At 65.5% G+C, this 453,631-nt stretch carries 368 protein-coding genes, 1 tRNA gene and 3 pseudogenes; 197 read left to right on the forward strand and 175 right to left on the reverse strand.

The genetic code is table 11. The annotated features are described in order from the left end of the window. Positions 1 to 139: 139 nt before the first annotated feature. Complete coding sequence (locus tag ACQPYR_RS41400) at positions 140 to 478, forward strand: excalibur calcium-binding domain-containing protein (RefSeq protein WP_433625292.1); 339 nt, start codon at positions 140 to 142, stop codon at positions 476 to 478. Positions 479 to 482: 4 nt separating this feature from the next. Here ACQPYR_RS41400 and ACQPYR_RS41405 read toward each other — a convergent pair whose 3' ends face one another. Both ACQPYR_RS41405 and fbaA read right to left on the reverse strand, forming a co-directional pair. Continuing rightward, entirely contained in the window at positions 483 to 1,601 is a 1,119-nt protein-coding gene (locus tag ACQPYR_RS41405; protein ID WP_063044796.1) for a BTAD domain-containing putative transcriptional regulator, read from the reverse strand. Between the two features lie 31 nt (positions 1,602 to 1,632). Further along, positions 1,633 to 2,667 carry a class II fructose-bisphosphate aldolase gene (gene fbaA, locus ACQPYR_RS41410; RefSeq protein ID WP_433635389.1) on the reverse strand — a complete coding sequence of 345 codons (1,035 nt, stop codon included), beginning with the start codon at positions 2,665 to 2,667 and terminating at the stop codon, positions 1,633 to 1,635. Positions 2,668 to 2,991: 324 nt separating this feature from the next. On the opposite strand from fbaA, the gene ACQPYR_RS41415 reads away from it, so the two are divergent. Then, entirely contained in the window at positions 2,992 to 3,729 is a 738-nt protein-coding gene (locus ACQPYR_RS41415; RefSeq protein WP_433635390.1) for a DedA family protein, read from the forward strand. A 19-nt stretch (positions 3,730 to 3,748) separates the two neighbouring features. Then, the gene (locus tag ACQPYR_RS41420; protein WP_433635391.1) at positions 3,749 to 4,432 is read left to right on the forward strand and encodes a DedA family protein; all 684 of its coding nucleotides are present in this window, start codon (positions 3,749 to 3,751) and stop codon (positions 4,430 to 4,432) included. 70 nt (positions 4,433 to 4,502) lie between these two features. On the opposite strand, the gene ACQPYR_RS41425 is transcribed toward ACQPYR_RS41420, so the two are convergent. Together ACQPYR_RS41425 and ACQPYR_RS41430 are read right to left on the reverse strand one after the other, a co-directional pair. Continuing rightward, positions 4,503 to 5,156 (reverse strand): LuxR C-terminal-related transcriptional regulator, encoded by a 654-nt coding sequence (locus tag ACQPYR_RS41425; protein WP_063044803.1) that lies wholly within the window; start codon positions 5,154 to 5,156, stop codon positions 4,503 to 4,505. Beyond that, complete coding sequence (locus tag ACQPYR_RS41430; protein WP_433625296.1) at positions 5,153 to 6,517, reverse strand: sensor histidine kinase; 1,365 nt, start codon at positions 6,515 to 6,517, stop codon at positions 5,153 to 5,155. Before ACQPYR_RS41430 ends, ACQPYR_RS41425 begins: the two co-directional genes overlap by 4 nt. Before the next feature lie 95 nt (positions 6,518 to 6,612). Here ACQPYR_RS41430 and ACQPYR_RS41435 point away from each other — a divergent pair, with 95 nt between their 5' ends. The 4 genes from ACQPYR_RS41435 (at position 6,613) to ACQPYR_RS41450 (ending at position 9,634) form a co-directional block, all read left to right on the forward strand. Beyond that, on the forward strand, positions 6,613 to 6,951 hold the full coding sequence (locus ACQPYR_RS41435) for a hypothetical protein (protein WP_063044812.1): 339 nt from the start codon (positions 6,613 to 6,615) through the stop codon (positions 6,949 to 6,951). Between the two features lie 38 nt (positions 6,952 to 6,989). Continuing rightward, positions 6,990 to 7,670 carry a TrmH family RNA methyltransferase gene (locus ACQPYR_RS41440; protein WP_387286528.1) on the forward strand — a complete coding sequence of 227 codons (681 nt, stop codon included), beginning with the start codon at positions 6,990 to 6,992 and terminating at the stop codon, positions 7,668 to 7,670. A 117-nt stretch (positions 7,671 to 7,787) separates the two neighbouring features. Further along, the gene (locus ACQPYR_RS41445) at positions 7,788 to 8,876 is read left to right on the forward strand and encodes a glycoside hydrolase family 76 protein (RefSeq protein WP_433635392.1); all 1,089 of its coding nucleotides are present in this window, start codon (positions 7,788 to 7,790) and stop codon (positions 8,874 to 8,876) included. A gap of 305 nt (positions 8,877 to 9,181) precedes the next feature. Further along, positions 9,182 to 9,634 (forward strand): DUF3592 domain-containing protein, encoded by a 453-nt coding sequence (locus tag ACQPYR_RS41450; protein ID WP_040696927.1) that lies wholly within the window; start codon positions 9,182 to 9,184, stop codon positions 9,632 to 9,634. 62 nt (positions 9,635 to 9,696) lie between these two features. Here ACQPYR_RS41450 and ACQPYR_RS41455 read toward each other — a convergent pair whose 3' ends face one another. The 7 genes from ACQPYR_RS41455 to clpB all read right to left on the reverse strand — a co-directional run bounded on the left by ACQPYR_RS41455 (position 9,697) and on the right by clpB (position 18,202). After that, on the reverse strand, positions 9,697 to 10,386 hold the full coding sequence (locus ACQPYR_RS41455) for a lysoplasmalogenase (RefSeq protein WP_433625300.1): 690 nt from the start codon (positions 10,384 to 10,386) through the stop codon (positions 9,697 to 9,699). Then, complete coding sequence (locus tag ACQPYR_RS41460; protein WP_387286534.1) at positions 10,386 to 11,444, reverse strand: beta-ketoacyl-ACP synthase 3; 1,059 nt, start codon at positions 11,442 to 11,444, stop codon at positions 10,386 to 10,388. The genes ACQPYR_RS41455 and ACQPYR_RS41460 overlap by 1 nt, the downstream gene beginning before the upstream one ends. 147 nt (positions 11,445 to 11,591) lie before the next feature. Then, a complete protein-coding gene (pyrE, locus tag ACQPYR_RS41465) occupies positions 11,592 to 12,158 on the reverse strand; it encodes an orotate phosphoribosyltransferase (protein ID WP_063044806.1) in 567 nt (188 codons plus the stop codon). Between the two features lie 5 nt (positions 12,159 to 12,163). Further along, a complete protein-coding gene (locus ACQPYR_RS41470) occupies positions 12,164 to 12,955 on the reverse strand; it encodes an SDR family NAD(P)-dependent oxidoreductase (protein WP_387286536.1) in 792 nt (263 codons plus the stop codon). Between the two features lie 38 nt (positions 12,956 to 12,993). Next, positions 12,994 to 14,127, reverse strand: coding sequence for a hypothetical protein (locus tag ACQPYR_RS41475; RefSeq protein WP_433625305.1), 1,134 nt, complete (start codon positions 14,125 to 14,127; stop codon positions 12,994 to 12,996). 56 nt (positions 14,128 to 14,183) lie between these two features. After that, complete coding sequence (locus ACQPYR_RS41480; RefSeq protein ID WP_433625308.1) at positions 14,184 to 15,011, reverse strand: DUF5666 domain-containing protein; 828 nt, start codon at positions 15,009 to 15,011, stop codon at positions 14,184 to 14,186. 632 nt (positions 15,012 to 15,643) lie between these two features. Beyond that, on the reverse strand, positions 15,644 to 18,202 hold the full coding sequence (gene clpB / locus ACQPYR_RS41485; RefSeq protein WP_433625310.1) for an ATP-dependent chaperone ClpB: 2,559 nt from the start codon (positions 18,200 to 18,202) through the stop codon (positions 15,644 to 15,646). A gap of 234 nt (positions 18,203 to 18,436) precedes the next feature. On the opposite strand from clpB, the gene ACQPYR_RS41490 reads away from it, so the two are divergent. From ACQPYR_RS41490 to ACQPYR_RS41510, 5 genes are all read left to right on the forward strand, one after another. Continuing rightward, positions 18,437 to 19,372 carry an NADP-dependent oxidoreductase gene (locus ACQPYR_RS41490; protein ID WP_433625313.1) on the forward strand — a complete coding sequence of 312 codons (936 nt, stop codon included), beginning with the start codon at positions 18,437 to 18,439 and terminating at the stop codon, positions 19,370 to 19,372. An 8-nt stretch (positions 19,373 to 19,380) separates the two neighbouring features. Continuing rightward, on the forward strand, positions 19,381 to 19,536 hold the full coding sequence (locus tag ACQPYR_RS41495) for a hypothetical protein (protein WP_433625316.1): 156 nt from the start codon (positions 19,381 to 19,383) through the stop codon (positions 19,534 to 19,536). Then, positions 19,533 to 20,432, forward strand: coding sequence for an LLM class flavin-dependent oxidoreductase (locus ACQPYR_RS41500; RefSeq protein WP_433625319.1), 900 nt, complete (start codon positions 19,533 to 19,535; stop codon positions 20,430 to 20,432). The genes ACQPYR_RS41495 and ACQPYR_RS41500 overlap by 4 nt, the downstream gene beginning before the upstream one ends. Positions 20,433 to 20,640: 208 nt before the next feature. Then, positions 20,641 to 21,798, forward strand: coding sequence for an FAD-binding oxidoreductase (locus ACQPYR_RS41505; protein WP_433625322.1), 1,158 nt, complete (start codon positions 20,641 to 20,643; stop codon positions 21,796 to 21,798). A gap of 8 nt (positions 21,799 to 21,806) precedes the next feature. Then, the gene (locus ACQPYR_RS41510) at positions 21,807 to 22,583 is read left to right on the forward strand and encodes an FAD-binding oxidoreductase (RefSeq protein WP_433625325.1); all 777 of its coding nucleotides are present in this window, start codon (positions 21,807 to 21,809) and stop codon (positions 22,581 to 22,583) included. A gap of 165 nt (positions 22,584 to 22,748) precedes the next feature. Here ACQPYR_RS41510 and ACQPYR_RS41515 read toward each other — a convergent pair whose 3' ends face one another. The 5 genes from ACQPYR_RS41515 to dnaK form a co-directional block, all read right to left on the reverse strand. After that, positions 22,749 to 23,918 (reverse strand): FAD-binding oxidoreductase, encoded by a 1,170-nt coding sequence (locus ACQPYR_RS41515; protein ID WP_433625328.1) that lies wholly within the window; start codon positions 23,916 to 23,918, stop codon positions 22,749 to 22,751. Positions 23,919 to 24,574: 656 nt separating this feature from the next. Next, positions 24,575 to 24,976 carry a heat shock protein transcriptional repressor HspR gene (locus ACQPYR_RS41520; protein WP_433625331.1) on the reverse strand — a complete coding sequence of 134 codons (402 nt, stop codon included), beginning with the start codon at positions 24,974 to 24,976 and terminating at the stop codon, positions 24,575 to 24,577. After that, positions 24,976 to 26,139, reverse strand: a complete 1,164-nt coding sequence (gene dnaJ, locus ACQPYR_RS41525) for a molecular chaperone DnaJ (protein WP_433625334.1) — start codon at positions 26,137 to 26,139, stop codon at positions 24,976 to 24,978. Before dnaJ ends, ACQPYR_RS41520 begins: the two co-directional genes overlap by 1 nt. Positions 26,140 to 26,163: 24 nt before the next feature. After that, the gene (gene grpE, locus ACQPYR_RS41530; protein WP_433625337.1) at positions 26,164 to 26,817 is read right to left on the reverse strand and encodes a nucleotide exchange factor GrpE; all 654 of its coding nucleotides are present in this window, start codon (positions 26,815 to 26,817) and stop codon (positions 26,164 to 26,166) included. After that, on the reverse strand, positions 26,814 to 28,661 hold the full coding sequence (gene dnaK, locus ACQPYR_RS41535) for a molecular chaperone DnaK (RefSeq protein ID WP_433625340.1): 1,848 nt from the start codon (positions 28,659 to 28,661) through the stop codon (positions 26,814 to 26,816). Before dnaK ends, grpE begins: the two co-directional genes overlap by 4 nt. A 441-nt stretch (positions 28,662 to 29,102) precedes the next feature. Here dnaK and ACQPYR_RS41540 point away from each other — a divergent pair, with 441 nt between their 5' ends. Together ACQPYR_RS41540 and ACQPYR_RS41545 are read left to right on the forward strand one after the other, a co-directional pair. After that, positions 29,103 to 30,764 (forward strand): FAD-binding oxidoreductase, encoded by a 1,662-nt coding sequence (locus tag ACQPYR_RS41540; RefSeq protein ID WP_433625343.1) that lies wholly within the window; start codon positions 29,103 to 29,105, stop codon positions 30,762 to 30,764. Between the two features lie 125 nt (positions 30,765 to 30,889). Beyond that, the gene (locus ACQPYR_RS41545) at positions 30,890 to 32,050 is read left to right on the forward strand and encodes a zinc-binding dehydrogenase (protein ID WP_433625346.1); all 1,161 of its coding nucleotides are present in this window, start codon (positions 30,890 to 30,892) and stop codon (positions 32,048 to 32,050) included. Positions 32,051 to 32,053: 3 nt separating this feature from the next. Here the strand turns inward: ACQPYR_RS41545 and ACQPYR_RS41550 are convergent, their stop codons facing one another. Next, a complete protein-coding gene (locus tag ACQPYR_RS41550; protein WP_433625349.1) occupies positions 32,054 to 32,668 on the reverse strand; it encodes an NUDIX domain-containing protein in 615 nt (204 codons plus the stop codon). Between the two features lie 66 nt (positions 32,669 to 32,734). Between ACQPYR_RS41550 and ACQPYR_RS41555 the strand changes: the two genes are divergently transcribed. Continuing rightward, entirely contained in the window at positions 32,735 to 33,007 is a 273-nt protein-coding gene (locus ACQPYR_RS41555; RefSeq protein WP_397042605.1) for a helix-turn-helix domain-containing protein, read from the forward strand. A 3-nt stretch (positions 33,008 to 33,010) separates the two neighbouring features. Here ACQPYR_RS41555 and ACQPYR_RS41560 read toward each other — a convergent pair whose 3' ends face one another. Together ACQPYR_RS41560 and ACQPYR_RS41565 are read right to left on the reverse strand one after the other, a co-directional pair. Then, on the reverse strand, positions 33,011 to 33,652 hold the full coding sequence (locus tag ACQPYR_RS41560; protein WP_433625352.1) for an endonuclease: 642 nt from the start codon (positions 33,650 to 33,652) through the stop codon (positions 33,011 to 33,013). Between the two features lie 60 nt (positions 33,653 to 33,712). Continuing rightward, on the reverse strand, positions 33,713 to 34,912 hold the full coding sequence (locus ACQPYR_RS41565; RefSeq protein ID WP_433625355.1) for an FAD-dependent monooxygenase: 1,200 nt from the start codon (positions 34,910 to 34,912) through the stop codon (positions 33,713 to 33,715). 74 nt (positions 34,913 to 34,986) lie between these two features. On the opposite strand from ACQPYR_RS41565, the gene ACQPYR_RS41570 reads away from it, so the two are divergent. Then, complete coding sequence (locus tag ACQPYR_RS41570; RefSeq protein ID WP_433625358.1) at positions 34,987 to 35,553, forward strand: TetR/AcrR family transcriptional regulator; 567 nt, start codon at positions 34,987 to 34,989, stop codon at positions 35,551 to 35,553. 113 nt (positions 35,554 to 35,666) lie between these two features. Here ACQPYR_RS41570 and ACQPYR_RS41575 read toward each other — a convergent pair whose 3' ends face one another. From ACQPYR_RS41575 to ACQPYR_RS41585, 3 genes are read right to left on the reverse strand one after another with little or no spacing between them, the layout of a single operon-like run. Then, entirely contained in the window at positions 35,667 to 37,220 is a 1,554-nt protein-coding gene (locus tag ACQPYR_RS41575; protein WP_433625361.1) for a dynamin family protein, read from the reverse strand. Next, positions 37,217 to 39,082 (reverse strand): dynamin family protein, encoded by a 1,866-nt coding sequence (locus tag ACQPYR_RS41580; RefSeq protein WP_433625364.1) that lies wholly within the window; start codon positions 39,080 to 39,082, stop codon positions 37,217 to 37,219. Before ACQPYR_RS41580 ends, ACQPYR_RS41575 begins: the two co-directional genes overlap by 4 nt. A 32-nt stretch (positions 39,083 to 39,114) precedes the next feature. Next, positions 39,115 to 43,152, reverse strand: coding sequence for an IniB N-terminal domain-containing protein (locus ACQPYR_RS41585; protein ID WP_433625367.1), 4,038 nt, complete (start codon positions 43,150 to 43,152; stop codon positions 39,115 to 39,117). Positions 43,153 to 43,441: 289 nt separating this feature from the next. Between ACQPYR_RS41585 and ACQPYR_RS41590 the strand changes: the two genes are divergently transcribed. The 6 genes from ACQPYR_RS41590 (at position 43,442) to ACQPYR_RS41615 (ending at position 53,071) form a co-directional block, all read left to right on the forward strand. Further along, a complete protein-coding gene (locus ACQPYR_RS41590; protein ID WP_433625370.1) occupies positions 43,442 to 45,256 on the forward strand; it encodes an Hsp70 family protein in 1,815 nt (604 codons plus the stop codon). Then, positions 45,256 to 47,994: a LuxR C-terminal-related transcriptional regulator gene (locus ACQPYR_RS41595; protein WP_433635393.1), complete on the forward strand. Its 2,739-nt coding sequence runs from the start codon at positions 45,256 to 45,258 to the stop codon at positions 47,992 to 47,994. Before ACQPYR_RS41590 ends, ACQPYR_RS41595 begins: the two co-directional genes overlap by 1 nt. Positions 47,995 to 48,038: 44 nt before the next feature. Then, a complete protein-coding gene (locus tag ACQPYR_RS41600; RefSeq protein ID WP_433625372.1) occupies positions 48,039 to 49,169 on the forward strand; it encodes a hypothetical protein in 1,131 nt (376 codons plus the stop codon). A gap of 88 nt (positions 49,170 to 49,257) precedes the next feature. Then, the gene (locus tag ACQPYR_RS41605; protein WP_433625374.1) at positions 49,258 to 50,622 is read left to right on the forward strand and encodes a S1 family peptidase; all 1,365 of its coding nucleotides are present in this window, start codon (positions 49,258 to 49,260) and stop codon (positions 50,620 to 50,622) included. 223 nt (positions 50,623 to 50,845) lie between these two features. Then, the gene (locus ACQPYR_RS41610) at positions 50,846 to 52,048 is read left to right on the forward strand and encodes a S1 family peptidase (protein WP_433625376.1); all 1,203 of its coding nucleotides are present in this window, start codon (positions 50,846 to 50,848) and stop codon (positions 52,046 to 52,048) included. Between the two features lie 138 nt (positions 52,049 to 52,186). Beyond that, entirely contained in the window at positions 52,187 to 53,071 is an 885-nt protein-coding gene (locus ACQPYR_RS41615; protein ID WP_433625379.1) for an NRDE family protein, read from the forward strand. A 52-nt stretch (positions 53,072 to 53,123) separates the two neighbouring features. On the opposite strand, the gene ACQPYR_RS41620 is transcribed toward ACQPYR_RS41615, so the two are convergent. Continuing rightward, complete coding sequence (locus ACQPYR_RS41620; protein ID WP_433625382.1) at positions 53,124 to 53,885, reverse strand: hypothetical protein; 762 nt, start codon at positions 53,883 to 53,885, stop codon at positions 53,124 to 53,126. A gap of 465 nt (positions 53,886 to 54,350) precedes the next feature. Here ACQPYR_RS41620 and ACQPYR_RS41625 point away from each other — a divergent pair, with 465 nt between their 5' ends. Further along, a complete protein-coding gene (locus tag ACQPYR_RS41625) occupies positions 54,351 to 57,440 on the forward strand; it encodes a heterodisulfide reductase-related iron-sulfur binding cluster (protein WP_433625384.1) in 3,090 nt (1,029 codons plus the stop codon). Between the two features lie 130 nt (positions 57,441 to 57,570). On the opposite strand, the gene ACQPYR_RS41630 is transcribed toward ACQPYR_RS41625, so the two are convergent. The 4 genes from ACQPYR_RS41630 to ACQPYR_RS41645 all read right to left on the reverse strand — a co-directional run bounded on the left by ACQPYR_RS41630 (position 57,571) and on the right by ACQPYR_RS41645 (position 61,198). Further along, complete coding sequence (locus ACQPYR_RS41630) at positions 57,571 to 58,149, reverse strand: QsdR family transcriptional regulator (protein ID WP_433625387.1); 579 nt, start codon at positions 58,147 to 58,149, stop codon at positions 57,571 to 57,573. 2 nt (positions 58,150 to 58,151) lie between these two features. Then, positions 58,152 to 59,300 carry an acyl-CoA dehydrogenase family protein gene (locus tag ACQPYR_RS41635; protein ID WP_433625388.1) on the reverse strand — a complete coding sequence of 383 codons (1,149 nt, stop codon included), beginning with the start codon at positions 59,298 to 59,300 and terminating at the stop codon, positions 58,152 to 58,154. Beyond that, complete coding sequence (locus tag ACQPYR_RS41640) at positions 59,300 to 60,529, reverse strand: acyl-CoA dehydrogenase family protein (RefSeq protein ID WP_433625391.1); 1,230 nt, start codon at positions 60,527 to 60,529, stop codon at positions 59,300 to 59,302. Before ACQPYR_RS41640 ends, ACQPYR_RS41635 begins: the two co-directional genes overlap by 1 nt. 120 nt (positions 60,530 to 60,649) lie before the next feature. Further along, a complete protein-coding gene (locus ACQPYR_RS41645) occupies positions 60,650 to 61,198 on the reverse strand; it encodes a YdcF family protein (protein ID WP_433625394.1) in 549 nt (182 codons plus the stop codon). A gap of 149 nt (positions 61,199 to 61,347) precedes the next feature. Here ACQPYR_RS41645 and ACQPYR_RS41650 point away from each other — a divergent pair, with 149 nt between their 5' ends. Further along, entirely contained in the window at positions 61,348 to 62,670 is a 1,323-nt protein-coding gene (locus ACQPYR_RS41650) for a UDP-glucose dehydrogenase family protein (protein WP_433625396.1), read from the forward strand. A gap of 151 nt (positions 62,671 to 62,821) precedes the next feature. After that, positions 62,822 to 64,156, forward strand: a complete 1,335-nt coding sequence (locus tag ACQPYR_RS41655; protein ID WP_433625399.1) for an Hsp70 family protein — start codon at positions 62,822 to 62,824, stop codon at positions 64,154 to 64,156. Between the two features lie 369 nt (positions 64,157 to 64,525). On the opposite strand, the pseudogene ACQPYR_RS41660 reads toward ACQPYR_RS41655, so the two are convergent. The 3 genes and pseudogenes from ACQPYR_RS41660 to ACQPYR_RS41670 form a co-directional block, all read right to left on the reverse strand. Next, positions 64,526 to 65,794 (reverse strand): annotated as a pseudogene (locus ACQPYR_RS41660) (YibE/F family protein); the annotation flags it as partial. A 406-nt stretch (positions 65,795 to 66,200) separates the two neighbouring features. Beyond that, positions 66,201 to 67,457 (reverse strand): pyridoxal phosphate-dependent aminotransferase, encoded by a 1,257-nt coding sequence (locus ACQPYR_RS41665; protein WP_433635394.1) that lies wholly within the window; start codon positions 67,455 to 67,457, stop codon positions 66,201 to 66,203. Positions 67,458 to 67,800: 343 nt separating this feature from the next. Next, on the reverse strand, positions 67,801 to 68,811 hold the full coding sequence (locus ACQPYR_RS41670) for an XRE family transcriptional regulator (protein ID WP_433625402.1): 1,011 nt from the start codon (positions 68,809 to 68,811) through the stop codon (positions 67,801 to 67,803). Positions 68,812 to 69,375: 564 nt separating this feature from the next. Here ACQPYR_RS41670 and ACQPYR_RS41675 point away from each other — a divergent pair. Then, positions 69,376 to 69,825 carry a hypothetical protein gene (locus ACQPYR_RS41675; protein WP_433625404.1) on the forward strand — a complete coding sequence of 150 codons (450 nt, stop codon included), beginning with the start codon at positions 69,376 to 69,378 and terminating at the stop codon, positions 69,823 to 69,825. A 273-nt stretch (positions 69,826 to 70,098) separates the two neighbouring features. On the opposite strand, the gene dcd is transcribed toward ACQPYR_RS41675, so the two are convergent. The 3 genes from dcd to ACQPYR_RS41690 all read right to left on the reverse strand — a co-directional run bounded on the left by dcd (position 70,099) and on the right by ACQPYR_RS41690 (position 88,507). Then, complete coding sequence (gene dcd / locus ACQPYR_RS41680; protein ID WP_433625407.1) at positions 70,099 to 70,671, reverse strand: dCTP deaminase; 573 nt, start codon at positions 70,669 to 70,671, stop codon at positions 70,099 to 70,101. Positions 70,672 to 70,775: 104 nt separating this feature from the next. Beyond that, a complete protein-coding gene (locus ACQPYR_RS41685; protein ID WP_433625410.1) occupies positions 70,776 to 71,450 on the reverse strand; it encodes a DUF6875 domain-containing protein in 675 nt (224 codons plus the stop codon). Beyond that, positions 71,447 to 88,507, reverse strand: a complete 17,061-nt coding sequence (locus tag ACQPYR_RS41690; protein WP_433625412.1) for an amino acid adenylation domain-containing protein — start codon at positions 88,505 to 88,507, stop codon at positions 71,447 to 71,449. The genes ACQPYR_RS41685 and ACQPYR_RS41690 overlap by 4 nt, the downstream gene beginning before the upstream one ends. Before the next feature lie 642 nt (positions 88,508 to 89,149). Here ACQPYR_RS41690 and ACQPYR_RS41695 point away from each other — a divergent pair. Continuing rightward, positions 89,150 to 89,220, forward strand: a tRNA-Gly gene (locus ACQPYR_RS41695). A 616-nt stretch (positions 89,221 to 89,836) separates the two neighbouring features. Here ACQPYR_RS41695 and ACQPYR_RS41700 read toward each other — a convergent pair. The 3 genes from ACQPYR_RS41700 to ACQPYR_RS41710 form a co-directional block, all read right to left on the reverse strand. Then, a complete protein-coding gene (locus ACQPYR_RS41700; protein ID WP_433600081.1) occupies positions 89,837 to 90,166 on the reverse strand; it encodes a hypothetical protein in 330 nt (109 codons plus the stop codon). Between the two features lie 115 nt (positions 90,167 to 90,281). Continuing rightward, positions 90,282 to 90,578 carry a hypothetical protein gene (locus tag ACQPYR_RS41705; protein WP_433625415.1) on the reverse strand — a complete coding sequence of 99 codons (297 nt, stop codon included), beginning with the start codon at positions 90,576 to 90,578 and terminating at the stop codon, positions 90,282 to 90,284. Beyond that, positions 90,565 to 90,789, reverse strand: a complete 225-nt coding sequence (locus ACQPYR_RS41710; protein WP_063046440.1) for a hypothetical protein — start codon at positions 90,787 to 90,789, stop codon at positions 90,565 to 90,567. The genes ACQPYR_RS41705 and ACQPYR_RS41710 overlap by 14 nt, the downstream gene beginning before the upstream one ends. A 105-nt stretch (positions 90,790 to 90,894) precedes the next feature. Here ACQPYR_RS41710 and ACQPYR_RS41715 point away from each other — a divergent pair, with 105 nt between their 5' ends. Next, on the forward strand, positions 90,895 to 91,683 hold the full coding sequence (locus ACQPYR_RS41715) for an alpha/beta fold hydrolase (protein ID WP_433625418.1): 789 nt from the start codon (positions 90,895 to 90,897) through the stop codon (positions 91,681 to 91,683). Here ACQPYR_RS41715 and ACQPYR_RS41720 read toward each other — a convergent pair. From ACQPYR_RS41720 to ACQPYR_RS41730, 3 genes are read right to left on the reverse strand one after another with little or no spacing between them, the layout of a single operon-like run. Then, positions 91,667 to 92,314, reverse strand: a complete 648-nt coding sequence (locus ACQPYR_RS41720) for a TetR/AcrR family transcriptional regulator (RefSeq protein WP_433625421.1) — start codon at positions 92,312 to 92,314, stop codon at positions 91,667 to 91,669. The genes ACQPYR_RS41715 and ACQPYR_RS41720 overlap by 17 nt on opposite strands. Before the next feature lie 4 nt (positions 92,315 to 92,318). Further along, on the reverse strand, positions 92,319 to 93,110 hold the full coding sequence (locus tag ACQPYR_RS41725) for a crotonase/enoyl-CoA hydratase family protein (RefSeq protein WP_433635395.1): 792 nt from the start codon (positions 93,108 to 93,110) through the stop codon (positions 92,319 to 92,321). Positions 93,111 to 93,133: 23 nt separating this feature from the next. Further along, a complete protein-coding gene (locus ACQPYR_RS41730) occupies positions 93,134 to 94,666 on the reverse strand; it encodes an acetyl-CoA acetyltransferase (protein ID WP_433625424.1) in 1,533 nt (510 codons plus the stop codon). Between the two features lie 111 nt (positions 94,667 to 94,777). Between ACQPYR_RS41730 and ACQPYR_RS41735 the strand changes: the two genes are divergently transcribed. The 4 genes from ACQPYR_RS41735 (at position 94,778) to ACQPYR_RS41750 (ending at position 98,988) form a co-directional block, all read left to right on the forward strand. Beyond that, positions 94,778 to 95,527 carry a crotonase/enoyl-CoA hydratase family protein gene (locus ACQPYR_RS41735; protein WP_433625427.1) on the forward strand — a complete coding sequence of 250 codons (750 nt, stop codon included), beginning with the start codon at positions 94,778 to 94,780 and terminating at the stop codon, positions 95,525 to 95,527. Between the two features lie 175 nt (positions 95,528 to 95,702). Continuing rightward, the gene (locus tag ACQPYR_RS41740; RefSeq protein WP_433625430.1) at positions 95,703 to 96,812 is read left to right on the forward strand and encodes a DUF4185 domain-containing protein; all 1,110 of its coding nucleotides are present in this window, start codon (positions 95,703 to 95,705) and stop codon (positions 96,810 to 96,812) included. Between the two features lie 119 nt (positions 96,813 to 96,931). Beyond that, positions 96,932 to 98,179, forward strand: a complete 1,248-nt coding sequence (locus ACQPYR_RS41745) for an erythromycin esterase family protein (RefSeq protein ID WP_433625432.1) — start codon at positions 96,932 to 96,934, stop codon at positions 98,177 to 98,179. 107 nt (positions 98,180 to 98,286) lie between these two features. Continuing rightward, positions 98,287 to 98,988 carry a class I SAM-dependent methyltransferase gene (locus tag ACQPYR_RS41750; protein ID WP_433625435.1) on the forward strand — a complete coding sequence of 234 codons (702 nt, stop codon included), beginning with the start codon at positions 98,287 to 98,289 and terminating at the stop codon, positions 98,986 to 98,988. A gap of 426 nt (positions 98,989 to 99,414) precedes the next feature. Here ACQPYR_RS41750 and ACQPYR_RS41755 read toward each other — a convergent pair whose 3' ends face one another. Further along, positions 99,415 to 100,011, reverse strand: coding sequence for an alpha/beta hydrolase family protein (locus ACQPYR_RS41755; RefSeq protein ID WP_433625438.1), 597 nt, complete (start codon positions 100,009 to 100,011; stop codon positions 99,415 to 99,417). Positions 100,012 to 100,324: 313 nt separating this feature from the next. On the opposite strand from ACQPYR_RS41755, the gene ACQPYR_RS41760 reads away from it, so the two are divergent. Continuing rightward, a complete protein-coding gene (locus ACQPYR_RS41760; RefSeq protein ID WP_433625440.1) occupies positions 100,325 to 102,160 on the forward strand; it encodes an acyl-CoA dehydrogenase in 1,836 nt (611 codons plus the stop codon). Between the two features lie 50 nt (positions 102,161 to 102,210). On the opposite strand, the gene ACQPYR_RS41765 is transcribed toward ACQPYR_RS41760, so the two are convergent. Next, the gene (locus ACQPYR_RS41765; protein WP_433625442.1) at positions 102,211 to 103,335 is read right to left on the reverse strand and encodes a GGDEF domain-containing protein; all 1,125 of its coding nucleotides are present in this window, start codon (positions 103,333 to 103,335) and stop codon (positions 102,211 to 102,213) included. A 231-nt stretch (positions 103,336 to 103,566) separates the two neighbouring features. Here ACQPYR_RS41765 and ACQPYR_RS41770 point away from each other — a divergent pair, with 231 nt between their 5' ends. Further along, entirely contained in the window at positions 103,567 to 104,670 is a 1,104-nt protein-coding gene (locus ACQPYR_RS41770; protein WP_433625445.1) for a DUF4185 domain-containing protein, read from the forward strand. Positions 104,671 to 104,677: 7 nt separating this feature from the next. On the opposite strand, the gene ACQPYR_RS41775 is transcribed toward ACQPYR_RS41770, so the two are convergent. Further along, the gene (locus tag ACQPYR_RS41775; protein WP_433625447.1) at positions 104,678 to 106,315 is read right to left on the reverse strand and encodes a VanW family protein; all 1,638 of its coding nucleotides are present in this window, start codon (positions 106,313 to 106,315) and stop codon (positions 104,678 to 104,680) included. Positions 106,316 to 107,025: 710 nt separating this feature from the next. On the opposite strand from ACQPYR_RS41775, the gene gnd reads away from it, so the two are divergent. After that, positions 107,026 to 108,057 carry a phosphogluconate dehydrogenase (NAD(+)-dependent, decarboxylating) gene (gene gnd, locus ACQPYR_RS41780; RefSeq protein WP_433625449.1) on the forward strand — a complete coding sequence of 344 codons (1,032 nt, stop codon included), beginning with the start codon at positions 107,026 to 107,028 and terminating at the stop codon, positions 108,055 to 108,057. 224 nt (positions 108,058 to 108,281) lie between these two features. Continuing rightward, the gene (gene prcB / locus ACQPYR_RS41785) at positions 108,282 to 109,082 is read left to right on the forward strand and encodes a proteasome subunit beta (RefSeq protein WP_433625452.1); all 801 of its coding nucleotides are present in this window, start codon (positions 108,282 to 108,284) and stop codon (positions 109,080 to 109,082) included. Between the two features lie 75 nt (positions 109,083 to 109,157). Here the strand turns inward: prcB and ACQPYR_RS41790 are convergent, their stop codons facing one another. Further along, on the reverse strand, positions 109,158 to 110,474 hold the full coding sequence (locus tag ACQPYR_RS41790; protein ID WP_433625455.1) for an acetyl-CoA C-acetyltransferase: 1,317 nt from the start codon (positions 110,472 to 110,474) through the stop codon (positions 109,158 to 109,160). Positions 110,475 to 110,703: 229 nt separating this feature from the next. On the opposite strand from ACQPYR_RS41790, the gene ACQPYR_RS41795 reads away from it, so the two are divergent. Together ACQPYR_RS41795 and ACQPYR_RS41800 are read left to right on the forward strand one after the other, a co-directional pair. Next, positions 110,704 to 112,062, forward strand: coding sequence for a 3-oxoacyl-ACP reductase (locus tag ACQPYR_RS41795; protein ID WP_433625458.1), 1,359 nt, complete (start codon positions 110,704 to 110,706; stop codon positions 112,060 to 112,062). Continuing rightward, on the forward strand, positions 112,062 to 112,928 hold the full coding sequence (locus ACQPYR_RS41800) for a MaoC/PaaZ C-terminal domain-containing protein (RefSeq protein WP_433635396.1): 867 nt from the start codon (positions 112,062 to 112,064) through the stop codon (positions 112,926 to 112,928). Before ACQPYR_RS41795 ends, ACQPYR_RS41800 begins: the two co-directional genes overlap by 1 nt. Positions 112,929 to 113,134: 206 nt before the next feature. On the opposite strand, the gene ACQPYR_RS41805 is transcribed toward ACQPYR_RS41800, so the two are convergent. The 4 genes from ACQPYR_RS41805 to ACQPYR_RS41820 form a co-directional block, all read right to left on the reverse strand. Further along, complete coding sequence (locus tag ACQPYR_RS41805; RefSeq protein WP_433625460.1) at positions 113,135 to 114,463, reverse strand: DUF5685 family protein; 1,329 nt, start codon at positions 114,461 to 114,463, stop codon at positions 113,135 to 113,137. 405 nt (positions 114,464 to 114,868) lie between these two features. After that, positions 114,869 to 115,468: a TetR/AcrR family transcriptional regulator gene (locus ACQPYR_RS41810; RefSeq protein WP_433625463.1), complete on the reverse strand. Its 600-nt coding sequence runs from the start codon at positions 115,466 to 115,468 to the stop codon at positions 114,869 to 114,871. A 252-nt stretch (positions 115,469 to 115,720) separates the two neighbouring features. Further along, positions 115,721 to 116,881, reverse strand: a complete 1,161-nt coding sequence (locus ACQPYR_RS41815) for a glycoside hydrolase family 3 N-terminal domain-containing protein (RefSeq protein WP_433625466.1) — start codon at positions 116,879 to 116,881, stop codon at positions 115,721 to 115,723. Between the two features lie 37 nt (positions 116,882 to 116,918). Further along, positions 116,919 to 118,247: an ADP-ribosylglycohydrolase family protein gene (locus ACQPYR_RS41820; RefSeq protein WP_433625468.1), complete on the reverse strand. Its 1,329-nt coding sequence runs from the start codon at positions 118,245 to 118,247 to the stop codon at positions 116,919 to 116,921. Positions 118,248 to 118,395: 148 nt separating this feature from the next. On the opposite strand from ACQPYR_RS41820, the gene ACQPYR_RS41825 reads away from it, so the two are divergent. The 5 genes from ACQPYR_RS41825 (at position 118,396) to ACQPYR_RS41845 (ending at position 125,426) form a co-directional block, all read left to right on the forward strand. Continuing rightward, positions 118,396 to 118,875, forward strand: coding sequence for a universal stress protein (locus ACQPYR_RS41825; RefSeq protein ID WP_433625470.1), 480 nt, complete (start codon positions 118,396 to 118,398; stop codon positions 118,873 to 118,875). Between the two features lie 57 nt (positions 118,876 to 118,932). Continuing rightward, entirely contained in the window at positions 118,933 to 120,024 is a 1,092-nt protein-coding gene (locus tag ACQPYR_RS41830; protein ID WP_433625472.1) for an isochorismate synthase, read from the forward strand. Positions 120,025 to 120,138: 114 nt separating this feature from the next. Beyond that, positions 120,139 to 120,306, forward strand: a complete 168-nt coding sequence (locus ACQPYR_RS41835) for a DUF2613 domain-containing protein (RefSeq protein WP_083898253.1) — start codon at positions 120,139 to 120,141, stop codon at positions 120,304 to 120,306. Between the two features lie 149 nt (positions 120,307 to 120,455). After that, a complete protein-coding gene (locus tag ACQPYR_RS41840; protein WP_433635397.1) occupies positions 120,456 to 124,907 on the forward strand; it encodes an alpha-(1->3)-arabinofuranosyltransferase in 4,452 nt (1,483 codons plus the stop codon). 18 nt (positions 124,908 to 124,925) lie between these two features. Continuing rightward, complete coding sequence (locus tag ACQPYR_RS41845; protein WP_433625474.1) at positions 124,926 to 125,426, forward strand: DinB family protein; 501 nt, start codon at positions 124,926 to 124,928, stop codon at positions 125,424 to 125,426. Between the two features lie 93 nt (positions 125,427 to 125,519). On the opposite strand, the gene ACQPYR_RS41850 is transcribed toward ACQPYR_RS41845, so the two are convergent. Next, entirely contained in the window at positions 125,520 to 126,725 is a 1,206-nt protein-coding gene (locus tag ACQPYR_RS41850; RefSeq protein WP_433625476.1) for an acyltransferase family protein, read from the reverse strand. Positions 126,726 to 126,928: 203 nt separating this feature from the next. On the opposite strand from ACQPYR_RS41850, the gene ACQPYR_RS41855 reads away from it, so the two are divergent. Further along, positions 126,929 to 128,035, forward strand: a complete 1,107-nt coding sequence (locus ACQPYR_RS41855) for a DUF3068 domain-containing protein (protein ID WP_433625478.1) — start codon at positions 126,929 to 126,931, stop codon at positions 128,033 to 128,035. 67 nt (positions 128,036 to 128,102) lie between these two features. Here the strand turns inward: ACQPYR_RS41855 and ACQPYR_RS41860 are convergent, their stop codons facing one another. Both ACQPYR_RS41860 and ACQPYR_RS41865 read right to left on the reverse strand, forming a co-directional pair. Continuing rightward, positions 128,103 to 128,462, reverse strand: a complete 360-nt coding sequence (locus ACQPYR_RS41860) for a VOC family protein (RefSeq protein WP_433625480.1) — start codon at positions 128,460 to 128,462, stop codon at positions 128,103 to 128,105. A gap of 62 nt (positions 128,463 to 128,524) precedes the next feature. Continuing rightward, complete coding sequence (locus ACQPYR_RS41865) at positions 128,525 to 129,952, reverse strand: polysaccharide biosynthesis protein (RefSeq protein WP_433625481.1); 1,428 nt, start codon at positions 129,950 to 129,952, stop codon at positions 128,525 to 128,527. Positions 129,953 to 130,057: 105 nt separating this feature from the next. On the opposite strand from ACQPYR_RS41865, the gene ACQPYR_RS41870 reads away from it, so the two are divergent. From ACQPYR_RS41870 to ACQPYR_RS41880, 3 genes are all read left to right on the forward strand, one after another. After that, a complete protein-coding gene (locus ACQPYR_RS41870) occupies positions 130,058 to 130,825 on the forward strand; it encodes an alpha/beta fold hydrolase (RefSeq protein WP_433625483.1) in 768 nt (255 codons plus the stop codon). Between the two features lie 57 nt (positions 130,826 to 130,882). Continuing rightward, positions 130,883 to 131,350, forward strand: coding sequence for a MarR family winged helix-turn-helix transcriptional regulator (locus ACQPYR_RS41875; protein WP_433625485.1), 468 nt, complete (start codon positions 130,883 to 130,885; stop codon positions 131,348 to 131,350). A 91-nt stretch (positions 131,351 to 131,441) separates the two neighbouring features. Further along, positions 131,442 to 133,319, forward strand: coding sequence for a hypothetical protein (locus ACQPYR_RS41880; RefSeq protein ID WP_433625488.1), 1,878 nt, complete (start codon positions 131,442 to 131,444; stop codon positions 133,317 to 133,319). 287 nt (positions 133,320 to 133,606) lie between these two features. On the opposite strand, the gene ACQPYR_RS41885 is transcribed toward ACQPYR_RS41880, so the two are convergent. Further along, a complete protein-coding gene (locus tag ACQPYR_RS41885) occupies positions 133,607 to 134,773 on the reverse strand; it encodes a glycosyltransferase family 4 protein (protein WP_433635398.1) in 1,167 nt (388 codons plus the stop codon). 225 nt (positions 134,774 to 134,998) lie between these two features. Here ACQPYR_RS41885 and ACQPYR_RS41890 point away from each other — a divergent pair, with 225 nt between their 5' ends. Beyond that, positions 134,999 to 135,781, forward strand: a complete 783-nt coding sequence (locus tag ACQPYR_RS41890; RefSeq protein WP_433635399.1) for a class I SAM-dependent methyltransferase — start codon at positions 134,999 to 135,001, stop codon at positions 135,779 to 135,781. Between the two features lie 2 nt (positions 135,782 to 135,783). On the opposite strand, the gene ACQPYR_RS41895 is transcribed toward ACQPYR_RS41890, so the two are convergent. Next, the gene (locus ACQPYR_RS41895) at positions 135,784 to 136,083 is read right to left on the reverse strand and encodes a hypothetical protein (protein ID WP_063046404.1); all 300 of its coding nucleotides are present in this window, start codon (positions 136,081 to 136,083) and stop codon (positions 135,784 to 135,786) included. Positions 136,084 to 136,291: 208 nt separating this feature from the next. Here ACQPYR_RS41895 and ACQPYR_RS41900 point away from each other — a divergent pair, with 208 nt between their 5' ends. Next, complete coding sequence (locus ACQPYR_RS41900) at positions 136,292 to 137,734, forward strand: aldehyde dehydrogenase (RefSeq protein ID WP_433625491.1); 1,443 nt, start codon at positions 136,292 to 136,294, stop codon at positions 137,732 to 137,734. Here the strand turns inward: ACQPYR_RS41900 and ACQPYR_RS41905 are convergent, their stop codons facing one another. The 3 genes from ACQPYR_RS41905 to ACQPYR_RS41915 form a co-directional block, all read right to left on the reverse strand. Next, complete coding sequence (locus tag ACQPYR_RS41905) at positions 137,735 to 137,992, reverse strand: hypothetical protein (RefSeq protein ID WP_433625494.1); 258 nt, start codon at positions 137,990 to 137,992, stop codon at positions 137,735 to 137,737. Between the two features lie 291 nt (positions 137,993 to 138,283). Beyond that, entirely contained in the window at positions 138,284 to 139,234 is a 951-nt protein-coding gene (locus tag ACQPYR_RS41910; protein ID WP_433625497.1) for a GlxA family transcriptional regulator, read from the reverse strand. 152 nt (positions 139,235 to 139,386) lie between these two features. After that, positions 139,387 to 139,785, reverse strand: coding sequence for a winged helix-turn-helix transcriptional regulator (locus ACQPYR_RS41915; protein ID WP_387286680.1), 399 nt, complete (start codon positions 139,783 to 139,785; stop codon positions 139,387 to 139,389). A gap of 63 nt (positions 139,786 to 139,848) precedes the next feature. Here ACQPYR_RS41915 and ACQPYR_RS41920 point away from each other — a divergent pair, with 63 nt between their 5' ends. Further along, positions 139,849 to 140,688: an NAD(P)H-binding protein gene (locus tag ACQPYR_RS41920; protein WP_433625500.1), complete on the forward strand. Its 840-nt coding sequence runs from the start codon at positions 139,849 to 139,851 to the stop codon at positions 140,686 to 140,688. A gap of 222 nt (positions 140,689 to 140,910) precedes the next feature. Further along, the gene (locus ACQPYR_RS41925) at positions 140,911 to 141,645 is read left to right on the forward strand and encodes a phosphohydrolase (RefSeq protein WP_433635400.1); all 735 of its coding nucleotides are present in this window, start codon (positions 140,911 to 140,913) and stop codon (positions 141,643 to 141,645) included. Positions 141,646 to 142,101: 456 nt separating this feature from the next. Here ACQPYR_RS41925 and ACQPYR_RS41930 read toward each other — a convergent pair whose 3' ends face one another. The 4 genes from ACQPYR_RS41930 to ACQPYR_RS41945 all read right to left on the reverse strand — a co-directional run bounded on the left by ACQPYR_RS41930 (position 142,102) and on the right by ACQPYR_RS41945 (position 147,766). Then, entirely contained in the window at positions 142,102 to 143,940 is a 1,839-nt protein-coding gene (locus ACQPYR_RS41930) for a phosphoenolpyruvate carboxykinase (GTP) (RefSeq protein ID WP_433625503.1), read from the reverse strand. Between the two features lie 236 nt (positions 143,941 to 144,176). After that, on the reverse strand, positions 144,177 to 145,775 hold the full coding sequence (locus ACQPYR_RS41935) for a hypothetical protein (protein ID WP_433625506.1): 1,599 nt from the start codon (positions 145,773 to 145,775) through the stop codon (positions 144,177 to 144,179). After that, positions 145,762 to 146,895, reverse strand: a complete 1,134-nt coding sequence (locus ACQPYR_RS41940) for a hypothetical protein (RefSeq protein ID WP_433625508.1) — start codon at positions 146,893 to 146,895, stop codon at positions 145,762 to 145,764. Before ACQPYR_RS41940 ends, ACQPYR_RS41935 begins: the two co-directional genes overlap by 14 nt. A gap of 88 nt (positions 146,896 to 146,983) precedes the next feature. Next, a complete protein-coding gene (locus tag ACQPYR_RS41945; protein ID WP_433625511.1) occupies positions 146,984 to 147,766 on the reverse strand; it encodes an SDR family oxidoreductase in 783 nt (260 codons plus the stop codon). A gap of 170 nt (positions 147,767 to 147,936) precedes the next feature. Here ACQPYR_RS41945 and ACQPYR_RS41950 point away from each other — a divergent pair, with 170 nt between their 5' ends. From ACQPYR_RS41950 to ACQPYR_RS41965, 4 genes are all read left to right on the forward strand, one after another. Further along, complete coding sequence (locus tag ACQPYR_RS41950) at positions 147,937 to 149,274, forward strand: lipase family protein (RefSeq protein WP_433625513.1); 1,338 nt, start codon at positions 147,937 to 147,939, stop codon at positions 149,272 to 149,274. A 71-nt stretch (positions 149,275 to 149,345) separates the two neighbouring features. Then, complete coding sequence (gene trmB / locus ACQPYR_RS41955; RefSeq protein WP_433625515.1) at positions 149,346 to 150,155, forward strand: tRNA (guanosine(46)-N7)-methyltransferase TrmB; 810 nt, start codon at positions 149,346 to 149,348, stop codon at positions 150,153 to 150,155. Continuing rightward, entirely contained in the window at positions 150,155 to 150,883 is a 729-nt protein-coding gene (locus tag ACQPYR_RS41960; RefSeq protein WP_387287475.1) for an NYN domain-containing protein, read from the forward strand. The genes trmB and ACQPYR_RS41960 overlap by 1 nt, the downstream gene beginning before the upstream one ends. Continuing rightward, positions 150,883 to 153,777 carry an MMPL family transporter gene (locus tag ACQPYR_RS41965; protein ID WP_433625518.1) on the forward strand — a complete coding sequence of 965 codons (2,895 nt, stop codon included), beginning with the start codon at positions 150,883 to 150,885 and terminating at the stop codon, positions 153,775 to 153,777. Before ACQPYR_RS41960 ends, ACQPYR_RS41965 begins: the two co-directional genes overlap by 1 nt. A 245-nt stretch (positions 153,778 to 154,022) precedes the next feature. Here the strand turns inward: ACQPYR_RS41965 and ACQPYR_RS41970 are convergent, their stop codons facing one another. Next, positions 154,023 to 156,224, reverse strand: coding sequence for a DUF2339 domain-containing protein (locus ACQPYR_RS41970; protein ID WP_433625521.1), 2,202 nt, complete (start codon positions 156,222 to 156,224; stop codon positions 154,023 to 154,025). A gap of 163 nt (positions 156,225 to 156,387) precedes the next feature. Beyond that, entirely contained in the window at positions 156,388 to 156,849 is a 462-nt protein-coding gene (locus ACQPYR_RS41975; RefSeq protein WP_387286706.1) for a hypothetical protein, read from the reverse strand. 317 nt (positions 156,850 to 157,166) lie between these two features. Here ACQPYR_RS41975 and ACQPYR_RS41980 point away from each other — a divergent pair, with 317 nt between their 5' ends. Then, entirely contained in the window at positions 157,167 to 158,357 is a 1,191-nt protein-coding gene (locus ACQPYR_RS41980; protein WP_433625524.1) for a helix-turn-helix domain-containing protein, read from the forward strand. A 288-nt stretch (positions 158,358 to 158,645) separates the two neighbouring features. Here ACQPYR_RS41980 and ACQPYR_RS41985 read toward each other — a convergent pair whose 3' ends face one another. From ACQPYR_RS41985 to ACQPYR_RS42000, 4 genes are all read right to left on the reverse strand, one after another. After that, positions 158,646 to 159,347, reverse strand: coding sequence for a DUF1707 SHOCT-like domain-containing protein (locus ACQPYR_RS41985; RefSeq protein ID WP_433625527.1), 702 nt, complete (start codon positions 159,345 to 159,347; stop codon positions 158,646 to 158,648). Positions 159,348 to 160,268: 921 nt separating this feature from the next. Further along, positions 160,269 to 160,901, reverse strand: coding sequence for a response regulator (locus ACQPYR_RS41990; protein WP_433635401.1), 633 nt, complete (start codon positions 160,899 to 160,901; stop codon positions 160,269 to 160,271). A 393-nt stretch (positions 160,902 to 161,294) separates the two neighbouring features. Next, positions 161,295 to 162,500 carry a MacS family sensor histidine kinase gene (gene macS, locus ACQPYR_RS41995; RefSeq protein WP_433625530.1) on the reverse strand — a complete coding sequence of 402 codons (1,206 nt, stop codon included), beginning with the start codon at positions 162,498 to 162,500 and terminating at the stop codon, positions 161,295 to 161,297. Continuing rightward, positions 162,478 to 163,722 carry an AI-2E family transporter gene (locus tag ACQPYR_RS42000; protein ID WP_433625532.1) on the reverse strand — a complete coding sequence of 415 codons (1,245 nt, stop codon included), beginning with the start codon at positions 163,720 to 163,722 and terminating at the stop codon, positions 162,478 to 162,480. The genes macS and ACQPYR_RS42000 overlap by 23 nt, the downstream gene beginning before the upstream one ends. Positions 163,723 to 163,859: 137 nt before the next feature. Here ACQPYR_RS42000 and ACQPYR_RS42005 point away from each other — a divergent pair, with 137 nt between their 5' ends. The 3 genes from ACQPYR_RS42005 (at position 163,860) to ACQPYR_RS42015 (ending at position 167,188) form a co-directional block, all read left to right on the forward strand. Further along, positions 163,860 to 165,377: an adenylate/guanylate cyclase domain-containing protein gene (locus ACQPYR_RS42005; protein ID WP_433635402.1), complete on the forward strand. Its 1,518-nt coding sequence runs from the start codon at positions 163,860 to 163,862 to the stop codon at positions 165,375 to 165,377. A 115-nt stretch (positions 165,378 to 165,492) separates the two neighbouring features. After that, complete coding sequence (locus ACQPYR_RS42010) at positions 165,493 to 166,605, forward strand: lysylphosphatidylglycerol synthase transmembrane domain-containing protein (RefSeq protein ID WP_433625535.1); 1,113 nt, start codon at positions 165,493 to 165,495, stop codon at positions 166,603 to 166,605. A 220-nt stretch (positions 166,606 to 166,825) separates the two neighbouring features. Continuing rightward, positions 166,826 to 167,188 (forward strand): DUF3054 domain-containing protein, encoded by a 363-nt coding sequence (locus ACQPYR_RS42015; RefSeq protein ID WP_433625538.1) that lies wholly within the window; start codon positions 166,826 to 166,828, stop codon positions 167,186 to 167,188. Here the strand turns inward: ACQPYR_RS42015 and ACQPYR_RS42020 are convergent, their stop codons facing one another. Continuing rightward, on the reverse strand, positions 167,189 to 168,868 hold the full coding sequence (locus tag ACQPYR_RS42020; RefSeq protein ID WP_433625540.1) for an NTF2-like N-terminal transpeptidase domain-containing protein: 1,680 nt from the start codon (positions 168,866 to 168,868) through the stop codon (positions 167,189 to 167,191). It abuts the gene before it with no gap. Between the two features lie 414 nt (positions 168,869 to 169,282). Here ACQPYR_RS42020 and ACQPYR_RS42025 point away from each other — a divergent pair, with 414 nt between their 5' ends. Beyond that, positions 169,283 to 169,864 (forward strand): hypothetical protein, encoded by a 582-nt coding sequence (locus tag ACQPYR_RS42025; protein ID WP_433625543.1) that lies wholly within the window; start codon positions 169,283 to 169,285, stop codon positions 169,862 to 169,864. A gap of 24 nt (positions 169,865 to 169,888) precedes the next feature. Beyond that, a complete protein-coding gene (aroQ, locus tag ACQPYR_RS42030; protein WP_357481954.1) occupies positions 169,889 to 170,326 on the forward strand; it encodes a type II 3-dehydroquinate dehydratase in 438 nt (145 codons plus the stop codon). 53 nt (positions 170,327 to 170,379) lie between these two features. Here the strand turns inward: aroQ and ACQPYR_RS42035 are convergent, their stop codons facing one another. Next, positions 170,380 to 170,826: a nitroreductase family deazaflavin-dependent oxidoreductase gene (locus ACQPYR_RS42035; RefSeq protein WP_433625546.1), complete on the reverse strand. Its 447-nt coding sequence runs from the start codon at positions 170,824 to 170,826 to the stop codon at positions 170,380 to 170,382. Between the two features lie 153 nt (positions 170,827 to 170,979). Continuing rightward, the gene (locus ACQPYR_RS42040) at positions 170,980 to 171,339 is read right to left on the reverse strand and encodes an Rv2640c family ArsR-like transcriptional regulator (protein ID WP_433625549.1); all 360 of its coding nucleotides are present in this window, start codon (positions 171,337 to 171,339) and stop codon (positions 170,980 to 170,982) included. Positions 171,340 to 171,437: 98 nt separating this feature from the next. Between ACQPYR_RS42040 and ACQPYR_RS42045 the strand changes: the two genes are divergently transcribed. From ACQPYR_RS42045 to ACQPYR_RS42065, 5 genes and pseudogenes are all read left to right on the forward strand, one after another. Continuing rightward, entirely contained in the window at positions 171,438 to 171,968 is a 531-nt protein-coding gene (locus ACQPYR_RS42045) for an ArsI/CadI family heavy metal resistance metalloenzyme (protein WP_433625551.1), read from the forward strand. Positions 171,969 to 171,979: 11 nt separating this feature from the next. Beyond that, positions 171,980 to 172,159: pseudogene (locus ACQPYR_RS42050) on the forward strand (ArsR/SmtB family transcription factor); the annotation flags it as partial. After that, positions 172,156 to 172,771, forward strand: a pseudogene (locus ACQPYR_RS42055) (aquaporin). The pseudogenes ACQPYR_RS42050 and ACQPYR_RS42055, both read left to right, overlap by 4 nt. Positions 172,772 to 172,786: 15 nt before the next feature. After that, complete coding sequence (locus ACQPYR_RS42060; RefSeq protein WP_433625553.1) at positions 172,787 to 173,053, forward strand: hypothetical protein; 267 nt, start codon at positions 172,787 to 172,789, stop codon at positions 173,051 to 173,053. 101 nt (positions 173,054 to 173,154) lie between these two features. Beyond that, on the forward strand, positions 173,155 to 174,270 hold the full coding sequence (locus ACQPYR_RS42065; RefSeq protein WP_433625556.1) for a glycerate kinase: 1,116 nt from the start codon (positions 173,155 to 173,157) through the stop codon (positions 174,268 to 174,270). A 4-nt stretch (positions 174,271 to 174,274) separates the two neighbouring features. Here ACQPYR_RS42065 and ACQPYR_RS42070 read toward each other — a convergent pair whose 3' ends face one another. Continuing rightward, entirely contained in the window at positions 174,275 to 174,625 is a 351-nt protein-coding gene (locus tag ACQPYR_RS42070; protein WP_364395220.1) for a winged helix-turn-helix transcriptional regulator, read from the reverse strand. A gap of 178 nt (positions 174,626 to 174,803) precedes the next feature. Between ACQPYR_RS42070 and ACQPYR_RS42075 the strand changes: the two genes are divergently transcribed. Next, entirely contained in the window at positions 174,804 to 175,682 is an 879-nt protein-coding gene (locus tag ACQPYR_RS42075) for an NAD(P)-dependent oxidoreductase (protein WP_433625559.1), read from the forward strand. A 3-nt stretch (positions 175,683 to 175,685) separates the two neighbouring features. On the opposite strand, the gene ACQPYR_RS42080 is transcribed toward ACQPYR_RS42075, so the two are convergent. The 3 genes from ACQPYR_RS42080 to ACQPYR_RS42090 are packed head-to-tail and all read right to left on the reverse strand — an operon-like array spanning position 175,686 to position 177,704. Further along, positions 175,686 to 175,940, reverse strand: a complete 255-nt coding sequence (locus ACQPYR_RS42080; RefSeq protein WP_433625561.1) for a helix-turn-helix transcriptional regulator — start codon at positions 175,938 to 175,940, stop codon at positions 175,686 to 175,688. Beyond that, entirely contained in the window at positions 175,930 to 176,781 is an 852-nt protein-coding gene (locus tag ACQPYR_RS42085) for an ABC transporter permease (RefSeq protein ID WP_433625564.1), read from the reverse strand. The genes ACQPYR_RS42080 and ACQPYR_RS42085 overlap by 11 nt, the downstream gene beginning before the upstream one ends. Continuing rightward, positions 176,778 to 177,704 (reverse strand): ABC transporter ATP-binding protein, encoded by a 927-nt coding sequence (locus tag ACQPYR_RS42090; RefSeq protein WP_433625566.1) that lies wholly within the window; start codon positions 177,702 to 177,704, stop codon positions 176,778 to 176,780. The genes ACQPYR_RS42085 and ACQPYR_RS42090 overlap by 4 nt, the downstream gene beginning before the upstream one ends. A gap of 160 nt (positions 177,705 to 177,864) precedes the next feature. Between ACQPYR_RS42090 and ACQPYR_RS42095 the strand changes: the two genes are divergently transcribed. After that, entirely contained in the window at positions 177,865 to 178,659 is a 795-nt protein-coding gene (locus ACQPYR_RS42095) for an ArsR/SmtB family transcription factor (RefSeq protein ID WP_433625568.1), read from the forward strand. A gap of 81 nt (positions 178,660 to 178,740) precedes the next feature. On the opposite strand, the gene ACQPYR_RS42100 is transcribed toward ACQPYR_RS42095, so the two are convergent. Then, positions 178,741 to 179,328: a TetR/AcrR family transcriptional regulator gene (locus ACQPYR_RS42100; RefSeq protein ID WP_433625571.1), complete on the reverse strand. Its 588-nt coding sequence runs from the start codon at positions 179,326 to 179,328 to the stop codon at positions 178,741 to 178,743. A 127-nt stretch (positions 179,329 to 179,455) separates the two neighbouring features. On the opposite strand from ACQPYR_RS42100, the gene ACQPYR_RS42105 reads away from it, so the two are divergent. Continuing rightward, positions 179,456 to 180,496 (forward strand): aldo/keto reductase, encoded by a 1,041-nt coding sequence (locus tag ACQPYR_RS42105; protein ID WP_433625573.1) that lies wholly within the window; start codon positions 179,456 to 179,458, stop codon positions 180,494 to 180,496. A gap of 73 nt (positions 180,497 to 180,569) precedes the next feature. Here ACQPYR_RS42105 and ACQPYR_RS42110 read toward each other — a convergent pair whose 3' ends face one another. Next, the gene (locus tag ACQPYR_RS42110; RefSeq protein ID WP_433625576.1) at positions 180,570 to 182,168 is read right to left on the reverse strand and encodes an alpha/beta hydrolase; all 1,599 of its coding nucleotides are present in this window, start codon (positions 182,166 to 182,168) and stop codon (positions 180,570 to 180,572) included. 150 nt (positions 182,169 to 182,318) lie between these two features. On the opposite strand from ACQPYR_RS42110, the gene ACQPYR_RS42115 reads away from it, so the two are divergent. Then, a complete protein-coding gene (locus tag ACQPYR_RS42115; protein ID WP_433625579.1) occupies positions 182,319 to 182,630 on the forward strand; it encodes a GNAT family N-acetyltransferase in 312 nt (103 codons plus the stop codon). 1 nt (position 182,631) lies between these two features. Here ACQPYR_RS42115 and ACQPYR_RS42120 read toward each other — a convergent pair whose 3' ends face one another. After that, positions 182,632 to 183,393, reverse strand: coding sequence for a lysophospholipid acyltransferase family protein (locus tag ACQPYR_RS42120; protein ID WP_433625582.1), 762 nt, complete (start codon positions 183,391 to 183,393; stop codon positions 182,632 to 182,634). A 116-nt stretch (positions 183,394 to 183,509) separates the two neighbouring features. Here ACQPYR_RS42120 and ACQPYR_RS42125 point away from each other — a divergent pair, with 116 nt between their 5' ends. The 3 genes from ACQPYR_RS42125 (at position 183,510) to ACQPYR_RS42135 (ending at position 185,553) form a co-directional block, all read left to right on the forward strand. Then, positions 183,510 to 184,154, forward strand: coding sequence for a YqgE/AlgH family protein (locus ACQPYR_RS42125; protein WP_387286764.1), 645 nt, complete (start codon positions 183,510 to 183,512; stop codon positions 184,152 to 184,154). A 185-nt stretch (positions 184,155 to 184,339) separates the two neighbouring features. Next, positions 184,340 to 184,849 (forward strand): sigma-70 family RNA polymerase sigma factor, encoded by a 510-nt coding sequence (locus ACQPYR_RS42130; RefSeq protein ID WP_433600151.1) that lies wholly within the window; start codon positions 184,340 to 184,342, stop codon positions 184,847 to 184,849. Continuing rightward, entirely contained in the window at positions 184,846 to 185,553 is a 708-nt protein-coding gene (locus tag ACQPYR_RS42135) for an anti-sigma factor family protein (RefSeq protein WP_433625585.1), read from the forward strand. The genes ACQPYR_RS42130 and ACQPYR_RS42135 overlap by 4 nt, the downstream gene beginning before the upstream one ends. A 53-nt stretch (positions 185,554 to 185,606) precedes the next feature. Here ACQPYR_RS42135 and ACQPYR_RS42140 read toward each other — a convergent pair whose 3' ends face one another. From ACQPYR_RS42140 to ACQPYR_RS42150, 3 genes are all read right to left on the reverse strand, one after another. Then, complete coding sequence (locus ACQPYR_RS42140; protein ID WP_433625588.1) at positions 185,607 to 186,383, reverse strand: ABC transporter permease; 777 nt, start codon at positions 186,381 to 186,383, stop codon at positions 185,607 to 185,609. Continuing rightward, positions 186,380 to 187,357, reverse strand: a complete 978-nt coding sequence (locus tag ACQPYR_RS42145; protein ID WP_433625591.1) for an ATP-binding cassette domain-containing protein — start codon at positions 187,355 to 187,357, stop codon at positions 186,380 to 186,382. Before ACQPYR_RS42145 ends, ACQPYR_RS42140 begins: the two co-directional genes overlap by 4 nt. Before the next feature lie 128 nt (positions 187,358 to 187,485). Then, positions 187,486 to 188,001: an EXLDI protein gene (locus tag ACQPYR_RS42150; protein ID WP_040697293.1), complete on the reverse strand. Its 516-nt coding sequence runs from the start codon at positions 187,999 to 188,001 to the stop codon at positions 187,486 to 187,488. Positions 188,002 to 188,203: 202 nt separating this feature from the next. On the opposite strand from ACQPYR_RS42150, the gene ACQPYR_RS42155 reads away from it, so the two are divergent. The 5 genes from ACQPYR_RS42155 to ACQPYR_RS42175 all read left to right on the forward strand — a co-directional run bounded on the left by ACQPYR_RS42155 (position 188,204) and on the right by ACQPYR_RS42175 (position 193,152). Beyond that, on the forward strand, positions 188,204 to 189,898 hold the full coding sequence (locus tag ACQPYR_RS42155; protein WP_433625594.1) for a thiamine pyrophosphate-binding protein: 1,695 nt from the start codon (positions 188,204 to 188,206) through the stop codon (positions 189,896 to 189,898). Further along, the gene (locus ACQPYR_RS42160; RefSeq protein WP_433625597.1) at positions 189,895 to 190,554 is read left to right on the forward strand and encodes an SRPBCC family protein; all 660 of its coding nucleotides are present in this window, start codon (positions 189,895 to 189,897) and stop codon (positions 190,552 to 190,554) included. The genes ACQPYR_RS42155 and ACQPYR_RS42160 overlap by 4 nt, the downstream gene beginning before the upstream one ends. A 9-nt stretch (positions 190,555 to 190,563) precedes the next feature. Next, on the forward strand, positions 190,564 to 191,607 hold the full coding sequence (locus tag ACQPYR_RS42165; protein WP_433625600.1) for a 3-oxoacyl-ACP synthase III family protein: 1,044 nt from the start codon (positions 190,564 to 190,566) through the stop codon (positions 191,605 to 191,607). Beyond that, positions 191,604 to 192,638 (forward strand): aminotransferase class I/II-fold pyridoxal phosphate-dependent enzyme, encoded by a 1,035-nt coding sequence (locus ACQPYR_RS42170; protein WP_433625602.1) that lies wholly within the window; start codon positions 191,604 to 191,606, stop codon positions 192,636 to 192,638. Before ACQPYR_RS42165 ends, ACQPYR_RS42170 begins: the two co-directional genes overlap by 4 nt. Positions 192,639 to 192,762: 124 nt before the next feature. Next, positions 192,763 to 193,152 carry a cupin domain-containing protein gene (locus tag ACQPYR_RS42175; RefSeq protein WP_433625605.1) on the forward strand — a complete coding sequence of 130 codons (390 nt, stop codon included), beginning with the start codon at positions 192,763 to 192,765 and terminating at the stop codon, positions 193,150 to 193,152. Between the two features lie 275 nt (positions 193,153 to 193,427). On the opposite strand, the gene ACQPYR_RS42180 is transcribed toward ACQPYR_RS42175, so the two are convergent. Further along, positions 193,428 to 193,835 (reverse strand): SdpI family protein, encoded by a 408-nt coding sequence (locus tag ACQPYR_RS42180; protein WP_433625607.1) that lies wholly within the window; start codon positions 193,833 to 193,835, stop codon positions 193,428 to 193,430. 128 nt (positions 193,836 to 193,963) lie between these two features. Between ACQPYR_RS42180 and leuS the strand changes: the two genes are divergently transcribed. Continuing rightward, positions 193,964 to 196,813 (forward strand): leucine--tRNA ligase, encoded by a 2,850-nt coding sequence (leuS, locus tag ACQPYR_RS42185; protein ID WP_433625610.1) that lies wholly within the window; start codon positions 193,964 to 193,966, stop codon positions 196,811 to 196,813. Positions 196,814 to 197,050: 237 nt separating this feature from the next. Here leuS and ACQPYR_RS42190 read toward each other — a convergent pair whose 3' ends face one another. Together ACQPYR_RS42190 and ACQPYR_RS42195 are read right to left on the reverse strand one after the other, a co-directional pair. Beyond that, a complete protein-coding gene (locus ACQPYR_RS42190) occupies positions 197,051 to 197,821 on the reverse strand; it encodes a polysaccharide deacetylase family protein (protein ID WP_433635403.1) in 771 nt (256 codons plus the stop codon). Positions 197,822 to 198,013: 192 nt separating this feature from the next. After that, the gene (locus ACQPYR_RS42195) at positions 198,014 to 198,709 is read right to left on the reverse strand and encodes an SDR family oxidoreductase (RefSeq protein ID WP_433625613.1); all 696 of its coding nucleotides are present in this window, start codon (positions 198,707 to 198,709) and stop codon (positions 198,014 to 198,016) included. Between the two features lie 202 nt (positions 198,710 to 198,911). Between ACQPYR_RS42195 and ggh the strand changes: the two genes are divergently transcribed. Together ggh and ACQPYR_RS42205 are read left to right on the forward strand one after the other, a co-directional pair. Continuing rightward, positions 198,912 to 200,249, forward strand: a complete 1,338-nt coding sequence (gene ggh, locus ACQPYR_RS42200; protein ID WP_357481901.1) for a glucosylglycerate hydrolase — start codon at positions 198,912 to 198,914, stop codon at positions 200,247 to 200,249. A gap of 188 nt (positions 200,250 to 200,437) precedes the next feature. Continuing rightward, positions 200,438 to 201,112, forward strand: coding sequence for a glycoside hydrolase family 25 protein (locus ACQPYR_RS42205; protein WP_433635404.1), 675 nt, complete (start codon positions 200,438 to 200,440; stop codon positions 201,110 to 201,112). A gap of 65 nt (positions 201,113 to 201,177) precedes the next feature. Here ACQPYR_RS42205 and ACQPYR_RS42210 read toward each other — a convergent pair whose 3' ends face one another. Then, entirely contained in the window at positions 201,178 to 203,247 is a 2,070-nt protein-coding gene (locus ACQPYR_RS42210) for a PhoX family protein (RefSeq protein WP_433625616.1), read from the reverse strand. 260 nt (positions 203,248 to 203,507) lie between these two features. Between ACQPYR_RS42210 and ACQPYR_RS42215 the strand changes: the two genes are divergently transcribed. Beyond that, a complete protein-coding gene (locus ACQPYR_RS42215; RefSeq protein WP_433523562.1) occupies positions 203,508 to 203,753 on the forward strand; it encodes a hypothetical protein in 246 nt (81 codons plus the stop codon). A gap of 57 nt (positions 203,754 to 203,810) precedes the next feature. Here the strand turns inward: ACQPYR_RS42215 and ACQPYR_RS42220 are convergent, their stop codons facing one another. Next, positions 203,811 to 204,629 (reverse strand): hypothetical protein, encoded by an 819-nt coding sequence (locus ACQPYR_RS42220; RefSeq protein ID WP_433635405.1) that lies wholly within the window; start codon positions 204,627 to 204,629, stop codon positions 203,811 to 203,813. Between the two features lie 267 nt (positions 204,630 to 204,896). Continuing rightward, on the reverse strand, positions 204,897 to 205,436 hold the full coding sequence (locus ACQPYR_RS42225) for a lipoprotein LpqH (RefSeq protein WP_433625619.1): 540 nt from the start codon (positions 205,434 to 205,436) through the stop codon (positions 204,897 to 204,899). Positions 205,437 to 205,582: 146 nt separating this feature from the next. On the opposite strand from ACQPYR_RS42225, the gene ACQPYR_RS42230 reads away from it, so the two are divergent. The 5 genes from ACQPYR_RS42230 (at position 205,583) to ACQPYR_RS42250 (ending at position 211,485) form a co-directional block, all read left to right on the forward strand. Beyond that, the gene (locus ACQPYR_RS42230; RefSeq protein WP_433635406.1) at positions 205,583 to 206,902 is read left to right on the forward strand and encodes a hypothetical protein; all 1,320 of its coding nucleotides are present in this window, start codon (positions 205,583 to 205,585) and stop codon (positions 206,900 to 206,902) included. Next, the gene (locus tag ACQPYR_RS42235; protein WP_433625622.1) at positions 206,902 to 207,933 is read left to right on the forward strand and encodes a hypothetical protein; all 1,032 of its coding nucleotides are present in this window, start codon (positions 206,902 to 206,904) and stop codon (positions 207,931 to 207,933) included. Before ACQPYR_RS42230 ends, ACQPYR_RS42235 begins: the two co-directional genes overlap by 1 nt. After that, complete coding sequence (locus ACQPYR_RS42240) at positions 207,933 to 209,468, forward strand: tetratricopeptide repeat protein (RefSeq protein WP_433625625.1); 1,536 nt, start codon at positions 207,933 to 207,935, stop codon at positions 209,466 to 209,468. Before ACQPYR_RS42235 ends, ACQPYR_RS42240 begins: the two co-directional genes overlap by 1 nt. Then, the gene (locus ACQPYR_RS42245; protein ID WP_433625627.1) at positions 209,465 to 210,730 is read left to right on the forward strand and encodes a CHAT domain-containing protein; all 1,266 of its coding nucleotides are present in this window, start codon (positions 209,465 to 209,467) and stop codon (positions 210,728 to 210,730) included. Before ACQPYR_RS42240 ends, ACQPYR_RS42245 begins: the two co-directional genes overlap by 4 nt. 440 nt (positions 210,731 to 211,170) lie before the next feature. Then, positions 211,171 to 211,485, forward strand: coding sequence for a MerR family transcriptional regulator (locus ACQPYR_RS42250; RefSeq protein WP_433635407.1), 315 nt, complete (start codon positions 211,171 to 211,173; stop codon positions 211,483 to 211,485). Positions 211,486 to 211,549: 64 nt separating this feature from the next. Here the strand turns inward: ACQPYR_RS42250 and ACQPYR_RS42255 are convergent, their stop codons facing one another. From ACQPYR_RS42255 to ACQPYR_RS42285, 7 genes are all read right to left on the reverse strand, one after another. Next, the gene (locus ACQPYR_RS42255) at positions 211,550 to 212,389 is read right to left on the reverse strand and encodes an alpha/beta fold hydrolase (protein WP_433625629.1); all 840 of its coding nucleotides are present in this window, start codon (positions 212,387 to 212,389) and stop codon (positions 211,550 to 211,552) included. 141 nt (positions 212,390 to 212,530) lie between these two features. Continuing rightward, a complete protein-coding gene (locus tag ACQPYR_RS42260) occupies positions 212,531 to 212,950 on the reverse strand; it encodes a hypothetical protein (protein WP_433625632.1) in 420 nt (139 codons plus the stop codon). Positions 212,951 to 212,984: 34 nt separating this feature from the next. Then, a complete protein-coding gene (locus ACQPYR_RS42265) occupies positions 212,985 to 213,341 on the reverse strand; it encodes a nuclear transport factor 2 family protein (RefSeq protein WP_433625634.1) in 357 nt (118 codons plus the stop codon). Positions 213,342 to 213,614: 273 nt separating this feature from the next. Then, positions 213,615 to 213,911, reverse strand: a complete 297-nt coding sequence (locus tag ACQPYR_RS42270) for a hypothetical protein (RefSeq protein ID WP_433625636.1) — start codon at positions 213,909 to 213,911, stop codon at positions 213,615 to 213,617. 97 nt (positions 213,912 to 214,008) lie between these two features. Next, the gene (locus ACQPYR_RS42275) at positions 214,009 to 214,815 is read right to left on the reverse strand and encodes an amino acid ABC transporter ATP-binding protein (protein ID WP_433625638.1); all 807 of its coding nucleotides are present in this window, start codon (positions 214,813 to 214,815) and stop codon (positions 214,009 to 214,011) included. A 3-nt stretch (positions 214,816 to 214,818) separates the two neighbouring features. After that, a complete protein-coding gene (locus ACQPYR_RS42280) occupies positions 214,819 to 216,609 on the reverse strand; it encodes an ABC transporter substrate-binding protein/permease (RefSeq protein WP_433625640.1) in 1,791 nt (596 codons plus the stop codon). Positions 216,610 to 216,794: 185 nt separating this feature from the next. Further along, positions 216,795 to 217,589 (reverse strand): LLM class F420-dependent oxidoreductase, encoded by a 795-nt coding sequence (locus tag ACQPYR_RS42285; RefSeq protein ID WP_433625643.1) that lies wholly within the window; start codon positions 217,587 to 217,589, stop codon positions 216,795 to 216,797. Positions 217,590 to 218,261: 672 nt separating this feature from the next. Here ACQPYR_RS42285 and ACQPYR_RS42290 point away from each other — a divergent pair. From ACQPYR_RS42290 to ACQPYR_RS42305, 4 genes are all read left to right on the forward strand, one after another. Further along, positions 218,262 to 219,815, forward strand: a complete 1,554-nt coding sequence (locus ACQPYR_RS42290; RefSeq protein ID WP_433635408.1) for an acyl-CoA carboxylase subunit beta — start codon at positions 218,262 to 218,264, stop codon at positions 219,813 to 219,815. 53 nt (positions 219,816 to 219,868) lie between these two features. Beyond that, positions 219,869 to 226,984 (forward strand): SDR family NAD(P)-dependent oxidoreductase, encoded by a 7,116-nt coding sequence (locus tag ACQPYR_RS42295; RefSeq protein WP_433625645.1) that lies wholly within the window; start codon positions 219,869 to 219,871, stop codon positions 226,982 to 226,984. A gap of 425 nt (positions 226,985 to 227,409) precedes the next feature. Next, positions 227,410 to 228,504, forward strand: a complete 1,095-nt coding sequence (locus ACQPYR_RS42300; RefSeq protein ID WP_433625648.1) for an ABC transporter ATP-binding protein — start codon at positions 227,410 to 227,412, stop codon at positions 228,502 to 228,504. Positions 228,505 to 228,578: 74 nt separating this feature from the next. Then, the gene (locus ACQPYR_RS42305) at positions 228,579 to 229,367 is read left to right on the forward strand and encodes an NADPH-dependent F420 reductase (protein ID WP_433625650.1); all 789 of its coding nucleotides are present in this window, start codon (positions 228,579 to 228,581) and stop codon (positions 229,365 to 229,367) included. 5 nt (positions 229,368 to 229,372) lie between these two features. On the opposite strand, the gene ACQPYR_RS42310 is transcribed toward ACQPYR_RS42305, so the two are convergent. After that, on the reverse strand, positions 229,373 to 229,885 hold the full coding sequence (locus ACQPYR_RS42310) for a winged helix-turn-helix transcriptional regulator (RefSeq protein WP_433625653.1): 513 nt from the start codon (positions 229,883 to 229,885) through the stop codon (positions 229,373 to 229,375). Positions 229,886 to 229,988: 103 nt separating this feature from the next. Between ACQPYR_RS42310 and ACQPYR_RS42315 the strand changes: the two genes are divergently transcribed. Continuing rightward, positions 229,989 to 231,158, forward strand: coding sequence for a thiolase family protein (locus ACQPYR_RS42315; RefSeq protein WP_433625656.1), 1,170 nt, complete (start codon positions 229,989 to 229,991; stop codon positions 231,156 to 231,158). A gap of 44 nt (positions 231,159 to 231,202) precedes the next feature. Here ACQPYR_RS42315 and ACQPYR_RS42320 read toward each other — a convergent pair whose 3' ends face one another. Further along, positions 231,203 to 231,508, reverse strand: a complete 306-nt coding sequence (locus tag ACQPYR_RS42320) for a hypothetical protein (RefSeq protein WP_433625659.1) — start codon at positions 231,506 to 231,508, stop codon at positions 231,203 to 231,205. A gap of 507 nt (positions 231,509 to 232,015) precedes the next feature. Between ACQPYR_RS42320 and ACQPYR_RS42325 the strand changes: the two genes are divergently transcribed. After that, positions 232,016 to 232,978, forward strand: coding sequence for an o-succinylbenzoate synthase (locus ACQPYR_RS42325; protein ID WP_433625661.1), 963 nt, complete (start codon positions 232,016 to 232,018; stop codon positions 232,976 to 232,978). Between the two features lie 202 nt (positions 232,979 to 233,180). Here ACQPYR_RS42325 and ACQPYR_RS42330 read toward each other — a convergent pair whose 3' ends face one another. After that, the gene (locus ACQPYR_RS42330) at positions 233,181 to 233,693 is read right to left on the reverse strand and encodes a TIGR04338 family metallohydrolase (protein WP_433625664.1); all 513 of its coding nucleotides are present in this window, start codon (positions 233,691 to 233,693) and stop codon (positions 233,181 to 233,183) included. A gap of 76 nt (positions 233,694 to 233,769) precedes the next feature. Continuing rightward, positions 233,770 to 234,609 (reverse strand): DUF2786 domain-containing protein, encoded by an 840-nt coding sequence (locus ACQPYR_RS42335; protein ID WP_433625667.1) that lies wholly within the window; start codon positions 234,607 to 234,609, stop codon positions 233,770 to 233,772. A gap of 397 nt (positions 234,610 to 235,006) precedes the next feature. On the opposite strand from ACQPYR_RS42335, the gene ACQPYR_RS42340 reads away from it, so the two are divergent. From ACQPYR_RS42340 to ACQPYR_RS42380, 9 genes are all read left to right on the forward strand, one after another. After that, positions 235,007 to 236,308, forward strand: coding sequence for an ABC transporter substrate-binding protein (locus ACQPYR_RS42340; RefSeq protein ID WP_433625669.1), 1,302 nt, complete (start codon positions 235,007 to 235,009; stop codon positions 236,306 to 236,308). A gap of 44 nt (positions 236,309 to 236,352) precedes the next feature. Beyond that, positions 236,353 to 237,375 (forward strand): carbohydrate ABC transporter permease, encoded by a 1,023-nt coding sequence (locus ACQPYR_RS42345; RefSeq protein WP_084509351.1) that lies wholly within the window; start codon positions 236,353 to 236,355, stop codon positions 237,373 to 237,375. Then, entirely contained in the window at positions 237,375 to 238,250 is an 876-nt protein-coding gene (locus ACQPYR_RS42350; RefSeq protein WP_387286836.1) for a carbohydrate ABC transporter permease, read from the forward strand. The genes ACQPYR_RS42345 and ACQPYR_RS42350 overlap by 1 nt, the downstream gene beginning before the upstream one ends. A 115-nt stretch (positions 238,251 to 238,365) precedes the next feature. Continuing rightward, positions 238,366 to 240,627, forward strand: a complete 2,262-nt coding sequence (locus ACQPYR_RS42355) for a transglycosylase domain-containing protein (protein ID WP_433625673.1) — start codon at positions 238,366 to 238,368, stop codon at positions 240,625 to 240,627. Between the two features lie 958 nt (positions 240,628 to 241,585). Beyond that, positions 241,586 to 242,044 carry a GyrI-like domain-containing protein gene (locus tag ACQPYR_RS42360; protein ID WP_387286840.1) on the forward strand — a complete coding sequence of 153 codons (459 nt, stop codon included), beginning with the start codon at positions 241,586 to 241,588 and terminating at the stop codon, positions 242,042 to 242,044. A gap of 8 nt (positions 242,045 to 242,052) precedes the next feature. After that, positions 242,053 to 242,478 (forward strand): GyrI-like domain-containing protein, encoded by a 426-nt coding sequence (locus ACQPYR_RS42365; protein ID WP_040697421.1) that lies wholly within the window; start codon positions 242,053 to 242,055, stop codon positions 242,476 to 242,478. Positions 242,479 to 242,660: 182 nt separating this feature from the next. Further along, positions 242,661 to 242,906 carry a hypothetical protein gene (locus ACQPYR_RS42370; protein WP_433625677.1) on the forward strand — a complete coding sequence of 82 codons (246 nt, stop codon included), beginning with the start codon at positions 242,661 to 242,663 and terminating at the stop codon, positions 242,904 to 242,906. Between the two features lie 168 nt (positions 242,907 to 243,074). After that, positions 243,075 to 243,629, forward strand: coding sequence for a PadR family transcriptional regulator (locus tag ACQPYR_RS42375; protein ID WP_040697429.1), 555 nt, complete (start codon positions 243,075 to 243,077; stop codon positions 243,627 to 243,629). Beyond that, on the forward strand, positions 243,622 to 244,722 hold the full coding sequence (locus ACQPYR_RS42380; protein ID WP_433625681.1) for an inositol-3-phosphate synthase: 1,101 nt from the start codon (positions 243,622 to 243,624) through the stop codon (positions 244,720 to 244,722). Before ACQPYR_RS42375 ends, ACQPYR_RS42380 begins: the two co-directional genes overlap by 8 nt. A gap of 214 nt (positions 244,723 to 244,936) precedes the next feature. On the opposite strand, the gene ACQPYR_RS42385 is transcribed toward ACQPYR_RS42380, so the two are convergent. Beyond that, complete coding sequence (locus ACQPYR_RS42385) at positions 244,937 to 245,083, reverse strand: hypothetical protein (protein ID WP_433625683.1); 147 nt, start codon at positions 245,081 to 245,083, stop codon at positions 244,937 to 244,939. Between the two features lie 734 nt (positions 245,084 to 245,817). Between ACQPYR_RS42385 and ACQPYR_RS42390 the strand changes: the two genes are divergently transcribed. Together ACQPYR_RS42390 and ACQPYR_RS42395 are read left to right on the forward strand one after the other, a co-directional pair. Next, entirely contained in the window at positions 245,818 to 246,354 is a 537-nt protein-coding gene (locus ACQPYR_RS42390) for a DUF6879 family protein (protein ID WP_433625685.1), read from the forward strand. Then, the gene (locus tag ACQPYR_RS42395) at positions 246,351 to 247,181 is read left to right on the forward strand and encodes a helix-turn-helix domain-containing protein (RefSeq protein WP_433625687.1); all 831 of its coding nucleotides are present in this window, start codon (positions 246,351 to 246,353) and stop codon (positions 247,179 to 247,181) included. The genes ACQPYR_RS42390 and ACQPYR_RS42395 overlap by 4 nt, the downstream gene beginning before the upstream one ends. Positions 247,182 to 247,500: 319 nt before the next feature. On the opposite strand, the gene ACQPYR_RS42400 is transcribed toward ACQPYR_RS42395, so the two are convergent. Next, complete coding sequence (locus tag ACQPYR_RS42400; protein WP_433625690.1) at positions 247,501 to 248,304, reverse strand: DUF1707 SHOCT-like domain-containing protein; 804 nt, start codon at positions 248,302 to 248,304, stop codon at positions 247,501 to 247,503. A gap of 7 nt (positions 248,305 to 248,311) precedes the next feature. Beyond that, positions 248,312 to 249,400 (reverse strand): DUF1707 SHOCT-like domain-containing protein, encoded by a 1,089-nt coding sequence (locus ACQPYR_RS42405; protein ID WP_433625693.1) that lies wholly within the window; start codon positions 249,398 to 249,400, stop codon positions 248,312 to 248,314. Between the two features lie 159 nt (positions 249,401 to 249,559). Here ACQPYR_RS42405 and ACQPYR_RS42410 point away from each other — a divergent pair, with 159 nt between their 5' ends. The 3 genes from ACQPYR_RS42410 (at position 249,560) to ACQPYR_RS42420 (ending at position 254,611) form a co-directional block, all read left to right on the forward strand. After that, complete coding sequence (locus tag ACQPYR_RS42410; protein ID WP_169814622.1) at positions 249,560 to 249,979, forward strand: DUF5318 domain-containing protein; 420 nt, start codon at positions 249,560 to 249,562, stop codon at positions 249,977 to 249,979. Between the two features lie 727 nt (positions 249,980 to 250,706). Continuing rightward, positions 250,707 to 252,851, forward strand: coding sequence for a transglycosylase domain-containing protein (locus ACQPYR_RS42415; protein WP_433635409.1), 2,145 nt, complete (start codon positions 250,707 to 250,709; stop codon positions 252,849 to 252,851). A gap of 71 nt (positions 252,852 to 252,922) precedes the next feature. Next, positions 252,923 to 254,611 carry a glycosyltransferase family 87 protein gene (locus ACQPYR_RS42420; protein WP_433635410.1) on the forward strand — a complete coding sequence of 563 codons (1,689 nt, stop codon included), beginning with the start codon at positions 252,923 to 252,925 and terminating at the stop codon, positions 254,609 to 254,611. Between the two features lie 31 nt (positions 254,612 to 254,642). Here ACQPYR_RS42420 and ACQPYR_RS42425 read toward each other — a convergent pair whose 3' ends face one another. After that, complete coding sequence (locus ACQPYR_RS42425) at positions 254,643 to 256,259, reverse strand: TerD family protein (protein ID WP_433625696.1); 1,617 nt, start codon at positions 256,257 to 256,259, stop codon at positions 254,643 to 254,645. A gap of 28 nt (positions 256,260 to 256,287) precedes the next feature. Next, on the reverse strand, positions 256,288 to 257,667 hold the full coding sequence (locus ACQPYR_RS42430) for a TerD family protein (protein ID WP_433625698.1): 1,380 nt from the start codon (positions 257,665 to 257,667) through the stop codon (positions 256,288 to 256,290). 183 nt (positions 257,668 to 257,850) lie between these two features. Here ACQPYR_RS42430 and ACQPYR_RS42435 point away from each other — a divergent pair, with 183 nt between their 5' ends. Genes ACQPYR_RS42435 through ACQPYR_RS42445 form a run of 3 tightly spaced genes read left to right on the forward strand, consistent with a single transcriptional unit; the run spans position 257,851 to position 259,955 of the window. Next, a complete protein-coding gene (locus tag ACQPYR_RS42435) occupies positions 257,851 to 258,474 on the forward strand; it encodes an AIM24 family protein (protein WP_040697553.1) in 624 nt (207 codons plus the stop codon). Positions 258,475 to 258,485: 11 nt separating this feature from the next. After that, positions 258,486 to 259,184 (forward strand): AIM24 family protein, encoded by a 699-nt coding sequence (locus ACQPYR_RS42440; RefSeq protein ID WP_433625701.1) that lies wholly within the window; start codon positions 258,486 to 258,488, stop codon positions 259,182 to 259,184. A gap of 3 nt (positions 259,185 to 259,187) precedes the next feature. Continuing rightward, positions 259,188 to 259,955 (forward strand): AIM24 family protein, encoded by a 768-nt coding sequence (locus ACQPYR_RS42445; RefSeq protein ID WP_433625704.1) that lies wholly within the window; start codon positions 259,188 to 259,190, stop codon positions 259,953 to 259,955. Between the two features lie 192 nt (positions 259,956 to 260,147). Here the strand turns inward: ACQPYR_RS42445 and ACQPYR_RS42450 are convergent, their stop codons facing one another. The 7 genes from ACQPYR_RS42450 to ACQPYR_RS42480 all read right to left on the reverse strand — a co-directional run bounded on the left by ACQPYR_RS42450 (position 260,148) and on the right by ACQPYR_RS42480 (position 267,390). Continuing rightward, positions 260,148 to 261,011: an LLM class F420-dependent oxidoreductase gene (locus ACQPYR_RS42450; RefSeq protein WP_433625706.1), complete on the reverse strand. Its 864-nt coding sequence runs from the start codon at positions 261,009 to 261,011 to the stop codon at positions 260,148 to 260,150. Then, positions 261,008 to 261,364: a MerR family transcriptional regulator gene (locus ACQPYR_RS42455; RefSeq protein WP_040697481.1), complete on the reverse strand. Its 357-nt coding sequence runs from the start codon at positions 261,362 to 261,364 to the stop codon at positions 261,008 to 261,010. The genes ACQPYR_RS42450 and ACQPYR_RS42455 overlap by 4 nt, the downstream gene beginning before the upstream one ends. 103 nt (positions 261,365 to 261,467) lie before the next feature. Further along, positions 261,468 to 262,328 carry an HAD family hydrolase gene (locus ACQPYR_RS42460; protein ID WP_433625709.1) on the reverse strand — a complete coding sequence of 287 codons (861 nt, stop codon included), beginning with the start codon at positions 262,326 to 262,328 and terminating at the stop codon, positions 261,468 to 261,470. Continuing rightward, a complete protein-coding gene (locus tag ACQPYR_RS42465) occupies positions 262,328 to 263,491 on the reverse strand; it encodes a cysteine protease StiP family protein (protein ID WP_433625711.1) in 1,164 nt (387 codons plus the stop codon). The genes ACQPYR_RS42460 and ACQPYR_RS42465 overlap by 1 nt, the downstream gene beginning before the upstream one ends. Next, positions 263,488 to 264,915, reverse strand: a complete 1,428-nt coding sequence (locus ACQPYR_RS42470; RefSeq protein WP_433625714.1) for a phosphoribosyltransferase family protein — start codon at positions 264,913 to 264,915, stop codon at positions 263,488 to 263,490. Before ACQPYR_RS42470 ends, ACQPYR_RS42465 begins: the two co-directional genes overlap by 4 nt. After that, a complete protein-coding gene (locus tag ACQPYR_RS42475) occupies positions 264,912 to 266,123 on the reverse strand; it encodes an HpcH/HpaI aldolase/citrate lyase family protein (RefSeq protein WP_433625717.1) in 1,212 nt (403 codons plus the stop codon). Before ACQPYR_RS42475 ends, ACQPYR_RS42470 begins: the two co-directional genes overlap by 4 nt. Positions 266,124 to 266,172: 49 nt before the next feature. After that, complete coding sequence (locus ACQPYR_RS42480; protein WP_433625720.1) at positions 266,173 to 267,390, reverse strand: hypothetical protein; 1,218 nt, start codon at positions 267,388 to 267,390, stop codon at positions 266,173 to 266,175. Between the two features lie 144 nt (positions 267,391 to 267,534). Between ACQPYR_RS42480 and ACQPYR_RS42485 the strand changes: the two genes are divergently transcribed. Both ACQPYR_RS42485 and ACQPYR_RS42490 read left to right on the forward strand, forming a co-directional pair. Then, positions 267,535 to 268,110 (forward strand): TerD family protein, encoded by a 576-nt coding sequence (locus tag ACQPYR_RS42485; RefSeq protein WP_063042648.1) that lies wholly within the window; start codon positions 267,535 to 267,537, stop codon positions 268,108 to 268,110. Between the two features lie 245 nt (positions 268,111 to 268,355). After that, positions 268,356 to 269,465: a DUF475 domain-containing protein gene (locus ACQPYR_RS42490; protein ID WP_433625722.1), complete on the forward strand. Its 1,110-nt coding sequence runs from the start codon at positions 268,356 to 268,358 to the stop codon at positions 269,463 to 269,465. 114 nt (positions 269,466 to 269,579) lie between these two features. Here ACQPYR_RS42490 and ACQPYR_RS42495 read toward each other — a convergent pair whose 3' ends face one another. Continuing rightward, the gene (locus tag ACQPYR_RS42495) at positions 269,580 to 270,509 is read right to left on the reverse strand and encodes a DMT family transporter (protein ID WP_433625725.1); all 930 of its coding nucleotides are present in this window, start codon (positions 270,507 to 270,509) and stop codon (positions 269,580 to 269,582) included. A gap of 88 nt (positions 270,510 to 270,597) precedes the next feature. Here ACQPYR_RS42495 and ACQPYR_RS42500 point away from each other — a divergent pair, with 88 nt between their 5' ends. Continuing rightward, positions 270,598 to 271,134, forward strand: coding sequence for a CGNR zinc finger domain-containing protein (locus ACQPYR_RS42500; RefSeq protein WP_433625728.1), 537 nt, complete (start codon positions 270,598 to 270,600; stop codon positions 271,132 to 271,134). 10 nt (positions 271,135 to 271,144) lie between these two features. On the opposite strand, the gene ACQPYR_RS42505 is transcribed toward ACQPYR_RS42500, so the two are convergent. After that, on the reverse strand, positions 271,145 to 272,536 hold the full coding sequence (locus tag ACQPYR_RS42505) for a hypothetical protein (RefSeq protein ID WP_433625731.1): 1,392 nt from the start codon (positions 272,534 to 272,536) through the stop codon (positions 271,145 to 271,147). A gap of 193 nt (positions 272,537 to 272,729) precedes the next feature. Here ACQPYR_RS42505 and rpsF point away from each other — a divergent pair, with 193 nt between their 5' ends. The 9 genes from rpsF (at position 272,730) to ACQPYR_RS42550 (ending at position 283,738) form a co-directional block, all read left to right on the forward strand. Further along, positions 272,730 to 273,017, forward strand: a complete 288-nt coding sequence (gene rpsF, locus ACQPYR_RS42510) for a 30S ribosomal protein S6 (RefSeq protein ID WP_040697500.1) — start codon at positions 272,730 to 272,732, stop codon at positions 273,015 to 273,017. An 83-nt stretch (positions 273,018 to 273,100) separates the two neighbouring features. After that, positions 273,101 to 273,637: a single-stranded DNA-binding protein gene (locus tag ACQPYR_RS42515; protein ID WP_357473651.1), complete on the forward strand. Its 537-nt coding sequence runs from the start codon at positions 273,101 to 273,103 to the stop codon at positions 273,635 to 273,637. A gap of 55 nt (positions 273,638 to 273,692) precedes the next feature. Then, positions 273,693 to 273,944, forward strand: coding sequence for a 30S ribosomal protein S18 (rpsR, locus tag ACQPYR_RS42520; protein WP_040697505.1), 252 nt, complete (start codon positions 273,693 to 273,695; stop codon positions 273,942 to 273,944). Between the two features lie 16 nt (positions 273,945 to 273,960). Next, on the forward strand, positions 273,961 to 274,413 hold the full coding sequence (gene rplI / locus ACQPYR_RS42525) for a 50S ribosomal protein L9 (RefSeq protein WP_387286879.1): 453 nt from the start codon (positions 273,961 to 273,963) through the stop codon (positions 274,411 to 274,413). 789 nt (positions 274,414 to 275,202) lie between these two features. Further along, on the forward strand, positions 275,203 to 276,942 hold the full coding sequence (dnaB, locus tag ACQPYR_RS42530; RefSeq protein WP_433635411.1) for a replicative DNA helicase: 1,740 nt from the start codon (positions 275,203 to 275,205) through the stop codon (positions 276,940 to 276,942). Positions 276,943 to 277,111: 169 nt separating this feature from the next. After that, positions 277,112 to 277,846 (forward strand): TnsA-like heteromeric transposase endonuclease subunit, encoded by a 735-nt coding sequence (locus tag ACQPYR_RS42535; RefSeq protein WP_433625734.1) that lies wholly within the window; start codon positions 277,112 to 277,114, stop codon positions 277,844 to 277,846. Beyond that, positions 277,843 to 280,017: a helix-turn-helix domain-containing protein gene (locus ACQPYR_RS42540; protein ID WP_433625737.1), complete on the forward strand. Its 2,175-nt coding sequence runs from the start codon at positions 277,843 to 277,845 to the stop codon at positions 280,015 to 280,017. The genes ACQPYR_RS42535 and ACQPYR_RS42540 overlap by 4 nt, the downstream gene beginning before the upstream one ends. Positions 280,018 to 280,019: 2 nt before the next feature. Beyond that, positions 280,020 to 281,126, forward strand: a complete 1,107-nt coding sequence (locus ACQPYR_RS42545) for an ATP-binding protein (protein ID WP_433635412.1) — start codon at positions 280,020 to 280,022, stop codon at positions 281,124 to 281,126. After that, entirely contained in the window at positions 281,123 to 283,738 is a 2,616-nt protein-coding gene (locus ACQPYR_RS42550; RefSeq protein WP_433625740.1) for a TniQ family protein, read from the forward strand. The genes ACQPYR_RS42545 and ACQPYR_RS42550 overlap by 4 nt, the downstream gene beginning before the upstream one ends. A gap of 209 nt (positions 283,739 to 283,947) precedes the next feature. Here the strand turns inward: ACQPYR_RS42550 and ACQPYR_RS42555 are convergent, their stop codons facing one another. Then, positions 283,948 to 284,220: a helix-turn-helix domain-containing protein gene (locus tag ACQPYR_RS42555; RefSeq protein ID WP_433625742.1), complete on the reverse strand. Its 273-nt coding sequence runs from the start codon at positions 284,218 to 284,220 to the stop codon at positions 283,948 to 283,950. 291 nt (positions 284,221 to 284,511) lie between these two features. On the opposite strand from ACQPYR_RS42555, the gene ACQPYR_RS42560 reads away from it, so the two are divergent. Then, positions 284,512 to 285,438, forward strand: coding sequence for a hypothetical protein (locus ACQPYR_RS42560; RefSeq protein WP_433625745.1), 927 nt, complete (start codon positions 284,512 to 284,514; stop codon positions 285,436 to 285,438). Between the two features lie 314 nt (positions 285,439 to 285,752). Here ACQPYR_RS42560 and ACQPYR_RS42565 read toward each other — a convergent pair whose 3' ends face one another. Then, positions 285,753 to 286,466, reverse strand: coding sequence for an ESX secretion-associated protein EspG (locus ACQPYR_RS42565; protein WP_433625748.1), 714 nt, complete (start codon positions 286,464 to 286,466; stop codon positions 285,753 to 285,755). Between the two features lie 1,118 nt (positions 286,467 to 287,584). Here ACQPYR_RS42565 and ACQPYR_RS42570 point away from each other — a divergent pair. Further along, positions 287,585 to 287,758: a hypothetical protein gene (locus ACQPYR_RS42570; RefSeq protein WP_433625751.1), complete on the forward strand. Its 174-nt coding sequence runs from the start codon at positions 287,585 to 287,587 to the stop codon at positions 287,756 to 287,758. Between the two features lie 50 nt (positions 287,759 to 287,808). On the opposite strand, the gene ACQPYR_RS42575 is transcribed toward ACQPYR_RS42570, so the two are convergent. The 5 genes from ACQPYR_RS42575 to ACQPYR_RS42595 all read right to left on the reverse strand — a co-directional run bounded on the left by ACQPYR_RS42575 (position 287,809) and on the right by ACQPYR_RS42595 (position 291,598). Beyond that, complete coding sequence (locus ACQPYR_RS42575; RefSeq protein ID WP_433625754.1) at positions 287,809 to 288,426, reverse strand: DUF3558 domain-containing protein; 618 nt, start codon at positions 288,424 to 288,426, stop codon at positions 287,809 to 287,811. Beyond that, complete coding sequence (locus ACQPYR_RS42580) at positions 288,423 to 288,791, reverse strand: hypothetical protein (RefSeq protein ID WP_433625757.1); 369 nt, start codon at positions 288,789 to 288,791, stop codon at positions 288,423 to 288,425. Before ACQPYR_RS42580 ends, ACQPYR_RS42575 begins: the two co-directional genes overlap by 4 nt. A gap of 118 nt (positions 288,792 to 288,909) precedes the next feature. Further along, a complete protein-coding gene (locus ACQPYR_RS42585; RefSeq protein WP_433625760.1) occupies positions 288,910 to 289,524 on the reverse strand; it encodes an LppA family lipoprotein in 615 nt (204 codons plus the stop codon). Continuing rightward, positions 289,521 to 291,284 carry an alpha/beta hydrolase gene (locus ACQPYR_RS42590; protein WP_433625763.1) on the reverse strand — a complete coding sequence of 588 codons (1,764 nt, stop codon included), beginning with the start codon at positions 291,282 to 291,284 and terminating at the stop codon, positions 289,521 to 289,523. The genes ACQPYR_RS42585 and ACQPYR_RS42590 overlap by 4 nt, the downstream gene beginning before the upstream one ends. Further along, positions 291,281 to 291,598, reverse strand: coding sequence for a hypothetical protein (locus ACQPYR_RS42595; RefSeq protein ID WP_433625766.1), 318 nt, complete (start codon positions 291,596 to 291,598; stop codon positions 291,281 to 291,283). Before ACQPYR_RS42595 ends, ACQPYR_RS42590 begins: the two co-directional genes overlap by 4 nt. A gap of 87 nt (positions 291,599 to 291,685) precedes the next feature. Here ACQPYR_RS42595 and ACQPYR_RS42600 point away from each other — a divergent pair, with 87 nt between their 5' ends. From ACQPYR_RS42600 to ACQPYR_RS42610, 3 genes are all read left to right on the forward strand, one after another. Beyond that, positions 291,686 to 292,327: a hypothetical protein gene (locus ACQPYR_RS42600; RefSeq protein ID WP_433625768.1), complete on the forward strand. Its 642-nt coding sequence runs from the start codon at positions 291,686 to 291,688 to the stop codon at positions 292,325 to 292,327. Positions 292,328 to 293,590: 1,263 nt separating this feature from the next. After that, the gene (locus ACQPYR_RS42605) at positions 293,591 to 295,036 is read left to right on the forward strand and encodes an ATP-binding protein (RefSeq protein ID WP_433625771.1); all 1,446 of its coding nucleotides are present in this window, start codon (positions 293,591 to 293,593) and stop codon (positions 295,034 to 295,036) included. Between the two features lie 38 nt (positions 295,037 to 295,074). After that, positions 295,075 to 297,021, forward strand: coding sequence for a Druantia anti-phage system protein DruA (locus tag ACQPYR_RS42610; RefSeq protein WP_433625773.1), 1,947 nt, complete (start codon positions 295,075 to 295,077; stop codon positions 297,019 to 297,021). 285 nt (positions 297,022 to 297,306) lie between these two features. Here the strand turns inward: ACQPYR_RS42610 and ACQPYR_RS42615 are convergent, their stop codons facing one another. The 3 genes from ACQPYR_RS42615 to ACQPYR_RS42625 all read right to left on the reverse strand — a co-directional run bounded on the left by ACQPYR_RS42615 (position 297,307) and on the right by ACQPYR_RS42625 (position 306,796). Beyond that, positions 297,307 to 302,868, reverse strand: a complete 5,562-nt coding sequence (locus ACQPYR_RS42615; RefSeq protein WP_433625775.1) for a DEAD/DEAH box helicase — start codon at positions 302,866 to 302,868, stop codon at positions 297,307 to 297,309. Next, positions 302,865 to 303,758, reverse strand: coding sequence for a hypothetical protein (locus ACQPYR_RS42620; RefSeq protein WP_433625777.1), 894 nt, complete (start codon positions 303,756 to 303,758; stop codon positions 302,865 to 302,867). The genes ACQPYR_RS42615 and ACQPYR_RS42620 overlap by 4 nt, the downstream gene beginning before the upstream one ends. A 188-nt stretch (positions 303,759 to 303,946) precedes the next feature. Next, on the reverse strand, positions 303,947 to 306,796 hold the full coding sequence (locus tag ACQPYR_RS42625) for a hypothetical protein (protein ID WP_433625779.1): 2,850 nt from the start codon (positions 306,794 to 306,796) through the stop codon (positions 303,947 to 303,949). Positions 306,797 to 307,650: 854 nt separating this feature from the next. Here ACQPYR_RS42625 and ACQPYR_RS42630 point away from each other — a divergent pair. Both ACQPYR_RS42630 and ACQPYR_RS42635 read left to right on the forward strand, forming a co-directional pair. After that, entirely contained in the window at positions 307,651 to 308,160 is a 510-nt protein-coding gene (locus ACQPYR_RS42630) for a DUF4365 domain-containing protein (RefSeq protein ID WP_433635413.1), read from the forward strand. Beyond that, the gene (locus tag ACQPYR_RS42635; protein WP_433625781.1) at positions 308,157 to 309,422 is read left to right on the forward strand and encodes a hypothetical protein; all 1,266 of its coding nucleotides are present in this window, start codon (positions 308,157 to 308,159) and stop codon (positions 309,420 to 309,422) included. Before ACQPYR_RS42630 ends, ACQPYR_RS42635 begins: the two co-directional genes overlap by 4 nt. Before the next feature lie 526 nt (positions 309,423 to 309,948). Here ACQPYR_RS42635 and ACQPYR_RS42640 read toward each other — a convergent pair. From ACQPYR_RS42640 to ACQPYR_RS42650, 3 genes are all read right to left on the reverse strand, one after another. Further along, entirely contained in the window at positions 309,949 to 311,127 is a 1,179-nt protein-coding gene (locus ACQPYR_RS42640) for a hypothetical protein (RefSeq protein ID WP_433625783.1), read from the reverse strand. 90 nt (positions 311,128 to 311,217) lie between these two features. Further along, complete coding sequence (locus tag ACQPYR_RS42645; RefSeq protein ID WP_433621300.1) at positions 311,218 to 312,525, reverse strand: IS4 family transposase; 1,308 nt, start codon at positions 312,523 to 312,525, stop codon at positions 311,218 to 311,220. A gap of 154 nt (positions 312,526 to 312,679) precedes the next feature. After that, a complete protein-coding gene (locus tag ACQPYR_RS42650; protein ID WP_433625786.1) occupies positions 312,680 to 312,820 on the reverse strand; it encodes a hypothetical protein in 141 nt (46 codons plus the stop codon). Between the two features lie 1,086 nt (positions 312,821 to 313,906). Between ACQPYR_RS42650 and ACQPYR_RS42655 the strand changes: the two genes are divergently transcribed. Beyond that, positions 313,907 to 314,380 carry a hypothetical protein gene (locus ACQPYR_RS42655; protein ID WP_433625789.1) on the forward strand — a complete coding sequence of 158 codons (474 nt, stop codon included), beginning with the start codon at positions 313,907 to 313,909 and terminating at the stop codon, positions 314,378 to 314,380. Beyond that, positions 314,377 to 315,048, forward strand: a complete 672-nt coding sequence (locus ACQPYR_RS42660; protein WP_433625791.1) for a hypothetical protein — start codon at positions 314,377 to 314,379, stop codon at positions 315,046 to 315,048. The genes ACQPYR_RS42655 and ACQPYR_RS42660 overlap by 4 nt, the downstream gene beginning before the upstream one ends. 803 nt (positions 315,049 to 315,851) lie before the next feature. Here the strand turns inward: ACQPYR_RS42660 and ACQPYR_RS42665 are convergent. Together ACQPYR_RS42665 and ACQPYR_RS42670 are read right to left on the reverse strand one after the other, a co-directional pair. After that, complete coding sequence (locus ACQPYR_RS42665) at positions 315,852 to 316,154, reverse strand: hypothetical protein (protein WP_433625794.1); 303 nt, start codon at positions 316,152 to 316,154, stop codon at positions 315,852 to 315,854. A gap of 93 nt (positions 316,155 to 316,247) precedes the next feature. Next, complete coding sequence (locus tag ACQPYR_RS42670) at positions 316,248 to 316,814, reverse strand: CGNR zinc finger domain-containing protein (protein WP_433625797.1); 567 nt, start codon at positions 316,812 to 316,814, stop codon at positions 316,248 to 316,250. Positions 316,815 to 316,873: 59 nt separating this feature from the next. Between ACQPYR_RS42670 and ACQPYR_RS42675 the strand changes: the two genes are divergently transcribed. Further along, entirely contained in the window at positions 316,874 to 317,758 is an 885-nt protein-coding gene (locus ACQPYR_RS42675; protein WP_433625799.1) for an alpha/beta fold hydrolase, read from the forward strand. On the opposite strand, the gene ACQPYR_RS42680 is transcribed toward ACQPYR_RS42675, so the two are convergent. Further along, positions 317,734 to 318,681 (reverse strand): LysR family transcriptional regulator, encoded by a 948-nt coding sequence (locus ACQPYR_RS42680; protein WP_433625802.1) that lies wholly within the window; start codon positions 318,679 to 318,681, stop codon positions 317,734 to 317,736. The genes ACQPYR_RS42675 and ACQPYR_RS42680 overlap by 25 nt on opposite strands. A 112-nt stretch (positions 318,682 to 318,793) precedes the next feature. On the opposite strand from ACQPYR_RS42680, the gene ACQPYR_RS42685 reads away from it, so the two are divergent. From ACQPYR_RS42685 to ACQPYR_RS42735, 11 genes are all read left to right on the forward strand, one after another. Next, positions 318,794 to 320,059, forward strand: coding sequence for an MFS transporter (locus ACQPYR_RS42685; protein ID WP_433625804.1), 1,266 nt, complete (start codon positions 318,794 to 318,796; stop codon positions 320,057 to 320,059). 123 nt (positions 320,060 to 320,182) lie between these two features. Continuing rightward, positions 320,183 to 320,773 (forward strand): TetR/AcrR family transcriptional regulator, encoded by a 591-nt coding sequence (locus tag ACQPYR_RS42690; protein ID WP_433625807.1) that lies wholly within the window; start codon positions 320,183 to 320,185, stop codon positions 320,771 to 320,773. After that, the gene (locus tag ACQPYR_RS42695) at positions 320,773 to 322,641 is read left to right on the forward strand and encodes an alpha/beta fold hydrolase (RefSeq protein ID WP_433625810.1); all 1,869 of its coding nucleotides are present in this window, start codon (positions 320,773 to 320,775) and stop codon (positions 322,639 to 322,641) included. Before ACQPYR_RS42690 ends, ACQPYR_RS42695 begins: the two co-directional genes overlap by 1 nt. A 221-nt stretch (positions 322,642 to 322,862) precedes the next feature. Further along, positions 322,863 to 324,524 carry a cutinase family protein gene (locus tag ACQPYR_RS42700; protein WP_433625813.1) on the forward strand — a complete coding sequence of 554 codons (1,662 nt, stop codon included), beginning with the start codon at positions 322,863 to 322,865 and terminating at the stop codon, positions 324,522 to 324,524. A gap of 181 nt (positions 324,525 to 324,705) precedes the next feature. Beyond that, entirely contained in the window at positions 324,706 to 325,635 is a 930-nt protein-coding gene (locus tag ACQPYR_RS42705; RefSeq protein ID WP_433625815.1) for a DMT family transporter, read from the forward strand. A gap of 100 nt (positions 325,636 to 325,735) precedes the next feature. Next, positions 325,736 to 325,936, forward strand: a complete 201-nt coding sequence (locus tag ACQPYR_RS42710) for a hypothetical protein (protein ID WP_433625817.1) — start codon at positions 325,736 to 325,738, stop codon at positions 325,934 to 325,936. A gap of 26 nt (positions 325,937 to 325,962) precedes the next feature. Further along, entirely contained in the window at positions 325,963 to 326,610 is a 648-nt protein-coding gene (locus tag ACQPYR_RS42715) for a methyltransferase domain-containing protein (protein ID WP_433625820.1), read from the forward strand. Positions 326,611 to 326,754: 144 nt separating this feature from the next. Then, a complete protein-coding gene (locus ACQPYR_RS42720) occupies positions 326,755 to 328,110 on the forward strand; it encodes a WS/DGAT/MGAT family O-acyltransferase (RefSeq protein WP_433625823.1) in 1,356 nt (451 codons plus the stop codon). Positions 328,111 to 328,163: 53 nt separating this feature from the next. Next, positions 328,164 to 328,907, forward strand: coding sequence for a class I SAM-dependent methyltransferase (locus ACQPYR_RS42725; RefSeq protein WP_433625826.1), 744 nt, complete (start codon positions 328,164 to 328,166; stop codon positions 328,905 to 328,907). Between the two features lie 217 nt (positions 328,908 to 329,124). Further along, complete coding sequence (locus ACQPYR_RS42730) at positions 329,125 to 330,249, forward strand: NAD(P)H-dependent flavin oxidoreductase (RefSeq protein ID WP_433625829.1); 1,125 nt, start codon at positions 329,125 to 329,127, stop codon at positions 330,247 to 330,249. Between the two features lie 142 nt (positions 330,250 to 330,391). Beyond that, positions 330,392 to 330,565 carry a hypothetical protein gene (locus ACQPYR_RS42735; protein ID WP_433625831.1) on the forward strand — a complete coding sequence of 58 codons (174 nt, stop codon included), beginning with the start codon at positions 330,392 to 330,394 and terminating at the stop codon, positions 330,563 to 330,565. 154 nt (positions 330,566 to 330,719) lie between these two features. On the opposite strand, the gene ACQPYR_RS42740 is transcribed toward ACQPYR_RS42735, so the two are convergent. Further along, entirely contained in the window at positions 330,720 to 331,670 is a 951-nt protein-coding gene (locus ACQPYR_RS42740) for an oxidoreductase (protein WP_433625833.1), read from the reverse strand. 215 nt (positions 331,671 to 331,885) lie between these two features. Then, positions 331,886 to 332,665: a GntR family transcriptional regulator gene (locus ACQPYR_RS42745; RefSeq protein ID WP_433625836.1), complete on the reverse strand. Its 780-nt coding sequence runs from the start codon at positions 332,663 to 332,665 to the stop codon at positions 331,886 to 331,888. A gap of 177 nt (positions 332,666 to 332,842) precedes the next feature. On the opposite strand from ACQPYR_RS42745, the gene ACQPYR_RS42750 reads away from it, so the two are divergent. Then, positions 332,843 to 334,258 (forward strand): ABC1 kinase family protein, encoded by a 1,416-nt coding sequence (locus tag ACQPYR_RS42750; protein WP_433625839.1) that lies wholly within the window; start codon positions 332,843 to 332,845, stop codon positions 334,256 to 334,258. A 226-nt stretch (positions 334,259 to 334,484) separates the two neighbouring features. Here the strand turns inward: ACQPYR_RS42750 and ACQPYR_RS42755 are convergent, their stop codons facing one another. Continuing rightward, entirely contained in the window at positions 334,485 to 335,078 is a 594-nt protein-coding gene (locus ACQPYR_RS42755; protein WP_433625842.1) for a GDSL-type esterase/lipase family protein, read from the reverse strand. Positions 335,079 to 335,188: 110 nt separating this feature from the next. Here ACQPYR_RS42755 and ACQPYR_RS42760 point away from each other — a divergent pair, with 110 nt between their 5' ends. Beyond that, the gene (locus ACQPYR_RS42760) at positions 335,189 to 335,977 is read left to right on the forward strand and encodes a 2OG-Fe(II) oxygenase family protein (protein WP_433625844.1); all 789 of its coding nucleotides are present in this window, start codon (positions 335,189 to 335,191) and stop codon (positions 335,975 to 335,977) included. Next, the gene (locus tag ACQPYR_RS42765) at positions 335,961 to 336,728 is read left to right on the forward strand and encodes an SDR family NAD(P)-dependent oxidoreductase (RefSeq protein ID WP_433625847.1); all 768 of its coding nucleotides are present in this window, start codon (positions 335,961 to 335,963) and stop codon (positions 336,726 to 336,728) included. The genes ACQPYR_RS42760 and ACQPYR_RS42765 overlap by 17 nt, the downstream gene beginning before the upstream one ends. 1 nt (position 336,729) lies before the next feature. On the opposite strand, the gene ACQPYR_RS42770 is transcribed toward ACQPYR_RS42765, so the two are convergent. After that, positions 336,730 to 337,569, reverse strand: a complete 840-nt coding sequence (locus tag ACQPYR_RS42770) for an SDR family NAD(P)-dependent oxidoreductase (RefSeq protein WP_433625849.1) — start codon at positions 337,567 to 337,569, stop codon at positions 336,730 to 336,732. Positions 337,570 to 337,773: 204 nt separating this feature from the next. Between ACQPYR_RS42770 and ACQPYR_RS42775 the strand changes: the two genes are divergently transcribed. Continuing rightward, a complete protein-coding gene (locus ACQPYR_RS42775) occupies positions 337,774 to 340,146 on the forward strand; it encodes a lysylphosphatidylglycerol synthase transmembrane domain-containing protein (protein ID WP_433625852.1) in 2,373 nt (790 codons plus the stop codon). Here the strand turns inward: ACQPYR_RS42775 and ACQPYR_RS42780 are convergent, their stop codons facing one another. Further along, the gene (locus ACQPYR_RS42780) at positions 340,147 to 340,851 is read right to left on the reverse strand and encodes a methyltransferase domain-containing protein (RefSeq protein ID WP_433625855.1); all 705 of its coding nucleotides are present in this window, start codon (positions 340,849 to 340,851) and stop codon (positions 340,147 to 340,149) included. Between the two features lie 121 nt (positions 340,852 to 340,972). Here ACQPYR_RS42780 and ACQPYR_RS42785 point away from each other — a divergent pair, with 121 nt between their 5' ends. Further along, a complete protein-coding gene (locus ACQPYR_RS42785) occupies positions 340,973 to 341,581 on the forward strand; it encodes a TetR/AcrR family transcriptional regulator (protein ID WP_063042613.1) in 609 nt (202 codons plus the stop codon). Between the two features lie 197 nt (positions 341,582 to 341,778). Here the strand turns inward: ACQPYR_RS42785 and fadD5 are convergent, their stop codons facing one another. Beyond that, positions 341,779 to 343,350: a fatty-acid--CoA ligase FadD5 gene (gene fadD5, locus ACQPYR_RS42790; protein WP_433625858.1), complete on the reverse strand. Its 1,572-nt coding sequence runs from the start codon at positions 343,348 to 343,350 to the stop codon at positions 341,779 to 341,781. A gap of 336 nt (positions 343,351 to 343,686) precedes the next feature. On the opposite strand from fadD5, the gene ACQPYR_RS42795 reads away from it, so the two are divergent. After that, complete coding sequence (locus ACQPYR_RS42795; protein WP_433625860.1) at positions 343,687 to 344,661, forward strand: NAD(P)H-dependent flavin oxidoreductase; 975 nt, start codon at positions 343,687 to 343,689, stop codon at positions 344,659 to 344,661. 139 nt (positions 344,662 to 344,800) lie between these two features. After that, a complete protein-coding gene (locus ACQPYR_RS42800; RefSeq protein WP_433625862.1) occupies positions 344,801 to 345,439 on the forward strand; it encodes a Uma2 family endonuclease in 639 nt (212 codons plus the stop codon). Between the two features lie 19 nt (positions 345,440 to 345,458). Here the strand turns inward: ACQPYR_RS42800 and ACQPYR_RS42805 are convergent, their stop codons facing one another. Continuing rightward, positions 345,459 to 346,418 (reverse strand): MBL fold metallo-hydrolase, encoded by a 960-nt coding sequence (locus ACQPYR_RS42805; protein WP_433625865.1) that lies wholly within the window; start codon positions 346,416 to 346,418, stop codon positions 345,459 to 345,461. A 168-nt stretch (positions 346,419 to 346,586) separates the two neighbouring features. Between ACQPYR_RS42805 and ACQPYR_RS42810 the strand changes: the two genes are divergently transcribed. The 5 genes from ACQPYR_RS42810 to ACQPYR_RS42830 are packed head-to-tail and all read left to right on the forward strand — an operon-like array spanning position 346,587 to position 356,821. After that, positions 346,587 to 346,904: an acyl carrier protein gene (locus ACQPYR_RS42810; RefSeq protein ID WP_433625868.1), complete on the forward strand. Its 318-nt coding sequence runs from the start codon at positions 346,587 to 346,589 to the stop codon at positions 346,902 to 346,904. Further along, a complete protein-coding gene (locus tag ACQPYR_RS42815) occupies positions 346,901 to 353,554 on the forward strand; it encodes an SDR family NAD(P)-dependent oxidoreductase (RefSeq protein WP_433625870.1) in 6,654 nt (2,217 codons plus the stop codon). Before ACQPYR_RS42810 ends, ACQPYR_RS42815 begins: the two co-directional genes overlap by 4 nt. 14 nt (positions 353,555 to 353,568) lie before the next feature. Further along, positions 353,569 to 355,230, forward strand: a complete 1,662-nt coding sequence (locus ACQPYR_RS42820; RefSeq protein WP_433625873.1) for a fatty acyl-AMP ligase — start codon at positions 353,569 to 353,571, stop codon at positions 355,228 to 355,230. Positions 355,231 to 355,286: 56 nt separating this feature from the next. Further along, on the forward strand, positions 355,287 to 355,679 hold the full coding sequence (locus ACQPYR_RS42825) for a hypothetical protein (RefSeq protein ID WP_433625875.1): 393 nt from the start codon (positions 355,287 to 355,289) through the stop codon (positions 355,677 to 355,679). Further along, the gene (locus ACQPYR_RS42830) at positions 355,676 to 356,821 is read left to right on the forward strand and encodes a cation:proton antiporter (RefSeq protein WP_433625877.1); all 1,146 of its coding nucleotides are present in this window, start codon (positions 355,676 to 355,678) and stop codon (positions 356,819 to 356,821) included. The genes ACQPYR_RS42825 and ACQPYR_RS42830 overlap by 4 nt, the downstream gene beginning before the upstream one ends. A 4-nt stretch (positions 356,822 to 356,825) precedes the next feature. On the opposite strand, the gene ACQPYR_RS42835 is transcribed toward ACQPYR_RS42830, so the two are convergent. The 3 genes from ACQPYR_RS42835 to ACQPYR_RS42845 all read right to left on the reverse strand — a co-directional run bounded on the left by ACQPYR_RS42835 (position 356,826) and on the right by ACQPYR_RS42845 (position 358,699). Next, positions 356,826 to 357,233 carry an RNA-binding S4 domain-containing protein gene (locus ACQPYR_RS42835; RefSeq protein ID WP_433625879.1) on the reverse strand — a complete coding sequence of 136 codons (408 nt, stop codon included), beginning with the start codon at positions 357,231 to 357,233 and terminating at the stop codon, positions 356,826 to 356,828. Positions 357,234 to 357,235: 2 nt separating this feature from the next. After that, positions 357,236 to 357,838 (reverse strand): C40 family peptidase, encoded by a 603-nt coding sequence (locus ACQPYR_RS42840; RefSeq protein WP_433635414.1) that lies wholly within the window; start codon positions 357,836 to 357,838, stop codon positions 357,236 to 357,238. Between the two features lie 594 nt (positions 357,839 to 358,432). After that, positions 358,433 to 358,699, reverse strand: coding sequence for a hypothetical protein (locus ACQPYR_RS42845; RefSeq protein WP_433625881.1), 267 nt, complete (start codon positions 358,697 to 358,699; stop codon positions 358,433 to 358,435). A gap of 93 nt (positions 358,700 to 358,792) precedes the next feature. Here ACQPYR_RS42845 and ACQPYR_RS42850 point away from each other — a divergent pair, with 93 nt between their 5' ends. Continuing rightward, the gene (locus tag ACQPYR_RS42850; RefSeq protein WP_063042559.1) at positions 358,793 to 359,974 is read left to right on the forward strand and encodes an ATP-binding protein; all 1,182 of its coding nucleotides are present in this window, start codon (positions 358,793 to 358,795) and stop codon (positions 359,972 to 359,974) included. A 9-nt stretch (positions 359,975 to 359,983) separates the two neighbouring features. Here ACQPYR_RS42850 and ACQPYR_RS42855 read toward each other — a convergent pair whose 3' ends face one another. The 3 genes from ACQPYR_RS42855 to ACQPYR_RS42865 all read right to left on the reverse strand — a co-directional run bounded on the left by ACQPYR_RS42855 (position 359,984) and on the right by ACQPYR_RS42865 (position 363,024). Continuing rightward, on the reverse strand, positions 359,984 to 360,421 hold the full coding sequence (locus ACQPYR_RS42855; RefSeq protein ID WP_433625883.1) for a peptidoglycan-binding domain-containing protein: 438 nt from the start codon (positions 360,419 to 360,421) through the stop codon (positions 359,984 to 359,986). Between the two features lie 105 nt (positions 360,422 to 360,526). Then, on the reverse strand, positions 360,527 to 361,672 hold the full coding sequence (locus ACQPYR_RS42860; protein WP_433625886.1) for a BTAD domain-containing putative transcriptional regulator: 1,146 nt from the start codon (positions 361,670 to 361,672) through the stop codon (positions 360,527 to 360,529). Continuing rightward, positions 361,654 to 363,024, reverse strand: coding sequence for a serine/threonine-protein kinase (locus tag ACQPYR_RS42865; protein WP_433625889.1), 1,371 nt, complete (start codon positions 363,022 to 363,024; stop codon positions 361,654 to 361,656). Before ACQPYR_RS42865 ends, ACQPYR_RS42860 begins: the two co-directional genes overlap by 19 nt. Before the next feature lie 310 nt (positions 363,025 to 363,334). On the opposite strand from ACQPYR_RS42865, the gene ACQPYR_RS42870 reads away from it, so the two are divergent. From ACQPYR_RS42870 to ACQPYR_RS42895, 6 genes are all read left to right on the forward strand, one after another. Next, complete coding sequence (locus ACQPYR_RS42870; protein WP_433625891.1) at positions 363,335 to 365,290, forward strand: acyl-CoA dehydrogenase family protein; 1,956 nt, start codon at positions 363,335 to 363,337, stop codon at positions 365,288 to 365,290. A gap of 409 nt (positions 365,291 to 365,699) precedes the next feature. Beyond that, the gene (locus ACQPYR_RS42875; protein WP_433625894.1) at positions 365,700 to 366,707 is read left to right on the forward strand and encodes an alpha/beta fold hydrolase; all 1,008 of its coding nucleotides are present in this window, start codon (positions 365,700 to 365,702) and stop codon (positions 366,705 to 366,707) included. Positions 366,708 to 366,939: 232 nt separating this feature from the next. Continuing rightward, positions 366,940 to 367,227 carry a hypothetical protein gene (locus tag ACQPYR_RS42880; protein ID WP_063042550.1) on the forward strand — a complete coding sequence of 96 codons (288 nt, stop codon included), beginning with the start codon at positions 366,940 to 366,942 and terminating at the stop codon, positions 367,225 to 367,227. A gap of 271 nt (positions 367,228 to 367,498) precedes the next feature. Then, positions 367,499 to 368,329, forward strand: a complete 831-nt coding sequence (locus tag ACQPYR_RS42885; RefSeq protein WP_387286958.1) for a hypothetical protein — start codon at positions 367,499 to 367,501, stop codon at positions 368,327 to 368,329. A 30-nt stretch (positions 368,330 to 368,359) separates the two neighbouring features. Further along, the gene (locus tag ACQPYR_RS42890; protein ID WP_433625897.1) at positions 368,360 to 370,300 is read left to right on the forward strand and encodes a fumarate reductase/succinate dehydrogenase flavoprotein subunit; all 1,941 of its coding nucleotides are present in this window, start codon (positions 368,360 to 368,362) and stop codon (positions 370,298 to 370,300) included. A 2-nt stretch (positions 370,301 to 370,302) separates the two neighbouring features. Next, a complete protein-coding gene (locus ACQPYR_RS42895; protein ID WP_433625900.1) occupies positions 370,303 to 371,049 on the forward strand; it encodes a succinate dehydrogenase/fumarate reductase iron-sulfur subunit in 747 nt (248 codons plus the stop codon). Between the two features lie 56 nt (positions 371,050 to 371,105). Here the strand turns inward: ACQPYR_RS42895 and ACQPYR_RS42900 are convergent, their stop codons facing one another. From ACQPYR_RS42900 to ACQPYR_RS42915, 4 genes are all read right to left on the reverse strand, one after another. Further along, positions 371,106 to 371,303 (reverse strand): hypothetical protein, encoded by a 198-nt coding sequence (locus ACQPYR_RS42900; protein ID WP_040697654.1) that lies wholly within the window; start codon positions 371,301 to 371,303, stop codon positions 371,106 to 371,108. A 161-nt stretch (positions 371,304 to 371,464) separates the two neighbouring features. Beyond that, entirely contained in the window at positions 371,465 to 371,692 is a 228-nt protein-coding gene (locus tag ACQPYR_RS42905; protein WP_433600247.1) for a DUF397 domain-containing protein, read from the reverse strand. Positions 371,693 to 371,704: 12 nt separating this feature from the next. Continuing rightward, positions 371,705 to 371,902 carry a DUF397 domain-containing protein gene (locus ACQPYR_RS42910; protein WP_397042997.1) on the reverse strand — a complete coding sequence of 66 codons (198 nt, stop codon included), beginning with the start codon at positions 371,900 to 371,902 and terminating at the stop codon, positions 371,705 to 371,707. After that, positions 371,899 to 372,828, reverse strand: a complete 930-nt coding sequence (locus ACQPYR_RS42915; RefSeq protein WP_433625903.1) for a helix-turn-helix domain-containing protein — start codon at positions 372,826 to 372,828, stop codon at positions 371,899 to 371,901. The genes ACQPYR_RS42910 and ACQPYR_RS42915 overlap by 4 nt, the downstream gene beginning before the upstream one ends. 526 nt (positions 372,829 to 373,354) lie before the next feature. Between ACQPYR_RS42915 and ACQPYR_RS42920 the strand changes: the two genes are divergently transcribed. Together ACQPYR_RS42920 and ACQPYR_RS42925 are read left to right on the forward strand one after the other, a co-directional pair. Beyond that, the gene (locus ACQPYR_RS42920) at positions 373,355 to 373,645 is read left to right on the forward strand and encodes a hypothetical protein (protein ID WP_307678042.1); all 291 of its coding nucleotides are present in this window, start codon (positions 373,355 to 373,357) and stop codon (positions 373,643 to 373,645) included. Then, complete coding sequence (locus tag ACQPYR_RS42925; RefSeq protein WP_040697671.1) at positions 373,645 to 373,851, forward strand: hypothetical protein; 207 nt, start codon at positions 373,645 to 373,647, stop codon at positions 373,849 to 373,851. The genes ACQPYR_RS42920 and ACQPYR_RS42925 overlap by 1 nt, the downstream gene beginning before the upstream one ends. A gap of 152 nt (positions 373,852 to 374,003) precedes the next feature. Here ACQPYR_RS42925 and ACQPYR_RS42930 read toward each other — a convergent pair whose 3' ends face one another. Then, on the reverse strand, positions 374,004 to 374,951 hold the full coding sequence (locus ACQPYR_RS42930) for a DNA-3-methyladenine glycosylase family protein (protein ID WP_433625905.1): 948 nt from the start codon (positions 374,949 to 374,951) through the stop codon (positions 374,004 to 374,006). A 313-nt stretch (positions 374,952 to 375,264) separates the two neighbouring features. Beyond that, positions 375,265 to 378,027, reverse strand: coding sequence for an FAD-binding and (Fe-S)-binding domain-containing protein (locus ACQPYR_RS42935; protein ID WP_433635415.1), 2,763 nt, complete (start codon positions 378,025 to 378,027; stop codon positions 375,265 to 375,267). Positions 378,028 to 378,309: 282 nt separating this feature from the next. Between ACQPYR_RS42935 and ACQPYR_RS42940 the strand changes: the two genes are divergently transcribed. Continuing rightward, complete coding sequence (locus ACQPYR_RS42940) at positions 378,310 to 380,190, forward strand: ABC transporter ATP-binding protein (protein ID WP_433625908.1); 1,881 nt, start codon at positions 378,310 to 378,312, stop codon at positions 380,188 to 380,190. Positions 380,191 to 380,232: 42 nt separating this feature from the next. Here the strand turns inward: ACQPYR_RS42940 and ACQPYR_RS42945 are convergent, their stop codons facing one another. Together ACQPYR_RS42945 and ACQPYR_RS42950 are read right to left on the reverse strand one after the other, a co-directional pair. Continuing rightward, positions 380,233 to 381,228, reverse strand: coding sequence for an oxidoreductase (locus ACQPYR_RS42945; protein WP_433625911.1), 996 nt, complete (start codon positions 381,226 to 381,228; stop codon positions 380,233 to 380,235). Positions 381,229 to 381,281: 53 nt separating this feature from the next. Then, positions 381,282 to 382,352 carry a DNA polymerase IV gene (locus ACQPYR_RS42950; protein WP_433625913.1) on the reverse strand — a complete coding sequence of 357 codons (1,071 nt, stop codon included), beginning with the start codon at positions 382,350 to 382,352 and terminating at the stop codon, positions 381,282 to 381,284. 118 nt (positions 382,353 to 382,470) lie between these two features. Here ACQPYR_RS42950 and ACQPYR_RS42955 point away from each other — a divergent pair, with 118 nt between their 5' ends. After that, the gene (locus ACQPYR_RS42955; RefSeq protein ID WP_433625916.1) at positions 382,471 to 383,070 is read left to right on the forward strand and encodes a DUF1707 SHOCT-like domain-containing protein; all 600 of its coding nucleotides are present in this window, start codon (positions 382,471 to 382,473) and stop codon (positions 383,068 to 383,070) included. 261 nt (positions 383,071 to 383,331) lie between these two features. On the opposite strand, the gene ACQPYR_RS42960 is transcribed toward ACQPYR_RS42955, so the two are convergent. Further along, entirely contained in the window at positions 383,332 to 385,005 is a 1,674-nt protein-coding gene (locus ACQPYR_RS42960) for an FAD-dependent monooxygenase (protein ID WP_433625918.1), read from the reverse strand. A gap of 107 nt (positions 385,006 to 385,112) precedes the next feature. Then, positions 385,113 to 387,455 carry an endopeptidase La gene (gene lon / locus ACQPYR_RS42965; protein ID WP_433635416.1) on the reverse strand — a complete coding sequence of 781 codons (2,343 nt, stop codon included), beginning with the start codon at positions 387,453 to 387,455 and terminating at the stop codon, positions 385,113 to 385,115. Between the two features lie 184 nt (positions 387,456 to 387,639). Between lon and ACQPYR_RS42970 the strand changes: the two genes are divergently transcribed. The 7 genes from ACQPYR_RS42970 (at position 387,640) to ACQPYR_RS43000 (ending at position 394,012) form a co-directional block, all read left to right on the forward strand. Continuing rightward, complete coding sequence (locus tag ACQPYR_RS42970) at positions 387,640 to 388,089, forward strand: MerR family transcriptional regulator (RefSeq protein ID WP_433625921.1); 450 nt, start codon at positions 387,640 to 387,642, stop codon at positions 388,087 to 388,089. A 186-nt stretch (positions 388,090 to 388,275) separates the two neighbouring features. Then, positions 388,276 to 389,631, forward strand: coding sequence for a hypothetical protein (locus tag ACQPYR_RS42975; protein ID WP_433625924.1), 1,356 nt, complete (start codon positions 388,276 to 388,278; stop codon positions 389,629 to 389,631). A 130-nt stretch (positions 389,632 to 389,761) separates the two neighbouring features. Further along, positions 389,762 to 390,547 (forward strand): TIGR03084 family metal-binding protein, encoded by a 786-nt coding sequence (locus ACQPYR_RS42980; RefSeq protein WP_433625927.1) that lies wholly within the window; start codon positions 389,762 to 389,764, stop codon positions 390,545 to 390,547. 349 nt (positions 390,548 to 390,896) lie between these two features. Next, positions 390,897 to 391,604, forward strand: coding sequence for a hypothetical protein (locus tag ACQPYR_RS42985; RefSeq protein WP_433625929.1), 708 nt, complete (start codon positions 390,897 to 390,899; stop codon positions 391,602 to 391,604). Between the two features lie 19 nt (positions 391,605 to 391,623). Continuing rightward, positions 391,624 to 392,802 carry an L-2-hydroxyglutarate oxidase gene (lhgO, locus tag ACQPYR_RS42990; protein WP_433625931.1) on the forward strand — a complete coding sequence of 393 codons (1,179 nt, stop codon included), beginning with the start codon at positions 391,624 to 391,626 and terminating at the stop codon, positions 392,800 to 392,802. A gap of 150 nt (positions 392,803 to 392,952) precedes the next feature. After that, positions 392,953 to 393,423 (forward strand): SRPBCC family protein, encoded by a 471-nt coding sequence (locus tag ACQPYR_RS42995; RefSeq protein WP_433625934.1) that lies wholly within the window; start codon positions 392,953 to 392,955, stop codon positions 393,421 to 393,423. A 10-nt stretch (positions 393,424 to 393,433) separates the two neighbouring features. Further along, positions 393,434 to 394,012 (forward strand): ribonuclease H family protein, encoded by a 579-nt coding sequence (locus ACQPYR_RS43000; protein ID WP_433625936.1) that lies wholly within the window; start codon positions 393,434 to 393,436, stop codon positions 394,010 to 394,012. A gap of 103 nt (positions 394,013 to 394,115) precedes the next feature. Here the strand turns inward: ACQPYR_RS43000 and ACQPYR_RS43005 are convergent, their stop codons facing one another. The 9 genes from ACQPYR_RS43005 to ACQPYR_RS43045 form a co-directional block, all read right to left on the reverse strand. After that, positions 394,116 to 394,859 (reverse strand): hypothetical protein, encoded by a 744-nt coding sequence (locus ACQPYR_RS43005; protein WP_433625938.1) that lies wholly within the window; start codon positions 394,857 to 394,859, stop codon positions 394,116 to 394,118. 183 nt (positions 394,860 to 395,042) lie between these two features. Continuing rightward, positions 395,043 to 396,221 (reverse strand): MlaD family protein, encoded by a 1,179-nt coding sequence (locus tag ACQPYR_RS43010; protein ID WP_433625941.1) that lies wholly within the window; start codon positions 396,219 to 396,221, stop codon positions 395,043 to 395,045. Next, on the reverse strand, positions 396,218 to 397,324 hold the full coding sequence (locus ACQPYR_RS43015) for an MCE family protein (RefSeq protein WP_433625943.1): 1,107 nt from the start codon (positions 397,322 to 397,324) through the stop codon (positions 396,218 to 396,220). The genes ACQPYR_RS43010 and ACQPYR_RS43015 overlap by 4 nt, the downstream gene beginning before the upstream one ends. Then, positions 397,321 to 398,433, reverse strand: a complete 1,113-nt coding sequence (locus ACQPYR_RS43020; protein ID WP_433625945.1) for an MlaD family protein — start codon at positions 398,431 to 398,433, stop codon at positions 397,321 to 397,323. Before ACQPYR_RS43020 ends, ACQPYR_RS43015 begins: the two co-directional genes overlap by 4 nt. A gap of 5 nt (positions 398,434 to 398,438) precedes the next feature. Further along, entirely contained in the window at positions 398,439 to 399,434 is a 996-nt protein-coding gene (locus tag ACQPYR_RS43025) for an MCE family protein (protein WP_433635417.1), read from the reverse strand. Further along, on the reverse strand, positions 399,434 to 400,477 hold the full coding sequence (locus ACQPYR_RS43030; protein WP_433625948.1) for an MCE family protein: 1,044 nt from the start codon (positions 400,475 to 400,477) through the stop codon (positions 399,434 to 399,436). Before ACQPYR_RS43030 ends, ACQPYR_RS43025 begins: the two co-directional genes overlap by 1 nt. Continuing rightward, positions 400,474 to 401,970 (reverse strand): MCE family protein, encoded by a 1,497-nt coding sequence (locus tag ACQPYR_RS43035; protein WP_433625951.1) that lies wholly within the window; start codon positions 401,968 to 401,970, stop codon positions 400,474 to 400,476. The genes ACQPYR_RS43030 and ACQPYR_RS43035 overlap by 4 nt, the downstream gene beginning before the upstream one ends. Before the next feature lie 6 nt (positions 401,971 to 401,976). Further along, positions 401,977 to 402,840: an ABC transporter permease gene (locus ACQPYR_RS43040; protein ID WP_433625954.1), complete on the reverse strand. Its 864-nt coding sequence runs from the start codon at positions 402,838 to 402,840 to the stop codon at positions 401,977 to 401,979. A 4-nt stretch (positions 402,841 to 402,844) separates the two neighbouring features. Then, the gene (locus ACQPYR_RS43045) at positions 402,845 to 403,663 is read right to left on the reverse strand and encodes an MlaE family ABC transporter permease (protein ID WP_174566228.1); all 819 of its coding nucleotides are present in this window, start codon (positions 403,661 to 403,663) and stop codon (positions 402,845 to 402,847) included. A 599-nt stretch (positions 403,664 to 404,262) separates the two neighbouring features. Here ACQPYR_RS43045 and ACQPYR_RS43050 point away from each other — a divergent pair. Next, positions 404,263 to 404,934, forward strand: a complete 672-nt coding sequence (locus ACQPYR_RS43050; RefSeq protein ID WP_433625957.1) for a S1 family peptidase — start codon at positions 404,263 to 404,265, stop codon at positions 404,932 to 404,934. A gap of 43 nt (positions 404,935 to 404,977) precedes the next feature. On the opposite strand, the gene ACQPYR_RS43055 is transcribed toward ACQPYR_RS43050, so the two are convergent. Both ACQPYR_RS43055 and lppU read right to left on the reverse strand, forming a co-directional pair. Beyond that, positions 404,978 to 406,498, reverse strand: coding sequence for an MFS transporter (locus tag ACQPYR_RS43055; RefSeq protein ID WP_433625960.1), 1,521 nt, complete (start codon positions 406,496 to 406,498; stop codon positions 404,978 to 404,980). Between the two features lie 39 nt (positions 406,499 to 406,537). Next, positions 406,538 to 407,188 (reverse strand): LppU family putative lipoprotein, encoded by a 651-nt coding sequence (gene lppU, locus ACQPYR_RS43060; protein WP_063042525.1) that lies wholly within the window; start codon positions 407,186 to 407,188, stop codon positions 406,538 to 406,540. A 273-nt stretch (positions 407,189 to 407,461) separates the two neighbouring features. Here lppU and ACQPYR_RS43065 point away from each other — a divergent pair, with 273 nt between their 5' ends. From ACQPYR_RS43065 to ACQPYR_RS43100, 8 genes are all read left to right on the forward strand, one after another. Then, complete coding sequence (locus ACQPYR_RS43065; RefSeq protein WP_433625962.1) at positions 407,462 to 408,016, forward strand: DUF6764 family protein; 555 nt, start codon at positions 407,462 to 407,464, stop codon at positions 408,014 to 408,016. A 37-nt stretch (positions 408,017 to 408,053) separates the two neighbouring features. Next, complete coding sequence (locus tag ACQPYR_RS43070; RefSeq protein ID WP_433625964.1) at positions 408,054 to 409,328, forward strand: serine hydrolase domain-containing protein; 1,275 nt, start codon at positions 408,054 to 408,056, stop codon at positions 409,326 to 409,328. A 16-nt stretch (positions 409,329 to 409,344) separates the two neighbouring features. After that, a complete protein-coding gene (locus ACQPYR_RS43075) occupies positions 409,345 to 410,736 on the forward strand; it encodes a cytochrome P450 (RefSeq protein WP_433625966.1) in 1,392 nt (463 codons plus the stop codon). 385 nt (positions 410,737 to 411,121) lie between these two features. Then, complete coding sequence (locus ACQPYR_RS43080) at positions 411,122 to 412,027, forward strand: L,D-transpeptidase (protein WP_433625969.1); 906 nt, start codon at positions 411,122 to 411,124, stop codon at positions 412,025 to 412,027. Positions 412,028 to 412,395: 368 nt separating this feature from the next. Further along, positions 412,396 to 413,325 (forward strand): carbohydrate ABC transporter permease, encoded by a 930-nt coding sequence (locus tag ACQPYR_RS43085; protein WP_433625972.1) that lies wholly within the window; start codon positions 412,396 to 412,398, stop codon positions 413,323 to 413,325. 134 nt (positions 413,326 to 413,459) lie between these two features. After that, the gene (locus ACQPYR_RS43090; RefSeq protein ID WP_433603673.1) at positions 413,460 to 414,251 is read left to right on the forward strand and encodes a carbohydrate ABC transporter permease; all 792 of its coding nucleotides are present in this window, start codon (positions 413,460 to 413,462) and stop codon (positions 414,249 to 414,251) included. Positions 414,252 to 414,268: 17 nt separating this feature from the next. Further along, positions 414,269 to 415,597: an ABC transporter substrate-binding protein gene (locus ACQPYR_RS43095; RefSeq protein ID WP_433625975.1), complete on the forward strand. Its 1,329-nt coding sequence runs from the start codon at positions 414,269 to 414,271 to the stop codon at positions 415,595 to 415,597. A 26-nt stretch (positions 415,598 to 415,623) separates the two neighbouring features. After that, entirely contained in the window at positions 415,624 to 416,703 is a 1,080-nt protein-coding gene (locus ACQPYR_RS43100) for an ABC transporter ATP-binding protein (RefSeq protein ID WP_433625977.1), read from the forward strand. A 29-nt stretch (positions 416,704 to 416,732) separates the two neighbouring features. On the opposite strand, the gene ACQPYR_RS43105 is transcribed toward ACQPYR_RS43100, so the two are convergent. The 3 genes from ACQPYR_RS43105 to ACQPYR_RS43115 form a co-directional block, all read right to left on the reverse strand. Next, positions 416,733 to 418,751, reverse strand: a complete 2,019-nt coding sequence (locus ACQPYR_RS43105; RefSeq protein WP_433625979.1) for a M13 family metallopeptidase — start codon at positions 418,749 to 418,751, stop codon at positions 416,733 to 416,735. Between the two features lie 79 nt (positions 418,752 to 418,830). Next, the gene (locus tag ACQPYR_RS43110) at positions 418,831 to 419,208 is read right to left on the reverse strand and encodes a DUF397 domain-containing protein (RefSeq protein ID WP_433625981.1); all 378 of its coding nucleotides are present in this window, start codon (positions 419,206 to 419,208) and stop codon (positions 418,831 to 418,833) included. A gap of 10 nt (positions 419,209 to 419,218) precedes the next feature. Next, on the reverse strand, positions 419,219 to 420,070 hold the full coding sequence (locus ACQPYR_RS43115; protein WP_433625983.1) for a Scr1 family TA system antitoxin-like transcriptional regulator: 852 nt from the start codon (positions 420,068 to 420,070) through the stop codon (positions 419,219 to 419,221). 131 nt (positions 420,071 to 420,201) lie between these two features. On the opposite strand from ACQPYR_RS43115, the gene ACQPYR_RS43120 reads away from it, so the two are divergent. Beyond that, positions 420,202 to 420,744, forward strand: coding sequence for a hypothetical protein (locus ACQPYR_RS43120; RefSeq protein WP_433625985.1), 543 nt, complete (start codon positions 420,202 to 420,204; stop codon positions 420,742 to 420,744). Here the strand turns inward: ACQPYR_RS43120 and ACQPYR_RS43125 are convergent. Both ACQPYR_RS43125 and ACQPYR_RS43130 read right to left on the reverse strand, forming a co-directional pair. Next, the gene (locus ACQPYR_RS43125; RefSeq protein ID WP_433625987.1) at positions 420,722 to 421,201 is read right to left on the reverse strand and encodes a DUF4190 domain-containing protein; all 480 of its coding nucleotides are present in this window, start codon (positions 421,199 to 421,201) and stop codon (positions 420,722 to 420,724) included. The genes ACQPYR_RS43120 and ACQPYR_RS43125 overlap by 23 nt on opposite strands. A 78-nt stretch (positions 421,202 to 421,279) precedes the next feature. After that, a complete protein-coding gene (locus ACQPYR_RS43130) occupies positions 421,280 to 422,062 on the reverse strand; it encodes a pirin family protein (protein ID WP_433625989.1) in 783 nt (260 codons plus the stop codon). 295 nt (positions 422,063 to 422,357) lie between these two features. Here ACQPYR_RS43130 and ACQPYR_RS43135 point away from each other — a divergent pair, with 295 nt between their 5' ends. Continuing rightward, positions 422,358 to 422,825: an NUDIX domain-containing protein gene (locus ACQPYR_RS43135; protein ID WP_433625991.1), complete on the forward strand. Its 468-nt coding sequence runs from the start codon at positions 422,358 to 422,360 to the stop codon at positions 422,823 to 422,825. A 35-nt stretch (positions 422,826 to 422,860) separates the two neighbouring features. Continuing rightward, positions 422,861 to 424,213, forward strand: coding sequence for an MFS transporter (locus ACQPYR_RS43140; protein ID WP_433625994.1), 1,353 nt, complete (start codon positions 422,861 to 422,863; stop codon positions 424,211 to 424,213). On the opposite strand, the gene ACQPYR_RS43145 is transcribed toward ACQPYR_RS43140, so the two are convergent. Continuing rightward, complete coding sequence (locus tag ACQPYR_RS43145) at positions 424,203 to 424,706, reverse strand: hypothetical protein (RefSeq protein ID WP_433625997.1); 504 nt, start codon at positions 424,704 to 424,706, stop codon at positions 424,203 to 424,205. The genes ACQPYR_RS43140 and ACQPYR_RS43145 overlap by 11 nt on opposite strands. Before the next feature lie 104 nt (positions 424,707 to 424,810). Here ACQPYR_RS43145 and ACQPYR_RS43150 point away from each other — a divergent pair, with 104 nt between their 5' ends. The 4 genes from ACQPYR_RS43150 (at position 424,811) to ACQPYR_RS43165 (ending at position 431,286) form a co-directional block, all read left to right on the forward strand. Further along, entirely contained in the window at positions 424,811 to 426,406 is a 1,596-nt protein-coding gene (locus ACQPYR_RS43150) for a DUF4185 domain-containing protein (RefSeq protein WP_433625999.1), read from the forward strand. A gap of 85 nt (positions 426,407 to 426,491) precedes the next feature. Beyond that, positions 426,492 to 430,076 carry a hydantoinase B/oxoprolinase family protein gene (locus tag ACQPYR_RS43155; protein ID WP_433626002.1) on the forward strand — a complete coding sequence of 1,195 codons (3,585 nt, stop codon included), beginning with the start codon at positions 426,492 to 426,494 and terminating at the stop codon, positions 430,074 to 430,076. 58 nt (positions 430,077 to 430,134) lie between these two features. Continuing rightward, entirely contained in the window at positions 430,135 to 430,380 is a 246-nt protein-coding gene (locus tag ACQPYR_RS43160; protein ID WP_433626005.1) for a hypothetical protein, read from the forward strand. A gap of 90 nt (positions 430,381 to 430,470) precedes the next feature. Then, positions 430,471 to 431,286 carry a hypothetical protein gene (locus ACQPYR_RS43165; RefSeq protein ID WP_433626008.1) on the forward strand — a complete coding sequence of 272 codons (816 nt, stop codon included), beginning with the start codon at positions 430,471 to 430,473 and terminating at the stop codon, positions 431,284 to 431,286. 19 nt (positions 431,287 to 431,305) lie between these two features. Here the strand turns inward: ACQPYR_RS43165 and ACQPYR_RS43170 are convergent, their stop codons facing one another. Further along, on the reverse strand, positions 431,306 to 432,736 hold the full coding sequence (locus tag ACQPYR_RS43170; protein ID WP_433626010.1) for a CCA tRNA nucleotidyltransferase: 1,431 nt from the start codon (positions 432,734 to 432,736) through the stop codon (positions 431,306 to 431,308). 366 nt (positions 432,737 to 433,102) lie between these two features. Between ACQPYR_RS43170 and ACQPYR_RS43175 the strand changes: the two genes are divergently transcribed. The 8 genes from ACQPYR_RS43175 to ACQPYR_RS43210 all read left to right on the forward strand — a co-directional run bounded on the left by ACQPYR_RS43175 (position 433,103) and on the right by ACQPYR_RS43210 (position 445,774). Next, positions 433,103 to 433,639, forward strand: coding sequence for an NUDIX hydrolase (locus ACQPYR_RS43175; protein WP_062981726.1), 537 nt, complete (start codon positions 433,103 to 433,105; stop codon positions 433,637 to 433,639). Next, positions 433,636 to 436,320, forward strand: coding sequence for a DUF6049 family protein (locus ACQPYR_RS43180; RefSeq protein WP_433626013.1), 2,685 nt, complete (start codon positions 433,636 to 433,638; stop codon positions 436,318 to 436,320). Before ACQPYR_RS43175 ends, ACQPYR_RS43180 begins: the two co-directional genes overlap by 4 nt. A 184-nt stretch (positions 436,321 to 436,504) precedes the next feature. Then, positions 436,505 to 440,938 carry a lipid II flippase MurJ gene (locus tag ACQPYR_RS43185; protein ID WP_433626016.1) on the forward strand — a complete coding sequence of 1,478 codons (4,434 nt, stop codon included), beginning with the start codon at positions 436,505 to 436,507 and terminating at the stop codon, positions 440,936 to 440,938. Between the two features lie 474 nt (positions 440,939 to 441,412). Further along, complete coding sequence (gene sigM / locus ACQPYR_RS43190; protein WP_433635418.1) at positions 441,413 to 441,946, forward strand: RNA polymerase sigma factor SigM; 534 nt, start codon at positions 441,413 to 441,415, stop codon at positions 441,944 to 441,946. 99 nt (positions 441,947 to 442,045) lie between these two features. Then, on the forward strand, positions 442,046 to 442,864 hold the full coding sequence (locus tag ACQPYR_RS43195; RefSeq protein ID WP_433626019.1) for a hypothetical protein: 819 nt from the start codon (positions 442,046 to 442,048) through the stop codon (positions 442,862 to 442,864). 190 nt (positions 442,865 to 443,054) lie between these two features. Next, entirely contained in the window at positions 443,055 to 444,041 is a 987-nt protein-coding gene (gene trxB, locus ACQPYR_RS43200) for a thioredoxin-disulfide reductase (protein ID WP_433626022.1), read from the forward strand. A 36-nt stretch (positions 444,042 to 444,077) separates the two neighbouring features. Continuing rightward, positions 444,078 to 444,404: a thioredoxin gene (gene trxA / locus ACQPYR_RS43205; protein WP_433626025.1), complete on the forward strand. Its 327-nt coding sequence runs from the start codon at positions 444,078 to 444,080 to the stop codon at positions 444,402 to 444,404. A 173-nt stretch (positions 444,405 to 444,577) separates the two neighbouring features. Then, a complete protein-coding gene (locus tag ACQPYR_RS43210; RefSeq protein ID WP_433600294.1) occupies positions 444,578 to 445,774 on the forward strand; it encodes an N-acetylmuramoyl-L-alanine amidase in 1,197 nt (398 codons plus the stop codon). A gap of 106 nt (positions 445,775 to 445,880) precedes the next feature. Here the strand turns inward: ACQPYR_RS43210 and ACQPYR_RS43215 are convergent, their stop codons facing one another. The 9 genes from ACQPYR_RS43215 to rpmH form a co-directional block, all read right to left on the reverse strand. Continuing rightward, positions 445,881 to 446,612, reverse strand: a complete 732-nt coding sequence (locus ACQPYR_RS43215) for a GNAT family N-acetyltransferase (RefSeq protein WP_433626028.1) — start codon at positions 446,610 to 446,612, stop codon at positions 445,881 to 445,883. A 215-nt stretch (positions 446,613 to 446,827) separates the two neighbouring features. Further along, a complete protein-coding gene (locus ACQPYR_RS43220; protein WP_433626031.1) occupies positions 446,828 to 447,856 on the reverse strand; it encodes a ParB/RepB/Spo0J family partition protein in 1,029 nt (342 codons plus the stop codon). A gap of 25 nt (positions 447,857 to 447,881) precedes the next feature. Then, positions 447,882 to 448,835: a ParA family protein gene (locus tag ACQPYR_RS43225; protein ID WP_245720979.1), complete on the reverse strand. Its 954-nt coding sequence runs from the start codon at positions 448,833 to 448,835 to the stop codon at positions 447,882 to 447,884. Between the two features lie 616 nt (positions 448,836 to 449,451). After that, the gene (rsmG, locus tag ACQPYR_RS43230; protein WP_433626033.1) at positions 449,452 to 450,180 is read right to left on the reverse strand and encodes a 16S rRNA (guanine(527)-N(7))-methyltransferase RsmG; all 729 of its coding nucleotides are present in this window, start codon (positions 450,178 to 450,180) and stop codon (positions 449,452 to 449,454) included. Positions 450,181 to 450,300: 120 nt separating this feature from the next. Then, positions 450,301 to 450,819 carry a protein jag gene (locus ACQPYR_RS43235; protein WP_387287501.1) on the reverse strand — a complete coding sequence of 173 codons (519 nt, stop codon included), beginning with the start codon at positions 450,817 to 450,819 and terminating at the stop codon, positions 450,301 to 450,303. 146 nt (positions 450,820 to 450,965) lie between these two features. Next, positions 450,966 to 452,063 carry a membrane protein insertase YidC gene (yidC, locus tag ACQPYR_RS43240; RefSeq protein ID WP_387287070.1) on the reverse strand — a complete coding sequence of 366 codons (1,098 nt, stop codon included), beginning with the start codon at positions 452,061 to 452,063 and terminating at the stop codon, positions 450,966 to 450,968. Positions 452,064 to 452,067: 4 nt separating this feature from the next. Beyond that, positions 452,068 to 452,421, reverse strand: a complete 354-nt coding sequence (gene yidD, locus ACQPYR_RS43245) for a membrane protein insertion efficiency factor YidD (protein ID WP_084483836.1) — start codon at positions 452,419 to 452,421, stop codon at positions 452,068 to 452,070. Then, entirely contained in the window at positions 452,418 to 452,849 is a 432-nt protein-coding gene (gene rnpA / locus ACQPYR_RS43250; protein WP_433626036.1) for a ribonuclease P protein component, read from the reverse strand. Before rnpA ends, yidD begins: the two co-directional genes overlap by 4 nt. 21 nt (positions 452,850 to 452,870) lie before the next feature. Further along, a complete protein-coding gene (gene rpmH / locus ACQPYR_RS43255; protein WP_083898281.1) occupies positions 452,871 to 453,014 on the reverse strand; it encodes a 50S ribosomal protein L34 in 144 nt (47 codons plus the stop codon). Between the last annotated feature and the right edge of the window lie 617 nt (positions 453,015 to 453,631).

The following is a 453,631-nucleotide window of genomic DNA, read 5'->3' on the forward strand; positions in this document are numbered from 1 at the left end:
GGACAACCGCCTGCTAGCGTCCACGACACGACAACTCGAGTCGGGGTGAGTGGCCGTCCACCGGGGGAGCAAAGGGCCTCCGGTGGTTCTCATTCGACCGCACTGACATCGGCGCGGGAGGCGTAGCAGGATGGAGGATGTGAACGCTTCACTGATCTATCGCCGTGCTGTACCCGCGTTCGGCGCCGCCTGTCTGGTGGTCGGCGGCCTCGCGATCGCGTCGCCGATCGCCGCTGCCGATTCGTCTGCCGCCCAATTCGTTGCCGGGCCTGATAGTTCGCTTCCGGTGCCGTCCTATCGGCCGGGGCCGAAGGGGTCGAATGTGCCGCCGCCGGAGAAGTCGAACGAGGAGGAGTCGCCGCGGTATTACACCGATTGCGATCAGGTTCGGGCCGAGGGGAAGTTGCCGCTCTATCGCGGTCAGTCCGGATATAACCCGTATCTGGATCCGGATGGGGACGGCATCGCCTGCGACTGAGCGATTACTGGACGGCCTGGAACACCAGAACCGTTGCGCCGATGCGGATATTGTCGCCGTCGGCGAGCAGCGCACCGCTCTCGATCGCCTCGTCGTTGACGTATACGCCGTTGGCCGAATGCAGATCCTTGATCAGCAACCCGGCCCGGCTGGGCATGATGTGCGCATGGTAGCGACTGGCCTTCGGATCGTCGAGGACCAGATCGTTATCGGTCATCCGGCCGATTCGCATGCCGCCCTGCGCGATTGCCGTGACCCGGCCGTCCGGCATGCGCAGCTGACCACTGCGGACCGCACGCGGCATCTCGGTGACCGTCTCGGTCATCGCCGCGGCCAGCCGCTCGGTGCGCTTGAGCTCCATCGTGCTCAGCGGTTCCTGCCGCAGCACCCGCTGTTCGAGATCGACCAGGACCGGGCCCGGATCGATACCCAGTTCGTCCGCGAGCACTGTGCGCACCCGACGGCACGCGTCCAGCGCATCGGCCTGTCGGCCGGATAGGTACAGCGCGGTGATGAGCTGACCCCACAGCGGTTCGCGCAGCGGATGCTCATTGGTCATCGAGACCAACTCGCCGATCACCGATGAGGCACGCCCACAGGCGATTTCGGCATCGATACGCGCCGAGGCGGCCTGCAGCCGCTCCTCGTCCATCGCGGTGGCGAAACCGTCGGCGAACTGCAGTCCGGCCAGGTCGGCCAATGCCCGACCGCTCCACTCGCGCAACGCAGTTCCGAACAGTTGCGACGCGCCCACATGGTCGCCGACCTCGGCGGCGCGCGTGCCCGCATCCCTGGCCGCCTCGAAGCGGCCGAGATCGCAGGCATCCTCCGGGATCTCGAGTCGATAGCCGGATGATTCGGTGCGCAGCACCATGGCCGGATCCACACCCGAATTACGCAGTGCCTTACGGATATTCGAGACGAATACCTGCAGGCTGGCGGCGTAGGAATCGGGCGGATCCTCGTTCCAGACCATATCGGCCAGCGCAGCCGAAGCCACCGCACGCCGTCGATTGACGGTCAGCGCGGCGAGCAACGCTCGCGGCTTGGGCCCGCCGACCGCCACCGGTTCACCACCGACGAGCAGTCGAACGGGCCCGAGCACGCGCACATCCAGAACCATGTGCTCAATGCCCCCCGAAGGGTAAATAGGGTCAGGCGCTGATCGAGCGACCCGCGGACTTCAGATCATTGCACGCCTCGAGGACACGTGCCGCCATGGCCGATTCGGCCTTCTTCAGGTAGCTGCGCGGATCGTAGGCCTTCTTGTTGCCGACCTCGCCGTCGATCTTGAGCACACCGTCGTAGTTGCTGAACATGTGCGCGGCCACCGGCCGGGTGAACGCGTACTGGGTGTCGGTGTCGACGTTCATCTTCACCACACCGAAGCGCAGCGAATCCTCGATCTCCGACTTCAGCGAGCCCGAACCGCCGTGGAAGACGAAATCGAACGGCTGCGCGTCCGCCGCCAGACCCAGTTTGGCCGCCGCGACGCGCTGCCCCTCGGCCAGCACCTCGGGCTTGAGCACCACATTGCCCGGCTTGTACACGCCGTGCACATTGCCGAAGGTCGCGGCGAGCAGGTACTTGCCGTTCTCGCCCGCGCCGAGCGCGTCGATGGTCTTCTGGAAGTCCTCGGGGGAGGTGTAGAGCTTCTCGTTGATCTCGGCCTCGACACCGTCCTCTTCACCGCCGACGACGCCGATCTCGACCTCGAGGATGATGTTCGCGGCGTTGGTCGCCTTGAGCAGCTCCTTGGCGATCTCCAGGTTCTCGTCGATCGGGATCGCCGAGCCGTCCCACATATGCGACTGGAACAGCGGGTTCTTGCCGGCGTTCACCCGCTCCTGGGAGATGGCGATCAGCGGCCGCACGAAGGTGTCCAGCTTGTCCTTGGGGCAGTGGTCGGTGTGCAGCGCGATGGTCACGTCGTAGCGCGCGGCGATCACATGCGCGAATTCGGCCAGTGCGACCGCGCCGACGACCATATCCTTCACACCCTGGCCCGAACCGAACTCCGCGCCGCCGGTGGAGAACTGGATGATGCCGTCGCTGCCCGCGTCGGCGAAGCCCTTGATGGCCGCGTTGACGGTCTCCGAGGAGGTGCAGTTGATGGCCGGGAAGGCAAAGGAGTTCGCTTTGGCCCGACCGAGCATCTCGGCGTAGACCTCCGGAGTCGCGATGGGCACTGTGAAGACCTCCGTGTTGTGCGGCAAAAGACAATTCTGTCAGTCCACAGACTAAGCCAGCGGGCTTTCGCGCGATGTGCGGGGACCGCTCTGTGCGGCGGGTTGACAATACGGACCGGCCGGTCGGAAGAAGCGAACTTTTCGCACAGCAAGAGGTTTCTCAGTTGGACCCGGTACTGTTGGCCGCGTAATTGCGCTGGCAGCTTCCGATGCGGTGGCAAGCAATGCAGGCCAGCCGTACCCGGGACAGGAGGCCGCGTGATTCTGCTGGCAGCGACAGAATCGGTGACGAGCAACGTCGCATTGACCCAGTTGCTGGACCCGATGCACCTGCTTACGGAGACGTGGCTCAAGAACGCGGTGCTCCCGGCGATCCTGGTGATCGTCTTCATCGAGACCGGTCTGCTCTTCCCGATCCTCCCGGGCGATTCGCTGCTGTTCACCGGCGGCCTGCTGTCCGCGACGGACAATCCGCCGGTATCCATCTGGATCCTGTTGCCCGCCGTCATGGTGACCGCCTTCGCCGGTGATCAATGCGCGTATTGGATCGGCCGGGCCATCGGGCCCGCACTCTTCCACAAGGAAGACACCCGGTTGTTCAAGAAGCATTACGTCACCGAGACGCATGCGTTCTTCGAAAAACACGGGCCGAAGACGATCATCCTGGCCCGATTCGTGCCGATCGTGCGCACGTTCATGCCGGTGCTGGCGGGTGTGTCCAAGATGGATTACCGCAAGTTCGTCACCTTCGACATCGTCGGCGCCGTCCTGTGGGGCGGCGGCGTAACGGTGCTCGGCTACTTCCTCGGCAATATCGAATTCATTCGCAAGAACATCGAGCCGATCTTCCTGCTCATCGTCCTTATCTCGATCCTGCCCGGCATCATCGCGGTGGCCAAGAAGGTGCTCAACCGCGGTGCCGCGACGCGATCGACGCGCCCGGAGGCGGCAGCGGAGCGTAACCACGGAGGGCGCCGGGAGCGTCGCGAATCAGACACCGACGAGGCCGCTCAGCACGACGACGCCGCGCTGACCGCCTCGACTAACGAGCCGACCCACTGAGCCGGTGTCCACGGCGCAGTTGCCCCTAGCAGTGGGCAGTTTCGATCCGCTGACCTCGGCGGGGCCCGCGCTCGTCTGGACGGTGGTACTGACCTTCGTCTTCCTCGAATGCGCGTTGATCATCGGGTTGTTCCTGCCGGGGGATTCGATGCTCATCACCGCGGGCATCGTGATGGCCTCCAACGCCGCGGGCGAGGCCCATGTCTGGGCGTTGTCCATCGGTGCGATGATCGCGGCCGTCGCGGGCAACCAGGTCGGCTATGTCATCGGGCATCGCACCGGCCATCACCTGGTGGCCAGGAAGAACGGCCGCTACATCAACACCCGCAACCTGCAGCGGGTCACCGAACTGCTGCAGAAGCACGGCTTCCTCGCGGTGCTCATTTCGCGCTGGATCCCATGGGTGCGCACGCTGTGCCCGATGGTCGCGGGCGCGGCGCGGATGGATCATCGCAAGTACACCGTGGCCAGCACGGTCGGCGCCATTATCTGGGCGCCGGTGCTGCTGCTCATCGGCTACTACGCGGGCAGTTTCCTGGACCGGGTGCCGTGGCTGATGCCAGGTGTCATCGGCACCCTGGTGGTCGGGCTGATCATCGGAACCGCCATCGGCATCCGGCACTACCGCCAGGAGATTGCCAAACCCGCCGAGGATTTCGATTTCGAAACCGCCGGCGACGATACGAAAACGGCCTCACTTTGACTCGCTGACCCGGCACGGCGTTATCGTCGCGCGCTGCCCAACGAGCTACGATCAGCGCGGATGAGCCGGTTCAGCCCTTCAGTCGCAGGACCGCGAGGACTCTGCGGTGGTGGGTGTCGGAGGGTGGCAGATCCAGTTTGGTGAAAATATTGCCGATGTGCTTTTCGACCGCGCGCTCGGTGACCGTCAGTGCGGTTGCGATCGCATTGTTCGACAGCCCCTGTGCCATCAGTTCGAGGACCTCACGCTCGCGGGGTGTGAGCCGGGCCAGCGAATCCTGTTGGCGTGCGGCACCCATCAACTGACTCACCACCTCCGGGTCGAGCGCGGTGCCGCCGGTGGCGACGCGGTCCAGAGCGTCGACGAAGTCACGGACGTCGGCCACCCGATCCTTGAGCAGATAGCCGACGCCGTTCGCGCCGCCGGCGAGAAGTTCGGTGGCATAGCGGGTTTCGATCCACTGCGAGAACACCAGCACGCCGGTGAGCGGATACTTGCGGCGCAACTCGATTGCCGCGAGCAGCCCCTCGTCGGTGAAGGTCGGCGGCATCCGCACGTCGACCACGGCCACGTCGGGGTTGTGGGTGCCGACCACATCGCTCAAGGTGGTGGCGTCGCCGACGATGGCGACCACCTCATGGCCGCGCTCGGTCAGCAGCCCGGCCAGCCCGTCGCGCAGGATCGCATTGTCCTCGGCGATGACCACCCGCAACGGCGTACTCATCGTGGCCCGGCCGTCGGCAGCAGGATGGTCACCACGGTCGGCCCGCCGGTCGGACTCTGCACGGTCAGGGTGCCGTCCACCGCACGAGCCCGCGCGGCCAGTCCGGAAAGTCCGCTGCCCGCAACGTGTTCTCCGTCCACGGGGTGCAGTACACCACCGATGCCGTTGTCGCGCACGGCGACCGCGATGGTGTGCGCATCGGTCGGCACGACCGACACCCACGCACTGGTGGCATTCGCATGTTTGACCACATTGGTGAGCAGTTCGGCGACCGAGAAGTATGCGATCGCCTCGATCACGGGATTCGGCCGCTGCGGCAGATGGACTCGCAGCTCAACCGGAACGGCACACCGCGAAGCCAGTGTTTCCAGCGCTGGCTCCAGCCCCAATTCGAGCGCGGGCGGATGGATTCCGCGCACCAGTTCACGCAATTCGGTCAGCGCCTCCTTGGCATTGGCGTGTGCGTCGGCGATCAGGTCGCGAGCGTCACCACCGTGGGATATCCGCTCCTCGGCCCGGCCCAAGGCCATGGCGATGGTGACCAAGCGCGCTTGCGTGCCATCGTGCAGATCGCGCTCCACCCGACGCAGGGTCGCCGCCGAATCCTCGACTGCCGCACGCCGGCTCGCACGCAACTCGATCAATTGCCGGTCCCGCGCCGTCGCCGACAGCAAGGCGATGGTGAGCAGTCCGTGCACCCAGCACACCGCGCGCAGCAGCCACGGCAGTGCGAAGCAGCAGATGATGCCGACCGCGGACATCAGCAAAACCCTTGGCCACGTGTCGATATAGAAGGATCCGAACTGGGCCAGCGAATGGTGCTCGACGCCGTTGTCGTCGGTATTCGTCGGGTTGAACAGCACCCACGGGATGGGCGAGAGCGCGGTGAATACCGTCACGGCCACCACGATCAGCACGAGATAGCCGCCGACCACACCGAGTACGGCCTGCGCGAACAGGAACAGAACGGCCCGCCAACTCGCGCGATCGGTGAACGCGCTCTTCAGAAATCCGAAAAAGCCCGGTTGCGAAACATACGGCGGCGGCGCATCCACCGGTGTATCCAGCAGATCCCTGGCCAGCGCGCGATACACCTTCGCCCAGAGCCGGGCGCCCAGCAGCACCAGTGCCAGGATCGGGATGCCGATCAGGAAGATCGAGGCGTACAAACCGCCGCCGAAACCGAAGAACAGATAGCAGACGGCGAGCATGCCGATCACGAAAACCGTGAATACGTAGACGAGTTGCTTCCAGGTCCGAGCCTGGATCGGCGCCCGCAGCACCGCGCGCAGTACCGCTCGCGCGTCCGGACCGGTCTTGCCGGTGGGCGCGTCGAGCACGAGTGTTTGTGTCTCGGTCATGGACTCCATGGTTGTCGCGGGCACGGCGGCATTCGATCGAGCTGACCGCCGAAACGGAGGTGTGGCCAGCCACACCACCAACTACCATCCTGCGCATGAACTATCCGCCGCCGCCGCAGTACGGTTCGCCGTACGGCTACCCAGCCTATGGCCCGCCGCAGGATCACCCGCAGGCCATCACGATCATGATCCTCGGCATTCTCGGCCTGCTGCTGTGCCAGTTCCTCGGCCCGGTCGCGTGGGTGATGGGCAAGAAGGCGCTCAACGAGATCGATGCGTCCGGCGGCGCCATCGGTGGTCGCGGCAGCGTCCAGGCCGGATATATCTGCGGCATGATCGCCTCGATACTGCTGATCCTGACCATTCTGTTCGTCATCCTGATGGTGGTCCTCGCTGCTGTCGGCGTCCTCGGCTCCTCGTCCTCGACGTACTGAATCGTGCCGTCGGGACGGCCGGAATTAGCATCGTCGGGGTGAACCACCCCGCGCCGGATACGGCCGAGCAGCCAGGCCCCACCGAATGGGGCGAGCACCCGCACGGTGTCGGACCATGGGCGCAGGAGCACGGGGAAGCCCCGCCGGAGGATCCGCACTACGATCCGGAGCTGCTTGCCGGCGGTGACCGCCGCAATGTCGTCGATGCCTATCGCTACTGGAAGCGCGAAGCGATCATCGCCGATATCGACCGTCGCAGGCATCCGTTCCATGTCGCCATCGAGAACTTCGGCCACGATGCGAATATCGGCACCGTGGTGCGCACCGCCAACGCCTTCGCCGCGGCCGCCGTGCACATCGTCGGCAGGCGGCGCTGGAATCGCCGCGGCGCCATGGTCACCGACCGCTATCAGCACATCGAACATCACACCGATATCGGCGAGCTACTCGCCTTCGCCGAGCGGGAAAACCTGACCGTGGTCGCCGTGGACAATGTGCCCGGGTCGGTTCCGCTGGAAACCGTCGAGTTGCCGCGCCGCTGCCTGCTGCTGTTCGGGCAGGAAGGGCCGGGTGTCACCGAACATGCCAAGGGTGCGGCGGCACTGACGGTTTCGATCGCGCAGTTCGGTTCGACCCGCAGTATCAATGCCGGAGTCGCGGCCGGCATCGCAATGCACGCATGGATCCGGCAACATGCCGATTTGACGTCAGCTTGGTAACGAAAAGATCGGTATTGATCGGCTCGAAGCTGGCACCATTGACCCATGACCTCGCGGAGCCCGGAAACCGGGCGCGATGCTGCCCCCACGCCCGCGCTGTGGTCCGAGCGCGCGGATATGGCCGAATCCGCGATCGTCTCTCGGCACCTACGCGCGCTATGGGCCGTGCCGGGAACCGAATTGGGTGTCGTCGGTTGGCCGGCGACCCGTCGTGAGCGGGCCTTCGCATCCTGGCACTACTGGTGGCAGGCGCATCTGATCGACTGTGCGGTCGATGCCGCCAACCGGGCGCCGACGCCGACGCGACGCAACCGCATCGCCGCGATCGCGCGGGCGCATCGGCTGCGCAATATCACCGGCTGGACCAACCGCTACTACGACGATATGGCTTGGTTGGCAATCGCTTTGGAGCGTGCCGAGCGAACCGCGGGCATCACCGAGGCGCGCGGCGGTCTGATCGCACTCGAGCAGGAGCTGTACGGCGCGTGGGATCCGGCGCGCGGCGGCGGTGTGCCGTGGCGGGTCGGCGCGGACTATTTCAATGCCCCCGCCAATGGACCGGCCGCGATCGCGCTGCTGCGCCTCGGCCGCCACGTCCGCGCGCAGGAAATGGCGGACTGGATCGATGCGACGTTGTGCGACAAGGAATCCGGCCTGATCCTGGACGGCATCCACCTGCCCTCCGGCGAGATCGAGAGCCCGACCTTCACCTATTGCCAGGGCGTGGTGCTCGGCCTGGAGGCCGAACTCGCGGTGCACACCGGCGAGCCGCGGCACAGCGAACGGGTGCACCGGCTGCTCACCGCGGTCGAGGAGCAGATGACCACCGATGGGGTGATCAGTGGCGGCGGTGGCGGCGACGGCGGACTGTTCAACGGAATCCTGGCCCGCTATCTCGCGGTGGTCGCGCTGATGCTGCCCGGCGACGAGCGCGAACAGGTGGCCGACCGGCGGACCGCGGCGGCCATTGTGCGCGCCAGTGCCCAGGCCGCCTGGGCGAACCGGCTCGATGTCGAGGGCGAGCCGCTGTTCGGGCACGACTGGAACAAACCCGCCCAGTTACCCGGCGGCCGGTCCGGTGCCGGACATTTCACCGCGGGCGGCTCGGTGACCTCCTCGCGGGTGCCCGAACGCGATCTGTCGGTGCAACTGTCGGGCTGGCTGCTGATGGAGGCGGCCTACCAGGTCAGCGCCGCGGGGCTGTAGGCATAAGCCTGCCTCTGCCGTATCGATCAGATGATCAAAAGCATTGCCAGACAATTGATCAGCGGCACTACCGGGTGTTCGGCACAACCGTGAGGTTCGACGGCACCGCTGCGCGCAAGACCGCGAGCGGAGACCGGACCAGCCGAGAAGCATTCCGGGCTTGCCGAACCGTTCGGTTGCCCATCATGGGGCACGGAGTGTCGAGACGCGGTGGGACGGGCAGGTCACGGTTGTGGTCAAGGCGGGTTCACGGTGGGGTGAGCGGTCCTATCCTTGAGGTGCAGGGCAGTCGGGTGGAGGCTGGCATGGATCACGCACGCGTTCTCCGCACAGTGCTCGGGGTGACCACGGGGTATTTGATCGTGCTCGGATTCTGGCTGGGGTGGCTGCTACCGCATACGCCGCCGGGGACCGAGCCATTTCAGATCGTCGCGTTGGTCGGGCTGTTCGGATCATGCGTCGGCGTCGGAATGCTATTGGCGGCTCGGCCGTCGCGCGCGGATCGGCAGTTGTGGCGGCACGGGCTGGAGGGGTGGGCGACCATCGAGGGCGCGCATACGCTGCAGCGCACCGATCATCACACCGAACTGACCGAATTCGATCTGGAGCTGGTTGTGCCGGGGTCCGAAAGTTACCGTGGCACCATCGTTTTCGATGTCACCCCGGCCGATAAGCCGCGGCTCGCGGTCGGCGAGACCATCTCCATCCGGGTCGATCCGCAAAATCGCGATCGGATCATTCTCGTTCTGGGGCAATAACTCTCGACCAATTGCGCGCTCAGGGCCGATCGGCGAACTTCGCCGATTCGACGGGCGCGAGCTCAGTCCCGCGCGTGCGCTCGCGGGTCCGCGAGCAGATATTGCGCGGCCGCATAGGTAGCCAGGATGACACCCTCGGTGACCCGCCGGGAACGCTCGCTCCGCGCGAACAGCCGGCGCAGCACGATCAAACCATCGGAAACGGTGAACAGCAGTGCACCCAGGCCGAGCCGACTGCGCGGATCGGCACCCGGAATATTCAGTCCGGCAACATTTTTCGCCCCCGGAGCCAATCCGGTATCGGAGGCGAGCACCGCCGCACTGCCCAGCGTCGCACCATAGGCCGTCAGCGGAGCCGCAACGGTAGGCGCCTTGGCCCGCATCAGCAGTGCGGCACCGAGCCAGGCCAGCACCCGCGGCACCGCGATCTCCGGACGCGGCCGCCCACCGCGCCGCCACCACAGCACCGAATATCCGGTCTGCATCACCGCGAACGAGGACGCGCCCGCGATCAGCCGCCGGTCATTGTCCGGCTCGATCAACAGCACATCACCGAGGGTCGCGGCACCGAGGGAACCCAGCAGAACCGTCCGATCAACCGGCTCCAGCACCGCCTGATCGGTCGCCACATCCGCCGCCAACAGCGGCATCAGCAGCGGCTTCGCCACCCACTGCACCTTCTCACGGCCGGTGACCGCGCCGTACACGGTCGCCGCCGCTGCCGCCAGAAATGCGGCTCGGAACGGACGCATCAAAAGCTCGGCTCTTTCGGGGCGGGCGGCAGTGTGACGACCTGGCCCGCATAGCTCAGACCCGCACCGAAACCGAGCAGCAGCGCCACCTGGCCGCCCTTGGCCTTGCCGGTCACCAGCATTTCCTCCATCGCCAGCGGGATGGAGGCGGCGGAGGTATTGCCGGTGTTCTCGATGTCATTGGCCACCGGGATGTCATCGGCCAGCCCGAGGTTCTTCTTCATCAGCTCGTTGATGCGCGCATTGGCCTGATGCGGAATGAAGACCTCGATATCTTCCTTGGAGACACCGGAGACCTCGAGCGCCGAGGCCAGCGCGCGCGGCAAAGTGACCGCCGCCCAACGGAATACCCGCGGGCCCTCCATCCGCAGCGACATTCGGCCGATGGGCTCGACGGCCGGATCGATGCCCTGCAGCCGCTGTGCCTTCTCCATGTATTCGAGGAAGTTGACGTCCTGCTCGATCGCCGAGGCATTCTCGCCGTCGCTGCCCCACACCGTCGGGGAGATGCCGTTCTCCTCGCTCGGGCCGACCACCACCGCACCCGCACCGTCGCCGAAGATCATCGCGGTGCCGCGATCGGTCGGATCGAGTCCGACCGTCATCGTCTCGGCACCGATGAGCAGCACATATTCGGCCGATCCGGAGCGGATCAGGTCGGCGGCGACGCCGAGGCCGTAGCCGAAACCGCCGCAGCCGGAGGTCAGATCAAAGGCCGCGATCCCGTTCATCCCCAGGTCGTTGGCGACCTTGGGGGCGCCGTGCGGGGTCAGCGTCAACCAGCTCGAGGTGGCCAGAATCAGCGCACCGATCTTGGACCGGTCGATGCCGCTGTTGACGATCGCCCGCTCACCGGCGGCCGCCGATATCGACTGCAGCGTTTCGTCACCGCTGATCCACCGACGGTTGCGCACACCGGTGCGCTCATAGATCCACTCCGGGGTCGAGTCGAGGACCTCGCACACCTCTTCATTGCTGACCAGGCGTTTCGGACGGTAAGCACCGATGCCGAGCATCGCGACGTTCGCACGGCTCTTATTGACTGCAATGCTCACCACAGGTAACTCCACGACCCTTCACTGTCTCGAACGCCTCGACGCGCTCGACGTATACGTCCTGTTATCGGGTCGCACCGCTGTCGGCGTTTCAGCGCAAGGCGAAGCGCCGATCACCAGCGATTGCGACCCCAGGACCGCATTCGCAGCTTATCCGAGGGCCAGATCCTTCAATCCCAGGATGGACCTGTACTCCAGGCCCTCGGCGGCGATTACCTGATCGGCACCGGTCTCCCGGTCCACCACGGTCGCGACGCCGACGACGGTCGCACCGGCCTCGCGCAGTGCGCGCACGGCGGTCAGCGGCGAATTTCCGGTGGTCGTGGTGTCCTCGACGACGAGTACCCGCTTGCCGACGATGTCCGGGCCCTCGATCTGGCGCTGCATGCCGTGAGTCTTGGCGGCTTTACGCACCACGAAGGCGTCGATCGGACGGCCGGGTGCGTGCATGACGGCAAGCGCGACTGGATCCGCGCCCATGGTGAGCCCGCCGACGGCCTCGAAATCCCAGTCCGCCACCAGTTCACGCAGCAGCTTGCCGATCAGCGGTCCGGCACCGTGGTGCAGGGTGGCGCGGCGCAGGTCGACGTAGTAGTCGGCCTCTTTGCCCGAGGACAGCGTGACGCGGCCGTGCACGACGGCGAGCTCGCGCACGAGTGCGGCCAATCTATCTCGGTCGTCCGTCGAAACGGTGGCCTTGTTCGCCTGGTCGATCATGTCTGTCAAGTCCTTCCGCGTGCGTTGAACATGCCGCGATTCAGTCGGGCCGCCAGGGCTCGCGGGATCATTCCGGCGGCGGTGGTGAGCACTTTGTACTGCACACCGGGCACGCTGAGCACCCGGTCCTTCTCCAGATCACGTAGCGAACCGGCGACCACCTGGTCGACGCTCAGCCACAGCTTTTTCGGCAGCGAGGACATCTCGATACCGGCCCGCTCGTGGAATTCGGTGTGCACGAATCCGGGGCACAGGGCTTGGACCCGGACTCCCGTTCCAGCCAGTCCACCCGCCAGCCCTTCCGTGAAGGATACGACGTAGGCCTTGGAAGCCGAATAGGTCGAGCCGCGTCCGGGGATCAGACCCGCGACGCTGGCCACATTGACGATCGAACCCTTCGCGGCCGCGATCATCGAGGGCAGCGCGGCCCTGGTGAGCTGCACCACCGCGGTGACATTGACATCGAGTTGGGCTTGGACCTCGGCGGGCGGCTGCGTCCAGAACTCCCCCGACTGACCGAATCCGGCATTGTTGACCAGGAATTCGATGCCGTCGGCGGCGCGGGCCAGCACCCGATCCCGATCGTCGGCCTTGGCCAGATCGGCGACGAGCACCTCCGATCGGGTCGCGAATTTCCGCTCGAATTCCGCGGCGAGTGCGTTCAGCCGGTCCTTGTCGCGGGCGACGAGCACAAGGTCATAACCGAGTGTGGCCAAACGCACGGCGAATCCGCGCCCGATGCCGGAGGTCGGTCCGGTGATCAGCGCGACCGGGCGGGTGGCACCGGGCAGACGCACAGGTTGGACAATCGGTGTCGAGAGGGCGTCATGCCCGCTCACTGCGGCACGGGTCCCTGATACGGGCGGAATCCCGGGTGGAACGGACCGCCTGGCGGTTCCGGTGTGTGCTCGGCCGACTCCCAATCGTCCGCATCCGGGTCGGACCGGACGGACTCGGGCTTCGCGGGTTTGCGCTGAGCGGGGCGGTCCTCCGGCGACCAGTCGTCCTCCGGTTCGGCGGCCCAGCGCTCGTCGCGGGCCCGCGAGCGAGAATCGGGGACGACAGCGAGACTGGGGCGGCGGGGCGGCTCAGGTGTCACCGGTTCGGCGGCCGGTTCGTCGTCGTAATAGTCGTCGTCGGAGTACTCGCGGTACTTCGGCCGGTCGAAATCGTCTTCGTCATAAGACGATTCGTCGTAGGCGGAGGCCTCGTAGTCGTCGTCGAAATCCTCGCCCTTGCGCAGATCCGCCGACGCGACCCGCGCGGCCACCGGACTGTCCGCCTCGTCTCGGTCATCCGCCCGGTTGCGCGGATGCGGCCGTCCCGGATCGTGCCCACCGGAATCCACCCCGCGCACATCACTCACCGGCGGCAGCACATGCAACAGACCGGACAGCCGAAGCACCGCATCGATTGCGGTCTCCCAATCCTTGGCCACCGTCCCGACATTCAGCATGCCGAGGGTCCAATTGCCCTCACTCCACAGCATCTGCACGCTGTCGGGCAGCGATTCGATGAAGGCGACCATGCGCTGGTCGACGGCGTGCCTGGCGATTTCCGGATTGGTCGCGAACACCACCCGATCGCCGATCGCGCCGAGCAGTTCCAGATCGGCGTCCTTCGGCGGGGAAGCGGTCTTGAGCCGCATATCCACATCGATATCGGAGCCGATCTGCCTGCGCACCGCGACCAGCGTCGCCGCGTCCTCCAGATCGAAGAGGACGAACTTCTCGCCCTTGCGGATGCCGGACACCACATCCACCGCGGACAGATAGCCGAGCTTGGCCAACGCACCGCGGCGCCAGGTGGACGCCAGCGCCGGTTCCACCGACACATACGTATAGCCCTGCGCCTTCGCCCACACCTGGCGGGCATGACCGGTCCGCTGTCGCTGGACCCGATCGAAATACAGCAGCACGATCGCACCAACGAGCGCGATCGCCGCCAACCCGAACCACATTGCCGTCATCGTCGCCTACCCTATAGAGCCGACAGGGCTATTGCGCATCACTGCCCGCTGATATTTCACCGCGTGCCCCCGGGCAGTGCGGTACTGATGATGATCTTCGCGTCGATCGAACCGTCCGCGGCCTTGTCGCCCTGCACCATGACCATGTCGCCGACCGGAAGATCGGATGCCTTGGACCCGGTCAACGAGATCACCTGGGTCTTGTCGGTGGTGCGCACCGTCACGGCGGATCCGCCGATGGTGTCGAGGGTCAGTTGGCCACCGGCATTGGCTTTGATGGTGCCCATGGTCGTGCCGAGGTTATCGATGCCGCCGAGTCCCGGAATGCTCGGCAGGACGTGAGTGGACGATGGACCGCCCGAGGGTCCGGTGGATCGGCCCGCGGTCGGGAAGGCCGAGGTGCTCGCGGCGGAGCTCGACGAGGTGTCCTTACCGCCCATCAGCACGCCCGCGAGCACGCCGACCGCGCCGATCAGCAGAATCACCCCGACTCCGAGGGCGATCCACAGGCCGGTATTCCGCTTGCGCGGCGGTTGCTGATCCGGGGGTAGGGGTCCACCCGGCGGGCCGGGCGGATACTGCGCACCGGGCTGGCCGTATGCACCGACCTGGGTCGGCTCCTGCCACCCGCCACTTTCCTGCCCGCCCCACTGGACCTGGCTGTCGTACGGCGGGAACTCCTTGGTGGCATTGACCGGCGGCGGCCCCCACGGCTCGTATTGTTCGGTCGACGGATAGACCGAGGTCGCATCGCCGTGGCCGAACGCCTCGGTGTATTCCGTCGTAGGTGGCGAAGGCTGAAATCCCGACTTACCCGACGGACCGATATGTTCCGTCGGCGCATCCTCCGGTCGCTGTGCCCAGGGATCGTTGGGACTACTCATGGCCTCCAGCGTAGGCTCTGTATCTCTGGCCGCGCCTGCGGCGCGGCGTGTTCGCGGCCCCCCGGTGTCTCGCGTCCGAGCCGTCGAGACTCGCGCCTGCGGCGCATGCGCTTCGACCGCTCGGACGCGAGACGGGCCGCGAACGTCGCTCGCAAGACTCGCTCCGTGGGGGGCGGCGATGACGGGGCGTTCAGCTCCTGGTGCACTCGCATCAGATGCGGCGAATCCCGCGCCTGCGGCGCATGCGCTTCGACCACTCGGACGCGAGACGGGCCGCGAACGTCGCTCGCAAGACTCGCTCCGTGGGGGGCGGCGATGACGGGGCGTTCAGCTCCTGGTGCACTCGCATCAGATGCGGCGAATCCCGCGCCTGCGGCGCATGCGCTTCGACCACTCGGACGCGAGACGGGCCGCGAACGTCGCTCGCAAGACTCGCTCCGTGGGGGGCGGCGATGACGGGGCGTTCAGCTCCTGGTGCACTCGCATCAGATGCGGCGAATCCCGCGCCTGCGGCGCATGCGCTTCGACCACTCGGACGCGAGACGGGCCGCGAACGTCGCTCGCAAGACTCGCTCCGTCGTGGTCACCGGGGATGCCCAGGAGCGGGTTGATCGCGAGCTGGGCCACCTCGGTCAGGCGCGCCCGACGATGAGACTTTCGCCGTTCGGGCTCACATTCACCGCCACGGTGTCGCCGTCGGTGACCTCACCGGCGAGCAGTTCCTTGGCGAGGGTGTCGCCGATGGCCTGCTGGATCAGCCTGCGCAGCGGGCGGGCGCCGTAGACCGGGTCGTAGCCGCGCACGGCGAGCCAGAACCTGGCCGAATCGCTGACGTCCAGCTTCAGCCTGCGCTGCGACAGCCGCTTCTGCAGCTGGTCGAGCTGGATATCGACGATGGATTCCAGCTGCTCCTCGTCGAGGGCGTGGAACATGACCACATCGTCGAGGCGGTTCAGGAACTCCGGTTTGAAGGCCGAGCGCACCGCGTTCATGACGAACTCCGGATCGCCACCCGCACCCAGATTCGAGGTCAGGATGAGGATGGTGTTGCGGAAGTCGACCGTGCGGCCCTGGCCGTCGGTCAGGCGACCCTCGTCGAGTACGGCGAGCAGGATGTCGAAGACATCCGGATGCGCCTTCTCGATCTCGTCGAAGAGCACGACGGTGTAGGGCCGACGCCGGACCGCCTCGGTCAGCTGACCGCCCTGGTCGTAACCGACATAACCGGGTGGGGCGCCGACGAGCCGAGCGACCGAGTGCTTCTCGCTGTACTCGCTCATATCGATGCGAACCATGGCGCGTTCGTCGTCGAACAGGAAGTCCGCCAACGCCTTTGCCAGCTCGGTCTTACCGACACCGGTCGGGCCGACGAACATGAACGAACCCGTCGGCCGGTTCGGATCCGCGACGCCTGCGCGCGCCCGACGCACCGCATCGGAAACCGCCTGCACCGCCTCGGTCTGGCCGACCACGCGCTTGCCAAGCTCCTGCTCCATCCGCAGCAGCTTCTGGGTTTCGCCCTCCATCATCCGGCCGACCGGAATACCGGTCCAGGACGAGACCACCTCGGCGATATCGTCGGGGCCGACCTCCTCCTTGAGCATCACTTCGCCGTCAGCGGCTGTCGCGGAAGCCTTTTCGGCCTCGGCGAGCTGCTTCTCCAGCGCCGGAATGCGTCCGTAGCGCAGTTCCGCGGCCTTGCCCAGATCACCGTCGCGCTCGGCGCGTTCGGATTCACCGCGCAGCGATTCCAATTCCTCCTTGAGGACGCGGACCTGGTCGATGGCGCTCTTCTCGTTCTGCCAGCGGGTCATCAGCTGGTTGAGCTTCTCGCGGTCGTCGGCGAGTTCCTGGCGCAACTTGTCCAGGCGCTGTTTGGATGCCGCGTCGGTCTCCTTCTCCAGCGCGACCTCTTCGATCTCCAGCCTGCGCACCGCACGCTCGACCTCGTCGATTTCCACTGGGCGCGAGTCGATTTCCATGCGCAGCCGCGACGCCGACTCGTCGACCAGGTCGATCGCCTTATCCGGTAGGAACCGGGAGGTGATGTAGCGGTCGCTGAGCGTGGCGGCGGCGACCAGTGCGGAGTCGGTGATGCGCACACCGTGGTGCACCTCGTAGCGGTCCTTGATGCCGCGCAGGATGCCGATGGTGTCCTCCACCGACGGCTCGCCGACCAGCACCTGCTGGAAGCGGCGTTCCAGGGCGGCATCCTTCTCGATGAACTTGCGGTATTCCTCCAGCGTGGTGGCGCCGACCAGGCGCAGCTCACCGCGCGCGAGCATCGGCTTGATCATATTTCCCGCATCCATCGCCGATTCGCCGGTCGCGCCCGCGCCGACAATGGTGTGCAGCTCGTCGATGAACGTGATGATCTGTCCCGCACTGTTTTTGATCTCTTCGAGGACGGCCTTGAGCCGCTCCTCGAATTCACCGCGGTACTTCGCGCCGGCCACCATCGCGCCCAGGTCGAGCGAGACGACGGACTTGCCGCGCAACGACTCCGGCACGTCACCGGCCACGATGCGCTGGGCGAGGCCCTCGACGATCGCGGTCTTGCCGACGCCTGGTTCACCGATCAGCACCGGGTTGTTCTTGGTGCGACGGCTCAAAACCTGTACGACACGTCGGATTTCGGTATCACGCCCGATGACCGGGTCGAGCTTGCCTGCGCGGGCGGCCGCGGTGAGATCGGTCGAATACTTCTCCAGCGCTTGGTAGCTGCCCTCCGGATCGGCACTGGTGACGCGCGCGCTGCCGCGTACGGTGGTGAATGCCTCGCGCAGCGCGTCGGGGTTCGCGCCGTACTTTTCCAGCAGCATGGTCACATCCGAATCGCCTTCGGCCAGGCCGACCATGACGTGTTCGGTGGAGACGTATTCGTCGCCGAGTTCGGTGGCCAGGCGCTGGGCGGCGGTGATCGCGGCCAATGCCTCGCGGCCGAGTTGGGGTGTGGTGGTCGCACCGGTCGCTCGCGGCAACTTGTCCACGATGTCCTGTGCCTCGCGTCGAATGGTCGCCGGATCTACCGCGACGGCCTTGAGCAAGGGAGCGGCGATGCCATCGGTTTGATCCAGCAACGCCACCAGCAAGTGCGCCGGACGAATCTCCGGATTGCCCGCGGCCGAGGCGGCCTGCAGGGCGGCGGTCAGGGCCGCCTGGGTCTTGGTGGTGGGATTGAACGAGTCCACAAGTCACCTTCCTACTAGTCGATTCGCACTATCCAACGTCCGAAAGGTTGAGTCTGTTCCACTCAACTTTGATTTCTCGAGCGAACCGCTCGACACCCGAACAGACTCGGTTTGAACGCTACGCCGCGACACTGCCGAATGGCACCAATCACCGGGCCTACGACACCGCGATGCCTACGATGGCCTTGGCCGTTGGTTGATGCATCAAATCCAGCCCGACTCGAGGAGCGATGGATGCGCGCGATCGTGGTACGAAGCTTCGGAGCAACACCCGAACTGGCCGAAATGCCGACCCCCGAACCCGGCGCGGGTGCGGTCAGAATCCAGGTCGAGGCGGCAGGTGTCAACCCCTTCGACCAGAAGATGGCAGGCGGCATTCTGGATGGCAAGCTGCCGCATGATTTCCCGATGATCCTCGGTGTCGACGGCGCGGGCACGGTGACCTCGGTCGGCCCCGGCGTCACCAAATTCGGCGTCGGCGACCGCGTCGTCGGCAAATTCCTGGTGCCGCCCGCGGGCCACGGCAGCTTCGCGGAGTACTCGGTACTGCCCCAGGACGCCACCCTGGTCCCGATTCCCGACCGGGTGCCGACCGTCGCGGCGGCCGCCCTGCCGACCGCGGGCATCACGGCGCAGGACATCGTGGACGCCACCAAGATCGAACCGGACCAGACGGTATTGATCGTCGGCGCCACCGGCGGCGTCGGCTCCTTCCTGGTGCAGCTGGCGAATATCGCCGGAGCGCACGTCATCGCCACGGCGCGGGGATCGGTCGCCGATCAGATGACCAGGCTCGGCGCTGCCGAGACCATCGATTACACCCGCGGTCCGGTCGCCGAACAGGTCGCCGCCGCGCATCCCGACGGCGTCGACGCACTGTTCGATCTGGTGAGTCCACCCGAGGTGCTGGCCGAACTGACCGCGCTGGTCCGCGACGGCGGCACCGTCTACTCCACCATCTGGTCCGCCGACCCGGACGCTCTGCGCGATCGAGGCATCAAAGGCGGAAATATCGAATCCTCCGGGCGCGGACCGGAACTGACCCGCCTGCTCGATCGGGTCGCCGCAGGCGATGTGGTCGTGCCGATCGACGCGACCGTCCCACTGGACCGGGGCCCCTCGGTCATCGGCGCGACAGGGGCGCGGGGCAAAACCGTGCTAGCCATCTGAGGCAAGATGTGAGCGAGCGAGCCGAAGACACAGCCGCCAGGGCGGGCACGGCGAAGCCGAGCGCCAGCGAGGCGGAGGCCGCCAGCGAGCGAAGCGAGCGAGCCGAAGACACAGCCGCCAGGGCGGGCACGGCGAAGCCGAGCGCCAGCGAGGCGGAGGCGTGAGCGCCCGCAAGAAAAGCTCGCGCCCACCCGAATTCGGCCTCTTCCTGATTCCGGAGGCCGACAACTACCAGCAGCTCACCGAGCTGACGACATATGCCGAAAGCGCCGGACTCGACCTGATCGGCGTCCAGGACCATCCCTACCAGCGACGCTTCCTCGACACCTGGACCCTGATCACCGGCTTGGCCATGCGGACCGAGCGACTCACCTTCTTCCCCGATGTCGCCAACCTGCCCCTGCGCAATCCCGCCGTACTCGCGAAATCCGTTGCCTCCCTCGACATCATGACCGGCGGCCGGATCCATCTCGGACTCGGCGCCGGCGCGTTCTGGGCCGCCATCGCCGCCATGGGCGGTTACCACCTGAGCGCGGGCGAATCGGTCCAGGCGCTGGCCGAGGGCATCGCGGTCATCCGGGCCATGTGGAGCGACGAACGTTCGGTCCGGGTGCCCGGCACCTATCACCTGCTCGCCGGTGCCCACCCCGGACCGCAGCCGCAGCACGATCCCGGCATCTGGCTCGGCGCGAAGGGACCGCGCATGCTCGCCCTGACCGGACAGCGCGCCGACGGCTGGCTGCCCTCGGCGGCCTGGGCCCCGCCCGAATTCCTGACCGAGGCGGGCAAGCGCATCGACGATGCCGCCGCCGCGGCGCACCGCGATCCGCGTACCATCCGCCGGGTCTACAACCTGTCGGGCACCATCACCGCCGACGGTACGGACCACGGCTTCCTGGAGGGCCCGCCCGAGCGCTGGGTGGACGATTTATCCACACTGCATCGTGACCAGCGCATCGACGGCTTCATCTTCTGGCCGACCGAGGGCGACCCCGTCGACCAGGTACATCGCTACGCCGAATTGGTCGCGCCCGCGGTTCGCGCGAACGTCACGAGGTGACCCGGCGGTAACCCGGAGCGAGCGAGGTCGCGATATCCTGCATATCCGGCCCAGAGCAGCCCCGATTTGCCCACGGATTACCCGTGAGCACGGGCGTGATCGGCCATACCCACACGACCATGTGATTTTCAGGGATACTTGTCGGCGGAGGACCGCCGGTTACGGATATGTCCCTGGGCAGATTTTGAGGGAAAGGAAGCTCCACGTCGTGGATGCGCGTTCGGCAGCGCTGGTCCGCGCCAACTTCCGAGCGGTGATCGAGTCACCGAACGGACCCGAGCGGTTGATCAGTGCGTTTTATGGTCACCTGTTTGCGGAGAAGCCGCAGCTGCGGGAATTGTTCCCGCCTGCGATGGAGATGCAGGCCAAGCGGGTGGTGACCGCCATCCATTACGTGCTCGACAATCTCGAGGACTGGGGGCGGGCCCAGAGGTTTTTGGAACAGTTGGCGCGCGATCACCGCAAGTACGGTGTCATCGCCGCGCACTACGACATCGCGGGACGGGCGCTGCTGGCCGCCTTCCGGGTCTTCAACGGTCCGATGTGGAATCGCTCGCTCGAGGAGGGCTGGCGCGATATCACCATCCTCATTTCCGCCTCCATGGCCATCGGCGCCAATTCCGACAAATCGCAGCCGTACTGGGATGCGACCGTGGTCGGCCATCGCCGGGTGCTCGAGGACTTGGCCATCGTGCGGCTGCAGACCGACAGCCCGATTCCGTATCAGGCCGGGCAGTACGTGCCGATCTCACTGCCGCAGCGCCCGAAGATGTGGCGCTACCTCTCGCCGGCGATTCCGGCGAATCCCTACGGCGAGATCGAATTCCACGTGCGCAAGATCCGCGGCGGTTGGGTCAGCCCGGCGATCGTCAACGAGACCAGGGTCGGCGATCGGTGGATGATCGCGGGTCCGCTCGGCGGTCTGCACATCGATCGCGACAGCGGCCGTGACGTGCTGCTGATCGGTGCGGGCACCGGCATCGCCCCGCTGCGCGCGCAGCTGATCGAGATGGGTCAGCGCGGCATCAATCCGCGCGTGCACTTCTTCATCGGCGGCCGCTACCCCTGCGATCTGTACGACGTGGAGAATATGTGGCAGCTCTCGCAGAGCAATCCGTGGCTCACCGTCGTCCCGGTCTGCGAGCAGAAGACCAACCCGTGGTGGTATCCGCATCCACCGCAGGACGAGCCGTACGGCATGCACCGCCGCCTGATCGGAAATCTGGGCGCGGTCGTCGCCAGCTTCGGCTCATGGTCGGACCGGCAGATCCAGATCGCCGGTTCGGCCCGCATGATCGCCGACACCCGCCGCGCCCTGATGGCGGTGGGCACCCCCGAGTCGGTAATCAGCTCAGATCCCGTTTGAGAGAAGTGATGACAATTGATCCGAGCCCGCACGGCAATGGTGCGGCGCCCGAATGGAAGTCGACCGTCGTCGGTCACCACCGGCTACGCCACGACATCGCGGTTATCCGTCTGATCGGTGAGTACGTCCCGTTTCTCGCGGGACAGTCGGTCGAGGTCCGGGTACCGCAGCATCCGGGGATGCGCCGTCGGCTCTCCCCCGCGCTGCCGCCGTCGCTGGACGGCAAGCTGGAATTCCATGTGCGCACGGTGCCGGGCGGCTGGTGCAGCGGCAGTATCGTCGCCGACACCAAACCGGGCGACGAATGGCAGATCAGCGCTCCCCTTGGCACTCTCGCCGTCGATCCGTACGGCGACGAGGTGGTGATGATCGCCGGCGGCACCGGGCTGGCCCCGATGCGCTCCCAGATTCTCGACCTGGCCCGCCACGAGGATCCGCCGCCCACCTACCTGTTCGTCGGCGGGCGCTCCCCGCGCGACCTCTACGCCGATGACATGCTGTTCCTGCTGGCGAACGAATTGCCTTGGCTCACGGTGATTCCCGTGATCGAGGGTCCTGAGGATCCGGGCTGGGTCGACGAATGGTACGAGCAGTCGCGCGTGGATATCGGCTTCCCGCTCGACGATATGCTCTTCGGCACGCTCGCCGATGTCGTCGGTTCACACGGCGCATTCGACCACCATCAGGTACTTGTCTGCGGTTCACCCAATATGGTCCGTGTGACATTGGACCGCCTCGTCGAAACCGGAACCCCAGCTGCCGCAATACAGTTCGAGGGCCTTTGATCGACAGTCCGACCACCACGGAGCGAGTCTTACGAGCGAGGAGTTCGCGGCCCGTCTCGCGTCCGAGTGGCCGAAGCGCATGCGACGAAGTCGCGAGTCTCGGCCGCTCGGACGCGAGACACCAGGGGGCCGCGAACACGCCGCGGCGGAGCCGCGGCCAACAACTCAGAAAAGCGGATCGTGGCGGATGTTCTTGGTCTCCGTACCTGCTGCCATGAGACGGAACTTGGTGGTCTGCACCATCGATGGTGATCCGACGATCTGCACATCCCGGTCGGACCAGGAGCCGTAGCTCGCGACGACCTTGCCGATCTGGCCGGTCATCCGGGCTTCGAGGCCCGGCCAGGTATGCGCCGGCTCGCCGGAATCCAGGTACCACCAAGGGTTTTCATCGCTCTCGGTGACCGGCGTGACGGTGAGCCATTTATTGGCGGTGGCCAGTTGGCTCAGGATCTCCAGATCGTAGAGGTCACACGGGTGGTGGCCGCCGACGAACAGATGCACCCGCGGATTGACGCGCCGCAGTGCCATCGCCATGAGCTGGGCGCGCAGGGGTGCGATGCCGGTACCGCAGCCGACCATCAGCATTTTGCGTTTCACATTGCGCGGCACGCCGAGTCCGCCGAGCGGTGAACCGAGCAGCCACTGGTCACCGATATTGGTGTGGCCGACGATGGCCGGACTGACCCAGCCGCCGAGCACGCCGCGGATGTGGAATTCGATCTCCCCGTTCGCATTCGCGGGCACCGCTGGGGACAGATAGCGCCACATGCGCGGCCGGGCCGGGATCTGCACGCTGATGTACTGGCCCGCGGCGTATTGCATCGGCTGATTCAACTGCAGCCGCACCACAGCGAGATTGCGCAGCACCTCGCGACACTCGACGACGGTCCCGCTCCAGACCGGCGGTGCCGATTCCTGTTCGGCCGCGCCGATCATGGTGTCGCCGACGATCTTCAGGCCTTCGTCCCAGGCCCGATCGACCTCGTCGGTCCACATCTCGGTGCCCGCGAAGATCCGCATCGCGGACTTCAACGAGGTCGCCACGGCGGTGTAATGCGCGGCCTGCACCCCGTACTTGCGGTGATCGCGCCCGAGTTGGGCGAGGAATGGCAATAACTTGTTCGGCTCCTCGAGCCGATCCAGCGCGTAGGAGATGGCCTTGACCAATCTGTCACGCTGGGAATCCATCGCTGCGGGGAAGAAATCCCGTACGGCGGGATAGTCCGTGAACAGAATTGCGTAGAACGAACTGGCTAGCTTGGCCGGACCCCCCTCCTCCGCAGCAACCGCCTTGAACGTCGTTCTTATCAAAGCGACGGTCCGCGAGTCCATTTGTGTCACAACCCCTTTTGCACTCGAACACAAACCCGTGCCGGCGAGTGAGGTGCTGCGGGACACTCGACAGCAGCCGATGCGTAACGAGTGTAGGCGAGGTTTGCCAGCAGCGGTATCAGTCGCATAAACATCACGCATGTAATTCCCCCTAAACGAGGAACCGCCCTACGAAAACCCTTGAAAACAAACCGAAAGAACGAACACGACGGCGAAATCCGTCATATATTCACCGAATTCGGAAGGCCCGGTTTGCAAGATTCATCCCATTCGGTATATCGGAGCGATCGTGCGGCAACCCGCGATCCGAGACCGCTCATCCGGCTCGAGCAAACCGTCGGCATAGGCCGACCTGGCGACCGACGGAGTCGGCGGCGCGATCCGGCGCATTGTTTGCCGAAGCAAGGGCCACAGCAAACTTCGCAGCTCGGCACATCGTTGGCAACCCTGCCGAACCACACACTGACACCCGCAAGGGGCCGAACCGGTTGTCGGGTAATGAAACCCGGTTCCGGAGTTTGCTCGAGCACTGCCAGCGGTTATTCGGATCCGCAACCCGATTCGACGTTGCGACATAACGCATTCACTTATCGGCACGAAATGACAAAAGGCTCCGGGCTCGGTCGAAACCGAATCCCGGAGCCTTTTCGCGCTTATCAGCGCCTATTGCGCGGCTTCCACACCACCAGTGCGGTACTGCGTTGCGGCGGTGCGAGATCGGGGCGATACCCCGCGCGCAGCCGGTCCAGCTCGGCCGCCATCTCGGCGACGCGCTGTTGCAGTTCCTCGACCTGATTGGTGAGTTCGATGATGCGCTTGATGCCCGCCAGGTTGACACCCTCGTCCTGGGACAGCCGCTGCACCTCGCGGAGCAGTTCGACGTCCCGTGCCGAATAACGTCGACCGCCACCCGAAGTCCGTTGCGGCGTAACCAGTCCGAGGCGGTCATACGTGCGCAGTGTCTGCGCGTGCATACCCGCCAGCTGGGCCGCCACGGAGATCATGAAGACCTCCGCCCGCGACGCCCCGCCGGACGCCTGCTTCGGATTATCGGACATCACGCACCTGCCCATCCCGCACGTGGATCGAACCCGCTGGTCTTCTCCGCCTCCGCGTAGCGCTTGAGCGCCTCGGCGGCATTGTCGTCCAGCTTCTGCGGCACGGCCACCTTGACGGTGACGAGCAGATCGCCCGCCCCGCCGCCGGGACCGCGCTTGGGCACGCCACGGCCGCGCACCCGCAGGATGCGACCGTCCGCGGTGCCCGCAGGCACCTTGACACCGACGCGCCCTTCCAGCGTGGGCACGGAAACCGTTGTACCCAGCACCAATTCACTGTAACTGACCGGCAGCACCAGGGTCAGGTCGTCGCCGTTGCGGCCGAAGACCTTGTCCTGGCTGACGTGCACGGTCACATAGAGGTCACCCGAGGGCGCACCACGCAGTCCGGCCTCGCCCTGTCCGGCCAGCCGGATCTTCTGCCCGTCGCTGACACCGGGGGGAATCCGCACCGTGATGGTGCGGGTCCGATTCTGAATGCCGCTGCCGTGGCAGTCGATGCACGGATCGTCGATGATCGAACCGCTACCACGGCATTCGTCGCACGGCTCGCTGAAGCCGAACGCGCCCTGGTTGCGGCTGATCACGCCGTTGCCATTGCAGACGGGACAGACTCGCGGACTGGTTCCCGGCTTGGCGCCGCTGCCGTGACAAGTCGTACACGGCGACGGACTGGTCATTCGCAGCGGAACCGTGACACCCTGCGCGGCCTCACGGAAGCCGAGAGTCGTCTCGGTCTCCACATCGGCGCCGCGGCGCGGACGGCTCGCGGTGCGCGCGCCGCCCCGGTTGAACAGGCCGCCGAGCAGGTCACCGAGGCCACCGTCGCCGGCACTCGCCTGGCCGAAGATGTCCCCGATATTGAAGTCCTGCGAGAAGCCGCCGCCCGCACCGGGAGTGAAGCCACCGCGCCCGTATCCGCCACCGGCGAACAGCTTTCGGGTCTCGTCGTAGTCCTTGCGCTTGGCCGGATCCGACAGCACGGCATGCGCCTCGCTGACGGATTTGAACCGCTCCTCGGCCTTGGTATCGCCGGGATTGGCATCCGGATGCAGATCACGAGCGAGCTTGCGGTACGCCTTCTTGATCTCGTCCTGCGAGGCGCTGGAGGAGACACCCAGCTCCTTGTAGAAGTCCTTTTCGATCCACTCCCGTTGGCTCACCGGGCATCTCCTCCTCTCGGGTTCCTATTGGTTGTTCGCATTGGCATCAGCATCCGATGCCTCTTCTTCGACCAGATCGGCCACGCCATCGGTTACCCCGACGAGCGCGTGCCGAAGCACTCGATCGCCGAACCGATAGCCCTTGCGCATGACAAGGCCGATCACCGGATCGTGTCCGGAGCCCTCGTGCTGCACGGCTTCGTGCAGGGTCGGGTCGAAAGGCTCACCCTCCGTACCGAATTCCTGCAGTCCCTGCTTGTGCAGCGCGTCGGCGAGCTTATCCGCGACCGACTTGAGTGGTCCGGCATCGAGATCGCCGTGCGCCCGCGCACGATCGAGATCGTCGAGTACACCGAGCAATTCGGAGACCACGGCCGCCTTGGCCGAATCGATGGTGGCCTGGCGGTCCCGCTCGACCCGACGCCGGTAGTTGGCGTATTCGGCGGTCAGCCGCTGCAAGTCGGCGGTGCGCTCGGCCAGTTCCTTGGTGATGGCCTCGGCCAGGATCTCGGCGCCCTCATCGGAACCGATGACGGGTTCGGTGCCGTTCCCGGCTTCGGGACCGGGCCCGGCGGCGGGCTGTTGCGCCGCCGGTTCCCGGATTTCACCTGTCTCCGGATCGATCTTGCGATTGTCGACGAAGGTGATCGGCTCCTGTTCGGAGTTTCCGTCGCTCACTTCTTCTCCGTGTCGACCGGCTCGTCAACGACCTCGGCATCCACGACCTGGTCATCGCCTGCGGAGCTAGACGCGCCGTTGCCGGACGCGGCTTGGTCGGCGGCCGATGCCTCGTAGATCGCCTGACCCAGCGCCTGCGACTCGGTCGCCAGCTTCTCCACCGCGGACTTCACGGCCGCGATATCGGTGCCCTTGAGCGCCTCGTTGGCCTCGGCGATGGCCGCCTCGACCTTGGTCTTGACGTCCGCGGGGACCTTGTCCTCGTTGTCCTTGATGAACTTCTCGGTCTGGTGCACCAGCGACTCGGCCTGGTTGCGGGTCTCGGCCTCCTCGCGGCGCGCCTTGTCCTCGGCGGCGTGCGCCTCGGCGTCCTTGACCATCCGGTCGATCTCCTCCTTGGACAGGCCGGAGCCGTCCTGGATCTTGATCGTGTTCTCCTTGCCGGTGCCCTTGTCCTTCGCGGTCACGTGCACGATGCCGTTGGCGTCGATATCGAAGGTGACCTCGATCTGCGGCACGCCGCGCGGGGCCGGCGGGATACCGGTCAGCTCGAAGGAACCGAGCAGCTTGTTGTGCGAGGCGATCTCACGCTCACCCTGGAACACCTGGATCTGCACCGACGGCTGGTTGTCATCGGCCGTGGTGAAGGTCTCCGAGCGCTTGGTCGGGATGGTGGTGTTGCGCTCGATGAGCTTGGTCATCACGCCGCCCTTGGTCTCGATACCCAGCGACAGCGGGGTGACATCGAGCAGCAGGACGTCCTTGACCTCACCCTTGAGCACACCGGCCTGCAGGGCGGCGCCGACGGCGACGACCTCGTCCGGGTTCACGCCCTTGTTGGGCTCCTTGCCGCCGGTCAGCTCGCGGACGAGGTCCGAGACGGCGGGCATACGGGTCGAACCACCGACGAGCACGACGTGGTCGATATCGGCGACATTGATGCCTGCGTCCTTGATCACGGACTGGAACGGCGCCCGGGTGCGGTCGAGCAGGTCCGAGGTGATCTTCTGGAATTCGGCGCGGGTCAGCTGCTCGTCGAGGAACAGCGGGTTCTTGTCGGCGTCGACGGTGATGTAGGGCAGGTTGATCGAGGTGCTCTGGCTCGAGCTCAGCTCGATCTTGGCCTTCTCGGACGCCTCACGCAGGCGCTGCATGGCCATCTTGTCCTTGGTCAGGTCGATGCCCGCACTGGCCTTGAACTTGTCGACCAGCCAGCTGACGACGCGCTCGTCCCAGTCGTCACCACCGAGGTGGTTGTCGCCGGAGGTGGCGCGGACCTCGACGACGCCTTCGCCGATTTCCAGCAGCGAGACGTCGAAGGTGCCGCCACCGAGGTCGAAGACCAGGATGGTCTGTTCCTTGTCGCCCTTGTCCAGGCCGTACGCGAGTGCGGCCGCGGTGGGCTCGTTGACGATGCGCAGCACGTTCAGACCGGCGATCTGACCGGCCTCCTTGGTGGCCTGACGCTGCGAGTCCTCGAAGTACGCGGGCACGGTGATGACCGCGTCGGTGATCTCCTCGCCCAGGTAGGCCTCGGCGTCACGCTTCAGCTTCATCAGCACGCGCGCGCTGATCTCCTGCGCGGTGTACTTCTTGTCGTCGATGGCCACCGACCAATCGGTGCCGATGTGGCGCTTGACCGAGCGGATGGTGCGGTCGACATTGGTGACCGCCTGGTTCTTGGCGGGCTGACCCGTCAGAACCTCTCCGTTCTTGGCGAACGCGACGATCGATGGGGTGGTGCGCGATCCTTCAGAGTTCGCGACGACGACCGGCTCGCCGCCTTCGAGAACGGCGACGACCGAGTTCGTGGTCCCGAGGTCGATTCCGACCGCACGAGCCATGGTGGTTCCTCCTAGTTGACGTAACTTCTTGTGTCGGTGCTGGGTAATCGCGGTTTTCGGGCGCTCTACCCGCTCTGCGACAGCCGCTCGGGACAACCGAGTCGAGTGCCGCGAGACCTCGCCCCAAGCACCTCACGGAGCACGGTCCCAGCAACGCTGAGCGTGGTCGGCTCAATCCTGCACCCATTCGACACCGGGCGTCAACTGAAACTTGAGCCGAACACACTCAACACTGTCGATCAGCTCAACCGACGGCCCACGATGTTCTATTCCCGATGCGGGAAGAACGGGCCGTCGCCCGCCATTCTTGTCAGGCCCGATGGCCCGAGCCCGAATCGTCGACCACTTGTGATCCACCGACGACCACGGCGAACCGGCCCCGATTCCGTCCGCCCCGGGATGTCCGAAGCGGGTTGCCCGTCGATTCGATGGTCCACGAGGATGGCGGTGACGGCGACGGCGAGTGCCGTCGATCCGCCGAGAGGAGTGGATGTGCCGACGAAGACGCGGTCCTGGTGGGGCTGGGGCAATGTCGAGGACGCGGTCGTCGGCGCGGAGCGGGAAGCACTGACGGCGCGGGTCGCGGCGATTCTGCCCGATGCGGATCTGACGCCACACGAACCGCCGTCGGTCGAATCGCTCGGACTGCCCGAACCGAGGGTGACCGCGCCGGATTCGCTCGCCGGACTGGTGTCGACCGATCCGGCCGATCGGGCGGCGCACGCGCACGGTCAGGCATTTCGCGATGTGGTGCGCAATCTACTCGGCGAGGTGCGCAATGTGGCGGATCTGATCGTTCGGCCGCGCACGGAGGGCGAGATCGTCGACGTGCTCGACTGGGCCGCCGGGGCGAATATCGCGGTAATCCCGTTCGGGGGTGGAACTTCCGTGGTCGGCGGGGTCGAGCCGAGATTGCCCGCTCGATCGACCGAATTCGCGGGGGCGATCAGTCTGGACCTCGGTCGGCTCGATCGGGTGCTCGAGATCGATCGCACCAGCCGGGCGGCGCGAATCCAGGCCGGCGTCTTCGGTCCGGCGCTGGAGGATCAACTGCGCGGCGTGAATCTGACGCTGCGGCATTTTCCGCAGTCGTTCGAATTCTCGACGCTCGGCGGCTGGCTGGCCACCAGGGCCGGTGGACATTTCGCGACGCTGTACACCCATATCGATGACCTGGTCGAGTCGATGCGCGTGGTAACCCCGACGGGCACAGGCGAATCGAGGCGGTTGCCCGGATCGGGGGCCGGGCCGTCACCGGATCGGATGTTCCTCGGATCCGAGGGGGCACTGGGGATAATCACCGAGGCGTGGATGCGCTTGCAGGACCGGCCGCGTTGGCGCGCAACGGCTTCCGCGCACTTCGGCGACTACACCCAGGCCGTGGCCGCGACCAGGGCCATCGCACAGTCCGGCCTCTACCCGACCAATTGCCGGCTGCTCGATCCGGCCGAGGCATTTCTCAATGCCGGTGCCGCCACGAGCGGTGGTGTGCTGGTGCTCGGATTCGAATCCGCCGATCACCCGACGCGCACCTGGATGGAACGCGCACTCGAGCTGGTCGCCGACCACGGCGGCACTCTTCCCGAACCCGCGCGCTACACCGAATCGACCGAGCACCGAGCAGGTTCGGGTGCGGCCGACACCTGGCGTTCGTCATTCCTGCGTATGCCCTATCAACGCGACGCCCTCGCGGCCCGGTCGATGATCACCGAAACCTTCGAAACCGCCTGCACCTGGGACAAATTCGACAAGCTGAAGGCAGCCGTGACCGAGGCCGCGAATGCGGCCATCCGATCCGTCGGCGCCACCGGCGTGGTGACCTGCCGCTTCACCCATGTGTATCCGGACGGTCCGGCGCCGTACTTCGGCATCTACGCCGCGGGTCGCTGGGGCAGTACGCTCGCACAGTGGGATGACATCAAAGCCGCTGTCTCCGAAGCACTCTCGGCTGCGGGCGGGACCATCACCCACCATCACGCGGTGGGACGGGACCACCGACCCTGGTACGACCGGCAGCGCCCCGACCCGTTCGCGAATGCCTTACGGGCCGCCAAATCCGCGCTGGATCCGGCCGGAATCCTCAATCCCGGCGTGCTGATCTGAGCTCAGCTCGTGCGCCGCGGGATGGTGGTCTACTGACTCGGACACGCATTTTCTTCCCGCACGGCAAGTAGGGTGGCGATAACGGGAGGTTGCGAGCCGTCCCGACGCGATCCGAGGAGTTCGTTATGAGGGCCGCCGTCGTCACCGATACCAAGTTTTCGGTGGAGGATTTGCCAGCACCGACGCCCGGGCGCGGGCAGGTGCTGATCAATGTGTCACGGTGCGGCATCTGCGGGTCCGATCTGCATGCCCGCACCCATGCCGACGAGATGGCCGAGCTGGCCGCACGCACCGGATACGACCAATTCATGCGCGCGGAGCAGAGGGTGGTGCTCGGACACGAATTCAGTGGCGAGATAGTCGATTACGGGCCGGGCTGCCGCAAACGCTGGCGCACGGGTACACCCGTGGTGGCACTGCCGATCGTGCGCCACGACGGCGCACCGCAGCTGACCGGGCTCTCGGCGGCCGCGCCCGGCGCGTATGCCGAGCAGGTGGTTGTGCAGGAGTCCATGACCATGCCGATCCCGAACGGACTTTCGACCGAACATGCCGCACTCACCGAACCGATGGCCGTCGCCTGGCACGCGGTACGCAAGGGGCGAGTCGGCAGAGGGCAGACCGCATTCGTAATCGGCTGTGGTCCAATCGGTTTGGCTGTTATCAGCATGCTGAAGGCGTCAGGGGTGCGCACGGTGGTCGCCAGTGATTTCTCGCCGCGCCGCCGCGAACTCGCCGTCGGCTGCGGCGCCGATATCGTCGTCGATCCCGCGACCGAATCCCCTTGGGAGGCAGCGCCGAAGCGCGGGCGGATCAATGGCGTCACCGATATTCTCAGCCTCGGTTTCGACACCATGGAACGGCTGCGCCGAATCCCGAATCTGCCCTGGTGGTACGTCTTCCGGCTGGCGCACTCGCTCGATGCGGGTCCGGCGGGTCCGGTCGTCTTCGAATGCGTCGGGGTGCCGGGCATTATCGATCAGATCCTCGTGGCCGCGCCGCCGCTGTCGCGCGTTGTCGTGGTCGGCGTCTGTATGGAGACCGACCGCTTCCAACCCGCGATGGCCATCAACAAGGAAATCGAACTTCGCTTCGCCTTCGGCTACGACCCGGGCGAATTCCGCGACACGCTGCATATGATCGCCGACGGGAAGGTCGATCCGGCCCGCTTGATCACCGGAACCGTCGGGCTGGACGGTATCGATAACGCGTTCACCGCGCTCGCCGATCCGGAACAGCACGCGAAGATACTGATCGACCCCGTCAGTACGGCGACGACGCCCTGACGCTCAGCCGAGGTGCCGGTCGCGATCGGGCTGCCGATCGAGCCATGAGGGCGCTGCGGTGTCCGGGTAGCTGAGCGCGGGTTCGCCGTGCTCGAGGTAGACGGCGTGGCCCTCCATCCGGGCACGGAAGGCCTGCCAGACGCGGCGGCACAGTTCGGCTCGGGCGAAGGTGTCCACGGTGTCGACGCGGACCCACTGCCAGCGGTCCAGTTCGCTCGCCGGCAGTCGGACGGCCGATTCTTCGCCGAGTTCACCGCAGTCGAAGATGTAGAGGATCTTGTCGCCCGCCGGGTTCTGTGCCCAGTCGTGCACGAGCAGGCGCTGCGGTGAGCGGTCGAGGCCGAGTTCTTCGCCGATCGCGCGGCGACAGGCCGCTGCCGGTGATTCGCCGGGCCCGACAATGCCGCCCGGAATGTCCCAACCGCCCCGATCGACCGAATGGACGAGCAGCACGTCCTCGCCGCGCACGAAAAGAGCCCCCGCAGCCAGTCTCACCTGGGCGAACGGTTTCGCGTCACGGTCCGACATCACCTCACGACCTTCCTTCGCCGGGTCCGGAAATACGCGGGTTCGGCGGAGTTGCCGCCGTTTGACCGCACCTGCTGCGACGATGGGCACGGTCTCTCCACTTGTACACCAGCAGCGCACATACGTCCTCGAACAGCTCGAGAAGGTGGGCTAAGCATGGCCGAGAAGATCTTCGACATCGTGTGGGATGCGATCGACGACATCCGAGGCGACGTCGAGAACATGCGGCTGCGGTCGCAGTTGATATTCGAACTGACCGACCGGATCGCGGCCGAGGGCTGGAGTCCGGACGCCGCCGCCGAGCACCTAGGCGTGACCGCCGCGCGGATCTCCGATCTGCTCGGCGGCCGGACGCAGCTGTTCAGCCTGGACGCGCTGGTCAATATGATCGCCGCGGCCGGTCTGCGGGTACAGGTGCTGATCACCTGATCCTCAGGTGGCGGCGAGCACCTGATCGGCGATCTCGCGGTCAAGTGCGACACGCACCAATGCGGCGGCCAGGTCGGCGGTGTGGTTTTCGGGGGCCAGATCGGCCAAGCGGTCCGGGTCTTGCGGAAGTCGGACGCGTTCGGCGCCGCGCAGGGCGCGTTCGTCGAAATGCGGTCGAGCCCAGGTCCATATGTCCTGGACTTCGCGCAGGAAGATATCGCTGCCGGTCGGGCCGATACCCTGGAACTGTTGCAGCAGTTCGGCGGCGCGGGTCGGCTCGTGGTCGGCTTCGTCGGCGAGTTTGCGCAGATCGCCGCCGTAGCGGTCGAGCACGCGAGACGCGTTGGCGCCAAGGCGGGACGCCGTGCTTTCGTCGTAGCGCTTGTAATGTGCGCGTCCGAGTGCGTCGACGAGTTCCTGCCAGTCGGCGTCCGCGACCCGGTTCGGGGTGCGATATCCGGTGCTCACCAGTTCCTTGGTCGCGGCGACGGCGATATCGGCGGAGATCCGGGTGCTGAGCAATTCGGCGAGCATGAGCAGTTGGAACAGCGGAGCGGGTTTATCGGCCAGGGTGATGCCGGCCTCGGCCGCGTAGCCGGTGCCCGCCCGGTCCAGCAAAGCGTTCACCACATCTTTTTGAGTCATCGCATGCTCCTGGGTTCGATATCCGGGGCGTACCCAGGGGTCGCCGGTCCACACCCGGGACTACGCCGCGTAATCTTTCGCGGCGACCGTGCGGGCGACCTTCTGCGGTGCGCCGCCGATCAGACCCCGCCACGGCAGATACGGCAGCAGACGGACATTGAGATTGCGCATGCGGATCATCGAATTGCTCGGCGGCGCATACCATTTGCCGACGCCCTCGGCGAAGGTCTGACAGGCCCGCACCATCGGCAGCATTTCCGCGCGATAGCGGGCGAAGGCGATGGTGTGATCACCACCCGCGGCGGCGAGCTCACCGGCCAGGATGTAGGCGCCGACCAGCGACAGGTCCGCACCCTGACCGGATAGCGGTGACGCGCAATAGCCCGCATCGCCGACCAGTGCGACGCGGCCCTTGGACCAGTCCGCCATATGGATCTGTGCCATGGCGTCGAAGTAGAAATCGTCGGCGGCATCGAGGTGTGCGAGCAGTTTCGGCACCTCCCAGCCCTGACCCGCGAATCGGTCGGCGAGGATCTGCTTCTGCTGTTCGATATCGCGGTAGTCGTAGTCGAGTTGCTCGGATTCGAACGCGAAAACCGCTTTGGCTTCGGTGTTCCGGCGTGCGCTGTAGCTGCCCGCGATGGTGCCGGGAGTGTTGTAGTCCAGCTCCCAGCGATCGAGTTCGAGCGGGTTGGGGGTGGTGTAAATCGAAATGTAATAGCCCATATGCCGGATGAAGTCCGATTCCGGGCCGAAGACCAGTTTGCGGGTATTGGAGTGCACACCGTCCGCGCCGATCACCAGGTCGAAGGTGCGGGGTTCGGCATTGACGAAGGTGACGTGCACGCCCGAATCATCCTGGGCAAGTTCGGTTATCGAGTCGTCGAAGAGGTACTCGACGTTGTCCTTGGTGGCCTCGTAGAGCACACCGGACAGGTCACCGCGTTGAATCTCGGTGTCGCCGTTGGCTCCTACGCCATTGAAGACTTCGCTACTGATGTCTGCCTTCACTTTGCCCGCGGCGTCGACATAGGAGGTGCCGCGCTTGCCGGTGCTCAGCTCGTGCACCCGCTCGAGCAGGCCCATGCGACGCAAAACATCGGTCGCAGTGCCGAGTACGTCGATGGCCTGACCGCCTTCGCGCAGCCGCGGTGCGCGCTCGACGATCGTCGGCGTGAATCCGTAGCGGTGCAGCCAGAAGGCCAGTGCCGGTCCGGCGATGCTCGCTCCGGAGATGAGGACGGTGCGGTTCTTGTTCATGCAGGAAACTGTACATTTGTCTTAGGCATCTGCGCAAGACGAATGCCTGAGGCGATTGCGCTAGCATGCCGACCATGGGAAATCGTGAGGATCTGCTGGCGGGCGCGCGCCGCTGCCTGTTCGAGAAGGGCTATACGCGCACCACCGTGCGCGACATTTCGAATGCCGCGGGCGGGGTCAGCATGGCCGCCATCGGTTACCACTTCGGCTCCAAGGAGGCGCTGCTCAATGCGGCACTGGCCGAGGCGAATCGGGAGTGGGGCGACGAACTCGAACGCACCCTGAGCGCGGCGGCGGAGCCGAATTCGACTGCGCTACAACGTTTCGAAGCGAACTGGACCGCGGTGCTCGACTCGATCGCCGATCACCGCGGGCTCTGGTCGGCGACCTTCGACATCCTCGCCCAGTCCGGGCAGGACGAGGCGACCCGCGAACAGTTGGCGGGCAGTCTCGACGAAGCTCGCCGCGGGCTGGCCCGCCTGTTCGAGGGCATCGATGAATCCGATACCGAAGGCGGACGCGCCATCGGGTCGTTCTATCAGGCGCTGCTGACGGGGTTGGCGGCGCAGGTTTTGATCGATCCGCGGCACGCACCGTCGGGCAAGGAGTTGGCCGACGCCCTACGCCGAATCACCGGCTGACACCCCAGCGCACCAGCTGCCGCGCGCGATGTGTGGCCGCACCAACGGGTCCTCGGCACCGCCGTCGATCCGCTCCCCACGTTGATCGCGCGCAGATCACCCCGCGCCGAGAATTACTCTGGCAACAGGCTCAAAGTTCCTTCGGCGCTGCGGGCTGCGGTGAGGCAGGCGGTGGTCGTGAACTGGTCGGCCAGGGGGTGGCGGGCGCGGGCACGCCATTTGCGCACGGCGGCCATGGCCTCGGCGCGCTGTAGGGCGGGGTCGGCGCCGAAGGGCAGGCCGAGTCGCAGATGCGGGGCGACACCGGAGCCGCCGATCAGCCGGTGCAGTTCGGCGAGATCCGGTGCGGGCAGCGCCAATTCATCAGTGCGCAGGCGACCGAGTAGGCGGAGTTCGGCGAAACCGTGCACGTCGGCGAGCAAGGTGCGGACTCGGGGTAGCAGCTGGTCGGCGGGGGTGCCGGGATATGCGGTGAGGACGCGGGCCAGGGCGGTGAGGGCCGAGTGCGCCTTGAGCTGGTCGGCGCGCTGGCCGAATTGGACGTCGAGCACCGAGCGGAGTTCGTCCACACCGCTGCGGTTGGTCAATTCCGCTGCCAACGTGGCGGAGTCGCGCACCCCGAGGCGGATCAGTGTGACCGCCATCCGAATTCCGAACAGGCCGAAACGGGCCGCCAGCTGAGCGCGGAGTTCGGGCGGCACCGGGAGCGGAATATCGGGGCGGGCGAAGCGATCCGCCGAGAGCAGTGCGGCGCTCAGCTCGTCGACCGGCACCCGGGCCAGCGCCTCGAAGGCGGTGAATTCCTGCTGACGCAGGGTCGCCGCGGCGAATGCGAGCAGACCGGCGACCGGAATTACCGCCTGGCACAGTCCCGTTCGCTCCAACTCGCCCGCGAAACGTGCCGCGACATCGCGAGCGGAATGCAGTGCGTCGATTCGGCCCGCCCCGATCTCGTCGGCACGCGAGACCACTCCGATAACACCTAGCGGACCCGAAATACCCTGCGCACCAGCGGTTCCGGCACCGACCTGTTCGAGGAACCGGACGTCGGCGTCGTCGAGCCGACGCAGCAGATAGACCACGGCGTCCGCACCCGGAATCGATACGGCCGCCATGCCGTCGGCGTCACCGGGCGTGAGCAATCGCGCGGTCCGCAATGACACCTCCCGCGACAGCGACGATGTGCCAGGGGTGTCGATAATGGTGGTATTCGACAGTGCGGCAGCCGGCCACTCGACCTCGAGGTGGTCCACCTCGCGCGGGCCCGGCGCATTCCAGTTCAGTCGTTCCAAATCGAAGGTAAGCCCGTGCGTGCCGCTGCCGCGTCGCACCACCACATTCGCTGTCGAGCCGTCCGATGCGTAGGCCGTCACGCTCGGGGTCGAGCCGTTGCGGTACCAGGTGACCACGCGCGTGCATTCGGTCGCATCGGTCGGGGCGATGTCCTGACCGACCAGGGAGTTGAGCAGAGTCGACTTGCCAGCCTTCAACGAACCCGCCAGCGCAACCCGCAGCGGCTGATCCAGGCGGCGGGCACAGTCGGCCAGCAGCGCACGCGGTCGCGGCTCACGGGGAAATGCCTGCCTGGCCGCCGCGACCAGCTGATGCGCCTCGGCGACGATGCCGGGCGCCCGCCGAGCATCATGCCGGGTCACGTCTCTTCTCACGGGGTTACCGTACCGGCGGCTCCTTTCCGCGGCGCGGCGATGGCAGGTTGCATAGCATCCGCATAGCGGCGCAGCTCGGCGACCATGTGCAGCTGCCGGTCGAGTACCGCGCAGCGCTCGGTCCGGCGGGCCGTTTCCATATTCGCCGCCTCCTGCGCGGCCCGCAGCGAATCGTCGATGGAGCGCAGGCTGCGTTCGGCGACGCCGGTGTAGTGATCGCGCAGAGCCCGATGAATGCGGTGCAGGCGGTCCTTGGATTCCTTGCCCGCCTGGAACGCGACGTCATCGATGAAGCGCCGAATGGCGACCTTGGCCTCATTGCGGCGCCGGGCCAGCCTGGCCTGCTTGTCGTCGCGGAAAGCCTTGCCGCCCACCAGGACACCGGCGCCGATGGAGATCGGATTGAGCATCGCCAGCCCGGCGAAGGTGGTCGCGAGGCCGACCATCAGCACACCGCCGTAGGAACCCCGCATGCCGACCAGAATTTTGCTGCCGAAACCGATATCGGGCTCGAGATCGGCAAGGGTCCCTCCGCCGGCGCGGCTGTCGTCGGTATGCAGGCCGGAGCTGACATCGGGCAGTTCGACCATGCCGATCTCGGTGAAGTGCTCAGCGACCCGCTCGGCGAGTTCCACGGCGCGGGTATGCGTCCAGAGCAGGTTGTCGCCGAGGGCGGTGTCGATATCGCCGGTGAGCCATTCGGCAATCCGGTCCCAATGGCGGCCCGGATCGTGCTTATCGATCCACTCCTCACCGGTTCGGGCGATCTCGCGCAGGCGCTCGCGCAGATCGTGATCGACATCGCCGGCCAGATCGGTGATGCCGTCGGAGAGGGTCAGCTGCCAGGCCGAGGTACGCCGGTGCAGATCCTCGGCGGTGGTCTTCGCGATTTGCAGCTCACGGACCGCCATCGCGCCCTGGCGGGGATCGCGCAGCGCGACCAGTTCACTGCCGAGCGCGAGCGCCAAATGCTCTGCGGCGGACTGGATATCGTGGGCCACCGCAACCAAGGTGGCGGCTTGATCGCGGGCCACCACCTGTTCGCGGAGGAACTGGTACAGCACACCGAAGCCGGATTCGGCACCCAACTGTTGGTCCTGCAGAATCATCGCGTGCCTGCGCAGAACCGCGGAAACCGGGATGACCGGCACCTCGACTCGCGCTCGGCTCAGATGGCCCTCGTCGGCCTGATGCACTTGGCGCCAATGCGGATACAGATCGATCTTGGTGAGTAACAGCGCGGTGGTCGGGCACAGTTCGCGGACCTGCCGGAGGAAGGCCAGTTCCGGTTCGGTGAGTTCGGTGGAGGCATCCGAGAGCACCAGCACCGCGTCGGCGGTGGCGACCAGGCCGAGTACGCCTGCCGCATAACCACTTCCGTGGCCGCCGACGCCCGGTGTGTCCACCAGGACGATGCCGTCGGCCAACAGCGGATTCGGAAGCTGGATCTCGATGCGCAGCACCCGCCGGCCGTGTGCCTGCGGTGTGCGGACATTGATCATGCCGATCTCCTCGACCGGCAGGGGAACTCGCGCCTCCTCGGTTCCGCTCGGACCCGCCAGCACCAGTTCGGCATATGGTTCGGGACCGTGCGCGAGCAAGGTCGGGACAGCGGTGGTCGCGTCATCGCCGACAGGGCAGATCTCCAGATTCAACAACGCATTGACGAAACAACTCTTGCCCTGGCCGAGTTGTCCGACGATCACGATGCGGCGCCGCGGATCGCGGACCCGGTCGGCCGCCATCTCCAGGCGACCGACCAGATCATTGCGACCCGCGGCACGCGCCGCGGCGATGGTTTCACCCAATACCGTCAGCAGCGGTACCGCGGGCGGTTGAGCATTGACTGCGGGTGTCCCCATCGAACCTCTTTCGTACGAATATCCGCTGCCGCTTAGTGCAGGAAGGCGTCGCCGCCCAGATCGCCGCCGGCATGTCCGGCCAGATCGGTACCCGCATGAGTATCGGCGAAGAGGCTGGAATCGCTGTGCCCGGTGACCGACGTGTCCAGATGCGATCCGGCCGAACTGTCGAGTCCGGAACCGAATGCATTCGAAACATCCAGCGACGACCAGGTATTCGCAGTGGACCCAACGGTCGAGGCGGCGCCGCCGGTCAGTGCCGAACCGGCGTGACCGCCCAGATCCGCGGCGCCGTTGGCGGTGCCCTGCGCCGCGGCGCCGGAGTGCACCGTGGAGTCGACGCTCGACGAGAGTCCGCCGCCGAGGCCCGCGTCCGCCGAGCCACCGACACCGGTGGAAAGGCCTGTGGCCAAACCGGTTCCGGCGTGCGCACCGCCGCCGAGGCTGGTTTCCAGGCCACTGCCGGCCTGCACGCCACTGCCTATTCCGCTGGAAAGACCGGTCTCCAGACCCGTCCCCAGGTGTGTTCCGGCATCGACGGCGCCCTGCGCTCCGGTGGACGCACTGCCGCCGAGCCCGGTGGACGCACCGACTCCGCTGGACAGTCCCGTCTCCAGACCGGTAGCCGCATGGCCCCCGGCATCGACAGCACCGCCCAAACCTGTGGACAGCCCCGCACCGGCCTGCGTCCCGGCGCCGACCGCACCGCTCACACCCGACGAGAGTCCCGCACCCAGCTCCGAACCGGCATGCGCACCGGCACCGACCGCACCGCTCATACCCGAAGACAAGCCCGCACCCAGCTCCGAACCCGCATGCGCACCGGCACCGACCGCACCGCTCACACCCGCACCGAGCTCCGAACCCGCATGCGCACCGGCACCGACCGCACCGCTCACACCCGACGACAAGCCCGCACCCAGCTCCGAACCCGCATGCGCACCCGCGCCGACCGCACCGCTCACACCCGCACCGAGCGCCGAACCCGCGTGGGCGCCAGCGCCGACCGCGCCGCTCAGACCCGAGGACAGGCCCGCACCGAGATCGGCGCCCGCCTGCGCACCGGCGCCGACACCCGTGGACAGCCCCGCACCGGCCTGCGTCCCGGCGCCGACGGCACCGCCCAGACCCGTGGACAAACCGCCGCCCAGATCAGCCGCGCCACCGAGGGCACTGGAGAACCCGGACGTGGCGTGCGCCCCAGCGTCGCCGAGATCCGATCCGACCTGCGCACCACCGCCGAGAGCACCACCGAGACTGCTCGACAACCCGCCACCGAGCTCAGCGCCCGCACCGAGCGCCGCACCGGTAGCCAAACTCGACTCCAGCCCCGTCGTCACCTGAGCACCGGTACCGATCGCGGACGAAGCCCCGCTCGACACGCCGCCACCGAGCCCGGCCCCGGCATCCACCACACCGCCGAGCCCAGTCTCCAGCCCACCCCCGAGCCCACTTCCCGCATGCGCCCCCGCGTCGAAAGCCCCCTCGATCCCCGAAGTAGCCTGCGCCCCAGCATCAACAGCCCCATTCACCCCTGTGGACAACCCACCCCCGACCCCCGCACCGGCCTGTGCAGCCCCACCGATCCCGGTGGACAACCCCGCCTCCAGACCGCTCCCCGCGTGAGCACCCGCGTCGACAGCACCACCCAGACCTGTGGACAACCCACCACCCAGATCAGCACCTGCCTGCACACCGGCACCTACTGCGTCCTCGAGACCGGTCGACAAATTGCCACCGAGGTCCGTGGACAAGCCGCCACCCAGATCAGCACCTGCCTGCACACCGGCACCTGCTGCACCCTCGAGACCAGTCGACAAATTGCCACCAAGGCCCGTGGACAAGCCGCCACCGAGCTGAGACCCCAACTGCGCACCACCATCGAGCGCACCACCGATTCCAGTGGACAACCCGGACTCCAAACCACCAGCAGCCTGCGCACCAGCATCAACAGCACCACCCAGACCGGTGGACAAGCTGCCACCCAGATCGGAGCCTGCCTGCGCCCCACCGCCAACGGCACCGCTCAGCCCTGTGGACAGGTCGGCACCCGCCTGGGCACCAGCACCCGCTGCGCCTCCCAAACCGGTCGACAGACTGCCACCCAAGTCGGCGCCAGCTTGCGTACCAGCGCTGACAGCACCGCCGAGACCGGTGGACAAACCGCCACCGAGACCGGCACCGGCACCTGCCGCGCCCTCCAGACCAGTCGACACACTGCCGCCGAGCTCGGAACCCAGCTGTGCACCGCCGCCGAGCGCGCCACCGATTCCGGTGGACAAGCCGGTCTCCAGACCACCGGCGGCCTGCGCTCCTGCATCAACGGCGCCACCCAGACCGGTGGACAAGCTGCCGCCCAGATCGGCACCCGTGTGTGCACCGGCATCGACAGCACCGCTGAGACCGGTGGACAGACCGGCTCCGAGATCGGTCCCCAGTTCCGCGCCGCCACCGAGCGCGCCGCTCAGTCCTGTGGACAGATCAGCACCTGCTTGGGCTCCAGCGCCTGCCGCACCCTCCAGACCGGTCGACAGACTCCCGCCCAGATCCGATCCCAGCTGTGCACCGCCGCCGAGCGCGCCACCGATTCCGGTGGACAGGCCGGTTTCCAGACCACCGGCCGCGTGGGCGCCCGCATCAACAGCACCACCCAGACCGGTGGACAAGCTGCCACCCAGATCGGAGCCTGCCTGCGCCCCACCGCCAACGGCACCGCTCAGCCCTGTGGACAGGTCGGCACCCGCCTGGGCGCCGGCACCCGCTGCGCCCCCCAAGCCGGTCGACAGACTGCCACCCAGATCAGTGCCCGCCTGCGCACCGGTGTTTACCGCGCCCGTCAGGCCTGTGGACAAATCAGCGTTCGCGTCGGCTGCGGTGCCGATTGCGCTGGAGAATCCGGTCGATGCCTGGGCGCCGGCGTCCAGAGCGCCCCCCAAGCTGCCACCGAGATCGGCGCCCGCGTCGACTACGCCGCCGAGGCCGGTCTCCAAGCCCGAAATCGCTTGTGCCCCTGCACCAATCGTGCCGCCGAGACCGGCACCGAGATCCGTGCCGAGCTGGCCACCCGCACCGACAGCGCCACCAAGGCCCGTCGCGGCCTGCGCACCCGCATCAACCACACCACCCAGACCAGCACCCAAATCCGCGCCAACCTGCCCACCCGCACCCACAGCACCACCGAGGCCCGCCTCCAGACCCGTGCCGACCTGCGTGCCCGCATTCACAATGCCATTCAGGCCGGTCGAAAGGCTCGTGCCCAGGTCAGCGCCCGCTTGGGCACCGACGCCGAGGGCACCGCCGAGGTCGGCACCCAACTGGGTACCCGCTCCGATCGCACCACTGAGCCCGGCGCCGAGATCGCCACCCGCGCCGACTGCGCCACCGAGACCCGTCTCCAAGCCCGAAATCACCTGCGCGCCGCCGTTCAGGCCCGCGCCGAGAGCACCCTCCAGCCCCGCTCCGACCTGCGCTCCGGCACCGAGCGCACCCTCGAGACCAGTGGTGAGATCGGCGCCGGCCTGTGCTCCCGCACCGATCGCGCCACCCAGCGCGCCACCGAGACCCGTCATGGCCTGTACGCCCGCACCGATCGCACCGCCGAGGCCGGCGGTCAGATCCGCGCCCGCGCCGACAATGCTGCCGAGACCGGCGCCGAGTTCGGCTCCGGCCTGCAGGCCCGCGCCGATCGCGCCGTTGAGCCCGGCACCCAGGTCGAGCCCGGTGCCGACGCCGAGGCCCAGGTCCGCGCCGAGGTCGATATCGGTGCCGAGGTCCACGCCCGCGTCGGCGGCCGCACCGAGTCCTACCGCGGCGGCGGTATTGGCCCCTGCGGCGGCGCCGGTATCGACCGCTCCGGCGCCGCCGGCCGCCACGATCGCAGACAGCTGTGAGCCGCCCGCGATCAGGGCCGATTCGGCGACCATGGGGGCGACGGCGGCGATATCCTCCGGCGTCACGGCGGGCAAACCGGCAGCTGCCAGCGCCTGGCCGGGGTTGGCGCAATAACCCACCGCGGCCTCGTGGTCACGGAGCAGGTTGAGAATGAACTCCAGAATCGCGTTGGGTGTCATCGAAATCATCTCCTGGATGAGCGGACCCTCGCGATCCGCAGTCGTTGGAATGCATTTCACGCTAGGGACGCCCGGCGTTACTCCGAAACGGGGCGCACCCCTACTGCGAACCGCACGTTCCCGTTAGGGACCCCCGAACCATTAGGGGAATTTCCCCGCACCTTCCCCGACTGAGTAACGGCTGATGCCCAGCAACCGACAGAAGTGTTGCGGCTGGCAGGTCCACTGCGCCTTCCCGTCTATACAACAGCGACTACCGGGCCACACAGTTTTCGAACGGGGTTCTCGAATGACAGAGCGTCTGGCGCTCGGCATCACTGTCGGAGCGTCGAATTCGGTCGCCGTGGCGACCCCGGGGGGCGGCAGCGACTATGACAGGGGTCACTCCGGCGACACTGTCATCACCCATCCGAGTGTGCTGCGCCTCGCCCCGCATGCGGCGCCCGCGTTCGGGAGCGGCGCTCGCCCCACCGGCAGGCACTCCAGTGACGTTGTACTCGAGGGCTTTCTCGCGCGGGTCGGTGATCCGGTGGATATCCTCGCCGAGGACGGAACCGCCCACTCCGCAGCGGATCTCGTGGCCACCGCGGTCGGCTGTCTGATCGATGAGATCGGAGCAGGCGCCGCGCACTCCATGGTCGCCTGCCATCCGGCGTGGTGGTCGCGACATACCGTCGATGTGCAGCGGGCCGCGCTGGATCGCGCGGGCCTGCGCGAGGTGACCTTGGTTCCGGAGCCGACCGCGTCGGTGCGCTGGTTGGAGGCCGCGCACGGCCCGCTCGGCGACGGCACGGTCGTCGTATACGACCTCGGTGCTTCCGGCCTCACCGTCTCGGTGGTCCGCACCGGCGCGCAGGCGGCCGTGCTCGGCGCGCCATTACGCACCACCGATGTCGCCGGCGCCGAATTCGATCTGTTGACCATGCGCTATGTCCTGGCTAATGCCTTGCGTGGAAATGATTTCGATCCGTTCGATCCGGTGGTGGAACGGGAATTGTCGGCATTGCGCGATCGCTGCCGATATGCGAAAGAAGAGCTTTCCACAAATACCGCGACGGTTGTCCCGGTCCGTTTGAACCCGGATGATCACCATGCCGAAAACATCCGGCTGGTCCGTGACGAACTCGAAGACCTGCTGCGCGGTCCCTTACTCACCTCACTCGATCTCGTCCGTGACGCGGTACATCGCGCCGGACTCGATATCGGCAAAATCGGCCGGGTGCTGCTCACCGGCGGCGGCGGTGCGATCCCGCTGGTGGCCGAGTTGATCTCCACCGAATTCGCACTCCCCGTGGTCGCGGCGCCGCAACCACGGCTCACCAGCGCGCTCGGCGCCGCCGAACTGGCCGCGGACCTGATGTCGGTCACCGTGGACCGCACCCCGGTCGCAGTCATGGGCAGCAACGCGAGAACCGAGGAGCTGCCCACCGTGCCGCGGCCGGTCGAAAAGTCCGCCGACAGCCGCGTCGCCGCCAGCGCGGTAGCAAGCGGCGGCCTTTCCCACGATGACGCCGTGCCCAAAAAGACCCTGCCCGGCGCGAGCGACCGGCCCCGCCGCAGCGGCCGCCGCCGCGCCGCCGTCATCGCGGGTGCGGCACTGGTGCTCGGCGCACTTGCGACCGGCACCGTCGCCATCGGCACCGGCGCCCAGCCCGGTCCGACCTCACCGGTGAGCTCCGATCCGACGACAACGCCGGGCGGGTCCGTCGTCGCGGCGACCAGTGACGGCAATCCCACCGGCTCGGCGACGACCTCGGCGAAGGATTCGCCCGTCGGCAGTCCGAAGCCGAAACCCGCTGCGGGACAACCGGGTTCCGCTGCGACGAGCACCGTCGCGGTGGCGAGCAGCCAACCCGTCGCAGGCGAGTCCGCCGACGGCCAGACCACCCAGAACCAACCGTCTCCCGCACCGGCCACCCAGCCGACGGCGGAAGCTCCGGCGACGCATACCCAGCCCGCGCCACAACCGCAGCCTGCCCCGCAGACACCGACGCAGGTGCAGGTCCCGACCGTGCCGCCCGTACAGACCAACTTGGGCGACACCTTGAGCGACACTCTCGGCGGCGTCCAATCCGCACTGCCCAAGATTCCCGGAGGCAGATGATGGGTGATATCGCCTTCGACACGCTGCCCTGCGCCCGCGAGATCTTCCGCGAATTGGACTCCGCGGACCGGGAACCGGTCGTCTATCTGATCAGGGGCCGCTCCGGCTCCGGCAAGTCCACCCTCCTGTCGGTGATCCGGGCTCGCCTGCGCGCCCATGGCATCCCGTTCCGAGACGACCCCGTAATGACCGAACACCTTGCAGCGCAAGCAGGCTCGGTCAACGGAGCGCATGCGACGGCTGACGCCCACCGCGCCGACGGGCAGCACCCCGACCACGACGATTCGCACACCATCGGCGCGGCCCACATCACCGGCAACGGCCACAGAACCCGAATCGCTAAGAAAACCGACATCATTCAGCGCACCGACAACGGAGCGCATCCGATCCACCGCCTCGACGGCGCACACCCACGCACACCGCGTCCGGCCCTGATCATCGACAACGCTCACACCCTGAGCGACTCGGATCTCGAATCCCTCTGCGCGACCATCGAATCCGGCCGCTACACGGTCATTGTCGCGACCCAGCCGCGCCCGCACGATCCGCAGCTGCGCACACTCGCCGACACCGTGGCCCGCCGCGGCCGGGTGGCCGACCTGCGCGCACTCGGTGTCTCCGATATCGCCCCGTTCGCCCGCGAATTGGGTATGGCGGTGCCGCGCCCGGTCGCCCAGCACATCCATCGCCAGACCGCGGGCAGCCGCGGTGGCGTGGTGGCCGCGCTGACCGCCGCCTGCTCGGCCCGCCTCGATGCCGGCATCCGCGCCGTCGACGACGCCGTCGCCGCCTGGGCCCGCGCCCTCTTGGACAATCTCGAGCCCGATCTGCTGGAAACCCTGGTCGTCGCCACTACCGGCACCGGCCTGGACTCCTCCGAACTCACCGAGGTCCTTGGCGTGGACACCGCCGCGGCCCAAGAACTGATCGACCGGGCCAGGGCCAGCGCGCTGGTCACCGATGCCGATCTGCTGCTCGAACCCGCCGTCACGCCGCTGCGCACCCTGCTCGGCGACCGCCGCTTCGTGGCCGTGCAGCGTCGTTTGCTCAACGCGCGATTGGATGCGGGTCTGCTGCGCGAGCACACCGCGCTGCTGCTCGCCGAATCCGGTGTTCGCGACGAGCGGCTGGCCGAATTCCTCTGCGCCGCAGCTGAAAAGGCGGGACGCGAGGCCGTGCGCTACTACGCCGCCGCGGCGGCGACCGGCGCGGATCCGGACGTCATCGCGTTGCGCTGGGCCGAGGCGGCCGCATGCACCGGCGACGGCGATACCGCCATGCGACTTGCCGAACCGGTGCTGGCTCGTCCCGGTGTCACCGGCGCGGAACTGGCTGCGGCCGTGCGGATCTGCGCGGCGGTGCTGACCCGCCGCGGTCTGGTCGGGCGCGCGGCGCAACTGTATTCCTGGCTCGGCGCGCACCGGGTCGGGGCGGATTGGGCGGTCGGCGCGACCGTGCAGTATCTCGCCGGTGCGGTGACCGCCGCGGCGGAGCTGTCCGAATCGGCGACGCAGTGGCCGCCGACCGAGGCCAATGCGCACGCCCGCCTGATCGCCACCGCACTCGCGCGCACCATCGTCGAACACGGAACCGGCACCGCCACAGCCGTATCCGCGCTCATCCAGGCCGCGCAGGCCGATGCGAGCACCGATCGGTTCCTGCCGTGCACCGCGGTCTCCATCGCGACGCTGCTGTGCCTGAGCACCGGCGAACCGCGACGTGCCGGTGAGGCGCTGCGCCGGGCCACCACCAGCGGCCTGCGCTGTCACCAGTTGCAGGTGCTGACCGCTTGGGCGGCAATGCTCGGCGGCGACGAACAGGCCGCCGCGACCACCGTCGCCGCGCTGCAAATGGATTCCCTCGATATCCGCGACCGCCTGCTCGCGCACGGTGTCGCGGTCGGTCTGGCCCGCCGCGGCGGCGATCATGCTGCCCTGACCCGCGCCTGGCAGGCCGCCTATCCGCTCTTCGACGACGTCGACGCCGACCTGCTCACCCTGCTGCCGATCGGCGAACTGTGGCTCGCGGGCATCCGGCTGCGCGACGAGCGCCGGATCGCACCGCTGGTCGATGCCAGTCTCGCGTTGCTGCGTCGCCTCGACCAGCCGCCCGCCTGGGCCAATGCCTTCCACTGGTACGGCGTGCAGGCCGCGATCGCACACGAGAGCCCGGAGGAACTGCTCCCGCACGCCCGGCTGCTCAAGGCCGCGGCCGAGGCCGGTGACCGGCATGCCGCGATCCTCGCCGACGCGGGCCGCACCTGGGTGCTGGTGCTGCGCGGCCAGGTCGCCGCGGCTCCGGTGCAGGCGGCGGTCGCCGGACTCAGCGAGATCGGGCTGACTTGGGATGCCGCCCGGCTCGCGAGTGAGGCCGCACTCGCCGCCGCCGATTCGGCTACCGCGACCACCCTGCTGAAACTGGCCAGAACCGTCCGCGCCGACGCCCGTCCGCAGGAGCCCGCGGCTCGTCCGGCCGCGACGGCCGCGGCCTCGGGCGACGGTCAGGCCGCCGCCCCGCCACCGGTTGCCGACGCGGCGATTCTCAGCGACCGCGAACGCGAGGTCGCCGAACTCGTCCTACTCGGTTTGACGTACCGGGAGATCGGCGCTCGCCTGTACATTTCCGCCAAGACGGTGGAGCATCATGTCGCCCGGATCCGACGCCGGATCGGTGCCCGTTCCCGTTCGGAGTTATTGTCGATGCTCCGCGCCATGGGACACGGCTCGCTGCTGGTGTGATCGGGGCGCGGCCCGATCCGTGACGCCGAAGCGAGGTATTGAGGATGGCCACTGGGGTGGGCCTGCGCATCGCCGAGGACAACTGCACAGCGGCCATCGTCACCGATAACGGCGAACCGACGTTCATCGTCCGCGAGTCGATCCTGCATATGTCCGATGACGGCGACACCGTCCTCGGCGGACCGGCTCCGGCCGGTCATACGCATTCGATCACCGGTTTCGCATCCTCGGTCGGGGATCCGGCCGGGATCTCCGTCGACGCCGGCGAGGCCTACCGGGCCGAGGATCTGGTCGCGACCGCACTGTTCTGCCTGATCAATCTGACCGCCGAACATCTGAACGGCGCCGCCGAGTTCTATGCGACCTACCCCGCGGGCTGGCCGTCGGAGTACGTGCTCTCGCTCCGCGACGCACTGGACTATCTGGGCCTGAAGTCGGTACTGCTGGTCAGCGAGGGCGACCTCCCCGGCAGCGACACCGTCGCACCGGAATTGGCCTACGCCTATGACGCCGCGCGCGCCGCGCTGGCCGCGGTGCTGGCGACCCCGGCGGGTGCGACCCCGCCGGATCCGAGCAATGCCGAGAACTCGACCGTGGTCACCGATGTCATCCCGGCGGTGTCGACGCCCGAGGTGCAGCCGCAGGCTTATTCGGCTGCGATGCCGGTGGCCGCACCGCTGGTCGCGGCGACCGCAGTCGAGGCGACCACCCCGGAGCCGCCGCCGGCCGCGACCCACAAGAAAGACCGCGGCACACCACTGCTGATCGCGGTCGCGGTCGGCGTCGGCCTGATACTCGGCGGCATCGGTGTCGCCGTGCTGTTCCGTGATCCTGGCTCGACCCCGGTGCCACCGGTGCGCGACGCCAAATCCGACCAGGTCTCGACGAGCCCGACCCCGCAGCCGCCGGTGAACCTGCCGACCGTGCCGGAAACCACGCCGCCGCCGACCAGCGAACCGCCGGTCGTCATCACCAGCAGCGAACCGGAGACCACCGAGCCGACCACGCCACCGCCGACCACCACTCCCGCACCGACCACGACGACACCGCCGACCACCACCCGGCCGAGCCGGACCACGACCACCCGTCCCGGCTTCCCGATGTGGACGCCGCCGACGTGGACGCAGCTGCCGTGGCAGCAGCCGATTCCGTTCGAGTTGGCGCCTCCTGGTTGATTTCGCAGCGACCTACCGGGGTTTGTGCCTTAAAGTGATCCGCTGACCGGTGTAGTGGTGGCACATCTCGTGCCGACGAAGGGACTTCATGCGCAAGTTGGTGGCGCGCAGCGCCGCGGTCAAGGCAGCCTCGATCGGATTCGCCGCGACCGTTTTCATCGCACCCCTGCTCGTCACCACCGCCGCTTCGGCCGAACCGGCAGCACCCGGGCAGCTTTCCGCCGAAAACCTGCCGCCCGAACTCGTCGAGGCCATCTCCCGCGATCTGAAGATGACGCCCGCCGAGTATCTGGAACGCTCCGCCAAGGCCCAGGAGCTCAGCGAGTACGCGGAGTCGTTCCGCAGCGAGCGCCCCGACACCTACGCGGGTGCCTGGCTCGGCACCGACGGCAAGCCGGTCGTAGCGGTCACCTCGGTCGATGCCGCCAAGATCGCCGCGGCCGACGGCTACCAGACCCATCTGGCCCCGATCTCGGCGAACGGCCTGGAGAACGCGCTGATACAGCTGAATCAGTGGATCAACACGCTGCCCAAGGAGATCTCCCAGTCGATCAACTCCGTCGCGGTCGACTTCCTCAACAGCCAGCTTGTGCTGTCGGTCGCCAATACGCCGGTCGGCCACGCGCTGAACCTGCCGACCCTGATCGCCAACGTCAAGGTCATCCTCTCGCCCAATAGCGGCGGCCCGATCGAACGCCGTCCGATGGGCGGCGACACCTACATCACCGCGCCGACCTCGCTGAAGGACACCTCGCTGCGCGGGGTCGATGTGTGCTCGTTCGGCTTCAACAGTGTGGACGCGGCGGGTAACGCGCTGAATATCAGCGCGGGCCATTGCGACCCGAACCTGGAAAAGGACGACCAGCACGCCGCGGTTTACCTGCCCAATGTCAGGGACATCCCGAACAGCATCGAGCTCGGCAACTTCGTCAAGGCTCGCCTCGGCGGCCCGACCGCGCTCGACTACTCCGTCATCAAGCTCAACGAGCGCTCGGTCAATGCGGGCATGGACCAGCCGTCGGTGCGCGGCTCCAATGGCACCACGCTGACCATCACCGGCACCGCCGAGCCGGTCACCGGCGCCCCGATCTGCAAGTCGGGCCAGTCCTCCACCTTCACCTGCGGGTTCGTGGTGGCCGATCGGGTCGAAACCCAGCTGTACACCGCGGAGGGCGTGAGCAAGACCGTGCGCGGCTTCGCCAGCTCGGCCTGCACGCTCGGCGGCGACAGCGGCGGTGCGATCGTCACGGGCACACTGGCCCTCGGCATCACCAGCGGTTCCAATGCCGCCGACGCGCCCGACTGCAACGAGGCCAATATCGCCCTCGCGCAATACGGCGGCACCGCGACGCTCGGTATCCCGATCCGCTCGATCCTGGCCGATATCGATGCGTCCGCCGGCGGCGGCGTCGGCACCGGCATCGCGCTGCGGACCCGTCCGAACGCCGGGTGAGAGGGCTTGTCGGACACCGTATTTCCGACAAACCGACTGCCGGTCCGTTAGTGGGCCGAACAACATCCCGACATAAGTAGGCATAACCGGCCGGACACCTTAAGGTATGGGCATGCTCCTGCCACGTATAGGTGAGTTCCGATCAGCTGCGCGACAGACCCGGGTCCGAAAAACAGTTATCGCCGCCTCGGCGGCGATTCTGCTGTTCGGTCCGACGGCAGCAGTGGCGAACGCAGAACCCGACCAGCCGGCCCTGCCCGCCGACTTGGCCGCCGCGGTCGCGCGCGATCTGAAGATCTCCCCCGAGGAGTACCTGCACCGGGCCGATCTGGCCCAGCAGCTCGCCGCCTTCGCCACCACAGCGCAGCGCCAGTTCCCGCAGGTCTTCGCGGGTTCGTGGCTCGCTGACGGCGGCAAGGCGGTCGTGGCGCTGGCACAGGGCCCTGGTGCCGACGAGGCGCGCCAGGCGGCCACGTCGGCCGGATTCGAGGTCCGCAATGTCGCCAAGAGCGAGGCGGCGCTGCGCGGCGAGAAGAGCGCGTTCGAACGCTGGCTGGAGGGCCAGCCCGAGGCGGTCTCCGCGCTGGTGCGCGGTGTGGTGGTCGATCCCGTCAACAACAGCATCGCGGTGCGGGTCGAGCAGGCCGGCCTGCCGATGCCGAACTTCGTCGACCCGTCGCGGGTCATCGTGATGGCCCCGCCGATCGCCGGTGAGCAGCTGCAGACCACCCCGGCCGCGGCTGCGATGCAGACTGGTCCGCTGGCCGGTGGCGACGGCTTCGCCTCGATCTCCGGGAAGACCTCGCTGCGCTGCTCGCTCGGCTTCAACGGCACGGACCGGGCAGGCAACGTCGTGAACATCACCGCGGGCCACTGCAATCCGGATATTCCGTCGGCGGGTTCGGGGAATGCGGCCGGCGTCTACGAGCTGGCCGGCGATCGGGCGGGTGCGCAAGTGGGCACGTTCCAGAAGTCGGTGCTCGGCTCCCAGGACTACTCGATCATCCGGATCAACGATCAGGCCAAGGACCGGTTCAGCAACAACTTCGTGCGCCAGCCCGGCCAGCCGGTCGCGGTCGAGGGCGTCGCCGTGCCGGTGGTCGGTGCGCCGGTCTGCAAGTCCGGTGCGCGCACCGGCTTCAGCTGCGGCATCGTGAATGCCGTCGACCAGACCGTGCAGGTCGGTGACCGGGAGCTCACCCAGGCCTTCTCCGCCAACATCTGCGCCCTGCCCGGTGACAGTGGTGGCGCGATCGTGTCCGGCCGGATGGCACTGGGCATCTCCAGCGCGTCGTCGGTGGCCGACTTCCCGATCTGCGAGATCCCGAATCTGATCGGTGCGCTCACCGGCAATGCGCCGCAGCTGTTCGCCCAGCCGGTCAGCGTCGTTCTTTCGGACAACCCGGGCCTGAAGGTCAACAACTAGCACTACCCCGCGAAGGGCCGACGGCAACGACGCTGTCGGCCTTTTTGCTGTCCTTGGACCTGATCCACTGAACTTGCGGTGCCCGAGACCACGTAAATGCCCTGTGGGGCCCGGCGACCTTCCGGCATCCTGGAATGCATGTGTTTGGTGTTGATCGGTTGGCGGGTCCATCCGGAGTATCGGTTGATCGTCGCGGCCAACCGCGACGAGTTCTACTCCCGCCCGACCGAGTCGATGCGATGGTGGTCCGAGGTGCCCGGACTGCTGGCCGGGCGCGATCTCGGGGCGCTGCGCAAGGTTGCGGGCGATCCGCCGGGTACCTGGCTAGGGTTGACGCGGGAAGACAAGGGCCGCAATCGATTCGCCACCGTCACCAATGTGCGTAATCCGAAGGACGAACGCGGCGATGCCCGTTCACGCGGCGCGCTGCTGATGGATTTCCTGCGCGGCACCGGCGACCGGCGTGAGCTACCGGGCCCGGAGCAGTATGTGCTCGACGTAGCCGCCGCCCCCGACGACTACAACGGCTACAACATGCTGGTCTCGGATCTCGAATCGCTGTGGTGGCACTCCAATCGCAGCGCACTACCGCCTCAGGAGCTGACACCGGGCTTCCACGGGGTATCCAACGGCATGTTCATCGCCTCCGCCGTCCCCGGCCCCGGGGCGGCATTCGAAGCGCCTCAACCCATTTGGCCCAAAGTCCACGGCGGTCTCAGCGACCTGCGCGCGGTGGTCGAATCGGATCCCGGCAATGTGGCGCGCTACTTCCAGGTGCTCGCCGATCGCAGCGAGGCGCCCGATGAGCTGTTGCCGCACACCGGAGTTCCGCTGCGGCGCGAGCGCACACTCTCGGCCAGATTCATCGCCAACGCACTGCACGGGACAAGGGCGAGCACGGTCCTGCTGGTGCGCGAGGACGGTTCGTTCGAGATGGCCGAGCGTTCCTTCGGACGCTTCGGACGGCACAGGGGCGAGGAAATCTTCAGCGGCAGTTTGGATTTGCGCGAGCACCAGGCCTGAAACGCAAACGGCCCGCTCCACGTGGGAGCGGGCCGGTCGAGTTGGATCGAGATCAGTTCGGCTGCTGGGCCGGCACAGGCTGCTGGGCCGAAGCAGGCTGCTGGGCGGGCACCGACTTCTCGGCGAACTTGGTGGTGCCGGGCGCCGCCTGCAGGGTGTTGATCAGGTCGATGCCCGCGAGGGTCAGGATCGGACCACCGACGGCGAGGGTCCCGAGGATGCCACCGATACCCGCGCCCGCGATCGCTGCCGGAATGCAGCCGACACCGAGCAGCGGCAGGCCGAGGATGCAGCCGATGACACCACCGGCGACGACACCGATGGCGGTGCCGACGAAGCCGCCGACCGCCGTGGCGATGCCGAACTGAGTGGAGAACTCGTTCATTGCCCGCTGGTCTTCATCCGGGGAGGCGATCGGCTTGGCGACGGCGTTGACCGTATTCACCTTTTGCTCGATCTTGACGCTCTGATCGGGCGTCAGCTCGAGCACCTTGCCATCGTCCTTGACGACCGGCTTGACATCGACCGGGGTCTGATCCTCGCCCACGTTGACGTCGAGCGGCACCGAGAGCACGGTGTTACCGAGGTCGTCCTTGACGGTGTAGAGGTCCGGGTCCTTCAATTCCTCGTCGGACTTCGTCAGCTCGAAAGTCCCTCCCTTGAGGGTCGCGACGACGGTCTTGTCCACGAGCTTGACGGAGTAGCTGATCGGTTGAGCGGCCGCGGGGGCGGGCTCGGCGTGAGCAACTCCGAATCCGACAGTCATAGCGCCGATGACCATCGTGGCAGCCGCGGTGGTGCTGCGGAGATTCATTCAGTTTCCAATCCATCATCAGGTTGTCTGCGCGCCGCTTCCGTACACGCGAGAGCGCTCATCAACCCGAGGTGGTCGGACCCCGGATTCTCCCCGAGCAGTGTGAAAGACATGCACATCAAACAGAACGTGGTGAGCGTAATCGAACCGACATGAAGATGCGAGATCGACTATTCCCACTGTGATCTCGGCGTGACATAAGCCTGTCCTTACCGCCGAGCATGCACCGAGCATTGTTTACGGTGGTTGACGCCCCGAACCACACCCGGATCGCGCGATCTTCGTGAAATCAATCACAGGCGAAAAGCCGGTCAAGCCCCAGGAAGAGGGGGCAAGAGGCAACCGCCGATCGTACGATAGACAGGTAAGTTACCGGCGGGTAACTTACCTGCAGTTAGGATACGAGCCAACCGGGTGGCGAGATCGCCGCCCACGCTCGTGTTGCCTCTAAAGAAAGGTCGCGACATGAATGCCCTGACATTGACGCTGGGCACGATTGGTGTGGCGTTCAGCCTGTTGGGTTGGGCATCATTCGTCGGTGGCGTCGGCAAAATGACCCGCGCGATCATGATCGGCCAGCCCGCGCCGGATCGTTGGCGACCATTCTTCCCGCGCTTGAAGACGATGATCGTCGAATTCCTCGCCCACACCCGGATGAACAAATTCCGCACGGTCGGCTGGGCGCACTGGTTGGTGATGATCGGCTTCCTCGGCGGTTTCATCCTGTACTTCGAGGCGTACGGGCAGACCTTCGATCCCGAATTCCACTGGCCGATCATCGGCGGTTGGGGCATCTACCACCTGTGGGACGAACTGCTCGGCATCGGCACCGTGATCGGCATCCTGGTGCTGATCGCCATTCGCCAGCTCAACCACCCGCGAGTGCCGGCGCGGCTGTCGCGATTCAGTGGTTCCCGGTTCGCCCCGGCGTACGTCATCGAGGCGATCGTGTTCCTCGAGGGCATCGGCATGGTCATGGTGAAGGCGGGCAAGATCGCCACCTACGGCCACTCCGAGGCCTGGACCGACTTCTTCACCATGCAGGTGGCCAAGCTGCTGCCCTCCAGCGTGGCCATGGTCGCCATCTTCGCGTTCATCAAGATGGTTTCGGGCAGCACCTTCCTGCTGCTGGTCGGTCGCAATATCAACTGGGGTGTGGCCTGGCACCGGTTCGCGGCCTTCTTCAATATCTACTTCAAGCGTGAGGACGACGGCGGCGTCGCACTGGGTGCGGCGAAGCCGATGATGTCCAAGGGCAAGCCGGTCGATATGGAGACCGCCGACCCGGACGTCGACACCTTCGGCGCGGGCCGGGTCGAGGACTTCTCCTGGAAGGGCTGGCTGGACTTCACCACCTGCACCGAATGCGGTCGCTGCCAGTCGCAGTGCCCGGCCTGGAATACCGGTAAGCCGCTCTCGCCCAAGCTGCTGATCATGTCGCTGCGCGACCACGGTGTCGCGAAGGCCCCGTATCTGCTGGCCGGCGGCCGCAAGGATATGGGCGGCGACGAGATCGGCCTGGTCGACGGCGACGGCAAGCCCGACGAGGCGAAGCTGGCCAAGATCTCCGAACTGGCCAAGGCCGAGGCGGAGCGTCCGCTGGTCGGCGGCGAGGATGTCAACGGCATCATCGACCCCGAGGTGCTGTGGAGCTGCACCACCTGCGGTGCGTGCGTCGAGCAGTGCCCGGTCGATATCGAGCATGTCGATCACATCATCGATATGCGCCGCTACCAGGTGTTGATCGAGTCGGAGTTCCCCTCCGAGCTGGCCGGTTTGTTCAAGAATCTGGAGAACAAGGGCAACCCGTGGGGCCAGAACGCCAAGGACCGGCTGAACTGGATCAACGAACTCGATTTCCAGATCCCGGTGTTCGGCCAGGATGCGGACTCCTTCGACGGGTACGAGTACCTGTTCTGGGTCGGCTGTGCGGGTGCGTACGAGGATCGCGCCAAGCGCACCACCAAGGCCGTCGCGGAGCTGTTGGCCACCGCGGGCGTGAAGTTCATGGTGCTCGGCGCCGACGAGACCTGCACCGGTGACTCCGCGCGCCGGGCGGGTAACGAATTCCTGTTCCAGCAGCTCGCGCAGCAGAACATCGAACTGCTGAACTCGGTGTTCGAGGGTGTCGAGCAGTCGCGCAAGAAGATCGTGGTCACCTGCGCGCACTGTTTCAACGCGCTGAACAACGAGTACCCGCAGGTCGGCGGCACCTACGAGGTGGTGCACCACACCCAGCTGCTGAACCGGCTGGTGCGCACCAAGCAGCTGATCCCGGTCGCCTCGGTATCGCAGAATGTCACTTACCACGACCCGTGCTACCTGGGCCGCCACAACAAGGTCTACAACGCACCGCGCGAGTTGATGGAGGCCTCCGGCTCCACCCTCGTCGAAATGCCGCGGCACGGTGAACGTTCCATGTGCTGTGGTGCCGGTGGCGCGCGGATGTGGATGGAAGAGCAGCTCGGTAAGCGGATCAATATCGATCGCGTCGACGAGGCGCTGTCCACCTTGAACGGTGGCAACGAACCGTCCAAGATCGCGACCGGCTGCCCGTTCTGCCGCGTCATGCTCACCGACGGTGTCACCGCACGCAAGGACAGCGGCGAGGTCGGCCAGGGCGTCGAGGTCGTCGATGTCGCGCAGTTGATGCTCGACGCCATCGACCGAGTCGACCCGTCGAACCTCACCGAGAACCTGACCGTGGTGCAGGAACCGAAACAGGCCCCCGAGCCGGAACCGGTTGCCGCCGAACCCGAACCGGCACCCGCAGCCCAAGCGCCCGCCGAACCGAAGGCGGCTCCAGCCGGTGGCGGTCTGGCGATGAAGGGCGGCGGCAAGGCACCCGGTGGTCTGGGTATGAAGGGTGCGGCCAAGGCACCGGGTGGTGGTCTCGGCATGAAGGGCGCCGCGAAGGCACCGGGCGCCAAGGCGACCCCGGCTCCGGCCGAGGACACAGCGACGGCGACTGCTCCGGCAGCCCCCGTCAAGGGCCTCGCGATGAAGGGCCCCGCCAAGGCACCAGGCAAGGGCCTCGGCATGAAGGGTGGCGCAAAAGCGCCCGGCGCCAAGGCAACTCCCGACGCCACCACCGAAGCAGCAACCGCCGCCGAGGCACCGGCGGCACCGCCGGTCAAGGGTCTGGCAATGAAGGGTCCGGCGAAGGCACCGGGCAAGGGGCTGGCCATGAAGGGCGCGGCAAAGGCGCCCGGAGCCAAGGCACCGGAAGCCTCGGCCCCCGCCGAAGCGGCCCCGGTAGCGGAAACCCCTGCCACCGAACCGGTTTCGACCCCGACCGAAACCAAGCCGTCCATCCCCGCCAAGGGCCTGGCCATGAAGTCCGGCTTCAAACGCCCCGGCCCCAAGGCCCCCGGCACGGCTACCCCGGCTCCCGCCGAACCGGCCTCCGCCACCCCGGAAGCCGCAACGGAACCCGCTGACGAACCGGCACAGCCCGCCAACGGCAACGGCACCCCAGCCGTCGCACCCCCACCCGCCAAGCCCGGCGGCCTCGGCTTCAAATCCGGCGCCAAGGCCCCCGGCCGCAAGAACTGACGGGTAAGCGGAAACAAGCGAGCGGCCCGGGTGTGCAATGCGCACCCGGGCCGCTCGTTTTCGTTGACCGCCGTCCTACGCCAACCAGTAGGTAATGGTGTTATAGGACAATTCGGCTCCTGACCGCGGTTCAGCGCTTGCCGGATGCGGCGCAGATGAGCAGCTCGACCATGGCAGTGGCTTTTTCGGACTGCGGCGGGTCACCGGTGATGACATCGCTCCAGACGAAAGCCTCGCCGATGCGCACGATCGCATAGGCGAGATCGCGGATCTCGATGCGCGGATCCAGATCGGGCAGCCCGGCCAAACGCTCTGCGACCCAATCGATCATGCGGGCCTGTACAACGGTGTAACGCGAGGTCAGGACGCGCAGTCCGTACTCTGGATCCTCGGCGACGAAGCGGGACAGCGGTTCGAAGGTGCGCACGGTATCGGCGAGCTTGCCGAAATTGCGGACGAAACGTGTGGCCGGCGCCCCGTAACCGCGCGCCTCGACCCGGGTGATCGCCTCCGCGATCACCCGCCACACCACCTCCCCGATCACCACTTCCCGACTGCCCCACCAGCGATAGAGCGTGGCGCGACCGATGCCGAGTTCGCGCGCGAGCTGCTGCATATCGATGCGGCGGCCGTCGAGGAACCAGCGGTGCGCGAGGTCGATCACATCCGCACGCGCCGGTTTCGATACGCCCGCCGCCTCGTCGGACACGACTACGGCCTCGTCAGCGCCGCATATCGAGCGAGATGCTGGTCACTGGAACCGAATTCGTATTCGATCGCGGTCAGCCGCTTGAAGTAGTGGCCGATCGCGAGTTCCTCGGTCATGCCCATGGCACCGTGCAGTTGCACGGCGTTCTGGCCGATGAAGCGCGCGGCCCGACCGATGGTGACCTTCGCGGCCGAGACCGCCCGCGCCCGGTCCGCCGCGGCCGCACCCAACGAGTAGACGGCCAGATACACCGCGGCAATGGCCTGCTCGAGCTCGATGAACATGTCGACCATACGGTGCTGGAGCACCTGGAAACTGCCGATCGGCCGGCCGAACTGCTGCCGCTGTTTGGCGTATTCGACAGTGTCCGTCAACACCTTTCGCATGCAGCCGACGGCCTCGGACGCGATCGCCGCGATCGCCTCGTCCGCCGTCGCATCGATCGCGTTCCATGCCGCGCCCTCGGCACCGAGCAGCGCATCGGCCGGCAATCGGAATCCGGTGAAGGTGATATCGGAGCCGACCCGGTCGTCGATGGTCCGATACGAATGCACCTCGACACCGACGGGCAGATCGGCGACATCGAATTCGGTGAGGAACAGCGAGATTCCGTCCTTGTCTCGCCGCTCACCGGCGGTGCGCGCGCTGATGAGCAGATGTGTCGCCAGCGGTGCACTGGTCACGACGGTCTTGACGCCATCGAGCACCCACGCGTCACCATCGCGACGCGCGGTGGTCGATACGTCGTGCAGCGTCTGTCCCGAGCTCGGCTCCAGCGCCGCGAACGCTGTCCGCGCCGCACCGGAAACGATCTGGCGCAGTACCGAATCCGCACGCTCGCCACCGCCGCGATTCAGCAGACCGGCGCCGACCACCACGGTGTCGACAAACGGCTCGACGACCAGCGCACGGCCGAGTTCCTCGGTGATGATCATCAACTCGACCGGACCACCGCCCATACCATCGACCCGCTCGGGCAGGGTTGCCCCGAGAATGCCCAGCTCCTCGGCGAATCCGCGCCACACTCCCGGCTGCCAACCGGCGTCGGAATGCGCCGCGCCCCGGCTCTTGTCCAGTTCGTAACGGGCGCCGAGGAATCCGGCCACCGCGTCGCGAAGCAGTTCCTGCTCATCGGTGAAGGTGAAGTCCATCAGAGCCCCAATGCTGCCTTGGCGAGAATATTTCGCTGAATTTCGTTGCTGCCCGCATAGATCGAGCCCGCCCGGTCGTTGAAGTAGCGCAGCGGCGCGACCGCCTGCCAGTCCGCGCCGCTGCGATATTCGTCGGCGGGCGGGGTGAATTCGGCGATCGGCCCGCCCGGCGCGGTGGCATGCGGCTGATAAACGCGGCCGCGCGGACCGGCCGCCTCCAACGCCAATTCCGTGAGCCGCTGACTCAATTCGGTGGCCAGGATCTTGAGCATCGAGGACGCCGGACCGGGATTCTTGCCCTGCGTCATCGCCGAAAGCGTGCGGTACTCCAGGATTTCGAGCACCTCGGTGCGAATCCGAGCCTCCGCCAACTTCGCCGCGAATGCCACGTCATCGATCAGCGGATTGCCGTCGGGTCCGGTCTGCTCGGCCGCCGCGGTGGCCACATCTTGGGCCATGACCTGCAGCATCGGCGCTGCCGCACCACCGCGCTCGTGCACGAGCAGATATTTCGCGACGGTCCAGCCGTCATCGATCCGGCCGAGCACATTGGCCTTCGGCACCCGGACGTTATCGAAGAAGACCTGGTTCTGCACCTGTTCGCCGGAGGTCATCACCAGCGGCCGGATCTCGATGCCCGGCGAGGTCATATCGATCAGCAGGAAAGTGATGCCCTGCTGCTTCTTCCCCTCGCGCGAGGTCCGGACCAGGCAGAAGATCCAATTCGCCGCGGTGGCATGGGTGGTCCAGATCTTGCTGCCGGTGCAGACGAAATCGGCGCCGTCGTCGACGGCGGCCATGGTCAGCGAGGCCAGGTCCGAACCGGCCTCCGGTTCCGAATAGCCCTGGCAGAAGAAGACTTCCCCGGTCAGGATGCGCGGTAGATAGAAGGCCTGCTGCTCCGGCGTACCGAACGCGACGATCGCGGGCGCGACCATCCGGATGCCCATCGGCGAGAGCGACGGCGCACCGGCCAGCATCGATTCGCGATTGAAAATGTAGTGCTGGGTGAGACTCCAATCGCAGCCACCGTGCTCGACCGGCCAGGCCGGTGCGGCCCAGCCGCGCTCGTGCAGAATGTGCTGCCATCGCATGCTGGCCTCGTGGTCCGGGTACACGCTCGTCGCCAAGCGCCCGGCCCGCCGCAGCTCCGGCGTCAGCTTCTCGGCGAGAAATGCGCGAACCTCGTCGCGAAAGTCCAGATCGGCCGCTGACCAGTCGTAATCCATCTGCCCTCCCGGAGGGATCTGCGTCATTGCATCGGGTCGCTCCGCGGCCCCACGAGACACAATGTACGTCTGTCTCACGCCGGAAATCAAACTGATGCCACCTGCCTGCACTTGTGGGCGCTAGCAGTCTTCGAAGAACGCCTTGACGTATCCGACGGACTGGTAGACGTAGTCGTAGGCCCACCTGGCGACCGAAAGACCTGGCTGCGGATCCACCATCAGCACCTCACCGTCCCAGCATTTCCCGAGGATGTAGCGGGCCCGCGAAATGTGCGGCGTGAAGGTGATGACGATGACTCGACGCCAACCCTGCGCCACGGCGAGTTCGGCGAGTTCACGACCTTCGCCACGCGTGGTGCGCGGCGACGGATCGAAGCAGGTGACCTGAAAGCTGTAGCGGCTGTGGCAGATGCGGTTCATCAGCGCGCTGTTCTCATACGGATCCGAGAACAGCACCCGGGGCGCGTAACCCTCTCGGGCCAGCCGCAGCCCCAGCGTCTCGCGCCCGTCGTGCGCGCCGCCGAGCACGAGAATCGCATCGGCTTTCACGGGTGCGTCCACCTGCGGCCGAACGTAAACCGGCCACAGACCAGCGACCGATACCACCACCACCGCAACGCCGACCACCACCCAGGCGCTGCGGGCCCGGATGCTGCGCTGGCGTCGCACGAGATCGATCGTAACCGGGCCGTCATCGAATGAGTTTACGCAGGCCAGAAGGCTATCCGTCATTCATGTCGCCACATGTACATCTGCTGTTGCCGAGACCCTTGCCTCGCTGACGTGGGGTGGCCATCGGCGGGACCTATCAATCGATCATGCGATGCACAGTCTTCGGAACCGGGTACCTCGGGGCCACGCACGCGGCGTGCATGGCCGAGCTCGGACATGATGTGATCGGCGTGGATATCGATCCGGGCAAGGTCGCGAAGCTGTCCGATGGTGTGGTGCCGTTCTACGAACCCGGGCTCGAGGAGGTGCTGCGCCGGAACCTGGACGCCGGTCGGCTGCGCTTCACCACCTCGTACGCGGACGCCGCCGACCACGCCCAGGTGCATTTCCTCGGCGTCGGGACACCGCAGAAGAAGGGCGAGTACGCCGCGGACCTGAAATATGTGCACGCCGTGGTCGATACGCTCGCACCGCTGTTGGAGCGGCCGTCGGTGATCGTCGGGAAGTCGACGGTGCCCGTGGGAACCGCCGCCGCATTGGGTGCACGGGCCCGCGCGCTCACCGACGCCGCGGTCGAGGTGGCGTGGAATCCGGAGTTCCTGCGTGAGGGTTTCGCAGTGAAGGACACACTGCGTCCCGATCGACTGGTGCTCGGCGTGGATCGCGAACGCGAAAGCGCCGCCTGGGTAGAGGAATTGGTGCGCGAGTTATATGCCGACCTGATCGCGGCCGAGGTGCCGTTCCTGCTGACCGACCTGGCCACCGCAGAATTGGTCAAGGTCTCCGCGAATGCCTTTCTCGCAACCAAGATTTCGTTCATCAACGCCGTCTCCGAGGTCTGCGAGGCGACCGGCGCCGATGTGACCATGCTGGCCGACGCCCTCGGCTACGACGCGCGCATCGGCCGCCGATTCCTCAATGCCGGACTGGGTTTCGGCGGCGGCTGCCTACCCAAGGACATCCGCGCGTTCATGGCGCGCTCCGGCGAACTCGGCGCCGATCACGCGGTGGCCTTCCTGCGCGAGGTCGACAACATCAATATGCGCCGCCGCACCAAGATGGTCGATATGGCCGCGCGAGCCTGCGGCGGATCGCTGCTCGGCGCCAATGTGGCGGTGCTGGGTGCGGCCTTCAAACCCGAATCCGACGATGTGCGTGACTCACCCGCGCTGAATGTGGCCGGGATGATCCAGCTGCACGGCGCGGTGGTGACGGTGTACGACCCGAAGGCGGCGGAGAATTCGCGACGGGTCTTCCCCACGTTGAACTACGCGACCTCGGTCACCGAGGCCTGCGATCGCGCCGATGTGGTCCTGGTGCTGACCGAGTGGGACGAATTCGTCGCATTGCGTCCGCAAGACCTCGATCCGGTGGTTCGCAAACGGTCGATCATCGACGGTCGCAACTGTCTCAATCGAGCCACCTGGAGAGACGCCGGATGGGTGTACGCCGGACTCGGCACACCGTAGAGTTGCCTGCGACGCGGGGGCGACGCCGGGACGATCAGATCCTGCCTTCGGGTCTGTCGGACGTCGGCGGTAGGGTCCCGAGAGCGGGCCGATCCCCCGGCGGGCGGCGCAGGCTCGCATGTCGTGATGTGTGAAACGGGATGGGCAGCTGATGAGTTCGGTTCTGGGAGTTTCGGTGGGGGCCGGCGCCGTCCGTATGGCGCGACCACACACCGCGAGCCCCCACGGCCCCATCGCCCCGCATTCCTTCGATCTGCAGACCATTCCGGTCGTCGAGCACCAGGTGGAGGAGCTGGCCGCCGAGGCGATCGGCGTGACGCTGGAATCCATGCCGGGTATCGCGGCCACCGCGATCGCCTACCGCAGTGAGCAGCATGCCAAGGCGCTGCGCGCGGCCATGGCGCGTCAGCAGCTCACCAATTACGAACTGGTGCCCGAAATCGTCGCGGCGGTCGAATTCGCGCAGGCCACCGGGGATATCCGCGGCATCTCCTCACTCGTCGTCTATGACCTCGGCAGCTCCGGACTGACGGTCAGCGTCGTCGACACCCAGACCCGTGAGATCCGCCACAGCGAACGCACCAGCGATATCAGCGGCGACTACCTGGATTCGCTGATTCGCGAACAGCAGATCGCCTCGGGCCGGATCGCGCATCCGCCGGATTCGGCGGGGCTGGCCGCCCTGGACGCACTGTGCCGCGAGGCCAAAGAGCAACTGTCCTCGAATACTGCCGTGGCGCTGCCCAGCGAACAGGGGCTGGTGCTGCTGGCCCAGGAGAATTTCGAAGCCCTCATCATGCTGGCGATCGAATCGTCGGCGCGGATGGCGCGCGATGTCATCGTGCGCTCGGATCGTCCGGTGCACGGTGTGCTCGCGATCGGCGGTTGCGCGCGAATTCCGCTGATCGCCAAGGTCCTCGAACGCTGGATGGGTGTGCCGGTCATCGTGCCCGACAGCCCGGAGACGGTGGTCACCCGCGGTGCTGCCCTGATGGCGCGTCCGGTGCGCACGGTCGTCCAGACCCCGCAGCAGTACGCGCCCACCGCGGATTCGCTGCTCGATGACGATGAGCTCTCACCCGCCTGGCTGTCCGCACCGCCCAAGCGGCGCCGCGGCAAGCGGGAAATCAATGGTGCGGTGCTGACCGTCAGTGCACTGGCTGTCGTCGCGGCGATCGGACTCGGACTCGGTTACGGCCCACAGGTTCTCACGCGCGATTCGCAGAGCAGCGACCACCCGACCTCGGTCTCGCCGACCAACCCGCCACGCACCACCACCCTGGACCCGCAGATCGCCGTCGCCCCGGCCAGCACCACCGAGTCCGCGGAGTCGGTGGCCGCCCCGCCTCCGTACCGCGCGACGACCACGGAGCCGCCCCCGTCCACGCCCGGCCCGAATACCATTGTCGTGCCAGGACTTCCGCCGATCGTGGTGCCGACGATTCCGCCCGTGATCCTCCCTTTCCCGCCGCCCGCGCCGCGCTGAACCGGTGACCTGCACTCCCCAGCGAAGCAGGCTATGCGGCAGTTGCCGAGGGGCGGAACCCTCATCGCCCCACGCGCTCTCGGATCCGGGCGGCGGTTACCGAGCGGCAGGGCCGTCCTCGTCCCAGGATCCGCGTGGATCCGGGCGGCGGTAGCCGCGCGGGTCGGTGTCGTAGTCGGGCTCGTAGTCCTGCGGATCGGCGCTGCGGTAGCCCCGACTGCGTTCGTATGGCCGGGAATTCGAGGGTTGGTCGTTCCAGGCAGCCGGGCCCGGCTCGTCATCCCGGGTCGGGGCCGAGGTCCGTTGGCGGCTGGGAGCGGCGGCGGAGGGGCGGGACGGCGAGCGACGGGAAGGTGCGGACGTCGCGGACTTCGCATGCCGCGAATGCCGCGCGGGAGCAGCGGGTTCGGGCTTGTGACCGAAGGGCCGGGCGAGCATGACGGCGATGGCAGTGGTCAACGGGACCGAAAGGGCCAGCGCGATACCGCCGACGGAGGAGCGAGCGATTTCGATGGCGACCGCATCGCCGGTCAGGACGTCGCGGATGGAGCGTCCCGCGACACTGAACAGCAGCAGCAGCGGAAGCGCGCCACCGGCGTAGGCCAGCACCAGGGTGTAGACCGTGCTCGCGATATGGTCCCGGCCGACGCGCATGGCGGCGGCGAAAACCTCCCGGCGCGACGCGGATTCATCGATGGCGGCGAGTTCGAAAGCGGCCGAGGCCTGGGTGATGGTCACATCGTTTAGCACACCGAGCGAACCGATGATGAAGCCCGCCAGCAGCAGACCGGTAATGCTGACGTGCTCGATGTAGGTGGCGACGTTGGTGTTCTGTTCCTCGGATAGGCCGGTCAGATGCGTGACCTCGATGGCGATCCAGGACAGCACCGCCGCGACGATCATCGATGTCAGCGTGCCGAGCAGCGCGGAACTGGTGCGCAGATTCACACCGTGCGCCAGATACAGCACGGCATACAGGATCATCGCACCCGCGACCAGCGCGACCGGAATAGCGGGCTTACCGTCCAACAGTGCGGGCAGCATGAACAGCACGAGCACCGCGAAGGCGAAGACCAGCCCGAGCAACGCCCGCAACCCGCGCCAGCGCGCCACCACGATGACCACGACCACGAAGGCCAGCACGATCAGGGTCAGCGGCAGCCCGCGCGAGTAGTCCTCGAACGAGTACAGCGGCATTCCGCTCGGATCGGTCTGTCGCACGATCCGGATGTGGTCACCGGCATGCAGATCGGGTTGTCCTGGGCCGGGCGCGATTTCGAACAGGGTGTGATTGCCCTTGTGCGGACCGGAATCGATGCTGATCAGACTGCGCTGACAGGTGTAGCCCGCGGCGCGCGGCTGCTCGGGCTTATCGATGAACACCTTGCCGATCGAACTGCTGCCACATGCGCCGACGTCCTGCAGCACCACCGTTCCGGCCTCGGTCTGCACCGCGCCACCGCCCGCGTTCTGCATCGGCAGCGGGATGTCGATGTGCTGGCTGCTCGGCCACAGCACGATCGCGGCGATCACGACCACGACACCGATCGCGGCGAGCAACCCGACGACCACCCGGGCCGCGGTCGCGCCGATCGCGATGGGGCCGGAATGGTCGTGGTGATGGTGATGATCACTCATGGCTCACCGGACTCCTACCTTCTCGTCTGTAGTCCAGGGTGCGAGCTTAAAGGATTTCATTTTCAAGATCGGATTCACGGACCGGCAGCGACCGATAATGCGTCAGGAAGGTTCCGAATGGAAAATCGGGAGGGGGCGGCGGAGAGCAGGGGGATGTCTCCGCCGCCCGCAGGTTGGCGCCCAGGGGGGTAGGCAGCCTAACCCGAGGTCAGGTTGTCCAGGGGGGGTAGACAACTTGACCGGGCACTCGAAGTGCCAAGAGACACTGTACACAAAAAGTCTCGTTTAGCGCTAGCTAGTAACCAAAACTCGCAACTATCCGTACACCGAGTATGTTTTGCCCCCCGAAGCGGGGCGATCCAGTAGCCCAGCGCACGCTGACAAGGGGTTTCGGACCGCCCAGTCCCTACTGCCGGTAACTCGACAGGAAGTTCCCGAAGCGCTCGATCGCCACCGCGAGATCCCGTGCCCACGGCAGCGTGACAATCCGCAAATGATCATGATTCGGCCAGTTGAACCCGGTGCCCTGCACCATCAAGATCTTCTCCTGCAGCAGCAGATCCAGGATCAGCTTCGAATCATCGCGGATTTCATAGACGTTCGGATCCAACTTCGGGAACGCGTAGAGCGCACCCTTCGGCTTCACACAGGAAACACCCGGGATCATATTCAGCCGCTCCCACGCGACATCGCGCTGCTCGAGCAGTCGACCGCCGGGCAGGATCAGATCCTCGATACTCTGATGCCCGCCGAGTGCCACCTGAATCGCGTGCTGCGCAGGCACATTCGGGCAAAGCCTGGTCGAGGCGAGCAGATCGATGCCCTCGAGGAAACCAGCCGCATGCTCCTTGGGTCCGGTGATCGCCAACCAGCCGGAGCGGTAGCCCGCGACCCGGTAGGCCTTGGAGAGTCCATTGAAGGTCAGGCAGAGCAGATCGGGCGCGAGCGTCGCCAGCGAAATGTGCTTCGCGTCGTCGTAGAGGATCTTGTCGTAGATCTCGTCGGCGAGCAGCAGCAGCTGATGCTTGCGTGCGAGGTCGACCAGTTGCTGCAGCACCTCAGTGGAGTACACCGCACCGGTCGGGTTGTTCGGATTGATGACCAGCAGCGCCTTGGTCTTATCGGTGATCTTGGCTTCGATATCGGCGATATCAGGCTGCCAGCCGTTGGATTCGTCACACAGGTAGTGCACCGGAGTGCCGCCGGCCAGGCTGGTCATCGCGGTCCACAGCGGATAGTCCGGCGCCGGGATCAACACCTCGTCACCGTTGTCGAGCAGCGCCTGCATAGTGATGGTGATCAGCTCCGAGACGCCGTTGCCCAGGTAGACGTCGTCGACATCGAGTTCGGGAAAACCGGGGACCAGCTCATAGCGGGTCACGATGGCGCGCCGGGCCGACAGGATCCCCTTCGATTCGGAGTAGCCCTGGGCATACGGCAGCGCGGCGATGATGTCGCGCATGATCACATCGGGCGCCTCGAACCCGAACGGCGCGGGATTGCCGATATTCAGCTTGAGGATGCGATGCCCCTCCGCCTCCAGCCGTGCCGCATGTGCGCCCACCGGTCCACGAATTTCGTAGAGGACGTTCTGCAGCTTCGTGGATTGCTCCAGCACGCGCGGCGGGTGATGCGGTAGATGGCTAGGACTCACCCTGCCTATGGTGCCAGTGTTCTTTGCCGCGTGGCCGCGGCGGGTTCGCGGCCCCCTGGTGTCTCGCGTCCGAGCCGTCGAGACTCGCGACTACGTCGCATGCGCTTCGACGGCTCGGACGCGAGACGGGCCGCGAACGGGTCGCTCGTAAGACTCACTCCGTCGTGGTCACTGACGGCGGATCGTTCAGCACCTGACGCACCCGCATCAGATGGGACGAACCAGATGCCCACAGCCCATGCGCTTCCACCACCCGGACGCAACACAGGCCGCGAACTCCTCGCTCGTAAGACTCGCATCGTGGTCGACAGTGCTTGTAACTGCAGCTTGGTCCAGTGCGCGCACCGCGGGATCAGGCCGGCGAATTGCCCGGCGGGATGCCTTTGGCCGCAGTTGTTCCGCAGAACTCTTCGATTTTCTCGTCGAGGAAGCGCGCCTCGACGGCGTCGCGGAACTCCGGTCCGGCGATCCGCCGCCGCAGCCCGACCAGCCGTTCCTCCAGTTGGGCGATGCGTTTGTCCTCGGCAAGGCCGAGCACCGGAACCAAGGCGGCGGTCGCACCGTCCAGACTGCCGTTGATCAGATGCGCCGCGGCGCTGTCGACCCGGGCCATCGCCTCGGTGCCGTAGGAACGCCGCTCGGACGGTCCGTTCGCGTACAACTCGATGGCCTGTTGCGTCGCGGCCAAGGCGGGTTCGGCCTGACCGAGATGGATATAGGTCGCGCCCGCGTAGTAATGGGCCTTGGCCTCGTTGAAGCCGAAGACGCCGCCGACCTCGTCGTGCAGGGAGTCGGTATCGGACACATCGCGGGCATCGTCGGCGGCCCGGATACAGCGATCGGCGTCGGCATCACTGCCCAACCGGGACCAGATTCTCGCCTCGATATTCAATAGTCGAACCTTGGCCGTGGCCGACTCGGCGAAGTCCTGCCCGCTCTGCGCCAGCAACACTCCCCGACGCGGTCGATCGGACCAGTATTCGATCAGCGCGTGCATGCCGCGGGTCCAGGCACGCAACCCGTTGTGACCACACAATTCCGAATAGGCCCAGGCCGCTCTGATCTGCTCGCCCGCGGCATCGAGATAGCCGAGGTCGGTGCTCGCATTGGCGAGCAATCCCGACAGCGTGCCTGCCAGCAGATACAGATGGCTGGTATCGGCGGGACGCTGATGCCCCTCCAGCAGCCGGTACACCCGGCGTCGCACTCGCAGCATCTCCACCATCATCGGTACCGGCGGGATGTGCACATATTCGTTCGCGATGCGCGTGACATCGGCATCGAGCTGCTCCAAGGTGGTAGCACCCACATTGGTGCTCTCGGCCTGGCCGGCGTGCTCGCTCGCCTCGTGGGCAGCCGCCATGATCAGATCCCTCTCCGAAATCGCCGCTAACGCATCACCTCTCATCGCACCGGCGTCTATGAGAGCCAAAAGATCCGCGTCACTCGAATAATTGGCGCGAGCCGAGACATCGGCCCGCCTGTCGAATCCGGGCGCGGTCGGTCGATCGAATACAGGTTGATCGATCATGGCCGCAAACCGCGCCCGCACAACATCGTCGGACCTGGCCAGGGATGTATCGAGGGCAGCTTGATTCACCGGACGTGGATGGACCCGCGCTCCGCCGGCCTCCCACTTCGAAACGAGCCGCTCGTGCACACCCAGATGCGCTGCGAACTCCCGGATACTCATCCGCCTGGCATCGCGAAGGGCACGGGCCTCTTTACCTGACCACTGCCGAACCACGACGTCATCCCTTCCGAACGAACTCCTTCCCAGGGTACGAGCGCTTTGTGAGTGCGGCCACAGGCAAAAGCCATCCGCTATCAGAGGCAGCGGAATGGCAGTAGAAGGCGAGCGGGTGGGCGATTCCCGAATCGCCGTCCGGCACAGGACCCTTGGACACGAGGAGGCAAGGAGTTGACCGTGAATGTGGAGAAACTCAGAACAGTCGACGATTGGGTGGCCTATTACCGGCACGAGTTCGGATTACCGGTCACCGAACGCGGCGGGTTCGTGATGCTGCCCATCACCGGCCGCGTCTGCGTTGTCCACCTGCCGACGATTCGGGCCGAAAAGGTCAGGGCCGCACTGGAACAGCAGGGGACGAGGGGCCCCATGCTGGCCAGGCAGATTCGCTGGAGCTTCCTCGCCGAGCCGGACAGTCGGCCGGGCGCGCAGGTATTGGAGGTGCTGAACCGTCACGACATTGGCATACCGGCCATCGGCAGCGCCGTGATGTTGCCGACCGGGCTCGGTCGGTGGACCCGGGAAGGGTGCTTCTGGGTCAACCCACCGAGTCGCGGCGACACGCTCCCACCGTTATCCGTCGTCATCACGACGGCACTCGCGGTGGGGGCGGGTGGCGGGGACTGAATGCGTCGTCGGTCCCCGCCGCCGGGCCTACCGAGTCCGCCCCTCTACTGGCAGTCGACAGGGGCGGGCTCGGTCGGGTGCTTTTTCGGGCCGATCCGACATGGGCGAAGAGGCAGCGAAAGGGCAGTGGGGTTGCGTCCTGGAGCCGAAACCCGTACGCATCCGCAAGATTCGAGCGAGACGAGGAAGCTCGTTCGGATCGACGCCGATGCGTACGGGTCCTGCCGCTGATCGCAACTCTTTCCGGGTCGTCGAAACCCGTACTGCCACAGACTAAGTGGACAGCGGGAAGTTCAGATACGACCGGGAGGGCGTCGGTCCGCGCTGGCCCTGGTATTTGGAGCCCGCGGTGGTGCTGCCGTAGGGGTTCTCGGCGGGACTGGTCAGGCGCAACAGGCACAGCTGACCGATCTTCATACCCGGCCACAGGGTGATCGGCAGATTCGCCACATTCGACAGCTCCAGTGTGATGTGGCCGCTGAAGCCCGGATCGATGAAGCCCGCCGTCGAGTGCGTCAACAGGCCGAGCCGTCCCAGGCTGGACTTGCCTTCGAGCCGACCGGCCAGGTCGTCCGGCAACGTGCACACCTCCAGCGTGGAGCCGAGCACGAACTCGCCGGGGTGCAGCACGAACGGCTCACCCGGGTCGGGCTCGACCAGACTGGTCAGCTCATCCTGACGTTGTGCGGGATCGATATGGGTGTACCGCGTGTTGTCGAACACCCGGAACAGCCCATCCAGCCGCACATCGATACTCGACGGCTGGATCAGATTCTCCAGGAGCGGCTCGACGCCGAGACGCCCAGCGGCGATCTCCGCACGGATGTCACGATCGGAAAGCAGCACGCCGACGAGCGTAGCGCCTGCTCGATACCGCTGCTCAGCCGCCGCACGGTGACGAAGTGCCGCCGCGTTGTCGATGGCTCGGTTGCCTTGTCCCGGACCCGATCTCAGCGATTACCGTCCGCGGCTTCGGTTGTCTGCACGAGTCTGTCGGACATGGCGCTGGTGATGAACTTGGGAATCGCGGGGGCGAATATTTTGAGATAGGAGTCCACCCATTCATGGCGGGAGCTGAGGAATGGGAAGTCGGTGGCGGCCATATGGCGAATGGCGAGCATGGGCAGGGGCGCGTCGAGTGCGGGGAAGGCCGGGTTGCGCAGCCCCGGGACAGTGCAGCCCGGATAGAACTGGCCGAGCATCAGACCCTTTGCGACGAACCGAGACTTCTGGGCATGTTGCACCGCGTCGATGTCGGCGTAGTCGGTGAGGTCCGGGAACACCGCGAGGACGGCCTTGAACTTGCAATCGGGTTCGTCCCAGGGTGGCAGGGCGGGGAACATGTCGTACAGATCGTCGATGATCGCGGTCAGGCACTGGGCGTCGACGGAAGTACCCGCGAAGAATGCGGCCCAGAGCGTCTGGTTCGCGATGGCGTGGCTGGTGTAAGGACAGACCGGACCGGATCGGCCGAGATCAGGGTGCGGCCGACACAGGTATTCGCACGTCCACCTACGCAATTCGCCGGCACGGGGGTGCGGGTCGATATGCGTCGCTGGATCGGGATCGAATAGGTTGACCGGCTCGATGCCGGAACGCGTCCCGACGATTCGGTGCGGGTTCATGATCGGCGTGTCCTTGCGGAGGTGGCGGGTTCCATCGGGGTGGTCCTGGCCGAGCGGAAATGCTCGGTGAGGACGAGTCCGATCACGCGCAGCGACTCGGGTTCGATCATCCGCTCGTGCCGGACGGGAATGTGATGGTCGGTGATCCGGCCATTGATCAGGTTGTGCCATGCGAGGGCCGGCGAGGGGCCGTCGTCTGGGTGGGCGCCGGCGCTGAAGTAGATCAAGTCGCCGTCGAAGGAAGTCGGCCGGTGGTTCCAGGTGAGGTCGACGAGCCGGGTGTAGTCGTCGTGCAGGATCACGAGGTGCTCGGGGGTCACGGCGGTGAAGAGTCCGCCTTGCCGGTGGAGCAGTTCGGCCGCGACCGCGGGAGTGAGATCGGCCGCGCCCGGGGGCACATCGAGTCCGGCGAACTCGGCGAGCAGCTGCCCGATGGAAGGAGTGGGCACGCGGACGGTGTCGGCGGTGACGACGCGGGTGTCCATCATGGCCAGGGTGGCGACGGACGCACCGTCGCTGCGGAGTTGGACCGCGATCGCGTGCGCGATGGTGCCGCCGAGCGAGTAGCCGAGCAGGTGGTACGGCCCGTGCGGCTGGACGGCCCGGATCTCCTGGACATAGCGGGCGGCGAGTTGGTCGAGCGTCCCGAACGCCACGGTGGCATCGCTGAATGCCGGGGATTGCACCCCGTACACGGGGCGGTCGGGATCGAGATGCTGCACGAGTCCGCTGAAACCCCAAGCCAATCCGATGGCGGGGTGCACGCAGAACAGCGGCGGCTCGTTTCCGGCGGCGCGCAGCGGGAGCAGGACGGACAGCGCATCACCGGGGTCCTGTTCGTCGAGCCCGTGCCGGCGCATGTCGATGCGGCGGGCCAGCGACTCGGGCGTCGGATCGGTGAAGATCCACTGAACCGGCACGTCGACAGCGGTCGACTCGGCGAGGCGCGCCACCAGTTCGGCCGCGGCGAGCGAGTTGCCGCCGAGGGTGAAGAAGCCGTCGTCGAGGCCGACCCGTTCGACTCCGAGGGTTCGGGTGAATGCGTCACAAACGGTGGCCTCGAGTGCGGTGGACGGCGGCCGGAACCGGGCGGGTCGCCAATCGGGTGTGGGTAGGGCCTGGTAATCGACTTTGCCGGTAGGGGTGAGGGGTATCCGGTCGACCGTGTCGATAGCCGTGGGGATCATGTACGTGGACAGCCGTTTTGCGAGGTGGGCGGTCACTGCGGCGGTATCGGTCGTGCTGCCGGGAGCGGGCACCACGTAACCGACGAGTTGAGTGCTGCCATTGGGGCCGGTGTGCACCGTGACGGCGGCATGGTCGATGTCGGGGTGTGCGCGGAGCGCGGCTTCGATGTCACCGGGTTCGATGCGGTGGCCGTTGATCTTGAGCTGTAGGTCGCTGCGACCTGAGAATCGCAGTGTTCGATCGGTAGTCCAGCTGACCAGGTCGCCGGTCCGATACATGCGTGTCCCCGCCGGTCCGTACGGGTCGGGGACGAATCGGGCTGCTGTGGTCGCGGGTTGGCGGTGGTAGCCGCGCGCGAGGCCCGGTCCGGACACGTACAGTTCGCCGACCACGCCGGCCGGGACAGGACGCAATCTGCGGTCGAGTACGACGGCGGTGAATCCGAGCACCGGCCCGCCGATCGTCATCGGGCCGCCCTCGGTCGTGGTCAAAGGAGCATGGCCGCAGCTGACGATTGTGGTTTCGGTAGCACCGTAGGCGTTGAGCACGGTTCGGCCCGGTGTCCACTGTGCTGCCAGATCGGGTGGACAGGTCTCGCCGCCCAGGATCAGCGTGTCGAGGGTGTCGACTTCGTCGGCGTGCAGTGATGCGAGCACGGTGGGAGTGACGGCGGCATGGGTCACCCGTTCGGCATTGATCAACTCGGCCAGTGCGGGACCGGCGACTACCGATGCGGGGGCCACGACCAGGGTCGCACCGGCGGCGGTCGCGCTGAACCATTCGAGGATCGAGACGTCGAAGGTCGGTGAAGCGGCGGCCAGCATCCGAGAGGCCGGGGTGAGGCCGAACCGCTCCCGAATTTCGGCCGCCAGGTTCGCTATCCCGGTATGGGTGACCACAACTCCCTTGGGAGTCCCGGTGGAGCCCGAGGTGTAGATCAGGTAGGCCGGATGCTCCGGGCGTAGCGGGGCCGCGCGCTCGGCGTCATCGATCGCCGTCGGGTCCGTCTCCGCCGTCGACGCGACGAAGGCGGGATCGTCGAGGGCGAGCAACTCGAGTGTGTCCGGTAACTGGTCTCGGTAGGTGTCGAGGGTCAGCCCGACTGCGGCACCGGAATCGGTGAGAATGCGCGTGATCCGGTCGCGCGGATGGGTGGGATCGATCTGGACGAACGCGCCGCCGGACTTGGCGACCGCCCACACGGCGATGACAGCGTCGATGCAGCGCGGAAGCGCCACGGCAACCATCGCCTCCGGACCGATTCCCATATCGATCAACACGCGCGCCCAGCGGTTGGAGGTCTCGTCGAGTTCGCGATACGACATCCGCACGCCGTCGCAGACCAGCGCATCCGTACCGGGCGTCATCGCGACCGCATCCGAGAACACCTGCGGCAATACCGACGCCACCGTGCCGGGCCGACCGCGGACGGGCACCAGCGCGGCCTGCTCCACGGGCGAGAGCAGCTGTAATTCGGCGAGCGGGAGATCGATATGCGCGGCGACGGTGTCGAGCACGCGCAGCACCCGGTCGGCGAAGGCGTCGATCTGCTGTCGAGTGAACAGGTCAGGCAGGTATTCGAAGGTCAGGTGCAGCCGGGTGTCGTGGTGCACGACCAGGCCGAGCGGATAGTGCGCGGCGTCTCGTCCGTCGATGCCGCGGACGTGCATTCCGGCGATGTCGATGTCTTCGGACAGCCCCGCCCGGTCCACCGGGTAGGACTCGAAGACGGTCACGGTGTCGAACATCGCGCGGGCACCGGCCACCTGCTGGATGCGGGCGAGTCCGAGATGGTGATGGTCGAGCAGCGCGGTTTGTTCGGTTTGGATTCGCCGCAGTAGCTGGGCGAGGCTTTCGCGGTGGTCGAGCCGGACCCGTACGGGCACGGTGTTGACGAACAGTCCGATCATCGATTCGATGCCGGGCAGCTGTGGCGGACGCCCGGAGACGGTGGTGCCGAAGACCACGTCGTCGCGGGCGGTCGCGTTGGCGAGCACGAGCGCCCAGGCCGCTTGGACGACGGTGTTGAGGGTCGTCTCGTGCTGGTGGGCCACCTCGACCAGCGCCGCAGTGTGGTCCGGGCTCAGCTGCACCTGCACTTCGCGCCCCGCGGCGGTGGTTCGGCGACCGCGGTCCTCGGGGGCCAGCAGAGTCGGCTCCGCGACGCCCTCGAGTGCCCGCGCCCAGGCGGTTTCCGCACCAGTCCGGTCCAGGCTGTGCAGCCACATCAGGTAATCGCGGTAGGGACGAACCGGAGGCAGTGCCGCGGCGTCGCCGTCGCCGGCGTAGAGGATCAGCAGCTCCCGGATCAGCAGTGGCGTGGACCAGCCGTCGATCAGGATGTGATGCATGCTCAACACCAGCCGGTACTGCTCGGGGGCGATCCTGATCAGCGTCAGTCGTAGCAGCGGCGCCTCGGTCACGTCGAAATGACGGTCGCCGGCCATGACCTGCTCGAGGGCGGCCGCGGTGTCGTCGTGCTCGACCAGGTCGACCTCGGCGAACGGCACGTCGACATGCCGGTACACCACCTGGACCGGTTCGCGGGCGCCGTCACGCACAAATGCGGTCCGCAGGTTCGGGTGCCGTCCGAGCAGGGCCTGCGCGGCGCGGCGCATCCGGTCCGCATCGACGCGCCCAGCGAGTTCGATACGGAGTTGCACGATGTAGGCGTCGAGTGCGCCGTCGGCGAGCTGGGCATGGAACAGCAGTCCCGCCTGCAGCGGCGTGAGCGGCCAGATGTCGTCCAGAGCCGGGTGTCGAGTCTCCAAACGGTCGATCGCGGCCTGGTCGAGATCGACGAGGCCGACATCAGAGGGGGTCAGCCCGCCGACACCGGGTCGGGACGCGTGGACAGCCAGAGCCGTCACAGCTTCGCGCCACAGTTCGGCGAGGTCGGTGACTTCGACACGAGTGAGCACGCCGGACGGGTAGTCCCAGGCGGCGGTCAAGGCGGGGCCGTCCGAGGTATCCGTGGTTACCGCGTTGATGCCGAGCACCGCCGCCGCTGCCGCGTCGGGATTCTGGTTGCCGCCGCCGGTGTCGCCATCGGCGGGCAGCCATCCGCTGTCGCGCAACGCCTCGGGAACGGTGTCCAGACGACCGAGATAGTTGAAGCTCACCTGCGGGGTCGGCAGCGCACGCAGGATGGGGGCGGTGTCGGCGTCGAGGTAGCGCAGCAGCCCGTAGCCGATCCCACGGTCCGGGACCTCGCGCAGTTGTTCCTTGACCGATTTGACGACCGCCGCCGCGGCAGCACCCGCGGCGAATGCGTCGTCGATATCGATACCGGACAGGTCGAGGCGCACTGGGTAGGCGGTGGTGAACCATCCGACCGTGCGGGTGAGGTCGGCGCCGGGTAGCACCGTGTCGTGGCGGCCGTGGCTTTCGAGTGTGAGCAGCGTTTCGGTCACGTTGTCGCCGTGCCGCCGCCGCCATCGAGTCAGTGCCAGTGCCAGCCCGGCGATGAGGGCGTCGTCCACATTGCCGCGGAACGCCTGGGGCAGGGTGGTGAGCACAGCGCGGGTCACCGAGGTCGGCAGTGTCACCTCGACGGTCGCGACGGTGGCCTGCACGTCGAGCTCGGGGTCGATCGGGCGAGCGCCGATCGGCGGATCGGCGGCACCGAGCGTGGATCGCCACCAGTCGAGTTCATCGAGGCTCTCGGCGGCGGCGTTGAGCCCGTGCGCCCAGCGTCGCATCGAGGTGCCGACGGGCGCGAGCCGCGGCCGTTGCCCGGCACCGATCTGGGCCCAGGCCGTGGCGAGGTCGGGAATCAGGATCCGCCACGACACCGCATCGACGGCCAAGTGGTGTGCGACAACCAGCAGCCGTCCCGGCCGTTGCGCCCAGTCGAACCAGACCAACTGCAGCATGACGCCCGCGGCGGGGTCGAGTCGTTCGGCGGCCGCGTGCGCCTCGGCGTCGGCGATCGCGGCGAAGGCGGTGCTGTCCGGCGCCGCCGTCACCGGCACGCGCCGGATCAGCCCGGAGATCGTCGCGGCCGGCCGCACCTGCAATGCCCACCCGGACGGGTGCGTGGGCTCCGGCTGCAATCGGGCCCGCAGCATGTCGTGCTGATCGATCACCGCTTGCACGGTGGCCTCGATCCCGTCGACGTCGATACCGCTCGGCAGCGTGAGCATCACCCACTGGCAGAAATGGTCGAATCCGCCGCGTTCGAACATCCAGCACATGATCGGCGTCAGCGGTACCTGGCCGACGCCACCGCCGGGGAGCTCCGCCGGAAGAGCGGCCGCCGCGGTGCTGTCCTGGACTGCGACCTGGGCCAGTCCCGCGACCGTCTTCCGCTCGAATACCTCCCGCGTGGAGAGCACCACACCGGCTGCCCTGGCTCGCGTCACCAACTGGATCGACATAATGCTGTCGCCGCCCATGGCGAAGAACGAATCATCGACTCCGACCCTGTCGATGCCCAATACCTCGGCGAAGAGTCCGGCCAGCGTCCTTTCCACCTCGGTGACCGGCGCCCGGAATTCGGCCCGGCCCATGGTGAAGTCCGGCTCGGGTAGCGCGGCGCGGTCGAGCTTGCCGCTCGCTGTCACCGGCAAGTTGTCGAGCACAACCACGGTCGCGGGCACCATGTGCGGGGCCAGCCGCTGTTCGGCGAACGCGCGGACCGCGGACGGGTCCAGCTCGACGCCGGGCTCGGGCACCACGTACCCGACCAACCGGTCACCGGCGGCGCCCCGGTGGACGGTCGCGGCCGCTCGCGCCACACCGGCACAGGCCAGCAGGCCCGATTCGACCTCGCCGAGTTCGATGCGGAAACCACGCAGCTTGACCTGGAAGTCGGCGCGGCCCACATAGTCGAGCGTCAGATTCCCCTCCGGTAGCCGCAGCCACCGCACCAGGTCACCGGTGCGATACATACGCCGGCCCTGCTCCGCGAATGGATCGGCGACGAAGCGCGAGGCCGTCAGCCCCATTCGGTTGCGGTAACCACGAGCCAGGGCCGGACCCGTGAGATACAGCTCGCCGACGATTCCGACGGGCACCGGCCGCAACCAGGCGTCGAGCACGACGTGCCCGACCCCGCGGATCGGTCCGCCGACCGTCACCGGCTCACCTGCCACCAGCGGTGCACTGGCGTCGGTCTGGATCGTGGCCTCTGCCGGACCGTAGGTGTTGAAAAACCTCCGGCCCGGCGCCCACCGTGACACGAGATCGGGCGGGGGCGCTTCGCCACCGACCATGACCGTCTCGAGGTTCTCCAACCCGGCCGGGTCGACTGTCGCCAAGGCCGTAGGCGTCAGTGCGGCATGGGTAACCCGCTCGCTCGACAGGATCCGCGCCAGCTCGTTCCCGCCGTAGACAGTCGGCGGCGCGATCACCAGCCGCCCACCCGATGTGAACGCCCAGAGCAGTTCCAGGACGGCCGCGTCGAAACTCGGCGACGCGACATGCAGCACCCGCGCGCCGGGCTCGATATCGAACCGGGAACACAGCTCGGCCACCAGGTCCGCCAACCCCTGGTGCGACACCACCACGCCTTTGGGCACACCCGTCGAACCGGAGGTATAGATCAGGTACGCCGCATTATCGAGCCGGATCGGCCCTGTTCGCTCCGCATCGGTCACCGGCGCCGCCGACGCCGCCGACGCCTCGGCTTCGACCGCCGCCTCGTCGAGGACCAGCCACGGCACCGATCCGGGCAATCGAGACCGCCACTGTGACAACGTGATTCCCACCGCCGCACCGGAATCGGTGAGCATGTGCTCGATCCGGCCGGTCGGATACTGCGGATCTATCGGCACGAATGCCGCCCCCGACTTCGCCACCGCCCACACCGCAAGCACCGACTCGACCGATCGCGGCAGACCCACCGCCACATTGGCCTCCGGTCCCACACCCCGATCGATCAACAACCGTGCCAACCGATTCGACTGCGCATCGAGCTCCCCGTAGGTCCACTGCCGATCCTCGTACACCACCGCGACAGCGCCCGGATCCCGCTGCACCATCGCCGCCAACAGCTCCGGCAGCATGCGCCCCGGCACCGCCGGGGAGCCCGATACCGGCGTCAACTCCCGGTCTTCCGAGGGTGAAAGCAGATTCAGCCGGGCCAGCGGCAGATCCGGATCGGTCGCGACGACACCGAGCACACGCAGGATGCGCTGCAGGGTCGCGGTCATCGTGTCGTGGTCGAAGAGTTCGGGCAGGTACTTGATCTTCAGGTGCAGTCGGGTGTCGATCCGCGCGACCACTCCCAGCGGATAGTGCGCGCCGTCCGTACCCGCGACATCGACTACTCGCATGCCGGCGATATCGGTCTGCGCCGTCAGCCCGAAACGGTCGATCGGGAACGATTCGAATACCGTCATCGTGTCGAACACCGCCCCCGGCCCGGCCACCCGCTCGATTTCGGTGAGGCCGACGAACTGGTGCTCGAGCAGGTCCGCCTGTTCGGTCTGGATTCGGTCGAGCAGTTGTCCCAGGGTCTGGGCGGCGTCGAGACGGACACGCACCGGCACCGTGTTGATGAACAGTCCGATCATCGTTTCGATGCCCGCGATCCGCGGGGACCGCCCGGAGACCACGGCACCGAACGTCACACCGTCCCGAGAAGTCAACGTGCCCAACACGATTGCCCATGCCAGCTGGACGACGGTATTGAGGGTGATGCCACGGGACCTGGCCAAATTCGTCAGCGCCGTGGTCTGCTGCTCGGTCAATTCGCCGAGCACATCGCGTGATTCGGTGTAGCGGCGGCCGGGATCGGCCCGCGCTACCAGGGTCGGTTCCTCGGCGCCGTCGAACGCGCCGGCCCACGCGTCGAGCGCCGCAGCCGAGTCCTGGCGGGCGATCCAGGCCAGGAAGTCCCGGTACGGACGGACTTCGGGCAGCGCGGTGGCGTCGCCGTCGGTGGCGTAGAGCACCAGCAAGTCCCTCAGGAGCAGCGGCGTCGACCAGCCGTCGAGCAGCAGGTGATGATTGGTCAGTACCAGCCGATAGTGCTGCGGCCCCGTGGTGACCAGCATCCAGCGCAGCAGCGGGGCACGCGCCGGATCGAACCTGGTTGCCCGGTCCGCGGCCAGCAGCAGCTCCCACTCGCGATCGCGGGCACTGTCATCGAGCCCGGACAGGTCGAGCTCCGACCAGGCAGCCTCCACATCTTCCTGGACCACCTGCACCGGACCGACATCGGTGTCGAAGGCGGTGCGCAGATTGGAATGTCGGTCCAGTAGCACTTGTCCGGCTCTGCGTAGCCGCTGCGGATCGACCCGGCCGCGCAACTCGACGACCAGTTGGGTCAGGTAGGCGTCCACCGACTGCTCGGACACCAACGCGTGGAACAGCAGTCCCTCCTGCAACGGCGTCAACGGCCAAACGTCGCTCAGCGTCGGGTACCTGTGCTCGAGTCGCTCGATTTCGGCCTGCCCGAGCCGGACCAGATCCAGATCCGATGGTGTCCGTCCTCCGCTGCCGGCCTGGCGGGCGTGGCTCGCCAGCGCGGTCAGTGCCCGGCGCCAGGACTCCGCCGCCGCACGCACCTCCTCGGCGGTGAGCACCTCGGCGGGATAGGACCAGATGGCCCGCAACTGCGGCCCTTGTCCGTCGTCCCGGGCGCGGACATTGATGTCGAGTACGGCCGAAACCGGCATATCCGGATGCTGCGCATCGGTGAACTCCCCGCCGTCCACCGGCCGCCATCCGACCGTCGGTTCCCCTTCGGGAACCCAGTGGGAGACTGGGCCGAGGTAGTTGAATGCGATCTGCGGCGGCGGCAGCGTGCCGGTGTCCTCGTCGAGATACCGCAGCAAGCCGTAGCCGATCCCGTGGTCCGGGACGGCGAGCAGCTGTTCCTTGACGGACTTGACCGCTGCGCCCATGGCCGGCCCGCCCGCGCACGCGTCGTCGATATCGATGCCCGACAGATCCAGACGCACCGGGAAACTCGTGGTGAAACAGCCGACCGTCCGGGTCAGGTCCGCGCCAGGAACGACGCTTTCCTCCCGACCGTGCCCTTCGAGACCGATCACCACATCCGTCAGCTCCGCGGCCGCGGGCTCCCGTTCCCGCCGCCACTTCGTCAGCGCAACCGCGAGAGCGGCCAGTAGCCCGTCGCCCACCTCGCCGTGGAATGCCGAGGGCACATCGGTCAACAGCGACTCGGTCACCTCGGGGGAGAGCTCGACCTCGAGCGTCCGGGCGGTTGCGGCCACGTCGATCGCGGGGTCGAGGGCCCGCGCCCCGATCATCGGGTCGGGCCCGTCGGCCATCGCTCGCCACAGTTCGAGTTCAGCTGCCCGCTCCGGCCGTCGGGCCGCCTCGACCAGCGCACAGGCCCACCTGCGCATCGAGGTCCCGACCGGGGCCGGATCGGGTGGCTCGCCGGACTCGATCCGCGCCCACGCGACCGCCAGGTCTGACACCAGCACCCGCCAGGAAACCCGATCGATCACCGACTGATGCACCAGCACCAGCGCTCTGCCCGGTTCGGCCGGATTCGCCGGATCGAACCAGACCACCTGCAGCACGATCCCGGCGTCCGGATCGAGCCGGGCCGCAGCGGAGGCCAGCTCCGCCGCCGCCGACGTCCGGAACTCGGCGCTTGCCGGCATCGGCACGCGGTGGATGGCATCGGCGGCGTGAATCGTGCCGACCGGCAGCACATCCCAGGCCCGGTGGCCATCGCCGTCCGAGCACAGCCGCGCGCGCAGCATGTCGTGCCGGTCGAGGACCGCCTGCATCGTTTGCGCCAACCGCTCCAGGTCGATTCCGATCGGCAGATTCAGCATCATCGCCTGCGAGTAGCGGGCGAACTCCGGACCGGACCGTGCGAGCAGCCTGCGCATCATCGGCGTCAGCGGTACCGGGCCGACGCCGCCGCCGGGCAGTTCCGTCAACTGGGCGGCTGCGGTGCTGTCGTGGGCTGCGACCTGGGCCAGTCCAGCGACCGTTTTCTGCTCGAACACGTCGCGTGCGGAGAACGTCGCGCCGGCCGACCTGGCTCGGGCCACCAACTGGATCGCCATGATGCTGTCGCCGCCCAGGGCGAAGAACGAATCATCGAGACCGACCGTTTCGGCACCGAGTATGTCGGCGAAGGCTCCGGCGATGATGTGTTCGGTTGGTGTCTGTGGTGCTCGGAAGGGTTTGCGGTCGGCGAACACCGGCTTCGGCAACGCCCTTCGGTCCAGCTTGCCCACCGGGGTCAACGGAATCCGGTCCAGGACCATGATCGAGGACGGCACCATGTAGGACGGCAGCCGGTCGGCCAGGTATTCGGTCAGGGTCGTGGTGTCGATGGTGTGGTCCGGTGCGGCCACGACATACGCGACGAGTCTTTGGGTTCCGGCGTCGTTGCGGTGGCCGATGGTCGCCGCGTAGGCGACGGTTTCGTGGACGGCGAGTGCGGTATCGATTTCGCCGAGTTCGATACGCAGGCCACGGATTTTGACCTGGAAGTCCGAACGGCCGAGGTGCTGGATCGCTCCGTTGCCGGTCCAGCGCACGACGTCACCGGTGCGGTACATGCGCTGACCGGGTGCCCACGGGCACGCGATGAAGCGGCTGGCTGTGGTGGCTGCCCGGTGGTGATATCCGCGGGCGAGTAGATCACCCGCGACGTACAACTCACCGGCCACACCGACCGGAACCGGTTGCAACCGCTGGTCGAGAATCCATACCGAGGCCCCGCGGACCGGAGCACCGATGGTGACCACCTCTCCGGCCGTCAAAGGGCTCCGCGTCGCGGTGACGGTGGTTTCGGTCGGGCCGTAGTCGTTGATCAGCTTCCGGTCGACGCCCCAGTGTTCGACCAACTGACTGCCGTGGTCTTCGCCGCCGACGATCAGATATTCCAAATCCGGTAGTGGCCAACGGGTGTGGTCGATGGTGGACAGCGCCGAAGGTGAGATGAGCACGTGGCTGACCTGCTCGCGGTCGAGCAGCGCGGCGAGTTCATCCCCACCGTAGACATCCGACGGCGCGATGACCATCGCCGCCCCCTCGGACAACGGCAACAGCAACTCCAGTACCGACGCGTCGAAGCTCGGTGACGCCAGATGCAATGTCCGGGAGTCGGATTCGACGCACATGACGGCTTGGAGTGCGATGGCGCAGTTGCCGAGCCCGCGGTGAGTGACCGCGACCCCCTTGGGTAGTCCGGTTGATCCGGAGGTGTAGATGACGTAGGCGATATCGTCGATCCGCAACGGACGAACCCGGTCGCCGTCGGTGATCGGACCGCTGTCGGCCGCGTCGAGGTTGTCGAACGTCAACCACTCGGTGTCGTCCGGCAATCGCGCGGGTATGGACCCGGCCGTAATGCCGAGGGCCGCTTTCGAATCGGTCATCATATGGGTGATGCGTTCGGCCGGGTAAGTCGGATCGATCGGCAGGAAAGCGGCCCCCGTTTTGGTCACCGCCCACACCGCGAGCACGGAATCCACCGAACGTGGAATGCCGATCGCGACAACATCTTCCGGCCCGATACCGCGCTCGATGAGCTGCCGCGCCAACCGGTTGGACCGTTCGTCCAGCTCGCGATAACTCAGCCGTTGTCCGTCGCACATGATCGCGGTGGCGTCGGGATCGAGCGCGGCCGCCGCCGTCAGCAGGTCGGGCAACGTGGTGGGCGGAGCCGACGGCGCACCGGACCGAGTCAGCAGATCGACTCGCTCGGCGGGTTCGAGAACGTCGATCGCCCCGACAGGCACAGTCGGGTCGGTGGCGATCGACTCCAGAATCCGAATCCACCGATGGACAACAGAATCGATGGTCGCGGCATCGAACAGGTCGGTGGCATAGGTGACCGCGACGCTCATATCGCCGCTGTCATGGTTTTCCGACAGGATGAATTGCAGGTCGAACCGGGATACCTGGTTGGGCAGTTCGACCATCGACAGCTCTAGATCGGGAAGTCGCAGTGTTACCGGTTCCAGATTCTGGAACGCCAGCAGCACCTGGAACAGCGGGTGTCGCGCTTGGGATCGCTGTACGACCAGTTTGTCCACGACCTGCTCGAACGGGACGTCGGCGTTTTCGAAGGCGTCCAAGTCGGATTGTTTGATCCGGCCGAGCAGGTCGCTGAACGATTCGTCGAGATCGATCTCGGTCCGCAGCACCAGGGTATTGACGAACATGCCGATCATGTCGTCGAGTGCGGCCATTCCGCGCCCGGCGATCGGTGTGCCGATCGGAATGTCGGTGCTGCCGCTCAACCGGGCGAGCAGCACCGCCAGTGTGCCGTGGATCGCCATGAACAAGGACGAATTGTGCTGCCGCGCAAACCGTTCCAGTGCCCGCACCGAACCGGCGGATACCGAGTAGTCGATGGTGGCGCCACGATTCGACAGCACCACCGGCCGCGGCCGGTCGAACGGCAGACGAAGCTCCTCGGCAACGCCGTCCAGCGCCTCGGTCCAGTATCGGATCTGTTCGGCGCACAGCGATTCCGGATCGTCGGGTGTGCCGAGGGTCGCTTGTTGCCACAGCGCGTAGTCCGCGTACTGGACCGGCAGCGGTGTCCAGGCCGGGGCTCTGCCGCTGATCCGCGCGGCATAAGCGGTTGTCACGTCGCGGGCCAGCGGCGCCATGGAGAAGCCGTCCGCGGCGATGTGGTGCACCACGACGGCCAATACGTATTCCGGTTCCTCGCCGCCGACAATGCGGAACAACCGGGCACGCACGGGCGCCTGGATGGTCACATCGAAGCCGTCGGCGACGAATTCGGTTAGCGTCTGGACCAACCGGCTCGGCACGACCGGCACCACGATCAGCTCGCGGTCCACATTCTCGACGGGCTCGACCAGCTGAATCAGCGTTCCGTGGTGATCCGGATACCGCGTTCGCAACGACTCGTGCCTGCCCAGCACGTCGATAACCGCCGCGTGCAGGGCATCGATGTTCAAGTCGCCACGCAGCCGAATGGCGATCGGCATGTTGTATGCGCCGGATGCGGTGTCGTACTGGTTGAAGAACCACATCCGTTGTTGGGCAGGCGCGAGCGGCACGAGATCGGGCCGCGGCCCGGCGACGAGCGGCGGGCGTCTGCGCCCGGTACCGGCATGCTGCTCGATGCGAGTGGCGAGTTCCGCGACCGTGGACGCCTCGAACAACAGTCGCACCGGAATCTCGGCATCCAATGTGGCCCCGAGTCGCGCCGCGACGCGCGTCGCGACCAAGCTGTCGCCGCCCAGGGCGAAGAACGAATCGTCGAGACCGATCGTTTCGATGCCCAATACGTCGATGATTGCCTGGGCGATCGCGTGTTCGGTTGGTGTTCGTGGTGCTCGGAAGGGTTTGCGGTCGGCGAACACCGGCTTCGGCAACGCCCTTCGGTCCAGCTTTCCCACTGGTGTCAACGGAATCCGGTCCAGGACCATGATCGAGGACGGCACCATATACGACGGCAACCGGTCGGCCAGGTATTCGGTCAGGGTCGTGGTGTCGATGGTGTGGCCCGGTGCGGCCACGACATACGAGACCAGCGATTGTGTTCCGGTGTCATTGCGGTGGCCGATGGTCGCCGCGTAGGCGACGGTTTCGTGGACGGCGAGTGCGGTATCGATCTCGCCGAGTTCGATACGCAGGCCACGGATCTTCACCTGGAAGTCGGATCGGCCGAGGTGCTGGATCGCTCCGTTGCCTGTCCAGCGCACGACATCACCGGTGCGGTACATACGCCGACCGGATATCCAGGGACAGGCCACGAAACGGCCGGCCGTCACGTCTGCGCGCCGGTGATATCCGCGGGCGAGCAGATCACCCGCGATATACAACTCACCGGCCACACCGACCGGAACCGGTTGCAACCGCTGGTCGAGGACCCATACCGAGGCCCCGCGGATCGGACCACCGATCGTGACGAGCTGTCCGGCCGTCAACGGCGAGATCAGTGTCGCGGCGATAGTGGTTTCGGTTGGACCGTACTCGTTGAGCACGACACGGTCGCCGCCCCAGCGCTCGACCAGTTCGGTGCCGTAGTCCTCGCCGCCGACCATCAGATACTTCAGATCCGGTAGTGGCCAACGGGTGTGGTCGATGGTGGACAGCGCCGAAGGTGAGATGAGCACGTGGCTGACCTGCTCGCGGTCGAGCAGCGCGGCGAGTTCATCCCCACCGAAGACGTCCTTGGGTGCGATGACCATGGCCGCGCCGGCGGGCAAGGGCAGCAGCATCTCCAGTACCGACACGTCGAAGCTCGGTGACGCCAGATGCAATGTCCGCGAGCCGGATTCGACGCCCATCGCAGCCCGATGTGCTGCGGCGCAGTTGGCGAGTCCGCGGTGGGTGACCGCGACGCCCTTGGGTAGTCCGGTCGATCCGGAGGTGTAGATGACGTAGGCGATATCGTCGATCCGCAACGGACGAACCCGGTCGCCGTCGGTGACGGGCCGACCGTCTGTGGTCAACTGGCCGTCGGAGCCGCCGGGGTTGTTCGATATCAACCAGTCCGTGCTGTCGGGTAGCTGTGCGCGGACAGATGTCACGGTCAGACCGATTGCCGCTCGCGAATCGGTCATCATGTGGGTGATGCGTTCAGCCGGATGGGTCGGATCGATCGGCAGGAAAGCGGCTCCCGTTTTGGTCACCGCCCACACCGCGAGCACGGAGTCCACCGAACGTGGAATGCCGATCGCGACAACATCTTCCGGCCCGATACCGCGCTCGATGAGCTGCCGCGCCAACATGCTGGAACGTTGGTCCAATTGTCGATAACTCAACTGTTGTCCGTCGCACATGATCGCGGTGGCGTCGGGATCGAGCGCGGCCGCCGCCGTCAGCAGGTCGGGCAACGTGGTGGGCGGAGCCGACGGCGCACCGGAGCGGGTCAGCAGATCAGCTCGCTCGGCGGGTTCGAGAACGTCGATCGCCCCGACAGGCACAGTCGGATCGGTGGCGATCGATTCCAGAATCCGAATCCACCGATGGACAACAGAATCGATGGTCGCGGCATCGAACAGGTCGACGGCGTAGGTGACCGTTATCGTCGCCGCGCCGCTGTCCTGGCCGGCCGACATCAGAAAACGCAGGTCGAAGCGGGAGGTGTCGACTGGCAGTTCGGCATCCGGCTCCACACTCCGCACCGCCAACATCACTTGGCACAGCGGATGCCGGGACCGCTGCGCAACGAGTTCATCCAGCACCTGCGCGAACGGAACATCGGCATGTTCGAAGGCGTCCAGATCGGCTTGTTCGACGCGGCCGAGCAGGTCGCCGCTCGATTCATCGAGATCGATCTCGGTCCGTAGCACCGGAATGTCGACGGACCCGTCGGCATCGTCGAGCGCGGCCACAGTGCGCCGGATCGGTGTGCCGATCGGAATGTCGGTGGTACCGCTCAGCCGGGCGAGCAGCACCGCCAACCCGCCATGGATCGCGGTGAACAGTGACCAGTTGTGCCGCTGCGCGTACCGTTCCAACGCGGGAACCAGATCGGCACGCAATGGGTACCGTGCCGTGGCGGCTCGATTCGACGGCATTGCCTGCCGCGGCCGGTCGAACGGCAGGCGAAGCTCCTCGGGAAGGTCGGCGAGCGCGGCTCGCCAGAACGCCAGATTCTCTTGCCGACGCTTGATCAGGGCGCCATCACGGATGCTGGCGGGGTGAATCCGCTCGAGCGCGGCGTCCGGATCGGCCGCGAACGCATCGAGGAACTCCCCGAATCCGGTGCAGTGTGCCGACAGTTCGGCGTCGGTATAGAGGTTGGGATTGGCGAGGAAGTGCAGGATCGTGCGCGGCGCATCCCCGGTTTGATACAGGTCGATCAGCAAATCGTCGACCGGCCCCGAGCTGAGGATATGGAACTCCCCGCTCATCGATCCGAACCGGATCTCCTGGTGGAAGAACATGACATTCACTACCGGGCCCGCGAAACGTCGCTGTCCGCCGTGGTATCCGGCGGCGGCACGGATATCGGTGAGGCCGCACCGCTGGTGCCGCAATGCCCCGACCAGATCGGACTGCACCCGCCGCGTCGATGTCGCCGCGGTGTCGCCCGGACCCAGCGCGAGCGGAAGGGGTGCGACATTGACGAACATCCCGCCGGACCGCCGCAGTACGGCATTGGTGCGGCCCGAAACGGGGATGTTGACCATGACCTCGTCGCGGCCGGTCATCCGGGCCAGATAGCAGCCGAATGCGGCGATCACCACCGCGGCCGGGCTCGCGTTCAGCGCATTTGCGCAATCACCGATCCGCTGTACCGTCTCCGGCGAAAGTTCGGCGGTTGCGACCGTACTGTCCGCGCGAGCAGGTGCGTGCCCGGCGACCAGACTGGACTCGTCCGGCGCATCGGCGAGTCTGTTCAGCCAGTATTGCTTGTCGTCTGCGAATCGCTTCGACTCCCGATAGCTGCGGTCGGCCTCGAAGAGCGTGCGCAGGTCCGCCGCTTGGTTCGGCTCCGGTGTCCGTCCCTGCACCGCCGCCGTGTACAGCGCGGCGATGCGGTTCACGATCAGCACTCCGGCGTAGCCGTCCATCGCGACGTGGTGGATTTTGAGGTACAGCAGGTAATGCTGGTCCCCGACCTGCACAATCGCCGATCCGAGCAACCGGTCCCGTGTTATGTCGAGGGGTCTGGTGTACTCCCGATGCATCCACTCCAAGCCCGCCGCAACAGGATCCGGCTCGCCGCGCACATCGATCAGCGGCCCCGTCGTATGGAGCAGCGGGTCGAACAACTGGTACGGCTCGCCGTCCACCTCTACCAGCCGCAGGTAGCCCGACTGGAACTCCTGGCCGGCTCGTATCGAGACTTCGCGCAGTAGCTCGACATCGAGATCGCCACGCAACTCGACATATTGTGCCTCGCATATCGGCACATCCGGACTCAATTTCTGCGCCAGCCACAACCCACGCTGCCCAGCGGACAACGGTATCCGCGCTATTGCTGACACGTCCGGCTCGGTTACTCTGCTCGACCCCCGGTCGGGGTGAAGCTGTGGTCGCAGAACGGTCATTGAACTTTCCTCTAACCCCGACCACGGCCAGTCTAAGCCGGATCATTCGCCGATGTATACCCACATTCCGGAATCTGCACCGTGAAATTTTCACCCGATTCGAGGTGGCGACCTGCGAATCTCCGGACTCTCCCGCGAGAGGCATGGCCGCATCGGCAGGCGAAACGCAACATGTTGCAACACAGGGACCTTTGCCCCCGGATGCCATGACTGAATACCCTAAACCACAATGACGTACGTGGCGTATAAAACGACCGAATTGCAATACAAGATGCAATTCCATATAAATTCAATTCTACTGTTAACACCCGACCGCGACATTGCGATCTTCGCTTTTATCGAAATTGGCGAATAGGTGTCGCAGAGATATTTCAGCACATCGGTGCCGAACATCGATGCCGAACGCGGTGAGTTCGCCGGACTGCGGATCGCGGCGAGGTGTCGGCGGCGACCACGATCCGGTGGCCACAACGGTTCGCCACTGCCTGTCCGCATCAGAGCAGGTCAGCCATATCCACCTGGACTTTTACCGGCCGCCGGACGATTCTGCTACAGTCTCGGACGTACCCTTCGGGGTCTGCCGATGTAGTTCAATGGTAGAACTTCTGCTTCCCAAGCAGACAGCGCGGGTTCGATTCCCGTCATCGGCTCGGACAAAGGCTCCCGGCAACTTGCCGGGAGCCTTTTCTTATCCGCCGCTATCCCCAAAACCCTTCCCCGCCAGCAGTTTCGGCCGCAGCCCCGCAGTACCGGAGGGTCAGTGCGGGATGGCTCGACCGAGGGATGTGGGCGGGCGGTGATCAGCAACATGGTCTTCCGCCGCACTATGTTCGGCGCCGCCATCTAGACCGCGCCGGTACCGGCCGCCCTGGTCGGCTGCACTTCCGCATCGAGTCCGGCACCAACGCCGAATCGGCGCCCTTGCCAGGTGAATGCCGAACTCAACTGCGCGACAGTCACTGTGCCGATCGATTGGGCCGATCGCGATGGTGCGCGAGATCGCGGTGATCCGGGACAGCGGGCGCGATTCGACATCATCAGCCTCGATCCGAAACGCCGCCATCCCGACGCTGCGTGCCCATTTCGCCTGGGCCGCAGGCCACGACGGCTGGGCCACCGGAGCTACGACCGCACACCCGGCACGACGAATGCGGCCGACCGCTATCTCATCGACCTGGTCATCCCGGCACCGTCGACACGCTGGCCAGTCGGCCGAACGCGCCCCGAACCCAGCGGGTCCGGGGCGCGTATAGGCTGATCAAACCGCTATTTCGAGCGGCATTCGGTGAAGATCTTGGTGTTGGCCTCGCGGGCCTTGTCCGCATCGGACTGGCTCATGCCGAAGTTGTTGGCGTCGGCGGCCTTGGCGTCATATTCGTCGCTGACCATCTTGCGCAGGCCCTCCTGCGAGATGCCTTGGTCCACATAGAGCTTGGCGGCGCAGTCGGCCAGGTTCTTGTCCTTGAGTCCCTTGTCCTGGAGCGACTTGGCGAGGTCCGCTTGGGTTACCGCGGGCTGGTCCGCGGCCTTGTCGTTACCGCACGCCGCCAGTACCGGCAGCGCGACGAGCGCTGCGGCGATCAGGAAGGTCCGCACCTGATTCCTCTTCTCGATTCAGTGTGTATCTATGGCCACCGCGTGGCGCCGCAACGATAATGCCGTACGACGCCCAGCGGTAGCCGAGCGATCGGCTTCCCAATCGGAAAGTGGTTTAAAGATCCATGGCCGCGCGCAATGCGGTATCCAACCGATCCAGCGCATCCGCTTCCATCTCATCGATGGGCTCGGCCAGCCAGCCACGATAGATGCGACCGATATTCCCGGCATGCACCCAACCGTGCCGCTCGACGGGCACAGCCAGAATGTCCTGCGGATCCTCGTCGACGACCTCGGCGGCGATCAGCCACTGCCTCGGTGATTCATTGATGCCATCACTGCTGATGAGCACGACGGTACGGCGCCGCGGCGAACCGTGTGGGTGATAGAGCCACAGTTCACCCCTGCGCACGCATCGCCTCCTCGGCGGCGGCGAGCTCCGCTTCGTCCGCCGCGGCCAGGGCCGTCACATCGGGTACCGGACCGACACCGGTCCGCACCGCCTCGCGACGCGCTGCCTTCGATATCCACGCCGATGGCGACATCCCCGCGCGGGCCGCCGCCTGTTCGGCGAAGGCCCAGGACGCCGCGTCCAGCGAAAGGGTGACCTTACGCGTTGCCATACCATTTATCGTACCGCTGTTTCGGCCGACTGCCAGCGGAAATCCGGTCCGGTCGTGGCCGGAAATCTCGGTCCGACGGCTGCGAATCGCTGTACGGTCACAGATATGACGACGCTGAACCACCACCGGGTGGGCGCGGGGGAACCGCTGGTCCTGGTGCACGGCGTAGGCAGCCGCTGGCAGGTGTGGGAGCCGATCATCGGCACCCTCGCCGAATCCTTCGACGTCATCGCCGTCGATCTGCCCGGCTTCGCCGGGTCCGCGCCGATCGAGCACACCACCGTCGACACCCTCACCGAAGCGCTCGCCGACTTCCTGCGCGAACAGGGCATCGAGCGCCCGCACCTGGCGGGCAATTCGATGGGCGGGCTCATCAGCCTGAACCTCGGCGCACGTGGTGCGGCCCGCTCGGTCACGGCCTTTTCGCCGATCGGATTCTGGGACACCCCCGGCCGCGTGTGGTGCCAACAATCGCTCGGCAAATCCCGTCAACTCGCCCGGGTGCTGCGTCGGTGGCTGCCCGACGTGCTGGGCACCGCCGCAGGCCGCACCATCTTTCTGACGTTGATCTTCGGCAAGCCGTGGGCGCTGGATCCACAGGTGGCCATCGACACCGCCGCCGACGCCGCCGACGCACCCGGCTTCGAGCCCGCCCTTGCCTCCTTCACCGATGCGGAATTGCACGAAATCGGTGCGCTGGCCGATATTCCCGTAACCATCGCCTGGGGCAACCGGGACATCCTGCTGACCTACGCCACGCAGAGCAGGAAGGCACGCGCCGTGCTGCCCAATGCTCGCCACGTCACGCTGCACGGCAGCGGTCACACCCCGTTCTTCGACGATCCGGCCGGCTGCGCGCAGGTCCTGCTCGACACCATCAGCCCACATCCCTGACCGCTCGCGTCAGCGTCGCCGGATCCGCTTCGCCGAGCAGGATGCGGACCGCATTTCCCCAGCGGTGCCGCAGGATTCGATTCCGGTCCAGATCGCCGGTGAGCAGCACACGCATGGCGAGACCGGTCATGATCTCGATGGTGAATTCGGTAATGGTCGGCACGCGCGGATCGTCCGGGAATTCCTGACGGAAGATATCGCGAATGCTGTTGTGCATCAGGTCGAACAGTCGATATTCCAGCGGCAGGAAGGCCGCGAGTAGTTCCGCATCGGTACGCGCGCCGACCCACATCTCCAGCGCCGCCCAGAACGACGGCCCGGTGAACATGCGCATGGTCAGCTCGACCGCCGTTTCGAGGCGATCGGCATCGGCCGGTATTGCCTCGAATTCCCTTGTCAGCTGGGCGAATCGACGCTCGGCCAGATGTTCTACCGCACCGGCGAGCAGGTCTGCCTTGGTCGGGAAGTGGTGTTGCAATGTGCCGCGCGCAACCCCCGCCCGTTTCTGTACCTCGAGCGTGGTGGTACCCGCGTAGCCGACCTCGACCAGACTCTCCACCGCGGCGTCCAGGAGTCGCGTGCGCATGCGCGAGCGCCGCTGCGCCTGCGTCTCCTGGACGCGTTCGGGCATCGGATCAGCGTCCCTGCCACTGGGGTTCGCGCTTCTGCGCGAAGGCCAGCGCACCCTCGGCGGCATCCTTGGAGAACAGCGCGGGCAGCGCGATTTCGCCCTGCTTGGCAAACCCCTCCGCGACGGCCCAGTCCGGCGATTCGTCGATGATCCGCTTACTCGCCGCCACCGAAAGCGGTGCGGCCGCGACGATTTCAGCTGCCAGGGCCAAAGCGCCGTCGAGTGCCGCACCGGGTTCGGTGAGCCGATTGACCAGTCCGAGCTGGTAGAGCCGTTCGGCATCGATGCGGCCACCGGTGAGCGCCAGCTCGGCGGCCATGGGACGCGGCAGCCGCTGCGTCAGCCGCAGTACGCCGCCGCCCGCAGCGACCAGACCGCGCTTGACCTCCGGAATTCCGAACTGGGCATTGTTCGCGGCGACAATGAGATCACCGGAGAGCGCGAGTTCGAACCCGCCGGCCAGCGCGAAACCCTCGACCGCCGAAATCATCGGCTTGGCAGGCGGTTTCGCGGCGATGCCGAGCGGGCCGCGCTTGGGGGTTATCGGCATCTCCCCCTTCGATGCCGCGACGAGATCCATTCCGGCACTGAAGGTTGCGCCCGCTCCGGTGAGCACGAGCACGCGCGCGGCATCGTCGGCCTCGAATTCGTCGACCGCCGCCTCGATGGCCTGCGCGGTGGCCAAATTGATGGCATTGCGGACCTCCGGACGATTCACAGTCAACAGTGTTATCGCATCGCGCTTTTCGACCAGCACCAGATCAGGCCCACCCGTCTCCCGGCCACCACCCCTCATGGAGTCGCTGTGCGACGCTGCATTCATTCGACAGTCCTCTCGGTAAGCAATGCAAGCTTGTCGGCGGCGATCACATCGGCCTGCGCGCCGATCGGGTCGCCGTCGGTGAACGCCGCGACGGTTTCCGAATCGGACGCCCGAACCAGTATGCGGGCACCGGCCGGAGTCAATGCGGAGATCACCACGGCCTCGGGTTCGTCGGCGTGTTCGGGCGCGGGGCCCTTGCGATAGGCGACGGTGTAGGCCTCGACGGTGGCCGGTCCGGTGTAGTCGGGCGCCGTATCGCGCCGTGCCACAGGCACTTCCGGTTCGTCGGCATAGAACAGTCGCGCGGGCGGGCGAGCGGAGTAGAGGCCGATGGCGTGCTTGGTGATGTACCAGCCGAGCGCACTCGCCAGGCCGTATGCCGATGGATCAGCGCGCAGGCGAGCGGCCAGCGTCGCGATCGAATGGGTCGCGTAGTTGTTGCCGGGGCCGCCCGCGAAGGTGAGTCCGCCGGTGACCGACAGCGGCCGCGCCGGATCGTCGATCGGCAGCCCCAGCGCCTCGGCGGCGGCCTGCACCGCGACCGGGAAGCACGAGTACAGGTCGATATGCGCGACGTCGTCGATGCCGATACCCGCACTCGACAATGCGGCCCGCCCGGCCGCGGCAATGGCCGGTGAACTCGACATATCCGCGCGTTCGCAGACGTACCACTCGTCGGTGGCGCTCGCCCCACCGTGTGGAAACACCCAGCGGTCCCTCGGCACGCCCGCAGCATCGGCCGCCGCCGCACTGCACAGGATCAGCCCCGCGCCCTGATCCACGGACAGATTCGCGACGAGCAACTTCGGATACGGCGAGGACACCATGCGATTCGCGCGCGACGGCGTCACCAGATCTTCGATCGACTGTTCGGCGGGCTGCCAGGCATACGGATTCACGGCCGCCACCGCCGAGAGCCGCGACCACAGTCCGGCGATGCGCTCGCGGTGCGCGGCCTCGCTCAGGCCGAGCCGGCCGCGCAGCGCGGTCTCCATCAGCGCATAGAAGTAGATCGGTCCCCATAGTCCCGCCGCGGTCTCCATCTCGGTATTGGGTCCGCGTTCGGTGCCGATGAGCTCGGTCGGCCGAACATCCTCGCCCTGCTCGGGCCAGTCGAGGCCGACGCCGGTGCGGGTGGCCGCATTCCAGGACGCGACCGCTTCGGCCCCGGTGATCAGCGCGACCTCGCACCGCCCCTCGGCGATGGCCTGCGCGACGGTATTGACCAGGCGCTGCGGCGCGTCACCGCCGAATCGCGCGGATTGCAGCGTCCGCTTCGGCGCGGCACCCAGTTCCGCCGCGACCAACGCACCGAGATCCGGATACGGCCTGCTGACCGGAGCCGCGGCCGCGATGAGATCGGCAGACCGCAATAGCCGATCCCCGGTGCCGCTGTCGGCACCCGCGCGGCGCAGCGATTCGGCGGCGAGTTCGACCGGTCCGGGCAGGCCGGGCTCGCCGCTGCGGTGCACGACCTGTCCGACACCGACGAGTACCGGCGTGCGCGGGTCCAATCCGGGTGGCAGCATGGTTCCTCCACTCTTTACCGTCAATATTGACGGTAACTTGCGTTCGATTAGAACAAACGCGCACACGCGCAAGCAATGGCCCGCTAACTGACTCGCGGGTAAGATTCGGGAATGGCCTCGAACATCGCGCTGCGGTTCGTCGACGACCGCGCCTACGTCACGCTGGACCGGCCGGACAAGCACAATGGCCTGACCATCGAGATGCTGCGCGACCTCGTCACGGCCGCACATACCGTCGCAGATCACCAGGAAGTACGCGCGGTCATCCTGTCCGGCAATGGTCCGAGTTTCAGCAGTGGCCTCGATATCGCGGGGACGAGCCGCGACCCACTGGCCGTCATCCGCGGCTTCATACCGCTGCCGTGGCGCGGCACCAATACCTTCCAGGAAGCCTGCTGGGCTTGGCGTCGGCTCTCGGTGCCGGTGATCGCCGCGGTACACGGCCACTGCTACGGCGGTGGCCTGCAGATCGCGCTGGCCGCCGACGTCCGCTTCGCCAGCACCGACGCGGAATTCTCGGTAATGGAGGCCAAGTACGGTCTGGTCCCGGATATGACCGGCGCGGCGACGTTGTCCCGGCTGATCGGTGTCGACAAGGCACTGCTGCTCACCATGACCGCCGATATCGTGGACGCCGCATACGCCGAGCGGATCGGCCTGGTCACCGAGGTGACCGCGGACCCGGTCGCGGCGGCGGAAAAGCTCGCTGATCGAATCGCCATCCGCTCGCCGCACGCCGTCGCAGGGGCAAAACAACTATTCGATCGCTCCTGGCATGCCTCGGCTCGCCGCACCTTCGCCATCGAGCGAGCCACCCAACTGCCATTGATCCTGCGGCAGGCGATTTCTCGTCGTCGCTGATCACAATTCAGGTAGCACCGCGCTTACAACTGTCCAGACGAATCACGCAAGCCACCAATTTCCCCGGTTTCGCTGTTAGCATCTTGAACGATTTGCCAGCCAGCCGAATGTGACACACACGAGGTGGGGGGCCGCGTATCGTGCCACTTCGGCCAGAACCGGAGGGCCTTGAGACTTGAACAAGACCGCGTCCGCCTTGCTCTCGGCATTGGCAGGAGCTTCGGCCTTGCTCCTCGTTGCGACTACCCCAGCCTCGGCAAACCCCAATGCGATCAATCCGATCCCGGTGCTGAACGGCACCAGTGGACTCCCCAACCTGGCCGGCCGGAGCAGGGCGATATTCCAGGTGACCGGCATGGCCAGCCCGAATAACACCCAGGCCTATAACGTGCTCGGCACCGATCTGGGCATCATGTGGGACAACGGCGACGGCGAGATGCTGACCGCATTCGGCGATACCGCCGGACTCGGCCTGCCGAATCTGCTCGCGGGCAGCACATGGGCGTGGCGCAGCAATATTCTGGTGCGCAGCCACACCCACGATCCGTCCAATGGCATCTACTTCGACAGCGTCGTGCGAGATATCTTCGGTCAGGCGCGCGATCTGATTCCGAGCCCGAAGATTCCATTCATCGAGATCAGCCGGATCCCCACCGCGGGCATTTCGGTCGGCGGCGTTCAGTACATGAGCCTGATGTCGGTGCAGACCTGGGACGATATCGGCCGATGGACCACGAATTTCTCCGGACTCGCGGTATCCGGCGATAACGGTGAAACCTGGGCCGAACTACCCGAGACCAGACGCCCGAATGAGGGCGGTAACGCCAACTTCCAGATGAACGCGTTCGTCAAGAACGGCGGGTACGTCTACGAGTACGGCACCCAGTCCGGGCGCAACCGGGCGGCGTATATCGGGCGGGTCCGCGAAGGCGACATCAAGAATCTGGGCGAGTACGAGTACTGGGACGGCGAGCACTGGAGCAAGAAGGGCGATGTCGATGCCGCGGCGCCGATCATGTGGGGCGTCGGCGAGATGTCGGTGATGTACAACGAGTACCTCGGCCAGTTCATCTCACTCACCACCGATCCGTTCAACTCGGTGGTCATGCGACGGGCCGCCTCGCCCGCGGGTCCGTGGAGCGATCCAGAGGTTCTGATCGACACCCGCGAACTGCCGTCCGCATACGCTCCGTCGATCTTCCCCTACCAAACCGGACGCGACCTGTACTTCGTCACCACGGTGCACAGTCAGTACAACGTTTTGCTGATGCATACCACCCTCTAGCCCCTCCGCAACGGCACCTGGCCGTGGCCGTGTGCCGTTGCTCGTGTGCCGACTTGACCTCAATGGCACTTCAGGTATGAAGCTGGGTCGCGTCGAGTAGTCGAGCTTCGGGAGAGACCATGGGCACCACCCTCACATCCAGTGAATCAGTTACCGGCACTTCGGATTTGCGTGGATGGCTGCGTTCACATGCGCAGCCGATTTTCGATACGCATTCGAATAGCCTGGGATCGGATATCGCGACATTGACCGAGCGGCTGGGATCTGCGACCGTGGTCGGGCTCGGTGAGTCGACCCGGTTCTCTCGACAGACCTTCGGACTGAGGGAGCGGGTATTCCGGGTGCTCGTCGAGGCATACGGTTTCCGCGCGCTCGCCGTGCAGGACAGTGCACGTTCCGGTGAGCGGCTCGATGCCTATGTACGGAACGGCGCGGGCGATCCCGAATCGGTGCTCGCGGGTGCATGGCGGCCGACCCGTACCGGCGAAATGGCGGCGGCACTGGTTTGGATTCGCGAATTCAACAATGAGCACCCGAACGATCCTGTGCGGATTTTCGGAGTCGAACCGCCGCGTGCCGAACCGTCGGATTACGACGTGGTCCTGGATTATGTCCGCCAGCAGGCACCGGATCGGTTGGCCGCCATCGAATCCCACCTCGCCCCGATCCGCACCGCGCACCAGGTAGATGAACATGTGCAGCGCCATCAGGGAATTCACCCCGGCCGCCCGTTCATCGACGACGCACGCGATGCCTTGGCATTATTCGAAAAGCTCTCGGTTTCACCAGGATTCGAAAACGCACTGACGCATCTGCGGCTCATAGTCGAATTCCACAAGAACAGCGTTGCCGGGCAGGGTGGTTTCGCGCGCGACGAGCGACCTGCCGCGGACCGACTAATCGAATGGCAGCGCGATACCGGCGCGAAGATCGCGTATTGGGACGGCATCGCCCACACAGCAGCCCTTACCCTCGGCGACGGTCCGGCGGAGACCGCCGAATTCCGCGGTACCGGTAGCTATTTGCGCGAACATTTCGGTGCGCGCTACATCTCGGTCGCCATCGGGTTCCATCACGGTGATCTCGGTATGGCGGTGGCACCGGAGCCACTGTCGGACCTGGTCGACGCTTCCCTGGGCGACGTGGATCTGCCCGCCTTCTACGTCGACTTGCACAGCGACGCACCGGAATCGGTGCAACAGTGGCTACGCGGTCCGGCGAAGCTGCGCACGATCAGCGGTATCTACGATCCGGCCAAGGATGCCACCGCCCACACGAGCGTGCGATCTCTCGTGGGGGCTTTCGACGTGCTCGTCCACATCCGCGAGACCTCGCCAGTGCACTGGTTGCCCCAAGCGACTTCTTAGAACTCGGGCCGCCCGCCCGCGATGATCCCCCGGCGCGCAGACGGGATTCGCGATCGTCGCGGGTGCGCGGCGGTCGCGAGGTACGCGGGGCAAATACACTCGCGCATATGGACGCGACCGATTGGGACACGCGGTATGCGCAGAGTGAACTGGTTTGGGGCGCACCGCCGAACAGCACTGTGGTGGAGCATGTCTACGGACTGGAGCGGATCGCGCCGCTGGTGCCGGACACTCCCGACGGCGAGCCGCCCGGCCTGCCGCGGGCCCTCGATCTCGCCTGCGGTGAAGGGCGCAACGCGCTGTGGCTGGCCACGCACGGCTGGCAGGTGCACGCCGTCGACTATTCACAGGTGGGCGTCGATAAGGGCCGCACCATCGCGACCCGCCTGTCCCGCTCGGTCCGCAGCCGGATCAGTTGGCAATGCGCCGATGTCACCGATCTGGATGCCGCGGGCATCACCGGCCCGTACGAACTCGTGCTGATGGTCTTCCTGCACTTGCCCGCCGAACAACGCCGCAGGCTGGTCCACCGCCTCGCCGATCTGCTCACCCCCGGGGGCACGCTGCTGATCCTCGGCCACGACACCACCAATCTCACCGACGGCTTCGGCGGCCCGCAGGACCCCACGGTCCTGTTCACCCCCGACGACATCATCGCCGACCTCGGCAACGACCCCGAACGCATCCGAGTCCGCCTCGCCGACCGCGTCTACCGCCCAACCGAGGAACGTGACGCGATAGACGCCCTGGTCATCGCCACCAAACCCCCAGCGGACCCGCCCGCCACCGAACCCGATACCCCCAACTAGCCGAGGCTGCCGCATACGCCACGCAGGCCGCCGCCCGCCGCGCAGGCCGCGCCGCACGCCACGCACGCCGCACATGTCCTCGCACGCCACGCACGTCCTCGCACGCCGCGCATGTCCTCGCAGGCCACGCACGTCCTCACAAGCCACGCAAGTACTCACACACCACATACGTCCTCGCACGCCACGTAAGTCCTCGCAGGCCGCACACGGTCTCGCACGCCACGCACGTCCTCGCAGGCCACGCACGCCAAGTCCTCACACGCCAGGCACGTCCTCGCACGCCAGGCAGGCTTGGCCGATGATTCGATGGCCGGCGCGCAGGCGTAAGCGCGGCACACTCGAGTGGCCCGGCGCGGGCCGTCGTACCTCGGTGCAGGGTCGCTCACAGGCGGCCAGACCCAACCGGAACCGGACTGGACGCCCGCCCTACTGGGACCAGCGCTGCAACCAGGGGGCGACCGTGTCGGCGATGGTGCCGAATCCCGACCGGAAGGAATGCGGCTGACCAGGGATTACGCGCACCTCGGCGGCATCGGCGGGGTCGGGGATGCCGAATGGGTCGTTCGCGCCGTTGATCACGACGACTTCGATATCGCCCGCAGCCAGCAGTTCTTCGCGACGCGTCTGCTCCGGCTTACCCGGCGGATGCAGCGGAAAGGACAGCGCGAGCACGCCGCGCGCGTCGGCGGCGATGGCGGTTCGGCAGGCCACCCGGGCCCCATTGCTGCGCCCACCTTGGATCAGCGGGACCTTCTTCACTCGCTTGCGCAGGTCGGTCACGATCTCGAGCCACGCCTCGTCCTGCTTCACCGCGGAACCGGGGGCGCGTCGTCCGGCGACCCGGTACGGCTGCACCACCCGCGCCACCGCGCCGCCCAGCTCGTAGGCGCAGTCGCGCACGGCAAGCAGGTCTTTTGCGTCGACACCGCCGCCGGATCCGTGCGTGAGCAGCAGCAGGAACGCCGCTTTGCGCGGCTTGTCGAGCTCGATCTCCGCGGGCCCGGCGCTCGTCTCGATTCGCACATTTCCACGGTAGTCCCCAGCTATCCGAAGACGCCCAGTCACCCGCAGCGCGTCGGCCGCGGGGTAACGCACCGGCAAACCCGGCTCGATCGTCTACTACGCGAGCCGTAGACAAACGGCAACGCCTTCGAGTGTTTTCCGCGTCACATTGCCCGCTCGGGTCTTTGCGACCCCATTACCGACCGGTAATATGGGACATAAGTTACCCGCGAGTAGCATGCGGAGAAACCGGCACGGCTACCCGGTGGACGGACAACGGGCGGGAACGGCAACCAACCGACCGCACCAACTCAACGGAGAGTGAGTAACAGACATGGGCCACTACAAGAGCAACGTCCGCGACCTGGAGTTCAACCTCTTCGAGGTACTCGGCCTCGGTGCCATCCTCGACAGCGACGCCTACGGCGATCTCGACACCGAGACCGTCAAGGAGATGCTCAACGAGGTGCGTCGCCTGGCCGAGGGTCCGCTGGCCGATTCGTTCGTCGACGGTGACCGCAACCCGCCGACCTTCGACCCCGAGACCCACACGGTCACTCTCCCCGAATCGTTCAAGAAGTCCTACCGCGCGCTCGAAGACGCCGGCTGGGCCAAGGTCGCCGTCCGCGAGGAGCTGGGTGGCCTCGGTGCCCCGAGCGCCGTCTCCTGGGCGCTCGGCGAGATGATCCTCGGCGCCAACCCGCCGGCTCAGATGTACGCCGCCGGTGCGGGTTTCGCGCAGGTGTTCTACAACAACGGCACTGATGAGCAGAAGAAGTGGGCGCAGATCATCGCCGATCGCAACTGGGGCGCCACCATGGTGCTGACCGAGCCGGATGCCGGTTCGGATGTCGGCGCGGGCCGCACCAAGGCGATCAAGCAGGAGGACGGCTCCTGGCACATCGAGGGCGTCAAGCGCTTCATCACCTCGGGCGACTCCGACGACCTGTTCGAGAACATCATGCACCTGGTGCTGGCCCGCCCCGAGGGCGCAGGCCCCGGTACCAAGGGCCTGTCGCTGTTCTACGTGCCGAAGTGGCACTTCGACTTCGAGACCCAGACCATGGGCGACCGCAATGGTGTCTTCGTCACCAATGTCGAGCACAAGATGGGCATCAAGGTCTCGGCCACCTGTGAGGTCACCTTCGGCGGCCACGGCGTGCCCGCCAAGGGCTGGCTGGTCGGCGAGGTGCACAACGGCATCGCGCAGATGTTCGACGTCATCGAGAACGCGCGCATGATGGTCGGCACCAAGGCCATCGCGACCCTGTCGACCGGTTACCTGAACGCGCTCGACTACGCCAAACAGCGCGTCCAGGGTGCGGACCTGACCCAGATGACCGACAAGGCCGCCCCGCGCGTCACCATCACCCACCACCCGGACGTGCGCCGCAGCCTGGCCCTGCAGAAGGCCTACGCCGAGGGTCTGCGCGCCATCTACCTCTACACCGCCGCGCACCAGGATGCCGATATCGCCGAGCTGGTCTCCGGTGCCGACAAGGATGTCGCCTTCCGCGTCAACGATCTGCTGCTGCCGATCGTCAAGGGTGTCGGTTCCGAGCGGGCCTACCAGTACCTGACCGAATCGCTGCAGACCTTCGGTGGCTCCGGCTTCCTGCAGGACTACCCGATCGAGCAGTACATCCGCGACGCGAAGATCGACTCGCTCTACGAGGGCACCACCGCGATCCAGGCGCAGGACTTCTTCTTCCGCAAGATCGCCCGTGACCGCGGCGTCGCGCTGGCCCACGTGGCCGGCCAGGTACAGAAGTTCATCGAGTCCGAGGCGGGCAACGGCCGGCTGAAGGCCGAGCGCAAGCTGCTCGCCACCGCGCTCGAGGATGTGCAGGCCATGGCCGCCACCCTGACCGGGCACCTGATGGGCGCCCAGGAGCAGCCGTCCGAGCTGTACAAGGTCGGTCTGGGTTCGGTGCGCTTCTTGCTCTCGGTCGGTGACCTGCTCATCGGCTGGCAGCTGCTGCGCCAGGCCGACATCGCCATCAAGGCGCTCGACAATGGCGCGACCGGCGCCGACGAGGCGTTCTACCAGGGCAAGGTCGGCGTCGCGCAGTTCTTCGCACGCAATGTGCTGCCAGAGCTGACCGCGACCCGCGCCATCCTGTCCAACCTGGACAACGACATCATGGAGCTGGACGAAGCGGCGTTCTGATCCAAAAGATTTCGCACACAGCGGCCCCGGAGTCTCCGGGGCCGCTGTTGTTATTTGGTGCGGTGCACCATCTCTCGGGCGGGCTCGGCGAGTTCGATCGCCGGTTGTTCCGGATCTTCCGCCAGCACAACGGTATTGCCGCCCAGCCGTTTCGCCTGATACATCGCGTTGTCGGCACACCGCAGCAGCCATCGCGGCCGTCCCGCGTCCGTGCCGCCGTCGCATACCGCGACACCGACACTGGCCGTGACGGTGACGGATATGCCGGGCGTCTCCGCCACGGCCGAGCGCAATCGCTCGCCCAGACTCAGCGCGGCCGCACGATCCAACTGATCGACCACCGCGAACTCCTCCCCGCCGGTGCGGGCGACCACGGCATCGGAATCGGCCGCGGCGCGCAACCGCGCGGCCGTCGAGACCAGCACCTCGTCACCGATGGTATGACCGAAAGTGTCGTTGACCGCCTTGAAGTGGTCGAGATCGAGGGTGATCACGCACAGTTGGCCCTGGTATCGCGTACGGTGCACGTAGTAGTCGAGCCCGCGGCGATTCAGCAGCATGGTCAGCGGATCCGAGAGCACATCGATGCGCAGCACCCAATAGCAGAACTGCAACGCGGGCAACACCACGACGATGGCCGCCACCATGATCAAGACCATCGCACCGGCCAGCGCGAGATCATTGCTCTGCGCGTCGGTCACCAGCAACACGGCTAGCGCACCCACCGTGAGCAGCGACCATCCGGCGTGCGCGGCGAGCGCCTTCGGGCTGTGGAAGAACGTGATGTACGCGCCGGTGACCACGAGCAGCATCGCGCTCAATGCGCCGTACACCCGATCGCTGTCCACCAGACACGATGCCGTGATCGCGACATCCGCCCAGGTCAACAGGGCCAGTGAAGTGATGGCGCGAGGCCACGGGAACAGCCACCAGCGAACCGTCCACACAGCTGCCGTCGCACCGGCCGCCGCGAAGATGGTCCGGTTCACCGTGCCGCTCGGACCCGCGGGCGACATCCAGATCAGAATGTTGATCACGAGCATGATCGCACCGCCCGCGCCGATGATCGCCTTGATCAGGCGCAGCCCGGAATGGGATTCGAGTGTCCGCACGAACCAGCGATAGTGCGCCGGATCGCGCCACCAACTGCGAAGTATCGCGCGACTGTCACCCATGGAGCCACCGCCTAGCGTTCACGAAATCCTGCTGGATGTACCGAACAGCTTTGCCATTTCGAGCGACCATTAAGCAGCGGTGACAGGCCAGCCCCTGTCGAAGCCCCCGTCTCCTGGTGATCTTCAGTGTAGCGATGATCACATGTCGCTCTCCACCATGAGGACCCGGACATAGATCACGAAACGGGGCACAATGACCGGGCAGACCGCGCGCAAGAAGGGATCGTCCGGATGAACCGATCGCTGTCCGCACTCAGCAGAGCCGGTGTGCTCGCCGCCGCGATATCGGTCGCGCTGGCCGGACCGGCCGCCGCAGATTCGAACTTCCTGCTTCCCATCCCCGGCATCAACCCCATTCCCGGCATCAACGGACAGCCACGCGGCCTGCCTCGTCTACCCGGACTGACCCAGGCGGTCTTCCAGATGACCGGTATGGACAGCCCCAATCGCACCCAGAACGTCAATGTGCTCGGCACCGACCTCGGCGTCATGTGGGACGACGGCAACGGCCGGATGATCACCGCCTTCGGTGACAGCGCAGGCCTCGGCTTCCCGAACCTGCTCGTAGGCAGCGTCTTCGCTTGGAGCAGCCAGGTACTTTTCCACAGTTCGACCAAGGATCCGTCGCAGGGGATTTCCTTCGAGGGCGCCGTGACCAATCCGCTGCCGAGCCCCAAGATTCCGGGCATCGAGATCAGTCTCATTCCGACAGCGGGCATTTCGGTCGGCGGGGTGCAGTACATGAGCCTGATGTCGGTGCGCGAATGGGGTGAGCACGGCAAATGGTCGACCAACTTCTCCACCCTCGCCGCCTCCGGTGACGGCGGGCAGACCTGGACCCCGCTGACCACGACCCGGCGCGCGAATGTGGACGGGCATCAGAACTTTCAGCAGAACGCCTTCTTGAAAGATGACGGTTACGTCTACCGCTACGGCACTCCGGCAGGTCGGCTGAACCCCGGATTCGTCTCGCGGGCAGTGGAATCCGATATCGCCGATCTCGATCGCTACGAGTACTGGGACGGCAAGGAGTGGAAGCCCGAGGCCAAGGACGCCGCACCGATCGTCGGTGATGTCAGCGAGCTGTCGGTCATGTGGAACGAGCATCTCGGCAAATTCATCATGCTCACCACGGATTCCAAGAATTCGGTGGTGCTGCGCACCGCATCGGCGCCGGAGGGGCCGTGGAGCGAGTCGGAGGTCCTCGTCGACGGCACCGCGCTGCCGAGCGCCTACGCGCCGATGATCTTTCCGTATCAGACCGGCAGTGACCTGTACTTCTTGCTGTCGGTATGGAACCAGTACAACGTCCTGCTGATGCGAACCCCGTTGTAGGAGTCGACTACTCGCATTTCACGACAGGTACCGGGTCGTACTTCACCGTCCGCGTCGTGCGCGAGATCTGCCGACCGGTTTTGCGGTCGGTGATGACTCGCGTATCGGAAATGGTGAACCCCGGTGCGCCTTCGGTGGCGATGCAGTCCTTGCCTTTGGGGAGTTTGATCTCGGTGGGCTCGGTGGGTTTGGTCTTCTCGCCGGTGATGGATTCGACATTGACCGTCTTGGTGCCCCAGAGGCGGACCGTGACCTCGGAGTCGGTGGTCGATGTCTCGATGTAGACACCGGATTGGCTGTCATTGCGGAATTTGAGGTCGATGGCGCCGTCGAAGACGGTGGCCTCGCGCGCCGCCGGATAGCGGGAAATGTAGTAGCTGTGCTCGGTGTGACCGGCATCTTCCATGCCCGCGAAATAGGCGGCGTTGTAGAGGGTGGTCGCGAATTGGCTGATGCCGCCGCCGACGGCGGTGCTCGGGCGACCGTGGTCGATGATGCCGGATTCGACGTACCCCTCGGCGGTGCCGCGGGGACCGGTGAAGTCGTTGAGCGAGAAGGTTTCTCCCGGCTTGACGATGGCACCGTTCACCTTCTTGGCGACCACGCGGATATTCACACCGGAGGGCCCGCTGAAGCCGCTCGTGGTGAATTGGCCCATCACCTCGGTGACGCCGAGTGCGTTGGCGGCCTCGGTGGTGAGCTTGGGATCCACCTTCTCGTAGACGGCCTGCGCGGTGCGCTCCTGCGGGGCGACGACGAGATTCGGCAACTGCTCGAATGTCTTCGCCCAATTGATCTTGTCGCCGACCACGGCCGGAACCACCGTCGCGGCCGACCCGGTCACGGCGAAGGTCGCATCCTTGGCCTCGACCTCGGACGGCGCGAGTTGCGGACCCAGCACCCCGAGCGCGACATCCTGTTTGAAGGACGGGGCGAGGCCGCCCTGACCATCGGGGGCGAAGGACAGTATGGAGGCGATCTGCTCCGGCTCCAGCGTGCCCGTCGCATTGTTCTTGCCCGCGAACACAATCGGCGCACTCACCGCCGGTTCGGCAATGGTGTGCAGAGCCTGTTCGACCGCTTCCGCGCGCACGGCGATCGGTGCGGCTGTCTCCGGAAGATCCAGCAGCGCGCCGAGATACCAGTTTTCGATGAGCGCGGTGCGCGCGGCCGGAACATCGAGGATGCGGCCGGGTACCGGCGGCACGGCGACCGGGCGCGCGCCGTCGAAGGCGATGGTGCCCTCGACCGTCGCGCGGTCGTGCACGCGCAGGGCGGTGAGCTGAGCATCGAGTGCTTTGTCGTCGACCGTGCTCGCGACCGGCACCGTATGCGTGACGAACAGCGAAGTCAGTCTGGTGATCGGATTGAGCGGCTGGCCGCCGATGCGGGCCCAGGTGGCGTCCCAATCCACCCCCAGGCCGGCGGTTTTGGGCGTGAGCCTGGTCTGCACGTCGCCGATCTGCAGCGGCAGTTCCTGGTCGGCGCGCGGATCCACCGCGGTGCGCAACCGAGCATCCGCGGCCGCGGTGTCCGCACCGCCGATATCGATACCGGCCACCACGACGCCGCGCGGTACGTGCCCCGACGAAAGTACAAGGTCCGCAACGTAAGCCAGACCACAAACCGCTATCAGCGCGCCCACGCCGATGCCGATGCGTTTCGCGATGGGCGATCTCAGCCCGCTCGGTCTGGACGGCTGTTCGGGTGCGCGACCCCGCCGCCCGCCGGTCGGCGCGGTTGCTTTGGATCGCCGACTTGCCCGCAGCGGCTCGGTCGCCATGGCGTCCCTACCCCACTCCGGTGACCGATGTCCCGACGGAGTCGGCTGCTGAGCGGCCGACTGGGGCGGCGCCGTCGTCTCGGACGACCTCGGTTGCTGCTGCGCCGATCGAGGCCTGGGCGGCTGCGGCGTCTTATCCGCGCCGGGTGCCTGCTGCGCAACCGGGCGCGGCGGCGGTGGCTGCTGCGGTGTGGCGGATCGAGCCGAGTCGAGGAGCTGTCGTAGTCCGACCTGGCCACCTTCGTGTCGGCCCTGCCGCCCGGTACTCGATTCGCTCGTCACGAACCGTCCTCCCCGCTGCTCGATTCAAGGAGCCCGCACGGTGCGAGCCCCGCCAACGATAGTGGTCTCCACCGACATCGTCAGCACAGCGCGGTCCATCAGCAAATCACGTGCAACGGACCACGCCACACATGGAAGGGCCCCGCGTAGTTGCCGGGTCGGGGGTCTGGCAACTACGCGGAGCCAATCCGTTTATCTGGTCCGCCGCACCGCGCGTTACACATGCGCGAGACAATCGAGCTGAACTTCCTATCACCAGGGCTCCACATGCGACGAGGGAGATGGCTGGAATGCAGCTGGGAATGATCGGCCTGGGCCGGATGGGCGGCAATATAGTGCGCCGGATCGTCAAGGACGGGCACACCGCCGTCGGCTACGAACGCAGACCCAAGATGATCGACACGCTCGTCGCGGAGCTGGGCAGCGATGGTTTCCAGGGCTCCACCGATCTGAAGGACTTCGTATCCCGGCTGCAGACCCCGCGCGTGGTCTGGGTGATGATTCCGGCCGCGGTGACCGGTCAGGTGATCGACCAGGTCGCCGAGTTGCTCGAGCCCGGCGACATCGTCATCGACGGCGGCAACAGCCGCTACCACGACGACATCGCGCGCGCCGCGGCGCTGAAGCCGAAGGGCGTCCACTATGTGGACATCGGCACCTCCGGCGGCGTCTTCGGACTGGACCGGGGCTTCTGTCTGATGATCGGCGGCGAGGCCGAGCCGGTGGCGCATCTGGATCCGCTGCTTAAGTCCATCGCTCCTGGGGTCGAGGCGGCCGAACGGACACCGGGCCGCACGGGCGAGCCGTCACCCGCCGAGCAGGGCTATCTGCACTGCGGACCGGCCGGCGCAGGCCATTTCGTCAAGATGGTGCACAACGGCATCGAGTACGGTGCCATGGCCGCCTACGCCGAGGGCCTGAACATCCTGCACAAGGCAAATATCGGCGCGGCTCACGATGCCGTGGCCTCCGCCGAGGAGACCCCGCTCGAACATCCAGAGTGGTACCGATACGACATCGACGTGCCCGAGGTGACCGAGGTGTGGCGGCGCGGTTCGGTGGTCGCCTCATGGTTACTCGACCTCACCGCGAGCGAGCTCTACGCCGATCCGACCCTGGAATCCTTCGACGGCCGGGTATCGGACTCCGGCGAGGGCCGCTGGACCCTCGACGCCGCGATCGATACCGGCGTCCCCGCGCCGGTGCTCGCGGCGGCGCTGTTCGCGCGATTCTCCTCGCGCGGGGAGGCGCTCTACGCGGACAAGATGCTCTCGGCCATGCGCAAGGCCTTCGGCGGCCATATCGAGCTGCCCCCGAAGTAGGACTATCCAGACCCAACGTCTCGGACAAGGTTGTCCACGGCAGACGCCGCGCGATATTGCACTGACGCCGACTCGTTCGCCTACCTCGAATCTTCTTGCGCTGCCGGTACTGCCCAGGCCGCGATCAAGACCGGCATGAGCGAATGGCTGTGGCGCACCGGACTTTCCGCTCGCGGAAGTTCGGTGCACTGACGCCGCGGGCGGGAAGTCGTTACGGTGGAGTTATGGAGTTCGCGACGTCTTCCTTCTCCGAGAACCTGCGCCGATACGCACCGGAACTCCTGCCCGGCAGCGATTTCGGCAATGCCACGGTGCACGGACACGACATCGCGCCGCACGGCACCACGATCGTGGCCCTCGCCTACCGCGGCGGCGTGCTGCTCGCCGGCGACCGGCGCGGCACCATGGGAAATCTGCTGGCCAGCCGGGATATGGAGAAGGTGTTCATCACCGACACCTACTCGGCGGCGGGTTTCGCGGGCACGGTCGGCATGGCCATCGAGATGATCCGGTTGTTCGCGGTCGAGCTCGAACACTACGAGAAGATCGAGGGTGTCGGGCTGACCTTCGAGGGTAAGGCGAACAAGCTGTCGAAGATGGTGCGCGACAATCTGCCTGCCGCACTACAGGATATGGCGGTGGTCCCGGTGCTGATCGGCTACGACCTGAGCGCCACCGACCCGGAGCAGGTCGGGCGGATCTTCTCCTACGATGTCGTCGGCGGTCGCAGCGAGGAGCGCTTCGGCTATACGGCGGTCGGTTCCGGTTCGCTGTTCGCGAAGTCCTCGCTGAAGAAGACCTACAGCCGCGGCATCGATGAGGATCGGGCGCTGCGGATCACCGTCGAATCGCTCTTCGATGCCGCCGAGGACGACACCGCCACCGGCGGTCCGGATCTCACCCGTGGCATCTATCCGACCGTTGTCGTCATCAATGCCGAAGGCGCAGTGGAGGTGCCGGAGGGGCGGGTCGCGGAAATCGCACGTGGCCTCCTCGCGGACCGCACCGCGGCGGCACGCGACTGAAATGGTATTCGGTCGCGAAAACGACCGAATACCACCAGTTTCCAACGAGAAGTCAGCAGCCTGCTCGAGGCACGCTCAGCGCTCCAGGATCGCGACGACGCCCTGTCCGCCAGCGGCACAGATGGAGATCAGCGCGCGGCCGGATCCCCTCTCCGCAAGCATCTTCGCGGTGGAGGCGACGATGCGCCCGCCGGTCGCGGCGAACGGGTGACCCGCGGCCAGCGAGGAACCGTTGACGTTCAGCTTGCTGCGATCGATCGAACCGAGCGCGCCGTCCAGGCCAAGGCGCTCCTTGCAGTACTGATCCGACTCCCACGCCTGCAGGGTGGCCAGCACCACCGAGGCGAAGGCCTCGTGGATCTCGTAGTAGTCGAAGTCCTGCAGGGTCAGGCCATTTCGGGCCAGCAGGCGCGGCACCGCGTAGGTCGGCGCCATCAGCAGGCCGTCGGGGCCGTGGATGTAATCGACCGCGGCGACCTCGGAATCGACCAGATGCGCCAGCACCGGCAGGTTGCGCTCGGTGGCCCATTCGTCGCTGGACAGCAGCACCGCGGAGGCGCCGTCGGTGAGCGGGGTGGAGTTACCGGCGGTCATGGTGGCATCGCCGAGTTTGTTGCCGAACACCGGCTTCAGGGTGGCCAACTTCTCGACGGTCGAACTCGGACGCAGATTGTCGTCGCGGGTCAGGCCGAGGAACGGGGTGATCAGATCGTCGAAGAAGCCGCGGTCGTATGCGGCGGCCATATTCTTGTGCGACAGGTAGGCCAGTTCGTCCTGGGCCTCGCGCGCGATACCGAATTCCTTGGCGGTGATGGCGGCATGTTCACCCATGGACAGACCGGTGCGCGGTTCGGCATTGCGCGGGATCTCGATGCCGAGCATGGCGGGACGCAGCTGACCGACCAGCTTGAGGCGGTCCTTATTGTTCTTGGCGCGATTGGCGTCGAGCATCCATTCGCGCATGGACTCGCTGACCCCGATCGGGGCATCGGAGGTGGTGTCGGTGCCACCGCCGACACCGGCATCGATGCGACCGGCGGCGATCGCGTCACCGACGGTGACGATCGCCTGCAGGCCGGTGCCGCAGGCCAATTGGAGGTCGTGAGCCGGGGTGTAGGGGCTGAGCTTGCTGCCGAGCACGCTCTCGCGGACCATGCCGTGCTCGCCGACCCGCTTGAGCACCGCGCCGCCGACGACCATGCCGAGGCGTTCGCCCTGCAGGCCGAACCGGCTCACCAGTCCGTCCAGCGCGGCGGTGAACATGTCCTGGTTGGAGGCGTGGGCGTAGGCCTTATCGGAGCGGGCGAACGGAATCCGGTTGCCGCCCACGATCGCAACCGGGCGTGGGCCCTTCTTTGCCGTGCTCTTCGCTGAACGGGCTTTGGTTGTCACTCGAGTCTCCAAGGTCTCGTCGGGTGCCCGGTGGGCCGTTCGACACGGACGTGTCCGCGCAGATCGGCGCCCCGTCGCGGTTGGTTTACTTTAAACTTACTCTGGAGTAAGTTTGTTGTCGACACCGTACCCCGCAAGTCTGCGTAAATTCGCGCCGGGGCATGCAGACCATTCGGCAACGCAGCCACCGGCGCGCCGAAACCACGACACACGAGAAAAGGGAGAAACAGTGGCAGCCAGCAAGAGCAAGGGTGCTCCCAACCTCTACGGATCGTTCGTACACTCGGCTCCCGGCCAATTCCTGGCGAGCAAGCTGGGCCTGCCGCAGCCGCAGAACCTGCGCCGCTACCAGGCCGGTGAGCCGCCGCTGCCCGGTCCGGTGCTGCTCGGCGGCAAGGGCCGCGTTGCCGAACCGGTGCGTACGCTGCTCTCGGACTACACCTTCGCCGACGCGCCCGCCTCGGGGCAGAAGTACGGCGCGCTGGTCTTCGACGCGACCGGCATCGGCACGGTCGAGGATCTCTCGCAGCTGTTCGAATTCTTTCAGCCCGCCATGCGCAGCGTGGCGGCGTCCGGGCGCATCGTCGTCATCGGCACCACCCCCGAGCTGACCGCGGGCGTGGACGAGCAGATCGCCCAGCGCGCACTGGAGGGCTTCACCCGCAGCGTCGCCAAGGAGCTGCTGCGCGGTGCCACCGCCCAGCTGGTCTACCTGCACCCGGAGGCATCCGCCACCGCGTCCGGCCTGGAATCCACACTGCGCTTCCTGCTTTCGGCCAAGTCGGCCTTCGTCGACGGTCAGGTCATCCGGGTCGGCTCGGCCGATTCGGTGGCCCCGGCCGCCTGGGACAAGCCGCTCGACGGCAAGGTCGCCGTGGTCACCGGCGCCGCGCGCGGCATCGGCGCGACTATCGCCGAGGTTTTCGCTCGTGACGGCGCGACCGTGATCGTCGCCGATATCCCGGCCGCCGGCGAGGCCCTCTCGGCCACCGCCAATAAAGTCGGCGGCACCGCACTCGCACTCGATGTCACCGCACCCGATGCCGCCGAGAAGCTTGCCGAATTCGCCACCGAACGCTTCGGCGGCATCGATATCGTCGTGCACAACGCCGGTATCACCCGCGACAAGCTGCTCGCCAATATGGACGAGGGCCGCTGGAAGTCGGTCATCAACGTGAATCTCGCCGCACCGCACCGCATTACCGAGGGCCTGGTGGCGCGTGGCGCGCTGAAGGAGGGCGGTCGGGTGATCGACGTGTCCTCCATCGCGGGCATCGCCGGTAACCGCGGCCAGACCAACTACGGCGCGTCCAAGGCCGGTGTCATCGGCATGGTCAACGCCGAGGCGCCGAAGCTGGCCGAGAAGGGCATCACCATCAACGCCGTCGCGCCCGGTTTCATCGAAACCGCGATGACCGCGGCCATTCCGCTGGCCACCCGTGAGGCCGGTCGGCTGATGAGCTCGCTGCTGCAGGGCGGACAGACCATCGACGTCGCCGAGACCATCGCCTACTTCGCCAGCCCGGCGTCGAATGCGGTGAGCGGCAATGTGGTTCGGGTCTGCGGTCAGAGCCTGATCGGAGCATGATGACCGAGACGATCACGCTCACCGAACCTCCCAAGAACAGCAGCCTTTTCGTCAAGGCCGCGCTCGGGGCGGTGCCGGTGCCGCTGGTCTCGGGGCGCAAAGCGACGCTGCCCGACCGCGTCGTCCGGCTGGCGGGCCTGCGCGTGGATCCGGATCACCTGGCCGCGTACTGCCGGGCGACCGGACTGCGGTTCGGCGACTCGCTGCCGCTGACCTACCCGTTCATCCTCAGTTTCCCGCTGGCGATGCAACTGGTTGTGGCACGGGACTTTCCGTTCGTCGCGGTGGGTGCGGTGCACGCGCAGAATCTGATCGAGCGCAGTCGTGAGATCTCGGTGAGCGAACCGCTGGACTTCACCACGCACATCGAGAATCTGCGCGAGCACCCGAAGGGCCTGCTCGTAGATGCGATCACCGAGGTGAATGTCGGCCGGGAACTGGTGTGGCGTCAGGTCACCACCTTCCTGCACCAGCAGCGCACCTCGCTTTCGGGCGAACCGAAGGGTGAGCCGAAGGCGGAAGAGGTTCCGCCGCCGCCGATGCGCACCGTTCGGGTGGATCAGAAGACGATCACCCGCTACGCGGCCGCCTCCGGTGACCACAACCCGATCCATACTTCGGCATTGGGCGCCAAAGCATTCGGCTTCCCGAAGGCGATCGCCCATGGCATGTGGTCGGCCGCGAACATCCTCTCGAATGTCGAGGGGCGGATTCCCGAAAAGGCCGGTTACGCGGTCAAATTCGGCAAGCCGATCCTGCTGCCGTCCACGGTGAATGTGTACGCCGATCAGGTCGAGGGCGGTTGGGACCTGGCAATGCTGAACCCGAAGAAGGGGTATCCGCATCTGACGGCTACCCTGCGCTGATTTCGCTTGAAGCCGCACCCCCGACCGGGGGGTGCGGCTTCGCCGTTTCCGACGTCCCCGCGTATGCGGATTCCCGTGCGGCGCACGAATCCGCCTGCCGCGCAACGAGTCGCCGAGCAAATCAGCGCGTGGCGTCGACAGAACATGCGCGGCAGTAAATCGGATGCAGCTCGAAGGCCGATCGGGCTGCGGCGGGGGCGAGAGGGTCAGCAGTCGCAGCCGCAACCGTCGCAGCAGCAGCCGTCACAGTCGCAGCAGTTGCAGCTGCAATCGCCGCAGTCACAGCAATCGCCGCAGTCGCAGTTCTTGATCCAAGCGTCCTTGCGCTTGCCGTTGCACGGGTTGGTGTGGTCGGCGCAGCAGGCGTAGCCGGTGCAGTAGACGCCGAGGACCAATGCCAGCGCCTCGCCGACGCCGGGGCGACGCGGCGGCTTCTCGAATCCCGTTCCCGGCGGCATCGGGTACTGCGTCGTCGCGGTGTGCCGAGATGTGCTGCAGGCGTGAGCGGTTGCGCCGAGACCACGGCCGACCCTGCGCACCAAGGCGTGCAGCGGGTCGAGCAGCATCCAGCGGACCGTGGGGACCTGGTCCAGTTTCGCCTCCGCAACCGCTCGGCGTAGCTGCGAATCCGATTGCCGCAGTAAATCGTAGGCCTCGGGCATGGTGGTGCCGGTGGCCGCGAGCGGATTGAAGCGGCCGCGGATCCGGTCGTCGTCGAAGTCCTCGACGGCATCGGTGAGATGCGCGATCCGCCCGAAATGCTTGCCCGCCTCGTGTAACACTGCGACGTTGTCCGGCCGGTCGGCCAGGACCGCGGTGTGCGCGAAGAACTCCGCCGCGCAGAGCTGGGTCGGCGCGGTCAGCTCGTCGAGAGAGATTGCGCGAGAGCCATTTTCCGATGTTTCGAGGGCCCGGCCGAGCAATGTGTGCGCTGTCGATTCGGCCGATCGGGCACTGTTCGAGTCGGCACCGCCCGAGCGAGTGATGAGCGCACCGCCGAACTGAGGCAATCGGGCGGGTTCAGCCGGGCCCGAGCGATCGGCACCGGCCGCGGCGAGAGCTTCCAGGTGCGACTGCGAATTGATCGCGGCGACAAGCGGTTCCACATCGAGGCCGATCAGGGATGCCTGCGATCGCGCGCGGTCGGCCCAGCGACTCGACACCTTCGTCATCGGACGCCGGGTGAGGACCGAACCGTCACCATCGTCGACGTGATCGCGAATCTTGGCCGATCCCAGCAACAGTGACGCGGTGGCAGCCAGCAGTACGCCCGGCGAATCCGCACTCGCCACCTCGGCGCGACGCATCCCCCGCAGCGCGCACGGCCCCGCCGTGGTCCGCTCGATCGAGCCGGACATCTGTGCCTCGGTCAGCACGCTCAGGACGATCGCATCGGTATTGGTCGCCGCCCGCGCCAACTGCCCGTGCCCATCCCGCAGCCCCAAACACAGCCCACACATATGTGCACGCCACGTGCTCGCATCGATCCCGTACTTCTCGGCCCCATGCGAACACGGCCGCAACATTCCGAACAATTCCGCCCCGTTCCCCGACCACTGCGCCGGTCCACTCTCTTGATCTCCCGCACTCTGGCAGCCCGTCAACCCTGCCGCAAGCCGAGCCACCGCCCACGTGTGCACACCCCCATCACCTCTATACGCGATGTACAGCCGCGAATAGATCTGCGCTGCTACGACAATGGCGCGCTGGGGCAGCCAACCACCACGGTCCGCTGACAGTGCACTCCGGAACACCTGCGTGAACCCCCACCCCTATCCGCGGGCCCACAAATCGAAGTGCGCTGCTACGGCCAGAGCAGCCGAACCCACAGGGCTACTCAGGCGCATGCCCCGCTTTGTCTACCGGACACCGGCTATACGGGTGGGACGAAGAGTGCGCGCACTCGGGAGCGGCGACCGGGCGCATACCGGGCCAGTGCGTTACTCCGCCTTCTTGCGCCCCGCGAGACCGCGCCAGGCAAGGTCGTCCAGGAGGTCGACCGCCTCGGAGACCTCGATGCGGCCGCTGGCTACGCGGTCGGCGATGGCCTCGCCCGCGCCGATGACGGCCACGGCGACAACATCGAAGTTGGTACCGGGTTCGGCGTGCTTGGCACTGGATTCGAGCAGTTTGGCGGTCAGTTCGATGACGCGTTCGCGGGCGTTTTCGATTTCCGAGGCGAAGGCTTGCTGGCCGATCGCCTGGCGGTAGAGCACCTGCCAGGAGTTGCGGTTGCGGTCGACGAATCCGAGGAACCCCTCGAGCGCCGTGCGCACTTGTTCATGTGGGGACAGGTGCGGATTGCCCGCCGGTGCCACCGATTCGATGAAGCGCAACCCCTCGCGCTGGATGCAGGCGCGGAACAATTCGTCCTTGGAGCCGTAGTAGAGGTACAGCATCGGCTTGGAGATTTTCGCCTCGGCGGCGATCGCGTCCATCGAGGTGTCGTGGAACCCCTTACGCGAGAAAACCTCGACCGCGGCGTCGAGCATCTGCTGCTCACGAACCGCCCGAGGAAGTCGCTTCGTTCCGCCCGCCATCACTCTCCTACCACATGGTGAAACTCTTATATTACTCCAAGGTAAGTTCGGCGGGTCGGATTGCGCGTTCGTAAGTTCGGCGAACTATCGGCACTCGGCTCCCATCCTTCGGACCGCGATGTCCTTGGATTCGCGGGCGCAGCTGTTCAGCTGTCCAGCAGAGGAATACTACGGGTGTACGGCGATAACGCGGCTGTACAACATACGAGAGCCACCAGCGACTGCTCGCAGGTCGCTTGAAAAGGCCACTCGTCAGCAGGACTGCAGCGCGCCCTTGAATCGAGCCATCCGCAGCACCGATGCGTCGACCCGCTCGGCGGACAGGCGCCCACTCGATACCGCCTGCTCGAGACGGTCCAGCACCTGCGGCACCGCATCGGTGGTGATCCACAGGGCAGTGTCGGCACCGGCGATCAGCGCCGCCTCGACCGCGTCCTCGATGCTCATCCGGCTCGTGATGGCGGCCATGCCGCCGAGGTCGTCGGTGAAGATCGGACCCTGGAACGGTGCCGCGCCGTAGCCGGTACCGTCGCGCAGCAGCGCCATGGCCTCCGGGCTGATGCTGGCCGGGACATCGGGAGTGGTCAGGCCGGGTACGTCGAGGTGACCGACCATGGCGGCAGCGCCGGAGTCGACCAGATTGCGGAACGGCACGAGGTCGACGCTCTGCAACTGCGTCAGCGGCGGGGTGCGGACAGCGCCGGTGTGCGAATCGCCCGATCCGGAGCCGTGGCCCGGGAAGTGCTTCATCACCGTGCCGACGCCGACCTCGTTCATGGCGCGGATGTAGGCGCCGGCGTATTCGGTGACCACCGCGGGATCGTCGGAGAAGGACCGGTCACCGATGACGGAGTCGTCGGGCTGACTGCTCACATCGACGTCCGGGGCGAAGTCCACCGTGACGCCCAGATCCTTCAGTGCGCGGCCGCGGGTCACGGTGGCGTCGTGGAACTGATCCGCTGTCATGGTTTGGGCGGTCACCCGGGCCGATGGGGCGGCGCCGATCAGATCCTTGGCCCGGGAGACCCGGCCACCCTCCTCATCGATGGTCACCATCAACGGCACCTTGGCGGCGGCCTTGACCTGTTTGATCAGGCCGTCACCCAGCAGCGACTTATCGGTCCAGCCGCCGACGAAAATGCCGCCGACCTGCGAATTGCGCACCACATTCGTGGCGTCGTCGGCACCGGTGACACCGACTGTCAGCAGTTGCCCCAGTTTCTCGCGCAGGGTGAGTTTCGCGAGGAAGTCGGCACCGCAGTCACCTTTGGCGGTGGTGGTGGCTGGAGCCGCGGAACCGGCCGTCACGGCGGGAATCGCGGATTTCGACGGCGCGGGGCTGGAGTCGCCGTTCGAGCACGCCGTCGCGACGGCGGCGAGGATTGCGAGCAGGACGAGAGGCGTCTTCCGCATAAGTCCACGGTAATCGGCGTGCTCTGGACGGTTCGACTCAGGTATGGCTAGCGGCGAGTCGCAGCGTCCGGCGGGCCAGGTCGGAAATTCGGCTGCCGTCGTGGCCGAAGACCGCGCTGTGCAGCCGGTCGTGGAACGGATCGGTCCAGTGGGGCGGGATTCCGCGGGCACCGGCGCGGATTCCAGCGACCGAACCCGCGGTCGCGCCGTTGGAGTCGGTATCGCAACCGCCCTGCACGGTCAGCGCGATCGTGCGGGTGAAATCGCCTGCACCCCACAGTAAACCGGCGGCGACGAGGCAGGCGTTCGGAATGGCGTGCACCCAGTTGTAGTGGTCGTGGCGGCGGTGAATCGCTGCGAGAGCCTGCTCCCATGACATGCCGCTGTCATGGTCCACGATCACTTCGGCGACCGCGACGCGCAACCTGGAATGTGCCGGAATGCATTGCTGGGCAACGGAAAGCGCATCCGATATGGTGTCGGCGGTGAAGGCCGCGGCCACCAGCGCGGCGGCCCACATCGCCGCGCACACACCGTTGCCGGTATGTGAAAGCCCGGCATCGCGCGCGGCCAGTTCGGCGGCGCGCGCCGGTTTACCCGGGTTGACGTAACCGTAGATATCCGCGCGAATCATCGCACCTATCCACTCGCGATAGGGATTTCGATACCCGGCCACCTCCGGTGGTTTCCGACCGGCAATCAGATTGCGGTAAGCGACCCGCTCCGCGGTGTAGGTCTGCAGAAATGGCAGATGTGCCAACCAGGCATCGGCGACATCGGATTGCGTGAAATTCGTTCCACATGTTTCCAATAGGTGCAATCCCAGCACGGTGTAATCGACATCGTCATCGCGCGGTGCACCGTCGATGCGGCCTTTCGCCGATACCGGCCAGGTCGGATTCAACGGGTAATCCGGCGACGGCGGCAATAATGCGGGCACATAGTCGGTCAGCGGATAGGCGTCGGCCCGCTCGAGATAGGCGCGGATTCGCGCGGGCGTCCAGACGAATCCGTTTTCCAGCGGCTTGCCGAGCGTGCAGCCGACGCAGCGCCCGAGCCAACCGCCGTGGATCCGCTCGAACAGCTCGGGTATCGGCGCGACCGGCCGGATTGCCGACTGCGGTGCCGCAGTTCCAGATTCGTCATAACCCCAGTCGGGATCGCGTTCGGCGCTCTCGAGTCGATCGAAAATCGCCCAGCATTCGGCCGGTTCGACATGATCGGCGGCGACGAGCGCGCGCACCTCGGACTCGAACTCGGCCACCGGATAGCCCGATTCGAGCCGCTGCCGCCATTCGTAGAACAGCAGGGTCCGCGGGTCGATCTCGTGCCTGCCGAAGAACACCAGTTCGTTCGCATCGGGCATATCCGCTCCTGGTCCGTGTCGCCCAGTCGGTTTTTTCGGCGTTCAATCCGTTCCCGCAGCAGATTATCCGCGCGCGGCAATACCTCGTGTCGGAGTTGTCCGGAGTAATGTTGTGGCGTAGCCATATGACTCCTACCTGGAGGTCATCGTGCCGTGCGATCTCATGCTCATTGCCTATGACGGTTCCGAAAATGCCAAGCGGGCCATCGAATACGCCGGCCGGTTCCTCGCGGCGAACAGAGCGGTGGTGCTCACCGCCTGGGAACCGATGGTGCGCCAAGCCGCTCGGCTGTCCGGACTCTCCGGTGTGATGCAGCCGGAATGGGTGCCCGACGAGGAGATAGAGGACGTCGCCTATGTCGACGCCCGCAATATCAATATCGAGGGCGTCCGCTTGGCCAAACTCGCCGGTCTCAATGCCGAGGCCCGCACCGCGGAGTGCACGTCGACGATCTGGAATGCCATCGTCGAGACCGCCAACGACCTCGACGTCGACATCATCGTGGCAGGGACGCGCGGCGCCACCGGTATTCGAGCGCTGATGCACAGCAGCGTCGCCGACGCCGTACTCAAGCATTGCCACCGTCCGGTGCTCATGGTGCCGCCGGGTAGGGAACCGCGTCGCTGAGATTTGGGTCGCTCGGGTGGCTCTGCTCCGGGTTTGCGGGGTTAGGGTCGAGGGATCATGAACGGTTTCTTGCTCGCTCAGCCCGGTGGGGTGATCCGCGCGTCGGGGACCCGGGCCACCTTCGACGAGGCGGCGCGGGCGGTGGCGGCACTGCGGGACGGGACCGCCGAGCTGATCGTCGGCGCCCTGCCGTTCGATCCCCGGAATTCGACCGCGCTTTGCGTGCCCGAGCAGGCGCAGCGCACGGTCGGGCCATGGCGGCCCGCGGCGCTGCCTGACCTGCCCGCCGTTCGGGTGATCACCGAAATACCGAGTCCGGCAGAGCATGTCGCGCGGGTGACGAAACTGGTCGAGCAGCTGAACGATCCGGCGCAGCCGTTGCGCAAGGTCGTGGCCGCTCGGTCGGTGCTGGCCGAAGCCGATAGCGCGCTGGAACCGGAGCTGGTCGCGGGGCATCTGCTGACCAGGCATCCGCATGCGAATGTTTTCGCGGTCGATCTGGCGGCCGCAGGCCGGCCGGGTGCGACGCTGGTCGGCGCCACCCCGGAGGTACTGGTCGCACGGCACGGCGCGACCGTCACGCTGCATCCGCTCGCGGGGACTTTGCCGCGCCTCGCCGATCCGGACGACGATGCCGCCCAGGCGCGAGAGTTGTTGGCCAGCACCAAGAATCGCGATGAGCATGCGTTCGTCATCGAGTGGATTCGGGAGATGCTCGCGCCGGTCTGCGCGGAACTCACCATTCCGGACGCCCCGCAGCTGATCAATACCCACGAGGTCTGGCATCTGGCCACCCCGATCACCGGTCGCCTACGCGATCCCGCGACGACCGCGCTCGACCTGGCGATCCGCTTGCATCCCACCCCAGCGGTCTGTGGCACGCCGACCGATCTCGCCCTCGACACGATCGCGCACATAGAAGAGGAACGCGGCTTCTACGGCGGCGCGGTCGGCTGGTGCGACGCGTACGGCGACGGCGAATGGGTGGTCGCGATTCGCAGCGCGGAAATCGCCGCCGATGGGCGCTCGATCCGTGCCTTCGCGGGCGGCGGCATCGTGGCCGCTTCGGATCCGCATGCCGAGTTGGACGAGACCACCGCCAAACTGCGCACACTGCTCGGCAGTTTGCACTGCGCCATCCCGAGCTGAGCGACCCGCGCCCGCTATTCGATTCCGCTATCGGTGGCCTGAACGTAGGTGATCGCGCGCTGCCCTGCTAGGTTGGCCCAGAATGTGCCTGCATCGATGTATTGGAGTGCCGCGATGAAGTTTGCTGTCCCTGGTGTTGCGAGTGCGGTCGCGGGCGCCGTGTTGGGCGTGATCGCGGTGTTCGTCATCACGATGGCAGTGCAGCAGAACACGCGGCCCGATATCGAGCGTTCCGACTCCACCTCCTCACTACTCAACAATGTTGAGTACGGCAGCCGCTGATCCCGCGCGGCGCGAACGATAGGCCCGTAGGCGGCAGCCTGCGTAACCACGGAGGGCCGGTGAGCGTCGCGGATTCAACACAGCCTGCTGCTTCAGCCACCGACTCGTTCGGCTCCTCAGGCGCGGCGCGTCAGTATGACAGCGCCCCGCTGGGCAGGGGCTGGTTCGTCGGGACCGTGGTCGCGGCATTCCTGCTCACCTTTCTCCAGGCGCCCGGCCTGACGGTCGCCGACACCAAATACGATCTGGCGCAGAATCCGCTGGGTTTCCTCGAACGCGCTGCCCACCTGTGGAGCAGTCAGGCCCCGATGGGGCAGGTGCAGAACCAGGCCTACGGATATTTCTTCCCCCACGGCGCATTCTTCTCAGCCGGACATTTACTCGGTATGCCCGCCTGGGTGACGCAGCGGATCTGGTGGGCGTTGCTGCTGCTCGCCGGGTTCTGGGGCATCGTGCGGCTCTGCGAAGTGCTCGGCATCGGCGCACGCGGATCGCGGATCGTGGCGGCGGCCGCATTCGCACTGTCACCGCGAGTGCTGACCACACTCGGTTCGATCTCCTCGGAGACGCTGCCGATGGTGCTCGCGCCGTGGGTGCTGCTCGCGCCCGCCGCGCTGGGCACCGCCTACCGGAACCGGCGCGGCGGTGCAGCTTCACCCGCAGGTAGTGCGCTGGCCTTGGCATTGATGGGTGCGGTCAATGCAGTGGCGACGGTCGCCGCGTTTCTGCCCGCGCTGCTGTGGTGGGCGTCGTATCGACCGAACCGGAAGTGGTGGCGGTTCACCCGGGCCTGGATTCCGCTGCTGGTGCTGGCCACATTCTGGTGGGCGGTGCCGTTGCTGTTGCTCGGCAAGGTGAGTCCGCCGTTCCTGGACTACATCGAATCGTCAGGGGTGACCACGCAGTGGGCCTCGCTCGGTGAAGTGCTGCGCGGCACCGACAGTTGGACGCCGTTCGTCTCGCCGGAGCGGATCGCGGGCGCGGTACTGGTGACCCAGCCCGCCGCGGTGCTGGCCACCGGACTGCTCGCGGCGGCAGGTATGGCCGGATTGGCGATGCGGTCCATGCCGTATCGCGGGCGGCTCGCACTGATTCTGCTGGTCGGGCTGGTCGGGATCTGTGCCGGATTTGTCGGTGAACTGAGCGGGCCGTTCGCGGATTCGATGCGGGTATTCCTGGATGCCGGGGGCGCGCCGCTGCGCAACGTGCACAAGCTGGAACCGCTGATCCGGATTCCGTTGGTGCTCGGTCTCGCTCATATGTTGAGCAAGGTGCCGTTGCCCGCGTCCGTCCCGATGCCGATGTGGCGCAGCGCCTTCGCCCATCCCGAACGCGATAGATCCGTCGCCGTCGCCGCCTTGATCCTGACCGCGCTCGCACTGTCCACCTCATTGGCCTGGACCGCGAAGCTCGCACCGCGCGGCGCCTACGACGAAGTGCCCGAGTACTGGAAGCAGACGGCGCAGTGGTTGTCCCACAATGCCTCCGATACCCGAGCGCTGGTTGTGCCCGGCGCCCCCTTCGGCAGTCAGATTTGGGGACTCACCCGCGACGAACCGCTGCAGGCGCTCGCAAGTACACCGTGGGCAATCCGGGATGCGGTGCCGCTGAACCCGCCGGGCACCATCCGGGCCATGGATTCGGTGCAGCGCTTGATCGCCGACGGCAGGCCCTCGACCGGACTCGCCGCGACGCTGGCCGAGCAGGGCATCGGAATTCTGGTACTGCGTAACGATCTCGATCCGGAGACGTCACGTTCGACCCGCCCGATGCTGGCTCATCAGGCGATCGACGGGTCGCCTGGATTGCACAAGGTGGCCGAATTCGGCAACCCGATCGAGACTGTCAGACCCGACGGTCTGGTCGCCGATGGTGATCTGCGCCCCGCGTATCGGGCGGTCGAGATCTATCGCGTCGAGGCACCGCCCGCGGGCACTCCGATCGAGATCCACAGCGGCACAGGCGCGCCGACATCATTCCCTGGTGCCTACACGGTGCCCATGACCTCGGTCGGTACGGTTCAGGGCGGGCCGGAAGTGCTCGAACGGTTGCGCCGCGATCCCGGAACCGCGCCGACGCTTCTCGCATCCGATGCGGCGGCGGCCGGTCTGCCGATCGGGCCGTTGACGGTGACGGATACGCCGATGGACCGGGAGGCCGACTTCGGTCGGGTGGACAATCACAATTCGGCGCTGCGCGCGCCCGACGATGCGCGCCGCACGCACAACCTCGTGCCCGACTATCGCGTTCCCGGTGCGGAATTGGTGCGCGGGGAATGGTCGGGTGCGACGGTCACCGCATCGAGTTCCGCCGCCGACGCCACGCAGTTGGGCGGCTCCGCGCCCGGCAGTTCGACGGCCGCGGTCGTCGACGGTGATCCGTCGACCGCGTGGATCAGCAATGGCGCCGAACACGCGCTGGGACAATGGCTTCGGCTCGATCTCGACCATCCGATCAGCTCCGGACTGCTGGAGCTGACCACCAGCGCGGCCGCGATCGGCGATCCGGTGAAGTGGGTCGAGGTGCGGACCGCGAACGGGAGTGTGTCCGCGCGGATTCCCGAACCTGGTATGCCGGTGTCGATTTCGCTGCCTGCGGGCAAAACCGACTGGCTCACCATAACCGCCATCCGCACCGAGGACGGTACGCGCGGTGGGCAATTCGGAATCAGTGAGCTGACTCTGGACGACTACACCGACCGGAGCGCGCCGGTGCGGGTCGATATTCGGCATCGGAGCGTGCTTGCGCCCACCCCGGCGGGAGCGCAGGTGCGGGCCTGGGATCTCGGTCAGGAATTTCCCGGGCGCAGTGCGTGTTTCGATGCGCCGGACCGCGTGCGGTGCAGCAAGGGACTTGCCTTGGCGCCGGAGGAACCCGGCACGTTCGAACGCACGCTGTCGGTGCCGGAACCGGTGAATGTGACGCCGCAGTTGACCGTGCGGACTCGACAGGGTCCGGCGCTCGAGGCGCTGCTCACCGACCACACGCGTCCCGTCGCGCGCGGTAAGGCAGACGTCGGCGACCTCCGTGGTTCCGCCTTCGCGGCCACCGATGGGGATCCGCGCACGAGTTGGACCGCGCCGGAGGTTTCGGTGCGGAATCTGGCGGGCGGCAAACCGACACTCACACTGGAATTGCCCGAACCGGCGCTGGTGACAGGGTTGGACGTGACACCGTCGCTCGGCGAGTTGCCCGCCGCACCTGTTTCGATAGTCGTGAATCTCGGCAACGGCCCACAGGTTCGCGAGATCGAACCGGGCGAATCGACCCGAGTCTCATTGCAGCCCACCGTGACCGACCGCATCGAACTGAGCATCCAGACCTGGAAGCCGGTCCTCGACCGCACCGCCCTCGGGTTCGCCCAGACGCAGCCACCCGGTCTCGCCGAGGTATCGGTACTCGGTCCCGATTACCCAGCGCCCGCCCCGGGGGATCGGCTGATCACCGTCCCGTGCGCGCAGGGGCCGACGATTGCGCTCGGTGGACGATTCGTGCACACGTCCGTCACCGCGACCGCTGATGAATTGCGCTCTGGTGCACCGGTTCCCGCTCGCGTGTGTGCGGATTCGGAACTTCCGCCCGAGTTGGCGGACACTGGGGATGCCCGCGCCGGTTCAACCAACCCCGCACTCGGTAATGGCCCGAGCACAGCCCGCACACCGGATGCGGCCGACAGCGGATCCACCGACACGATCCCGGTGGCTGCGGGGCGTGCGGACGTGACGGTCGCACCGACGGATCTGTTCTTCGTAGACCGACTTCGCCTGAACCGCATCGATTTCCCCCCTGCCGCTGCGCCCACTGCGCCATCGGGGCAGCTCCTCGTCCTGCCGCTCAGTACCAATGTCGGTTGGCAGGCGCGCACCGCCGACGGCAAAGAACTCGAGCCGGTCGTGGTCAACGGCTGGCAGCAAGGCTGGCTGCTCCCGGACAACTACTCGAATCCCATCACCGTCTCATTCCCCATCGACCGCTGGTACCGCCTCAGTATCTTCGGCGGCCTGCTGCTGCTCATCCCGCTCATCCTGATCGCCATCCCCCGCAAGCGCCGGAGCCCGGCAACCGTTGGCCCGGAGCCGAATTCGCCCGCGGAAGACCCCACTCGGAATCCGCCTGGTAAACGCAGCCCTGCCGACTCCGACGGTCACGCAGCCGACACCAACGGGAACATAACCGACCCCGACAGGCGCGCAGCCGACACCAGCAGGGACACAGCCAACACCAACACGCACGAAACCGACGCAGATGTCGACGCAGCCGATCACACTGTTTACTACGGAACACCCCCGACCACCTGGGGCAATCGCATTCTCGGCGCGCTCGGAATCGCTGCTGTCGCAACAGTCATCGCCGGACCGGTCGGCACCGCACTGACGGTGGTCGCGCTCGCCGCCACTCGGTTCTCCGCACGGATGAAGCCGAAAGTCCTCACCGCCATCGCGGGCCTCGGCACCGCCACCGCGGCGGCGGCCCTGTCCACCGGGCCATGGCGCGCCGCAGGTGGATACATGGGTGGATCGCTGTGGGTGCAAGTACCCGCACTGCTCGCCGTGATCGCCGTCGGCATCGCTGCGCTGCCCGCCCGGCGTGAACATGGTTGAGGGAATAGCCTCGGATAGGTGACGGACTGCGCGGAGTGCGGATTCGAGTACGACCCGGCCTTGGTTCCCGAGGTGTCGGCGCTGGCCAGGGGCCACGCAGCGGAATACGCGGCACTGCTCGCCGGTGACGGTCGGGTGCTTCGGCAGCGCACCGCGCCGGATGTGTGGTCGCCGTTGGAGTATGCATGCCATGTGCGGGATGTCCTGCTCGCACAACGGGAACGGGTGTTGCTCGCGCGCCGGGTCGATACTCCGGCGCTCGAGCCGATGGGTCGCGATGAACGCGTCGAGCACGACGGGTACAACGAGCAGCAGCCGGCCGATGTCGCCCGACAACTCGACGATGCGGCCCTGCTCTTCGCCACCGTCCTCGATCGGCTGACACGCGCGGACTGGGACCGGACCATCATCTACAACTTCCCGCAGCGCCAGGAACGTCCACTGCGTTGGCTCGCCCTGCACACACTGCACGAGCTCCGGCACCATCTGCTCGACATCCGCCGCCAGCTCGACAGCTGATCACTCCCACCACCGCCCGATCTCGCGATGCCGAGCCGCTACCCGCGCACAGTCGCCGAGCGGAGCAATTCACTTGCCGCGGGCCCGAATCGGTCAGCCAACCGTCTCGTCGCGCGCTTCCGTCACGGTCGCAGCCGAGCGCGCGGCCTTTGCACGATCGCGATCACGCGCGAACCGGCGCGCCGGTTCCTCGATGAGTGCATAGCTGGCCGCGGCGATCGGGAGGGTGATCGCGATCGTCAGGACGAGCACCTTGCCGAAGTTGCCGCCGAACGGCAGGATTCCGAAAATCGGGAACACCACCGAGAGCACCGCGAGATGCCAGAGGAAGATGCCGTAGGACCAGCGCCCGATCATCGCGGCGACCCCGGATTCCAACCAGCGATGTGGACGCGCGCCGGGCGGGCGCAGCACCAGCGGAGCGAGCAGCGCGAAACCGATGATCGCGCCGAAACCCATCTTCGCCGCGTACTGCCAGGGCTCGGCCCGCGTCAGCCCGGCGGGACCGCCCAGGTCCGTGGCAGAGATCAGGAATGCGACCAGCGCGATGCTCCACATCACCGGCTGATTGGCGAGCAGCCGAAGCCGCGGTGATAGCTGATCCCTATTGTCGACGAGCTCGGCGAGCAACATGCCGCCCGCGAACCACGGCAGATATCCGGGCAGCCAATTGTCGGCGTGAATGGCATCCGGAGTCGGGACCGGAATGAAGTTCCAGCCCAGGCTCACGACCGCGAGCGCGAGGATCGCGGGGACGCGCCAGCGCGCGGCATCGCCACGCAACCGCACCGCCGCGAACGCCAGCAGCGGCAGCGCGACATAGAAGGCCACTTCGACGGACAGGCTCCACATCTGGGTGAGTCCATCGGTGAGCGTGAGCGGCACGAATACCTGCGTCAACGCCAGATTCGAAGCCCATACCCGCAGGCCGGCGGTATCGGCCGCACTCGGCACCAGGATCAGCACCGCGGCGACCACAACCCAGTACGCGGGCAGAATGCGCGCCGCGCGATGCCGCAAGTAATGGCCGACCGACGGCGCCGTGCCCAGTCCGCGCGCGACCGCCGCATGCGGACGCCACAGCAGGAATCCGGACAGAGCGAAGAAGACCGCGACCGCCATATCGAACCGTTCCAAAACCCGCCCGAGCACAGGCGTATTCGCGGCGCCGGTCTGGAATGCGACGTGGGTCAGCAGCACACCGAGTGCGGCCATGCCGCGCATACCTTCCAAGGCGGGCACGAAACCGCGTGTACGCGCGGGTGCGGTGGTGGTCGGCGCGGATAGGGTGGCGGTCATCGAACTCCAGTCTGCAGGATGTCCTACCAGCTGGTAACCCCACGTTTCAGATTTCGCGCTAAACTCGGGCGATTTCTGGGTCGAATCCGGCCTCGGCACCGCATGGTACGACATCGGGCTGTTAGTGTCGGGGCTCACGAGTGCCGCGGTGTGCCCGCAGTACTCGCCGTACAGACCTGTGTTCTACGACGAGGAGAGTTTGCATGGCACTGAGTGCCGGAACCAGAAGGACGGTGGCCTGCCTGCTCGTGGGTCTGGGTGCGTTGCTGATCGTCGCCGCGGTGATGATCCCGACCTACACCGTCAGCAAACTGGCGAAAACTCCACTCGATCTCGAGATCACCACCATCGCGACGAACCAGCCGGGCGAAGACAGCCTGGTCCTGGACTCCAAGTCGCTTACCGCACCGGAGGGCGCGGCCAAGATCGACACCAATGTGCCGCTGATTTCCCAGCGGTTCACCACCGTCGAGGAGCCCTCCGACGCCACCCAGATGACCCTCCAGGCCGGTCAGACCCTGCGGCGCATCGATAAGCAGGGCGACACCGGCCTGCTCACCGCGACCGTCGACCGGGTCACCATCGACCGCAAGAGCGGCGAGCCGGTGGCCAAGGACCCCAACGGCTCCATCGCCGTCACGGTGAACAAGGACATGCAGAGCATCGCCGACCCGGTCCAGCACACCGGTCTGCAGTACCGCTTCCCGATCGGCACCGAGAAGAAGACCTACCCGTACTTCGATGTCAATGCGCGTAAGTCCTTCGACGTGAAGTTCCTCGAAGAGTCCGAGATCAACGACATGAAGGTCTACCACTTCCAGATGTCGGTCCCGGTGACCAACATGTGGGACGTGATCCAGGCGCCGACCAACAAGCTGAGCCTGCCCGCATCGAAGTGGGGCCTCGAGGGCGACGACCCGGTCACCATGACCCGCTTCTACACCAACACCCGCGACCTGTGGGTCGAGCCGCAGACCGGCACCGTGATCAAGGGTGGCGAGCAGATCCACCTGTACTACGCGCGCAGCGGCGACCACCCGGACGTCACCGCGCTGAAGTCGCATCTCGTCTTCGACGAGAACACCATCGAATCGCAGATCTCGGTGGCCAAGGAGAACATCGACAAGTTGTCGCTGTACGGCCGTATCATGCCGATCGTGCTCGGCGTGCTCGGTGTCGCCGCCGTGGTCGGCGGTGTGTTCCTCGGGATCCGCGGCGGGGCCGCTCCGGCCGGTGCGGGTCGGCGTGGGCCGGGCCGCGGCGGGGACGATTCTCCGACCGAGCAGATCAGGATCCAGAAGAACCTCTGATCGTTGGTCCGACAACTCGGCTCCCCGGCGTTATGCCGGGGAGCCGAGTTCGTTTTCGGCCCAGAGCTCAGGACGGAGCCTGTGGATATGCGACGGGATGCGACGGCTGATACAGCAGCATCACGCCCGCGCCAGGAATGTCCATATCGATGCAGCGCCCGAAGCCCCGCTCGGCCACCTCACCCACGAATCGCGCCCCACGCTCACTCAATTCCGCCATGGTCTGCTCGATGTCATCACACATCAGCGAAATCTCGTGGCGCGGCGGCCCATCCGCGGGATGCACGCCGAGCTCGCTCGGCCCGGTCCCGAAAATGAGCCAGCCTCCGTGGGCATCGACATTCGGCCAGCCGAGAACGTCACGGAAGAAGGCACGAGCCGCGTCCGGATCCTCCGCGTAGACCAGTGTGTGCACGGCGGTGATCATGCTGGTGATGCTAGGTGAGCGGACGGCGCTACGTGCGTGTCTCGCCGGTACGGCGTGTGCGCTCAGCCGGATGCGCTCGGCGATTTCCCGGAGTCATCGGCGGTACGCAATACGATCACGGCCACGAGCGTCGTGGTAGTGGCCGCGACACCGACCGCGGTGGTGATCAGCGTCGGTACCGACCGGGCGAAGCAGGCCATGAGGACCACCTCGACCGCGAGGCCGAGCCAGGTCAGCGCGGCGAGGGCGGTGCGGTCCACCGCGATCGCCGAAAGCAACGCACCTTGCAGCACGGCAAGTACGGCTCCTTGCAGGGCGAACAACCACAGCAGGCCTTGGATCGGCGCGTAATCCTGTCCCGCGAACAATGGCGCGACGGGTGCGGCCAGGGCCGCGCCCAATACCGCCACGATTCCGATGCCGGACAGCACGGCCAGTGCGTCCCGGATCGCGCGCGCCGAATGCGTCGGCTGCGCCATGCGCGGATAGAGCACTACCCCCACCGCCTGCGGCAGCCAGAACGCGATCTTCGCCGCGATCGCCCCGAGTGCGTACCGGCTCGCATCGGCCTCGTCCAAGACGATCCGCGCGACGATCAGATCCGCCGACGACAATGCCATCAATGCGGCCTGTACCTGCGCCGCCCGCAGTACCGGCAACACACCGACGGATGGCTCACTCACTGCGTCTTCGCGCCGGAATCGCGCGGACTGATCTGCGAAAACATCATGGGAACGCGCACCCGCCGCGGTGTCTTCGCGCCGGGATCGCGTGGCCTCATCCGCGGAAACATCGCGTCCCGGGGATTGCGGCCCCTCGCTGCCGGACCGATCGTCATCCCGAGTTCCCGCTCTGGATGTCGGTTCTTCGTGCAACGGCCGTTCCGCCGCTTGGGTAGTGACTGAAGGAATGCGGGCCGAGCCTGCGGCGGAGCGGGCGAACGCGGCCGCGACGACGATTCCGATGGCGGCGGCCCACAGTGCGGCAGCTGTGCCGCCGCCCGCTGCGAGGACCACCAACGCCGGGACCACACGCGCGACTCCCGCCGCACCCAGGACTACGGCCAAGGCGCGGAAGCGCCTGCTGCCCTGCAAGATTCCTTGTTCACCGGATAACAGCACCAATGCGGGGGCCGCGCCGAGGGCGGCCGCGCAGGCGAGTACTCCGACGTCGAGCACCACCGTCACAACCGGCACCAGAACGGCGGCGACGACAGCGACGATCACCGCGCACCGCCACTGCAATCCGCGCAACACCCCGACACTCGCGCCGCGTACCAGTTCCCTGGCCACCACGTTCTGCAACGCCAGCGCGGGCACCGCACACAACAGCTGCACCGCGAGCAGACTGGCGAATTCGCTGTACCCGGTGACGCCCAACCACCGGCTCGCCAGCATCTGCAGCAGATATCCCGCCACATTGGCCGTCATCGCCCCGGCCGTGACCAACGACAGATCCGCCACGACGGGGAGACGGCGGACGGCAGGCACGCGGCAATCGTCCCACCTCACCACCCCGCACCCCGCAAGCACCCGCCCTCGTGACCTGCATCACCATTTAGATTACACGACATATATGTCGTGTAATCTAAATGCATGACCGAACCGACTCTCGTCCTTGTTCCCTGCTTCTCCGGCGCCCCGTGGGATATCGAGCAACTCACCCCATTGGCCGCGCACCCCATGCGCACGATGCGGCTCCCCGAAGCCGTCGCCGATATGGAGACCTATGCCGATGCCGCGGCCGCGGTGGTCGCGGATCTGAAGGAGTTCGTGTTGATCGGCGATTCCTTCGGCGCGATTATCGCGCTGGCACTGGCCGTCCGCCGACCGCGCGGACTGAAAGGCCTGGTCTTGTCGGGCGGGTTCGCCGCCAATCCGATCTCCTCGCCGGTCCTGAAAACCGCGATGCGCGCCATGGGACGGATGCGCGGAACTCTCTACCGTCAGGTGGCCCTGCGTGCTCATGCCCACAATCTGGCGTCGCCGCATGATCATGAGGGGCAGATCCCGTGGAGCAAGGCCGACAGCCGGAACCTGTTCCTGGACAACACCCCCGCCGAATCCTTCGGCGCCCGTGCGATCGCGGCGCTGAACGCCGACTACACAGACCGACTCGAGCAGGTAGCGGTGCCCACACTGATCCTCACGCCCGCACACGACGTCTTGATCGGCGAAGCGGCGGCGACGGTGCTTCGAGAGGGCATCCCCGACGCCAGGGAAGTCATCCTGGAACGCACCGGCCACATGTTCCGCTTCTCGCACCCGCACACCTACGCGAACGCCATCGCCGAGTTCCTCCGTGACGAGCAGATCAGCAGCCGGGCGCCCATGAATCGCGGGAGCCTGTTACACGACATCTAAAGTGGTAGCCCATGACGTCCACCCGCTCATTCGACCGCGCTCGGCAGGTGCACACCCGTGCGGCCGGCTGAGGAATTGCGCTATCTCATCCTCGCCATTCAGCGGGAGGGAAACCGAAAACTGTCGTCGGAGTTACGACCGTTGGGACTGACTCCATCCCAGGCCGAAGTCCTGCGCGTGCTTGCCGATCATCAACCGCTGACTTTGGCCGGCCTCGGCGACCTGCTGGTTTGCGAAACCGGTGGCAGTCCGAGCCGACTCGTCGACCGACTCGTCGCTATGGACCTGATCGATAAGCAGACCGGCTCAACCGACCGACGCCAGATCACCCTCGGCCTCACCCCCGCTGGACGCCATCTCGCCGCGCAGGTGGCACGGGTGGAAGAGCGCTTGTACGGCGCGATCGACATCGCGACCAGCGGACAACCCATCGACGAGACGCTGCAACTGTTGCGCGGCTTCGCCGCCGACTTTCCCGCAGTGCGGGTGGTCGAACGTCGTGCGGGGCTGCAACGGCGGCATTGAATCGCCGGGTGGGCGATGCGGATAGTCCCGGTAACCGGCGTTCGGTACCGGAGGGTGGCGGTTTGCTCGTCGGTACGTAAGGTGCACAGGCGTGAGTGACAGCCTGGCTCGACGCAAGCAGTGGGCAAGGTTCGTCCCCGCCGTTTACAGCGGATTGCTGGCGGCGGTGATCGCTGGGCCACTGTTGGGGCCGGGCTACCTGCTATTGCGCGATGCGGTGAGCACGCCTCGGTCGTACCTGACGGACTCGGCGCTCGGGCTCGGCGACGCGGCTCCGCGAGCGGTTCCACAGGATGCGATGCTGGCCGCGCTGTCGCCGATCGTCGACGGTGGGCTGATCGTCAAGACGATCCTGCTCGTGGCACTGTGGGCGGCCGGTTATGGGGCGGCAATGCTGGCCAGGGAACTGCTTCGGGTATCGGTCGGGCCGCAATTGGTCGCCGTGACCGTCGCGCTCTGGAACCCATACGTGGCCGAACGGCTGCTCCAAGGGCATTGGAGCCTGCTGACCGGATACGCGGCACTGCCGTGGACCGCACTGGCCGCCTATCGAATTCGACGGGCGGGTGGCTCCGATGCGATGGCAGGCCGTGGCGCGGTCGGTTCCTGGGGCGCCCTGGCCGGATGTTTTGCGGCGGCGGGGCTGACGCCGACCGGCGCTCTCTTGGCAGGCAGCACCGCGGTGGTGCTGGTTGGGCGTCGAAATGTGCTCGGGGCGCTGGTTCTACTGTCGGCGGCGTCCGGTCCCTGGTTGGCGGCGGCTTTGTCGGGTGCCGGGACCGAACCCTCCGACCCGGCCGGAATCGCCGCCTTCGCCGCCCGCGCCGAACCCGCCCTCGGCACACTCGGCGCGCTGGCCGGGCTCGGCGGAATCTGGAACGCCGACGCGGTCCCCGGCTCTCGCACCACCCCCCTCGCCCTGATCGCCACCGCCCTACTCCTTGCGCTCGTAGCCATCGGCATCCGCAGCACCGCCGCGATCAAGACGGTCGCTATCCGGGGCCGCGCCGATGACATCGAATCCGATACCGCCGCCACCGATTCGGCGCCGCCCGACGTCACTGAAATCGGCGCAACCCATGCCGCTTGCGCGGGTGACACCGACCGCGCCGCCGTGCGAGTTCGTCGCGGGCTGCTGGTCTTGGCGGCCTTCGCTGTCGTGCTGCCCGCACTGGGAGCGACATCGTGGGGCATGAGCGGCATGGAGTGGCTTGTCGCTCATGTACCGGGCGCGGGACTGCTGCGGGATACGCAGAAGTATGTCGCGCTTGCCATGCCCGCCTATGCGCTGTGCGCCGCCGCTGGGTGTCGAGCCGTCGCAGCGCGCTTCGCGGCCAAGGCGTCCGTCGGCTCACGGACGCCCGGGATGGCTGTGGCGGCAACGGGATTCATCGCCCTGCTGGTGCTGCCGCTGTTCGATTTGGCTTGGGGCGTCGGTGGCGCGCTGAAGCCGGTGCACTACCCGGTCGGCTGGCAGCGGGTTGCGGAGCGGATCGATGGACCTGGGGATGTTGCGGTGTTGCCCGGCGGGATGTTTCGGAGATTTCCGTACAGCGGCAAGGTGGCGGTGTTGGATCCGGCGCCCCGGATGCTGCCGCGCGATGTATTGCAGACCGGTGAGCTTCCGGTGCACGGACGGACCGTGGCCGGTGAGGGCGCCCGGGCAAGGGAGGTGCAAAGCGCACTGCTGCACGGTGATTCGGCGCAGCGGTTGGGTGAGCTCGGTGTCGGCTGGGTCCTCGTCGAGCGCACCACGCCGGGACCGGTGGGTGAGTCGAAAACCACGCTCGCCCAGCTGGACGAGGTCTACGCCGATTCCCAGCTGGCGCTGTACCGAGTTCCCGACAGCGCCGACCATTTCAAGGAATCGCAGTCCACACACCGTGCAATCGCCTACGCCGCCCACATCCTCTGGGCCGCCCTAGTGGTCGGCGGCCTGCTGCTAGCGGCCGTACTGCGCCAACGCTGACGGCATGTGCACCCGAGCGGGTAGGGCCACAACCGAGCACGGCGGTGCGCACTCACGACCGGATGCTGATCGGCTGGCCTACGACATCGACATCAACGCCACCTGGCTGCTGTGCCGGCCGGCACCAACGCGTTTGGGCAACAGCGGAAGCGAGCAGGATCGCCGGAATTACTCAGACATGGATTCCGGAGCGAATCGAGGTCACGCACGCCCAGGTTTATGGTCATCCGGACTCCCACGCACGCATTGCGCGTCGCCGACGAGTTCGTCGCACGACCGCGGCCGGATCAGGGCCCAGGCGGCATAAGCCCCGAGGTGTACTCCCCGCGCGCCGCGGCCGCGAGCACCGCGTACACCCCGTTCCCGGTCTGCTCCCAAGAGAATTCACGCGCACGGGCGCGAGCCTTCTCCCCCATGACAGCGCGCGCTTGCATGTCATCGATGAGCTCACCGACGGACTCGCAGAGCTGGCTCACATCGTCGACGAGCACCCCGGTCACCCCGTCGACAATGGAATCGGTGAGTCCGCGTGAACTGCGGTAGCCGATCGTCGGTACCCCGTGTTGCGCCGCCTCGATGACCGCGAGGCCCCAGCCCTCCTTGCGGGAGGGCAGCACGTGCACCCAAGCGCGCGCGAGCAATTCGTGTTTGCGCCGCTCGTCGACGTGGCCGTGGAAGGTGACCGCGTCGGCTATGCCGAGGTGGCGGGCGTCGGTCTTCAGGTTGTCCGCCCACCAGCCGTCGCCGATGACATCGAGTCGCAGGCCGGGAATCCGACTCCGTAGTCGCGCGACAACCGCGAGCGCGTCTTCGATCTGCTTGTGCGGCACCAACCGCGAGAGCACCACGATGCGCGGCTCTTCGGTGCGCGTCTCCGCGCAGCCGGTCGGCGCGTCCACTGGAACGGGTTCGGCGCCGTTGCGCACCACCGCGATCCGGGAACCGTCCACCCCCAGCGTGGCAAGTTCCTCGGCCGAGGGCAGCGAAACGGTCAGGTATTGGTTGTGCCGATGCACCCGCGGCGAGAGCCGCGATTCGATCCACCAGCCGATCCGCCCGACGAACCGTCCGGCGACCGGCCACTGCTCCCGATGCCCGTGATGCACCAGCACCACCGACGGTGCCTTCGCCGCCGCCCCCGCGAAGAACGGGATCCCGTTCTGCGTATCGATCACCGCATCGGGCCGCAGACCTCGCAGTGGCCCGATGCCGAGCCGTCCGAGCGTGATAGCGGCCAGCGCCCGCGGATAGACCGAGAACCGCCCGCCCGCCCGGCTGATATCGATGCCGTCGATGCGCTCCCGCTTCGGTGCGCCCGGATATCGCGCGGTGCGCAGGGTTACCTTGACCCCGCGCGCGGCGAGCTGCGCGCCGACCTGTTCCAGGTATCGTTCGCTGCCGCCGCCCTGCGGGTGCCCGGTGTCACGCCAGCACAGCAGGAGGACTTCGCGCACGGTGGAGCTTCTCTCGGTCAGCAGGTCACGGATATCGCCGTACACCCTAACCCGCGCACCTGCCCGACCAGCCTCCACCGCGCCCTTACCAGCAATCGCGCACCGCATGAACAGCAACCGACGCCGCGAGAATTCCCAGCCCAGGCGGGCGGGACTGCGGCGCATTGCCCGCACTATGCGAGACTCTGCGCCGTGCCGACTGCTGAAACCGAGCCAGCCGAGGCCGTGGCGGCCCATGCCCCACGGCGCGCACGAGCCGTGTCCCGGTTCGCGCGGCGGGCGACCTTGCTCCGGTCGCTGCGACTGCTCGGCAGTTTCCGATTCGAGCAGACCGATCCCGCACTGTTCTACGGCGGTCTGGCCGCCGACAGCGCGGCGATGCTCGGCGACTTCTACACAGATATCACCGGACACAGCCTCGATGGCGCGACCATCCTGGATGTCGGCGGCGGTCCCGGCTACTTCGCCGACGAATTCGTCAAGACCGGTGCACGCTACATCCCCGTCGAGCCCGACCCATCGGAGATGCACGCCGCCGGACTCTCGGTAGCGGGCGCGGTCCGCGGGTCCGGTATGGCACTGCCGTTCCGCGATAACGCCGTCGACATCTGCTTCTCGTCGAATGTCGCCGAGCATGTGCCGCAGCCGTGGGTCATGGCCGACGAAATGGTCCGCGTGACCCGTCCGGGCGGCTTGATACTGCTGTCGTACACGGTCTGGCACGGCCCGTTCGGCGGCCACGAAACAGGGCCGTGGCACTACCTCGGTGGTGAGTACGCAGCGCGCCGATACCGCCGCAAGACCGGCCGGGAGCCGAAGAACCGCTTCGGCAAGTCGCTGTTCGCGGTCCGCGCCGCCGACGGGTTGCGTTGGGCGGCAGGCACTTCCGCAGATGTGCGCATCATTTTCCCCCGCTACCACCCGCGTTGGGCCTGGTGGGTGGTTCGCGTACCCGTGTTGCGAGAGTTACTGGTGAGCAATCTGGTGGTTGTGGCCAGCAAGCCGTAGCGCTACTTCTCCAGCCAGCCCCGGCGCCAGCTCCTGCGCCCGCATGCGTTGATCGTGGCCGCCCATGGCGATTCCTGAATGGCCAAACCGACCGTCTCCAGGGTGGTCAGACCGACCTGATCAGCCAGCATTCCGACGACGGCGACCGCCTCGGCGGCCTGCATCGCGGCGGTTGCCTGCTCGATGGTCAGCGTCCGGCCCGGTAGGAAGGAAACCACCCACCCACCTGCGCCGACACTTTTAGCTTGATGCTCGGTCTGGTCGCTGGTCATCAACGACCGACCGATCACTTGCACCGCCATGACTCTGACTCCCCAATTGCGTAATCGGTTCATGAATCGAGCGAGCTGATCAGTAGCTACAGCATGACCGGTGCAGAAACAGAACGCAATAGTGCGTTCTCTGAAAAGCGAACCGACAGGTTGGAATTCGCGCAGTTCAGACCGTCGGCCAGACGGCAAACTGGAACACGTTACAGACAATCGGACCACAAAACTGTAACGTGTTCTCATGCATTACGACAGCCTGTTCATCGGCGGCCGCTGGACCGCGCCCGCCGCCACCGAGCGCCTCCAGGTCATCTCGCCCGCGACGGTCGAGCCGGTGGGCAGCGTCCCGGTGGTCGGTCGCGCCGACGTCGACGCCGCGGTAGCCGCCGCCCGGCACGCCTTCGACAACGGTCCATGGCCCTCCACACCGCCCGCGGAGCGCGCCCAGGTACTCACGCGCGCCGCACGCCTGATCGAGGAGCGTTCGGCGGACCTGCTCGCCACGCTCACCGCGGAAATGGGCGCACCGCAGATGATCGCCATGACGCTCAACCAGATTCCGGCGGTGGCCACGCTCGACGCGTACGCCGGACTGGCCGAGTCCTTCCCCTGGAACGAAACCCGCACCGGCCTGTTCGGCACCGCGCGGGTCTCGCGGGAGCCGCGCGGTGTGGTCGCGGCCGTCACGGCCTGGAATGTCCCGCTGTTTCTCGCGGCCAATAAGCTCGCGCCCGCATTGCTCGCCGGATGCACGGTGGTGCTCAAGCCCGCGCCGCTGACTCCGTTGACCGCCAACAAGATCGGGGAAATCTTCACCGAGGCGGGCCTGCCCGAGGGCGTGCTGTCGATCCTGCCCGCCGAGGCGGATGCCGCGGAATATCTGGTCTCGCATCCGGGCGTCGACAAGGTCACCTTCACCGGCAGCACCGCGGTCGGTCGCAAGATCGGCGCCATTGCGACCGGACAGCTCAAAAGCGTCTCGCTCGAGCTGGGCGGCAAATCAGCGGCAATCCTGCTGCCGGATATGGATATCGCCAATATCCCGGTGCTCGCCTTCTCCGGTCTGATGAACAGCGGCCAGGGTTGCGTCGCGCAGACCCGCATTCTCGCGCCGCGCAGCCGCTACGACGAGATCCTGGAGGCGCTGGTCGAGCACGTGCAGACGCTGAAAACCGGCGATCCCACCGATCCGGCGACGACCTTCGGCCCACTGATCTCCGAACGTCAGCGTGACCGCGTCGAGGGCTATATAGCCAAGGGCAAGGAGGAGGGCGCGCGACTGGTGCTCGGCGGCGGCCGCCCGGCAAATGTGGACCGCGGCTGGTTCGTCGAGCCGACCATCTTCGCCGATGTCGACAACAAGTCGACGATCGCGCAGGAGGAGATTTTCGGCCCGGTCCTGTCGGTCATCCCATACGAGACCGAGGACGAAGCGGTGGCCATCGCAAACGATTCCGTATACGGCCTGGCCGGCTCGGTCTGGACCGCCGATATCGAGCACGGCGCGGAAATTGCGGCGCGGGTGCGTACCGGAACCTACGCGATCAATTGGTATGCATTCGACCCCAGTTCGCCCTTCGGCGGCTACAAGAACTCCGGCCTCGGCCGGGAGAACGGACCAGAGGGTCTGGACGCATTCTGCGAGCAGAAGTCCCTGCTGATGCCGATGGGATGGACTGGGTAGTCAAGCCCCCGGCATAACCACCCGGACTACCGGCTGACGATCCGGTGCGTCGACGATCCTCGGCGCACCGGCGTCGACGATTTCGACCTGCCAACCCGATGGCAGCGCGTCCTGCAAACGTCCGGCAGCGCGCCGCAGCGGTGTGCTCGCGGCCGCCGGCTCGATCTGTGGCACCGCCAGCGGGCCGATTTCCAGATCGGGCCCACCCGTCACCCGACCGCCACCCCTCGAGGAATCGCTTCGCGATGCCGTATTCATCCAACCACCTCTCATGCGTTGATCTCATCGCTGGCCGCAAGGCTCGGATTCGCGAGTCGAAAGGGAAGTAGTTCAGTCGATCTAAGTCACATAGTTAATAATTGGCAATCGATCTGGCGGGTCATGAGACGGAAAACACGCGTAGCATAAGCCCCTCCCGGACAGGCCTCTTATTAATACGAGGCACGTCCGGGCAAATCAACCGTAGCGCACCGACGGCTTCAGATCCGACAATCCGAGAACATCGACCGATCAATACCGCCTGGTACGCCCATTCGCCGACGAGATTTGCTAGCGATGCAGCGACCGGCGATAACCGGCGGGCGTCGTACCGGTGGCCGCGCGCAGATGCACCCGCAGCGCGGTGACGCTACCGAATCCGGACTGTGCCGCAACAACTTCGACGGGCAGTTCGGTAGTCTCCAGCAACTCTCTGGCACGCACGGTGCGCTGCGCCTCCAACCAGCGCCGCGGCGTGGTGCCCACCTCGGCTTTGAATCGGCGGATGAATGTGCGTTCGCTCATCAGCGCATGTCCGGCAAGCGCCGAAACATCCGGCACCGCAGCCGGATTCGCCGCCGCCCAGGCCATGGTCGCGGCCAGCGCGCCCGGGAAGTCATTGCCGCCCAAGGCATCCGGAATGTATTGCGCCTGACCGCCCTCGCGGTGCGGTGGTGTCACATTCCAGCGGGCCAGATCGGCCGCTACACCCGCACCCAGCTCTCGACGCACGATATGCAGACACAGGTCCATTCCCGCGGACAATCCCGCCGAGGTGAGCACGTCACCGTCGTCCACGTAAAGCGCGGCGGGGTCGAGCTTTACCGTTGGGAACAGTGCGGCGAATTCATCGCAATACGCCCAGTGGGTGGTGGCGGGCCGCCCGTCCAGGAGTCCGGCCCGCGCCAGGATGAACGCGCCGACACAAATGCTCACCATGGTCGCGCCGCGCTCCGACGCGGCCCGCAGCGCATCGAGCACCTCCTCGGCCGGCGGCAGCGTGGGCAACCCGATTCCCGGAAGCACCACGATGTCGGCGCTCGCCAACGCCTCGAGCCCCTCATCGACCCGGAGTTCGAAACCGTTCGGGGTCCACACCGGACCCGGCCGCACTCCACAGGTCCGCATCTCGAACCCCACCGGCTCCCCGGCCTTGCCCGGCCCGTGGCGGAATGCCTGGACCGCGCAGGCCAGGTCGTAGGTCATGACGCCGTCCAGCGCCAGCGCGACTACCTGCTGCACGCCCTCAGTTTGGCATGAATCCGAGCGTCCGGGGGAAACCCTGCCATCAGCTGCGCACCGCGAGGGTGCGGCACCCGCCTCGTGCAGTTGTCGATCAGATACCCCGGCGCCTCGGCCAACGCAATAGGCGCTGGCTTTCGCGCACCGAGAGATTACTGGCGCTGGCGATCGTGGCGGCGCTGGGCGGCCATGACCTCGACCGTGTGCTGACGGATCCAACCGAGGAACTGGTGCAGCGATTCGGTGAGTCCATGGCCGAGTTCGGTGAGTTCGTAGCTGACTCGCGGTGGCGTGGTGGGCTCGACGGTGCGCGCGATCAGCCCGTCGCGACCGAGCGTGCGCAACGTCTGCGACAGCATCTTCTCGCTGATACCACCGATTTTGGCGTGCAACTCGGAGAACCGTAGCGGCCCGTCGGTCAGCGCGGTCAGGATCAGCATGCCCCAGCGGCTCGTAATGTGGTCGAGCACCTCGCGTGCCGGACACTCACTGTTGAATGCGTCACTCATGCCCTGCCAGGTAGTGGGCTCGACCTGCGAACGTACCGCCATTTCTGGAGCTTACCTGAAGGTATGTCCTTACCATGAGTAAGCCCGGCCGCCTACGCTGCCGCCATGGTCACAGTTGTTTTCGGAGCCAGAGGCAATGTCGGTCGCCACGTGGTGGAGGGCCTGATTTCGAGAGGGGAACAGGTCCGTTCGACGAGCAGGGAACCCGCCACCGCAGGCTTCCCGCCGGGCGCGGAGGTCGTCGCAGCCGATCTCGAGCAGCCCGAAACGCTGCCCGCCGCACTCGAAGGCGCGCAGCGCGTTTTCCTCTACGCCAAGCCCGAGGGGATCGACGGATTCGTGGCAGCCGCCGAAGCTGCCGGAGTAAGGCACGTGGTGTTCCTATCGTCGGGCGCCGTGGTGCAGAGCAATGCGTCGAGCAATCCAATTGCCTTGATGCACAGCGTCATCGAGTCCGCCATCGAGAAGTCCGATCTGAATTGGACCTTCATCCGTCCCGGCATGTTCGCCACGAACGCCCTCTGGTGGTGGCAGCATTCCATCCGGGACGAGGGCGTCGTCCGGATGCCGTATCCCGACGCCAGGACCGCACCCATCCACGAGAAGGATCTGGCGGCACTCCCCGTGACCGCGCTGACCGAGCCCGGTCACCACGGCCAGGCCTACACCGTATGGGGCGCCGAGTCACTGACCCTGCGCGAGCAGGTGCGACAGATCGGCGTGGCCATCGATCGTGAAATCGCCTTCGAGGTGATTTCCGACGAGCAGGCCCGCGTGGAACTGGGCAAGACCATGCCGGAGATCGGCGTCGAGGCCGTCCTGGCCGGATGGCAGGCAGGCGTCACCGAACCACCGCAGGTATCGACGATCGTCGAAGACATCACCGGCCGCCCCGCCCACACCTTCGCCCAGTGGGCACAAGATCACGCTCTCGACTTCCGCTGACCTATCAAGATCAGATGGAACTGACGGCGGCGGCTTCTCGGGCGTTTTGCCGCCGCTGTTTCCACGTGATCGCCTGGCCAGTGCGAACCCTTGGCTGGTGATGTTGGCGGGAATCCGAGGGTTACTGGCGTTTGCGCCACTCGTCGGTGGGGGGCTGGGGGGCTTCACTGAGAGCGAGACGTGTTCGAGGAGAAGGAGAGCGATGTGGGTGCGCCGGTGGGGATGGATTGGGAATGGGCGAGGCGTACCGGTGGGGCGCTTTCCAGTGGTCAGCGGAGGCAGCTGACTGCCAAGCTTGTTGTGGGCGCGCCCCGGCTCGTTGCCGGGCAGGCCGCGTTGGCACTCGGGAGAGGCGGGAGCGGGCGGGTGGATTTCGCGGAACTCCGACTGCCCGATTCGAAGCTGGCCAAGGCCGCGGAAGAGGAAGCGCGGGAATGCCTTTCGGTGCACGTGTTGGAGCACTCATATCGGAGTTATTTCTTCGGGCGCGCGCTCGCTGAATTCGACGGCACGAAATACGACGACGAGCTGGCCTACGTCTCCTGCCTACTGCACGATTTGCAGCTCGAACATCCAACGCCCGGAAGGTGTTTCGCGGTGACCGGGGCCGAGCGCGCCGTCGGATTCGTCCTCGGCGCAGGTGCGACACCGGAGCAGGCGGAGACGGTCGGCGCCGCGATCGCCGCACATCTCACCATCGGGGTGGCCGACAACGTCGACGATCTCGGCCTCGTTTCCGCCGGCGCGGCCGTGGACGTGTTCGGGGCACGAATGTCCGATCTCGACCCGCGCTGGGTCGAGGAACTGCTGCGTCGTCATCCACGGCACAACTTCAAACAGCACGTGACCGAAGCGTTTACGAACGAGGCGGCCGCGGTGCCCGACGGCCGCGCCCGATGGCTCATACGAACCGCGGGCTTCCGTCAACTGATCGCCCGCGCCCCGTTCTCCGAATAGCACTCCGCCACAAACGAAACCGCCCGCACCATCGCGAGACAGTGCGGGCGTGTCCAGTTTCGGCGATTACTCAGCCACAACGGAGCGAGTCTTACGAGCGACGTTCGCGGCCCGTCTCGCATCCGAGTGGCCGAAGCGCATGCGACGAAGTCGCGAGTCTCGGCCGCTCGGATGCGAACCGCCTGTCGCCCACCGCCACCCTCATCTGGAGGCGACACGCTGACATGCCGGACGGCGCATAGCCACAAACGAAACCGCCCGCACCGTCGCGAGACAGTGCGGGCGGTGTCCAGTTTCGGCGATTACTCAGCCACAACGGAGCGAGTCTTACGAGCGACGTTCGCGGCCCGTCTCGCATCCGAGTGGCCGAAGCGCATGCGACGAAGTCGCGAGTCTCGGCCGCTCGGAAGCGAGACACCAGGGGGCCGCGAACACGCAGCGCCGCAGGCGCTGCAATTAGACAGAGCCCAAGCGCTCCTTCAGCGCCTCGAACTCGTCGCGCACGCCGGAGGGCAGCTTGTCGCCGACGAATTCGAACCACTCCTCGATGAGCGGGATCTCCTTGCGCCATTCGTCGGCATCGACGGCGAGTGCCTCGTCGACATCGACCGGGTCGACATTCAGACCCTCGAGGTCCATCTGGGCGGCGGTGGGCACATTGCCGATCGCGGTGGGCTCGGCCTGCGCCGAACCCTCGATGCGGCCGACGATCCACTCCAGCACGCGGGAGTTCTCACCGAATCCGGGCCACAGGAAGCGGCCGTCGCCACCGCGACGGAACCAGTTGACGTAGAAGATCTTCGGCAGCTTGTTCGCATCGGCGTTCTTGCCGACATTGATCCAGTGGTTCAGGTAGTCACCGACGTGGTAGCCGATGAACGGCAGCATCGCCATCGGGTCGCGGCGCACGGTGCCGACCTTGCCCTCGGCGGCGGCGGTCTGCTCGGACGACAGGGTCGCGCCCATGAAGACGCCGTGCTGCCAGTCGAAGGATTCGGTCACCAGCGGAACCGTGGTCTTGCGGCGGCCGCCGAACAGAATGGCCGAGATCGGCACACCCTGCGGGTCGTCCCATTCGGGGGCCAGGATCGGGCACTGCGACATCGGCGTGCAGTACCGGGAGTTCGGGTGCGCGGCAAGGGTTTCGGTCTCCCGCAGGTACCAGTCGTTGCCCTTCCAGTCGATCAGGTGATCGGGCTCGCCCTCCAGGCCCTCCCACCACACGTCGTTGTGATCGGTCAGCGCGACGTTGGTGTAGACGGTGTTGCCCGCCTCCATGGTGGCCATGGCATTGGGGTTGGAGCTGTAGTTGGTGCCCGGCGCGACGCCGAAGAATCCGAACTCCGGATTCACCGCGTACAGGCGGCCGTCCTTGCCGAACCGCATCCAGGCGATGTCGTCGCCCAGGGTCTCCGCGCGCCAGCCGGGAATCGTCGGCTGGATCATCGCGAGGTTGGTCTTACCGCAGGCGCTCGGGAACGCCGCGGCGATGTAGTACGCCTTGTCCTCGGGGGAGATCAGCTTGAGGATCAGCATGTGCTCGGCCAGCCAGCCCTCGTCGTGGGCCATGGCCGAGGCGATGCGTAGCGAGTAGCACTTCTTGCCGAGCAGCGCATTGCCGCCGTAGCCGGAGCCGTAGCTCCAGATCTCGCGATCCTCGGGGAAATGGGTGATGTACTTGGTGTCGTTGCACGGCCACGGCACATCGGCCTGGCCGTCGGCCAGCGGGGCGCCGACGGAGTGCAGGGCCTTCACGAACGGCTTGTCGGTGCCGAGCTTCTCCAGCGCGGCGGTGCCCATCCGGGTCATCACGCGCATCGAGACCACGACGTATTCGGAGTCGGTGAGCTCCACGCCCAGCTTGGGGTCCTCGGCGCCGAGCGGGCCCATGCAGAACGGCACCACGTACATGGTGCGGCCCTTCATCGAGCCGCGGTACAGCTCGGTCATGGTGGCGCGCATCTCGGTGGGGTCGACCCAGTTGTTGGTGGGGCCCGCGTCGGCCTCGGTCTTCGAACAGATGTAGGTGCGGGATTCGACCCGCGCCACATCGGAGGGGTCGGAGAGGGCGAGGAACGAGTTCGGCTTCTTGTCCTCGTTGAGCTTCTGGAAGGTGCCCGCCGCAACGAGCTGAGCGGTCAGCCGATCCCACTCTTCGTCGGAACCGTCCGCCCAGACCACTCGCTCTGGCTGAGTGAGTTCTGCGACGTCCTGTACCCAGGCGAGTAGTTCGCTGTGCTCGGTCGGCTGCTTGCCGTCGGAATCGCGAAGACCAGGAATGGTCGCTGAGGTCATGAAAACTCTCCTGAGATGGGCGGTTCAAGGTGTTTCCGCCTGGACTGACCCATGACCAGCGCGAACACACCGAGCGCCACCGTTGGCGGGAAGGCACCCGCTACGACCAGTCGAAAGCGCGTCATGGCTGGACCGCGTACAAGGACGAAGCGGACGCCCAGGTTCCTGCTTAAGAGGTTAACGCGATGTGACGACCAGTACGGAATCGGGTTCCCCAGGAGTACCCACTAAGTTACCTAGTCAAAAGAAGTCCGATATCGGTCGAGTATGGCGATATCGCGTTCGCAGGCGGCGAGCTGTCCCGGTTGCTCGGCCGCGGCACGGCGCAGTCTGGCCTCCAATTCGGCCACCTGACGGTCGATTTCGACGATTCGCTCGGTGCTCGCGCGCATGACGCGGTCCGATAGCGCGGTCTCCGATTCCACCAGCGCGGTGGCGACCCGCTGCTCCAAATGGGCCTTCACATTGACCAGCGCGTCCGAGACCCATTGACGGAGGTGGGCACGGTCGGCGACCTGGCCGCGGGCCCGCACCACCCAGGCCGCCGCACCCGCTCCGAGCAGCAGCGTCACGGGCAGGACCGCGAAATTGAGGGCTTGCACGAGGGAGAACGGGGCGACCAGTAGGCGGCCGATGCCGACCCCAGCGGACGCACCCAGCGCGATCATGAGGTGATCTTCGACACCTCGGTGCCGCGGCTCCGGATCCGGACCGACACGCGGGGCCGGATCGCGCCACCGCGGTGGCATGCCGCGGTCGTGTTCCGGTGCTGCGCCGACTCGGTCGGTGAGCTCGGACAGCCGCTGGTCGATGGTGCCGTCCACGACGTTGGTCAGTTCGTTGACCGCCTGCTGTAGGCGTTCGGGGTAGCCGCCGAATTCGGCGCGGCGCAAACGGTCGAGTTCGCCCCGGGCGGCGGCGTGCAGCGCGCGGACCCGGGCCCCGACTTCGGTCATCAGATCGACCCTGGCCAGATGCAGCTGGCTGCGCAGGGTGGACATGGCGGTGGCGCGGCCGCCGTCACGTCCGGCGAGCAGCACGGCGCGTTCCTCGCGCCACTGGATCGGTTCCGCGCCGGAGCGCAGCACCGAAACCTGTTCGGCGACCCGTCGGCGGGTATCGGTCAACACGCGCGTGGTGACCGCGGCGACCCGGTCGTCGGATTCGGCGCCGGCCGTGGCCGCCGCGAGTTCCGCATGCAGCGCGCCGAGTCCGGAGCGATCGAGCAGACCCGCATCGCCAGCCGATCGGCCCGCCACCGCGAGCCGCGCCGATACCGGCACGATCTCCAGATCGTCGATGCCCTGGGCGGCGAGCAGTTCGAGGTTGTGCGCCTGCACCGCGCGCCAGTCCTGATAGGCGTGGATACCGTTCATGGCGAGCAGGACCCGGGTGCCGTCGGCGCGCAAGCGCTGCACCACGTGCACAGTGTCCGCGCCGAGGGCGCTACCCGCGTCCAACAGCATGAGCGCGACCGCCGACGGCGCATTACCCGACGGCGACGTGGTCTCCACCGCCGCGCTCGCATCGGGCACCGGATCCGAGAGCGGGATCCGCGGCTCGAACCGAGCCAGTTCGGTGCGCAACAGGCTCGTATTGGCGTCATCGGGCCCGATCAGCGACACCGCCGACGCCACCACCCCCGTCCCCCGCACCGCGCGCAACAGCGCGGTCCCCTGTGGATTCCACCGCGCGATGACCGCCTCGACCTCTGGAGTCAGCGAGCCCTGCTCGGGTGCGGATCGGCGTGGAGCAGTGGCGGATTCATCACGCTCGGGCGCACCCGAGGCCGACGGCTCCATGCCCCCGGAACTCGGCTGTTCAGAGTCCGGCACTGCTCATCCGTTCCCATAGCCGGATGTAGCCGTTGTGCACGCGGAGGGCGGCGCGGCGAGCCGCAGGGGACATATCGCTGGAGACCACCGCGCGCCAGCGGGCGGCGCGGGCCAGGGCGTCATCGGCATCGGACGGCGCGGGTGCGCGATATCCGGCGGCCAGGTGGGCGACCTGCGGGTAGGCGAGGCCCGCGCAGAGGCCGAGCCAGAGGGCATCGTCGCCGAAGAGGTAGTCCTCCAGCACGTCCCGTGCGTTCGCGCCGTCGGCCGGGACGGCGCGGGCGGCGAGACGGGCCAGTTCGTCGAGGAGTTCGCCGCCGCGCAGTGCGCAGACCTGTTCATAGCGGCGGTGCAATAAGCGGTGCAGCGGATCGATACCGCTGGCCGCGTGCATGATCTGCAGCAGTGCGTGCGGACCCAGTTCGGGGTCTTGCCGCAACGCCGACAGCGCGCAGGTCACGCCGTACAGATCCCAACGCTGCAGCAGTTCTTCGCGCTCGGCGACATCCGGTCCGGCCGATGCCGCGACGAACAGGTCGGGCGAAAGCGTGAGCGCCGGATCCGCGGTTTCGGCCAGGCGACGCAGCGTGGCCATATCGGCCTCGCTCACCGCACCGGCCCTGGTGCGCACGGCCAGCGAGGCGACCACCGGCAGCGTGACCGTCCCGAGTCCGCCGCTGTACTGCTCGGCGGCGGCGACCGCATCACCCCACCTGGATCCGATGGCATCGGCCTTGTTCAGCACCGCGACCGTGCGCTCCGGCGGCAGGTCCGACAGAATCCGCCGGTCCGCGGGCTGTGGCGCACCGGAGAGCACGTAGACGATGATGTCGGCGTCGAGTTCGGGATCGGCGACGCCCGGTTCGTCGATCGGCGCCGTCTCCACCGCCGACATCAATGCCAGCGCGTGCAGCACGGTGGTCCGCCCGGTATGCGCCCGCCCGGTCACCTGAATGCGCGGCGGCCGACGCCACCGCGCGATGGCGGTCCCCACCTGGCCCACGATCCGCGGATCGGCACCCGAGCGCAGCGTCGCGAGCAGGTGGTCGAGTTGGTCCAGTTCCCGTGCGGGTCCGCCCGGTCTGATCCGGGGCCCGTCGGATTCGGTAGCTGTCGGCAAAGCTTCGCACCCCCTTTTCGGTGCGCCATTCTTGCAGACATACCGGGCGGACGGGCCATAGCGACCGCTTGCAGGCCGCTCGAAGGGGTCAGCTGCCGCTGAAGTATTTGTTCGCGGTCCGCACGGCCCAGTTCGGCGCGTATTTCGCGGCGGCCGCCAGTACCTTTGCCTGCGCGCCGATTTCGTAGTGCACCCGCGGCAGCCGCCCGCGCTTGCGGGTCGCGTCCCAGATCCCGTGCGCGACATCCTCGGCGGTCAGACGCACGCCGAGCGATTTGGTCGTACCGGTTTCGACTCCGTCCACCATCGCGGTGGCCACGAACAGCGGCCACACCGCGATCACTCGGATATCGTGGCGCTCCCATTCGAGATCCAGTGCCTCGGTGAGGTTTTTGACCGCGGACTTGGTCGCACCGTAGCTGGCGAGTTCGGGTTGACCGTAGATCGCCGACGCCGAGCACAGATTCACCACCTGAGCACCGGGCGTATCGCGCAGATAGCTGAACGCGGCATGCGTACCCGCTATGACCCCGCCGAGATTGACCTCGATGATTGTCTGGTGTGTGGCCAGATCGATCGATTCGAACGAACCCGCGCGCAGGATGCCCGCATTGTTGACGAGGATGTCGAGCCGGTTCTCGTCACCGTTGAACTCCGCGAGACGCTCGGTCCAGTGAGTGTCGTTCGTCACATCCAGCACCCCGGTGCGCACACTGCCGTCGGCGGCGTGGATATCGGCCGCGAGCCTGGTCAGCCCCACCTCATCGATATCGTATGCACCGACGTGATACCCCTGTGCTGCGAAAAGTAGGGCCGTGGCCCGGCCGATCCCCGCCGCCGCGCCGGTGATGAACACAGTCGGTCTGCTCATGCGCGCAGTCTAGTGCGGGGGCAAGCCCCCTACCTCGGGGTTCCCACAGATGCCATGGTCACTTAATCTGGCGGGATGGTCGGCACCATAGTCGGTGCGCAGCTTCGTTTTTCGAACGCGGCAGCCGACCAGGCGGAATCCGTTCCGCTGGTCTCGATGAGGAGGTTGCCGTGACCGTCGATGTCATCGGTGTCGAGCCGGACGCGTCCGGCGATCGGAAGCCGCTGCTACCCAGTAGCGATCCATTCCTCCGTCCACCGAAGGGTTTCGCGGCCCGGCCGGCCGGGACCATCCTGCGCAGCCGTCGCGTCGAACTCGCACTGTTCGGTCTCGTACCGCAGCAGGTCTCGGCCTGGCAGCTGCTCTACCGCAGCTGTGACATGCACGGCGCCCCGGAAGCGGCGGTCACCACGGTGCTGCTGCCGCTCGACGCCGACCCGAACGAAGACCGCCCGCTGCTGGCCTTCCAGACCGCCATGGACGCGGTCACCGAGCGATGTTCCCCCTCCTACGCACTGCGTCGCGGTTCCCACGCACTCGGCTCGGTCACCCAACTCGAATGGATGCTGGTGGCCAACGCGCTGCGCCGGGGCTGGGCGGTGAGCATCGCCGATCACGAGGGCCCGCACGGGAATTTCGGCGCGCCGCGCGAGCCCGGTTACCGCGGACTCGACGGGATCCGCGCGGCGCTGCGCTTCGCGCCGCTGGGCCTGCGCCCCGATACCCGGATCGCGGTCTGGGGTTATTCCGGCGGCGGTATGGCCAGTTCGTGGTTGGTCGAGATGGCGCCGACCTACGCTCCGGAGCTCGATATCGTCGGCGCGGTACTGGGCGCGCCGGTCGGCGATCCCGGCCAGGTATTCACCCGACTCAACGGCGGGCATTACGCCGGGCTGCCCACGATCGTGATCGCGGCGCTACGCAGGCTCTACCCGGCACTGGCCGAGGTATTCGACAGCGATTGCGATGCCGAGGGTCTGCGACTCATCGAACGCGCCGAACGGTCGACACCGTTCGCGGCGGTTCTCGGGCTCGTCAAAAGAGATGTCGGCCACCATCTGAGCCGTCCGCTCGCCGAGGTGCTCGCCGCGCCCGATATGCAGGCCATGCTCGACGACCTGCGGCTCGGTCACTCCATCCCGACCTGCCCGCTGCTGGTGTTGCAGCCGGTGCACGATCAGATCATCCATATGGACGGCGTCGACGGCCAGGTCGAGCGGTATCGCCGCGGCGGCGCACAGGTCACCTATGTGCGCGACCGGCTCAGCGAGCACTTCTCCCTGCTTCCGCTGGCCACGCCGATCAGCCTGGATTGGCTGAGCGATCGGCTCGCGGGAAAACCGGTGCGCGAAGTCGGCGACAGCACGGTGTGGTCGGTCGCCGCCTCGCCCACGGGTGTGCGCGGACTGTGGGAGATGCTCGGCACCGCGGTCAAGGTGGCGCTGGGCAAGCCGCTGCGTCAGGAGACCGAGCCCGCCGCTCGAATCCCCCGCGTACGCGCCGCATAACCGTTCGCCTCAGGTGACCCGCAAGCGATCCGCTACGACCGCTTGCTGCCCGCATCCTGCGATGCTGGACAATGGAGCGCGTGAACGACGCCGCGAACCATACTGCCGAGTCAGTTCCCGGACCGCCGTCCACAGCTCCGGCTCCGGCGGACGGTGGATCCCGAAAGGGCTCGGGCTCTCGCCTGTACCCCCGCGTGACGAGCTTCCGCTCGCGCCGGGGCGCACTCACCGCGACCCAACAGCAATCCTGGGATCGCACCTGGCCCAAGATCGGTCGCGAGGTGGCCGACGAACCACTCGATGCCACCGCCTGGTTCGGCCGCGAGGCCCCGCTCGTCATCGAGATCGGTTGTGGGACAGGCACCGCCACCGCCGCGATGGCACAGGCCGAACCGGATCTGAATCTCATCGGCATCGAGGTCTATCAGCCCGGTCTGGCGCAACTGGTGCAGCGCATCGAGCGCGAGCAGATCGACAACATTCGACTGCTGCGCGGTGACGCTGTGGATGTGTTGGAAAACATGATTGCTGAGCAGTCGCTCACGGGCGTTCGAGTCTTCTTTCCCGACCCGTGGCCGAAGGCGCGACACCATAAACGCCGGCTGTTGCAGCCCGCGACATTCGCATTGATCGCCAATCGCCTGCGGCCCGGCGGTGTGTTGCACGTCGCGACCGACCACGCCGACTACGCCGAATTCATCGCGGCGGTCGGCGCCGCAGAACCGCAGCTGATCGGCTTGAACGAGGCAACGGGCGGGGTCAGCGCCGAGCATCGCGACAGCGCACCGATCGGCTTCGAAAGGCCCGTCACGAAATTCGAGGGCAAGGCACATCGCGCCGGAAGCGCCATCAACGAGTTCATATGGGGGAAGATCGGATGATGAGTGTCGGTGAGATGGCCCATGAGGTCGTGGATGTTGCCGGGGAGGTGCACGGAACCGGATCCGAGGTGATCGGCGCGGTTACGCCCGATGTGCGTCGGGTGCTATTGGTCTGGGACGCCCCGAACCTCGACATGGGACTGGGCGCGATCCTCGGCGGCCGCCCGACCGCCGCCTATCGACCGCGCTTCGACGCGCTCGGCCGCTGGCTGCTCGCGCGCACCGCCGAACTATCGGTGGGCAGCGTGACCCGGGTCGAACCGGAGGCGACCGTCTTCACCAATATCGCGCCGGGCACCGCCGATGTGGTGCGGCCGTGGGTGGAGGCGCTGCGCAATGTCGGCTACGCGGTCTTCGCCAAGCCCAAGATCGATGAGGACTCCGATGTCGACGCGGACATGCTCGCGCACATCGAGCTACGCAGCCGCGGTGCCGGGCTGGCGGGCATCATGGTCGCCTCCGCCGATGGCCAGGCATTTCGCGAACCGCTCGAACGATTGGCCGCCAACGGAATCCCCGTTCAGATACTCGGCTTCCGTGAGCATGCGAGTTGGGCCGTAACATCCGATACCCTCGAGTTCGTAGATCTCGAGGACATCCCGGGCGTGTTCCGTGAACCGCTGCCCAGGGTCAGCCTCGACTCGCTGCCCGATGAGGGAGCCTGGCTGCAGCCGTTCCGGCCGCTGTCGGCGCTGCTCACCTCTCGCCCTGCCCAAGGAGTCGCTTAGTGTTCACACGCTGGGGCGATCTGGTCTATCGGCTGCGCTTCGCCGTCATCGGCATGGTCGCGGCCGCGCTCTTGGCACTCGGCGGTTACGGCCTGGGCCTGGAAGACCATCTCAGCTCCAGCGGGTGGGACGATCCCACGTCGCAGTCGGCCAAGGCGGCCAAGTTGTCCGACGAGGCGTTCGGGCGTGATCACAACAGCGATGTGATCGTGCTCTACACCGCACCGGACGGTAAGACGATCGATAATCCCGAATTCCGGCAGCAGATCGTCGACAGCCTCAATTCGCTGCCGCGCGAACATCCGGATGAGATCTCCAAGATCAACGGCGCCTACTGGCAGACCGAAACCGGTCCGGCGTCACCGTTGACATTCGGTTCGAAGGATAAGAAGTACACCTTCGCCTCGGTCGCCATCCAGGGCAATAACGACACCGATATGGTGCGCAACTTCCGGAAAGTGAAGGATGCCTTCGCCATTCCGGGCGTCGATGTGCAGGTCGCGGGCCTGCAGGCGGTGGCGGGCACGCTGAACGACACCATGGCCGCCGACCAGAAGCGGATGGAGATCCTGGCCATCCCCGCGGTCGCGGTGCTGCTGTTCTTCATCTTCGGCGGTGTGGTCGCGGCGGCACTGCCACTGATCGTCGGCGGTCTGACGGTGATCGGCGCCTGGGGCATCGTGCGTTTCGTCACCCAGTTCACCGAGGTCAACTCGTTTGTCTCGCCGGTCGTTTCGATGATCGGTCTCGGTCTGGCCATCGACTACGGCCTGTTCATCGTGAGTCGATTCCGTGAGGAACTCGCCGAGGGCTACGACACCCGGGCGGCCGTGCGCCGTTCGGTGATGACCTCGGGTCGCACCGTCGTGTTCTCCGCAACCATGATCATCGCCAGCCTCGGCGGCATGCTGCTGTTCCCGCAGGGCTTCCTGAAATCGATCGCCTACGGCTCCATCGCGACCGTCTCGCTGGCCGCGCTGACCGCCATCACCATCCTGCCCGCGATGCTCAGCATTCTCGGGTCGCGGGTGGATTTGCTCGGGCTCAAGCGATTCCGCAAGACCAAGACCGCGGAGGAAGTCGAGAACGGCTTCTGGGGCAAGTCGACCCGCTGGGTGATGCAACATCCGCTCAAGATCGCGATCCCGATCTGCATCCTGTTGCTGCTGCTGATCATTCCGGTCAGGAATCTGGCCTTCGGCGGTATCAACGAGCGGTATCTGCCGCCGGATAACGCGACCCGGCTCGCGCAGGCGAAGTTCGACTCGATCTTCCCGCTACGCAAATCCGATCCGATCCAGCTGGTTTTCGTCTCCGGTAACAGCAGTGACGTCGGCAAGGTGTGGACCGCGGCCAAGCAGGCGCCCGGCTTGAACGGCACCTTCGACGTGCCCGCTCAGTCCAACACGGACAAGGAAGTGTTCCGCACCAGCGCGACACTGGCGGATTCGGAGAATCCGGATCCGACCATCGACTATCTGCGCTCCCTCGAAATCCCGGACGACGTGCAGATGTATGTCGGCGGACAGCCCGCGATCCAGAAGGACAGCATCGACGCACTGCTGCACCGGATGCCGTGGATGATCGCGCTGGTCCTGTTCGTGACCACGCTGCTGATGTTCCTCACCTTCGGCTCGCTGGTGCTGCCCATCAAGGCCGCGTTGATGAGCGCGCTCGGATTGGGTTCCACGCTCGGCATTTTGACGTGGATCTTCGTCGACGGGCACGCCGCGGGCCTGCTGAACTTCACTCCACAGCCGATCATGTCACCGGTATTGGTGCTGATCATCGCGGTTATCTACGGTCTTTCGACCGACTACGAGGTATTCCTGTTGTCGCGCATGGTCGAAGCGCGCACGCAGGGAGCTTCGACGACCGAGGCGGTGCGCATCGGTACCGCGCAGACCGGTCGCATCATCACCGCCGCCGCGCTCATCCTGCTCGTGGTGACCGGCGCGTTCGCATTCTCCGATCTGGTCATGATGCAGTATCTGGCCTACGGCATGATCGCGGCGCTGTTCATCGACGCGACGATCCTGCGCATGCTGCTCGTCCCTGCCACCATGAAGCTGCTCGGCGACGACTGCTGGTGGGCGCCGGCGTGGATGAAGAAGGTGCAGCAGAAGGTCGGGCTCGGCGAGCCGATTCTGGACGACGAACGTCCCGGCGGGGGCGAGGTCGTCGACCTGGTGAAGACCACGCCGATCACCGATCCGGTGACGATGCAGATGCCCGCGCTCACCGATAACGCCAGTACTCGGACGCGGTCACCGCGGCGGCCGCGCACGGTCGAGGAGATCGAGGCGGAGGCGCCGACGCAGCATTTCGCGAAGCTCCCGCCCGAACCACCGGTGCCGCCGCGGCCCGTTGTCGCGCCGCACGATCCGACTCGGCCGCGGGCGAATTCGCCGCTGCATACGCCACCGCCTGGGCCGCCCGTGCCGCCATCCGGACACGCATCGGCTGCGCCGGGGTTGCCGCCCGCGCCGGGGTTGCCGCCTGCGCATGGGTCGCCCGCCGCGCCGCTCGGCCAGTCGGCGCCGCCCGCACCCGAGCCCATTCGGCCACGGCCGATTCCGACGATTTCGGGAGCGTCCGAACCGACTCGTCCGATTCCGCCTGCGCCTGCGCCCACACCGACGCCTCCCCCGCCACCGGTTCACCAGACGCCGATCCCGGCTTCGGACCATCCGACTTACCACACGGTCTCGGAACAGCCCGCCCCGTCGAATGACGATGCCTCGGACGAGAACCGGAGCAGCATCGAAAACTGGATGGCCGAGTTGCGGTCCAACCGTCGCCGCATCGGCCAGCCCGACGAAGGTCGGCATCACAGCGCGGACGGACGGACAGTCAGCGTGAACGAGTTGCTGCGGCGGCGCGATCGCGAGTAACGCGTTGCGCGGCTGCGCCTTTCGGCAGCGACTAGGCAAGAGGCTCGGAGGAAGACCCGGCGTCCGTCTTGTTCGTCGAGCAGCGTTGGTGGCATCGCCAGATGGTGCCTGTCAGGTCTGGTCCACTGGGTTCGCGAGCGTCGCGATAGGGACTCCGCCATCAGCAGATCGGTGCGAAGGCGGCGAAGACGCTCACGTAGGCGGGCACGGCTGTGAGCGGGCGGACAACCAGTACCGCAGTTGTTTCAGCGTTCTACTGAATCCGGTTTTGTGGCACCGGCTTCGGCGAAGGCTCGGGCGTAGCGGGTCCCCGCCAGGAGCAGGAGGACGCCGACCACCAGGAAGGCTGCCACCCGGACCAGGCCGTCGAGGGTGGCGAGATCGAAGAGGAACAGTTTGGCCAGGGCGGCTGCGGTGACGAGCAGTCCGGAGCCGAGTGCCAGTTTGGCGACCGCGGCCGAGCGAGACAGGTTGCGCAGGCCGAAGAACAGCGCGGCCGTGGCGGCGGCCATCCACAGGATGGTGGCGGCGCTGTGGCCGATGATGAAACCGTCGGCGCTGCCGGTCGCGATGCCGATCGAGACCGCTGCGGCGGTTAGCGCATACAGGCCCGCGATGCTCGCTACAACGAACAGCGTCGACTCGTCGGTTCCGCCCTTCGTCATGCCGGGGAGTCGCCGGGCGCACCAGAGGCCCACAACGATGACCGCGAGCGCGAGGACGGCGCCCAGAGCGGTGGCGAGACTCAGATGCAGTTGCGCGAGCCTTTGTCCTGCAAGCACTTCCGGAGTCACGGTGGTGAAGTATGCTACCGAGCCGGCCAGCGTGAATGCCGCGCCGATGGCGGCGGTAATGCGGGAGCGCAGCTGTCCGGCCAACCCGAGGTAGCACAGCGCCACCAGGAACAGTGCGATGGGCAGGGTCTGCACTCGCGTCACGCCGACACCCGCTTCGAGCAGCGCGAACGAACCGGCGATCGCTGCGACGAATGCGATCGAACCCGGAATCTGCACCAGCTCACGCAATTTCGGCACCATATGCAATGCCGCCACGGCCAACAGGACTGCCGCATAAACGGCCGCGACCAAGGCGGCCGTGTGCCGCTCGAACATCGCGGGGGCGGCCAAGAGCGGAACCGTCGAGAGCGCGAAGCTCAGCGCGGCGACGATATCGCCGGATCGCCTGCGCACCACCAGAACACCGCCGACCAACCCGATCGCCACCATCGCCACCGCAGCGGTGAGCAGCCAGTACACCCGATCCTGCGCCGGATCGTCGACGACGGCGACAGCAATGGCGAGCAAGGTCGCCAAGGTCGCGGGCACCGTGCGCACCACATGCAGGAACGGCCAATCACGGACCAATTGGACCGGAACACAGGTCAACTGCAAAACGATCAGGAATGCGAGCAGCACCAGTTCCGAAGTGACGAACGGCGACAACAACGCCGCGCCCGCGACAACGAGCACCGCGAGCGGCTGCGACTGCCACCGCATCGCCAACCCGACCCCTCCCGCCGCAACACCGAGCGCCACCGCGAGCCCGACCACCGGATGCAACCACTCGTAGATCGCCGTCACCGCGACCACATCCAGATACGCCCCGGCGATACCGGTGGCAGCCAACGAAATTCCACCGACCCGACCACCGGCCCGCCCGAACACCCGCGCCCCAACGCCCACCAGCGTCGCCGAGAACACCGCCCCGGCAACAACTCTCGGTACCGGCCCGAAGAACCCGGCCTGCGCGGCGAGCACCAACAGCATCACCACCCCGATCAGCGTCACCCCCACCCCGGCCACCGCCAGCATCCGACTGATCATCCCCTCCTGCTGCCACCACGGCGTCTTCGGCGCACGCGCCCCACCCCACCCCGGCGGCCGCGGCGGAACCGCCCCACCGCCCGGTCCACGCGGTCCTGGCGGCACAAACCCGCCGGGCATACCCGAAGCCCCCGGCACTCCACCCGGCCCCGCCGCCCATCCGGACATCCCAACACCGCCCGGCGCGCCATACCCAGGCACCGGCCGCGCCCACCCCGCGGTCGGCGGCATCGGAATGCGCCCCACCCCGCCGGGAACTGGTGCCGACGGCACCGCACCCGCCGTCGGTGCGCCCGGCACCGCCCAAGCGGCGGGCACCCCCCGCACCGCACCTGCCGCAGGCACGGCGGGAGCGCCCGGAATACCGTCAGGAGCTGGCTGCTGCGGCACCGCACCCCCTGCAGGCACAACCGGAACACCGGGCCCCGCGACTGCCGAACCCATCTCTGCGCGCACCGAGAAGCCGGTCGACTCCGGCGAAACCGCCGATGCCGCCACGGAATCGGCGACGACCTGCGCTCGTAACAAATCCAGATCTCGGCCGAGGACGCCCATCTGCGTTCCCAACGCGGCGAACTCACCGGACAACCGCGAAATCAGCGCGGGATCGATAGATGTAGTCATGTCTCCAATGCTGATTTCCCGAGCGCAACCGAACATGAGTAGAAACCACTGGTACCCATCCGGGATCTACTCGAATTCCATCCGCGCGACCGAGTCGGCCACGCCCACCGCCGCAGTGCTACGCGGATCCCCCGCCCGGTCGTGACAGGGCGGGGGTCGGCGCTTACTGCAGGGTGTGGGAGCGCATGTTGGTGACCTGGTAGACCGCATTGATCACCGCGGACCGGGGCGGCATGCGCAGGACGCCGGGGGTCGGTTCGCCTGCCCAGTGCCAGCCGAGTTGGGAATCGGTGGTGGGGAGCAGGACATGGCGGCCAGGGGGGATGACGGTCACGTGATGTCCGGCCAGGCAGCGGCGCACGCTGATCTCGACCGGGGTGGCCGGGCTCGGTGGTGCGACGAGGAAGGTCCAGGTGCGTTCGCCGGGCTCGGCGACTACCGGGGCCGTGTAGGTCCGGTCGAGGGTGCCCAGGACTTTGCGGCCGAGATCCGGTGGCATCACCAGGGCGCCGAGTATGGAGCCGGTGGTGATCATCGGGCGACCCGCCAGCAGTTGGACCGGCAGTCCGTACCGATGTCGCAGCATATGCGCGATTTCATGGGGCGAGTGACAGCGCTCGAACATGGCCTACTCCTCACCCCGTCGGCAGACCGGGCAGCCCTCTCTGCGTAGCGGACCGTGCTGTTCGCGCACGCGCTGGGTGTGGCGCGCGGATCGACTGGTCTGGACACCGGGCTCGAACGCGCGATCAGCGCGGAGAGCTCGCACGGTGGTATTCGGCATGGTGATCATTGCCGCCGCCCTTTGCATTCTCAAAGTTGCAGAAAGGCAACGGTATTCCAACTGAGCAGGAACGAGTCGTACGTAATGTCCCACTTCTGGTGAGCGCGATCACTTAACGTCGTACGCTGAAACAAGGATGTAACAAAGGACTTGGCTAAATGGACGATTCGTCGATCGGCGTGCGGATAAGACTCTTCCGCGGAAAGGCGCTCACGCAGCGCCAACTCGCCGACCAAGCCGGTGTCAGCGTGGATCTGGTGCGCAAACTGGAACAGGGTGGCCGCCAGACCGCGTCTATCGCGAGTCTGCAAAAACTCGCGCGCGCACTGGATGTCGACATCTCCGACCTGGTGGGCAAGCGACACGGCATCCCCTCCGGCAATCCCGATGCCGGTATCGTCGCGATCCGGCGCGCACTGACCCCGGTCGACGATCTGCTCGGCGAGATCCCGGATGAGGACGCGATCGGCCTCGACGCGGGCAGTCGCGCGGTCGATTACGCGTGGGGCGCCTACTGGACCGGCCACTACGAACTGCTGACCTCGATCCTGCCGACCGGACTCACCCAACTGCGGGCAACGGTGCACGCCGCCCGCAACGGCGCGGTCGCATCCGCGAATGAACTACTCGCACGGATGTATTGGGTCACCGGCTGCACCCTGGTCCATCTCGGGCAGACCGATCCGGCGTTCCTCGCGATCCGGCAGGGACTTGCCGCCGCCGAACTCGGCAATGATCCGCTGCTGCTGGCCACCATTCGCGGCTCGGTCGCCTGGCAACTGCTGGTGCAGGGCCGTTATGAGGAGTCGCGCAAGGTCGCGCTGCGTGCGGCGGCGGAGCTGGAGCCCGAGGGTGACGAAGCCCCGGCACACCTGTCCGCGTACGGATCGCTGGTCCTGCAGGGCGCAACCGCGGCCGGTCGATCGCAGGACGTTCCCCAAGCGTTGTCGCTGGTCCAAGCGGCGAGTGAGGTCGCGCTGCGCATCGGCGTCGATCGTCACGATTACGAAACCTATTTCGGCCCTTCACAAGTCGTCATGCAGACGGTCGATGTGAATATCAGCTCCGAACGCTATCCGGAGGCTCTGACCGCCGCGCAGGATATGCCCGCGAATTGCGGTCTGCCCCAGGCCTCCCGCGCCCGCCACCTCACCGATACAGCCGTCGCCCTGACCCGCACCGGCCAGCACAAGCGCGCCCTCGCCGCCCTGCTCGACGCCGAACGCGTCGGCGGCGCCGACTGGATCAAATACCAGTCCCTGCCCCGCCACATCGTCTCCGAACTACTGGACCACGACCGCCGAGTCCCGTTGCGCGCCTTCGCCCGCCGCATCGGCGTCAATACCTGATCGGCGTCGAGATCCGCTCGACCACAGCAGTTCAGCGTCAGCCGCAGGTACTTTGCCGTATCGCCGCGGGCGCTATCGGCGAGTTGTGCCACAGCGGCCACTGCTGACGAGTGCAGCGCAGACCTTGCCGCTGCGAGAGCAATTGCGCCTCACTCATCGGACTTGCGCGATCCGCGCTACTCGACGGCCGAACGCACCGAATCTGCCTGCGCGCCACAGCTCCACGCAATTGCGTCGGCTTTCGCACCCCGAGTTGTCCGGCGACCGACCTCACCGAGTCGGTTCGCGCTAGCTTCCCATCAACTTGCGCCATTGGGCGCGCAGGGAGTGTTTGGCGGTTATCGAGCCGAAGCGAATTCGGCCGTGCACCACAACGTGCAGGGGACCGAGGGGTGGGCCGGTGCGGACCTTGTTGTTGACGCTGGAGCCGATCAGGTCGACGGCGTTGAGGTCGACGGTGGCCTCGGCGGGGACGATCAGGGTGAGTGAGCTGAGATAGTCGTCGACGTGCACCTCGACGACCTGGGTGGACATGATCGCCTCGGTGAAATCGAGGGTGACGCCGGAAAGCCAGTTGTTCAGATGCAGTGCGGGCGCCACCTGCCAGGGACCGCGGCGATTGACCCCGGACAGTCGGCTGCGGATCACATTCCCCGGCGTGACCTGCGAGGGGACCGAGGGCGGCGGGGAGACCCGCTTCGTGAAGGCGGGCGAGGAGTTCACGAATGTCGAGGGCGGCGCGGCAGGCCGGCCGACGAGTCGCACACCGGGCAGGTCGACCAGCACGGCATTGAGTTCACCGCGGGTCTTGGCGGCCAGCGCGGTATCCATCCGCTCGGTGAACTCCCCGAGGGAGAGCATGCCGAGCCCGACGGCGCGCTGGAGCAGTTGTCCGACATGTTCGCGTTCGGCATCGGAAACACGCAACTCACGATCGCCGACCATGTCACCGGAGCCGACACCGTTGGATACCGATTCGGGGCCACCCATGAATCCGAGATTACCGAGCCCAGCACCCCCGCCGCATCAGGGCAATCCCCGAGTCCCCCATCCCCTCGGCCCCGATCCCGTCGATTTCCGCACAGATCCGGACCGCATCCGCACCCACCACACAGATGCAGCAAGCGAGCCAAGCCCGCACATCCCCCCGGAGCCACGGGCACCCCCACCCCAGCCGATTTCCGCACAGACCCAGACCATCTGCGCACTCACAACACACCCGCACGGGCCGCGGTGCCCACACAACACCCCAAGCCACGAAGCACCCGCCCACCCCCACCGATTGCCGCACAGATGCAGGATCTCCGCACTCACCACACACGGGCGAGCGAAGCCCACACAACACCCGGAACCACGGGCCACCCCGCCCCACTCCCACCAATTTCCGCACAGCCCCAGACCGCCTCCGCACTCACCACACAGATACGTAGGCGAATAGGCCCGCACAACACCCCGAACCACGGGCCACCCCGCCCCACTCCCACCGATCTCCGCACAGCCCCAGACCGCCTCCGCACTCACCACACAGATACGTAGGCGAATAGGCCCGCACAACACCCCGAACCACGGGGCACCCCGCCCCACTCCCACCGATCTCCGCACAGATGCCGGACCGTCTCCGCGCTGATCACACAGGTGCGACGGCGAACCAGGCCCCACATCACATGGAGCCCCACGGGCATTCCATTGCACCACCGCGACGAACCCGCGGCGGCGGACGAAAACGTACACCGGCACCCCGCCGCGTGTACGAGGTGCCCACTAGCGAGACGGAGTACCCGGTGTAGGACGGCGAGTGTCTCTTACTGCACCGCCCGCATGGCCCCCCAGGATGATCGGTGCGCAGATGGAACCTCTCGCCGTGCAGGAGCCCGAGAACCGTTGCGCACCTGCTCGAGAACTCATGCGCACCTACTCCAGGCCCTGTTCGATCGCATAGCGGGTCAGTTCAACCCGGTTGGCCAACTGCAACTTCCGCAATGTCGCCTGCACGTGGTTCTCCACGGTTCGATGGCTGAGGCCGAGCCGTGACGCAATCTGCTTGGCGGACAAGCCTTTCGCCACCATCCGCAAGACTTCGGTCTCCCGATCGGTGAGCGCGGGCCGATGCGGTTCATCCGGTTCGACCGGCGCGGTCGCCATCCGCCGATACTCACCGAGCACCAGTCCGGCCAGCCCCGGCGTGAACACCGGTTGCCCAGCCGCTGTGGCCCGCACCGCCTCGATCAACTCGCTCGCCGACGCACTCTTGACCAGATAACCCGAGGCCCCCGCCTTGATCGCATCCAGCACATCGGCGCGCTCGGCCGACGCCGACAACACGAGCACCCGGCTCTCCGGCGACACCCGCAGTACCTCCGCAGTCGCCTGGGCCCCATTCCCATCGGGCAACTGCATATCCATCAACACCACCGCAGGCCGCACCGCCGCCGCCCGCCGAGTAGCCGAACCCACCCCGTCCGCCGTCGCGGCAACCACGAATCCCGCCTCGGCCAGATCACGGGAAACCCCATCCCGCCACATCGGATGATCGTCCACCACCATCACCGAAATCGCTTCGACCGCATCACCGCTGGTCACATCGTCCTCCTACGTACTCGGGCTCCTGAGCAGCCAGCGACAACCGATAACCGAACCGCCCCAGTCGCATCACCACCAGTCACAAGGTCCTCCACCACACCCAGGCACCTGAGCAACCAGCAACAACCGAACCGCCCCAGTCGCACCACCACCAGTCACAAGGTCCTCCTCCGCTCGCTCGCGTACCTGGGGCAACCCGGGGCACGAATCGCCTCGACCGCATCACCACTGGTGACAGTGTCCTCCTGCGCACTCGAACGCCGGGAGACACCGACTCCGGCCGACACGGCCGCGGCGCGTTCACGCGGCAGCGTCCACACACCGGTCGTCATTCACGACGAATACCTGCGCCAGCACTCACGCCACACCTACGGCACGCGGCACCCGAAACTCCCACTCGGTACCGAACCCGACCCCACCAGCCTCCTCGGTCAGCAACACCGCCGTTCCCCCCAACGTCTCGATGCGACCGATGATGGATCGCGAAACCCCCATTCGCCCCTCGGCTTCCGCCTCTGCCAAGCGTCCCGGCGCAATCCCGACACCGTCATCGCGCACACTGATGATCAGCTCGTCCCCGGTATCCTCCAGCAGCACATAAGCTTTCGCATCCGGCCCCGCATGCAGCGCGACATTGGACAGCGCGTTCGCCACCGCCGCCGCGATCTCCCCCGCCGCCCAACGCCCGACCCGCACCGGCCCTCCCGGCGTCGAAACGAACACCGACGGCGTCGCGTGCACCGTCAGCAGCGGTCGCAGGTCGACATCCACACCACCGGTATCCCCGTGCCTACCTTGTTCGGAGATCAAAACCCGCAGCGCCACCTCCTGTTCCGCCGCCCGCTGCGCCAATTCCTCGGTGGAACCGCCGATCTCGTTGCCACGACGCTTGATGTAGCTGAGCACCTGCAGCACGCCGTCGTGCACCTCACGTGCCAGCCGCTCCCGTTCCTCGGCCGCCGCGGTCAACCGAACGGCCCGTTCCAGCTGCCCCTGCGCACGGCGAGCGGTATTGGCAGCCAGTCCGAGCGCCAGCCCGATGGACACGAGCACCGGCGCGGTCGCATCGGCCCACACATCCTGGCCCCACTGCTCGCGCACCGTCACGATGACCGCCGCTATCAGCAGCCCGGAGAGCACACCGGCGAGCGGCCCGCGCAGAATCGCCACGGAGACAACGGCATTGGCGACCCACAGCGTGGTCGGCAGCGTCTGATGATCGTGGTACCAGCCGTAGTCGGCGACCAACCGGGTCGAGGCGATCAGCGCGATCACCACCACGTGATCCCCGATCACCACCCACGACCGCAGCCGCGCCACATCGGGAAAGTGCCACTGCGACAACATGAATGCCGACGCGCCGGACCACACCGCCATCACCGCGATCAGCACCCAGCTCAGCTGCTGATGCTCGTAGTACCGCACCGAGGCGATCTGCTGACCGACCGCATAGAGCAGCGTGACCAGCCGCAACGCCTGCACGGCACGCCACAGCGGCGCGGTCGCCGCATCGTCCGAGCTCAGCTCGGCCGCGCCGGCCTCAGTCGGGCGCGGCCGAGTCATCCGACCGGTCCTGCCGGTGCATCTCCTTGGTCAGCACCGCATCCACATCGAACCGGCCGGGCTCCGGTTCATCCGGCTCCACCGCGAATCGCCCCCCGTCGCCGGTGTGCAGTTCCTCGAACGCCTCCTCCGGACTCTCCGAAAGCAGCGATCGAATCGCGGTATTCATCACCGCGACGAACGGCACCGCCAACAGAGCGCCCGCGATGCCGCCGAGCACGAGGCCCGCGGCAATGGCCAGCACCACCGCGAGCGGATGGATGCTCACCGCCCGCCCGAGCAGCAATGGTTGCAGCACATGGCTTTCCAGCTGCATCACCGCGATGATGATGCCGAGCACGATCACCGCCGTCACCCAGCCCTTGGTCACCAATGCGATGAATACCGCGATGGTCCCGGCCAGGAATGCACCCACTATCGGGATGAACGCGCTGATGAACACCAGCGATGCCAACGGCAATGCCAACGGCACCCCGAGAATCGCCAGACCGGCCCCGATGCCGATGGCATCGACGAGCGCCACCACCACGGTCGCGCGGACGAATCCGACCAGCGTGCCGAAGCCGAGTTGCCCTGCGGTGCGCACCTTTTCCCGATGCGGGGTCGGCACGATCCGGGTGACGAAGTGCCAGATCTGATCGCCGCCGTAAAGGAAGAAGATGAGAATGAACAGGGTCAGGAACGCGCCGGTGAGCACGTGCCCGATCACCGTCGCGGTGGTCAGTGCCCCGCTGGTGAGACCTTCCCTGTTCGATTGGATCGTTTTGACGATCGTGTCGCCCGCATTCCGAATCTGCTCATTGCTCAGATGCAGCGGACCGTTGATCAGCCAGTCCTGAATCTCGTGGACGCTGTGGGTGATTTCGTCGGACAGCTGCGGTACGCCCTCGATGAACTGCTCGACGACGAAGGTCATGATCCCCGCGACGACCCCGAGCGATCCGACCAGCGCGACGAGGACCCCCACCGACCTGGGCACTCCGAGCCGCTGCATCCAATCCACCAGCGGCGCCAGCATTGCGGCCGCCAATAGGCCGATGGCAAGCGGTATCACCACTGTCGCCAACTTCTGCACGACCATCGTGATCGCGATCAGCGCGGCGAACATCACCAGCAGCCGCCACGCCCACTCGGCGGAAACTCGGACGAACGGATGTACAGAATCAGCAGCCGACCGCGCAGCAGTGGCTTTTTCGAGAGCACTAACCTTCTGGTCGGTCACCTCCGCGAGCCTAATGGCTGATCCTTTCGAGCGACCTGCAAGCAGTCGCTACCGCCAGAGCGCCGCGGACATGCTCGGATGAGCTGAACGCTAGATTGGTCATCGTGTCAGCGCCCTTGGAAGCGGTCAAACAGACCATGCGAACGCGCTGGCCGCTGTACCTGACATCGATGCTGTTGGCCAATGCCTTCGGCGCGGTCCTGGTGTGGGCGTTCATCCAATATGGACTCCCGGTTCCCGAAGGTGAGGCGGCCGGTGCGCGACGCACCGGCCTGGTGATTCCCGGTCTGGTTTTCACCACCGGTGGTTTGCTGAGCCTGGCCGCTTCGGCGCTGATGCTGCGTCCGGTCATGCGCTGGCAGATGCGCGGTGGGCCGCCCAGCCACCAAGAGCAGATGGCCGCACTGCACGCGCCGCTGCGCCAGGCGATCCTGCATCTGGTGCTGTGGTTGATCGGCGGCGCCATCCTGGCGGCCACCATCATCGTGGACGCGCCGGAGCTGGCGGGTGCCGTCATCGTCACCGAGTGTATGGCCGCGACGATCGTCTTCGGTTTCACCTACATGCTCGGCGAACGGATTCTGCGCCCGGTCGCCGCGCAGGCCCTCACCGAGGGCTCGTTCGACCACACGCTGACCCCGGGCGTCGGCACCAGGATGGGGATGACCTGGGGGATGGGCACCTTCGCGCCCACCATCGCCATCGTGCTGCTGTGCGTCACCCAGATCTCCTCGGACGTGAAGTTCTCCGCGCAGTCGCTGGCCATCTCCATTCTGCTGCTGTGCGGCGTGGTGATCATGCAGGCGCTGGCGCTATCGATGCTGACCGGCTCCAGCATCTCCGACCCGATCCGCCAGCTCAGCCAGGCCATCGACCGGGTGCAGGAGGGCGCTCGCGACGTACAGGTCGAGGTGTTCGACGGCAGCGAGATCGGATTGCTGCAGGTCGGCTTCAACCGCATGATGGAAGAGGCCGCCAAGCGCCGCCAGCTGCAGGAACTCTTCGGCCAGCATGTCGGCGAAGAAGTGGCGCAGCGCGCACTCGACTACGGCACCGAACTCGGCGGCGAGACCCGATTCGTCGCCGTGCTGTTCGTGGATATGGTCGGGTCCACCGCGACCGCCGCGGAGCGACCGCCGACCGAGGTGGTCAGCCTGCTCAACGAGTTCTTCCGCATCGTGGTCGACGTCATCGACCGGCACCACGGCTTCGTCAACAAATTCGTCGGCGACGCCGCACTGGCGATCTTCGGCGCCCCGCTGGACCGCCCGGACGCGCCGACCGCCGCCCTGGCCGCCGCCCGTGAACTGCGCGAAGTCCTGCGCGAGGTGCCCGGACTCGATATCGGTATCGGAGTTTCGGCGGGCCTGGCCGTCGCCGGGAATATCGGCGCCGCAAACCGTTTCGAATACACCGTGATCGGCGATCCGGTGAACGAGGCATCACGCCTGACCGAACTGGCCAAGGATCAACCCGGCCGGGTACTCGCCTCGGGCAGCGCACTGTATTTCGCCGATGAAAGTGAGCAGAGCTTTTGGCTGACGGGCGAGGAAGTCCAGCTGCGCGGGCGGCGACGAAAGACCAGGTTGGCCTGGCCGAAGGATGGGACCGCGGTGCGAGCTGGTCTTTTCGAGCGACCTGCAAGCAGTCGCTAGCGGCAGGGCCCGCAGGAGGCTGCCCGCGTAACCGGCCTCGGGAGCACCGCCAATTAGATACTGGCTCCGCACGTCGATGCAGACAGCGAAACAGCCGGTTCGTTAGGCTGACCGCGTGACGGCCAATGGGGAACTAGCCGGCGAGCCTGCGCCGCAGCCGTCCGACGACCCCGATAGACCGGCGAAACGTGGTCGCCGGAGCAAATTCTGGTGGGTCAAATGGGTCGCGGGCATCGCCCTACTGGCATTGCTGATCGGCGAGGGTTACTACCTCTGGCCACGATTACACGATTCCTGGAATAACCTCACCGAAATTCATTGGGGCTGGGTCGCGGTCTGTATCTGGTTGCAGGCACTGTCGATGAGCGGATTCAGCCGGGTGCAGAAGCAATTGCTGCATGCGGGCGGCGTCGAGGTCCGTCAGCACAAATCCGTCGCCGTCGTCTACGGCGCCACCGCCATGTCGGTGACGCTGCCTGCCGGACAGGTGTTCTCCACCACCTTCACTTATCGCCAGACCCGCCGGTGGGGCGCGAATCCGATCGTCGCCTCCTGGCAGTTGGTGATGTCCGGTGTGATCGCGACCGCCGGACTGGCACTGCTCGGCGTCGGTGGTGCGCTGCTGGTGGGCGACCGGGTCGGGCCGTTCAAGCTCATATTGTCGCTGGCCGGTGTGATCGCGCTGGTGTGGGCGGGCAACCACCTGTCGAAGAATCCGGGCGCGCTGGAAGCCGTGCTGCGCCGCGGGCTCGCGCTGCTCAACCGGATCCGCAAGCGCCCCGCCAAACAGGGCGTGAACAAGATCGCCGATATGCTCTCGCAGCTGGAATCGGTGGATCTCGGCAAGCGCGACGGGGCAATGGTCGCGGGTTGGGCGCTGGTGCACCGCTTCGCCGATGTGGCCTGTCTCGGCGCCGCCTGCTATGCGATCGGTGCCGATCCGAAGCTGGCCGGTCTGCTGATCGCATTCACCGTGGGCAAGGCCGTCGGCTCGATCCCGTTCGCACCCGGCGGCATCGTCTACGTCGACGCGACCCTCATCTACGGCCTGACCGCGGGCGCGACCCTGCCCGCCTCCCAGGCCGTCGCCGCCGCCTTCGTCTACCGCCTGGTGAGCTTCGTCCTGGTCGCCATCATCGGCTGGATCGTCTTCGTCTTCCTGTTCCGCACTCCGCAGGCCGAAGATGCCGAGTTCGAGAAGGAGTTCGAACAGCGCCGCACGCTGTAGTTTTGGCCGCGCCTCCGGCGCGGCGTGTTCGCGGCCCCCTGGTGTCTCGCGTCCGAGCCGTCGAGACTCGCGACTTCGTCGCATGCGCTTCGACGGCTCGGACGCGAGACGGGCCGCGAACGTCGCTCGTAAGACTCGCTCCGCGCGGGTCAAGTAGGTGCCCGGACGTGACCGCAAGTGTCGCGTACCAGCGACGGATGCGGGCACTACGCTGGCCAGCGTGAGAAAACTGGTGCCGTTGGTGGTGGACGCACTGCTGGTGATCTTGTTCTGCGCGATCGGGCGGCGCAGCCATGACGAGGCGGTACTCACCGGACTGCTGAAGACGGTGTGGCCGTTCGCCATCGGACTCGCGATCGGCTGGGTGGTCGCGGTCGCCGTGGCAGGCCGGGTAAAGGGGGACGTCGACGGAATCGCTCTGTGGCCCACCGGGGTTCTGGTCTGGCTCGCCACACTGTGCGGCGGCATGCTGCTGCGCGTGATCAGCGGTCAGGGCACGGCATTCAGTTTCATCATCGTCGCGGCGTGTGTGCTCGCGCTGTTCCTGCTCGGCTGGCGCACCGCCTTCCGAGCCATCAACTGATCACGGTTCCGGGTGGGCCAGCGATTGGAACAGCCTGGCCGCCATCCGCGCGGTCGCATCGCCGCTGTCGGCGTCGTTGATGTGGATCGCCAGTGCCAGATCCCCCGCGTTCGCGATGAGCCATGCGTCATTGCCCGCGGTGGCCATGAATCCGATGACATCGCGGTAGGGCCGCAGCGGCGCGAACTCCGGTCGGCCCGCGCCGTCGCGCAGCATCGCGCGCAGCCGATCGGTGAGCTCCGGTGACATCTCGGGGACCTGTGCATCCGTGGCGCTCGGGTGCCCGGCCTCGATCATCGGCGGCGGCACCTGCCCGCGTGCGATGGCGGCCGCGGCGATCGCCATACCGAATGGGCTGGCCAGCACCGCATCCGTACCACCGCCCTGGCGCACCTGCTCGGCACTGCGGCCCGCGATCGCGACCCGGCCGGTCACCTCGTCCAGTCCCGGCACCTTGTAATCGACGCCGACGCCGAGATTCGGCGCGGATTCGGCCGCATCCTGCACCGAGACATCCTGCGGCGCCTTGTTCTTCAGCACTGCGGCGACATTGCGGAACAGATCGATATTGGTGCCGACCGGATAGAGCCCGGTGAACGCGACCGAACCGTGCTCACTGGCCTGCGTATTCTGCGCCACCGCCACGACCGCGCCGCTGGACGGCTGGATCGCCACGATCGATGCGGGCGTCCCAACGCTCACCACCGCATCCTCGGCGGCACGCTGCAGGCGCTGATCCATGGTGGCCGCGATATCCGGACCGGGCGGGCCCTGGTAACCGGCGATCTGGCCGACGAAACGTCCGTCCTGTTCGAAAATCTGCACACCCCAACCGGAGTGCAGATCCTGGCTGTCCTGCCACACTTTGCGCAGCGCGTCCAGCATCGGCGACCAGGTCCGGCGGTCGGCGGAGATCAGCCGCGGCTGCTTCTCCGTGACCACGCCGGGCACCCGGGCCAGCGCGGATTCCAGGATCGCGAAATCGGGTTCGCGCAGATTCACCGCGATGATGGGCTTGCCCTGTGAGGTCGACAGCTGCTGCATCAGCGACGCTCCGGTGATCAGCGGTGCGACCGGTGCGATGGCCTTGGCCAGCGCGTCGGTCGAGGCCACCGGGTCGGTCGTCTTGGCGGGATCGAGTTTGACCACATTGATGACCTGCTCGGTCATCAGCGCGTCGCCGACGATGTCCTTGACCCGCGGCGGCGGGGTGGGCATGGTGCGCACGAGCCGGACCGTGCGGTTGTGGTCCAGCTGCGGCATGACGACGGCGGGATCCCAGGAGATGCGCCAGCCGATCGCCAACTTCCGCACGTTGCCCTGCAGGCTGTATCGCCAGGTTTTGTTCTCGCCGAAGTTCCAGGCGACGTCCATGCTGAACAGGCCCGCCTCGCGGTCCAGGTCGATGAATTGGGTTTTCTGGTAGTCGACCTTGCCCGGCTGCAATCCGGCGAACATCTGCTTCAGTGTTGCGGATGCGGCCGTGGGATAAGAGGTGAGCTCCGCGGCCTTTGCATAGTTCTGCTCGTCGAGCAGTGCGGTGAAGCGATCGACGACGTACTCGGCTTCATTGCGCTTCGCCTCGGAACCACATGCCCCGATCGCGATAGCCAGCGCCACCACCCCCGAGAGTGCGATTGCGCCCCGGACGCGATAGCGGCGGGATCCCCACACATCCATGTCGCCCACTCTTTACTCTTGTCACTTCAGTAACAAGACCACCGTACCTGAAATTAGCTGCCCGCCGTGCCGCGGCAACCGGACGTTACCCATGCTCAGTATCTCCGATTGTTCCCGAAGCCCGTGCTTCGGCTGGTCGATCATGGACGCGCCCCGGTTCCGTTGCGACACCCGGCGCCGCAACCGTACCGGCCGGAACACGAACTTGTCAGAAAACGGCCCACGTCGGCGTTTCGGCCGCCCGCGTTGGCGTTTCGATCGCGCGGGGCCTTGTTGACCAGCACACACCTTATCTGGCGTACCCGCACGACCGGTGGGCGAAACCGTTCGCACAGAGCGGAACCACGCGCGCGCATTGCGACGTAATCTTGTAATCAATGAAATACAGGCACCAAAGTAAGTAGGTGAATCCCAATGAGGCACGAGCATCGGGGACGGGGCTTCGGACGACCGGGCGGCTGGCAGCAGGCCGATCTACCGGATCCCGCGGACGCCCCGGACTGGTTCGCCGGAAGGTTGCCGAGCGACTGGTTCGCCGGGCCGCCCGTCATCGAAATCGATCGAGACGAGATCGTGGTTATCGGTGAGCTCCCGGCCCCGGTATCGGAAAAGGCAGACACTCCCGCCGAGGAGGTCCCGGCCGCGACGAAGGAGGGCGCCGTCGCCCGCTTCCGCGAGACCACCCGCCCGGCCCGCATGCAGATCGCGAACGAGGCCCAGCGCCGCTACGGACGCAGCGTCGCGTGGGGCGTCTCGGTGGACGGCGAACGAATCATGTTCACGCACTTGGCGGTTCCGGTGATGACGCGACTGCGGCAGCCGGAGCGCAAGGTGCTCGACACGCTCGTCGATTCCGGTGTGGCGCGCTCGCGCGCGGACGCGCTGGCGTGGACGGTGAAATTGGCGGGCAAGCATGCCGAGGCCTGGCTCGAGGAGTTGCGCACCGCCATGCGGAAAGTGGACGACCTGCGGTCGGAAGGTCCGCAGGGACTCTGAACAGGGCGGGCTAGTGTTTAAACCATGTCGACACCTGGCCCGATTCTGGTTCTCAACGGCCCGAACCTCAATATGCTCGGCACCCGCCAGCCGGAGGTCTACGGGTCGGCCACGCTCGATGATGTCGTCCATTTGTGCCGACAGACCGCCGCCCGGTACGGCCGCGAGATCGATGCGTTCCAGTCGAATTCCGAAGGAGCGCTGATCGATCGGATCCACCGGGCGCGCGGCGTCGAGTCCGGGATTGTCATCAATCCCGGTGGGCTCACGCATACTTCGGTCGCGCTGCGTGATGCGCTGGTGATACCGGAACTCCCGATCGTCGAGGTGCACATCAGCAATGTGCATGCGCGCGAGGAGTTCCGGCATCACTCCTACATCTCCCCCATCGCCACCGCGGTGGTGGCCGGGATGGGGATTCAGGGTTATGCCGCGGCCATCGAATTCCTGATCCACCGCTAGCGACTGCTTGCAGGTCACTCGAAAGGGTCAGCTGACCGGATCGGCTCGCCGCACTAGGCGAGTCGGAAGACCGGGAAGCCTGGGGCGATCTCGGCCAGCTCCGCATCGGTGGCGTCCTTGGTGACACCCTCGAAGAATTTGCCGACCTCCCAGCCCCACTTCTGCAGGTAGAGGCGCAGCAGCGGCACTTTGTCCTCGTCGGCCACTTCGGTCGCGGTGAACACTTCGACCTTGCGACCCAGCCGCAGTTCACCATCGCCCGCGACGCGCAGGTTCCGCACCCACTGGGTGTGACCGCGCGGCGCGACCAGGTACCGCGTGCCATCGGTATCGGTCATCAGATTGACCATGGTGGTGCGCCATTCGCCACTCTTGCGGCCACGCACAGCCAACAGCCGCGACCCCATAACGCTGATGCCGAGGCGAGGCAGCCAGTTGGCAATCTTGTTCATGATCGGGTCCATGCCGCTCGGGGCGAGGTAGCGGGTGCCGGCGTTCATTTTCTACTCCTTTGTGAGCACTGCTCTCTGTTGAGATCAGTGTTCCACACCGATTCACGCCAAGTCAAGAGCACTGCTCTCTTTTCTTTGGGCGATCACCCAGCACCCGCTCACCGAACCTGACCTCGCGATCGGGGAACACGAAAGCCGGGTTCAGCGGCAGCAGTTGGGGTCCAGGACCAGACATAGCGCCGCGAGGGCGTCGCGCAGCGCGCGGTGGTAGGTGTTCATGCCACGGCGTTCGGTCTCGACCAGGCCCGCTTTTCTCAGCTGGCCGAGATGGTGGCTGGTGGTGGATTCGGCCAGTCCGATCGCCTTGGCGAGGTCGCCGGTGTTCTCCGCACCGGCGGGGCTGGTGAGCAGCAGGGACAGCAGTTTGACGCGGACGGGTTCGGCGATGGCTTTGAGCCGCAGCGCGATTTCCAACGCGGCGGTGTCGTCGATCGGTGCGGCGGCGACGGGGGCGCAGCAGACCGGGGCGGACATGTCGATCACGGGCAGTGCCTTGGGCATGCGATCAACTCTACCCACCTTGTTGACATATGTCGAAAAGGTGGCAGACTCGACCTTGTCAGCTTTTCGATATATGTCTCACAACTGGAGGTATGGCCATGTCCCGTATCCAACTCGCCCTCAATGTCGACGACCTCGACCAGGCGGTGACGTTCTACTCGACCTTGTTCCGGACCGAGCCCGCCAAGCGCAAGCCGGGTTACGCCAATTTCGCCGTCGCGGAGCCGCCGCTGAAGTTGGTGCTGATCGAGAATCCCGGCCATGGCGGCAGCCTCGATCACCTCGGTGTCGAGGTGGAATCCAGCGACAAGGTGCATGGTGAGATCGCTCGCCTGTCGCAGGCGGGCATGTTCACCGAGGAGCAGATCGCGACCACGTGTTGCTTCGCCACACAGGACAAGGTGTGGGTGACCGCACCGGATGCCGAGCGCTGGGAGGTCTACACCGTGCTGGCCGACAGTGAAATCTTCGGCGTCGCACCGCAACTGGCGACCGGCGAGACGGCCAGCGACGAACAGGCGATCTCGGTGTGCTGCGGCACTGCCGAGGAAGCCGCCGCCGAGGGGGCGTGCTGCGCCAGTGACGCCAAGAAGGAGGCCGTCGCCTCCGGCGCATCCTGTTGCGGCTGACCCGTCGTTCATCCGCGGGATTCGACGTCTCCCAGCCCACCATCTCCCACCACCTGAAGGTGCTGCGAGCGGCGGGGCTGTTGTCGAGCGAACGGCGCCGGTCGTGGGTGTACTACCGCGTTGAACCCGCCGCCCTGCACCAACTTTCGCAGTTCCTCGACATTGCGCTGCCCGAGGCGATCGCTCGATGAGTGCGCTGTCGCGGCGGCTGCTGGCCGAGTTCGTCGGGACCGCGCTGCTGGTCTGCGCGGTCGTCGGTTCCGGCATCGCCGCCCAGCAGCTCTCACCGCGAGACAGCGGCTTGCAGTTGCTGGAGAACTCGACCGCGACCGTTTTCGCGCTCGGTGTTCTGATCCTGATGCTCGGCCCGGTATCCGGCGCGCACTTCAATCCCGTTGTCTCGGTGGCGGATTGGTTGGCCGGACGCCGCCGTGGTCGCCACCCACCACCGCGTCACCACCGGGCACTTGGTCGCAGAGGTGGTGGCCACGGCCGGGCTGATCGCGGTAATCTTCGCCCTCGCCCGCACCGGCCGCGCCGCGATGTCGGCCGCCGCAGTGGCCGCCTACATCGGTGCGGCCTATTGGTTCACCAGTTCCACTTCATTCGCCAACCCAGCTGTCACGGTCGGCCGCATCTTCTCCGATACCTTCGCCGATATCGCCCCCACCTCGGTGCCCGCGTTCATCGCCGCCCAAATCGTCGGCGCCGGTATCGGATCGGCCCTCATCGGGCTGCTCTATCCCGACCCGGCGCCAGCCGAGCACATCGTCGCACCGCACCCCGTGACCGGTCCTGCCTGAAAGCACACTCCGCCGATGACACCCAAACCCAGTGTGCTGTTCGTCTGCGTCCACAACGCCGGACGCTCCCAGATGGCCGCGGCACTCCTCACGCACCTCGCCGGTGACCTGGTCGAAGTCCGCGGCGACGCGTGCCCCTACTTCCCCGGCAAGCAGTACCTGGACTGGGAACTCGACGACCCCGCAGGCCAAGGCATCGACGCCGTGCGCCCCATCCGCGACGACATCGAAACCCGCGTCCGCGGCCTACTCGACGAACTCGGCATCCCCGCCCGGTCATAGACACGCTGCCGGTTGCGGCGGGGACTCCCCTGGGGGCGCGAATCGAGGCGTCCCGAAGCGCACCACGTGCGCCCTTCGGAACCACCGCACAGAATGTGGAGATGACATCCACGCCCCGGGTGGTGCTCGCCCCGGACAAATTCAAGGGCTCGCTGACCGCCCCCGAGGTCGCGGCCGCCCTGGCCGCGGGCATCACCCGCGCCGTGCCGGAGGCCGAGTTCCAGCAGGTGCCGGTCGCGGACGGCGGTGACGGGACCGTCGACGCATTCGTGGCCGCGGGCTGGGAGCGGATCGAGGTCGATGCGCCCGGACCAACCGGCGCACCCGGCACCGCCGCCTATGCGGTACACGGAACCACGGCCGTGATCGAATTGGCCGCAGCCGTCGGACTGACGAAACTGCCAGGGGGACACCCCGATCCGCTCGGAGCCGACACCTACGGACTCGGTGTCGTCATCGCTCATGCGCTGGATCGAGGGGTAACCGATATCGTCCTCGGCTTGGGCGGCAGCGCCTCTACCGATGGCGGGGCGGGCATGCTGCAGGCCCTCGGTGCTCAGATCCTGGATGCCGATGGCGCTGAATTACCCACAGGCGGGGCGGCTTTGGCGCATGCCGTGCGATTGGATCGCACCGGATTGCATCCACGGATCGCGACGGCGAGCTTCACCCTGGCCTGTGATGTGGACAACCCACTACTCGGCCCAACCGGTGCGGTCGCCGTCTATGCGCCACAAAAGGGTGCGACACCGTCGGATCTGTCGATTCTCGAAGCGGCACTGACGAATTGGGCCACGGTGGTCGCACCGGAATTCGCGGAGGTTGCAGGCGCGGGTGCGGCGGGCGGCACCGGATTCGGCGCACTCGCGGTGCTCGGCGCGCAGGTCCGCAGCGGCATCGAGGTCGTACTCGAACTCCTCGATTTCCCAACACTTCTCGATGGAGCCACCCTGGTCGTCACGGGCGAGGGGGCCCTCGATACCCAGAGCCTGCACGGCAAGGCCCCCATCGGTGTCTGCGAGGCGGCACGCAAGGCGGGCGTCCCGGTGGTTGCCGCCGTCGGCCGAACGCAATTGACGCGCAATGAGATCCGGGCGGCAGGCTTCACCGCCTGCTACGCCCTGACGGATCTGGAACCGGACCCCGCCCGTTCGATCGCCGATGCGGCACGGCTCCTCGCTCGCGTGGGCGAGCGAATAGGCGTCGACAATCTGTGAATGCCTAGCCCGCCGCGGCGAGCAGATTGCCGAGCAGTTCGTCGCGGTGCTTATCACCCCAGGCTTCGAGCGGGCGCAGGGCGACTTCGAGTTCTTCGCCCAGCGGCGTGAGCGAGTATTCGACGCGCGGCGGGACTTCGGGGAAGACCTCGCGATGCACCACACCGCTGGCCTCCAGGTGACGCAGATTCTCCGCGAGCACCTTCTCGCTGACGCCGGTGAGCAGCTTGCGTATCCGACCGAAGCGCTGTGGACCCGCGGCGAGCACCCACATCAGGTGCAGCTTCCATTTGCCGCCGACGACATCGATCGCCACCGACATGCCGCACACATCGTGATCCGCGTCACTGTTCATGCCCACCGCACTCCTTCTGACCTGAATTCGAACCTCGAGGTAAGCAACCACACCCGGACGTTCGGTCTTCCCGACGCTACCTGCGACAACGACCATGGAACTCGGCCGTAGCGACTGCTTGCAGGTCGCTCGAAAAGGTCAGTCGACACCAATCGAACGAGAACCGAAGGGACACAATATGTCCGAGCAGACCACCGCTGGCTCCGTCTCCGTAGTCGGCCTCGGTCCCATGGGCCAGGCCATGGTCCGGGCCTTCCTGGACGCCGGGATCGAGGTGACGGTCTGGAATCGCAGCACCGAAAAGGTCGACGCCACGGTCGAACTCGGTGCGAAGCGGGCCGCCACGGTCGCCGAAGCGTTGGACGCCAATGCGGTGACCGTGCTCAGCCTCACCCACTACGCCGCCATGTACGACGTATTGGGCCAGGCCACCGACCATTTGCCGGGCAAGGTGATCGCCAACCTTTCCTCGGATTCACCGGAGAAGGCGCGCGAGGGTGCCGAGTGGGTGCGTTCGCATGGAGCGGAATTCATTTCCGGCGGTGTCATGTCGGCGGGCGACAACATCACTCATCCGTCATCGTTCATCTTCTACAGCGGCCCGAAAGAGGTCTTCGACGCGCACGCCGAACTGCTGCGTCCGCTGAGCCCGCAGGAATACCTCGGCGCGGACGACGGTCTCGCGCAGGTCTTCTACCAGGCCGGTTTGATAATTTTCCATCCCTGGATGCTCGCGTTCGATCAGGCACTCGCGGTGATCGAGAAGTCCGGTCACAGCATCGACCAGTTCGTGCCCTTCGCGCTGCGCGCGACCGGCGCGTACCCGTATTTCATCGAGGATTTCGCGACCGCCGCGAAGGCGGGTGGCTGGGGCACCTTGGCGAGTCTGAAGATGATGGATGCCGGGGCGCAGCACATCATCGATGCCAGCGAGGAGGTCGGCGTCGACGCGACGCTGTCACATGCGGCGCAGGGCCTGTGGCGGCGCGCGATCGCGGCCAGTGCGGAGGCGGGGCAGCCGGTTCCGGTGTACCAACTGTTCGCGGGGCGGCGGTAGGTCTCAGTTCCCGGCGGCACGCGCCGAATCGACGGAGCCGAGGCGCGGGAACGGGGTGGTCGAGAAGATCACCTCCACCGCGACCTCGAAATAGGCCGCGATACGCAATGCCAGGTGCAGGCTCGGACTGTATTCGCCGCGTTCGAGGTAACCGATCGTCTGATAGTGCACGCCGAGCGCTTCGGCAAGCTCCCGCCGGGAGATGCCGCGCTCGGCCCGCAACATGGCGATGCGGTTGTAGATGGCCTCAGTAGGCACGCTGAATCGCCTTCTCGCGGCGCGCCGCCACGTTCGACCCGGACTCGCGACGTGCCATCCTACGCAGCACGATCGGCGCGAGGAGCAGCCCGGCCACCGCCCAGACACCCAGCACGGCAATGGTTTCCAGATGCCGCCAGGAATGGCCGAGCTCGATGGCGACCGCATCGCCCGGCAGCATCGCCGAACGCATGCCGAGCCCGACCCAGTAGACGGGGAACACCTGCGCGACGCCCTGCAGCCAGCCGGGCATCGACGTGATCGGGTAGAAGACGCCGGAGATCGCGACGATGCCCATGATCGGCAGCGAGACGAAGCCGATATTGCGCGGGTTGCTGAACAGCGATCCGAGCACCGCACCGATCGGCATGGTCGCGAGCATGCCGATTGCGACCACGCCGATCAGGCCCAGCCAGGAACCGATGCTGCCCATTGCCGTGCCGTCGACCAGGAACAGCCCCGGAATCAGCACGATCAGAAACGGGATGACCACCCAGCCCGCGGTCGTGACGATCTTGCCGATCAGGTAGCCGATCATGCCGTTCGGAGTTGCCTTGGCGCGCAACAGCGTTCCGTCTTCGCGTTCCAGGGTCAGCATCTGGGCAATGCCGAACATGCCGTTGAAGGCGACGAGCATGCCGAGGATGCTCGGCAGTGCAAGTGAACCGAGTGCGAAGCCGCTCGCCTCGAAGGTCGCGTTGCGCATGAAGAACAGCACGATGACCATGGCGACCGGCCAGAAGAGCATGCCCCACAGGTCCTGCACATTGGTGAGCGATTGCCGTATTTCGATCAGTCCGCGCCGGGTTCCGGCCCGCACGGCGGCATCGATCGGATTCATCGCGCGACCTCCTCCAGGGAATGAACGTCAGTTTCGAGCCGGCCGGATTCGTACTGCCGCACCAGCGCCATATACGTGTCCTCCAGCGAGGCGCGGCGCACCTCGAGCTCGCCGATCTCGTCGCCGTGCTGCTTGAACAGCTCGTAGACGAATTCGGTCGACTCCGCGGTGGTGTGCACGAACCGTTGTCCATCGTGGGTCCAACGGATTTCGGCCTCGCCCGCGATACGACGCGATAGTTCGTCGGCCGAGCCGTCGGCGATGATCCGGCCACCGGCCAGGATCATGATGCGGTCGGCGAGCTTCTCGGCCTCGTCGAGATCGTGAGTGGTGAGCAGGATGGTGGTCCGGTCGTCGGCGAGTTGATGGACCAGATCATGGAATTCGCGGCGGGCCTGCGGGTCGAAGCCCGCGGTCGGTTCGTCGAGAAACAGCAGTTCGGGGCGGCCGACGATGCCGATAGCGACATCCATGCGACGGCGCTGCCCGCCGGACAGCGATCCGATCTTGCTGTTGGCCTGCTCGGTCAATCCGACGGCGGCAATGAGTTCGTCTGTGTCCCAAGGCCTGTGGATCCTATCCGTGCCGTACGGCGCGTAATAGGAGCCCAGATGCGAAAGTAGCTCGCGCACACGCCATTTGGCGTGATCACGCCACGATTGCAGGACAACGCCCAGTCGCGCCCGCCAGGCTTCGCTCCCGTGCGCCGGATCCGTGCCGAGCACCTCGACGCGACCCGCCGAGCGCATGCGGAAGCCCTCCAGAATTTCGATGGTCGTGGTCTTGCCCGCACCGTTCGGGCCGAGGAGCACCAGCACTTCGCCCGGTCGGGCTTGGAAAGTCACGTCGTGCAGGACGTCGGTCGTGCCATACCGCATCCGCAATTTTTCGACGTCGAGCGCGACGCCGTCACCCATGGTCATCTCATCCTCCCGTTGTGAGATCGGGATGGTTCGTAGCGTATCTACTACATTTCACCACGACAATGCTATTTCTTGCCTACGTCGCGGTTGACATGCAGCTAAATGGCTGCCTATCTTGGGGATATGCAGTCGAATGGCTGCATATCGCGAAGAAGGTGGCATGGACGAGGTATTCCGAGCGCTCGCCGATCCGAGCCGCAGAAGGCTGCTCGACAGCCTCAACGCGCGCAATGGCCAAACCCTGCGCGAACTGTGCGCCGAACTGGATATGGCCCGCCAATCGGTGAGCAAGCATCTCGCGGTCCTCGAGTCCGCCAACTTGATCACCACTCGTCGCAGCGGCCGCGAAAAACTGCACTACCTCAATGCCGAACCCATCAACGCCATCGCCGACCGCTGGATCACCCGCTACCACCGCGCCCGCGTCCGCGCGCTGGCCGACCTGAAACAAGCATTGGAGGCAAACCCCATGAGTGACAACGCATTCGTCTATACCACCTACATCAAGACGACGCCGGAGCGACTCTGGCAAGCCCTTACCGACCCGGCCTTCACCAACCGCTACTGGGGTGCGAGCTTCGACACCGATTGGCAGCCCGGCTCGGAAATGGTGTGGCACCAACGGGATTGGACCAGCAAGGATCCGGAACAGGTTGTCCTGGAGTCGGCTCCCTACACCCGGCTCTCCTACACCTGGCACACCTTCGACGCCGCCTTCGCCACCACCTTCGAAATGAACCCGGAAGACGTGGCGGCCTGGGCACGCGAGCCCCGCTCGAAGGTGACGTTCGAAATCGAACCACAGGGCGAAACCGTGAAACTGACTGTCATCCACGATGGTTTCGAGCCCGACAGCGCGGTCCTGGCCGGAATCAGCGGTGGTTGGCCGAGCATCGTGTCGAGTCTGAAGACCTTGCTGGAGACGGGCGAGTCGCTGCCGGAACCGGTGGCGTAGTTCCAGCCGGATCGCTGAACTGCTCGAATACCGCCGGGGACCCAGACGGATCGTCGCCTGAGGCGCGCCTGAATGAGGTCCCTACTGCTGACGCAGGCCTGCGACGAGGAGGTCGACCATGCGGCGGGCGTCGTAGCGGGGGGTTTTGCCTGCGCCGATGCAGAGGTTACCGACGCCGCGCAGGAGTTCGTAGGGGTCCATGTCGGGGCGGATCTCACCTGCCGCTGTGGCGGCGTCGAGGAGATGGGCGCATACCGGGACCAAGCGGTCGAGGAAGTAGGCGTGCAGGGTCTCGAAGGCGGGATCGTCGGACTGTAGCGCCTCGGCGAGGCCGTGCTTGGTGACCAGGAAGTCGACGAAGAGGTCGATCCACCGGCCCAGAGCGGCATGCGGGGTGTCGCTGTTGGCCAGCAGCGTCGGGCCGGCCTCGGCGCATGCCTCGACCTGATGTCGATAGACGGCGACGATGAGATCGGCTCGCGTCGGGAAGTGGCGGTAGATCGTGCCGATGCCGACGCCCGCCTGCGCGGCGATATCGCGTACGGGCACGTCGACGCCGGACTCGACGAAAGCCGCGGCGGCCGCGTCCAGCAGTGTCTTCTTGTTACGCAGTGCGTCGGCCCGTTTTCGCGGGGCTGACGGCCCCGATCCGCTGTCGATATCAACCACCTCCGACACCTCACTTGTCAAACGGAACAATGTTCCGTATGTTGGTTTCGGAACAAGGTTCCGCTTGTTCAGGATGACAGAACAGCCGAGCCGAAACCAATTCACGCCTCTCATGGAGGAACACCTCATGCAGTACCGCACTATGGGCCGCACCGGTGTGCAGGTCAGCACCCTCGCGCTCGGCGCGATGAACTTCGGCCGGATCGGGCGCACCACCCAGGACGAGGCCACCGCTATGGTCGACGCCGCCTTGGCGGCCGGGATCAACCTCATCGACACGGCCGACATGTACAGCGACGGCGAGTCGGAGCAGATGGTCGGCAAGGCCATCGCCGACCGCCGCGACGACATCGTGCTGGCCACGAAGGCGAGCATGCCGATGGGGGCGGAGCGCAACCATCAGGGCGGCTCGCGTCGCTGGCTGGTCACCGAGTTGGACAACAGCCTGCGTCGGCTGGGCGTCGACCACGTCGATCTGTACCAGATTCATCGGTGGGACCCGAACACCAGCGACGAGGAGACGCTGTCGGCCCTGACCGACCTGCAGCGCGCCGGAAAGATTCGCTACTTCGGTTCGTCGACATTTCCCGCGTATCGAATCGTGCAGGCCCAGTGGGCCGCTCGCGAAAACCACCTGCGCCCTTACGTCACCGAACAGCCCGGCTACTCGATCCTGCAGCGCGGCATCGAATCCCACGTGCTGCCGGTGACCGAACAGTACGGACTCGGCGTGCTGGTGTGGAGCCCGCTGGCTTCGGGCTGGCTCTCGGGTGCGATCCGCGCGGGTCGAGACATCACCACCAGCCGCTCGAAATTCATGCCGCAACGCTTCGACACCACCATCCCGGTCAACCGGGCCAAAATGGATGCCGTCGAGCAGCTGGCGAAGGTCGCCGACCAGGCCGGTTTGACAATGATCCAGCTCGCCCTCGGTTTCGTGACGGCACACCCGGGCGTCACCAGCGCCATCATCGGGCCACGCACGATGAACCACTTGCACACGCAGCTCGCCGCCGCGGACACCGTGCTCTCCGACGACGTGCTCGATGCGATCGACGCGATCGTCGCGCCCGGCGTCGACCTCGCCCCGGACGAGAAGCACGACACACCACCCGCCCTGCTCCACGCGGCACTACGACGCCGCTCATCGCCGGTAGGTGGCAGGTAGCCTGCCCAGTTTCGGAATCCTGCCGCGATGCCGATCGACTGAAGGCCCGACATTGCTCTCGGCCCGCTCCCGCCTACTGCAACGGCGCCTGGTCGGCGTGGTCGATGGTTACCTGACCGGTGCGCAGATACGTCATCACGGCGTCGTCGACGGCGGTGTTGCCGCGGCCGAATGCGCCGTGGTCGCCGCCCTCGACCGTGATCAGCGATCCGCCGAGCGCCTGTGCCATAGCCGGGCCGCCCGCGTAGGCGGTCAGCGCATCCCAGCGGCTCTGTAGCAGCAGCGGTCGGGTGTGCAGATCCCTTCCGGTGATCGGCACCGGCTTGGTCACCGGTTTCCAACTGCCGCAGGCGGTTCCGGAGCGGACCAGGTCGGCGCGGGCGTCCATGGCATTACCGCCGGTGGCGATGGTGGCGATGGCCGAACCGATCAGCTCGGAGCGGCCGGGCACATTGTTCTCGTTGCAGGTGATGGCCGAGAAGACGAAGCGTCCGGTGGGATCGGTGCTGGTCGCGCCCTCGATGGCGAGTAGCTGGCGGACGTTCTTCGGATCGATATTGGCATCGGCCATCGCCCTGGCGAAGGTCGGCCAGAAGGTGCGGGTATAGGTGGCGACCGCGGTCGCACCGACCAGCGGCACCTGCGCGGACGCGCCGCCGGTGACCATCAGGCGCACCAGATTCTGCACCTTGCCCGCTTGTTCCACACTGTCGTTGAAACCGTCGCGGGCGATTTCGGCGAGCGGTTCAGGCAGCGCGCCGGGCAGGTCGGCGACGCCCGCGGGTGGCGGGGTCAGGTTGGCGTACCAGCCGCCGCCCTGGTCGGCGACCAGCCGCACCCAGTTCTGGTAGACCTGCAGCGCGGTATCACCGAGCCCGTAGTCGCCGCTGTGGTCGGCGATCCAGGCGAACAGATCGTCGAGCCGCTGTTTACCGGCGACCTGCTGTTGCGCGAATTCCTCGGTCCACACCCAATCGGGATTGACGTTGGAGTCCAACACCATTCGATCCACCCGGCTCGGGAACAACGACGCGTACACCGCGCCGAGATAGGTGCCATATGACGTACCGAGGTAACTGATCCGATCCACCCCGAGCGCTGCGCGCACCTCGTCCAGATCGCGGGCGGTGCTCTCGGTGGTGATTGTGTCGAGGTATCCGGGCAGCGCCGCGTCACAGGCCTTCTTGATATCGTCGCGGTTACCGCCGCCCAGCGAAACTTGTTCGCCCTCAGCCGGTTTCGATGCCGAACTGACGGTCTGGGAATCGCAGCGCAGCGGGGTTGCCCAGCGCAGCCCGCGCGGCTGCACCGCGATCCGGTCGTAATGCTCGTTGAGTTCAGCAGGCATCGAATTGATCCGACGCGCCCAGTAGTCGAGGCCATCCGCGCCCGGTCCGCCCGGATTCGCGGCAATGACGCCGCGACGCTCGCCGGTGGCGGCGATCCGGCTGACGGTGAGTTCGATACGCGCGCCGCCGGGGTCGGCGTAATTCATCGGGACGGAGATCACCGCGCACTGCACGCCGCGCCCCTCGGTGACCGACGAGTCCGGGCAGGCGCCGAAGAACGCCGCGGGTGCGGCCTCGGCCCAACCCGTCACGATCGATCCGCTGATCAGGCTCGCGGCGGCGACAGCGACCAGTGCTCGTGGAAAACCTGGCGTCCTCATCATGTTTCGTACCTCCGCCGGGCCCATCGCCGATTCGGCGCGACCATCAGCATTCTGGTCAGCCTGGCACCGGTAGACAAGTCGAGCCGACGATCGAATGCGATTGGTATTGCGGTGCACAGCCATCCACACCCACCGGAGTAGCGTCGAGCCATGTCGACTGAGGTCCGCAACAACTTCGCGCTGGAACGTTTCGAGATCTACGTCGACGGTGCCATCGCCGGCTACGCCGAATATCAGGACACCGGCGCCGAGCGGGCCTTTGTCCACACCGAGTTCGATCCAAGGCACGCGGGCCGGGCATACGGCCGGGTGCTGGTGCAGGCGGCATTGAACGCCTCACGTCAGGAAGGTTTCGGCATTCTGCCGATGTGTCCGCTGGTGCGGCAATTCGTCCAAACGGAACCGGAGTACATCGCGACGGTTCCGCAGTGGGCACGGGAGAAATTCGGCCTGCCCCTGTAGATCAGTACGCGGCGACGGCTCCGTCGAGCGCCTGCTGCAGATCGGTGCGCACCAGCCGGGCGATTTCCGCGGGTTTGGTCGGCAGTTCGGTGATCGGCACCCCGAAATGGAAGCTGGCCGACTTGGCCTCCTCCTTGGTGACCGGCACGCTTGGATCGGGTCGAGGCCCATAGCTCAAACCCAGGCTGAGGAGCACCGGCTGCACCCCCAACTTCATCGCGCGGAATGCGATGTGGCCGATCCCGCTGCCCACCGGCTGCACCTCGGTGTGGTCGACATCGTTGCAGGTGCCCTCCGGAAAGACCGCGATGCCGTCACCGTTTGCCATCCGCTCCGCGCAGATATCCATCATCCGTTGACCGGCCGCATTCACCGCCCGCAGGCCGTGGTCTTTACCGCGGAATACCGGGATCCCGCCCATCATGTCGATCTTGCGGCGCTGGTCGGGATCGATGAACAGCTCGTCCTTGGCCAGCACGCGAACCCGCCCGATCACCGAACGCAATTCGCTGCGCCACGCCGCGGCGGCGACGGTGTACGGGTCGGATTCGGAGAGGTGGTCGATCGCGACGAGCAACGGCCTGCGCTGGCGAATCACCTGGTGCAGCAGCTTTTGCGCACCTTCGGCATAGGTGACGCGCGGATGGTATCGACGTCCGAGAATGGCGTAGGCCCCCCATGCCTTCAGCCGGTTCTGCCGGTGGTCGCGATAGAAGTCGTACACAGTGTCAGCGTTGTCGAGGCGGACCTCGGGCCGTTCCATGGCCACACCCTAACCGGTCTGTTTTCGGCGTGATCCAGGTGCCGCCGGCCGCCGATCCGGGAATCCGCCGCGCCGCTTGACCGACGAACCGCCCGCGCCAGTGCGATGATGTCGGTGTGGCACGCGGAGATGACCCGGACGATCGGAAAACTCGCGGCGGACACGGTGACCGCAGGCGACGCGATTTCCGGCAGGGCGAGCAGGTGGTTCGCGCAGGCACCCTGCTGGTGTCGGCGACCGAACTGGTCGAGCCGACCTTCCGGCGCACCGTTGTGTACATCATCGAACACAACGAGGCGGGCAGCCTGGGGGTCGTACTCAACCGTCCGAGCGATACCGCGGTGCACGACGTGCTGCCACGCTGGTCCGAGGCGGCAGCCGCGCCGCGCACGCTCTTCATCGGCGGCCCGGTCAAGCGGGACGCGGCACTGTGTCTGGGCACCATCCGGGTCGGCGCATCGATCGCGGGCGTCCGTGGGCTGCGTCGCATCGATGGCCGGGTGGTGCTCGTCGATCTGGACGCCGACCCGGAGGAGATCACGCCGCTGATCGAGGGTCTGCGGATCTTCGCGGGCTATGCGGGCTGGACCTTCGGCCAACTCGAGGGCGAACTGCAGAACGACGACTGGATCGTCCTTTCGGCGCTGCCGTCGGATCCGATCAGCACCGGCCGCCCCGACCTGTGGGCTCACGTGCTGCGCCGCCAGCCACTGCCGCTATCCCTACTCGCCACGCATCCGATTGAACTGGAACGCAACTAGGGACGTGGTCTGCATGAAGGAGGAAGTACCTACATGCAACGAGACAAGTGATCTGGCGAGAACATGGGTAACTCGCCGGGTACGCCCAGAAGCCGATCACCCCAACTACCGCCGGCCCGCGACGAATCCGAGGGACCGCCCGACGATCGGCAAAAGACGCGGAGAGGCGGGGGAGCAGGTGACGAATGCCCGAAGAACAAGCCGAGCTGATGCGGGTTCTGTATCAGGAACATGCTTCGGCGCTGTGGCGGTACACGCTCGGTTTGGTTCGCGATCCAGGTCGGGCCGAGGACATCGTGCAAGAGACGTTGTTGCGGGCGTGGCAGCGCCCCAACGTGCTCGATCAATCGACGACATCGGCGCGGGCGTGGTTGTTCACGGTCGCGCGCAATCTCGCCGTGGATGAGCACCGCAGCGCCCGTAATCGGCGCGAATTCCGCACCGACAAGCCGCCGGAACAGGCCGCACCGGATCAGGCCGACCGGGCCTTGGACGGTTGGCTGGTCGCGGACGCATTGAGCAGACTCAGCGGCGATCATCGCGAAGTGATCGTGCGGGCCTACTATCGAGGCCTTTCCACCCACCAGATCGCCGAGGAACTCGATATCCCGGCGGGCACGGTGAAATCTCGCATGCACTACGGCATGCGGGCGCTACGGCTGGCACTACAGGAGATGGGGGTGACGAATCAATGACGGACATCGCCGACGACTACTCGACGTGGGATGCACCGTACATCCTCGGCTCCCTGTCCCGCACCGAACGGCGGGAGTACGAAGAGCATCTGGACGGCTGCCCGGTCTGCCGGGCGGCGGTTGCCGATCTCGCCGGACTCCCGGGTTTGCTCTCGATGGTCGATCCCGACACCGCGTTGGCCATGATCGAGCCGCCGGAAAAGACTGCGGCCGAGGCGGGTCCGCCCGCACAGCTGCTGCCCCGGCTCGCCGATGCGGCCGAGCGGCGTAGGCGGCGCAGTCGGTGGGCGGCCGTCGGGGCTGCGGTCGCTGCGGCCGCCGCGGCGGTGGCCATCGCGGTTCCGGTGGTCACCTCGGTCACCGCAGTGCAAAGGCCGAGCTCCGAACAGGTTGTGGCCGAACGCAGTATGGAAGCGATCACACCGAATCCGGTGACGGCCAGCTTCAAGGTCGTGCAGGCCGATGGCAAGACCCGGATCGTGATGACCTGCAGCTATGGGCCGAGCGACCAGAAGTACAACTGGGATCTCGACCTGTACGTGATCGGCACCGACGGCAGCCAGGCCAAACTCGACCGGTGGCCCGCCGGACCCGGCACCGAGCTGACGATCGACCGGACCGTCGACAAGACGCCGGATCAGATCCGGGCGGTGCAGATCCGGAAGGCGTCGACGGGCGAGACGCTGCTGTCCGGCATGGTCTGACCCGCTTCGATCCCCCCGCCGAACTCGACGGGGGGATCGAAGGTTTCGGTGATTCAGCGCTGGGTCTGCTTGCCGAAGACCGAGGTCGACCAGAAGTATCCGACCAGCGTGAGGCCGACGCACCAGGCAATGGAGATGATGCCGTTATTGCCGATCTCCGTGCCCATGAGCAGGCCGCGGATGGTTTCGGTGAGCGGGGTGAACGGCTGGTACTCGGCGAACTGACGCAATCCGACCGGCATGGTGTCGGTGCCGACCAAGCCGCTGCCGAGGAACGGCAGCATGATCAGCGGGAAGGGCATATTGCTCGCGCTCTCCGGAGTCTGCGCGACCAGCCCCATGCCGACCGCGAGCCAGGTGAGTGCGAAGACGAGCATGCCGAGCAGTCCGAATGCGGCGATCCACTCGACGACATTCGCCGACGGCCGGAAACCGGCGAGCAACGCGACACCGACCATGGCGGCGATGCCGAGCAGAGCCTGGATCAATGCGCCGACAACATGTCCGGCGAGTATCGCAGACTGCGAAATCGCCATGGTGCGAAAGCGGTTCACGATGCCCTTGGTGGTATCGGTGCACACCGAGACCGCCACACCCGCGGTCATGTACGCCGGGATCATCAACAGCATGCCCGGAGTCAAGTAGTCGATGTAGTTACCGCCGGACGACTTCTCCAGTGCGCCACCGAAAACGAAGTTGAAGGTGAGCAGCAGGATGATCGGCATGAGGATGATGCTGAAGGTCATGCTCGGGTACCGCTTCGCATGAAGCATGCTGCGCCGCAACATCGTTTTCGAGTCGGCGAGTGCGTAGGCCATCGTAGTGCTCATCGCACGGTCTCCTTTTCCGCGGTGGGATGTCCGGTGAGGGTGAGGAATACGTCGTCGAGGGTGGGGGTGTGCACGGAGAGTCCGGCGACCTCGATCTGCGCGTAGTCGAGCCGGTCGAGCACCGCACGCAGCGATTTGACGCCGCCGTCGCTGGGGACCGCGAGGGTGAATTCCTCCTCGGCCGCGTCGTCTAACAGCCGCGCCTCCGGACCCAATGTCGTTGCCGCGGCGGCTAATCCGAGCTGATCAGCGAATTCCAGCCGGATATGTCCGCCGGGTATCCGCCGCTTCAATTCGGCGGCCGTGCCCTCGGCGACGATCCGGCCGTGATCGAGCACCGCGATCCGGTCGGCCAGTTGATCGGCCTCCTCCAGGTACTGGGTGGTCAAGAAGACGGTCACGCTGTAGTCGTCGACCAGCGTGCGGATCATTTCCCAGATCGCCCGCCTACTGCGCGGATCCAGGCCGGTGGTCGGCTCGTCCAGGAAGATGATGCGCGGATCGCCGACCAGCGTCATGGCCAGATCCAGCCGTCGCACCATGCCGCCGGAATAGGTTGCCGCGGTCTTGTCGCCGGCCTCGACCAGGTCGAAACGCTCCAGCAGCTCGGCGGCGAGGCGCTTGCTCTCGCGGCGCGGCAAATGGTGCAGATCGCCCATCAGGACCAGGTTTTCGCGACCGGTCAGCAATTCGTCGACCGCGGAGAACTGGCCGGTGACTCCGATCGCGGTGCGCACGGCATCGGGTTCGGTGACCAGATCGTGGCCGTCGACGCGAATTTCACCCGCATCGGGGCGCAGCAGGGTGGTGAGGATCTGCACGGTGGTGGTCTTGCCCGCGCCGTTCGGGCCGAGGAGGGAGTAGATCGTGCCCGCCTGAACCGTAATGTCGATGCCGTCGAGCACCACGTGCTCGCCGAACGATTTACGCAGGCCCAGCGCCGAAATGGCGGGGGCGCGATGACCGTTGGACATGGTCTTCCTTTCGAGGAATTTTCATATATAAATGCGCATGACAGCATGATTCGGCCGCACCGCGCCCGGAGTCCGGTGCGGCGTTATGAGAGGTGTATTCGGGGTCGGCTCCGCCGACTGCGATCCCCCTAGATGTCGAGTTCCTCGACCGGCGGACGGTCGGCGATCTGGGCCACTCGCTCGTAGAGCTTGTCCGGAATCTTTCCCTTCAATTCGCCGAGCGAATCGACGATCTCGAAAATGAAGTCGCCCCAGTCCTGGTCGCCGACGCCGAGCATGCGACGCCAGTTCGTCAGATCCTTGACCCAGTTGGTGCTCTGCGGGTATTCGTCCCAGTTCGAATACTGGGCATGCATGACGAATTTGCCCTTCCGACTGCGATACACCCGGACGTGTTCCATGCGCTCTTCGTTCACGTCACGATGCTCGCCGAGCAGGGCGCCGGAGAAGCGGACCTGACGCACGCCATTGTGGCCGACCCGCAGCACTACCTCGTCGTAGCCCTCCAGCCTGCCCTCTTCCAGCTCGATGAACCGCCGCAGCGCGGTGGTCACCGCCCCCGAAAGGTTGCCGCCGACGAGTTCCTGCGCGCGCTGGAACAGTGGCAGGTCGTCATCGGCAACGTAGATCGTTTTGTTGGGCATGAACCCACTATACGTAGATGTATACGTACACGCAAGCAGTGACGGGTCACAAGAATCTCCCGACCGCCTCATGCGCGGAGTACATCTTGCACGAGGGATTGAACCGCTCAGCAGTCCAACTCGTAGTTCACGTGTACGCGATGCGTGACCGCGCCCGTGCCCGCCTTCGGCGGCACGGCAGGTCACTGCGAGAGGAGGGCCGATGCCGAGCAGGGTCGTAGATTATCTGGTTCGAGCGGTTTCAACCCTGGGGGTGCGCCACATCTTCGGTGTCGACGGCGCGAATATCGAGGATCTATACGACGCCCTATTCGATGCGCCCTACGACGTCGCGGGAATCGTTGCCAAGCACGAGTTTTCGGCCGCGACCATGGCCGACGGCTATGCCCGCTCGACCGGCGGACTCGGCGTCGTCGCCGCCACCTCCGGCGGCGGCGCAATGAATCTCGTTGCCGGACTTGCCGAATCGTTCGCATCCCGGGTGCCGGTATTGGCGCTGGTCGGACAGCCGCCGACCGCCCAGGAGGGCAACGGCGCGTTCCAGGACTCCAGCGGGCTCGCGGGCACCATCGACGCGGCCCGGATGTTCGGCGAGATCACTCAGTACTGCGCACGGGTGGAGACCGCCGCCGACCTGCCCGACAAGCTGGCCAGGGCGGTCGCCGCCGCCCGGCGCGGCGGACCCTCGGTCCTGTTGCTGCCCAAGGACGTACAGCAGAGCGATATCGGCGATACCCCGCCGTTCCGGCCGACATCGCCGACGCATCGGCGCGACGAAAGCGGCCTGGCTCGGGTGCGCGCCGCGCTGACCGCGGCACGCCAGGTCGGCAAGATCATGATCATCGTGGGCGACCAGATCGCCCGCGACGACGCCCGCGCCGAACTCGCTCGGCTGGCCCGCGCATTGGATGCGTCGGTGGGAGTCGCCCCCGATGCGAAGGACACCTATGACAATGCCGACCCCGCGTTCTGCGGTGTCGCCGGGAGTATGGGACATCCGGAGTTGTCGGCGGCATTGCGCTCGGCGGCCCTGTGCCTGATCGTCGGCACACCGATGCCGATCACCGCGCGCGCCGGGTTGGACGAACTGTTGGCCGACCGCACCGTCGCGCATATCGGTGTCGCCGCGCCCTATCTGTCCGCGATCCACGCCACCAGCACGGATCTCGCGCGAGATCTTGCCGAACTCGCGGACGAATTCACCGAAGGCATCGAAGAGAACCATCCGTATCCACCGCATGCTCTGACGCCGCTGCGGGTGCCCGAGTCGACCGGTCCGGGTGTGCGCTACCGCGAATTGGTCGAGACGATCGAGGCGCTATTGCCCGGGGGCACTGACGTTTTCGCGGATGCGGGCAATACCGGGGCGGCGGTGGTGCACCATTTGCGGGTGCCGCGCGGCGGCCGATTCGTGGTCGCGCTCGGCATGGGCGGGATGGGCTATGCGTTCGGCGCCGCGATAGGTTCGGCATTCGCACGCCATCGCGGACCGTCCGGAACCAGACGAACCATTGTCGTCGCAGGTGACGGCGCGTTCTACATGCACGGCATGGAGTTGCACACCGCGATCGAACACCAGCTGCCGGTCATCTTCATCGTGCTAAACAACAACGCGCACGCGATGTGCGTCACTCGCGAACAGCTCTATTACCAAGATCGCTACAGCTTCAACCGATTTCGGCCCACACAACTGGGAGCGGGCATCGACGCCATGTTCCCTGAACTTCCCGCGTACTCCGTCCGTACTACCGCAGACCTGGCCATCGTACTGGGGCGATGCGTCGAATCCGAAGGGCCGGCGTTCATCTCGATCGACGTCGACCCCGACGAAGTTCCACCCTTCATCCCGTTTCTCGCGACATTGGAGAAGCTCGACACATTGGAGAAAAGGCAGTGACAACAAGCGCCCTCCCCGCCCTCAGCGATATCCCGGAAGACGTAGTCCCCGGCGTGCTGCGGATCGAGAACTCAGATAAGGACGCAACCACTCCGATCATCATGGACATGCTGCGGTCGGTGTATCCGCACGACCAGATCTTCGGCGAATACTGTCCGGTGCAGGCGTATATCGCCGCGCCGCCGGATGAGGTGTGGGAATACCTGGCCGATACCCGCAGCCTGGAGGAGTGGACCTACAGCCTGCGCGGCTTCGTCGAGACCGAGGAACCGGGGCTGTGGCTGGCCTGGGACCGGCTCGGCCCGGCGACCAAGATCTTCACCCGCACTGTCGCGCACCGCGAGGGCATGACCGTCGACTACCACTGTGCCTGGGATCAGAGTCAGCACCTTTGGATGATCTACCTGCTGCGGGTGATCGATGCCCAGGTGGTGTTCAACAAGCCGGGTTCGGTGGTGCTGTGGGTGAACTGCCGTCACCCGTTCTACGACGAAAACCCCTATCCCGAAACGGCTCCCGAGAACCGGCCGGTATGGGTGGGCGACTTCTGGGAGATGTTCTCCGCCGGGCACCAGCTCGAGATGGACAACCTCAAGGCGATCTGCGAATACCGTGCGGCAAACGGTCTTCCGATCAAGCCCGACTGGATGAAGTGAGGCCGCGCCATGAACTTCTCTGATCCGAACGGCCCTGGACTGCCGGCCGTCAGCCTTGTCGATGTATCCAGCTATCTGCCGGGTGAGCCGGTCGGCACCGAATACTTCACGCAGTACAGCCGATCCGATCGGATGGCCAAGAACGTCATGTTCCGCTCGCCCAAAGCGCGCCACCATGTGGGCAGGGACGAGACCGCGGTGGACATGGTCGAACGTGCCGTCGCACCGCTGATCGAACGCCATGGTGCACAGGCGATCTCGGATATCGATGTGCTGATCACGCACACCCAGCTGCCGGACAATCCGGTGATGGGCTGCGGACCCGAGGCAGCCCGCCGCCTCGGGATGAAGCCCCGCTTCGTCTACGACGTGCACAACGGCGGCTGCGCGGCCTTCGTGCACATGATGGCCATGGCCAGGATGATCCTGCAGACCACCGACGCCCGCTCCGCGCTCATCGCGGCGACCCAGAACTGCGCGGGCCCGGTGTTCACCCAGACCGAGATCCGCAAGCTCGCCCAGGCACCGGTGCCCGGCGACGCCTGCGGTGTCGGACTGCTCGTCAAGGACGATTCCGCGCCGATCCTGGATATCGAATGCCGCACCTATCCCGAATTCGCCGGGGATATGGAGTTCTCGACCAATGGCGAGCGCAAGTACTGGGAGCCGGGCGAGGGGCAGGGCTGCGTCAGTTTCACCGAATCGAAGATCACCAAGGTGTTCGCACGCGGTAATCGACTGGTGCCGGAGGTGGCATTGGCGGTGTGCGATCGGATCGGGGTGAAGGGTCGCGATATCGACACCTTCGTCACCAATCAGCCGAACCGGCTGTTCCTGCGCAACTGGCACGATGCGCTGGAACTGCCGCCGGAGCGGCATCCGGACACCTTCGACCTGTGCGGAAACCTGTTCGCCGCAGGCATTCCGGTCACTCTCGATACCGAGAATCGAGCGGGTCGGCTGCGCAACGGCTCGGTGGTGCTGTTGTCGGCATTCGCGCACGCCGGTGATTTCGCCGGCGCCGCGGCGGTGCGCTGGGGTGCGGCGGGATGAGCGTGCGGGTGGCCGATGAATCTCGGCCCTCGCAACAGCACCGAAGTCAGCGGACGCAGGCTCGGTTCGATCTCAGCCTGAGCGAAAATCCCTTCCCCCCACTGCCTTCGGTACTGGTCGCCGTGAACAGCGTACTGGCGCAGGCCAATCGCTATCCCGAATTCCTGCCGCGTCGGCTGCCGAGGTTGATCGCGGGGCGCGTCGGGGTGCATGCGGATCAGGTGGTCGTCGGTTCCGGTGCGACCGGGGTGGCCATGCAGGTCATCCAGGCATTGACCAAACCGGGTGACGGAATCGTCTACGGTGCACCGACTTTCGACGGCTATCCGATCATGGCGGAGATGGCCGATCTCGAGGTCGTGCCGGTGCCACTGGATGGCGCGGGCAATCAGGATCTCTGGGCGATGGCGAAGGCCATCGACAAGCGGACCGGTTTGGTGGTGGTCTGCCGTCCGCACAATCCGACCGGCACCGTGATCTCGGCCGGCGAACTGAAGTCATTCCTGTGCTCGGTGCCGCGCCGGGTGCCGGTCGTCCTGGACGAGGCGTATGCCGAATTCCTCGGTGCCGCCGATCGGGTCGATACCCTCGAACTGCTCAATCGACATCCGAATCTGCTGGTCCTGCGCACCTTTTCGAAGGCATACGGACTGGCCGGTCTGCGCATCGGCTATACCTTCGGCAGCAGCGAGTTGATCAGCCGCGTCCGCAGGCTGCAGCTGCCGTTCGGGGTGAGTTCGGCGGCGGTGGCCGCGGTGGCCGCGTCCTACGCCGCCGAACCCGAATTGGCCGCGCGCATCCTGCGCATCACCACCGCACGCGAGACCCTGCGCAGTGCGTTGCTGCACCGACACATCGCCGTGCCGCGCAGCTACGCCAACTTCCTGTACCTGCCGGGCCCCGGCGTAGCAACGGCGCTGCGCCGGGCCGGCATCGCGGCCAAGGTATACCCCGACGGCAGCGCGCGCATAGCTGTCGGAGACACCGAGGCCGACAACGCGGTGCTGAAGGCGCTGGAATCACTGCGGTAGGTGGTGTTGGGAGCGGCGGCGTTCGCGGAACCCCTGTGGTTTCCACCGCGCCGCCGCCTCCAGGTTACGGCGATGACGTTGCGACTCGATCCTCGTGATCGCGCGGTGGTTCGATGGGAGGGTGATGCCGCGGCGGAAGTTCCAGGTGAATGCGGCGCCGGCGCGCGGGACGGCGAGCCGGGTGCTGTTCGGGTTCACGCTGGGGCGGCGTGCGGTCATCGGTCGCCAGACTGTCATCGAACCAGGTGGGACCAGTGGGTGGCACTATCACGATGGGACCCTGCTGGTGCTGGTCGCCCGCGGCACCCTCGACCATCCGGGCTCGGACTGTGTCCCGGTCACCTACCGGCGCGGCCGAATCTTCCGGGAACCCAGTGGCCCGTCCTATCCCCATGTGGCACGCAATCTCGGGACGACACCGGTGACGCTGTTCGTGCTGTACCTGAACCCGGTCGGCAGCCCGCTATCGCGTCACGTCGATCCGCCTGAGTGCGCCGAAAATAGCTCTGACTAGTTCCGTGCTCGCACCAGCGGACTCCCGCAGCAGAGAAGCCGCCAGAGAGATTCCGGCCGATTGTCATCTCGTTCGACTAGCTAGTGCCGGTAATCGAGATCCGCCGAGCGCAGTCATATGGCAGTGCTACGGGGCGTGTCCTGCCGCGTTTCGACTGCCCTCGGCGAGCGAGCCGGACCGGATGGCGCGACAACCTGTCCGGACGGGGCACCAGCTCGTTCGAGCGCGGCTCAGACCCGGGGCAACCGAGAATCGGGCGGTCTCCCGAACCGCACTCAGTTGGTCGGGGCGCAGGCGTCGCGCAACGAGCACGCACCGCAGGAAGAACCGCAGCCGCCGATCTCCTGGGCGGGAACGAGCTCCTCGGCCGCACGAGCTGCGGCATTCGCGCCCGCACCGAGGGTGAACAGTGCCACCGTGGCTGTGACCACCGCAACGATCAGCGCCGGGAAACCGCCTGCGGCCAGGGCGACGAGGCCGCCCGCGAAGAGCAGTGCGCCCGCGGCCACGGAGGTTGGGCCGGCGACGCGGTTTGCGATGCGGAAGGTTTCCTCGTCGTGCAGTGCCGCCTCGGTGTGCACCCCGACGAAGCGGTTGCGTGGCAGCCGACCGGTCAGTCCGAGCACGCCGGTTGCGATGGCGACCATGGCCAGCACGAACAGGGTGAGAGCGACGACGAACACCTCAGGAGGCTAGCGCACCGCCGCCACACCGGATCCAGCCCGGCCCGATTTTCGGTGTATAAGCCCGGACGTTCTACCCTGATAGACACATCTATGACGGGGATCGGCGAGAACAAGAAGGCAGGACCGTGGCGGACACTCGTGCAACCGAAAGCGATGTACCGGAGCACAGGTACAGCGCCGGCCTCGCCGGCCGCATCGAGCGCCGGTGGCAGCGGACCTGGGATGAGCGCGGGACCTTCCACGCGCCGAACCCGGTAGGCCCGCTCGCGGGTGCGACGCCGACGGACAAGCTGTTCGTCCAGGACATGTTCCCGTACCCGTCCGGCGCGGGACTGCATGTCGGGCATCCGCTCGGCTACATCGCCACCGATGTCTTCGCGCGCTATCACCGGATGCACGGCCGCAATGTGCTGCACGCGCTGGGCTATGACGCGTTCGGTCTGCCCGCCGAGCAGTACGCGGTGCAGACCGGTGCGCATCCGCGCCAGACCACCGAGTCGAATATCGCCACCATGCAGCGTCAACTGGACCGGCTCGGCCTGGGCCACGACCGTCGGCGCTCGTTCGCGACCACCGATCCGGAGTACTACAAGTGGACGCAGTGGATCTTCCTGCGCATTTACAACGCTTGGTACGACCAGGATCTGGACCGCGCCCGCCCGATCGCGGAACTGCGGGCACAGTTCGATTCGGGTGCCCGGACGACCCCCGACGGCCGCGCCTGGAACGATCTGACCGCCGCCGAACGCGCAGAGGTGCTGGACTCGTATCGCCTTGTGTACCAAACGGATTCGGTGGTCAACTGGTGTCCCGGTCTGGGCACGGTGCTGTCCAATGAAGAGGTCACAGCCGACGGCCGCAGTGAGCGCGGCAACTTCCCGGTATTCCGGAAGCGGCTGTGGCAGTGGATGATGCGCATCACCGCCTACTCCGACCGGCTGGTCGACGATCTGGACCGCCTGGACTGGCCGGAGAATGTAAAGGCCATGCAGCGCAACTGGATCGGGCGATCCCGTGGCGCGCAGGTGAAATTCGATGCCGACGGTCAGCAGATCGAGGTCTTCACCACCCGGCCCGACACCCTGTTCGGTTCCACCTACGTGGTGCTGGCACCCGAGCACGAACTGGTCGACAGGCTGACCGCGCAGGCTTGGCCCGCTGGTGTCGATCCGCGCTGGACCTTCGAGGACGCCGGTGACCCTCGGGAGGCCGTTGCCGGATACCGCAAGGCGATCGCGGCCAAATCGGATCTGGAGCGGCAGGAGAACAAGGAGAAGTCCGGCGTCTTCCTGGGTTCCTATGCGACGAACCCGGTGAACGGCGCCCAGGTGCCGATCTTCATCGCCGACTACGTGCTGGCCGGTTACGGCACCGGCGCGATCATGGCGGTGCCGGGACACGATCAGCGCGACTGGGAATTCGCCTCGGTATTCGGCCTGCCGATCGTGGAAGTCATTTCCGGCGGAGATATTTCGGCCGCGGCCTACTCCGGTGACGGCGCGCTGGTGAACTCCGATTACCTGAACGGCCTGGCCGTCGAGGAGGCCAAGGCCACCGTCATCGCGCGCTTGGAGGCCGACGGCCACGGCAAGGGCACCGTCCAGTACAAGCTGCGCGACTGGCTGTTCGCCCGCCAGCGCTACTGGGGTGAGCCGTTCCCGATCGTGTACGACGAGGACGGCGCACCGCACGCGCTGCCGGAATCCATGCTGCCGGTCGAACTTCCGGAGTTGGACGATTTCGCGCCGGTCACCTTCGATCCGAACGATGCCGACTCCGAACCGTCGCCGCCGCTGGCCAAGGCCACCGACTGGGTGAATGTCGAACTGGATCTGGGCGACGGGCCCAAGCAGTACCGCCGCGACACCAATGTCATGCCGAACTGGGCGGGCAGCTCCTGGTATCAGCTGCGCTACGCGGACCCGACGAACCCGGATGCGTTCTGCGCCAAGGAGAACGAGCAGTACTGGCTGGGTCCGCGCTCCGCCGAGCACGGCCCGAACGATCCCGGTGGCGTCGATCTGTACGTCGGCGGTGTCGAACATGCGGTGCTGCACCTGCTGTACGCGCGGTTCTGGCAGAAGGTGCTGTTCGATCTGGGTGATGTGAGCGGTTACGAACCGTACCGCCGCCTCTTCAACCAGGGCTACATCCAGGCGCACGCTTACACCGACGCGCGCGGTGCGTATCTGCCCGCCGCCGAGATCATCGAGCGCGACGGCAAGCACTACTTCCCGGATCCGACCACCGGCATCGAGATCGAGGCGTTCCAGGAGTACGGCAAGATCGGAAAGTCGCTGAAGAACGCCATCTCGCCGGACGAGATGTGCGATACCTACGGCGCCGACACCTTCCGCCTCTACGAGATGTCGATGGGGCCGCTGGATACCTCGCGGCCGTGGGCGACCAAGGATGTCGTCGGTGCGCACCGGTTCCTGCAGCGGGTGTGGCGACTGGTCGTCGACGAAGAATCCGGCGCGCTCCGGGTCACCGACGCGGCGCCGTCGGAGCAGACGCGGCGCCTGCTGCACAAGACGATCGCGGGTGTCGACGACGACTACGCCGCACTGCGCGATAACACCGCCGGTGCCAAGCTGATCGAGCTGACCAACCATCTGACCAAGAGCTACCCCGCGGGCGCGCCGCGCGAGGTGGTGGAGCCGGTGGTGCTGATGCTGGCGCCGATGGCACCGCATATCGCCGAGGAACTGTGGGAACGGCTGGGGCACAAGGAATCCCTGGCCCACGGCCCGTTCCCGGTGGCGGATCCGGCGCTGCTGGTCGAGGAGTCGGTGGAATACCCGATTCAGGTGAACGGCAAGGTGCGCAGCCGAATTCAGGTGCCCGCCGACGCCGATAACGCGACCATCGAGGCGACCGCGCTGGCCGATGAGAAGATCGCGGCAGCACTCGGCGGGAATGCGCCGCGCAAGCTGATCGTGGTGCCGGGGCGGCTGGTCAATATCGTCGCGTAAGCGCGATCCGCCCGCGCACGGATTCGCGTCCCGGCGAACGTACTCGCGTGCCGCGCACGGATATACCTCTCGCGCACGGATTTACCTGCCGCGCACCGGGTATGGCTCCGCGCACGGATTTACGTGCCGCGCACGGATATGCCCCCGCGCACGGATATCCGTGCCGCGCACGGATTTGCCGGGGCATTTCGTGCGCGACGGCAAAGAAGTGTGCGGCGCTATCCGGTGCAACCCTGGTCAGCGTGGTGGTAGCAATACGTCGTTGAGCGTCACCATCGAGAGGTTGCGCTCCTTGATGATGTCCACCAACTGCCCGTAGACGTGCGTAACCGCGGGGGCGTTCGCGTGCCCGATGATGATCGTCTGCGGATTGAAATACTTACGCGCGCACTCCAGTAGGTAATCCTCGGTGACCACGCCCGAGTCCGACAGCGAGCCGTACCACATGGTCGGCACGGTGTAGCCGAGATCCGCGGCGACCCGATCGACCGTGCCGTTGTGGCGACCGAACGGCGGGCGGTAATAGGGCGTGCCGTCCACACCGAAGTTGTTCCACAGGAAGGACTTCGCCCGCTCCAACTGCGAGGAGATGCCCGACGCGGACAGCTTGGTCAGATCGGCGTGGTCCCAGGTGTGATTGCCGAGCTGGATCTGACCGGAATCGACCAGGGGCCGCAAAGCATCTCGGTGGATCGCCCACGAGTCGTAGTAGGCGGTCACGAAGAAGGTGAACCGCGCGCCGGTATCCCTGGCGAATTTGATGTAGGCCCCGACGACTTCCGGACTCGCACCGTCATCGATCGTGAGCGCCATATTGGTGCCACCGCCCGGCAGTGCGGTGATGGTCTGGGCCGGAATCGGCGTCTTCGGTCCGATCGGCGGCGGGGGCAGCAGCGGCGCGGGCAGTATCGGCCCGCTACCCGCCGAACCACTGTTGAACGGCTCCCCCTCGGCCCGCACACAGCCGGTCAATGCCAGCGCGGTGCCTGTTGCAAGCATTGTCAGCAACCGACGTCTATCCACGATTCGAACCTTCTAGCTTCGCTCTATCAGCGCACCGCCGCCCCGTCGACGCAAACGCGCAGGTAACAGACGCGAGGCTACCGAGCGAAACTGTCTGCGAGCTGAACCTCGGCACAACATGTCAAGAAAACGACACCATCGCGGCCGCACATTCGGACGAAATCACAGTGAGCCGAATCAGTAGGGGCGCAGCACGATCTCGGTCGGATGGCCGTCGCGCGGTGTGTCGATCGCGGCACGCACGGTCACCGCAACCGTCTCCGGGCTCAGAAATTCCTCCGCGCGATACTCGCGACCCTCACCCGCGATGATCTCCCGCTGCATATCGGTATCGATGCGGCCGGGATGGATCGAGGTCACCCGCAGCGTCGGCTCCTCCAGCCGCAGCGCGTCACCGAACGCGCGCAGACCGAACTTGCTCGCCGCGTAGGAGGCCCACCCCGCATTCGCCCGCAATCCGGCACCCGAATTGATCAGCACCACATGACCGTTGGCCGCGCGCAATGCCGGCAGTAGCAGCCGAGTCAACTCGGCGATGGCAATCACGTTGGCTTCCAAGGTATTTCGCCACTGCCGCACCGAGGATTCGGCGATCGAACCCAGGTCCGCGATACCGGCGTTGTGTACCAACACATCCAGGCGTTGAATCGGCGAAACAGCTTCCGCCACTGCGGAATAGTCGGTCAACTCGACCGGCCATCCGGTGGCGCCGGGCAGTTCGCCTAATATCGCGCGCAGCGCCTCGGCCGAGCGGGCGCCGAGCAACAGATCGTGGGTCGGTGCGAGTTCGCGAGCGATCGCGGCGCCGAGCCCGCGGCTGGCGCCGGTGATCAGCGCGGTCGGCTTCGGTGTGCTGGTCACGGCGGTGGTCATGGAGTCACCGTATCGGCCACCGAAGCGGGCGGTAGCACTACCCGCAAGCGCGGCGATGGATGCATAAAGCGAATAAGTGGAATTCACGGACGGGGCATGCAGAGTGAGATCCGGCGCACAACAGCTGGCCACCAGGGCGCACCAGGACGAGACACGAGTCACTGAGCGGGCGTACTTGCGGGTGGCATCGCAAAATAGGGGGATGGCACACCCGGGTTTCACCCCAACACAGCTCGCGGCCCGCGCCGCCTACCTGCTACGGGGCAATGATCTGGGCACCATGACCAGTGCCGCACCCCGGCTGTATCCGCACATGTGGAGCTGGGATGCCGCCTTCGTCGCGGTCGGTCTCGCCCCGCTGAGTGTCGAGCGCGCGGTCATCGAACTGGACACCCTGCTTTCGGCGCAGTGGAAGAACGGGATGATCCCGCACATCGTCTTCGCCAATGGTGTGGACGGCTACTTCCCCGGCCCGGCCCGCTGGGAGTGCAAGAAGCTGGCCGCCAATGCCCCGGACGGTCCGGACACCTCCGGCATCACCCAACCGCCGGTGCACGCCATCGCGGTGCAGCGCATCCTCGACCATTCCCGCCGCCACGGCCGCAGCACCAGGGCGGTCGCCGAGGAATTCCTGAATCGGCGCTGGCCGGATCTGGTGCGCTGGCATCGCTGGCTGGCCCATGCCCGCGACCCCAAGGAGAGCGGCCGGATCACGCTGTATCACGGCTGGGAATCCGGGATGGACAATTCGCCGCGCTGGGATCGGGCCTATGCGAATGTGACGCCCGGCGATCTGCCGCCGTATCAGCGTGAGGATCTGCTGGTGGTCTCGGACACATCGCAGCGGCCAAGCGATCGCGAATACGACCGGTATCTGTGGCTGGTCGAGCAGATGCGCCGCGCCGGATACGACGACTATCAGCTCGCCTCGACGATGAGCTTCGCGGTGGAGGATGTCTTCGTCACCGCGATCTTCGCGCTGGCGTGTGAGGTTCTCGCCAATATCGGCGAGGAGTACAAGCAGCCGCATGCCGATGTCCGCGAACTGTATTCGTGGGCGGAGCGTTTCCGCGCGGGTGTGGTCGCGACTACCGACGCACGCACCGGCGCGGCCCGGGATTTCGATGTGCGACTCAAACGCTGGATCAATACCGAAACCCTTTCGATGTTCGCCCCACTGCTGTGCGGCGGCCTGCCCCGCGACACCGAACGCAGTCTGCTGCGACTGTTCGAGGGCCCGCGCTTCTGCGGCCATCCGGACCTGCGCTATGCCTTGCCGCCGTCCACCTCGCCGGTCTCCAAGGACTTCCGCTCCCGCGAATACTGGCGTGGCCCGGTCTGGCCGGTGATGAGCTGGTTGTTCTCCTGGGTCTTCGCCCGCCGCGGCTGGGCCGAACGCTCCTTCATGCTCCGCGCCGAGGGTCTGCGCCAAGCCAGCGACGGCAGCTTCGCCGAATACTACGAACCCTTCACCGGCGAACCGCTCGGCAGCATGCAGCAGTCCTGGACCGCGGCCTCGGTTCTGGACTGGCTCGGCTGACGCATCCGGGCCGGTCGCGACAATGGGGGCCACTATTGAAGTAAGCGGCCCCGACGGGCGGCGAGTGAATACTGCGCAAATACCTCAGATGTAACTCTGGTCACATCGATTGATGGTCGCTATCGTCGAACAGCATGGATAGTACTCGTTGGAGATCCACCCGCGCTGTGGCGCTGTCCGCGATCACGATGGGCAGCATTCTGATGGCTACTTCGGCGGGCACGGCGGTGGCCGAACCGAGCGGGCCCGATGTGTCGTCGTGGCAGCATGTCGACGGCCGGTTCATCGACTGGTTCGCGGTGCGTAGCGCGGGGCACTCTTTCGCCATGCTGAAGGCGACGGAGGGCGTGAATTACGTCAACCCGTATTTCGTGCCGGACAGCTTGCTGATGCGGGCGGCGGGAGTCGCGCGCGGGACGTATCACTACGCGCGACCGAATCTGCCGCCGGAGCCGCAGGCGGCGCTGTACGCGACGGTAGTGCTCGGACAGAACGGGCCGCTGGATCTGCCGCCGGTGCTCGATCTGGAAAATACGGGCGGACTCGGTCCGGCCGCACTGATCGACTGGACGCATCGGTATCTCAATACCGTGCAAGCCCTGACCGGACGGGTGCCGATCGTCTACACCTATCCGAATTTCTGGAAGTCGGCCATGGCGAATACCAATGAATTCACCAGGTATCCGCTCTGGATCGCCGACTACCGCGGCAACGAACAACCCGAAGTCCCGGGTGGCTGGCCGGCGTGGACGTTCTGGCAGACCACCGACAGCGGTCGCATTCCCGGTATCGCGGGCGGTACCGATGTCAACGTGTACAGCGGCGCCCAAGGCGATTTCGCGCGCTACGCCAATATGGGCTGAACAGCACGAAACCGCTACTCCCTGCAGGTTCGAGTAGCGGTTTCGTGTGTTGCGCGGGAAATCGACTAGGCGCCGATTCGCCCGCCGCCCTTCTTCCACACCGAGACAACGGCGGGTCTGGGCAGACTATCGCCACCATCGGGCCAATGCGAGGCGGGCTTTTCCGCGGTCGCGTCATCACGCTCGCCCGGATGCTGGACGCACACGGTCACCCGCTGCTCCGACACCGTCGGACCGCAGGTCTCCGCGCCGAACGGGACGGTCAGGAATTGTTTGGTCTCTCCGCGATTCGGCCCATCGAGCACCACCGAGAAGAGGCCGTCGTTGGCGCCGTTGGCGCGTGAGGCATCGGTGGAGATCCACAGATTGCCGTAATCGTCGAAGGCGAGATTGTCCGGTGCCGCGATCGGGCTGACCTTGGCCTTGTCGAAACCGGCGAAGTAGGTGTCGGTGGTCTTCGGATCACCGCACAGCATCAGGATATTCCAGGTGAACGTGGTGCCCGCGTGATCGTCGTCGAGTTCGAGCACCTGCCCGAATTTATTGATGTTGCGCGGATTCGCCTCGTCGATGGCGGGCTTGCCCTGCGCGCCACGCTGCTCGTTGTAGGTCAGCGCGACATAGACCTTGCCAGACTTGGGATTCGCCTCGAAATCCTCGGGGCGGTCCATCTTGGTGGCGCCGACCTTATCGGCGGCCAACCGGGTGAATACCGAAACCTCTTCGGCGGTGAAGCCGTCCACCTTCGAGGTGGCCTTGCCGTCCTCGCCGGTGACCAGTAGCGGAATCCACTGGCCGGTACCGGTGAAGCCCTTATCCGAGGGCACCGTGCCATTGCCGTCGATCTTGTCCGGGTGATCGCCGGTGAATTTCGCGACGTACAGCGTGCCCGCATCCAGAATCGTCAGGTTGTGCCGCATGCTGGCCTGGCCGTTGCCGGACTGCACCTTTCGCGACGAGACGAACTTGTACATGTAGTCGAAGCGCTCGTCATCGCCCATATACGCGACCACGGTGCCGTCCTTGGCGACGTGAATGGTCGCGGCCTCGTGCTTGAACCGGCCGAGCGCGGTGTGCTTGATCGGCGCGGCCGCGGCATCCCACGGATTCACCTCGATGACCCAGCCGAATCGGTTCGCCTCGTTGGGTTCCTTCGCCAGATCGAAGCGCGATTCGTGCCGCTCCCATTTGCGCTCGGAGGCGCCGTTCGGGAAGCCGTAGCGCTTGAGCCTGGCCTTGGCGGCCTCGTCGGTGACCTTATCGCCGTTGGCGAAGTACTGGTTGACGTTCTCTTCACCGGAAAGGACTGTGCCCCAAGGGGTCAGGCCGCCTGAGCAGTTGTTGAGGGTGCCGAGCACCTTGGCGCCGGACGGGTCCGCGCTCGTCTTCAAGAAGGCGCTGCCCGCGGCTGGTCCGGTGACCGTGAATTCGGTGGTGCCGGTAATGCGACGGTTGTATTTGCCGAATTCCGGCGTCAGCTTGCCGATTCCGGATTCGCCCTTCACCTGGACCACCGAAAGACCGTGCGCGGCAATGGCGGTCTGGTAGTGCTCGAGTGCGGGATCTTCCTTGTTGTAGCCCTTGAACATCTGCGGTTCGGTGGTGTACTCGTGATTCACCACCAGCAGGTAGGTATTCGCCTGCCCTTCGATGGGCAGTAGCGCGGCGAAGTCGTTGTTGAAACCGAACTGTTCGGCCTGCGCGGCGGCGGACTGGGCATTCGCGTCGAACTTCGGCGCGTCGGCGAACAGCGGGTCACCCCAGCGGATCACGACATTGTGCTCGTAGCCTTCCGGAATGACCAGTGCGTCATCGGAATTCGCCGCGACGGGTTTGAAGTTGGTACCGACCGGCACACCGTCGACCAGCGAGCCACCCGCCGCCAATTCGACCTTGTCGTCTCCGCAGGCCGCGAGCACACCGGTCGCGCCGACCGCGACCACAACCCCCGCACTGCCCTTCAACATGCCGCGCCGCGTCAGCGCCGCGCGCACCATATCGCCGAAGTATTCGTTCTCGGAGGTGTTCGGAACCTCGTGGAAGCAGGCGTTGCCGCATTTGTACTGACAGGTGATGGCCGAGCGCTTCGGCTGGCCGTCCCGCTTCACGAACAGGGCAAGGGGCTTCGGTGTCACGACTGCGCCTCGCTAGCGCTCGGCTCCGTCGTGCCACCGATGTGGCCTCTGCTTATGGTTCGCTCGCTCACGACAAACTCCTGACATAGTGCTGACCGGCGCACCGTAAGCCGCTCAGGCAATCCACAGGAAACAGTCAGATGAACGACCGACCAATTAGGTGACCCTCAAATCGTGTATCGCGCTACTCATGTGCGACTCTCCTCGCAGGAGGAAGATCGGGATCAAGGACATGAGTACACAGAGAGAGGAGTGGTGCGATGACCTTGTCCGGAGGAAAACCCCAGCTCACCTCTAAGGCGCTGGATTATCTCGATTCGATTCTCGCGGGCGCGGTGGCCGAGGCCCGCGTCGTACTCGTCGACCACGACCATATGGGCGAAGACGGCGACGGCGGCTGCAACAGGTGTACCCACCCCACCTGTGTCGGGTTCATTCCGGGCGGTGGTGCGGTCTGCAAGCGCCCCACCTGCCAGCACAGCTTCTTCAGCCACCGCGTCTTCTGACGCAAACAAATATTGCTCCCGTTCGGTGATGAACGAGAGCAACATTCTGCGCCGGGGCTACGCATTGACTTGCAGTGCGATCACGACCTCTTGTTCGTTCTCCGGCAGATAGTGCACCTGGATGATCCGACCGACCTGCACCTGGGCCACGCTGGCGGGCGGCAGGAACTTGTCCACGCTCGCGGTGAAAGCCGTTCCGTCGGGCCGGGTCACCACCAGGCCGAGCTCGATCTTGGAATACCCGTTACGAATCTCGCCGGGCACCGCAAGCGATTGCACGACGGCCTGAGCGGTAATGCCGCGCTCGGCGATATCGAGTTTGGCCTTGGTGGTGAAGCCCTTTCGGATCATGGATTCGTTCATGGCGCGCTGGGCTGCCGACCTATCGCCGGAGCGGTCGACCTCGACCTTGTCGGTGCGATCGGGCAGATAGCGCACCGGCAGCACGACACCGGGCTGCAGCAGGGCGAGCTCGGTCAGCGGAACGATCATTTTGGCGTGCGAGTGGAAGATCTTGCCGTCGACGCCCTCGACGCTGAAATCGATGCGGATCTGCGGCTGGTCATTGACGGTGAGCCCGGTCTGGCGGAAGGACTTGATGGTGCCGATGCCGACCAGACCATCACGGAACGCCGAGCTGTTGTTGTTGCCGGTGAAGGCCGCCATGATGCCCTCCCCAATGCCCTCGCCGGTGCAGGCGAAGACCATCGCGACGATGGTCAGGGCGATGATCGGCAGCGCCATCTGCGGCCCGACCCAGGCGAGCGTGCCGTCATCGAAGGGGCCGTAGCTGGTGTAGGTAAAACCGTGCCAGAGGTAGTAGCCGATCGAGAGGACGAAGAAGGCAGCGGCGAGCGAACGGGCGATGTTTTTCATGGTTTTCCCTTGTGTATGAAGAGGTTTGCCCCGCTCACGCCCCTTGATCAAGGGGCGTGAGCGAGCGCCGGCGAGCGAACTGAAGACACAGCGCGCCCCCGCGCACGGCAGGAGCCGAGCGTCAGCGAGGCGGAGCCGTGAGCGAGCGTCAGCGAGGCGGAGCCGTGAGCGAGCGTCAGCGAGCGAACTGAAGACACAGCGCGCCCCCGCGCACGGCAGGAGCCGAGCGTCAGCGAGGCGGAGCCGTGAGCGGGATGGTGGTGGGGGTCAGCCGCCGACCACGGTGGAGCAGGCGAAGGTGATGTCGAATTTCGAGCTCTTCGGGCTTGCGGTCGGATTGGTGAGGTCGGGCGCGCCGACGCCCTCACCGGTGACCTTGTAGGTGTTGCCGTCCTTGACGACCTTGGCCGAACCGCCGGGCATGCCGTTGCCGAAGCCGAGGGCGTAGGGCAGGCCGTTGGCGCCGCCCTTGCTGCCCGCGACCGCGACGGCCTGGACGTTGTCGGTGCCGGTGATGGAGGCGCTCACGCTCAGGGTGCCGTAGGTGGCGTTGTTGGTGTCGCTGAGTGCGAGGGCGAGCGTGCCGCCCTGCTTGGCGCAGGTGGTCTCGAACTTGCCGTCGAGGGCCTTGCCGTCGACCGCGGCGGTCGACTTGCCCGACCCCGGTGCCGGGGCGGCCGAGGTGCCCGGCTTGGCAGAGGTGGTCGGCGAGCTGCCCGAATCGTCACTGCATCCGGTGACGAAGAGGGCGAATGCGGCGGCCGAGGCGGCGAGGGCGGCGGAGATGCGGACCGGCTTGGTGTTCATGATCTGTTCCTTTTGCTTCGTTCGGCTCCGGTGTTGGGCCGATACGAGAAAGGTAGGAATCGAACGCGCCCTACCGATCCCAGGTTTTTCGGAGTCTGAAACAGAGGAAGTTCCGTTAACCTGGTCGAATGCGACGGCCGCGCGCGATGGTGCTGGACGAGGTTTGGCGCCGACTCGAGGGCGTCGAACCGCTCAGTGGACCCCACGGCGGGCCGCTGCGGCGGACCGTGAAGCTGATCCTGGATCCACTGGTCATCCGCCCCGTGCAGCATCCGCTGTGCGCGGGCCCGATCCTGACCGCCGACGGCGCGGTGCTGCTCGCCACTCGAATCCATGCCGCCGCCGACGTGCTGCGCGCGACGGCGGCCTGGTTTTCCCTGCTCAAACAGGTCCGACGGGCGCTGCGGATCACCGAGGGCAATCCGCAGGATCTGTATTTCCAGCGCGCCTTCGAACTCGCCACCACATCGGGTATGCCGGATCCGTCCCGGGACCGGCCGACCGCCGAGGCGACACTGCGCGACGTCCATGAATTCGCGGCAGGGCGCACCACACAGGCGCTCAAGGAGTACATCACTTCGGGTGCGCGGACTGCCGAACTCGACTCGTTGATCGATATCGCGTGGGGACGACGTCCGGTAGCCGGGCCGACCGGAGAACACGCCGAGCTGTTCGCTGCGCTGCTCGATGCCGCCCCGGCGCGCGACGGTCGCAGCGCCGACGGGCAGCCGACATTCGATCAGCTCGTCGCCACTCATGCTGGGACACACGGGGGAATCCGACTATGGGGCAACAGCTTCGAGCCCACAGCACATCAGCTCGGGCTCACAGCGGTGCAGGTTCCGCAGCCACCGGCGCTCGGTTCGTCGGCCTCGAAGGCAAGTCTCGGGCTGCCGTTCGATCGCACCATCTACGAGCGCGTATTCACCGTGCTGCAGGCGTCGAGTGAACGGGCCGAACTGCCGCCCATTCCGGAATTGGTGACCACGGAGATCGCCAGAAGTTGTTCGCCCTGGGCGCTTTTGGATGAATCATTACGGGTCGCGGCGACGGCCGGGGCCGCGCTCGCGCTCGGGTTGCGGCCGATCGCACTGCATGGCGCGGAGTCGGCAGCGGCCGAAACCGCGGCGCATCGGGTGATCAACAGCCGCTGGCAGCGGGAGGCATACGTCCTGCAGGCGCGGCGGCTCGCGGTGCGCACCGATATCGAAATGCCGAGTGGCCCACTGGCGGCCATCGCGACCGAGCTGCGCACACCGTGGCGGCCGTATTTGCGGCGGCTGTGGGTTCGCCTGCACGGACGCGATGTCCGGGAGTTCGGCGTCTACGAGCCGGACGAGCTGTGGGATCTGCTCGACGGTGTGGCGCGCTCGGTCATGCTGGACCATCGCATGCGGGTCAAACAGGCACTGAGTGTGAGTTCCCTGGTCACCGAGTCGGATCCGGCGGAATCGAGGGCGAGCTGATGAGCGGGATCGTGCGGATCGAACCGGCCGGGGACGGAATTTGGATCATCGCGCCCGACGGAGCGCCGACGGTATCGGACGGTGCCGCGGCGATCGATGCGATGGTGCTCGAGGTGGTCGGCGGTCATCTGTCGTGGAGTCTGCTTGCCGGACAGACGATTCCGGCGGCGGTGATCGATGATGCCGAGCTCGCTCAGGACTGGTTGTGGGCGGTGTACGGCGAACGGATTGCCATTGCCATCGCCGACACCGAGAGCGGTGGCACCGAATTCACCGACGTAGCCGACCCCGCGGTGCCGAATCTGGTGGCCGCTGCCTGGCGGCTCGGGTTCGCGTATTGGGCCGCACGCTGGTGGCCGGCATCGACGATCGATGGCATCACTGCGCTCGACGATCGGCTGCTGGACCAGGAGATAGCGACACTGCGCACGCAGTGCGAACCGCTCCTCGGTGATGACCAGCCGGACGCAGACGAAGAGTTGCCTATTTCCGTCGAAATATCTACTCGTGCAGAGGATTATGCGCTCGCCGCCGGTGCCGGGGCCGATCGGCCGGCCGGGGCGCTGTCGCTCGGTCACGGCACGGGCGGATGGGATTGGCGGCGCTGCCCGCCCGGCCTCATCGACGCGTCCGAACGGGCGGTGTCCTGGGAATCGACCCGAAGTTCGGGCGCTACGACGGTCCGCGTCACCGCGGTAGCCGCGCCCCAATTGGGCTCGGACGCACCGGCACACCTGCACCCGCGCGCCCTCATCACCACACCCGTCGGCACCGCCGAGACCGAGCTGGATCTGGTCGGCGATCTGTGGACCGGCGCGGCCACCACGCCGTCGGATGCTGTTTCGACGGTGGATGTCTACGTGCCCGGCGTCGGTGCGCCCGGCGAACCCGAGCTGGGTGGTCCCGAGATCCGGCGACAGATTCGTGAGCTCGCGGCCGCACGGCTGCGTCGGGCCACCACAGCCGACGATGCCGTCGACGCACCCCTTCTTGCCGAAATCGCCGCCGCCGCATCGGATTCGGACTTCTGATGCCTGCCGATGACGGTCGCGAGCGACTCGCCGAAGGAGCGGCCGCCTATCAGCGCGGCGATGTCGCCGAGGCCAGGCGGCTGTTCGAGGAAATCGCAAGGACCAGCACGGATGGCCTGCGGGTCAGCGCGCTGGTCAATGCCGCGAGCATGTCCGATGAACTCGGCGATCATGCCGGGGCGATCGTCATGTTCCGCGAGGCACTCACGGAAATGCCCGCGGACGCGATCGAAAAGCGGCCCGCCGCACTGATCAACCTCTCCCAGGCATTGCAGCACATCGGCGATCTCGATGGTGCGCAGGAGGCGCTGGAACAGGCGCGCGCAATGCTGACCGAACACAATGACGAGAGCATGCAGCGGGTGGCCTGTCTGCTATCGCTGACCGCGGTGGCATTCCATCGGCAGAGCTGGGCCTACGCCATCGAACTCGCCACCGAATCATTGGATGCGGCAGTGCGTTTCGCCCCGCACCTGGCCGGACATCCGCTCTCGACACTCGGCGGGATCTACTTCGAGACCGGGCGGCGCGAACTCGCCGTCGACTTCATGGGCCAGGCGCTCGCGGCCTTCGAGGCCGCCGGCGATCGCAATGCCGTCGCCGAGACGGAACAGAATCTGGCCGTCATGTACGTCAGGTTGGATCGGTTCGACGAGGCGGAACCGCCGTTGCGGTCCAGCCAGGAGTACTTCGAGCGCGCCGAACTCGGATATCGCGCGGGCGTCGGGCTGAAGACCATGGGATTTCTCGCCGAGGGCCGTGGCGATACCGATGCGGCGCATCAGCTCTATCGCCGCAGCCTCGACTATTTTCGAGAATCCGGTGCGGTGCTCGATGCCGCCGATGTGCGAGTGCGCCTGGCGACCGTGGCGTACTCGAACGGACAATACGACGAGGGCGAAATCCTCATCGGCGAGGCCTTTTCCGCGTACGCCGAGCGCGGTCTCGGATTGCACTGTGCCCAAATCGATTTCTGGCATGCGGCGCTATTGGAGTCGGTCATCGAGGCGGCCGAATCCCCGGATGCCGAGTTATTGGGGCGGGCAATCGGTCTCGCGGTACCGTCGGCGCTGGCCATCGATGCCGTGCGCTACACCCTGCCCAATGGCAATCAACGCGAGAAATGGAACCGCCAGATCGCCGATCCGGCAATGCGGATGGCATTCCGGTTCGCCTATCTGTCCGGCAATGGTCCGCTGATCGTGGACCTCATCGAAACACAGTGCGCGGGTACGACATTGGATATCGTCAGATCGGCAGCCAGCGCACGGCCACGGCTGCCGCTCGAACTATTCGATCCACCAGCCGAGTCGGCGCAACCCACGGTGCAGGTCGGGACCGGGCCGCAGAGTGGGTCGGCACCGCAGTTGGGCACGGCGCTGGCCTCAGTCGCGGCAAGCGCCGGACTGCCGGTGGTGCCACCGCCGCGGGTGACCGTCGCACCGGACGGGCACATCGCATTGGCCGGGTATATCGAGGCCGCCGAGCTGCGGTACGGGCATCCGGTGCGGGACAGCCGGGTGCTGCCCGCATGACCCTCTCGGAACAACCGACCGTCATTGTGCGGATGGCGGATGCCGGCGATCTGTACATGTCGTGGCGCTGGTTGCGCAACGAATACGACCAGGGTGCGAGCATGCTGCCCGGGGATGCGACCACCGACGCCGTCGAGCAGTTCGCGCAGGCGCTGCCGAATCCGGCGCTGCCCGGCGGACTCGAACGTGCCATGACCAGTGGCGCTTTCGCCTCGTACGACACGGAATATCTTGTTGCGCAGTCACTCTCCCGTGCACTGCTGCCCTATGGACTGGCGGCACAGTTGTACGACCTGCACGTGCGCGGGGTGCGGCCACATATTCGGCTGCAACCCTCGCCCCGGGTGGCTCAGATCCCGTGGGAGATCATCGCCCCCAGCCCGGAGCTGCGTCTGGTGGATATCGCCGATATCAGTCTGCTCGCTCCCGCCAGCATTGTGCATGGCCCGGACCGCACGGCGCGCGCCTGGTCCGAGACGAGTGCCCTTCCAGTAGTTGCCGTACTCGACCCGCGCGTCCCGGGCTTTCGCGCCGATTCCGCACTCGGCTCCGTCCTCGGACGGATGGACCCCGAAGCTCCACTCGCCCGGAGGGTTGCCGAATATTCGGCCGAGGGCCGACTACTTCCCGCGGTCGACGACCCGATCGACGCATTCCGCCGCACGGATATCGATCGAAGCTGGTTGAGCGAGGCACTACGCCGCGGTGTCAGCCGCCTGACCTATGTGGGGCACGTAACTGCCGCAGCCCCCGAATCCGGCCAGAGCGAAGCCTCCGAACTACACCTCGCCTGCCACGCCGAATCCGTCGGCTTCGCCACCCCGGTCCGAGCGCACCGCCCCCTCTCGGCCAAGGATCTACTGCTCGGCACCCACACCCTGACCACCGATCCCGTTGCCGGACCACAACTCTGGCCCATTCCGAGCCGAGTCGCGCTGATCGCCTGCGAAAGCGGCGGCGATATGCGCTTCAGCGAGGCCCTCGGCCTGGTCGCCGCCATGATCAACGGCGGCGCCGAACTGGTCACCGCCAGCCGCTGGCCGCTCCCCACCGACTTCGCCTTCCAGCGCCTCGCCGGCGCAGCCCCCGAGGCCCACCCCCTGCAAGACGCCATCTGTGCCATCGACGCCGCCCACGAACATGCGGACCCGGTGACCGCCCTCGCCACCTGGCAACGATCCCGCCTGACCGCCTGGCGCAGCACCCACGCCATCGAACACTCCCCCCTGCTCTGGTCCGCCTTCGCCACCGTCCGCACCTGACCACCTGGGCTACCGGTATGCATCGGATCGCTTCGCCATGACGAAGTCGTGAGCTGGCCCGACCAGCTGAAAAAATCTACAGCGGCAACAGTAGACATTCGGCATGAAGTCCGGTAACTTCTGTGACGTCGGAAGAGAAGGAAGTATCCAGACGGCACGGGAGATGATGAACTGCCCGTGAAGGTAAGACGGCGGACGTGGCAACGGGACCAGCAGGTACGACGGTCCCACCGCCCGCCGGACAGGAAGATGAAGTGCACCGGAAAGATAAAGTAACCCCGTGAGGAGAAAGGAGGCATTGCCCGTCGGGTCACCCGCGAAGATGTTTGGTTGGGGTGATCGCCGACGTTTCGGTTACATGTCGGAAGACGAAGTAATTCCCCCTTTCAGTGCCCCGGCGCCTGCGGCGCCGGGGCACTTCGGCGTATGGAGGCCTCACAATTCCTGAACCCACCACCGCGAACGAGAAGTTCGACGATGACGACTACCCCGCCTACAGCATGGGCCGGGCCGCGGACCTGCTCGGCACCACCCAAGCATTCCTGCGCAGCCTGGGCGAAGCGAAACTGATCACCCCGCAACGCTCAGCCGGTGGGCACCGCCGCTACTCCCGCTACCAACTGCGTATCGCCGCACGCGCCCGCGAACTCATCGACCAGGGCACCCCCCTGGAAGCAGCGTGCCGGATCATCATCCTCGAAGACCAACTCAGCGAAGCACGCGAACTCAACGCCAAACTCACCCAGCAGGACTGACCAGGTCCTTGCCGCCTTCGGCCGCGAATGCCCTCGAGTGGCAGTCCTGCAGTGGTTTTCGGACTCAGGACCGATGAGCCAGGAGGTGTTCCATGATGAGGCGGGTGAGGGATTCGGGGGCTTCTTCGGGGACCCAGTGGGAGGTGTCCTCGAGCATTTCGAAGCGGTAGGGGGCGGTGACGTGGGCGGCGGTAGCCAGGGCGGCGGTGGAGCCGATGGTGGGATCTTCGGTGCCCCAGACGTAGAGGGTCGGGACGGTGACCGGGGCGGTCGGACCGGCGAGCGGGAACGCTCGGTACCAGTTGAGGGCGGCAGTGAGGGCATCGGGGCGGGTGAGGCGGTGGATGTAGTCGTCGATGCGCTCCTCGGGAATCTTCCAGTCGAAAATCTTGCGGAGGGCGGCGGCATCGTCGGCGAGGAGGGCACGCTCGGGGGTCCGGGGCTGGCGGAAGTAGGTGAGGTGCTGGGCTCGCTGGGCCTGGTCTTCATCCTCGGTCATGGCCTGCAAGAACGCGGTGGGGTGCGGTTGCGATACGGCGGTCAGAGTTCGGATTCGTGCCGGGTGGTCGGCCGCTACTGCCCAGGCGACGTGCGCGCCCATGTCGTGACCGATGAGATCGAACCGCTGCCAACCCAATTGGTCGGCGATGGCGATGACATCGGCGACCAACTCCTCGATGCGATAATCGGCGACCTTGTCAGGACGCGCCCCTGGCGAATAACCGCGCTGATCGGGCGCGATGGCATGGCAGCCGCCGCCACCGAGGGCGGTCAGCTGGAACTCCCATGCGATGGCCGACTCCGGAAAGCCGTGCAACAGCACGACTTCGCGCCCACCGGGTGCACCGCTGGTCAGGGCGTCGAAAGTGCCGAACTCGGTCGCGATCTTGGTTGCCTCGAGCACGGGCTCGACTTTAGAGGCAGCCACCGACCAGAAACGCCGAACGCGGCATCGGACAGTGGGGACGGCAGCCGACGGAGTCGGCGGGGTGGGTAACCACTGCCGATGCCGCGTTTCGCGGGGTTGGTCGAGTGGATCCAATATTCAGCGGGCCTTGCGGATGCCGAGGTATTGCAGGGCCGCGAAGCCGCCGACGGTGGCTGCCTGCATGACGGTCCAGATCGAGCCGACCAGGTTCAGTTCGAGTGCGCCTTCGACGAGGGCGGCCAGGCTCACCACGACCCAGGCGGCATTACCGGCTGCGACCACGGCGGCGGCCTTGGTATTGATGGTCTTGGTCATGCCGACCAGTGCGACACCGATGCCATAGAGGGTCAGGAAGATTCCGATCGGGATGCCGATCTTGCTTTCCAAGCCGAGCAGGGATTCCAGTGGGCCCGAAAGCACCAGGTAGGCAAGGCCGTTGACGGTGGTCACCACCGAGTCGAGCCGCAGGGAGGTGCGCAGTAGGTGCTGACCGGGGGCGAGCAAGGCGGACAGGTAAGTGGGGGCAGAGGTGGTCATGACTGGTATTTCCTTCTGGGATAACGAGTTCGGATCAGGCTGCGGCGGGAACTTTGTCGAGGAAGCCGTAGACGTTGGCGATACGTCCGTCCTCGATGACCGCGACATCGAAGCCGACAACCACGGCGGGGGCATCGACAGGGCCGAGTTCCCAGGTGAAGCGCACCTGGTTGTGGTGAGCATCGACCGGTCCCGCGAGGCTGAACACCCATCCCGGGAACTGCGCCTGCACACCGGCGATGGCCGCATCCAGTTGGTCGTGTCCGGCGACCGCGGCCAACGGGTCGATGTAACCGGCCTCGGGGGTGAACACGGCCTCGATTCCGGCCTTGCGGGCGGCGGCATCGGTGGTGTTCCAGACTTCCAGGTACTGCGCGACGAGCTCGTTCATGTTGGCCTCCAAGGCTTCTGATCTGCCGTTTCACTGTCGTTCGTGCTGACAGGAACTACGTTATGAGCAGAGCCATGGGTACCGAATCAGTCATCCATAAGTACTTTTCGCCGACCTATACGTATACGGTCGGCATGCGAGGTTCACAGGTTCAAAAGCATCTCGGGGATCGAGAATCCCCATCCCGGCATCTCTACTCGAATCAGAGTCACCCGGCGAGTGAATTCCGGTTGCCGAGCTGCGGCCGAGTCGGGCAGCAGCTCGGCGGCGAGCTCAGTGGTCGTCGTAGTGGCCGTTGTGCGCGGCGTGGTGGTGGCCGTCGTGCAGGTAATCGACGTGGTCGCCGTGCTGGACGGCTTCGTGGCCGCAATCGGGGCCGTGGATGTGGTCGTGGCCGACATGTTCGGTGTGGCCTACGGGTTCGCATTCGTCCCAGTGGCCGTTGTGCTCGCGGTGCAGGTGGCCGCCGTGGGCGTAGTCGGTATGGTCGCCGTGCGGGACTTCGGCGTGGCCGCAGCCGGGTCCGTGGACGTGCTGGTGGTCGGTGTGCTCGTGATGCGCTGTGGTCATCGGACCTCCTCGTTCCCATTGCTGGATATGTGGCGCGGAGCGTGGCGACACATTAACAGGTGCGCATCTATCGAGTTTACTAGATGTGTGCTGAGGGTCACAAAACCTGAGCGAGGAAGCGCTGCAGTCGCGGGGTCTCCGGGTTGTCGAACACAGCGTCGGGTGCGCCGGTTTCAACCACCTGACCAGCGTCCATGAACAGCACGCTGTCGGAGACGCTGCGCGCGAAACCCATTTCATGGGTCACCACGATCATCGACATCCCCTCGGTAGCCAGATCGGCCATCAGCGCGAGAATGCCCTTCACCAACTCCGGATCCAGCGCCGAGGTGGCCTCGTCGAAGAACATGATCTCCGGCTGCATGGCCAGCGCTCGGGCGATAGCCACCCGCTGCTGCTGCCCACCGGACAGATTCGCCGGGCGCGAATCGGCCTTTTCGGCCAACCCGACCACCTCCAGCTGCTCGACGGCCAGCGCACGAGCGGCATCCTTGGACAGTCCGCGCAGCTTGCGCGGCCCGAGCGCCACATTCTCCGCGACCGTCTTGTGCGGGAACAGGTTGAAATGCTGGAACACCATGCCGATGCGCTGGCGCAGCTGATCCGGATCAGCGGTGAGCACCGACTCGCCGTCCAGCAGCACATCGCCCTGATCGGGTTCGTGCAGGCGGTTCAGCACCCGCAGCAGTGTCGACTTGCCGGAGCCGGACGGCCCGATGACGGTGGTGGTCTTTCCCGCGTCGACATGGATATCGACGCCGCGCAGCACATGGTTGTGGCCCAGCCTCAGATGCAGACCGGTTCCGGTGAGAGAGGCACTCGTGCCTCCACTTCGCTGGCGCTCGGTTCCGGCATGACCGCCTCCGGGCGCTGTGTTTTCGATTCGCTCGCTGCGCTCGCTCATGCGTTACCCGCGCCCTTCGGTGATCGTGGCCGCCTCGACCTGGTCGATGGGCTGGTCGGGTCGGCCGGTGCGCATCCGGTGGTCGATGTAGTTCACCAGGTGCGTCAGCGGAATGGTCAGCAGCAGGTAGACCAGGCCGGCGGCGACCAGCGGGGAGAGATTTCCGGTCTGCGCGTTGAGATCTCGCCCAACCGCGAACAGTTCGCGCTGGGTCGCGAGCAGTCCGAGGAAGTAGATCAACGAGGAATCCTTGATCAGCGCGATGAATTGGTTCATCAGTGCGGGCAGCACCCGGCGCACACCCTGCGGAATCACCACCAGTGTCATGGCCTGGCGGTAGCCGAAGCCGATGGCCCGCGCGGCCTCCAGCTGACCCGCCTCCACGGATTGGATGCCGGAGCGGAAGATTTCGCCGATATAGGCCGAGGCCAGCAATGCCAGCGCGATCGCACCGAGCCAATACGGGTTGTTGCCGGTGATATTGCGCACGACCGGGCCGATGCCGAGTCCGATGATCAGGATGATCACGACGGCGGGCAGGCCGCGAAAGATATCGGTGTAAACCCTTGCGGGCCAGCGCAACCAGCGCGTCCGGGAAATACCCGCGACCGCGAGCAGCATGCCGAGGATGGTGCCGAGCACACCCGAAACCAGCGCCAGGATCAAGGTATTCGGCAGACCGGTCTTGAACAGATCGGGAAACGCCTTGCGGTACAGCGACCAGTCGAAGAACGTCTCCCGCAACTGCTGCGATGTCGATTTCGGCGCAGTCTGTCCGCTGTCGGTGGTCTTCTTTTGCGCGGCGATGGCGGCGAAGTCCGGGAGTTGTGGTGCGGGTGCGGCTTTCGAGCCCGGCTTCCAACCGGGCGGCAACTGCCTCGGCACCCAGTCGGCGTAGAGCTTGGCATAGGTACCGTCGGCGATCACGGCATCGAGACCGCTGTTCAGCGCATCGATCAGCGGCTGGTTGTTCTTGGCGACCGCATAGCCGACGAAATTGTCCAGGCTGAAGGTGTTCTGGATGATCGTGGTTGCGTCACCCGACTTCACCTGCCCCTCGGCCTGCGCCGACGGCGCGACCCAGGCATCGACCTGACCCGACTTCAGATTCGCGTAGGCGGTGGCGTAATCCGGGAACTTCACCGGATCCAGATGCAGCTGGTTGACCACGTAATCGTCCTGGACCGTGCCCTGCACGACGGCGATCCGGTTACCGCGCCCCAGATCCGAAAAGCCCTTGATGGCACTGCCGTTGGGAACAACGAGGGAGAAGTAGCCGAAGTCGTAACCGTTGGTGAATCCGACACGTTCGCGCCGCTCGGCGGTGGTGGTGATATTCGACGAACCGACATCGAAGCGACCGCCGGAGACCTGCGAGAGCAGCGGTGCGAATTCGGTGCCCGAGAACTCCACCTGGAGACCGAGTTTCGCACCGATCGCCCGCAGCAGCTCATTGTCGAAGCCGGTGAACGAGCCCGCCGAGTTCAGGCAGATGCTCGGCGGCGCATCCGAGAGCGTACCCACCGTGAGCTTGCCCGGCGTGATCAAACGCAGCTTGCTGGTATCAATCGCCGACACCGGCGAGGTGCTCGCGGTGGTGTACTTGTCCGCACCCGCCGCGGCCGCCGAGCCGAGGTTCGTCGGTGCGGCCGATGCCGCGCTGAGTCCGGGCGGGCTGCATTGGTCTCGATCGGCGGAATCGTCGCCGGAACCGCAGGCCGTGGCGGCGAGGCCGACAGCAAGCAATAGCACGGCGATCAACGCACGAGACCGCACAGCGGGCAGACCAGCCATGGTGAGGAACCCTAACGTCCGCTTCAGCGCCGAAAGGCAGCTACCCCGTAGCGCGTGCGGTCGGCCACACTCGTGATCAGGGCTTGCAGCCGCCGGGCGTGCGCGGACGCGGCACCATGGCCCGATCCCGGAATTCGAATCACGGTGATTCGAACCCGACCTCCGACCGGCGTTACGGCCCAGGGCTAGGCCAGACCTCTGACCGGCTCCGGATTCACTTCGTCACGCCAACGGACCGCTCGCTGGACCTCACTCAGGTCGAACTTCGGCCCGCTCACACCGATGGTGAACAGATTCACCCCGGCGTCGACGAATGTCGCCGCCCGCTCCGCACCCGGCCATTGCACCGAGCGCTCGATCTTCGCCTGATCGGTGCCGACGTCCGCGCAGTGGTCGGTGAGCACCTTGTTCTTGTGCGCGATCGCGTCGAGGTCGGCGAAGGTGTGCCATATATCGGCGTACTGAGCGACCAACCGCAGCGTCTTCTTCTCGCCACCGCCGCCGATCAGGATCGGGATATGGCGGGTCGGCTGCGGATTCAGCTTCTTCAGCCGGGCGGTGAGCCGGGCCATATTCGCCTTCAGCAGCGCGAGTCTGGTTCCCGGCGTACCGAATTCATAGCCGTACTCGTCGTAGTCCTTCTGGAACCACCCCGCGCCGATGCCGAGAATGAGCCGGCCATTGCTGATGTGGTCCACCGTGCGCGCCATATCGGCGAGCAGATCGGGATTGCGGTAACCGCCGCCGGTGACCAGCGCACCGATCTCGATCCGTTCGGTCTGCTCGGCCCAGGCGCCGAGCATGGTCCAGCATTCGAAATGCGGGCCGTTGTGGTCGCCGGTCAGCGGATAGAAGTGATCCCAGTTGAAGGCGATATCGACGCCCGCATCCTCCGCGCGCAGCACGGCGTCGCGCAGGAGTCCGTAGTCGGAGGCGTGCTGGGGCTGTAGCTGTACACCGATTCGAACCGGTCGCGTCATGAGCCTGCTCCTCGTCGCTCGATCTGGTTCCCCGATCGAGGCTACCGGCGTCAAGATCTTCGGCGCAGCTATTACCGGGGTCGGCAGCGGCGCGAGATGCGGATATTCCGGGATGTGGAGGCGGATGTTCCCGCCGACCGTTTGCCATAGGTTGGCCGTGGTTCCCAGTTCGTTCCGTGAGCCCGGCGCATAGGTGCCGATCGTGCGCCGATTTCGCATGGAAAGAGGTCGCTGGCAGGTAAGTGGTGCAGTCGAACTGACGGACTCGGTGGCCGATGAATCGGCGGTGTTGATCGCCCAGACCCGGCACAGGCACGGCAGCCGGGACGGAGTGAACTGGATGCGAGATGTGTTCGCGGCGCAGCGCCGGGCAGGTCTGCTCGACCTACGGCCGAGACCGGATAGCGTTGCTCCGCGCCAGCAACCGAGTTGCTACTCGTCTCCTCGGCCGCGGTTGTGGATGAGTCCTGCGACCGACTTGTCGTCGCGCCGAAGCCCGTGGACCAGACGCCGACCGAACCGGGAGCTTCCCATGGGCGGAAAACATACCGATAGACATGGAATCGACCACATTGTTACCGTCGCGAACATGAGTCAGTGGCGCACGACCACGGCTGGCCGGTACCCAGTCGGCCCGCATGGTCGTTCATCGTGACCGACGATTCGAGCGCGATGGGTCCTGGCAAGGGTTGGGCTGGAACGGCGGCGAAACTGTCGGCATTCCACCGTCTCGCGGCCCGATCGCGATCCGCGGGAACGCCGCGCGCAATCGCCCGGCAACGCTCCCGGGGCAAGAAGACTGCCATAGAACGCATTGCGCTGCTTCTCGATCCGGGTTCTTTTGTCGAACTCGATGCGCTCGCACGGAATCAATCGACCGTGGACGACCAGCCCTACGGCGACGGCGTCGTCATCGGCCACGGCACCGTGAACGACAGGCCGGTGGCGGTATTCGCCCAGGACTTCACCGTCTTCGGTGGCACGCTGGGACGAACGCATGGCGAGAAGATCCGTAAGATTCTCGATCTGGCGGCCAGGATTGGTTGCCCAGTGGTCGGCATCAACGACGGAGCCGGCGGGCGAATCCAGGAAGGCGTGGTCGCGCAGGCACTCTACGGCGAGATCTTTTTCCGAAACGTCAGCATGTCCGGTGTTGTTCCCCAGATTTCGATCATCATGGGGCCGTGCGCCGGAGGCGCGGCGTACTCGCCGGCGCTCACCGATTTCGTCGTGATGGTGGACAAGACATCACATATGTTCGTGACCGGCCCAGACGTACTGGCCGTCGCTATGGGCGAGCGGGTAGGGCTCGAGGAATTGGGCAGTGCTCGGGTGCACAATTCCCGCTCCGGCAATGCGCACTATCTCGCCGAGGACGAGGAAGACGCGATCGATTACGTGCGGCACCTGCTGTCCTACCTGCCCAGCAACAGCTACGAACTTCCGCCTGTCTACGCCGCGGGGAAGAGACGGGGCGGGCCCTCGCTGGACTCGCTCGTTCCCGACTCCATGAACCAGCCATATGACATGTATGTGGTGGTCGACGCCATCGTGGACGACGGCGAGTTCCTCGAAGTGCAGCCACTGTTCGCACCCAATATCATCTGCGGTCTGGGCAGGATCGACGGGAATTCGGTCGGGATCGTGGCAAATCAGCCTCTGAAATCCGCGGGGTGTCTGGACATCGACGCGTCGGAAAAGGCGGCAAGGTTCGTGCGGACCTGCGATGCATTCAATATCCCTATCGTCACACTGGTCGATGTGCCTGGATTTCTACCCGGTTCCGACCAGGAATGGAATGGCATCATCCGCCGCGGTGCGAAATTACTGTACGCCTATGCGGAGGCCACGGTGCCGAAGATCACCACCATAATCCGCAAGGCATACGGCGGAGCATACGTCGTCATGGGTTCCAAGCATCTGCGCGCGGATATCTGTTTCGCCTGGCCGACTGCTGAGATAGCGGTGATGGGCGGCGAGGCCGCCGCCAACATTCTGCACCGCGACCACATCGCCGGCGCAGTGGATCCGGAGGCCCTTCGCAGCAAGATCATCGACGAATACGAGCAAACGCATTGCTCGCCTTATCGCGCCGCTGAACATGGATATATCGATGCGGTGATCGCGCCATCCGAAACCCGGCGGAATATCGCAGCTGCACTGCGCATCATGAGCGACAAGCGTGAGCCGGCACCTCCGAAGCGGCACGGAAACATCCCGTTATAAGAAATCCCCGTTGCGCCGATACCGTCGGAGTGGCTGTTGGAAAGGAAATGCCGGTGGTCATCGGTGACATCTCATATCTGCTGACGGACCGAACGCGTCAATTGGATGAGCATATCGCGGTGATCGGGATGGCTTGCCGAATGCCGGGAGCAGTCGACTCACCGGACGACCTGTGGCGAGTTCTGATGGAGAAGACGGACCCGGTGCGCGAGGGTCCGTTCGACCGCTGGGATGTGGACGCCTTCTATGATCCGGATCGAGAGGCGCCGGGCCGTTCCAACACCCGCTGGGCTGCCACGCTCGACGACATCACCGGCTTCGACGCCGCGTTCTTCGGCATTTCGCCCGCAGAGGCCGCTTCGATGGACCCGCAGCATCGGCTCCTTCTGGAGGCTTCCTGGGAGGCTTTGGAGCACGCCGGCATCCCGCCACGCAGTGTCATGGGAACGCAGGGTGGTGTCTTCGTCGGGATCTGGAACCAGGACAATTCCGTCCGGCTGGGCACGCGTTACCGGGATATCGATGCCTACGCCGCGACCATCGGGAATGTGCACAGCACCGCGGCTGGACGTGTCTCCTATGTCCTCGGGTTGCACGGGCCCTGTATCGCCGTCGACACAGCCTGCTCGTCGTCGCTGGTCGCCACCCATTTGGCGGTTCAAAGCCTGCGGACGGGAGAGGCCGACTTTGCCCTGGCCGGCGGCGTGAACGTCATGCTGACTCCGGAGTTCATGCTCTCCGGGACACAGTGGGGGATGTTCTCACCCACCGGACGCTGTCATGCCTTCGATGCCCGCGCGGACGGCTTGGTTCGCAGCGAAGGTGTCGGAGTCGTTGTCCTCAAACGACTTTCGGACGCGCAACGCGATGGAGACCGGGTGCTGGCTGTAATCCGTGGCTCCGCGATCAACCAGGACGGGCGGTCGAAGGGACTGGTTCATCCGTCCGAGGACGCCCAGCGCATGGTCTACTCCGCGGCGGCCGCCCAGGCGGACATCGACCCGGGGCTGGTGGGGCTGGTGGAGACCCACGGCCCTGGGACGCCGGTCGGCGACCCGATCGAATTCCGCGCCCTGTCTCCGATCTATGGAACCGGCGCCGGGCGATGCGCACTCGGTTCGGTGAAATCGAATATCGGCCATCTGGAGTCGGCCTCGGGCATCGCGGGTTTCATCAAGGCCGTGCTTGCGGTCCAGCACGGTGTCATCCCGCCGAACCTGCACTTTCAGCAATGGAACCCGCAGATCTCGCCGGAGGGCACACGCTTCTTCGTACCCACCGAGCCGACCGAGTGGCCGGTGGACGCGCCGACCCGGCTGGCGGCAGTTTCCTCGTTCGGCTTCAGCGGCACCAACGCTCATATCGTTCTGGAGGAGTACACAGATCGGCCTGCCGCCGTGCGGACGCGGACAGACTCCGGACCGCGACCAGTCCTGGTGCCGCTGTCGGCGACGGCACCGGAGATGCTGGGGGCGACTGCCGCACGGCTTTCCCGCTGGCTCACCGAGAACCGCGAGCGAGTTGAACTCGGTGATGTAGTCCACACGCTCGCAGTGCGGCGATCCCATCACCGGTCGCGCGCGGCCGTGGTCGCCGACTCCGTGGATGAGCTCATCCACGGGCTGGACCGACTCGCCGCAGGCGCTGACGAGGCCGATTCGCATGGCAACACGGTTCGAGATGCCGCCGGCGCGGGTACGGTCTGGGTGTTCTCCGGACAGGGTTCGCAGTGGGCCGGCATGGGCCGCCGCCTACTCGACGAAGAGCCGGTGTTCGCCGAAACGATCGCTGAACTGGAGCCATTGGTCGCCGCCGAGGCCGGCTTCTCGGTGACCGACACGCTGCGCGCCCCGACGGTAGTGACCGAGATAGACCGTATTCAGGTCGCCTTGTTCGCCACTCAGGTTGCGCTCGCCGCGGTATGGCGATCCCTGGGTCTGAGTCCTGCGGCGGTGCTCGGGCATTCGATGGGCGAGGTGTCCGCGGCGGTGGTCTGCGGCGCCCTCTCGCTACCTGACGGTGTCCGGGTCAGCTGCCGCCGCGCCGCCCAGCTGGTCCCGCTGGCCGGCACCGGTGCCATGGCCTCGGTGGAACTGCCCCACCGGCAGGTCGAGGAGGAACTCCGCTGGGTCGAGGATGTCACGGTGGCCGTGATCTCGTCACCGCGGGCCACCGTGGTCGCGGGCGGCCCCGAAGCGGTACGCCACATCGTCGAACGCTGGCAGGAACGCGGGCTGATGGCCCGGTTCGTCGCCTCCGACGTGGCGGCGCATGGCCCGCATCTTGATCCCTACGCTCCCCGGTTGGTCGGTGCGCTCGCCGATATCCAGCCAGTACATCCCACCGTGCCGTTCTACTCCACCGTCACCGAGGATCCGCGAGAAACGGTGCTGTTCGACGGCGCCTATTGGGCGGATAATCTGCGCAGACCGGTCCGGTTCGCCCATGCGGTGCAGGCCGCGGCCGAGGATGGTTATGCCGCGTTCCTCGAGGTCTCGGTCCACCCCATCGTCGGGCACGCGATGCGCGAGATTCTCCACGAGATTGATGGGGAAGCGATTGTCGCACACACCATTCGGCGCGACAACGACGATCTGCGGACGGTCACCGGCCAGCTCGCCCGCCTGTACCGTGCCGGCGTTCCCGTCGACTTCGCCCGGAGGTATGCGCACGGAACGCTGGTCGCAGCCCCGGCAACGACGTGGAATCGGATCCGCCATTGGATCGATCTACCGCTGTCACACCCGGCGCGACAACTCGCGGACGAGATTCGGCCACCACTGCTCGGCACACACACACCCATCCCCGAGACCGGCCGCAGACACCTGTGGCAGGTTGATATCGGCACGAAGACATACCCGTGGCTCGCCGATCACCAGGTGGAGGGCATCACGGTACTGCCGGGAGCGGCGTACTGCGAGACCGCACTGGCGGCCGGGACCGAATTCTTCGACTGCGCCGAAGCGCACGTCCAGTTGTCCGATGTGCAGTTCGTCCAGCTACTGCCGGTCGAGGAGCACACGACGCTGTACACCTCGCTCACGCCGCGTGGCGATGGCATGGCGGTCGTGGAGATGGTCACCAAGGGGGACGGCGACGACGAGTGGATCACCCACGCGACGGCCGAATTGTGGTATCGGCCCGAGGGCGATCGTCCCGAGCGAGTCGACCTGGCAACCCTGGATGCGGTCTATCCCGACCATGTCGATGTCGACCGCCGCTACGCCGAACTACACGCCGACGGCTACCAACACGGCCCCGCCTTTGCCGGTGTAGAGAGTCTGCGACGGGCGACTGACCGGGAGATGCTCGCACGGGTCGGTGTGCCGCCCGCGGCGCGTGCCCTCGCCGGCCCGGTGCATCTGCATCCGGTACTGCTCGACACCTGCTTGCAGACGCTTCTCATCTCCGCGGTCGCCGCGACCGGCAACGCTGGGGCTGGGCTGCTTTTCCCCGTAAGCGTGGGATCGCTGCGCGTCTACTCGGTGAACGGGCCGGGCGCCGCGTACTGCCAGTCGACACTCGTCTCGGCGTCGGCGGACGGCGCAATCGGGCAGCTGCGGTTGCTGACAGAGGATGGCTCCGTCCTGGCCGAAGCGGCAGATGTGCGGTTCGCGCCGATGCAGCGGCAGCTGCCGGCCTCCCAGCATGAGCGACTGTTTCACGAGGTCCGCTGGACTTCTGTGCCGCTGCAACCGTCGATCACACCGCGTGGCACGTGGCTGCTGCTCGGTGACAGCAACAACCCACTCTCGGCGGCCCTGTATACCCAACTGACCGCGTCCGGGGTGAGCGCCACACAGCTCGGCGCCGAAGGCTCACGCGAGTCGTGGCCCGTGACGGCGGTGACGAAGACACTGGCTAGCACGACGGACGTCGTCTTCATCCCGGCTCCGCCGGCGGTTGCCGAGCCGGATGTCGCGGACCTGTGCCGGGACGAGGTCATGCGGCTGATCGACCTGACCCGGCTACTGTCCGACTCCGAAACTGGCACGCCTCGGCTGTGGATAGTCACTCAGGGTGCCCAGGCGACCACCGGCGATGAGACGCCGGCACTGACGCATGGCGGCTTGCGCGGCGTCGCCCGCGTGGCCATGTGCGAGTACCCCGGTCTGCGCACGACCCTGATCGACGTGGAGCCCGGCACGGGCGGTGTAAGCAATCTCGTCACCGAGCTATTCGCCGACGGTTCCGAGGACGAGATCGCCTGGCGGGCCGGTCGGCGGTGGGTAGCCCGGTTGGTGAACGCCCCCATCAGTGATGGAACCTGGCGAACCCGGCTTCGGCAGGTCCGGCAGTACGGCCGGGACCGCATCTGTCTCGACATCGCCCGGCCGGGTGATCTGGACACGATCGACGTGGTCGCCCAGCCGCGCCGTCAACCTGCGCACGGTGAGGTCGAGATCAGGACAACGGCGATCGGCCTGAATTTCGCGGACGTCATGCATATGCTCGACATGTTCCCCGACCTGCACGGCACCTCCGGTCGGCTCGGCCTGGAATGTGCCGGCGTCATCACCGATGTCGGTCCGGGAGTACACGACCTGCGGGCCGGCGACCGGGTCATGGCATTCCACGACGGCACGGCCGATACTTTCGTCACCCTGCCCGCCGACGTCGTTGTTCCGGTGCCCGGCACGATGACAGACGTCCAAGCCGCCGGCGTGCCCGCCGCCTATCTGACCGCCTGGTATTCGCTGACGCGCGTCGGCCGCCTGACTGCCGGTGAGCGAATCCTCATCCACGCCGGAACCGGGGGTGTCGGCTTGGCGGCGATCGCCATCGCCCGCTCGCTCGGCGCGGAGGTTTTCGCCACGGCCGGCAGCGACCGTAAACGCTCTTACCTCCGGAAGATCGGCGTGCGGCATGTGATGGACTCCCGGTCACTGGACTTCGCCGCTCAGACCCTCGCCGCGACCGGCGGTGCGGGGGTGGACATGGTGCTGAATTCACTGTCGGGCCCCGCGCTTTTCGCGGGCCTGGAAGTGCTGAACCTCGGCGGGCGGTTCATCGAGATCGGCAAACGCGACATCTATGCCAATGCCAAACTGGGTCTGCTCGCGTTGCGCCGCAACATCACGGTGGCCGCTGTGGATCTGGCCGTTCTCGAACGCGAACGCCGCCCACTGATCAGTCAATTACTGAACGAGCTTCGGGCGGAGTTCGCCGCCGGCCGCATCGGCCCGCCGACCTGCACCGAGTTCCCGTTCACCGAAGCAGCGACGGCGTTGCGGCATATGGCCGCGGCCAAACACATCGGCAAACTCATCCTGACCGTGCCGCAGCAGGGCGAGATCGATGCCGCACTCCCGCCGGGCGGCAAACCGGTCGTGCGTCGAGGAGCGAGCTACATCGTCACGGGCGGACTCGGCGGACTCGGCCTGGAAATCGCCCGCTGGCTCACCGACCACGGCGCCGGCAGAATCGTGCTCAACGGCAGGTCTGCGCCCTCGGAGGCCGCCACCGCCGTGCTCACTGCACTTCGCGCGGAGGGTGCACAAATCGAAGTCGTCCGCGGCGACATCGCCGCATCCGGCGTGGCCGAGCGGCTGGTCACGGCGGCGACGGCGGACGGGCGGCCGCTCTCCGGTGTGTTGCACGCCGCGACCGTCCTCGATGATGGTGCCCTCGACCATCTGAGTGCCGAACGGCTCGAACGTGTGTGGCGGCCGAAAGTCACCGGCGCTTGGCGGTTACACGAGGCGACCAGCGGGTTGCCGCTCGACTGGTTCGTGCTGTTCTCCTCGGTGGCGTCGCTGCTCGGCAGTCCGGGACAAGGCAACTACGCCGCCGCTAATGACTGGCTCGACTCCTTTGCGCGGTGGCGACGGTCGCGTGGGCTGCCCGCCCAGGCGATCAATTGGGGCGTCTGGGGGGAGGCCGGCCGGGCAATACAGCTCGGGCGCGACGGATACGCGGCGTTCAGCACGGCCGAGGGGCTGCGCTGCCTGACGGAACTGATCACGCACGAGCGGACCAACGCCGGCGTATTCGTCTACGACCCCGAACACTGGTTCCACGCCGCGCCTCGGGCATCCGAGTCCGCGTTTTTTGCGGACATGCCGGCTCGATCGGCGGCGGAGCCCGGCGTAATCGGCAACGACGGCATCAACGCCCGGCTTCGGGCCGCATCGCCCGATGAGCGAGAGCGCCTGGCCCTGAGCTACCTCGGTGTGTGCATGCAGGTGATACTCGGCCTGAGTAACTCATCGATCGACTCGAATACGGCGCTGTCCGACCTCGGGTTCGACTCACTCACTGCGCTGCAGCTGCGCAACCGTCTCCAAGCGGACCTACAGGTGAAGATCCCCGCCACTGTGGTGTGGACGCATCCCAGTGCAGGCGAACTGGTCGGCTATCTCCTGGAGCGTCTCGATCTGGAGGTGGCCAGTGCTGATGACGAGCAGACCCGTGCCGTCACCGTCGACGCCGGCCGCTGGTTCCGGACGTTCGCTCCGCGGCCCGATGCCGCGACGCTGCTCTACTGCTTCCCGCACGCCGGAGGTTCGGCATCGACCTACCGGCCGTGGAGCGATCTGCTTCCCGAAAATGTCGAGTTGCGCGCCATCCAGTTGCCTGGGCGCGAAGATCGCGCGGAGGAGGAATCCCACAGCGATCTGGGCACACTGGCCGACGCACTCTCCTCAATGATCGCGGCGGATCCGGACCCTCGGCCGTTCGCATTCTTCGGGCACAGCGGCGGCAGCCTGCTGGCATTCGAGACCGCGCGCGCACTCCGGAGCGGCTGGGGCATCGCCCCTGTGACGCTGGGTCTTTCGGCGATGCCGGCACCCGACGGCCCGGGAATGGACCGGCTTTCGGAACGTCTTTTCCGCAACCCTGGTCGCGAGGCCCTCGAGGCTCTGGCCTTTATCCCACCGGAGATCCGGCAGGAACAAGTCTTGCTCGAACGGGCCATGCGGGCGCTCTCCGCTGACTACACCATGTACCGCGGCTATCGGTACACCGCGGCATCGGTCCTGCTCGACTGCCCAGTTGTCCTATTCGCCGGCGACGATGACCCGCTCTGCATGCCTGAGCACCTGGAAGGCTGGGGCAAGCAGACGACCGGTCCAGCAGCGACGTACGTCTACCGAGGGGATCATTTTTATCTTCGGAATCACCTACCGGAAATGATCGAGCGGCTGACGAAATCATTCGGAGGGTGAAAGACACTGTGCCGGCCGCACAGTAGATCGCACGGCGCAAACGTGACAAGTCCGGCGCCGGAGCGGACGTTGCGTGTACCGGCGCGCCGCTGACCGGTGCCCGATGACGAGCGGTCTCATTCATGAATCCGAGCGAATCAACCCGGACTCCATTACCGGGTTGATCCGTCTTCGGGGATCGGTGTCCCCGGTGTTGTGATTCGACACCGACGCCCACCGGTCGGCGCGATGTCGAGTACGCACGCCGACACCGCCTCAGCAGCTGCACGACCCAGTGGTGCCAACGCGCCGATCCAATATCCAGCTCGGCGTGCGCGCGAACTCGAGCGCATCGTGTGCGAATCGAGCACATCCAGTAATATCGCCGGTCAACCCTTACTCGGATCGTCCGGCACGTTCCTGCCGGTGATGGGATGTGATTTGTCATGGCCACCGTGAGCTTCGATAGCGCGACCCGGCTCTACCCCGGCTCGTCCAAACCCGCCGTCGACAAGCTGAATCTGGAGATCGCCGACGGAGAATTCCTCGTGCTGGTCGGTCCGTCCGGCTGCGGAAAATCGACCTCGCTGCGGATGCTCGCCGGGCTCGAGGATGTCGACGACGGACGCATCCTGATCGGCGACAACGACGTCACGCACGCCGAACCCAAGGAACGCGATATCGCCATGGTGTTCCAGAACTACGCGCTCTACCCGCATATGACCGTCGCGGAGAATATGGGCTTCGCGCTCAAGCTCGCCAAGGTCGCCAAGGCGGAGAAGGAGCGCCGGGTGCTGGAGGCGGCCAAACTGCTCGACCTCGAGCCGTATCTGGACCGCAAGCCGAAGGCGCTGTCCGGCGGTCAGCGTCAGCGCGTCGCGATGGGCCGGGCGATCGTGCGCCAGCCGCAGGTTTTCCTGATGGACGAACCGCTGTCGAATCTGGACGCCAAGCTGCGCGTGCAGACCCGCACGCAGATCGCCCAGCTGCAGCGTCGCCTCGGCACCACCACCGTGTACGTCACGCACGACCAGGTCGAGGCGATGACCATGGGCGATCGGGTCGCGGTGCTCAAGGACGGACTGCTGCAGCAGTGCGCGACGCCGCGCGATCTGTACCGGGATCCGGCGAATGTGTTCGTCGCCGGCTTCATGGGTTCGCCCGCGATGAATCTGTTCACGCTGCCGGTCGCCGACGGCGCGGTGGAGCTCGGCGGCGCCGAGCTGGCGGTGCCGCGGTCGGTCGCGGATGCCGCAGAGGGTTCGGTAGTGGTCGGGGTGCGGCCCGAGCATCTGGAAATCGGTGGAGCGGTGGACAAGTCGGGTATCCAGATGGAAGTCGACGTCGTCGAGGAGCTGGGCTCGGACGCCTACATCTACGGCCGCACGGTTGCCGAGGGCGCGACGAACGGCGCGAGCGAAACCATTGTGGCGCGGGCGGATTGGCGCAATCCACCGGAGAAGGGCACCCGGGTGCAGTTGACGCCCACACCGGAACACACCTACTTCTTCTCCGCCGTCGACGGTCGCCGCCTGTCCTGAGACCGCTGCGCAGGTGCCGCCCTTGCCCTCGTCGTCGAAGGCAGCGCAGGCCGCGTCCCGAGACCGCTCGCGGCGTGGAATTGTCCGGCGAGCGCGCTGTTTCACCCCCGCGCCGAGTCGATGCGTTGGCGTTCGCCCACGGCGGAAGGCCACGCGAAGACCACGCCGCACTCATAAACTCGACGCTCGAACGGGATCTGCGTGAGGAGTGGACGTTGAAGATAGCGGTGCTCGGTACCGGGCGGGTCGGGCGCAGGCTCGCGAGCAAGCTGGTCGAACTCGGACACGCGGTGACACTCGGATCCCGGACGGCCGACAATGCGGCGGCAACCGAGTGGGCGAACGAAACCGGGGGCGGCCACGGCACTTTCGCCGATGCCGCGGCCGATGCCGAGCTGGTGTTCAACGCGACCTCCGGTACCGTCTCGCTGGCCGCGCTGACTGCGGCGGGCGCGGCGAATCTGCGCGGGAAAGTGCTGGTGGACGTGTCGAATGCCCTGGATTTCTCCGGTGGATTCCCACCGAAATTGGCCACCCCCGATGCGGGCAGCGTCGCCGAGGCGATCCAGCAGGCGTTCCCGGAAGCGCGGGTGGTCAAGACCCTCAACACCATGAACAACCAGCTCATGGTGGACCCGTCCCGAATTCCAGGGCGGCACAATGTCTTTCTGAGCGGCGACGACGAATCGGCCAAGGCCGAGGTGGCGGCACTGCTGAAATCCTTCGGCTGGTCCGATGAGCAGATCATCGACCTGGGCGGCGTCGTGACCGCACGAAGTACCGAACCCCTTGTGCTGCTGTGGGTTCACCTCTACAACAAGTTCGGCACCGAGGACATCAACTACGCGGTGGTCACCGCCTGAGGGGACTACTTCGCCGAGCGGATGGCGCGCGAATATTCGGGGTTGAGCCGGACGCCGAGTTCTTCGAGGTCGATCTCGCGACCCGTTTCGCTGCGCACCTCCACTCGAACCGGCGCACCGCTGGACTCCTCTACCAGCAGCAGCGGCGCGGGTCCCGGCTGCAGGTACGCATCGCCCCACTGCATGAGTGCGAGCACCGCGGGCAGTAGATCGCGACCCATATCGGTCAGCACGTACTCGTGGCGAGTCCGGCTGCCTGCCTCCTGATACGGCCGCTTGGCGAGCAGCCCCGCCTCGGTGAGCTTGCGGAGCTGGCCGGATGCCGCGGCATCGGTGATGCCGACCCGGGCGGCGAAACCGTCGAAGCGGGTGGTGCCGTAGTAGGCCTCGCGCAGGATCAGGATCGCCGAGCGGGTGCCGATGAGGTCCATCGCCTTCGCGATCGAGCATTCCGTGGGTTTCCACGCGCTCAGATCTGCCAACGGTCCTTCCATCACGGCTGCCATGACGAACATCATAGCGATATCTGGCTTGAGTTGACTATATCCAGGCGTTAGCCTGACTATAAGCCAATAGAGCCAGGCGGAGAAGCTCGGCTCACGGTTCGAAAGGGAACCACCCATGAGAGACGCGGTGATTGTCGAAGCGGTACGCACGCCGATCGGCAAGGGAAAGCCGAACGGGGCACTGCACAATGTCAACGCGGTGGACCTGCTCGCACACAGCCTGCGCGCGGTAGTCGACCGCAGCGGCATCGATCCGGCGCTCATCGACGATGTGATCGGCGGCATCGTCACCCAGATCGGCGAACAGGGCGCCAATATGACCCGGCGTGCGGCGCTGGCCGCGGGTTATCCGGAATCGGTACCGGCGACAACGGTCGATCGCCAGTGCGGCAGCAGCCAGCAGGCCATTCATTTCGCCGCACAGGGCGTGATCGCCGGTGCGTACGACATCGTGGTGGCGGCAGGTGTCGAGTCCATGGGACGAATTCCCATGGGCGCGAATATGATCGGATCCGAGGACTTCTCCGGCGTCGGCTTCGCCGAGCGTTATCCGGAGGGTCTGGTATCCCAGGGCATCAGCGCCGAACTGATCGCGGCCCGCTGGGGACTGACCCGCAACCAGCTCGACGAATTCGCCCTCGGCAGCCACGAAAAGGCAGCGCTGGCAACGAAGAACGGCTCGTTCGCCGCTCAGCTCGCCCCCATCGCCGGACTGGAAACCGATGAGGGCATCCGGGTCGGCAGCACACTGGAAACCCTCGGCAAACTGCGTCCCGCCTACTACGACGAGGCCATGGCCGCGCGTTTCCCGGAAATCGGCTGGCAGATCACCGCCGCGACGGCGAGCCAGGTCAGCGACGGCAGCGCCGCGGTGCTGATCATGACCAGCGAACGCGCCGAGGAACTCGGTCTGCAGCCGCTGGCCCGGTTGCACAGTTTCGCGGTGGCCGGTGACGATCCGCTGCTCATGCTGACCGCCGTGATCCCGGCGACGCAGAAGGTGCTGCAGCGCGCCGGACTTCAGCTCTCCGATATCGATCTGGTCGAGATCAACGAGGCCTTCTCGCCGGTGGTACTGGCCTGGGCGCACGACACCGGTGCGGACATGTCGAAGGTCAATGTGAACGGCGGCGCCATCGCCATCGGACATCCGCTCGGCGCGTCCGGCGCGCGCCTGATGACCACGCTGGTGCACGCTATGCAGGAGCGCGGCGCGCGCTACGGTCTGCAAACCATGTGTGAGGCAGGCGGTTTGGCCAACGCCACCATTATCGAACGGCTCTGAGTCGCCGAGTACCGCGGCACCGGTCCCGTATCGATGCCGCGGGCTCAGATCGAAACCAGCACCACCGCAATCAAAAAACCGAGCAGCCACGACTCGGCAATCAATGGCACCGCCACCAACGGCGTCCACGCGATGCGGCGTCGGCAGCGGATCTTGTCCACCACCCGGATGCCCACCGCAACCACGGAGAGGGCAATCCCGACCCACGCAACGCAATACGCGACCGCCAGATAGCGCACACCCCCATCGGGATCGGCATCACGCCCGAGGAGTTCGTACAGCGGCACGGAAGAGGCAACCACCCACCCGAACCCGACCGCGAATACCGACCCGAGCACCACCCGAACCACATTCGCCCACCGCAGCTCGAAACGACTCGACCCCATACCCCAGCATGACCGTTAGATCGGACTCGCACATCCCGGTGCCACCCGCTGCGGCACCAACCACCCGCACCAGCGCACAGTCGACACCGGCAGCAGGACACTGAACGCGGCCGACGAGAAGCCGGCCGCGCAGCAGCCCAACTCCGCGCGGACAATTCGCCGAACCCCGCAGCCCTGCGAGCCGCAGCAGGAGCGCCCGACGAAAAGCCTGCGACGGTCCAACTCCGTGCGCCAACAATCCGCCGAACCCCGCGCCCCAGCCAGCCGCAGCAGGAGCGCCCGACGAAAAGCCTGCGACGGTCCAACTCCGTGCGCCAACAATCCGCCGAACCCCGCGCCCCAGCCAGCCGCAGCAGGAGCGCCCGACGAAAAGCTGGCGGCGGTCCGATGATTCGCCGATTCGGGCGGCCTTGTCTGCGGCGGCGGACGCACAGCGCGGGCGGGGCACCGGGCTCGCTAGGCTGCACGGTGATGACCGAAACCTTCGTCTACGCCATTCCGATGCGGACCCGGTTCCGCGGCATCACGGTGCGCGAGGGGATGTTGATCAGGGGGCCGCTCGGGTGGGGCGAGTTCTGTCCGTTTCCCGAGTACGACGATCGGGAGGCCGCCGGCTGGTTGGCGACCGCGGTGGAACAGGTGACGGTTGGTTGGCCGGCACCGGTGCGGGAGCGGATTCCGATCAATTGCACGGTGCCCGCGGTCGATCCGGGCCGGGCGCATGCGATCGTTGCCGGGTCCGGATGCCGCACCGCGAAGGTGAAGATCGCCGACCACGCTGGTTCGCTGAGTGAGGATCTGGCGCGGGTCGAGGCGGTCCGGGATGCGCTGGGGCCCGATGGCGCGGTTCGGGTGGACGCCAACGCGGTCTGGGATGTCGAGACGGCCGTCACGCATATCGACCAGATCGACCGTGCCGCAGGCGGTTTGGAGTACGTCGAGCAACCGTGCCGCACCATCGAGGAGCTGGCCGCGGTGCGTCGTCGTGTCGATGTCCGAATCGCCGCCGACGAATCCATCCGCCGCGCCGAGGATCCCCTGCACGTCGCGGTAGCGGGCGCCGCGGATATCGCGGTCCTCAAATGCACCCCGTTGGGCGGTGTCAGCCGCGCACTCGAGGTCGCCGAGGCCGCTGGACTGCCGTGCGTGGTCTCCTCCGCCCTGGAAACCAGCGTCGGCCTAGCGGCCCAACTCGCGCTCGCCGCCGCCCTCCCCGAACTCGAATTCGCCTGCGGCCTGGGCACTTTGTCACTTCTCGAAGGCGACCTCGTGCAGGAATCACTGCGCCCGGTCGACGGCTTCATGCCGGTCCCGAAGTCTCCGCCAACACCCGACCCGACCCTGCTCGAGCGCTACCGCCACCCCGATCCGGCACGTATCCGCTGGTGGGAGGACCGACTTACCCGAGTCCGCGCACTGACCCCGCCGAAGTAACCGTGTCGCGAAGGTGGCCGGCAACAGCGAGCAGTGGACCACGTCGAACCCGGCACGCCCAACAGGTCGGCGTTGCGCGACCGCGGTCGCGCGATTTGCACCGTGCGGAGGCGGACACCACAGCATCCTGAGTTCGCATGCCTGGCCCGACAATCAGCTACCGGCGTCCGCAGACACGGCGCGACCAAAAGCGGCAGCGGCATCAGGTTATGCGGACACCGCACCCGAGCATGCTCGACCGCAAAACCAGCCCGGCTTCCGGCCCGATAATGCCATCGACGAGTTCCAAGTAGCGGCTACAGAACTCAGGGCCGTGCGGGGCCGCCGATCCGGCGGCGGGCTCGAGGTGATGGGCCAGTTCGTGCAGAATCACCAATTCGCGCAGTGCCCACGCGGTCGCACCGGTGTACAGCGGAACAGCCAGCACCGCATCGGCCGCCTCGTAGTGCGCGGCGGCGGTTCCGGCGCGAGAGCGGACCCGGACGGGCGTCGCGGCACGGTGCCATTGTGCCCGAATCCAATTGAGGCTCAGCACCTTATCGGTGTAGACCTGCACCGATTCGACCGAGGCGAAGCGGCGCTCGATCGGCAGCGTGAGGTGTGAACCGTAGAGCTCCACCGTGCGGACACCGTTTTCATCGGCTCGATCGAATACACTCCGCACCAACTGCTCGGCGTCATACACCTTGGCGCGCTGGGTATCTCGTGCACTCATCGGGCCCCGCTCACGGTTCACACCCTTCGTCGCTCACGCCGAGTCGGGCAGTCGGCATGTCGCGCAATGAATTCGCTCATTTCGACCCACCCGGCAATTGCCCACGCGCAGCACCGAGTTCGGGAGATGTCCCTAGCCGCGCCGCCTTCCCGGCCCGGTCGCCTGCACGCCGGGCCGCAGCGCTATGCCCGGCCGACGCCTGTGGACCGCGCCAGGTGCCGCGGGCATCGGAGGTCTTCTTATAGAAGTCGGTGAGCTCGATTTCCTTATTGCGCAGGGCCAATGCCGTACCCGCCGCCACGGTTTCGGGGACCACCTCGGCCACGACCTCCGCCTTCACCTCGGCCAGGCGGCGGCCGATCCGTGCGGCGAATGCCATCTGAAAGTTCAGCCGCGCGGTAACCGCCGCGACCGGCGTTTGCACGCGCCGCTGCACCTTTCGGCCCCAGCGTTTCTCCGTGACGATCTTGTCGACGGTGGCCGAACGATACTGCCCCGATTTGATGTACTGATCCGACGCACGCACCATCTGCACCAGCAGACTTGCGTAGAGGGCTTCACACGTATCGATATCGGAATCGAAGCCGTACGCGTAAACCTGCGTGGAAGTGCGCGCAACATCGCAGCGCACATCATTGGCCGCGGCGATCGCCACGAACAACTGCACGTAGGTGCGCAACCCCTTCTTGCCCGGTTCGCCGATCGGAATCATCCGCTGCATCGGCGTCGGCCTGCGCTCACGTCCGGCGATATGCGCGCGGGCGACCGCGAGGTCGATCGAGGACCTGGTCGCCAACCGCTGGGCCGCGGCCAGAAATGCCTCGGCCTCGTGCTCGTTATCGGTCGATTCGGCTTGGCGCAGCAACCCACCGATCCGGGTGAGCATCCGGTCCGGGACCGCATTCGGCGAACTCATCGCCAGTCAGCCTAACCGCATCGCGAGCGACCACCACCGGGCCCGCGGAACCCGGCCGACCGACACCGGCCGTCGCCACAGATCCGGCGGGAAACGTGGCTGACGGGTTCGGGGAGTTGCCCGAGGAGCGTCTCCACGCGCTGGCAGAGGTCCTGCGCAGCGCCGCCGCCACTGAGTTCGGCACTGAAACGCTGCGGCGGATCGGTGCGGGCCGCCTGCCCGGCAAAATATCGAGGCTACGAGCGATTATGACGTTGCCGCGCCAGCGTCCGCCCCCACTGGAATGTGCCCCTGTTACGGGCACAATCGCTGCGTCGCATATAACAACCATGTATCTTGCCTTGTGCACCGGCAGGGTGTGCTGCTGCTCACGTCTCGACCCCTTGGAGTGTTCGCGATGGCTTTGAAAAAGGTGACGTCCCTACGTTCGTCGCTCGTACCACGAGCGGCGTTGGCAGCCGCCTCTATCGCGCTGCTGACGGCGACGTTCACCAGTGCCTGCTCCAGCGACAACGGCGGCAATCCATCCAGCCAGAACCTCACCGGCCGTGGCCCGATCACCTACGTCGAAGGCAAGGACACCACCGAAACCGGCGCGGTCAAGCAGCTGATCGAGCGCTGGAACGCCTCGCACCCGGACGAGCAGGTCACCTTCAAAGAGCAGTCCAACGACGCCTCGCAGCAGTACGACGACCTGGTCGAGCACATGCGCTCCAAGCAGTCCACCTATGACGTCGTCGCCCTTGACGTGCCGTGGACCGCGGAGTTCGCCGCGAAGGGCTGGATCCAGCCACTGAAGGACACCTTCGCCATCGACACCTCGGCCCTGCTGTCCCCGACGGTCGCCAGCGCCACCTACAACAACACCCTCTACGCCGCGCCGCGAAACACCAACGGCGGCTTGCTGTTCTACCGCAAGGACCTGGTGCCGAATCCGCCCAAGACCTGGAGCGAGATGCTGGCGCAGTGCCCGATCGCCAAGCAGAACAATATGGGTTGCTACGCAGGCCAGCTCGCACCGTACGAAGGCCTGACGGTGAACGCGGCCGAGGCCATCAACGCCTACGGCGGCACCTTCGTCGGCGCGGACGGCAAGACCCCGACCGTGAACACCCCGCAGGCGCGCGCCGGACTCAAGGTGCTCGTCGACGCCTACAAGAGCGGCGATATCCCGAAGGAAGCCATCACCTTCAAGGAGCCGGAGAGCGCCAACGCCTTCAACACCGGCAAGCTGCTCTTCATGCGCAACTGGCCGTCCACCTTCGGTGACGCGGGCGCGGAATCCTCCGCGGTCAAGGACAAGTTCGGCGTCGCGCCGCTGCCCGGCGAGAACGGCGTCGGCGCATCGACCCTCGGTGGCTACAACGCGGCGATCAGTGCGTTCTCCAAGAACAAGGCCACCGCGCTCGACTTCCTGCGCTACCTGATCAGCGAGGACGCACAGCACATCGTCGCGGCCGGTGCGCTGCCATCGGTGCGCGCGTCGATGTACGACGATCCGGCGCTCATCGCGAAGATGCCGTACCTGCCCGCACTGAAGGATTCGATCGCCAACGCGGTGCCGCGTCCGGTCACCCCGTTCTACCCGGCGGTGTCGAAGGCCATCCAGGACAACGCTTATGCTGCGTTGAACGGAACCAAGTCCGTCGACGACGCGATCACCGGTATGCAAAAGGGCATCGAGACAGCTGGGTCGTAGCGAGTACAAGAGCGGACCCGACCACCCCGTAGGAGAGAGAAACGGTGTCGGATCCTTCGGGAACGGCCACTCGCGTGCCGAGCGACGGCGATCAGCCGACAAAGCGCGGATTCGGTGGCACCTTGGCGTTGGAGTTGCGGCGTTCCGGTAAGGCGTGGCTGTTCGTCACGCCCGTGCTGATCACCCTGGCGGTGGTCGTCGGCTATCCGGTCTTCCGCGCGTTGTACATGTCGTTCCAGAAGGATCCTGGACTCGACCCCGCGACCGGCATGTTCGTCGAGGGCGGCAGCGCAGGCTTCTCGAACTACACGCACTGGCTGCTGCAGCAGTGTCAGGCGGCCGGCGAGACGGTCTCCTGCCCGACCGGCAACCTCGGCTCGCAGTTCTGGCTGGCCATCGGCGTGACGCTGTTCTTCACGGTGATCACGGTGACCCTGGAGGCCACCCTCGGCCTCGGCATGGCCATGGTGATGGGCAAGACCTTCAAGGGCCGCGCCCTGCTGCGCGCGGCGGTGCTGGTGCCGTGGGCGATTCCGACCGCGGTCACTGCCCGGTTGTGGGAGTTCATGTTCCAGTACGACGGCGTGGTCAACCGGGTCTTCGGCACCCACGTGCTGTGGACCTCGGAGGCCTGGCCCGCACGGTTCGCGGTCATCGCCGCCGATGTCTGGAAGACCACGCCGTTCATGGCATTGCTGCTGCTGGCCGGTCTGCAGGTGATTCCGGCCGATGTGTACGAGGCCGCCAAGGTCGACGGTGCGTCGGCCTGGCAGCGCTTCACCCAGATCACGCTGCCGCTGCTCAAGCCCGCGCTGCTGGTGGCGGTGCTGTTCCGCACCATGGACGGACTGCGGCTGTACGACCTGCCCGCGATCATGACGCTCGGCAACCCGTCCACCCGCCCGATTTCAGCACTGGTGGTCGAACAGGTCCGCCAGGGGCCCAACAGCGCGGCGGCACTGTCGACGATCACCTTCCTGCTGATCTTCGCGGTGGCGTTCCTACTGGTAAAGGTCTTGGGCGCCAATGCCGTTCGGACCCAGGAAGAACAGCGGGAGGCGCACTGATGACCACCGTGACCACCAAAAAGCCCGCGGCACAGACACCTTGGGCCAAGCGCCTGGGTCCGGTGCGGCTGTATCTGGGTGCGCTGATCGTGCTGGTGTGGGGTCTGGCCCCGTTCTACTGGATGGCCGTCACCGCATTCCGCGATCCGGACTACACCTTCGACAACACCCCGTGGCCCACCCACGTCACCCTGGAGAACTTCCGCAATGCCTTCGACACCAGTCGCGGCAACGACTTCGGTAAGGCGCTGCTCAACAGCGTGATCATCGGCGCGGTGACCACGGCCGTCGCGCTGGTACTCGGCGTGCTCGCCGCCTACGCGCTGGCGCGGCTCACCTTCAAGGGCAAGTACCTGGTCTCCGGGCTCATCCTGTCCGCGTCGATGTTCCCGGTGGTCGTGTTGGTCACCCCGCTGTTCCAACTGTTCACCAACCTCGGCTGGATCGGCGAATACCAGGCGATGATCATCCCGAACATCTCGTTCGTGCTGCCGATGACCGTCTACATCCTGGCCTCGTTCTTCGCCGAACTGCCGTGGGAACTCGAGGAGGCCGCCCGCATCGACGGCGCGACCAAGATGCAGGCGTTCCGTCTGGTCATGCTGCCGTTGGCGGCGCCCGCGGTATTCACCACCGCGATCCTGGCGTTCATCGCCTCGGTCAACGAATATCTGCTGGCCCGACTGCTCTCCAGCGATAAGACCGAACCGGTGACCGTCGCGATCGCGCGGTTCTCCGGTAACAACCCGCTGGTTCAGCCCTATGCCGCGATCATGGCCGCGGGCACGATGGTCACGATTCCGCTGGTCATCATGGTGCTGCTGTTCCAGCGCCGGATCATCTCCGGTCTCACGGCGGGTGGCGTGAAGAGCTAGTACGCCTGTCGCATGGGTTGAATCCCGTTGCGGCGGTAATACTCGGTGTATACGATCTCTGGTCATTTCCGATCGTGTCCTGTGCAGGTGAGTTTTACCGACGCTCCGGGAGGAGATGATCGTGAGCTCGTTCGGCAAGCGGCGACGCGGCGGCAGTCGCCGGGGCAAACCGACGCCGGCACCCTATGCCTCGGTCGCGGGATTCAGCGAGCACAACTTCGGGACGTCACGACGCAAGGACAAGCCCCGACCGCCCGGCTCTTCGAAACCGCCCCGGCCGCAACCCACCCCGGCGAATCGACCACAGCGCACCAGGGGTGAACGCTTCCGACGGCTACTGCTCGCCCTGTTCATCACCTTCGTCGCGGTGCCGTCGCTGCTGTTCGTGCTGGTCTACTGGAGCGCTGAAATCCCGGATCCCGACTCGGTGCAGACCAATCAGATCGCCACCATCCTGGCCGCCGACGGGACCACAGTGATCGCGAAAGTTGTTCCGCCCGATGGCAACCGGATTCCGGTACCGCTGTCGGAGGTGCCAAAACCGGTGCGCGATGCGGTGCTTTCGGCCGAGGACCGCAACTTCTATACCAACCCCGGCTACTCGACCAGCGGATTCCTGCGCGCCGCGCGGGACAATATCCTCGGCAAAGAGGATGCGGGTGGCGGTTCCACGATCACTCAGCAGTATGTGAAGAATGCCTTCCTCGGCTCCGAACGCACCCTGACGAGGAAGATGCGCGAGCTGATCATCGCAGCCAAAATGGCGCGGCAATGGAGTAAGGACGACATCCTCGCCGCCTACCTCAACACCATCTACTACGGGCGCGGCGCGTACGGGATCTCGGCAGCCGCGAAGGCCTACTTCAACAAGTCGGTGCCGGAGCTGACGCTCGCCGAAGGCACGGTACTGGCCGCGGTCATCCGCACCCCCTCGATTCTGGATCCGGAAACCCATCTCTCCGATCTGACCGCGCGCTGGAAGTACGTGCTCAACGGCATGGTCGAGATGGGTGCGCTCGCGCCGGGCGACCGAGATGCGACGGTATTCCCGCCGATCGTCCCCATCACCGAAATCCCGGACGTCAACGCGGCCCGCGGCCCGGAGGGCCTGATCCGCAGCCAGGTGCTGCGGGAACTGCGCAGCGCGGGCATCAGCGAGCGGGAACTGAATACCGGGGCATTGCAGATCACCACCACCATCGATACCAAGGCACAGCAGGCCGCACTCGACGCGATCCACGATCGACTCGACCCGCAGCCGCCGGAACTACGTGGCGCGGTGGTTTCGATCGACCCACATACCGGCGCGGTGCGCGCCTACTACGGCGGCGCCGACGGTTTCGGCTTCGATTTCGCACAGGCGCCACTGCAGACCGGCTCGGCATTCAAGGTCTTCGCGGTGATCGCGGCACTGCGGCAGAGCATTCCGCTCACCCGGATGCTCGACAGTTCACCGTTGACCGATCGCGGTACCGCGATCACCAATGTGGACGGCGAATCGTGCGGCAAATGCACCATGGCCGAGGCGCTGAAGCGCTCACTGAACACCAGTTTCTATCGACTGACGATGTCGATGTCCGACGGCCCCCAGGCAATTGCCGATGCCGCCCATCAGGCCGGTATCCCCGAAGAGATTCCGGGCGTGGCCGGTAAGACCCTCACCGAGGACGGCGGGCATCCGCTGAACGGAATCGTGTTGGGCCAGTATCTGGTTCGCCCCATCGATATGGCATCGGCCTACGCGACGATCGCCAATTCCGGTGTCTACCACCAGCCCTACTTCGTGCAGCGAGTGGTCGCGGGCGACGGCCGCGTCCTGCTGGATCGGGGCGGACCCGACAAACAGGCCGGCAAGCAACTCCCGCCCGGCCAGCAGCGCATACCGCGCGGCGTCGCCGACAGTACCGCCGGCGCGATGATCCCGATCGCCGCATATTCCAACGGGCACAGCCTGTCCGGCGGGCGTCCCTCGGCCGCCAAGACCGGCACCACCCAGCTCGGTGAGTCGAAAGAGAACAAGGACGCGTGGATGATCGGGTTCACCCCGTCGCTGTCCACGGCGGTCTGGGTCGGCACCGAACAGTCCCAGCCCATCGAAACCGCGCGCGGCACCGACATCTACGGCTCCGGCCTGCCCGCCGATATCTGGAAGCAGGTGATGGACGGCGCGCTCGACGGCACCCCGATCGAGCAGTTCCCGACGGCCGGCTCACCGGCCAGCCCGCCGACCGCGAGCAAGCCCTCCGGCGGCAGCTACGACATCCTCAACCCGCCGACCAGCACCTCCGCCGCACCGATGATCATCATTCCACCCGCCCCGGAGCCCACGAAGGAAGTCGAAATCTTCCCCGGATTCAGCATTCCGGTGCCGGGCTGAATCTTTGGCCGCGCGGGCGCGGCGTGTTCGCGGCCCCCTGGTGTCTCGCGTCCGAGCCGTCGAGACTCGCGACTTCGTCGCATGCGCTTCGACGACTCGGACGCGAGACGGGCCGCGAACTCCTCGCTCGTAAGACTCGCTCCGTCGTAGTCAGTGATGGCGGGTCGTTCGGCACCTGATGCACGCGCGTGCAGACTCGCGACTTCGTCGCATGCGCTTCGACGACTCGGACGCGAGACGGGCCGCGAACTCCTCGCTCGTAAGACTCGCTCCGTCGTAGTCAGTGATGGCGGGTCGTTCGGCACCTGATGCACGCGCGTGCAGACTCGCGACTTCGTCGCATGCGCTTCGACGACTCGGACGCGAGACGGGCCGCGAACTCCTCGCTCGTAAGACTCGCTCCGTGCGGGCCGGTGATGACGGATCGTTCGGCGCCTGGTGCACTCGCATCGGATGGTCGAATCCCGCGCCCGCAGCACATGCGCTTCGACGACTCGGACGCGAGACGGGCCGGCGAACGCGTCGCTCGTAAGACTCGCTCCGTCGTGGTCGAAAATGACGGGCATTCGGCACCTGATGCGCGCATTGAGATTCGCGGGTGCGGTGCATGAGCTTCGGCGACTCGGACACTGAAACCGGCCGCGAACTCCTCGCTCGTAAGACTCGCTCGGTCGGGGTGGTGGCGAACTGACAGCGTGCTGGTACTCGGTTCGCTACGAATGTGCGTCGACCGGGGCCATGGGAACGCATGACGTGGCAGCATCGTTTGCCAGAGTGAAGTGAGCGCGCGCGCCGGAACCGAAACCAGGCCGACGCCGACGTCGCGAGATCGATGAGGAAGGATATGCGCTCGAGCGACGACACGCGGCGCGAGCGTCAGGCCCGGAAGTAGCTTCCGTGGCCACGGGGGCCCGGGAGCGCCGCCAATTGGAGACAGACTAGACATAGGGGCACGCCGGTGGATTTCAATGTCGTTGACCGTCCCGAGACGCTCGTGGCGGGCACAGTGCTGCGCAGCCCGGCGCTCGCGGTCGAGGGACCGCGCCGCGCCAAGGTCGAGGAGGCGTGGAAACGCAATCTGGCCCGCAAGCTGCCCGGCCCGCCGACGACCGCGTACGTGGACCACGCGCCGGAGATCAACTCCTACCTGACGCATATCGTCGGCTACCGCTGCCACACCCTCGCGGATCTGCTACCGGGCGATGTGCTCGCCCGAGTACCCGCGGGACGGTTCGCCCGATTCACGCTCAGTGGCGACAATCTCGGGGACACCATCGTGACCATCTGGCGGGCGGTATGGGATGCCGAGGCCGCTGGACGATTGCTGCGCGCCTATACCGGTGACGTGGAACATTATCCGGACGCGCGCACGGCCGAAGTATTCGTGGCGCTGGCAGACGAACCGGTCGACGGTTAGGAACAGCTGTGGACTTCGAAATTGTCACATTGGACGAAAGCCTGGTCGCCGGACTCACCGTCCCGCTGGCCGGACGCGAGGTGACCGCCCGCGACCTGGACCTGGTGAACTTCACCTGGGACCGGTATCTCGCGCGGGAGAAGAACGTGCCGCGGGTCGCGGCCTATATCGGCCAGAACGATCACGCCGTCGCGATTCTGGGCTACGAGGTCGCCGAGATGGACGATATGGATGCCGGTGATGTGCTGACCCGGGTCCCGACCGGACGGTACGCGAAATTCGTTGTCTCCGATAAGCCCTACGATCTGCTGCGCACCGCATGGGCGCAGGTCCGCAAGGCCGAGAGCGCGGGCACCATCACCCGCTCGCACACCGCGGAACTCGAGCGCTACACGGGACCGACCTCCGTCGAGGTGTATGTCTCGCTCGACTGATCAGGTCGACAGCTATGCGGGCCGGACACGGAACTCCGTGCCCGGCCTCGACATTTCGCGCTCATCCACAAACGCTCAGCCAGGGCGAATAGGCGCTGCAAATTGCTCCGCTCGTCGAACCGTCCGAACCTGTTCCGCCACTCACCACTGGTGCGTCCGCGCTGTGTCTCGGACCGTGCGCGGTGCTGCCCGAATATCAGAAGTCCGGCGTCGGCGCCGCGGCAATCCGGGCGGGTCTCGCAGCGGCGGAGCAATTGGGCGGGGCATTCGTCATCGTGCTCGGGCATCCGACCTACTACCCGCGCTTGGGTTTCGGTACGGCATCCGAGTACAGCATCGAGGTACCTGACGAGGCCTTGATGGCGCTGACGCTCGATCCGGCGCCGCGCGGCACGGTGCGCTACGCCGCGCCATTCGGTATCGACTAGCGAGAACGTCGGCATCGACGGTGGGGAGTCTCGACTTCCCGCCGTCGGTCTACCTGCGCAAAGAGTGATTTATATCGCCGACGACTATGCACGTTTATATCGCTCCGATATAGTGGGAAGTCGCATCCATCGGTTAGGTCTGCACACACAGTCAGGGGGTGAAGCCCGATGCTCGAGCTGGCAATCCTCGGGCTGCTCCTCGAAGCGCCCATGCACGGTTACGAGCTGCGCAAGCGGCTGACCGGATTGCTCGGGCCGTTTCGGGCCTTCTCCTACGGATCGCTCTATCCGACGCTGCGTCGCATGCAGACCGATGGGCTGATCGCCGAGGAGAACGTCGCGGGCGTCACCCGTCGTGCGCGACGGGTCTATCAACTGACTCCGGCCGGGCGGGAGCGGTTCACCGAACTGCTCGCCGATACCGGACCGCAGAACTACACCGACGACGGCTTCGGCGTCCACCTGGCGTTTTTCAGCCGTACCCCCGCGGAAGCCCGGATGCGGATTCTGGAGGGCAGGCGACGGCAGGTCGAGGAGCGCCGAGAGGGTTTGCGGGAGGCGATCAAGAAGGCCAGTGGCTCGCTGGATCGCTACACCCGCCAGCTCCACCAGCTCGGTCTGGAATCAAGCGAGCGCGAAGTGCGCTGGCTCAACGAGTTGATTGCGGCGGAGCAATCGACGAAGGCGGCACCACAGAAAGAGGGAAATATCGGCCATGAGTGAAGACAACAAGGCGGACACCGCCACCGAAGTCCGCGTCGCCATCGTCGGCGTGGGTAACTGCGCTTCCTCGCTGGTCCAGGGCGTGCAGTACTACAAGGACGCGGACGAGACCTCCACCGTCCCCGGCCTGATGCATGTCAAGTTCGGCCGGTACCACGTGCGCGATGTGAAATTCGTCGCCGCGTTCGACGTCGACGCCAAGAAGGTCGGCTTCGACCTGGCCGAGGCGATCTTCGCCAGCGAGAACAACACCATCAAGATCTCCGATGTGCCGCCGAGCGACGTTGTCGTGCAGCGCGGTCCGACGCTGGACGGTATCGGCAAGTACTACGCCGAGACCATCGAGCTGTCCGAGGCGCAGCCGGTCGACGTCGTGAAGGTGCTGAAGGACAACAAGGTCGACGTCCTGGTGTCCTACCTGCCCGTCGGCTCGGAAGAGGCGGACAAGTTCTACGCCCAGTGCGCCATCGACGCCGGCGTCGCCTTCGTCAACGCGCTGCCGGTGTTCATCGCCTCCGATCCGGTGTGGGCCGAAAAGTTCACCAAGGCAGGCGTTCCCATCGTCGGTGACGACATCAAGAGCCAGGTCGGCGCCACCATCACCCACCGCGTGATGGCCAAGCTGTTCGAGGACCGCGGCGTGCAGCTCGACCGCACCATGCAGCTGAACGTCGGCGGCAATATGGACTTCAAGAACATGCTCGAGCGCGAGCGCTTGGAGTCGAAGAAGATCTCCAAGACCCAGGCCGTCACCAGCAACCTGAAGAAGGAACTGGGCGCCAACGATGTGCACATCGGCCCGTCCGATCACGTCGGCTGGCTCGACGACCGCAAGTGGGCCTACGTGCGTCTCGAGGGTCGCGCCTTCGGTGATGTACCGCTGAACCTGGAGTACAAGCTCGAGGTGTGGGATTCGCCGAACTCGGCGGGCATCATCATCGACGCGGTGCGCGCCGCGAAGATCGCCAAGGACCGCGGCATCGGCGGACCGGTCATCCCGGCCTCGGCCTACCTGATGAAGTCCCCGCCGAAGCAGCTGGCCGACGATATCGCGCGCGCGCAACTGGAAGCCTTCATCATCGGCGCCGAGTAACAGTCCCACCGATGCGAGAAGCTGGGCCGGAGATCAACTCTCCGGCCCAGCTCTCTTCGGTCCCGGCGATCATCGGGGTAGGCCGCCGCTGGCCCTGCTCATTCCGGACTTGACTCGCTCCAGCAGATCGGGCGTTGGAGGTTCCCACTCGTCAAAGCTGGAGCGAAGAAACAGGCCCGATCTCGCGCCGGGGTCACGTTCCGGAAGATCTGCGTCAGTCATCTGGAAACCCCACGTCTTCACGTTCGATCCGTTCCCGGATCGCTTGCACAGACTTCTCTTTCGGTATCCGTTGCGGCCAGAACACCAGCGCGAGGAACGCGACCAGCGGGACAGCGAACGCAACACCGAGCCCGATCACGCGGACCACCGTCCGCTCTCACTGGACGAGCTCCGATCGCTCAGCGTGTCTGCCGCAGGCCCGTCAGTCTCGACATTGCCGGTAGCCGGTGGTTCAGACCCCCACCACTCCAGATATATCCCGGGGGGCTCGTCTTCGTCGTGATAGTCCCAGACTTCGAGCACACCGCCTGCAAACTGGTAAAGCCTTGTGTGCCTGTGCATCTCAACCCCTATGGTCCGGTGTTGGTAGGCACCCCGTGACCGGTTGGCGTCACATGTCACGGGGGCCGAGTCCGACGCTACGAACCGGCAGCCAGGCCGGTCTACGAACTTGCGGAAACTTGCGGACGTTTCAATGTTCCTCTGTCCTCAGATACGAGGTAGTGCGACCATAAGATCGGCTTCGCAAGAAGGCGCAAGCCGGTACACGGGAGGAACGATCATGCAGTTGCATTTGCTCGGCAAGGGTGGATCCGATAGAAGCGGATGCCCAGCGGTCTACGCCACCGACGAAGGAGGCTACGTACTCGTCGGTTTGGCAGACTGGTCGCGCCGAGACAATCGAGATACCACACCTCTTGTTGGGCTTCGTAGAACCTCGGACGTTCGTCGGAACTCCAATGACGGACAGTGGTCGAGGTACCTTTTCGCTGACAGGACAACCGGTCAGCGACCCCGAAACGCTCGAACAGCTGAAGATGGAACACTACGAGGCAGCCGTCTTGGTGCCAAAAATGGAAAGGACATACTTCGGTGGAGTTTCGCGGAGTCGATGACTGGCGTCAGTTTTTCGACGAATGCCAACGTTCAGCATTCCATATGGAGGTCCGGGACTCCTATGCGGAACCGGCCGAATCAGAAGCACTACGCCGCTTTCTGAACAATGAGCCTCCGGCAGAGTACGACAAAAGCGATTGGCTCGAACTCATCCGCAGTATGGTCGGCCGTGGTGTTGCGGTTAGTCGTATCCGCGTGGTGACCGTGCCGCACACCGGGTATCAGCGTTGGCTACTTTCGGTTACAGGCAACAACGTCGAAGCCGGTGAAGACATCCGGTATGTCCCGCGCCATTCGGTTGATCCCGCGATCGTTCCGTCCGATGATTGGTGGCTGTTTGATGAGAATCTGGTAGCTTTCAATCTCTCGGATTCCGCCGGGAAACCTGCCGGAGCAGGAATAACTACCGATCCCGGAATCGTCGCCTACTGCCGCGAGGTCAAGAATCTTCTATGGCCCTTTGCGACACCCTACCGGGATTACCATGCCGACCAGGTGAACGCTCGGAAGTGACGGACACAGTTCAGGAGGCAATGGAAGCCCTCGGCCTGCGACTTCGAGAGATCCGACGTTACGCCGGAGTTTCGGGCCGAGAGCTTGCTACTTTTCTAGGTCAACACGAATCCAAGATATCCCGTATAGAGCACGGGAAAGCTAAACCGTCAAGCGACGATATACGCGCGTATTGCCGACACTGCAATGCTGACAAAGAATTACCGGAACTGCTGGCAACGCTGCACGCCGTAGACACGGCATACATGGAGTGGCGGAGAGTGCTTGGTGGGGGTATCAAACGCGCTCAACAACAAGTGATGAAAAACGAGGCTTCGGCCGAGTTCATACGCAATTACGAGCCTCAGATTATTCCTGGACTACTTCAGACCGCCGAGTACGCTGAGGCCAAACTCCGTAGTGTAATCGAATTCTATCACCTTCCCGACGACCTGGACTCGGGAGTATTGAAGCGGATGGAGCGCCAGCAGATCCTATACAAGCGCGGGTATCGGTTTCATTTCCTGATAAGCGAAAAAGCTCTATATAGCACGGTTGGCAATGACATCGTCATGATAGGGCAACTCGATCGGCTACTTTCGATTATCGGAATGCCGAGAGTCGGGTTCGGCATTATCCCCTTGGATGCTGAAGTTATCTTGTCGATTGAGAATTTCATGATGTTCGACAATCGCATGATCAAAGTAGAAGGTCACACAGCTGAGATCACCATAACTCAGCCACGAGAAATAGCACTGTACGGCCGGGCGTTCGATGTGCTGGCCGGTCAGTCGGTGACCGGGGAAGCTGCACGCAACCTGATCCGCAGGGCGCTGGAGATTAGATAAGTCTCGCTGTGCCCGATGTGCACCGCTCTCCGCGCTGGATGGGTCGATGATCTATCGCTAGTCGATACCAAGGCGGCAGCGGATCGATCCGGAGTCCTGATCAGCGATTGGGTGGGAAGACCTGCAATGGCTCGCCAGTTACCGTCGCTGTCAGATAACCCGACGCACCTGCTTGGTTCTCGCGTAGATCGAGACAGCGGCGTCCGAATCACCGCGGCCCGGCGGGAATTCGATCGAGGCGTGCGTGAGGCGCCGCCCTGGGTGCCTGGGCACGGCCACTCGCGCGAACCAAGCGGCCTCGCGCGATCGAATCAGGTCCTCAACGCGGCGTGGGCGAAGCGACGCGCAGCGGCTCACCGGTGAACGTCACCGTCATGAATCCTGAAGCGCCTGCTCGGCTCTTGGCGTAGATCTGCACGGCTGGTCCGAGATCGACCGGTCCGTTGGTGGCGAAGCTGAACTTGAAGTAATTGACCGCGCCATCGGGCACCTTGATCGTCTGTGGTGCACCCGCGAGCAGTCCGGCTATCGCCCGTACATCGACGGCGGCGAGATCGACGGTCTTCGTATCGGGGCTTCGTCCGTCCCGGATGTCCGGCTCGCGGAAGCTGCCGTTGTAGTAGTAGCTCGCCGTCTCGCTCGGATTACCGCTGGCAGGCCGTTTGAAGAGCACATACTCCGGATACAGGGTGACCTCGTCGGCCTTGGTGTCGCCGAATTCCGCGCGGTACTCGGCGAGGAAATAGGCGAGCCCGGCGCCGGTGGTCAGCGTCGGCACGTGTTCGGACGGACCGAGGGAACCGCCCGCGCAGCTCGCGATACCGCCCACCGCTGCACCGAGCACCGCGGCCGCACTGATGATCGCCACGGGCGCGAGCCAGCGCCGTGGCCGCCTGCGATCCACCCGGACCACCGGCGCGTCGACCAGGTTGTCCGGGATCTGCAAATCGCCGACGATGGCATCGAGTTCGCCGAAGGATTTGGCGGACATGGCCTTCGCGGTGCGGGCGGTGTGCTCGTCCTCGGTGAGCTGACCGTCGGCCAGTGCCGCGTCGAGCAGGCCGCACACATCGGCACGGTCGGTATCGCGGGCCCGGATATCGCCGTAGCGCGTCGTCGCCATCAACGTCTCACTTTTCGAACGGCACCGCGCGCGCGACCACGCCCGCTGGCGTCAGCAGTAGAAATCCGGACTCGTTGAACTTGTTGCCCGCGTAAATGGTTACGTACGGGCCATTTCTCGGTATGCCGTAACCGCTGTACGCACCGGCGTCGTCGATCTGCACATCCATATGCGTGACAACACCGTTGGGCACCCGCAGGGTGCTCGGCGCGCTCGCGAGCGCATCAGTGATCGCGGCGACGTTCAGCTGGGCGAGATCCGCGGCGGGTTTATCCGCCTTGCGGCTGGTCACGGCGCTCGACTGCTGGAAGCCGCCGCGATAGTCGTAGCCGATCAACCGATTCGGCTCCCCCGGCACCGCACGCGCCACGACGGCGTATTCCGGATACAACGTCAGCGTATCGATCTGCAGACCGCCGAATTTGTCGCGGTATTTTCCCAGGAACAGCGTGAGCCCCTCCCTGGTAAGCAGATTCGGCGTCGCGATCACGATCGGCTGCACCGATCCGAGGTCAACGACGACCGGTGGTGCGGCAGGGGCTGGTGCGGTATCCGATACCCCGCTGGTCAGCACGAAGGCGGCGACCGCCGCACAGACAGCGCCGGCCCCGACGGCGATCCGATACCAGCGCCGACGATTCGAACGCGGCGGCTGCGGTGGCGGCGCGGCATCGCTGGGCCGTTGCAGATCGTCGACCAATTGCGCCAGTTCGCCAAGGGTTTTCGCCTCGCCGACCAGTTCGATGAGGGTCTGGTGCTCGTCCTCGCTCAGCTGACCGTCGCCGCGCGCATTGTCGATCAGTTGCCGAGTGGTGTCGCGATCGACATCCCGTGCCCGGGTGTGATCGGGATAACGCCCACCGGTTCCGGTTCGGCGCAACGGGTTTCGGGTGGGCGTCGATTCGCTCGGCACCAGATCACCCACGGCGGACGGCACTTGCAGATCACCGATGAGGCGCTCGAGCTCACCGACCGTCTTCGCGGTCTCGGCCTTGGCCGTGCGGTCGCGATATTCATCTGCGCCGAGCTGGCCTTCGGCGTAGGCGGCATCCAGCACACTGGACGCGTTGGCACGGTCGAGGTCACGCGCTCGCATACGTCCGGATGCTGCGGTCGACCGCCCGGATGTAGCGGGGGACACGGGGGAATCGTAATCCGCCGAGGCCGGTAACGCCCCAGTTCAACAATGAATACCGGTCGGTCGATCCCGCACAGCCCAGCGCGGTCCGCGCGCGGCCCCGCTACTCTGGTTCTCGTGCGAATTCAGCGACAGGTGGTCGACTACGCTCTCAAGCGTCGGTCGCTGCTCGCTGACGTCTATGCGGGCCGTGTCGATGTTGCCGAGGTTTGCGATGCAAATCCCTACCTTTTACGTGCGGCGAAGTTCCACGGTCGGGGGAGTGAGGTCACATGCCCGATCTGCCGGAAAGAGCAATTGACGCTCGTATCCTGGGTCTACGGCGACGGCGTCGGCCCGATGGCGGGATCGGCTCGCACACCGGAGGAATTGATACGCCTCGCCGAGACTCGCGAGGAGTTCTCGGTCCATGTCGTCGAGGTATGCCGGAGCTGCAGCTGGAATCATCTGGTGCAGTCCTATGTGCTCGGTACCGCTCCGTCGCCCACGCGGCGGCGCACGGGCACCAGGGCCAACCGGCGCACCGCAGCCGAATGATGTGCCAGGTCATCTGCCCGTCGGGTGACACGCGGAGCCTCGACGTGTCCGCCGCGGCGATAATCGCCGCACCGCGCCCCGCAGACCCTTACGAGTTATGGAGATCTTGTCAGTGAATTCGCCCTACGAGACTTCCCCCTACGGCGATGAACCGCACGGCGGCCGCACTCAGCGAAGTTCACCTCAGCCTCCGAACCCGTATCCCGGTCAGCGACCGGCCGGTCCCCCACCCGGTCGGCCCGGTCCCGGTGGTCCGCGGCCGCCGCAGGGTGGGTATCCCGGTGAGCCGCGCGGTCCGCAGCCGCCGCGTCGACCGGGTCCGCCACCGCAGGGCCGTCCGCCGCAGGGCAGGCCACTACCCGATAACGCCCCGCCCGGCGCGCAGTCCACACAGAAGATCGAGCGCCCGAATCGGCAACCCGGTTCGCTGACCGACGCCGTCGCCGAACGCAACCGCCGCACGGCCCCGCCCACCGGTCCCCGACCGGCCAGCCCGCGGCCCGGCCAAGATCGACCCGGTCAGGATCGCCCCGGTGCCCGTCGACCCAACGGCACCGGACCCACCACCGGCGAACGCCGCGCGACCGCGGGCGCGCCACCCTCGGGACCGCCGCCGCGCCGCAATGGCGGTAACGGTGGTCCGGGCGGACCGGGCGGTCGTCGTCCCGGTGCGAAGAAGAAGTCGCCGTGGCGGATCGTGCGGCGGGTCATCTACGTCCTGCTAGCCCTGTCCATCATTTTGCCGAGCACGGTCTTCCTGATCGCCTACACCACGGTTTCGGTACCCCAGCCGGGTGACCTCAAAACCAACCAGGTCGCGAATATCCTCGCCAGCGACGGCACCACGGTGATCAGCAAGGTCGTACCGCCGGAGGGCAACCGCACCGACGTCACCATCGACCAGATTCCGCCGCATGTGCGCAATGCCGTGATCGCGGCCGAGGACCGGGACTTCTACACCAACCCGGGCTTCTCGGTTTCCGGCTTCCTGCGCGCCGCCCGGGACCAAGCCCTCAACAAGGAGAGCGCGGGTGGTGGCTCGACCATTACCCAGCAGTATGTGAAGAACGCGCTCGTCGGTGACGAACACTCGCTGTCTCGCAAGCTGCACGAGCTGGTCATCTCGGCGAAGATGGCGCGCCAGTGGAGCAAGGACGACATCCTCGCCGCCTACCTCAACACCATCTACTTCGGTCGCGGTGCGTACGGCATCGATGCCGCCGCCAAGGCCTACTTCGCCAAGCCGGTCTCCGAGCTCACCGTGGCCGAGGGCGCGGTGCTCGCCGCCACCATCCAGCAGCCCTCCGGCCTGGATCCGGAGAAGAATCCCGAGGGCGCGAAGTTCCGCTGGAACTATGTGCTCGACGGCATGGTCTCCGGCGGCAATCTGAAGGCCGAAGAGCGCCAGGGCCAGCAGTACCCGCAGGTGGTCCCGGTCTCCACCACCAAGGACAAGGGCCTGGACTCCGGGCCCGAGGGCCTGATCAAGACCCAGGTGCTCAAGGAGTTGGCGGCCGCGGGCATCAGCGAACAGCAGCTCAACACCGCTGGTCTGTCGATCACCACCACGATCGATCCGAAGGCACAGCAGGCCGCCGTCGACGCCGCGCAGAAGAAGATGCAGGGCGAACCGGAAAAGCTGCGCGCCGCAGTGGTTTCGGTGGATCCGAAGACAGGTGCGGTGCGCGCCTACTACGGCGGCGACGACGGTCAGGGCTACGACTTCGCAAATGCCGGTCTGCAGCCGGGATCCTCGTTCAAGGTCTTCGGTCTCGCGGAGAACCTGGAATTGGGCAAACCGCTGTCGGAGATGTACGACAGCTCGCCGATCACCGTGAACGGCATCAAGATCACCAACGTCGAAGGCGAACAGTGCGGCACCTGCACCATCGCCGAGGCGCTCAAGCGCTCGCTGAACACCAGCTTCTACCGCATGGAGCTGGATATGCAGAACGGTCCGCAGAAGATCGCCGATATGGCGCACAAGCTCGGCATTCCGGAGACCATTCCGGGCGTCGGCAAGAGCCTGGTCGAGCCGGACGGCTCCGCGCCCAACAACGGCATCGTGCTCGGTCAGTACCAGGCCAGGGTGCTCGATATGGCCTCGGCCTACGCGACGCTGGCCGCCTCCGGCGTCTACCACGCACCGCACTTCGTCACCAAGGTGGTGAGCGCCGACGGGCAGGTGCTGCTCGACCGCGGTGATGTGGCCGGTGAACAGCGGGTCTCTTCGGCGGTCGCGGACAACGTCACCGACGCGATGAAGCCGATCGCGGCCTGGTCACGCAATCACAACCTGGCCAACGGCCGCGAGTCGGCGACCAAGACCGGTACCGCCCAGCTCGGCGACACCGGCGAGAACAAGGACGCCTGGATGGTCGGCTACACCCCGTCGCTGTCCACCGCGGTGTGGGTCGGCTCCATCGATAACTCGGCGTTGCGCAACTACAGCGGCGGCATGGTCTACGGCTCTGGTCTGCCCTCGGATATCTGGAAGGCCACCATGGACGGCGCCCTGGACGGCACCCCCAAGGAAACCTTCCCGAAGCCGGCCCCGATCAAGGGCCAGGCCGGTGTGCCCGCATGGTCCGCACCGTTCACCCCGCCGTCGACCACGGAGGCGCCGCTGCTGCCGCCGATCCAGATCGTCCCGAATACGATCGACACTCCCTTCGGACCGATCCAGGTACCCGGGGTGCAACCGCAGACGCAGCAGCGCCAGCCGCAACAACAACAGCAGCAGCCGGAGTCGACGCCGCTGCCCGGACAGCCGACGGCGAACTCCGACGGTTCGATGCCGACGACTACCGGATCGCCCCAATCCGGCGGCACCGGTAACGGCAACGGCAGTCAACCGACCCGCACCCGGTAGCCTCGGGTGCCGTGACCGAACCGCAACTCGTGGACGAGCGGACGAACGCAAGCGCGCCGCAGCCCGATGGGATGCGGTCCGGTGCAACGCAATCCGTCGGCGGCGCGACGCACTATGTCGCGCCCGCGCCGCTGGCGCCGGATCTGCGTTCGGCCGACGGCCGAGATCGGCCCAGCCGCAACGATTCCCTGACCGCGCAGCTGAGCACGGTCGTCGGCGGCCCGGTCGGTGACCACGCGCTCATCGGCCGGGTCCGGTTCTGGACCCCGATGCGGGTGCTGCTCGCCTTCGCACTGGTCTTCCTCGCACTCGGCTGGGCGAGCAAGGCGGGCTGTATCCAGCAGACGACCACGTCCGACGGTTCGCTCACCCTCGACTGGAACAACGGCCGCCAGTACATCGCCATGTGCTACTCGGATACCGTGCCGCTCTACGGCGCGGAGCGTTTGAACGAGGGCGCCTTCCCGTACAAGAAGGAATGGACCGAGCAGACACCGGACGGCGGCCGCGAGACCAGGTACATGGAGTATCCGGTGCTGTCCGGGCTCTACCAGTACGCGTCGATGCAGGTCGCCAAGACCTGGGATGCCGCGCCGCTGCCCGGTGCGCTGCAGGTGGTCATCTACTTCAATGTGGTCGCGGTCGGTCTGGCCTTCGCCTGGCTGGTCACGGTGTGGGCCTCGGCGCAACTGGCGGGGCGGCGGATCTGGGACGCCGCGCTGGTCGCCTGTTCGCCATTGGTGATCGTGCACGCGTTCACCAATTTCGACGCGCTCGCAACGGCTTTCGCCGCCACCGGTCTGCTCGCCTGGGCCCGCCGACGACCGCTGCTCGCGGGCCTGCTGCTCGGACTGGGCGGCGCGGCCAAGCTCTATCCGCTGCTGCTGCTCGGGCCGATCGTGGTGCTGTGCCTGCGCGCCGATCCACTGCAGCGGGTGCCGAGCGCACGACTCGGACTCCGGTTGAGCGATATCGACAGCGTGCGCACCGCGCTGACCTGGTTGCGCGAAACCCCGTATCGAACGCAGTTCCTCAGCGCCCGACCGCTGGGCGCGGCCGCCTTGACCGTCGCGGCCGCGGCGGGCACCTGGCTGGTGGTGAATCTGCCGATCGCGCTGCTGTACCCGAATGGCTGGCGGGAGTTCTTCCGGCTCAACACCACTCGGCACGCCGACCCGGATTCCATCTACAACGTCATCACCTCGTTCACCGGCTGGGCCGGATTCGACGGCGAGATCGGACATGCCGAACAGCCGACCATCCTGAATCTGGTGTCGCTGCTGGTATTCGTCGCGGCATGTGCGGCGATCGCCTATATCGCGCTCACGGCCCCACGCCGACCGCGCGTGGCCCAGCTGTGCTTCCTGGTGGTCGCCGCCTTCCTGATCACCAATAAGGTGTGGAGCCCGCAGTATTCGCTGTGGCTGGTGCCGCTGGCCGTACTCGCGCTGCCGCATCGCCGAATTCTGCTGGCCTGGATGACCATCGACGCGCTGGTCTGGGTGCCGCGGATGTTCTACTACCTCGGCCTGGACCGCAAGGGCCTGCCCGAGCAGTGGTTCACCGGCACCGTTCTGCTGCGCGATATCGCGGTACTCGCGCTGTGCGCCTTGATCGTTCGGCAGATCTACCGACCAGAGGAGGACCTGGTCCGGCGCGATTTCGTCGACGATCCGGTCGGCGGCGTGATCGATCGCGCACCGGATCCGCTGCTGCCCTGGCTGCCGGAGGCACTGCGGCCGAGGGCTGTGCTCCGCTAGCGACTGCTTGCAGGTCGCTCGAAAGGTCGGCTCAACTGGTGCGCAGGAAGCGCGCCTGCCTGGCCGGTTCCCGTGGCAGCAGGTCCAGATCCAGCTGCCAGGCGCTGCCGGTCCACGGATCGAACAGCGGGGTGCCGTCCACCGTCGGCAGATGACGGCAGGCCTGGGACAGCATCGCCACCGTGCCGTCGCTGGACTCGGATTCGTCGGTGCCGACGATCACCGTGGACAGCCCGATCAGATCGCCGCGCACCAGCAGCGTCGCGATGCGCTGCGCGTCCGCGGTCTGGTACCCGTGCGGAAAGTCCGCCGCGAGCAATACCCGGTGCTCGGTCGGCGGGGTGAAATTCCCACTGGAATAAGCCAATTCGGCCAGGTCGGCGGCCTCGACCAGGGTCTGCAGCCGCACCGAGATATCGCCGAATTCGGTGATCGGCGGGCCGTTCAGCACCGGGGTCAGCGGACCGACGAGTTGGCTGAACGCACCGGTCAGATCGATCATGTCGACCAGGGTGCGCCGACCGGGATCGGCAGCGAGCAGCCGCGCGAGCACCGCGCCGACGACCGGGGTCGCCGCGGCTGTCGATTCGGTATCGATCCACAGCGGACGCGTCAGCGGCACCGGCACGCAGTACGGAATGCGCAGCGGCCCACGCTCGTTCGCGTAGAGCTCGCCGAGCCGGATGCCATCACTCGGCGTCGGCGCCCCGTCCCAGGCGGGCGAATCCCAGGACGCAAGTGACGGCGGCAGTTGCCGATCGGCGTCGGCGAGTTCACCCATGAGCGCTTGGCTATCGCGCAGGTGACTATCTTCCGCGGTGGCGATCAGGTCGTCACAGCGACGCTGTGCGGTCTGCCTGGCCTCCTCGGCGGCGGGGGTGTTCCTGGTCGCCGGATCCGAAACCGCCGCGGACAGTTCCTGATCCAGCCGCTGCATGGCGTAATCACGCGCGGAGATGAGCGCGGCGGCCGAGCGCGCGGCATCCTCGAAAATCATCCACAGGCGTTCGAGTCCGTGCGCGACCTCGAGCGGCGCCGGGCCGGCGGCACGGGAGTCGCTGGGAGCGCTGATGGTGTCCTGACCACCGGCCCGGCCCGCACTGCCGACCGGTTCGGCTTCCCGCAGATCGGCCGCGCTGTGTTGCCCGGACTGCGGCGTCGCCGGTTCGTCGACCTCGACGCCGTGCGCGGTGAGCAGCACGGCGAGCCCACCCGCATAGCCCTGACCGACCGCGCGCAACTTCCAGTCGGTTCCGCGCCGATACACCTCGAGGCAGATCAGCGCGGTCTCCCCCGCGGACGGATTGATCGCGAATTCCGCTGTAGCGCTGTCGTGTACGGCGAGTTCGGCGGTGACCGCACCGAGCCCGTGCGCCTGCGCGGGCGCGGCCGGATCGGCGCTGACCACCAGCAGCACCGCCTTGGCGTCGGCACGCACCTCGGCGAGCCGGATGGTGACGCCATCCTCGGACAGCGTCACCCCCGCGGTCTCGGCCTGGTTGTAGAACACGAAATCGCCGGTATCGAAGACCCGCAGGTTCTCCGCCACAACCAGCGCCGAAACATCCAGGGCAGCCCCGGCTTTCGCGCTGAATCGAACGATATCGCCGGTCAGCACCATATTCTGACCGGCCTTCAGCTGAATCACGTTGTCCGCCCCGTTGTTTCGTGCAGTATCAATTACCCAGGAACCGGCCCAGCTGTGGCACCGCTTCACCGGGATGTTTGGCCTGGAAGCCTTCGCCGAGTGCCTGCAACTTCCAATCGCCGCCGACCCGGAACACCTTGGCCATCGCCATCGCGGTGAACGGCATTCCGCCTGCCATGGTGTACCTCGCCAGCTCGCCGTTGTTGGCGCCGTCGACCAAGCGGCAGAACGCGTTCTGGACTTGCTCGAAGGTGTGGCCCTTATAGGAGGTCACGATGAACACCAGCGTGCTGACGTGCGCCGGGATGCGGGTCAGGTCGACCAGGATTACCTCGTCGTCACCCTCGCCCTCACCGGTGAGGTTGTCGCCCTGATGCCGGATCGAGCCGTCCTTGGAGGTCAGCTGGCCGTAGTAGGCGACATCAACCACGTTCATATCGGCGAACATCACCACCGACGCGTCGAGGTCGATATCGACGGTCCGGTTGCCGAACATGCCGCGGCTGCGCACCGGATCCCAGCCCAGACCCATCTTCACGAAGGTCAGCGCGGTGCCGCCCTCCTTGCGCAACGTGACCCGCTGCCCCTTGACCAGGCTGACCGGACGATCCTTGCTCAGACTGATTTCACTGGGCGGCTGTTGCTGCGCGGCGGGCTGGGCGGGCGGCGGATAGCCCTGACCCGGGCCGGGTGCGGGCGGCGGGTAACCACCGGGTGCGGGCGGGGGCGGGTAGCCCTGTCCGGGCGGCGGGTAACCGGGTGCACCCTGAGGGTAGCCCTGCTGTGTCGGCGGGTACTGCGGCTGCTGCTGCGTCGGAGGCGCCGGCTGTGGCGGCGGGTAGCCCGGTCCGGGCTGTGCGGGCTGGTAGGCCGGTGGCGGCGGAACCTGCGTCGCGGCCGGCGACTCGTCGACGGTGACACCGTGATCGGTGACCAGCGCCGCGAAACCACCGGCGTAGCCCTGGCCGACCGCACGTACCTTCCACTCGCTCTGGCGCCGGTACAGCTCGAGTGCGATCACGATCGACTCGGTGTTCAAACCATCGATGCGGTACTCGTACAGCTGATTACCAGCCGAATCCGACACGATCGCGGTCGGCGCGGGAAAGCGGCCGAAATTGCTGGTCGCGTCGTCCAGGGTGATCACCGCGCGGATCTGCGCGATATCCGCGGGCACCGCATTCAGCGATACCGCCAGCGACGCGGGCTGCCCGGCCGGCGCGGGCTGCAGATTCACCCCGGGGCCATTGGGCTGATTGAAGAAGACGAAGTCCGCGTCGGAACGGACCTTCCCCGACTCGGTGACCAATAGCGCGGACAGATCCGCGGGTGCGGTCAGCTGGACGGAGATCACCACGTCATTGGCGGCCAGCGGGCCATTCTGACCCTTGGCGAGTGTTGCGGACAAGTTCGACCCTTCGCTTGTCGGTGCGTACGGTGCCACTCTACGAGAAACGTGCCGAACACGATCCGAAGTAACTCCCTGCCGTGGCCCATACAGGTACCCCAAGATCGGTTAGGGTGGCGAAACGCGGTCGGAATGGCGGGCGATAAACCCGTGTTCCCCTACGAGACAGCAGGCAAACTCCCTATGGCGCAACTGTTCGAGCAGTCGAAAAAGGTGATCGAGGCACACCTCGCCGGATCGAGTATCCGGGCGATTTCCGGCTCGATGGTCGCCTACGAAGGAAATGTGCAGTTCAAGTCGGCCGGTTTCGGCGGCGGTGACGGCGTACTCGCCGGGCTCAAGCGGCGGGCCACCGGCGAGAAACTGTCGCTGATGGAATGCAGCGGCAACGGCCGGGTCTTCTTCGCGGTCAATGGTCAGCACGTGACCGTGGTGAATCTGAATAACGAGACGCTGCAGGTCGAATCGCAGCAGCTGCTGTGCTTCGCCGGAAATCTGCGCACGGACGTGCGTTTCGCCGGTGTGCGCGGTGCGTCCTCGGGTGCCGGTCTGTTCACCACCACGGTGACCGGACAGGGGCAGGTCGCACTGCTATCGGCGGGCGGGCCGCTGATCCACCTGGAGGTTTCACCGCAGTATCCGCTGGTCGTCGATCCGGATGCCTTCGTGGCCTGCCGGGGCAATCTGAATCAGTCGTTCGTGACCGATGTTTCGTGGCGCACCTTCGTCGGCCAGGATGCGGGGGAGGCGTTCTCGCTGCGCTTCGACGGTCAGGGCCTGGTGTTGATCCAGCCGGCGGAACGGTAAGGGAGCCAGCGATGTTCGAGAAGGTCAACGGCAAGGTCGTCAAGGTCGACGTCGGGATGGCGGGCGGCGTGGTCGCGCGCAACGGCGCGATGCTGTTCTACACCGGCGATATTTCCTTTGCGCCACACCAGATTCCGGGAGCGGCGCCCGGTATGGGCGGTGGCGGCATCATGCGGATGGCGGGCCGGATGATGGCCGGTGAGCACGAACGCACCATGCTGGCCTCCGGTAACGGCGAGGTGCACTACGGATTCGCCGGGCTGGAAGTACAGGTGGTGCAGATGCAGCCGGGCGCGGTGCTGCGCGTCGAGGCCTCACGGCTGCTGGCCAATACCGCCGCGCTGCAGAGTTCGATTGTGTCCGTGATGAGTTCGGGCGGCGGCGGCGGTGGCGGCGGACTAATAGGTGCGTTGCGCGGCGCGGCCAGTGGTGCGCTGACCGGTCAGGGCATGTTCACCACGCAACTGTCCGGACAGGGCGCGGCGGTGCTGCTGGCACACGGCGGATTCCTGGAACTGCCGGTGGGCGGTCCGAATCCGATCGTGGTGGATCCGCAGGCCTTCGTCGCCGCCTACGGCAATGTGCAGACCGAGTTGAAGACGGCGTTGAGCTGGCGCGATGCGGTCGGTCGCGGTTCCGGCGAGGCGATGCAATTGCATTGCGTCGGACAGGGTGTCGTGTACGTGCAGGCCTCGGAAGAGAAGTTGTGAACCATGACCGATATTTTGAATCCGCTGAATCTCGGTGAGAGCGACAACCTTCCGGGCAACAGCTACGCCTACTGCATCGACCTGAACAAGCCGTGGTTCATGCGCAAGGGGGCGATGATCGCCTACTACGGCGATATGCGCTTCCAGATGCTCACCCACGGATTGCAGGGCGGACTGCTGCACATGGTCTCGCAGCAGTTCTCCGCACCGCTGTTCACCGGCGACTATGTGGTCGCCGAGGGCCACGGCAAGCTGATCATCGGCGACCGCGGTTACGACATCAATTCCTATGACCTCGAGGACAACGGCAACCTCACCATCCGCGCCGCCAACCTGCTCGCCTTCGAGCCGGGACTGTCGCTGAATCAGTCCATCGTCCCCGGATTTCTCACCCTCATCGGCACCGGCAAGTTCCTGGCCTCCTCCAATGGCCCGGTCATGTTCGCCGAACCGCCGCTGCGCGTCGATCCGGAAGCCCTTGTCGGCTGGGCGGATTGCCCGTCCCCCAGCCACCACTACGACCAGCGCTGGGTCTCCAATTTCCTCGCCGCCGGTGCGGCGCGCTTCGGGGTGAACTCCGGTGAGGAGCGCCAATTCGACTTCACCGGCGCCGGAACGGTTCTCATTCAATCCAGTGAGAAGATCCTCAGCGATTCCGCACTGGTCCGCACCATCGAGGGGCAATTGCAGAGCGGTATGACCGTCGGCGGCCTGCAGCGGTTACACGGTGTCATTACCCAGCAATTGGGCGCTCAGCAGTCCGGATATTGAACCGGATGACCTGAGGATCGTCCCGAGGTCCTACCTTCGGCGGCTCGGCATGCCGGGACCGGCGAATAGCCTTCTCAACAGCAGACATCGTGTCGGGACGCACGACGCCTGGCCGCCGCTCCGACGTCGACACCCAGCAATACAACCGAGGCCGTCTCGAGCAGATGACCTCGCTTGTATTGCTCAGTGCTGTCAGGACTTCGACGCCAGGCCGAAACGCGCCGCGAAGGCCGACATTTCGTCGAGCTGCACGGCCTGGTCCGAGGCGGTAGCGCCGACAATGATCCGGGTCACGCCTTGTGCGGCGAATCCGTCTACCCGGTCCTGCGGCATATCCATCGACCCCCAGCGGGTGTATTCCAGCGCGCCCGGATCTCGGCCCGCCGCGGCGGCGGTGGACCTGGCGAGATCCCACTGCTCCGCACGTTCGGCGGGCATCAGCATCCCGCCCGCGAAATACCCATCGCCACGTCGTCCCACCCGCCGCGCCGCGGCCCGACTCGATCCGCCGATATGGATCGGCAACTGGTCTCCCCCATGGGGTTTCGGATATAGGCACAGCTTGTCGAATGAGAAGAACTCGCCGTGGTAGTCGACACCATCCGCATCACCGGCCCACAGCAGGCGCATTACATCGATCGCCTCATCGGCCCGACGGCCACGGGATGCGAAGTCCACCCCCACTGCGGCCGCCTCACCCGGCAAGGTGCCGAGTCCCACTGTCAGCAGTCGCATTCGGCCCTTGGACAGCAGGTCTATGGTAGCGAGCCGCTTGGCGAGCACCACGGGATGCCGATACGGCAGCAGCAGTACACCGGTGCCCAACAGAATCCGCTCCGTGGCCGCGGCGACGAAGCTCAGGCAATCGAGCGGATCGGGAAACGGCGTTGTCGGTGGCATTTCGTACGCTCCGATCGCCGCACCCGGATAGAGCGCAATATGATCCGGCAAGAGGATCGACTCGAAACCGCACGCTTCGGCATGTTGCGCGAACACCATCAGCCGGTCCGGATCCGTACCGTAATACGGTGTGCTGTAATTGATTCCGAATTTCATCGGGACACCGCCGCCGCGTCGAGCTGGTCGCGCAGTTGCGATCGCACCGCATGCAACCGATCGATGGCCGCCTCGACTTCATCGAGTTTGCGCCGCAATGTCGCCACCGAATCCGGGCAGACATCCCCCGAGGTATTTCCGGCACGAATACACGCGACGAACGGTCGGATATCGTCGAGATCGAAACCTACGTCGAGCAGCCGCCGGATCTTGTGGACGACCTGCAGCTCCGACTCGTCGTAGACGCGATACCCGTTGTTCGAGCGCCGCGCCCGCACCAAGCCGTGCTCCTCGTAATAGCGCAGCGTCCTGGTACTCGTCCCGACGCGCTCGGCCAGCTCACCGATCAGCATTCGACCTCCTTCACGACCCGTCGGGGGCAACGCTAAACCTTGTCGCCGGTGTCAAGGCAAGGGTCGGCGCTGTTGGGCGGTCTGTGAAGCGGAACCCCAACTCTTACCGGTTGGAATCCCCTGTCTTTAGCCGCGGGGAGGAAGTCAAGAACCAGTTGATGATCTCCTCGCCCGCGAGAATTCCGGAGGCGCGGGTGATGGTCAGGTTGGGGTGAGTCCAGTTGAGTTGTTCGAGTTCGCCGTGGCGCGGACGGATCGCGGAGTCCGCGGTCCGCAGCATTTCGGCGTCGAGAGCGCCGTCACCTGCGGCAAGGGTCATCGCTGCGGCGGTGAGTTCACCGTTTTCGACCAAGCGGCGACGGACTTCGCGCACCGCATGACTCTTACAAACGGCCAGGGGCATCGTGTAGATCTTGCGGCCCTGCTGGGAGACGGACCAGCCGCGCGGGCGGCACCAGGCATCCCATTCGGCGAGGAAGCCGTCGGGTACTTCCTTGGGCTTGACCACCAGGTAGGTGAACAGATGATCGGCGACCCGGAACTTGGTGACCCAGGAATCATCGATCCGAGCACGCAATTCGGTGTTCACCTCCGAAAGCGTCGCGCCACCGGCCCGCACTTGCGCGTCGATATCGATGCGCCAGCGCATATCCGGCACGCCGTCGACCAGGATGTTCCCGCCGTTGCTGGTAATCGCGTATCGCCAAGGAGCCCCGGGTAATTGGATACGTTCGAACTGCTTGATGGTCCGCGTGGTGGTGGGAATGACGGCGGCGGGTTCGGTCAGGGTCTGCATTCGCAGGGCGGCGGTTGTCGTCATGAACGACAGTGGCGCGCCCTCGAGGTGTTCCACACAAACCGTCGGCACATCGGTCGCGGCGTGGAAAGCGTTGCGCGAGTAGATCATCGTTCGGTCGAGATCGGTAGCGATCAGAGCCTGTCTTCGTAGTTTTCTCAGATGCATTACTGCTGTACGTCCTTGATCAATCCCATGCACGAATAGGCCAGGTCGGGTACGACCTCGACCGGAACGCCGCGGGCCGCGGCGAGCAGACGGATATGCGCGTGTTCCGGTGCGTCCGCCACACGCACCAGCACCCGCCACGGCAGCCGCCGCAGCAATACCCGGGTCGTCTCACCGACGCCCGGTTTCACGAAATTCACACTGGCGACGCCGTATTCCTCGCGCACCTTGTCGACCGAGGCCCAGCCGGTCCAGGTCGGTGTCCGGTCGTCGGCGCGAACGGCGGCCAGTTCGGCGGGCACACGATCCCGGACCGCGTCGAAGGCGGTGGTCACCGTGTCGAGCAGGCGACCGGAGACATCGTCGGCTGCCAGCTCGCGATAGAACTTCGCGCCGTGGAAATCGCCGGGTCCGATCAGCGTGTCATTGAGCACGGTGCGCGAAATCAGCCCGGAGACCGTCGAATTCAGGCAGGCGGAGGCGATCAGGAAGTCGTCTCGGGTGCCGTAGGTGCGCACGCAATGTCCCGGATCGGCGAGCACGGCGAGTTCGTCATTGAATCTGGCGCCGCCCGCGGCGTGGTAGGAGTCCAGCGCTTCGGTGAGTTCGCGAGTGATGGCACCCTTGCCGGTCCAGCCGTCCACGAACACGACCGAGGCCGGATCATGGTTGCGAGCAAGGTAATCCAGGGCGACAGCGTCGATACCGCGATCGCGCACGATCGATACCGCGTAATGCGGCACGTCGAGACTTCGAGAACGCAACCAGCGCCGCATGAGAATCCCGATGGGCGTACCCGCACGCGCCAGCGAGACCAGCACGATATCGGTACCGCGTTCGGCGACAACGAGTTCGGATACCGTCGCAACGGCGAGCGCGAGGCGCTCGGCACTCTCGGCCAATACCTCGTCGAACAGTGAGCGATATGCGGCATCGGGTTGATATTCGATCGGCAGCGATTCCGCGTAATGCGCGGCACCGGACTGGATCCGGCGTTCCCGCTCGGCCACATCGGCCTCGAGGTCGACCTCGGACAGATCCTTCAGCAGCCACGAGACCTCTTCGGCCGCATACGATCCGAAGGTCGGTCCATGCAGCGGAACCGGAAGTTCCAAGGCCGATTGTGGAGAGATATTCGATTCCGGCACAGCGTTCGACCTCATAACACCCTCGGTTCGGCATCGGTGCGTTCGGCATGCAAAAGCCGCGGATCCGCACCCGGCAGCACTGCCAGCACGACATCGTCGCCGGATGCGGTCAGCACATCGATCAGACCGCCTTCGGCTAGCAGTTCATCGGTATCGGCAGGTGTGTCGATGACAACGACCAGAATCGGATCGACTTCGAGTGACCGCACCGAGGTAGCAGTCCCGGTCAGCGCCGAATCATCCACTTCGGTCGCACGCGCACGATCGTCCGGTGCCGCGCCGTCGTCGCGCGTAACGAGTTCGGACAACGCATCCTCGATCCAGTGCGCGTTGTACAGATAACGCGGTTGCGTCTCGCCGGCTTCGGGCGCAACGAACCGGAACCCACGCCGCAACGGATATCCCGGCTCATCGAGCACATATGCAGGCGAGCGAGTCGTCGTCTGAAACCGCGTCGGAATCCCGGCATCGGCCAGCTCGGCCGCCAAACGCAACGGCAGATACATCAGCTCTTCATGCCCGAGCACAATCGCGGGCCGACCAGCGAAATCATCAGCAAGTCGAACCCGCAGCGCCTCGGCGGCCCGCACCAACGCCGCCTCGAACGCATCGGTATCCGATCGCAGAATCCCGTGCCGACCGCCTTCGGGAACCGAAGCAGGCCACGGCAACTCGACTCGATCGAACGAACCGCGTCGCGCCGCGGTCGGATTCAAGACCGGATCAGGCATAGCCGACACCGTCTCGACCAGATCCTCGGGCAGCATGGTGCGACCGGACGCCAGACACACCGTGTCGATCCGCGCACCCAACTCCGCGGCCGCCGCCGCGAACCGCGCCCGATCGCCCTCGGTCCGCATATCCACCAGCGACGCCAGCACGTAATGCGACCGCGGCGAAAACGCGTGCAATGCCCGAACCGCATCGATCGCCGTATCACCGGTGGAGATCTCGTCGTCGACGAGCACCAGCGGCAGATCGTTGACGAAGATATCCGCGGGTGCGGGCTGCAGCAGATGCGAGGTGGCGTGCGAATGCCCCTCCTCGAAGCCGGTCAAGGTGGTCGCGTCGGGCACCTCGCGACGGGTCGAATGCAGATAGCATCCGGCCCCGATCCGCGCCGCCACACAATGCCCCAAACCCGTTGCGGTCTCGGCGAATCCGAGCACCACGGCCGCGCGATCGCCCAGTGCGTCACGCACCAGATCGCCCAGCCGATTGCCCGCGCCGAGAACCACCCGCGGATCGGTCGGCAGATGCTTCCCGAGCACGGTCGAAACCAGGAGGTGCGCACGACGTGGATTACGCCGCAACCCCGGCTGAATCAATGTGGCGATGGGCAATTCGGCGGGCAGCACACCCACCGATTCGCCGCCATGCGAACGCTCGTGCCGCAACTCGATACCCAAATTCGTTGTCGCCCAAGGATCAATGCTCACTCGGTCACCAACGCCGTCAATAGATCCACGAACGAAACGCCCTTATTCGCGACACCGAAAACACGAGCCCGCAGCAGCGTCTGGCGCGCCCAACTGCGATGCGGCCGCATCTCGTTCATCTTGTTCCGATATCCGGATGCGGCCACCCCGCCGACATCGACCTGCAGGATGTCGAGCGCATCCGAATACTCCTCGTGCGTCACCACCGACAGCGCATGCACGGCCGCGACATGCGACGGATGGATCACCGTCTTGCCCTGGATCCCATTGGCCCGGTCGAGTGTGATCTCGCGCAGTAGCCCGTCCAGATCGCGACTGACCAGATAACGCCGGAACGGCACCGCATCGGATTCCTCGAACGGCGCGGTCCGCAGCAGCGGCCGGAACATCCGCTCGTGGTCGGCGAAGTATTCCCAGACCGGTCCGGTGATCACGAAACCGGTACCGTCCGAACGCCCCAGGTAGTTCACGATATCGGCGATGACATCCGCGACCACCCGCACGTCGTAGATGGTCAGATCCCGGTCCCGCCGAATGCCGAAGGTCGAGCACATATCCGTCGCACCGATGCGCACCGCGAGTATCCGCTCCCGGTGCTCGGCCAACAGCGCCGCAATCTGGGTCAGCTCCTGATCCCGGCTCTCGCGATGCACCAGCGCAGGCGATTCGAGCACCGGCATGCCGTATACGGGCCTGCCCAACCGCTCGGCGGCCGCCTCGAGCGCGGCGAGATATTTCGGACCGCTCGCCCTGTCGAATTTCGGGAAGACAAAGCCGGTCAGTGCCACCGCCCCGGTGCCGAGTTGCTCGACGATTTCGGTCACGGTATCCGCGTCCCGAACGCGGACGAACAGCAGCGGATTCGGATCCTCGCTGTCGGCGAGCAGATTCAGCGTCGCGACGGTCTGCCGTTTGGCGAATTCCACCTCGTGATCGGCGACCGCGTCCTCGAGATCGATGACCATCGAACACACACCGCGCGCGGCACGCTTACTGATCGTCAGGGCAAGGTCGGCCCGGGTCGCCGGCGCATACAGCGTGGCGCCGAGCGCGAACGCCAGAATTTCCCGGTCGGCATCCTCGCCGAACGGTTCCGGTTGTCTATGGAACAGGTGCCGCGCCTCCGGGCCGTGCAGCTGGCGAAAATGGCGCAGCGGCAATTGCTTTCGCAGGGAAACCCGTTGCTGGACGACGATGCCCGCGGTCATCGCTTCGCTGTCCTCATCCCTGATGGCGGTGGCCGCATAAATCCTGGCCTCATTCTCGTCGTGGTCCTGCTTGCTTTCTCATTCGATCCACTACCCCGGCTACGAACTCCGCGGCTTTATCCAATTCGGTCACATAGGCCCAGTAGTCGGGGTGCCGCCCCGACAGGCTTTCGGTGATTCGATCTATCCGGTCCGCCTGTGCATCGAGCACAGATCCCCATTCCCCGACGAGTCCGCGGCTCACTGCGAGCATTTGCGCGTCCCGCAGCCGAAATCGTACGGCTTTGGCCTTCTCTTGCGGATTCTCACGGACCTCGCGCAGCAATGTCAGCCGTTTGGTGACGGCGTCGATCAAGTGTTCGGCCTCGGTGAGGTGCCCCCGTGCGGATGTGGTCAGATCAAGTGCAGACTCCGGATTGTTTTCGGCCGCCGCCGCACGTGCCCGCACCAGGGCGGCATCCGCGGCATCGATGGCCTTTTTGCTTTCCGGCCCATTGTTAGCCAGATCCGCCGAACTCGCAGCATTGAACTCGCGGAGCAACTCCGAGTAGGCCGGTGCCACCCGTTCGCCGCGGGTGTGGACCGCCGCCGATCTGGTGGTCACCGAGGTAATGGCATTGGCCGCGGCCGCGGTCCGAGATGGCGCTTGCGCCAACGCTTCTGCCAGCGCTTTCGTCGCCGATTCCAGGCGGTTGGCGGCCTCCCGGACATTGGCCGCGGGTGCCTCGGAACCGAGCGCCTCGAGTGTGAGCAGCGACTCATCCACCGCCGCCGCGTACTGGCGCACCGAAGGGTAGCCGCCATATTCGGATTCGGCGGCCTGCCTGCGCACACCCGCCGCCGCGACCTTCACTTGCTGCGCGAATTGCGGCACCGTGCCGAGCACCGCGACGGCATGTTCGAGCTCGGACTGATTACCGAGATAGAACTCGTCGACGGCACGGGCCGCGTCGGTCAGCTGCCGCACCAGGGTGTCCACCCGCGGTTGTCCCTGTGGCATCGGCGTGTCGTCGCGTTCGGCGTTATCCAGTTCCTCGGTGAACGTCAGATATGCGCCTGCGGCGTCGTAGCATCTGCTGCGCACGGGTTCCCATTTCGCGCTCATCCGTCGCTCGGGAAACACCTGTTCGCAGGCGTGCACCGCCGCCTCGGCCGCGCTCTGGCGCCGATCCATATCCAGGAACGCGGCCGCCAGCGTCGACCGGGCCTGTGCAATCCATTCGTTGTTCCCGGACGACCGGAACCATCCACGCCTACGGCCTGCCACGCCCCGATGTTAGGCGGTGGACTAGTTCGCCGGGGATACACCAGTTCCTACGCAAGATTGCCGAAACCTACTACTGTCGTAAGGCGTACCCGGCGATTCGGACAATGCTGGGAACCACAGACGTCTATTGAAAGGGAACCCCGCATGGGTGTCAGTCTGTCCAAGGGCGGCAATGTCTCGTTGACGAAGGCAGCGCCGAACCTTACCGCTGTCTCCGTCGGGCTCGGGTGGGATATTCGTACGACCACCGGCACCGACTTCGATCTGGATGCCAGTGCGATCGCGACCGGTGGGGACAAGAAGGTCGTGTCCGACAAGCACTTCATCTTCTTCAACAACCTCAAGTCGCCCGAGGGCAGCATCGAGCACCTCGGCGACAACCTGACCGGTGAGGGCGAAGGCGATGACGAGGTGATCAAGGTCGACCTCGCCAACACCCCGCCGACCATCGAGAGCATCTTCTTCCCGGTCTCGATCTACGACGCGGACACCCGGCAGCAGTCCTTCGGCCAGGTTCGCAACGCCTACATCCGCGTTGTCGACCAGGCCAACGGCACCGAGCTGGCTCGCTACGACCTGTCCGAGGACGCCTCGACCGAGACGGCCATGGTCTTCGGCGAGCTGTACCGCAACGGCGCCGAGTGGAAGTTCCGCGCCATCGGCCAGGGCTACGCCTCGGGTCTGGCGGGGATCGCCCGTGACTACGGTGTGAACGTCTAAGACGTACTGGTCTCTCCCGTAGCGACTGCTCGCAGGTCGCTCGAAAGGATCAGCAGGGGGCTCGGCGACGAGCCCCCTGCTCGCATGTCCACGGAACGATTCGACTCGCCGCTCCGTTGGACAATCGACGGTTCCGCGACCACGCTGGAACCATCATCGCGACCGCGGGTTGTACGGCCCTCGGGTTACATCGGCAAAGGCGCGCTCGGACAGACATTCGACCGCCGCACGGAAAGGGTCTCCGCGTGGTCCTGCGCATATTCGGCATGTCCATCGTTGTCACGGTGGTATCGCTCGTCGTGGCATTCCTGTATGGCGGGCCGACAGCACTGGCCCTGGCCGCCATCCTCGGTGTGCTCGAGGTCTCGCTGTCGTTCGACAATGCGGTCATCAACGCCACCGTGCTCGAGCGGATGAACGAGTTCTGGCAGCGGATCTTCCTCACCGTCGGCGTGATCATCGCCGTCTTCGGCATGCGGTTGGTCTTCCCGTTGGCGATCGTCTGGATCACCGCGGGCCTGAACCCGGTCAAGGCGTTCGACCTGGCGCTGAACCCGCCCGCCGATGACGCGCTGGTCTTCGCGGACGGCAGCCCCAGCTACGAGAAGTTGCTCACCGACGCGCATCCGCAGATCGCCGCGTTCGGCGGCATGTTCCTGCTGCTGCTGTTCCTGAACTTCATCTTCGAAGAGCGCGAAATCACCTGGCTGTCCTGGCTGGAGAAGCCGCTGGCCCAGCTCGGCAAGCTGGACATGCTCTCGGTGGTCGTCGCGAGTGTCGGCCTGGTGTTCACCGCGGAGTTCATCGCGGGCGACGAAGAGCGCGCCACCGTTCTGGTCGCCGGTCTGCTCGGCATGATCACCTACATCGTGGTCGACGGACTCGGTTCGCTGTTCCACACCGAGGAGTTCGAGGAATCCGCGGACGGCGGTCCGTCCCAGCTGGTCAAAGCCGCGGGCAAGGCGGCGTTCTTCCTGTTCCTGTACCTCGAGGTGCTCGACGCGTCGTTCTCCTTCGACGGTGTCATCGGCGCCTTCGCCATCACCTCCGACCCGATCATCATCGCGCTCGGCCTCGGTCTGATCGGCGCCATGTTCGTTCGTTCGATCACCGTGTACCTGGTGCGCAAGGGCACGCTGTCGGAGTACGTGTACCTCGAGCACGGCGCGCACTGGGCGATCGGCGCGCTGGCGGTCATCCTGTTCGTCTCGATCGGCGTGCACATCAACGAGATCGTCACCGGTCTCGTCGGCGTGGCGTTCATCGGCGCGGCGTTCATTACCAGCATCATTCGGAATCGGCGCGAGGACACCGACGAAGTGGAGAGCGCCCGCGAGGTCACCCCGGTAGCCTGAATTCCGGCGGGTAGCCGAAGAACTCGAGCGGCAGCGGCTTCGGTCGCTGCCGCTTCTCTTTTCCCGAGGGGGAATGGCGAGCGAAACTCCGCCGGCACGCCGCCAAGAAGTAATTCAGCGCACGGGCACCGGCTGCCGCTGATCGACTCCGGGCGTCGGGCGGCGCGAGGCAAATACCATGCCGATCAGTCCGACACCGAGTCCGGCGGCGGCGAGGGGCCGCAGCGGCTGATCGATGAACAGCCAGGCCAGCACGGCGGTGACCGCGGGAGTCGCGAAGAACAGACGCCCGACTCGCGTTGCCTCCCAACGCTTCAGCATCGCGTTCAGCAGCAGGAATGCGACCATTGAATTGACCAGCACCATCCAGGTGAGCGATTCCGCGAATCGCGTCGCATCCCAGATGTGCAATTGGCCAGTGCCCCAAGCCAATACGCCCGTGATCGGCGCGCTCGCGGCCATGTGGATGGCGGTGGTGGCACGCGAATCGACCTGCGGTACGAAGCGTTTCTGGTAGATCGTGCCGACACTGAGGCCGAGCAAACCGATCACGCACAGCAGCAGGCCGATCAGCGACATGCTCGATTGGTCGAGTACGGCCAAGCCGACGCCGACACCACCGATGCCGAAGCCGAACCACTGTCGCGCCGTGACGGTTTCGCCGATGAATCCGGCCAGCAAAGCGATGACGACCGGATTGAGTCCCTGCACAAGGGCGATGATGGCTGCCGAAACATGCAGGCTCATCGCCGTGTAGAACGCGCCGAACTGCACGATCTGCATCAGCAGACCCGCGATGACGACATGTTTGAGCTGGCCTGCGCTCGGCCAAGTCGCGCGAATCACGGTGGCGTACACCGCGAGCAGGACCGCGGCGATGGCGAAGCGCGCGAACAGCACCATCATCGGCGGTGCCGCACCGACACCGATGACCCCGGCGATGAAGGCGCTGCTCCACAGCACGACGAACAGTGGTTGCATGCCTGCCGCTAGGGAGGGCTTGTCGGTCGCTCGGAACAGCGGGTCCAAGAGCTGCGTCTTCACTTCCACTCCTACAGGCCATAACCATCTGAGGCGGTTACCAACCGTCGCATCTTTGTACGTAACCTGTCAAGGTGGTTACTATCAGAGGGTGTTCGCCTTCGTGAGCGGTAACCTCGCCCTGGACTTCGCAGGCACGGTCAAGGCCCGTGCCACGACGTTCGACGATTTACTCACCACCCCGGCGGATCTGGACGAATGGCTGCTCGCCGCCGACCTCCTCGACACCACCCCTCACTGCGATGCGGCAACACTCGACCGAGCCGTGCGACTGCGCGAGGCGGGCTACCGACTGGCCCTGGCCGCGACCCGCGACGAGCCGTTCGCGGATGCGGACCGCAAGATCGTCAACGAACTGGCGGGCGGTGAACTCCCCCGACTAACTTTGCGAGCCGATGCGACGATCACCCGCCACGGCGACCCGGACGCCGCACTCGCCGCGATCGCCCGGTCCGCGATCGAAATGCTCGGCGGGCCGGAGCGAGGGTTGATCAAGCAATGCGGCCGCGCCGAATGCACGCGGCTGTACCTCGATACCTCACGCGGTAAGTCACGCCGCTGGTGCGATATGACCATCTGCGGCAACCGCGCCAAAAGTGCCGCGTTCCGCGCCAGACACGCCGACTGACCGGTTCGTGCTAGCCCACCGGAACCAGGCTGCCGGGTTCGAATCGGGGTATCCGCGGCGGTTCGGGCCGGAATCCGCGCGGTATCGCACGCACGAACAGGAAGAAGAACACCACGAGCAGCGCGGCACGTCCCCAGACGCCGAATTGCACGACGTTCTCCATCGAATCCACCGAATTTCCGGTTCCGATCGAATAGAAATACCGGAATACGCCGATTCCGATCGCGGCGTCGGCGATCAGATACGTGCCGATCGCCGCCCACGGCACCTCGAGCAGCACCATGAACGGCACCAACCACAGCGTGTACTGCGGCGAATGCACCTTGTGGAACAGCAGGAATCCGCACAGCATCGCGCCGCTGACCCCGATCCACGGGAAGGTGCCGGTCATCGTGAATCGCTTCCAGCCCAACCACATCGCCAGCGCGAAGGAGGTCAGTACCAGAGTCGGCGAGGCAATCGATACCGCATGCTGAAATGCGCTCTCCCCGGCGGCGTCCTGACCGAAAAGCTGCCGAAGTCCCCAGTACCAAATGGAATTCGTGGTGATATCGGCCTGGCGCAATTGCTGGAAGGTGATCGATGCGCGCCAGCCTTCGTAACCGGCAAGCGCGAACGGCAGATTCACCACGACCACCGTGCCGACGGCCGCCGCGGCGGTCTGCAGCGCACCGCGCACATCGAATCGAGTCGGCGCCGGATCATCCATACCGCGCTGACCGCCGGTGAGCACATAAGCCAGCAACGGCAGCACGAAGATGCCCGGATACAGCTTGAGACAGAACCCGATGCCGAGCAGCACGGCGGCCAGAATTCCCCTGGTACGCAGCGAATATCGGGTCAGCGCGGTCACCACGTACACCGCGGCGACCGCCGTGCAGACCACGGGCAGCTCCCAGTTGTGGAAGGCGTAGAGCACAAGCGGCGGCCCTGCCGCCCACAGCAGCGCCGCCCGCCCGGCCAGCCGGACCAGCAGCCAGGCGGTCAACAAGGCGAACGGCGCCAACAGCAATGCCGAATGCAGCAGGAATTCCGCGTCGTTATCGGCGCCGACCGCACCGAGCCACATCAGCACGCCGCTGAGCACCGGATATTCGACCGCGCCACCGGTCAGCGTGCCGTCAGCGGTGATGCCGCCATCGATGTAGGGAAAGACGTGCTGATCGATATCGCGACCGAGCCACAGGAATTGGATATCGGAATAACAGACGTCCGAATCCTTGATCACATCGAAGACGGCACTGCGACCGTTCTCGGCGAACGGCGCACCCGCGCACCGAGCCTTGTTCGCATATGCCAGCGCCAGCGTCAGCCCGCACAGCAACACCACCACCGCGGCCAAGGCCGCGCTGCGCGTCACTCCCCCGACGATCCTGTCGCGGGTGGCGAGTCCGGTCGGCATGGGCACCACCCTAGGCCGCACCGTGCGACGACGCCCGTGCTTCCCCCCACCAATGACCATACGGGCACTGCCTCAGGCATCGATTTCGCTGCTCAACGGGCGTTCATGTAGCCTTGTCGGGTTGCTGACGCAACGACCCTCCTGCCACGGACCGTCCGTGGCCGTTTCCTAGTCCACAGGAGGTGATTGGTCCGTGCGTCATTACGAAGTGATGGTCATCCTCGATCCGAGCCTGGACGAGCGCACTGTTGGTCCGTCGCTGGACAACATGCTGAGCGTCGTCAAGACCGATGGCGGCAAGGTCGACAAGGTCGACATCTGGGGCCGCCGCCGGCTCGCCTACGAGATCGCCAAGCAGGCCGAAGGCATCTACGCCGTGGTCGATCTGACCGCCGAGCCCGCCACGGTGAGCGAGCTCGACCGCCAGCTGGGTCTCAACGAGTCGGTGCTGCGCACCAAGGTTCTGCGCCACGGCAAGTGACTCTCGATTGCGTCGGTGCCTGTCTCTAGGCTCTAGCGCAAAGCGAGTGCACTGCGGACTGCATACCGAGCAGGAGGAACCACATGGCAGGCGACACGGTCATCACCGTCATCGGAAACTTGACGGCCGATCCCGAACTTCGATTCACGCCCGCGGGCGCGGCGGTGGCGAATTTCACCGTCGCATCGACTCCCCGCGTGTTCGACCGTAATTCGAATGAATGGAAAGACGGCGAAGCGCTTTTCCTGCGCTGCAACATCTGGCGTGAAGCTGCGGAGAATGTCGCCGAAAGCCTGACCCGAGGCGCCCGTGTGATCGTGAGCGGACGACTGAAGCAGCGCTCTTACGAAACCCGCGAGGGTGAGAAGCGCACGGTCGTCGAGCTCGAGGTCGACGAGGTCGGGCCCTCGCTGCGCTACGCCACCGCGAAGGTCGCCAAGGCCAGTCGTGGCGGCGGGGGCGGCGGCGGCTTCGGTTCCGGTGGCGGCGGTGGCAACTTCGCTCCGGCCGGTGGTGGTGGCGGCAGCCGTTCCGGCGGCGCCGACGACGACCCGTGGGGCAGCGCACCCGCGGCGGGCTCCTTCGGGGGCAGCCGCGTAGACGACGAACCGCCGTTCTGAGAACGGCTCACATCGGCTCGAATTTTACTGAGCCATCATTGATTACGGAGTAACCATGCCTAAAGCGCCCGCGCGCGAAAAGGTGCTGAAGAAGAAGGCTTGCACCTTCTGCAAGGAAGCCAAGTCCGGCACCGTCAATATCGATTACAAGGACACCGCCCTGCTGCGGAAGTACGTCAGTGATCGCGGCAAGATCCGCGCTCGCCGGGTCACCGGCAACTGCGTGCAGCACCAGCGCGACGTCGCCGTTGCCGTGAAGAACTCGCGTGAGGTGGCCCTGCTGCCCTACGTGTCGACGGCTCGCTGAGAAGGGAGGCATCGCAATGAAGTTGATTCTTACTGCTGATGTGGACAACCTCGGTGCCCCCGGTGACACCGTGGAGGTCAAGGACGGCTACGGCCGCAACTACCTGCTGCCCCGCGGCCTGGCGATCGTGGCCACCCGTGGCGCGCAGAAGCAGGTCGAGGGCATCCGTCGGGCGCAGGACGCGCGCAAGGTGCGCGACCTGGATCACGCCAACGAGCTGAAGCAGGCCATCGAGGGCCTGGCGGCGGTTTCGCTGTCGGTCAAGACCGCCGGCACCGGCAAGCTGTTCGGTTCGGTCACCCAGTCCGACGTCGCCGCCGCCATCAAGACGGCCGGCGGGCCGGTCGTCGACAAGCGCAGCATCGAGCTGCCGAAGTCGCACATCAAGTCGGTCGGCAAGCACAACGTCGTGGTGCACCTGCACCCCGATGTCGTCGCGAAGTTCGACCTGCAGGTCGCGGCTAACTGAGTTCATTCGAAGGCCACTCTTGTGTTCCGGCACAAGGGTGGCTTTCGACTGTGCGGCATCGATCCCATATTGGTCGGGCCTGGGTGAGTTATGCCTTTCGCTGAAATAGCCAATTGTTTGCGAATAGGTCGAAACGGTGATCTGGACCATTCTCGACACCCCGCTGCTATCGGCTCTACCACCGGTTATTCAGCTTGTGGATCGCCAAGAAAACCAACCGGATGCAATGTGATCTACGCCATAGCCGCGGAACACGCTGTTTACCTCCAACACGCCCGGCTGTTCAACTAGACCGACACGCCGCACTGGATTCATCCACACGTGGATAGATCAAGAAATCGATATCTATCAGCGAGTTTGAACGGCGTGACCTGGGTTTTCCCCAAGTTGTACACAGGGGGTGCACAACACCAGGTAAACAGTCCCCAACTTATCCACAGGTGTGTGCACATTGCGGTTTGGTGACTGCCCTCCCGGTCGCCTAGGTTCGTCGCAGCATCATGCACGCACCACCCGGAACGGCATGATTCGGCACCTGCCGCGGTGGTTTGCTGGAACCGCAGGTGAGACCCTCTGATGAGGTCACTCGACCGCGGTGCGCTGCCGAATGTGTCGGAGCCCGGGAGTACAACGAATGATCAATAGGGTCGGCGGGTAGGCGTTTTCGAGCGGCCTGCATGTGGCGAGAGAGGACGGTCGAGTCTGGTGACCACCACCGATGACCGCGGGCATACGGACTATCCGCCCGAACCGCCCGGTGAGGACTTCGGCAGGCAGCCCCCGCACGATATGGCGGCCGAGCAGTCCGTGCTCGGCGGCATGCTGCTGAGCAAGGACGCGATCGCCGACGTCGTCGAGGTGCTGCGCCCGGGCGATTTCTACCGCCCCGCCCACCAAGCGGTCTACGACACCATTCTCGATCTCTACGGCCGCGGCGAACCCGCCGACCCGGTCACCGTCGCCGCGGGCCTGGACCGCCGCGGCGAACTCAAGCGCATCGGCGGCCCGCCCTATCTGGTCACCCTCACCCAGACCGTCCCCACCGCCGCCAATGCGGGCTACTACGCCGAAATCGTTGCCGAGAAGGCGATTCTGCGCCGCCTCGTCGAGGCAGGCACCCGCATCGTCCAATACGGATACGCGGGCGCCGACGGCCAGGACATCGCCGAGGTCGTCGACCGCGCCCAGGCCGAGGTCTACGAGGTCACCGAGCGGCGCACCACCGAAGACTTCCTCCCCCTCGAGGAACTCCTGCAGCCGACGATGGACGAAATCGACTCCATCGCCTCCCGCGGCGGCATCTCCCTCGGCGTCCCAACCGGTTTCACCGAACTCGACGAACTCACCAACGGCCTGCACCCCGGCCAAATGATCATCGTCGCCGCCCGCCCCGGCGTCGGCAAGGCCCTCGCCCTGGACACTCCCCTGCCCACCCCGTCCGGCTGGACCACCATGGGCGAAGTCCGAGTCGGCGATGAACTCCTTGACACCGCGGGCCGCCCGACCCGCGTCGTCGCGGCCACCGAGGTGCTGGCCGAAAGGCCGTGCTACGAGGTCGAATTCTCCGACGGCACCGTGATCGTCGCCGATGAGCAACATCAGTGGCTCACCATTGCCGGGTCAGCTGGTGCTCGCGTCGCCGCCGTACGCACAACCGGCGAAATCGTCCACAGCGTGCATCTCACGGACAACAGCCCGAACCATCTCGTGCCGACCACGGCTCGTTCGAACGCCCGACACATCGTGGATGTGCGAAAGATCGATACCGTCCCCGTGCGATGCGTCGAGGTGGACAACGCCGACCACCTGTATCTCGCCGGCGAGTCGATGGTGCCGACGCACAACTCGACGCTCGGTATGGACTTCATGCGCAGCTGCTCGATCAAACACGGTCTGGCGAGCGTCATCTTCTCGCTGGAGATGAGCCGCACCGAGATCGTGATGCGTCTGCTCTCCGCAGAGGCGAAAATCAAGTTAGGCGATATGCGTTCAGGTCGGATGAGCGACGACGACTGGACCAAACTGGCGCGCCGAATGAGCGAGATCAGTGAGGCACCACTGTTCGTCGACGATTCGCCGAACCTCACCATGATGGAGATTCGTGCCAAAGCACGGCGGTTGAAACAACGCCACGACCTGAAACTCGTTGTGGTGGACTACCTCCAGCTGATGACCTCGGGTAAGAAGGTCGAATCCCGACAGCAAGAAGTCTCGGATTTCTCCCGAAATCTGAAGCTGCTCGCCAAGGAACTCGAAGTCCCGGTAATCGCCATCAGTCAGCTGAACCGTGGTCCGGAACAGCGAACCGATAAGCGGCCCATGGTATCCGACCTGCGCGAATCCGGTTCACTCGAACAAGATGCGGACATGGTCATTCTGTTGCATCGACCCGACGCATTCGAGCGGGATGATCCGCGTGGTGGTGAAGCCGATCTGATCGTAGGCAAGCACCGTAATGGGCCGACTGCCACGATTACCGTTGCGCACCAACTGCATTTGAGTCGGTTTGTGGATATGGCTCGCGGCTAGCCTGAGATGTAGGGTCTCACTTGACGTTTCATAATCTCACGAACAACTTCATGCCGACTTCCTAAATGAAGCCACTCTGAGACGATCTCGCCGAAACGCTCACCGCGCGGATCGCTTGCGTGGCAGGCTGTCGTCCCAAACCCAACAGGTCGATGAAGGCGACGGCGGGATGGGCAGAACGGTGATGAAGGCGTCGACCAAAGTGTCTCTGCGTCAACCCGGCGGTGAGCGGGTGGACCGATTCCTGTGGGATCGCTTGACGGGTGACCGAGTGGTCGAGGCTGTGCCATGGCGAACGTTCCGATGGCGTAACGGCCAGAAGCACTACTCGGGAACCTACTGGTCGGCAACGGAATCCGGTCATGTCATCTACGAGTCGCGTCTCGAGCTGTCCTGCCTGTTGCTGGCCGATTTCGATCCAATGGTGAAACGTATTGCAGCCCAGCCGTTCTTGATCACAACGATCGTTGCGGGCAAGCAGCGGCGGCACATTCCTGACTATCTACTGCTCACCAACGGCGGCCCAATCGTTGTCGACGTGAAGCCGCGTGAGCGCTTGGCCAAGCCGTCGGTGAAGTCGACGTTCGCTTGGACACGCGAGCTGGTCGAAGGTTTGGGGTGGCGGTATCAGGTATCCAGCGAACCCGACCCCGTAATACTCGAGAATGTGCGCTTCCTGGCAGGTTACCGTCGCGAATGGTTGTTTCCGACAACACTGCTCAACACCTTGCGCAACGGTGTTGTCGATGGGATCACGCTTGCAGAGGCATGTTCGGTAGTGGCGGATTGGCCCGCGCCACTGGTTCGTTCGGCGATTCTGCACCTCTTGTGGACCCAGCACTTCATGGTTGATCCCGGCCAACCGCTGAGCTCTCGCCTGGTCTTGACACGAGCCGCAGTATGACGGGCGTCGGCGTGCAGGTTGGAGTCGGTACACGACTCCTCTATGACGGCGAGTACGGCGAGATCGTCGAGATGGCAGCGACTTCCGCAGTGCTGTCGGTGACGATCCGTCTGGGACCGGGTAAACAAATCATCCGAGTCTCGCTGCGAGAGTTGCTGGATTCGGACAAAGCCCGCATCATCCCGGACGGTCCGGGGCCGTCGGCAGACGATCCGGACGATGTTGCGGCTGTCGTCCTGTCTGCGCTAGCCGATGCGGATCGAGACACGGTCCTTGACCGGGCCGCGCATGTTCGTGAGGTACTCACCGGGTTCCGATCAGGTTCTGCGGAGTTGGCAGCACCCGGCGAGCCGAGACCTCAATTCGATCCACAATTGCCTTTGACGAGTCGATATGACGCGAAGGCAGCTGAGTTGGGCGTCACCGACCGGACGGTTAAGCAGTGGGTGTCGAACTATCGCGCCGACGGCGAGGCGGGGTTGGTTCCACGGCGAGCCAGCGGCCGCAAGGTAGCCCGGACTCGTACGGATGAGCGGTGGGTGGAGACGGCGCTGGAGGTCATGGCCGAACATACCGACCAATCACGCCCGTCCCGGACGATGGTGATTGATAGGGCGAACGCGCGCGTGATTGCACGGTTCGGACCGGACGTCGTGAAACTTCCTGCACGGGCCACAGCCTTTCGTGTGCTGGAGGAACTGGAGCGGCAACACCCCCTGTTTCGGCTGAGCACCAAGCGAAACCGTGACATTGCCTCTCGCCCTGGCGAGGCCTATGGAAAGCTACGACCGACCCGCCCGGGTGAGTATCTGCTGATGGACACCACCCGTTTGGACGTGTTCGCATTGGATCCGGTAACGCTGAGGTGGGTGCAAGCGGAACTCACCGTCGCGATGGACTGGTACACACGCTGCATCGTCGGCGTCCGAATCACTCCGGTGTCGACGAAATCGGTCGACGCAGCGGCGACGCTATATCAGTCGTTCCGTCCTCGTCCGGCTGGCAAGGACTGGCCGAAACACGCGGTCTGGCCCGAGCATGGGATTCCTCGATCGGTTTTGGTGGAGACCGATGCCATCGACGGCCCGTGGAGGGGCGCGGCTCATCCGGCGATCGTCCCCGAGACGATCGTGATCGATCACGGCAAGATCTACATCTCCGAGCATTTGACGAGTGTCTGTCAGCGGATGGGCATCTCCATCCAGCCCGCACGGCTGCGCACAGGCCGCGACAAGGGGCCGGTTGAGCGGTTCTTCCGTACATTGCGAGAGGATTTGCTGCAAGCGTTGCCGGGCTACAAGGGTCCGGATGTTCACTCCCGTGGGCTTGATCCGGAGTCGGAGGCGTTCTTCTTCCTGGATGAGTTGGAAGCGATCATCCAGGAATGGATCGGGGTGGTCTACCACCATCGTCCGCATGCGAGTCTGGTTGACCCGCGTCTTCCCGGATTGCGGATGTCGCCCGTCGCCATGTTCGAACACGGCTTGGCCCGCGCCGGTTACATCGAGGTGCCGAGGGACCCGAACCTGGCCTATGAATTTCTGAAGGTCGTGTGGCGCACCATCCAGCACTACGGAGTCGAGTTCGGGGGACGCCGCTACAAGGGCAAGGGCGAGGTATTGAGCGGGCTCGTTGGTAAGCCGAGCCCCTACATCAGCAAAGTCAAAGAGGGCTGGCCGATCCACTACGACCCTGACGACATCACCCGCGCCTACTTCCGGAATCCGGAGAATGGTAACTGGGAGACACTGGTCTGGGAGCACGCCGCGGCAGCGACGACGCCGTTCAGCGAGGATGCGCTGAAGTTTGCCAGACAGCTGGCCGCGACAAAATACACCTATCCCGATGATCGACTTGCGGTCGCAAACCTCCTGGAGCGCTGGAATCTTGGACTCGGCTCCTCGGTAGCCGAGCGCCGAATGGCGCTTCGCCTGTCGCGCGAGGCAACCTTCCTCAACGAAGTTCCCGACGACGACGAAGTGACGAGGCTGCCGTCGGTGGCCAAGGTGCTGGCTACCACGGCTGGGAATACCGATCCTGTCGGCGTCAAACCAGCGCCATCAACTGAGCCGGATCCCGAGGGCGGCGATGACGACGACGACGATTTCGATGACGGCACCGACGATTTTGACGAGGATTCGTTCTACGCTGACGCGCTGGAGGATGTGTGACCATCCGAGCAAGGGCCGAGGCCCGGCTGGACAATCTCACACTGTCGCGGAAGGAAGGGTGGCAACAGTTCGTCGACACCCCGCCCCGCATTCCCCCGGAACTGCTGTCTCGCCGTGCACTGAAAGCGTTGAGCGAGAATGCATTAGAGACCTACAACCGGCAACGCCGGGAATGGCACGCCAACATCGGTCCAATCAAAACGCCACAGTTGGAGGAACTGCACGAGGACCTATGGGACATCGTCGACAGCAACCTTCAGGACGGTGACAAGGCTAAGGGCGCCGTGGCGATCGATGCCTTCCCGGGTCTCGGCAAGACCACCTCGGTGCTGGCGTTCGCCAAGGAGTTCCATAGCCGCGAAATCAAAGCGGAGGGCACAAAAACCCGTGCGGGACACGAACGTTGGCCGGTCTGCCGGGTCGGGCTGACTGGCAACACCGGGATGGTCGAGTTCAACCGCGCGATGCTGTCGTTCTTCGCCCATCCTGGCGCCTCCCGCGGCAACGCTGCACACTTCGCACACCGGGCTATGGACTGCGTTCTGGCCTGTGAGACCCGCATCCTGATCGTCGATGACCTGCACTTCCTGCGGTGGCGTAACACCGCCGGAGTCGAGATCAGTAACCACTTCAAATACATCGCCAACGAATTCCCGGTCACCCTGATCTTCGTCGGTGTCGGGTTGGCCGCGCGTGGTCTGTTCTCGGAAGGTTCCAGTTACCAGGACGCGGTGATCGCCCAAACCGGACGCCGCACAACGTCTTTGGATATGCGTCCGTTCACGATCGATACCGTGGATGGCCGTCGTGAATGGCGGCAACTGCTGCTCGCTCTGGAGAAGCGAATCGTGCTGGCGGACAAGCATCCCGGCATGCTCGTCAACGACCTGTCGGACTACTTGTTCGCCCGATCGACCGGACATATCGGTTCGCTGATGACCCTGCTCAACCGCGGTTGCCAACGTGCGGTCCGCACTGGTGTCGAATGTGTGGATCGAGAGCTGTTGGATCGGGTAAAGAGCGACGCCGCATCAGACAAGGCCCGCCGGGAGCTGGACATGGCATTCGACTCTGGAAGGCTCACGACCCGGACCAGCAAGTTCGGATGACCGAGATCCGCACCCTGCCGATCCGGGTAGCACCGGTCCCTGGTGAGGCGCTGGACTCCTGGTTGGAAGCCGTCGCTGCCCGATCTCACACCGCCTGGGCCGATCTGTTGACCGCGGTGGGACTGCTGAAAGCCAGTACCGCTCAGTCCAGCAACTGGGTGTTCAAACTGCGCCCACAAGAAACTGCGGCGATCGCCACCGCTACCGGTATTGCCGCCACCAGCATCGCTGCGATGACGTTGGCCCGCTTCGATGAAGCCGCCGTAAGTATCGACACTCGTAGCCGGAAAGTCCTCCGAACGTTTCCCTGGGGCCGTGGTAGGGGTTCGCGATACTGCCCGGGTTGTCTCGCCGACACCGGCGGACGTTGGCAATTGTCCTGGCGGTTGGGGTGGTCCTTCGTCTGCGCGCGTCACCAGTGCCTACTTGTTGATCATTGCCCCGGCTGCGGCCAACGACCACGTTTGCGCACGATGCCAGGTGACGTGGTCCCCATGCCCGGACATTGCAACAAGCCAGGGCACGGCACAACCGGGCGCGCGCTCAAGCGCTGCGGCACCGATCTGACCGCCACTCCCGTGACCCGCTTCCCTGCCGATCATCCGGTCCTCTGCGCGCAGCGAACCGTCTACGACGTCATCGATGCCGGCACAGCGGAGTTCGGTATCTACGCGACTAGCCCGCGGCCCACGGTCACCGCGCTCGCTGATATCCGGGCAGTCGCCGGCCGCGTGCTGGCCTATGGCTCGGGCGACAGCCTCTCCCGAGTCCTCCCAGCCGATCTGCTCGCTGCACACGGTGAAACCGCCAGGGAACGGCCCACCCCGGCGGCAGATCCCCGACAAGCTCGGAGGCCGGGGCTCGTAGCACCGGCTCGTGCTGCCACCGCCGCCGTCGGCGTCACGGCCGCCTTGGCCGCGCTGACAAAACCAAGCATCGGCACTGCGGGCGATGCCCTCCGGTGGTTGATCATCGATGCTCGCGAGCGCGGACGGGCCGTCAACGCGACCAATATCGGGTGGGGACAAGGGACAAGTCCCACCCTCACCGCAGTGCAATTGGCCGCATTGGCCCCGTTGCTGAGACCCAGTGAGCAGCTCCGTTATCGAACGGCGTCGTCCATGCCGGGACGCCCCGCAACGCGTTCCTCCCGCAGTCAACAACTTGTCCGACGAACCCCGACGATGTTGTGGGAGCCCTGGTCACTACCGCTGGCGCTGCCCGGATGCCATCAGCATCAGCTCCGCCTGGCAGTCTCAGCCGTCCTGCTGCTGATTGGTACTCGCCTGCGGCTACAAGAGGCAGCCGAGGTCCTCAACAGCCCGATCGATCATCAGGGCATCTCACGAGTGGTGGCGATGTTCGAAAACCACAGCGACTGGCCGCTTTTCCAGGATGCGCTGACGCGGATGTCGGATTATCTGGCCGACACCGAGATCCCGATCGACTACCGCAGACGACGGACCCTGGACTACACCGATCTCCTCCCTGACTCCGTTTGGCGACAGATATGCCGTGGCGCCGGCACGCCCGGCCAGGGTGCAAGCCGTGCACGAGTCGCACGGTGCTTCCTGTTCGAACGACTCAGCGGCATGCCCGCCAGTGCTGCGCCTGACGCGGTGGATCAGAATCTATTTCGCACCAGAACTGCCGATTTCCCGCAGCACCTCACTCCAGAACTCGCCACTGCATTGCATGAATATGCAGCGGACTTCCTTGCCCACCAACACATCCACGACGAACCCCCCTCCTGGCAACCACCCATCGCATTGCTAGACGATCTCCGGCTGCCCATACCCGACCCAAAACGCGTCGACATCGACAAGCTGCATCGGCTCGTGCGCCAAGAGGATCGGTCCCTCGGCGCGGTTGCAGACGTGCTTGGCACCACGTTGGACACCGTCCGGCACCTGTTGGAGATTCACCCCGCACCAGCACGCCAGCCGGCGACCGCTCACGAAGCCAGAGCCCAGGGGCGCGCCTATATGGTGGCGCGATCCGCTCTTTCTCGTGAAACATTCATCGTGCTGTACCAACAGCAGCGAATCAGCCTGCGCGAGATCGCTGCTGGCGTGGGGGTCAGCCGGAAGACCCTGGCACGCCTGGCCCACGACTACGACATCCCGCTGCGCGAACCGCACCACCACGCCAGGATCCACATCGACCGCGATTGGCTCTACGACCAATACGTCAACCAGCGCAGAACGCTGCCCGACCTAGCCCGCGACACTGGCATGAGCACCGCCAACATGGCCCGCTGGGCCAAGCATCACGAGATTCCGCTCCGGCCGAGAGGCGGACCCAGCCACAGCGCAAGCCTCGACGCGAATATGGCAGCAGCGGACGCACCGATCAACCTTCAGCCGACGCTCACTGGTATCGGTGGCTGGGAACGCCTGCAACGCTTCGCTGCGGCCTGCCGGTATCCCACACTCACCATCGCCGCCGAAGAACTCGGCGTCGGCAAAGCGGCTCTCGTCACCCAAATCAACCGGCTCGAACGAGAACTCGGTGGTCCGCTCCTCAACCGCGCCGAACGCAACCGGCCAATGACGACCACAACTCTCGGAGAGGAAATACTGGCAGCGATCAGAGTTGCTTCTGGTCAGTGACTTTGACTTTCGATCGCAGGACTATCCTGATCGTTGGGCCGATGTCTGGTCGTCTGGGAGCGGGTACCTGGCTCGCTGGTATGACCAGGGCCATTACTGCCGGATGTTCGATCTGCCGACGGAGCGACCGGACGGGCAGGTGTAGACACCTTGGCGTAGCCGCAAAGCTGCGGCGAAGCAACCTTGGCCAACGGATTTCTACAAGCAGGCTATTCCGACTGGCTGACTCGCTTGGTCGGGCCGCGTCTTGTCCCCGAATTGGTCGACAGGTGCTGTTCGGCGTCGGCAAGCAGCGCTGACGGTGTCGTTGCCAGTGCTTCCGCCAGGTCCCACAGTCGGTCGATCTGCACACTGCTGTTGCCCAGCTCGATGCGGGCGATCACGGGTCTCGATACGCCGGAGGCGACGGCCAACTCGTCTTGGTTCATATTCGCCGCCTCACGGGCTCGACGAATCGCGGCGCCTACCGCGTCCCGCCTCATCTTGCGCACCTTCCTTTGTTGCGGAGACAGCGAGGCTTCCGGTACGGGCATGGCCGCATCATCGCACGCCAAATCCGGCCCAGCCCCGCATCAGCCGCGCGGAACGAGACGTGCTTCAGACGCGAGTATATCGCACGCGATACAAACTGCATGTAGATATAGGTGACACGCTGGGTTAAATACGACTCGCGGGAAGTGGGGGCTGCCACGCTGTGAAGCATCGCTTACTCGGGGCGAGAGGTCATCGCCCATCACTGTCATCAGGTGCTCGAACGACCGGAAGGAATGCAGTTGTCGAAATCGATCGTGAAGGGCGCGGCCGAAGGCATCGCTGCCGAGGCCAAAACATGGCTAGCGACAACGGACTTGGCTGGCAACCGAACGGCCGCCATACAGCTGTCTCGAGCGATCGCACCGGCCCGATACGGGTTCGGAGCGCGGCGTCCTCTGGATCTGGACTCTTCAGCTGAGCGGACTCAGATCGTCCTCAATCTGCTTCGAGCCAAACAGGTTCCGACAGCTGAGGCGGTCGATGCCCTGTCGTGCAGCTCTCACAGCAGCCGGAACACGACGCGACGGAGGGACTACGACGAGCAGATCGCACACGCCACGCAGATCTTGCGCGCCGAAAGCGACTCGCTCGGCGCGGAATTGTCCTCGGCCGTGGCATTACACCGGATCGACCACAATCACGGTCCGACATGGCAGCAAGCATGGGCCTTCGATGCGGCCACCAAGTGGTGGGCCTCCCGTCTGGGCAACACACCGCCGTTCAAACCGGTAGGCCAGACCGCCTTCGCCATGCTGCACCGGACAGGATGGCTTGCATCGAATCGGACCGCACGCTCGTTGTGTCCCGGCCGCCGCTTCTACGTCCGCTTCTACGGCGACCACGTCTCACGAATGTCGCCGGAGATCGTCGGCTTGCGTGTTGCTCTGTTCATCGGGATGTACCGCCGGCTCAATGACCGTCGCAGCCCGACTTGGGCCGACATCGCCGCTTCGGCAACCGACCCGAAGGGCGTTCCCCTCTTCTTCAATACCATTGATGCTCAGGCACAACAGCTCTGGTTGGCCACCCACGAGTGGATACGCCTCGATGACGGGGGCTGCCTGCGCCGCGGCAGCCGCGCTGAGACCGAAGCCCGCCACCGAGCTGACCTGAAAGCAAAGCGGCGCGGTGGTAGCGGTCGGCCAAGCGGAGAACCGAGTGAATGAACTCGATAGCTGAAGTCAGGGAGACTGACCTGACCCCATGATTTCGGTCCGGGTGATGTGGCCCCTGGAACTGGTGGCCACATCAGGTGGACCGAATCAGGGGTCCCGTCATGCCGACTTTCGCGGGCCAGCGCAGCATCAGACGCTGGTAGGACGACAAGCCTGTCGACTCCGACCGGAATCGCGACCCGGACGCACCGTCCGAGTGCCGCCCAATGAGCTGCGTTGCGGGGGGCGCGCGGCGTTCTCGACGAATCTCGGGGTTGCATCCTGTAGCTGGCTGGGTAGAGGCTCAACCTCGAGTTGCGAGTCCACTACGACCGTCCCATCAGCCGTGACACAGCCGAACGGAATCCCTCTGTACTGCAAGGATCTATGTGGAAATCACGGTGGCGACGCAGATAGATGTAGCGGCCGTCGCCGTCGACATCGAACCAGCTCAGATAGCGCGGCGACGGCGGGTTCGAGGCATGGCGGTCACATTGGACCTCGATATGACCATGCCCGGAGCGGGGCGCGGCAAGCAGGCTACGCATCCGGTCAGCGACGACTGGTTCATCCGGAATCAATCCGATTGGCGTTCGCGTATCCTGCAGCCGCTCAAAGGTTTCGACCATGCCCGCAGTTTGACCGGGTGGGTGCTCGCCGGCCACCGCAGCGAATACCTTCGGAACCAATGCTGCCGATCCGACCTCGATAACAACGTTGCCACCAAAGTCCGGGCCAGCCCCGGCACGTTGGACGATGGTGACTCCGATGTTCGTCGTCACCGCGCCGAAGGCGCGCAATTTACGATTGCGGGAGCCGACCAGCATCAGTGATATATCTGGGTCTGCAGCCGTCCGAAGCACTGGAAGCAGGTCCGGGTCCTCGATTACCTGAAGCCGCTCGCGTAAGTTCCGATCGATCGCCTCCCATTCGTCGCGCCATCGGACGGAGGCGGTCAAACTTAGGGGGGCGGGGATGCGGTCAGCTCCGAGTTGTCCCCAGACATAGATGAACTCGTCCGGTGTGAACTCCCACCTCATTGCCCGTGATCTTCCCCAGACGTATCCGGGGCTGCTCGGACGTTGACCCATCCATCATCCGGTGGCGCCTGATCGGCACCGAGAACCGCAGGCACGGTCGGATGCCGCGGCCCCACCAACTCTTCCCCGTTCTTGCTGTTGATCAACCAGTCCGGCGTCTCGCGAGTCGATTCGCGATCCTCTTGTCGTCGACCGGCACCCGGCGACACCGTGCCTGGCATGCCCGCGGCTCCTGCGCGCGACACGCCTCCTACGCTGGTGCCGGATAGCGAGGCACCAGCAGCGGGGCCACTGGTGGGAGCGCCCGTCAATGTCCGACCAGGGCTTCCCGGACTGCCTGGGCTGGTCGGACTACCTGGGCTACCGGGGGAGCCCGGGCTCGGGCTACCCGAAGCGGTCTGCCCAGCCCTATCTGGAGTCACACCCGCAGGACTAGTACTGTTCGAGTCGGTACCGGCCGGTGTGGTGTTCCCCGCAGTATTCGAGGTTTTTGCCGAATCAGACTGCCCCGCAAATGAATCCCCAGACGTGGCGGCTGGTTGAGTTCCAGGCTGCCCCTGGGAGCTGGGCTCGTCCACAGATGGTGACGTTCCTGGCGAACCACCGGGATCGCCCGGTGCCGTACCGGGGCTACCACTCCCCAATCCGCTCGGCTGGTTTTCGGTCACGGTCGGGGCGGTAAACGTTGGAATCCCTTGCCCGGCAGGCTCGTAGGTCGGAACATAGTTGTTCCGCATCGCCCATACCGCAGTCTGGTAGGCCTCGCTTTCAGCCGTCGTCTGACCGGTTGCAGCCACCGGGCTCTCGGCGCCGCTCGGAATAGGAATTGGCATCGGAGCTGGAGGCGGAGGCACCTGCGCCTTGACCACTTCGGCCGCGAACGCCGACGATTCGAGGCGCCATGAAACATCTTGAATCACGTTGTGCACGTTGGTCATCTGACCAACGAAGCGCTGCGTCGCGGTGAGGATCGTGTCCGCAGTGGCACCTTCCCAGCCCTGCGCTACGGTTGAGCGGACCTTGCTGTTCAAGCCCATCATGTTCCCCAGCAAGGCATTGCCGATATTGCTCCACGCCTGTGCGGTCGAATGGATCAGACTCGGCTTCATCTGCTGGGCATGATCATAGATCTCCTGATGGGGTACACCGCCGAACTCCTCCATCCGCTCGATGTACGACGGGTCTTGGCCACCATGGGTGACAGCACTACCGGCATCCTGCGCCCATCGCTGGGTGTTGGTGGCGGCCGCTCGCTGTGGCGCTACCTTCGGGTCGAGCGTTGGATCGTTTGACAGGAACGGAGCCCCTGGATAGGCCGAGCTCGGATTATCGGCACCCATGGTCAGTTCTCCTTACCGATGGATGGTTCGAGGATTGTCGCGGCTTCGACGATGCCGTCACATGGTTGGATCGGCTCACTGCCACGTCCGGTCGGCATGAATGTCACTCCGAAGTATCCGACCTTGGTTTGCATATCGACCGAGCACGTATCGTCAGACTTGTTGGTAATGAGCGCTTCACGACCGTTGATTGTCGAGGGCCGAGTCTTGCCCGCGTACTTCTTCTTGACTTCATCGAGTGACACGTTGCCGGATTCGAGTGACAGGAGTACGCGATCTGAATCGAAGTGGCAGGTAAGGAAGGTGTACTCGGCCACGACGTCATGTGCCCGCTTCCTGGTTCGGGGATCGAAGCCAGCACGCTGTATGTCGTCGTCACTTATCCAGGTGCAAGGATCGAATACGACAGCGTGCCGCCCCGGGTCGGCGTATTTGTTGTCCTGCGCAGGCGGCTGCAGTCTGGATCCTGTCAACGTTGGTCTCGGCGTAGCCGTTGTCGACGTAGAGGTTTCAGGGCTGGATTTGGTCGGGCCCGATGTAGGGGTGTTTGAAGAGCATGCCGCCGCAACTCCCATGACAAGGACGATGGCAATCAAGCCTGACGCACGGCGGGTTGTCATGAGGCGATCTCTTGGCCAGCGGCGCGAACAGCCTCTGCATTCGCCGCATCGGCGTCCTCGAGTAGGCCACCGGCTCGCAAAATAGACGCCTTGATCCGCAAGGCAGCCTCTTGCGTCGCTGCCAACACCTCTGCACCCTGGGTTGCCTTGCGCGCGAACCCGGCCTGTAACTGCTGCGCCGAATCGAAGCCGCCGAATCCCTCCAACCGCTCGAGATCGCGAACCTCGCGTCGGCGTTCGCCCATCATGCCGGCAAACCAGTCGAAATGCGCCGCACACTCACGGGCTGCTCCCGCTTCGAGCCGGAACTTTCCGGCTACTGCGGCTTGCCACAGCTCAGCCGCCGCACCGTTGCTGATGTCCATGGCTGTCCTCCCTAGCTGATTTGTGGGTCCACACTATTTGGACGCACCGTGAGCCTGTGCGGTTCCATCGCTCGCAGGCTGCTGCCGGTCGATCAAGTCGTCGTTGGCCGGTTGGGCCTCACGGCGTGGGTCGGACCGGGTCGTTGAAGTTCGCTTGGGGCAGATGGCAACCTGTCTCCCCTGAGATAATGGTTGCGCGATCACTGGCAATCTTGATCGTCGTACCCTCGGTCTCGTTGTAGAACCAGACATCGTGCGCCCTTTGACCTTCCGGCGTACCGGATGAATCCTTCATCGTTTGTGGCGACGTGGCTCCCACGCCCGCTGCGATCACACGGGCACGCTCGAGGAACTGCGGCCACACATCCTCAGGGATAGGCGTGTACCGCGCCCAACGGTTCTGTAGCCGAGCCATACGCCCGTTTGTCTTATCGAATGGCTGAGAGCAGTCCAGCCGAGCGTGATCATCGATCCATTCCCACTGGATGCCGGGCACAAGTTCGGTCGCGACTGCCGCTATCTGCTCGACCGCTGAATGTAGTTGTGCCTCTGCATCTTCCAGGTTGGACCGGTTGCGCAGGGTTTGAACTGCCGCGGCGGTCTCTTGTTCGGTTGTGGGTTTCGTCGAGCCGTCGTTCATGATCGCGTGTCCTATCACGAGGGCCCCGATTGCCACGATCACCACCGCGGTAATTCCGGCGGCCAGGTTGACCCGTTGGAATGTGGTTTTCATCGATGCTGCGGATTCGTCGCGTTATCAGGGAGCCCGGCAACGATGGCGGCGAGGTTGTATCCAGAGCGGTGCAGGTGCTGCGTGGTGTTGTCGGTGCGCGGGTACTCGGCGTGCCCGGAGGCGCCGGTGTAGGTCTGACCGTCGACGGTGATCTCGTCGGTGCTGAGGTGGGTTACCCACGGCAGTGCGTTGGGACTTTGGCCGAACCTGTTCAGGTTGGCGACCGGGTCACCCTTCTCGGTCATCTCGTACACATGATGATCTTGCAGACCAAGGTCCTCGGCTGAGTGAACCTTGTCGTTCAACGGGCCGATCGGCGTGCCCTCTACCCACGGCGGAGTGGTCGTCAAAGCATGGCCGCCCAGGCCAGGCGAGCCATAGAAGACTGCGTCGTCCACCGCATGCCCGCCTTCTTGCAGGGCCAAGCTCTGGGTGACCGATCCGTAGGAATGCCCAAGGGCGGTGATGTGCGGGTCGTTCTGGGTGCTGGCAGTGTCGAGGCCTTCGTAGAACTTCGCCAGAGACGGAGCAGCCTCTTCCGCACGGCCCTGCAACATGACATTCGCGATGTCGAGGTCGGAGTACGTTTTCTGCGGTGGGTCATACCCGATCCACGCGATCGTGGACACGGTGTCATCGCTACCCGCGGCCCGCAGCTGACGCTCGGATTCCGTCTTCAACGTATCCGCTTCGCCGACCATGGAGCCAAGCGATTCTCGGAGGTTTGTCCCGAGTCCTGGTGTCGTCACAGAAATGTGGTCGGCAGTATCAGGATCCCCCACGGCGATCGCGGCCCGACCTTGGGTTCCAGATTGCATATCCAACAGCATCAGTTTGCGCGGCGGCTTGCCATCTTCAGGTTTCACGGCCTGCTCAACCGCTTTCAGATCGGCGAGCTTCTTGGTGAGGGTGTCAGGGGACTCCCACTGGCCGGTTTTCGGATTGACCATCTTGCTCGGATCACCAGAGTCGAGAGCCGTTTGTATCCGGTCCTTCTCGATCTGAATCAGGTTTCGATTGGCCTGATCGCGCGCATCCACAGGTATGCCGTCCAGACTGCCGATGGCGGCTGGCTGCGTACTGATCATCTGCGCCTTCTCCTCCGGCGTCAGCGCGTCCCAGTACTTACGGTTCTCCTCCGGTGTGCCGTTCTCCGGCGGCTTCTTGGGTTCAGGCTTCACAGTTGGCGAACCGTTGCCAAACGACTCGACAGTCGGAAGGTCAGCGAAGGCCGCGTTGATCGTGGTAACCGCTTGATTGTCGGCATCAGCCGCCAGGGACAGCGCGTACTTGACGTAGGAGGTGTGCGAATCGGCATCGACCTGGAGGGCTGAGATCGCCGTGCTGTAACGCTCTGCGTCGCCGTTGACCGTTGAGTAGATGAGCTGCTTCGTTTCTTCCTTGATCTCGCAAGTGCCTTCGGGCATGACCCTCAGGCCTTTGCCCTCGGCTGACATCTTCGTCGACCGAACCAGAAGTATTGCGGTGGTGAAGTTCTGGCTAGCAGTGTTCGCCGCGTCGCGCCCCTTCTCCAGTGCCCCAACAGTCTTCAACGCCTTTTCGTTGATCTGCGCAAACCGGGCGCGCATAGCGTCACCAGAGGTGCGTTTCCAGGTGTCGTGAGAGTCGTCCACCGCTCGCGATTGGACCTCCAGCCGACTGCGTAGCTCGTTTGCTTGCCGATCCCAGTCGGTGGCCTGCGCAGTCAACGTATCGGGGCGCCAGTCCAAGACTTGCGACACAGTCAAATGTTTGCTCAACGCACCCCCTCCTCGGCCATCGCGATGCCATGGGCGGTCGAACCGTCCTGCTGTTTCAAGGCGATGATCGCTGCCACCGCGGACCCGCCCAACTCCATCAATGCAGTACCCACCGCAGCCAGCGCCTGATCAGCGGACCGCTCCGCGGTCTTACACGCCGATGGCGTGTCCGCACCAGGAAAGCCCTCCAACACACCGTCAGCAAGGGCACCGCCTCGGCCGATTACTTGGATCTCCTGACCTGCGGTGCCAAGACCGTCGGCCAGAGCGCGTACCGCAGTAGGATCGAGTTCAAAGGTTTCGTCGGCGCCCAAGTCCGCCCCCTCGGCTGAATGGATAGATCAGAATCCCTGGCCACTATATGCTGCGGTAGGACAATCAGGAACGGGGTGGATTCTCTTATGTCCGACATCGACCCGCTTACCAGCCAGATCGATCAATTGCAGTCGTCGCTGAACCAACCAACTGGCGCGTCCACAGTCGGGGCTGTGGCCAGTGTTGAAGTCGGTGTCGACGGTTCACTGCAGGCGATACATCTCACCGACGTCGGCCGACGTCTCGATCCCGACACGCTTGTCGCCGAGATCGTGCGCCTTCATGCCGAAGCGCTTGCCGAATCACGTAAGGCCATCGCCGCTGCTATCGCCCAGATCGAGAACGACCCACGGCTTCGGGCGCTGAAAGAACGTGGTACAGACGCTCTTAACCAACCGCGGCCTCAACAGCAGGCTCCTGCCGCATCTCCACCACCGGTACCCCAGCCACCCGCCCAACCCGGTGCCGTTGCCAGGTCGCAGCCACGGCTGTCTCCCGAGCCGATCGCATCGACCAGGCCTCGGCCGCAAGTTCAAACCGAGCATTCCCAACCGTCTGCAGCACCGCCCCGAGCTACGCCATCCGCGCCACCAACCGCCCGACCCACCTGGCCCAGGCCACAGGCGACAACTCAGCCCGCTGAACCGCTGAAGAGCCGGGAACCGACCCAGGAAGAGGAAGAAGAGATGGATCGCTACTACCAGCGCAAGAGCTGGTTGGAGTACTGATCCCTTCATGGCACCTTGCTCGCCGATGACGCCATACACCCATGTTGGTGCGACATCCGTGACAGGCGGATCCGCGAAGACGGTAGCAACGGCATCACGAAGGGTGAGCTGGTCAGCTCTACAAGGCCATACGAATGAGTGGCGACTGAGCGCCGACCCTTGTTTCCTAAACTTGCATATTTGGCTGACGGAGTGTAAGGCTCGCGTGTCGAAGGTCTCACTCCGGTGATGTATCTCTCGTTCTTCTACATCCGATTTCTACTGGCAGCGCGTCGCCGCGGACAGCGCGATCTTGAACGCGGCCGACACACCCCGGACCGCGCCACCCCGATCACGGCGGGGCTCACCGCAGGTCGGCGTTCTGCTCACTTGGGGCAGCCCCGCTTCGGTGAGGTCTGGCACGCCCCTGCGGTTCGGCACTGCCCGGTGGGGTGCTGTGCCTAATCGTGAGTTCCGGTGACTACCACCGGATCCGGCGTCAGTACATCATCGTCGAAGTCGTCACCACCCCGCGCTCAAGCGGTGCGATCATCTGCCCACTGGGCTCCGCGATCGGGTTGCGCTGACCGGTGCCCGTTCAAGTCGGCTCGCTATGGTTCGCCATCGTGGAGCCGATCATGGTAGTCGAGCCGGGCGTGGTCCGCCAGCATGTTTGTCGACCTCTATCAACACCAGCGAATCAGATTACGAGGCATCGCCGATGGAAGGATGTCTGCCGACACCTTACCGAACCGACCGACCACACCGGTCGATAGCGCAGGCCGTCTGCAAACGGGATCGAGTTGTTCAACCTTGCTAAGGTGCCGATCACTCAGATACTGGTACCGCGGCGATACGATCGCCAATCCCGGACCCGGGCCAACCTGACGCCAGATCCCGCGGAGCCCAGCGCGTGGAGACATGCACGTCGGGTTCGGCGAGCGCCCCCAAGAAAACCCGACCAGCGGAAACGCTGGCACCGCGCTGTCCCGACCAACACGTCTCTCAGCGAACCGGGAGTCTCACGTGTTGAAGTCGGGCACCGCCAGTTCGGGAGCGCTGCACATGACAGTCACGTCTGTCGCTCGCGAGCGACGGCGGCCCGGCTGCCCCCTTGCACGAACCGCGAAGTCGCAGCGAAAGTTCGGTCGCCTTGCCCATGCACACCACGCCTCAGCCTAGGTGGCCGAATTGGCCATACTCACGGCTACACACCTGGTCGCCTTCACATTCGCGTGCAGCTACTCTCGTCCTATGACAACAACGTTGAAACGGGGGTAACCGATGAGCCACCGACTGCGGGCGGCGGACAACCTCGTGGTGCCATCGAACTTCATTCGGGCGGCGCGAGAGTCGGGCTACATCAGCCTGTCCACTGCGCTTGCGGAACTAGTCGACAACTCTCTCCAGGCCGGCGCCTCTGATGTCGCCATCAGCATCAACCGCCCGATTAAAGGTGTATGGCCACAGATCCAGGTCGAGGACAACGGCGAAGGCATGGATCGGGCCAAGCTTGCCTCCTGTCTGCGGTTCGGCGGTTCATCCCGGTTCGACGAGCGGACCTCGTTCGGCAGATTCGGTATGGGGTTACCCGCCGCTTCGGTCAGCCAGGCACGAAAGGTGGAAGTCGTCGCGTGGCAGGCGGGTCAGCCAGCACGGTCCGTCATGCTCGACGTAGACGAGATTGCTGCTGGAATGCCAGTGGACCTTGCACCGCGACCCGCTGGCAGCGCGCCGACATCGTCAGGATGTCGCGTCGTTTGGTACCAGTGCGATCGGGTTGAGTACCGACGTTTGGCATGGCTTGAGCGAGCACTGCACCGCGATCTGGGCAGAATTTACCGGCGTTTTCTGAGCGGTGATCTGCGGCTCACGATCAACGATATGCCTGTGCAACCGGTGGATCCGACCTTGCTCACAACCAAAGTCGAGGGTCGGACGGCGCAGCCAGCGTTCGACACCCTGCGATACGAGGTCGCCACCGCGTCCGGTGACACCGCATTCGTGACCGTACGATTTACCATCCTGCCGGTGCACGCCTGGCATCACCTGGACAACGTCACCAAGCGCCAAGTCGGGATCGTTGGGCACGGCGGTGTGACGATACTTCGTGCTGGTCGTGAAATCGCCATCGGCTGGCACTTGATGGGCTCCAAGCGCAAAGAGAACTACGACGACTGGTGGCGCTGCGAGATCGAGTTCGACCCCGTGCTCGACGAGCACTTCGGCATAACCATTAACAAGCAAGGTATCCGACCCTCCGCTGCTCTTCGCGACGCAATCGAGCCCGAACTCGAGTCAATTGCGCGAATGCTGAATTCCCGCGTCCGCCAAGCATTCGAGGAGGTGAAGTTCAAGGCCGCTGCCGCGGAATCCTGCCGAATTGCCACGGCTACCGACGCCGACCTCCCCGCGATTAAAGGCCGAGGTCGGGCCCGAGGTCCTCTGAACTACAGCATCGGATCGGCACCGATGCCTGCGGAAACGATGTTCCGCTCGCGTCTTAAGCACCGTACGCTCGACGTCACCCTGAACATCGACCACCCCGCGTTCGCGGCGCTCTACCACCCGTTGACCGCCATGGAAGATGCCGCCGCCACGAAACTTCGCACAGCAATCGAACTGTTCCTGCTGTCCTTCGCGCGGACCGCCCTTCTCATGGGTCGAGAAACGGATGAGATGCTTCGGATATGGAGCGCGACATACGGACGGATGGTCCAGCGATCATGAGCCCAGATTTGAAGTACGTCCCGCTTAGTCTTCCGACCATGGCCACACGCCAAGAGCGGCGTGGGTTCGCAAAGCTGTGTGCGCTCCTATCCGAAGTCGACACGCACGCAGTCGGTTCCGGTCTAGACCACACTGAATGGGCACGCGCCGCCAACCTCGGCAACCTCTATGAACAACCCATCCTTGCGGCGGCAGCACACACCTTGATCGACCTGGTAGACCAAGGCTGGACGATCACGATCGACAAGATCGGACCACTTCTACGCCCTCCCTCGGCGCACGATGACCGCCAAGCGGAGAAGGCGCGGATCAGAAGGCAGGAGCACGTACGTCGAGACGAGCAACTGCGCAAGCCGAGCGTGCGTCGCTTCGTCGAATCGATGGAGCGCGGCCACCGACATGGCGATGACATCGTCTCAGTTTTCAACCTCATGCGGGACGGTGGTGAACTCGCAGATACCCTCGCATCAGCCGACGACCCGACCACAGCGATCAAGCCGTACGTCCAAATCGTCGACCAATCAACCTGCGAACTAACAAGTTTCAGACTGCACGACATTTGGCGGTACTTCCGCCACACGTGGTCGAACGCATACGCCACCGTGCCTGGTCGTTCGATGCCCATCCTCATCCGCGATGCTGCCACGAAGCACCATGCTGTGGTTGGTCTGGCTGCAATCTCCAGTCCTGTCGTCCAGATCGCTGAGCGCGACACCTGGATGGGATGGGAAACAGATCAGTTCCTGAAGGCAGTCGAGGCGAATCCGACAACCGAAATCGCACAATGGCTAGCGAATCGCATCCAGACGCAGATCGACGAGATCTATGTGACTGATCTGGTCCGGAACGGGGTGCTCGAACCAACTGGCACTGGCACGGACACCGCCAAAACGGTCGCCCGTCTCAAAGCCGACGCCGAGCGCTACCGCCAGAAGCACCATCGGGGCAGCGCCATCAGGGTTGTTCGGAACATCGAGTCCAACGCCTGGGTCGAACGCGCCGAGACGTATTTGTTCCGCAGCAAGCGTTCCGCTGCCCTCGCAGAAGCGTTGGAGATCGCAGAATGCCTCGGGCAGCACTTTGAGCAGGAAGCCACCCCACTCGCTGGACTTAAGAAAGCTCTCGATGATCGGAAGGCCCGTGCGCAGATCCGGCGTGTGATTCGCAAGGCCCGCGGCGAGCGCGTGGGCACGGTAATCGCTGACCTCACAGTGTGCGGTGCCGTTGCGCCGTACAACGCGCTCGCGGCTGGGAAACTCGTCGGTGCGCTCGCGGTGTCTCCCAAGGTGCTTGCCGCATACCGTGCGAAGTACGCTCGCCCTAGCGAAATCGCGTCGGCCATGGCGGGCCGCCCGATCGAACGAGAAGCACGGTTGTCTTTCGTTGGGACGACGTCGCTTTATGGCACCGGCTCCAGCCAGTACAACCGACTTTTCTGGCCAGCGAACGTCATGGGTGGCGCGGCCGATGTTTCGATGGGCTTCCACGAACTCGGCCGCTCCCGCTCGTTCGGCACGTCGCACTTCTCGGACGAAACTGTCGCCGCACTTGTGCGTCTGTCGCAATTGAACGGCTCTCTCATACGAGTGAATAGCATCTTCGGTGAAGGCGTAAGTCCACGGCTCCGCAAGATCCGGCATGGCTTGGCAGCGCTAGGGTGGCCCACCAACGAACTACTCAAGCACGGCCGGGAACGGATCCTCTATGGCGTGCCTTTGGTCAAAAACCTCCGGGAGTTCTCGCTCGGTATCGCGCTGGAACCGGACTATCTGATCGACCCAGGTATGGAAGAAGCAGATCAGAAGGTCGCCGCCTGGTGGCTTGGGCGCTGGGCACTTCGGAGAGCCGCGCAACCAGCGGTGCAGGACGCCATGCGCTCGCATCGCCTCGTTCGCCCGATCCAACACGGTGCGCGGGTGCCGCTGCCCGTCGACGACGACGAGTTGTTGCTCTTCTCCGCCGAGTCTGTTCTCCCGGGCTCGTGAGGGCTGGTTGCTGACTAACGAAGGCTTCCTGTTGTGGAGCGGATGTCGAGAAACCGCTTCACTTCCAGGAGGCCTTCGTGGTGGCGCCGATTTGTCCGCCCACTCCCCGCAAGAACCTACGCTCCTTCCGACGCCGGGAAGCCAAACCTCGCGCCCCGAACCTGAACCGGCGTCCGACAACTCTCTCGTCCTGATCTACTTTGTCGCGGGATATTCGGTACTCAAGATGGACAAGACCGTGAGCGGTCGAGATCGTGACGCCGGTGGCGAGAACAGCCGCAGTCGTTATGACAGCATCTTGAGGACCTGGGCCGTCGCGAACGGCAAATTCCTGGCGATTATCATATCGTCGATTAGCGGCACTTGGATTCCGCCGAACTCCTTGGCATCGGCAAGTTCCTTGGTCGGCGGCATATCCGGCGTCAGCGGCCCGTGCACGCCTATCATCCACTGCTGCGCACCGTGCATTGCGAGTATCGGCGCCTGTATAGTCCCAATACCCGGCACGTCAACCGTCGCGTTCCGCGCAAAATGAATGTCACTTAGACCGCGGCTGTCGAGGTCGGTGAAGAGCTTGTCAGCGGCCAGATCGAACCTGATCTGGTCGAGCGTCGGAACCGTGCCATACAGAAGGTGCCGGAGCAAGCTGGCACCGACTTTGCGGTCGAGCAGGCAGTGCTCGAAGCGGTTTCGGAAGCTCCGGAGACACTGGTAGCAGGACTCGTCGCAGTTAGCCGGGCAGGACTCCAGTCGCTCCAGTGTCTGCTCGAAGATCGTCAACCCGAAATCACGCACCCGCCGCGTGAACCCCGCGCCACCGGCAAGAGTGTCGTACAGGTAGATCTCTGCTTCCAGGCCCTCATGTCCGAGCGGCGTGAGCGCGGGTCTGTACTCGGCCTGTAACTCGGTTGCCTCGACGCCGAGACGCTTCGTGGCCGCGATCGTCAGCGCTTCGGCGATCGTTCGGAGCGCGACGTGGGTAGACAATAGCGCGGGCTGAAGCTTGACCGGACTATCTACCCGCAGCCGTACGAGCAGGACGTCCGAGATGAAGTCGGTACCGAGCACCAAGCCGCGCGTCGACATCGAGCCAGGGCAATCCGGGTTGTCCTCATCGGGATATGGCTTCTTGTGCGTACCGAAGACCTCGCCAGTGGCTTGCGCCGTTGGCTCCACGAGACCGCACATTGTGCAGTAGTTGTAGCCCTGGTTTCTCGGCCCAGTGTTGGTCACTAGCAATGTCGACCGCTGGTATGTCTGTTCCAAGCCGTCCGTGACGGCAGTCCAAGCGCTCTCTTCGCTCGGCCCTTCGGCGACCAGCTTGGCGCGGGTCGCGTAGCTTATCGCTGGCGCGTCGTCTGGGCTAGTGCCGGGCTCCTTAGTAACTCTGTGGGCGAACCCTGGCGGACGCATCCAGTTCATCGCCTCGCCGAACTTCCCCTCCGAGCCACACGCTGGGCAGTCCCGCTTCTCACCACGCTTGGCTTTGCTCGGTGGTAGGTGCATCGCGTAGTGACATATCTGGCACTCGAAGTAGAACCAACGCTGTTGCCATGCCTTGAACCGATCCGAGTGCATCGAGGAATAGATCGCCCCCGACGTCCACTCCTTATTGTCGATCCAGACGACCTTGCCCGGCGCGTATTGGCTGAGTGCGACCGGGAGCCCTTGGCTCGGGGCGTAGCGAGACTCCGTGTGGAAGCGCTCAGACTTGTTGGCATCGAACACGTGAAAGGATACGACGTCTGTCGGGAACGCGTAGCGCGGAAGGACACCCTTGTAGAGCAGCTTGTCCAGCAGGTTGGCCTGGCTGCGGGGCTCGCTCGGCAACTCAGCCCCATCCTCGGCTGGCCCATCGGCTTCGACATCCATGTCTTTAGAGTCCGCGTCGCCTTCCTCGGGGTCGGGCGACTCCCTGTCCTCTACAGCGAGCGCCCAGTCGATGCCTTCAAGCGTCGTAGTCACGATGCCGTCGAGGATCACAGTCTTAGTGGGGCCCAGTTCTGCGGGCAGCCATCCCGCCACTTCTACACGAAGCGCCGCCTCACATTCCTTGAGCCATTCCTCGAAGTCGGTTCGATTGAGGGTCGAGGACTTGCCAAGAAAAGCCTTGACGCTGCCTAGCACCTCAAAGAGCTGAGGTTGCTCCTCTGGGGCGATCGTAGGGAGACGATCCTGGTGGTACCGCTGCAGCAAGTACGCTGTGACATGCCGTCGGGCAATTTCACCGTTATCCATCGTGAGAATCGGGTCCTCGACCTTCCCGCGAATCATTGAAGCGGGGTCGCGGAAGTAGTGATCATCATGCGTGTCCGCGCTGCCGAAAGCGAGCACCGTTGCGACTGCGGACCCGCGGCGGCCCGCGCGACCAGCTCGCTGTTGGTAGTTCGCCCGTGACGGCGGCATGTTTCGCAGGGCAACGCCCGATAAGCTGCCAATGTCGATTCCGACTTCCATGGTCGTGGTACACGACAGCACATCGATCGCCGGCTGCTCCTGCTCAGTAGAACCAGGCAGCGTGACATTCACGTCCTGGAAGAGCAATTCATACTGCTCCGCCCGCGAGAAAACCTCGTCGGACTGCGCTACGTTCAGCTGGGCTGTGTGCTCACGTGCAATAATGCTCATCGGTGTCTCGGGCGGTTCCTTCAGCGCCCGTAAAGAACTGGCGCGATAGTAGCCCTTGCGCGCCTGAAAGACCTCGTCATGATCCGGGTTCAATGTTCGGACAGTGTCCTGGCCGCAACTCACGCACTTCGCGCGTCCTGGGAACGGACGCTGCGTGTACCTGCACCGCTCGCAATAGGCCCACATCCCGCCCGTACTCAAGGCGACCTTACTAGCGGAGAGGCGGAACTTCCCCCCGGACACCGGCTCACACAAAGCCAGTTGCAGCAGGGGAAGCCACGTGTGGGCGAACTTCTTCTTAGCGGGAGGGGTGCCGAGCCACCGATCCAACGCCGCAAAGTTGCCCTTGTGCGGTTTGACGCCACCTTTTATTTTCCACCACTCTCCCTCGGTCATTGAGGAAAACCAAATCCCGGGCGATGGATTCGACCAATGCGAAAGCCACAACCGAACAAGCGCCAGCCGCGCCTCATCGGTAGTCGCGACGCCGTCGATGGTGGGGAGCTTCGCCAGCAGGTTTTCGGTCAGTGTCCCGGTCTCGCGGAGCGACGCCAAGCCCAGCGACGAAAGGCCGTAGTATTTGTCGGTGAGCGTTGCGTAGATGGCCCGAAGTAACGACAGTGGCGGCACAGCATTAAGCATGATCAATTCGATCAAGGCAGCGTTGTCACCGTCCAGCGCACCCTTGTCGATCGCCTTACCAACATCATTGAGAACGTGGATGGATTCGGCCTGCCGTAGCTCCGGTCGAAGCCGAACCGCCAGCCGATTTGCTCCGACCATTACAGCAAGAAACAGGTTTTCAAGGTTCAGTTGATTGCTAATGTCCTGCTGCGCCTCAAGGTCACGCCATCCCCGAAGGACCAGCGGGCGGATAACGTCGCGCATCGAGTAAGTCTGCAGATTTGGCGCCAGTCGGGCCGCGACCTGGCGGGAATCAGCGAAAGCCAGCACTTTGCGACCCCGAAGGGGCGCAAAGTCCGAGTATTCGCGACTTGGCGGTTGCACTTCAATCTGACGAGTCACGAGTGCCTGGAAAGGCTGGTCCCCCTTAGTCTGGTGGTCCTGCACCGATGAACGTCCAAAGCCCGCCAACTGTCCGCATACACCGCACGGCTTGAACTCACCGTTAGCCTTCGTCTCCTCCCCGTCGTCATCCCCAGATGTGACTGTCTCGCCGCAACGCAGCTTAGGGATGGCGAGCGTCCGGAAACGCGAACCTAGCTTCTCAGGGTTGAGTCGACCCGTGACGAGATCGAGATCAGCAATCTCAATATCTGCATCGCGCGACGGCTTTTCGAGTAGGAGGTCGAGAGCGAACAGTTCGGGGATGGTGCCCGCCGCAGCCTGGAAGGCACCGCCCTGTTCGTGCCACAAGAAGGTCGGCTCAGTCAAGTCGTCGGTATAGGCGCGAGCATAGGACGAGCCACAGTGCCGACATGTGTAGTACTCGAAGACCCGCGCTCCACAACCACAGGTTGCCTGGGGTTGTGCGTAGAGCTTTCCGATCGGCCCCCGCCCTGGAAGCTCTTCGTCGTTAAGCTCGGAACAGTCAGGAGCGAGACACGCCCAAAGTCCAGGCAGACCTCTGAAGAACGCATGCACACGACATGGAAGGAGCCCGGGCTCGTCTGGTCCAGGACGGGCAGCGCTCCCTAAGGCGATGAGCGTGGTAACTGCCCGATCGGCGAGCAAAGCATCGGTGTCCGGGAATAGGGCGGTCCCGAGTTCGCTCACTGGCTGAGCTTTCTGCATGGTTTCGTTCACCGCCATGCTCATCGGGCCGAAGCTCTTGAGCGCGTCATACAGTAGTTCGGAGACCGGTGCGGCGCCGGGCGTGACGCCACGATATGCAAGAAGGCCAGTAACTGCCTCAAGCCGCTCAGGATCGCTATTTCCGTCGTAATAGTCCGTAATTGGTACTGCCGCCAGCGCAACTGCATCTTCGGGCTTCCCAGGAACCGCGCCCGTCCGCAACTTCAACTCGCCCTCGACCGTGCGGAACTCGGCTTCATCCTTGCCGCTAAGTTGGGCGGCAAACTCACGGGCGTACCCAGCACTCGCGAAACTTGCGCTGGTAGTGATGACCTGCAGCCGATCGGGATCGATACCAAGACGCGCCCGAAGACGTCGGAGCAGGAGCGCAACCTCGGCGCCCACGGCACCGCGGTAGAGGTGTGCCTCGTCGACGATCAGGAGGAAACGCTCGTCGGGATTGTCTGCGAGCCACTGTTGAGTAGTGTCGAAGACCGGCCGCTCAAGCGGCCGCATGAGCATGTATTCCAGCATTGAGTAGTTCGTGATCAGCACATCCGGCGGCGCGGCGAGCACTTCGTGGCGGGTCAACAATTCAGGGTCTTCAGGCTGCATAACTGCGCGGACGAACTCGCCAGCGTTGTTTTGCCAGCGCGTGCCCTTCTCGCCATACCACTTCTTGATATCAGGCTTAGCCGGCCACTTACCACGAGATTGCAGCTTCTCGATCAATTCGACCGCTTGGTCGTGCCATTGCGAACTCGAATCCTGCGCACGGTCGTAGAGCAAAACATAAAAGTCTTCGATGGATCCGAGTCGTTGCTGGTCCCGCTTGGCAGTGCGCACCCCGGGGTACAGCGTCCGGCTGGTGTAACGGGCGAAGCGAGCCGGACGGCCGGCCCACGCCTCAAACTGCGATGTCACCCGCGGGTCGCCCAGCAGGAGTCGCATACGACCGAGTTGGTCGTTCACCAGTGCGTTCATTGGGTAGAGGACTATGGCCCGCACCGCGGCGGTTCGGAACGATTCAGGGTGATGTGCCGCTTCGCCTGCGAGCTTTGCCAGAATCGGTAGTAAGAACGTTTCTGTCTTGCCAGAACCAGTACCTGTAGTCACTGCGAGACTGGAGCCGTCGCGAGTCGACCACTCCAGCGCTTGTGCCTGGTGGGTGTATGGCGGGTCATACAGCAAGGGATCGAGGCCGCACGCCTTCTGTGTCAGGGACACGAACAAGTCCCGGACAACAGCGTCTAGATCAAGCTCTGCAAATGTCCGATTCGTGGTGTAGCGCGGCGTGCTCTCGATGTACGGTTCCCGGAATAGCACGCCTTCGGACTCTAGAAGTTGACGACGTTGTTCGATGACTGTCGGATGGCCTACGTGGTACGTCGCCTCGATGTAGTCCCGGAGCGCCGCCTGAATCTCGGCAACTGTTTGGGCGATCGTTGGCGTATCAACTGTCACTGTGGTCCCTTCTTTACTGCATCCATCCAGAGCACGTCACTCAGCAGTCGTTCTAGGGCTGGCATCGCCCCATTGGGTATGCGGAACGAGAACAAGGCACCCGATGGTTCTACGAGCGGCAAACTGACCAGTTGCAGGTAACGTTCGGCGAACCCGGGGATTGGCGAGAAGAACTCCACGGCGGTCGCACCATCTACAGCGGGCGCCTTCCGGTAGAACTGCGGCACGCCGCGCACCGCATCAATTGCCATTTGCGTCCTCCAGGCTTCATCGCGTCCGGGGGTCGTTGGATTATCGATCGGAAACTCGACGAGCTTCTGTAAGGACCCAGCCTCCAGCCTGGCGAGGCACCACAGGTCTGCACCGTACGCCTGTGGTCGGCGTGCCACGAAGTCACCGGTGTCGACCGGCTTCGGAGAACGCCACCGTCCCCTGTAATACCGGACCGGGGTGCGCGGATCCAAGACACGAAGCTCCGAGCTCTCGCCACTGGGCCTGGCGGCGTCCAAGTGCTCGCGGAGCCGATGCAAGAGAGCCTGAGCATCTTCGCGGCGCGGGCTCGCGACCCAATGCTCACGATCGATCAGCTGGAGTCCGGCGGCAGACATTCGCTCAGCCGCTGTCTCGGGATCAAGGCGGATGCTCCGGAGGTGCGCATCCTGCTCGATCGCATCACCGAGTTCTTTGTCCACGAGCGGCGTCCCGAACGGTCGAATCCCGAGAAGAAGGTAAGTTCCGGGCTCACGCTCGATGTACGAAGGCGGACCGAGGTATAAGAGCCGGACGGAACTGTCGGCGTTGTGGCGGATTTCGAGCAAATCTCCCCCTGCCACAAGAAGATCCACCAACCCCGCCAAATCGTCACGCGTGACGGCGTCATCGGCACTCACGGGCCGGACAGCCCCGAGGACGGCGTCGACCAGGCGGCTTGAGGTAGTCGGGCACATGAACGACGCAGCACGCCGCAGAGAAGCTGCGAGCCCCTCACTGGCAGTAAGCGCTATGCGGTCCGGATCAAGGCCAAGTACGCGAGTAGCCAATTTGGACGCTTCATCTGGGGACAGGCTCGACACTCTCATCAGAGGCCTCGCTCTGCAGTCTCAGTATTGATGGACCTAGTGCCGAGTACAGCGAAGCGTGCCGCGCGCAATAACACCGGCGACGCCACGACCCGCTCCAGCAGATAATCGAGGTCGCAAGCGTTCCATTCGGTTACATCGCCAGGGCGTCCGGCAAGGGTCAGTACGAATCGCGCAGCTAAGGGCGTCTTGATCCCGTTTCTGCGGAAGGTGGACTTCATTACCTCAGCGAAGCCGGCCTCCAGTGTCTGTGGGGTGAGCCATAGATACAGGTTGCGCCCGATCTCGGCAGCGAGAAACCTCTGTGCGACCGATACGCCGACAGCACTCTGCATCTCGTCCAAGTGGTCCACTAGTTCGTCGGCTCGCTCGACCGAGCGTTCCACCTGTGCCCAGTGCGCACCGCAAATCGACATGACATTGGCTCGCGCGATAGCCTCGAGTACGACGTGCTGCTGGTACGCCGCAAACGGGTCTGCTGGCAACTGCGCTGTTGCCCACCTCCGGTGCGCATGGATAAACCGCTTAATGTCGTTCGGCGACTTCCCATAGCAGGGCACATAGGGCTGGAGCTCTCCGAGGGCAAACATCGCATTCGGGTTCGTAGGCGCGATCACCAGGACCTCGGAATCATCAGACGTGGCACGCAGCAAGCCACCTCGCGGCGGAAGCACGGCGTCTACTCCAAAGGTATTGCTAACTGCATCGAGCGGTGCATCTACGGCAAAGAACTCGACCGTCGCGCGACCGCCATCCGTACGGTCGTGCAACGTAGCAACAACGGAGCCATCGCGCTCCTTGCCAAACCGCCAACGAAGCGGTTGAAAGCCCCGCTCACAGCTGAGCGAGACAACGCCGACGCCCCAGCGGGACACAGTGAGCACGCAGGACTCAGCCTCGTCATACGAGTCCTTGAACAGTTTGTCGTCGCGAATGGACTTCGTGCAGGCCGTCCAAGCTTTTTCTGTGAGCGGCAACGGTACCGTTCGTCGGATCTTCACCAACTCGCTACCTTCACCGCCCAGCAAACTTACGGTCAGCTCTGCCGCGGCACCTGGAGGTCCATCGACGATAACTGTTGCGCGCTCGTCCCATAGCTCGGCAAGCGTTGGTCGCGCTGGCGACGCCAGCAGCCGCATGCCTTCACCCCTGGTACCGCCTTCTGGCCGCACCTGCGGATCGCGGATCGTGATTGCCAGAGAGCCCTTCGCCAGTTCCTGGTCAAAACTCCCGTGAAATGTCACGGTGACATCGTGGGTACCGACATCGAGTCCTTTGAGGGAGATGATCAACTCGGACTCACCGCCAGGCCACCGCACGAAGTGCGAATCGTTATCCACTACGAGAAGGCAATGAGAGGGCAGCGAGTCAGCGCGGATCCCGACGATGGCGGGTTCACCCGGAAGCCATTCGACCGCGCCCTCACCGTCCCATGCGCTGGCCACTATGCCGACTGGGCGGACTGCGACGCCCGACAAGGTAGAGATACCGTGCGTCACCAAAAGCGCGGTGTCAGTATCAGTTAGGCGATTTGGCATGTCGATCTCGTACGCCTTCACTCCAGATGCCCGAATCGGAACCTGTCGACACCACGAAACGTCCGGGGCAGCCTGGGTCTCCAGCCCAACCAGGATGTAGCGATGGCCAGCGCGGACGATCTGTCGCTTAACTTCGATTGCAAGCCCGGTGCCCTGGCAGCGGTATAGCCACCACGGACCACGCGTCATGACGCATTGATCCTTTATCAGGCTATTCACCGGGTCGGTCCCATGCTCCAACTGCACGAAGGGCTTCGATGGATCCGGCCACATGTCGAAGCGCACCTCCTGCCCGCCGAAGATCAACGCTCTGGTGGGAACCGGTCTCCGTGCGCCAGTCACCCGCGCGCGCATCGTCCGCAGTTGGTCGTATGCCTCCGGCAATCGCTCGCTCAGCGGTGTCAAGTCCGGCAATTCGGCATAAGCGTTCCAAACGCCGTCGAGATAGCGGAGAAAGAAACGGGGATCGGTGGGCGCCGGCAATCGCTCCCGCTTCGTCTGGTAACCCTCCCTTTTCGAGTCAGTGGCCTTCTTGAATCCTGATGCTCGCACCCGGCTTGCGGCCTGTTGTGCCGACGCCAGCCACAAGCGTGACTGTCGCTCACGCGACAGCCCGTCCACCAGCCGCCTAAGCGTCGAACTGACAAGATACGGCGAGCTCTCGTCTTCTCCTGACAGCAGCGCGGCCGCGACTTGGCCAAGGAGCGCCGTATTTTGGCAGAAGATCCGAAATCGCTCGGTGTACCCCTGCGACCGAACGGCTAGCCGAATGCCGAGTTCGACGGGATCGTCAAGGAGCGATGGGGATAAACCCGTACGGAACTCGTACAGAAGTTGCGCGAGCTGGCGCTGCAGGTACGTTGGCAGTACAGCATGCGCGATGGGCCACGCGATTATCGTGAAGTTCTTGGCGAAGGCTCCGGTTGGCACCGCACCGCCATATTCGTCTGCAAACTTCAGGAACCGGTCCTTTATCCAGCGCCGTTGATCGCTGTGCCACCCTGGCGTCGACTCCTCAAAACTCGGCCAGTACTCGTCGCCGACGTAGTCGTACCCCGACTCCGCCGCGTAGACGACGAACGGCAGCCACGACAGACGATGCCTATCAGAAAACCCCTGGGAGACAGCGTTCCGAACACCGCTGAGCAGAAGTTCATAGTCCGTGGCCCCCAGATCGTGCTCCAATGCGAAGACCGGTGACGCTGGCTCCAATTGTTTGCGTGCTTCACTTAAGATCCGGAAGTGGCTGTCGAGCTTGGCGTGGACGTACCGCAGGACCTCGACAGGTTCGCTCGAAAGTCCAACAGTCATAGTTGGAACAACCTCCATTCCGAGCGGCCTACTGAAAATCCTGGGTAGTTCCCAGCTTGCCGTAAGACCGTCTCCCATGTCGGTGTAGTTCGTTTGCGGCGTGTCGGAACCGGTTGTGCCACACAATGTTCGGCTCGTGACCAGCGGGGTGTTGAACCGGTCCGCGCCGGGAGAGCTGAGGGTTCCGGTCGCGCCACTGCTGCCGAAGTTCACGCCGCGCCCACAAGGCAGGAGTACCGCACCAAGCGACGAGAGGACAGCGCATCGGCAATTCGCTGTAGGGACCGATGAGCCAATGGCGGCGCCTGCATCGCGTGCTCGTCGATGAGCTTGGCGGCGACGGATGAATGATGGGTCGCGGGTGATGATTTCCACGACCTCGGTGGGAGCCGATCGGAGCTTAGACCGGGGTCGAGCCCAGCCGACCGCGGCAAGCTTGCTCGAAGATCTACGTGTGTCTGCCATGCTGAAATCCCCCTGTCGGTGGGCGCTTTGGCTGCCAAATGGACAACGCCGAAGCGTTGAACCTGCCCGTGTAGCCATCCCGGCGATCCGGTCGCGACGCAGTCGGCGGCGACGCCAGTCCGGCAACGTGCACCGCGACAAAGCTTACGATGTCGTCGAGTTGCTGCGATAGATTCAGCCTTGAACTCGCACGTGGTTTGCGCCGACCCACATGGTGGCGGCCGGTGAACAGCCACCTGAGTGGCGCTGCTGCTCAAACACGTTGCCGCTCAGCTCTCACCGAAGATCGCGGATGCTCGACCAGATTCCCCACCTACCAGGCAGCGCAATCAGAGCTGTGGTAGATAATCTGTGTGACCGATGTTCTACCTACAGTGCACGATTCGGATGTGCCGTATGGGAGTCTGGCACCGTCACAATGCAAAGAGCAGCTTTCAGTCGTTTACGCTCATTCTGTGGCGACTGCCGCACGGTGCAAGTTGGAGCATATCCGAATTGACGATGAAACAGTCGATGCAACCGTTCGACAAGTCGCCGACCATAAAAAATATAGAAAAACCTCCATAGATATCCAGTTGAAATGCTCCTCGTCGACGGAGGAAGATGATGAATACGTCAAATGGCGGCTTAAAGACTACAACTACAATGACCTACGTGACCCCTGTCGGATGAATCCAATTATCCTGATTGTGGTTATGGTTCCAAAGAAATTTGAATCGTGGGTCACTTTCGATCCAGATAGATTCAATATAGAAGCACGCGGATACTGGATTTCTCTTCGCGATTGGGAGAGCATCTCAAATTCTACCCGCACAATAAAAGTACCAAAAAAGAACCGGTACGATGTGTCGTCCTTGCTGGGCATCATGAAACGTGTCGGCGATGGAGGTACACCTTGAAATTAGAGCTTCTTAACGAATCACTTCCAGCCGACCTCAAAATGACGCCGCATATCCTAGGGACATTCCTGTCAAGTTCGGGATGGATTCTCGAGGATGCAGACGATATATCCGAGACTTGGCATCATGGCGACGCGCAAGATCATCCGAGTATCAGACTACCCACCACAACGCGACTGCGGGATTACCCGATCCGATTCAACGAATCACTTAAGGCAGTCTGCGATATAAATGACTGGAGCATTGAGCAACTTGCCAGTGCGGTGATTCAAGTTCGATCGGACGTGCTACTTTTGCGAGCCGATGAACTTATCCGGTACGACAGCATTCCAATATTCCAGGCGCAAGACCTTATCGTCGGCTCAGTTAAATTGCTCACCGCAGCCGCCCGATCAACGATTGAGCCGCGCCCGACACATCGTGGTCGGGCCTCAAGTGCGGTGCGAGCATTCATGAATGATGACGTTCGAATGGGCCATACTCAGCGTGGAAGTTTCGTCGTTTCAATTGTGACGACACTCGGAGATGGCGATGCCATTAACAGTCGAGATAGCGTGGATTACAACGGAGAAGAAGGCGGCAGTACCAGTCGCGAGTTAGAAGCCGGCATCGTTTCTCGTGAGGGTGTTTCCAGAACCAATCCCGAATCCGAAAGTCGCGACCTTTCAATCGCTTCCTTTCAGCGTCGCGTCATGTCGACCTTAGCAAGGGCGCTGGCAGTCGTGCCAAATTTGAGCATAAGCAGCGGCACCGCCGACCTGGACTTGGCAGTTGATTCTGGCGTAAGCGCCGAATTGTGCGATGCATTGCATACAATGACGAGATTTGAAGGATTACGCGCACTTGACATGAATTTCAAGTGGGCGCCTGCCGAACCCGTGCACCATCCACCTGTCACCCGGCTGCTATTGGACAGAGACACAATACCGGGACTTCAATACTTGACGGAAACGTTCCGGCAACGGGACGCACCGCCTGTCAGGCAAACTATCTACGGATACGTGGTCAGATTGGAACGTGATCAGTTTACAGACAACGAAGACAAGTCAATCGCACTTATTCGGGGAGTTATAGGGCGTAGCGAACGCCGGCAGATACGCGTAATTATCGATGGGGCGTTACATGCAATTGCAATCTCTTCGTACCAAAATAAAATTCCCGTTCTTCTGACCGGCGACTTGGAAAAGATCGGCCGAGACTACTGGATGACTGGCGAAATCAATCTAGTCCATGCACCGTTCAAGACCGGATACGAGACATAAGAAGCCTCATGCAGTATCACACCACCTTCATAATTAGGCTACCGCTATTCGATCACAACTGCCGACCTGATCTGACCAAAAAGCCGGGGCGATTGGCGGGCCAGGAGGCGTCCCAACCGCAACCACAATCCGCCGGATGGAATCGGGAGGGCAGTAGCCGCGGCGGGCTGCGCCGCGACTGAGCCAGGTGCCTGCGCACCTAACGGCCCTGCCCGTCCCCGGAACTCGCACCCGCGGACGGGGCAAGAAGTTCGTTCGCCCCGAAACCTGATCGGCAAACGACCCGCTGAGGTCGCCGGCCGCACGGTTGCCGGGCACTGGGAATCTCAATGTTGTTGTCAAGCAGCGGTTTTGTCGATCGGGTGGTCATGGTTCCTGCCGATCGTCACCGCGCGACCCGTGGCTTTGCCCTCACCAAGCCGAAAAAGCAGTCCAAGACGCGCTGACGCATTCTGACCGCCGAGAACGAGCAATTCGGAACGCTCAGGCCGACTGCTTCGTCAGTGGTCGATCAGGGTTGGTTCCGTCACCAGGCCGATCCGTCCGGACCGTGCGGGCTCCAGCCCTGGAGGAACGGTTTGAGGTCCTCGGGCTTCGGCTCTGGCAAGCCAGGCACGATACGCGACAACTGCAGAATGGGGTCCAGCGCATCGACACTACGCTCGGCCTCGTCCAGCTGCCGCAGGATAGCGCCACGGTCGATGCCGTCGTATCGTTCGGCGGCTTCTCGCGCTGCGGTAAGGAAGCCGCGATACTGGCTGACGGACTGCCATTCGCGCGAGCAATCTTTGAAATGCTCCCACCGAGCATGCTCGAAGTATCGCTCTTTTGCGACCACCATCGCCGCTTCCCAACGACGTCGGCGGTCGGCCTTCTCTCGCTCACGTTCCTGCTCCCGCCAGTCGGCGCGAAGTTTATGGATCTCGAACGCTCGGAAGACCTCGGGGAGCTTGGCTTCGACGGTGATGGTCTTCGCGTCACGGTAGTGGTCACCGTTGTAGCCGCTCCCCGGTCCCCGGACCAGGAGTTCGAGCTTTCCAGTGCTGATGAACTCCCACCCCCGGTATTCGATCCACGACGGCTGGGTCTTGCGTTGGTTCCACCGCCGCGGTTCTACTTTCGGCGCGCCCGAGGCAGCGATCTCCTTGATCTGGAGTCCGTAAACGCCGGCTGGGGTCCGTAATGCCAAGTGGCACCGGCCCAGATCACGCGATTGGTGGTTGCCCTTGCCTTTCGCAGCGAAATCGGGCTTCGTGGCATCGATGCCGCGAGCGGCAGCCTCGACAGCGATTGCTTGCAGGATCCTCGCAGCGCGCGGAACGTGGTCGCTGCTGACGAACTGCCAGTCCTTGTCCGCCACGAATGCCTTCACGGCCGGGTGATACTTCGCGATACGCTCTGGAACAGGAACGGGACGAGCCTCGACCAGATCGTCGAAATGCTCTGTGAACACGATCGCTTTCGGGCCTCGCCCCCAGTGATCGGTCGAGATCATCTCCAGCTTCTTACCCCTGGGTCGTGACGGGGACTTTAAGCTCAGCGCAACGAGCCGCTTGTGAGATTCCTCGACCTCGCGGTCGTGCTCCAGTACGAGGCGTTCGCCGGCTGCCAGTACTCGCGCAATCAGTCGGTCCGCGTCCGACTCATCCGGCAGCACAGCCGCTGGCGGCGCCGCATGCCACTTCCGGCCCGCGTCGGTAATCACGGCCGCCCAGGTATTTCCCTTCCCGCTGATGGTGATGAGCCCACGGCGTTCTAGGGCCAAGGCCGCGCAGTTTGGGGTTCTGCCCGGTTGTCAACCGGGCAGGATATGAATGCTGACCTGGGTTTTGTAGATGTTGCGGTCGATGTCGCCCTTGGCGCGGTGTTTGGAGATGGCACGTTTGACGATGCGGGGGCTGGTGCGTGCGCGGCGTGGGGTCAACGGGCTGGTCCGGATTGCGTGGCCGATCGTGCCGATGAGGTCGATCGTGGTGTCGTTGATGATCCCGGCGGCGTGGATCAGTTGGTCGCGTGCGGTGTGCATGGCGACGGTGAAACTTCCGCGGTCCGCGGAAAAATCACCTGTGGCCAGGGCGGTATCGGCGATGACGGTGCGCAGCGCCTGGTAGGTGATGAGCAGGGCGTAGACCTCTTGGCAGACCCCGGCCGGGGTGCGGGCACGGAGTACCCGGCCACCGAGCATGGTCGATTTCAGTTCGAAATAGCTGGTTTCGATCTCCCACCGCTGATGATAAAGAGTCACCAATTCCTGTGCGGGGTAACGCTTCTCGTCGGCCAGGCTGGTGATCAGCCGATACCGCTCGACCCGCCGGGGCCCACCGGCGCAGCAGACGGCGATCTCGGCGTCGATGACCCGCACCGTCGCCGCGCCGGCGCGGGTCAGCCACGACCCGTCGCCCAGCCGCGCGATCGCGGGGACGCGCCGGTTGAGTTTGGCGCGGATCAACAGATCCGCGCCGGTGCCGGTGATCTGCTCGATCAACGCCGTGACGGCGAAGTTCCGGTCGGCCAACAGCAGCATGCCCGGACGCAGACACCCGAAAAGGCGTGGCGCATAGGCTGTTTCGGCGACCCGCAGGGGTCCGAACACGACATCGACGACGGTGCGGGTGCCACAAGCCACCACTGCCAGCAACCGCAGCATCGGGTAACCGGCCTGGGCGTGACCACCGCCGTGACGACCGAACGCGGCCACATTGTCTGGGCTGTCGGGCACGAACACACTGGTGCCGTCGATCGCGCACACCAACAGACCCCGCCACCGCACCGCACCGACGGCAGGCCCGCGGACCAGGTCGAACAACGCTTTCAGGGGTTTGGGCCCGACCCGGCGCAGCGCCTGCGACAACGCCGAGGAACCCGGACACCCCCTCGGACTGCCGGGCAGCCCGGCACACAACCGCGCCCACACCTGCCGATACCCAATCCCGGTGAACAACGCCCCGGCCAGCAGCAAATACACCACCACCCGCGAGGGCAGCAGCCGCACCCGCGACTGCACCGCGCCCGACGCCTCCAGCGCCGCATCGACCAGGTCGAACGACACGATCCGGGTCAGTTCCCCCAGATGACCCGGCGCGAATACACCCGCGGCTACCATGCCGCGTCGGTTGATGACAGACTGATCCGACAGCGGAGCTCCCAGTGAAGAGTTGTCTTGGAGTGACAAACCTCTTCTACCAGGCGCTCCGCTGTCCTACGTCACGGCATACCAAGCCCCACACCATCATTCGATTGACACACCAACTGAACCGCTAACTGCGCGGCCTTGGTTCTAGGGCTCGCGCGGTGATCCGGTGCTCATGATCGGTGAAGACGCCATCGGGGCAGCCATCGATGATCCATCCGAGGACGTCGGCCTGCTGCTGGTTCAGCTGCGCGGGGTTCTTACCCATCTGACTATCATTGCTGGCACCTCCATGCCCAGCTGACGATTCCGGACAACTCAACGGATACCGCCGCCGGCAGCCGATCCGGATCCAGCACTCTGCAGCCCGTATTGGGCTACTTGCACATTCAGGCTTTCGACCGGAGGACTTGCTGTCGCGGACCTGGGCGCACGCACCACTGCCTCGCCCGCTTCGACCAGGCGCTGGCAGTGGTCAACGCGCTGCCGCGCCGGCAGGCCAGATTTCCCACTTGTTGCGCGATCCTCGTCGAACCTCGGCATTGGGATGCTCCGACTGGATCTGTGTAAGGCGTTCGACGACCTCGCTGATCGGTAGTCCTGAGGGGAGCACCGCGATCGGATGCGGTTTGGGAGGTTCCAGCGTCGTCTCGCGACCTTTTGCTGCCATGGCCCAAAACTTCTGCCGCACACCGTCAATGTGCTTTGCCCAGCGCGGCCAGGCGTGACACGGTCCTTGGTAACGGGCGAGGTGCCCTGTCCAACGAAGCCATGCCAGGACATCGGAGTCGCGCATTCGAAGCACATATTGTCGGCATCCGGGGGCGGCACCGCCAGTAGCGCGTCAAGTTCGCCACGCTCTTTGCTCAGAGTCTGTCGTATCTCGTTGCGTGCCGCGCGGTCAACACGCTTCATTGAAAGTGGTTTCCGTTCCGGCCTTCTGAACGAGAACGACTCCGATCTCCCTCTACGGCTGCAGCGAGTATCCACACTCGCTTGGATGAACCGTGGACTCTGCCGTACAGGCGATATGCCACTGGGGTTCTGCGAGGACTGACTCAAAGTCGCACGGTGGCAACAGAATACGATGAATTGAGCGCACGACAACCCGATGTGATCGAACTGCCCGTGATTCGGCCGTCTTCAACCGGTGGGCGTGGCAGCCTATCCATCGAAGCAGTGGGGATAGGACGCGGTGATGGGTGCAGGAGTGTTCGGCCCGAGGGGCTGCTCGCAACCAGCCGCGTTCATGCGCAACGATATTGGCACGTACCTCCCGGCTCGTACGTGCCGCTCCTGGACTCTGGGCCGGACGATATGCTCGCCTGCGACACATAGACAGGGGGCGAGACTGATGGAAGGAAGCGCCGAGGCCTACGAGCGGTTGCTGTCCCTGATCTCCGAGTGGCTACCTGAAGTGGCGGCGCAGATCAGGACAGAGGTCGGCCGGGGCGCTCCGCGATCGGAACCAACGGCTCCTGCCCGAGGTTGGATGCTCGACACTTTCGAGGGCAGGATCGAGCCGTTCAAGCGTGGCACCGACGTGAGCGTCCGCAATTATTCGGCCGATGAGCAACTCGCGATCCTCGTCGACGCGCTCCGTACGGTCGCTGCGACGATGCTGGAATCGCGACAAGTGCTCCTCCAGTTCTTCGGTTCCACGGACGATACGGCGGATCAAGGCCAGATCAGGGTCACCTTTGTCGATCCCGTCAGCGCAGAATCGACCGAATCCCTCAGCGCTACGCATCTTGCTGAAACCGAAGAGTTGGTCACGGCGACACAGAAGTTGACCGAGGCGTTGGACGCGGTAAGGGCACCCAGATGAGCATGACCGCGCAGGAGCTGATCGACAATGTCGAGGCCGCTATCGGCATACTTCGGGCGGATTATCTCGGTCATGCAGCCGAGTCCGACCTGTACGAGGCCGCGTTGCTTGCGATCGGCGTGGCGGCGGCGCGAGCGGCTGGCGGCACGACCATGATCACCGATGACTTGCGTACGGTGACAACGCAACTCAGGTTCAGAACCGGGCCTGGAAACCTGTGGAGTCGTGATTTCACATTCGTCGTGGTGGAGTTTCCCACAACGACAAGAAAACTCGAACTGCACCTCGGGGTGATGGTGATGGGGTCGTCGGGTGTCGCACACGAATGCGACGTTGCGATCATCACGCACAATGAAGCGACTCGAAGTCGAGTACACCGGGTCCATCCGCGCGCGAGCGGTCTGGTCGCGGCCATCGAGGCGAAGAACTACGCGGCATCGCCCGGCCTCGGGGTCGGACGGGCGTTTCTCGGCCTCGGCAGCGAACTGCAGCAAAACAAGTGCAACCTCGCCTTCCCTGCGACCAGTTCCACCAACATCGGTCGGCTGATCGCTCGTAAGGGATGCGAATGTTTCGATGAACTAACCCCGCGATCGCCGGCCGCGGACCGATTGAGCGCCCATCTCGAACAGCGAGTCCGGAACTGGGTCCGCAGCCAACGGCGATGATCAACCCACACCGCCAGGTGTCCCGATCAAGGCAGCCAATGGTACAACAAAGCGCCCGTGAGACTCCCACGCATCTGCGATGACGTCGGCGACGTAGGGTATTGGGTGCCAGCTACGTTCGCGGAATGCCCTGTCGCTGGTAGGTGCCGAGTGCTCAGCTGGTGAAGATGGGGCCCGACCCGTGCGATGCGATCGACTTCGCCGCAGCGGTTCTGCGCGGTGTTCGGGTGCCCATACGGCGGCGGGTAGGTGCCGTGTCTGCCAATCGCGATTTGCGTTGGTGCGCTTGCTATTTGCCGATTTCGATCGCCGCATCGTCGGCAGCGTCCGTTCTACATGAACCGACCGACCAGAGCCAGCCGTGACGGTGTGCACCATCTTTCGGCTGGTGATCGAGCTCGAATACCACCCGCGACTGACACGGCGGTACACCGTTACCGCAAGTCCGCTACTGAGCGGCTGCACCGACCAGCGCTCAATCCGCTGATGATGCTGAGTTCTCAAGGCTGGGACACCGACTTGCTCTTGTGGTGCACCGCGTTTGGACACCGGTTTCGAGTGCATCGATCTCACCGACCACGCCCCGCGCGGACAGTCGAACCTTCGACGCGAGGATAGGAAATGAAGCGCTTCGTGAGACAACAGAAATCACCATGCAGTGAGACAAGATGAAGAAGCACTGGTCACAGCGTTAGCAGATGAAGTCAGCGCTGAGACCCTACATGAGAATCGCGGTGAGAACCGGCCTCAGGATCGGCTCGGGTCTGCGGCGAGTTGGAATTCGAGAAGACAGCGTTCGTCGGTCACCGTGTCATCCGCGGAATCTGCTCGCGCAACCGGTGCGTCATCTGCCGGTCGAACGACTCACGCAGGCGCGGATATTCGGCCAGGTCGGCCCAGAAGTCCTGCCCATAGCGGCGCGGGTAGGCAGCCTCGCCGGTGGTGATGCTGTGGGCGAGTTCGACGAACGCCAGCTCGGCGCGGCCGCCTGCGGCGTCCATATGCAGGAGGTCGGCCAGGCCATTGCCGGCATCGACACAGAGGTTCGCCCCGTATTCGGTCGTCCGGTAGCCGACTGAGGTCGGTTGCGTCCCACGACAATCCACTCTGCGCTACCTGTCAACCGGAAATGTGGCCACCCGCTACGATCCAGCGGTGCCATAGCCCCGAATTCGGTTGGGCCATAGCGGTGCCGCTTGCTACGCCGACATCTCCCGGGCCCGCAGGTTTCGCTTCTTGGCGCGATTGCCGCAGGTATCCATCGAGCACCAGCGCCGGATTCCCGGGCGGGACAGGTCGACGAAGTAGGCCTGGCAGCTTTCGCCCGCGCACCGCCGTATTCGGGCGGCGGTCGGCGAGGTGACCAGATCCAGTGCGTCCCTGGCGACTGTCGCCAGGACCGCCGCAATCGGGTCGGGCGCGGTCCACTGCAATTCCCCGCGCCGGTCGAGACTCGGGATCGGAACATGTTGGCCGGCGGCCTTGTTGATGACGGCTCGGTCCCGGTCGGACGGATGTACCGGGCCCTTGGTTGTGCGGGCCAGGTCGACCACCCGAAAGATGGCCTCCCGCAATGTTCGCGCGGACTCGACGGCGCGAATGTCAGGTGTCGCGGCGACCCGGTCCCAGGGGCCGAATTGCGCAACCCATGCCGTCAGCGCCGCCGGATCGGTCAACTCCTCGGCCTCGGCGGGCGAGCCGCGGTGGCGCAGCGTCCGCACGTAATCGAGGCAGATTCGACCGGATCCTTCACGAAATAGCGGCACGCGCCCAGTGTATGGAACCACTTCGACCGGTTCGAACGGAACCGGTTAAAGTGGTTCACATGACCGACGAAGTCACGGATACACAACTGGCACAGTCACTCTCGGGAGACTTCCGCAGCCACCATGCCCAGATCAACGGCATTCGGCTGCACTACGTCGCGGGCGGGACGGGCTCGCCGGTGTTACTTCTGCCGGGATGGCCGCAAACCTGGTGGCAGGCACGCAAGATCATGCCGCTGCTCGCGCGCCGGCACCGGGTCATCGCCGTCGACCTGCGCGGTATGGGCTCCTCGGATACTCCGGACCACGGTTACGACAAGAAGACGATGGCCGAGGATATCCACCAACTGGTCCGGCATCTCGGCTACTCGACGGTCGACGTCGCGGGGCACGACATCGGCTCGATGGTGGCCTTCAGCCTCGCCGCCAACCATCCGGAGACCGTGCGCAGGCTGGCGCTGCTGGAGGAGCCGCATCCCGACGATCGGCTCTACGACTTCCGCCTGCTGCCCGGCCCCGCGGAACGGGCCCGGCAGCGATGGTGGTTCGCCTTCAATCAGGTCGCCGAACTACCCGAACAGCTCCTGACCGGACGCGGCAGGCACCTGGTCGACTACCTGTGCCATCGCAATCTGCGCAATCCCGACGCCATCGATGAACACTCCCGTGCGGTGTACGCACGCGCCTATTCCCGTCCCGAGTCGATCCGCGCCGCCAACGGCTGGTATCAGAGTTTCACCCAGGACATCGAGGACGGCCGAGCGTACCCGAAACTGACGATACCCGTTGCCGCACTGTACTTTCCGGGCCATACCGACATCCTCGACAGTCTCGCCGAGCGAGCAACCGACGTGCACGCCATCGAAATCCCCGACAGCGGCCACTATCTCGCCGAGGAACAGCCCGATCTCGTCGCAGCTCACCTGTGCGACTTCTTCGGATAGGGCGCCCAGTCCGGGGTCCATACGTTGTGGTCGAAAGTCGACTTGTATCTGGTGTGCAGGTACTCGAGGAAGTTTGCGAGGACCGGATGCGCATTGTCCGCTCGCCAGATCACCGAAAGTGGGTAGACCGGCGTCGGGTCGACGACGGGGATGCGGCGCAGGTCGTAGCTTTCCGGCCAGAGGTATCGGGAACCTTCGCCGACGAAAGTGGCGAGTCGGGTGGAATCCGCGAGTTCGGCGAGGAGCGCTTCGATGCCGAAGCTCGGGCCGATCGTGACGATGTTCAGTCCGAACGCGGTCGCCAAATCGTTGTAGTAGCCGACTGGTTCGGCGTCGGACATGCCGAGCATCCAGATCGGGTGATCGGTGAGTTCGGCCGGCGTCACCGTCTTGGCGTTCGCCAGTGGATGCCGCGGACCGACGAGCAGTTCGTGTCGGTCGTCGATGACACGGGATGCCCGGAGTCCGCTCGGGACCTCGAGGTGGCGTAGGGATCTGAAGGTGGCGTCGATGCTGCCCGCACTGATTTCGGCCAGCGCTGACTCCGCGTCGAAGTTGGTCAGGGTGACGACATCGAGCTCTATATCGGGATCTTGCTGGTAGAAGGCGTGCAGGATGGTGGAGGGCGCAATCCTGCGGGCCACGACGTCGATCCGCAGGGCCCTGCGCCCCGGAGTCACGGCCGCGGTCGCGCGTTCGGCGGCACGGAGTAGTTCGCGGGCATGCGGTAGCAATGCTTGCCCGTCGACGGTGAGCCGCACCCCCCTGGCGATCCGCGCGAAAAGCTGAACTCCGAGTTCTCGCTCCAGCGTGGCCACTCGTTTCGACGCGGCCTGCTGGGTGATTCGCAGATCGTCGGCAGCGGCTTGGAATTGCCCGGTCTCGGCAACCGCGACGAAGGTACGAACCGCATCGAGATCCACGAGCGAAACCTACTCCCACAACGAAAAGTTGTGACACTCCGCTCGATTCGTTGTTGGTGGCAACACCCATCGATTGGCTTCAATCTCCCTGACAGCAGAGGGAGTGCGGAATATGTGGCGGAGCGCGAAACCGGGTCGGACGTTCGGGTGGTTGTGGGCCGCCTACGCGGTCAGCGCCTACGGGACCGGACTCGGGTTCGGAGCATTTTCGGTTGTCGCCATCACCGTTCTGAATGCCAGTTCGGCGGAAGTGGCGGCCTTGTCGGCATCCGGGCTGGCGATCGGCGCACTGCTGGCGGTTCCGCTCGGGCCATGGATGGAGTTTCGTACCAAGCGGCCGGTCATGATCGCCACGGACCTGACCCGCTTCGCGGCGCTGGCATCCGTACCGCTCGCCTACTGCCTGGGTGGATTGTCCTTTGCGCAGCTCTTGGTGGTCTCGATCGTCACCGCGGCAGCGAAGATCGCGTTCACCGCCGCCAGTGGCGCGTACCTCGAGACCGTCGTCCCTGCCGACGGACTTCTCATGGCCACCAGTCGTTTCGAGTCCACTACCTGGTCGGCCACGGTCATCGGACCGCCGGTGGGCGGTGCGGCTATCGGGCTGCTCGGTCCGGTGACCACCGTTGTCATCGATGCGGTGAGCTACCTGCTCTCGGCGCTCGGCATCATCGCGATCAGGGAACCCGAGCAGCCACCGCCGCTGCGGAAGACCCGAACGCGCCGGTCGAGCGAAATCGTCGAGGGGTGGCGCTACATCCTCACCCACCACACGCTGCGTCGGTTCTTCGTCAACACGATGCTGGTCAACGGGCTGATCATGGCCGGGGAGCCGCTGTTGTCGGTGCTGATGCTCGCGCACCTGCATTTCCCGGTCTGGGAGTACGGGCTGGCCTTCGCTGTTCCGTGTATCGGTGGCCTGATCGGGTCACGACTCGCTCGCCCCATCGCTTCCCGCTGCGGCGAACAGACGGTGCTGCGGGTTTTCGGCACGCTACGTGCCTGCTGGCCGCTCGGACTGGCGTTCATCCGGCCGGGCCCGGCGGGGCTGGTGATCGTGATGGTCACCGAATTCGGGCTCATCATCTGCATCAGCATTTTCAACGCCGTCTTCGCCGCTTATCGGTTGAACAACACCGAAACCGATCGCCACGCCCGGGTCCTCGCCGCGTGGTCGATCACCAGCAGCATCAGCATCGCGGCAATCACCGTGACATGGGGTCTGCTGGCACAACTCACCAGCCCGCGTGCGGCCATTGCGCTGGCCGGAGTTCTCCTGCTCGCCACGCCCTTTCTGCTGCCGCGGCAGGTCGCCACATCCGAACCGATTCGGCCGCATGAAGAGCCGGTTCTCTCCGAGGACAGCGCGCGAGCCTGACCCGAGATCGTGGTCCAGGGAGCTGGACGGCCGCTTCAGGGCTCGTCATGACATCGGTGCGGCGGTTGACGAGGACGGTTCACGCGCGGTTGCAAAATCTATAGACCGGTCTATTCTGGCTTCATGGTTACGTCCAAGGGTGCTCAGACGAGTGGGCAGTTGGTGGAGTCGATGCTGGAGTTGATCCAGGCTCGGGGTTATAGCGGTACGGGGCTGAACACCGTTGTGGACCATGCGGGGGCGCCGAAAGGGTCGTTGTACTTCCACTTTCCGGAGGGGAAGGAGCAGCTCGGGGAGAAGGCGATCGAGTTGGCGGCCGAGCGGTTCCGGAGCTTGCTGGACGAGACGGCCGGGGCCGGGGCGTCGCCGGGGGAAGTAATTCGGCGGGTTGTGGAGGTGCTGGCCGGGCTGGTCGCGGACAGCGATTTTCAACTCGGTTGCCCGGTTTCGGTGGTCACGTTGGAGATGGGCGCGCACAGCGAACGACTGCGGGCCGCGTGTGCGGCGGCGTTCGAATCGTGGATCGAGCCGGTGCGTGAATACCTGGTCGCGGCAGGGCGTTCGGAGGCGGCCGCGGGCACGCTGGCCACGGCGACGGTCAGTGCGGTCGAGGGTGCGGTGATCGTGGCGCGCGCCAAACGTGATGTGGAGCCGTTGCACAGCACGGCACGGCTGTTGGCGGCCCTGCTCGACCAGCCGGGGGCGGTGGCGTGATGACCACCCGCCACGCGCTGGTATTCGGCGCCACCGGCTTTATCGGTCGTAATTTGATCCTGACCTTGGAGCAGGCCGGAGTCCGCGTCACCGCCGCGGTGCGCAGCAGAGAATCGTTCACGCGGCTTGCCGCATGGTTGGCCGATCACGGGCGCCGGACGGCCGCGGCCGAGCTGATTGTCGACTTCGACGCCGATCCCTTTGTCCAGGGCGAGGATTCGGCGTGGGCGGACGTCACCGAGATCTACAACTGCGCCGGTGCCTACCGTTTCGGGATGACGAAGGACGAGGCGCGGCACGGCAATGTCGACAGCGTCCGCTCGGTGGTGGCCTTCGCCGCGCGACTGCCACAGCTGTCCCGGCTCGTATATGTCTCCGGATACCGCGTCGGCGGTCAGGACCCGACCGCCGTTCCGTGGAGCCCGGAGCGGGTGGCACGAACCCATCGCCTACTGGGCGCTTATGAGGCGTCGAAGGTGGAAAGCGATGCGGTATTCCAGGCCGCCGCCGATGAATTCGGCGTGCCGTGGTCGATCGTCAACCCGCCCACCGTCATCGGGCCGAGCGACACCGGCGAATCCGATCAGCAACTGGGCCTCGCGACCAGCTTGAAAGAGATTTGGCAAGGCACGGCGGCGGCACTGCCGGGCAACTCTCGCACCTTCGTGCCGGTGATCCCGGTCGACTACCTGACCCGCTTCATGACCCTGCTGCCAACCGATCCGGCCACCGCCGCCGCGGCGTACTGGGTACTCGACGACGCCACACCCGCTCTCCCGACTCTGCTGTCGCAGGTCGGGCGGCACTATCGAGTGCCGGTGCCGCGCACACGCATCCCGGTCGCGCTGGTGCAGCGCCTACCGCAGTCGTTGACGAAAGCCGACCCGGAGACGCTGACCTTCCTGTCCACCGACCGGTACCCCACGGACTCGGCACACGAACTCGCCCGCAGGCACGGCCTCGATATGCCCGACACCACACGCACGATCCTGCGATGGGCCGACCATCTCGCCGCACATCGGTTCGGGACTGCGCCAACCGGCAGTGCCGCAAGGACTTTCGACGAATACGCCGGTGTCCGTACGTTCCGGATCGGCGAGCCCGACGCGCCCACCGTGATACTGCCCGGCCTGCCGGTCGATGCCGACACCTGGGCTCCGGTCGCGGCGGCCGTCGGCCACGCCCAAGTGCTGGACTCGCCCGGTCTCGGGATGTCCGCGGGCGGTCGAGGCGACTGGCACGCATGGCTCACGGCACTGCTCGAACGATCACCCGGCGCGCACCTGGTGGGGCACTCCATCGGCGCCGCCGCGGTGGTCGAGGCCGCGGCCGAGCATCCGGACAAGGTGGGATCGATCACGCTGGTCGCCCCGTTCTTTCTCCAGCCGAGCGCCGGGCTTTCAGCACGGGCCACACCCCTGACCCGGTGGTATCTGCGGCGGATGAGCCCGGAGGCCTTGTCCGGCGAACTCACCGGCTCGACCGACCACGCGGCTGTTCTGCAATCGAGCGTCCAGGATCTGCGTCGCGCGAAGGTCGCCGCCAACGTCGCCACACTGTTCGCCGCAACGACGAACGCACGCTGGCGCAGCGAACTCGCCGCTAAGCTCGCGCAATATCCCGGACCGGTCCACGTGATCACCGGAAGTGCGGACCCGCTCGATCCGGCCTCGCTCGAATCACTCTCGCCCCGAATGGAATTCAGCACCATCGACGGAGCCGCCCATCATCCACAACTGACACACCCCGACGAATTGGCGCGCGCTATTGCCGGAACCGACGGTCCATTTCATGCGATGAGCAGCCCAGAAAGGACAGCTGGTGCTGGGCCCCGGAAAGTGCGAAACCCAGGGTGCCCGATGAGTTAGCGGATCGGCGCTGACACCGAGGAACCACCCGTCGATTATGCCGTTAACCGGCGTATCTATATCAAGCGGGCCGTCAAATAGTGACATACAACTTTGCTCGAGCGTAACTTTTTTTCGGCCCGCGGTAACGATTCGGCCCTCGAGTCCGACGTCCTTCAAGACACACGGCCTGTCGGGGGGCCTGTCCGTCCACTTGTCGGTTTTGGATTGGGGAACGGGACATGGCTCTTCGGGAGTTCTTCGCGCGCCATCGCATGGCTTCGGCCATCGTCGCGCCCGCGTCATTGGGTGTGGCGGCGATTGTCGCCGCTTCGGTGGCGCTCACATCGACGCACGAAACCGTCGATACGCGTCTGCGGGCGTCGGTCACGGAGTGTCACGACATGGTGACCATTTCGGTCGCCGGGCGTCGGGATACGCCGGACGCCGCGACCACGAAGATGCTGGTCGATGCCAATGGCAACGCGTTGCCCGCCGCGCTGTCCGGTGATCACAGCAGCCAATGGGTCGATCCGGTCGTCAACGCACCGGCCGACGATGTCGATCCCGGCTCGTATGCCGCCGTCTACATCGCCTATCCGGCGAATATGGACACCTACGAGGACGCCGTCAACGCGGGTGTCGCGAATACCGAACAGGTGATGCGGGAAATCTCACAGGCCTGCCCGGACACCAAGTTCTCGATCGTCGGCTACAGCGAGGGCGCCGATGTGGTGCGCCGCGTCGCCATGACGATCGGGCATCAGAGCGCCGACCAGGATGGTGGCTACGGCATCGTCGATCCGGCCGATGTCGTCGGTGTCGTCATCCTCGCCGATGCCGGACGTTCGGCGGGCGACGGTCCGTTCCCGGGTTCGAAGGATCCGTACAGCAACCCCGACGGGTTCGACCAGAAGTATCAGAACGGCACGAAAGCCACGTCGGGCCAGGGCGCACTGCCCGGCACCAGCGGTGACTTCGGTGCGCTGAACGGCAAGATCGCGTCTTTCTGCTCCGATGGCGACCTCACGTGCTCGGCGCCGCAGAACATTTCACTGCTGCAGTTGGTGGTGAATGTGGGTCGGCAGTTGAATGTCGATGCACTGGAACGCGACGGGCTCACCCCCGCGACCGGACAGGACGTCGCCGTTGTCCTCGGCCGAATCGCGTTGGCGGCATTCGCGGACATCCAGTCGCAGCCGAACTGGATGCAGAGCGATGAGACGTTTCTGCAAGTGCTGCTGAGGGTTTCGGATCCGGAATACAAGCCGGGACAGGCGTCGCAGACTCCGGCCAAGGCGGAAGCGATCTCGACCAATCAGATGTCGCCGCTGGCCTATCTGCCGCAGAAGGTGTTCAACGAAATCATCGGTCTCATCGTGACGAACCAGAACACCATCCCGGTGATCATGAGCGACCCCTACCAGCAGACACTCGGCCCCAATGCGACCGGTCACCACTTCGACTACTGGCGCGATGCCGACCCTAACAACGGTAAGCCGCTGACATCCGCCGAGTACGCGGCGGCCTGGCTCACCCATCTGGCGAAGCAGGCCCAGGCGGGTCAGCCGGTCGACCCGACCGCCAAGCCGGAGTCGGCCGATCTCGCCGCCGCCTACCAGGCAGCGACCTCGACGACCAAGACGCCCGAGCCGAGCAAGACCACCACCGCGACCACGTCACCGACCACCACCACCGCCCCCGCGAAGACGGAAGTCAACAGCAAGCCGACGACCACGACCACGACCACCACCGCGCCGCCGCCGAGCACACCGGCGGTGACGACACCACCGGCTTCGACCACCACGACCACCCAACCCCCGAAGCCGACCACCACCGAACCCACCACCACAACGCAATCCACGGCACCGACCACCACCGCCGGCGGGTCGAGTCACTCCTGATCCGGTCAGGAGCGCAGATCCGCAACGGCGATAGCGCGCACGGCCGGCACCGTCGCGGGCCTACGCCGACGTCCGAGACCTGATCGCCGAATTCATCGCTCGCTCCAACCATCCCGTGATGGGATGTATTCGTATAGGCTCCGATTCGATCGGAAGCGAGCAGGGGCGAGATGGTGAAACGATGACGCAGCGCGGGTGGGTGCTGTTCTTGGCGATGGGCGTCATCTGGGGCGTGCCCTACGCGATGATCCGGATCGCGGTCGAGGATTTCGACCCGATCGCGGTGGCATTCGGCCGGACCTTCCTGGGCGCGCTGATCCTGCTGCCGATCGCGCTATACACCAAGACACTCGCCCCGGTGTTCCGGCGTTGGCGCCCGCTGCTGCTGTACACGCTGGTCGAGATCACCGGACCCTGGTTTCTGATCGGATACGCGGAAACCACGTTGAACAGCTCGACCGTCGGGCTGCTGATCGCCGCGGTTCCGCTGGTCGGAGTGGTGATCCTGTCCAAACCGATTCAGGGTCTCGGCGCAAAAGTGTGGCCCAGGTACTCCTTCGCACACGATCGCTTCGACGCGCGCCGTACTACCGGCCTGATCATCGGATTCGCGGGGGTCGCCGCGCTGGTCGGCTTCGATATCGATCTGACACAGCCCGCCGCCATCGGCGCCATCGGGCTGACCACCATCGGTTACGCCATCGGCCCGATCATCATCAACCGCGCACTCGCTGATCTGCCACCGCTCGGTGTTGTCACCGGGTCACTGATTCTGGCCGCGGTGATCTACACACCGTTGGCCGCACTCCGCCGGCCGACACATTTCACCGCCGACGCGTCGTGGTCGGTGTTCGGGCTGGCCGCAATCTGCACGGCCGCGGCTTTCCTGGTGTTCTTCGCGCTGATCAGCGAGGTCGGCCCGGCCCGCGCCACGGTCATCACCTACATCAATCCCGCGGTGGCCATCCTGCTCGGCGTCACCCTGCTGGACGAACCGCTGACCATCGGCACGGGCATCGGCTTCCCACTGGTCATCCTCGGCTCGATCCTCGGCACCGCCCGCCCCCGCACCGCAGAGGAACCGGCCGCGACGCCGGTTGCCCAGTCCTGAGCATCCGGCGCGCGCTGAAGGCCAGACCGGCGCCGCCGACCCACCCGACCGGCGAGATCGATCAGTCACGCCTTCGGGATCGAACCTGGAACACCAGCGCATGCGCGGCCCGCAGATCGGTGAACCCGGCTGCCGCCGAGCCCGCATCCAACTCGGCCGCAAGCGTTCGCGCCGCAGCGCCGAGCAGATTCCCGAGTGGCGGCGGCCGAACAGCCAATGGATCAGCAAGGCCCTCCTGGCCATCGGCTTGATCCCCCAGGGGCTCGGCGATGAAATTCAGCGTCGCGGCGCGACTCGATGAAGGTGACAGGAGGGCATGATGTCCGGGTGACAGCGAACAGTCGAACCGATCCCGCGGACGTGGCGCACACCCGCGCCGCCTATGACGAGAACGCGATCCGCTACGCCGAATTCGCCGAAGATCATCTGGCAACACAGCCGTTCGACCGCGCCATGCTCGGCGTATTCGCGGAACTGGTGCACAACGGTCGAGTGGCCGACCTCGGGTGCGGTGAAGGCCGAATGACCGCGCACCTGTCCGGGCTCGGCCTGGATGTCTTCGGGATCGACCTGTCACCGCGGCTGCTCGAATTGGCGCGGGCTCAGTATCCGACACTCGACTTCGAGGAGGGCTCGCTCGAGCACCTCGATATCGATGACGCCACTCTCGCGGGAATTCTCGTGTGGTACTCGATCATCCATCTGCCGCCCGAACGAATGCCCGCTGTGTTGGCGGAGTTTCATCGGGTACTCGAGTCGGGAGGGCACGCATTGCTCGCGTTCTTCCAGGCACCCGATGCCCAGGATCCGGAACCGTTCGACCACAAGGTGATTACCGCCTACCGATGGTCACCGGATCGGCTCGCCACGCTGGCCGAGCAGGCCGGTTTCACGCCGATCGCCCGGTTGGTCCGGGAACCGGATCCCGGCGAGCGGGGCCGCCAGGCGTACTTGCTCCTGGTCAAGGATCGCTGATTCGGCGAACGCGAATCCGCACCTTTCAGTAAGGTTGGGGACACCGCGCAGGGGACATGGCTGTGCGGGCCCTTATCGACATCGTGGTCGTTTCCTTTTTCACCAAGACCTCAGCACCACACCGTCGTCAGGGGGCGACAGACCATGGAGCTCATTTCTCCGATCGATGCCGTATTTCTGCTCGCCGAATCTCGCGAGCATCCGATGCACGTCGGTTCGCTACAACTATTCGAGGCACCGGAGGACGCCGGGCCCGATTTCGCGCGGCTGACCCACGAGAAGTTGTTGGCGGACAACGAATTCCACCCAACCTTCCGCAAGCGCCCGGCAACCTGGCTCGGCGCACCGCAGCTGGCGTGGACCCAGGACGAGAACGTCGAACTCGGCTACCATCTGCGTCGATCGGCGCTGCCGAGTCCCGGCAGCTTCGCTCAACTGCTCGAACTCGCCTCCGACCTGCACAGCACCCTGCTCGACCGGCACCGTCCGCTATGGGAAATCCACGTGGTGGAGGGCTTGAACGACGGCCGCTTCGCGCTGTACTCGAAGATGCATCACGCGCTGATCGATGGCGTCACCGCGCAGCGAGTGCTGCAACGAACGCTCACCAACGATCCCACGGCGAGCGAAACACGCGTGCCGTGGAACCTGCCTCGGTCCAAGCGCAAGACCGAGCCGTCGGGCTCGCTGCTGGGCGGGCTCGCGCGAAATCTCTTGTCGGCGGCCAATTCCGGGCCCGCCGCGCTGCGGGTCGCGCGCGCCGCATTGGTGCAGCAACAGTTGACCATGCCCTTCGAGGCGCCGCGCTCGATGTTCAATGTGCCGATCGGCGGCGCCCGCCGGTGCGCGGTCCGGTCCTGGCCGCTGGAGCGGGTCAAGCAGGTCAAGAAGGCGACCGGCACGACCGTCAACGATGTGGTGCTCGCGATGTCGGCCGGTGCGTTGCGCGCGTATCTGATCGAACAGAATGCGCTGCCCGATAAGCCGTTGATCGCCATGGTTCCGGTCTCGCTGCGGGCCGATGAGGACGATGCCGAAGCCAGTGGCGTGAAGGTCGGTGCGATCCTGTGCAATCTCGGCACCGATATCGCCGATCCGATCGAACGGCTGCGCGTGGTGAGCGAATCGATGCGCCGCAGCAAAGAGGTCTACAACTCGCTCTCGCCCATCCAGACCATGGCGCTATCCGGGTTGATGCTCAGCCCGCTGGCCCTGACCCTGCTGCCCCGCATGCTGTCGTTCACGAATCCGCCGTTCAATATCGTCATCTCGAACGTCCCGGGCCCGAAGGAACCGCAGTACTGGAACGGCGCCCGTCTGGACGCCTCGTACCCGATGTCGATTCCGTTCGACGGGCAGGCCGTCAATATCACCCTCACCACCAATGTCGACAGTCTGGACTTCGGGCTCGTGGGCTGCCGCCGCAGCGTGCCGCGACTGCAGAGCCTGCTCGACCACCTGGAGAATTCGCTGGCCGAACTGGAACAGTCAGCCTGCTGACCGTCGAATCGCCCACGTCGCCAGTCGATAAGCTGAAGCAGGCGACGGGGGCGATGATGACTCTTTACAACCACACCGGGCAGACCTACGCGCGGACCAGGCAACCGGATCCCCGTATCGCCGCGGTCATCGATGACGCGGTAGGTGGCATGGTCTCGATCGCCAATATCGGTGCGGGCAGCGGATCCTACGAACCGACCGGCACCGTGATCGCGGTCGAGCCGAGCGAGGTGATGATCGCGCAACGTCCACCCGCCGCCGCACCCGCGGTACAGGCGGTCGCCGAACAGCTGCCGATCCACGCCGATGCCGTCGACGCGGCCCTGGCCATCCTGACCGTGCACCACTGGACCGACCTCGATCGCGGCATCGCCGAGCTGAAACGGATCGCGCGCCGCCGCATCGTCATCCTCACCTGGGACCACACCGTCTACCGCGAATTCTGGCTGGTCCGTGACTATCTGCCCGCCGCGGCCGATACCGATGCGCGCCTGGCCGTCCCACTCCCGCGCCTCACCGACCTCCTCGGTGACGCATCGATCACCCCGATCCCGGTCCCGCACGACTGCGTCGACGGTTTCGGCGGCGCGTACTGGCGGCGACCCGAGGCGTATCTGGAAGAAACCGTGCGCGCGGGAATGTCGATGCTGGCGATGACACCGGCAGCACTACTACGGGACGGACTGAACCGACTCCGCGCCGATCTCGCCACCGACGCGTGGTCCACCCGGTATGCCGAGCTGCTCGACAAATCCCACCTCGACCTGGGCTACCGGCTCGTCACCGCCGAACTCTGATCCGGTCGGGCGGAACGGCTACCCCGAGAAAACTAGAACGTGTTACATTCGATGTCAGGCGTCCGCGCCTGTCGACGAAGCCACCGCCGCGTCATGGCGATATCTGCGGCAGTCGGCCGAATCGGCAGCGCGGGCCGGTGACCAAATATGCAACCCGTTCCAGCACTCGTCAGCCGTTGTGATCCGGCTGCTGAGCAAGTAGGGAGACCAGCACGCCATGCGTACCGAAATCTGCGACCGGCTGGGGATCGAATTCCCCATCTTCGCCTTCACCCATTGCCGAGATGTGGCGGCCGCGGTCAGCAATGCCGGCGGACTCGGCGTGCTCGGTGCGGTGGGCTTCACCGCCGAGGAATTGGAAGTCGAACTGGCCTGGCTCGACGACCATGTGCACGGCGTGTACGGCGTCGACCTCGTCATCCCGTCGAAGTACGAGGGCAAGGGCATCGATGACCTGACCCCCGAAGAGCTGGAAGCCAAACTGGCGGAACTGGTTCCGCAGGGGCACCGGGACTTCGCGGAGAAGCTTCTCAACGACCACAATGTCCCGCATCTGCCCGACGGGGAGCGCCACAACCAACTTCTCGGCTGGACCGCGACCACTGTCGCACCACAGATCGAGGTGATCCTGCGCCATCCCAAGGCCAAGCTGGTCGCCAATGCCCTCGGCACCCCGCCGCCGGATGTGGTCGAGCAGATCCAGGGCTCCGGACGGCTCATCGGCGCACTGTGCGGTTCGGTGAAGCATGCGCTCAACCACAAGCGCGCGGGCCTGGATTTCGTTGTCTGCCAGGGCACCGAGGGCGGCGGGCATTGCGGTGAGATCTCCTCGATGGTGCTGTGGCCGCAGGTGGTCGATGCCATCGGCGATATGCCGCTGCTGGCCGCCGGCGGTATCGGCAACGGTCGTCAGGTCGCCGCGGCCATGGCGATGGGTGCGGCGGGTGCGTGGACCGGCTCGCTGTGGCTGACCGTCGAGGAGGCGAATGTGCCACCCGCACAGATGCAGACCTACATCGACGCCACCAGCCAGGACACCGTGCGCTCGCGGTCCTGGACCGGTAAGCCGTGCCGCATGCTGAAGAACGACTGGACCGAGGCCTGGGAGGCGCCGGAGAATCCGGATCCGCTGCCCATGCCGCTGCAGATGATGGTGGCCCTCGACGGCGTCAAGCGCGGGCACCGCTATCCGGAGGCTGCCAAGGACGTGAACTTCAATCCGGTCGGTCAGGTCGTCGGCATGATGAACAAGGTGGAGCGCTCCGCCGACGTGATCGCCCGGCTGATCAACGAATACGTGGAGGCTTGCGACCGCCTGAACAAGCTCAATAGCGCCCTGTAACAGGCTCTTCGACGCCGCCCCGACCGTTCGGGGCGGCGTTTTCGTCCTCCCGTGGCTGGGTAGCCGTTCGTCGGCGCACGCGGTATACAGATGATTCGCATTGCTACGGTGCGAGCGCTCGCGTCAGTCTTGGGAGGTCGGCATGTATCCCTGCACCAACCCTCGGTGCGGAAGTCGCGGACATAATGAGCCGGAATGTCCGAATCTGGTACATGCCGATCTGCCGCAACGGCGAAATCTGGTGGTGCTGGCCGTACTTGCCGTCGCGATCGTGAGCTCGCTGGTCCTCGCCGCCTTCGCCGCGGCACCGCGTTGATATCAAGCCAGTGCCGCGTCCAGCTAGGTCTGAGGTAATCGAGATCCGTCGAGCGCAGTCATATGGCGGTGCCGCTGGGCGTGTCGTGCATCGTTTCGACTGCGCTCGGCGAGCGAGCCGGACCTTATGCGGGGCAACCTATCCGGACGGGGCACTAGCTCAGTGAGAAGTCGTAACGCACACCGGTCAACTGCTCGCTGAGCTGCCACAGTTTGCGCGCGGTCGAGCGACGGTAGGCAAGCGGATTGCGCAGTGTCCGCCGCGGATATCCGGCGAACTCGAAACCTGGTCCCACATAGGAGTTTCCGCGTATCTCCGGAACCGTGGCGGCGTACAGCTGCGGCAATGCGCCCATGTGATCGGACTGGGCCAGCGCGAACAGGATCGCCTGCGGGATCGCCGCCAAGACGCCGCCCACACCCTTCTCACCGTCGCGGTCGTAGAGATGGGTCGCCGACACTCCGGGATGCGCGGCCACCGCGCGCAGGCCGGAACCGGCCGCGCTGGCCCGGCGCTCGAGTTCGGCGGTGAACAGTAGATTCGCCAGTTTGGACTGACTGTAGGCCGGCCAACGCAGATAGAGCCGCTGCCAATTCGGGTCGAGCCAATTGATCACGCCGACCCACGCGGCCACCGACGAAACGGTCACCACGCGCGGCCGTTCGGCGCGCAGGAGTGCGGGCAGTACGCCGGCGGTGAATGCGAAGTGCCCGAGGTGATTCGTGCCGAATTGGGCGTCGAATCCGTCGACCGTGCGTGCGCGCGGCACCGCCATCACGCCCGCATTGTTGATCAGCAGATCGATCCGATCGATGGTGTCGTTGATCTGCGCGGCCGCCCGCGCGACCGAGGCCAGATCGGCCAGATCCAGCTGCAGCACTTCGGGTTCGGGCCCGGTGGCCACCGTGGTGACCGCATCCAGTGCCGTCGCGGCCTTCTGCGGATTGCGGCAGGCCAGCAGCACGCGCGCGCCTTTGCCCGCCAATGCCTCGGCGGTGCGCAGGCCTAGGCCGCTATTGGCACCGGTGACCACGACGGTCTTGCCGGATTGATCCGCGATATCCGCAATGGTCCAGCGGCGCGGCAGGATTGGTACCGAGGTCACAGAGAACTCCTGGTTTTTCGAGCGCAGATCCCGACGATGCCACCAAAGACCTGACCTGAGCATGGCCAGTTCTGGACACGCCAGTACGGTCTCAGACAGACGGTCCACCGTCGCGATCCTGCCTGACGATCACAACTCCGCAGCCCCCGAGCGGATTTGAGCGACGGGGGAGCCGGCGATGACCGAGACAGTGGATTCCGAAGCATCTACGGCGGTCACGCAGTCGCCGCGTGCTCCGCATCCTCGTGGCCCTCGGCCCCGACATCGAGCAATTCCTCGAATCGGGCGATCACCTTGTCGTGATACAGCCCGAACAAATCCTCGAACAGCGCGAGTTGCGCATCGGACGGGCCGGAACCGGAATCCCACACCGCGACCAGCGCACGCCATACCAAAACATGCAGATCCGCCGCACCCGCGAAGAAGGCCTCGACGGCCTCGGGTACCTCGAGCACCATCTCGCCGATGGAGTTCATGATCGCGCGCTGCATGCTCAGCCCGAGTGCGGTGAGCAGTCGGCGGACCAGGCCGACCTCGATGGCAAGGATCTGTCGGAAGTCGGGAACATCCTGTCGGGCAAGCGATTCCAGTTCGTCGATCGCGGCCTTGAGTTCGGCCGGGTCGATCTCCTGCTCACTGCTGGTGTAGGCGAGCAGCGCCTCCATGACGATGCCGCGCTCCACCTCGACGATGTCGTGGAACATCTCGATCGCCACATCCGGCATCGGAACCGAGAACCGGAACAGGTGCCGATACACGTCGATGCCACCCGCCTCACGGACATCGCGGATCGTGAACCCCTTGCCGCGTCGCGCCTCGACGAATCCGTACGATTCCAGCCGACCGAGGGTCAACTGCGCGGTCGCGCGGTTCATATCGAACTCTTCCGCGACCTGACGGACCGACGGCATCAACTCCCCCGGCTGATATTCCCCCGCGGCAACCCGGCGTGCCAGCTCATCGGCAACGTCGGCGACTACCGTTTGGGATCCCATCGAGATGCCACCTTTCGACTCGGTTCCGATACGTCCCAGACAGTCTATGCGCTCCTGTGCGAGACTGCACCTGTGTAACACTTGTCAGCGTGCAGTGTGAGGTGAGTCATGACAATTCCGCGTGGCGAGGGTCGATCGGCCGAGAGTTCGACGACTAGACGTGCACGCATTTTCGCGATGAGGTCGAATGGTAAACCTCCTGTTCGCACGGCGGTTCGCAATGCGAAATTAGCGGCGCTGCCGGTCGCTTTCGCGGGCAGGCAGGCCGCGGGCGTTGGTAAGCGCGCGCTGGGCCGACCAGCCGGTGAGGTCAATCGCGAAATCCAGATGCGCACCGCACAGCACATGTTCGAGGTACTCGGCGAGCTGAAGGGCTGTGCCGCCAAACTCGGTCAGCTGCTTGCCATTTACGAACTCGCACTGCCGCCGGATCTCGCCGCGCCGTACAAGATCGCGCTGAGTCGGCTACAGGATTCCGCGCCCGCGATGCTCCCTCGCTCCGTGCACGCGGCGATGGAAGCCAGCATGGGGGAGAACTGGCGTTGGCATTTCCGGGAATTCGACGATCGGCGCGCGGCCGCGGCCTCGCTCGGCCAGGTGCATCGCGCGGTATGGCGCGACGGTACGCCGGTCGCGGTGAAGGTGATGTATCCCGGCGGTAGGCAGGCGGTCGCGAACGAGCTGGATCAGCTGCGCCGGATCTCCATGCTGGCAACGGTTTTCGTGCCCGGTGCGGATGTCAAAGGCGTGACCGAGGCGATCTGCGCCTGTGTGCTCGACGAACTCGACTATGCGGCCGAGGCCGAATCTCAGCGGGTCTTCGCGGCGGCCTACGCCGATGATCCGGATTTCTACATTCCGCGGGTGATCGAACAGCGCGGCGATGTGCTCGTCACCGAATGGCTGGACGGCACGCCGCTGCCGCGTGTCATCGCCACCGGTACGCGCGCGGAACGGGATCGGGCCGGCATGCAGCTGATTCGGTTCATGGCCTCCAGTTGGATCCGCAGCGGTCTGCTCTACGGCGATCCGCATCCCGGCAATTTCCGGGTGCTGCCGGATGGGCGACTCGGCGTCGTCGACTTCGGGGCCTGCACACCGTGGCCGACCGAGGGTTTCGAGGAATTCGCCTTCGACTACTGCGATGCGCTGTTCAACGGCGGCCCTGCGGAATTGGAGGCGGCGGCACGCAGGCACGGCTTCTGCGAACCGGGCCGGGTGCTCGATGCCGAGGATCTGTTCCATGTGGTCGCGCCGTGCATCGAACCCTTCCAGCACGCGAACTACCGGTTCACCATGCGCTGGCTGCGCAAACAGGTACTGCGCGTGACGAATCCGCGGCTGTCGAATGCCCTGCGTCAGGGCACCATGCCCGCGCGGTTCACGCCGTTCGCCCGATCGATGCTGACACTGATCGGTGCGATCGGTCAGTTGGAGACCGAGGGCTCGTTCCGCGACGAGGTGGGGCGCTGGCATCCGACATTGCACGAGTTGGTCACTCGGCCCGTCGAGGAGGGCGCGGCGCCGGTCGATCTGGCGGTGGCTCGGCGCAAGCGTGCCGAAGCTGATGCGCGCCGGATGTCCGTCGGCTGAACACAATCGCGCTGACCTGCTCGGACGCTCCGGACCGAGCTATCGCGACATTACGTCTCAGACAGTTTCGTCGGTTAGCTCGCGAGCCGGGGATATTCGCGCGTCGACGAACTTGCGGCGTTCCTTCGCGGCCCCTTGCTCGGCGATGATTTCTCGGCGATGGGCGGAGCCGATCATCGCTTGATCGGCGCATCGCCACCGGAGCGCCAGGTATTCGCCGGATTATTCACCGCGCCAACCACTCTCGCCAGTACGGATGGATGAGCGCGGCCAATTCTTCGTAACCGGCCGCGCCGGGATGCGCGCCGTCACCCGCGCGCACCTCGCGCATCCACACCGCGCTGTCGCGCAGCGGTTGATGGATGCGCGCGTACGGGATCTCTGCTGCAGCACAGATTTCGGCGAAATGTTCGTCGAGCGCGGCGGTCCTGGCGTTCTGCTCGGTGTCATCGATGGGCGGCGGCGCGACGACCAGGACCGGAAGCTCGGCAGCCTGGGTGAGCAGTTCGGACAGATTGGCCGCCGATTGCTCGGGTTCGACTCGGGGCCGTCCGTCGATGAACGTGGTGTCGTTGACGCCGAACGAGACGACCATGCGGGCATCGGAGCCATCCGGAAATCGGGGCGCGCATTCGGTCTGCCAGCGGCCGAGGATCTCGGTCGAGGTCTGCCTCCGCACACCCAGGTTGTACGAGGTGAGCGGCTGGCCGTTCGCATACGTCCGAGCGGCCAGGCGGCCGACCCAGCCGAGGCACTGCGGGTCGCCGACACCCGCGACGAAGGAATCACCGATGAAGCACACGCGTAGGTCTTTCCACACCCGGTGATCTTCGCAATTACTCGCCGTGGACCAGGACCCGGCTATCGCCCGGGGGACGGATTCAGGTCGTGCCCGTTAGGATCGCTGTGGTCATTCGGGAGGGATTGAAGTTGACAGGGGTAGCCGAATCCGCAGTGGCCGCGGCACCGTCGTGGTTCACGGATTTGTTCGCGCATCGGCGCTGGATTCGCCGGGTCGAACCGTTTCCGCATATCTATGCCAGGGATGTGTTCGTGCCCGAGTTCTACGGGCGGCTGGCCGATGAGCTTGCGCGGGTGCGCCGGGAGCGGCCCGAGGCGTTCGGGGCGGTGGCGCCGGATTACGGTGCGGTCGGGGCCTCGCTGGCAGGACTGCGGGACGGTCCGTTGGCGCTGTTCCTTTCACGGGAATGGCATGACCTGATCGCACGGGTGGCGGGGGTGGCGACGACCGGTGATGTCGAAGGGTCGGTGCACCATCATCGGCCGGGTAGTCCGTCGGGGTCACCGCACAATGATCTGAATCCGGCCTGGTTCAAGGGTTCGGCACCCGAGCCGGGCGAGATCAGGACCGTGGATCCGGAGGTCGATCTGAAGACCGGCCCGCGGACGCCGGAGGTCTTCGGGCGGGAGACGGTGCGCGCCGTCGCGGTGCTGTTCTATTTCGGCAATCCGGACTGGCAGCCGGGCGCTGGCGGCGAGACCGCGCTGTATGCCCATATCGGCGCGAATCCGGTTCCCGCACTTACGATTCCGCCACTGGACAACTCGCTGCTGCTGTTCGAGTGCACACCGCGCTCATGGCACACGTTCGTCGGCGACAACGCCGCCGCGCGCAATAGCGTGGTGATGTGGCTGCACCGGCCGAAGGAAGACGTGGTGCGGCGCTGGGGAGGAGACAGCATTGCGCAGTGGCACTGAACGCCGGGTATGCCTGCTCACCGGAGCCGGAGGTGTCCTCGGTGACACCTTCTGCCGGGGTCTGTACACCGACTACGACATCATCGCGGTCTGCCGCAGTCGCACCCCGGCCGCACCGTCACAGCTCGAATGGTTCGTCGACCCTTTCGAACCGGAAATACCGGTGCCGGAGAACGATTCGCGGATCTTCGTGATCAAGGCCGACCTGGCCGAAGCGGGTGAAGTCGAGCGCGTCGTCGATATCGCGCTTGCCCGCTTCGGGCAGATCGATCTGCTGGTCAACAATGCCGCGCACAGCCGATTCCAGCCGCGCGGCATCGTCGACGGCGATGCCGCGCTGGACGAATTCGAGCCGCATTTCACGCTCAATGTCGGTGTGCCGCTGCGTTTGTCGGCTCGGTTGGCGCAGCGGAGCTGGGTGCATGCCGGAGACGAGAACCGGGCGCGCAATCGCAATATCGTGAATGTCTCCAGCATTGCGGGCTCGCGGGTGTACCCCGGCGGACAGGCGCTCTACGCGGCGTCCAAGGCGGCGCTCAACCACCTGACCCGGCATATCGCGGCCGAATTCGAGGAGTTCGGGGTGCGGGCCAATGCCGTCGCGCCCGCTGATTTTCCCGCGACGGTGCCCACCGAACAGGTGGTGCGAGCCATTGTCGAGCTCGACCGAGGCGAGATGAGCGGCGAAGTCTTCACCGTCGGAGTGGCGGCCGGGGGCGGGCGTCACACGGTCGGAGCGGACGCCCGCTGACCTACTTCGCCGTTCCGGTGAGTTCTTCGGACATCGTCCAGAGCCGTTGCGCGAGTTCGGCATCCACCGCCTGCGTGTTCCGCGGCTGCTCCTCCTTGAACCGATGGAAGTACTTGCCGTTGATCTCGTCCGACGTTGTCGCCAAGTGCACCAACGGATCCGCGCCCTTATCCGCCCGGATGAAGAACGGCCGTGACAGCGGCGAGCGGATGAACGCGCCGAGCCCCAGCGGGGCATTGTCGTATACATGGGTGGCGACCGCGCCCGGATGGAATGCGGCGGTGACCAGCCCGGTGCCCTCGGTGCGGCGAGCCAGTTCCCTGGTGAAGATGATGTTGGCGAGCTTGGAGGTGCCGTAGACGCCCAGCTGGTTGAATGAGCCGGTCGACGCGTTGACGGTGTCGAGGTCCAGCTTCGCCATCCGGTAGGTCATGCTCGCGGTATTGACCACCCTGGCCTGCGACTGCACCAGCCGGTCCAGCAGCAGGGCGGTCAGCAGGAATGGCGAAAGGTGGTTGACCTGGAAGGTCAGCTCATTGCCGTCATCGGTGACGGTGCGTTTCGCCCACGCGCCGCCGGCGTTATTAGCGAGCACATCGATGCGCGGATAGCGATCGAGCAGCTGATCGGCGAGTTTGCGCACCTCGTCGAAGTGGGCGAAATCGGCGATGAACGACTCCGCGCCGACCCGAGCCGCCACCTCGGCGGTGCGCTCGGGCGAGCGCCCGACCACCGCGACGGTCGCGCCGCGCGCCACCAGCTTCGCCGCCGCCTCGGCGCCGATGCCGGAACTGGCCCCGGTCACCACCACCGTTTTCCCGGTTAGATCCTGTGCTGCCATGTCCTGCCTTCCGTCGGCTGATTCGTCCTGATCCTCATCGGCTGAGACAGATTCGGCAAGACCGTCTACTGACCGGTAGGTCGGCGGGGCGAACTCGCCAGGACGCCCAGGCCCAGCCATCCGGGGAACCACCGGCGCGCAACGGTAAGTTAGGCACACCCAACACCGGCAGAGGCCGGGGGAGGCGGACGAGCGGAGCCAGAGATGCGAGTTGATGGGCGGGATATCCCGGTCACGGGGAGCCTGCTGCAACCGCTGATCCGGCGGACCAGTGACATCATCCGTGTCGTACTCGCGGCACTGTGGGTCGGCGTGGTCGTCGCCGCCTCGCTGATCACCCGGCCTGAGTGGCTGGCGCTGGAACGTTCGGTCTCGAATATCGTCGGCTTCCTCAATCCGGACCAGTCCAATCTGGTGTACCTGGTCTACGGCATGGCGATTCTGGCGCTGCCGTTCGCGATCCTCATCGAATTGATCATCGGCAGGCAGTGGAAATTGCTGGCGGGCTACGCGGCCGCGGGATTGGTCGCGGGCCTGCTGCTATCGATCACCGGCACGGGATTGTCCGCGCCGCAGTGGCATCTGCAGGTACCGGATCGGCTCGATACCTTCCTGTCGCAGTTCCTCGACGATCCGCGCTGGATCGCCATGCTCGCGGCGGTGCTGACCGTATCGAGTCCGTGGCTGCCGACCCGGCCGCGGCGCTGGCTGTGGTTGCTGTTGCTGGCCTTCGCGCCGATCCACCTGGTGGTCAGCACGGTCGTGCCCGCGCGGGCCATGTTCGGGCTCGCGGTCGGCTGGTTGGTCGGCGCGGTGATCGTGCTGGTGGTCGGCACTCCGGCGCTGGAGGTGCCGCTGGATGCGGCGGTGCGGGTGCTGGCCAGGCGCGGACATACCGTCACCGCGTTCACCGTGGTGCATCCCGCCGGACGCGGTCCGCTGGTGCTCGCCGCGGCCATCGACGGTCCGGAGCGCGAGTTGACCGTCGAGCTGTTCGGCAAGAATCAGCGCAGCTTCGGTGCGCTGCGTCAGCTGTGGCGCTGGCTCACCTTCCGCAGCAGTGAAACCGCGGCACTGCACGGCTCCATGCACCGCGCCGTCGAGCACCGTGCGCTGGTGGCCATCGCCGTCGGCGAAATGGGTCTGGCCGCGGTGCAGCAGGTCGCCGTCGCGGCGCTGGAACGCGGCTGGATGCTGTACGCGCACACCATGCCCCGGGGTAAGCCGCTCGACGAAACCTCCGATGACGACCTCGCCGGCGTTTGGAAATCGCTCGCCGCACTGCACTGCGGCCAGATCTCGCACGGCGATCTGCGGCCCGTCGAGATCCGAATCGAGAACGGCGCCACGCTGTTCAGTGGATTCGTCAACGCGGAATTCGGCGCGTCCGATAAGCAGCGACAGTCCGATGTCGCGCAGTTGCTGGTCTCGACCACCGCGGTGTTCGGCAAGGAAGCCGCGGTGCGCACCGCCATCGAAACGCTCGGCGAGCAGACGGTACTGACCGCGGCGAGCAGACTCACCAAGTCCGCCATGCCCACCGGCATCAAGAAATCGATTCCGGACTGGGGCGAGGTGGTCTCCTCGGCCCGCGACGAGGTGCGCAAGCAGACCGGCCAGGACAAGATCGAGGCCGAGCAGATCACCCGGTTCAGCCGCAATCAGCTCATCCAGCTGGTGTTGCTGATCGGGTTGGTCTACGTCGCCTATCCCTTCATCAGTGCGGTGCCGACCTTCTTCTCACAATTGTGGACCGCCAACTGGTGGTGGGCGCTGCTCGGGCTGGCGTTCTCGGGGCTGACGTATATCGGTGCGGCGGCGGCACTGTGGGCCTGCGCGACGCGCCTGGTCAGCTTTCGCAATCTGGTGATCATGCAGGTCGCCAACACCTTTGCCGCTACCACGACCCCGGCGGGTGTGGGCGGACTGGCCTTGAGTGTGCGCTTCCTGCAGCAGGCCGGGCTCGGCGCGGTGCGGGCCACCGCCGCCGTCGCATTGCAGCAGGCCGTCCAGGTGATCACCCACATCGGCCTGCTGATCCTGTTCAGTGTGGCGGCGGGCACCTCGGCGAATCTGTCGCATTTCGTGCCCGACGCAACCGTGCTCTATCTGGCGGCCGGTGTGGGCGTCGGCATTATCGGCGCGTTCATGTTCGTGCCGAAACTGCGGCGCTGGCTGAACAATTCGGTGCGCCCGCAATTGCAGGAGGTGCTCGGTGAACTCGGTGATCTGGTCCGGGATCCGAAGCGCTTCTCGGTGATCGTGGTCGGCTGTGGCGCGATCACACTCGGCCTTGCGCTCGCGCTGTGGGCCAGCGTCGAGGCATTCGGTGGTGGCGCGTCGTTCATCACCCTCACCATCGTCACCATGATCGGCGGCACCCTGGCCGCGGCCGCGCCGACACCCGGTGGCGTCGGCGCGGTCGAGGCCGCGCTGATCGGTGGTCTTGCCGCCTTCGGCCTGCCCGCGACCATCGCGGTGCCGTCGGTGCTGCTCTACCGCGTGCTCACGTGCTGGCTGCCGGTGTTCTGCGGCTGGTTCTGCATGCGCTGGATGACATCGAAGGGCCTGATCTGATCAGGCGTCCTTGGTTGCCACCAGTACGCCGGTCGTCGGTGCGATCGCGGTGAAGTCCACGGTCGCGAATCCCTTTGCCCGCAACGCTTCTCGGTAGCGGCGAATATCGATGGCCGCCAGCGGGTCCGCGTGCTGTCCTGGTGCGTGCGGGTCGTCGGTGCGGCGTGCGGCGAAGCGGGACATGATGCGAACCGCCGCGGGCAGGACTATTCCGGTCGGGTGGGTATCGGCGAGCAGCAGTCGGCCGCCGGGGCGCAGCACGCGAAACATCTGTGCCAGCGCCGCTGTGCGCTGTGCCTGCGGAATGTGATGCATGACGAAGGTCGAGGTGAGCACGTCGACCGAGGCATCGGGCAGAGTCAGCGTTTGGGCGGCGCCGACTTCGAAACGACAGTTGGGGGCGGCGCGGCCGCTCGCATAGTCGATCATCTCCCGGGACGGGTCGATACCGATCACTCGACCGGCGGGTCCGACCCGATCGGCCAGTGCTCGGACGAGTTGGCCCGGGCCGCAACCGATATCGACGGCGTGGTCACCCGGGACGGCACCGGTCAGCTCGACGAGTCGATTGTTCAGGCTGCCGACCCGGCCGAGTAAGAAGGCCGACTTCACGGCGAGGTAGCCACGCGGTTTGGTGATGAGAATGCCGATCTCGGAGTTCCGGTCATCATATGCGTTAGTGGACTGATGTTCGTTTCCGGTCATTAGTACATAATCGGATCAGATGACCGGATCGACCAGAAGCAAAAGTGCGGATATCGTGCCATTGCGAACGGATTCGCACTATCTGTACGACAACGCGAGTATTCGCGTTCGGAGGATGCCGATGACCAGCACCGATCGCCGGGTGCGGCGCACCAAGAGCCTGCTGCACCGGGCCTTGATCGAGCTGATGATCGAATGCGGCTATGACCGGATCACATTGCAGGACATTCTGAATCGCGCCGATGTCGGACGCTCCACCTTCTACGCGCACTTCCGGGACAAGGACGATCTGCTACTGGTCAGCAGTACCGAGTACCTGCGCGCAGCGGTCGCCGATGTCGAATCGGGCGCGAATGATCCTGACGCACCGCAACATTCGGAACCGCTCGCACCGCTGTACACGCTGTTCCGGCTGGCATCGGCGAACCCGGAGGTCTACCGGGCGCTACTGGGCCGCAGGGCGACCGGCGTGCTGTTGCGCTCGACGCGGCGCATGGTGGAAGAGATTCTCACCGAACAACTTTCGGGTCGCCTGGATATGGACGACGACGAATTCGCGGTGACGATGACGTTTCTGTCCTGGGGCGTGGTCGGCCTGCTCGGCTCGATCGCGGATGCGGAGCCGCCGCTGCCCGCGGCCGAAACCTACCGTCGGCTCGAAGTTCTGGTCGGGCCCGGCCTGACCAGCCGGGTGTCGCACACCGAACGGGTCAGCGGCGCAGGCCGTTGACCACGCGGGTCGGCCTGCGGGCAAAGCCTTCACACCTACGTGCCGATCAGCTCCAGCGCCTGCGGCCCAAAGAAGCCCTCGGACCGAATGACATTCACCTGCCAATGCACCGCCAACACGGCGGCGCGGATGCGTGGGATCGCCATGCGGTGATCGTGACGCATCGGCGCCGCCGATGTCTTCGATTCGGCGAAAGCTCAGGACGAATAGTCCTTGCGTAACTGCACTTTCACGACCTTGCCGCTGGCATTGCGCGGCAGCTCGGCCACGATCACCAGATCCTTGGGTTGCTTGTAGCGCGCCAGGTTCTCGTTGAGGAACGGCGCCAGCTCGTCGAGGGTGAGCTCGGCATCCGGATCGACCAGGGCGACAACGGCAACCGGCACCTCACCCCACTTCTCGTGTGCCCGCCCGACGACCGCGGCCTCGCGGATCTTCGGATGTGCGAAGAGCACATTCTCCACCTCGGCGCAGTAGATGTTCTCGCCGCCGGAAATGATCATGTCCTTCTTGCGGTCGACCACCCAGAGGAAGCCCTCCTCGTCCGCGCGGACCAAGTCACCGGAGTGGAACCAGCCACCGGCGAAGGCGTCGGCGGTGGCCTCCGGCTTGTTCCAGTAGCCCTGCATGAGAGTCGGTCCGCGATAGACGATTTCGCCGATCTCGCCGGGCGCGACATCGTTCATCTCGTCGTCGACGACGCGGGCCTGGATGGTCGGGATGGGCTTGCCGACCGAACCGAGCTTGCGAATCGCGTCCTTGCCCTCCAACACACAGGTGATGGGCGACATCTCGGTCTGGCCGAAGACCGCGACATTGACCGCGTCCGGGAAACAGTCGGCCATGGCCCGCAGCACGGTATCGGAGGCCGGGGCCGCACCCCAGCTGAGCACCTTCAGTGCGAGCTTGCGTTGCTTGACCGTCGGCTCCTCGCAGATCATCTGCCACTGCGCGGGCACGCAGAACGCGGTGGTGGCCTGCTCGCGCTCGACAGCGTCGAGGAATTCGGTGGGATCGAAGGCACCGAGCGGGTGCAGCACGGTTTTGCCGCCGAGCAGGAAATACGGTGCGAGACTGCCGAGTCCGGCGATATGGAACAGTGGCGAGGTGCAGAAGCCGACCGAATCGGGCCCGATATCCGTGGCCCGGATGCTGGTCAGCGCTTGGCCGTTCATATTCGAGTGCGACAGCACCGCGCCCTTCGGGCTGCCGGTGGTGCCCGAGGTGTACATGATCAGCGAGGGGGTGTCCTCGGGAATGTCCAGCGGCGTATGGGGTTCGCCGCCCTCGGTAAGCACATCGTCGTAGCCGAGCACTCCGTCGGCGCTCTGGCCGCCGATCACGACGCAGGTCGCCAACTCGGGCGCCTGACCCTGCACGGCGGCGGCCAACGGCTGCAGCATGGCATCGGTGACGATCGCCTTCGCGCCGGAATCGCTGACGATATAGGCGACCTCGGGCGGGGTGAGCCGGAAGTTCACCGGGACCGCGATGGCGCCGAGTGCGTTGATGCCGAAGACGGCCTCGAGGTATTCGGGATAGTTCAGCGCCAGGATCAGCACCCGGTCACCGAAGCCGATGCCGCGGCGGGCGAGCGCGTCGGCGAACTTCAGCGAACGCTCGTGCAACTGCCGCCAGGTGGTGTCCACACCACGGAACCGCACGGCGACCGCGTCCGGGCGCATCTGCGCATGCGACGCGATCTGGTTGTTCCAGTGGTTGCGCCGCGACCTGATCGGCTCGTCGAGCGCCTGTGCACCGGTGGTCATGCCACTCCTCTCGGACCGCCAACCGTGCGTCGGAGTATCCGACGGCGTCGACGGGCTGAACTGAGAGCAGAATAACAACTAACTTAATCCAGCGGCAAGCGATCGATATGGGAATCGCTGTTAATCGGCTCGATGCGGTTACCTCGACTCAGAAATTACCTCTAGCTGTGCTTTTACACGCAATATCGATGGTTGCTTCGCGCCTTCGCGCGCGTCCAGAGGGCCATACGATGCGAATCACGGCTCACTTACAAGTTGAACCGCAGACGATTCCCGTGTCACCATCACTGCGTAAGGGCGCCACTGGCACGCCCCGCAACGCATAGGAGAAGCGCAATGCTGCGTACCAGGTTCACCGAGACATTCGGCGTCGAACACCCGATCGTGCAGGGCGGCATGATGCATGTCGGCCGCGCAGGCCTCGTCGCGGCCGTCGCCAACGCGGGCGGGCTCGGCTTCATCACCGCGCTGACCCAGCCCACCCCCGACGACCTGCGCAAGGAGATCGCGCGGACCCGGGAGTTGACCGATAAGCCGTTCGGCGTGAACGTCACGATCCTGCCGTCGATCAATCCGCCGCCATACGCCGAATATGTGCAGGCGATCATCGAGAGCGGCATCAAGATCGTCGAGACCGCGGGCAGCAATCCGGAGCCCTTCCTGCCGTACTACCGGGAGGCCGGTATCAAGGTGCTGCACAAGTGCACCAGCGTGCGGCATGCGTTGAAGGCGCAGAAGATCGGCGTCGACGGCGTCAGCATCGATGGTTTCGAATGTGCGGGACATCCGGGTGAGGACGATATTCCCGGGCTGATCCTGATCCCGGCCGCCGCACGGGTTCTCGATATTCCGATGATCGCCTCGGGCGGTATTGCCGATGCCCGCGGTCTGGTTGCCGCGCTCGCGCTCGGTGCCGACGGCGTCAATATGGGCACGCGCTTCCTGTGCACACAGGAGTCGGCGATCGACCAGAAGGTCAAGGAACAGATCGTCGCCAACTCCGAACTCGACACCCAGCTGATCTTCCGGACCATGCGCAATACCGCGCGCGTCGCGGACAACGAGATCAGCCGCAAGGTCGTCGAAATCGAAAAGGCCGGCGGCACTTTCGACGATGTCCGCGATCTGGTCGCGGGTGCGCGCGGCCGACGCGTCTTCGACGAGGGCGACCTCGACGCGGGCATCTGGTCGGCAGGGCTGGCCCAGGGCCTCATCCACGACATCCCCTCCTGCGCCGAACTGATCGGCCGGATGGTCGCCGACGCGGAGGAACTCATCACCGCGCGACTCGCCGAGACAGTGGTCGCCTAGCGATTCGTTGCGAGCCCTGGGCCGAACGCCCAGGGCTCGTCCGATCGTCGAGCCAGGCCCATCGAGAGTGACCGCGACCCAGGTCGAGCAACCCGCTGACCTACGATGACGTCGACTACCAACCAAAGGACGGTCATCCGTGTCGGAAGCGTTCGACTGGTCTCTGCCGAAGACCTACATCCTGCCGGTGGATATAGACGGTTACCTGTCCATGCCCGAGGACATGGCACGCAATGTCGAGATCCGAGACGGGATGATCATCCACTGCGAGTCCGCCGCGCCGAATCACAATGCGATAGCCCGAAATATCGAACGGGCACTGCTGGACGGCCATGCCAAACGCGGTTCGGCCGAGCCGTGCTTGCGGGTCAACCGGGATGTGAACATGTTGGTCTCGGAAGTCCCCTTCCACTACAAGCGGCCGGATGTCATCGTCTATCGCTGCATCGATGAGCCTCGACCGAAGTGGCGGATGAAGCCGACAGCCGCAGACGCCGTGCTGGTGGTCGAGGTCGTCTCGCCGACCACGATCACCGCCGACCTCGTCGACAAACGTGCCGAGTATGCCCGGTTCGGTATCCAGCACTACTGGATCGTCCGGATGGCCAATGAGGACGGTCCCGCGGTTTCGATCGAGATGCTGACGCTCAACTCCGCCGGGCAGTACGTCTCAGCGGGGCATCACACCCGATCGGACCGTTCTGCCAGTGCGATCGATTCGCTGGTGCCGTTCGAGGTGCACGCCACCTGGCAGCAGCTCGACGAGGGCATCGACTGAATTCCGACCCGAAGGCCGGTTACCGCTTCCGTGCTGCGAGCGCCTCGACGGCCGCGTAGTCGTGGGCGGCGACGATTTCGATGCCGTCGGGTAGAGCGTGCAGGCGGTGGATGGTGGCGAAGGTGGCGTCGCGGTCGGCATCGAAGAGTTGGCCGGGCATGGGGGCCTTCTCGCGGATCAGCTCGACCTGGAGTTTGTTCCATACCGCGTCGCCCGCGAGCAGTACCCGGGTGCCGTCGTCTACCGCGAGCAGGACGCCGATGCTGCCAGGGGTATGTCCGGCGAGGTCGACGAGCAGCACCGAACCGTCATCGAACAGGTCAAGGCTGCGCGGGAAGGTGAGCACCGGCGGACCGTCGAGTTCGAAGGTGTCGAAGGCGCGCCCGCGCAGTGGGCCTCGGGCAACGCCGGCCGGGGCATGCGGGCCGTCGAGCGCCCAGGCGCGTTCGACGGCGGGTAGTCGGACGGTCACGGACTCGGGCAGTTCCAGCAGGCCGGAGATGTGATCCCAGTGCAGATGGGTCGGCAGGACGAAATCGATCGCGTCGACAGCGATATCGCGCGCGGCCAGCGCGTCGGAGAGCCCGAGCACCGGCTTATCGGGCGCGACCAGGAGCGGAATCGGGAAGGGCAGCTCGGGCAGCACCCGGTCGTGCACACCCGCGCACAGGGCCGGATCGACCAGGAATCGCGCCTTCGGATGTTCGATCAGATAGGCCGACATGGTCATCGGCAGTTCGCGCAGGCTGCGTACGCCCTCCGCGACGATCGTGGTCGGCGCGGCCATGCGGGCCTGCATCAGGACGGTGAGCCCGACGGTCGCCTCGGTCTGCGGCAGCGCGACCGGTTCCAGACCGGCCAGCAACGCGGTATCGGGGCGACGCGGGCGCAGCAATCGACCAGGCGTGGCCGCCAGTGCGCTGCAGCAACGCAGCAGGGTCGGCAGGGTGGGCGTCCGCTCGGTTCCGGATTCGGGCACGGTGCCACCGTAGGCGATCACGGTAAACGACGAAAGAGCCGGGTATGCAGGACAATTCCGGACAATCCACCAGCCTGGACGACACCTTGATCGCGCCGATATCTACGGCATAATCGCAGAGGGTACCGGCGTGGGGGCACCAGCCCTCCGGCGACGGGAGGAGGACGGATGGGGCCTGATCTTCCGGACGGGCAGGGTGTTGTCTCGAGCGACCTGCGAACAGTCGCCGACGGTGTTTCGAACAGAACCGGTTCGCGACGTGCCGCGCTACTGAACGCTGCCACCGTCGCCATCGCCGACCTGCTGAATATCGATGCCGCAAAGGTCTCGACCAATGCACCGTTCAGCGATCTCGGCCTCGGCTCACTGCAACTGGCGCGGCTGACGGCGCACCTGGAAGATGCCATGGGAGTCGAGGTTTCGCTCACCACCCTCTACGACCATCCGGACATCGAGCAGCTTGTCGAGTATCTCGCGATGCGATGAGCACCGCCGATACCGCCTCCGTCCGGCCGAATCCGCCGGTATCGATCGTGGGCATCGGCTGCCGGGTGCCCGGCGCGCCGAATGTATCCGAGTTCTGGCGGATGCTGTGCGATGGCCGGGATGCGACCGGTGCACCGCCGCCTGGTCGACCTGGCACACGTCACGCCGGATATCTCACTGACGTCGACGCATTCGACAACGACTGGTTCGCGATCTCCGGTCGCGAGGCCGCGCTGATGGATCCGCAGCAGCGGCTGGCGCTCGAGGTCGCGATCGAGGCACTCGACGATGCCGGAATCGGCTATCGCACCAGGGGTTCCGGGGCTGCCGTGGTATTCGGTGCGTGTGCCTACGATCACGGCATCGCGGTGCTCGGCCGCGACGGGCACGACGGGCCGTACGCGGTCACCGGATCGGCGCTCAGCATCATCGCCAACCGGCTGTCCTATGTCCTGGACCTGCACGGACCGAGTCTGGTGGTGGACAGTGCCTGTTCGTCCTCACTGGCCGCGGTGGATCTCGCGGTGCGGCTGCTGGCCGATGAGGCGGTGCCGTTCGCGATCGTCGGCGGGGTGAATCTCACGCTGCTGCCGCATACCTCGGAGTACCTGGCCGAAGGCGGGTTCCTCGCGCCCGACGGGCGCTGCAAACCATTCGATGCCGCTGCCGACGGATATGCCCGCGGTGACGGATGCACCGTGGTGGTGCTGCGGCGCACCGCCGACGCGCTGCGGGACGGCCATCGGGTGTACGCGGAAATCCTCGGCACGGCGGTCGGTTCGGACGGACGGTCCAATGGGCTGTACGCGCCGAGCGGCCGGGCCCAGCAGGACGTTATTCGTACCGCCTGGGCACGGGCCGGACTCGATCCACATGATGTCGGGTACATCGAATGCCACGGCACCGGAACGCCATTGGGTGACGCGGTGGAGGTGGGTGCGCTCGCCGCGGTAGTCGGCAGCGATGCCGAACCGACCTGGATCGGCTCCCTCAAATCCAATATCGGACATCTGGAGGCGGCCGCCGGAATCACCGGAATGGTCAAGGCGGCGCTGTCCATTCGGCACGGCGCCATCCCGCCGACCATCAATTTCCACACCGAGAGCCCGCTGCTGAAGCTCGCCGAACACGGATTGCGGGTACCGACCGAGGCTGTCGACTGGACCGAAACACCGGTGTGTGCGCGACGTGCCGGAGTCAGCTCATTCGGATTCGGCGGGACGAATGCGCACATAGTGCTGCGTGGTCTCGAGGCCGCGCGCCACCGGAGTTATGAACCGCCCGTACTGCTTCCGGTCACCGGTCGCGATATTGCCGAGCTGCGGTCGCATGCGTTGCGGTGGGCGGAGTTGCTCGAGTGCGTGTCGTCAGACGGCACGAGCAACGATGCGCGAAACAGCATGAGCAATGCCCCACGCGACAGGCCCGGCAGCGCCGCGCCTGATCGCATGAGCAGCGGCTCACGCGGCACCACCAACATCCCCTCACAAAACGGCATCGACACCGTGTCGGGTAACGACACCAGCTCGGCATCGCACGACGACATCAGCGCCGCTTCGCGCAACGGCGCAAGCAGCGCCTCCCGTGTCAACACCAGTAACCCATGGCACGAGAGCACCCGTCGCACTCCGCACGAGCACACGAGCGACTCGCAGAAGGGCACGAACAGCGATTCCCGCGACAGGCCCAGCAGCGCCACGCGCGATCGCATGAGCACAGCTTCGGGTAACGACACCAATTACACACCGCACGACAACATCAGCGCCCCCTCCCACAACGGCGCACGCAGCTCCTCACGTGGCGACACCGGCAACGCTCGGCGCGAAAACACCTGTCGCACTCCGCACGAGCACACGGGCGACCCACAGAAGGGCACGAACAGCGATTCCCGCGAGGGCGCTAGCGACGATTCACGTGAACGAACAAGTGGTGATTCACGCGAGCACATAAGTGGCACTTCGCGCGAAGGCACAAGTGGTGATTCACGCGAGCGCACAAGCAGCGCTACACGCGCTGATATGGGCGCAGCGACCGGCGCGATTGTGGCGAGCTACTCGGGTACCGGAGGTAGCGATCGCGAAATTCTTCGGCAATTCGCGGCTGGCGCGGCGCGGTTGATACCTGAGAATGCCCGGGCCGCAGTGGTTGCGCGGGATCTGGATGATGCGGTGGATCAGTTGCGGGCGTTGGCGAGTGGGGAGTCCGGGGGCGGGGTGATCGGCGCTGGTTCGGTGCGGCGGCGGGGTGGCGTGCTGTTCCTGTTTTCTGGGCAGGGTGGGCAATATTCCAAGATGGGGCGGGGTCTGGCGGCTCGCTATCCGGTATTCGCGCAAGTGGTGACCGCTGCCGCGGATGCGATTGCGGCGGCGGGTGGCGGGCGAGTTTGGACACCGCGCAACGGGTTCGCGCTCAGCGGTGCGGCGAGCAACGGAAGCAGTGCGACCGAATTCGTGCAACCGGCGATCTTCGCATTCCAGGTGGCGCTCGCCGAACTGCTGGCCGCGTGGGGGATCGAACCGGACGCGGTGGTCGGGCACAGTCTCGGCGAGGTGGCCGGGGCCGCGGTGAGCGGTGCGTTATCGCTTTCGGATGCGGCCCGAGTCGTGGTGCAGCGCAGCCGGATTCTGGCGCGGCTCGACGGATACGGTGCGATGGCGGTGCTGGAGACGACAGCGGATGAGGCGGCGCGGCTGGTCGAGCCACTGCACGCGACGGTAGCGATCGCGGCGATCAATGGACCGCGTTCGGTGGTGATCTCCGGTGCGCCGCGCTACATCGATGCGCTCGTCCGCCGGGCCAAACGCAGGCAGATATTCGCGCAACGGATCGCCGTCGACTTCGCCGCACACAGTCCACAGGTAGGCGCGCTCCTCCCCGAATTCGCCGAGACGCTCGGCGGACTCACCGCGCAGGTGCCGCGTGTCCCGGTGTACTCCACGGCGCGTCGACGCGAAACGATCACCACAGCCGCGATGGACGCCGACTACTGGGCCGAAAACGCCTCGAGAACGGTCGACTTGGCCGCCACGCTGCAAAAAGCCGCCGACGACGGATTCGCGACGGTGCTCGAAATCGCACCCCATCCGGTCCTGACACCCGCGATCGGTGAGTTCCCCGAATTCGCCGGCGCAACCCACCCGGTGACCACCCGCGACAACGAGGCCGGAACCTTCCTGACCTGCCTCGCAAAGCTCTACCTCGAAGGCCGCCCGTTGAATTGGGCCGCAAACGGCCCCTGCACCGCACCCCCGCCCGCACGCCAATGGTCCCACCGCCGGTTCCCCCTGATCACCACCCTCGATCCCGGCACCAGCCACGTCCCTATCACCCCGACGACCGGCAACACCGCAACCGAACCCCGCACCACCCGCGACACCGCCACCCAGCCCCACACCACCAACGTTCCTGCCACCAAGCCCAGCACCTCGTACGTCGCTCCCACCGAACCGCGCACGGCCCACGACGCTGCAGCCAAGCCCGACGCAGTAACTAAATCCGGCGTCATCCGCGACGCCGCAACCAAGCCCAGCAGCATCCGCGCCGCCGCAACCGAAAACAGCACGCCCCGCGCCGCAACCAAGCCCACCACCGGCTACGTCGGCACCAACCCCGAAACCACCGACGGCACCGCCACCGAAAACAGCACGCCCCGCGCCGCCGCAACCGAACCCGACACCCACGGCGCTGCGGCTGAGCCCGGTACCACCCATCGCAGTGCCACCGATCCTGCTCTCAACGGCCACGCCGTCAACAACTCCCCGGTCTCCGACTTCGGCACAGGGATCGGAGTCGATATCGTCCGTAGCGATACCCACGACTCGAACGCAACCACCCAGCTCGCGGCTCCGCACAGCCGAAATGCCCAGGGTGCGAACACAACCACCGGGCACGATGCTGGTGGCGGCCAAGACGCTCTCGACCCGAACACATCCGCCCGCGACCCGAACACCACCGCCCGACCCGACACGGCTAGCGTTCGCGACACGGACAGCGCGAATACAACCACCGGACGCGACACCATTCGCAGCCGAAATGCCCTGGGCGCGGACAAACCCCCCGGTTTCGACATCGGCCCCGACACCCACGACTGGAACACAACCACCCCTCTCGACCAAGATATCCACGCCACGAACACAACCAGTGGTTTCGATATCGGTCGCAGCCGAGATGCCGTCGATTCGAGCGCATCCGGCGTATTCATCGCTGAATCCGAATTCCCCGCAGACGATCTCCACGATCACGTGGTGCAGGGTGCCCCGACTGTCCCCGCGGTCTTCTGGCTGCTCAGGCTCATCGGCCTGGCTGGGGCCGGGCGGACGATCGGCGATTTCGTGGTGCATGAGCGGACCGGGCTTGCCGCGCTGTCCGCTGTCACTTATCGAGCCGATGGTGCTGGAAGGTTGCAGGCGGAGGTCACAGGCGCCGGGACGCTGGCTTCGGCACGGTTGGCCGGTGACCCCACACCCGGGGATATCGTCGCATGGATGCGGGTGGTCGATGCAAATCGGGCAGTCCGTCGGCGGATGCGAGCGCTCACGCCAGGTGTTTTCTACGACTCGTTGCGTGCACGGCAACTCGACTACGGTCCCGGCTTCCGCGCGCTGCGCGATATCGAGGCCGGACCCGATTGTGCGGTGGGGTCGTTCGATTCCGCCCCGCTGCAGCGCTCGTCGACCCTCGACAGCTGCCTGCATGTGCTCGCCGCCGCGACCTGGGACCATCTGCCCGCCGATGCCATCCCGCTGCCGTTCGGCATCGAATCCGCCTGGCTGTCCGCCGAACCGGACCTGGTTCTGCTGGAAGCCCATGCGCTCGTGCGTGATCGATCGACGACCGGAGTGACCGGCGACATCATCGGCACCGATCAGCACGGCGTCCCCGTGCTCGCGCTGTCGGGTGTCCGCATACGTTTCGCGACGATCGAATCCACAATGCGGGGCGGCCCGTTCCGCCAGGAAACGTGGATCCCGTACCTCGGCGACGCCGAGAGCGACGGCCGGCGCAACAGCACCACGAATCCGCGACGCGCTTTGGTTATCGGCGAATCCCAGCTCGCCGTCCGGCTCGCCAGAGAACTCGACCGCAACCTGCCCACCGAACGCGTTGCCCGCGAACCGGATGCCGCCGGTCCGATCGTCTCCGCTGTACTCGCCGGACGCACCGGCACCGCCGACACGGCAGTCGTCGTGGTCTGGCCCACCGAATCCGGCGCGACTCACACCGGCCACGACGCCGAGTCCGCGATCAGTGCCACCGCCACGACCGGACGCATGCTGGATCTGCTCCAACGCGTCCAATCCGAGGACACCACAGCATCTTTGACGATCGTCCTGCCAGACCGCGGCGCGACCGACCGCCAACCGCCTGCTCGGAGCCGACAGCGCAGCTCGCCGGACAAAACGATCATGACGATGGCGGTAGCCGGTTTGGTGCGGTCGATGCAGCTCGAATCGGGCCGCGAAGTGCGGCTCGTATGGACCGATACATCACCGTCCGCAGTGTCGCGACTGCAAGAACTCATCGCCACCGGCCACGCGCTCCCCGATGAGCTCCGCGTCTGCGCCGACGCCATCATGGCACGCCGTTTCATCCCCACCCGTCCCCGATCGACCACCCCGACGCCGATCGACCCCACCGGCACCTACGTGGTCACCGGCGGATTGGGTGCGCTCGGTTCGGTCGCGGTGCGCTGGCTGCTCGATGCCGGTGCCCACGATGTCGTGGTGCTCACCCGCGCACCCAGACCGGTGCCGACACTCCTGGACGGACTCGAGGACCGGATAGTCGTGGTGCGCTGCGACGCCGCCGATCGCAGCGATCTCGCCAACGCGCTCGACGATGTTCGCGAATGCGGTTCCACCATCCGCGGCGTCGTCCATGCCGCGGGCGCACTCGAAGACGCCGCCTTCGAAGCGGTAACCGCCCGCCAACTCGCCCGCATGTTCGCGCCGAAACCCATCGCCGCGAACAACCTCATCGAACTCACCGCCACCGATCCAACCGACTTCGTGCTGCTGTTCTCCTCGGCCACCGGTGCACTGGGCGCACCTGGACAGGGCGCTTACGCCAGCGCGAACGCCGCAATGGACGCCCTCGCTCACAAACACCCGGGTCGGCGCGTATCGAGCATCGGCTGGGGCGTGTGGGATTCGGGCCTCACCCGGAGCGCGGGTGGTGCAGCGCATCTGCGGCGCGCCGGAATCTGCGCATTCGATATCCCACGTGGCACCGAATTACTCGCCCAGACCATGTATTACAACGAACCCTACCTGCTCGCCCTCGACTACGCGCCGACCGCCGATCCCGACCCGGTCGCCACCCGACTGCGCAACCTGCTCACCGACCAACCGGCAACAGTCCCCGCGCCGCCGACCCCGATACCGCCACGTCCGGCCGAACCACTCATCACGACCATCCGCACCGCTCTCGCCGCGACCCTCGACCTGACCGCCGACCACGTCGATCCGGAAGCCGATTTCAACGAATTGGGCCTGAGCTCCCTGCTGGGCATAGAAATGCGCCGACGCCTCGAAACCCGCCTCAATATCCGGATCTCGACCGCCGAACTGTTCCAACACCCCACCGTCACCGCACTCGGCGCAGTCCTGGCCGACCGCGTCGCCGCCGCGAAATCCGATGGGGTGCTGTGACTTCTCCGAACACGATGCGACCGACCGATGCACTGGTGACCCGGGTCGCGCAGTGGGCACGAACCAGGCCCAATGACAATGCATACACCGAATTGCGTTATCGCGGACAGGATTGCACTCCGGTCACACTGACCTACGAACAACTGCACCACGCGGCGGGCGCACAAGCCCAAAGGCTCAGGGCGACAACCGATTCCGGTGACCGAGTGGCAATTCTGTGTGCGCACGGAATCGACTACGTCATAGCCTTTCTCGCCTGCCTCTACAGCAATCGCATTGCGGTGCCGCTATTTCCGCCGACGGGCAATAGAAGCAGGTCTCGACTCGAAGGTGTACTCGCCGATGCTCGGCCCGCATCGAGCCTGATCTCGGCGACCGACACCACCACCAGCGCGATCTTGGGTCCAGCCCTGGGCCGAGTGCTGATACTGACACTGGAGACCACGCCGACAGCCGACCCGATTATCGATCGAACAGACACGGCCTATCTCCAGTACACCTCCGGATCGACCAAGACCCCGGCCGGTGTCGAAGTAACCCACGCGAATCTCGCTGCGGCACTGGATCAATTGTGGACAGCAGTGCCCGCGGTGCGCACCGAACCCATCGTCTCCTGGCTCCCGTTCTTCCACGATATGGGCTTGATCCTGGCCCTTTCACTGCCGCTCTACTCCGGCGTGCACGGCGTGACCATGGCGCCGGCCGAATTCGTGAAACGCCCCATCCGCTGGCTGCGCGCCCTCAGCGACTACCGGGCCGGCGCCACCGGCAGCCCCAATTTCGGCCTGACGCTCGCGGTCTCGGCAACCACCCCCGCCGAACGCGCGGGCCTGGACCTATCCCACCTCGACGCACTCCTCAACGGAGCCGAACCGATCCGCACCGCGGCTCTGACCGCCTTCACCGAAACCTTTGCCCCCTACGGATTCCGACACCGCGCCCACACTCCGGGCTTCGGCTTGGCCGAGGCCACACTCTCGGTCACCGTATGCGATCAGTCGACCGAACCCGTCACACATCGATTCGACCGAACAGCCTTGGCGCAGGGCCGCGCACGGACCGCACAGGAAGGCGTTCCACTGGTCGGCTGTGGCGTACCCGCAGGCCAGCGCGTCGCGGTGGTGGAGCCCAACGAGCACAACGAGGTAGCGACGGGCACCGTCGGCGAGATCTGGGTCTGCGGCCCCAATGTCTGCGACGGTTACTACAACAATCCGATCGCCACTTCGTCGACATTCCGGGCCACCATGTCCGGCAGTGACGAATCCTGGCTACGCACGGGCGATGTCGGCTTCTGGCACGAGGGCCAGCTCTATATCGTGGGCAGGCGCGAGGACCTCATCATCATCGACGGCCGCAACCACTATCCGGCCGATATCGAATCCACGGTTTCCGACTGTGCCCCCGAGCTGCGCATCGGCCACGTAACCGCCTTCGGCCACGATGACGGCCACCGCGAGGATCTGGTGGTCGTCGCCGAACTCGCCGACACGGCGGCCACCGGATCAGCGGAACTGGCCCTTCGCATCCGCAATGCCATCGCTGCCGCCCATGAGGTGACACCGGGGGCCGTCGTCCTGGTCGAACCGGGCCGGATTCCGAAGACTTCCAGCGGCAAATTGCGCCGCGGCGAATGCCGAGCGCTCTATCGCGCGGGCCACCTGACCCCGCCATGACGGAAACACCTGCCGATCTCCCCGAGCTCGCCCACATCGGGCGCGATGATGGGCGAATGGCGACCGCAATCATCCCCGTGACATGGAAAGACCAGCCGGAAGAACACGACTACCCGGCGGCCGCGGACTATCTGGAGCTGCTCGCCGAACCGGACGTGGTCGACGCCGTGATCGCGGAACTGCGCGCCGCTCCGGTCGTGCACAAGAAGGCCAAGGACATCCTGCGTGCGGCCGGACTCGAACTGGTGTCGGCCGAGAATCCGTATGTCCGCCGCGATCTCATCAAGATCAATAATCGCAAGTCGCTATCGCCGATCCTGCTGGTGCGCGGCGACTTCCGCAGCGGCGTGCCCATGGTCATCGCCGATGGCTACCACCGCGTGTGCGCCGTCCACTGGGCCGATGAGAATATCGCTATTCCGGCGAAGATAGCCGCTATGCCGCAATGACCTTCGCAACCCTCGCGCTGGTCATCGCGCTCGGACTGTGCGGACCGCTGCTCGCACTGCGGCAGAGCTGGCACATCCCGGTGATCCTTGGTGAATTGCTCGCCGGCATTGTCTTCGGCACCACCGGATTCGGCATCCTGCACCCCGCCGACCCGATTTTCACCTTTCTCGCGGATATGGGTTTCGCGGTCGTCATGTTCGTCGCGGGCACCCATGTCCCGGTGCGTGATCCGGCGGTTCGCTCGGCAGTCGGTAAGGGCGCGGTCCGGGCCGTTCTGGTCGGATTGCTCGCCGTCGCAGCCGGATTCGGGCTGGCCCGCTCGTTCGCAACCGGACACGGTGCGATCTACGCGGTGCTGATGGCGTCCTCATCGGCGGCGCTGGTGCTGCCGATCATCGACTCGGTCGGTGTGTCGGGAAAGCCGATACTCGCCCTCACCGCCCAGGTCGCGATCGCCGATACCGCCTGCGTGGTGGCGCTGCCGCTGGTGATCGATCCTGCGAACGCGGGCCGCGCGGCACTGGGCGCCGTCGCGGTGGCGGTGGTGGCCGCCACTGTGCTGTTCCTGGTGCTGCGCAAGCTGGAGCTGTCGGGTCGGCGGCGGCGAGTGCATCGACTGTCCGAGAAGCGTGCATTCGCCCTGGAACTGCGGGTCAGTCTCGCGGTGCTGTTCGCCCTGTGCGCATTGGCAACCCAGACCCGGGTGTCGATCATGCTCGCCGGATTCGCCGCCGGAATCGCGGTCGCCGGAATCGGGGAGCCGCGGCGCGTGGCCCGGCAACTCTTCGCCATCAATGACGGCTTCCTCGGCCCGCTGTTCTTCGTCTGGCTGGGTGCCCGACTCAACCTGCGCGAATTCGGCGACCACCCGCGGCTCATCGGACTCGGTCTCGCACTGGGTATCGGCGCGGTGCTGGTGCACCTGAGCACCCGCGTCGCAGGTCAGCCGATCGCCTTCGGCATCCTCGCGGCGGCCCAGATCGGTGTCCCGGTTGCCGCCGTCACCGTCGGCTCGCAACTACACGTCCTGCTGCCCGGCGAAGCATCCGCGATGATGCTCGGCGCGCTGTGCACCATCGCCGCTGCCGCACTCGCGGCTAGCCGAATCGCAACCCGCACCGCGAAATCCGGCGCGAATTAGCGCCTCAGTTATCGGTGCGGCCGAGTAGACGGTCCGTCTCACGACGATCCCGCTTGGTAGGTCGACCGGAGCCGCGGTCGCGGCGGGGCATGGCCACGAGAATCTCTCGAGGCGGCGGCGGGGGGCTGCGGTCGATCAAGCATTGTGCGGCGATCGGAGGGCCGACGCGCTTGGTGATGACGCGCTCCACGATGACAATGCGTTCGATGCCACCGGCTCGGACGCGGACCTCGTCACCGGGGTGAACCGGTTGGGCCGGTTTGGCAGCAACACCATTCACCCGGACGTGGCCGCCGCGGCAGGCTTCCGCAGCCGCGGACCTGGTCTTGAAAAGACGCACCGCCCACGTCCAGGAGTCCACGCGGGCCTGGTTCGGGGCGGTGTTCTTGGTAGTCGGTTGGGCGGGTGCCACCCTTAAACCATACGGCGTGCCGTCACAACCATGTCGGGGCGCAGGGGGGTGTAGGACACCGGCTGACCGGACTGGACCGCATTGAGCAGCTTGCCGTCGCCCGCGTACAGGCCGACATGGCCGCCACCATTGGTCACCACGATATCGCCGGGCTGCAGGTCCTCGAAGGCGACCGGAGCGCCGACGTGCGACTGTTCGAAGCTGGTGCGCGGCAGTTCGATTCCGGCCTGCTTGTAGGCCCACTGGACCAGACCCGAGCAGTCGAAGCTGAACGGTCCGGAGGCACCCCAGGAGTACTGCGCGCCGACCTTGGACTTGGCGGCGTCCAGCGCGATGTCACTGGCGGTGTTGTGGAAAATCTGCGGCATGGCCGGGGCGAACAAGCCGGGGAGCGACGGCGCGGCCTGCGGGGCAACGGCCTCCGGGGCGGGCGCGGCGGGCATCGAGGCGAGTGCCTCGGTGAGCTGCTTACCCAGATCCTGGGCCTGCTGGTCGAATTCCTGCGGAACCGGAACGTCGAAATCGCCGATTCCCGGGATGTTGATGGTGGCTGCCATCGCGGGGATCGCGGGCATCGCACCAGTGGATGCGGCGACCGCGCCCATGACGAGCGCACCCTTGACGGAATTCGGTAGCCGCGATTCCCGCTGCAAGCTGTGTTTACCCACCGAGCCGAGTCTCCGATCTTTCTGCTCTCCCGCCGACCGGGTCAGCTGTCGGTTCGGACCGGCAGAACGGCCCCAACTCCCAGTTGAATCTCTGGGTCCCGGTACGGCGGTCGGAATTGGTGGCCCCGACAGCCGTTTTGGCGGTAACTCAGTGGCGCCGCTTCTCTTCCGAACCGACAGACTCCACTGGGTCACGAAGAGATTACGGCCAGGACGCGGTGTTGTCCAGCGCACAGACCAGCCTCTTCGCGGATAATCGAGAAATCCCAGGACGAGCGTCGCAATTGCGACACGCCACGATGGTCACGACACGGTATCGGCGCCCCGCCGCCTGTTATCGAACCGAGGTCCCGACCGGAACTGACACTGCGCCCACCGGATTCGCGATCCACCGACGGCCAGTGCCATCCGGATAGCTTCTGCCGTGCCGCTGGGGCTCCGTCGAACGTAGTCGAATGGTGGTCGCCTACGACGAATTCGACCGCCACATCACTACGCTCCGCGAGCTGCCTGCGGCGGATGGCGCAGGCGCTAGCTGTCGGATCCGGTACTGCGCTGATCGAGCGCCCGCTCCAGCTCATCGATCCGCCGCCGCGCATCGGCCAGGCCGACCTCCAACCGACCGAGCGCCACCACCAGCGGACCCACCGCGATATCCGCGACGAGTTGTGGATCATCGAGACCGCCTTCGATCGCCTCCAGAATGTTGGACCGGATGTGGCCTGCCACAGGGGCTTCGGCGGGAACTTTCCAGGACTCGACCAACTCGGCAAGGGTGGGGAGTGGTTCCGTGGGCATGCCCCTCAGCATGCGACAGTTTGCTAGCAATATCTAGGACACGCCTTATATATGGCCAGATTCGCCTGACGAAACGCGCTACGGTGTCTGGGCATGGACCCCGTGCGGAATCCGTATGCTCCCGGAGCCGGACAGCGCCCACCCGAATTGGCCGGGCGCGATAAGCAACTCAAGGCCTTCGACGTTGTGCTGGAGCGGATCGCGCGTGGTCGACCGGAACGCAGCGTCATGCTCACCGGATTGCGTGGTGTCGGAAAGACCGTGCTGCTCAACCAACTTCGCTCGGCTGCGGGCTCGCGCGGTTGGGGCACAGGTAAAATCGAGGCCCGCCCGGATCAGGAATTGCGCCGCCCGCTGTCGTCGGCACTGCATATGGCCGTTCGTGCGATAGCCATGGCACATCGCAACCAGGAGCGCGTCGACGACTTCCTCGGCATACTCAAGGCTTTCGCGCTGCGCTCCACCGCCGATAAGGGCATGCGGGAGCGCTGGCAGCCCGGTATCGACGTGCCCGCGGTCACCGGTCGCGCCGACTCCGGCGATATCGAGATCGACCTGATCGAACTGCTCAAGGAAGCGGCCGCGCTGGCCAGCGATATCAATGTCGGCATCGCGGTCTTCATCGACGAAATGCAGGATCTCGGCCCCGCCGATATCTCCGCGATCTGCGGCGCCTGTCACGAATTGAGCCAGGACACCGCGCCTTTGATCGTGGTGGGTGCCGGGCTGCCGCATCTACCCGCGGTGCTGTCCGCTTCGAAGAGCTACTCCGAGCGACTGTTCAGCTACCACCGCATCGACCGGCTGGACCGCGAATCGGCGGATCAAGCTCTCATCGCACCTGCCGAGCGCGAAGAGGTGAAGTTCACCGAGGAAGCGCTGGATGCCCTGTACCAGAGGGCGGATGGCTATCCGTACTTCGTGCAGGCCTATGGCAAAGCCGCTTGGGATCAGGCGCCCGAGAGCCCGATCACCGCCGAGGATGTCGAGGTGGCGGCACCGAGCGCCGAAGAGGAACTGGCCGTCGGATTCTTCGGTTCCCGGTACGAGCGCGCCACCCCGGCCGAACGCGAATATATGCGCGCCATGGCCGATTTGGCGGGCGACGACGGTCCGGTGCCGACCGCGGCGGTGGCCAATGAGCTCGGCCGCAAACCCGCTTCGCTGTCACCGGCCCGCGACGGTTTGATCAAGAAGGGACTGATCTATTCGGCCGAGCGCGGCACCATCGGGTTCACGGTGCCGCACTTCGGTCGCTATCTGCGCAGCGTGTAGCCGAAAGACTCAGAGCGGCAGCGGAAGTGGGTAGCGGTAGTCGCAATTCCCCGCCACCGACTTCCCCTGTGCGGTGCAGGCATTCTGCAGCGACCGCCAGGTGGCGGGACCGACCACTCCGTCGTCGTAAATGCCGACGGCTCGTTGAAAGTTCCGCACCGCGGCCTTGGTCTTCGGGCCGAACTTACCGTCGACAGCAACCTGACCGTTGCCATAGCTGTAGGTGAGGAATGCCTGCACCGCCGCCACACAGGGTCCCTGATTGCGCACCCCTTCCTGCAATGTCGGTTTGGCCGCGAGACACTGATTGATCGACGCCGGGTGCTGGACCTCGGCGTGCGCGGGCGCGGCGATGGCGGCGGTTCCGGCCACCGCCGCAACCCCGATGGCCACCGCGGCAACCGCCCGGCGAATCCGATGAGCGCCGGAAAGCTGTGCTGCGTACATGATGTTCCTCGTGGTGCGCGAGCCTCACCCCTGTTGGCGAAGCTGGTAGCGCCAAGTTAGGAACCGCGACCAATGACAGACCAACGAAGTACTCACGCCCGCAGCTCAGGCCAGCGGCCGCCGCACCTCGAGTGTCACCGACCCGATCCGGATGCGGTCCCCGTGCTCCAGCGCGGCCCGCCCTCGAATGCGCTTGTCATTGACGTACACGCCATTGGCCGACCCACGATCCTCGATCCGGACCGCAGCACCGTCCAACACAACGCTCGCGTGCTGCCGACTGGTCTTCGCATCCGCGAGCCGGATGTCGTTATCCGCACTGCGACCAATCGTCATCCCCGCCCCGGTCACCTCGAAGCGCCTGCCGTCGTCGACGTACAACAGCACGTGGCCGAGCGTCTCGAGCAGCGTCGATCCATCGGTATCCACATTGAGGCGCAGGCGAATTCGGCCCCGGTTCGGTAGCCGCTCACGGCGCAGGATCCGCTGTTCGAGCCCGGTCAACCGGTCGCTCGGATCCATGCCCTGATCCCGCAGAATTCGGCGCACGGCCCGACATGCTTCGAGCGCGTCGCCGGCGCGCCCCGATTCGTACAGCGCCGTGATCAGTTGGGCCCACAGGGTTTCACGCAGTGGATGACGTGCGGTCAGCGCGCGCAGCTCCCCGATGACCTCGGCGGCACGGCCCGCGGCGATCTCCAGATCCAGCCGCGCCTCCAGCGTGCGCTGTCGCTCCTCGTCCATATGTGCGCAGAACGCCTCGACGAAGGTGGACATCGGCAACCCGTCCAGCGCCGCGCCGCTCCATTCCCCTAGTGCCCGCAGGAAGTGCTCGGCGGCATGTTCGTGATCACCGCTGTCGAAGGCGTCCATCGCCTCGGTCCTGGCCTGTTCGAAACGGCCGAGATCGCATTGCTCGTCGCGAAGGTCGAGGCAATAGTTGCCGGAACTGTCGGTGCGCAATATCGCGGTCGCGGCCACATCGGCGGCGTGCAGCGTGGCCCGCAGTTCGGCGATGCGATTGTGCAGGTTCGCGCGAAAACTGGGCGGCGGATCACCATCCCAGACGGTGTTCGCCAACCGCGTCGGCGAGATGGCATTGCGCCGGTTGACCACAAGAACCGCGAGCATCGCCCTGGTCAGCGGTCCGCCGACGGCGAGCGGACGACCCGAGACGTACCACCGGACCGGACCGAGGATGCGCACATCCACCGGCGTTACGGCATCGGGTGTCATGGCGCCGGTACGCATCGGCCGTCGAAGGCACCGTCGGCGACCCGAAATACCGGCCACTGGATGGCTTTCGCCCGCGTCTGCGGTCCGTAGATCCCGTCGACCGCCGCGCCATGGTCGACCTGCAGATGCCGAATGGCGCGCTTCATCGCAGTGTCGTACACGGTCGTCGCATCCAGTTCGATGCCGTGGCACATGGTCAGCGCCTGCCGCAGGGCCAGCACCGAATCGCCCCGATCGCCGTCATTGAGCGCGCAGCGTGAATCGTCGTGATCGGCTGCCCCGCTGGGCAATTCGAGATAGAAGTCGGTGCCGATCGGTACCCGCACCCGCCAATAGCACCGCAGCAGACCCGTCTTCGCAGCGCTCGTCTGCGGCACGGTCGCGGGGGTCGCGCCATCGGATCGATCGGGAGTCGGCCAGACGGCGATCATCACTGCTGCCATGACAACGACAGCGGCCGCCCCGAGCGCGGCGATGCGGCCACGCGGACGACGCACCAGACCGGACAATCCCCACCGGTACGGCCGGCGCTCGGTATCGCTGACCGCCACCTCGACGGCCCGCGCGAATTCCACACAGGTCTGATACCGCCGCTCCGGCTCCGCCGCCGTCGCCCGCGCGATGACCTCTTCCAGCGCCGGCGGCACATCCGGACGCACTCGAGTCGGCGCGAGCGTATCCCGCACCGTTCGAGCGCCTGCCGGCGACGGCACACCCCCATTCGGATTCGCGCCGGTCAGCAGCGCCAACAGGGTGGCGCCCAAGGAATAGATATCCGCTCGGCGATCGACCGCGAGACCGCGCAGCACCTCGGGCGCGGCGAAGGCAGGAGTACAAGCGCGCCAACCCGTTTCGGTTACCGTCGCGGCATCCTCGACGGTGCGGGCCAGGCCGAAATCGGCGACCAGTACGCGTTCACCGTCGGCGCCGTCGGCGACCAGGATGTTCGACGGTTTGACATCGCGGTGCAACAGATTCTGCTCATGCGCGTGATGCAGTCCCTTCGCGGCCTCGCACACAATGCGCGCCGCGCGGTTCGGCGCCAATCCGCCGGGCTCGGAGTGCATGAGCTCGCCCGCATCGGTGCCATCCACATACTGCATCGCCATCCACAGGGCCTCGCCCTCCTCGCCCCGGGTGTAGACCGAAACGACATTCGGATGGTCCAAGCGGCACACCAGATCGGCCTCACGCCGGAAGATGCTGCGATAACGCTGATCAGCCCCGAGATTCTTGGCTAATACCTTGAGTGCCACCTGCCTCGGCAAGGCCGGATCATCGGCCAGATAGACCGCCCCCATTCCGCCGGAACCAAGAGGCCGCACAATCGAATACCCTGCGAATACCTGCCCGGGCCGCAATGACATCCCCACCCTCCAAGGGAATTCGGACCACGTTTTCTGGCGCGTTTCAGCCCACTACTCCACATCCGAAGCTCGGTGTCAAGGCAACTCAGGCACCCGGCGCACGGCAAGGATCAGCTGATCCTTTCGAGCGATCTGCAAGCAATCGCTGCTGATCTTTTCGAGCGATCTGCAAGCAATCGCTACGGCCACATCCACCCGTCTATCAAGATCATCAGAGATTGACAGATAACGCTCTGCCTCAACGTCTACCGGCCGGTAACAAACCCTCCTACACTCTTATGTGATCCTGATCACGTCCGAGGAGGACATCATGGCGACAACCGCGAAAGTCGACGCCACCGAAGAACAGGCCCGCGCACTGGTCGAGGAGTCCCGCGAAACCAGTTGGGCCAAACCATCGTTCGCCAAGGAGATGTTTCTGGGACGATTCCGGCTCGATCTGATCCACCCCTATCCCCAGCCCAGCGACGAGGACGCCGCGCGCACCGAGGCCTATCTGGCCCGGCTACGGCCGTTCTGCGAATCGCTCGACGGCAGCGTCATCGAGGCGGAGTCCAAGATTCCGGACGAGTACGTCAAGGGTCTGGCCGAACTCGGCTGCTTCGGCCTGAAGATCCCGGAGGAGTACGGCGGCCAGGGCCTTTCCCAGGTCGGCTACAACCGGGCCCTGATGCTGGTCGGGTCCGCGCACCCCAGCCTCGGGGTCCTGCTTTCGGCACACCAGTCGATCGGCGTGCCCGAACCGCTGAAGCTGGCGGGCACCCTGGAGCAGAAGGCCGAATTTCTGCCCCGCTGCGCGGCGGGCGCGGTCAGCGCGTTCCTGCTCACCGAACCCGACGTCGGCTCCGATCCGGCCCGCATGGCCAGCACCGCGACCCCGACCGCGGACGGCGAGGCCTATGAGATCAACGGCGTGAAGCTGTGGACCACCAATGGCGTGGTCGCCGAACTGCTGGTGGTCATGGCCCGGATCCCCAAGAGCGAGGGCCACCGCGGCGGCATCTCGGCCTTCATCGTGGAGGCCGATTCGCCCGGCATCACGGTGGAGCGGCGCAATTCGTTCATGGGCCTGCGCGGCATCGAGAACGGTGTCACGCGGCTGCACAACGTCCGGGTACCCAAGCGTAATCTGGTCGGGCGCGAGGGCGATGGCCTGAAGATCGCGCTGACCACGCTGAATGCGGGCCGCCTCGCCATTCCGGCGCTATGTACGGCCGCATCGAAGTGGTCACTGAAGATCGCCAGGCAGTGGTGCACGCAGCGGGTGCAGTGGGGTCGACCGGTCGGCGAGCACGCGGCGGTCGGGGAGAAGATCTCCTTCATCGCGGCCACTACTTACGCACTCGAGGCCGCGCTAGACCTTTCGGCCACCATGTGCGACGAAGCCCGCAACGATATCCGCATCGAAGCGGCCCTGGCCAAGCTCTGGGCCAGCGAAATGAGCTGCCAGATCGCCGACGAGCTCGTGCAGATCCGCGGTGGGCGGGGCTACGAGACGGCGGCGTCGCTGCGGGCCCGCGGTGAGCGCGCGGTCGGGGCCGAACAGTTGGTCCGCGACCTGCGGATCAACCGCATCTTCGAGGGGTCGAGCGAAATCATGCGACTGCTGGTCGCCAGGGAGATGGCCGATGCTCATATGGCCGCGGCTGGTGCGCTGGTCGACCGGAATGCGGAGTTCAAGGACAAGGCCAAGGCCGCGGTCGGCGCGGGTGGTTTCTATGCCAAGTGGTTCCCGCAGCTGGCCGTCGGCGCGGGCACCGTGCCCGCGACCTATGCCGAATTCGGCCCGCTGGCACGGCATTTGCGCTTCGTCGAGCGCAGCGCCCGCAAGCAGGCCAGATCGCTGATGTACGCGATGGCGCGCTGGCAGGCCGGACTGGAATACCGGCAGAACTTCCTCGGTCGCATCGTCGATATCGCCGCGGAGTTGTTCGCGATCTCGGCCGCCTGCGTGCGCGCGCAGGCACTGCGGACCGCGGGCGCGCCGGAAGCCAAGGCCGCCGAGGAATTGGCCGATACCTTCAGCAGGCAGTCGCGGATCCGGGTCAAGAAGTTGTTCGACGCGCTGTGGGACAACACCGATGACGACGATCGCACCCTCACCCGCCACATTCTCGACGGCCGCTACGAATGGCTCGAGGATGGCATCTTCGATCCGAGCGAGGGCACCGGACCGTGGATCGCCGAATGGCAGGTGGGTCCGTCCACGGAGACCAACCTGCTGCGACCGTTCCTACCGTCGACCCGCAGCCACGCGGGCACCTAGGCGCGCAACCGCGACGAGCCGTCACCCAAGCGTGGGTGGCGGCTCGTCGCGTGATGCGTATTCACATCTATCGGAAAATTTCTAGATATAGACATATTTCCGATACTCCACGTATGGTTACGGTCCCATAACAATTTCTAGCGGACTCTAGGAGATCCGATCGACTACCCGATAGACGGCGATGCCGCGGGTCGATCATGGACGTCTACCGGAATCTAGCGCCTGACCTATCCATTCATAGATTTACCGATTCACGGGCTCGCGCGCCCGGGCCAGGTCGATCAGCGGCGTCAGTTGGACAACGCGTACATAACGGACGGTATGGCGCGCTAACAGGGCGGGAATTCCGCCCGACAACCGGGCAAGAACGCTCCGAACCGGGTGTCCTACCAGACACAGGAGAATCGTCATGTCCACGACGACTGCCCGCGGCGCCGCCGACTACGACGGCCACCGGATGACGGTATCGGCCGACGACGGCACCCCGATCGCGGTCCGAACCTTCGGCGCCGACGACGCGCAACTGACCGTCGTCTTCGCACACGGTCACTGCCTGCGGGCCGAATCCTGGTCATTCCTGCGCGATCAACTGTTGCGGCAATTGGGGATGGCAGCCGGCGAAGCCGGCGGGGCGGGTAAGTACAGCGGGTCGGATGTGCGGATGGTCTTTTACGACCACCGCGGACACGGCGAATCCGGCGTTGCCCATCCCTCGACCTACACCATCGAGCAACTCGGCCACGACCTCGACGCGGTGCTGCGGTCGGTCGTGCCGACCGGCCCGATCATCCTCATCGGACATTCGATGGGCGCGATGGTCACCCTCGCCTACGCCCGGCTGTTCCCGGCGACCATCGGCACCCGGGTGGTCGGCGTCGGCCTCATCGCAGGTGCGGCGAATGGCATCACCGAGGTCGGGCTCGGCCGTTTCCTGAACCGACGCGCGGTGAACTCGTTCCAGCTCGCGGTACTGCGAGCACCCCGACTCATGCAGGCCTCGAAGCGACTTTCCCGCCGGATCTTCGAGCCGATCGCCCGCGAGGCGAATATGGGCACCAAGCGGACGAATCCGCGCATGGTCGCGGTGGCCGCGGCGATGATGAACGACACCCCGCTGCTCACCATGTCGAGCTTCCTTGCCTCGCTGATGACCTTCGACGAGACCGCATCGCTGCACCACCTCGGCGGCATTCCGGCGCTGGTGCTGGCCGGTTCGGCCGACATCGTTGTGCCCTTCGCACATTCGGTGGTACTCGCCTCGCAACTGGCGGGCTCGGAACTGGTCCGGCTCGAGGGCGCGGGCCACAGCGTGCATCTGGAGCGGGCCGAGGAGGTGGCGTTGTCCATCGTCGCGCTGGTCGACCGGGCCATCACGGCCATGCACGGGCACGGCCCCGAGTACGCCACCGCCAGCTGACGAACCGTTCGTCGGAACGCACGGAAGGCCGGCAGCCAACCCGTGGCAACATTCGGGCGAACCACTGGAATTGTGGGCACCACGAGCCAAAATCGAATTCCTCACGTACTGTGTTAAAGATCACGTTGTGTGGTGAGTCACACGACTCGGTAGAGCGCGTTCCCAGGCAGAACATGGAACCCAGCGCTACCCATCGAGTTCGTCTGTCCGCCAAGGAACACAGGAGGTATCGATGACACGCAGCGACATAGCGGAACTGCGCTACGCGGTCGGCCAGCTCCGGCAATCCATCGGCGCACTGCGCTCCCACTACGGCGACGCCAATTCGGTGCGACGACTGGAAAACGACCTCGAGCGGCTCGTCATCGATGCCGACGAACTCGAGCAGTCGCCGCCGCAGGAGATCACGCGCCGTCCGCAAGAGACCATCTACGTACCGGACAGCAAATCCGACGAAGCCGCGTGGATGGGCGCACAGGACGAGGGCCTCGGCTTCCATTCCCGCCCGCGCACAAAGTAATCCGGTTCGCGGACCCGGCTCGACGCCGAGCGGGCCCGCGACCGTATCTGCTCCCAATACCGCTCTGATCTGCGCGGTGTAACGGGTTCACCACCCGGTGTGGCGACCAAACCTCGATCGAATGTGGCAGAAATCACGGCCCCCCAGGCGGGTCGGCTTTGCCGGGACCCCGCTCGAGCCATAGCTGGGGTGTCGTATGGTGCTCAGCATCACATTCGATTGCGGAGGTCGCGCGGACCATCCGCACAGCAGATCAGCGAGGCATCCACCTGTGAGTGCCGCACCGACCGCCGCCCCGGAAACGGGCACCGGCGTCTTCAGCAAGACCAGGGCCGCCATCTCCACGCGCACCCTGCGTACCGACCGGTGGTGGGTCCCACCGCTGGTAACCGCCGTCGGACTAGCCGCTTTCGTCACCTACGCGACGATCAGATCGTATGTGCGAACGGCATATTGGGTTCCGGAGTACCACTACCTGACCCCGTTCTACTCACCGTGCGTGAGCAGCGACTGCGTCGAGGGCTCCAGCCATTTCGGCGCATGGTTCGGCCACATCCCGGCCATCCTGCCGCTGGGCTTCCTGGTGCTGCCGTTCCTGCTCGGGTTCCGGCTCACCTGCTACTACTACCGCAAGGCCTACTACCGCGCGGTGTGGTTCTCCCCGCCCGCGTGCGCGGTCGCCGAACCGCACGCCAAGTACACCGGCGAGACCAAACTGCCGCTGATCATCCAGAACGTGCACCGCTACTTCTTCTATGTGGCCGTGCTGGTTTCGCTGATCAACACCTATGACGCGATCACCGCGTTCCACGGCAGGACCGGCGGTTTCGGCTTCGGTCTCGGCAATATCGTCCTGGTCGGCAATGTGGTGCTGCTGTGGGCCTACACGCTGTCGTGCCATTCCTGCAGGCACATCATGGGCGGCAAGCTCAAGCACTTCTCCGCCCACCCGGTGCGGTACTGGTTCTGGACCCAGGTCTCCAAGCTCAATACCCGGCACATGGCGCTGGCCTGGACCACCCTCGGCACGCTCGTGCTGACCGACTTCTACGTGATGTTGGTTGCCAGCGACACGATTTCGGATCTGCGGTTCATCAACTAACCGCCCTCACAAACCAGGAGTTTCGCGGCCATGCCAGAAGTGGAACGGCACAAGTACGACGTCGTCGTCATCGGTGCCGGGGGCGCCGGACTGCGCGCGGTGATCGAAGCACGCGAACACGGTCTCTCCGTCGCGGTGGTGTGCAAGTCGTTGTTCGGCAAGGCACACACCGTGATGGCCGAGGGCGGATGCGCCGCCTCGATGGGTAATGCCAATGAAAAGGACAACTGGCAAGTCCATTTCAAGGACACCATGCGCGGAGGCAAGTTCCTCAACAACTGGCGCATGGCCGAACTGCACGCCCAGGAGGCGCCCGACCGGGTGTGGGAACTGGAAAGCTATGGGGCGCTGTTCGATCGGACCGCTGACGGCCGGATCAGCCAGCGCAACTTCGGTGGCCACACCTACCCGCGCCTGGCGCACGTCGGCGACCGCACCGGACTCGAGATCATCCGGACCATGCAGCAGAAGATCGTTTCGCTGCAGCAGGAGGATTTCGCGGAAACGGGCGACTACGAGTCGCGGATCAAGGTTTTCGCCGAATGCACCATCACCGAATTGCTCAAGGACGGCGATCGGATCGCCGGTGCGTTCGGGTACTGGCGCGAGTCCGGCCGGTTCGTGCTGTTCGAGGCGCCCGCCGTGGTGGTCGCGACCGGCGGCATCGGCAAGTCCTACAAGGTCACCTCGAACTCGTGGGAGTACACCGGTGACGGCCACGCGCTGGCCCTGCGGGCCGGCGCGACGCTGATCAATATGGAGTTCCTGCAGTTCCACCCGACCGGCATGGTCTGGCCGCCCAGTGTGAAGGGCATTCTGGTCACCGAGGGTGTGCGCGGTGACGGTGGGGTGCTCGTGAACACCGAAGGCCAGCGGTTCATGTTCGACTACATTCCGCCGGTCTTCAAGGGCCAGTACGCCGAGACCGAGGAAGCGGCCGATCAGTGGTTGCGCGATAACGACTCCGCGCGCCGCACACCGGATCTGCTGCCGCGCGACGAAGTGGCCCGCGCCATCAACTCGGAAGTGAAGGCGGGACGCGGCACCGAACACGGTGGCGTGTACCTGGATATCGCTTCGCGTCTGCCCGCCGAGGAGATCCGGCGGCGACTGCCCTCGATGCACCATCAGTTCAAAGAGCTCGCGGACGTGGACATTACGAAGGAGCCGATGGAGGTCGGCCCGACGTGCCACTACGTGATGGGCGGAATCGAGGTAGATCCGGATACCGGCGCGGCGACCGTGCCCGGCCTGTTCGCCGCTGGTGAGTGTTCCGGTGGAATGCACGGCTCGAACCGGCTCGGCGGCAATTCGCTGTCCGATCTACTGGTATTCGGTCGGCGGGCCGGACTCGGCGCGGCGACCTACGTCGAACAACTGTCCGAGCGCCCCGCGGTGGCCGACGCCGATATCGACGCGGCCGCGAAAGCCGCTGTGGCGCCATTCGATCCGCCCGCCGAAGGGACCGGGGAGAACCCGTACACCCTGCACACCGATCTGCAGCAGGCCATGAACGATCTGGTCGGCATCATCCGCAAGGAGCACGAGCTGCAGCAGGCCATCGAGCGCCTCGCCGAATTGCGGACCCGCTTCAACGGTGTGACCGTCGAGGGGCACCGGCAGTTCAACCCGGGCTGGCATCTCGCCCTCGACCTGCGCAATATGCTGCTGATCAGCGAATGTGTCGCGCAGGCTGCGCTATTGCGCACCGAGAGTCGGGGCGGACACACCCGCGACGACTTCCCCGCCATGGATCCGCAGTGGCGCAACAAGCTGCTGGTGTGCGCGATCGATGCCGCCGATGCGGACGGACCGGTGCCCGGCGTGCGGGTCACCCCGGAGGACCAGATCCCGATGCGCGACGATCTGCTCGCGCTCTTCGATCTGGGTGAGCTCGAAAAGTATTACAACTCAGCCGATCTCGCCTCCCATCCGGCAGGTTCGGTTTCGGCCACGGAAGGCGAGGCGTAAGAATGGGTTACGACGCCAAATTCCGCGTGTGGCGCGGTGATATCGACGGCGGGGAACTGCAAGACTTCACGGTCCTGGTGAACGAGGGCGAGGTGGTGCTCGACATCATCCACCGGCTGCAGGCCACCCAGGCCCCGGATCTCGCGGTGCGGTGGAATTGTAAAGCGGGCAAATGCGGTTCGTGTTCGGCCGAGGTGAACGGCCGGCCGCGGCTGCTGTGCATGACCCGGATGTCGACCTTCCAGCCGGACGAGCTGATCACCGTCACGCCGATGCGCACCTTCCCGGTGATCCGCGATCTGGTGACCGATGTGTCGTTCAATTACCAGAAGGCAAGGGAGATACCGTCTTTCACGCCGCCGGATGACCTGAAGCCGGGCGACTACCGGATGCAGCAGGTCGATGTGGAGCGCTCCCAGGAGTTCCGCAAGTGCATCGAATGTTTCCTGTGCCAGAACACCTGTCACGTGGTCCGCGACCACGAGGAGAACAAGGAGTCGTTCGCCGGTCCGCGCTTCCTGATGCGGATCGCCGAATTGGAGATGCATCCGCTCGATGTGGCCGACCGTCGCGATCTGGCTCAGGAAGAGCAGGGGCTCGGGCTCTGCAATATCACCAAATGCTGTACCGAGGTCTGCCCCGAGCACATCAAGATCACCGACAATGCCCTGATTCCGATGAAGGAGCGGGTGGCGGACAAGAAGTACGATCCGCTGGTCTGGTTGGGCAACAAGCTTTTCCGGCGCTGATCAACCGATACTGGACCACCGGCCGGGGTAGGAATACCCGGCCGGTCGGCGCACCCTTATAACAACGCGACAACCCCGACGGCGACGACCCACACGAGCACCCCGACGAAAAGTGCCGAGAGGAACGAGCCGGTCAGGACGAACACGCCGACCGCGGACACCGCGAAAAGCAGTGCCACGATCAGCCATTCCACCCAATCGCCCGGCCGCAGTTTCTTGTACCGAGGATGGGAACTCTTGAGCCCACGGTCCACAAGAAATGGGCTACCCGTAATGACCCTCGGCAAACGCGGTTTCGTTGCCGAATCTGCGCTATTTCGTGATCTTCCCGAGCAGATCTGATCAATACGGCGGGACCCGGTCTGCCGTAACGTGACCGAACCCGGCGGGGACGGACACCGCCGGGTCGCGCACTCTAGGACGAGGGCCGGTCGAACTCACCATCGTGCACACCCGCTGTGAAAGCGGCCCACTCACCGGGGGTGAAGACCAGGACCGGCCCATCCGGGTCCTTACCGTCACGCAACGCGACATGCCCGGCATCCAATAGCGCCACCTCGACGCTGTCCTTACCCGCGCCCTCGCCGGCTTTACGCCAGACCGCACCGGTCAAATCTACTTTCGCGCCCTCATTGATGCTCACGCCCGCAACTCCTCAGAACTCGCCGCCCGCAACACCTGCGGTGAAAGCGTGCCATGCGCCCGTACCGAAGACGAGGGCAGGTCCACCGGGATTTTTGCTGTCGCGTACGCCGATCCGGCCGCCCGCGAGAAAAGCGACCTCGACGCAGTCCTTGCCCGCACCGCTGCGGGTGCTCTTGAACCATTGCGCGCCAACCAAATCCATACTCATGCCACATACTCCTTCGCTATCTGCCGGAGCAGATGTCTACTGGGTTGAATATCCAGCGCGCAGCGCTGGAGGCACTCGTGCGCACGATCGTACCGCCGTACATCAGCATGTCTTTCGAGGTAGAGATCCCCCGTGAAGCCCTCTGCGTACACCACCGGCGGCTCGATCGGCTGGCCTTTGCCATCGATACCGAATTCGAGAACTGTGAACGGTCCGGTGGACACTCCGAGCGGAACACCGGCCGCGAACGGCAGAATACGCAGGGAGATATTGGGTTGGGTGCTGATATCGGCAAGATGACGTAGCTGCGCCGCCATCACTTTGGCGCCACCGACCACCCGATGCAAAACCGACTCGTGCAGGATCACGTTCACCGTCGCAGGTGCGACCTTACGGGTGATCAAAGCCTGTCGCTGCATACGCAATTGGACCCGGCGCTCGATCTCCGCGTCCGAATCATCCGGGTAGCCGAGACGATTGAGCGCCCTGGCGTAGTCGGCGATCTGAAGTAGGCCCAGTACGATTTCGGATTGGTAGGAGGTGAGTTTTTGTGCCGATGCCTCCAAACCGACATAGACGTCGAAGTTTTCGGGGATGAGATCGCCGTAGGCATGCCACCAACTCTTGACGGCGGCTTGCTGAGCCAGACCCTTGAGGCCATCGGACAATTCGTCCGGTATGCCGTAGATACGACACAGTTCTTGGATATCGATCGTTCGGATGCGGTCGGCCTGGCCTTTTTCCAAGCGCTGCAACGTGCTTGCACCCCACTCCATCAGCCTGGATGCCTCCGCGATGGTGAGACCCGACTGGGTGCGCCAGTCCCGGAGATACCTGCCGAGCTGGCGTCTGGGTAGAGTGGAGGCGGCGTTCTCAGGGGATAGCCGGTCCGGGGTTTCCGACGCTCTTGCCGAATTCGCTGACACAGCACGCTCCGTTCTGTATTCAACTGCGACGTTCTCGGGTCCCTCCGTGGTTACGCAGGCTGCCGCCTCCGGGCCCTTCGCTCACGCGATGCGCCCTGTGACATGGTTCGCTCGCTACGCTCCCTCACACCGCCGGTTCGGATGCATACCCAGCGGTTGCTCCGGGCGATCCCACAAGCTCGGTTCCCCGGCACTTCGCTTGGGCAGAGGGCTCTTTCGTCCACTATGGAGAATCCTCCCTTCCCTGCTGGGTTTTGTGCTGGGAATTCACCTCAAATCTTTGGATATCCATCAAGGACACTGTTCGCGACCTGCCGCGATGGTGTGCTGAGAGTGTGCCCGGAGCGGAACAGGCGCCTTTCCCCTCCTCCTGTGAAACCTCCGGGCGCGCACAGTATTCGATGGCGACGCTCGCGGCACCCTCCGTGGTCACGCAAGCTACCGCCTCCGGGCGCGTCGCGAGCGTCGCAGGAATCGCACGTAGGAACGAGGAGTCATGGCTGTAAGTGTCATAGCGTCGTCCTTGATGACCAGCGATTTGACCCCGCATCGTGCCCGCAGCGTCGGGCAGGAGAGCTGGGTGGTTTCCTATTTGCCCGGACGTACGCTGACCTGCGACCAGGCGGTTGCCGCGCTGAAGGTTGCTGAGGTGGTGCCATCGCTGTTCGCCGCGGTCGGCGATCTCGCGGACGAGGTCGGCCTGACCGTCCTCGAGGCGCTGGGGATGGCGGTTCGACAGGCACCGTGGGATCAGGGACCGATCTCCCGGTACACCCGACAAGTCCGCGCGGTGCGCCGCCGGGCGGAGGTCGCCTGATGCAGCTCACCAACCTGCACATGCCCGTCGCATCCCTATTGGCCTGCGGAAACGACCCTGGTGTGCTGACAACCGAACAAGCCCACGCCGCAATGCAGTTGCATATCGACTGCACCGTCGACCGGTGCCGGGTCCGCCGTGCGGCGCGGACCACGCTGGTGGAGGCGGGCAAATGTGTGCTGGACGAGCGCGCCCTGCCGTTATGAGGCCCGCTGCCGAGCCACCGGACGGCCCGGAGGTGCTTGCCGACTGCATTCGGGTGCTGCGCTGGGTGACCGCCGAGTCCCTGGCACATCGACGGCGCGCTGTCGCGGAGACGAAATACGGCCTGCCGAAACGAGTTGGCCGGCGGATCCGCTCAGTGCCAGGTGTGATCGGTGAGCGGGGTGCGCGGGCCGAACTTCGGCTTGTGCGCGTAACCGCTGATCTCCAGCAGGCGGACGGCCCGATAGCGATGTGGCCGTAGCGGTTCCAGATATTCGACCATCGCGTCGTCGTCGATGGGTTCACCGAGCAGGGTCCAGCCGACGATGGCCGCAAGGTGGTAGTCGCCGACCGAGAGGGCATCCGCGTCACCGAAGGCGCGCTGCCCGATCTCGGCGGCGGTCCACACCCCGATACCGGGCACCGTGCGCAGGCGGCGGGCGGCTTCGGCCGGACTTTCGGCCGCCGCCCGCTCCAGCGCGTCGGCCACCCGGGCCGCGCGCACGATCGTCTGCGCGCGCTGCGGACCGACATTGGCGCGGTGCCAGGTCCACGACGGGATCGTGCGCCAGGTATCGGCGTCGGGTGGCAGCAGCAGTCCGGCGGGTGCTGGGCGGGGTGCTGGAGAGCCGAACTGTCGCACCAACTTTCGCCATGATGCGCGGGCGGAGACGGTGTGCACCTTCTGCTCGAGCACAGCGGGTACCAAGGCCTCGAAGACCAGGCCGGTGCGCAACATGCGCAATCCGGGAAAGCGGCGGTGCGCGTCGACGATCTTCGGATGATCGGGGGCGAAGTCGGAGACGTCCTCGTCAAGGCACAGCATGTGATCGAGTCCGTCGAGGAATTCGGCCGCGCCCGGACCCCAGGCGCGGGCATCGACAGTTCGGCGATCGGCTTGGGTCAGGCGATAGGTGACCGGGCCGGTCGGCATTCGGGAGGCGTGCCAGTGCGCGCCGTCATGGGTGACCTGGTGGCAGGGGTCGCCGCTGCCGCGGGACAGTGGCGCGAGGGTGGGCGCGAGATCGATCGGCCGCTCGGCCGTGATCGTCCTGGTCAGGCCGGTCCGGTCCAGGTCCGGCGCGGCCGTCTGATTCCGCACCGCCCCATTGTGCCCCGGTAGGTGGGTGGCCGGCGCGCGGGCCTGCAATGTCGCCCGGCTCACAATTGTTTCGGTCCGAATGTGCGATTTGCCATGCGGATTCGACATAATCTCTGGTACCCGCCATTTTGTAACGCCAAGAATTGGTGTGGCGATATTGATGCGTTCGGCAAACAGCTGGCAGTCGCCATTATGGAGGTACGAAATGATCACCAACGCGCTCAACTGGTTGCTCAATGCCTGGGGTGCGGTTTCCGCGGGCAGCTCGGGCTACCAGATTCCGTCCGGCACGCTGCCGTTCGGCAGCTGAGGCTCATTCGCCGAGCAGGAATTGCGCGAGGTGTAGGCCTCGGCGGCCGCTCAGCTGCATGGCCTGGGTTCGGCACGAGAACCCGTCGGCTATGAAGATCGAATCTTCGTCGGCATTCCGTAGTGCCGGGAGCAAGCCATTCTCGGCGACGGCGACCGAAATGTCGTAGTGGTCGGATTGCATTCCGAAGTTTCCCGCCAGGCCGCAGCAGCCGGTGATCTCTGTCACATTTAACTGCATGCTGGCTAATAGTTGGCGATCTTTGTCGAAGCCGATTACGGCATGGTGATGGCAATGCGGTTGGACGACCACCGACTGTCCCGGTCGCGGTGGCGGCCGCCAGTTCGGCTGTTCGGCAAGGAATTCGGCGAGTGAGCGCACGGCGGCGGCGGTAGCGGCCGCGCGCGGGTCGTCCGGTAGCAGTTCCGGCAGGTCCGAGCGCAGGACCGCGGTACAGGACGGCTCGAGGCCGACGACGATGCCGCCGCCGCGCACATGCTCATCCAGTTCGGTCAGTGTCGCGCGCAGCCGGGCCCGAGCGCCGTCGAGTTGGCCGGTGCTGATCCAAGTGAGCCCGCAGCACACGCGCCGTCCCGGTATCCGGACTCGGTAGCCGAGGGATTCGATCAGTTGTACTGCGGCCTGTGCTATTTCGGGGTCGAAGGCATCGGTGAAGGTATCGATCCACAGCAGCACTTCGGGTGCCCCGTCCGAATCCGCACGGTCGTGCCGGCTCCTGCGGAAACCGCGGTCGGCGAGTCGCGGTACCGCACGTCGCGGATCAATTCCGCCCGTGCGCAAGGCGATCCGGCGCAGCCACCCGACTTCGGCCAGCGCGTTCGCCGCTCGCGGCATACGACCCGCGACACCGAGCCAGCGCGGCAGCCATCCCAGAGAGTAATGATCGATGGGACGCGGGCGGTGCCGGTAGCGGCGGTAGAGCGCCTCGGATTTGTAGGTCGCCATATCGACCCCGGCCGGGCAGTCGGAGCGACATGCCTTGCAGGACAGACACAGATCGAGCGATTCTGCGACCGCCTCGGACGACCAGGGCAGTGCGCCACGCACCACCTCCTGCAGGACCCGCGCCCGGCCGCGGGTGCTGTCCTTCTCGTCGGCGGTGGCCAGATACGACGGGCACATGAAACCACCGGTCGCGCGGGTGTCGGCGCGGCATTTGCCGATTCCGACGCAGCGATGCACGGCCGTGGAGATATCGCCGTCGTCATGCGGAAATGCGAAACCGGCCGCGCCGATCGGCCGCACTCCGACCAGACGCAGGTCGGCATCGATGGGGCGCGGCGCAACCAGGACGCCCGGGTTCAACACATCATCCGGATCGAAAAGCGCCTTGTACCCGGCGAATGCGTCGAGCGCGTCCTGGGAGTACATGATCGAGAGCAATTCCGAGCGGGCGCGGCCATCGCCGTGCTCACCGGAGAGCGAGCCACCGTAGCGGACCACCAGTTCGGCCGCATCCTGCATGAAGTTCCGAAAGCGTTGCGGCGCATCGGCAATCGGCAGATCGAGACGGACGTGAATGCAGCCGTCGCCGACGTGACCGTAGAGCAGTCCATCCACGCCGTGGTCCTGTGTCAGCGTGGCGAAATCGCGCAGATACGCACCGAGGTGCTGCGGTGGGACGGCCGCATCCTCCCAGCCCGGCCAGGCCGGATGACCCGCCGGAGTGCGACCGGCCAGGCCCGCACCTTCGGCTCGAATGCGCCAAAGTGCTGCGGCGGCACCGGGATCGGTGACAATCTTGGAGTCCAGCGCACCGACGGTTCGGCAGAGCTGCTCGGCCGCGGCATATGCCTCGGCGGGCGTATCACCGACGGACTCGACGAACAGCCAGCCGCTACCGCGCGGCAGTTCCGGCACACCGCTGGTGGCCCCGCGGTGTACGCGCACGATATCGACCAGTCGCGCATCGATACCCTCGACCGCGATCGGGTCGCAGGCCATGACCGCCGCGACATCGTCTGCGGCCGTCGCGATATCGGGATAGCCGAGCACCGTGAGCACGGTGGCCCGCGGCAGCGGGACCAGATCCACCGTTGCTTCGAGCAGCAACCCGCAGGTCCCCTCGGTGCCGACGAATGACTTCGCGACCGCCGAACCACGTTCCGGCAGTAGATGTTCCAGACCGTAGCCCGATGCCTGCCGATCGAATCGGCCGAGTTCGGTGCGGATCACCGCGAGACCGGCCCTGGTGAATTCGGGCAGGCCGGGAATTACGGACGGGTCGGCCGCCAGCGTGCGCTCGGCTCCCTTCCCGTCGAGAATGCGCAGCTCACGCACATTATCCGAGGTGCGCCCCCATGCCACCGCATGCGGTCCGCACGCATTGTTGCCGATCATCCCGCCCAGCGTGCACCGATTCTGCGTCGACGGATCGGGCCCGAAGCGCAGCCCGTGTACGCCGGCCTTTCGCTGCAATTCGGCAAGGACGACACCGGGTTGGACGCGTGCGATGCGCCGTTGCGGATCGAGCTCACCGATGCCGTTCATATATCGACTGAAGTCCAGCACGATCCCGTGCCCGACAGCATTGCCCGCCACCGAAGTCCCCGCACCCCGCGCGGTAACCGTCAGCCCATTACCCCGGGCGAATTCGAGCGTGCGCGCCACATCCTCGGCCTCGCGCGGAAAGACAACCGCGGCCGGAAGCACCCGATAATTCGACGCATCGGAGGAGTACTCGGCGCGCCGACGCAAGGACGCGTCGACCTCACCCGCGATCCTGCGACGCAACGCATGCGACATCTGGTCCTCGCTCACCCCACCAGCCTATGCACGCACATCCCCGACCACCGGCGCCACATCCGGACCCTTTGTCTGGATCCGTACTCTGCTTCGAATCGGTACTCATGTCCTGATCCGGACACCATTGCCGGATCCGCACCATGTGGCGGGTGCCACGGACTAGGTGCGGTGGTTTCGCTGTGCGCGGAATCCTTGCGGAATGGGCTTGCACTCAACCTTTGTTGAGGTCTTAGTGTCGGTGGCCAGGTGTTCGATGGGCGGGGAGCGAGAGGGAGCAGCACGGTGAGTATCGAATCGGTGGCCTGGAGCCAGATGTATCGGCGGGCGAACGCGCCGCAGGAGCAGCGGCCGTTCCGGCTCGCGACCGCGCAGCGCATTCTGCGGTTCGCGCGGCCGCACCGCCGCCGGATCGCTGCGTTCCTGCTGTTCAGCGTGGTGTCCGCACTGCTCGCGGTGGCGACGCCGGTGCTGGCCGGCCGGGTGGTCAACGACATCGTCGGCGGCGCCGCGGCGCGCGTCGTGGTCACCCTCGCCGTCCTGATCGGCGGGCTCGCGGTGGTCGATGCCGCACTCGGGGTGATCATTCGCTGGCTGTCCTCGCGGATCGGTGAGGGGCTGATCCTGGATCTGCGCACGGCCGTGTTCGACCATGTGCAGCGGATGCCGGTCGCGTTCTTCACCCGGACCCGCACCGGCGCGCTGGTCAGCCGTTTGAACAGCGATGTGATCGGCGCGCAGCGCGCGTTCAGCGACACGCTCTCCGGTGTCGTCACGAATCTGGTCACCCTCGCCCTCACCCTCGCCGTCATGGTCCGCATCTCCTGGCAGATCACGCTGCTCGCGCTGGTGCTGCTGCCGGTATTCGTGGTTCCGGCCCGGCGGATGGGCAATCGACTGGCCGGATTGCAGCGCGAAGCCGCGGGCCTGAATGCGGCGATGAGCACCCAGATGACCGAACGGTTCTCCGCACCCGGCGCGACGCTGGTGAAGCTGTTCGGACGGCCGCAGCAGGAGTCGGACGAATTCGCACTCCGCGCGCGTCGGGTGCGCGATATCGGGGTGCGCACGGCGATGCTGCAGACGGTTTTCGTCACCTCGCTGACCCTGGTTTCGGCGCTGGCACTGGCTCTGGTCTACGGACTCGGCGGGTGGTACGCGCTGCGCGGCCAACTGGATGCCGGTGCGGTGGTATCGCTTTCGCTGCTGCTGACCCGGCTCTACACACCGCTCACCGCACTGGCCAGCGCTCGGATGGAGATCATGTCCGCGCTGGTGAGCTTCGAGCGGGTCTTCGAGGTGCTGGATCTGAAACCGCTGATCGAGGACGCACCGGATGCCGTCGCGGTGCCCGCTGGTCCGGTCGCGGTGGAACTGGACAACGTCACCTTCGGCTACCCGTCGGCCGACAAGGTGTCGCTCGCCTCGCTCGAGGATGTCGCGACGCTGGATACCCGCGGCGGGGTCGAGGTGCTGCACAATGTTTCGCTGCGGGCCGAGCCCGGTCAGCTCGTCGCACTGGTCGGTTCCTCCGGTGCCGGGAAATCCACTGTGGCCCAGCTCGTTTCCCGGCTCTACGACGTGGACGGCGGTGCGGTGCGGCTGAACGGCACCGATGTGCGCGAGCTGACCACGACCTCGATCCGGGACACCGTCGGCCTGGTCACCCAGGACGGCCACCTGTTCCACGACACCATCCGCGCCAATCTGCTGCTGGCTCGACCCGAGGCCACCGAGGCCGAGCTGTGGGACGCGTTGCAGCGGGCTCGGCTGCGTGAGCTGGTGACGTCACTGCAGGACGGTCTGGATACCGTCGTCGGCGAACGCGGCTACCGTCTCTCCGGCGGTGAACGCCAGCGACTGACCATTGCCCGTCTGCTGCTCAAACAACCACGCGTGGTGATCCTGGACGAGGCGACCGCCTCATTGGACTCGACCTCGGAAGCCGCTGTCCAAGAGGCGCTTTCCGAAGCGCTGGAAGGTCGAACCGCACTGGTCATCGCACATCGCCTCTCCACCATTCGGGCCGCCGACCAGATCCTGGTGCTCGAGGACGGCCGAATCGTGGAGCGCGGCACGCACACCCAGTTGCTGGCCGCCGACGGACGCTACGCGCAGCTGTACCGCACGCAGTTCGCGGACGAGCCGGTCGAAGTCGCGGCCTGAGCGCACCGAAGCCCGGCTCGAACCGGGCTTCGGTGCGTACTGTCAGAATTCGCCTGCGACGCCGAATACGGTGCGACCGGAGTGGCTGCCGTGCTGAATGGCGTGCAGGACCCGCTCGGCCTCGGTGATGGGCGCGAAGTTCTCGATCGTCGAAAGGTGCTGGGGCCGCAGCTCATTGGCGAGTCGTGCCCAGATCGCGCGGCGCTTGTCGATCGGGACGTACGCGGAGTCGATGCCGAGCAGCGATACGCCGCGCAGGATAAAGGGCATGACGGTGGTCGGCAGATCCGGTCCGCCGGTCAGGCCGCTGACCGCGACCGCACCGCCATAGCCGATCGCGCTGAGAATATAGGCGAGGGATTTGCCACCGACACTGTCCACCGCACCGGCCCAGGTGGCCTTGGACAGTGGACGCAATTTCGCATCAGGATCCTCCGGCAGGCGACCGATCACCTCGTTCGCGCCGAGTTCGGCCAGCCGATCACCCGCATCGGTCTTTCCGGTGGAGGCGATCACCTCGAAGCCGAGGCCCGACAGAATATCGATGGCCACGCTGCCGACGCCGCCCGTCGCACCGGTGACCAGCACCGCACCGGTATCCGGGGTGAGTTCGTGATCGAGCAGCCCCTGCACGCTGAGTGCGGCGGTGAAACCGGCGGTACCGACCGCGGCCGCGTCTCGGGTGCTGAGACCGTCGAGCTCGACCACCCAGTCGGCGGGCACCCTCGCATACTCGGCGAAGCCGCCATGATGCGAAACGCCGATGTCATAGCCGTGCGCCACCACCTGATCACCGGGCGCGAAATCGTCGACCTCGGAGGTGACGACCTCACCGGTGATATCGATGCCGGGGATGATCGGATACTTCCGGACCACGCCGCCGCCCGCGGTGATCGCCAGCCCGTCCTTGTAGTTCGCGCTCGAGTAGTGCACCTTGATCGTGACCTCACCCGGCCCGAGGAAGTCCTCGTTGACCTGCTGCCGCGTGAGCACGATCCCGCTGTCCGATTCTTGTGCCACCATCGCCCAGAACTCCATGCCGACGAGCATACGAGCGTCGGCCGGTGGCGGGGGTGGATCTTCGCCGCCGGCTATTGCGGTACGAGTTCGAGGCGGACGCCGAGCAGCCTCACCGGGCGATCCAATTCGAACCGGTCGATGATGCGCAGGGCGGTTTCCACGATGGCCGCGATATCGGTGGTCGGCTCGGGTAGTTTCTCCTGCTTGCTGCGGGTATAGAAGGTATTGCTGCGGACGGTCACCGAGACGCGCAGCGGGGTGCGACCCGCGGCGGACATCTCCTCGCCGACCTCAGTGGCCAGTCGCGCCACCTGGGCGCGGATCTCCTCGGGATCGGTCAGGTCGTGTGGGAAGGTCTCGGATTTACTGCGGCCCACCGGAATTCGCGGCTCGGTGGTGACATCCGTATCGCCCTTACCGTGGCCGAGCACCCAGAGATATGGGCCGGTATTCGGACCGAATTCGGCGGCGAGGCGCCGACGATCGGCGGCCATCAGGTCGGCGACGGTTTCGATGCCGAGTTCGGCCATCCGCGCGGCGATCCGATTTCCGATGCCCCACAGCGCATTCGTCGGACGGTGTGCCATCACCTCGACCCAATTCGCGGCAGTGAGCCGGAAGATCCCCGCCGCCGCGCCGACGGTATCGGCGGGCGCGGCGGAGGACTTGCCCGCGGATTTCGCGAAACCGGTCGCCAGCTTGGCCGTGAGCTTGTTGTCGCCGATGCCGATGGCGCAGGTCAGTTCCAATTGGGCGATGGCGCTACGGATTTCGCGTGCGAGCCGTTCCGGATCGTCGGTGTCGGCGGCGAGGAAGGCCTCGTCCCAGCCCCACACCTCGACGCGGCCGGGAAAGGTCCGCAGCAACGCCATGACTTCCTCGGATGCCTCCTCATAGGTGGCCATATCCAGCGGCAGGAAGATCCCGTCGGGACATTTGCGCTTGGCCGAGCGCAATGCCATCCCGGCGCGCACCCCGAATGCTCTGGCCGGATACGACGCGCAGGTCACCACCTTGCGCGGTTCGTCGGGATCGCCATTGCCGCCGACGATGACCGGCAGGCCGCGCAGCTCCGGATGGCGGCGGAATTCCACCGCCGCCTGGAACTGGTCGAGATCGACGTGCAGCAGCCACCTGGGCATACATAGGTCTTACCGCATGACCATGACAAGCAGCCGAAATTGGCCACGAACGTCCGTAGTCGACTCGGAAACGAGCCGTCCGTACGATCTCCGTCAGGACGAGCAAGGGGAGAGCCGCATGACCGACGCACCGGAGAACCTGCCCGCGGTTCGGGTCGGCGATATCGATCGCGCGGTCGCGGCCAAGCAGCTGCAACTCGCCGTCGACGAGGGGCAACTCGATCTGCTCGAGCTGGACAAACGGCTGGTCGCGGTCTATTCGGCGCAGACGGCTCAGGAACTGGTCGCCATCACCGCCGATCTGCCGGTGATCGCCGCCGCGCGCGAACCCATCGAACTGCGCACCGGCAGTGGGGCGCGGGTGAAGGACGGCGCGTGGATCGTCCCCGCCGAGATCACGGCCGAATGCAGTTCCGGCGGCATCAAAATCGACTTCACGCAGGCACTGTGCCCGCATCGCGAGGTCGTGGTGCATGTCGCCGTTGGTTCCGGCAGGGTCCAGTTGATCGTGCCGCGCGGCTGGCGGGTCGACCTCGATCGGGTGCAAGCCAGCAGCGGTACCGTCAAGAACAAGGTGACCGAGGGCAGTCTGCCCGGATCGCCGCTGCTCCGAGTCGACGGGGAGATCGGCTCCGGGGCCGTGGTGGCGAAGTATCCGCGGCTCCCGCGGCGATCGTTGTCGGCCTGGCTGCTGCGCCGACCCCGCCCGACCGTTTGACCGTTCCCCGCTCCATCCGGCGGACGCTAGTGCCACGTCCAGCTGGCTTCTGAGGTCATATGGCGTTGCCGCGGGCCGTGTCGTGCCGCGTTTCGACTGCGCTCGGCGAGCCGGGCTGGACCGGATAGCGCGGCAACCTGTCCGGACGGGGCACTAGCAACGGCTTTACCCTCACCTACCTGCGGTCCGCCGCCGGTACCCGGCTGCGCGGGGAGGCCACCGTCACCGGTCGACGCGTCAGGCCGTCGTCGCGTGCGAAATCTATGCCGAGCGCCCGGACGCCCTGTGCGCAGTCGCCCACGGCAATGCGCGCTCGGTCGAGCGCGAACTCGGCAGCCGAGCATCCGCCGACCAACCCATGAGCGAACGCAACGTCGTGACCAACGACCGGGGATACATACCCGCATCGGAGCGCGCGGCCACATGTCCGTCCGGACGCACCAGCAGCGCACCGCCCTGCGGCAGCTCGGTGCGGGCACCCCATTCGCTACCCAAGCCGTGCACCGCGATCTCGATACCGGTCTCGCGCTGCGCATCGGCCGCGGCATCGCGCCAGGCAGCCGACTTTCCGGCGATCAGTAGCGCGTAACCGGGTCCACAGAGATCCAAGGTCGAGGTGGTGTGCTCGGCGTCGAGCCACAGGTGCGGCAGTCGCGTTCCGACCTGCCCCGTCAGCCGATCGACATGCGGCTCGACCCATTCGACGCAATCCGCGGGTTTGCGCGATACCGCGCTCGACGCGTACCGGAACCGCGACATGACCGCCCCGAAATCCAACCGACGCGCCAAAATGTCTGCGTTGTCGGGGGTTTCGATGCCGTAGCGGGTTTCGAAGTCGTCTCCCAGATCGGCCTGTTCGGCGGCGATGATCGCGCGTGGCCACCGTTCGACCTGATAGGAATCGAGCAGCGCGGGCCCGGCGGTACCCGACAGCACGGCGGCCAATTTCCAGACCAGATTATGCGCGTCGGCGACACCGGTATTGCCGCCGAAACCACCCCACGGCGCGTGCCGGTGGGCGGCGTCACCGGTGAGGAAGACCCGGCGGCGCCGATACTCGTCGGCCACGAAACTTCCGGTGTCCCAAGCGCTTCGCGCCAGCACCTCGACCTCGATATCGGGCACGCCGATCACGGCGCGGACCAGTTCGATGCAGCGCTGGTCCGGATAGTCCGCGACCGTCTCACGGGTCGGGTCGTATTCGAGCTGGAAGGACCATTCGTCGGTGTTGTTCTTGGACAACACGAGTCCGCGCACGGTGTCGGTGCTGATCTCGCATTGGCTGAATGTGCGACCGCCCAGCACCTGCGTAAGATCCGTCCGCGCAAAGACGTTGATGTAGTGACGCGTCGGCGGCAGCTCCCAGCCTGCGACACCCAATGCCCGCCGGATCGGACTGGCCGCACCGTCGGCCGCGATGAGGTAGTCGGCCCGGATAACCGAGCTGCGACCCGACTCAGCACGCAGGGTTGCGGTGACACCCGCGTCGTCGGCCTCGAAATCGATGAGCTCGACTCCGAATCGGAGATCACCACCGCGTTCGCGGGCCTGCTCGGCAAGCACCGGCTCGAGCAGTACCTGGGGCAGGAAGCAGAACTGCGACGGGCTGGGATCGGCCGCCGCCATTGCCGACCGCAAGTGACTCAGGTCGAGTGGCTCAGCCGTGATCAGGCTGGTGCCCCGGCTCGCGCCGCCGAAGCTGCCCGCCCGCAATGCGGTTTCGGAGGCCTGGCGGACCCGCCCCTCGACGCCGACCTGACGGAACAACTCGGTGGTCCTGGTGTGCAGGCCGCGCGCCTTCGGCAACGCCGATGGCTTGGTTCGCTTTTCGACGAGAACATAAGGGACATCGTGATATTCGAGGAACAGCGCGGCCGACAGTCCGACCAAGCCGCCGCCGACAACGAGAACGGGAATCCGCTGCGTAGAAGTCATGCCACGATCGTGTGCGCCCGGGCTTGCACCGTCCTTGCGTCGCGGTCACGGCGAGCATGCATACGAAACGGGCCGTACCCGCAGGTACGGCCCGTTCGAGGCGAATATCAGGCGCTCGCCGCGAAAGCGGGGGCGCCCAGGGCCGGTTCGGCGACGGGCTCGATGGCGTAGGCCAGGATGTCGGCCACGTCGGCGACCGGGCGCACATCCAGGGCGGCCAACACCTCCGCGGGCACGTCGTCCAGGTCCGGCTCGTTGCGAGCCGGGATGAACACCGTCTTCAGACCCGCACGCTGCGCGGCCATCAGCTTCTGCTTGACCCCGCCGATCGGCAGCACCCGGCCGTTGAGCGTGACCTCACCGGTCATGCCGACATCCGCGCGCACCTGCCGACCCAGCGCCAGCGACACCAGGGCGGTGACCATGGTGACACCCGCCGACGGCCCGTCCTTCGGCACCGCACCCGCCGGGAAGTGGATGTGGATATTGCGATCCAGCACCGACGGTTCGATGCCGATCTCCGCCAGGTGCGAGCGCACGTAGGTGAGGGCGATCTGCGCCGACTCCTTCATGACATCACCCAGCTGACCGGTCAGGGTGAGCGCGCGCTCGCCCTCGGCGCCATTGGCCTCGATGTAGAGGACATCGCCGCCGAGACCGGTGACCGCCAAACCCGTTGCCACACCGGGGACCGCGGTGCGTTCCACCGAATCCGGGGTGAAGCGTGGACGACCCAGGTAGTCCTTCAGGTTCTCCAGATCGATGGTCAACGACGCCAGCGCGTCGTAACCCAGCTCGGCGTCGTAACCCAGCGAAATTACATTGTCGGCCGAACCAGTTCCGTCCTCGGACAGCCGAGTCGCGGCCTTGCGCAATGCCTTCGCGATCAACCGCTCCATCTGCCGCACACCGGCTTCCCGGGTGTAGTTGGCCGCCACCTCGCGCAATGCCTCGTCGGTGATCGAAACCTCCTCGGCGGTAAGCGCATTGCGTTCCAGCTGCCGTGGCACCAGGAAGTCGCGGGCGATGGCCACCTTGTCGTCCTCGGTGTAACCGTCGACGCTGATCATTTCCATGCGGTCCAGCAGCGGGCCGGGAATGGTCTCCAGGACATTCGCGGTCGCGATGAACAGCACGTCGGACAGGTCCAGATCCAGATCCAGGTAGTGGTCGCGGAATGTGTGGTTCTGCGCCGGATCCAGCACCTCGAGCAGTGCCGCGGCCGGATCACCGCGGAAGTCCGAGCCGACCTTGTCGATTTCGTCCAGCAGGACAACGGGATTCATCGATCCCGCCTCCTTGATGGCACGCACGATCCGGCCCGGCAGCGCACCAACGTAGGTGCGCCGGTGACCGCGGATCTCCGCCTCGTCGCGCACACCACCGAGGGCGACGCGAACGAACTTGCGGCCCATGGCCCGTGCCACCGACTCACCGAGCGAGGTCTTGCCGACACCGGGCGGACCGACCAGCGCGAGCACCGCGCCGGAACCACGTCCGCCGACGACCTCGAGTCCGCGCGCGGCGCGGCGGGAGCGCACGGCCAGGTACTCGACCATGCGATCCTTGACCTCGTCCAGGCCGTGGTGATCGGCGTCCAGCACGGCGCGGGCGGCCGAAACATCGGTGCTGTCGGTGGTTTTCACGGTCCACGGCAGGTCGAGGACGGTGTCCAGCCAGGTCCGGATCCAGCCGGATTCCGGGCTCTGATCGCTGGCCCGCTCCAGTCGACCGACCTCGCGCAATGCCTCGGCGCGCACGTCATCGGGCAGATCGGCCTGCTCGACCCGGGTGCGGTAGTCGTCGGCGCCGTCGGGCTCGTCCTCGCCGAGTTCCTTGCGAATGGCATTGAGCTGCTGGCGCAGCAGGAATTCGCGCTGACTCTTCTCCATGCCCTCGCGGACATCTTCGCTGATCTTCTCGGTGACCTCCGCCTCGGCGATATGCGCCTTGGTCCACTCGATCAGTTTGGTCAAACGCTGTGCGGTATCGGGGGTTTCGAGCAGCTCACGCTTCTCGTCGGCGGTCAGGTACGGCGCGTAGCCCGCGGTGTCGGCGATTGCCGACGGATCGGTCAGCTGATTGACCGCGTCGATGATCTGCCAGGCCTCGCGGCGCTGCAACACCGAAACGACGAGCTTCTTGTATTCGGCGGCAAGCTCTTTGGTGCGACCGTCGGCGGCGGGCGTCTCGACCGGTTCGGCCTCGACCCACAGCGCGGCGCCCGGCCCGGTGACCCCGTGACCGATCTTGGCGCGCCGTTCGGCCTTCAGCACGGCGGCGGGCGCGCCACCGCGCATCCGGCCGACCTGTTCGATGGTGGCGACGACGCCGTAGGAGGCGTAGCCCTCGGTCAATCGGGGCGCGAGCAGCACCGCGTCGGTATTCGCGGCGCGCGCGGCGTCGATGGCGGCCTGCGCCGATTCGTCCAGTTCGATGGGCACGACCATGCCCGGCAGCACGATCGGATCGGTCAGGAACAGCACCGGCAGGTTCTGTGGTGTAGTCACGCGTTCGACCCTTCCAAAAGTTGAGCGATGTCCAGTCAACCCCGGGCCTTCCACGTTTGTTCCACACCGCCGCCCACGTTCGCTCAGAGCGATCAGCGTTCGCTGCGGCAGTAGAATTCAGAGTGTGTTCGAAGTCGATGCGCGGCCGGTTTCCGGACCTGTTCGCTGCCACAATCCAGACGGGCTGAGTATCGGTGAGGCCGCGCGTCTTACCGGGGTCAGCGTGCACACTCTGCGCTACTACGAACGCGCCGGCCTGGTCATCACCCCCGTCGACCGCACCGCCGGCGGGCGGCGGCGCTACCACCAGCTGGACCTGGACTGGATCTACGTATGCGCCAGGCTGCGAGCCACCGGAATGCCCATCCAGACCATGCGTCGCTACGCCGAACTCGTGGCCGCCGGAAACGGCAACGAGCCCGAACGCATCGCGCTGATGGAGGCGCATCGCGGCGAGGTCGTCGCCAAACTCGCCGAGATCCAAGAGAATCTCGCCCTCATCGACCGCAAGCTCGATATCTATCGGGGTCGAATCGCAATCGGCGACCGCGATTTCACCGCACCCCCGGGCTGATACATCCGTCGGCAATGACAAACGTGTCGCGGACCTGTGGCGACGCTGGTCATCTTCGGGTGGGTCATCCTGCATCTGGACCGACTGTGCGCCGGGGCTTGGTCCCGCATTGACACCTCATCGGAGCCAATGAGAATGTTGGCAACTAGATATCTCACACCTGGGCGGCACTAGGGGGACCCGACGATGACAACACTCACCTCCGGAGTGTTCATCGATTGGGAACAGCTGACCGGTCTGTCCAAGTTCTCCGTCGATCTGATCACCTTTCCGATCTTCAGTGCGCTAGCCGGTTGGCTCACCAACTGGACCGGTGTGCTGATGCTGTTCTGGCCGGTCATTTTTCGCGGAATCCGGATTCCTGGCCTCCAGGTGTTGTATCCGTACTTTCCGCGCCGGGTCCAGGTGCTGCCGACATTTTCCGGTGACGGCCGCCGGCTCGGATTCCAGGGATTCATTCCGGCGCGCGCCGAGAAGATGGCGAGCATTTGTGTCGACAAGGCGCTGATGCGCATCGGCAGTCCGCGCGATTTCATCCACGAACTGGATCTGGAGAGTATTGCCGATTACATCGCGATACTCGCGAGCAAACAGGTCGAACCGCTCGTCGACGAGGTGATGTACCGGGAGAATCCGGACCTGTGGCGCGGGGTGCCGAAGGCGATGAAACAGGTCATCTATCAGCGGGTGGATCGGGAATTGCCCGGATTGACCCGGCGGGCCTTCGAATCGCTCGGCGACAATGTGGACCAGCTCATCGATATCAAAACCTTCGTCATTCGGTATCTGCAGGAAAACCCGTACATCCTCAAGGATCTGACCACCACCATCGCCGCCCCCGAATTGCGTTTCATGGTGCGGATCGGCCTGCTCGGTGCGCCGTTCGGCCTGCTGCTCGCGCTGTATATGCATGTGCACCACACCATTCCGGTGTTCGGCTGGGTGCCGGGTTGGGTGATCGTACTGCTGGCCTCGGCGGCGATCGGCGTGATCGTGAATGTCATCGCGGTCAAAATGGTCTTCGAACCGGGTGATCCGCAACCGCGCTACAAGTATTTGTGGAAGCAGGCGCTGCTGGCCAAGCGACAGCCGCAGGCGGCGACCGATCTCGCGCATATCCTCGCCTATCAGGTGTTGACGCTGCCGAACCTGTCCAAGGAACTGCTCGATGGTCCGAACGGCGATAAGACCAGGCAGCTGATCGAGCGGCTGGTCTCCGATGAGATCCATCGCCAACTCGGCCCGACCACCTCGATCGTGCGCGTCGCCTTCGGCCGCCGCCAGTTCGACAATCTCAAGGTCGGCGCCGCGGGCGCGGCGGTCGGGCTGGCTCCCAGCCTGGTCGCGGACGAGGCGTTCACCCTCGAACAGGCCAAGAAGATCGATGAGTTCGCCGCACGCAAGCTCCAGCATCTCACCCCGGGGGAGTTCATGGAGATGTTCTACGCCTCGGTCGAGCAGGATGCCTGGCTGTTGTACTTGCACGGCGCACTGCTCGGCGTGCTGGTCGGCGCCGCCCACCTGACGATTTTCGGCTGGTAACCGGCCCGAATCCGGTCGGCGGCGAGCCCGCGCCAAATACAAGCACGCATGCTTGCATTTTTTTGAGCCCGCTGCGATGCTGGATCGCGATGGTGTACGAAGCAGTGCGCCTGGACGGGACAGGGATCTGATGGCCGACCTAGACGCGCTCCTGCGCGATTTCGCCGACGACTGCGCGGAACTGGAACAAATCGTCGCCCCGCTGCCGGACTGGTCCGCGCCGACACCGGCGCCCGGCTGGAGTATCGCCCATCAGATCGGCCATCTGGCCTGGACCGACGAGGTCGCCGCCCTGGCCGCCACCGACCCGGACGGTTTCGCGAAGCTGGTCGAGGACGCGGGCCCCAAGGCGTTCACCTTCGTCGACGAGGCCGCCGAGGAAGCGGCCACCACACCCGCCGCCGAACTGCTCGACCGATGGCGCCGCGGCCGCGCCGGTCTGATCGAGGCGCTGCGCGCGCTGCCGTCCGGCACCAAACTGCCGTGGTTCGGACCGCCGATGAGCCCGGCATCCATGGTCAGCGCGCGCATGATGGAGACCTTCGCACACGGCCAGGACATCGCCGACGCACTCGGTTTGACCAGGACACCGACCGCCCGGCTGCGCACGGTCGCCCATATCGGCGTGCGGACCAGGAACTTCGCCTACACCGTGCGCGGTAAGACCGTGCCGGCCGAGGAATTCCGGGTCGAACTCACCGCACCGGACGACAGCGTGTGGTCCTGGGGTCCCGAGGATGCCGCGCAGCGGGTGACCGGTCAGGCACTCGACTTCTGCCTGCTGGTGACGCAGCGCCGGCACCGTGACGATCTCGCGCTGAGCACAATTGGCCCGGACGCCGCCGAATGGCTCTCCATCGCACAGGCTTTCGCGGGGCCGACGGGTGACGGGCGGTCGGCGGGCCAGTTCGCCTGACCCGCCGCATCCGAACCACCGGGTCCGGCCGGAATTCTTAGGTGCGGGCGAGCGCCACACTTGGGTGCGCCGTTCGTGTCGGCCGGACGCCGTTGGCCGGGTGTCTCGATGTGGCAGTCGAGAATGACGCTCGCCAGCTAAGTGTATTTACCCGCTGGTCAGCTTGTAGAAACATTGACGACGCAATTCGGCTCGGGTTCGGCATCGCGGATATCACCCGGCTTTGTGATGCTGATCTCGCCCATGCGGTGCCACCTGCGGCCGCCCCTGTAACCTGGACAAGCGTACGGCTTTCGACGATGCGGGCCGCGCGGTGAGGGGATCAGGGGCGGACGGAAAGGAACGCATCGTGGCACATAAGCCTGCCCAGATCGCTCGGCATGCCGCCATCGTGCTCGCGGGCGCCGCTAGTCTCAGTCTCACCGTTACCGCGGGGGCCTACATCGTCCACCAGATGGCCGACACCCAGCACGCCACCAACGACGTGGCCGCACCGCCTGCGGTGCGGATTCCGGATAGCGACATCGACCACGGACCGGTGCTCTCCGATGCCATATTGACCGGTGGAACTCGTGATCTGCCCGCACAATTCGGCCGCTTCCCGGCGGAATCCAGCGGCGGCACCGTGAAAATCTCTCAGGTCCATACAGATTCGCCTGCCTCCGCCGGAATCAGCGGCAGACTGCGCCTCGGCACCGCCTATGTCGGCGCGCAGGTGGCACCGGGACGCGCGAATTCCGTCGCCTTCACGGTGGACACCAACGCGCTGACGGCACTGACGGATTTCCTGCTCACCGAACCGGCTCGGGACCGGCTCGGCATCCACGCCGATCCGGATGGCGTCACCCGGTTGCGCACCGAGGTCGATACGCACAACGGCGAAGTGATATTCACCTTTACGGATCCGACCCTCGGTGAACACGGCCTGCGGCTCGATCGCAATCCCGCGCCGGGCACTGAACATGCTGCGACCGTGGAAGATTCGGCTACGTCAGAAACCGTCGACGCGACCCCGAATGCGACTATGACGACGGCGAAGCACACCGTCGCGGTCTAGTCCGCCTACGCTGCGTCCCATGTACGACTTCTGTGTCATCGGGGGCGGGATCGTCGGAGTCGCGACGGCGCATCGGATTCTGCGACGTCATCCGGGTGCGAGCCTGGTGCTCGTCGACAAGGCCGACGCACTCGCGACCCATCAGACCGGACACAACAGCGGCGTCATCCATTCCGGCATCTACTACCCGCCGGACAGTCTGAAAGCGCGGCTGTGCCGAAAGGGCGCCGCCTGGACGAAGGAATTCGCCGCGGCACAGGGCATTCCGTTCGAGGTGTGCGGAAAACTGCTGGTGGCCACCGATGCCGCCGAATACCGGCGGATGCTCGCGCTGCACGAACGCTCGGTCGCCAACGGCGTCGATGTCGAACTCATCGACACTGCCGAAATGACTCGCCGCGAACCGCATGTCACCGGAGTCGGCGCATTGTTCGTGCCCGCTACCGGCATCATCGACTTCACCCGCGTCACCAACGCACTCGCCGAGGAGGTCCGGGCCGCGGGCGCCGAAATCGTGCTGAATGCCGAGGTCACCGCGCTCACCGAAACCGCCGATGCGGTCACCGTGGCGGGTCCCGCGGGTTCCTGGACGGCGCGCACCCTGGTGGTCTGTGCGGGCCTGCAGGCCGACCGGATGGCCGAACTCGCCGGTCTGCAAACCGATTTCCGCATCGTGCCGTTCCGCGGCGAGTACTATCAGCTGCCGCCCAGCCGATCCGGGCTGGTGCGCACACTTATCTATCCGATTCCCGATCCGAATCTGCCCTTCCTCGGGGTGCATCTGAGCCCGATGATCGATGGCACCCTGACCGTCGGCCCCAATGCGGTGCTCGGCCTGGCCAGGGAGGGCTACCGCAAGGGCAGTTTCGACGCCCGCGATGCCCGTGCGGTGCTCGGTTTCCCCGGCTTCCATCGGGTGGCCCGCGCCAATGTGCGCACCGGACTGCGCGAGTTGCGCAACTCTCTGTTCAAACGCGGCTATCTGGCCGAATGCCGAAGGTACTGCCCGGATCTCACGATCGCGGATCTGCGACCACGCGAGGCGGGGATCCGCGCGCAAGCGGTACTGCGCGACGGCACCCTGGTGCACGACTTCCTGATCGAACGCACACCGCGCTCGATTCACGTGCTCAACGCACCGTCACCGGCGGCGACCTCCGCCATGCCGATCGCCGAATACATCGTCGACCAACTGTGACCCCGCCGAGTTAGCTGGGTTGCGCGTTCCAGCAAACCAAGCGACCACCCGGTCATCAATGTGGTAAGTCCGCCAACCAAATTCCCGGCAACCCCTCGAATAAAGAGGAGAGCTGTAGTACTTTTAGCGGAGCCAACAGGGAGGGGCCCTATGGGCCACATCAAGTACGCGAGCGACGTCGGAGCCCCGGTCGAGGTGGCCTTCACTTATACGGACAACCATCAGTTCGTGCCGGATTGGATGTTCGCCGTCGCCGCGTTCGAGCCGAAAGACGAGCTCGACCAGGGTCTCGGTGCGATCTTCACGACGCGGATCAGGCTGGGACTGTGGCGGCCGACCATCGAATGCGAGATCACCGAATATCGGCGCAATGTGGTGATCGGCTACACATTGCGCGGCCAGTTATCAGGAACTTTGACGCTGCGCTTCGACCCGCTCGGCTACGGACGCTCGGTACTGACCTCGCAAGCGGAGTACGCTCCACCGAGTGGGCTCTTCGGTCGGCTGTGCCTGCGCCTGGTGGATTCCGCCGTGCGCTCGGCACTGCGCCGCACCGAATCCCAGTTGCGAAGGGAGATAGAGGAATTCCACGGTACCGATCTTGTCGGTCGGATTGCGTAGGGTGCCATCCATGATCATCGTGAGCACCGACGGATCCTGCCTCCGCAATCCCGGCGGCGCCATCGGCTGGGCTTGGGTCAATCATCAGGGCGGTTCACGCAGCGGGGGAGCCGCCACCGGAACCAACCAGGTCGCGGAGTTGCGCGCGCTTTTGGAGGCGGTACTCGCCCATCCCGGCGAGGAACCGCTGTTCATCGAGAGCGATTCGCTATACGCGATCAAATGCGCCTCGGAGTGGATCTTCGGCTGGCGGACCAACGGCTGGCGCACCGCCAGCGGCGGCGCGGTGAAGAACGTGGAACTCATCAAGCAGATCGACCGGGCCATCGCCTCCCGGCCGGGACCGGTCCGGTTCCGCTGGGTGCGCGGACACGTCGGCAATTACTTCAACGAAATGGCCGACACCCTCGCGGGCGAGGCGGCCAGACAGGCCGCTGCCTCCGCGGCGGCCGGTGAGATCCCGACCGCGGAACTGCCCGAGCTACCGCCGGTGCTCGAGGACTCCTCCGACAAGACCACAAGATCCGCCCGGCCGCGGTCAGCGGGGAAGCCGGTCGCGCCAGCACCTCAGGCATTGACCCTGTTCTGAGTCACGCCCGGCGCGACCGGACGCAAGACCGCCGGAAAGACCTCCGGGCGGGTGGTGCCATTCCCACCCGCCCGGAGGCGCTTTTCACCAGTAGTTGATCCGATCAGTTGCCCATCTGCTTGAGGATGGGCAGATCGAACTTGTCGACCAGCCACTTGTCGCCGACCTTCTTCAGACCGGCGACCACCACGAGCTCCACCTTGCTCGGCGGCTTGTTCGCCGCGGCGATATTCACATTGGTGGTGGTCTGACCGATCACCACCAGCACATTCGCGTGCTCGGTATCGCCGGACTGGAAGCCGCACTGCATGTCGTAGGTGGACGAGGTGGCCTTGGCGTCGATGACGACACCCTTGAGGTCCTGGCCGAGCTTGGCGAACTGATCCTTCCAGTCACCGGCCGACGCGGCATCCACCTTCTTCAGGTACTCGTCGATGGTCTGCGGATCGTAGGTGGAGATCAGCTTGCCGTATTCGCACGCCGCCGCGGTGGCCGCCTCGTGCGCGTCCAGCTCATCGCCGCGATTACTCGCCTGCCGGTAGAAGACGACAACGGCGGTCACCGCCGCGACCAGCAGCACACCGGCGACGAATGCGGCGACGATCGGCACCAGCGCGCCGCGATCCTTGCCGCCATTGCGCGGAACCGGCTGCGCGGCGCCCTTGGCCGACGTGTCCGCCGCCTGTTTCGGCTCGGACTTCGGGGCTGCCGGGGTCGGCGCCGCGGCTACCGCATCACCCGACTTCCCGATCTCGACGGTCTTGTCCTCGGCGGGCGCGTCGGCCTTGGCGTCCTCTTTCGGCGCATCCGAGTTCTGGTTCTCGGCGCCGGCATCATCAGTGGACATCGATACAATCCTGCACTTTCCCGGCGCACCCGAGCGCACCGATATTGCCTTGTCGGTCCGCATCAGACGAACCGTTCGCACTCTGCGGGGGAGTATTCCCGGCCCGGGATCGCACGCCAGGGCCGGGGTAACTCACCGTCGAATACGTACCGCTCGCTGTGTCAACTCACCGCAGTGTTGGGTTCACCGCAGCGGCGGCGGGGTCATTTCATTCGGATCCGCGCCCGGCGGCATTTGCGCGCCATTGTCCGGAACATTCGGGCGCGGCGCATTCGCCGAACCGCGCACCTGCAGTCCGGGCGGCGGGTTCTCGCAGTAGTTCCACTTGGGCAACGAACCGTCCTGGATCACCTCGTTGCGGATCGGCGTGTGCTTGTACTGGCAGATCGGCCGAACCCAGATATCCGCGACAGCGTGGAATTCGTTGTCGTGCGCCGGCACACCAGCGGCGGACAACCCGATGTTCAGGGACGGGAACAGCGCCTGCAGCGCCGGAATCCGCAGCTGCGCGGCCCGGGTCATCGCCGCGAAGTTGGCGGCGAGACTGGTGATCGGATCGGCCGTTTTGTCCAGCACCGCACCGAGACTGGTCAGCTGTCCCGGCGCCTTCTCCAGCACCGCCTGCAGTTCACCGTTCGCATTGTTGAACTGGTCGAACAGCTGACCCGAATTGTGGGTCAGCGTCGCGAGATCGGGCTGCGCCATCGAGGTGGTGTTCGCGATCGTGCGCAGGTTGGTGATCAGATTCTGGGTCTGCGGCAGCAGATTGTCGAAACCGGCCATGGCCAGGCTGATGCCGTTCACCATGCCACGCAACTGATCCGGGCCGCCGCTGAGCGCGGTGTCCAGGTTGGCCAGGATGACGCTGAACTTATCCGGATCGATCTGGGAGATCAGCGCGCTGGAGTTGTCGAGCACCGACCAGATCGGGGTCGGGGTCTTGATCTTCTCCACATCGAATTCGATGACCGAACCGTCCTTCAGGTACGGCGCCTGCTCGGAATTCGGCCGGAAGTCGATGTACTGCTCACCGGCACCGGAGAGCGCGCCCACCGAGATCTTGGTGTCGGCCGGAATCTTGTACTTCGCGTCGATTTCGGTCTTCGCGGCGATGGATTGTCCGCGATTGACCAACTCGATCGAGGTCACCTTGCCGATGCGATAGCCCCGCAGGGTCACATCGTTGCCCGGCTGCAGACCACCGGAGCGGTCCAGATCCACGGTGACGGCGTAGGTCGACTTCAGCGGATTCACCCGCATCACGCTCACCAGCAGATAACTGGCCCCGACGACGAACACCAGCACCAGGCCGATAGTGGACAGCAGCATCTTGCGCTGCATCAATTTGCCGAGCCAACTCATCGGTGCCCCCCCTGCAGTCGTCCTTGAATCGCCTGCAGGACGGTGATCAGGCTGCCCGCGAAGTCGCTGAGGTCGCGGCCGTCGAAGAACTTGCCCTGCGCCGGATCCGACAACAGGCTGAAGTTGTGAATATTGGTGACGGTGGCGTAGACCGCGAGGCTGTTACCGCGGAAGGACGCATCGAGCGGGCCTCGTATTTCGTGCAGCGCATCCAATGCGGGACCGAAGTTCTGCTCGGTCTGCGACAGCGCGTTCATCAGCTTGTGCACATTGTCGAGTAGGTCGCCCAGTTGGTCGCCTGAGGTGTTGGCATAGTCGCCGAGCGCCGCGCTGGTCACCGAAATCTTCTGCAACAGATCGCCGATGGCCCGGTTGTTCTCCGCGATGGCACCGATCATCTGCGGCAACGAATCGGCGACCTGCCCCAATTCCGAGTGCCTGCTCTCGATGGTGTTGGCCAACGTGCTGAACTGGGCGAGCACGCTGTCCACCCGGGCGCTGTTTTCGTTCAAACTGCCGACCACGCCGGTCATTTCATTGACCAGATGCGCAATCTGATCGCCGCGACCACCGACGATGGAATCCATCTCCGAGGTCAGCTTGGTCAGTGCGGCCACGCCACCGCCGTTGAACAACATGGATACCGAGATCAACAGCTCCTCGACGGTGGCGCCCGCCGAGGTCTTGTCCCGGCCCAGCGTGTCACCGTCGTGCAGGGGCGGCGCACCCGGATCCGCCTTGGCCTTGGACACCGCGATGAACACATCGCCGAGCGGGGTGGCCTGGCGCAGTTCCGCGGTACTGCCGACGGGAAGTTCGATGTCCTTGCTGATCTTCAGATCGACAATGGCTTCGAAGTTCTTGGTCTGGATATTGGAGACCACACCGACATCCGAGCCACCGATCTTCACCTTCGCCTGATCGGGCAGATTCAGCGCATTCTCGAATTTCGCGTGCACGGTGTAGGTTTCACCGGCCAAGCCCGGTTTCGGCAGCGGCAGCTTCTCCACCGTGAAACCACAGCCGGAGGTGATGGCCACCCCGGATGCCGCCGCCAACGCGAGCAGCGTGCGGCGGGCCTTCATCGTGAACCGGTCGCTCATTTGGTCATCCCCAACAGTGCCGCCGTCATACCGAGGTCCGGACCGAGATCCTCGAGCTTGCCGGTGCGGCAGCCATCCGAACGCATCTGAATCCGTTCACAGAACACGCTCAGCAGTTCACCGTTGAGGAAGGTCGGCAGGTTGCCGTGCAGCCGGACGTAGCCCAACTCCCGGTTCATCGACCGGTCCAGGTTTTGCATGAGCAGCGGCGCGATGTCGACGACCTCCGTGAGGCCGCGGGCATTGGCACGCAACTGATCGGTCACCTTGGTCAGACCCTCCAGCGAACTGCCCAGCTGATCCTGGTACTGCACGAAGACCGAACTCGTATTGGCCAGGAAGTCGTTGAGCTGGCGCAGTGTGGCCTCCAGCCCGGGGGCCTGATCGCTGAGCAGTCCGGTCATCTGCGTAATCCGATTGCTGAAATCGCGTACGGACTGGTCGTTTTCGGCCAACATCGTGGTCAGCTCGTTCAACTTGACGATGATGCTGGAGACCGCGTCCTTATTGTCGACGCCGACCTTCAATGCGCTGGAGAGCGCGTTGAGGGTGTCACGCATCTTCTCACCGTTGCCGTTCAACATCGGATAGAGCACCCGACCCGACAGCGGACCGATGCCCTCGGTACCCGGTTCCGGCTTTAGCGCGGCGGCGAACTGATCGATGGTCTTGAGCATCGTGTCCAGCTCGACCGGTGTCTTGGTCTTCGCCTTGGGCAGATGCGCGCCGTCGGACATGGTCTCGCCCTGGGTGTAGACCGGGGTCAGCTCGACGTGGCGGTCGGTGACGATGGACGGCGAAATGATCGCGGCCATCGCGTCTTTCGGGATCTTGACATCCTTGTCGATCGTCATATGCACTTCGACCAGGGTGCCTTTGGGAATGATCTTGTCGATCTTGCCGACTTGCAGGCCGAGCACCGTGACCGGATTGCCCTCGAAGACACCCGCGATGTTCTCGAAATCCGCGGTGATCGTCATCGTGTTCCCCAGTGCGCTGTTCACCGAACTCGGCACCAGCGAGCAACTGCCGATGGCCAGGGCCGCGGCGCTGATCATCAGTGGTTTGGCCACCCGCCGCAGATTCGGCAGGCGCAGGTTGATTCGCATCAGTCTCATCCCTTGCACCCCTCGATCAGGTGGGCGAAGCACAACCAGTTGTCGGGGAAGAGCCAGGGGAGGCCGACCTCACCATACGGACCGTTGCCGAACGCGTTGTTGAAGGTGCGCACCGACACCGGCATGATCTGCAGCATCCGGTCGAGGTTGTCCTTGTTCTTCTGCAGGCCCTCCGCCATGGTGTTCAGCTGCGCGATGGTCGGGCCGAGCTGGTTGTTATTGGCCGCACCGATCTCCTGCAGCTGGCGGCTCAGCGTCGACACGTTGTCGAGCAGCTGGCGCAGCAGGGTCTGGCGTTCCATCACCCGGTTGGCGATGGCCTCGCCCTGGGTGATCACCAACAGCACGCTATTGCGGTTGTCGCCGAGAATCCTGGTGACCCGGTCGAGATCCTTGAGCAGGCTGTCGACCTCCTCCTTGCGTGAATCCATCACCTTCGCCAGTGCGCCGACGCTGTCCAGCGCCTGCGCCGTCAGCGCCGGCGAATCGCCCATCTGCTTGTTGATCAGATCGAGCGAGGTGGCCAACTGCTTGGTGTCGAGCGCCTCGAACTTCGGCGTGCCGTACTCGACCACATCGGCCAGGTTGTACGGAACCGAGGTGTTGGACAACGGAATTCGGCTGTCCTTCAGTCCCGACCCATCACCGGGGTCCAGATCGACATAGCGTGCGCCGAGCAGCGTCGCCATCTTGATCGAGGCCCTGGCATCGGGACCGAGCTCGACATCGTTGTCCACGCTGAGGGTGAGCAGGACATGCCCGTTCTCCAGCTTCGCACCGGACACATGGCCGCTCGGGACACCGGCCACATTGACCTTGTCGCCGACCTTGACCCCGGCGGTCTGCACGAACTCGGCCTTGACCGTCTTCTCACCGACGCCGATCAGCTTGTAAGCGCTCGAGCCGATCAGCAGCACGATGATGAGGACGCCACCGAGGACACCCAGCCAGAAGTAGCGGTTGCGGTTGAACCTGTCCTTGATCTTGGTCATCATGGGCGGCACACCGCCGACTGTCCGTTGCCACCGATCTGTGTGAGCAGACCGCGGGGGAGCAGGATGCCGTACAGCGAGACGTCCAGCTTGCAGAAGTACGCATTCGCGTAGGCGCCGTCCTGGGTGAACTTGCCGAGGGCGGACAGCGCCGCGGGCAGGTCGATCGCGGCTTGGTCGAGTTTGGCGCCGTTGGCGATCAACATTGTCAGCGCCGCACTCGTCGAATCCTGTGCCGTGGCCAGCTTCGGCTGGATCTTGCCCATCATGTCGACCAGTCCGCTGGTCGCGTCCGCGATCTGCACCGTGGACGCTTGCAGCGACTGCCCCTGGTCGTACAGGCCGCCGATCAGTGCCCGGGTCTGGGTAACCAGGGTCTCCAATTCATCACCTCGCTTGGCCAACCCGGACATGACGCCGCTGAGGTTGGTGATCACATCGCTGAGAATCGCGTCTCGGCGCTGGAAATCCGTGGCCAGGGTAGCGGCCTGAGTGATGAACGCGCTCAACGAAACCCGGTCACCCTGCAATGCCTGGATGAAGGTCTCCGAGAGCCGGTTCACCTGCTCGGGCTGCAACACCTGAAACAGCGGCTGGAATCCGTTGAGCAGTCCGGACACATCGAAGGACGGTTCGGTGCGCTCGAGCGGAATCGTGGCCTTGTTCTTCAATACCGCCGGGCTCGCCGCCTTGCCCGGGGCCAGTGCGACATAACGCTGGCCGATCAGGTTCTGGTAGCGCACCAGCGCCTTCGTGTCGTCGTACACCGTCTGGTTGCGCTGCACGATGAACGTCACGTTGGCGACGGACTTCTTGGTCTTCGAATCGCGGGTGACTTCGATCTTTTCGACCTTGCCGACCCGCACGCCCGCCATCCGGACGTCATCACCCTCGCGCAGGCCGAGCACATCGCTGAAGGTCGCGGTGTAGGTGTTGGTGTCACCCTCCACGACCCGCGCCAGCGTATTCCAGACGACAACGGTGACCAGGATCGAGACGATCGCGAAGAGGCCGAAGCCGATCAGTGGTTTACGAACGCTCATTCGGCGGCACCGCCGACCTGCAAAGAACCTCCGCGCATTGCCGAACTGAGCAGCAGATATTCGGCCGTCGTCGGCCGACGACCGAGCAGGGCCACGATCGCGGCATCTCCTTCGTACGAAATTGGACCGGCGGTCACTGGCGCACTGGCCGGTTGGGCGGGCACGGCCGGGGCCGCGGGCTGATCGGAGGAGGGCTGCGCACCCGGTGCGGGCGGCACCAGATTCGGGAACAAACCCTCCAGCGGGGTGCCGGCGAACGGGCTGGCCGGCTTCGGCTCACTCGAGCTCGCCGCGAGCGGATCACCCGGCGAGGTCAGACCCGGGATCTCCGGGAAGCCCGCGGGCAGTGGCAGTTTCGCCAAACCCTGCGCCGTTTCCAGCGAACGCGGCTGCATCGACGGTGGCAGGTAGCCGGGATCGGAGACCGCGGGTGCAGTGGCACAGCTCGGGCCGGCCAGGTTGCCGTAGCGCGGGCAGTCCGCCTGCTCGTACGGCCGATACGGGGTGAGCGTCGCACCGGCATTCCAGACCATCTGCCGCTGCGGACCCCAGTGGAAGGTCGTACTCAACTTGCGCAGCGAGTTGTTCAGCGACGCGATGGTGTCCGGGATCGAGTTCGCGTCGGCGGCAAGCGCGCCGAACATATCGCTGGTCCCCGCCGTGATCTGCTTACCGATATCACCGTTGCGGGCGAACAGGCCGTTGACCGTATCCACCGTGCCCGCCGTGCCACTGATCAACGCGACCAAGGCGGTGCGGTGATCGGCGATGGTCTGCGCGGTCTTCACCGAACTGCCGAGCACATCGAGCAATTCGGGCGCGGACTGGTTGAGCGCGCGGGCCGAGGCCGAGAAATCATCGAGCAGCACACCGAGATTCGGGATGGACTCGTCCACCGAGGTGAGCCACTTGTCCAGCCGCTCGATGGTGGAGCCCGGCATCCGGCCGCTGCCGTCCAGCGCCTGGGACAGCGTCCCGAGCACCCGGCCGAACTGCACCGGATCGAGCTTGGTGAGGATATTTCGCACGTTGGTGAGGGTGTCCTGCAGCGCGATGGTGCCCTGGCTGCGGTCCTCCTCGATGGTCGAACCCTCGTGCAGGTACTGATCCGCGGGACCGTTGGGGGGGACCAACTCCACCGAGGTGACGGCGAACAGGTTGCTCGGCACCACGCGGGCGGTCACATTCGACGGGATATCGCCGGCGAATTCCGGTTTCAGGTCGATCTTCACCTTCTGCCGCGCGCCCTTTTCGACGACCTCGACATCCTTGACCACGCCGACCAGCACGCCGCGGAACTTCACGTCGGCCTCGCTGGGCAGCCCGTCACCGGTGTCGCCCACATCGGCGACAACATGCACCTTGGGCACGAAATAGCCTTGGTATCTCGCCATCAGGAAGCCGAGGATGAGCGCGAAGACGACGAGTCCGCATACGCCGGCGACCAACAGTTGTCGCATGGTGGGGCCACGCCCACTGGGATCGATGATCATCTCGTCCTACCCCGAGATCCGGATGCCGGGATTGACGCCCCAGATCGCCAATGTCATGAACAGGTCCGCGAAAACCACGATGATGATGCACATCTTGATGGCTCGACCGGCCGCGACACCCACGCCTTCCGGACCGCCCGAGGCGAAAAAGCCGTAGTAGCACTGGATGAATGTGGTGATCGCGACGAACACCATCGCCTTGGCCAGTGAGTAGAGCACGTCTGTCGGTATCAGGAACTGATAGAAGTAATGCGCGTAGGTACCGCTGGAGGTGTTGCCGATCAGCTGCACCGTGAGCGAGCAGGAAATGTAGGCCATCGCCAGGCCGAGGCAGTAGAGCGGAACGATGGCGACCATCGCCGCGAACATCCTGGTGCTCACCAGATACGGCAGCGGCCGGATCGCGATCGACTCGAGTGCGTCGATCTCCTCGGAGATACGCATCGCGCCGAGCTGCGCGGTGAAGCGACAGCCGGCCTGGGCGGCGAAGGCGAGTGCCGCGAGCAGCGGCCCCAACTCCCTGGTGGTCGCGAATGCGGAGATGGCGCCGGTGATCGGGCTCAGGCCGAGCAGATTCAGCGAGGTGTAGCCCTGGATGCCGACCGTCATCCCGCCGAACGCGCTGAGGATGAGGATGACGCCGATGGTGCCGCCACCGACGACCAGGCTGCCGTTGCCCCAGGTGACATCCGACAGCAGCCGCCAGACTTCCTTCGGATAGTGCCGCAGCGCCAACGGGATCGAGCCCACCGACCGCAGGAAGAAGAACACCTGGTGACCCAGGCGCGCCACCATATCCACCGGTGCCTGCGCGGACTTCTTTATGTGTCGAAGTGGCCGCAGCAGCGGCGGTACATAGGTTGTTGACACCGGCTCAGACCACCTGTGGGGGGAGGAGAACGTTGTAGATCTGGGTGATGATCAAGTTCACGCCGAACAGCATGATGGCGGAACTGACAACCGCGGAGTTCACCGAGTTGGCTACTCCACCCGGACCACCGCGGGTATTGAGCCCGGTATCACAGGCGATGATCGCCGCGAGCAACCCGAAGATCAACGATTTCACCAGTGCGACAAGAAGATCGATGGTGACGGCGAACGAGGAGAAGGTGCCGATATAGGAACCGGGAGTGCCGTTCTGCGCGAAAATATTGAAAATGTAGCCAGTCAAAAATCCGACGAATACGACGAAGCCACACAGCAATACGCTGACCAGCATGGCCGCACCGAGCCGGGGCGCGACCAGGCGACGCAGCGGATCCACTCCCATCACCCGCATCGCGTCGATCTCTTCGCGGATGGTGCGCGAACCGAGATCGGCGGTGATCGCCGAACCGACCGCGCCCGCGATCATCAGCGAGGTGACCAGCGGCGCACCCTGCTGAATGATGCCGAGACCGTTCGCCGCGCCGATGAACGAGGTCGCACCGACCTGGCTCGCGACCGCGCCGACCTGGATGGAAACGATCACGCCGATCGGGATAGCGACCAGCAGTGTCGGTGCCGCGGCGACACTGGACATGAACGCACACTGGCGGATGAACTCACGATAAGGAAAACGGCGTCGGAATATCGCGATGAACAACTCCGCGACCGCCGCGAACCCCATCGTGATCTGTCTGCCGAAGGTCTCCAAGGAGCGTTTCGGATGGTCTTCCCAGTAGGCCTTCGTCCAATCGACCGCATCACTCATCCGTGACTGCGCTGGTGGACTCTTGGTCGACTGCACTGGCTAACCCCTCTCGACGCCGGTAACCAAACCCCGACGACTTGTTTGCTTGACGCACCCTACTACGGAGTAGTGCAGAACACACCCACCCCCGTGTGATTGCAGTCATAGATTGGAGTCAGTGTGGGAAAACGCTATGAGCAGTGGCCCGAGGCTTGGGATCGGTCCCAAAGTTAACGGTGATACCTCTAGAACGGGCCACAAGTTCTACGGCTCCCAGCAGTCCCGCATATTGCCTGTTCCAATATTTAAGCGGATAATATTCATGCAAAATATGCGCGCGATTCGAATGGTTCCTTCGGTACCGATCAACATACAACCGAAACCCAATCGGACACTTTGCGATGATCGCAGTAATAGACTTTCGCTATCGCTGGTAAATGAGACGCTGCATCCAAAATGTCGAAAAGTGCGGTCTTCGCCGACGCGTTCGACATCGACAGCTGACCGTTTCGAGCGACCCGCAAGTGATCGCCACGGATAGAGGACGCGCCCGGAGCCGAATACTGACACGATGGGTGCGACAGATTGATATCGTGCGGACTTCCGACGTCTGGAGGGACATGTTCAGCAAACTCGCCAAGATGGCCAACGCTGCCTTCGCCGTAGCTCTTGGTGCGGCACTGGTCGCGACGGGGGCCGGGACCGCGGAGGCCGCGGGGCCACCCGTCATCGGCGGTGGGTCGGGAATCATTATCGATAATCAGTTCGAATGCACTGTCACGACGGTCGGTTACGACGGCGGGGGCCGATTGGTCGGCCTGACCGCGGGACACTGCGGCGACCCGGGCGCTCAGGTGTACGCCGAACTCGACCGCGGCGCAGGCGTGATCGGCCGGTTCGTCTACTCCAACCACGATCTCGACTACGCCATCATCCAATTCGATCCGGCCAAGATCACCCCGGTCAACCGGGTCGGCAATGTCACCATCACCGGGATCGGCGGCCCGGCCCAGTTCCCGATGATCGTCTGTAAGGAGGGCCGCACCACCGGCAATACCTGCGGCATCGCCTACGGCGACCTGTTCGGCACCAATATGGAGACCTGGTCGCAGATGTGTGTGGTGGAGGGCGATTCCGGGGCACCGGTCGTCGTCGGCACCACGCTGGTCGGCATGGTGAACGCCTATCTCGCCATCGCCTGCTTCGGACCCGAGGTCGGCACCAATATGAGCTCGATCATGGGCGATATCAATGCCCGTGGCAGCGTCGGGGCGGGCTTCAACCCGATCTAGCCAGGATCGGTCGAATACCGAATGAGCGGGTCGAATGACCCGCTCATTCTGTTTTGTGCAGCGGCGCCAGCGCCGGACCCGCCACCCCGCACTGCGGCATGCAGTCGACATTGTCCAGTGTCGCGGCGCGGCGCGGCGCGCGCAGTAGTACTGCCGCGATCAGCGCACCGGCCACCAGCAGGCCGACGCAGATCCACATCGCGACGCCGAAGCCGCGGTCGAATTCTGTTGGGTCGCCGAGCGATCCGGAGATGCCCGCGAGGCCGGGCAGCGCGGCGACCGCGAGCAGCTGAGCGGTACGGGCCACGGCATTGTTCACCCCGGAGGCGATACCGGCCTCACTGGCGGGCACCGCGCCGAGTACCGCGCCGGTGAGTGGCGCGACCAATACCGACAGGCCCAGACCGAAGACCAGCACACCGGGGAGTACATCGGTCAGATAGGTGGTGTCGGGGCCGATGCGCAGCAGCAATACCAGGCCGAGCGCGGCTAGCAGCGGACCGACCGTCATCGGAACGCGCGCACCGTGCACCTGCGCCCAACGCCCCGCGGGCGCGGAAAGCACCAGCATGATCAATGTGACCGGAACCGTGGCCACCCCCGACATCAGCGGCGTGTACTTCGCCACCAATTGCAGCTGCATGACCAGGAGGAAGAAGACACCGCCGAGCGCGGCGTAGACCGCGAGGGTGACCAGATTTGCGGCTGTGAAGACCCGACCGCCGGAAGCGACGGGCCCGGAGGAGGTAGCCTCCGTAACCACGGAGGGCCCCGCGCCCGGCGAAAATGTCCCAGCGAACAGCGAGGGCGGCACCAGCGGGTGGTCGCTGCGTATTTCGATCACCACGAAGACCGTGAGCAGCAACAGACCGACGACCACCAGCAGCGGCATCGCATCGATCAGACCGAAGGTCAGCGCGCCGAGGGCCATCGCGACCACCGCCGCACCCGGAACATCCAGTCGCGCCGAGGCATTCGGGTCGTGGCTCTCCGGCACATGCCGCAGTGTGACGAGTACGACGACCACCGCGAGCGGGACATTGATGAAGAAGATGGACTGCCAGCCGGCCAACTCGATCAGCCAGCCACCGAGGAACGGACCGAGTGCGCCCGCGACGCCGCCGAACCCGGACCACAGGCCGATCGCCGCACCCTGATCGCGTTGGTCGATGGACGAGGAGATCAGCGCCAGGCTGCCAGGGGTGAGCATCGCTCCCGCCACACCCTGCAGGATCCGGGCGACGACGAGCATCTCGATATTCACCGCGGCACCGCAGAGCACCGAGGCCAGCGCGAAACCGATCACACCCCAGACGAATACCTTGCGGCGTCCGAGATGATCGCCGAGCGAGCCGCCGAGCAGGATGAACGAGGCCAGGGTCAGCGTGTAGCCGTTGAGCGTCCACTGCAGGCCGGCGACATCGGTGTCGAGGGATTCGCCGATGCGTGGCAGCGCGATATTGACGACGGTGGCGTCCAGCGAGGCCACCGACGAACCGAGGATGGTGGCCAGCAGGATCCAGCGGCCGGTAGCCGAACCCAGCCGGGGTAACTCAGCACTCACCGACCAAACGTAGCCGCTACCCGCCTGTCTTCGTGGGCGTCAGAGATTTTGGACGCAGACCACGAAGCGACGCGTCGGGTACTCGAAGCCGCTGCTGCTGCCGCAGACGCTGGCATCGTCGGCGCCCTGCTGGATATTGGTCACCTTCACGCCCTGGCTGACGCGTTCGGTGCAATCGATGCGCTTGGGATCCTCGCCGCTGATATCCATGCAGCCACCGACGACCCAGTCGATATCCAGGCAGATCGCGCCCTGCTGCACGCCGTTGAGGGTTTCGAAGTAGGCGGAGTCGCGGTCGGCGACGCACTGCGAACTCGTCGCCGCCTTCCCGATGACCTTGTAGTTCGAGGCCCGGCTGCCACAGGAGGCCTTGGCGATGGTTGCGTTGTCGGTGGTTCCGCCGAGTGTCACGCAGTCACCGACATTGGCCTGGAAATCGGTGCTGCCGCCCTTGGTCGCCGAGGTGGTCGCCGTCGGCTTACCGGAGGACGGGCGGGCACTGGTCGTGGGCCGTCCCGAGGTGGGCCTGGCGCCTGAGGTTTTCGGCGTGTTGGTGGATGAGACCGCATCGATGGTCCCGTTTATGGCGGGCTGGGCATTGCCGCTGATCTTATTGCCGCAGCCCGCTAGCGAGAGCGCGGCGACGACGGAGACCGCGGCGATGGCCGCAGTCGCGAGGCGACCCGAGATCGGTTGACGAGACACTTACAGTCCTCCCGGCTGTAACGCTCCGAACTCATACCCCCGTCGGAATCCGAAGTGATCTAGCAAAGCGTGAAATACCACGCCATGCATACACCACCGAGCGCAGGTGCGTCGAGTCGACAGCAACCGCATCGGAGAAGCGAAGTGCCGGTCCAAATGTTGGTTCGATCACTGTGGCACCGCGGCGTACCAGCGGAATCGGTGTCACAGCAACCGATCTGGGTATGGTGGGGTTTCCGGTGTGAGAGGAGTTCGTCCGTGAAGCTGATCAGCGCGATCACCTGCACCGCCGCCGCGTTCGGCGCCGCGCTGATCCTCCCCGCTGTGGCTTCGGCAACCGATGTGCACTGCGCTTCCGACGGCGGGACGGACGTCACCGTGATCGACGGCGGCACCGCATGCCGGGCCACGGCCGAATCCCTCGGCCGGGCACGGGCGGCCGGATACGACGGAGTCGGCTACGCCCGTGCCGGCCTGGGTGCCGCCGCGCTCGGCATCGGTGCGGCGGGCGGTGTGGGCGCCAGCGACGGAGTCGACGGCATTCCGATCGCGCTCGGCTTCGGTGCCGATGCCGTCGCGCTGACCTCGATCGCCGCTGCAGCAACGGATTCCGAGACCGACCAACCGCGCCCGCCCACCCCGCTGTTCGCGATATCGATCGCCTTCGACGGCTCGCGCGCACAGGTCGCGACCGCCGACAGCGCGGTGGTGTGCCTGGGCACGGCGGCGTTCGCGTGGAATTCGGCAACCGGTGCGACCTGTGTGACCACGCCTTTCGGTCGCTGGCAAACGCCACGATCCGAGTTAGGCTGAGAATTCGGCCCCAGCCAGCCAGCAGGAGGTGTGACCCATGGTTTCAGCCTTCCCCGCACCGGACCGATGGCCAGCCGCGCCGCTGGAGATGCTCGTCGATCCGAGATTCGTCCGCCTCGCGGATCATTTCTTCGGCATGTTCGCCCAGCCGACGCGTGGCGGCGCTGCGCTCGCGATCTATCTCGACGGTCGCCCCGTCGTCGACATCTGGGCGGGCTGGGCGGCCAAGGATCGACGTTGGAACGGCGAGAATGTCGCGCTCGCCTTCTCCACCGGCAAGGGCGTCGCCACGACCGTGGTGCACCGGTTGGCCGAGCGCGGGCAGATCGAATACGAAGCCCCGGTCGCCACTTACTGGCCGGAGTTCGGCGCACACGGCAAGGAAGACATCACGGTGCGCGATGTGCTCTCGCACCGCGCCGGGCTGCACCGGGTGCGCGGCCTGGTCCCCGGCCGGGAGGGCATCCTCGACTACGACGCCGTGGTGACGGCGCTGGCCGAGAGTCCCGCCGATCCGCGGCGCATCCGCACATCGGGCTATCACGCGATCACCTTCGGCTGGCTGGTGGCCGAGATCGTGCAGCGTGTCACCGGTGATCAGTTCACTGATGTGGTGCGCCGCGAGATCGCGGAACCACTCGGCTATGACGAATTCTGGTTCCGGGTACCGGAATCCGAGCGCTATCGGATCGCCAGGATATTTCCGCATCTGAATCCACCCGGAATCCGTTGGAATACCGCGTCATCGGTGCTGTCCTGGGTGCGGCCGGTGCGCGGACTCGCCGAGGCGGGGATGCCGGAGAGCTTCGACGAACTCGTCCGCGATCCGCGCGTGCACGATGCGGTGATGCCGGGCTGGAACGGTGTTTTCTCGGCGCGCGCACTGGCCAGAATGTATGGAGCCCTTGCGAATAAAGGACGGGTCGAGGCGCTGGATCCCGAACGCGGTGGTCACGCCATCGACGCGGTGCAGTTCCTGCGACCGGAAACGATCGCGATCATCAATGAGACACAGCGGGCCGACAGCCGCGACTATGTGCTCGGGGTGCCGCTGAAATTCACCCTCGGCTATCACCGTCCGGTCGTGATGTCCAAGCAGCAGCCGCGAAAAGCCTTCGGCCACTACGGACTCGGCGGTTCGGGCGCCTATGCCGATCCCGAACTCGGTATGTCGATCGCCTTCGTCACCAATCGGCTCGGCAATGCGGTGACCGCGCTCGGGGATGCTCGGCTCGCGCGCTTGGCCGCCCTCGCCGAGAATACGGTGCGCAGGGGGCGCCCGAAGGGTGCCGTCGAACCGGGACCGGCGTGAGTTCGTAGCTATAGATATGGAGCAGGCGGGCGCATCCGAGGAAACGGCGCTGGACGCGGCGTCTTCGACGCCGCGCGCACCGAGAATGGTGGTTGCGCACGCGTTGGCGGCGGGCATCGATTTCGAGCGGTACTTCCGTTGGCGACGCGAACGCGAGGGCGATCCGTTCTACGTGCGGTTTCCCGGTTTCGGCGCGGCGCTGTTCACCGGCACGGCCGACGGCGCCCGCGAATTCTTCCGCGCGCCGACCGATCTGCTCGAACCGCCGCGACCGAATCCGATCGAACCCCTGGTCGGCTCCGCGTCGCTCATCCTGGCCGCGGGCGAACGACATCGGCGCGATCGGGCATTGCTGGCACCCGCGTTCCACGGTGCGCGCATACGCACCTACGGCGAACTCATCCGCGAGTCCACCGTCGCCGAAATATCGGGCAGCACAGGCGAATCCCGCCCCGCCTGGACACCGGGCACGCGCATCGACTCGCGTGCGGCGGCAAGGGCGATCACGCTGCGGGTGATTCTGCAGGCGGTATTCGGGGTGGACAGCCGCGAACGACGCGCCGAATACACCGCCGCGGTCGCGGAATTCCTCACCGCCTACTCCGGACCGCTGATGCTGGTGCCCGCACTGCGCCACGGACTGTTCGGCCGGGCGCCGTGGGATCGGTTCGTGGCCGCGCGCGAGCGGCTCGACGAGCTGATCCTGACCGATATCGCACAGCGCCGCGCCGTCGACTCGGTCGGCGCCGACATTCTCGGTCTTCTGCTCGCGACCAGCTATGACGACGGTACCTCGATCACCGATGACGACATGTGCGACCAATTGCGCACCCTGCTCGTCGCCGGACACGAGACCACCGCGACCAGTCTGGTGTGGGCGCTGTTCCATCTGCATCGAGAACCCGGGGCGTTGCGGCGCCTGCGCGCCGAACTGGACGCGGCCGGCCCCGACGCCTCCCCGCTCGAGCTGGCCGGGCTGCCGTTCCTGGACGCGGTGTGCCAGGAGACACTGCGGCTGCATCCCGCGGTGCCGATCGTGCTGCGCAGGTTGACCGCGCCGTTCGCACTGCGCGGTGTCGAACTCGCGGCGGGCGACACCATGGGCATCGCGCTGCCGCTGCTGCATTCCGATCCCGCGGTATGGACCGATCCGCAGCTCTTCCGGCCGGAGCGGTTCATCGAGCGCAAGTACCGGCCGTACGAGTTCGCACCCTTCGGCGGCGGACATCGACGGTGCGTCGGGGCATCGCTGGCCGACTACGAACTGCGGATCGTGCTCGCGACCATTCTCGGCCGACGGCGGCTGCGATTGCCACCGCGGTATGCGCGCGGGCGGGTGCCGCTGTCGGTGCCGCACAACATCGCGACGGGTCCGCATAGGTCGATCCCATTCGACGTTGTTTCGTGATTTATCTCACGAAGGAGTTTGGCTCATTTGCGGCTCGAATTACTTGACGGCCGCCGTGAGCCACCGAGGCTCACGGACCTGACCGGCAAGTTTCACGAAAGATCATGACCCCCAACAGCATATGTGTTGCTCGCCACACTATGCGATAAGCACGAATCAATCCGAAACGCCACTGGCCACGGATGGCCATGGACGGTAGGAAGGACGCCAGGGTCGGGTGCGTCATATACCCGTGGGGTGCTTCGGGTGCCCCGCGCCGTTTTTCCGTGGGCGTTCGCACGCCAATCCACGAAGAGTCTTCGTGAAACCGCCCTGCGAGCTCCACACCGATGAGAGATCTCGCTGCGCCACGGCGTAGGCGAGAGATGGATTGGACGAGAAACTTATGCATGCCGCTTTGCACACCGGGACGTCGACTGCTCCTCGTCGGGGAGCGCTAGCCCGCCGACTCCGGCAGGGCATCCTATTGTCGGCGGCGATCGCCGCGGTCGGCATCACCGCCGTCGCGCCGGCTCAGGCCGATCCGGCATTGCCGGGTGTCGGCACCGGCTCCGCTAACTCGACCGCCACCGATCCGGGTGCCACGGCGAACTTCGCGCCGCCGAGTATCAGCCCCGGTGACGGCGAGACCGTCGGCGTCGCGCAGCCGATCATCATCAACTTCAAGGATCCGGTGACCGATCACACCACCGCCGAGCAGGCCATCAGGATCACCTCCTCGAATCCGGCGCCGGGCCACTTCTACTGGTTCAGCGACACGCAGGTGCGCTGGCGGCCGAACGAGTTCTGGCCGGCCAATACCGATGTGACCGTCGAGGCGGGCGGCACCCGCACCGCATACCGGATCGGTGACGCCTTCATCACCACCGCCGACGACGAAACGCACACCATCACGATCACCCGCAACGGCGAGGAGATCATGACGATGCCGACCTCGATGGGTAAGACCAAGCACGAGACCCCGAACGGCACCTACTTCGTCGGCGAGCAGCTGCGCAAGATGACCATGGATTCGTCCACCTACGGTGTGCCGACCACCGATCCCGAGGGCTACAAGGTCGAGGTCGAATACGCCACCCGGATCTCCAACAGCGGCATCTTCGTGCACGCCGCCCCGTGGTCGGTTGCGCAGCAGGGTGTTTCGAACGCCAGCCACGGCTGCCTGAACGTCAGCACCGAGAACGCCAAGTGGTTCTTCGAGAACGCCAAGAAGGGCGACCCGGTCATCGTCCAGAACACCCAGGGCGGCACCCTGAACGCTCGCGACGGCTACGGCGACTGGAACGACTAGGCACCCGATCGCCACCCCCGAAACTCAACTCCGCCCAGGCACGAACAGCCTGGGCGGAGTTCGTTTGTTCAATAGATGGTGTTCGGAATTTTCCGTACGCCAGACCAGTTGCCAGATAGTCTCCCGAGTGGCGCAACGCTACAACTGATTTCGGGAGAACATGGGTAACTCGCCGGGTACGCCCAGAATCCAGACACCGGCACGACCGCCGGCCCGCGAGGATAGTCGCGCCGCACCCCACGACCGGCAAAAGGCTCGGGGAGGCGGACGAGCACATGGGTAACTCGTCGGGTACGCCCAGCAAGAAGTTCAGCGTATCGGCGTTCGGCCTTAACCGATCGTTTGCTGCGCGCCGTAAGGCTTCGGTCGTGCGAACCAGGCCGGAACGAGTACTGCCCCAACCGCGTGGGCGTGGCCTGCGCAATCGGCCGTGGCAGGACTATGCGCTGTTCCTGGTGTTGCTCGGGCCGAATCTGGTGCTGCTGACGCTGTTCGTCTACCGTCCGCTGGCCGACAATATCCGGCTCTCGTTGACCGACTTCAATATCTCCGACAACTTCGTGACCTACATCGGGTTCGCGAACTACCGGGAGTGGTGGGGCCGCGACGACTCCTGGCAGATCGTCACCAATACGGTGGTGTTCACCCTGGCCGCGGTGGTCGGCAGCATGGTGCTCGGCCTGGCGCTGGCCCTGCTGCTGGACCGTAAGCTGTTCGGGCGCAATGTGGTTCGTTCGGCCATCTTCGCGCCGTTCGTCATCTCCGGCGCGGCCATCGGCGTCGCCTTCCAGTTCATCTTCGATCCCAGCTTCGGGCTGATCCAGGATGTGCTGCACCGCATTGGGGTCGACAAGGTGCCGGACTTCTACCAGGATCCGCACTGGGCGCTGTTCATGGTGACGGTCACCTATATTTGGAAGAACCTCGGCTACACCTTCGTCATCTACCTGGCCGCGCTGCAGGGCACCCGCGCCGATCTCATGGAGGCGGCCGAGATGGACGGTGCGAGCCGCTGGACCACCTTCACCAAAGTGCTACTGCCGCAACTGCGCCCGACCACGTTCTTCCTGTCCATCACGGTGCTGCTGAACTCGCTGCAGGTCTTCGACATCATCAATGTGATGACGCGCGGCGGGCCGCTCGGCACCGGCACCACGACCATGGTCTACCAGGTCTACGAAGAGTCCTTCCGCAACTTCCGGGCCGGCTACGGCGCGACGGTCGCCACCATCATGTTCCTCGTGCTGCTGGTCGTCACGCTGGTCCAGGTGCGCATCATGGATCGGGGCGAGCAGTGAAACACGCGTGGCCGCAGCGATGGGCGCGCCGCAAATCGGACACAGCGACCCGCGCGGGTCGCCATGGAAACAGCGTGGCGACTCTTTCGTATCGCCGCAGACAGCGGGCGGTGACGGTGCTCGGATACGCCGCGATGGTGTGTGTGCTGATCATCGTCGGCGTTCCACTGTTCTGGATCTTCATAACCTCGTTCAAGGCACGTCCGGATATCTACACCCAGCCCGCGGTGTACTGGCCGCACAGTTGGCATCCGGCGAACTACGAGGACGCCACCACGACGCTGCCGTTCTGGACCTTCCTGCGCAATTCGCTGATCATCACCGGGATCATCGCGCTGGTGAAATTCGTGCTCGGCGTGTTCAGCGCGTACGGCCTGGTATTCCTGCGGTTTCCGGGCAAGACGCTGGTGTTCCTGGTGATCATCGCGGCGCTGATGGTGCCAAACCAGATCACGGTGATCTCCAACTACGCGTTGATCGCCCAGTTGGGTTGGCGAAATACCTTCCAGGGCATCATCATTCCGCTCTGCGGGGTGGCCTTCGGCACCTTCCTGATGCGCAATCACTTCCTCTCACTGCCCTCGGAGGTCATCGAGGCGGCCCGGATGGACGGCGCCAACTGGTGGCGCCTGCTCACCCGGGTGGTGCTGCCGATGTCCGGACCGACCATGGTGGCCTTCGCGGTGGTCACGCTGGTCAACGAGTGGAACGAATACCTCTGGCCGTTCCTGATGGCCGACGACACCAGGGTCGCCACACTGCCGGTCGGCCTGACCCTGCTGCAGAACACCGAGAATCCGAGCGTCACCAACTGGGGACCGGTGATGGCGGGGACGCTGCTGACCATGCTGCCGATCCTCGTCGTCTTCCTGCTGCTACAGCGCCACATGATCAAAGGCCTCACCTCAGGTGCGGTCAAGGGTTGACCGATTAGGAGAAACCAGTGTCCACTTCACAATTCCCGGCACTGTCGCGGCGCGGATTCATCGGCCTGGCCGGTGCGCTTGCGGCGGGTACCGCACTGACCGCATGCGCGGGCAGCGGCGGTGGCGGCAAGCAGTCCGGTGACGCCAACACCATCACCTTCTGGTCGAATCACCCTGGCACCTCGAAAGAACTCGAGGCCGAGTTGATCAACCGCTTCCAGGCGAAGTATCCGGATCTGAAGGTCAATCTGGTCGATGCGGGTAAGAACTACGAGGAGGTGTCGCAGAAGTTCAATGCGGCGCTGTCCGGCGGTGAGCTGCCCGATGTCGTTGTGCTGTCGGATGTCTGGTGGTTCAACTACGCGCTCAACGGCACCATCGAACCGCTCGATTCGCACTTCGCCGACGCCGGAGTGAAGCTCGACGACTACGTCGATTCGCTGGCCGCCGACTATGTCTTCAGCGGTAAGCACTACGCATTGCCTTACGCGCGCTCGACGCCGCTGTTCTACTACAACAAGGACGTATGGGCGAAGGCCGGTCTGCCCGACCGCGGCCCGCAGAGCTGGCCGGAGTTCGACGAGTGGGGTCCGAAGATCCAGTCGGTGGTCGGCGACGGCAAGCTCGCGCACGGCTGGGGCGACGCCAAGAACTACCTGGCCTGGACCTTCCAGGGCCCGAACTGGACCTTCGGCGGCGCCTACTCCGATCAGTGGACGCTGAAGTTCACCGACCCCAAAACCATTGCGGCGGGCCAATTCCTGCGCGATATGATCCACACCAAGAAGTACGCCGGCATCAAACCGCAGATCGCCGTCGACTTCGGCACCGGCGTCATCGCCTCCACCATCGCCTCCACCGGCGATCTGCGGGGCATCCAGAAGAATGCCGAGGGCAAACTGCAATTCGGCACCGCATTCCTGCCCCATCCCAACGGCCCGGGCGTCACCACCGGCGGTGCCGGGCTGGCGATACCTTCGCGGATCTCGGATCAGCGCAAGGTGAACGCGCTGAAGTTCATCGAGTTCATCACCAATGCCGCGAATACCGCTTACTTCTCGCAGGGCACCGGATATATGCCGGTGCGCAAATCCGCGGTGACCGATCCGAGCGAGGTCGACTTCCTGGCGAAGAATCCGAATGCGAAGGTCGCCATCGAGCAACTCGCGGTCACCAAATCGCAGGATTACGCGCGCGTCTTCGTGCCGGGCGGTGACCAGATCATCGGCACCGGACTGGAGCAGATCGGTCTGCAGAATGCCGATCCGGCAACGGCTTTCGCGAATGTCGCCAGTCAGCTGCAGACCATTATCGACCGGCAGATCACGCCGAAGCTGCCCAAGTAGTACCGACCAAGAGGGAGATCGACGCCGTGGCAACAGTGCACTTCGACGGGGTGACGCATCTGTATCCCGGTGCGCAGGCGCCCGCCGTCGACAACCTGGAGCTCGATATCGCCGACGGGGAATTCATCGTCCTCGTCGGCCCATCGGGTTGCGGCAAATCGACCAGTCTGCGAATGCTGGCCGGATTGGAATCCGTCGCGGCGGGTCGCATCCTGATCGGCGGTAAGGACGTCACCGGACTGCCGCCGCGCGCCCGCGATGTGGCGATGGTATTCCAGAGCTATGCGCTCTATCCGAATATGACGGTCGCGCAGAATATGGGCTTCGCCCTGCGCAATGCCGGAATGAACAAGGCGGACACCGGGGTTCGGGTGCGGGAGGCGGCGCAGATGCTCGAACTCGAGCATCTGCTCGACCGCAAACCGGCGAAACTTTCCGGCGGACAACGCCAGCGCGTCGCGATGGGGCGCGCCATCGTGCGCCGACCGCAGGTCTTCTGCATGGACGAACCGCTGTCCAACCTGGATGCGAAACTGCGGGTGAGCACCCGCTCGCAGATCGCCGCGCTGCAGAAGCGTCTCGGCACGACCACCGTCTACGTCACCCACGACCAGGTCGAGGCCATGACCATGGGCGATCGCGTCGCGGTGCTGCGCGAAGGGAAGCTCCAGCAGATCGCCAAACCCCGTGACCTCTACGACGATCCGGTCAATACTTTCGTCGCGGGGTTCATCGGCTCACCCGGCATGAATCTGCTCGACGCTCCGGTTCGCGACGGTGCCGCCGTCCTTGGCGGCCTGCGAATTCCCTTGCCCCGCACCTCAACCGGAGAGCGGGTCATTGTCGGCATCCGTCCGGAATCCTGGGAAACCACCACCGAAACCGATAACAGCCTCGCCGTGGCCGCCGAACTGCTCGAGGAACTCGGCGCCGAATCTTTCATCTACAGCCACGGCGTCACCGATGAATGGAACAGCCGCTCCGGCAAGGTGGTGGCGCGGGTGGACCGCCGCTTCCAAGTGGCGCTCGGCGATCGCCTGCGCCTGCGTCCGAAACTCGACGAGATCTTCTTCTTCGACGGCGAAACCGAGGAACGCCTGCGCTGAGCGCCCCGTGTCCTCGGCTCGCCGCGTGCTCACCAGATCTTGACGCGCTGCGCTGGTTCCAGATACAGCTCGTCGCCAGGCTGCACATCGAAAGCCTCGTGGAAGCTGTCGATATTGCGAACCACCGCATTGCAACGGAACTCCGGCGGCGAGTGCGGGTCGGTGGCCAGGCGCCGGATGGCCTCCTCATTGCGGGCCTTGGTCCGCCACACCTGCGCCCAACCGTAGAAGACGCGCTGCAGACCGCTCAGACCGTCGATGACCGGCGGCTCCTCGCCTTCGAGCGAAATCCGGTAGGCGGCCAGGGCAATGGACAGCCCGCCCAGGTCACCGATGTTCTCGCCGATGGTGAATTCGCCGTTGACGGTGTGGTCGTCGGCCAGCGCCTTGGGTGAGAGCACGTTGTACTGGTCGATCAAAGCCTTTGTGCGCTTACCGAATTCGGTGCGATCGGCATCGGTCCACCAGTCGATCATATTGCCGTCGCCGTCGTACTTGGCGCCCTGATCGTCGAAACCGTGGCCGATCTCATGGCCGATCACCGCACCGATGCCGCCGTAGTTGGCGGCGTCGTCGGCGTGCATATCGAAGAACGGCGGCTGCAGAATGGCCGCGGGGAAGACGATTTCGTTCATGCCCGGGTTGTAGTAGGCGTTCACCGTCTGCGGGGTCATGAACCATTCGCCGCGATCGACCGGACCGCCGAGCTTGTTCAGATCGCGATCGTGTTCGGCGGCATAGCCGCGACGGTAGTTGCCGACCAGATCGGACGGGACGATGACGATGGCGGAGTAGTCGCGCCATTTGTCCGGATAGCCGATCTTGGGGGTGAACTTCTCCAGTTTGGCCAGCGCGGCCGCCCTGGTATCCGGCCCCATCCAGTCCAGCTCGGCGATATTGCGGCGGTAGGCCTCCTGCAGGTTGGCGACCAGCTCGACCATCCGCGCCTTTGCCTCCGGCGGAAAGTGTTCGCCGACATACAGTTTGCCGACCGCCTCACCGAGCAGATCCTGCACCAGCGAAACACCGCGCTTCCAGCGTTCCCGGTTCTCCTGCGCGCCGGTCAGAGTGCGACCGTAGAAGTCGAAGTTCTCCTCGACGAGCGGATCGGTGAGATAGGGCGCCCGCGAACGCAACAGCCGCCAGATCGCCCACGCCTGCCAGTCGGCGAGCGGTTCGGCCGTCCAGGTCTGGGCGAAGGTGCGCACGTAATCCGGCTGGCGCACAACCACTTCGGCGAACAGTTCGGGACCGGACTTCGAGATCCCCTCGGCGAGTGCGGCAGTCCAGGCGTGCCAATCGAATTCCGGATGCTCGGCGACCAGCGCGTCGTACGTGGTGAGGTTGTAGCTCAGCTCGGCGTCACGGCGGCGCACCACATCCCAGTGCCCGGCCGCGAGCTTGCGCTCCAATTCGAAGATCCGCTGTCCGACCGTCGCCAGGTCGGCCGGCAGCAGTGCGGCGACCTGCGGTTCGGCGGCGGCCAATGCGAACATCCGGCCGATGTGTTCGACATATCGGTCCCGGATCTCGGCGAATTCGTCCTGCCGGTAGTAGGACTCGTCGGGCAGCCCGATCCCGGACTGGGTGGCATGCACCAGATACCGGTTGGAGTTCTTGTCGTCGGTATCCACATAGAAACCGAGCGCGCCGCCGACGCCGGTGCGCTGCAGGCGACCCAGTAGCGCGGCGAAGGCGCTGCGATCGGCGACCTCGTGGATCTCGGTGAGCTCCCCCGCGATCGGCGCCAGCCCGAGCGAGGCCACCGTATCGGTGTCCATGAAGCTCGAGTACAGATCGCCGATCTTGCGCGCGTCACTACCGTGCGGCGGCGCCGAGTCGGCGGCCCGCCGGATGATCGTCTGCACATCAAGCTCCGCCTGGTCGTACAGCGTCCGGAAGGCGCCGTCGACCGCACGATCCGCCGGTATCTCATAGGTATCCAGCCACCCGCCGTTGACATGGGCGAACAGATCGTCCTGAACGCGCACGGCGTGGTCGAGGTGGGAGAGATCGATACCGGAGGGACTGCTCAGATCGGAAGTCACGATGTCCAGTATGCAGAGATGGGGCGGAGGCTGCCGTCGCCGAGGTTGGCCCCGGCCGCGTCACGGCCGGGGTAGGCGGTCAGGCGGGCAGGATGATGCGATCGAATTCGCCGTCGCGTACGCCGGCGATGAACGCATCCCACTCTTCGGGCGTGTAGGAGAGGGTGATATCGCCGTGGCGCAGGGTAGCGCTGCCATCGGCGCAAGTTTGTGCGATCAGCTCGTTATGCGATCGGCCGCTGTTGAGAAGGTTGATGAACGAGGTCCAGAGGCTCGCGGTGACGGTGATGATGGGCTCTTCGGCGGGGCGGTTGGCCGGGTTGCGGCGGTATTTGCTGTCACGGATGAGCACCGCGTCACCATCGAACCGGACTTCGACGCATTGATTGCCGTTGTTCGATCGACTCGACGTGAACCAGTCAGTGAAAACCGACCGGAGGGTAGCGGTGGTGGCCATGGGCAGGATTTTACACTCGTGCATACCTGCTGATCAGGGCCAATGATGCTGCACGATTCAACGATTGTTCCAGTGCGCGAACGTAAGCGAAGCTCAAATCGCGCACCTGGTCCGGATCGTCGACCGCACCACCGAAGACCGCGCTCTCGGCCCACGCGAAGGTCGGCAGCTGTTCGCCAGCGAAGTCGATCAGATGGAAACTGGACCCGCCGAGCACCGCGCCCGCCCGCGCCGCGAACGGGATGACACGCACCTCGATATTGTCGAGCTGCTCGATCGTCTTCGCCAGATATTCCAACTGTCCGCGCAGCACCTCCGGCCCACCGGTCTGCTGCAGCAGGGTGCCCTCGCCGATGACCGCGGTCAGTTCCACTCGTCCCTTGCCGCGCAACCGCTCCTGCCGCCGCATCCGAATGGCTACCAGTTGCTCGACCTGAACCGGCCGGATCATCACATCGGCACTGATGAGCGCCCGCGCGTAGTCCTCGGACTGCAGCAGACCGGGAAAAACCAAGCTGTCATAGCTGCGAATGCTCTGCGCGCCGAACTCCATGCCGTACAGCCGCTGCAGTTCCGGCCCGATCAGCGCCGACGATTTGGCCCACCAGCCACGCTGCTTACTCGCCTCGAGCAGCGTCAGCAACTCGCCGCGCTCCTCGGCATCCACCTCGAGCAGTTCGAGCACCGGGCCGATGGTGTTCGTGGTGAGCACCCGTCGCCCCTTCTCGACGTGCGACCAGTTGGCCGGGGTGAAGCCGACCCGTTTGGCGAAGGTGGCCGAATCGAAGCCGCGCTGTTCGCGCAATTCGCGCAGGCGCAGCACCAGCTCCCAGCGAGCAACGGTCGGGGAAACGGGCGCCATGGCTCGAGATGGTACGCCGGAAATTTACTCGGCGTGTGACTATTGTCAAGGAACTTGTGCGGGTCTAGTGTCGATTTCAGCGGCAACTTTGGTTTTACGTCGATCCACTCAGAGTCGAGGCGAGGTTCGTCATGAGTACGTCGCGAATGGAATCGGGTAGCTACCTGGCAGCCCAGAATTTCGCGGCGGCCCAAGACGCCTTGGCGCGATGTCGCCGCTATCGCAAGGACAACGGTCTCTACGGGGTGGTCGATCCGGGACTCGGGCGAATTCTGTTGGAAGTCGGCGCGGTCGGCGCGGTCGTCATGCCAGCCGCACTCGGCAAGCGGGTACGCGCCTACCTCCTGGCCAACTACGGGCGGACCGGACCGATCATCGCGCATCCGCGCTCCAGCCGTTGGTCCTTCCTGACCGGTCCGACCGACAACTCGTACCTGGATATGACGCTGTTCCCGGAGTTGTTCCGGGTCTGCGCTTCGGTGGCGCTGCCGGGCAGCCGGATCGTGCTGCCCTCACCGACCGATGAGCTCAGCGGCTACCGGATCTGGATCGCACCGCCCGAGGGCGACTACCGCCCCGAACTCGCCGATGTCATCGCCGCCACCCGGACGTGCGCGAACAGTGGCGGCCGGTCGGTCTTCAAGGGTGTTGTCAAGGGGTCGGGCGCGGAGTGAGCGTCACGCTGAAGCTCTGCTCGATGCTGTGCTCCCACTTGTCCCGGCACTCGTTTTGTTTGGTCTGATCGTTGCCCGCCTTCTGCAGACAGTCCAGATAGTCCTTGCCGCCGGAGTCGACGAAGAAGCTCCAGCCGACGATGCTGAGCACCACCGCGGCGACCAGCGCGAGCACCCCCAGGATCAATCCGGTGACCGCCATGCCGGTGCCGCCGGCACTGCCGGAACGAATCTTGACCAGCGCGATGATGCCGAAGATCAGCGCGAAGAAGCCGAACAGATAGCCGCCGATCAGCGTCCAGCAGCTCAGGAAGCCGAGGATGCCGAGCACCAGTGCGGTGATCGCCATGCCTTTGCGCTTGGGAGATTCCTGCCAATAGTTCGGCTGCCCATGACCAGGTGGCGGCGGGTACTGACCCGGTGGCGGATATTGACCGGGCGGCGGATATTGCGCCATGGGACTTCCTCTCAGCCGGTGCGCCTGCGCTGCAGTCGCCTTCTGATCGCACTCGCTGGGATGTTGATGCCGAGGGGGTTATTCCGAGCCGAGCCGCGCGTGCATCTCCCAGACCAGGATCTCCGCAGGCCCGTGGGCGGTCACCAGCTGCCCACCCGATCTGGTCAGGCGCACGGCGTCACCCGCGTATAACGGACCCACGCCCTCCATCTCCACCTCGCCCCTTGCGACGAACAGATGCAGGTACGGGGCGTCGGGTAGGTCGATCGCCTGCTCGGTTTCCCCGCTGTTCGCCAACCGCGCCACATGCAGCGCCGAATGGCTGCTGGCGATGGCGATCGCGGTCCGATCGCGATAGCGCGGCAGGCCGGAGGCCACGGTCACCAGGCCGCCGCGGGCCAATTCGTCGTCGATCTCGAGCTGCTGATATCCGGGCTCCAAGCCCGGTTCGTCCGGCACCACCCACATCTGCACGAAATGGACCGGCTGGTCGTGTTCGGTGCCGTGGTCCAAACGCCAGGAGTCGTTCTTCTCCGAATGCAGAATGCCGGTGCCCGCGCTCATCCGCTGCGCCAGACCGGGATAGATGACGCCGCTGTGCCCTAGCGAATCCTGGTGCACCAGCGAGCCGCCGAGCACCCAGGTCACGATCTCCATATCCCGGTGCGGATGGGTTTCGAAGCCCTGACCAGGGGAAACAATGTCTTCGTTATTGACGAGCAGCAGCCCGTGATGGGTGTTGTCGGGATCGTAGTGCTCACCGAAGGAGAACGAGTGCTTCGAATCCAGCCAGGACACGCGCGTTTTCATGCGATCGCCGCCGCGATGGACATCGATGTGTGGTGTCGTGAGTGTGGACATCGTGGTCCTCCTCTCGGGACCGTGCACCGATCACCTTTCAGGGTAGGAGCACTTACGACGTGGTACTCCGAATTCCTAGTAAATTGTCCTGCACTCGGCATTTTACGCGAGCTGATCTTCGTGAGTGACGTGCGCGGGAGTCACTCACGGCTGCGGTCAACGGCAGGCGAGCAGTACCGACCGGTTAGTCGGGTCGGCGGTCGGCACGGCCCGCCGGCACCCGACGGGGGTCGGTACGCGCGCACGGTGGATTCGTAACATCATGTGCCACAACGGAATCGGAGGTGACGAACGGATGCGAACCGAGGTGCTCGCCCGCATCGAGCAGCAACTCCGCGATGCGGCAGAGCGCGACGGGATCAGCGATTTCGTCGTCGGTGTCGCGGTATTCCGCGACAGCAAACTCCTGGTAGTGCGCCGCGTACCCGACGATTACCACGGCGGCATGTACGAACTGCCCGGTGGCGGAGTCGAATCCGGGGAGACCCTGGCCGAATGCGTGGTGCGGGAACTGTTCGAGGAGACCGGGCTGCGGGTGCGCGCCATCACCGAGTTCCTCGGCGACTTCGACTACGCCACCAGGACCAAGCCCCGAGTTCGCAAATACAGCTTCATCGTCGAGGTGGAGCCAGGCGAGGTCGCGCTGGCCCCGGGCGAACACGACGCCTTCGCCTGGATCGATGCCGCGACAGTGGCGGATCTGCCGATGGCGCCGGATACGCGCGAGGCGGTCAGTGCACTGATCGCGGACGGGATTCGCTGATCGGGCGACGGCCACGGGGCGGGTAGCCTCTGGGCGTGTCTACTGGTCGCCCCGACGGCAACACTCCCGCGGACGCGCGGCCGGTTTCGCTACAGACGGCGCTGCGCGAGAGTCCCGGCGTATTGCGTTTGGCGCTGATCCGCTTTACCGGTCAGTTCGGTGACGGCATGTTCCAGGCGGCGCTGTCCGGCGCCATTCTGTTCAACCCGGAACGGGAGACCGATCCGCTCGCCATCGCGGCCGCGTTCGCGGTATTGCTGCTGCCGTACTCGCTGATCGGGCCGTATGCCGGTGCGCTGCTGGACCGCTGGGACCGGCGGGCGGTGCTGCTGGTCGCCAATGTGCTGCGGGCGGTGCTGATCGGGGCGGTGAGCATCGGGCTGTTGGCGGGCAGTAGCGAGACACCGTTGCTGTTGCTCGCGCTCGCCGTGGTCGGGGTCAGCAGGTTCGTGCTCTCGGGCGTGTCGGCTGCGTTGCCCCGAGTGCTCGATCAACACTGGCTGGTGCCCGCGAATTCGGTGCTGGCCACGGTGGCGTCCGGCTGTGCCGGTGTGGGCGCCGCGGCGGCGGTCGCGATCATCGGGTTGATCGGCGCTGGTGATTTCGCGTCGGCGATCGCGGTGGCGATCAGTGCCGTGTGGTCGGTCTGCGGTGCGGTATTCGCGGCCGGATTCGGGGCCGGGGTGCTCGGTCCGGAGCCGGGGACCGCGACGCGCGACAGTGCGGTACGAGCAATCGCGACCGGTCTGCGGCACGGTGCGGCCGCGGTCTGGGGAGCGGTTCAGGTCACCACCGCGATGATCGGCATCGGCACGCATCGGATCGTATTCGGCACCAATACGCTGATCATGGTGCTGGTGCTGCGGCAGGCGCCCGTCGACGGCGGCGGCGCGAATACCGGACTGACCCGGTTCGGGCTCGCCATCGGCTGTACCGCCGCCGGGATGTTGGTGGCGGCCGTCGTCGCGCCGGTATTGATTCCGCGGCTCGGCCGCTCGCGCACCGTGGTCCTCGGGCTGTTGACCGCGACCGTGGTGCAGTTGGCGCTGGTCACCCCGACCGCGATCGCGACGTCGGGGGCCGCGGCGCATCGGGCGCATCAATTGCTGCTGGTCGCCGCGTTCCTGTTCGGACTCGCGGGGCAGACCATCAAACTGACCGGCGACGCGACCATGCAGATCGATATCGATGACACCAGGCGCGGTCAGGTATTCGCATTGCAGGACACCGTATTCAATATCGCGTTCGTGCTGGCGATCGCGCTCACCGCATCGGTGATACCGGCGGATGGGCGCTCGATCGGCGTGGTACTGGTCGGCGCCGGAATCTATTGCGCCGGAATAGTAACCATTGCCGTCAACAGTCGGCGAGTGCCGGTTACTCGCTGAACGGCATTGTCGGATAAGTGGATTCATCGCCCGACCAGGTCCGGTGATCCCGAAGCGCGGCGACATGTTCGATCGGAGCTTGCGGATCGAACCAGCGCGAATCCCGCTTCGGCTCATCGTGATTCGACAAGGCCGCGCCGAATTGGTCGGCGGCGAGATGATCCGGCTCGGGCTCGGTACGCTCTATCCAGGCCAGTTGTTCGCTGTCCGCATCGGCCGGGCTGCCGGTGATCTGGTGATTCCAGGTGCCGTTGCCGGTCGGATCGGTGAAGAAATGGTCGAGTACGCCGTCGTCGTCGAGATCCAGCCCGGCCACATCGGCAATGCCGGTGCCGTGCGAATCCCACAGCACATCGTCGACCAGGCCGTCGCCGTCGAAGTCGAGTCCCACCGCATCGCCGATGCCCGCCCCGGATAGATCCAACTCCGTCTGGCTGGTCCAGACGTGCACCGTGCCGTCACCGGTTCCGAACACGTACTCGATCTCGTTCATATCTGATTGGACGCGACTGCGCCCCATCCGGTTCCGCCCTTCGCGCGATTCGGTCGGGTAAGTTGATCTCCCATCGACCCGAATCGACAGGGAGTCAACAACGGATGGGATTTCGGCCGATCTGTGCGCCCGCATTCCTCGGCGTGCTGCTCGCCGGAGCGCTGACCGTACCGACCCCCGTCGCGCAGGCCGCGCAGCATCCGTGGGCGCCGCCGCCGGTGAACAGTTGTGGCGAGATCGGATTCGACCCGTTGAACCGGGCGCCGGACCCGAACGCACCGCCGCCTCCGCCGCTGCCACCTTTGCCTCCGCAGATCGATATCCCGTTCCCGGTTCCCGAGGTCACGCCGGTTCCGGTCCCTGATCCGCCGCCGGACAACACCCGCATCGATCCGGAACCGCTGCCGACCGACCCGTGCCGCAATCCGTGCCCGGATATCCGGGACACGCCGAAGCCATCGGATCCCGCCACCGATCCGGAACCGGAAGGCACACCCGACACCGGGTCCAGCTCCGGTTCCGGACCCGGCCCGAGCTCCGGTTCGAGTTCGGGTTCCGGCTCGATCCGCCTGCCGCGCATAGAGTTTCGTCCGGAGATCGAACCCATTCCGATCCCGGTACCCGGCCCCGACGGAATCGAACCGCAACCCGCGCCGCCGCCGATCGTGCACCCGGCCGAACCCGGACCGCTGACCGCCGCCATCGCCGCGCCGCTGGTGGAATCGGTGGATCTGGTCGGTCAGGTGACCGGGCACGGTTCGGCGAACCGCACCGATATGCGCTGGCAGGTCGACGGCACCGACCTCGGCATCATGTGGGAGACCAAACCGGGCGAGGTCGCCGTGGCCTTCGGCGACACCTTCGGCGACGGCTGGACCAGTGGCGGCGTGGGCGGGCCCGACTGGCGCAGCAATGTGCTGGGCTACAGCACCGACCACGATCTCGCCGACGGACTCGACATCGACACCATGGTGCAGGACAGTCGCTGTCACGCCACCGAACTGCTGTCCAGCCGCAAGATCAAGAACTGGGAGACGACCACCATCCCGACCTCCGGGTTCGCGATCGGGCAGCGCCAGTTCATGAGCTATATGTCGGTGAACCACTGGAGCCGCATCCCCGGCCTGTGGTCGACCAATTACGGCGGACTCGCGTACTCCGACGACAACGGCCGCACCTGGGTCAAGGATCAGCATGCCCGGTGGGACAACTTCTTCGGACTCGGCCGGTTCCAAGTGGCGGCCATGGTGCCGCAGGGCGATTACGTCTATATGTTCGGCACGCCCAACGGGCGGGTCGGCATGATCGGCCTGGCCAGGGTGCCGAAGACCGAGGTGCTCAACAAATCTGCCTACCAGTACTGGGTGGGCGGAACCTGGGCCCCTGCGGCCGAAAACCAGGCCACGCCTCTGGTTCTCGGTATGGCCAGCGAGCTGTCGGTGCGCTTCGACAAGAACACCGAACAGTGGCAGATGGCCTATCTGGATTCGGCGCGCGCTGCGATCGTGATGCGCACCGCGGCGAGCCCGCAGGGCGCCTGGACCGACGGTGTCCAGCTGGTCTCGACCGACGACTATCCGAAGGCCTACGGCGGCTTCATCCATCCGTGGTCGACGGGTGAGGATCTGTACTTCACCATCTCGGCGTGGGACACCTACAACGTGTATCTCATGCACGCGAAGCTCGATCCGCCGCACTGATCGCGCTCGGATCCGCGCCGACGGTGATTCGGTATGGTGCGCATGTGATCGACCAGCGCATACGCACTTCGCACGGGCGGCTCCGGTGACGAGCGAGACACCGGGCTGGCAGTTCTGGATCGATCGGGGCGGCACATTTACCGACGTGGTGGCCCGTCGACCCGACGGCAAGCTGGTCACGCACAAGCTGCTCTCGGAGAATCCGGCGCGCTATGCCGACTCCGCGGTGGCGGGCATTCGCGAAATCCTCGCCGACGCGGGCGGCACCGCCGATATAGACGCCGTGCGGATGGGCACAACGGTCGCGACCAATGCGCTGCTCGAGCGCAAGGGCGAACGGACCGTGCTGGTCATCACCCGCGGCTTCCGCGACGCACTGCGTATCGCCTATCAGAATCGGCCGCAGATCTTCGCGCGCGAGATCGTGCTGCCGGAGTTGTTGCACGAGCACGTGATCGAGGTGGACGAGCGCGTCACGGCGGATGGAACGGTGCTGACTCCGCCGGATCTCGACGCGCTGACTGCCGAACTGAAGCCGTTGTACGACAGCGGTATCCGTGCCGTCGCCGTCGTCTGCATGCATTCGCATCTGTATCCCGAGCACGAAAAGGCGATCGGCCGGGTCGCCCGCGAGATCGGATTTCCGCAGATCTCGCTGTCCAGCGAGGTGAGCCCGCTGATGAAGCTGGTGCCGCGCGGGGACACCACGGTGGTGGACACCTACCTCTCACCGGTGCTGCGCCGCTACGTCCAGCAGGTCGCCGACCAGCTCACCGGTGTGCGGCTGATGTTCATGCAGTCCAATGGCGGACTCACCGAGGCCGGACAGTTCCGCGGTAAGGACGCCATTCTGTCCGGTCCGGCGGGCGGCATCGTCGGCATGGTGCGGATGTCCGAACTCGCCGGATTCGACCGCGTGATCGGCTTCGACATGGGTGGAACCTCCACGGACGTATCGCATTTCGCGGGCGAGTACGAGCGGGTTTTCATCACCCAGATCGCCGGTGTCCGGTTGCGCGCGCCGATGCTCGATATCCATACCGTGGCGGCGGGTGGCGGTTCGATCCTGCATTTCGACGGCAGCCGCTACCGCGTCGGACCCGATTCCGCGGGCGCGGCACCCGGGCCGGCCTGTTATCGCGGCGGCGGACCGCTGACGGTCACCGATGCCAATGTGATGCTCGGCCGCATCCAATCCGAGCATTTTCCAAGGGTTTTCGGGCCGGATGGCAACCAACCGCTCGATGATGCGCTGGTGCGCGACCGATTCGCGGAACTGGCCGCAGAAATCGCGGAGAGCACCGGTGACGATCGCACACCGGAGCAGGTCGCCGAGGGCTATCTCGAAATCGCGGTCGCCAATATCGCCGCCGCCATCAAGCGGATCTCGGTACAGAAGGGCCACGATGTGACCCGCTACGCGCTGACCACCTTCGGCGGCGCGGGCGGCCAACTCGCCTGCAAGGTGGCCGATTCCCTCGGCATTCGCACCGTTGTGGTGCCGCCGATGGCCGGTGTGCTCTCGGCCCTCGGTATCGGCCTCGCCGATACCACCGCCATGCGCGAGCGTTCGGTGGAGTTGCCGCTGCACGAGGAGTCGATGGACCGGGTCGGTGAGATCGCCGATGATCTGGAGGCCACCGCCCGCGCCGAACTACTCGGTGAGGATGTACCTGTGCACCGGGTGCGTATCGTGCGGCGGGCTCAGCTGCGCTACGACGGTACCGACACCACGCTCACCGTCGAGCTGACCGAACCGGCGCAGATGGCAACGGATTTCGTCGAACGTCACCGCGGCACCTACTCCTTCGTACTGGACCGCCCGATCGTGATCGAGGCGCTCTCGGTCGAGGCGACCGGGCTCACCGAATCACCCGATCTCGCCGACCTGGCCGAACCGCGCGTAGCCACCAGCGAGCCGGAGTCGGTACAACTGCACACCGGTGGTGCTCGGCGTGCGGTATTCCTCTATCGGCGTGCGGAATTGGTGCCCAAGAAAGCAGTACGCGGGCCCGCGATCATTACCGAGGCCAATTCCACCACGGTCGTCGACGACGGCTGGCAGGCCGTGGTGAACGACCTCGGACATCTGATCATGGAACGGGTCGCGGCGGTGGCCGCACCGGAGGCGGGCACCGAAGCGGATCCGGTGCTGCTCGAGGTGTTCAACAATTTGTTCATGTCCATCGCCGAGCAGATGGGCGCGCGGCTGGAGTCGACCGCACAGTCGGTCAATATCAAAGAGCGCCTGGACTTCTCGTGCGCGCTCTTCGATCCCGACGGCAATCTCGTCGCCAATGCGCCGCATATTCCGGTCCATCTCGGATCGATGGGCACCAGCGTCAAGGAGGTCATCCGGCGCAGGCAGGCCGGGGGCATGCGCCCCGGCGACACCTATGCCGTCAACGATCCCTACCACGGCGGCACCCATCTGCCGGACGTCACGGTGATCACGCCGGTATTCGACACCACGGGTGCCGAGATCCTCTTCTATGTCGCCTCGCGGGGCCACCACGCCGAGATCGGTGGTATCGCGCCCGGTTCGATGCCGGCGAACAGCCGTCGCATCGAAGAGGAGGGGGTCATCTTCGACAACTGGCTGCTCGTCGAGGACGGTCGGTTCCGCGAGGACGAGACGCTGCACTTGCTCACCGAAGCGCCGTACCCGTCCCGAAATCCGGCCACCAACCTCGCCGATCTGCGCGCCCAGATCGCCGCCAATGCCAAGGGCGTCGAAGAAGTCCGGAAGATGATCGAGCACTTCGGGCTCGATGTCGTCGAGGCGTATATGCGACATGTGCAGGACAATGCCGAGGAATCGGTGCGGCGCGTCATCGATGCGCTCGACGACGGCGAATACTCCTATGCGACCGACCTGGATGCGACCATTCGCGTACGGGTCACGGTGGACCGGGAAAACCGCAGCGCCACCATCGATTTCAGTGGTACCTCCGGGCAGCTCGACGGTAACTTCAACGCGCCCTATGCCGTTGCGAACGCGGCCGTCCTATACGTATTCCGGACGCTGGTCGCCGACGATATCCCGCTCAACGACGGCTGTCTGCGACCACTGCGGATCATCGTGCCGCCCGGTTCGATGCTCGCGCCCGAACCGCCCGCCGCGGTCGTCGCGGGCAATGTCGAGACCTCCCAGGCGATTACCGGCGCACTGTACGCGGCGCTCGGTGTGCAGGCCGAGGGGTCGGGCACGATGAACAACATCACTTTCGGCAATGAACGCAGCCAGTACTACGAGACGATCGGATCCGGATCCGGTGCGGGCGACGGTTTCGACGGCGCGCCCGTGGTGCAGACCCATATGACCAACTCCCGGCTCACCGATCCGGAGGTGCTGGAGTGGCGGCTGCCGGTACTGCTCGAGGAGTTCTCGGTGCGCGCTGGGAGCGGAGGCACCGGTCGATGGCGCGGTGGCGACGGTGCGGTGCGTCGGCTGCGATTCACCGAAGCGGTGACGGTCTCGACGCTGTCGAGCCATCGCCGGGTGCCGCCGTACGGCATGGCGGGCGGCGCGCCCGGTGCACTCGGCCGAAACCGGATCGAGCGTGCCGATGGCACGGTTCAGGACCTGAGCGGGGCGGATTCGGCGCATCTCGACCCCGGAGATGTGCTGGTCATCGAGACGCCCGGCGGTGGCGGGTACGGGAACTGATCACGTTCGACGCAGCGCCCCGGCATGCTTTCGAGAGTGAGACGGATCACATTCGAATGTGCCACGTCGAAGGGAGGTCACCGAGGACGACACCTGCGCGCTGACCGGCGACAGGGCGGTGGAACCCCACCTGGAAGGCATGCGGGTCAAGAAAGAGCTGATGCTGAATGCCGCTGGGCTCGAAGGCATCTCGTTGCGCTACGGGCTGTTCTACGGCGCGGCGAAGGCGGAACTCGGTTGGCAGCCCCGCTACCCATCCTGCGCAGACAACCTGCGCGCCTTGGCCGCCGACCAGCAGGTATAGAACCCCTATCTGAATACGCACAATTTGCCCACTTCGTCACACCCGCGAACGTGGTCGGGCGCGCCGACGCCAAGTACGCTCGGAGCAATCATGGCCACGTACTTCGATCCGACCTCATGGTCACCGATGCGGGCCGTCGACATGGGTAAACGCCTCTTCGACCAATCATTGCTCGAGCAATGGCTCGCCTACACCACCGCATGGGTGGATCCACTGGCCGACTTCGGCGCGGGCACGGTGACCGCGCTCATGCCGGACGTGCTGATGACCGTGCTCAGCGAGGGCATTCTCAGCCGGTTCGGCGGCCAAGAGGTCAGCGCCACCCTGCTCGGCCACGACCTGCACGCCACCCTGCAGGTGCTCAAGGTGCGCAGACGCGGCGCGCATTTCCAGACCAAGACCGTGCTGTCCCGGCTGCGCTGGGACGACTACCCGATCGAACGGGTCACCGTGATCGCGCACGGCGTCCGGCTGGTGCCCGGTGTACCGACGAAGGCACGGGTGCAGCAGCTTGATCTGAACGGAACCGTCACCACCGAGGCGCTCGTCGGTTGGCTCGATACCCAGCAGCGCGATTGGAAACTCGACATCGACGCGAGCGGATTGATCCGGGCGAAGCATCGCAAACGCCGGATCAGCGCGCTGGTGGAGGCGCAAGTGCGCGACAACCTGCTGACCGTCGATATCCACCGGGCGAACTGGCTGGGCATCCGGATCCCGCGCAAGCTGATCACCGCGCCGACGATCCTGCTGGATCGGCTGCCGAACGACGCACGCATCGTGCACGCCACCCGCGAGGGCGATCTGGTCCGGTTCCGGGTGGAGCTGCCGGGAATCACCGGATCGTTCGATCTGGCACAGATCCGCTCGGCCATCGTGGCGGGTACCACGCTGATCATCTTCTGATCGACCGGCGAATTCCCTATCAGACCTGGGCTTTCCACCATTCCAGCAGCGCGGCCTCGGCCTCGTCCCGGCTGAGCGGTCCGCGATCCAGGCGCAACTCCTTCAGGAAGCGCCACGCCTTGCCGACCTCCGGGCCCGCGGGAATGCCGAGCAGTTCCATGATCGCGTTACCGTCCAGGTCCGGACGCACCCGATCCAGATCCTCCTGCTCCTGCAGTCTGGCGATCCGCGTCTCCAGCTCGTCATAGGTGGCGCGCAGCGCGGCGGCGCGACGCTTATTGCGGGTGGTGCAGTCGGCGCGGACCAGTTTGTGCAGCCGAGGTAGCAGGTCATCGGCGTCGGTGACGTAGCGGCGCACCGCCGAATCGGTCCACTGTCCCTTGCCGTAGCCGTGAAAACGCAAGTGCAGGAACACCAGTCGCGCCACGTCCTCGGTGAACTGCTTGGGGTACTTGAGCGCGCGCATCCGCTTGCGCACCATTTTCGCGCCGACCACCTCGTGGTGATGGAAGCTGACCCCGCCGCCCGGTTCATTGCGCTTGGTATCGGGCTTGCCGATGTCGTGCAGCAGTGCGGCCCAGCGCAGCACCAGATCCGGGTCGCCCTCCTCCAGGTCGATGGCCTGCTGCAACACGGTCAGCGAATGCCAGTAGACATCCTTGTGCTGGTGGTGCTCGTCGATCTCCAGCTTCATCGCGGGCACCTCAGGCAGCACCAGCTGGGCCAGGCCCGTCTCGCACATGACATTGATGCCATCGATCGGATGCGCGGAGGCGATGAGCTTATCCAGTTCGGTGCGCACCCGCTCCGCGGTGATCCGTTCCAACTCACCCGCCATCGCGACGATCGCGACCCGCACCCGAGGCTCCAGTTCGAAGCCGAGCTGCGCGACGAAACGCGCCGCCCGCAGCATGCGCAGCGGATCGTCGTTGAACGAATCCTCCGGCGCCGCAGGCGTATCCAGCACTCCGGCGAGCAGCGCGTCCATCCCACCGAGCGGATCGACGAACTCCAGCGACCCGTCGGCCCCGATCTTCACCGCCATCGCATTGACCGTGAAATCGCGACGCACCAGATCACCCTCGAGCGAATCACCGAAGGTGACCTCGGGATTGCGCGACACCCGGTCATAGGTATCGCTGCGGAAGGTGGTGATCTCCAATTGCTGATCGGCCTTCGACGCACTCACCGTGCCGAACGCCAACCCGCCGGTATCCCACAGATGATCGGCCCACCCGCGCAACAACTCCTGCACTCGCTCGGGCCTGGCATCGGTGGTGAAATCCAGATCCGTCCCCAACCGCCCGAGCACCGCATCGCGCACACTGCCCCCGACCAGGTACAACTCATACCCCCGCGCGGCGAATAACTCGCCCAGCGGCGTCAACACGTCGGACAATCGTCCCAGCGTGACCGCGGCCGCGGCCAGCAATCGGGTACGTCGATCCAACGCTGCATCCTCGGACTTGGGCGAAACCACGAAGTAGCAGCTTACCGAGCCCACACAACCGATATTCCAGCGCAACCCAGCCGAACGGCCTGCGCATCTACTTGCCTGCGCACCTGTCTATATAAAAGGCATTGGCACAAGCCGAGCTGACAGCACAACGCAACCACAACGGAGCGAGTCTTACGAGCGACGTTCGCGGCCCGTCTCGCGTCCGAGCCGTCGAAGCGCATGCGACGAAGTCGCGAGTCTCGACGGCTCGGACGCGAGACACCAGGGGGCCGCGAACACGCAGCGCCGAAGGCGCTGCCAAAGATAGAGCACACGCCGCGCCGGAGGGACGGCAATTCAGCACAGTAGGATTGCGTGGTGTCTCCGGCCGATCGCGCGAACAGTCGACGCCGCCAGCCCCGGCGCCGCGGTTCGGCCGCCAACGCGGCGAAACCGCGCATGCGCACGGTACGGGAAACCTCGGCGGGCGGACTCGTCGTCGACGGGTTGGACGGGCCGAGCGATAAACGCAGTGCGGCGCTGATCGGGCGGACCGACCGGCGTGGCAGACTGCTGTGGTCGCTGCCCAAGGGACATATCGAAGAGGGGGAGACGCCCGAACAGACCGCGATCCGGGAGGTCGCCGAGGAGACCGGAATCAATGGGATAGTGGTCGCCGAACTCGGCAGCATCGATTACTGGTTCGTCACCGAGGGTCGCCGGGTACACAAGACCGTGCACCATTATCTGCTGCGCTCCATCGGTGGTGAGCTCTCCGATGCCGACGTCGAGGTCACGCAGGTGGCGTGGGTTCCGTTGAGCGAATTGGATTCTCGGCTCGCCTATGCCGACGAGCGGCGCCTCGCCGAAGTGGCGAACCGGATGATCGACCGGATGGAGACCGGCAAGAGATGACCCAGACTTTCCGGCATCGCGCAGCGATTCCGTGGGGGGTGGTGGTCGGGCGACGGGTAGGCCTGTTCCGGATCATCGCGGCGGTCCTGACCATTCTCGGCTCGGCGACGGCGGTCCCGGTATTGCTCGCCCAACCCGCCGCCGCCCAGCCGACGACGCCGAATAGTTCGTCGTCGCCGAAATTCCTGAAGCTGACCCTGGATTCGGTGAACCCGTCCGCGGTGACCACCACCAGCGATCCGACGCTGACGGTCGCGGGCACCGTCACCAATATCGGCGATCGGGTGGTCGAGGACATCAGTGTCCGCATCCAACGCGCCGCCGCGGTGTCGGCACCGAGCGCGCTGCGCTCGACTCTGCGCTTGGACCAGGTCAACTACGACGTGACCGGTCCGTTCGAAGATGTCGCCGAGCGTTTGAGTCCAGGCCAGCGCAAACAGTTCACGATCAGCATCGCGTTGCGCTCCGGCGGCGGTACGGCCGCGCTCGATATCACCAAGCCCGGCGTTTATCCGCTGCTGCTGAATGTCAACGGGGAACCGGCCTACGGCACCCAGGCCCGCCTCGACGACGCACGGTTCCTGCTGCCGGTGCTGGGTGTACCGCCCGCGGTCGATATCAGCTCGCCGGTGCCCGCCGCGCCCGATACCCCGGTGGCGACGACGCTGCTGTGGCCGCTGGCCGACCGTCCTCGGCTGGTCGCCGGTGTCACCGGCCCGCTCAATGGAAAGGCCGAGCTCACCGACGACGAACTGGCCGCATCGCTGGGCAAGGGCGGACGGCTGGACCAATTGCTCGGCGCCTTGGAATCGGTGCTCGGCACCAACCCGGCCAGTCGCGATCGCACGCTGAACTCGGCGGTCTGCATCGCGATCGATCCCGATCTGCTGATCACCGCACAGGCGATGACCAAGGGTTATCGCGTACTGGCCAGCCCATCCGATCCGGACGGTGCGACCAGGGCAGGTACCGGCGCCGATCAGGCCCAGACCTGGCTGGACCGATTGCGCGCGGTCACCGCATCGACCTGCACGGTCGCACTGCCGTTCGCACAGGTCGATATCACGGCATTGGCCGCGGTCAACGATGCCGAACTGTCCACGCGAGCGTTGAACGACCCCGCCGATATCGTCGATTCGATTCTCGCCACCAAATCGGTGCGCGGGGTCAGCGTGCCGGATTCCGGCAGTATCGATGAGAGCGCGGGAATGTTGTTGCGCGGCCACGGTTTCGGGACCGCGGTACTGGCCGATAACGCCGCCGTCCCGCTCGGCACCGCCGGTACCTCGACGGATTCGCAGCCGATCACCACCGGACGCGGCGGCGCCGGCAGTCAGGGCAGCACGAACCAGACCACCTCGAGTCAGCCGCTGCCGGAGGCGAGCACGCCGGATGTGGTCCGGTTCGCCGAGATCGCCCCGGTGCCCGTCACGCCGGAACCGGCACCGGAACCGCAGACCAGCGCCACACCGAGCACATCCGCGACGAGCACGTCCGCCCCGACGACGAGTGCGGCACCCTCCGGCACTCAGGCCCCGCCCGCCGATCCGGCACTGCACGCGGCGACCTTCGATATCTGGTCCGCGACCGCCCTCGCCGCCGTCGGCTCCAACCCGCCCACCCCGTCGTTCACCCCCGCACGCGTCCGCTACGACGTCACCAACGACTCCAGGATGGCCCGCCTGCAGGACGCGCTCGGCGCCATCACCTGGTCCGCGCTGAACCCGGACCCGAGCCGCCCGCACTCGCTGCTGCTGGTGCCGCCGCAGCAGTGGAGCGCGAACCGGGAAGAGGCCACCGCGATCCTGAAGCAGGTCGACCTGCTGCTGCACAACAACCTCGCGACGCCGCGCACGCTTGCCGAGCTGGTCGCCGAATCGCCCGACGCGCAGCCCCACGAACCCGACTATCTGCCGCAGGCTGCCCATGACGCGGTTCCGGACCGCTTCGTGCTCCCGGTCCGCGACCAGGGCCGCCGGATCACCGATCTCATGCGTTCGCTCGTCGAGGTGCCCGAGACCGAGCCGACGCCGAACCAATATCTGACCCCGCTGCGCGACGGTCTGCTGCGCGTCCTGACCCTCTCCGACCGGCGCTCCGGCGATTCCGCACAGCCGGACACCTATGCCCAGCGCCGACTCGACCAGACGACACGCACACTGGACCGGCTCTACGGTTCGGTCACCGTGCTGCCGCCCGGCGGGGTGTACACCTTGGCCTCCGAACAGAGCCCATTGCTATTGGTCGCGCGCAACGATCTGCCGGTCGCCATCCGGGTCCGGTTCCGGATCGAGGCGCCGACGGAGACGAAGATCACCGATCCGGGCGAGGAGACGCTGCCGCCCACCGGTAGCCGGTCGTTCCAGATCCCGACCGAGGTCACCGATAGCCGTAACCTGGTCATTCCGATCTCCCTTACCACGTCCGACGGTGTCCCACTCGGCAATCCCACCTCGGTCTCGGTGCGTTCGAACGCTTACGGTCAGACCTTGGCAATAATTACGGCGTGTGCCGGAATACTGCTGTTCCTGTTGGCCGGGCGCCGGTTGTTGCGTCGGTTCCGCGGACAGCCGGATCCGGCCGACGAGGGTTTCGATCCGGGCACCCGGCGCCGGGTGAACAGGTACCGACGGGCGCGCAGGCGCGTCTTACAGCAGCAGGAGCAGCAGGAGGCGGGATGACGACGAGGACACCTCGCTCGTGCTCGGCTGTCATCGCTGTGTTGATTCGACCGACCTGTAGGCAGTCGGTCGCCGCTGATCGGTACCCGACCCCGCACCACTCATGGCATCGTGGAGGACAATCGCGTAACACCCTGGGCGTCATCGGCCCGGCGGCGGGGGATGGCATGGCGCAGGAGGCACGATGAGCGACGATGATCTATCCGCTCATCGGCAACCACCTGTTGATCGGCCCGACGGACCCCAGGCCCGCCGGGCGCCTTCGGCACCCTGGGAACGTCAACTGGCGCAGCCACCGGCAGCACCGGAGGACGCGGATATGACCCCCGACGAACGTTTCGGCGATTCGCCGCGCGTACCGCAGGTGAGTCGGCCGGCTCAGCCGCAGCGACCGGTGCCGCCGCCGCGTCCGACACCCCGTGTCGCGCAGCCGCCGACCGGACCGATGGCACCGCCCTCCGGCGCATTGCCCAGGCAACCCCGGCCGCAGCAGCGGCCGGTACCCCGTCCTCCGCAATATCCGGATCCGCAGCAATATCCCGAACCCCGGCCGCATCCGGGTCAGCAGGCCCATCCGGGTCAGCGGCAATACCCGGCGCCGCCACAGCAGCCCGGTCCGGCCCGGCCGCGTCCGATGCCGCCCGGTCAACAGATGCCGCCCGGTCAACCGGTATCGGGACCGCCGGGCGCACCGCCTCGGGTTCCGCCCCAGCGTTTCGCGCCGCCGCCGAGCTACCAGGCGCCGCGACCGAGCTATCAGACACCGCCGCCACAGCCCCCGGCAACGCGGCAGCCGCCGATCGAACAACAGCGACCGGTCGAGCGCCGGCAACCCGTCGAACGGCGGCAGCCGGTGGAACCGCCGCAACGTCCCGCTCCCCGGGAAGCGGCCAGGCCACGGACCCAGGAATGGCCCGCCGCACCCGCATCGGGCCCGGTAGCCACCGAAACCAAACAGAACGCGAGCTCGCGTCTGCTGCGCGACTCCGGATCGATCGCGATCGCCACCCTGATCAGCCGCGTCACCGGCTTCGGTAAACAGCTGTTGTTGCTGACCGCGCTCGGCCCGGCCGTCGCCAGTGCTTACACCTCGGCCAACCTGATCCCGAACATGATCACCGAGCTCGTCCTCGGCGCGGTCTTGACCGCGATGGTGGTGCCGACGCTGGTGCGCGCCGAACAGGAGGACGACGACGGGGGCGTCGCATTCGTCCGCAGGCTGGTCACCGCCGCCTTCGCGGTGCTCGCCGCGGCCACGCTCTTCGCCGCGGCGGCGACGCCGTTGCTGGCGACCCGGGTCTTCGTCTCCTCGGACGGCAAGGTCAATACCGAACTGACCACGGCCCTGACCTACCTATTGGTGCCCGCCATCCTGTTCTACGGCATGTCGGCACTGTTGACGGCGATCCTCAATACCCGGCAGAACTTCAAACCCGGGGCCTGGGCGCCGGTGCTGAACAACCTCGTCGTGCTGGTCGTGCTCGGTCTCTATGCCCTCACGCCGGGCGAGATCACACTTGATCCGGTCCGAATGAGCGATCCGAAACTGCTGGTCCTCGGCGGCGGTATCACCCTCGGTGTGGCCACCCAGGCGCTGAGCCTGCTGCCCGCGATCAAGCGCAATCAGATCGATCTGCGGCCGCTGTGGGGTATCGACGCGCGACTCAAGCAGTTCGGCAAGATGGGTTCGGCCATCATCCTGTACGTGGTGATCAGCCAGATCGGTCTGATCGTCTCGAACCACATCGCCTCGACGGCCGATGAGGCAGGCCCGGCGATCTATACCAATGCCTGGCTGCTGCTCCAACTGCCCTACGGCGTTCTCGGTGTCACGCTGCTCACCGCGATCATGCCGCGGCTGAGCCGCAACGCGGCAGCCGATGACACCCCCGCAGTCGTCGACGATCTGTCCGTCGCGACCCGCTTGACGATGATCGCCCTCGTTCCGGTGGTCACCTTCCTGACGCTGGCCGGCCCGCAGGTCGGCGAGGCGCTGTTCGGCTACGCACGGTTCACCGGCGACGCCGCGCGCCTGGGCGAGGCGGTCAGCTGGTCGGCCTTCACGCTGATTCCGTACTCCCTGGTGCTCATCCATCTGCGCGTTTTCTACGCGCGGGAGCAGGCATGGACGCCGACCTGGATCATCCTCGCCATCACGACGATCAAGATCCTGTTCTCGGCGCTGGCGCCTGCGCTGGCGAGCGACAGCGGTCAGGTCGTGAAAATCCTGGGTGTCGCGACCGGACTCGGCTTCCTGGCCGGTGCCGTCATCGGCGGCTATCTGCTGCACCAGAGCCTCGGCGATCTGCGCATGGTCAATGTCGGACGCACGGTTACCCGCGTCCTGCTGTCCTCGATCGCGGGCGGCGCCGTGATGCTCATCGTCGACAAGGTGCTCGGACTCGACCGCCTCTCCGGCGGACCCGGCTCGCTGATCCGGGTGATCGTATCGGCCATCGTGATGTTCGCGGTCGCCTTCGGGCTGATGCGCCTGGCCGGTATCCCGGAGATCGTCGCGATCACCGTCGCCGTCTCCCGGCGCCTCGGCTTCACCCCGCCCGCACCCGATCTCGATCTCGAGGGTCCGGTCGAGGACGAGTACGCGACACAGGTATTCCGGCGGCCCGAGCCGTATGTGGCATACCCTGGTTTCGACCCGTACATGGATGCCCAAACCATGGTGCTACCCGTGATCCGAGCTCATACCGTTGACAGCACCGGTATGGGTGAGTTCCCGTACCCTGTTCGGCAGAGAAGCACAGGTGGCGAGTTCGCCGGAACTTCGACATATCAGGGCGAAGGAGGAACGAGGGTGAGCGACGACGCGGCGCCGGGCGGCGTCCCAGCCGCCGAATCTGCTGCGACCAAGGCAGGCGGGCTCTCCACAGATGTTCCGCCCGCCGGGGAGGCCTCTGATTCCGCATACGCGAATCAGGGTGCCGATAACGGTCCGCCGGAGCACGATTCGGCGCCCGGATCCGGTGAGCAACCGCGGGAGGCCCCGCAGCGCGATCCGATGTACGACACCGGGATGATCCCGATCCCGCCGCAGCTACCGCCGATGGACGACGCGGGTCGAAGAACGCCGCGCGGCCCCAAGCTGATTCCGGGCGCTTCCGTAGCGGGCGGCCGCTACCGGCTGCTCGCGAGTCACGGTGGATCCCGCGGACTCAAGTTCTGGCAGGCGCTCGATATCAAGCTCGACCGCGAGGTCGCGCTCACCTTCGTCGATGCCGATCAGAAGGCGACCGACAACTCCGGTCACGACGGTCCGCAGGCGATCCTGTCGCGCACGCTGCGCCTGGGCCGGATCAACTCGCCGGGCCTGGCTCGCGTACTCGATGTGGTACGTGGCAGCTCCGGCGGCATCGTGGTGGCCGAATGGACCCCGGGTCGTTCGCTGCGCGAAATGGCCGAGACGGTGCCGTCGCCGATCGGTGCCGCGCGTGCCATCCGAGCTTTGGCCTCGGCCGCCGAATTGGCCCATCGCGGCGGCGGTTCGCTGTCCATCGACCATCCGGACCGGGTCCGGATCAGTGCCACGGGTGACGCGGTGCTCGCGTTCCCGGGCACGCTGTCCGATTCCGACGCGCAATCCGATGTGCGCGGCCTCGGCGCCATGCTCTACGCGCTGATCACCGCTCGCTGGCCGATCCGCGCCGGTGGCATGACCGGCACGGCAGCGACGGTAGGCGGTCTGCGGCTGGCCGATTTCGGTTCCGACGGCACCCCCGTCGAACCACGGCAGATCCGGCCCGAGGTGCCGTTCGAGATCTCGGCGGTCGCGGTCCGTTCGCTGGAATCGAACAAGGGCGTGCGCACCGCTGCGACCGTGCAGCATGTGCTCGAACAGGCCTCGGTGGTCGATCAGAAGACCGATTTCATCCCGGTGCTGCGTCTCGGTCAGCGTCCGTCGAGCGGTGCCGAGGAATCGCTGGCCGATCCGGAATTGCTTGCGGCGGAACGCGAACGCTCGCAGCGGATGATGTGGATCATGGTCGGGCTCGGCATTCTGGCCGCGCTCGTGGTCGGCATCATCATCTGGTGGATGGTCAGCGTCTTCGCGCCGAGCGCGTCGGACGCACCGCTCAACGAGCAGCGCAATATCGGCCTCACCACGAACAGTTCACCCGCGCCCGCGCCCACCTCCGGTGGTACGACAGGGACGGCCGCGGGCGGGGTCCCGGTTCCGGTGACGAGTGTGTCGGTGTTCTCCCCGGAGGGCACACCGGACAATGTCAGCGGTACCGGTGCGGTGCTCGATCACGATCCGGGCACCGTCTGGCGCACCGATCAGTACTTCCAGCAGTTCCCGGCGCTCAAGAAGGGCGTCGGGCTGCTGGCCACCCTGCCGAGTCCGGCCAAGCTGACGAGCGTCTCGATCGAATCGCCGAGTACGGGCACCTCGGTCGAGATCCGCACCTCCCCGACGGCCTCGCCCACGCTGGACCAGACCCAGCTGATCGGCTCGGCGCGACTAGAGAACGGCATCACCGAAATCCCGGTCCGCAGCGATCAGGCGGCCCGCTATGTGCTCGTATGGATCACCGGACTCGGCAATTCCGGCGGCCAGTTCCAGACCTCGATCGCCGACCTGCGTTTCGACGCCGCGCCGTAAGCGCCGCTCAGCTCTGCCTCTCGCCGCACGTGTCCGCCCCGTGCTCATCCGCCTCCCCGAATCCTCAGGTCGTACAAGTAAGCGCCGCGACGGCTGCGTTCAGATCCAGCGTCGCCTGCCTGGCTCGGTTTTGGGCGTCCCCGACGAGTTACCCGTGTACTCGCGAAATCAGTTGTCACCTTCCCGCGGTTTCGGATCCGCTGTGCTCCAAGTGGTCTGGTTGCTGCCGATTCTTTACTGACGATATGATCTAGCCGCGCTCTCACTCAGGGGGGAGCTCCCCGGGTTCTGGTTGTTCGATCCTGGATGCTGCGAAATTTCGATGGTGGTCGCTCGTGTCCGTCATCGCCGTGAGAGCTGTCCAAGGGGTTGGTTTTGCCGTCCGAACTGAACGAGGATTCCCACGGGGGGAAGTCGCGGCCTGTTGCGTTCCGGGAGCGTTCGTTCGTCCCCGACGAGCTCAGCGATGTCGAACTGCTGCACGCCCACGTGCGCGGTCAGCGGCATGCCTTCGCGGAGCTGCTGCGCCGCCATAACGACCACCTGTGGCAGACTGCCCTGCGCACCTCCTATACCCGCGAGGACGCGGCTGATTCGCTGCAGGATGCCCTGCTCTCGGCACACCGCACCGCAGCCACCTTCCGCGCCGAGGCCGAGGTGCGCAGCTGGCTGCACGCCATCGTGGTGAACGCCTGCCTGGACCGGATCCGGCGCAACAAGACCCGTCGCGCGGTATCGCTGTCGCCGGATACCATGCCGGAACCCAAGGACACCCGCGACGATATCGCCGAACTGGAGATGTCACTCGTCATCGACCGTGCGCTGTTCACGCTGCCGGAGGAGCAGCGGGCGGCGCTTGTCGCGGTGGAACTGGAGGGGCGTAGTGTCGCGGAAACAGCGGCGCTGCTCGGCGTCCCGGAGGGCACCATCAAGAGCCGATGCGCGCGCGGCCGACAGCGGCTCCAAGAACGTTTGGAATTTCTGCGTGATCCGGGGAACCGGAAGTAGTCGAGATGCGTCATTAACAGTGACGGACAACCAGACGATGTACTGGCAGCGCCGCCCGCGACATGTGGGCGGGCATCTACTCGAGAATCCGGAGGTGCGATGGCGACCCGATCCGATCCGCAGCCTCCGTTCTCACCCGAACTGCTCGCCGACCTACATGCCGACAATGTGGCGCCGGAGCTGCGCGAGCAGCTGTGGCCGATGGTCCGCAACGATCCGGACGCCCTGCGGTTCCTGAACTCCCTCGACGATGTCAGTGCCGAATTGCGCGCACTCGGCCAGGACGAGCACGTCATTCACGCCATGCCGGCCGATATCGCGGCCCGACTGGAGGAGTTCGTCGAAGGCCTCGATGTGGCAGAAGAGCCCACCGAGCAGGTCGGAACCGTGCATCGGCTGCCCTCGGCCCCCACACGGCCGGAATCGTCGGTGCCGGTGTGGCCCGAATCCGCCGATGCCGCAAAGCATTCCGGGCACGAGGCTGCCATCCCGCTGACGCGACGCGGCACACGCAGACTCCGCTGGCTCGCCGCCGCGGCCGCCGTGATCGCGGTCGTGGCCTGCGTGGCGGTCGCGGTCGACGCACTGCGCGGGCACGAGGTGGCCCCGAGCGCCCAACCGACCCCAAGCAGCAATGTCCAACTCGGTGACGAACTCGACGCCACCGTCGCATTGAGGGCCCTCGGTCGCAATGACGTCAGCGGCGCACTCGGCACTGCGGCGGCCCTGAACCGCTGCGTCCACGCCAACGGCCTGGACCGCACCGTCCTCGGTTCGACCGACACCACCTTCGGGGGCAGGGAAGCCGTGCTGATCCTGCTCACCGGCCCGCGTCCACACAAGATCACCGCACTGGTCGTCGGAACCGGTTGCGGCACCGACGATCCGCAACAGTTGGCACTCACCGACATCGGTTGACGAGTGGGCGACGTCACGTCGTGTGGTTGTCCCACATCACGTCGGGAACAACACCGTTTACCCTGTTGTTGACCGACACGTCTAACGAATCTCCCTCGGAAGGGTCACCCGTGAGCGAGCGCAGCGAGCGAACTATCAACACAGCCAACCTGTTGGTCACGGTGGTGCCGAGCGCCAGCGAGGCGCAGGCATGAGCAACGCAGTTCGCGACTTGATCATCGTCGGCTCCGGACCCGCCGGCTATACCGCCGCCGTCTACGCAGCCCGCGCCGAACTCCAGCCCCTGCTGTTCGAGGGCACCCAGTTCGGCGGCGCACTGATGACCACCACCGAGGTCGAAAACTTCCCCGGTTTCCGCGCCGGCATCATGGGCCCGGATCTCATGGAGGAGATGCGCGAACAGGCCAAGCGGTTCGGCGCCGATATCCGGACCGAGGATGTGGACGCCATCGATCTGAGCGGCCCGATCAAGACGGTCACCGTCGGCGATGAGACCCACCAGGCCTACGCCGTAATCCTCGCCATGGGCTCGGCCGCACGCTATCTGAATGTGCCCGGTGAGCAGAAGCTGCTCGGCCGGGGTGTCAGCGCCTGCGCCACCTGCGACGGCTTCTTCTTCAAGGGCCAGGACATCGTCGTGGTCGGCGGCGGCGACTCCGCGATGGAAGAGGCGACCTTCCTCACCAAATTCGCCAGCACCGTGACCATCGTGCACCGCCGCGAGGAATTCCGCGCCTCACGCATCATGCTGGAGCGCGCCAAGGCCAACGAGAAGATCAAGTTCGTGCTCAACGCCGAGGTCGCCGCGGTCAACGGCGATTCCAGCGTGACCAGCCTGACACTGCGCGATACCCGTACCGGCGAGACCTCCGAACTGGCCGCGACCGGCCTGTTCGTGGCGATCGGACACGATCCGCGCAGCGAGCTGGTCAAGGATCAGGTGGAGCTGGACGACGAGGGCTACGTGCAGGTGCTGCACCCGTCAACCGCTACCAAGGTCCCCGGCGTCTTCGCCGCGGGCGATCTGGTAGACCACACCTACCGCCAGGCCATCACCGCCGCGGGCACCGGCTGCCGCGCCGCGATCGATGCCGAGCGCTGGCTGGCCGACCAGGGTGACATCACCTCGAACACCCTGGATCACGCAGGCAACTCAGTTGCCGTGCCCGCCAACTGATCTCATCATTTTTTTTGCACTACAAGGAGATACCCCATGTCCGAAAACACGGTCACCGTGACCGACGCGTCCTTCGCCGACGATGTGCTGCTCAGTGAGAAGCCGGTACTCGTCGACTTCTGGGCCGACTGGTGCGGTCCGTGCAAGATGGTCGCCCCGGTGCTGGAGGAGATCGCGGGCACGCACGCGGACAAGCTGACCGTGGCCAAGGTGGATGTGGATGCCAATCCGGGCGTCGCCCGCGATTATCAGATCCTCTCGCTGCCAACTATGATGCTGTTCTCCGGTGGCAAGCCGGTCAAGCAGATCGTCGGAGCGAAGGGCAAAGCCGCCCTGCTGCGTGAACTCGACGGCATCCTCTGACGTATTCGTCAAAGAACGCCGTCAATCGACGACGCGCCGTAGGATGCCTGGACGCCGGGAATTGTCGTATTCCGGTCCGGGTCTGAGACAATCGACCGACCTCCGGTCGTGCGAGGGTGTGAGCCATCGCATGAGTGGGTACCCGGGTTGACGGAAGGAAAGGGCTCTCACGCATGCACCGACTTCGTCACGGCGATACCGGTCCAGCCGTCGCCGAGGTTCGGAGCACCCTGGCAAGTCTCGGGTTTCTGCATACGCACTCCGCCGCAACAGATCATGCTGATGCGCGAGAGTACTGGATGGACACCGACGCTTCCTTCGATCGCCAGCTCGACTCGGCGGTTCGCGCCTTCCAACAGCACCGCGGACTGCTGGTCGACGGAGTCGTCGGACCGGCTACCTACCGCGCGCTCAAGGAAGCCTCCTATCGCCTCGGTGCCCGCACATTGATCTACCAGCTCTCCGCGCCGCTCTACGGCGACGATGTGGCAACCCTGCAGCGCCGGCTACAGGATCTCGGTTTCTACGTGCACCGCGTCGACGGTTACTTCGGCCCGCACACCCATGAAGCGCTCACCGCATTCCAGCGGGAGATCGGCTTGGCGGCGGACGGCATCTGCGGTCCGGATACACTGCGCTCGCTGGAGCTGCTCGGCGCGCGCGTCACCGGCGGCAATCCGCATCGGATCGCCGAGGAAGAGGTGGTGCACCGGGCCGGCCCGCAGTTGACCGGGAAGCGGATCGTCATCGATCCGGGTCTCGGCGGCCCGGACAAGGGTTTCGCGGTGCCGACCGAATACGGCGATGTCTACGAGTCGGAGATCCTGTGGGATCTGGCCAGCAGGCTGGAGGGCCGAATGGCCGCCACTGGCATGGAAACTTTCCTGTCGCGGCCGTGGGGCGCCAATCCGAGCGACGCCGATCGCGCGGATACCTCCAATGCCTTCGACGCCGATCTGATGATCTCGCTGCGCTGCGCGACCAATCCGAGCCCGTCCGCCAACGGTGTCGCGGGCTTCCACTTCGGCAATTCGCACGGTTCGGTATCGATGATCGGCCAGGTGCTAGCCGGCTTTATCCAGCGTGAGGTGGTCGCGCGAACCTCGTTGCAGGACTGCCGGACTCATGCGCGTACCTGGGATCTGTTGCGGCTCACCAAGATGCCGACCGTGCAGGTCGATATCGGTTATCTCACAAACGAATACGATGCATCGGTACTCACCAACCCCCGGATGCGCGATGTGATCGCCGAGGCCATCCTCATCTCGGTGAAGCGGCTGTATCTGCTCGGCCAGGACGATCAGCCGACGGGCACATACACTTTCGCCGAATTGCTGGCGGAGGAATTGGCCGCAGCCGACCGGATGTAGTGAATTACCTTCTGGCTCATTAGATTACGAACAACAAAAATACTTCCGGTACGAGTGCGCCCCTGCCGATCGTCGGCAGGGGCGCACTGCTGCTGTATGCGGAGTCTCAGGGTGCTCCGACGCGGAAGGGGACCGTCAGGGAGGCGGCGGCGAGCAGCTGATCGAGCGCGCGCTCCACATCTTCCTTCCAACCGTGATCGGAGTCGAGTTCCAAGCGCAGCCGGGGGAAGCGGTGGTGCGGCGCCACCACTTCGAAACCGACGTCCTCCAGGAAGTCCGCCTCGATCATGCAGGTCTCCGGCGAACATCCGGTCGCCTTACCGGCCGAGGCCGCATCCCGGACCGGTGAACCGATCCGCTCCATCAACCGCATCGAGCCGAGCGAACGATCCGACATCGCGGTCGCCGGAGGATCGGTGCGAATGCCGAAGGCCTCTAACGCACGTACGCCACGACGGACCAGATCGGCCACCACGGCCGTTATGAGGCGGTGGGCTATGTCGGCATCCTGATACGGGAATTCGGCCCGCAGCGTGGTCAGCAGGACCGCGTCCGGGCTAACCGGCGATGTGGGGAACAGGCCGGCACGCGGTACGGCGCTCGGCGGCGAATACAGCGCACACCCCGCTATGTTGCCGTCCACGTTCGCGACCTGACCGCACGAACCCCACTCCAGCATGACCGTGGACAGCCAGGCCTCCTTCTCGAAGACCGGATCACTGAACTCACGGGAGGTCGCGGCCACGGCCGGATCGATCTCCCAGAACACGCAACGCCGCGCATGGGCGGGTAGCCTGTCGAGTCCACCGAGGGTTAATGCTGTGACGCTGGTCGACACCGCTCTGCTCAGCCTCCAGCTATCCGATTCATCCACACTCACGCTGCATTCACTCGCCAGCAAGAATATGCGATCAAAGCGAACCCGCCTCATTCCACGTCGCTGTGCTGTTGGTAAGGAGCCCCTCCGTAGGCCGATTTTCCGCGCCGTCACAGTGACGTTTCGACGCCGAACACGTGCCTACCGGAAACACACGGCTATTTTTGCCACTTCGGTCACTTGCCGAGCTGCTGCTGCTCCATCATGCCTACGATGCGTTCGAGGTCTTCGACCGAACCGAATTCGACGACGATCTTGCCCTTCCGCTTGCCGAGGCTCACGGTGACGCGAGTGTCGAAGGATTCCGACAGCCGCTCGGCCACATCCTGCAGACCCGGCATATGAATCGGCTTGCGCCGGGCGGCAGGGGGAGCGGCCGTATCCGGGTCCCGGTTCGCCAGGGTGACGGCTTCCTCGGTGGCCCGGACCGACAATCCCTCGGCAACGATGCGGGCGGCGAGTACCTCTTGGGCGTCGGCGCCTGCCTCGAGACCGAGCAGCGCCCGAGCGTGTCCGGCGGACAGTACGCCGGCCGCGACCCGGCGCTGCACCGGGATCGGCAGTTTCAACAGGCGAATCATATTCGTCACCACCGGTCGGGATCGACCGATTCGGGTGGCCAATTCCTCATGGGTGACGTCGAATTCCTCTAGCAGCTGCTGATAGGCCGCCGCCTCTTCGAGCGGGTTCAGCTGCACCCGATGGATGTTCTCCAGGAGGGCGTCCCGCAGCATCGCGTCGTCCGCGGTCTCGCGGACAATGGCTGGAATCGCCGCGAGCCCAGCCTCTTGGCAAGCGCGCCAACGACGCTCACCCATGACGATCTGATACTTGTCCACCCCCGGCTCCAGCCGACGCACCACGATGGGCTGCATCAGGCCGAATTCCTTGATGGAGTGCACCAGCTCGGCGAGCGCCTCCTCCTCGAAGACGTGGCGCGGCTGCTTGGGATTCGGTTCGATCTGCTCCGGCGGAATCTCGCGATAGGACGCGCCGCCATCCGACAGCTGCTCATCGCTGGGGTCGGGGACCCGGTGCAGAAAGGCGGAAGCCGGTTGGGGTCCGATCGGATCGACGCCGATGACGACATTGGCTGCGGCGCTGCCGAGTCCGGGTGCGGCACCGAGTCCCGGTGTGGCCGCCGGCCCGGTCGGAATCAACGCGGCAAGTCCGCGGCCTAGGCCGCCCTTCTTCGCCTGAGTCATCGGTTACCGACCCTTTCCTCGTTCGTCATTGCGCGCGCTCTGCCGCACCCGGCCGGATCACCGACCGGGAGGCCATCTCGCGACCGGCGTCCAGATAACTCATCGCACCCCGGGAGCCTGGATCATAATCGAGTACCGTCATGCCGTAGCCCGGCGCCTCGGAGACCTTCACACTGCGGGGGATGACCGACTTCAGCACCACATCGCCGAAGTGCCCGCGCACCTCCTCGGCGACTTGGTCGGCCAGCTTGGTCCGTCCGTCGTACATCGTGAGAAGCACCGTCGACACGTGTAGTTCGGGATTCAGGTGCGCCTGTACCAGACCGATATTCCGGAGCAATTGCCCCACACCCTCCAGCGCGTAGTACTCGCACTGGATCGGGATCAGCACTTCCTTGGCAGCAACCATTGCGTTGACGGTGAGCAGACCGAGCGACGGCGGGCAGTCGATCATGACGTAATCGATGTCGTATCCGGCGATATTGGCCTCCTGGATGGCGGCCTTGAGTCGTCCCTCCCTGGCCACCATGGAAACCAATTCGATCTCGGCACCGGCCAGGTCAATGGTCGCCGGGATGCACAGCAGACGCTCGCTGTGCGGGCTCTGCTGAATCGCATCCATCACCGACACCTCGCCGATGAGGAGTTCATAGCTCGACGGGACACCCGAGTGATGTTCGATACCCAGGGCGGTGCTGGCGTTGCCCTGGGGATCGAGGTCGATCACGAGAACCGTCATCCCGGTATGCGCCAGGGCGGCCGCGAGATTCACGGCGGTTGTCGTCTTACCGACGCCCCCCTTCTGATTGGCGATGGTGATGATCCGTTGCTCGTGCGGTTTCGGCACTGTCACCTTTCCTGGATGCAATATTTGGCTTGCACGTTGGGCTTCGGCTGCTATCGGGGTCTCACTGGGGGAGATGTGCCCGAACGGTGTGCTTCCGAATGCCTCCGCATCCAAGGTGCTGGAGTCCAGCATCCCCGGCACGCGCGACGTTGTTTCCCGTGAAACATTCGCCGGACCGCTCGACATAGACAGCTCCTAACGCGAGAACCTCAGATCACGTACGCCCGACCGAATTCGGCGCCGTGTCATCACTAGCTGTGTCGGATCGAACTTGATGCTCAATCGGGACCGCGGCGCCCGACCGACGAGCGGAGCTCTCGCCGCTGCGACAAACCCGCATCCCTCCGTGGCACCAACGCTCACGCCCGACGCTCACTAGCTTGCCAGCACTCAGCGCGATTAGAAAGCTGAATCGCGGCATCACATAAAGGACACGCGAATCTGCACCGAATCACATCGCCGCAAACAAGATTGACGCGTTCGATTTGCCGTTTCACATGAAACATGAAGTCCCGGACCGACACCGAAGTTCTGTTTCACATGAAACATCGGATACGGTTCCGCGCCGCGGACATCTCACACCGGGCGCTCTCGTGTCCAATGAGCCTCGCGCAATGGGGATTATCGATTTCCCTATCCGTTACCACCGGATTCAAAACGTCACGTGAAGTTTCGGGTCGAATCCTGCTGCGCTGCGGACGCCAAGGCCCCTTGTTTCACATGAAACATTGCCGCGAATCGAGAACTGCTACTTCGACTTCCGCGCCGACCTGCCGGCTCGACGCGAGGGACGCTCGGCACGCGGCAGCCGTTCGGCGCTGATCACCAGAGTGGGGGTGGAGACGAGTCCGGCACCGCATTCCAGAACGGTCGCATTTCCCGCGCCCGCCTTCGTCAAAGCCTCACCGTCGCGCTCGAGTTCTTCGGCCGCGCTGACTCCCTTCAGCGCGAGCATCCGTCCGTGATCGCGCAACAGAGGAAGGGACCACTGCGCCAGCTTCGCCAGCGGGGCAACCGCGCGAGAGGTCACCACATCCGCGCCGCCCGCTTCCTTCATCACGCCGGACTGCTCGGCCCGACCGCGCACCACGGTCACATCGAGTCCGGCCGCCTCGATGAATTCGCTCAGAAAGATGGTGCGACGCAGCAGCGGCTCGACCAAGGTGATGCGGAGATCCGGGCGCGCGATCGCCAATGGGATTCCGGGCAGTCCGGCACCGCTGCCGATATCGACCACGGTGGCGCCCTCCGCCATCAACTCACCGACCACCGCACAGTTGAGGATGTGTCGATCCCATAGCCTCGGCACCTCGCGGGGGCCGATCAGTCCGCGCTCGACACCGGCGGCGGCGAGGGCGGCGCAGTACCGACGCGCGAGATCCAGCCGGTCTCCGAAAACCACCGCGGCCGTCGCCGGGGGCTCCAGCTCATTCGGCAACGCGGTGATGCCACCGAGATCTCGTTCCACGTGAAACATCCTTCCGAACTCGAGTCGATCAGTACGGCAATGGGGCCGGGGGAGGGGGCGCGTATCCGAGACATGAAGAGGGCCTCCGGTCCGAAGACCGGAGGCCCTAATCCAATCACAACGCGCGATTCAGGCAGGCACCACGACAACGTGCCGATTGGGCTCCACGCCCTCGCTCTCACTGCTGACACCGTCGACGGCGGCAACGGCGTCGTGCACGATCTTCCGCTCGAAAGGAGTCATCGGCGCCAGCGGCTCCGGCTTACCGGATTCCAGCACCCGCTGCGCGGCGGCAGTGCCGAGCGCACTCAACTCCGAGCGACGCTTGGCGCGCCAGCCGGCCACATCGAGCATGAGCCGACTGCGCACCCCGGTGGCCTGCTGCACGGCCAGCCGGGTCAGCTCCTGCAGTGCGTCGAGCACCTCGCCGTTGCGGCCGACCAGCTTCGAGAGATCCCGGCCACCGTCGATGCTCACGATGGCGCGATCGCCCTCGACATCGAGATCGATATCGCCGTCGAAGTCGAGCACATCGAGCAACTGCTCGAGGTAGTCGCCCGCGATTTCGCCCTCTTCGATGAGAGCTTCCTCGGCATCGTTCGCGGACTCGGTGGATTCGGCCCCCGCTTCGGCTTCGCCGTTCACCATCGTCGTCGTCGCCACAGTGGCGTCCCCTCCGTCGGTTTCAACAGTCATTTGATTTCCTTCATCTGCTCATCGCGCGCGACCGGCGACCGGCGCCGATCGGAGAACGCGAACAGGGTTGCTCAGAGATCCCGCAGGCGCGCGATATATCAGCGCCGTCGCTTCTGGTTGGGGCGCCCGCGGTTGCCCGATCGCTTCTGCCCGCCCGAGCGCCGCTGTCCCGCCTTGGTCGGGGACTTCGCGGTGCCGTTCGTCGACGGCGGTGCGTCAACCGCATCCACGGCGGCATCGGCATCCGCATCGACGGGCGTCGCATCGGAGGGCGACTGCTTCTTCTTGACATTTACCGGCTTCGCACCAGGCTTCGGCGCGTTCTGTGCGCGCTGCTCCAGCTTCTGCTGCTTCTTGACTTCCTCTTCCTTCGCCATGCGGCCGAAGACGAGGTGCTGCTGTCCGTAGGTCCAGATGTTATTGGACACCCAGTAGAGCAGGATGGCGATCGGCAGGAAGGGGCCACCGACCAGCACGCCGAGCGGGAACACCCACAGCGCGAGCTTGTTCATCATGGCCGACTGCGGGTTGGCCGCGGCTTCCGGACTCTGCCGGGCAACCGAGGCGCGCGCGTTAAAATGCGTCGCCAGACCGGCGATCACCATCAGCGGGATGGAGACCAGCGCGATGCTCAGCTTGGTCGGCACGCCGCCGTAATCGGCGAAGGCCTGCAACTGGCTCGGCGGGCTGGTGATGTAGGCCGAGATGGGGGCGCCGAAGATGCGGGCGCTCAGGAAGGACTGGACGTCGGTGGCGCTGAAGACATAGTTCGGCGTATGCGCATTGTCGTAGGCCGACATGCTGAGCTGGCCGATGCCGGTGCCGGTGCGGTTGAAGGAGCGCAGCACATGGAACAAACCGAGGAAGACCGGGACCTGCGCCAAGATCGGCAGGCAGCCCATCAACGGGTTGAAGCCGTGATCCTTCTGCAGCTTCTGCATCTCGGTCGCCATCTTCTGGCGATCGTTCTTGTACTTCTTCTGCAGCTCCTTGATCTGGGGCTGCAGTTCCTGCATCTGTTTGGTGGTGCGCACCTGCTTGACGAACGGCTTGTAGAGCACCAGGCGCAACGTGAATACCAGGAACACCACGGCCAGTGCCCAGGTGAGTCCGTTGTCCGCGCCGAACGCGAACCCGAAGACCCGGTGCCAGAACCAGAGGATCCAGGACACCGGATAATAAATGAAGTCGAGCACGGCTCTATGCACTCCCGTCGTTCGTGTCGCCGATCACCGCGCGCGGTGATCCTTTACAAGCGTGTGGCGCCGACGCCTGCTGGTCGGCGGCTGACTCGTTCCGTTCGCGTGTTTTTCGCTCCGGAACGGGATCCCACCCACCAGGGTGCCAGGGTGCGCATTTCGCCAATCGCACGACCGTCAATCCGAGGCCGACGAACAGGCCGCGGGTGCGTAACGCGGTCACCGCGTACTCGCTACAGGTCGGGGTGAAACGGCACACCGGCAGGCGCATGGGGGAGACATACGTCCGGTAGAGCTCGATCAGGAAGATCACCGTGTTCGCGGGTAGCCGAGCAACGGTGGAACGCGCACTCATCCCGCACCGGCCACGGTAGCCGATTTGCGGACGATATCGAGCTTGCGCAGCGCGCCACGCAGCTGGCGGAGCAACTCCGTCGCGTCGGCGGTCGCGGCGCCGGGCAATGCGCGGATCACGATATCGGCATCGGCGGGCAGCTCGGCGATCACTTGACCGCACATATGACGCAGGCGGCGGGCGACGCGGTGTCGAATCACCGCGTTGCCCACCGCCTTGCTGACAATCAATCCGAACCGCGGACCGCCCACGCGGACCAACGATCCGGCCTCAGCCGCATCGCTTCGTCGTCCACTCGCGCCCACAGTTCCGTCATACCCGTGCACGAGCGCGTGTACGACCAGATCTCGCCTCCCGATTCGCTGGCCGCGGCGCACCGTCCGGGAGAAGTCGGCACGATGATGCAACCGATACGGCTCAGGCAACACCCGAGCGTCCGAGAGCGAGGATCAAGCAGTGAGGGACTTGCGGCCCTTGCCGCGTCGCGCGGAAACGATGGCGCGACCAGCGCGGGTGCGCATCCGGAGACGGAAGCCGTGGACCCGCGCCCGACGACGGTTGTTCGGCTGGAACGTCCGCTTGCCCTTGGCCACGGTCAACACTCCTCGAGTAGGTGGGCGCCGTTCGGTGCCCAAAGCTTGTCGGTGATACGTCTTTGCGCGATGAATCGCGAGGTGGTCATCATCGATGCGCGTCGGTCCTGGCGCACGAGGTCGATACGACCTGACACGGTCAGCACAGGACCGCCACCGCACCAAGGGGTGACTGTACGAGGGTACTGATCGGCAAAGTACGGGTCAAACTCGGCCCACCCTCGCGCGCCTTGCGCGGAAGCGCTGCACCGGAGTGACGCATCCTGGGTATAACCGTGAGTTCGTCCACACCCCTAGCCGTCGGCCTGCGCACCAACTAAGGTACGTAGCCAGAAGATTGCTACAGAACCGCAGGTCCAGGCCGTATAGCGGCAGAGCGCAACCTCGTTTCACATTTCCCCAGGGTTCTCCACATCTGTGGATAATTGTGTGGAAAGACCCCTGGAGTGGCATATTCGTAGGGCCGACGGTGCCACGCCGCCGCCCGGATGGGGGACCCGGGCAGCGTCCGAACCGGTTACGGACGTACGCGGAATCACAACATCGACTCAGCCACGCCGATACTCCGCAGGCTCCGACCGTCTGCTCCTATCGCCTACTTCCGGGGAGGAAACTGC

Source organism: Nocardia sp. CA-120079 (assembly GCF_050955745.1).
In the GTDB taxonomy this organism is placed as follows: Bacteria; Actinomycetota; Actinomycetes; order Mycobacteriales; family Mycobacteriaceae; genus Nocardia.

Excerpts from the sequence above, each read along its gene's own strand:
- ACQPYR_RS41405 (WP_063044796.1), bottom strand. The coding sequence starts at position 1,601 with ATGGTTCTGGATGTGCGCGTGCTCGGGCCCGTTCGACTGCTCGTCGGT.
- ACQPYR_RS41415 (WP_433635390.1), top strand. The coding sequence starts at position 2,992 with ATGCACCTGCTTACGGAGACGTGGCTCAAGAACGCGGTGCTCCCGGCG.
- ACQPYR_RS41425 (WP_063044803.1), bottom strand. The coding sequence starts at position 5,156 with ATGAGTACGCCGTTGCGGGTGGTCATCGCCGAGGACAATGCGATCCTG.
- ACQPYR_RS41430 (WP_433625296.1), bottom strand. The coding sequence starts at position 6,517 with ATGACCGAGACACAAACACTCGTGCTCGACGCGCCCACCGGCAAGACC.
- ACQPYR_RS41435 (WP_063044812.1), top strand. The coding sequence starts at position 6,613 with ATGAACTATCCGCCGCCGCCGCAGTACGGTTCGCCGTACGGCTACCCA.
- ACQPYR_RS41445 (WP_433635392.1), top strand. The coding sequence starts at position 7,788 with ATGGCCGAATCCGCGATCGTCTCTCGGCACCTACGCGCGCTATGGGCC.
- ACQPYR_RS41450 (WP_040696927.1), top strand. The coding sequence starts at position 9,182 with ATGGATCACGCACGCGTTCTCCGCACAGTGCTCGGGGTGACCACGGGG.
- ACQPYR_RS41455 (WP_433625300.1), bottom strand. The coding sequence starts at position 10,386 with ATGCGTCCGTTCCGAGCCGCATTTCTGGCGGCAGCGGCGGCGACCGTG.
- pyrE (WP_063044806.1), bottom strand. The coding sequence starts at position 12,158 with ATGATCGACCAGGCGAACAAGGCCACCGTTTCGACGGACGACCGAGAT.
- ACQPYR_RS41475 (WP_433625305.1), bottom strand. The coding sequence starts at position 14,127 with ATGACGGCAATGTGGTTCGGGTTGGCGGCGATCGCGCTCGTTGGTGCG.
- ACQPYR_RS41480 (WP_433625308.1), bottom strand. The coding sequence starts at position 15,011 with ATGAGTAGTCCCAACGATCCCTGGGCACAGCGACCGGAGGATGCGCCG.
- ACQPYR_RS41490 (WP_433625313.1), top strand. The coding sequence starts at position 18,437 with ATGCGCGCGATCGTGGTACGAAGCTTCGGAGCAACACCCGAACTGGCC.
- ACQPYR_RS41510 (WP_433625325.1), top strand. The coding sequence starts at position 21,807 with ATGACAATTGATCCGAGCCCGCACGGCAATGGTGCGGCGCCCGAATGG.
- ACQPYR_RS41515 (WP_433625328.1), bottom strand. The coding sequence starts at position 23,918 with ATGGACTCGCGGACCGTCGCTTTGATAAGAACGACGTTCAAGGCGGTT.
- ACQPYR_RS41520 (WP_433625331.1), bottom strand. The coding sequence starts at position 24,976 with ATGTCCGATAATCCGAAGCAGGCGTCCGGCGGGGCGTCGCGGGCGGAG.
- dnaK (WP_433625340.1), bottom strand. The coding sequence starts at position 28,661 with ATGGCTCGTGCGGTCGGAATCGACCTCGGGACCACGAACTCGGTCGTC.
- ACQPYR_RS41540 (WP_433625343.1), top strand. The coding sequence starts at position 29,103 with ATGGCGGTGACGGCGACGGCGAGTGCCGTCGATCCGCCGAGAGGAGTG.
- ACQPYR_RS41545 (WP_433625346.1), top strand. The coding sequence starts at position 30,890 with ATGAGGGCCGCCGTCGTCACCGATACCAAGTTTTCGGTGGAGGATTTG.
- ACQPYR_RS41555 (WP_397042605.1), top strand. The coding sequence starts at position 32,735 with ATGGCCGAGAAGATCTTCGACATCGTGTGGGATGCGATCGACGACATC.
- ACQPYR_RS41560 (WP_433625352.1), bottom strand. The coding sequence starts at position 33,652 with ATGACTCAAAAAGATGTGGTGAACGCTTTGCTGGACCGGGCGGGCACC.
- ACQPYR_RS41565 (WP_433625355.1), bottom strand. The coding sequence starts at position 34,912 with ATGAACAAGAACCGCACCGTCCTCATCTCCGGAGCGAGCATCGCCGGA.
- ACQPYR_RS41570 (WP_433625358.1), top strand. The coding sequence starts at position 34,987 with ATGGGAAATCGTGAGGATCTGCTGGCGGGCGCGCGCCGCTGCCTGTTC.
- ACQPYR_RS41580 (WP_433625364.1), bottom strand. The coding sequence starts at position 39,082 with ATGGGGACACCCGCAGTCAATGCTCAACCGCCCGCGGTACCGCTGCTG.
- ACQPYR_RS41585 (WP_433625367.1), bottom strand. The coding sequence starts at position 43,152 with ATGACACCCAACGCGATTCTGGAGTTCATTCTCAACCTGCTCCGTGAC.
- ACQPYR_RS41590 (WP_433625370.1), top strand. The coding sequence starts at position 43,442 with ATGACAGAGCGTCTGGCGCTCGGCATCACTGTCGGAGCGTCGAATTCG.
- ACQPYR_RS41595 (WP_433635393.1), top strand. The coding sequence starts at position 45,256 with ATGGGTGATATCGCCTTCGACACGCTGCCCTGCGCCCGCGAGATCTTC.
- ACQPYR_RS41600 (WP_433625372.1), top strand. The coding sequence starts at position 48,039 with ATGGCCACTGGGGTGGGCCTGCGCATCGCCGAGGACAACTGCACAGCG.
- ACQPYR_RS41605 (WP_433625374.1), top strand. The coding sequence starts at position 49,258 with ATGCGCAAGTTGGTGGCGCGCAGCGCCGCGGTCAAGGCAGCCTCGATC.
- ACQPYR_RS41615 (WP_433625379.1), top strand. The coding sequence starts at position 52,187 with ATGTGTTTGGTGTTGATCGGTTGGCGGGTCCATCCGGAGTATCGGTTG.
- ACQPYR_RS41620 (WP_433625382.1), bottom strand. The coding sequence starts at position 53,885 with ATGAATCTCCGCAGCACCACCGCGGCTGCCACGATGGTCATCGGCGCT.
- ACQPYR_RS41625 (WP_433625384.1), top strand. The coding sequence starts at position 54,351 with ATGAATGCCCTGACATTGACGCTGGGCACGATTGGTGTGGCGTTCAGC.
- ACQPYR_RS41635 (WP_433625388.1), bottom strand. The coding sequence starts at position 59,300 with ATGGACTTCACCTTCACCGATGAGCAGGAACTGCTTCGCGACGCGGTG.
- ACQPYR_RS41640 (WP_433625391.1), bottom strand. The coding sequence starts at position 60,529 with ATGGATTACGACTGGTCAGCGGCCGATCTGGACTTTCGCGACGAGGTT.
- ACQPYR_RS41650 (WP_433625396.1), top strand. The coding sequence starts at position 61,348 with ATGCGATGCACAGTCTTCGGAACCGGGTACCTCGGGGCCACGCACGCG.
- ACQPYR_RS41655 (WP_433625399.1), top strand. The coding sequence starts at position 62,822 with ATGAGTTCGGTTCTGGGAGTTTCGGTGGGGGCCGGCGCCGTCCGTATG.
- ACQPYR_RS41670 (WP_433625402.1), bottom strand. The coding sequence starts at position 68,811 with ATGGCGGCTGCCCACGAGGCGAGCGAGCACGCCGGCCAGGCCGAGAGC.
- ACQPYR_RS41685 (WP_433625410.1), bottom strand. The coding sequence starts at position 71,450 with ATGAACCCGCACCGAATCGTCGGGACGCGTTCCGGCATCGAGCCGGTC.
- ACQPYR_RS41710 (WP_063046440.1), bottom strand. The coding sequence starts at position 90,789 with ATGGCAACGCGTAAGGTCACCCTTTCGCTGGACGCGGCGTCCTGGGCC.
- ACQPYR_RS41715 (WP_433625418.1), top strand. The coding sequence starts at position 90,895 with ATGACGACGCTGAACCACCACCGGGTGGGCGCGGGGGAACCGCTGGTC.
- ACQPYR_RS41720 (WP_433625421.1), bottom strand. The coding sequence starts at position 92,314 with ATGCCCGAACGCGTCCAGGAGACGCAGGCGCAGCGGCGCTCGCGCATG.
- ACQPYR_RS41725 (WP_433635395.1), bottom strand. The coding sequence starts at position 93,110 with ATGAGGGGTGGTGGCCGGGAGACGGGTGGGCCTGATCTGGTGCTGGTC.
- ACQPYR_RS41730 (WP_433625424.1), bottom strand. The coding sequence starts at position 94,666 with ATGCTGCCACCCGGATTGGACCCGCGCACGCCGGTACTCGTCGGTGTC.
- ACQPYR_RS41735 (WP_433625427.1), top strand. The coding sequence starts at position 94,778 with ATGGCCTCGAACATCGCGCTGCGGTTCGTCGACGACCGCGCCTACGTC.
- ACQPYR_RS41745 (WP_433625432.1), top strand. The coding sequence starts at position 96,932 with ATGGGCACCACCCTCACATCCAGTGAATCAGTTACCGGCACTTCGGAT.
- ACQPYR_RS41750 (WP_433625435.1), top strand. The coding sequence starts at position 98,287 with ATGGACGCGACCGATTGGGACACGCGGTATGCGCAGAGTGAACTGGTT.
- ACQPYR_RS41760 (WP_433625440.1), top strand. The coding sequence starts at position 100,325 with ATGGGCCACTACAAGAGCAACGTCCGCGACCTGGAGTTCAACCTCTTC.
- ACQPYR_RS41765 (WP_433625442.1), bottom strand. The coding sequence starts at position 103,335 with ATGGGTGACAGTCGCGCGATACTTCGCAGTTGGTGGCGCGATCCGGCG.
- ACQPYR_RS41770 (WP_433625445.1), top strand. The coding sequence starts at position 103,567 with ATGAACCGATCGCTGTCCGCACTCAGCAGAGCCGGTGTGCTCGCCGCC.
- gnd (WP_433625449.1), top strand. The coding sequence starts at position 107,026 with ATGCAGCTGGGAATGATCGGCCTGGGCCGGATGGGCGGCAATATAGTG.
- prcB (WP_433625452.1), top strand. The coding sequence starts at position 108,282 with ATGGAGTTCGCGACGTCTTCCTTCTCCGAGAACCTGCGCCGATACGCA.
- ACQPYR_RS41800 (WP_433635396.1), top strand. The coding sequence starts at position 112,062 with ATGACCGAGACGATCACGCTCACCGAACCTCCCAAGAACAGCAGCCTT.
- ACQPYR_RS41810 (WP_433625463.1), bottom strand. The coding sequence starts at position 115,468 with ATGGCGGGCGGAACGAAGCGACTTCCTCGGGCGGTTCGTGAGCAGCAG.
- ACQPYR_RS41815 (WP_433625466.1), bottom strand. The coding sequence starts at position 116,881 with ATGCGGAAGACGCCTCTCGTCCTGCTCGCAATCCTCGCCGCCGTCGCG.
- ACQPYR_RS41820 (WP_433625468.1), bottom strand. The coding sequence starts at position 118,247 with ATGCCCGATGCGAACGAACTGGTGTTCTTCGGCAGGCACGAGATCGAC.
- ACQPYR_RS41830 (WP_433625472.1), top strand. The coding sequence starts at position 118,933 with ATGAACGGTTTCTTGCTCGCTCAGCCCGGTGGGGTGATCCGCGCGTCG.
- ACQPYR_RS41835 (WP_083898253.1), top strand. The coding sequence starts at position 120,139 with ATGAAGTTTGCTGTCCCTGGTGTTGCGAGTGCGGTCGCGGGCGCCGTG.
- ACQPYR_RS41850 (WP_433625476.1), bottom strand. The coding sequence starts at position 126,725 with ATGACCGCCACCCTATCCGCGCCGACCACCACCGCACCCGCGCGTACA.
- ACQPYR_RS41855 (WP_433625478.1), top strand. The coding sequence starts at position 126,929 with ATGGCACTGAGTGCCGGAACCAGAAGGACGGTGGCCTGCCTGCTCGTG.
- ACQPYR_RS41860 (WP_433625480.1), bottom strand. The coding sequence starts at position 128,462 with ATGATCACCGCCGTGCACACACTGGTCTACGCGGAGGATCCGGACGCG.
- ACQPYR_RS41870 (WP_433625483.1), top strand. The coding sequence starts at position 130,058 with ATGACCGAACCGACTCTCGTCCTTGTTCCCTGCTTCTCCGGCGCCCCG.
- ACQPYR_RS41895 (WP_063046404.1), bottom strand. The coding sequence starts at position 136,083 with ATGGCGGTGCAAGTGATCGGTCGGTCGTTGATGACCAGCGACCAGACC.
- ACQPYR_RS41900 (WP_433625491.1), top strand. The coding sequence starts at position 136,292 with ATGCATTACGACAGCCTGTTCATCGGCGGCCGCTGGACCGCGCCCGCC.
- ACQPYR_RS41905 (WP_433625494.1), bottom strand. The coding sequence starts at position 137,992 with ATGAATACGGCATCGCGAAGCGATTCCTCGAGGGGTGGCGGTCGGGTG.
- ACQPYR_RS41915 (WP_387286680.1), bottom strand. The coding sequence starts at position 139,785 with ATGGCGGTACGTTCGCAGGTCGAGCCCACTACCTGGCAGGGCATGAGT.
- ACQPYR_RS41920 (WP_433625500.1), top strand. The coding sequence starts at position 139,849 with ATGGTCACAGTTGTTTTCGGAGCCAGAGGCAATGTCGGTCGCCACGTG.
- ACQPYR_RS41925 (WP_433635400.1), top strand. The coding sequence starts at position 140,911 with ATGGATTGGGAATGGGCGAGGCGTACCGGTGGGGCGCTTTCCAGTGGT.
- ACQPYR_RS41930 (WP_433625503.1), bottom strand. The coding sequence starts at position 143,940 with ATGACCTCAGCGACCATTCCTGGTCTTCGCGATTCCGACGGCAAGCAG.
- ACQPYR_RS41945 (WP_433625511.1), bottom strand. The coding sequence starts at position 147,766 with ATGAGCAGACCGACTGTGTTCATCACCGGCGCGGCGGCGGGGATCGGC.
- trmB (WP_433625515.1), top strand. The coding sequence starts at position 149,346 with ATGGAGCGCGTGAACGACGCCGCGAACCATACTGCCGAGTCAGTTCCC.
- ACQPYR_RS41960 (WP_387287475.1), top strand. The coding sequence starts at position 150,155 with ATGAGTGTCGGTGAGATGGCCCATGAGGTCGTGGATGTTGCCGGGGAG.
- ACQPYR_RS41970 (WP_433625521.1), bottom strand. The coding sequence starts at position 156,224 with ATGACTACATCTATCGATCCCGCGCTGATTTCGCGGTTGTCCGGTGAG.
- ACQPYR_RS41975 (WP_387286706.1), bottom strand. The coding sequence starts at position 156,849 with ATGTTCGAGCGCTGTCACTCGCCCCATGAAATCGCGCATATGCTGCGA.
- ACQPYR_RS41980 (WP_433625524.1), top strand. The coding sequence starts at position 157,167 with ATGGACGATTCGTCGATCGGCGTGCGGATAAGACTCTTCCGCGGAAAG.
- ACQPYR_RS41985 (WP_433625527.1), bottom strand. The coding sequence starts at position 159,347 with ATGGGTGGCCCCGAATCGGTATCCAACGGTGTCGGCTCCGGTGACATG.
- ACQPYR_RS41990 (WP_433635401.1), bottom strand. The coding sequence starts at position 160,901 with ATGGTGGTGGACGATCATCCGATGTGGCGGGATGGGGTTTCCCGTGAT.
- macS (WP_433625530.1), bottom strand. The coding sequence starts at position 162,500 with ATGACTCGGCCGCGCCCGACTGAGGCCGGCGCGGCCGAGCTGAGCTCG.
- ACQPYR_RS42005 (WP_433635402.1), top strand. The coding sequence starts at position 163,860 with ATGCGAACGCGCTGGCCGCTGTACCTGACATCGATGCTGTTGGCCAAT.
- ACQPYR_RS42020 (WP_433625540.1), bottom strand. The coding sequence starts at position 168,868 with ATGGATGTGTGGGGATCCCGCCGCTATCGCGTCCGGGGCGCAATCGCA.
- ACQPYR_RS42025 (WP_433625543.1), top strand. The coding sequence starts at position 169,283 with ATGAGGCACGAGCATCGGGGACGGGGCTTCGGACGACCGGGCGGCTGG.
- aroQ (WP_357481954.1), top strand. The coding sequence starts at position 169,889 with ATGTCGACACCTGGCCCGATTCTGGTTCTCAACGGCCCGAACCTCAAT.
- ACQPYR_RS42035 (WP_433625546.1), bottom strand. The coding sequence starts at position 170,826 with ATGAACGCCGGCACCCGCTACCTCGCCCCGAGCGGCATGGACCCGATC.
- ACQPYR_RS42040 (WP_433625549.1), bottom strand. The coding sequence starts at position 171,339 with ATGCCCAAGGCACTGCCCGTGATCGACATGTCCGCCCCGGTCTGCTGC.
- ACQPYR_RS42045 (WP_433625551.1), top strand. The coding sequence starts at position 171,438 with ATGTCCCGTATCCAACTCGCCCTCAATGTCGACGACCTCGACCAGGCG.
- ACQPYR_RS42060 (WP_433625553.1), top strand. The coding sequence starts at position 172,787 with ATGACACCCAAACCCAGTGTGCTGTTCGTCTGCGTCCACAACGCCGGA.
- ACQPYR_RS42065 (WP_433625556.1), top strand. The coding sequence starts at position 173,155 with ATGACATCCACGCCCCGGGTGGTGCTCGCCCCGGACAAATTCAAGGGC.
- ACQPYR_RS42070 (WP_364395220.1), bottom strand. The coding sequence starts at position 174,625 with ATGAACAGTGACGCGGATCACGATGTGTGCGGCATGTCGGTGGCGATC.
- ACQPYR_RS42075 (WP_433625559.1), top strand. The coding sequence starts at position 174,804 with ATGTCCGAGCAGACCACCGCTGGCTCCGTCTCCGTAGTCGGCCTCGGT.
- ACQPYR_RS42085 (WP_433625564.1), bottom strand. The coding sequence starts at position 176,781 with ATGAATCCGATCGATGCCGCCGTGCGGGCCGGAACCCGGCGCGGACTG.
- ACQPYR_RS42090 (WP_433625566.1), bottom strand. The coding sequence starts at position 177,704 with ATGACCATGGGTGACGGCGTCGCGCTCGACGTCGAAAAATTGCGGATG.
- ACQPYR_RS42095 (WP_433625568.1), top strand. The coding sequence starts at position 177,865 with ATGGACGAGGTATTCCGAGCGCTCGCCGATCCGAGCCGCAGAAGGCTG.
- ACQPYR_RS42105 (WP_433625573.1), top strand. The coding sequence starts at position 179,456 with ATGCAGTACCGCACTATGGGCCGCACCGGTGTGCAGGTCAGCACCCTC.
- ACQPYR_RS42110 (WP_433625576.1), bottom strand. The coding sequence starts at position 182,168 with ATGATGAGGACGCCAGGTTTTCCACGAGCACTGGTCGCTGTCGCCGCC.
- ACQPYR_RS42115 (WP_433625579.1), top strand. The coding sequence starts at position 182,319 with ATGTCGACTGAGGTCCGCAACAACTTCGCGCTGGAACGTTTCGAGATC.
- ACQPYR_RS42120 (WP_433625582.1), bottom strand. The coding sequence starts at position 183,393 with ATGGAACGGCCCGAGGTCCGCCTCGACAACGCTGACACTGTGTACGAC.
- ACQPYR_RS42130 (WP_433600151.1), top strand. The coding sequence starts at position 184,340 with ATGCCCGAAGAACAAGCCGAGCTGATGCGGGTTCTGTATCAGGAACAT.
- ACQPYR_RS42135 (WP_433625585.1), top strand. The coding sequence starts at position 184,846 with ATGACGGACATCGCCGACGACTACTCGACGTGGGATGCACCGTACATC.
- ACQPYR_RS42140 (WP_433625588.1), bottom strand. The coding sequence starts at position 186,383 with ATGAGCACTACGATGGCCTACGCACTCGCCGACTCGAAAACGATGTTG.
- ACQPYR_RS42145 (WP_433625591.1), bottom strand. The coding sequence starts at position 187,357 with ATGTCCAACGGTCATCGCGCCCCCGCCATTTCGGCGCTGGGCCTGCGT.
- ACQPYR_RS42150 (WP_040697293.1), bottom strand. The coding sequence starts at position 188,001 with ATGCCCAACAAAACGATCTACGTTGCCGATGACGACCTGCCACTGTTC.
- ACQPYR_RS42155 (WP_433625594.1), top strand. The coding sequence starts at position 188,204 with ATGCCGAGCAGGGTCGTAGATTATCTGGTTCGAGCGGTTTCAACCCTG.
- ACQPYR_RS42165 (WP_433625600.1), top strand. The coding sequence starts at position 190,564 with ATGAACTTCTCTGATCCGAACGGCCCTGGACTGCCGGCCGTCAGCCTT.
- ACQPYR_RS42170 (WP_433625602.1), top strand. The coding sequence starts at position 191,604 with ATGAGCGTGCGGGTGGCCGATGAATCTCGGCCCTCGCAACAGCACCGA.
- ACQPYR_RS42175 (WP_433625605.1), top strand. The coding sequence starts at position 192,763 with ATGCCGCGGCGGAAGTTCCAGGTGAATGCGGCGCCGGCGCGCGGGACG.
- ACQPYR_RS42195 (WP_433625613.1), bottom strand. The coding sequence starts at position 198,709 with ATGACCACCGCCGTGACCAGCACACCGAAGCCGACCGCGCTGATCACC.
- ggh (WP_357481901.1), top strand. The coding sequence starts at position 198,912 with ATGGCACACCCGGGTTTCACCCCAACACAGCTCGCGGCCCGCGCCGCC.
- ACQPYR_RS42205 (WP_433635404.1), top strand. The coding sequence starts at position 200,438 with ATGGGCAGCATTCTGATGGCTACTTCGGCGGGCACGGCGGTGGCCGAA.
- ACQPYR_RS42215 (WP_433523562.1), top strand. The coding sequence starts at position 203,508 with ATGACCTTGTCCGGAGGAAAACCCCAGCTCACCTCTAAGGCGCTGGAT.
- ACQPYR_RS42220 (WP_433635405.1), bottom strand. The coding sequence starts at position 204,629 with ATGAAAAACATCGCCCGTTCGCTCGCCGCTGCCTTCTTCGTCCTCTCG.
- ACQPYR_RS42225 (WP_433625619.1), bottom strand. The coding sequence starts at position 205,436 with ATGAACACCAAGCCGGTCCGCATCTCCGCCGCCCTCGCCGCCTCGGCC.
- ACQPYR_RS42230 (WP_433635406.1), top strand. The coding sequence starts at position 205,583 with ATGGTGCTGGACGAGGTTTGGCGCCGACTCGAGGGCGTCGAACCGCTC.
- ACQPYR_RS42235 (WP_433625622.1), top strand. The coding sequence starts at position 206,902 with ATGAGCGGGATCGTGCGGATCGAACCGGCCGGGGACGGAATTTGGATC.
- ACQPYR_RS42240 (WP_433625625.1), top strand. The coding sequence starts at position 207,933 with ATGCCTGCCGATGACGGTCGCGAGCGACTCGCCGAAGGAGCGGCCGCC.
- ACQPYR_RS42245 (WP_433625627.1), top strand. The coding sequence starts at position 209,465 with ATGACCCTCTCGGAACAACCGACCGTCATTGTGCGGATGGCGGATGCC.
- ACQPYR_RS42260 (WP_433625632.1), bottom strand. The coding sequence starts at position 212,950 with ATGACCACCTCTGCCCCCACTTACCTGTCCGCCTTGCTCGCCCCCGGT.
- ACQPYR_RS42265 (WP_433625634.1), bottom strand. The coding sequence starts at position 213,341 with ATGAACGAGCTCGTCGCGCAGTACCTGGAAGTCTGGAACACCACCGAT.
- ACQPYR_RS42270 (WP_433625636.1), bottom strand. The coding sequence starts at position 213,911 with ATGACCACAGCGCATCACGAGCACACCGACCACCAGCACGTCCACGGA.
- ACQPYR_RS42275 (WP_433625638.1), bottom strand. The coding sequence starts at position 214,815 with ATGAGCGAGCGCAGCGAGCGAATCGAAAACACAGCGCCCGGAGGCGGT.
- ACQPYR_RS42280 (WP_433625640.1), bottom strand. The coding sequence starts at position 216,609 with ATGGCTGGTCTGCCCGCTGTGCGGTCTCGTGCGTTGATCGCCGTGCTA.
- ACQPYR_RS42285 (WP_433625643.1), bottom strand. The coding sequence starts at position 217,589 with ATGACGCGACCGGTTCGAATCGGTGTACAGCTACAGCCCCAGCACGCC.
- ACQPYR_RS42290 (WP_433635408.1), top strand. The coding sequence starts at position 218,262 with ATGGGTCCTGGCAAGGGTTGGGCTGGAACGGCGGCGAAACTGTCGGCA.
- ACQPYR_RS42300 (WP_433625648.1), top strand. The coding sequence starts at position 227,410 with ATGGCCACCGTGAGCTTCGATAGCGCGACCCGGCTCTACCCCGGCTCG.
- ACQPYR_RS42310 (WP_433625653.1), bottom strand. The coding sequence starts at position 229,885 with ATGATGTTCGTCATGGCAGCCGTGATGGAAGGACCGTTGGCAGATCTG.
- ACQPYR_RS42315 (WP_433625656.1), top strand. The coding sequence starts at position 229,989 with ATGAGAGACGCGGTGATTGTCGAAGCGGTACGCACGCCGATCGGCAAG.
- ACQPYR_RS42325 (WP_433625661.1), top strand. The coding sequence starts at position 232,016 with ATGACCGAAACCTTCGTCTACGCCATTCCGATGCGGACCCGGTTCCGC.
- ACQPYR_RS42330 (WP_433625664.1), bottom strand. The coding sequence starts at position 233,693 with ATGAGTGCACGAGATACCCAGCGCGCCAAGGTGTATGACGCCGAGCAG.
- ACQPYR_RS42335 (WP_433625667.1), bottom strand. The coding sequence starts at position 234,609 with ATGAGTTCGCCGAATGCGGTCCCGGACCGGATGCTCACCCGGATCGGT.
- ACQPYR_RS42340 (WP_433625669.1), top strand. The coding sequence starts at position 235,007 with ATGGCTTTGAAAAAGGTGACGTCCCTACGTTCGTCGCTCGTACCACGA.
- ACQPYR_RS42350 (WP_387286836.1), top strand. The coding sequence starts at position 237,375 with ATGACCACCGTGACCACCAAAAAGCCCGCGGCACAGACACCTTGGGCC.
- ACQPYR_RS42355 (WP_433625673.1), top strand. The coding sequence starts at position 238,366 with ATGATCGTGAGCTCGTTCGGCAAGCGGCGACGCGGCGGCAGTCGCCGG.
- ACQPYR_RS42375 (WP_040697429.1), top strand. The coding sequence starts at position 243,075 with ATGCTCGAGCTGGCAATCCTCGGGCTGCTCCTCGAAGCGCCCATGCAC.
- ACQPYR_RS42380 (WP_433625681.1), top strand. The coding sequence starts at position 243,622 with ATGAGTGAAGACAACAAGGCGGACACCGCCACCGAAGTCCGCGTCGCC.
- ACQPYR_RS42400 (WP_433625690.1), bottom strand. The coding sequence starts at position 248,304 with ATGGCGACGACGCGCTACGGCGATATCCGGGCCCGCGATACCGACCGT.
- ACQPYR_RS42405 (WP_433625693.1), bottom strand. The coding sequence starts at position 249,400 with ATGCGAGCGCGTGACCTCGACCGTGCCAACGCGTCCAGTGTGCTGGAT.
- ACQPYR_RS42420 (WP_433635410.1), top strand. The coding sequence starts at position 252,923 with ATGCGGTCCGGTGCAACGCAATCCGTCGGCGGCGCGACGCACTATGTC.
- ACQPYR_RS42435 (WP_040697553.1), top strand. The coding sequence starts at position 257,851 with ATGGCGCAACTGTTCGAGCAGTCGAAAAAGGTGATCGAGGCACACCTC.
- ACQPYR_RS42440 (WP_433625701.1), top strand. The coding sequence starts at position 258,486 with ATGTTCGAGAAGGTCAACGGCAAGGTCGTCAAGGTCGACGTCGGGATG.
- ACQPYR_RS42445 (WP_433625704.1), top strand. The coding sequence starts at position 259,188 with ATGACCGATATTTTGAATCCGCTGAATCTCGGTGAGAGCGACAACCTT.
- ACQPYR_RS42450 (WP_433625706.1), bottom strand. The coding sequence starts at position 261,011 with ATGAAATTCGGAATCAATTACAGCACACCGTATTACGGTACGGATCCG.
- ACQPYR_RS42455 (WP_040697481.1), bottom strand. The coding sequence starts at position 261,364 with ATGCTGATCGGTGAGCTGGCCGAGCGCGTCGGGACGAGTACCAGGACG.
- ACQPYR_RS42460 (WP_433625709.1), bottom strand. The coding sequence starts at position 262,328 with ATGCATCTGAGAAAACTACGAAGACAGGCTCTGATCGCTACCGATCTC.
- ACQPYR_RS42465 (WP_433625711.1), bottom strand. The coding sequence starts at position 263,491 with ATGAGGTCGAACGCTGTGCCGGAATCGAATATCTCTCCACAATCGGCC.
- ACQPYR_RS42475 (WP_433625717.1), bottom strand. The coding sequence starts at position 266,123 with ATGACCGCGGGCATCGTCGTCCAGCAACGGGTTTCCCTGCGAAAGCAA.
- ACQPYR_RS42485 (WP_063042648.1), top strand. The coding sequence starts at position 267,535 with ATGGGTGTCAGTCTGTCCAAGGGCGGCAATGTCTCGTTGACGAAGGCA.
- ACQPYR_RS42505 (WP_433625731.1), bottom strand. The coding sequence starts at position 272,536 with ATGCCGACCGGACTCGCCACCCGCGACAGGATCGTCGGGGGAGTGACG.
- ACQPYR_RS42515 (WP_357473651.1), top strand. The coding sequence starts at position 273,101 with ATGGCAGGCGACACGGTCATCACCGTCATCGGAAACTTGACGGCCGAT.
- rpsR (WP_040697505.1), top strand. The coding sequence starts at position 273,693 with ATGCCTAAAGCGCCCGCGCGCGAAAAGGTGCTGAAGAAGAAGGCTTGC.
- rplI (WP_387286879.1), top strand. The coding sequence starts at position 273,961 with ATGAAGTTGATTCTTACTGCTGATGTGGACAACCTCGGTGCCCCCGGT.
- dnaB (WP_433635411.1), top strand. The coding sequence starts at position 275,203 with ATGGCGGCCGAGCAGTCCGTGCTCGGCGGCATGCTGCTGAGCAAGGAC.
- ACQPYR_RS42535 (WP_433625734.1), top strand. The coding sequence starts at position 277,112 with ATGGGCAGAACGGTGATGAAGGCGTCGACCAAAGTGTCTCTGCGTCAA.
- ACQPYR_RS42540 (WP_433625737.1), top strand. The coding sequence starts at position 277,843 with ATGACGGGCGTCGGCGTGCAGGTTGGAGTCGGTACACGACTCCTCTAT.
- ACQPYR_RS42550 (WP_433625740.1), top strand. The coding sequence starts at position 281,123 with ATGACCGAGATCCGCACCCTGCCGATCCGGGTAGCACCGGTCCCTGGT.
- ACQPYR_RS42555 (WP_433625742.1), bottom strand. The coding sequence starts at position 284,220 with ATGAGGCGGGACGCGGTAGGCGCCGCGATTCGTCGAGCCCGTGAGGCG.
- ACQPYR_RS42565 (WP_433625748.1), bottom strand. The coding sequence starts at position 286,466 with ATGAGGTGGGAGTTCACACCGGACGAGTTCATCTATGTCTGGGGACAA.
- ACQPYR_RS42570 (WP_433625751.1), top strand. The coding sequence starts at position 287,585 with ATGATCATAGATCTCCTGATGGGGTACACCGCCGAACTCCTCCATCCG.
- ACQPYR_RS42575 (WP_433625754.1), bottom strand. The coding sequence starts at position 288,426 with ATGACAACCCGCCGTGCGTCAGGCTTGATTGCCATCGTCCTTGTCATG.
- ACQPYR_RS42580 (WP_433625757.1), bottom strand. The coding sequence starts at position 288,791 with ATGGACATCAGCAACGGTGCGGCGGCTGAGCTGTGGCAAGCCGCAGTA.
- ACQPYR_RS42585 (WP_433625760.1), bottom strand. The coding sequence starts at position 289,524 with ATGAAAACCACATTCCAACGGGTCAACCTGGCCGCCGGAATTACCGCG.
- ACQPYR_RS42600 (WP_433625768.1), top strand. The coding sequence starts at position 291,686 with ATGTCCGACATCGACCCGCTTACCAGCCAGATCGATCAATTGCAGTCG.
- ACQPYR_RS42605 (WP_433625771.1), top strand. The coding sequence starts at position 293,591 with ATGAGCCACCGACTGCGGGCGGCGGACAACCTCGTGGTGCCATCGAAC.
- ACQPYR_RS42610 (WP_433625773.1), top strand. The coding sequence starts at position 295,075 with ATGGCCACACGCCAAGAGCGGCGTGGGTTCGCAAAGCTGTGTGCGCTC.
- ACQPYR_RS42625 (WP_433625779.1), bottom strand. The coding sequence starts at position 306,796 with ATGACTGTTGGACTTTCGAGCGAACCTGTCGAGGTCCTGCGGTACGTC.
- ACQPYR_RS42645 (WP_433621300.1), bottom strand. The coding sequence starts at position 312,525 with ATGGTAGCCGCGGGTGTATTCGCGCCGGGTCATCTGGGGGAACTGACC.
- ACQPYR_RS42650 (WP_433625786.1), bottom strand. The coding sequence starts at position 312,820 with ATGGGTAAGAACCCCGCGCAGCTGAACCAGCAGCAGGCCGACGTCCTC.
- ACQPYR_RS42655 (WP_433625789.1), top strand. The coding sequence starts at position 313,907 with ATGGAAGGAAGCGCCGAGGCCTACGAGCGGTTGCTGTCCCTGATCTCC.
- ACQPYR_RS42660 (WP_433625791.1), top strand. The coding sequence starts at position 314,377 with ATGAGCATGACCGCGCAGGAGCTGATCGACAATGTCGAGGCCGCTATC.
- ACQPYR_RS42675 (WP_433625799.1), top strand. The coding sequence starts at position 316,874 with ATGACCGACGAAGTCACGGATACACAACTGGCACAGTCACTCTCGGGA.
- ACQPYR_RS42685 (WP_433625804.1), top strand. The coding sequence starts at position 318,794 with ATGTGGCGGAGCGCGAAACCGGGTCGGACGTTCGGGTGGTTGTGGGCC.
- ACQPYR_RS42690 (WP_433625807.1), top strand. The coding sequence starts at position 320,183 with ATGGTTACGTCCAAGGGTGCTCAGACGAGTGGGCAGTTGGTGGAGTCG.
- ACQPYR_RS42695 (WP_433625810.1), top strand. The coding sequence starts at position 320,773 with ATGACCACCCGCCACGCGCTGGTATTCGGCGCCACCGGCTTTATCGGT.
- ACQPYR_RS42700 (WP_433625813.1), top strand. The coding sequence starts at position 322,863 with ATGGCTCTTCGGGAGTTCTTCGCGCGCCATCGCATGGCTTCGGCCATC.
- ACQPYR_RS42705 (WP_433625815.1), top strand. The coding sequence starts at position 324,706 with ATGACGCAGCGCGGGTGGGTGCTGTTCTTGGCGATGGGCGTCATCTGG.
- ACQPYR_RS42710 (WP_433625817.1), top strand. The coding sequence starts at position 325,736 with ATGCGCGGCCCGCAGATCGGTGAACCCGGCTGCCGCCGAGCCCGCATC.
- ACQPYR_RS42720 (WP_433625823.1), top strand. The coding sequence starts at position 326,755 with ATGGAGCTCATTTCTCCGATCGATGCCGTATTTCTGCTCGCCGAATCT.
- ACQPYR_RS42725 (WP_433625826.1), top strand. The coding sequence starts at position 328,164 with ATGATGACTCTTTACAACCACACCGGGCAGACCTACGCGCGGACCAGG.
- ACQPYR_RS42730 (WP_433625829.1), top strand. The coding sequence starts at position 329,125 with ATGCGTACCGAAATCTGCGACCGGCTGGGGATCGAATTCCCCATCTTC.
- ACQPYR_RS42735 (WP_433625831.1), top strand. The coding sequence starts at position 330,392 with ATGTATCCCTGCACCAACCCTCGGTGCGGAAGTCGCGGACATAATGAG.
- ACQPYR_RS42745 (WP_433625836.1), bottom strand. The coding sequence starts at position 332,665 with ATGGGATCCCAAACGGTAGTCGCCGACGTTGCCGATGAGCTGGCACGC.
- ACQPYR_RS42750 (WP_433625839.1), top strand. The coding sequence starts at position 332,843 with ATGAGGTCGAATGGTAAACCTCCTGTTCGCACGGCGGTTCGCAATGCG.
- ACQPYR_RS42770 (WP_433625849.1), bottom strand. The coding sequence starts at position 337,569 with ATGGCAGCACAGGATCTAACCGGGAAAACGGTGGTGGTGACCGGGGCC.
- ACQPYR_RS42775 (WP_433625852.1), top strand. The coding sequence starts at position 337,774 with ATGCGAGTTGATGGGCGGGATATCCCGGTCACGGGGAGCCTGCTGCAA.
- ACQPYR_RS42780 (WP_433625855.1), bottom strand. The coding sequence starts at position 340,851 with ATGACCGGAAACGAACATCAGTCCACTAACGCATATGATGACCGGAAC.
- ACQPYR_RS42785 (WP_063042613.1), top strand. The coding sequence starts at position 340,973 with ATGACCAGCACCGATCGCCGGGTGCGGCGCACCAAGAGCCTGCTGCAC.
- fadD5 (WP_433625858.1), bottom strand. The coding sequence starts at position 343,350 with ATGACCACCGGTGCACAGGCGCTCGACGAGCCGATCAGGTCGCGGCGC.
- ACQPYR_RS42795 (WP_433625860.1), top strand. The coding sequence starts at position 343,687 with ATGCTGCGTACCAGGTTCACCGAGACATTCGGCGTCGAACACCCGATC.
- ACQPYR_RS42810 (WP_433625868.1), top strand. The coding sequence starts at position 346,587 with ATGGGGCCTGATCTTCCGGACGGGCAGGGTGTTGTCTCGAGCGACCTG.
- ACQPYR_RS42815 (WP_433625870.1), top strand. The coding sequence starts at position 346,901 with ATGAGCACCGCCGATACCGCCTCCGTCCGGCCGAATCCGCCGGTATCG.
- ACQPYR_RS42820 (WP_433625873.1), top strand. The coding sequence starts at position 353,569 with ATGCGACCGACCGATGCACTGGTGACCCGGGTCGCGCAGTGGGCACGA.
- ACQPYR_RS42825 (WP_433625875.1), top strand. The coding sequence starts at position 355,287 with ATGGCGACCGCAATCATCCCCGTGACATGGAAAGACCAGCCGGAAGAA.
- ACQPYR_RS42830 (WP_433625877.1), top strand. The coding sequence starts at position 355,676 with ATGACCTTCGCAACCCTCGCGCTGGTCATCGCGCTCGGACTGTGCGGA.
- ACQPYR_RS42840 (WP_433635414.1), bottom strand. The coding sequence starts at position 357,838 with ATGGGCGCGGTCGCCGCATCCACTGGTGCGATGCCCGCGATCCCCGCG.
- ACQPYR_RS42845 (WP_433625881.1), bottom strand. The coding sequence starts at position 358,699 with ATGCCCACGGAACCACTCCCCACCCTTGCCGAGTTGGTCGAGTCCTGG.
- ACQPYR_RS42850 (WP_063042559.1), top strand. The coding sequence starts at position 358,793 with ATGGACCCCGTGCGGAATCCGTATGCTCCCGGAGCCGGACAGCGCCCA.
- ACQPYR_RS42855 (WP_433625883.1), bottom strand. The coding sequence starts at position 360,421 with ATGTACGCAGCACAGCTTTCCGGCGCTCATCGGATTCGCCGGGCGGTT.
- ACQPYR_RS42860 (WP_433625886.1), bottom strand. The coding sequence starts at position 361,672 with ATGCGTACCGGCGCCATGACACCCGATGCCGTAACGCCGGTGGATGTG.
- ACQPYR_RS42865 (WP_433625889.1), bottom strand. The coding sequence starts at position 363,024 with ATGTCATTGCGGCCCGGGCAGGTATTCGCAGGGTATTCGATTGTGCGG.
- ACQPYR_RS42870 (WP_433625891.1), top strand. The coding sequence starts at position 363,335 with ATGGCGACAACCGCGAAAGTCGACGCCACCGAAGAACAGGCCCGCGCA.
- ACQPYR_RS42875 (WP_433625894.1), top strand. The coding sequence starts at position 365,700 with ATGTCCACGACGACTGCCCGCGGCGCCGCCGACTACGACGGCCACCGG.
- ACQPYR_RS42880 (WP_063042550.1), top strand. The coding sequence starts at position 366,940 with ATGACACGCAGCGACATAGCGGAACTGCGCTACGCGGTCGGCCAGCTC.
- ACQPYR_RS42890 (WP_433625897.1), top strand. The coding sequence starts at position 368,360 with ATGCCAGAAGTGGAACGGCACAAGTACGACGTCGTCGTCATCGGTGCC.
- ACQPYR_RS42895 (WP_433625900.1), top strand. The coding sequence starts at position 370,303 with ATGGGTTACGACGCCAAATTCCGCGTGTGGCGCGGTGATATCGACGGC.
- ACQPYR_RS42910 (WP_397042997.1), bottom strand. The coding sequence starts at position 371,902 with ATGAGTATGGATTTGGTTGGCGCGCAATGGTTCAAGAGCACCCGCAGC.
- ACQPYR_RS42920 (WP_307678042.1), top strand. The coding sequence starts at position 373,355 with ATGACCAGCGATTTGACCCCGCATCGTGCCCGCAGCGTCGGGCAGGAG.
- ACQPYR_RS42925 (WP_040697671.1), top strand. The coding sequence starts at position 373,645 with ATGCAGCTCACCAACCTGCACATGCCCGTCGCATCCCTATTGGCCTGC.
- ACQPYR_RS42935 (WP_433635415.1), bottom strand. The coding sequence starts at position 378,027 with ATGTCGCATGCGTTGCGTCGCAGGATCGCGGGTGAGGTCGACGCGTCC.
- ACQPYR_RS42945 (WP_433625911.1), bottom strand. The coding sequence starts at position 381,228 with ATGGAGTTCTGGGCGATGGTGGCACAAGAATCGGACAGCGGGATCGTG.
- ACQPYR_RS42950 (WP_433625913.1), bottom strand. The coding sequence starts at position 382,352 with ATGCCCAGGTGGCTGCTGCACGTCGATCTCGACCAGTTCCAGGCGGCG.
- ACQPYR_RS42955 (WP_433625916.1), top strand. The coding sequence starts at position 382,471 with ATGACCGACGCACCGGAGAACCTGCCCGCGGTTCGGGTCGGCGATATC.
- ACQPYR_RS42960 (WP_433625918.1), bottom strand. The coding sequence starts at position 385,005 with ATGACTTCTACGCAGCGGATTCCCGTTCTCGTTGTCGGCGGCGGCTTG.
- lon (WP_433635416.1), bottom strand. The coding sequence starts at position 387,455 with ATGGTCGTGCCCATCGAACTGGACGAATCGGCGCAGGCCGCCATCGAC.
- ACQPYR_RS42975 (WP_433625924.1), top strand. The coding sequence starts at position 388,276 with ATGACAACACTCACCTCCGGAGTGTTCATCGATTGGGAACAGCTGACC.
- ACQPYR_RS42980 (WP_433625927.1), top strand. The coding sequence starts at position 389,762 with ATGGCCGACCTAGACGCGCTCCTGCGCGATTTCGCCGACGACTGCGCG.
- lhgO (WP_433625931.1), top strand. The coding sequence starts at position 391,624 with ATGTACGACTTCTGTGTCATCGGGGGCGGGATCGTCGGAGTCGCGACG.
- ACQPYR_RS42995 (WP_433625934.1), top strand. The coding sequence starts at position 392,953 with ATGGGCCACATCAAGTACGCGAGCGACGTCGGAGCCCCGGTCGAGGTG.
- ACQPYR_RS43000 (WP_433625936.1), top strand. The coding sequence starts at position 393,434 with ATGATCATCGTGAGCACCGACGGATCCTGCCTCCGCAATCCCGGCGGC.
- ACQPYR_RS43005 (WP_433625938.1), bottom strand. The coding sequence starts at position 394,859 with ATGTCCACTGATGATGCCGGCGCCGAGAACCAGAACTCGGATGCGCCG.
- ACQPYR_RS43010 (WP_433625941.1), bottom strand. The coding sequence starts at position 396,221 with ATGAGTTGGCTCGGCAAATTGATGCAGCGCAAGATGCTGCTGTCCACT.
- ACQPYR_RS43015 (WP_433625943.1), bottom strand. The coding sequence starts at position 397,324 with ATGAGCGACCGGTTCACGATGAAGGCCCGCCGCACGCTGCTCGCGTTG.
- ACQPYR_RS43020 (WP_433625945.1), bottom strand. The coding sequence starts at position 398,433 with ATGCGAATCAACCTGCGCCTGCCGAATCTGCGGCGGGTGGCCAAACCA.
- ACQPYR_RS43025 (WP_433635417.1), bottom strand. The coding sequence starts at position 399,434 with ATGACCAAGATCAAGGACAGGTTCAACCGCAACCGCTACTTCTGGCTG.
- ACQPYR_RS43030 (WP_433625948.1), bottom strand. The coding sequence starts at position 400,477 with ATGAGCGTTCGTAAACCACTGATCGGCTTCGGCCTCTTCGCGATCGTC.
- ACQPYR_RS43035 (WP_433625951.1), bottom strand. The coding sequence starts at position 401,970 with ATGATCATCGATCCCAGTGGGCGTGGCCCCACCATGCGACAACTGTTG.
- ACQPYR_RS43045 (WP_174566228.1), bottom strand. The coding sequence starts at position 403,663 with ATGAGTGATGCGGTCGATTGGACGAAGGCCTACTGGGAAGACCATCCG.
- ACQPYR_RS43050 (WP_433625957.1), top strand. The coding sequence starts at position 404,263 with ATGTTCAGCAAACTCGCCAAGATGGCCAACGCTGCCTTCGCCGTAGCT.
- ACQPYR_RS43070 (WP_433625964.1), top strand. The coding sequence starts at position 408,054 with ATGGTTTCAGCCTTCCCCGCACCGGACCGATGGCCAGCCGCGCCGCTG.
- ACQPYR_RS43075 (WP_433625966.1), top strand. The coding sequence starts at position 409,345 with ATGGAGCAGGCGGGCGCATCCGAGGAAACGGCGCTGGACGCGGCGTCT.
- ACQPYR_RS43080 (WP_433625969.1), top strand. The coding sequence starts at position 411,122 with ATGCATGCCGCTTTGCACACCGGGACGTCGACTGCTCCTCGTCGGGGA.
- ACQPYR_RS43090 (WP_433603673.1), top strand. The coding sequence starts at position 413,460 with ATGGTGTGTGTGCTGATCATCGTCGGCGTTCCACTGTTCTGGATCTTC.
- ACQPYR_RS43110 (WP_433625981.1), bottom strand. The coding sequence starts at position 419,208 with ATGGCCACCACCGCTACCCTCCGGTCGGTTTTCACTGACTGGTTCACG.
- ACQPYR_RS43115 (WP_433625983.1), bottom strand. The coding sequence starts at position 420,070 with ATGGCGCCCGTTTCCCCGACCGTTGCTCGCTGGGAGCTGGTGCTGCGC.
- ACQPYR_RS43120 (WP_433625985.1), top strand. The coding sequence starts at position 420,202 with ATGAGTACGTCGCGAATGGAATCGGGTAGCTACCTGGCAGCCCAGAAT.
- ACQPYR_RS43125 (WP_433625987.1), bottom strand. The coding sequence starts at position 421,201 with ATGGCGCAATATCCGCCGCCCGGTCAATATCCGCCACCGGGTCAGTAC.
- ACQPYR_RS43130 (WP_433625989.1), bottom strand. The coding sequence starts at position 422,062 with ATGTCCACACTCACGACACCACACATCGATGTCCATCGCGGCGGCGAT.
- ACQPYR_RS43135 (WP_433625991.1), top strand. The coding sequence starts at position 422,358 with ATGCGAACCGAGGTGCTCGCCCGCATCGAGCAGCAACTCCGCGATGCG.
- ACQPYR_RS43145 (WP_433625997.1), bottom strand. The coding sequence starts at position 424,706 with ATGAACGAGATCGAGTACGTGTTCGGAACCGGTGACGGCACGGTGCAC.
- ACQPYR_RS43150 (WP_433625999.1), top strand. The coding sequence starts at position 424,811 with ATGGGATTTCGGCCGATCTGTGCGCCCGCATTCCTCGGCGTGCTGCTC.
- ACQPYR_RS43165 (WP_433626008.1), top strand. The coding sequence starts at position 430,471 with ATGGCCACGTACTTCGATCCGACCTCATGGTCACCGATGCGGGCCGTC.
- ACQPYR_RS43180 (WP_433626013.1), top strand. The coding sequence starts at position 433,636 with ATGACCCAGACTTTCCGGCATCGCGCAGCGATTCCGTGGGGGGTGGTG.
- ACQPYR_RS43185 (WP_433626016.1), top strand. The coding sequence starts at position 436,505 with ATGAGCGACGATGATCTATCCGCTCATCGGCAACCACCTGTTGATCGG.
- ACQPYR_RS43195 (WP_433626019.1), top strand. The coding sequence starts at position 442,046 with ATGGCGACCCGATCCGATCCGCAGCCTCCGTTCTCACCCGAACTGCTC.
- trxB (WP_433626022.1), top strand. The coding sequence starts at position 443,055 with ATGAGCAACGCAGTTCGCGACTTGATCATCGTCGGCTCCGGACCCGCC.
- trxA (WP_433626025.1), top strand. The coding sequence starts at position 444,078 with ATGTCCGAAAACACGGTCACCGTGACCGACGCGTCCTTCGCCGACGAT.
- ACQPYR_RS43210 (WP_433600294.1), top strand. The coding sequence starts at position 444,578 with ATGCACCGACTTCGTCACGGCGATACCGGTCCAGCCGTCGCCGAGGTT.
- ACQPYR_RS43220 (WP_433626031.1), bottom strand. The coding sequence starts at position 447,856 with ATGACTCAGGCGAAGAAGGGCGGCCTAGGCCGCGGACTTGCCGCGTTG.
- ACQPYR_RS43225 (WP_245720979.1), bottom strand. The coding sequence starts at position 448,835 with ATGCTGGACTCCAGCACCTTGGATGCGGAGGCATTCGGAAGCACACCG.
- rsmG (WP_433626033.1), bottom strand. The coding sequence starts at position 450,180 with ATGTTTCACGTGGAACGAGATCTCGGTGGCATCACCGCGTTGCCGAAT.
- ACQPYR_RS43235 (WP_387287501.1), bottom strand. The coding sequence starts at position 450,819 with ATGGTGAACGGCGAAGCCGAAGCGGGGGCCGAATCCACCGAGTCCGCG.
- yidD (WP_084483836.1), bottom strand. The coding sequence starts at position 452,421 with ATGAGTGCGCGTTCCACCGTTGCTCGGCTACCCGCGAACACGGTGATC.